We start from the raw sequence: 461,373 nt of genomic DNA on the forward strand, positions 1-461,373 counted from the left end.
TTATATCTTTCCTGATGATAACTTTGTTTTTATTGGACATGCCCACGTAATAAAAATGGGAGCTTATCGAGGAACTCTAGAAAAAGGTACATACAAAAGTTTAATCAACCTTGTTGATAACAATAACTTCTTAAAATTATCTAGAATTGGTTACTTCGGAAAATCACACTCAAAAGAAGCAACTTTTAAGTGTGGCTCATATAAAACAGATCATTCAACCGTTTCTATTGGCATTCAGCTTCAAGAAGCTGAATTAGAAGTAACACATAATTTAGGTTGTTCGGACTTTCCAGAGGAACAGGTAATAGTAAATATGTTTGCTAAATTTGAGCAAGTTGTTGTATTAAATGGTAAAGGGTTAATATAACAAGCTGTTCAAGCGGGACAAATTACAGTTGGCTGGTTCCGCTCCGCTTCACATTTTAGCCAACTACAATTTGCCCCTTAACAGGGCGTTATGTTGCCTTAAAAATTGGCTTTGGAGTCATGATATGGATAACACAGAAGTACTAGTGGTTAAGGATGAACACAATGAACGACCAATTCCAGATGTTTGGCGTGCTGTTTTTTTTCCAAATTGTTAAATTGATTTCACGTCAAAATTATTTCCGAGACTCACCTCTGCATAATGTAAAATCATTAAACGAGAGTGATTCATTACATATTCAGTCGTACATAGAGTCTTATGGTGAGGAGTTAATTGAGCTGCCAATCGAAACATGGGATTCTTCAATTTATATATGGATGGGCAACCATTGGAATGTAATCATTGACCTCTGGACTCGCGCTGAAGGTCGTAGTGATTTAGTATTAAGTGCAAAGGTTTATGAAGACAATAATGAGTATTTGTTTGATATAAACATGGTGTACGTACCTTAACTAGTATAGCAACATAACAAGTGGTTCAAGAGGGTCTCGTAAAAGCTTGCTCGAGCCTTCGGCAAACAGTCTAGCAAGCTAAAACTCGCCTCTTAACCAGGCGTTAAGTGTATTATTATACTGTTAGAGCACTCTGATAGAATCAATAAAAATTTAAGGTATTAAATAGAATGCTGCTGTATAACTTGAAAATGGCTTGGTGGAATACAGCATTATCACCTGCTGCACGAAGTGCAAGCACAAAAGCTAATACAGAAACATATGCAACTATATGTGAACATATCAAAAAGCTAATTACAGAGTTATCCTGTGATTTAATAGCTATCTGTGAAGTATCAACTGAAGATGTTGCCTATATAAATACATATTTAAATAGGCATCTAACCAATTTAAAAGTATTGGATTTAACTTGCAACATCGGCCTCACAAGATTTGATATTGCTGTTATTTATAATTATGAAAAAATTCATCTAAACCACAAGCACTATCTATCAAAACCTCTTACTGGTAGTACTGTAAAAGCAGCACAATTAGTAGAAATAGTTAATTTAGATGACAACAAAACAATCCAATTGTTTTTATGCCATTGGGCTAGTCGACTTCGTGGTGATGGAGAAAAACGACGACAATCAGCTGCGACAATTGTTTATTCATCAGCTCTAGATTTTATGAACGAGAATAAAGACGTAATTGTAATGGGAGACTTTAACGATAACCCATATGACGAGAGTATTTTAAACAACTTAAATGCGACTCGCTGTCATGATGCTGTAAGGAAGTATCCGAATGAGTATTTCTATAACCCGTTTTGGAGAACCGTTGTTTCAGATAAGAAATATAACCACTTATCTGACAATGATACTTTTAGATCTGGCACCCATAAATATAAACAGTTTCAAGGGACAATATGGCATTCATATGATCAAATAATGTTTTCTGGAAGCTTTCTGGGTTCTGGCTCATGGCATCTAAATGAACAAAGTACGAAAGTCATAGATGAAGTTGGTTTTATCAATGACTTTGAAAATAAAAAAAATTTAATAGATCACTTGCCTGTCATGTGTGAAATCACAAGACCATAAGGAATAAAAATATGTCTTTTAACTTCGACGAACTATTGCAACAAGGTAAAGGTGCTGCTGAAAATGTTCTTAAAAATAAAAGAGAAATAAAAGAGGTTCTCAACGATTTGGAAAATTCTTTAAGTCAATTTTAGAAATGCCAATAAAATTCAAAGAATACATTGGATATGTTAAAGATGATAACGACCCATTTTTGAGAATAGCTAGTTCATTTAAACCTAGAGAAAAAACAGGATATAACGAGGTTCATATTGTGAGTGAGCAAGTAGATTTATCAAAAGAGGTCTTTCAGCTGAAACGTTTCTGATGATGTCTATCCCATTACTATCGTTAGAGATCGGAATCACACTGTAGCTGATGACCAAATAGAATTTGCAACTGCGATAGGCCAAGTTGTATCGAACTCTCAATTTCATTTGCAATTGAACTCCTTCAAGAGGCAAGTTGAAGAAAAGCTGAAGGAAAAACCGCAAGAAGTACCAAAATCTAAGTAAATACACTTAACAAGCCACTCAAGCAGGACTTTTAACAGTTGGTTAGGTTCCGCTTCGCTACACATTTTAACCAACCATTAAAAGCCTCTTAGTGGGGCGTTATGCAGCTAAAGGAGATGGAGTTTTGATTTCAAAATCAAGAATTATTAGTGTTCTATCTTTTATTACACTTAATTATTTTATTATTAAAACCGCAAACCAAGTTCGGTTAGCTGAAGAGTTCATGAGGTTATCTGCCAATTGCCTTGAAAATACTGAAAGTGCCTGTACCAAATTAGAACAAGAAAATTCTTATTTACTTGGGTTTTGGGATGGTAACTTAACATTTTATTTAACTGTTTCATTTATCGCTCTCACGGTTTTAGGTGCATCTTTTATTTATACCGAGAGTAAGAAACACCGTAAAGCTGCATAACAAGAGGTTAAAGAAGGTCTCGTAAAAGCTTGCTCGAGCCTTCGGCAAACAGTTTAGCAAGCTAAAACTCGCCTCTTAACCAGGCGTTATGTGCCTTTAAGGTTCTTTAAAAATTGCATAATTGGATTGTTTTAGTGAATGGAGTCTATCTAAATGAAAGTTAATACCTCAAATACATGCTGCGGTGATACTAGATTTTTTTATTGGCTATCAATTCTTATTACATTCGTTATTTTTGGCGGATTTGCATTGAGCTGGTTTTCTAACCCTGACAGCCTAAGCCGAATGACTTTATGGATTGGATTGCATGGTGCATTTAGTGCAGCGTGGTATGTATTGCTTTTAAATCAAATTAGGTTGTCTGCGAAAGGAAACTACACTGCACACAGCACCCTTGGGAAACTAAGCGTTTTTTTAGTCGTTGGGATCTTGGTTACAGGTTCAATAATGGCGTTTGAATTCTATCATAGGCTAGCTGGTTTTGGCGTGTTCGGCTCTGAAGACGCCGAAGCAAGAATCAGGGCAGGTAGTTTCCTAGGAGGTACTTTCCTTCAATGGTTAATTTTCTTAACTCTTTATATTTTGGGTATTCTAAATATAAAAAACTCTGCTCATCATAAACGATTCATGATTGCTGCAGCTATCCAAATGATGCCCGAGGGACTTAATCGCATTATTCATTTACTTGCGATTCCAGGTTATTCTTTATTTGTTTTTATGTTTTTCATTTACGCTGTATTAATGGTTTATGACTGGAAGGCTGCTGGTCGCATTTACATGAGTACATTATTATCGGTTGGCTTGTTTTGTGCTCTCGCCATAGCAATGAATACAGTCTTTCGTACACAGTCTTGGGGAGATTGGGCAGTAAAGGTAATAAATTGGATATAGAACTTGGCACATAACAAGTGGTTAAAGAAGGTCTCGTAAAAGCTTGCTCGAGCCTTCGGCAAACAGTTTAGCAAGCTAAAACTCGCCTCTTAACCAGGCGTTATGTTTACTTAGATATGGAGTTTCTAAATTGAAAGAAGTTGTAATAGATATACTGTTTGCTGGCTTATTGATTGTCCCATTAGTTCTAAACTTTTCTCCAAGCTTGGTCGAAAAGTTGATTTCCATTTTTGACAAATCTATCGCCAAGAGCACTAGCTACCTTCTTTCGTTGCCTATTTCTGTGTATTTGATTTATGAAATGTCTACGAAAAGTAACTGGGCTGCAAAACTAAGCTTGTTCGTTGCTTTTGTACTTTTCTTCACAATTTACGCGTCTGCTCTATCATGTTTATTTCAACGAGTAGGTAAACATAACAAGCGCCTAAACTCCGACAATGTTTAGTTGTCATGGTTTTGGCAAACGACGCAAAAAGCCATGCCAACACATTGCGTGTTAGGCGGGCGTTATGTGTCAGGGAGAGTTCGGTTGAAAATTCTAATATTTTTGTTTTCTTTGATTTCCTTCAGTTCTATAGCATGTAGTTGTATGGGTTATGACATTGAAGAAGCCTTTAAAGATTACCCTGTCGTTTTCTCTGGGACTGTCGAAACGATTGACACCATAAAAGTAAAAGAAGATGGCTGGTTAGAATATTCCAAATTGAAAGCCGTAACATTAGTCGTAGATCGCAGTTATAAAGGCATGACTGCTGAAAAAATCAAGGTTACAACAAGAATGGACTCTGCAGCATGCGGTTTTCCGTTCGAAGAAAACGTTAAATATGTAGTGTTTGCTATCCCTGATGACAATGGACTTCATGTTGGTTCTTGTGGGCCGACCATTCATATGAAAAAGCGAGAAGAATACTATGAGATGGAGCGCCTAAGGGTTATAAACTTTTTATCTAAGCAAATTGACACATAACAAGTGGTTAAAGAAGGTCTCGTAAAAGCTTGCTCGAGCCTTCGGCAAACAGTTTAGCAAGCTAAAACTCGCCTCTTAACCAGGCGTTAGCCTGTTTCGATAAATTGGCGTCATTTGAAGGGTTTTATATGTTAAACAGATGTTTAGTTATTTTCTCAATGTGTATGTTTTTACTCTCAGCCACAGTGAAAGCTGATAATAAGGTAGTCCCTGAAAATAGTTTTAAAGCTTTATTAGAGTGCATGAAAAAAGTCCCTATTGATGTTAAAAAACTCAAAGGTATAAGCTCATCGCAGGTTGTTTTATTAAGTGTTCTCGAAGAAGTCAATCAAAGTAAGGCTTCTGAAAAAGACTTGGGTATAGATTATTCTGAAATTTATAAATTGGTTGAAGAAAACTGCCCTAAAGAATTAGAAGTAGTTAAAAGGTTGAGTGCCAGTAAACCAGGCTAACAAGTGGTTTAAGAAGGTCTCGTAAAAGCTTGCTCGAGCCTTCGGCAAACAGTTTAGCAAGCTAAAACTCGCCTCTTAACCAGGCGTTATAAATCACAGGGAAGTTCATGAAAATTTTCAAAACCGCTTTATTAAGCTTCTTTTTAATTGGTTGTAGCTCAATAAATCAAAATAGTGTAACTGAAACTAAACCTCCATTATCTCAATCAAAAATTGAACAAAGAGCCATGATGATTGGTATGTGGTATGGAGACTTACCAACGAAAGAAGGCGGAAGAAAACAGTGGACTGTAGTTCGCTCACCTGATGGCACGTATAAAGTTGATTTTTTAATCACTAGTGTCGACAGTTCTCAACAAAGGTTTTCGGAAACTGGGGTTTGGGGCGTATCAGGCAATATATACTTTTCCATTTACCTTGGAGCAATTGATCAAGGTCAGTTTTACCCTTCAAATAGAAGTGACCCTAGTATTTATGATGCCTACAAAATAATTACTTTAACTAGTTCTACTTTTGAATATCAAAGTATCGATACCTCCAATAGATATATACTTAACAAGGTGCCGCCATCCTTTATTTTAGGTCAAAGTGAATTATAACAAGCGCATTAAGTCAGAAGGTTCAATTTGTCCGATTTTTTGCAAACATAAACGACGCAAAAAAGCGTCCAATTAATTGACCCGCTGCTTATGCGGGCGTTATGTTGCACGACAAGTATGGAGAAAGTGGCATTAGTTTAGTGTCTTAAAATCGATATGGAATTGATTGGGTTAATATTTGGATTTTGGCTATTCATTTTTAGTAAAATGTACCGTGAGGCATGGATTCACGAATATAAAAATCCCATCTAACTTTTAAGTGTATTCAAATAACCTATGCCGTTGTTTCAATCGTAATAGGTTTGGCAGTTCCAATTTACATCATATATTTGATCTTGTAGTTGCGGTGTTGCAACATAACAAGCTAATTAATAAGGACAAAAAACAGTTGGCTGTTTTCGTTCCTCAACATTTTAGCCAACAATTTTTTGCCCATTATTAGGGCGTTATACACCACTTCAGGTCTAGCTATGAAATTCCACATTGTGCTTATATCCTTACTTATTTCTGCTTGTTCAAGCATTTCGATTAATAAATCCGATGAGTATCATGTGGGATTGTGGGATCTCGTTGCAGATTATTGTGACGAAACCTATGAACTGAAAGCTGATGGAACTCAAATTGTTATAAGTCACCCTGAAGTCAGCGTAGATAAATATACGTTTACAAAATTTGGTGATACAGGGTTTTATGCATGGGAATATTCGGTAATCGAATACAACAATGAACCAAGTTGCAATGGCACGTTTGATACACATCTTGGAGAGCAAACTTTAGCATTTGTAAAATTTAAGAATAATTTTACCGAAATGCATATTTATGAGTGGCCAAACGAAGAAACGCATATTGGCGGCTACTTGAAAAAACGTTAGTGTGGTGTATAACAAGTGCCTCAAGGCTCGTAAACTCGCTCGGACAATTAACAATGGGCTATTGTCGCTGCGCTCAATATTTTAGCCCATTAGTAATTGCCGCTTAGGCAAGCGTTAAATGGCTACCTTCATATCGGAGATATTTTGAGAAATCCATATACAACTAATAGAAACAGATTGGCGGATGTGATTGCTGCTATTCAAGTAATGGCAACTTACAAGTTTTACAAAGCTGATCATTCTACTTGGGCTAAAAGAATTGAGGGTAATGAGTCCAATGGTGAATATTGGAAAACAATATTTGAAGAGCATCCTGAGTTTTTTCGCTTAGGTGGAGGTCGTAATAAAGCGTCTTTAGTTTGGCGAAGAAATTATCAGAAACTCTATAATGTCGACTTAGAAGAAAAAATTTCGAGAGAGAAATTTAAAGCTCTTACTAATGAGCAGAGGGTTCGTATTTCTAGAGTTCCATTAAGCAACGATGATATTTCGACGTTAATTAACACTGCAATCAATTTACATTCTAGCGAAATAGATCATAAAAAAGACTCTAGATGGTGGGTCGCAATAGTATCTGGGTTAGTTGGTATTATTATTGGTTCTTTAATAAAAGTGTTTGCATAAAAGCCATTTAACAAGGCATTTAAACGGAACAAAAACAGTGGGTTACGTTTTGCTTCGCTACACATTATAACCCTCAATTTTTGTCCGATTAACGCGGCGTTAACTTCACGTAAAATTCTGCAATATAATTAATCTTTCGGAATATAAGAGTTTCACGGATTTGAACGTTCCCTTTTCTCTTTATTCTGAATTTTTGAGTCTGCTTTAAAAGGCTATTGGCCAATATCACGAAACGCCAAGCCTAGCCGCTTGGCGATTGAAAGTTCAAATCAATAAGAACGTTCAGCAAGGTTTGAATTAGTTTCAACAAGTTGTGTTTGATATTGCCAACGGTTTTGGAGTTTTAATCTTTTGGTACTTACTATCGCCGCGCTCATGGCTTGGCTTCTCAACTATTCGAGTAGTAGGCCTTAGTTTTTCTGAATAATTAGCAAGTTGATTTAGAAAGGAATTTAGGTAAAGTGGTTTTCTATTAATTTCAACGTTGGCTAGTGATAGTTAACAAGTGGTTCAAGAGAGTCTCGTAAAAGCTTGCTCGAGCCTTCGGCAAACAGTCTAGCAAGCTAAAACTCGCCTCTTAACCAGGCGTTATGTTCCAAGGAGGCAACGTGCGAGTATTCATATCTTTATTACTTTTCCTAACTAGTTACGTTAACGCTCTAGAGCCAGCTCCACTAGCTTCATGCCTTTCATATGAAATGAATCGTATAGATAAAAATATGGGTGAATTAGTGCTTAGAAATGTGTTTGCTACACAGCTCTTCGAAAACCTTGATAAGAAATTCCCCGAAGTAGAAATTGAGTGGTCAGCTTGGGCAACGAGTGTTAGCGAATACAAAGATGAAGATGGTAAAAACAAGACAAAACTAAAAGGCTGTTTTGACATTTCAAAGATTCACAGTGATAGCGAGCTTGTATCTTCAATAATGAAGGTTTCAATGAGCAGATTCCAAGCTGCTATGAAATTTTATTCAAAGCCAAGCTCTGAGCACATCCCTCAAGAGAAGGTTGATTTGATGCTTGATGGTTATGAAGGCTTACTTAAAGATGAAAAGGTTAAAAAGGCTATCAAAGATGAATTGGAACATAACAAGCAAATTAATCAGGACAAATAACAGTTGGCTTTTGCTCCTGCGTGGCTTATTTTAACCAACTGTAATTTGCCCATTATTTGGGCGTTATGTGTAAACGGATATCGTCGAGTATATGGATATTTTCAAAGGTATAGATTTCAATGACTCGTTTGTTCTCGGTTGGAGTTCAAATGCAACTGAGATCACATTCAAAATTGAGGCTAGCATTTGGCCTGATTCACCTCATTATTTAAATCCAAAACCTGATGAATATACTTGCTACCGTAAATGTGAAATTCAATTTACGCGTTTTACTTCATATTCAGGGCTTACTAAACAAAGTAGCGTTAAACCAAACAAAGATATAAATGGTTCATTTGATTATGGCAATATAGATTCGTTAATTAAAACAAATCAAGGCTTTAAGGTTGTTGGTGAGTTTGGTAACTTAGAAATTATTAACGGTAAAGTTCAGTTAAAAATTTACACATAACAAGTTACTCAAACGGACGCTAAACAGTTGGCTAGCGCTCGTTCCTCGCAATTTTAGCCAACAATTTCGCGCCGCTTAGTAAGGCGTTATGTGTACTCAGAGTAATGGAGTTAGTATTGTCTTTTAAAGAAAGGAATTCATGTCCTAATTGTCGTAACAAAATAAAAATTGAAACAAAACTTCTGTTGTTGGATGAACCTGAAATTAGATGCCCATATTGTGCGAAAGCGATAAGATTGAGTGAGTCATCAGCATTCTGGGTAACATTTCCATTATTTTTCTTATTAGGGTACTTTAGCGTTAAGTTTACAGACCTTTCTATTGGCTTACTTGCGTTGTTTATAATTTTATTTGTCTACCTTTCCAAGAAGTCGTCTAGGCGCATCGAGGTCTATTTTTCAAAACTTAAATTAGTTTCGTAAAAAGGTAAACATAACAAGCCCATTAAGGCTCGTAAACTCGCTCGGACAATTAACAATGGGCTACTTTCGCTGCGCTCAATATTTTAGCCCATTAGTAATTGCCGCTTAGACAGGCGTTAAATTGCAAAGGGAAGTCATGCGTACAATTCTAGTTTCTACATTAATGTTCCTAAGCTTATCAGTATCATCGATTGTAATTCGCCATGATATCGATAAAGAAAAATATCTTGCTTTTCCTGACGATTTTAACCCGCTTGCAACATTTTATGTCGATGGTGCTCATGGAACATTAATTAAACCTAGATGGGTTGTTTCTGCTGCACATGCAACATTCTGTATAAATACTGGCAGCTATATTTCTTTAAAAAATGGCCTGCACAAAGTCGAACGAATATTCGTACACCAAAATTACAAGCCAGGACAAAGCCACGACATTGCATTAATAAAATTAGTTAATTCAGTTTAAGAAATTGAACCTGCAACTATTTATGAAGGTTCCGACTAGCTTGGAAAGTCAACCTGGTTTATTGGTGTTGACGGAACAGGCAACGGAATCACGGGGCAAACCATAGATAATTACGAAAATGCAGGGGTTTTGAGGAAAGCTGAAAACAAGATCGTATCAGCCAATGGACCACTATTAAAGTTTAAGTTTGATCGCGGTAGCTCAGCTTTGCCTTTAGAAGGAGTATCTGGTGGTGGAGATAGCGGCGGGCCAGCTTATATTAAAGCAAACAATACTAACTATTTGTTGGGCATTAGCTCCAGAGTTGAAGACGGTAGTATTGGCAAATACGGGGTTACAGACGTTTACTCTAGAGTTTCCTTATCTAAATCTTGGATAGAAAATATTACTAACGAGGATGAGGGTTCTCAATTGGCGTTACCTAAACTAAATACACTTTCAACGGGTCTCACTGAGGAAATTTTACCGGAGGTATGCGCAGATATTGGATTGAGGCCAAATGCAATTTAACAAGTTGCTAAAGTTCGTTCGCAAACTCACTGGGACAATTAACAGTAGGCTTGGCGCTTCGCGCAAGTATAGCCAACTGTTAATTGCCCCTTAGCAAAACGTTAGCTTTACTAATCAAATATTGCATAACTCTCACAATGTAACTACACTGTAATTATGACTGATTTAAACTTTGAATGGGATCCAATTAAAGCGGAGTCTAATCAAAAGAAACATGGTGTTGATTTTGTGTCAGCTAAATCTGTTTTTTTAGATGATTATGCTCGTTTAATTTCTGATCCAGATAGCTCAGTAAATGAGGAAAGGTTTATCATCCTTGGAAAGTGTGACGACTCTAAAGTACTAGTTGTTTGTCATTGCTATCGAGACGCTGATAACTTGATCCGAATCATTTCAGCTCGTAAAGCTGATAAACGAGAAACGTAAACAGTATGAAGGATTTAAATATGCGTGATTCATATGATTTTCTCAATCTAAGCCAATCCTTATGCCAAAAAGCTTAAGAAGCAAATTACAATTCGTCTAGATCAAGATGTAATTGAATACTTCAAACATATGTCTGAAGATAATGGCATTCCTTATCAAAACTTAATTAATCTTTATTTGAAAGACTGTGCTAAGTCACATAAAGAACTAAAAATTGACTGGTCGTAAAGCTAACAAGTGGTTAAAGAAGGTCTCGTAAAAGCTTGCTCGAGCCTTCGGCAAAAATTATAGCAAGCTAAAACTCGCCTCTTAACCAGGCGTTATATTCCTCTAGACACCTGTTGCGCAACGCGCTACACTTCCGGTTATGATTAAATCATTTAAACATAAAGGACTAAAAAAGTTCTTTGAGTCAGGCAGTAAAGCTGGCATTCAAGCCAAGCATGAGCGTCGACTTAGAATGCAACTTGCCGCTATTGATACTGCGACTGTTTTAGACGACATCGACTTACCTGGGTTTAAGTTACATGCCTTAAAAGGGAAAAGAGATGGAATTTGGTCTATTACTGTAAATGGTAATTGGCGAGTCACATTCGAATTTAAAGATGGCAATGCTTTTATTTTAAATTATGAGGATTATCACTAATGAATATGCATAATCCACCGCATCCGGGTGAATTTATTTCCGATGTTTATATGGAACCATTTGGCTATAGTTGCCGATTTGTTGCAAAACAATTAGATGTTTCTCCTTCAACTTTAAGCCGTATCTTAAAAGCTAAAAGTGCTATTACTCCAGAAATGGCTTTACGACTATCGAAAGCGCTTGGCCGTAGCCCTGAAAGTTGGCTATCGATGCAAGACAATTATGATCTTTGGCAAGCAAAACATAATGTAAACTTAGCTAGAGTTCATCAAATTGATTTTGCAATGGCGTAAGGAATATAACAAGCGCCTCAACTCCGACAATGTTTCGTTGTCACGGTTTTGGCAAACAACGCAAAAAGCCGCGCCAACACATTGCGTGTTAGGCGGGCGTTAGTTTGCTTAGAGTGATTGGGGAGGTTTTTGTGCTTAAATACATTTTTGTTCCAATGTTTTTCTTTACTGTTGCACTTCCTGTGAAGGCTAAATGCTTATTAGAACCAAAATTTATTGATGCCGTCTTAAATCTAAATAAAACGATGAAAGCAGTAAAATCATTTGAGGTGCAATCAGAGTTTCCATATGAAGGTTCGGTTACAAAATTTCCAATCACTTACAAATTCACAGCTTTACGCCTTGAGTCAAAAGGGAGAGAAAAGCAGGCTTTTATTTTTGCATTCGACCTACATAATGAGAGCTTTTACGTTTATTACACCGATGGGATTTCTCAGCCTTATCCGAATCTAATCGAGGGTAAAATTAATCTTGAAAGATGTTCAATTTACTTTAAGGCAAGTGAATATGAAGTTTTGGAAGTCTATATTCGCGACGAAAATAAAATGGAAATCCATTCTCAAAGCAGAGATGAAAATACTCATAAGCTGAGTTTAAAGCAAAAGTTTGTTTTAAGCCCCAACTAGTACACAAACTAACAAGGGCATTAAGGCTCGTAAACTCGCTCGGACAATTAACAATGGGCTATTGTCGCTGCGTTCAATAATTTTAGCCCATCATTAATTGCCGCTTATGCGAGCGTTATATTAATTGGAGAGTTTGGTGTTAACTTTCAAAGAAGTCCTGTCATTAAAAACTGATATTCTTGAAAAATCTAAAGTGAAATATGTCAGGCATAAAGACAATAGAAAGCAGTACAGAGAGTTAATCAAAGACCGTGCAGAGTTATTAAAATATCAGGCGGAACAATCAAAGAATGTATTTGAGAAATGTGACTATATTGCATCGTTTGTTGGTATTGAACAATCTAGAGCAGTATTTATAGGAATGTTTAAAGTTGATGGTATTAAAGAATGCTTCCGTGGTTATGAGTACGTATTAAATGAAGTTGACGGTTTTGATGACTTTAAAGAGCGCCTAGTCATAGATTGGGGAAAAAGCGCTATAACTTGGCATCAATGGGTGGATAGCAACCCTAAAGATATTGTTGAGTTACTCCCTAAAGGCTATCTAGGAGAATTCCCTGGGCTTCTAGACTTCACTTTAGATTACCCTGAGCTTAAAAAGCTTGGAGAAAACCTAAGTGCAAACCGAGAGTGGTACCTCCAATTATCTTCAATTAATGGTATTTATCTAATATTGGATAAAGTTACTGGGAATCAATATATTGGTTCTGCGTATGGTAAAGATGGTATTTGGCAGCGTTGGAGTGAATATTCCAAGACAGGACATGGTGGTAATGAATTACTAAAGGAGCTGTGCTTAATTGAAACCCAATATTACAAAAACTTTCAATTCACAATTTTACAGTCTTTACCTAGTAACCTATCTAATAAAGATGTTATTGCGGTCGAAAGCCTTTATAAAAAAAAGCTTGGAACTAAAGTATTTGGTTTGAACAAAAATTAATATAACAAGTGCCTCAATTCGCTCTCAGGTTCGCTCGGACAATTAATATGGGCTATTGTCGCTGCGCTCAATACTTTAGCCCATTAGTAATTGCCGATTAGGCAAGCGTTATATGCAAAAAGGAGTTTAGTATGAACATCAATGCAACATTATTCGGTCAGTTTATTTTAATATCAATTATCGTAATAAGTGGTTTAAGCTACTATCTCGGTAAACGTAAAACCCAAAATGTTAAAACAACAACCTTCATTGGCTTTTTATTATCATTTATACCGCCATTAGGATTAATATTTGTAGCAGTTTTGGCGCTTAAAGATGATATTTCAAATAATAACGCATCTAATTTTTAGGTGCTCAATTGCATATAACAAGTGGTTAAAGAAGGTCTCGTCAAAGCTTGCTCGAGCCTTCGGCAAACAGTTTAGCAAGCTAAAACTCGCCTCTTAACCAGGCGTTATAGCTACTTGAAAAATCGAACAAATCCCTCACTTATACTAAAACGATAATAGGGAAACACTCGATGGACATCTTTCTCAAAATTACGATTGACGATTTTATTTTCTACTTTTCACTAATAACACTAAGTTTTGCCGTGATAAAGACCTTAATAAACTTGGTCGTTTGGAGCAAAAAAATGTCAAAAGGTGCGCTTTTCTTTTTAGCTATATTTCCAATAATATCTATATTTCCGATACCTCAGCAAGAAATCAAAAAAATTGAGAATATAAAAAAAGAATACATCAAAAAGGTTGATGAAAATGGTGAGCCTTTAGATGACAGCGAGAAGTAGTAGCAATAACAAGTCAATTAAGCAGGACTAAAATCAATTGGTTTACAACGCAAACACCGCTAGAGTATAACCAATTAATTTTTAGCCTCTTATTGAGGCGTTATACAGCATGGGTGTACATGGACATAAAAGAGTATATTGAACGCTTCGAGGAAATTTCCGAACTAAGTAGGGATAAACAATTCTCCATACTTGAACAGGCTCGAGACGAAATTCAATCAAATACTTCATTGCCTAGTTTTGCGGTTATTGCAATCATTGTCCGAGTAAGTTGCATATCTTTATTTTTAGGCGCCGGTTATTATCTCTGGGGTCTTTCGACTTTTACGTTTGTTCTTTCGGTGTTTTTAGGATTAGTGTTTTCCCGAATTATTGTTTCAGAAATTAATGACCGTTTAATGCTGATAGGCCTTAAGCGTGTGCTAAATAAAAAAGCCGTATAACAAGTGGTTCAAGAGGGTCTCGTAAAAGCTTGCTCGAGCCTTCGGCAAACATTATAGCAAGCTAAAACTCGCCTCTTAACCAGGCGTTAGCTTTCTTCACAGGTGTCGAATTTGAGAACTATCTTGAGTTTTATTATAGCTTCTGTTGTTATTGCTTTTCTCGCTCCAATGGCGTTGGCAATGGAAGTCGATTTTGTCCCTAAAGAAATCTTTATTTATTCATTAATTTTTGTTCTATTTTTAGTTCCTGTAACTGCATACCCAGCTTATTGTGTAATTACAAAAAAGTATGGTTACTCAATATACTCTGTTGTCCTTTCTTCTATATTTTCAACATGTTTTGTATCATTGTTTTTCGTATTTCCTTTTAACTATGAAAGCTATATCATAAATGACGTTGTATTAGTCAACGACAATACAATAACCCTCGCTGGCTATATACAATCTTTTAAACAATTGGCAGGGTTTGTAGTTACTGGCTTATTCGCAGGGTTAGTATTTTTTGTTGCTAACTATGGTAAAAAAGAAAGCTAACAAGTGGTTCAAGAGGGTCTCATAAAAGCTTGCTCGAGCCTTCGGCAAACAGTTTAGCAAGCTAAAACTCGCCTCTTAACCAGGCGTTATGTTTTTGACTGCTAATAGTTCATCGTTCAAAAAGTTTATTCATATTTATAAGGAAATACGATGATAAAAGTTAAAAGGTTAGTAATTCTTCAAACATTTTTTACAATTTTTAGTTCTATCTTAGCTTTTGCTTTAATTATCAGGCACGAAGTAAATCTAAATATTGTTAACAAAGAAAAGTCTGAATTTGAAGCTGCTGCTACTAGAATTAAAATAATAAATAGCCTTACTCCAAATATAACTATCAGTTTTAAAAAGGTTTATGAATTCAGTTTTAAGGATAAAAATAAAGGATATGTGTATATAGATGCCTATTTTCGAAACAATAGTGATGTTCCTCTTACTTGTAAAGTAGCTTCCGCTTCCGTTTCTCCTGCTATTTCTGTTAAAAATAGCTCTTCTTTAAAAAATGGAGATTTCTCTATATATAATATAAACAAAGTTTTAAAAACTGATATTGGTATTCCAAGTAAGTTCAACAGTTTTATTAGGTTTCATATATCTTATGATGTAACTGAAGCATTAGATAAGTCTTATAAGCTTGCTCTCAATGGGAATTGCAATATAGCACCAGATGCATTTAGTTATATATTTCAGGGAGAAACTTTAACTCAGGATGAATCTATTTGTTCAGATAACGATACAAGTATTGTTATCGATCTAGATGGTGTTATTGTACCTGAAATATGTGGTGTTTTTTCAAATAATTATATTGACAAGATCTAATTATGGCTTGTGTTTACTAAAACATAACAAGTCAATTAAGTCGGACAAAAACCAATTGGTTTACAACGCAAACACCGCTAAAGTATAACCAATTAATTTTTAGCCTCTTATTGAGGCGTTAGGCATACAGGTGCCAATTCCGCATTATTTCAAAATTGCAATTTATGAAATTATATAAATATAGAAGTACATCTAAATACTCCCTTGAAGGGTTGATAAATAATGAAATGTTTTTTTCAACATATAAAGATTTTAATGATCCTTTCGAATTTGGAAATCCAGCTCCAGATTTAGCCAAATATAACAAAAATGCTAGAAAAAAACTTAGAGGACTATTTGATAGCAAAGAAATATCACGAAAAGACTTTCTTCATTTTGTTAGCCTAGTTGGAAAACCCAGCGAAGAAACCCTTAAAGAAAGGGAAGAAACTTTAGCTAGAATACAAGAGAATATTATTAATATTGGGATACTTTGTTTAAGTGAAATAGAAAATAATATTTTGATGTGGAGCCATTATGCAGAAGATCATAAGGGGTTCTGCATAGAATTTAACGATCTAGCGGAGCATGTAGCTTCACCTACGGATATTATTAATGTTCAATACTTAGATGACTTTGAAGACCTAAATAATCCTGAACTTCTAATTGAATTTTATATAATAATGTTTTGTGATAATAAAGACTTACCCAGATTGGAATGGGAAGCTAAGTACAAAAAGTTAGGGCGAATGTTATCAAAGAATGAAGAAACCCAACTTGCTACCGCTATTATGGGTAATAAATATACTGACTGGGCATATGAAAAAGAAGTCAGGCTTGTTAGTAAATCTAAAGGCCCTATAAAATATGATTCAAAATCTATCAAAAGTATTACTTTTGGCCTTAGAATGTCAGAAAATGACAAAAATACGATTAAGAATATATGTAACACTGAGGATAAAAATCACATAGTATTCAAACAAGCGCAGAAGTTAGAGTCTGGTTACGGGATCAAGGTTATTAATTTATAACTTATCTGATATGTATGCCTAACAAGCCATTCAAAAGGACTAAAAACAGTGGGCTTTTCGCTTCGCTCAAGTTTAGCCCACAATTTTTAGCCTCTTAATGGGGCGTTATATGGCTTGGGAAAGTATGCGTTATATTCTAGTATTGATTATCTTTTTAACTTCTAGCCGAGTATATGCTGAATCCGACCCTTGCGAGCTCAACACTTACCCTGTTAAATGGAAGTCCGATTTAAGCCATCCCGTAACTTACGAGCTACCTGCTATTTTCTATAAATCTAGCAATTCAAAAGTTATTGTCTCTGTTTCAAAAGCAATAGATTTTGTTGAGAGAAATATGGCAACTCACAAGCCCTATTTAGAAAATGCAAAAGCATTCATAGTCAGTAGCTTGTCTGAATTACCTAAAAACAAACTGGTTGATCATTCAAGCCTTTGGATACTGACAGAAGGGTTGCAAGGGCAAGAGTTAAATAAAGCAATTCATGTGATGGCAGGTTACCAAGGGTTATTCGAGGGCGTATTACTAAACAATGATGCAACGGTAAGTATAAATGACAAATTGATTGCCTCATCTAATGCAGCGTATATGGTTGGTAAATATCCGGAACCTGTCCATGGGTTAAATTATGTTCATAAACTTGTTGTTTCAAACTCTGATAACATAGTATTTTCAAAGTGTTGGTTAGACGGCAAATAGCCATATAACAAGTCATTAAAGAAAGACTCGTCACGGCTTGCCGAGCTCCTTCGTCGCAAAGTTTAGCAAGCCTAAACTCGCTTCTTAATGAAGCGTTATGTTTTCAGAGGGCTCGGTGTACATCCATGCTTTTATGAAGAACTCGAATAATTACGACCTCTTCCTTGCCAAATTCTTTGTAATAGATGACATGACTTCCTTGCGGTCGCTTTCTATAACCTTCTCTAATGTAATCGCAGACATAACCTAGTTCTGGCTCCTCTGCTATTTGATTAAATGCGCTATCAAGTAACTTTAAATAGTCATTTCTCTGCTGCTGGCCCCAGTTAAGTTGCGTGTAACGACCAATTTTCATTAAATCTGAATGAGCTTTTTTAGATAAGTGAAACTTCATATTAGTGATTTTCTTTATCCAAATCATTTAAGAGAGTGTCATATGAATAATTAGCTATTCCGCTGTTCTCTCCCTCAACTAACATATTCCTTAGATTATTCATTTTTAATTCCTGATCTTCTAAGGCTCGTAATCCAGCTCTTAGCACTTCACTTGCAGATCCATACCTGCCAGTCTCTAACTGCTGGCTAATAAATGAGTCAAAATGCTCACCTAATGTAACACTTGTATTTTTCGCCATCACAACCTCCGATACCAATATCTGATACATTTTGGTACCAAAAACATAACAAGTCAATTAAGGAAGACAAAAACAGTTGCCTCCTGCTCCTACGTCGCTAAAGTATAAGCAACTATTTTTTTGCTTCTTATTGAAGCGTTATATTTTCATCAAAGGACGGAGTCTAATATGGATAATCTACAGAAAAACATTCTTTCTCTTTTAGCCGGTTGCGTACTGTCTTATTCTTTTATCTTCATTATCGCTGAAGTGGCCGCAATGCCAGTTCCCCTGCTTATTCAACAAATAGGCGGTGATTCTGCGTTTTACTATTCCAATGTGCTAATCGTTGTTTTTGCCTCTTTATTATCTTCAATTTTTGTAATCAGTTTTCGCAAAGCTTTTTTACAATTCACTAGACTGAACTTGTTTTACTTTTCGTTACCTATTGTTTTATTCTTAATTGTATTTTTAGCGCTTAGCTTGCCATTTGTTTCAATGATTTATGCAGCAATCCCGTCATTACTTGTAGCAACATTGCTGAGTAACAACGTACAAAAAATATAACAAGTGGTTCAAGAGGGTCTCGTAAAAGCTTGCACGAGCCTTCGGCAAACAGTCTAGCAAGCTAAAACTCGCCTCTTAACCAGGCGTTAGAAGCCCTATTTAAAATCTGGTTTTAAACAACAATGATGCTACAATGTTAAAACGCTATAACATTGTGGAGTTTAACCATGAGTAATTTATCTAAACGTTCTACTGTATATTTTGAGCCAGCTATTCATCAAGCATTGAAAATTCGTGCTGCGTCTTCTGATGTTTCGGTTTCTGAGCTTATTGATGAAGCTGTTCGTTTATTGATGCGCGAAGATCAAGAAGATCTCGCCGCTATTTCTGAACGCTCTAAAGAGCCTGAATTGTCATATGAAGACTTTCTAAATGAGCTTAAGTTAGATGGCAAAATATAAACTTTCGTTTAAAAAGTCAGTCACGAAAGACTTTAAAAACATTCCAAATAAGGATGTTTCTAAAATTTTGAGAACCATTGAAGGCTTAATTGATGATCCTAGGGCTGAGGGATGTATTAAATTGTCCGGCTCTAATAATTATCGGGTAAGACAAGGTTTATATCGTATTATTTATGAAATCAAAGATGATTTGTTGATAGTTAACGTAATTAAGGTAGGACATCGATCTGCGGTTTATAAGGGCTTCTAACAAGTGGTTCAAGAAGGTCTCGTAAAAGCTTGCACGAGCCTTCGGCAAACATTATAGCAAGCTAAAACTCGCCTCTTAACCAGGCGTTATATGCCCGTAATCAGGAAATCGAGTGCGGCGACAATTTCATTTCGAAATGTGCTTAGGTCGTTTACTTCATCTTTTAATATCTTCACTGGTACGCTCGTCATTTGTTGAGTCAAAATAACAAAGTCACCTTGCTCTATATGAATAACTGGACACAAGTAACTCGGCGCTTTCGATTCAATTAGCTCTAAAGGAGTTAATGGTATAACCATTCTAGAGTCCAAACTGCTTAACAAATCTGACTGTACGTTAACAAAATAAGGATATGCTTTTGATGAAGACCTATCTTGATTCTTATATAGAAAAAACTGAGACATCAGAACTTCCTGTAGGCATCTGAAAATAAGCCAAAACTTTCAGTTAACTTATTGCACGCATTAACAGCGTCACTGTTATTCTCTAACCACTCCTCACTTAACCTTTCGCTTACTTCTTGTTTTAACGCCTTTTCCATCGTTGCTGATAGATTGATATTTAATCGCTTAGCTTCAGCTAGTAAATCACTGCTTAAGCTCAGGTTAGTGGCTTTTTTGGGTGGCTTGTTAAAGCTTTCATTTTTCATGTTGTACCTCATGCGCATAATCGTTGCGCATTAATGCTATTGCAACAACGGGCAAATAACAAGTCAATAAAGTAGGACTAAAACCAATTGGTTTACAACGCAAACACCGCTAAAGTATAACCAATTAATTTTTAGCCTCTTATTGAGGCGTTAACTTCACGTAAAATTCTGCAATATAATTAATCTGTCGCAATATAAGAGTTTCACGGATTTGAACGTCCCCTTTTCTCTTTATTCTGAACTTTTCAGTCTGCTTTCAAAAGCTATTGGACAGTATCACGAAACGCCAAGCTTAGCCGCTTGGCTATTGAAAGTTCAAACAAATAAGTACGTTCAGTAAGGCTTGAATTAGTTTCAACATCGTTGCTTAAAGTTGCTAAAGGTTTTGGAGCTTTTTTCTTTTGGTCTTACTATCGCCGCGCTCATGGCTTGGCTTCTCAACTATTCGAGTAGTAGGCCTTCGGTTTTCTGAACAATTAGCGAGTTGATTTAGAAAGGAATTTAGGTAAAGTAGTTTTCTGAATGTTCAACGTTGGCTAGTGATAGTTAACAAGTGGTTCAAGAGGGTCTCGTAAAAGCTTGCTCGAGCCTTCGGCAAACAGTTTAGCAAGCTAAAACTCGCCTCTTAACCAGGCGTTAGTGGCCAAGTTTTATTCTGGAAATTTTTGCTTTGTGTGGAGTACTCTCATGACTCTTATGTTTTTTCCATCAAAGTAATAGGAAACTATCATGGATGTCTCTGGGATAATTAATAATCTTCCTGAAATACCATCTCGCTCAACACCCATTTCTGGTTGGTATAAAAGATTCTCTACCTTATCTACAATAGCATCATCGGTTGCTTCAGCGGCCAATGGATTAAACTCATATAAAAACTCAAATATCTTCTCTCGGTCATTTAGCGATTGTTCTTCCCAATAAATCACTGTTAATCCCGTAATCTAATTTTTGCTTTTCTTTGGGCCATTGCAGACTTGGCCACTTCATGCTCTATAAACTTGGATCTGCCCGAGTCCAATTTCTCAAAGGCTTGATTAACTTGCTCTGTCAGCCAAGAGTCATGAGATGTTTTCAAACGTTGCTGCTCGGCCAATTGCTCTGTTAATTCTCTACAGGCATCGCTAATAGTCCTACCCTGGCTTTCGGCCATTTTTTGAGCCAGTTTTTTCACATCTTCATCTATTCTAAACTGTATTCGCGTGTCCATAACTCACCATGTGACTACATATGTACTCACAGGTTAACTAAGGGCAACTAACAAGTCAATCAAGGCGGACTAAAATCAATTGGTTTACAACGCAAACATCGCTAAAGTATAACCAATTAATTTTGAGCCTCTTATTGAAGCGTTATGTACCGTAGTGATATCGCAGTTGTGCAATTAGAATAGAGTCGTCATTTAGTTTATAGACTATTCTATGCTCATCATTTATTCGTCTAGACCAGTAACCTGAAAGTCCATGCTTAAGAGGCTCTGGTTTCCCAAGACCTTCATGTGGGGTTCTTTGAATATCTTTTATCAGTAGATTGATGCGTTTTAGTATCTTTTTATCGGTAGTTTGCCAATAAAGATATTGTTCCCACGCCAATGTTGAAAAAGTTAATTTCACTCAATCAATTCCCTTTCCGTACCGCTTCCAGATTCTAACTCCGCTATTGATTCTAACAATGACCTTGCATTCGCTGGTGATCTTAGCAAGTAAGTTGTCTCTTGCATTGCGTTGTAATCTTCAAGAGATATCATGACTACAGGATCTTCGCTTTTTCGAGTAATAATAATTGGGGCATGATCATTACAAACATGTGCCATTGTGCTAGCTAAGTTTGCTCTAGCTGATGTGTAACTTATTGCATCCATAATTAATCTCCAAAATGGTCATGTACGGATTATCGTACAATATAAGCAAAGGTACATAACAAGTCAATTAAGAAAGACAAAAACAGTTGCCTCCTGCTCCTACGTCGCTAAAGTATAAGCAACTATTTTTTTGCTTCTTATTGAAGCGTTAGAAAACTATGGAGAGTTCAGTGAGGCAATTTTTTGTTTTATTAGTTTCATTAATGTCATTTGACATATTGGCTACAGAGGAAGAAATTACAAATAAACTTGCGGAGGTAGTTAAATCTAAAAAAGCGATAAAATCTTCGAAATCAATTAATTTGGATGGATTTAAGTTAGAGTCAGTTAAGGCTAATGTACTCGGTAAAGATTTTGAACCTAGCTCGACCACTACGCACTTGTTTAATGTCTCAAATCCTAATTCAGTCTCAATTAATATAGGTATAGATTCAAATCCAAAAAACTCATACGGAGCTGCAATTTTTCAAAAGAACTCTGGTCAGCCATATGTAAGCGTAAATGATACTGATGGTGATGGTGTATTAGATTTTTTGACTTATTCTGTTTTAAATGTAGAAGGTGAATTGATTTTATCAGTTGAAGATTTCGGTATGGATGGGCAAGCGGACTTTAAATTGAATTTTGTTACTGATGAGGCCTGGGTGTTCTGGGAGAGTGAATGGAGGAAGGTAATTGGGGCTAACAGCGAAAGGTATATTGTCGTTGATGATCAAAGAATCATTCTAAAAAGTGCACTTGAGAGGCTTGGTCGAAACGTTTTCTAACAAGTCACTTGAAAGGACAAAAAACAGTTGGCTTTTGCTCCTACGTCGCTTATTTTAGCCAACATATTATTTGTCTCTAAACGAGGCGTTATGTACTTCGGAGGTGCTTTGAGTAAATTCGTAATATTCGGAAATTCAGGCTCTGGAAAATCAACATTAGCAAAAGAGCTTGTAATGAAACATAACTTAAGCCATTTAGATCTGGACAATATTGCTTGGCAGCAAATACTTCCGCCAGAACGAATGCTAATCTCCGACTCTGAAAAGTTAATTAGTGACTTTTTAACTTCAAATAAACGTTGGGTTATAGAAGGCTGTTATTCTGATCTCTTAAAGCTAGTTATTCCGATGGCTACTGATGTTGTATTTCTTAACTTGCCAATTAACGAGTGCATAAATAACGCTAAAAGACGACCTTGGGAACAACATAAGTATGAGAGTAAAGAGAAACAGGATGCAAATTTAAAAATGCTTATGGACTGGATTTCTATGTATGACACCCGTGAAGACACCTTTTCAAAAGTTGCGCATCAAAAATTATTTGATAGTTTTAAAGGCAAAAAAATAATGTTTAGCTCAAATGATAGACGTTCATAAAAGATGGTTAAAAAAGGTATCGTGAAAGCTTGCTCGAACCTTTGGCAAACAATTTAACAAGCTGTAAACGTCCAATATTAGGTCGTTTCTTTTGGGAGTGGTTATGAATCTGGATAAATCGAAAAAACGTATTGCAAAAAGAGTGAAAAGTGGGTTTCACGGCTACCCAAAACTCTCATTAACTTATTATGGCGAAACAACAGCATGGGCTAATGAGGTGGAAGTGAGTTTTACTTTAGAGGAAGGTGCTGATGCTCAAATACAAAGCTTTTCAAGTGACGGTGACGCAAGGTCTGACGAAGTAATTCAAACTACGTTAGTCAAGGTGATTGAACGCTCAAATGTAAAAACAGTCGAAGAGCACACTGAAGTACTGGTCCGTAGGTAGAATATAAATTTTTCGAAATCTAACAAGGTTCTTGAAGCTTACAAGATTATTGAAGCTTTCTAGTATCTCAATGCACAGGCAAGTAGAGGCTATTGTCTATGCACATAATATTTTAGCCTATAAATGGCCTCTCAGTCAGGCGTTTTTAAACCGGAGAATGTTTTGGGCACTAGCAACAAATTAGACTTATTTATTATTTTATTACTTGTATTACCGCTTATTATTGAGTTTGTTAAACCACTCAAGCAAAAGCTGAAGTCTTTATCACAAGGTGGTAACTTATCTGCTATCAATGCCTCGCTTGGTGCGGGTTTGATTTTTGTTCATGACTTTACTAACCCATACGTTAGCATGACTTTTTTGACACTCGGGTTTATTCTTTTTTTCATTACATATGCAGTTTCGTTGGCAGCGCTTAAAGAATTAAAGTTTGAAAAACAAAAAGGCAAGTAATTAGTAGACTTATTAATATTAGGGAAATAAATATGGAAACGTTTGGAATCATTGGATTTATATTCGGGATAGTTGCATTAGCTAAAGTGGTGAAGTTAGAAAAACACCTAAAAGATAATAATGTATTGCCAAAAGACTATAAGTAGGCTGTTATTTAATTTAAAGCTTGTCACGGCAACCTCAGCTTGAGTTATTGTGCTTATATTGAAGCGTGAAGCATCATTTTTAGTAACAAACAGCAGACGTCGGCAGTTCGGCAGTTCGGCAGTTCGGCAGTTCGGCAGTTCGGCAGTTCGGCAGTTCGGCAGTTCGGCAGTTCGGCAGTTCGGCAGTAAGTTTAAGCAAGCTAAATACGGAAGACTATTTATGAGGCCGGAATTAAGAAGTAAAATCATCGAGGTTTGTGATAAAAAAATAGCATTAAAAGGTGATAATGTGGGTTTATCTTTTTATGCTTTTTTCGCCAACAAAAACGATAACCCTGAATTACTAATGGAGGCGGCTACTTGGTGGATACAAACCCATCAACTAGATCATTTTATTAAAGCTCACAAAGTAAAAGAAATGGTTCAGAGTAATTTATAATCTATATAAAGTTATAAAGAGTAATTAAAAAACCGATAAGGTTTGTCTAAACACCTTCTTCATCAAAGTTTAACTGACAAATACTTGCACTATACCCAAACATTCGTATCAAGGAGCAACAATGGAAGTTCGTTTAGTAAACTCAGAAATGGAGTTAACTGCTGTTGCAGAAGTAATACTTCAACTGCGAACACAATACACCCAAAACTCCCTTATTGAGCAAATTAAAAAACAGCAGGAGTTAGGCTACCAATTAGCTTACGTCGTATCAAATGGTGATATTTTATGTGTGGCTGGTTTTGTCGTCGGTGAGAAACTCGCTTGGGGCAAGCATATTTATATAGATGATTTAGTTACCAATGAAAACCATCGGTCCGATGGTGTTGGCACGTTTCTCATTAATTGGTTTAAACGTTACTGTTTAGAGCTTGGCTGTCAGCAACTACACTTAGATTCAGGTATTCAAAAGTTTCCCGCTCACCGGTTTTATTTAACAAACCGTTTCAATATTGCTAGCCATCACTTTTCAATCACAAATATTAACGGCAAGTAGATTTAGTTATGACTGACATTACACAGCAGCAAATCGGTAATATTGCATTACTTGTCAAAGATTACGATGAGGCTATTGAATTTTATACTCAAAAGCTTCAGTTTACGTTAGTTGAAAATACAGATTTAGGGAACGGTAAGCGATGGGTTCAAGTATCGCCACCAAATTCGAATGGCGCAAATTTGCTGCTAGCAAGAGCCAGTAATGATAAGCAGACTCAGGCTGTCGGGAATCAAACCGGTGGACGCGTGTTCTTATTTCTACAAACGAATGACTTTTGGCGAGACTATCAATTAATGCAAAAAAATGGGGTTTTATTTAACGAAACGCCAAGGGTTGAAGAATACGGAACCGTTGTTGTCTTTGAAGATCTATATGGCAACAAATGGGATTTGCTTCAACTAAATAACATCAACAAGTCGTCTTAATAAAAAGCTAAATTGTGGAGAGCTCTGAGTTATGTACCTTGGTTCCTGTTTGTGCGGAGAAGTAAAAATCAATTTAACAGGCTCAATTAGTGACATAATTCATTGCCATTGTTCACTTTGTAGGAAAAATAGCGGTACAGCCTACGCTACGAATGGTTTCGTTAATTCCGCGGACCTAAAAATAGTATCTGGGCAAGAAAGCTTAACTCGATTTTCTTTTAAGGCAGGACGTTTTAGATACTTTTGCTCTCATTGCGGCTCACCAGTTTATAGCGCAAGTGAATCGGATCCTTCTCGTTTAAGAATTAGATTGGGTATTTTTGATTCAGATATTTCAGAGCGTCCGATATCTCATAATTTCATATCGTCTAAAGCAAGCTGGGAAGATTTAGATGCCGACCTACCAAGGTATGACTCTTTTGAACCTAGCCGAAAATAACTAGGTCAAATATTCTTAATTTGGTCATAGTTGAAGATACAGTTACTGGCCTTATAGTGGATTTACGTATTAACCCTTTCTAGAGGATGAAGTAAATTGTTAGATAAAATATTACACGATTTCTTGATTATATGGGCCACCATAGATCCAATTGGAACAATGGCACTATTTACCGGCCTGACTCTCAAATTAACGGCTGAACAACGCAAGAAAACAGCCTATAAAACTATTTTTTATGCGCTACTTATCCTCACTGGTTCCATAATAGTTGGGCAGTTACTTTTAGGTGCTATGGGAATAAGCCTCATTTCATTTCAAGTTGCAGGAGGCATTATTCTGTTTTTGTTAGGCTTGCAAATGATATTCTCAAACGGCAGCCAGGAAGAAACCGGAGAGCCTCTTCATGACATTTCAGTATTCCCACTTGCCATTCCAGCAACAGCCTCCCCTGGTGCGATCTTAGCCGTGATATTAATTACCGATAATAACATTTATACCATTAAAGAGCAGGTAGTGACTTCGCTCACTATGCTCTTTGTTTTGTTAATTACGCTTGCGCTACTATTGTTATCTACACGCATTATTAGAGTTATTGGAAACGGCGGCGCATCACTGCTCACAAGAATTATGGGAATGATATTAGCTGCGTTGTCTGTTGAATTTATTATGAAAGCTCTTGGTATTGCTAAGTGGGTAGGCACACAATAGTCTTTAGTTTTGGCAAAACTGTTAAGTTTAAAAGCCAAAGGCCAAGTGACCTTCTCTGTCATAAACGATGTTTGTTACCTTTTATTGTTGCAAGAATACGAAAACTGGTCTTAACTAAAAATGTTAAGTTTCAAATATATAAGATGCTTACTTCCAACAAAAAAAGGATATTTAATGATGAAAAGTATTAAGTTAGTCGTTGCAGCCATTATTGGCTCTATAGTTTCAGGTTGCTCCGTATTACCAATTAAGAGCTCAATTAAGGATAATCACTTTCGAATAGAAAACTTTATGGATGATAGAGGCGCGGATAAGGAATACGTTTATTTGATGTGCCATAAAAAGAGAGTGACTACTTGGAGCAACCCTAAGCAATTTATGGCTGGTAAGCACAACCTTTGGGTGAAAGCTCTAGTATCTAAACGAGATACAGCAAATAGCCAAAGAGTTGCCTATGTTAATTTTGAGATTGAACTAAGTGCTGGTGAAAGTTACACGCTAAACCGAAAAATAGACGATGAGCAGATATCCATTTGGATCCAGGATTCTGAAAACGGAAAAGTAGTGTCTAAGGTCAAAGTAGCGAAGTTAGAGCTTCCAAAGGTCGTCGACAAACGATTAAGACGTGAGCAATGTGAGTCTGGAACAATTTAACCGCTAGCAGATAAATTTAGCTTATTAACGTCTTAGTAACTTAACTGAAAGCCACCTATAAATATAAGGTGGCTTTTTTGTCTCTTTACCCTTTCCTTTCTGCTAAAATGAACTTAATCGCCCATCAACCATTTTGGTACACGGGCCCAGCCTAAGACTAGGAACTATCTACATTGACTAATAATGACGTGTTACGCCGCCTTCGCTTTACTTTTGATTTAAAAGATTCTGCACTTATTGATATCTTTTCTTCCACTAATGTTTCTGTGACTAATGATCAAATTACAGACTGGTTAAAAAAAGAAGAAGACGAAGGGTATGTAAGTCTGCACGATAAAGACTTTGCATCATTCCTTAATGGCTTTATCAACCTAAAACGCGGCAAACGAGAAGGTGCTCAACCAGAGCCAGAGAAAAACCTTAATAACAACATGATTTTTCAGAAGCTTCGTATCGCCCTTAATTTACAAGCTGAAGATATATTAGATATTTTAGCGTTAGCTGACTTTAACTTAAGTAAACATGAGTTAAGCGCCCTATTTAGAAAGCCTGGCAATAAAAATTACCGAGAGTGTAAAGACCAGATTCTTCGTAACTTTTTACAAGGTGTGCAGCTTAAATATAGACCTATTCAAAGCAAATAACGCCTGCTGTGGGGGTTAATGCCTGCTATAGGCAAGTAGCGCTACTAAAAATAAAAAGCCGACTTAAGAAGTTAAATTCTAAGTCGGCTTTTTTGTAATTCTAATTCAAACAAAGTCCTAAATTTAGGCTAAGTCGAATAAAACGTTATTTTTTGCTTTTGTTCTTTCTTTTTGTCAATACACCCACTTGGCGGGCAATAGTCAATAAACCTTCAGATACATCACCGGCACCATCTTTTACTAACTTACTTACATCCGCTGAAGAAAACATAGAACCACTTCCAGACTGCACACCTTTTGCTCTTACAAACTCTTTGGTTTTGCCCGTACTGGCCGTTTCAATGTATTTTAATAATATTTCTTCGTTTAAGCTTTTTGGCTTTGTTTTAAGAGTTTTAATTTTACTATTAAGTTCTGCAATCTCTGCTTCAAACAACTCAATTAGCTCTTCAATGTTGGTATAAGATTTCATTTTTTCTCAGTTAAGTTAGCACTTAGATAAGTAATTATACCTTAGCTTCGCCAAATCGCTTACTACCCATTTCAAAATTCAATATGCTTAACTAAAAGCTCCTGGGTTTAGGTTATTGAATTCAGGTTGTTAGATGTAGTCCGTTGAGTTTAGCTTCCAAATATTTAGCTAACTCAAGCATAGCAAACGTGCCCGCTATCGATTCTGCATCTGAGTTGTAGTTGGTATTGGTATTTACGTCGTAGGCATAAACATTACCATCTTGGTCTTGTATCGCTTCAATACCTGCGACTTGAATGTTATTAGATGCTAAAAACGCCTCATAAGCAGGAATAAAACTTGGGTAATAATCCGTTAAAATTTCAAACTTTGCTTTTACCTTAGGTGCGCTGCCTTCAGGTTCATTTGTAGGACAAAACATATCCTCAATAGAGCAAGCATCTGCTGGGCATAGCTCAAAACCTTCAGAGGTGTCCACTTTAACTGCGTATAAAAACTTACCGCCAATAAACTCGTGCCTGATTATAAATGGTTCTGGCGCTTCAATGTATTGTTGCACAAGCGTAATACCATCAACGGGCTCGTCAAATGCGGCACCTTCAACATAGTCAGATAATGCTGATAGCGAATGAAACAGCTGCACGCCTTGTCCTTTGCCGGCTCTGTTGTGCTTAGTAATAAAGGAAGGTTGATCTAGTTTTTCCGCCGCCTCTATAATCTGCTTTTTACCTACCGCCGCTAACGTTTTTGGTGTTTCAATTCCGGCTGTATTTAGTGCGGTATATTGATTAACTTTGCTTACCTCAAGTCTCAATGCTCGACTGCCGTTGATCACAGTTCTGCCATGATGCTCTAACCAGGCTAACACTGCCTCGGTAAACTCTGGCGCAAAACGGTGGTTACGCGTATGTGATGACGCACTAATACGATTGTAAAAAACGCCTTCTGGTGGTTCTGAAGACAGATCGATCATGCCTTCATCAAGGTGCCACATCTCATAAGGAAGACCTAATTCATCCAAACGATGGTGTAAGTGAATAGTCCACTCATTGTTTTCGTGTAGTACATATATTTTTTTCATAGGATGATCATCGCTTTCAATTTAGACTAACTATTAATCTGATTACTTAATTGCATGTATTGTCGTATAAACAATGGCGTTTCCTAAAGAACATTTGGTTTTCATTTATTCGCTTTTCGTATTTTAATGCTCAACCACAATGATAAAAGGATGATACCGCCGCCGATACTTAAGCGACTTAAGTCCGCTTCTCTATTCCAAATTATTAAATTTACAATAATGCCTGCTGGAATGAGCAAGTTATTCATCGCGGCTAACGTACCCACATTTACCCTTGTTGCTCCATGATTCCAACCTAAATAACCTAGTCCAGAAGCAACGACACCTAAGTAAACCAATATCCCCCACTCTGTAGTGGTTGTTGGTAAACGTTCGACATTGCCAAATAAGGCATAACAAGCCAACGCTAAAATGAATGCGCCAATATAAAAGTAACCAAACAAAGCCTTAGGGTTTTCACTAATTGCCAAGTTTGACTCAGAGGACATGAGCCTTTTGTAACTCACCTGTCCAAAAGCAAAACAAATATTGGCACACTGCACTAGCAGTAAACCAAAAAGAAAACCTGACGTTACGTTGTCGAGCCGAATTGTGAGCGCCCCTATAACGGCAACAAGCGCAGCGATGAAAAACGGCTTATTAAACCTTTTATCCAATAAATCATTTAAAAGAGTGACATACAAAGGAGTCAGTACCGTAAATAAAAGAACTTCAGGAACGCTGAGATATAAAAATGAGTGATAATAGAAGCCATACATCAGCCCCAACTGCACAGCGCCAATAGCCATTAACTTGAACTTTACAGATGGCATTGGTTTTAAAAACGGCAAAAACACAACCATGGCCAAAAAGGTTCTAACGAGCACCGAAAACCAAGGGTCAACATTTCGTAAGTAAACCCCGATTAAACTGAACGAAAAAGCCCACAACAAAGTAATCAATAACAAATAACGCATTAAACTAACTCAATTAAATTAAACAAATCGCCTATTCTACTGATGGTAAATAGTTGGAAATAGGCTGGAAAAATAGTGTCGCAAGTTTACGGGATTCAAACTTTCTGTAAATACTCTAATTTTTGTACTTGTATGTAATCGATTTGACGCTGTCGACCGTATAAATTTCCCGAGTAGAATTTGGATAAAAAGTTTACTTTTAGATTCTCGGTATAGAGTTTCCATATAAAGTCTCGGTATAAAACTTCGGAATAAAATCTCAGTATAAAGTTTCCGTATAGATTCTCGGTATAAAAATTTTAAGAGCTTTAATAAAATGACTGATAACTTAAATGAATTAACAGCTACAGATGAATCAAGAATAATAGAAATGGCGTGGGAAGATAGAACGCCTTTTGAAGCAATAGAGCATTTGTACGGTATGAGTGAAAAGCGTGTGATTCAACTTATGAGAACGAAGTTAAAAAACAGTAGTTTTAAACTATGGCGTAAACGAGTTTCAGGTCGCACCACCAAACACCTCCAACTGAGAGATCCGTCTATAATTCGCTCTCACTGCTCCACTCAATATAAACAACGATAACCCTGTTATAAAAAACAGGTAGTCTCATTTGGAAGTAGTTTTACTCTGTTAATGATTTCACTAGTTAATAGGTGCATTTTGGTATTGGTTTCACTAGGCATCTATTTAACGCAGAGTTTTGAATTACGTTAGCTAATTTGTGTATCTAATCTTAATACATTTGAGTAGACTCCGCCTTTAATTCACTTTTAAGGCAATCCCTTATTGAACGCATTATCCGTTCCTTTAAATCATAGCGATTTAACGCTTAAAAAAGTTAACCATAACCTCAAAAAGCATATTCTCCCAAACAGTTCGCCTTCTAATACTACTGCGACCAATACCGTTAATGTTAGCCAACACACATTGGTTCACAAAGTATGGACCAATGACACTCTTTTTGACGCCATTGCTCATGACCTTACAGTAGATGGTTTTTCTATTAAACACGGGGCTCTGCCACCTGAATTGATTTCCGCTTTACAGTCGCAACAACTAATGATTCCTGAATCTAATTTTAAAAATGCAGGCATAGGTAGAGAAACTGATTTTATACAAAATGAATTTGTTCGAACCGACGAGATTTGTTGGATAACAGGCAATACTGAAGCAGGAAAAAGCTGGTTAGATTGGGCATCAAATTTACAGAACTACCTTAATAAACGTTTGTATTTAGGTTTGTTTTCGTTCGAAAGCCATTTTGCTCATTACGCGCCAGGCAAATATTACAAACGTCACCTAGATGCTTTTAAAGGTGAAACAAACCGTGTTTTGTCCATCGTGGTGTACTTAAACTCAGGTTGGTCACAAGGTGACGGTGGTGAGTTAGTTATGTATAAAAATCAACACGATTTAGAAGGCATAAGCGTTGCACCACAACAAGGTACTTTAGTGGCATTTTTAAGCGAGGAGTTCCCTCATGAAGTATTACCAACAAAGCGAGACCGTTACTCTATTGCTGGTTGGTTTAGAGTAAACTCATCGAGCAGAGATAAGGTTGACCCACCTGCTTAAATTTCTTTTAAACTAATTGACTTAGTTATTGTCTGTACATTAACGTATTAACAAAATAAGCATGACCAACGAAGCGCCATATTAACCAATCTTTATAAATTGGAAATGGCGGATTCGTCTGTCAAAAAAGTAAAGGAGTATTAAGGTGTTAAGCTTGCAATCTCCCATATGTTTTTGGTCTCGATATCGTCGAATATCACTGGCACCTGTTACTTTTTATTATTTTAGCGTTTCTTTACTGTTGGGCTGAATTAGCCGTAGGAGTTTTGTTTTGAATGGTGAGACTAATTTAGACACGTTATTAACGTCTATGCAGCCAGAGCTCGTTGAAACAGAGTATGTATTTTGTTGTATTGAGACAACCCTACTTAATGTACTCAGGTTAGAACCGATTGCGACCTTTAAAGAGCATGAAGGATTAACCGTTGTCATAAGCAAACAAACGGCCGACGCTGAAGGAATGCAATACGATGGTGTTTTTAAGCAAATTACACTGACCGTACACTCGAGTTTAAACGCCGTTGGCTTGACAGCAGCAGTTGCAACTAAGCTTGCGGAAAAAGGCTTAAGTGCAAATGTGATTGCTGCTTTTTATCATGATCACATTTTTGTACAAACTGATGTTGCCGACAAAGCCTTAGCAGCCCTCAATGAATTTACCCAATAACAAAAAACTAATCATTTTATTGGAACCAATAAGACAAGGACACTTATGAAAAATCATCGTTTTTACCAGCAATTAGCAAGCCTTATACTGTTAGCCTTAAGCTCGTTATCAGCAAATGCTTCCGTGCCTGACAATCGTCATATTGTTATTGTAGGCTCTGCACAAGTTCAAGCATCACCAGATATTGCTGTCATTAGTCTCGAATTGGAACACAAAGACAAAAAAAGCATTACCGCCAAGCAGAATATAGACAATCGCGTAAATCAATTGCTCGATGGTTTGAGTAAATTTATGATTACTGAAGACAATGTCTCTGCATCTAGCATTTCCACTCAACCTGTTTACCTATACAGAAATAACCAACAAACACTTGATGGATTTCGTGCCAGCCGAACGTTAAAAGTGACCTTAAATGACATTAAATTATTAAACGACTTTTTGGACTTTGCACTGACCGTTGGAGTCAATGAAATTAGAAACATTCAATTAAAGTCCTCTAAAGAGCTAGAGCTTAAGAAAGAAGCAAGTGCATTAGCAGTAAAAGATGCCAAAACAAAAGGCCATACATTAGCTTCTGCATTCGATGCGAAGTTAGGTCGAATTTACAGTATCAATTCAACTTCTAGCTCTAACTATGACCGCTATGGCGCCAATCAAAGTATAGAACGCATAACCTTTTCCGATAATGCGGTTGCCAAAGCAAGACCAGGTAAGTATTTACAAGAAAACTTAGTTTTCACTTCGTCTATCAACGTTGTTTTTGACCTAGAGCTTAATTAATCGTGAAACAAATTAAACTCGACAATAAGCTCGTTACACCATCAAAAGTAGTCTGTATAGGCCGTAACTATGTTGAACATATAAAAGAGTTGGATAACGAGCAACCTGACACTCCGGTTATTTTTGTAAAACCTAATTCCGCTATTTCTGATCACCTCTCTGCAGGAGACAGCAATACCGATGGCCACCACTATGAAGCAGAACTCTGTTTGTTGATTAGCAATAATCAGATTAGTGCAATTGGTTTTGGCTTAGACTTAACCAAACGTGAACTGCAAACTCAGCTAAAAACCAAAGGGTTGCCATGGGAACGAGCCAAGGCGTTTGACGGCGCAGCGGTATTTAGTGATTTCGCTTCTTTTTCTGGAGACATAAATCACCTTTCCATTAAGCTATTTATTAACAACCAGTTAATTCAACATGGTTCTGTTAAACAAATGATATTTCCGCCTAATGCCTGTTTATCTGACATATCTTCATTTATGACGTTATATGATAACGACATCATTATGACTGGCACACCTAAAGGCGTTGGTGAAATAGAAGTAGGAAGTACCTTTAAAGGACAAGTACTGGAAGGTGAGCGCGTTATTATCGAGGCCAAGTGGCTGGTTGCAACGTTATAACACTTGGCTATTTCCTGTTAAGCCCTTATCATAATTAGAATTGATACCTTTAAATAATGTGAGTGAAGTCAAAGTCTTATGAGTCAAAAAATCCAAACCAAATTAAACGACAGTGCGCACATTTGTCAGGTATCTAACCACCAACTGACGCCCTGTGGTTACCATGACAGCCGTGTTTATTGCGAGTTTTCAGGTATTACTGACGACTTACTTGAGTCAAATTCAGATAGATTTCACTCTTTTATGCCACCATCTAAAGGCGCAACAGAATTAGCAAAGCTATTTTGTGCTAACTATCCACCAGCTGGCAGTTGGTATTTGGTTAAAGAACAAAGACTGTGGTTTAAAGAGTCACTCAAGCAACGTTTAATCGCACACACTGCTGACGCGCCATTTCAACTTCTTATTGCTGGCGTAGCGAGTTATGTTCATGCTTTGGGTCAACTTTTAATTTGTGCCCAAGCTCAACGCGAACTCCAACTTTCTTTCAAAATACAAGTGACTTTTAGTGACCGTTGTAGCTTTCCGCTAGAACAAATCAGAGCCTTTTTGAAAGCCGCTGAAGCAACTCCATTTTTCAGATATTCCTTTGAAGTAGAAGATAAAAAATTCAAATGTCCTAAAGCATTAGACAAACTTGTCAGAGATTTTCACAAGGAATTAAACGACATTTCTGTTCAATACCAATTGGGCGACTTAACAGATTCGTCATTGTTTCCAAACCAACAATTTGATTTGGTTTCCGAGCACTTCATGACATCGTTGTTATATAAAAACTTTGAGATAATAAAACCAATTCGAGCTAATTACTCTGCATGGTTGAAGTCAGGTGGTTGGTTATTGAGCGCCGACGGCATTCGAGCTGACTCAGAGGTATACACTGATTTTGCTGCATTAAACGCAGACGTTGGTTTAGTGTTAGATGACAGTTCCACCACTCCGGTTTGGGATCCTTATGGATTACCACAAGAAGTGTTTCAAGCAATCTTAGATTCAGCAGGTGCTAAGCGTTATCCGGTTGAAAACGACAATACAATGTCGGGGTTTGTTAAACAATGAGCCAGACATTTACAAATGACGATGCCAAAGGCATCAACTTTACCGGAAAAGACTTAAGTAATTGTGTTTTTCAACAATGTAATTTAAGTAGTACTGTTTTTGAGAGTTGTGATTTAACCGGTGTCATTTTCGATCGATGTTTTACCGAAGAAAATGCGTTTACGAGTTTTTCCAAAGCAAACTGCACAGAGAGCATGTGGCGTGGCTGTCGACTTACAGAATCAAACTTTAACGATACAAACCTAGCGGGCGCACGATTTAGAAATACCGACATTTCGGGTTCAAGTTGCAGAGATTCTCATTGGGATGACTCTCGTCTTGACGATGTTGACTTTTCATTGGTGGACTTTGACTTAGCCAGTTTTCGGAATGTGAAAGTACTTAGAGTGAAGTTTAAACCAGCGTTGGTTACCAGTACTCGTCATTTTTTAAGACTGCTTAAACAAAAGCAAACGGCAAAACATACTATCTTCACATCTGGTACAGAGCTCTCTCCTTTTATTGAGTATTGCTCGCGGGAATATCGTCTTAGTTTATTGCTATTAGAAATTGAGCAATTGCCGTTTTTATCTAAAATACCAAGAGTATTGTTTGCCGCTATTATTGGTTTAGTCTCTGACTTTGGCCACTCATTAAAACGATGGGCAATTTCATCATTATTGATGGTTAGTGTATTTGCCGGATATTTTGCACAATTCAAAAGCCAAGTTTTCTCCGGGTATAGCGACGCCTGGCACCACTCTTTATTGCACTTTATCAATCAAGGAAACTTTCAAGCAGCAACAAACGGCCCTGTGCAAACCAGTTTGAATGTATTGGGGTACTTTATGTTGGGTATTCTTATTTCTATTATAACCAATCGATTTGTAAGCCGTTGGTGATTTAATTATGCAGTTTTTATTGATCACGGATATTTTTGGCCGCACGCCCGCTGTTTCTGGCCTAGCTAACGAGTTATCTGATAACACGATTATTATTGACCCGTACAACACCGAAGAGCAAAATTTTGGGGATGAAGCACAGGCTTATCAAACTTTTATGGACAAAGTGGGAATAGAAACTTATGCCAAACAAGTAAGCAAAGTAGTCGCAGGTCTAGCTGTCCCAACGGTAATTGTGGCATTTAGTGCGGGCGCGTCGGCCTTATGGTCGGTTAGCGAACGTATTACCAATGCAAATGTTAGGCTCAACATCCTATTTTACGCATCACAAGTCAGGCACTTCTTAGCTGTTAAACCCGCCGTAGAAAGCTACATGATATACCCAAGTGAAGAAACACACTTTTCAATTCCAGAGCTGGTGACTAAACTGGCGTTTGTACCTAACGTAAAACTAGAAGTGAGCCAATATAAACATGGCTTTATGAATAAACTTAGCGATAACTTCAGTGCAGAAGGTTACAGGATGTATGTGCAACAAATAGATGACTTAGTCAGCACACACCAATGGCAAAGCGAGTAACATCTGATTCCTGTAATTTAATATCTGCACCTAAAAACACAAACCCATTAAAACTATAGGGAATAATATGCGCACGTCATCCTTTCGCTTCATCAAGTTAATTATCACCATTTTAGCAGTATCTGCTTTGGCCGGCTGTTTAGGTATGCCTGAAAAGGTAAAGCCCGTTAACCAGTTTGAATTGCCTAAATATTTAGGTAAATGGTATGAAGTAGCAAGGCTTGATCATTCCTTTGAGCGCGGTTTAAGCCAAGTTACCGCTGAATACCAACTAAAAGACGATGGCGGTGTTAAGGTCATCAATAGAGGTTTTTCCGAAAAGGAAAATGAATGGTCAGAAGCGTTAGGTAAAGCTTACTTTGTTGAAGATGAAAGCACAGGCTACTTAAAAGTTTCATTTTTTGGCCCGTTTTACGGCTCTTATGTCATTTTTGAAATGGACCAAGAAAACTATCAATATGCCTTTGTATCTGGCCCCGATACGGACTTCCTTTGGTTATTGTCACGAACACCAGATATTAGCGACGAATTACGAAACCAGTTTATTACAAGTGCTCAAGACAAAGGCTTTGATACCCGCAAGCTGATTTTTGTTGAGCATTAATCAAAAAATACAGCCTCTATAACTCGCTAAAAGTAAAAACGCAGTGTTATTGAGGTTGTCCTGCCTGCGAGGGTGCGAGCCCTAATTATGTTGTTTGCTGGTAACGCCCCTTCTTCTGACTCTGTAATACCTTCAGAATCAAATGCATTATTGATATTAAACGACACCGTTAAGTTGTCACTTAAGTTATAGTCTGCAAACAAGTTAAACTGAGTATAAGCGTCAAACTCCAGTTCATTACTGTCTTGAGCGTAAGCACCGCTTGAACCAATTAAGTTTACTCCAACAGCCGCTGACTCAAAGCTATACCTACCCGTAAATGAATAAACAACATCCGCTTGGCGTCGTGGTGTATTACCAACAACCGATTCATTTAATGCATCTTTAGCGATTTCTGCATCTGTTAGCGTGATGTGGCCTCTTAAGTCAAAATTACCGACAAAGTAAGATGCCTCAACTTCAACACCCATCGCTTCATATTTTCGGTCAAAAAATCGTTGGCTGGTTGCTTCAAAGTTTTGCTCTTCTGTCTCTGCATAAAATGCAGTGGCAAAAATAGCCAACTCGTTTTGACGATATTTAACACCCGCTTCAATCTGATCAACTTCATCAATGGCATCAGCAGACGCTACTGAACCATCAGCTCTAACCTTACCAAATAGAAGTCGGTCGGCGTTTGCCCGTCCACCATGGCTTATGCGACCAAAAACAGCCGTATCTTTGTCTACTTTATAGTTCACGCCAACAGAGTAGGATGTATAGTCCCAGTCGTAGTTAATTGGCGAAGCATTGGCATTATCAATATTTACAACATCAACTTCTGGCATTGAAATAACGCCATCGCCGTTCATATCATAAGTACCCGTTGTAGCACCTGCATATGTACCGCGAGCTTCACCGCTGTCATATCTAACACTTGCGTCATAAGTAAAGTCTTCATAGTCGGTTGTCACGGCAACATAAGGCGCAGTGACGGTATAATCAGCATCGTAATTTCTTTGACAACAGTTGTCCCAAAATGGTGTTCCATAAGCGTATAAACCGTTATCTGAATAAGAAGTACCGTCTTCTGCTACTACATTTACCAAAGCAGCATTGTCACCTTTTTGCTCTAATAAATAAGAATTCCATAACCAGCTCATACCAATGTTTTGTGTGGCCGCGTAATAACCAAAAGTCACATTCGTATTGTCTAAGGTTTTTGTTAGCTTAATGTCATTAACAATGTTATCAAAATCGTCCATTTCAACATCAAAAGTATGAACTCTTATTACATAATCGGCATTATAGCTATTGCTTGCTTGTGGACCATTCGCATACTCTAATGTCGCGCCTGAGCCTGCAATACTCTCAGCGACTGCGGAAGTTTCACCTACTTCTGCAGGGAAAGGAGCATTAAAAGTACCGCTTACTGAAGATTTTCTGAATCGATTTTCTACTTGCCAGTCATTACCTAAATCAAATGATGCTTCTACACCAAAAGAGCCCACCAAAGGACTCATACCATCTCTTATATCACCAGAACGTAATTCTCCATTTTTGCCTCTAGATAAGGTTTTGGTGAAGTATGCCGAGTGTGGCGTATCTGAAAGAGAGTCGAATCCCGGTAATGAGCTACCATCGCCTCGAACAGGCATAGGTAAGTAACCAATTGAGTTGTCGTCTAAATGTTTGAAATATAAACGTACGTAACCCGAATCAAAGTCCTTTGTTATATTTGCTTTAATTTGGCCGCCTTTGTTTGCAGTATAACCGGCATCTCGTGGGCCATCGCCTTGCCTTACAAAACCACCAACGTGGAACCGTAACGTGTCATTTATTTCTGTCCCGTACTCAAAATCTGCCTTAAATGAGTCATAGTCAACACCAAAGGTTGTTGCAACGCTGCCACCATCATCTTCACCTGTTTTGCTGATAAGGTTTATAATACCGCCAGGTGAATTACTCGCGAACGTTGAAGCCGAACCACCACGTATCGACTCTACTGAAGAAACGGTTGAATCTGCTCGTAAAAATATATCAGCGTTACCAAAAGCAATATCACCAAATTGTAATACTGGTAACCCATCTTCTTGTAACTGAAGGAACTTGGCTCCACCAGATGCCACTGGCAATCCACGAACCGCAATGTTGGCATTACCTTCACCGCCCGTTGCTTCAGAACGAACGCCAGGAATAAGTCTAAAGATCTCAGCGGTTGTTCGTGGCGTAGCAACTTCAATACTTAAAAGATCAACACTACTAATAGAAACACTAGAGTCCATTACGCTTTTGCCTTTTACAACACCTGTAACGGCGATACGCTCAAAGTCCAAGCCACTCACATTTTTAATATGGTTATCTGAGCTTTTATATACGCTTTCTATTTTTGGTTTTGTATTTAAAGGCTTTGCATTCGCACACACGATACTAGAACACAGCAATAAAACGACTAACGCAGTGTTAACATTCTGCTTCATAAAATTTCAACCAAAAGGGATTTCGCATTTATTGGATGTTTAAAGTCTAGTCTTAAAATAGAAGAAAGGGCTACATCTACTCAAAGTATCCACATATCTAAAAACACGCCCTCATAAATTTAAATTCAAACAAAGCTTGACCATCCCATCTTCTGATTTTAAACTTTCAATAATTTCTGAAACTTCAATAGGAAGTGTAAATAAAATGACGCCAAAAATAGAAACCTTTGTTATGCACTGCGGTGAAATGGGCAGTCGATGGGGATTTAACCGCACTATAGGTCAAATGGTTGGGTTGTTAATTGTTAGTGATAAGCCATTAACAGCGAACGAATTATCGGACACGTTAAATATTTCACGCGGTAATGTCAGCATGGGCATCAAAGAGTTACAAAGCTGGCGTTTAATAAAAACTAAACACGTTCCTGGTGATCGTAAAGATTATTATGAACCTGCTGGCACCATTTGGGAGTTGGCAACACAAGTATTTGAAGAGCGCCGAAAACGAGAAATGGACCCTACCCTGTCACTGCTTCGTTCAGTGATTATTGAAGAGCCAGCAAACGTTCAAGAGGAATATGCGCAAGACAAAATGATGGAAATTCATAATATTCTTGAGTCTATTACGAGTTGGACAAGTGAATTGCAATCGATGAACCCAGATAAACTTAAAACACTGATGAAGCTTGGCTCTAGTGTTGGCAAGGTTCTGGATATGAAAGACAAGTTGTTAAGCAACTCAAAATAAACCTGACGTTCAAAGCATTATAGTAGTGCCCTTGGGTGCTCACGGAGTTATTTATGTTAGATACATTTATCCTGTCGCGGATTCAATTCGCGGCTAATATTAGTTTTCATATATTGTTTCCAACCATTACCATCGCCCTATGTTGGTTTTTGCTTTTCTTTAAAATCCGTTTTGACATCACTCAAGACCCAATTTGGATGCGCGCCTATCGTTTTTGGGTAAAAGTATTTGCGCTTACTTTTGCATTAGGTGTGGTTAGTGGTATCACCATGTCATTTCAATTTGGCACCAACTGGCCGGGCTTCATGGAAAAAGTCGGTAATATTGCAGGGCCACTGTTAGGTTACGAAGTACTAACGGCGTTCTTTTTGGAAGCGACATTTTTGGGGATAATGTTGTTTGGCATTAAAAGAGTTCCGCCCAAAGTACACACATTGGCAACAGCGGTTGTTGCTCTTGGCACGACATTATCTGCATTTTGGATCCTTTCTTTAAATTCGTGGATGCAAACACCCACAGGTTTTGAAATGAGAGATGGCGTAGCCTACCCGCTTGACTGGTTTGCTATCATTTTTAATCCTTCTTTCCCTTATCGATTCAGCCACATGCTGATTGCCTCTGGAATAACAGCAAGCTTTTTGGTTGCTGGCATCAGTGCGTATCGTATTTACCGAGGTGACAATAAACGAGCACCAAAGCTGACGTTAAAAATAGCACTGATAGCCGCTATGGTGTTAACTCCTCTGCAAGCCTTTGTTGGTGATCTTCATGGCTTAAATACGTTGGAACACCAACCTCAAAAAGTCGCTGCGATGGAAGGTGTATGGGAAACAGAAAGTGGTGTGCCACTATTGTTATTTGCGATTCCTGATGAAGAAACCCGCACAAATCACTTTGAAATTGCTATTCCAAACTTAGCCAGTTTGATCCTGACTCACGATGCCGATGGCGAAATCAAAGGCTTAAATGAGTTTGTTGGCGAGCACCCACCTGTAAAACCGGTATTTTATGCTTTCAGAGTCATGGTTGGTTTAGGCATGTTAATGATCTTGATTGCCTGGTGGTGCGGTATACGTGCAATGCGAAATAAAAACTTGTCTGCGATGCAGCTAAAAGTGCTTATAGCAATGAGCTTTTCTGGTTGGGTAGCGACTTTAGCCGGCTGGTACGTTACTGAAATTGGCCGACAACCTTACTTAGTATCAAACGTGCTCACGGTTGAACAAGCGGTTACGGACATCGCGCCAACGAATGTTGCATTTAGCTTAACCTTGTACTTGCTTTTATACGGCTTCCTACTTTGCGCTTATTTATACACAATTTTTGTAATGGCGAATCGCGCCGTTGAAATTGAAGAGATGAAGCCAGAAGTAAGCTCACTAGAAATTCAAACCAACCCAGCAGGAGAAGCTCATGTTTGAACAAAATACGTTGGCTATCATTTTTGTTTCACTAATGGGCTTGGCCGTTTTGCTATACGCAATTTTAGATGGTTATGACTTAGGTGTTGGCATGTTATTACCGCTGCACGATGATAAAAGCGCGGATACTATGATTGCCAGTATCGGGCCATTTTGGGATGCGAATGAAACTTGGCTCGTGTTAGCCGTTGGCTTGTTGCTAATAGCGTTTCCTGAAGCACATAGTTATATCCTCAAAGAGTTATATATTCCAGCAACATTGTTATTGTTGGGGCTTATTTTACGTGGTGTGGCGTTTGATTTTAGGGCGAAGGCGAATATTAGTCATAAACCAAGTTGGAATTTCGCTTTTAAGCTCGGCTCTTGGCTAGCTTCGTTTTCTCAAGGTTATATGCTTGGCTCATACGTAACGGGATTTTCAACGGACACCTTTAGCATTGTATTTGCAATTTTAAGCGGGCTTGGTGTTTGCGCCGCCTATTGTTTTATTGGCGCTACCTGGCTTGTTATGAAAACGGAGTCGTCTTTACAAGAGTGGTCGATTAGCATCGCTAAAAAAGCACTGGGCATCGCTTTTACCGGCATTCTACTTGTTTCATTAACCAACTTAGTATTAAACCCAGAAATTTATGAAAAGTGGTTTACCTGGACGGTAGGTGTGTTTTTCTTACCTATTCCAATTGTGTGCGCCGTGTTATTTGGTTTTTGCTATAAAGCGCTATCCCAACTTCAAGTAAAACCAGATTTTGGTGCCGGTTACCCGTTTATATTAGCGGCGCTTATTTTTGTTTTAAGTTTTGTTGGCTTAGGTTACAGCTTTTTCCCATACATTGTTCCTCATCAGATCACCATATGGGAATCCGTGGCCGCCAAAGAGTCACTTAACTTTTTGCTTTACGGCGCAGTGATTGTTGTTCCTACTATTCTGGCCTATACCGTTTATTCCTATCGAGTATTCTGGGGCAAGGTCCAGGAGTTGCGATACTATTAATTGCGGCGCTCTTAGTTGCGACACTATTAGTTGCGTGGCGCAGCTCTCTGCAAGTAATAGCAAACAAGGTGGGCTTCAAATGCAGAAGATAAAAAGTTGATCTATGAGAGTCAGTGTCTATAAGTAGAGGCTCGAAAAGTAGAAGTTCTAAAGGTAGAAGTTCTAAACATGAAAGTTAAAAGGCAGGCTAAAGAATACCTGCCTTTGCTTTGTTTCTCATGTTTTGCGTATTTGATATAATCTCAAAACGTTCTATTAAGAAACCATCAAATGTATTTACCTAAAAACTGCCGCGTAATAACCGTTGGCGACGGAGACTTAAGTTTCTCTAGAGCATTATTGGCTCATGTATCGCCTAATAATCTAATTGCATCAACTTACGACAGTGAATCAGTACTTAGAAATAAATACAAACATAACGCCTTGGATGATTTGTTGAATGCCGGTGTCGCCGTATTCCACGATATTGATATAACTAATTTAGAAAGTGTTAAACAGTTACCTCAAGAGCAGGCCGATATTGTTATTTTTAATCACCCTCTTGTGCCTACGCAAAAAACTTATGCGCAATATCAAAAAGAACGTAATAAAACTGCGAACCTACTAAATAGGAACTTGTTGTATCACTTTATAAAACACAGCTTTGATGTTTTGTTATCGAGCAGCGGCGAACGTCTATGTTATATCACCACTAAGTCAGTGAAGCCTTATAGTCACTGGCACATTGAGACCAGCTTAACCCCTTTGGTTTTAACCCCTTTAGTTTTAACCCCTTTGGTTACAGCCTCAAGTGATTCCAAAAATAGCGTTGAGTTTTTAGGTAGTGAAGCCTTTAACGTGTCTTTATTTAAAAACTACTTAATTCGTAATGTAGATAGAGACAAGTGCGTTAAACATGAGGCGAGTGATATTTACGTCTATTCCGACAATAACGAGCACAACATTAAATCGAGACTAACGTCATTTCAGTATGACCAAGAAGGCTATTGTCCACTTTGTAGAAAAGGTCCATTTGCCAACCAAGCAGACTGGGAACTTCACAAAAACACTCGCATTCACAAAGCTCAGTGGCAATATCACTTAGATTGGCAGCAACATAAGAGCGATCTATAGGCCTTGCCTGCTATATTGCCTAGTGCCTAGGCTTGCGGCGTTGCGTGTAAAAGCGCTTCTTTTATGCGACGTTCGTGGTTTGCTTGCCATTCTTCTAACGACATCTTTTGTTCTGCACCAGCCTTTTTTTTCGCTTTTTCATAGACCTCTGATGCTGTGTATTGCGGTATAACTGCAATACCTTCTGAGTCGGCAACTATAATATCGCCGGGGTTTACCGTGACACCGCCACACACAATAGGTTGGTTTAAAGGCAACTTGGCTTTTTTACTGCCTGGCACAGGAAACACGCCCTTAGCAAATACCGGAAAAGCGTTCTCTTTAATTTCCTCAACATCACGCACCACACCATCAACCACAAAGCCTTTGATACCGCGTTTTTGTGCTACGGCACATACATTCCCACCCGCAACAGCAAAGTCGGTATCAACACCATCCACAACAATAATCGAGCCTTTTGGAGCTTCATAAATTGCCGCATGCATCATCAAGTGGTCGCCCGCAATTAACTGAACCGTAAAAGCTGGCCCTGCAATTCTGTTGGGGGGTTGCAAAAGAGAATGTATTGAAAAGTTGATGAACTGCGTCCGAGGTAACACATTTGCATAATCTGTTGGTGACAATGACTCAAATACCTTTCCCATTTTACATTTTCTCCTTTTTGAACGGTGGCTTGCCGTAAACTAGCGACTTAACAATAGTGCTCTAGTTAAGGCGCTTAATAATTTATAACATCTTTGTGCTTATTTGATAAAGCCGAAGATGAGTGAATTTATGTTTCTTCTAATGAACCACTTTATGTTTCACCTAATAAATCATCTAACTTATATATCGTATTTTCTGAAGCATTGTTTTTGTTAAGTACTTTTTAGCAGGTACTTTTATAACTGCTTTAGGTTAAAAGCTTTTGCTAATGTTCTTTAATTAAAAATTCCTGCTAAACACATTATTGAGCAAACAATCCTTTAATATCGCTCTTCTTCGCTCACTACGCCCTATCACTGTGATATAATTTTGTTAATCAACAAAGGCACTGTGCAGCTAAGGTACTAAACTCAATCAGTACCCTACTATGCCTTTCCAACAGAACTCTATTTGGACCCCAAACATGTCAGACAAGTTTTTTTTCAAAGGTCGTCAAGACGCACGACAAAACCATATAAAAAGCTACCAACCTAAAGTGTCACAAAAAGCAGGAAGTAAAAAGTATCCTTTGGAACTTGTTGTTACTTCGGAAGAAAGAAAAAAAGAAATTGAACAACAACTTAGCGAACACGAGTTATTTGCGAATATTGAAGTAAACACTACTGAAAACGCTCAAGAATCGATAGAGCAGCTCTCTACATTGCTAAATAAAGCCACTACTGTGACTGTTGAGAAAACACCATCTCGTAACGATCCTTGTCTTTGTGGTAGCGGCAAAAAATACAAAAAATGCTGCGGATAAAGTAAAACATTTCCCTTGGCAGACAAAAGCCCGATCTAGTTGATTGGGCTTTTTAGGTTTTATAGCACTTCAATGCAAGTGTTGGTTAATAGCCCGGTTCGTCATCTAAAATAAAATGTTACTCTACCGACCTATTCAACTTACTCATTTTAAGGCTCTGCAAATGCAACCGCAATCCGACCCTTTCATCGTTCCTGCTTGCTTAGAAGATATTCAGGTTGAATATGAAGACCCTGATTTTATTGTAATCAACAAACCTTCTAAATTGTTGAGCTTATCGGGTAAACATCCACTGAACAAAGACTCCGTTCACCATCGCATAGCCCAGCAATACCCCACTGCAACCTTGATTCACCGACTGGATTTTGGCACTTCTGGATTGATGTTACTGGCGTTAAACAAAGATACTAACAAGCAGCTTTGTGATCAGTTTGCAGCGAGGAGTGTGAAAAAAGAGTACCAAGCAATATTGAATGGGCAATTAGCCGAAACTCAAGGTGAGATTACCTTTCCGTTGATTAAAGATGCCGATGGGTTTCCGTTACAAAAGATCTGCTACGAGACTGGAAAGCCGGCCACCAGCCGTTACGAAGTGCTGAGTTATAATTCAGATAACAACACGTCGCGTGTTAAATTTGAGCCTATAACCGGTCGAAACACACCAATTACGATTGCATAGTATGGCTATTAGGCACCCTATTATTGGTTGTGATCTTTATGACTTAGAAGATTCTTATTTTAAGGCTGAGCGACTCATGCTGCATGCCACATACTTGTCGTTTTCTCACCCTAAGTCGAATGAGACCCTGCACTTTTATTCAGCTAGTCCATTCTGAGGTTGTCATTTCGAAACAGACAAGAGGTTTAAAACGTAAAGCTGCATCGTGTTAATCCATGGAACTTTTGTTCGATAAACAATAAGAATTAGGCCACATATTCAAGCAATTAAAAAAACGCTAACCATTAAAAACGTCATATGTGACATCTCACCTTTCTATTTTATTTTTTTATGATTTTACTTTTTAGAAAACAGCATACGTTTAAATGTGTTATCAGCCAGAATGTAGTGATGAAATAATGCTGCCGCGGCATGTGCAGCTATTAAGTAATAACCTGCTTCACCCGCGATTTCGTGTATTTCTTTAATAGTTTTAGCAAGCTCTCTATTTTCACTTACTAGTGCGGGGAGCTCTAGACCAAAAAATGGGACGGGTTTACCGACCATACTTAATATCAACCAGCCAGCGATTGGCATGACAAGCATAAAAACATAAAGCATTATGTGTGCAAATTTAGCGAAGTTACTCTGCCACTTTTTAGGTTTAGGTTGTATTACAGGAGCCGGTCCTGCTAACACTCGCACAACTAACCTAACACTTACTAAAGCCAACACAGATAAACCCAACATAAAATGCCACATTTTAAAGGCATCACGGGTTTCAGTACCCTTATCAAATAGTTCTCTGAGCTCAATACTGCCAAAAACAGCGACAATTAAAATAAACATAAGCCAATGTAACGCAATGGAGAAGGTGTTGTAATGAGTTGTTGAATTCTTAATATTCATGATGCTCCTTTTGTAAAGCAACGTATTTAGCTAAGAGGTTACTTTATGCATAACAAGTTTGCATTATTAGTATCGTGCATAATCATTCTTCGTTTCATGATCTAAAACACACAACGAGCAGCTTTTAATCGCACCGTTTGCTTTTTAACGGCTAATTTAATGTAGTCGGTGAAACTTAAAGTAAACTTAGCCGAACAAAAAAGCCCCACCAATTGGCAGGGCTTCTCTAAATTTTTGTCGTTTTGAAATTTAAGATGTCTTTTATTAATTGAGTAGCTAAGCTTTAAAAAACTTGCTTACTAGAAACAATTAGCCTTCGATTTCTGCATTGTGATAAACGTCTTGCACGTCTTCACAATTTTCAAGCATGTCCATGAATTTCTCAAACATGGCTACGTCGTCACCTGTCACTGGAGTTGTTGTTTGTGGTTCCCAAGAGATTTCTTGAACATCAAAATCAACGCCTTCGAATGACTCTTCCAACGCGGTTTTTACGTTATTGTATTCTGTGTGTGGTGCAGTTACGGTAATTTTACCTTCTTCACTTTCAACGTCTGTAACGTCAACATCTGCCATCATTAGCGCTTCTAAAACTTCATCTTCGTCATTGCCATCAAAAACAAAAATGGCAACGTGATCAAACATGTGAGCTGCAGAGCCTTGAGCACCTAGCTTTGAGTTGGTTTTAGTAAAACTATTACGAACTTCCATGATAGTACGGTTGTTGTTATCTGTTAAACAATCCACGATTACCATGCAGCCACCTGGGCCAAAACCTTCATATCGAGCTGGAGAGTAATCTTCACCCGCGCCGCCAGCAGCTTTATCAACCGCGTTTTTAATTACGTGTGCAGGAACTTGATCTTTTTTCGCACGTTCAATGATATTTTTTAATGCAATGTTTGTATCTGGGTCACCGCCGCCGTTTTTAGCAATTACATAGATCTCTTTTCCGTATTTGGAATAGACCTTAGTCTTCATATTCGCTGTTTTAGCCATTGATTCTTTGCGGTTTTGGTAAGCTCTTCCCATCTTAATCTCTTTTTTTATTTGATGATTTTACGCATTGGTATAGTTTGGCATTATACATAAACGAAAGATTTCGTGCAGTGTTGATAACATTTTTTAAGGTTATTTTTTGATTAATGCTTCAGGTCTATTAAAAATAGCAAGCTGATTAGGTTGCTAGCAGAATTAGTTACATAAAAACTTTTGTTTTACTTAGGCTAAACTACTGCTATAAGGACAAAAATATCGTAAATCTACGGTAATATTTGGGAATTCTATAAATGATTAATTGTATGTTGTTGGATGCCAATGGAAATACACTATTTGGCGGCTCTGAACTAGTAGAACAGTGGAAGTCTGATGCAACCTGTTCCATTTGGATTGATTTGACGGGAGAGGAGCAAAAGTCTGAAGCTAAACTTCTAACGAGCTTAGGGTGTCACACGTTAGCTATTACCGATGCTCAAAGAGACAGACACCCGCCTAAAATTGAGTTATTCAAAGATTATTTGTTCTTGTTGTATCGTGGCATTTATAAAACTCAGCCTGGGTTAATCTTCGAGCACCTACAAATTAGCTTTTTTATTGGCGAACGTATTTTCATTTCACGTCATGAAAAAGAGTCGACGGCCATCAATGCAATGTTCACTGAAGCTGGAGCAAAATACTTAAAACGAAGCCCTATTCATTTAGCGACCAGAATATTTCACCACAGCTGTGGCCTCTATTTAACTGAACTTTTAGACTTTGAGACAGAACTAGAGAGTTTGGAAGATCAGTTTCAAAACAAAGGTTCAGACTCGTTAATGCGAGATATAACAACTTATCGGTCTAGGCTGGTAAAGCTTCGTCGTGCATTTAGCTACCATGTAAATATTGGTAAAGCATTGGCGTCTTACATTGATGATGAAGATACTCAGCTTATAACCAACAAAGAGACTCACACAATTAACGACCTAAACGAGCGTTTGGATAGGCTATTAAGCTTGTCTCAACTTTACTACGACATTTGTGGCGATCTTGTTGATGGTTACCTTTCTGTAACCTCTCACCAACTAAATGCAACGATGCGGGTTTTAACTGTCATTACCGCGGTATTTGTTCCGCTTAGCTTTTTAGCTGGACTGTATGGGATGAATTTTGACTATATTCCCGAACTCAAGGTGGAAAACGGATACTTTATTTTGATTGGCGTCATGCTCACTATCGCCGTTGGTTTGATTGGGCTATTCAAAAAGAAAAACTGGTTATAGGAAAAGCAAATGATTGATGCAGCGTGGTTAGATGTTCAACTGTTTAAAGTTGGGGATTTTAGTTTAAAACTAGGGCAATTAATTTCATTTTTTGTGGTGCTTGTCATTACTGCAGTTGTTAGCAAGGTGCTTCAGGCTGGTTTTAACAGACTTGCCCGACAACAAGGTAATACAAGCCATCATCATCTTTATATTATAAGCCGGATCATTCACTACTTAATTCTGTTTGTCGGCTTTATTATTGCCCTTACTATGCTTGGCTTCAAGGTAACTGAGCTGGCGATTATGGCCAGTGCGCTAGGTATTGGTATTGGTTTAGGCCTGCAAGGAATGGTGAATAACTTTGTTTCCGGCTTAATGATCATGTTTGAGCGAAGCTTAAAAGTAGGCGATTTTATTGAGATTAGTTCAGGTTTGGTTGGCGAAGTAATAGAAATTAATATGCGAGCCACTTTAGTAAGAACCAACGACAATATTGATATTTTAATTCCTAACGCAGATTTAGTGTCAGGTATTGTTACCAACTGGACACTTGCAGACAATGTGAGACGCTTCAGGATCCCTTTTAGTGTTGCTTATGGCTCTGACAAAGAAGTTGTCAAAACGGCGGCTCTAGAGGCTGCTAAAGCCGTTAATTACACATTATCAGTTCCAGGTCGACAACCCATTGTTTGGATGACAGGCTTTGGCGACAGTGCTATTAACTTTACTCTTGGGGTTTGGGTATCACATGAGCAAGTTAAACGCCCTACTGCACTGATGTCTGATTACTTGTGGGCCATAGACGACGCATTACGTGAAAACAACATTGAAATCCCGTTTCCACAGCGCGATTTGCACATTCGAAGTAGTGAAGTTGGGTTTGGTGGTAGTGGTGCCAACCAAAGCATTAGCAGCCAAAGCAGTAGTAGCGACAACATAAAACCACATGACGGTAAATAACTAGAAGGCAAGGAATGCCATACTAAACAAACTTTTTATCTGTCTCTAGAGAGTAACACTCCCACAACTTGCGCTGGCGTTCTGTCTAGCGCAATCAAACCCAACGAGCAGATTTAGATTTAGATTTAGATTATCTGAAATATTAAAAACGTTTTAAAAGGAGTTTTAATGCTTGAATGATTTTATTTTTAAGAGTGTTTTTTCTAGGGGGTTTTGTTTCTGATAACTTTTGTTTCTGATAACTCTTATTTCTGAAATTTGAAATTTTTAAGCTTTCTTTTAAAACTTTGTATTTTTATATTCTTTTTTGAAGGCTTTACTTTGTGGGATTTTTCTTTAGATAAGAATTGGAGCGAGTAACGAGGCTCGAACTCGTGACCTCAACCTTGGCAAGGTTGCGCTCTACCAGCTGAGCTATACTCGCGTCACATACACTTTCGTGTAACTTATACAATTAGATGACCCTGGTATGTTTCATCTAACGTTACTGCTTAGCAGTAAATGGTGCCCGGGGCCGGACTTGAACCGGCACGCTTTGTTAAGCGAGGGATTTTAAATCCCTTGTGTCTACCAATTTCACCACCCGGGCATCGGGGGTATTTTTATAGTAAAGTTGGTACTCTACTTAAGCTATTTCTAGCTTCAAAATTTGGAGCGAGTAACGAGGCTCGAACTCGTGACCTCAACCTTGGCAAGGTTGCGCTCTACCAGCTGAGCTACACTCGCGTCACATTACGTTCTGTCCGATTAATAAAACCAATAAGCCTTATTCATCTTTCATACTTGTATCACTAACACTGTATCTTACACCAATCTAAATTGGAGCGAGTAACGAGGCTCGAACTCGTGACCTCAACCTTGGCAAGGTTGCGCTCTACCAGCTGAGCTACACTCGCGTCACATACACTTTCGTGTAATTTAGATAATTAGATGATCCTGGTATGTTTCATCTAACCTTACTGCTAAGCAGTAAATGGTGCCCGGGGCCGGACTTGAACCGGCACGCTTTGTTAAGCGAGGGATTTTAAATCCCTTGTGTCTACCAATTTCACCACCCGGGCGACACTATTTCGAAATCATGGAGGCGGGTCCCGGAGTCGAACCGAGGTCCACGGATTTGCAATCCGCTGCATAGCCACTCTGCCAACCCGCCAAGCTATTGCTTGACTACATTTGTTTGGAGCGAGTAACGAGGTTCGAACTCGTGACCTCAACCTTGGCAAGGTTGCGCTCTACCAGCTGAGCTACACTCGCGCACTTCACAAATGTCTTCCTAGACTTCTGTTTGTTATCATCGCTGACAACGGAAACGCATTCTACATTTTGATTGTTTGTAGTCAACCGCTAATTGCAATAAAAATGACATTTTAGTGTCGTTTGCTGTTTTTTTAGCTGACACGCTCAAAAATCAGTCTTTTTTACCAGAAATGAATGGCCAGGCTGCTTTAAAGTAAATAAATAGCGACCAAACCGTTAGTAACGTAGCTGTATATAAAAAGAACCACGTTGCATAATCTAACAGCGGACCTAGCAACCAACCTTCAAACACCCAATACTCATTTGGGTGCCACAACAAACCAATCAAGGCTAACATTTGAGCAGCGGTTTTGAATTTTCCTACCATAGATACAGACACATCACCGCTGTGTCCCATTTGAGCCATCCATTCACGAAGCGCAGAAATAACAATTTCGCGCCCAACAATAATCATTGCAGGCACAGCAACCCAAGCATTAGTGTAATCATCCACAGCAACAATGAACGCGACAGCAACCATCACCTTATCTGCCACGGGATCAAAAAACGCACCAAACGGAGTAGATTGATCTAGTTTTCTTGCTAAATATCCATCAAGAGCATCAGTTATTGCAGCAAACCAAAAAATAAAGGCCGTAGCAAAGTATTTCCACTCATAAACATCTGCAGGTAAATAGTAAAAATACACCATTACCGGAATTAAAAAGATACGAAAAGACGTTAAAATATTTGGAATATTCCACATAAAAATTTTACTACATTATTGTTTTGGAGGAGATAGTGTAGATGATGCCTATTTAATCCTTGTCATGCAAGAACGCATGCAAGTCTTCTGCTAATTGTTTACTAATACCAGGAACTTTAGCAAAGTCTTCTGCTTTGGCTGCCATAACGCCTTGTAGACCACCAAAGTTTTTAAGCAGAGCTTGTCGTCGTTTTGCACCTACTCCCGGCATATCTTGCAGGATAGACTGCGTTTTGGCTTTATTGCGCTTATTTCTATGGCCTGTTATTGCGAATCTGTGAGACTCGTCTCGGATATGTTGAATCAAATGCAGGGCCAAGGAAGTTGGTGGTAAATCAATTTCTATTTCACCACCATTTAAATACAAAATTTCCAATCCTGCCTTTCTGCCCTCTCCTTTTGCAATACCTGCAATAATTGGAGACTTTTCTAAAGGCCAGTCAGAAAAAAATGCTTCCGCTTTATTCAGTTGCCCTTTGCCACCATCAATAAACAATACGTCAGGTACATTTTCAGCGGATTCTACGTTCTTGTATCGCTTATTAAGCGCAAACTCCATGGCACCGTAGTCATCGCCACCTTTTACGCCTTTAACGTTATAGCGACGATAAGCCGACTTAGTTGGACCTTCTGGACCAAAAACAACACAAGACGCTATAGGATACTCACCAAATGTGTGACTAATATCAAAACATTCCATCCTTTCGATTTTAGGCACTTTCAGTACTTCGCATAACTCTTTGTACTTGCTACTTATCGCACGGCCATCTGATAACTTGGTCGCTAAATCAATATCCGCGTTTTTTTGTGCCAGTTGGTAATACTTAAACTTTTCACCTCGTTGAGGTTTAACCAACTCTACCTTTGCACTTCGTACTTGGGCAATCGCAGCTGCCAGCTCTTCAAGCTCTTCTGTTTCTGGCGGGACAATGATGGTTTTAGGTATATTTTGGCCACCAACACCATTTAAGTAAAACTGACTAATAAACGAAGTGACAATTTCGCTTGGCTCTGAATTTGCTGGAACTGTTGGAGAAAAGTTTTTACTGCCTAATACTTTTTGGTCTCGAATATACAAAACATGCATTGAGGCTAAGCCTTTATCACTAGAGAAGGCTAAAACGTCTATTTCATCGATAGTACCGCTTACATTTTGTTGCTCTGTGACTTTACGCAGAGCGAATATTTGATCTCGGTAAAAACCGGCATCTTCAAAATGAAGCTTTTCACTGGCAACTTCCATTTTATTTATCAGCAAGTCGATAACATCTTGGCTTTTTCCAGTAAGAAACTTTTTAACCAACTCAACTTGCTCTTGATACTGCTCGTCCGTAACAAAACCTTCCACACAAGGTGCGGAACACCTTTTTAATTGATGCTGAAGGCATGGACGACTTCGAACTTTATAAAACCCATCTTCACATTGCCTAACCGGAAATATTTTTTGCATGATCCTTAAGCTTTGCCAAACTGCACCGGCGCTAGGAAAAGGCCCAAAGTAGTGGCCTTTATTTCGCTTTTTACCACGATGCATAGTGAGTCTTGGATGCTTGTGATCAGTAATTAAAATGTAAGGATAAGATTTATCATCACGTAAAAGAATATTGTATTTGGGGAGATACTCTTTTATTAGATTGTTTTCTAGAATTAACGCTTCTGTTTCAGTTTCTGTAACGGTAACTTCAATATTACAAATCTGAGCCACCAGCGCTTGCGTTTTAACACTGGATACGTTCTTCTGGAAATAGCTAGATAAACGGTTTTTTAGGTTTTTTGCTTTACCAACATAAATAACCGTCGCACCAGCGTCAAACATACGATAGACGCCAGGCTCGGTGGTTACATGTTTTAAAAACTTAGAAGAGTCGAATTTGTCGGCAGACATAATTTAGAATTACAGTTTTTCCATATCAAGCATGCCGTGACGAATAGCAAGGTGAGTCAACTCAACGTCGTTACAGATATTAAGTTTTTCAAACATCCTATAACGATAACTATTAACCGTTTTTGAGCTTAAATTAAGTTGAGTGGCAATATCTTGTACTTTTTCACCTTTGGTGATCATCATCATGATTTGAAGTTCACGCTCACTGAGAGCATCAAAAGGTTTATCTGAATCAACACCATTAAATTGGCTTAACGCCATTTGTTGGGCTATTTCGGCAGAAATAAATCGTTGGCCAACATTAACCTGTTTTATCGCATTAACAAGATCATCCGGAGAAGTCGTTTTAGCTAAAAAACCTTGAGCACCATTCTGCATTACCTTTGTTGGGAAAGGGTCTTCAGCATACATGGTTAAAATAATCACTTTTACGTCGGGACAGTAGCGAGAAATCTTTTTTGTCGCCTCAATACCACCAATACCTGGCATGTTCATGTCCATCAATACGATATCAGGCTCATTAGAACGGCAAAACTGAAACGCAGCTTCGCCTGATTCTTCTTCACCAATCACTTTCATGCCGCGTACGTCTTCTAATATACGTCTGATACCAGTACGAACTAACTCGTGATCATCAACTAATAATATGTTGATCAAGGCCTTTCTCCTCAGTCACAAAATACCGCATTAAACTACCATAAACTCAAAGTAAGGCAATATAAATATACCGTCACCCTGGTTACTAAAAAAACAAATAAAAATATATTTATCAGTTGGTTAAGTTGCGTCAGCCTGCTGTTCTGGTGCCGCAGCCCAAAACTCTGGTAGCGCCCTGCAACGGTTTGTTACTTCCATTATGTTTGGAAATTGACTCATATCAACATTAAAGCGCTCTGCGTTATACACTTGTGGAATCAAACAGATATCGGCCCAGCTAATTTCATCGCCATAACAAAACAGTCCTTTTGTCCTAGCCAAAGAAGCTTCAAGCGCTTTAAAACCGACAACAACCCAGTGTTGATACCACTGCTTTTTAATCGCGTCTTCTTGGTTTAACTCATTGCTTAAATAACTTAATACTCTAAGGTTATTTAGCGGATGAATATCACAGGCAATATCGTAAGCTAACGCTTTTGCTTTTACATTGTCCTCTAGGCCTTTTGGCAAGAGTGCAACGTCCGGGTATTTTTGTTCTAGGTAATCTAATATCGCCATTGACTGGTTTAGTGACATTTCACCATCAACTAACGTTGGCACTAACTCATTAGGATTTAATTCTTTATAGCTTTGTGAGTGTTGCTGACCACCATCTTTAACTAAGTGTATGCTAATTAATTCGCAGTCTATCTTCTTTAAATTCAAAGCGATTCTTACTCTGTATGCCGCTGATGATCGCCAGTATCCAAATAATTTCATAGTTATACCTTCGTGCTTTTTTTATTAATGCCGTAATCACGTAGTTTGTTTGCAATAGCGGTATGGCTCAGGCCTAATTTTTTGGCTAATTGTCGTGAACTTGGATAAGCCGGGTAAAGCTTTCTTAATAAACTTGCTTCAAATCGTTTAACGGCTTGATCTAAACTGCCCTCAAACCCTTCATCTAAATAACCAAATTCATTGCTGTAACAAGGTAGTTCTAGGTCTTGTTGCTCTAATATGTCGTTCTCAGAAATACTAATTGCACGATACAGGCTGTTTTCCAGTTGGCGCGTATTACCAGGCCAAGGGTAACCTTGAATATACTCAGAGCAATTTTTAGATAACGTAGGGGCGCGTTTGCCAAGCTCCGTGGCAAATTTCTGAATAAAGTGATTTGCAAGCGGGTTAATATCCATTCTTCGTTCACGAAGTGGTGGAATGGTGATGCTCAAAACATTTAAGCGATAATACAAGTCTTCTCTAAACTCGCCCTCTTGCACCATATTTGATAAATCTTTTTGGGTAGAACAGATAACACGAACGTCTACTTTTACTTCTTGCTCTTCAGCTACTCTTCTAAAGGTGCCATCTTGTAAAAAACGAAGTAACTTGGTTTGCATTTCAGATGACATTTCACTTACTTCATCTAAGAATACAGTGCCGCCATTAGCCTGCTCAAAAATACCTCTTTTACCTGATGTATCTTGTGTATCAAAAGCGTCTCCGCTAAATCCAAATAACTCTGACTCAGCGACGTTGTCAGGTAAAGATGCGCAGCTTAATGCAATAAATGGATGTTCACTGCGAGCACTTGCGTCATGGCAGGCTCTAGCTAGAAGTTCTTTGCCCGTGCCTGTTTCGCCTTGTAATAATACCGGCGCATCAAGTTGAGACATTTTTTTAGCTTCACGAATGACTCTTCGCATACTTGTGCTATTTGCCAAAATATCATTAAACGACTCGTTGTTGTCATCTCTGAAGGCATTGATTTGTTGGCCTAGACGGCTATGAGATTTTAAGTTAACTACAGCGCCAGCTAACTGCACGTTGCCGTCTTCGTCGGTTACGTTAATAGGGAGAATATCTGTTACAAACTCTTCATTATTGCCAGTAAGCTTTAATGTTTGGCCGGTTACTTCTTTAGCATCAAGCCATTTTACAAAGTTAAACCCTTTTAGAATACTTTGAATTGGCTGACCAATAATGTCTGATTCAGATACGCCAAGATCCACCAACGAAGCTTGGTTTGCAGTTACAATTTGACCTTTGCTATCTATTGAAATAACGCCGTCAGGTAATATTCTTAACAACGTCACCAATTCATTATGTTCGCGTTCATAAGGCAAAAAGTTAGTGGTTTTAACATCCGTGATGCCATCAACTCGTCGAATCGCGGCCATGACTTGTTGAAACGCTTCAAAGTCTATTTTTGGAAACGCGACATAAAGACACTTACTGACTTTATCAAACTCAATGCCTCGCAAATCAATATCGTGATCAACGAGAATATTAAGTACTTCTTTCGCTAAGCCCATTCGGTCTTGGCAGGCAATTTGTAACCGCATCATTGCTCCGAGTATGAAAACTGAAAGTGTTCTTGTAAGTTTGCAATTGTAAATACAAAAGCGCCACGTTGGCAACAATTATTTACACCTTGGGGGATCAAAAAAGGCACAACCAAGTGCCTCTTTAAATAGTAATTTAAACGTTTGTTTTATAAACGCGTATTAAACTGTTAAGCAACGTTTTTTGGCGGAAAAGTAGGTGGATATAAACCTAATTTCATCGCATCTCTCACCATGCCCATCAAGTCCATTTGAGATATTTCAAATAATTGCTCGATGCCGTCAATGACATAATATTTAGGTTGCATAATGTCTATACGGTAAGGCGTTCTGAATGCATCAATAACATTCATAGTGTTACGCTCAGGAATATCTGAATTAAAGGCGTACTCCGTTTCACCTGGTGAGGATAAAATACCACCACCATAGATGCGAAGTTCGTCATTTTGTTTCATCAAACCAAATTCTACAGTAAACCAATATAGGCGAGCTAAATAAACGCGCTCTTCTTTGGTCGCAGCTAAACCTAACTTACCGTAAGTATGAGTAAACTCAGAAAATGCAGGGTTTGTTAACATTGCACAGTGACCAAATATTTCATGAAAAATATCAGGCTCCTGCAAATAATCAAAGTGCTCTCTGCGTCTTATAAACGAAGCCGTTGGGAATTTCTTTTCTGCTAATAGTTTAAAAAACGACTCAAAGTTTATTAATGCAGGAACTTCCGCACACTGCCAACCGGTTGTATCCAGCAAAACTTCACTTATTTCGCCAAGTTGCGGTACTCGATCTTTTGGCATGTCGAGTTTCTCTAGGCCTTCAAAGTACTCATCACAAGCCTTGCCTTTAATTACGTCTAGTTGGCGTTCGATCAATTCGCTCCAAACTTGGTTTTCATCGTCACTCCAATGAATAATACCATTTGCGTCAGACTGCTTTGAACTGTATGTCGACTGTTTAGCCATGTTGCCTTACCTCCAGCTTACTGCTGTACTTACTGAATCTGATCTTAATGCAAGTATATAGTCAAACGCTTGCTTTAGATCAGCTATTAAATCATTTACATTTTCCAGACCTACCGATATACGAATAAGTCCATCGCTAATTCCGGCGGATAAACGCTCTTCCGGAGTATAGGGTGAGTGTGTCATTGACGCAGGGTGCTGAATTAATGACTCAGCGTCACCTAAACTCACCGCAATAGAAAATAACTGCATTGCATCTATGAACGCTTGTCCTTCTTCAACTGAGCCTTCTAATTCAAAGCCAACAACGCCACCTGCCCCTTTCATTTGTTTACCAATAAACTGATGACCTTGGTGTGATGGTAAACCTGGGTAATAGACTTTTGAAACCAACGGATGCATTTCTAAATACTCTGCAACAGTTTGAGCTGACTCACAATGCCTAGCCATTCTAACAGAAAGTGTTTTTAATCCACGTAGAATTAACCACGCATCATGTGGACTCATCGTGCCGCCAACGTCTTTTAGGATAGTTAACTTGATAGTTTCTATCTTTTCTGCCGAAGAAACGATTATTCCAGCAATGACATCACCGTGGCCATTTAGGTACTTTGTGGCGCTATGAATAACGATATCAATGCCAAAATCAGCCGGGCACTGTAACAGCGGAGACATGAACGTATTGTCGATAACGGATATTAAATTATGTTTCTGACAAAAATTACCGAACATTTCTAAATCAAGTACCCTGAGGTTTGGGTTAATTGGTGTCTCAGCAAATACCATCTTTGTATTTGGCTTTAGCGCTTGATTAAACTCTTCGATGTTGTCCATATCAATAAAGGTCACTTCAATGCCCCACTTAGGCAACTGATGATTTAGTAACGCAAATGAACAGCCATAAATAGCCTTACAGGCAATGATGTGATCGCCCGCTTCTAAAAAGCTCAATAACGCACCTGAAACAGCGGCCATTCCGGTTGCGGTCGCTGCGGCGTCTTCCATTTTCTCTAGCGCAGCCATTTTTACTTCAAGCTCACGGGTTGTTGGGTTACCTAATCGAGTATAAATATATCCAGGCTCTTCACCTGCGAATCGAGCAGCACCTTGCGCTGCATTTTCAAATACAAAGGTAGACGTTTGAAACAATGGACTGGTTAATGCGCCGTGATAGGCTCCTTTCTCTTTGCCCGCGTGGATGCAAAGTGTGTCTGGATGTGGAGCTTTATTCTTGTTGTTATTAATATTCATAAAGTACTCTTCTTAAAAGGCATGACATTACTAATGAGTCATTTGAGAGAGACTTTGCATAAATTTTGTTAGAGTTAATAATCTAAATGTACTATTAAGTGCAAACCGAATGTAAATCAAAATTTACATTCCAAACAACAGCAACAAACAGCAAAAAGCCGCATTTAAGCGGCTTTAGAAATTAAAGAACAGTACGTAAATAGTAGGTATTTATTTAAAGTTTATTAATTTCACGTTTTAACGTGTATTCGTTCGACGTAACGTAGGTTTCCATTCCTCTAATACGCGCTTCAATGCCATCAAACTGTCTTTTAATATCTCTAAACGCTTTCACTGGTGGTTCTCCAGCCTGATATACATTGCGTTTTACATGAACAGCTTGGTCAATTTCCTGCTCAAAAGTAGCCCACGGCTTGGTTTGTGAGGAAAAGCTCCCTTTTGTTGGACTTTCTGTTACATCCTTATCCAAAATAAACCAAGCGGCGATATAAGCGACGATAAAAAAGCCGCCTGAAAAGATAATACCACTGAACCAGATAACTCTTATTAACCAAGTTTCAATTCCTGAAAACTCGGCCAAACCGGCACACACGCCTGCTACTTTGCCTTTACTCGGTATACGTTGTAACTTTTTAGTTGTTTGCTTTGTCATAATAAACCTCTTCATCTTTTAACGAGGTTGTCCACGCCATCCTGGCGCTTCAACATCTAATATAGACTCTAGAGTTTTAACTCGCTCTCCCAACGACTCAGCCTTATGCGCTAAGTCGTACAGCTCTTGAATCTCTCTTTCGTTTAATCCTTGGCTAACTTGCTTTTTACTACGGTAATGCATAATCAACCAGATTGGCGCCACAAAAATCATGAATATAATTATAGGCGCTACTAAAATTCCTACTACATCGTCCATATTGTTCTCCTTGGCCTATTTAATTAATTTTCTTTTTTGTTCGACTTTAATTTTGCTTTTAGTGCTTCAAGTTCACTATCCACTTTTTCTGATGACTCTAATTCAGCAAATTCATCCGCTAATGTTTTGTTGCCTAAGTCGTAAGACTCAGCTTCAGCTTCAATGCTATCAATTTTACGTTCGTACTGTTCAAATCGAGAAAGCGCATCATTCAGCTTGCCGTTACTTAGCTTGCTTTTCACATCTAATCTTGAAGAAGCTGTTTTACCGCGCATCAAAATTGTTTTCTGACGCGCTTTTGCATCTTCTAACTTAGCTTGTAATTGACCAATTTCATCTTGAAGACGGCTAACTTGATCATCAAGAGCAGACAAGTCTTTTTCATAAGCTTCCACTTGCTCTTCGCTTTTTTGCTTTTCAGCTAACGCTTGACGCGCCAAGTCTTCTCTATCTTTAGAAAGCGCAAGTTCAGCTTTATTCTGCCAATCCGACGCTTCTGCTTTTAATCGTTCAATAATTCGAACGACATCTTTTTTATCCGCTAAGGTTCTTGCTGACGATGAACGAACCTCAACTAAAGTATCTTCCATTTCTTGAATAATTAGGCGAACCATTTTTTCTGGATCTTCCGCCTTATCAAGCAATGAATTAATGTTTGCATTCACAATATCCGCAAAGCGTGAAAAAATTCCCATAATACTTACCTCTATGTTGGTTGTTTGAACGTTCCCGTTCTGTAAACAGTAACCTAATGTCACGTTGCGATAATACATTCAGGTATCTTGCCAGTTTTTAAAAATAACTCAAACATCTGTTTTATATAAGTTTAATTTTTATTAAATCAGTTCTTTTAGTTTTAGTGAATATAAAATACACTACTAATTAGTCATTTTAACCAACTGTTGAAACTATGAATCATTTTAGGAAGAAAGATAACCTCATTGGCCAAGCAAACTCGTTTTTAGAAGTACTAGAGCAAGTTTCACAGTTGGCGTCCTTAAATAAGCCCGTATTAATAATTGGCGAGCGAGGAACGGGTAAAGAGCTTATTGCAGCTCGACTGCACTACCTTTCAAGCCGATGGGATCAGAACTACGTTACCCTTAATTGTGCAGCATTAAACGAAAACCTTCTAGAAAGTGAATTATTTGGCCATGAATCCGGTGCCTTTACGGGAGCTGGTAAGCGCCATGAAGGGCGATTTGAGCGAGCGAATAGCGGTACACTTTTTTTAGATGAGCTTGCAAACACTTCAGGGTTAGTTCAAGAAAAATTATTAAGAGTTATTGAGTATGGTGAGTTTGAGCGCGTTGGTGGTTCAAAAACCGTTAAGGTTGATACTCGATTAGTCTGTGCAACAAATGAAGACTTACCGGCGCTTGCTGAAGCTGGTGAATTTAGATCAGATTTATTAGACCGACTGGCATTTGATGTTATTACGCTCCCTCCTCTGCGAGAACGTCGAGAGGATATAATGATCCTTGCTGAGCACTTTGCAATATCGATGGTAAAAGAACTCGGTTGGGAGCTTTTTAGCGGGTTTTCGAGAAAAGCTAAAGAGTTTTTAATGGAGTATCATTGGCCAGGAAATGTAAGGGAGCTAAAAAATGTTGTCGAGCGAAGTGTTTATCGTGCGGCCAACCCTCACGTTCCAGTACACGACATTGTGATTGACCCTTTTGACAGTCCTTATAGACCTAAACAACGTGTAAAAACTCAAGATAGACAGTCCGACGTGGTCATTAGCCCAGCGGTGGTTGCAACTTCTAGTCATGATTTAGTAAATGCTTCTGTCAATCAAACCAGTAGTCCTTTAGAATTAGAGCCTACCTTTCCGTTAGACTTTAAACTGGCCAGCCAGGAGTTTGAGATTAATTTGATTAAAAAAGCACTCGCTAATTGTCATTACAATCAAAAAAAATCTGCTGAACAACTTGGTGTTACTTATCATCAGTTACGTGGCTATTTAAAGAAGTACAATCTGTTGGACAGTAATGGCGAAGATTAAAAGCTTACTAAACAGCTGCTTAATTATGCTTGGAGTATCAAGCATAGCGGCTTGTGATATTCAACAAGACTCAGGGTTAGCATCTAAAACCCTGCTGTATTGTAGTGAAGGCTCTCCAGAATCATTTAACCCGCAGTTAGTCACCAGCGGTACGACTATCGACGCTGTATCACAGCAAATTTATAATCGTTTAGTTAAAATAGACTCTGATTCAGGTCAGGTTGTCTCTGATATAGCCCGCAAAGTTATTGTGTCTAGTGACGCTATGCGGTACCGCTTTTATCTACGAAAAGGGATTAAATTTCATTCCACCGACTACTTTACACCTACGCGTGACTTAAACAGCTCGGACATACTTTTTACTTTTTCAAGGATACTGCATTCCGACCACCCATTTCACGAAGTGAGTGGCGGTCAATATCCCTTTTTTGAAGGCATTGGCTTATCCCAATTAATTGAACAGATAATTGTCGTAGACGATTTAACAATAGAGTTTAGGTTGGTTGATCCCCAAGCTTCGTTCCTGGCGAATATGGCCACTGACTTTGCCGTTATTCTTTCTGCAGAATATGGCGAGCAGTTAATTAATGAAAACCGCAAAGAACAAATCGATCAGATGCCTATTGGCAGTGGTCCATTCAAATTTAAAGAATATAAGAGAGATCATTATATTCGATACGCCAAAAATGATGACTACTGGCAACCAGAGTCAAATTTAGAACAAATCATTTTTGATATCACACCAGATAATTCCACTCGTTTAGCAAAACTCTTAACCAAAGAGTGCGATGTGCTGGGTTACCCTTCCGCTTCAGATGTGGGCTTTTTAGAAAAGCGCAGCGATATAGATATTAAAGACAGTACGTCAATGAATGTGAGTTATTGGGCATTTAATACCGAAGTCCCACCTTTTCACAATCCACAAGTTAGAAAAGCCCTATCATATGCAGTAGACCAGAGCGCTATTATTGATGCTGTTTATTTTGGTTTGGCTCAACCAGCTACAAGTTTACTACCACCAACCTCTTGGGCTTATAATGCTGACTCTTATGTAAGCCAATACAACTTAGAGAAAGCAAAAGCATTATTAGTTGAAGCTGGATTTCCTGATGGATTTGAAATGGACATTTGGGCCATGCCCGTGCAACGCGTTTATAATCCAAATGCCAGTAAAATGGCGGAGATCCTCCAACAAAGTTTAAAAGAATTGAACATTAAAGCCAATATTGTGACCTATGACTGGGGCACATTCAGAAAGAAATTGGCTAATGGGGAGCATGACTCGGTATTGATTGGTTGGTTAGCTGACAATTCAGATCCAGATAATTTTTATAGGCCTCTATTAAGTTGTGCTGCGGCTATGTCTGGTTCCAATAGAAGTGCGTGGTGTAACAACGAATTTGACCACAATGTTAAACGAGCTTTATCTACAGCTGATCAAGCTCAAAGAAAAGTATTTTATACCAACGCTGAAAATGTAATTAGAGACCAAGTTCCGTTAGTACCTATTGCGCATGCAACAAGACATAAGGTGCAACATAAATACATTAGTAATGTAAATATAAACCCTTACGGCGGCATTGACTTTTCCGCGACCCAAAAAGGTAAACCGTAATGTTGAACTATATGTTACGGAAATTTTACTTATTAATATTTGTTACGTTTGGTGTAACCGTATTCGCCTTTTCACTAAACTATTTATTTCCAGGTGATGTGTTAACAAACATGACTGGAAACCAAGCTATATCTACCGAACTACATCAAATTTTAATAGAAGAGTATCGTTTAGATAGTAATGTCGTTTTCCAGTATTTTTCTTATATAGAGCGCTTAGTTCACGGCGATTGGGGCGTTTCTTTCATAACCAACACCAGTATCTTTGAACAAGTGTTTACCGCATTACCTGCCACCATCGAACTTGCTATGTACGCGCTCTTATATAGTTTTATTGTCGCCATTCCTCTTGGCATCCTCGCGTCTAACCCAGATCGACCTTGGTTAGATAAACCTATACTGGCGTTATCATTAATCGGCTTTTCTATGCCTATCTTTTGGCTCGCACTTATAATGATCCTGGTATTTTCAATTAATCTAGGTTGGTTTCCGGTATCTGGTCGTTTGAGTCTAATTTACGACATTCCTGTGTCTACAGGTTTTATTCTTATTGATATTCTAATGTCAGAAGTCACGTATAAAGCGGAAGCAATGTTTGATGCACTCACGCACCTTATTATGCCAACATTTGTTCTAGCTGCTTACCCAACAACCGTTTTAATCAGAACAACACGACAATCAATGCACAATGTCTTAGATACGAGTTATGTTAAGGCAGCAAAAGCCAAAGGCTTAAGCGACTTCCAAGTATTAAAGAGACATGCCTTAAGAAATGGTTTATTACCCGTAATTCAAATGTTAGGTATTCATTTTGGTACTCTAATAACACTAGCGATGGTTACCGAAGTTATATTTTCGTGGCCAGGCATTGGCCTTTGGTTAGTAGACGCTATACACCAACGAGATTACCCCGCGATACAAGGTGGATTAATGGTTTTATCAGGCATGGTGTTTGTGGCCACAATATTGTTTGATGTGGTGTACATGATTTTTGATCCACTGGCGAGAAGGCATGGTCATGGCAAAATTTAGATTTTTTTCTTCGCCTAGCAATTACTCTCCATTAAAACAGCTTTGGAGTTTATTTGAACGGAATCACTTTGCGCTTGTTGCGTTTTGGATTTTCATCGTCATGTTCATACTGTCAATTTTTGGCCCATTGTTGGCCCCTTATTCTCCGTATGAACAACACCCAGAAGCATTACTTGTTCCCCCAGCATGGGCTTTGGATGGTCAAATAAATTACTTATTTGGCACTGACGCACTGGGTAGAGATATCTTGTCTCGAGTATTAAGTGGTATTAGTTACTCTTTTGGCCTAGCGATAATTGCGGTCGTGTTAGCACTTACTATTGGGTTGTTCATTGGTACCCTAGCCGGCTTTAGCAAAGGTATAAGAGCAAGTGCACTTAATCATATACTTGATATCGCGTTGATTATGCCGTCATTACTTATTGCTATTGTTATCGTGGCAATTCTTGGACCTGGTATCGCAAACACCTTTTGGGCCGTTGTATTAGCAATGTTGCCTCAATTTATACACCACGTACGCACAGAAGTGGCAGACTTATTAAATAAAGACTTTGTTATTGCGTATCGCCTTGATGGCGCAAATAAATTTCAACTATTTAAGTATGCTTTGATACCCAACTTAGTTGAAGGGTTAGTGATTTTTGGCGCCATGGCCATATCATCTGCAATTTTAGATATTGTTGTTCTTGGTTTTATTGGCATTGGGGCACAAACTCCCGAGCCAGAGCTAGGGACAATGATTGCCGATAGTATTGATGTATTTTATCTTAGCCCTTGGACGGTTATGCTTCCGGGTCTACTGCTCTTTGTATGTATTTTAACAGTCAATATAGTGGGTGATGGATTGCGTCGCGCTCTTAAAGAACGCCGTTTACAGTAGGTAATTATGCGCTTATTAGATATCCGAAACTTAAACATAGAATTACAAACTAACGACGAAGCGGTTCGAGCGGTGGAGTCTGCTAATTTTTCGATGAAAATGGGTGAAGTTAGTGGCCTTATCGGAGAGTCAGGGTCAGGTAAAAGTTTAATTGCAAAGGCCTTAGTAGGTGTATTAAACAACAGGTGGAATGTTTCAGCGGACCGTTTGCATTTTTTAGGTGAAGACCTTAATAAAATGTCTGATAGTGCACGACGAAAGATAATCAGTTCCAATATTTCCATGATCTACCAAGAGCCACGTCGATGCCTAGATCCTACCGCAGACATATTTTCCCAATTAGAGGAATCACTACCTGATAGCGACTATGCAGGTTGGTTTGGCGGTAACAAAGAACAGCGCGTTAAAAAGTGCAGCAACCTGCTCCATAAAGTAGGAATAAAAGACCACGTTGCTATTTTTAATAGCTACCCTCATATGTTATCAGAGGGTGTTTGCCAAAAAATCATGATTGCCATGGCCATTGCCAAAGCGCCAAAGTTGCTAATAGCTGATGAGCCTACAACCGCACTCGAAAGTAATACGTCTATGCAGGTAATAAAACTACTTAAAAGTTTGAACCAATTAAAAGATATGGCGGTTATTTTCATTACTCATAATCTAAATACGATTACGAGTTGGGCAGACACTATAAATGTTATGTACTGTGGTCAATTAATTGAAAGTGGGCCCACTAAAAAACTATTATCAGCGCCTAAACACCCTTATACAAAGGCCTTGTTTGATAGTGAAACCCGACTTTAGTAAAGTTGATATGCACAATAAGCAAAGGTTATATACGCTAAAAGGCACAATCCCTACATTGCAACATCTACCAGCTGGATGCCGACTCGGGCCACGCTGCCCTAATGCTCAAAAAGCCTGTGTTGTAATGCCAGAGCAGCAAAAAATAAAGCGTCAGCAGTTTCGATGTCATTACCCTTTAATAGAGGAAATAAAGTAAATGGAGTCCATTCCTCTATTTTCAGTCAGAGAAATTAAAAAGATTTACAAAGATAAATCAAATTGGTTTAAAAAAGGTCGTGTTGTAGAAATTGGCCCTGTTTCATTTGATTTACACCGCGGAGAAACACTCGCTATTGTTGGCGAAGCCGGTTCTGGTAAAAGTACGGTAGGCAGACTGCTTGCCGGTGCTGAGTTACCCGATGGTGGCAAATTATATTTAGGCGATGACGAAATTAATTGGAACGACTCTAAGTTTTTCTGTCAAAACATTAGGATGATTTTTCAAGACTCACAGAAGTCTCTAAATCCTACAGTTCGAATTGGGGACCAACTTGAACAACCGTTACTTTTTAATACGCGATTAAATAAAGAGCAACGATTAGAACGAATAAACAATGCTTTACGTAAGGTGGGCCTGTTGCCTGAACACGCTGGGTATTACCCTCATATGTTTTCTGGCGGACAAGCTCAAAGAATTGGAATTGCTCGAGCGCTAATTTTAGACCCTCAAGTCGTTATAATAGATGAAGCTCTAGCGCCATTAGACCCTTCACTAAGGGCTCAGGTTATAAATCTGCTTTTAGAGCTACAAGAGACATTACAACTAACATATGTGCTCATATCACACCAAATATCATTGGTTCGTTACCTGAGTGATAGAATTATGATCATGGACCAAGGAAAAATTATTGAAGCTGGTACCATAGATGACGTATTCGAAACGCCGAAGCATCCAAAAACTCAAAAGTTATTAAAGTCTCTGGATATGTAAATATTCAATAAACCCTAATCAGAACGGGTTAACTAAACCAAAAAAAGACTCCGTAGAGTCTTTTTTTATTTAGATACTTTCGTAATTACTCAATATCTGCGTTGTTCTTACTTGCTTCTATCAGCGCTTTAATTGCTTGCTGACCAACTACATTAAGCACTTGGTTTGCAACTGGCTCTTCAACAGCAGCAGGCTTAACATTAACTGAAGTTAGCGATACAACCGCAGCGTCACCATTCGACGTTTCTACTGTGCTTACTTCAGCTTGACCGTTTACTGGTTTTGCCAATTCAAATACAGCATCACGAATGTTCGCATTAACCGTTGCATCAAAGCGAGCAATGTCAGTGTTCTCTGTTACGACTACAGCATTGTCAGCTAGACTTGCAATTGATTCACCTGACTTAACTCTTTCCGCAAGCTCTAGCGCTTTTTGCGAAGCTAGCTCAGCGGCTTTTTCGCGTGTAAGTGCAGCTTCTATGCGGATCTTTATCTCTTCTAATTTCTGTATTCTTGCAGGCTGATTATCCGTTACACGAAGAACTAAAGAAGTAGTGTCACTAATTTCTATTAAGTCACTATTTAAGCCTTCACTGATAAACGTTTCATCAAATGCTTTTGATACTGGTATTTGAGAACCTAAAATACTTTGCAACTCGTTTGCTGTTTTAAGGTCTGTACTCTTAAGCTCTAGTCCAGCAACTTCTGCAGCATCTTCAAGTGTATCTGGAATTTCAAAGGCTAATTCAGACACTTTTGTTTGCGCTTCTATATACAGCTCATCGATTTTTAATTGTTGAAGTTGTGATGCTATCGTTTCTTTAACTTCTTCAAATGGAGTAGTTTCTGCTTTTACATAATCTGTTAATTTAACAATATGAAAACCAGACTCAGACTCAAACACATCAGAAATATCGCCAGCCTTTTCTAGTGACAATACCGCACTATCAAATGCGTCACCAAAAATACCTTTTTCAAACCATTCTAAGTCGCCGCCATTTTCTGCACTGAAGCTATCTTCAGAAAACGCTTTTACAACTGATTCAAAAGAGTCACCTGCATCTAGCTTAGCTTTTGCTTCTTCAATCTTTTGTTGGGCATTATCACCGGCTTCAACAAGAATGTGAGCGATTCGGCGTTGTTCTTGTTGTGTGAATTCAACAATATTTTGCTGGTAATATTCGTTTAGCTGTTCTTCATTAACATCTACTGCGTTTGCTAGTGCGTTTGCATCGATAAGTAAGTACTCAATAGCTACTTTGTCCGCAGTCTTATATGAAAACTTGTTGTTGTCGTAATAAGCTTGAATTTCTTCTTCAGTTAACTGAACACTCGCTTCTAATGTTTTGCTTGATACAAGTGCTTGCGAATATGTACGAGTTTGATTATTTAGAGATGCGTATTGCTCTTTTTCATGATCCAATACAAATTCAGATCCCATTAAAGAAGCTGTGTACTGAGAGCGCGTCATTTGTTGACGTAAGTAATCACGGAACTGTAAAGGCGTAAAACCAGCTTGACGAAGAAGCGCTAAGTATACTTCGTTATCAAATTGACCATTACGTTGAAACTCTGGCATTTCAACAATCGTTGTCTTTATTTGTTCGTCGCTTACACGAATACCAAGGTCTTTGGCTTGTTGACGTTGTAACTCTTCAACAACTAGACGGTCTAAGATGCCGGCTTTAAAATTAGCAACGTAGCTTTCGTCAGCCATTAGTTGCTCAACTACATCACCAAATTGTTGCTTCATGCGGTTACGTTCATTTTGGAACGCTTCCTCTAATGCAGTTTGTGTGATTTCGACACCGTTTACTGACTTAACGGCAGTATCAGCTTTACTATTGATGTAGCTACCGATGCCACTGATGGCAAAAGTTAGTATCACCAAGCCAAGAATAACTTTGGCTGCGATTCCTTGAGAACCTTCTCTAATTCTATCTAGCATTATTACTTCTCTTTGCTGAGTTTGAAATTGGTTTGTAAAAAAAAACGCATCTTAACAGATGCGCTTTAATGCTTGAACTTTTTTATTGGCGGAACGGACGAGACTCGAACTCGCGACCCCCGGCGTGACAGGCCGGTATTCTAACCAACTGAACTACCGCTCCCCATCAAAAAGTTTTAATTAGTTACACGCGTCTTTAAGCGCTTTGCCCGCTTTAAATGCTGGAACTTTTGCAGCTGCAATTTCAATCGTCGCACCAGTTTGTGGGTTACGACCTGTGCGTGCTGCACGGTCACGTACTGAAAAAGTACCGAAACCAACTAGAGCAACTGAGTCGCCATCTTTAAGAGCGCCTGTTACAGACTCGATGAATGAGTCTAATGCGCGGCCAGCAGAAGCCTTTGATACGTCAGCACCTTCAGCAATTTTTTCGATTAATTGAGACTTGTTCACAATTTCATCCCCTATATTGTTTTTATATTTATTAGAGCCCTTATTATTTTTATTAGGCTCATTTTCATTCCGTTTATATAAACGTTCGAAATTAATTTTTATTAGCGAAGGTAGGCTAACCAACCCTCCTAGCACCAATAAACTAGCACAGTCGGAGGTTTTGAAAAGCCTTTTTTTTGATTTTTACAAAAAAACCTTCACTTATGCGCAATTTTCCGTCGAAATACGCTCAATTGGCTGACTTAATGCGACATCTAGCACTTCATCAATCCACTTAACGGGTTTAATAGTTAAGTCTTTCTTCACGTTTTCTGGTATCTCTTCCAAATCTCTTTCATTTTCATGCGGTATTAGAACAGTTTTGATACCGCCACGATGGGCCGCAAGAAGCTTTTCTTTTAAACCACCAATGGCTAGAACTTCACCACGTAAAGTGATTTCACCAGTCATTGCCACGTCAGCTTTAACCGGGTTACCCGTTAAGCTAGAAACAAGAGCCGTTACCATACCAATACCAGCACTTGGACCATCTTTTGGCGTCGCTCCTTCAGGCACGTGCACATGAATGTCACGTTTTTCAGAGAAGTCAGCGTTTATTCTCAAACCCTCTGCGCGGCTTTTCACCACAGTCATAGCAGCTTGAATTGACTCTTTCATTACATCGCCTAACGAGCCTGTATAAACCAGTTTACCTTTACCTGGTACCGTCGCACACTCAATTGTCAGTAAGTCACCGCCAACCTGAGTCCACGCCAAACCAGTAACTTGACCAATACGGTCATCTTCATCTGCTTTGCCGTAATCATAACGACGCACACCAGAATACTCTGATAGGTTATCCCCATTAACAACAACACTCTTAGTATCTTTGTTAGTTAGGATTTGAGTAACTACCTTACGACAAATTTTTGATATCTCTCGTTCTAAACTACGAACACCCGCTTCTCTTGTGTAATAACGAACAATATCAATTATTGCACTGTCTTCTAGCGTTAGTTCGCTATCCTTAAGGCCGTTTCGTTTAATTTGCTTACTGATAAGATGTTGATTTGCAATATTAAGCTTTTCATCTTCTGTATAACCCGCCAGACGAATAACTTCCATACGGTCTAATAAAGGACCTGGAATATCCATGCTGTTTGACGTCGCAACAAACATTATGTCTGACAAGTCATAATCAACTTCTAAGTAGTGATCGTTAAATGCAGCATTTTGTTCAGGGTCTAATACTTCTAATAACGCCGACGATGGGTCGCCACGCATGTCAGAGCTCATTTTGTCTATTTCATCCAATAGGAATAATGGGTTTTTAACACCAACCTTACTCATCTTTTGAATTATTTTGCCTGGCATTGAACCAATGTAGGTTCTGCGATGGCCTCTAATTTCTGCTTCATCACGAACACCACCTAGCGCCATACGAACGTATTTACGTCCTGTTGCTTTTGCAATTGATTGGCCTAGTGAAGTTTTACCAACACCTGGAGGTCCCACTAGACAAAGAATAGGCCCTTTTAATTTACTGGTTCTTTGTTGAACGGCTAGATACTCTAAAATACGCTCTTTTACTTTATCTAAACCAAAGTGATCAGAGTCTAAAACGTCCTGCGCTTTATTTAAGTCTTTCTTAACTTTGCTGCGCTTTTTCCATGGAACGCCTGTCATCCAATCTATATAGCCACGAACAACTGTTGCTTCCGCTGACATAGCAGACATCATTTTTAACTTTTTAAGTTCTGCACGTGTCTTCTGTTCAGCTTCTTCCGGCATACCGGCTTCAGAAATTTTCACTTCTAAAGCTTCAAATTCATCAACGCCCTCTTCCGATTCACCCAATTCTTTTTGAATCGCTTTCATTTGCTCATTCAAATAGTATTCGCGCTGACTTTTTTCCATTTGTTTTTTAACCCGGCTACGGATTTTCTTTTCTACTTGAAGTAGATCAATTTCACCTTCCATAAGCGCCATTAAGTATTCTAAACGCGCATGAACGTCTTCAATTTCTAAGGCTTTCTGTTTTTCTTCAACTTTTAATGGCATATGAGATGCCATGGTATCGGCTAACCTATCAGCATCATCAATACCTGTTACCGAAGTTAATACTTCCGGAGGTATTTTTTTGTTAAGTTTTATGTAGCCTTCAAACTGGTTTATTGCTGATCTAATTAAAACTTCTTCTTCGCGTTCGTCAGCCATTGCAATAGCAATTGGCTCAACTTCTGCCTCAAAAAAGTCACTGGTTTCCGTAAACTGCAATATTTTGCCGCGAACATTACCTTCAACTAACACTTTTACTGTACCGTCAGGTAGTTTCAATAATTGAAGAATGGTTGCTACCGTGCCTACTTTATACATGTCTTTAGGCTTAGGATCGTCATTGGCTGGGTCAAGTTGCGCAACTAAAAATATCTTCTTATCCTTTTCCATTGCCTGTTCTAGACATGCAATAGACTTTTCCCGACCAACAAATAGGGGAATAACCATGTGGGGATAAACAACAACATCCCTTAATGCTAGCACTGGAATGTTTGAAAGTTCTGCGTCATGCGTCATATTAATGAGTTCTCTGCATTCTATAAGTAATAATTAAGTATATGGGGCGACTGATAAAAAGTTCAATTGTTGAAAGCAAAAAAGGAGCCAAATGACTCCTTTTTATAGACGATTGATTAATTATCACTCAGGCAATGCTTGGCTCTTTTGATTATCGTAAATCAAAATAGGATCTGACTGTCCAGCAATGACCGATTCGTCAATAACAACTTTAGAAACATCTTCCATAGAAGGTAGTTCATACATGGTATCTAGCAAGGTTGCTTCAATAATTGAACGCAAACCACGAGCACCTGTTTTTCTATCCATTGCTTTAGCAGCTATAGCTTTTAAAGCATCTTCTCGAAATTCTAGTTCCGTACCTTCTAAATCAAACAATGCACCATACTGTTTTGTAAGCGCATTTTTAGGTTCGCTTAGTATTTGTACGAGCGCATCCAAATCTAGTTCACCTAAAGTTGCAACAACTGGTAGACGGCCAATAAATTCTGGAATTAATCCATATTTAACGAGATCTTCTGGTTCTACATTTTGGAAATGCTCTGTTAGTGTCGTTTCATCTTTACTCGACTTAACTTCTGCACCAAAACCAATTGCAGTACCCGTTTCTGAGCGAGCACTAACTACTTTATCTAGACCAGCGAATGCACCACCACAGATAAATAGAATCTTAGACGTATCAACTTGCAAAAACTCTTGTTGAGGGTGTTTGCGTCCACCTTGCGGAGGAATTGATGCAACTGTGCCTTCAATTAATTTCAATAGCGCTTGTTGTACACCTTCACCTGATACGTCTCTAGTAATAGAAGGATTATCAGATTTACGCGATATTTTGTCTATTTCATCAATGTAAACGATACCGCGTTGTGCTTTCTCAACATCGTAGTCACATTTTTGTAGAAGTTTCTGAATAATGTTTTCAACATCTTCACCAACATAACCGGCTTCAGTCAACGTTGTTGCATCAGCCATGGTAAATGGTACATCTAAGAATCGAGCTAACGTTTCCGCTAACAATGTTTTACCACTACCCGTTGGGCCGATAAGCAATATATTACTTTTACCAAGTTCAACGCCGTCACTGTTACCTGACTCTGCATTACGTAAACGCTTATAATGATTATAAACAGCAACACTTAATACTTTTTTAGCGTGTTTCTGTCCGATAACGTAATCATCTAAGTGGTTACAAATATCTCTTGGTGTCGGCAATGAGTCTGCATCTCTTTTTGGAGAGATTTCTTTAATTTCTTCGCGAATGATGTCATTGCATAAATCAACGCACTCATCACAAACATATACAGAAGGACCCGCAATTAGTTTTTTAACTTCATGCTGGCTCTTGCCGCAAAATGAACAATACAGTAGCTTACTGTCATTTTCTGTAGGTTCTGACATAGAGTCACCTCACTTTGCTAGCTTGACTAACCTAAGGTTAGTCAATAATTTCGTATTAACCCAGTAGGTTAACCAATAAACTTACTTTAAATCTCTGCGCGTAAGAATTGAGTCAATTAAGCCATATTCTAGTGCGTCTTCTGGCGTTAAGAAATTATCACGATCTGTGTCTTTAGCCACTTTTTCAATGTCTTGACCAGAGTGCTCAGCCATTAAACGATTTAGTTTTTCTTTAATATATAAAATTTCTTTAGCGTGAATTTCAAAATCAGAAGCTTGACCTTGGAAACCACCTAACGGTTGGTGGATCATGACACGTGAATTAGGTAAACAGTGACGTTTGCCTTTAGCACCACCTGATAATAAAAATGCGCCCATACTTGCAGCTTGACCCATACATACTGTCGCAATATCAGGCTTGATAAAGTTCATCGTATCGTAAATAGATAAACCAGCACTAACCGAACCACCTGGAGAGTTGATATAAAGGTAAATGTCTTTATCTGGGTTTTCTGACTCTAAAAACAAAAGCTGAGCACAGATCAAATTAGCCATTTGATCTTCAACTTGGCCTGTTAAGAAAATGACACGTTCTTTTAAAAGACGTGAAAAAATATCATAAGAACGTTCGCCTTTGGACGTTTGCTCAACGACCATTGGAACTAATGCATTGCTTGGTTCTTCAAACCCAGCTGCCACATTACTATTGTGGTTAATCATAAAACTTCCTTAAACAAAAATGGCTCGACATACTTTATGTATATCGAGCCATTAAATCCTTTATTCAACCCTTAAGTCAATGCGATTTTTAATTATGCTTGCTTAGGGTTCATAATTTCGTCAAAGCTGAATGATTTATCTTCAACTTTGGCTTTCTCAAGTAACATTTCAATTGCTTGATCTTCTGTCGCTAAGTTACGGATATTTTCCATTAACTTCTCGTCACCGTAGTAGTGGTTAACTACTTCTGAAGGATCTTCATAAGCTGATGCTTGAGTTTCAATGATTTCTTTTACTTTTGCATCGTCAGCTTTGATGTCGTTTGTACGAATGAATTCGCCAAGTAATAAACCTGTGCGTACACGGTCTTTCGCTTGTTGTTCAAACAACTCAGCAGGAAGCTCAGGCATGTTGCTCGCGTCCATTTGGCCGCCAAAACGTTGCATAGCTTGTTGACGTAAAGCATTTACTTCTTGGTCAACTAACGCTTTAGGAACTTCTAGTTCGTGAGCTTCTAATAAACCTTTAATAGCTTGCTCTTTAACTTTAGCTTTAAGCGCTTGGCCTAATTCGCGAGTCATGTTGTTTTTAACTTCAGCTTTAAGTGCGTCAACGCCGCCCTCTTCAATGCCAACTTAGTTACAAAATCATCATTAAGCTCTGGTAATTCTTGAGCTTCGATTTTGTTGATAGTTACTGCGAACTCAGCTTCTTTACCTTTAAGGTTTTCTGCATGGTATTCTTCAGGGAATGTAACGTTAACTGTTACTTCTTCGCCTGCTTTTTTACCCATGATGCCGTCTTCAAAACCAGGGATCATACGACCTTGACCTAGTTCTAAATCAAAACCTTCAGCTTTTCCGCCTTCAAACTCTTCACCGTCAATTTTACCGATGAAATCGATATTTGCACGATGACCTTCCGCAGCAGCTGCGTCAGTTTCTGTCCAAGAAGCTTGTTGCTTCTGCAATGTAACCATCATGTTGTCTAGGTCAGCGTCTGTTACTTCAGCAACTGGACGTTCAACAGAGATTTTTCAACATTGTCTAAAGCAACTTCTGGGTATACTTCAAACGTCGCAGTGAATTCTAAGTCTTCACCACGTTTCATATTCTTTGGCTCAAAGAAAGGCGCGCCCGCTGGGTTTACTTTCTCTTGGATGATGCCTTGGATGTAGTTTTGTTGCATCTGTTCTTGAGCAACTTCTACAAATACTGACTGACCGTAGCGCTTCTCTAGAACTGAAACTGGAACTTTGCCTTTACGGAAACCATCGATGCGAGTTGTTTTACCAACTTCACGTAAACGTGCTTTAACTTGAGTTTCAACTGCATCAGCTGGAACAGTGATAGTAATTTTACGCTCTAAACCTTGAGTCGTTTCTAAAGAAACTTGCATGTTCTACCTCAATTAATAAATTTGTGGCCAATACGAAAATCTCGGGCCCAATATTTTTGTTCTTAAAATGACGCGGCATTATAGCTGTGTCTTATTGAATCGTCCACGCAAAAGGGACCAAAATGGGATAAATAATGTGCACTTAGGAGAGAAATTTGATTTTTTTTGAATTTGTAACGGAAATAACAATGATAATAATGGTCGGTGTTGCAGGATTCGAACCTGCGACCCCTTCGACCCAAACGAAGTGCGCTACCAAGCTGCGCTAAACACCGACAATATTATATAAGTAGATAATGGTGCGGAAGGAGAGACTTGAACTCTCACACCTTGCGATACTGGAACCTAAATCCAGCGCGTCTACCAATTCCGCCACTCCCGCAAAAAGATGGGGTGACTGATGGGACTTGAACCCACGACAACCGGAATCACAATCCGGGGCTCTACCAACTGAGCTACAATCACCGCAATATAGACTTGTCAACGAAACAATGGCGCACCCGGTAGGATTCGAACCTACGACCGACGCCTTAGAAGGGCGTTGCTCTATCCAGCTGAGCTACGGGCGCATAACCTACGGGCTACTTCCTCAAAACAAAAAATGGTCGGTGTTGCAGGATTCGAACCTGCGACCCCTTCGACCCAAACGAAGTGCGCTACCAAGCTGCGCTAAACACCGATTTTCGTTTCGAGAACTTGTTGCCTCGTGACAGGGCGGCATATTACGGACAACCCCCAATTCAGTCAAATACTTTTTTAAAGAATTTATACTGTTTGGTGATTTTTAACCCAACTTGCTATTGTTTCGTTCAATACGGGCTAGTTTAGTATAAAAAACCACCCATTTCATAATTAAGTTTTTAATTTATTTTCATTAACCACGTTATTATCAATGAGTTTTTTTCACCAAAGGTTTACAATTACCCTGCAAAATTAACTTCTACTTATAAGAGTGTTCAATGACTGCCAGACTAATTGATGGTAAAGCCATCGCGCAAACCGTTCGAGATAAAGTAAAAACAGGTGTTAGTGCCCGATTAAAAGCAAACCGACGAGCTCCAGGACTTGCAGTAGTGCTTGTGGGTCAAGATCCCGCCTCTCAAGTTTACGTTGGGAATAAGAAAAAAGCCTGTGAAGAAGTAGGTCTTACCTCTAAGTCTTTTGACTTACCATCTACAACCACTGAGCAAGAGCTGCTTACATTAATTGATGAGTTAAATTCAGATAATGAAATAGATGGCATATTGGTTCAGCTTCCTTTACCTCATGGTTTAAACCCAGAGCGTATATTAGAGCGCATTCATCCTCACAAAGACGTTGATGGCTTTCATCCTTATAACATAGGTCGTCTTGCACAACGCGTCCCTGCCCTTCGTCCTTGTACGCCTAAAGGTATCATGACCCTGTTAGACAACACTCATGTTTTTTATAAAGGTAAACACGCCGTTATAGTTGGGGCATCAAATATTGTTGGTCGTCCAATGTCATTGGAGCTTTTACTAGCGGGATGTACAACAACAGTGTGTCACAAGTTTACCCAAGACCTTGAAGCTCAAGTTCGTCAAGCTGATATTTTAGTTGTTGCAGTGGGTAAACCTGAGTTTATTCCTGGCGATTGGGTTAAGCCTGGCGCAATTGTAATCGATGTAGGTATAAACCGATTAGCCGATGGTCGTCTTGTTGGGGACATTCAATTTGATGAAGCATTTCAGCGTGCCTCTTGGATTACACCTGTTCCTGGTGGCGTAGGCCCAATGACGGTTGCATCTTTAGTAGAAAATACACTTGAAGCCTGTGAAAAGTTTCATAGCTAATGTTCGTTTAAGAGGTAATAAACCTATTACATCGAGCTTTGTGTTTTAGGTTTCTGTTTTAGTTTTGTGTTACCTCCGAACTTTCATTACAAAAAAAGCCAGCTAAATGCTGGCTTTTTGATTTTAGTAACTGACTAAGTAAAGAGTTTAGTAACGGAAACTAGTTTTCTTCGTTATGCATTTCCAAACCATTTTCTAATGGTTCAGACAATTTACCTTTCGCATTATCTTTTCTTGTACTTTCTAATGACTCTAAATACGCTTGGTCAATATCTTTAGTAACATAGTCGCCATCAAATACTGAAGTTTCAAAGGACTCAATGCCAGGATTCTGTTCCTTCACTGCAGATTCTAAATCTTCGAGTGACTGATAAATTAATTCATCTGCACCAATAAGTGCCGCAACTTCGTCAACTTCACGACCATAAGCAATAAGCTCATTTGGCGAAGGCATATCAATACCATATACATTTGGAAAGCGAATTTCTGGCGCTGCTGAGGCAAAAAATACCTTTTTCGCACCTGCATCTCTAGCCATTTCTATAATTTGCTCTGAAGTTGTACCGCGTACAATGGAGTCATCCACTAGCAAAACATTTTTGCCTTTAAACTCTTCGCCAATAGCATTTAGTTTTCTTCGTACAGATTTTTTACGCTGCGCTTGGCCAGGCATGATAAACGTACGGCCTACATAACGGTTTTTAACGAACCCTTGACGGTAAGGCAAATCTAATTCATGCGCAATTTGCAAAGCAATGTCACAACTCGTTTCAGGAATTGGAATAACCACATCAATATCCAATTCTGACCATTCTTTTTTAATTTTACGACCTAAGTATGTCCCCATTTTTACGCGTGATGCATAAACAGAAATATCATTTAGTTTTGAGTCTGGACGAGCAAAATAAACATACTCAAAAATACAAGGAACACATTTAGGGTTAGGGAAACATTGCTGAGTAAACAACTCCCCAGCTTCCGTAATGTAAACAGCTTCACCAGGAGCAACGTCTCTTACCAACTTAAAGCCATCGATGTCCAAGGCAACGCTTTCAGACGCAACCATGTATTCAACACCTTTATCAGTTTCTCGCTCGCCTAATACAAGAGGTCGAATACCGTTCGGATCCCTAAACGCCAACATACCGTGGCCAATAATTACGGCAACAACAGCATAAGCACCACGAACATTTTGATGTAATCGTTTAACAGCAGAGAACATATTGTCTGCCGTTAGCTCCATAAGCTTAGACTCACAAAGTTCATGAGCTAAGATATTCAGCAAAAGTTCAGAGTCTGAAGTTGTATTAATATGACGACGAGCTTCTTTGAATAAGTGCGCTCGTAATTCAGTCGCGTTGGTTAAGTTGCCATTGTGGGCTAATGAGATGCCAAAAGGAGAGTTTACATAAAATGGCTGAGCTTCTGCAGAGCTTGAGCTGCCGGCCGTAGGGTAACGAACGTGACCTATACCCATGTTTCCTTGTAAACGCTGCATATGGCGTTCTTGGAAGACGTCACGGACTAAACCGTTGGCTTTACGAAGTCTAAATTTCCCTTCATCAATGGTCACTATGCCAGCTGCATCTTGACCTCTGTGTTGAAGGACAGTCAGTCCATCATAAATAATTTGATTAACCGGTTCTTTGCCAACTATTCCAACAATACCACACATGATACGTTCTCCATCAAGGTTGTGTAGAGAGTAAACTTGAGTTTTCTTTTAACAATTCAAAAAACCATTCAACGATAAAGGCGAATTCAGGTATGAGAATTGAGTTTTGCCACCAAAGCGAGTCACTCGAGGGCGTCAGTGTATCTAAAAAGAGTAATGTAGCTGCAACGATAAGCGCACCTCTTAGGCCGCCAAATATCATTCCAAGCATTTTATCTGTGCCGGTTAAACCGGTAAATTGGACTATTTCAGAGAGTATATGATTAACCATCGCACCTAGAATAAGTGTGATAATAAAGAGAATAGCAATGGCAGAGCCATTTCGAACCATTTCTTTTTCGATGCCGGTTAAGTAAGAAGCTAGATACGGGTAAAATTGGCTGGCCACAAAAAAGGCCCCGACCCAAACAGCCAGAGACACTGACTCTTTCACGAAACCTCGCACCAAACTAACCAATGATGAGATCGCAATAATTGCAATAATTGCGTAATCAATCCATACCATAAAAAACAACTTTTCCACGGGTAATTTTCGGCGCGAAGTCTACCAGAACCAGTTTAGTCAGGCTACTAATTTCTAGTATCAAAACGTGTAATCTTACCGACTAAACCATTTATTTCTTTTATTTTAAGCTGGGTTTTCACAAGTATATCTTTGTCTTGTTCTGGCCCAACATACACTTTAGACAATACCCCAGCTTGTGTTTTCACCGGCTTTGTATAAGTCTCAATACCTGCTTTACGAAGCGTTTCGCGCAGTGTCACCACATTTTCTTTATGTTTAAAACTTCCAAGTTGTAATATCCACATTGGTTTCTGAAAGTCGTCTTGTATTTTTGTCGTTATTTCTGCTTTAACGTCTTCGCTTTGGGTTTTAACTTCTGTTGATGCATTGCTATCTGGGGCAATAATATTTGTTGCCGCAACATTGTTATCATCAGCTTCCGTTTCGTTTGCATTTTCATTCGCTATTGTAGTGCTGGCACTGTTATCAGAAATAGTTTCATCTACAGCAATTTCGTCGCTGTCTGATGGAATGTTAGCAATGGCTTCTTCAACAAGATCAACCGGAAACTTACTTTCACTAGGTTCTTGTTCAAACGCAGGTTTAGCAGGTATTTTTTTAAAGTCCGCTTTAGTTGCTTCCTTTTTGCCATCTAACAAGTCAGGTAAAAATACGACCCCAGCAATAACTACTATTAACATTCCCAATAGTCGTTGTTTTATCATGTCTGTCACAGTGACCTCTTTTCTTTGTTATTATTCTTTAAAATATCACACACAGTGTAAAATGATCCGAACCCAAGTAAAAGCTCTTCCTCTTGTTGTTCGAGCTTAGCTTGAGCCCAAGCTGATCCTACGCTGGAATAGACTGAAACATTTTTTGCACCTAGATCTTCTAGCACGGCTTGAATTGATTCCGCTTTTGCGGCTCTCGGATTAGCCTCTAGCTCTCCAATATGCCAATGTGAAACGCTTTTTACCATAATCGCTAGCGTCTCTTTAATATCTTTATCCTTCATCATAGCGACAACCGCATGAATACCATTTATATGTTTAAAAGCATCATTGGAAGCTAAAGTATCGCTTAAATATGCTATCGCATGCGGGTTGTGTGCAACGTCCACCATTTGTAGAGGTTTGCTACAAAGTATTTGCATACGCCCTGGCAACGAGAAGTTTTTGATTACTTTATTTAATAGGCCTTCCGTTAACTCTATATTCAATTCGATTAGAGTTTGAATGGCAGTGGCTATATTTTGTCTCGGCACAAAGTTGGAATTTAACTGCTCAAATACCACCTGTCCTGATTTAAACTGCCAAGTTTTTGGGCACTCTAGCACTGAAGAGAAAGTGAAATCACGGCCACTCCACAAAGTCGTCTTGACCTTTAGGTTTGCAGCTTGTTGTTCAATGGTCAATGGTGGACTTTGCTCACCTATGATTGCGGTATTATTGGCTTTAAATATCCCGGCCTTTTCAAACGCTATTTTCTCTAATGTATTTCCCAGCCAATCAATGTGGTCAAGCCCGATACTTGTAATAACAGATATATCTTGTTGTAGAATATTCGTTGAGTCTAAACGGCCACCTAAACCAACCTCTACCAGAACAAAATCTAATTTATGCTGTTGAAACAATTTAAACGCGGCAAGGGTAGAAAACTCAAAGTAAGTTAACGACGTATTACCTTTGTGCTGCTCTACAAAGTCAAAAGCGCTAATGTGGTCAGAATCTGCTAATAACTCGCCGTTTACGCGCACTCTTTCATTATATGTAAACAAATGGGGGGAGCTGAACACACCAACTGAATAACCTAGTTCAATTAAGGCTAGTTCTATAAAGCGTATGGTCGTTCCTTTGCCGTTCGTACCAGCAACTAACACCGTCTTACCTGCATTGAGGTGGTTAAGCTTTGCTTTATCGGCAACGGATTGAATTCGAGATAACCCTAATTCTATTTCTGTAGGGTGTTGTTGCTCTAAATAAAAAAGCCAGTCATTAAGAGACTGGCTTTGAAAGATTTCATTACTCATTTAAGCGGTTCTGTGTTCTTTTTCCAGTGACGGTAGTTTACACATTTTTGCGAACAATCGTGCAACTGTATTTCGCATTTCTCTGCGATCTACAATCATGTCTATTGCACCATGCTCTAGTAAAAATTCACTTCTTTGGAAACCTTCTGGAAGTTTCTCTCTTACTGTTTGCTCTATAACTCGAGGGCCAGCAAACCCGATCAACGCTTTAGGCTCACCAATATTTACGTCACCGAGCATTGCTAAACTTGCCGAAACACCGCCCATTGTTGGGTCTGTTAATACTGAGATAAATGGTAAACCTTTTTCACTCAATTTAGCCAACGCAGCACTTGTTTTTGCCATTTGCATTAATGAGAACAAGGCTTCTTGCATTCTAGCGCCACCAGACGCAGAAAAACAAACTAGTGGAATATTTTCATTTATACAAACATTTACCGCTTGCACAAACTTCTCTCCAACCACCGTCGCCATTGAACCACCCATATAGGCAAATTCAAATGATGCCGCAACACAAGGAACGCCTTTTACTCGCCCCTTAAGGACAATCATTGCGTCTTTTTCTTTAGTTTGCTTTTGCGCGGCTGAAATTCGGTCTTTATACTTTTTTGTATCTCTAAATGATAGAACGTCTTGAGGCTCAAGGTCTGCCGCTATTTCGGTTTTTTCACCCGCGTCTAAAAACAGCTCTAAACGTTTACGACCAGTTAAGCGCATATGATGATCACATTTAGGGCAAACGCCCTGCTCTTTTTCTAAGTCGTTTTTATATAGAATAGCGTCACAGCTAGTGCACTTAGTCCAAACACCCTCAGGGATGTTTCGCTTTGTAGAGGTATTTGTCTTTGGTAGAATTTTTTCTATCCAGCTCATTTCATTACTGCCCTATAAAAATTGTCCGCAATATTCTTCTTAATGAAAAATCTGGGGCTATTAAAACACAACCTTTATATAAAAACTCGCTTAAACTGGTCTTATTTGTTTGTAAATAGAATAAAAAACAAACAAAACCAACTCGATATTTAAAGAAAAAGAGGCCCTAGCTTAGATGTTGGTAGGTTAAATTCTTCTGGGTAATCAACATCGATTAAATATAGGCCATTTGGTTTAGCTGTTTCTGCCGCTTGTGTTCTGTCTTTTTTAGCCAAAACCTCCGCCATCCACTCTACTGGTTTGTCGCCCTTGCCAACAGCAATTAGACTACCCGCAATATTTCTAACCATATGATGAACAAACGCATTCGCTTTTATGTCTATAACAATATAACTGCCTTTACGAGTGACATTTACAAAGTGAACAAATCGATTTGGGGAATTTGATTGGCACTGTGCTGCACGAAACGAAGAGAAGTCATTTTCGCCCAACAGACACTGTGCCGCTTGTTGCATATCGTCTGCATTAAGTGGCATGTGATAGTGGCTCAACCCTTTATTTAAAATACCAGGTCTTAGCTTTTCATTATAAATAACATATTTGTAACGTCTAGCCGTTGCAGAAAAACGCGCATGAAAGTCATCAGGTACTTCTTTCATCCATGTAACCGCGATTGCGTCAGGTAGGTTAGCATTGATGCCCATGGTCCAGCCGCGTTCTCCACGAACAGACTCAGTGTCAAAATGAACAACCTGACCAGTGCCATGAACACCGGCATCAGTTCGACCAGCGCAAAATACATCAACTTTATGATTGGCAACTTGTGTTAACGCAGCTTCAAGGCACTCTTGAACAGTGGCTACATCTCTTTGTCTCTGCCAGCCAAAAAATTGTGCCCCATCGTACTCTATACCTAACGCTATTCGCATATTTGTTGCCCTAAAAATAAAAAACGCAGAATTATAAAAAATCTGCGTTGATTATACTATGAATTGTTATTTGGTTTTAATCATTTAATTCATCGAGTAATGACTGAGCCTGCTCTTTTGCTTCAGGATTATCGCTTTTCGCTATCTTATCTAATATTAATTTAGCGTTTTCTACGTCGTCCATCTCAATATATGTTTTAGCTAAGTCCAGTTGCGACGCCATGCCACCAGCTTCTTTATCAACATCCACCGAGCCTCGACTAGATGACAGCTCGTCAAAGTCATCTAAGCCAACATCAATATCAAGATCATCCGGCAAGTCATCGTCATCACCGTCGTCAAGATCATCCATTAAGTTATCAACACTTAAGAAGTCTTCGTTAAGCTCTGACAGTAGCTCTTCGTCTAACTCGGCATCTTCTGATATCACATCATCATTTTCTAATAATGTGCTTTCCGCTGATTCGATATTTTGTGACTCACTGTCTACGTCACTTTCAAAGTTTTCATCTGATAACTCAGCTAACAATTGGTCAAAGTCGGCTTGCTCTAATTCGTCTATTTCAAACGCTTGATCTGACTCAATGTTTTCATCTTGCTCTTTATCTTTATTATCTAAATCATCTGACTCATCTTCTACCGACTCACCAATAACCGTGTCACCATCTGCTAAAAGACTATTAATGTCACTTTCATCAAAACTCGCATTAATTAAATCATCGTCTAACAAGTCTTGAGCTAATTGATCTTCATCAGCCAATAAGTTTGCAATATCGTCTTCACCAAAATCACTTGGATCTAAGTCTACACCTTCGGCTAAATCGTCACCAAGCTCATCAATACTGACATCATCCAAAGACTCTTCAGTTTCTTCAGTTTCTTCAGTTTCTTCAGTTTCTTCAGTTTCTTCAGTTTCTTCAGTTTCTTCAGTTTCTTCAAATAAGTCTATGCTGTCATTGTTTAACAACTCGTCATCAATAACATCGTTTAATTGTGGTATTTCATTATCTTCGGCTTCAAGCTCTTCTTCTGCTGCTTCGTCATCCATTTCCAATTCAGGATATTCATCCAGCTCGGTGCTAGGCTCAACGTCTGCGATAGGATGGTCTTCTTCTGACTCATCCGCAGCTAAATCCACTTCTTCATGTGAAGTATCTTCCAAAAACTCATGTTCAGGATCAGCCTCTGGTTCAGCTTCCACTTCTGGTTCAGCTTCAACTTCTGGCTCAGCGTCAACTTCTGGTTCAGCTTCCACTTCTGGCTCAGCTTCCACCTCTGGTTCAGCTTCCACTTCTGGTTCAGCTTCCACTTCTGGCTCAGCGCCAATTTCTGGTTCAGCTGCGTCATCAATTAAAGAGTCTATATCGAAGTCGTCATCGTCTTCAGTCTCTAATTCTACTTCTGGCTCAGCTTCCACTTCTGGCTCAGCTTCCACTTCTGCTTTTGCTTCAACTTCTGGTTCTGCTTCAACTTCTGGCTCAGCGTCAACTTCTGGTTCAGCTTCCACTTCTGGCTCAGCTTCAACTTCTGACTCAGCTTCCACTTCTGGCTCAGCTTCCACCTCTGGTTCAGCTTCCACCTCTGGTTCAGCTTCCACTTCTGGCTCAGCTGCGTCATCAATTAACGAATCTATATCGAAGTCATCGTCGTCTTCAGGTTTTGCTTCTACTTCCGGCTCAGATTCTATTTCTGGTTCAACTTCAGCTTCTGGCTCAGCTGCGTCATCAATTAACGAATCTATATCGAAGTCATCGTCGTCTTCAGGTTCTGCTTTTGCTTCTGAATCATCAGCGCCATCAATAAGAGCATCAATATCAAAATCGTCGTCATCTAACTCAACACTATCCGCGGATGAAGCATCTGAAACTCCATCAATCAATGAGTCAATGTCAAAGTCATCGTCTTCTAATTCTATTTCTTCTTCGGCAGAGTCTTCTTGCTCCGCAGGTTCTTCAGCCTTTGGCGTTTCATCGATTAGCGAATCAATGTCAAAGTCATCATCGTCAGCAGCATCCGTTTGCTCATCAATTTCTTCCGTTGATCCCGCTTCGTCAATTAACGAGTCAATATCAAAGTCATCGTCGTCTAGGCCAAGCTCGTCATCTAAATCATTAACACCAGTATCCATATCATCATCTGGCGGCGCGGTTTCATCCGTATCATCTGCCGGAAGGCTTTCATTAATTTCAGCCACAATATCGTCAGCATCTAATTCACTGGTTAAATCGTCACCAATATCATCTACTGCTGGTTCATCATCCATATCTAGCAGAGCATCTATATCATCCGCTTGAACGATTGCTTGGTCATCGTCATCCGCTAAATCAATCTCTTCCAATTCTGAACCATCATCTAAAAGCTGATCATCGGCTATAGAGTCATCAAAAGCGGAATCATCTGAGAGTAACTCATCGTCGTCTAATGGCAGATCATCCAACGAGTCATCATCTAATGGAACGTCATCTAGTAGGTCGTCTTCCATATCTAGAGAGTCTAAATCATCATCCAATCCAGATAAGTCATCACTAAATGGGTCTAGTGAATCTAAACTGTCATCAACATCTAAGTCTGCACTAACATCCATTGCTTCAGAATGGTTAAAATTTGAATCCATTGGAGCAGCTAAAGGAGAGTTTAAAGGATCTGTTAACGGATCCGCGGTTGGAGAGCTTTTCTTTTAAGAAATAAAGCAAGAGCCACTAATAAAGATATTGAAAGCAGAGAAGATAAAACGATAATGCCAATGGTTGAGGATAAGAACTCGCTAATTTGATCTGTTATGCCCTTGTCTTCCGCCTGCGCTTTTGTGATCGCCAACTCTTCTTGTTGCTGAATCAGCAATTCTTCTAACTTTGATAGGATTTGTTGTGTTTCATTTCTAAGCTGGCTTTCATTACCCAATGATTGCTCAACATTGGTAAGTTTTCTGACAACGCCGACAACTTATCTTTGCAATGCTATATTTTCTTGCTGTAAAGACTGGTTTGGTTTTGGCACTATCAAGTTGGGTTTGTATATTCTCAAAAGCCTTAAGTTGCTTTTGCTCTACCTTTTCAATTTTCTCAGATATTTCTTTTTCGCGTTAGTAACATCAACTTGTTTAGCGGCTTCAATTGGAGCTAACGCTACGTCAATTGATTGTTTATTTGCTTTGCCACTTAATATACCTTTCCACAATTCATCATCTGCGTCTGCGCGCTCTTTTGCATAAAGAGGCTCTACTGACATTACTTCTTTATGGCTAGGGATCTTTAATATTGTGCCATTTTTTAAACCGTTCAAATTATTGTAATCAAATGACGAAGGGTTTTTCTTGAGAATAGCTACCATTACCTGATAAACAGACACATTATTACGGTGTCTGAATTTATTACCCAGTTTCCACATTGTATCTCGGCTAGTGATTGGGCCGTAAGTTTCTCCCATTTCGCCATAGTCGACCCCTTTAGGGCCTTTTAATTTGTTATCTGCATAAATAGAGGTTGCCGTTGAGAACGACATTATGATTATAAACAAAGCAAATAATTTTAAGCTTGAGCGCATTGATAATTTCCAGATTCAATATAGTTCCGCCAAATGCGGTAAAAGTTTGTTGATGCAGTTGTTTTTAAGAAAATGTATTGGTTAAAACCACATTAAAATACCTGCATTCAACTTTAATTATTTAAACACTTTAAAAAAGTAAAGCAAAGCTTGTACCACTTAATTCTGTCAAGTTTATGTCTCTTTATTAAATTTAGACCAAAAAAAAGCCCCGATACAACCGAGGCTTAGGAAACTATCGATTTAATTATAGATAGTCTTTTATTAATAACTCTGCAATTTGCAGGCTATTTGTTGCCGCCCCTTTACGAACGTTATCGGCCACTACCCATAAATTTATACCGTTAGGGTGAGAAATATCTTCACGAACACGGCCAACAAAAGTTTGGTCTTGGCCACTTGCATGGCTCACCTGCGTTGGAAACTCTTTGTCTTCTCTCATTAAAACAACGCCAGGCGCCTGCTCGAGTAGCTGTTTAACGTCTTCAGCAGAAACTGGTTGACGCAACTCAACATGAATAGATTCTGCATGACCGTAAAAAACAGGTACACGAACGGCAGTTGGGTTAACACGGATAGTTTCATCACCCATTATTTTATGTGTTTCCCACACCATTTTCATTTCTTCACGTGTATAGCCATTATCTTCAAATGAATCTATTTGAGGGATTACGTTAAATGCCATTTGTACCGGAAACGCTTCTGTTTCCACCGGGCGGCCATTCATCAGCTGAGCTGTTTGAGACACGAGTTCGTCGATGCCTTTTTTACCTGCGCCACTTACTGATTGGTAAGTACTAACATTGATTCGGTCAATTCCATAAGCGTCGTGTAATGGCTTAAGGGCAACTAACATTTGAATTGTAGAGCAATTTGGGTTGGCAATAATATTTCTATTTCTAAAGTCAGCTAATGCATGAGGGTTAACTTCAGGGATCACCAACGGAATTTCAGGCTCGTAGCGATAAAAAGATGTGTTGTCGATAACAACAACGCCTAAATCAGCTGCGATAGGTGCATAACGCATCGACGCGTCAGAACCAGCGCTAAAAATAGCTAATTGTACTTGGCTCCAATCAAACTCAGCGGCGTCTAGTACCTCAATGTCTTTACCTTTGAACGATATTGTTTCACCTGCTGAGCGCTCGCTTCCTAAAGGGAATAACTCTCCAACTGGAAATTTTCTATCTGCTAATCCTTCAATAATGTTTTGCCCCACTAATCCTGTGGCGCCTAAAATTGCAATATTATATTTTTGTTCTGACATTGTTTCTCTACTTAATATGGAATCCGAGCGAACTGAGTTGCTCTGCTAATTCAGGTTGCTGACAGTTTACCGAAATTGACGACCATTCGCGACGTATTGGGTAGTTTTTTCTCAACCAATCAAAACTATGCTCGTTTAATAGATTTCTGAATAAACTATCGTCTCGTCTAACGTCGTAAACAGTATGTATTAGTGTTTTAAGTGGGTTGTTAGGTGCAATAGTGAAAGTCTTGCTGACTTCATTATTAACAGTTTCATGTTTATTAACATTACTATCTTTATTTAGAGTAATTGATGATATTGCTGCTTCAGGTAAAAAGTCTTTTAACTGGGCTGTTGCTGCGACATTTAACAATTGGCACACGTTTTTATACAGCATTTCTGTGCCTGTCGCTTTGCCTTCTAAACTGTAGCCTGCAATGTGTGCACTTGTTAGGTCACAATGAGGGATCAACGCTTGCAGTGGATTTGGCTCTCCTTCCCATACATCCAGCACTAACTTTATATTTGGCTTACCAGATAAACTTCGTTGCGTAATATGCTCTAGTAGCGCGGTATTGTCTATCACCTCACCTCGACTGGCATTTATTAAACATACATTGTCTTTGAGTAGTGTCAGGTTATTGGCATTCAACAAGTGGTGAGTAGGATGCGTGCCTGTCGACGTTAGCGGTGTATGAAAAGTAATAATGTCTGCATTCGCGATAGCATATTCAAAATCGACATAAGTTTTTTCTGGGGTTGAGCTTTTAAACGGATCGCATAATAAAGTCTCAATACCTAAAACTGTTAATTTATGATGCAGGTTTTGGCCAATGTTACCTAACCCAATGATTGCCATTTTTTTGTTGCTAACGTCAATTTGATATTTTTCCGCTAATACAAACAACGCATTAATAACAAACTCTGCCACAGAGTTAGCATTGCACCCCGGAGCTGAACTAAAGGCAATACCTCGTTTCGACAACTCTGCTTTATCAATATGATCTTCGCCAATAGTTGCAGTACCAACAAACTTTAATGAATTGGCTTGGGAAAGAAGACTTGCATTTACTTTAGTAATTGACCGAACAAGCAAGACATCTGCATCAACTAAATCACTCGCTTGCAAACTTCGCCCTGAAAATCTCACTACTGTGCCAATATCTGCAAAAAAGGCCTCAGCATAGGGAATGTTTTCATCAATTAAAATTCTCATAGGAAATCCAGTCATTAAAAAACCCGAATAAGTTTAACGCCTATTCGGGTTGTAAAATACGAGTTTTATAAATATTTATACTTTTTTAAATACTAACGTCGCATTTGTGCCACCAAAACCAAAGCTGTTTGACATTGCTGTGGTGATTTCAGCTGGTGTAGCCTCAGTAATTATATTTAGACCTTCCGCTTTTTCATCTAAATTTGCAATATTAACGGAAGGCGCTACAAATTTATTTTCCATCATTAACAAGCTGTAAATTGCTTCATGCACTCCGGCTGCACCTAAGGCGTGCCCCGTCATTGCTTTTGTTGCAGAAATCATAGGCGATTTACCTGCAAATACGTTCTGAATTGCACCTAACTCTTTAACATCACCTACTGGCGTGCTCGTGCCATGAGTATTCAAATAATCAATTGGCCCGTCTACAGTGCTTAACGCCATTTGCATACAACGTTCAGCACCTTCGCCCGATGGCGCAACCATATCAAAGCCATCAGAAGTGGCACCATAACCTACAACTTCTGCATAAATCTTAGCACCGCGAGCTTTGGCATGTTCGTACTCTTCAACAACAACCATACCGCCGCCACCAGAGATCACAAAACCATCTCTATCCGCGTCGTAAGTTCTTGAAGCTACTTCCGGGGTTTCATTATACTTTGTTGAAAGCGCGCCCATAGCGTCAAACATACCTGCTAGTGTCCAGTCAACTTCTTCACCACCACCGGCAAAAACGATGTCTTGTTTACCTAACTGAATCTGCTCTAGAGCATGACCAATACAGTGCGCTGAAGTAGCACACGCTGAACTTATAGAGTAGTTTACGCCCTTAATTTTAAATGGCGTTGCCAATGTAGCTGAACAGGTACTGCTCATAGTGCGAGGAACTTGATAAGGCCCAACACGTTTTACACCTTTTTCACGAAGTGTGTCGCAAGCCATAATTTGATTTTTAGATGAGGCTCCACCAGAACCAGCTAACAAACCAGTACGTGGGTTAGATACCATTTCATCTGTTAAGCCAGAATCAGCAATGGCTTCTTTCATTGCAATGTATGCGTATGCTGAAGCTTCACCCATAAATCGTATTGCTTTACGGTCTATGTGTTCAGTAATATCGATATCAATATTGCCCCACACCTGCGACCTAAGCTTGTACTCTTTGAACTGCTCTGACGCTGTTATTCCAGACTTGCCTTCTTTTAAGCTTGCTAAAACTTCATCTTTATTGTTGCCGATGCTCGACACAATCCCCATACCAGTAATAACTGCTCTTTTCATAACTATCCTAATTATTGAGTCTTCAACGATAAATTTTGTCAGTATTCTACGCACTTTTATAATCTAACTGGTCTAATTTCAGCGCACAAGTGTTAGCTCAATTAATTTTTTATTAAAGTAACGTTACCTTTTTGAAAACAAACACGTAAAATTTACTTAAATCAGTGTAATTTATTGAGATGAAGCTTTGATTAATAATGCAAATTTAAAGTTCGACGAGAATGGTGTTCCTTACTCCAGTGACTTTGACGATATATACTTTTCTAAAAAAGATGGTATCGCTGAAACAACTTATGTGTTTTTAAAGCACAATGGGATCCCGTCTAGGTTTAAAAATACTGGTTGTTTTCATATTGCTGAAACTGGTTTTGGCACGGGTTTAAATTTATTGGTTACCTGGCAACAATTAAACCAGGCCAACCAATCTAACCCATCTCCAGTTAAGCTAAAATTTACGACATTTGAAAAATACCCACTGTCAAAGTCTGACTTAACGTCAACTTTATCAGCTTGGCCTGAGTTTAAATCACTATCAGTTCAGCTTTTAAACGCGTATCCAGAAAAATTATTGGATGACAATACTATGATCCTTGAAAATGGCAACGTTGAACTACGACTAATCATTGGTGATGTGAATGAGTCGATTACGAACCTTGTTGTTAGTAACAATGAGGTGGATGCATGGTATCTCGACGGTTTTGCGCCAAGTAAAAATCCCGATATGTGGACAGAACACCTATTCAACAACATGCGACGCCTAACAAAAGAGCAAGGTACAATTGCTACCTTTACAGCTGCAGGACATGTAAGGCGCGGATTAATAACGTCTGGATTTGATGTTGTAAAATATAAAGGTTTTGGCTACAAGCGAGACATGGTTGCGTCTAGAGGTATTTTAGACAGATTTGAATCTGACTCAGGTAAATAAAAAAACAGACATGCAAAATAATCCGGCTGCATATACGAGTGACGTCTATAAACCTGATAAAGTTGCCATAATTGGCGGTGGCATCGCGAGTCTAATCTTAGCTGACTACCTATCTAAAAAAAATCCAAACCTAGAAATTACGATTTTGTGCAAAGACAGCGACATAGCGTTGCAGGGCTCAAGTAATAAACAAGGGGCAATTTACCCTTTGTTGCAAGCCGGTAAGTCAATTATTTCTACGTTTTATGCACAAGCATTTGAACATGCCATTAAATATTATAGAGAAACTTTGCCATCAGCTAGTGTGGTGTCGCATCAATGGTGCGGTGTGTTACAACAAGCTTTTAACCCAACAATGCCTGAAAAATTTAAAGAAATCAGCCAACTTTGGGCTCACATTACTGAATATATTGATGATAAATCGAGTTCTGAGTTAGCTGGTATCAGTACCCCATATTCAAGCTTATATTTTAAAGATGGCGGCTGGATTAACCCAAATCAATTTTGCAAATGGCTTTTAAATGATCTTATAAGCAATAGAAAAGTTTCGATATTACAAAACACTGAAGTAAAGAGCATTTCAAAGTCGCATCTTGGAGACTCTTGGGAAGTCTTTTCAGACGGCTTAACAACTGTTGCTGACCACGTTGTTATTTGTGCCGGTATTGACTCACCTCTAGTCACATACGCCAGTATCAACTCAATTCCAATTGATGGTGTATTAGGACAAGTATCTAGCTTCAATACGGAGTCAAGCACGCAACCATTAAAAACGGTGTTGTGCCATAAGGGTTATATCACACCAAGTGATGGCAAGTATCAAGCGTTTGGCGCAACCTTCGAAAAGAACTATGAATCAATAACTTCAACCCAGGAAGCGATGAGTCAAAATATCGCTCAGATTAAAAAGGTATTCCCATTTCAAGACTGGGCTCAGCAAGTGAGTAATGAATTGGTGATCCATAATAATGCTGCGGTAAGAGCCACAACGCCTGACCACATTCCCATTGCTGGGGAGTTATTTGATTGGAGTTGGATTAAACATCATGTAGACAATAATAATGGAAAATATAAACGAGCGGATAAAATACAAGGAAAACTTGATAACCCTCTTCAAGGTTTATATTGTTTAACTGGACTAGGAGCGAGAGGTTTGACGTCAGCGCCTATTTTGGCCGACATGGTTAGTGACTTAATAGTGAATAGTGGTCGTGTTTCAAAACCACTAAATAACCTGATAGAGACCACAGCACCGATGAGATTCCAACTTAGAGAATATAAACGTACTAAGGTTTTACCAAAGGTGAATTAATCATGAGACATTATTAATAATAAACAATGTCTCTAACTATTAGCTTACGGCCTTTCCATTTGGATAACGACTCGTCTGTTTTCAGCTCGACCTAATATTGTTTCGTTAGATGCGATGTGCCTTTTCTCACCAAAGCCTTCAACATCAATTTTAGACTGAGCAATACCGAAGCCAACAAACAATCCTTTGACTTCATCAGCACGCTTTTCTGATACTTTTAAGTTAGTGTATCGACCGCCCCAAGAGCTACTATAAGCTTTGACCGTAATACGCTCAATATTACTATCATGCTTTAAATACTCTTCAATCTGGGCCAGTTTTTTCTTCGAAGCTTTATCTAATACTGCGCTATTTTTCTCAAAATTGAGAACAGTGTAAGAAATATCATCAAAACTATATGGCAATAAACCGTCCATACACGTCAAAAAATCGTAATATGCAGGCCTAAAGTTTGTTGCAGCTAAAGCCACCGCAACTCTATCGGACTTATTGTGCCAGTCAGCGTAATAAAGTGTTGGGAAATAGCCCTTTTCCAACTCCGTTAACATAACCCAAGCAGAGTCTTGGTCAACGTCGCCGTTAAACTGTTTACGCCACTGTAAGCTTGTAATATGAGTTGAGCCTTGTCCTGGTCGCCATTGAGGTGGTACCGACTCTATTTGAGCCAGTGAATAATCCGCAGGAAGGCGACGAAGATCGAGTTCAAATTCTAAATTGGTTAGTTTATTTGCCGCACTACTAAATTTTGCCGTTCCGTAATTAGGAATGGTATGTTGTAGTTCACATTGTAATCGGTTGTTGTTAGCCAACATCCAGTTCGAATTATTTAAGCTCGCTGAATAAGTTCTCAAACTTGACTTAGCATCGGAAAAGCCAGTAAAGACAAGCGCTATAAACAAAGCAGCCCAGCTAATAAATTCTTTTTTTAAAAGAAATTCTCTTGATGAATTCATAGGTTTCATATCATTTCTGTCATTAAGATTATGTTGTAATAACGGCTATTACTAATTCTATTGGTAATACTTCTGTTAATACTAAAGCAATTCATATACCACTTATAGAATATAATTAGTAAATGAAAGAAGACCAACTTCATGCGATAATAGATCATTATTGTTATTAGCATCATGTGAGTACCGTGACAGAAACCTGCCAACGAATCAACTGAAAAAAACAAACCCGATCCAAACCTTTTAAGCTCTCGTTTTAGAGGCTTTTATCCGGTCGTTATAGATGTAGAGACCGCTGGTTTTAATGCAAAAACAGATGCGCTTTTAGAAATTGCTGCCACTACATTAAAAATGGATGACGATGGGGTTTTGCAACGAGACAAAACAATCCACTTTCATGTTGAGCCTTTTGAAGGTGCAAATATTGAACAGGCGGCTATTGATTTTAACGGTATAGATCCTTTTAATCCCTTACGAGGTGCGGTTTCAGAATCGGAAGCTATTAAAGAAATATGCAAAGAGATCCGTAAAGGTCAAAAAGCAGCCGGATGTAATCGCTCTGTAATTGTGGCTCACAACGCGGCGTTTGATCATGGTTTTGTAATGGCTGCTATAGAGCGTATTAATTATAAACGAATTCCATTTCACCCTTTTGTAACTTTTGATACCGCATCGTTTGCCGCATTGAGTCTAGGCCACACTGTACTTGCTGAAGCTTGCAAACGCGCTGGTTTAGGTTTTGACAACAAAGAAGCTCATTCGGCTAAATACGATACTGAAAAAACCGCTGACTTATTTTGTTACATGGTTAATCGTTGGAAAGAACTTGGAGGATGGCCAATTCCTGATGTAACTCCACAATCTCCAGAGTTAGAGCAAGAGTTAAACCAAGAGTAACGTCGGCAGAATTTAACAGGTAATTAAATTGGTTAAGTAGTTAAATAAAGTAAAAAAACAACCAATTGAAAAGTGTCAACGTTATTTAGGAAGGGTCAAATTGTTATAAGAAAGCCTGCAGAAAAGTGCAGGCTTTTTTCTTTTCTGGACCCTGACACACTATTAGTCCGGGCTACGCTAATATGACAAAGCTAAATTAGCTAGTTTATAAGTTGAACCATCAATTACAAAACAACTCAATTTGCCTATTCGCAAGACGCTTCTGTTGAGCAATATCATTTTGTGACAAGGTTTTAGGGTTACCTTTATCATCCAATACTTTCACAGACTCATAAGAGTCCAATACCTTTAAATTATGCTTAGCTTTATCACAATATAATTTAGCTTGTGAGTTCAATTCATCTACCATAGAGTCGTCTTTATCTGCGTTTATAGATATTTCTACAGATTGATCATCTTTCTTGCCGCGCAGCACTCTATCGCCTTCAATTTCTAATTCTACATACTTGCTATTTTGAGGACGATATTCACTAAATGTCACCACGCCTTTCGCATCAATCCAACGGTATACCTTCACCTTTTGTGAACCTGCGTAGCTACTGCTGACTAGTAACATGCATAAAATTGCTAAAAACCTCATTAGGTCCCCTTGTTGTCCTTTGAATTTTATATGCTATGGTGCTTTTATATCCTTATTTAGCCAAAAAATAAAAGAAAATTTGATGTCTGTCGATAATTCCAATAAAAACAAACCTAAAGAGCACTTCTATTTACTTCCAAACTTGCTTACCACTGCCGGATTATTTTTTGGCTTTTACGCCATAATATCCAGTATCAATAATCAATTCGAACATGCCTCTGTCGCGATATTTATTGCCATGATATTTGATGGCTTAGATGGCAGAGTTGCTCGCATGACAAATACTCAAAGTGAGTTTGGCGCACAATACGACAGTATGGCTGATATTGTCTCATTTGGGATCGCTCCAGCTATATTAACGTATAGTTTTTGCCTATCTTCATTTGGAAAATTAGGTTGGCTGGCCTGTTTTATTTTTGTTGCTTGTGCCGCCCTGCGTTTAGCTCGATTCAATTCTATGTTGTCTATTTTTTCTAAGAATTACTTTCAAGGTTTACCATCCCCTGCCGCTGCAGCTCTGGTAGCAAGTATGGTTTGGGTACTTCAATCATTCGAGCTAGAAAATGGCATTATCTCCCTTGTTGTTGCAGTAGTCACAGTTCTGTCGGGTTTATTAATGGTGAGTAACTTTAGATACAGCGCATTCAAGAACCTAACATTACTTAAGGAGCAACCTTTCGTAAGTTTACTAATTGCAGTGTTCTTATTTGTTGTTATAGCGGCAAGACCAGCGGAAGTTTTATTTATTACTTTCTTCATCTACGCCTTAAGTGGCGCAGTTCTCGGTTTTAATTCTATTAAATTTTCCAAACTAAATGGTAAAAATGACGCTGACTTTAACGACTCAAATAATGAAGTAACCGAGGAAAAAACAAAGGAATAATACTATTTCCTTGTAACCCCTATTTAGTCAACTAGACTTAAAAGGATTTGTAATATTGGGGAATATTCATGGATTTTGTAAATTTTGAAGTTGGCTCAAAAACCGTTTCGCTTGCCATCTTAAATATCTTGTTAACAGAACAGTATCGTGAAAACCTAACAGAAATGCCTAACCACAATCCAAACTTTATGGGCATTAAAGACTTTATGAATATTCCAGTGCCTATTTTTGACCTAGGTAAAATACTAAATCATTGTTCTACCAAAGATAAAAATACCCAAACTGTAAATCAATTTTTAGAACAAAAAAATATTTTTAACCAATGGCTACTATCCAATAAAGGTAACAACGTTTTAACAAAACCGCATGCATTACTGAAGTGGCTAAATAACTTCACAAGCAGTGATGAAGACTTGGCTAGTATCATGTCAAAGGCTAAGCTAATTGTTGAGCAAATAGCTCAGCAAAATATCAGTGACGACAACAAACTAAATTCAAAAGTTAATCAGTTGTTTGAAAATGCCATTGAGCATATTGAATATTCTTATAAACCCATAATCGTTTTTACGACCATAAATGGCAGTGCGCCTCACATAGGTCTCTTAGTTGACAAGGTTGAAGATAATATCCACGTCAATGAATCAGACATAAAGTCATTAGACAAAGTAACAACGGTTGGATTTGAATTAGATAACGATACTAAAGCAATTTTGAAAGGCTTAATTCAGCTTGGGGACAAACACAGTTTGATAATTGATCCAGCATCCTTATTTACTAAGGGTATAAAAAGCGATGAAGTTCAACCAGAGGCTGTTGTCTAACCTAATAGCGGCATAATGAAATATAAACAAACGCCAGCCGCTAAGCCCGCTACAATATCATCAATCATTATGCCTAAACCACCATGAACGTACTTGTCTAAGTAACTTATAGGCCAAGGTTTAACAATATCAAAGAACCTGAATAATACAAATCCTACCGCAATAGCAGTCCAACTAAATGGAACAAAGCACAAGGTAATAAACATACCTGCAAACTCATCCCATACAATCGCTTTATGATCGTGAACGCCGATGTCCGACGCAGCTTTGCCACAAATGTAAGGGCCCACTACGCAAGTAAACAGAGTGAACAATATAAATATATAAGCTGGGCTATAAACAAATGCTAAGTAAAAAGGGATGGCAGCTAATGTCCCAAACGTGCCAGGAGCAAATGGCGCAAGACCACTACCAAACCCTGTAGCTAAAAGGTGTGTTTTATTACATAAGTTAAATTTAGCCGCAGGGTTTTCCACTTTACTTCTCTTCTTTATCCGAAAAATGCTGAAAGCCCTTTTGGCCTTTCAAGTTAAACGGCTCGTCATTGAACAGCAATTCAATTCCGGTATCGCCGCCACAAATTTGGCCAATGCAGGTATATTTAACACCCATCGCTGTTGCGTTTTGCTCTAAGTAACCTTTTTGTTGTTCAGGCACTGTAAACAAAATTTCATAGTCTTCTCCGCCGGTTAACGCCAGAGAAATCGCTTTTTCTTGGCCAACAGCGTCGTATAACGTATGTGAAATAGGTAGTCGCTCTACATCTATTCTTGCTGAGACTGATGACGCCTTAAGAATGTGGCCAAGGTCTTGAATTAAACCATCAGAAATATCAAGTGCAGAGGTTGCCGCGTGTCTTACAACCTGTCCGGCAGCAATTCGTGCAACTGGGTAGTCAAAACGTTGCTGAATATGACTAGCAATATCTTCCGGGAACTTAAGCCCATTAATTTTTGAGTCAACCGCCAGAGCAGACTCACCTAACTCACCTGTTACATAAATCCAATCGCCCGCTTTAGCTCCAGATCTTAATAACGCTTTGCCTTCTGTTACAAATCCTTTAAGGCTCACTGTAACCGCTAGCGGCCCTTGTGTAGTATCACCACCAACAATTTGAACATTATAGTATTCTGCAATTTCAAACAAACCGTCAGCAAACTCTTTTACCCATTGCTCATCAGCGTTTGGCAGCGTTATAGCAACTGATGCCCAAGCAGGCTCGGCGCCCATAGCAGCAAAGTCACTTAAGTTAACCGCTAAGCAACGGTGACCAATTGATCTGGCACTTGTATCAGTAAAAAAGTGGGTGTTTTCAACCATGGTATCTGTGGCAACGACAAGCAGCTTATCCTGCGGCATTTTCATTAAAGCGGCGTCATCTCCGACGCCGACAATAACATCTTTACGTTGCGGACCACGGCCTGAAAAATAAGTCTGAATCATTTCAAACTCTTTCATAACCATTTCCTTTTGGTGTGAGTCTAGTTATCTAAGAGGGATACGAAGATCTTTGGCGGCTCTGTCCAATACGCCGTTAACAAAGCGGTGGCTATCATCTGCACCAAATTTCTTTGCCAATTCAATGCCTTCGTTGATCGCAACCTTGTAAGGTACGTCAACTCTGAATTTTAACTCAAATGCAGACAAGCGCATGATGGCTTTTTCGATTTGATCAACATCTTCATATGGACGCTCAGTATAAGGTGTTAGCGCAGTGTCTAACTCTTTATAGTGTGCGGCAACGCCACGAATAGCTTCTTTGAAGAACTCAACGTCAATTTTATTTACGTCATTTTCCAAAAGGAACTGTTGCTCAATGTCACTTACGTGGTTTTGGCTAATCTGCCATGAATATATAGCTTGTACTGCAAGGCTACGTGCCTTTCTTCTTGCTGCTGGTTTCATTATATTGCCTTAGATTTGCGCCATTACATTAACCATCTCAAGTGCACCAAGGGCAGCTTCACCGCCTTTGTTTCCAGCTTTTGTGCCAGAGCGCTCGATAGCTTGTTCAATGCTGTCTGTTGTGATTACACCAAATGATACTGGTATATCGTAATCTAACGATACAGACGCTAAACCTTTGTTACATTCACCTGCAACAAATTCAAAATGAGGTGTGCCGCCTCTGATTACTGCACCAATAGCAATAATGGCATCAACTTCACCACGCTTAGCGATCTTTTTTGCCGCTAATGGTAATTCATAGGCGCCAGGAACATAAACAATAGTGATATCGTCTTGGTTTACTTCGCCATGACGCTCTAGGGCATCAACTGCGCCTTCTAATAAGCTATCAACCACAAAGTGATTAAAACGAGATACTACAATTGCGAATTTTTTACCTGTCGCACGAAAATTGCCTTCGATGACGTTCATTCGGGAACCTTATTTCTTATCTTTAAAAAATTTTGCGCGATAATACCACAACATATTAGTAGATGTTAGCAGATCGCGCGATCTTAGATCTTATTCACTTACATACTCTACAACTTCTAAGCCAAAGCCTGAAAGTGCATGATATTTTTTAGGCGAACTTAATAAACGCATTTGATTAACACCAAGCTGTGCAAGTATTTGTGAGCCTACTCCAACATTACGAGAAGTGCCTTGCCATTTAGCCGGTGGTAAATTATCGCCATTGTCTTCCGCTTCAAAGCGTTTAACTATATTTATAAGTTCTTGATTACTTTCTTGCTTGCCAAGTAATACTAGAACACCGCCTTCTGCTGATATTTTTTGCAAAGCAGAATCAATAGAGAAGCTGCGGTTTACTGAGCGGTCAGAACTCAATAAGTCACTGAATGTATTTTGTAAATGAACACGAACAAGAGGCGCATCCATTTTATCAATGTCACCTTTTACCATTGCAAAGTGTAACTGTTCGTCAATTGTGTCTTTAAATGTAACTAACTGAAACTCACCAAATTGAGTCGGTATTTTACAACTCGCAATTTTTTCGACCGTCGTTTCATTTAAATTTCTGTATTCAATTAAGTCTGCAATAGTGCCAATTTTTAGGTCGTGCTTTTTCGCAAACACTTCTAAATCAGGACGACGAGCCATAGTGCCATCGTCATTTAATATCTCGACGATAACGCCACAGTCAGCGCGACCCGCTAAACGAGCTAAGTCAACGGCAGCTTCAGTATGGCCTGCGCGTGTTAAAACACCGCCTTTTTTAGCAACTAAAGGGAAAATGTGACCCGGCTGAACTATGTCTGCTGGTTTTGCATTTGGAGCAACAGCCGCTTGAATTGTTCTTGCTCTGTCAGCAGCACTAATACCTGTTGTTACGCCTTCTGCAGCTTCAATTGAAACCGTAAAGTTAGTAGCAAACTGGGCATTATTATTGTCTACCATTAACGTTAGGTTTAACGCTCTTGCTCGATCTTCTGTCATTGGTAAACAAACTAGGCCTCTAGCGTGCGTTACCATAAAGTTAATATGCTCTGGCGTCAGCATGTCTGCCGCCATGATTAAGTCACCCTCATTTTCTCTATCTTCATCATCCATCAAAATGACCATTTTACCGTGACGGATGTCTTCAATTATTTCTTCTGGTGTATTCAAATTCATATTTTCTACCAATTTTGGATGAGGCTTACTTATTAAGGTAACCGGCTCTTGCCAGTAATGACATGTCCACGCCTTTTGGGTCTTTCCCACCTGACGCATGACCGAGTAATCTTTCAACGTATCGAGCTATTATATCAATTTCAACGTTAACTGCATCACCAACGGCTACATTTGATAGTGTAGTTTCAGCAAAGGTATGCGGTACGATTGTCAACTTACATTGACCTTCAGTAACATCATTGACGGTTAAGCTAATTCCATCAACGGTAATTGAGCCTTTTTTAACGGCGTATTTCTCTAAATGACTTGGGATACTAAGCCAAATATCTTTAGCACGACCATTGTTATAAATTGACGCTACGTAACAAACCGCATCAACATGACCGCTTACCATGTGGCCGCCAAATCGAGTAGTAGGTAACATCGCTTTTTCAAGGTTAACTAATTGGCCTGTTTGATAATGTTTAAATCCGGTATAGCTAATAGTCTCGTTTGATACATCGGCTTTAAAGGATTGCTCAGACTTTTCCACTACGGTTAGGCACACACCATTAGTTGCTATGCTGTCCCCTAGGTTTACATCTGAGAAGTCAAAAGTTGGAGATTGAACTTCCACTTGGAAATCTTCACCCATTCGTTTAAGGCTTTTTATTGTTCCTATTGTTTCGATTATTCCTGTAAACACAGTAATTCCACTTTTAGTTAATGCTTGTTTATTGGCTGATAAGTGAATCTGATATCATCACCAACCATTTTATAGTCTAGTAAATTTAATGACTTTGTCTCTTTCATACTGTCGAATGGACCAAGTGGAATACAATCAATGGCATTTTTACCCATAATAATAGGCGCCATATAAAGAATTAACTCATCTACAACTTGGCTTTGTAAAAATGACGCCGATAATTGACTACCAGCTTCAACCCACAAATTATTAATCGACAGCTGATTACAGTGAGAAATTAAGTCACTCACACAAAAGCCTTTTTCTTTATTGTATACCGAAGAAACTATAGTGACGTTGGTAAACTCTTTAAAATCAACAGTCGCCTGTTCAAAGTGAGGCTCTGACTTTACTAATACTACCTGAGGCTTATCTTCCGTTGTAAGTCTATTATCTGATTGGTTTTTAGCCATATTGCAATCAAATAATGCGAGGCCACTTGCAACTTCAGGTGTTATTTTATTTTTGCCATCCAAAACAATTTTTATAGGCTGGCGAATGTCAGTAACAATATTAGTAAATTCATATTGAACGTTAAGCTGTTCAGGTCTTACGTTAAGTCTTGCATTGTCTCTAATTACCGTTTTTGCTGTGGTTAAAATAGCGCAACTTAACGCTCGATATCTTTGAACATCGGCTCTAGCTGCTGGACCTGTAATCCATTTACTTTCGCCATTATGTAACGCTATTTTACCATCAACCGATGTTGCTAACTTTAAACGCACATGAGGCTGTTGCCTTTCCATCCTCGACAAAAAGCCCGGATTTAACGCTCTAGCATCAGTTTCTAATAAACCAATTTGCACTTCTATGCCGGCTTCTTGAAGCATAGCAATACCATTACCGGCAACAAGAGGATTAGGATCTAACATGGCAACAATAACTTTTTTAATCTTCGCTTCTTTTAAACGAAGTGCACAAGGTGGTGTTCGGCCATAGTGACTACAAGGCTCTAATGTGACGTAGGCGGTAGCACCAGCTGTTTGTTGAATACTGAGAGCTTGCAACGCGTTAACTTCTGCATGGCCTGTACCTGACTTTTGATGCCAACCTTGTCCTAGGATTGCACCATCTTTAACAATCACACAACCTACATTGGGGTTCGGCGTTGTAGTGTACTGACCCTTTTTAGCGAGCTTAATTGCCAGTGCCATCATGGTGTAATCTTGCTCAGAGAAAGAGGTAGTGGTGTTGTTTTGAGACATTTTTATTCGAACAACTTAGATTGACGACTTTTTAATTCATTTGCGCTATCAGCTTGCTGACCAATTTTCGCAATTTCTTCACCAAATTCTTTTATATCTTCAAATGAGCGATATACAGAAGCAAAACGAACGTACGCCACTTTGTCCAATTGGACTAAACCATCCATAATAAGGCTACCAATAAACTCAGAAGATATTTCTCGTTCACCGGTATTACGGATTTCTTTTTTTATTGAAAGAATGAGTTGATCAACCTGTTCAGTACAAACCGGTCTTTTTTCGATGGCGCGCAAAATACCTGCGCTCATTTTTTCTTCATTAAAAGGTTCTCGTTTGCTATCTCTTTTCACCACTTTAGGCATGACCAATTCTGCACCTTCAAACGTAGTGAATCGTTCATTACATTCATTACAGGCGCGTCTTCGGCGAACTTGAGAGCCACCACCAACAAGACGAGAGTCTATGACTTTAGTTTCCGTAGCAGAGCAAAAAGGACAATGCATGTGAGTTTTCCTAGAAAAAATAAAAAAGCCGTGTTTCCACGGCTTTAAATATTAACACAGCTTTCACTGTAAAAAATAGACTAGGCGTAAACTGGGAATCTCGCGCATAACGCAACGACTTTTTCTTTCACAGCAGCCAAGCTTTCTTCGCTATCGATATTGTCTAATACATCACAAACTAAGTTTGATAACTCAACCATTTCAGCTTCTTTCATTCCACGACGTGTTACAGCTGGAGTACCTAAACGTAAACCAGATGTAACAAATGGAGAACGCGGGTCATTTGGAACTGAGTTTTTATTCACTGTGATAAAGGCTTTGCTCAATGCAGCATCAGCATCTTTACCAGTAATATCTTTATTGATTAAGTCAACTAAGAATAAATGGTTTTGAGTACCTCCAGAAACAATGTCATAACCACGTTCTTGCATTACAGCACACATTTTTTGTGCATTAAGTAATACTTGAGCCTGGTATTCTTTAAATTCTGGTTGTAGCGCTTCTTTAAACGCAACGGCTTTAGCAGCAATTACGTGACAAAGTGGACCACCTTGACCGCCAGGGAAAACCGCACTGTTTAACTTTTTATAAAGTGCTTCATCGTTAGCACCAGAAATAATTAAACCACCACGAGGGCCCGCAAGTGTTTTATGAGTTGTTGTTGAAACAACATGAGCATGAGGAACTGGGTTTGGATATACACCTGCAGCTACTAAGCCTGCAACGTGAGCCATATCAACAAACAAGTACGCGCCTACTTTGTCAGCTATTTCACGGAATTTAGCCCAATCAACAATACCTGAATATGCAGAAAATCCTGCAATAATCATTTTTGGCTTGTGCTCAGCTGCTAGTTCTTCCACTTGTTTATAGTCAATTTCACCAGTCGCATCATCAAGACCATAAGGTATTGCGTTATATACTTTACCTGAGAAGTTTACGTGTGAACCGTGTGTTAAATGTCCACCGTGCGCCAAGCTCATTCCTAAATAGGTGTCGCCAGGATTAAGTAAGGCTTGAAAAACTGCTGAATTTGCTTGCGAACCTGAATGTGGTTGAACGTTTGCATAAGTAGAACCGAACAATTCGTTAGCTCTATCAATGGCTAGTTGCTCAGTAACATCAACATGCTCACAACCGCCATAATAACGTTTGCCAGGGTAACCTTCGGCATATTTGTTTGTTAACTGTGAACCTTGTGCTTGCATTACACGAGGACTGGTATAGTTTTCAGAAGCGATTAACTCAATGTGGTGTTCTTGACGTTGAGTTTCTTGTTGCATTGATGCCCATAGTTCTGGGTCGAAATCTGCGATATTCATATCACGAGTTAACATTCTTGCACCTCGGTATTGGTTATATAACAAACAAATGAGGCGCTTATAATACGCACTTCTTAGCTAAATGCCTATATCTTAACAATGAGAAATTCTAACTAATTTGCATTACTTTTATGAACTCGATTATTTGACCTCTTTAAAAGTTAAGTTAATAAGGTCTTCATTTCATTTACTAATGTTTGCAAACGTTCTTGTAATGTCATCAATACGTTATTGTTTTCATCATGTGACAGCAGTGTTTGCTCCATTAACTTAGTAAAGTACTCTTCCTGATCTATGGTTAAATCAAGCTTATGAAAACTAAGCCCTATCTGCATTATAATGTCGTCCATTAATGATTGCTTATCTTTGCGAACTTGTTCAACATCCTGATTAATTTGGCTAATTACTAGCGACAACTCTTTATTTAAAGATCTTAATTCTTGTTCCCTCAAAAACCCTATAAACCGAGCTTCAACAGCTTCAATGACAACCGTGATGATATCGATAAAGATGCCATAAGCTTCCTCATCTTCTTTGGGTGGGTCTAATACTAAAATTGAACAGTGCTGATCAGACACCATCAATCTTGTGCCTAAGTTTTTTATCCGCTGTTTATTGTGAGTAAGTTCAAACACTTCTTTTACTATTGGCGAACAAACTGATGAAGCTTGGTCAAAGCAGGTTGAATGCTTATTGTCCTTGAGGTAAAGAGCTGCGTGTAACCCTTGTGATGCTAAAAAGTTAAAAACCGTTTGTGCAATTTCACTTTCAGAGTTGGCATGATTTAGTTGTTTCACCATTTGCAAAGAAGAGCCATAACTCGAAGCTTGAGACATAGTTGTCGTAACTAAGCTTGTTAACTCTTGGCTTTGTGATTGAAGATTATCAATCATGACATCATATTTTAGTAAGGCTTCAACTTTTGTCATGACTTGTACAGGTGAAAACGGTTTTCCGATAAAATCATCAGCGCCATTTTCAAAACATCGAATTATGTTCTCTTGATCTTGGTCGCCAGAGATAAAAATGATCAACGGAGGCTTGCCTTCCGAGTCATTTTTTAACGTTTTACATACTTCTCTGCCGTCGATGTCACCTAGATTCACATCTAACAAAACCAAATCAAAATGATGCTCTTCACACTTACTTAGGGTTTCTTTTCCAGAAAAAGAAGAATGAACATCAAATTTTTTCAATAACGTGTTAACTAGAAGAAGGTTTATCCCCTGATCATCGTCTGCCACCAAAACCTTTTTCTTCTCTGCCATTTCTATAAAGCCTCACCATGTTGGACCAGATACAAAAAGGTTAAGTCATAATTCCACATTGCGCAAAAAACAACCTTGTATTTTATTCATTTAGGTACAAATTGGCCTTATTTAAGCCTCAAATTTCTTGTTCGCCTTTGAGGGTAAAAACTAATTTGCTAAAAGCAGTCTGCTTGCCCTAAAATATTCGTCTAAATAGTTCATAAAAAGAAAATTTTCCGATGGCATTACCTGACAAGTTTATTTTTTCAATGAACCGCGTAAGTAAAGTGGTTCCACCTAAACGTACAATTTTAAAAGACATTTCTCTTAGTTTTTTCCCTGGCGCAAAAATTGGTGTTTTAGGCCTAAACGGCGCGGGTAAATCTACTTTACTTCGCATTATGGCTGGATTAGATACTGAAATTGAAGGCGAAGCTCGCCCAATGGCTGGCATAAAAATTGGTTACCTTCCTCAAGAGCCAGTTTTGGATGCATCAAAAACTGTTCGCGAGATTGTTGAAGAGTCTGTCGCCGATGTTAAAAATGCATTGACTCGATTAGATGAAGTTTATGCTGAATACGCATTAGAAAATGCAGATTTTGACGCTTTAGCAAAAGAACAAGGCGAACTAGAAGCTGTTATTCAATCAAAAGATGGTCACAACCTTGAACATCAATTAGAAATTGCCGCAGATGCACTTAGATTACCGCCTTGGGATGCAAACATCGAACACCTATCAGGTGGTGAACGCCGACGTGTTGCTATTTGCCGCTTGTTGCTAGATAAGCCAGACATGTTACTGCTCGATGAGCCTACCAACCACTTGGATGCTGAGTCTGTTGCTTGGCTTGAGCGCTTCTTACATGAATATGAAGGTACAGTTGTAGCAATTACCCACGATAGATACTTCTTAGATAATGTTGCGGGTTGGATATTAGAACTAGACCGAGGCGAAGGTATTCCTTGGGAAGGTAATTACTCTAGTTGGCTTGAGCAAAAAGATATTCGTTTAGCGCAAGAGCAACGTACTGAAAAGTCTCGCCAAAAGTCTATTCAACAAGAATTGGAGTGGGTTCGTTCAAACCCTAAAGCTCGTCAATCAAAATCAAAAGCTCGTTTAGCTCGATTTGAAGAAATGCAGCAAAATGATTATCAAAAACGTAATGAAACAAATGAATTATACATCCCACCTGGGCCTCGACTAGGTGATAAAGTTATTGAAGTTAAAAACTTGCGTAAGAGCTTTGGCGATCGAGTTTTAATTGATGACTTAAGCTTCACAATGCCAAAAGGCAGTATTGTTGGAATTATTGGTCCTAACGGTGCCGGTAAATCCACGCTATTTAAATTATTAAGTGATGCAGAAAAGCCAGACTCTGGTGATGTTATTGTTGGTGATACTGTGGCTCTATCTTCTGTTGACCAGTTTAGGGACAGCATGGATGACTCTAAAACGGTATACGAAGAGGTTTCTGAAGGTAGCGATATCATTCAAGTGGGCAACTTTGAAGTTCCATCAAGAGCTTACGTAAGTCGCTTTAACTTCAAAGGGTCAGACCAACAAAAACGTATTGGTGACTTATCTGGTGGTGAGCGTAACCGTGTTCACTTAGCTAAATTAGTAAAAGCTGGCGGCAACGTACTGCTGCTCGATGAGCCAACCAACGACTTGGATATTGAAACCCTTCGAGCACTGGAAAACGCTATTTTAGAGTTCCCAGGTAGCGCGATGGTAATTTCGCATGACCGTTGGTTCCTCGATAGAATAGCGACACACATCATTGACTACAGAGATGAAGGCCATATTGAGTTCTTTGAAGGTAACTATACTGAATATGAAGAATGGTTTAAAAAAACATATGGTGCAGCAGCCGCAGAGCCGCACAGAATAAAATACAAACGTCTTAAGTAATTAACTCTTTTTAAAACGTCACATTAAGTGGCGTTTTTTTTACTTTTTTAAACCAGTTACTTTTTAATCACTCACTTCCATGCTATTACTAATACAACAGATAATTGATAGGATGATCAATGGAAAACAAACGCCAATACACTCGTGTTCTTTTTTCAACGCCAGCTGTACTAAAAGTTGACCATAAGGTATTTGATACCAGTATTATTGACCTCTCTTTAAAAGGTGCATTAATCTCTACACCAGACTCATTAGGAGATAATACGGGCGCTGAGGCCACCTTGGAATTTGTCTTAGAAGGTTCAGAGGTTCATATTGATATGCAAGGAAATATAGCGCACTGTGAACCTCAAAGCGTTGGCTTAACTTGGTCTAAGATAGATATTGAGAGCATGACGCATTTGCGCCGCTTGTTAGAACTTAACGTTGGTGACGCTGATTTATTAGAACGCCAATTGGAAAATTTATCAGTTAGTGATTAAGTTTGTGAATGAACGTTAACTTAACCACCAAACTAACAAAAATCTAACAAACGATTTAACAAAATGCTTAATAAGAAATTTGATAAATAAGGTTACATTTAATTAGAGCGTCATTAAAAAACTAAAGATGCTCTAGTGCTTCACTTAACCTTGATATTCCAATCACCTTCATCCCTGAAATAGGCTCTTTCGGCATATTTGCTTTAGGTACTATTGCCTTTTTAAAACCGTGTTTTGCCGCCTCTTTAAGCCTTTCCTGCCCGCTGGGAACCGGTCTTATTTCACCTGCTAACCCTACTTCACCAAAAACAACTAACTCTCTGTCGAGTGGATTGTCTCTGAAGCTCGACACCATGGCCAATAAAAGTGCTAAATCCGCGCTGGTTTCTGTCACCTTTACACCACCAACAACGTTCACAAAAACATCTTGGTCGCCTAACATTAAACCACCATGTCGATGCAATACTGCTAACAACATCGCCAATCGGTTTTGATCTAAACCAACAGCTATACGTCGAGGGTTGCCTAACTGTGAACTATCAACCAATGCCTGTATTTCCACCAATAGCGGCCTTGTTCCTTCCCATAGCACCATAACCGAGCTACCGGCAGAGTCGCCATCGGCTCTATTTAAGAAAATTGCTGAAGGGTTGCTGACCTCTTTTAACCCTTTGTCCGTCATTGCAAAAACACCCAGCTCATTGACTGCGCCAAACCGATTTTTTTGACCACGCATAGTTCGGTAACGACCGTCAGCATCGCCATCCACCATGACGCTAGCGTCAATACAGTGCTCCAATACTTTAGGACCGGCTAATGTGCCATCTTTTGTCACATGGCCAACCATAAATACAGCAATATTATTTTGTTTAGCAAATCGAGTTAGAAACGCCGCTCCTTCTCTGACTTGAGACACACTGCCCGGCGCTGAGCTAATATCTTGAACATGCATAACTTGAATTGAGTCCACTACTATAATTTGTGGCTTCAAGTTCTCTGCATGAGTGCAAATAGCTTCTACGCTGGTTTCAGCCAATACATTTAGTTTATCCGTTGGCAAGCCTAACCGATGGGCGCGCATAGCGACTTGCTGGAGACTTTCTTCACCCGTTACATAAAGTGCCGTCATATGCTCAGATAGGTAACACATAGTTTGCAATAACAATGTACTTTTACCTGCTCCAGGGCTTCCACCAATTAGAATGGCTGAACCAGGAACCACACCACCACCTAACACTCTATCAAACTCCTGATAGCCGGTACTGAACCTTGGTAATTCCTGTAGGTTTATTTTGTCCAGAGTTTGTACCTTATTTTCCACTCTGCCCGCATAACCTTCATAACGAGATGCGCTTTTAGTCGATTTTGGCGCCAACTTGATTTCAGAGATGGTATTCCACTCTTTACACTCACCACATTGCCCTTGCCATCTGGCAAATTCGGCCCCACAATCACTACAAACAAATGCTGTTTTACTTTTCGCCATGTTAACTTCCTACTATACTTGCGTGGCACGTATGTTGCTTAATCTGATAAAAATGACAAATTATAGTCGAGCTGTCTAGTGCTGATAAGTACTAATTGAACTAAATGGATAACTATTACTAAATGACTACTGAGCTTCAAGAATTCAATCACTTAATTGAAGACCTTAAATCAGTTATAAACGAACCTAACTTTGACAAAGAATTTAAGTCAAAGGCTAGTGACGTGCCTAAATCCAAACAGTTCTTAATCAAAATGGAATTAAAGAGATTAGCTCAGCCCACGACTAGGGTAATCGACTTAAGAGGCCATGTTGTTGGCGAACCGAGTCAATTTGAATACCAAGGAAAAATTCATTATTTAGATGAAGTGGCCAAAAATATATTTAAATCTCAAGTAGAAAAATTTGGTCAATATACGGTCGGCTGTTACGAAGAAGTAATGAATGCGGAAAATAATCACCGGGTTTTCTTCATAAAAAAGAGCAACAGGAACGTTTAGAAGAAGCACAACAGCTCAACTCACCTAATGCAGCACCAACACTTAAGCAAAAAGAAACCATTGCCAAACAGCTCATTGGTCATACTGTTGAATTCACACATTATGGCATTCGTGCTGAAGAAAGAATGAATTTTAGCATTGCCATTGAAATTCAGTTTGGCCTAGGTGACGTAGTAAAAGCACAAAGTAGTGATTTATCCGTTGGAGGAATTAAAGTTCGTCTTCCTAAAGCACGAGCTGTAGATATAGATCAGAAGCTTGCGATTTACTTGGTTGGCTTAGAGGAAGAGTTTGAATTAGGCCTAAAGGATGGCATTGAATATCAAGTAGTAGGTATTGATGCTATTAACGAAACACAAAAATATGTGCGCTTAAAAAGAACGTTTAGCGAGGATATTGCAGCTTTTGATGAGTTTTTAGCGAACTTTATAAATGGTAATAAACGACGCTATAAAGTTAATTTTGACAATACGATTGAAGCCGCCACTATTAAAGGTTTTGAACAATACTACTTACCTCGCTTAACATCACTGCCTTTGTATATAAGACACGTTAAAGATAGATACGTGCCTACGATTGCACTGGCTACTGAAAATAACAGAGCAATTTTAGGGTATTTTAGTGATGAAAATAAGAACTTAGTTTTCCAACAAATTTTATCGCAAAAACGCCTACTCACCTTGATATCTCAAGATGCCGAAATAAAACAAACGCTGCTGTTTTGCTTTACTCATGCCAAAGCTGGCCGCCTATACTTTTATTCAGCAACGCTTGAAGAGCTCAATAAAGATGACACGTTAAAACAACAGTTTATTGGTTTTGGTAGCCAAAAGGAAAGTTGGCAGGTGTTTAAACTCCAATTGGCAAAAACGTCATATGATGATGCTCATTTACCATTATCCATACCCGATACAGCAAGCGAAGAAATTAAGAAGTTAAACCGCCCACCTCCACCTCGAGTGCAAGGGTTACTAAAAGATTTGTCCTATATTGTGACATTAACTTCATTAAAAAATGACGCTTCAACTTTGCAGTATCAAGATCAGTACAAATATGAACAGTCGAAGCTAAATTTACTGAAAACGTTTAGCCACGGGAAACTAAGTAAATACATTAACATCGAAGTGGACTCAATTGACTACGTAAATTTACGTTCAGAAGAGCGATACCTATACAAAACGACAGTGAATATTGAACTTGTTGATGATGAGGCCAACTTTATTAAAGGTTCAAGCCGAGATATTTCTAGTTACGGACTTCAAGTGGTTTTAGAAGCCCCATGTGAGTTTAAGAAAGCTGATATTTTGTTGCTAGCGTTGCCTGAACTACAGCGCGTCACAAATAAATACAAATTAGAGAAACTACCTTATGAAGTAATGGCGGTTTCTAAAGATAAACTAACAATGAACTTAAGAGTTTATGACCCTAGAGGTGGCCACCAAGGGCGTCAGTTTTTCTATAAGCTTATTAAGCAAAATGCCGCTAAATTAACACCTGCAAAAATGGAAAGTAAATACCCAGGGCTTTCTAAAGCGCTCCGAAATATCTTTGCTAAAAACAGTAAAAACATGGCGGTTTACTTCAGTAAACATCAAAAGAAAGTAGAAATAAATATGGTAGGAAAAGGACCGCAGCCTAATTTATTTCATCACCTAATGAAACAGTTCCCTGTGGGTAAAGATTCAATAAACCTATACCCGTTGGTAAAAGACAATACGGTCCAAAAAGCGTTTACACCAATCCTTAATGAGTTGGAGCGAACTGACAGACCGAAACAGGTAGATCTGTACATTAGATATCGTCCTAATCAAGCTACAGTGCAACGAAGTTTTGTGTGTTATTTTGGCGACCAATTTTTGGCTCAAGACATGTTAGAAAGCTTTGTTATGGCCGCAGTCAAAAAGGATGTTTTTCTAGCGTTTAGAATATTCGTTTCTAAAACGGGACGTCCCGACATGGACTATGTGAGCAACGAAATTAAATATATAAATCATTACGCGATGCACAAAGCTAAAGAGATTGAAAGCAAGCTATGGAATGTGATTGGCGTGGCTGATGTTATTGATATTTCTGATGAAGTAATGGTAAAAACTGGCATTAATACAGCGACAATTGAAAATCAGCAGATCATAAAAAATGACCTGCTGAATAAGTGGTAGTTAACCCTAAAGCTTTCCGTTACAGGTTAATAACGACTCCCAAATAAGCTTGTCGGCCTGCAACGTTGTAACCAACGGCTGTTGGCTCAGACTTGTCAAACGCATCTTTTATCGAAAGTTTTAATTTTACTTCTTCATTTAGCTGATAATGTAAATTCACATTTGTAGCCATAAATGAATCAAGCTTCGTTATGGAACCATCCCAGCTTGTTTGCTGACGTTCACCGCTGTATTTAAATTCAACTGAACTCGCAAAGCCTTTGTCTGTTTGATAGCTCATTAAATAGCTATACTTTTGTTTTGCTCTTAAAGGCAAACGAGCATTGGTTGATTCATCAATAGCATCTATCCAGGCTGCAGACAGTACATGTGTTAGACCTAAAAACTCGCCATTAACATCTAGCTCATAACCTTTAATATTTGCGTCTTTTACGTTTTGAGGTTGATACACAAAATTGCTATCTGGCGTCCATTCAATTAGGTTTTTGATATCATTATTGAAATAAGTCGCACTAAAAGAGAAATCATCAAAGCTTTGTTCATAACGAATTTCATAATTATTTGAGCGTTCTGATTCTAAAGTATCATTGCCTACAGAAAAGCCGTCAGCAGGCCAATATAAGTCGTTAAAGGTTGGAACTTTAAAGCCCGTACCTTGCATAACGGTAACTATACTTTTAGGCGTAATTTGATAACCTACTGCAATGTTATGCGTAAACTCTGAATCAACTGACTCTATATAGTCATACCTTAGTGAGCTTTCAACAATCCAGTTATTTTCGGAATACATGCCTTGGGCAAATACAGCCGAAAGGTCTCGATGATCAACGTCCAATACTAAGTCACCTTCAACTTCTTCTGTTAAAAGGTCGGTACCTATTGTAAATGAAGCATACTTTGAAATAGTTGTTGTATTCAATGCACTAAGTTGCATACGCTTCGTTATTATTCGCTCACCACTTGGTATAGAACTGCCTTCAACTAATGTCTCTGAGTCGTCTTTTTGATCAGAAAAGCTAAACTCACTAACATTGTCTTCCCAGCGATAAATACCACCGACTTTCATTAGTCTATTTTGAAACTCCGTAGAGTTGGAACCGCCCCACTGTGAATCATACTGATTGTCACCTTGGTCAACATTAAGCTGCCAGGTTAATTTCAATTTTGAGTCAATATTTTGGAAACCATTTAATGCAAACGATTGATAAGAGTAGCCATCTTTATCTGGCTCTACACCAGATAAAACATCAAAGCCTTCACTCTCTTGATGATCCGCTAAAAATGAAGTTTGGCCATCTCCATGCTCTAAAGAAGTTTGAAACTGTATAGATTCAAACCTATCTGTACCTATTTTCATTGCTAATGAGGTGACTGGAGTTGCTTTAGTGAAAATTTGAATTACACCTCCAATCGCTTCTGAACCCCAAAGAGAGGCTCTTGCACCCCTTACAATCTCGATACGTTCAATATTGTTTACTGCCAGTTTTTGAGTATCTGCTAGTCCCAGCGTAGACGAACTAATTCGAACACCATCCACTAACACTAATGTATGGCCAGCGTTGCCGCCACGCAGAAACAAAGACGCGTTTTGTCCTCGACCACCTGTAGAGGATATATCAATTGCAGCATAGCTACTTAAGAGATCCGTTATAGATATAGGCGCGAGTTGCTCAATATCGTCAGCGGTTATGACTATTTGAGAAGATAATGAAGTGTTTAACGAGGCTTCAGTGCGATAACCTGTCGTAGTGATAATTTCTAGCTCTTCTGTTGCTAAACTTTGGTTTGTATTTAGTAAGGTCAACAAAGCGACCGATATGATTGTTTTTTTCATTTGCCTCTGCCTTAGGTGCCCTCCGCACCTAGTTTTGATCCGTAGATCATAAAGATAAAGTTCGCATTAGTTCCGGACTTGCGACAAGCGCATACCGTTGCGGGGGCAGTGTTGGCTTTACCAACTTCCTAAATGCAAACTCAGTTTCCGGTTGGCTTATACAGCAAAAGGTTACAAAAGCCCAGATTTACCTTAGGTTAAGCGCTATTTTGAGGCTACTCGCGCAATTGATTGACACAATAATTGCACTTCATCAATCCATCTTGGTGACCACCTTAAAAGCTTGTCACTGTCAGGCGATACAATAGCTCCATTCATCACGGCATTTAAATGAGTATAGTTTGACCAGTCCATGACCTGCGCAGGTGCTGTTTTAGATACGGGTTGTATAATAATGTCCATTGGCTGAGTGATGATGGATTCTAAAGATACTTGAGGATAGGATTTTAGTGGCGTTGGAAATAGATTTTTAACGCCACATACACTAATCGCTTGGTCAACAATAGTACCTTGAGTTGCTGTCGTTAAAGGATTTGGCCAGACTTCCACAAAACCAATAAGGCTAACACTACTTTTAAATTGAAGTTTAATTGCATCGTACTTTAGTTGTAAGGCGATAGTTAATTCTTTTGCCGCTTGATTCCTACCTATTTGCTGACCTAAACGTTTTATTTCCTTTAACATTTCACTAAAGTTATTAGCTGAAAATTGGAAGACCTTAATGTTTAAATCAATTAATTTTTGTATGCCTTTTTCAGGTGTTCCCCCTTTCCAAACCACTACAATGTCAGGGTTCATTGTTACAATAGCTTCAATGTCTACGTTTAGGTAGTTTGAAACTTGTGGTAAGCGTTGGGCATCTTCAGGGTAAGTAGAGTGTTCGCTTGCTCCCAGTAATTGTGGCCCGGCTCCTAAGGCGTAAATAATTTCCACAACATTAGGGGCTAACCCAATAAGAGTAGGCTTAGTAGAATCTGAAAATGACTCTGCAGATGCGAATGCAGAAAATAGTATTAATAAGCAACTTACGATAAACGTTTTCATTACGACACTCTTCGTTTTAAAATAAGTAAAAAGAATAAGCTTCCACAGGCTGATGTTATTACACCCAGTGGTATTTCCTGATTCGGAATACTCACCCTAGCAATAACATCTACCCAAATTAGAAATACAGCACCAACAACAAAAACCATCGGCAATAACTGACGCATTTTTACAAAACCAAACCATCTAATTATATGAGGGATCATTAGGCCAACAAAACCAATTCCACCACAAAAAGCGACGATGATAGCGGTCATTGCTGAGGTAATTAATAACGCCAGTATCCTAACTAAATCGACGTTAACGCCTAAGCTCTTTGCTTGTTCATCGCCAAGAAGCAACGCATCGATATTATCTCGTAACAACCAAAGAACGATACTTGAGGTAATGACTGTAGTACTAACCCAAGTAACGGATTCTGCATTGGCAAAGGCGACACTGCCCATTAACCAGAATATTATTCGATTTGCCGCCATTGGTTCTGAAACATATAGAAGAAATTGAGAAGCAGCTGCTAGCATAAAAGAAACGGCTACGCCGGTTAATATCAAGGTCTCGGTTTTTTTATAGGCTTTACTTATTGCAACAGACATAACTAAAGTGACCGAGAGTAACGCTCCTAAAAATGCAAAAAGGCTCATTCCTATGGTCCCTAATTGAATATTTAAAACGTTATACAAAATTGCACCTAACCCAGCACCTGACACAATTCCGAATAAGTAGGGATCCGCTAAAGAGTTATTTGTCGAATTTTGCAAAACAGCGCCCGCAACAGCTAGACCTGCTCCAGCAAATAAAGCCAATAGCACTCTAGGTAGCCTAATGTCTTGAACTATCATAGAATTTATTGGGCTGCTGCACTGCTCGGTTAAGCAATACAAAACCTCGCTAAAAGGGATATACACAGATCCTAAGCCTAACGCCAACGTGACAGATATTAACAATAACAACAAAGGCAAAAGTAGCTTTTGTACCTTGTTACTATTTTTAGACTTAGAGCCATCCAAGTTTGAGGCATCGTATTTATTAAATGGGCTAGTCATTGTTGTTGCTCTGCAATGTTAATAGGCTTGCACTGTTAATAGGTTCTGCACTGTTAATAGGTTCTGCACTGTTAATAGGGTCAGATTCGGCTAAGCAAAAATACAAATAAGGTGTCCCCAGCGAAGACTCTTTTACGACCGTTTCTACCTTGTAAGTAGTTGATATTAGTTCAGCGTTTAGAACTTCCTTAGGCTCACCGTACTTCACTACTTCGCCTTCATTTATTAAAATTAAATAATCACAATAGTGACTTGCCATATTTAAGTCGTGAATTGTCATAATGACAGAGCCATCAAACTCTTGCAGGGTCTGCATCAATTCAAGTTGATGTCTAATATCAAGGTGATTAGTAGGTTCATCTAAAAGTAATGTTGTTGCTCCTTGAACAAGTGAGCGGGCTATTAATGCTCTTTGCTGCTCACCACCTGAAAGTGTGTTGAAGGGCTGACTTACTTTATCCAAAAGCTCCATTTTTTCTAACGCGCTCAATACTCTATTTTTATCACTAGAGTTAGAAAATGAAAATAACCCCTGATATGGTAAACGTCCCGCTAGTACGGCGTCGTATACACTGAGATCAAACGTTAGTTCTGGTAGCTGTTCTATAAAAGCAATTTGTTTTGCTTTGTCTTTAAGACCATATTGCAGGATGGGTTGGTCATTAAAATCAACGGTACCTTGGCTTGTTTTGATTTGCCCATGCATTGCTTTTAGTAAACTGGATTTACCTGCACCGTTAGGGCCAATAATGCCAATGATTTTATTGCGCGGTAAACTTAACGATATATTTTTAAGTATATCCTTACTGGCTAGGTTCCAGCACACACCGTTGAGTTTAAAAAGAGGAGTCGTAGGCAAAATAGACTTATCAAACAATTAGTTTTAATTAAGTTTAATAATAACCTACGACCTTAGGTTAGTGCCAATTTAATTAACTGGCACCACGTCTTATCAAAGGGCTATCACTAACAAGCGAACCCTTTTAACTTCTATTAGTTATGTCTGATAACAAAGTTATCGTTTATAACATCAATGGTTACACTATCTTTTGGTTTTATCTCACCAGACAATAACGCTTGCGCTAAAGTGTTTTCAACATGTTGCTGAATAGCTCGTTTTAATGGTCTTGCACCATAAACAGGGTCAAAACCGGCTTTACCAAGCAATGTTAACGCCTCATGCGATACTTCTAACTCAACATCTTGCTCCGCTAAACGCTTTCTCAACCCAATTAATTGGATTTCTGCAATCTGTTGAATCTCTTCATTATTTAATGGATGAAATACCACTGTGTCATCAATACGGTTAATAAACTCTGGTCTAAAGTGCTGCCCAACTACTTCCATCACTAAGGATTTCATGTCATTGTAACTTTGCTCTGAGTTTTGCGCATAGCTCGACTGAATAACATCAGAGCCCAAGTTAGAGGTCATAATAATAACCGTATTTCTAAAATCGACAGTACGACCTTGACCATCGGTTAATCGGCCTTCATCCAAAACCTGCAAAAGAATATTAAACACATCTGGATGCGCCTTTTCTACTTCATCAAGTAATATCACCGAATAAGGCTTTCTTCTAACGGCTTCTGTTAAATAACCGCCCTCTTCATAACCTACATAACCTGGAGGCGCGCCAATGAGTCTTGCCACTGAGTGTTTTTCCATAAACTCAGACATATCGATGCGAACCATATTATCTTCAGAATCAAATAAAAAGTGCGCCAACGCTTTAGTCAATTCGGTTTTACCAACCCCTGTTGGGCCTAAAAACAAAAAGGAACCATTTGGACGATTAGGATCGGCTAAACCGGCTCTTGAGCGTCGAATAGCGTTTGCAACAGCTTCTACTGCTTCGGACTGACCAACAACACGCGTGTGTAACTGGCTTTCCATTTGTAATAATTTATCTCGCTCCGACTCGAGCATTTTATTCACCGGAATACCTGTCCAACGAGATAACACTTCAGCAATTTCAGACTCCGTGACTTTATTACGCAACAATGTCATGTCGTCCATTTCAGCTTGTGATGCAAAATCTAACTGCTTTTCTAACTCTGGAATACGCCCATATTGCAGCTCTGACATTCTTTGCAAGTCACTAGCTCTGCTGGCCACTTCTAAATCTAAACGGGCTTGCTCTAGTTGCTCTTTAATGGTTTGAGTTCCAGACAATGCGGCTTTCTCTGAAAACCAGATCTCTTCTAACTCTTGGTATTTTTTCTCCAATTCCGTGATTTGGTCACGAATCAGCATCAAACGGTTTTTACTCGACTCATCGGTTTCTTTGAGTAGCGCATTGTCTTCAAGTTTAAGCTGAATAATTTTACGCTCTAACTGCTCTAACTCTTCTGGCTTAGAATCAATTTGCATACGGATACTTGAAGCAGCCTCATCAATAAGGTCTATTGCTTTGTCTGGTAATTGGCGGTCGCTGATATAGCGATTTGATAAACTCGCTGCGGCAACAATTGCAGGGTCAGTAATGTCTACTGAATGATGGATCTCATAACGCTCTTTTAAGCCTCGTAAAATCGCAATCGTATCCTCTACATTAGGCTCATCAACTTGAACCTTCTGAAAACGTCGCTCTAAAGCCGCATCTTTTTCAATGTATTGTCGATACTCGTCCAATGTTGTTGCGCCAACACAGTGCAACTCACCACGCGCTAATGCAGGCTTCAACATATTGCTCGCGTCCATCGCACCATCAGATTTACCAGCGCCCACCATAGTGTGAATTTCATCGATAAAGAGAATGACTCTGCCCTCTTCTTTACCAAGCTCATTTAGGACCGACTTCAAACGCTCTTCAAATTCACCACGGTATTTTGCTCCAGCAACCAAAGAACCAAAGTCTAACGACAATACGCGTTTATTTTTCAAGCCTTCAGGCACTTCGCCGTTGATAATACGCTGTGCTAAACCTTCAACAATTGCCGTTTTACCAACGCCAGGCTCACCTATCAGTACAGGATTGTTTTTCGTTCTGCGTTGTAATACTTGGATAGTGCGTCTGATCTCTTGATCTCGTCCGATAACTGGGTCTAACTTGCCTTGTTCCGCCCTAGCAGTGAGGTCAACGGTATATTTTTCTAAGGACTGACGGGTATCTTCCGCATTTTGGTCTTCTACTTTTTGGCCGCCTCGAACCGAGTCGATGGCTTTTTCAACTTTTTCGCGCGTCAAACCTATTAACTTAAATATCTGGTGAATACTTCCGTTCTCATCAAATAAAGCCAATAAAAATACTTCGCTACTTATAAACTTGTCTTTGCGTTTCTGAGTAATTTTGTCTGATATATTTAAAACTGCAGCTGTTGCTCTAGATAATTGCACGTCACCAGCAAAGCCAGTTACCGTTGGAACTTTCTCCAACTCTCTGGACAATTTAGTACGCAACTCTGATACGTTGACACTGGCGTGATTTAAAATTGCTATTACTGAGCTATTTTCTTGGTTGATAAGGGAATGCAATATATGAATAGGTTCAATGTATTGATGATCTCGACCTACTGCTAATGACTGCGCATCTGCAATGGCCTGTTGAAACTTATTCGTTAGTCTATCTAAACGCATCGATTTACCTCGACGTTAATTTGTTTTGCTTACTTACAAAATTAGGTCGAAGCGTCACTTTTTCAATGTTTATTTACTACTCAACATCAAATAATTGACATAAATCATTAATTTTACATTTATTTAACTATTTGACAGCCAAGCAAGTGTCGCGATTCGCCCCGTTTGACCTTCTTTACGATATGAGAAGTATTTGTCAGTATTAAAATAGGTACATTCACCAGAATAAGAAATATTACTAATACCCAATTGATTGCACGCTAACCTTGCTAGTTGCGGTAATTCACCTAAATACTTGCCATGACCATGTGGTGTAAACATCTTATCTACACAGCCAAAATTCTGTTCAAACTCAGCTTTTACTTCTTGTCCAACTTCAAAAGCATTTGGCCCTATGGCCGGCCCTACCCAAACAGATAAGCTTTCAACTTCAGTATCTACCGTGTTTAAAATTTTTTGCACACTGTTCGCTACGATGCCATTAACCAATCCACGCCATCCGGCATGAATCGTGGCGACAAAGTTTAAATCCTTATCTGTTATAACGATGGGTAGGCAGTCAGCGGTGAGCACAGCACATACAGTGTCTGTTTTTGAAGTGAACGACGCATCAACATCCGTGAGGCCATCATACTCGTGGGGCAGTTCAATAACGTTGGTGCTATGAGTCTGATTTAACCAAAATGGAGGGCTTGGTAAATTCAGATCCGTTTTTAGCATTTCTCTATTTGTAAGCACAGCAGACAACTCATCGCCAACATGAGTTGCCAAATTTAATCCGGCATAAGGCTCAAGGCTAGCTCCACCTTCACGTGTGGTGGTGCCAGCATGTATTTGCCTACTTAAATTTCTATTTAAGCCTTTAAAAGACGCCGAAGTCCATGTCATCTTGATTCTCTGTTACATCAGTCTTTAGCGCTTCTAACAAACCAACAAAGTCCTCAGGCAATGGCGAGTGAAATTCTACTGGCTCACCTGTAATTGGGTGATAGAACTTTAACATGGCCGCATGTAAGGCTTGACGTCGATATCCACGTAAAGTTTGCAATAGCTCATCTGATGCCCCTTTTGGTGTCTGAACACGACCACCATATTGACTATCACCGACTAATGGATGCCTCAAATGAGACATATGAACACGAATTTGGTGTGTTCTTCCTGTCTCTAGTCTTAACCTTATATGGGTATGCGCTCGAAACTTACTAATAACTCGGTAGTGAGTCACTGCTTCTTTGCCCATTTGATTAACGGCCATATTTGTACGTTTAGTTGGATGACGACCTATCGGTTTGTCAACACTGCCACCAGCCGTTAACCGTCCAAGACATACAGCTTCATACTCACGAGTAATGAGTCTCTCTTGCATATCTGCAACAAGTTGCGTTTGTGCCGGTACTGTCTTAGCAACAACCATCAAGCCCGTTGTATCCTTATCCAAGCGATGAACAATTCCAGCTCGCGGAACAAGTTCAATTGCAGGAAAGTGATGTAACAATGCATTTAGCATTGTGCCAGATTGATTGCCGGCACCTGGGTGCACAACCAAATTGGCCGGTTTATTAATGATCATTAAATGATCATCTTCATAGATAATATCTAATTCTATGTTTTCAGCTTCATGATGAACTTCAACTTCCAGTTCTGCATAAATAACAATATCTTCGTTACCTTGCATTTTTTCACGAGCTTTTGTGATTATTTTGCCATTTACCAAAACTTTTTCGGCTAAAATCCAATCTTTTAGACGACTTCTTGAGTATTCAGGGAACAAATCGGCAATTACTTGATCTAATCGTTTACCAAAATGCTGTTCATTTGTTTGTGCTTGTAGTTCAATAAGTTCTTTATTCATGATCTTTAATGTGATTAATATGAATTTGCCAGTGCATGCAGCATCTGACTGAGATAGAATGATGTCTATGTATTCATTCTACTCGAATTTTTACTTAACGAGAAAAGAAAACTTTCCAGGTTGAAAATAATGTTGAATTTTAAGTTTGTTCGTCACTTTAGTTTATTAGTAGTATTAAGCGGCTTGTTGTCAGCCTGTACGTCATCTCCGGATGAAATTGAGCGCATTTCAGACCGCTCGCCACAAGCTAGATATCAAGATGCAAAAGATTTTATTAATAGTGAGTTATATAACCGCGCTATTACAATTCTTAACGACTTAGAAAGTCGTTATCCATATGGCCCTCTTTCAAGACAGGTTCAAATCGATTTGATGTTTGCCTATTACAAAGCGGATCGTTATGAAGAGGCATTGCCAGCTATTGATAGATTTTTGAAGCTAAACCCAAACCACCCACAGAGTGACTTTGTGGTATACCTTAAAGGCCTTGTTAATCAAGAAAAGGGCTTAAATGGATTCCAGGAATTTTTTGGCCTTTCTAATGCTGATAAAGATATGGAGTCTTCGAGAGCAGCTTTTGCAGACTTTAAAAAGCTCATAAAAAAATATCCAGATAGCATGTACATTGAAGATGCAAAAAAACGCATGGTGACTGTACTTAATCGTTTAGCAGAACATGAAATTGTAATTGCACAATATTACATGCGCCGCTCATCATATGTTGCAGCAGTAAACCGTTGTAAATATGTAGTGGAATATTATAAAGACAGTACATCTGTTGTTCCGGCACTTAAAATAATGGTTGAAGCCTATGATAAATTAGGTTTAGAACAGATGAAGTCAGATGCAGAAACTGTGTTAGCGGCAAACTCAGCAAGCTAGAAACATTCTAGAACTGGCAATAAAAAAGGAGCTAATAAGCTCCTTTTTTATTGCACCAAATTTATTTACAAAACCGAGTCGATATTTAAATAAATGGATAACCCAAACTATTGTTTTTTGGGTAAGTACAAGTCTTGCAGTAACATCATCATCCGAACAACATCTTTACTATCTAAAGAATAGTAAACCGTTTGCGATTCCTTTCTCGTTTTTACAAAGTTATGCTCACGCAGAATAGCTAAATGCTGAGACAGTGCTGATTGAGCTAAATTAACTCTCGCAACTAAGTCATTTACTGCAAGTTCCCCTTCTAATAAGTTACATAGAATAAAAAGGCGATTTTCATTCGACATTATTTTAAGCAAAGACAATGCTTTAGGGGCACATTGGCGCATCTCTTGTATATTCATGTAAAGCTAATTCCTTTAACTTAGGACTGTGAAACGGTTTTTAAGACTGACGCTATTTTTCTAGGTGAGAACGGCTTTACAATAAAACCCGATGCTCCTAACGCAATAGACTCTTTCACGTTATCTACCGTTCCATGAGCCGTTACCATTATAATATGCGCGTTACTTTTAATGTTCTTCATATCTTTAAGTAAAGACTGACCATTTGCATCTGGCAGTTCAATATCTAAAAACACAACATCCGGCAAATTAGAAGTAAACTTATCTAGTGCCTCTTGTCCGTTTGCAGCTTGGGCAATATCAGTCATACCTAGCTGACTTAACGTCTCTTGTAACAACGCTCTCACAGAGCTAACATCATCCACAATAAGAACAGATGTAGCACTCAATTCAGACATAAACAGGTAGCCTCTTCAATATTTTCTAGCTCAAAGTATAAGGCTTTTAACCTGATACATAAAAATTTATTGTGTATATGTAATTATAAACAAGTATAACAATATAGTTAACCGCTCTTTATATTTAACTATTTCCCAACCACTTAAGTATAGCTATAGAAAAATAATCCTCCAATTTATGCATTATTTATTATCAAACTTTTCACGTAAACTTGTCGTATAAGACAGTATGCGCGTATACGGAGAAGACCTATGAATGAATTTAGTGAATTTATTACTGAAATGGGTGATGTAAAACCAATAAAACAGGACAACAAAAACAGGCTCACTAATGCGACTAAGATAAATGAGGAAACATTACGACACCGAAGAATAAATGCCGAACTATCAAGTGGCACAAATCAAAACCCGTTAACGACTGAGAGTGTCACCTTGCTATCCCCTGACGACATTTTGTCATATAAAAAAGATGGCGTGCAATATGGGGTATTCAAAAATTTGAGGTTAGGGAAATATGAGATTCACACTGTACTCAACTTACATGGAAAGTCAGTCAAAGAAGCTAGGCATGAGTTATTTACTTTTACAAAAGATGCTCATAAGCAAAACCTACGCTGTATTTTGATTCAGCATGGCAAAGGGTTGCAAAGTCAGCCACACCAAGCCTTGTTAAAAAGCTATATAAACCAGTGGCTAACGCAACTACCTATGACCTTAGCATTTCATTCTGCTCAACCATTTCACGGAGGCGGTAGCGCAACCTATTTGTTGATGAAAAAGAGTGATGAATCTAGATTAGACAACAAAGAGAAGCATCAGAAACGAGGTGCTAATTTTTAGCACCCTCAAGTAATAGAAGAAGTAATTTAGGTTTGTTACCCTAACTACCTTTTAAAAAAACCAGCAATAATAGCTTTGCACTCATCACTGCCTAAAAGCTGCTCAAAGTATTTAAGCTCATGTGATATAACTTCGTTTATACTTTCTTTTTGAGAATCAATAATTAAACCTTTAGAAGCTCGTACCGATAAAGTTGGCAGTTGAGCAATCTGTAGAGCGACAGATTCTACTTTTTCATTCAGTTCTTCTGGCGACACAACATCATTCACAAGACCGAACTGCAAGGCATCATCAGCATTAAACTTATTCCCTAAAACCAAAAGCTCAAATGCTTTCACTCGACCCGTAAGCTTAGGTAAAATTGCACTAGATGCTGCTTCTGGGCAAAGGCCTAATTTAGAGAAAGGTAATTGAAAAACCGCATTATCCGCTGAGTACACTAAATCACAATGCATTAGTAACGTAGTCCCAATGCCAATAGCAGGGCCAGCAACACTGGCTATTAAAGGCTTACTGAAAGACACTAGAGCTCTTAAAAATATAACCGTTGGGTGAGCTTCTGTTAAAGAACCGCCTTTGAGAAAGTCGTTCAAATCGTTGCCAGCAGTAAAACAGGTAGTATCCCCTTTTATAACAGCAACTTTAATAGTGTCATCTTTCTCAGCCATCATTAATGCAGAGGTTAAATCTTTATACATCTCTAATGACAATGCATTTTTTTGAGCTAAACGATCTATTGTAATGGTTAGTACACCGTTACTGTTTTGTGTATTAATAAAAGACATTATGATTCCTTTACAGCAAACCAGTGCTGTTTAGAGTGAATGAACAAAGAGGACTAGCAGTTCTGTTAATAGAACTGCTTTTATAGGCAATAGTAGACAGATGTGCGGTGTATCACCAACACTTGGGATATAAATGTAAGCTTAAGTTTTTTAAAGCTGAGTAGCGAACGTTACGATTGCTAAAATCGCAACAACTACACAAACATGACCTAAACCAAAACCTTTACTAAAAGACGATGAGAACATCTGCCAGACCTTTATTTTTATTGTTAGTAGATTCTTTTTATTGGTGTTTTATTCACCAATCGATAAATCCAGTCTAAATAAATAAAAACACCTTTACAATACCAAATTACAAAATTCTTTCAAAAAACCAAAATAGTCCCACCAGTGCAATTATTACTGACATTGGGACCTGAACAAACGCTCTGTAGCTTGGTTTTTGAGACCAAAAGTAAAACACGGCCGTCGCTGCTAAAAGTACGGTTAACTGCCCAAGCTCAACACCAACATTAAAAGCAAACAATGCTGTTAAAAATGCCTCTTGCGGCAATCCAAACTCGCTCAGAACAGAAGCGAAACCTAATCCATGTAATAAACCAAAGAAAATAATAACCCACAGTCTTTTTGAACTCGTGTGTTCGGTGCGAATGTTATCAATGGCCATCCAGGCTATGCTTAAGGCTATTAGAGGTTCAACTATGTTCCCGCTAAGTGAAATAAAGCCTAAACTTGATAATACTAATGTAACTGAATGCGCTAGGGTAAATGCTGTTATTTGCCAAAAAAGCTTCTTGAATATTATTGTGGAGAAAAATAAAGCTAATACAAATAGAATATGGTCTAGGCCTAATGGCAAAATATGAACAAACCCACTCTTAGTATATTTCTCAATTCTCTCCATGTTAGTTAAACCATCTGTTACCGCTCTATCTTTATTTTCTAAATTCGACATTGCGTTTAGCATTTCTTTAGATGGCGTCATTTTTTCAGGTTCTGACGTCTCGATAAGTGTTTCGTTTACACTATCTAGTTGACTAAATTTAGGGGTTGCCGCAACACTGCCTGAAAATAGCGCGGTTAAAGAAAGCACTGTAATAAAACAGAGCAATTGAAAGTGCGTTAAAAACATTTTCTTATTATTGGAATGAGACAACTTTTTATTTCCCTAAAATTTAATTTTATCGTGACATTTTACCTCGAACGAAAAAACAAAACACCTCAATTAACCAACATAGTTGGCTTTTCATCGCAACTAGGTGACGGATGCATAAAAGCTAAGTACACTATTTTTATAGTTTTAAATAATAACAATAGATCAGGGAAAACTAATGAAAAAAGCGATTAAGCTAACACTCCTTAGTGTTGCATTAACATCGGCCTATATTGCCCCAACGCAGGCATTTATCGCCGATAAAAGTGTAGCTACTGAAGAGGCTGAGAAAAAAGACGACAAAAAGTGGGATGTTAAAAACCCGACTGGCGAAATGAAAACAGTATCGATTGATACTGATGAATCAACTTGGTCAAACTTAGACGTACACCCAAATGGCAAAACGATAATTTTTGATATGCTTGGCGATATTTATACAATGCCAATTTCTGGTGGTGAAGCAAAACCATTAGTTTTAGGCTTTGATTGGAATATGCAGGCTACTTATAGTCCTGATGGCAAAAAAATCGCCTTCTTAAGCGACCGTGATGGCATGATGAACGTCTGGGTTATGAACGCTGATGGTAGCGACCCTGTTCAAATTACTAAACAAACGAGCCACACTATCCATACACCAACGTGGAGTCCTGATGGTCAGTTTATCGCAGTAACTCGAGGCGTAATGTCGTCTCGCTCTGTTGCTGCCGGTGAAATTTGGCTTTACCACCACACAGGTGGCAGCGGCACTAAAGTTAAGTCTGGATCTTATGGTGCGTTTAATCAGAAAAATATCACCGACCCTAAATTCTCACCAGATGGGAAATACTTATATTACACACAAGATGTTACTGGCGGCCGTGTTTGGCAATACAATAAAAACTCAACATCTGAGCTGTTTAACATTATTAGACATGACTTAGATACCGGTGAAGAAGAGCGTTATATTGGCGGCGCTGGTGGTGCGGTTATTCCAACACCATCACCCGACGGAAAGTATATGGCGTACCTAAAACGTGAAGATACTAAGACCGTTTTATATATCAAAGATCTTAAGTCTGGTGTAGATAGGCGTTTGTATACTGAGATGGAAAGAGACCATCAAGAAACATTTGGTACAGAAGGTAACTACGCCTACTTTGATTGGACACCAAATAGCAAAAACATCGTTTTTTGGAGTAATGGTAAGTTTCAATCCGTAGAGATTAAAAACAAGCAGGTTGCTAACATTCCATTTAACGTCAAAGTAGAAAAACAAGTACAACAAGCCGTTCGTGTTGCCGTTGATGTTGCTCCGGACAAAGTTAATGTGAAACAAACGCGTTGGGCAACCATGTCACCAAAAGGTGACCGTATTGTTTATCAAGCGCTTGGTAAACTATATGTTCGTTATGTTGAGTCTGGAAAAGTAAAACGACTGACTAAACAAAATGATCATGACGAGTATTACCCAAGCTTTTCTCGTGACGGAAAATACATTACATACTCTACTTGGAATGATGAAGACTTAGGTACAGTTAGAGTGGTTAAAGCACGTGGCGGCAAAGGTAAAGTTATAACGAAAGAGCCTGGCCACTATATGCAACCGCGCTTTTCTCCAAACGGCGAAAAAGTCATTTTTAATCGCTTTACTGGTGGTTACATAACTTCTCCTGAATGGTCAATGGAGCCAGGTGTATATATTGCGGATGTAAAAGGCAAAAACATGAAGCGTGTTATTAAAAATGGCAGTGATGCGCACTTTGGAGCCGATAACGACAAAATCTATTTCACTTCATACCAGTCAGGTTTCGTATGGTACAAAACGTAAATTGGTTGAAGTTAACTTAGATGGTTTTGATCAACGCGATGTTTTAAAAGGCGACAAGGTTACTGAATTTAAAGTATCGCCAAATGGTCAATGGGTTGCATTTACCTATCAGTATAATGCGTATGTTGCCCCATTTTCAAAAGTAGGCACTTTACAATCAATCGGTCCAAAATCATCTTGGGTTCCAGTTGGTCAGGCATCTAAAACCAGTGGTTCAGAATTACATTGGTCAGCTGACAGCTCTACATTACATTGGTCTAATGCTTCAACATTATACTCACGAAAAGTATCTGATACGCTTGAGTATTTAGCAAAAAGCGATGACGCTCTACCAGAGCCAACGAGCACAGGTATTGATCTTAGTTTTGAAGTAGACGCAGATATCCCTGACTCTAAGGTTGCTCTTGTAGGCGGTAAAGTTGTGACTATGCGCGATGCTGATAATAATCAAGAAGTTATCGAAAATGGTGTTGTTTTAGTAGAAGGTAATCGCATTGTTAAAGTAGGCAAAGCGTCTGACATTAAGATACCTCGAGGCTTTAAAACCGTTGATGTTAGCGGAAAAACCTTGGTACCAGGAATTATTGATGCGCACGCACATGGTTCTCAAGGTACACGTCAAATTATTCCACAGCAGAACTGGAAGAACTTCTCTTCTATTGGCTTTGGTGTAACGACACTTCACGACCCTTCTAATGATAACCGCGAGATATTTGCTGCTGCTGAATTACAACGTACGGGTAAAATTGTTGGTCCTAGAATTTTCTCTACAGGGCGAATTCTTTATGCCGGTTACTCGCCAGGTGCAACGGCTAAAATCGACGACTATGACGATGCTAAATACCACATTAAGCGTACTCAAGATAACGGAGCTGTATCAGTAAAAAGCTACAACCACCCTCGCCGTGATACACGTCAACAAGTGCTAGCTGCAGCTCGAGAGTTAGGTGTTAATGTTGTACCTGAAGGTGGCGGTAAGTTATACCAAAACATGACGATGGTCATTGATGGTCACACAACTCTTGAACACTCTTTAAATATCCCTCGTGGTTATAAAGATTTAACACAGATTTGGAGCCAAACTGAAACGGCATACAACCCAACATTTGTTGTAGCTTATGGTGGTTTATCTGGTGAGCGCTACTGGTATGACAAAACAAACGTTTGGGAAAATGAACGTTTAATGCGATTTGCACCTCGCTACATTATTGAGCCATTATCAATTCGTCGTGAAACGGCGCCTGAAGATCATTACAACCATATTGAAGTGGCAAAATACGCTAAGACATTACGTGACAATGGTGTTCGTGTTTTAATCGGCGCGCACGGTCAACGTGAAGGTCTAGCAGCGCACTGGGAAATGTGGATGATGGCTCAAGGTGGATTTACAGCATGGGAAGCGCTTCGTGGAGCTACTTATGACGGTGCCATTGCATTAGGTATGGACAAAGACATTGGTTCTATTGAAGCTGGCAAGTTAGCGGATATAGTTATCATTGAAGAAGACGTATTAAGCGATATTCGTAAATCTGAGTTCGTATCTCACACTATGATTAACGGTCGTCTATTTGATGCTAAAACGATGAACGAAGTCGTTACTGGTGACTATAAAGCGAAACCTCTATTCTTTGACCGCTTAAACATCAATGCAATGCCAACGGCAACTGCGACTGAGCTTAAGCAAAAAGAAGAAAAGTATCATTGGACGCATCACTAATAGAATAGGTTAATTTGACTTAACTATATCTAAATTCTCAAAGGGCCCTAGTGGCCCTTTTTTATTTCTCAGCTAAAACTTACTTTTTTCATTTTACTTTTTTCATTTTTCATTTTTCATTTTTCATTTTTCATTTTTCATTATTCATTATTCATTATTCATTATTCATTATTCATTATTCATTATTCATTATTCAATTTAATTGAACCACATCTTTGATTTATAAGATTTTACTATACAACAAATTAACTTTATTCTAATCACATAGAATATTTAACCCGCTTTATTTATAAGAGAGAAATTATGTTTGAGAACAAAGAAGGATATACCATTAAAAATGTTGATATTGCTATTCAAAAAGGCAATCAATGGGAAACAGTAAGTACCGACAGCATTTTCAACAATCGTACAGTTATTGTATTTGCATTGCCTGGTGCTTTTACACCAACGTGTTCATCAACTCATTTGCCTCGTTTTAATGAATTAGCTCCTGTTTTTAAAGCCAATGGTGTTGACGAAATTGTATGTGTATCTGTAAATGACACGTTTGTAATGAACAGTTGGGCAAGCTCACAAGAAGCTGAAAACATTACTATGCTTCCAGATGGCAATACTGAACTAACCAAACAAATGGGAATGTTGGTAGACATGGCGCAAGCTGGTTTCGGCACGCGTTCGTGGCGTTATTCGATGTTGGTTAAAAACGGTAAAATTGAGAAAATGTTTATTGAACCTCAAAAACCAGGAGACCCGTTTGAAGTTTCTGACGCGGATACAATGCTTGATTACATAAACCCGGAAGCTAAAAAGCCTGTACCTGTGTCACTCTTTGTAAAGCCTGGCTGTCCATTCTGTACTGCGGCAATAGACATGTTAAACGAACGCAATATGCCGTTTGAAACTATTGTATTAGGACAACAAGCAACACTCACAAGTCTAAAAGCGATGACAGGCCGTGAGAAAGTGCCTCAAGTATTTATTGAAGGCAAGCTAATCGGCGGCAGTGACGAGTTAAAAGATTACTTTTCAGTTTAAGACCCTGAATCTCAAATCTGGATTTTCTGCTTTATATTAAAAAAGGGTTATTCAACTTGCATTGAATAACCCTTCATATAAAAAACCTCGATAATAAAATGTATTTTATTCAACACACTTTACCAACGAGGTTTGTTTTATTTCTTCAAAGCTTTTTGTATAAGCTTTAAAAGGCTCTTAGTATTTAGAAACCATATCTTCTAAAGAAATAACCTTAATTTTATCTGCATGCCCTGCTGTACCAAACGCTTCATAACGATCAACAACAATATCTTGCATTGCAGTTACCGTTTTAGCTAGGTATTTACGAGGATCAAACTCACTTGGGTTTTCAGCTAAAAACTTACGAACGGCACCAGTAGATGCTAAACGAAGGTCTGTATCGATATTCACTTTACGAACACCGTGCTTAATGCCTTCAACAATTTGGTCAACCGGTACACCATAAGTTTCAGGGATTTCGCCACCAAATTCATTAATAATAGCTAACCACTCTTGTGGTACAGAAGACGAGCCGTGCATTACTAAGTGAGTGTTTGGAATGCTTTTGTGAATAGCTTTGATTCGATCAATCGCTAAAATGTCGCCTGTAGGTGGACGAGTAAACTTGTAAGCACCATGTGAAGTACCACACGCAATTGCTAAAGCATCAACGTTTGTTTTAGCAACAAAGTCCGCAGCTTCTTCAGGATCAGTCAGCATTTGCTCTTTAGTTAGAATACCTTCTGCGCCAATACCGTCTTCTTCACCGGCTTGACCTGTTTCTAGTGAACCAAGACAACCTAATTCACCTTCTACTGAAACGCCACAAGCGTGAGCCATTTCAACAGTACGGCGAGTAACGTCAACATTATAGTCATAATCAGAAGGCGTTTTACCGTCTTCCATTAATGACCCGTCCATCATCACTGACGAGAAACCAAGTTGGATTGAGCGCTGACAAACTGCTGGAGAAGTACCATGGTCTTGGTGCATACAAACAGGAATATGAGGAAACTCTTCAATTGCAGCTAAAATCAAATGACGTAAAAAAGGCGCACCTGCATATTTGCGAGCACCGGCTGACGCTTGAACAATAACCGGACTGTTTGTTTTGTCCGCCGCGGCCATAATGGCACGCATTTGTTCTAGGTTATTAACATTAAACGCTGGTACACCATAACCATACTCGGCTGCATGGTCTAAAAGTTGGCGCATTGAAATTAAAGCCACATTCCACTCCTATCGAATTTCTCATCGTGTTGAAAGTTTTTGTAATCTATTTCGTAATTCTACAGAACGACTTTCAAAATGTCTTTCATCTTTTTCAATTTCTTTTAATTGTAGATTAAAATTTGGAAGCTATTTGATACATTCAGTTTATTCTCATTTAGGCTTTTGAAGCTTACTCAGTGAAGATTGCAGCATTTAACGCATCAACAATAAAGTCCGGACGTTCTAATGGCAACATATGCTTGCAACCTTTACAGAGCTTAACTTCTACAGCAGAAGGTAAAGATTCAAACCACTCATAATTCAATAGAGGGTCGGTGTCACTCGCTAAAAATTGAATAGAAAATTGACTAGCCGCATTCATAAACACGCCTTTAAGATCCCGTCGTTCACCCGTAAAGCTTAATTGATGCTTTAGGCTTTCAACTCCGAGCTTTTGATCCATAGACTGAATCAGTTGAATCATACTTTCATCATTATGGTGAATTTCACTCAGCATGTATTTCACTCGACTGCTACTTGCTCCCGAATAGGGTTTTGCACCTATGTTTTGAATTATCCTTCGGCGTTGTCTCAATTCTCTACTTGGTAATGCGGTTGGTGTATTTGAACAAATAAATACTTTTAAATTAGCGGTGCTATCAAGCGTTAAGTCACCTTCAACTAGCGACGCCAAATAAGATGAGGCGATATAACCTCCCAATGAAAAACCTAACAAGAATACAGGTTGCCCCTCTTTCACTGCGTTCTCTATGGTCTTATGCAGTGTTAACAACACCTCGCTAAGTGGCAATTTAGGAATATCAAAGTGTGTGGACTCTATGTCTGATGACAATTGAGAACGAAGTTTATCCCACAGCCTAGAGTCGCATTGTGTACCCGGAATTAACACTAATTTTGTTTTCATTTAAAACTCAAACATCTTTTTAATTCACACCTTTTTAATTCACATCTTTTTATTTCACACATTTTCAATTCACACCCTCTGCATTTCGCTTCTTTTACAATTCACACCGTATTACTTTTAAGCCTATAATGACATTGGCTAAAATAAAACGAAAGTCGCCGTAATTTGCTAGATAAAATGGATACAAGACGTTAAATGACCTTGAGCAAAGAGAACAATAATAAAATGTATTTGAATTGTGACTTAGGCGAAACCGAGTCAATAACACCTACTAGTGTTGAACACTATGTTATGCCACACATTAACATGGCCAACATAGCCTGTGGCGGTCACGCTGGAAATGAAGAGACGATTGCACAAACCATCCGATTAGCTAAAAGTCATAACGTAATTATTGGCGCGCACCCTAGCTACCCAGATAAAAAGAACTTTGGCCGTTTAAGCCTCAAAATATCAAAGTATGATCTCCTCGATAGTTTAAAAGAACAGTTAACACGTTTTATGCACGTTGCACGAGTTGAACAGTATTTACCTCAATATGTGAAACCACATGGAGCCTTGTACAACGATTTAGTAAAAGATAGTGCGATAGCAGAGACCGTATTTAAAACGGTTGCTGACGCTAACCTTGCCAATCCAGATAGCATTTTAAAACTTATGGTTTTATCTTCTGCGCCAGCCTTTGTTGTTAAACTAGCAGAAAAATACTCTGTAGAATTAATCTTTGAAGCTTTTGCAGATAGGCGATACTTAGCAAATGGTCAACTGACCCCTCGTTTTCTAGACGACGGCTCAAAGAACCCACAAGCGCAGCTGCATTTTTTAGATGCCCTTCAACAAATTCAAATGTTAAAAGCGCATTCAGGTGTCATTGATAATCAAGGTTTACCCGTAAAAGTGTTGGCTACTTCTATTTGTGTACATGGTGATAACCCGCAAGCAGCCAGTGAAATGGAACTGCTAAAACTCAGTTTAAACAGCAAGTTAAATCTTGATATTTTAACCCCTACTTCGTTCATATTTAGGTTAGCTTCTAACAGCAAGTTATCACTAGTTCAGCTTAAAAATGAGCTAGACAATCAGTTTAATGAATTTCTGCATGTTAGTACCGTCTCTTTTGACTCGCTGTTAATTGAATCAAGTTTGGCTCAAGAAGACATCAAAAAGATGTTATATAAAGCATATTGTTTAGCAAAAAATCTGCTGACCGAACACCAAAATCAAAAAGTAAACAATATAAAACTGCCTATTTATTATGGAGATGAAGTATCGTTAGACATGCCTCATATTGTTAAAAGTTCAGGTCTGTCAAAACAACAGGTGATTGATTTACACCTTAGTTCAACTTATGACGTTGGAGCAATTGGGTTTGCTCCTGGTTTTGCTTACTTAAAAGGCCTTCCAAAGCAATTACAATTACCACGACACAAAACCCCACGAACAAATTTACCAGCAGGTTCCGTCGCAATAGCGGAAGATATGACGGCAATATATCCACAATCGTCACCGGGTGGTTGGAATATTATTGGCCAATGTCCGTTGCCACTATTTGATCCTTTAAACGAAAAATGCCCGATTCCTTATAAAACTGGCGACCCAGTTTCATTTTATGAGGTTGATTTAGCTGAATTTAAAAAACTAAAGGCTCAATATTCTGGTTCTGGTTCTGGTTCTGGTTCTGGTTCTGGTTCTGGTTCTGGTTCTGGTTCTGGTTCTGTAAATCATGCAGACATCAATAAGCCTATCAAAACACAAAATAAATCAGTAAATTCGGACGATATTCGAAGCTCTGTTTTAAGCGTTATTAAAAGCGGCGCACTTAGCACAATGCAAGACTCCGGCAGACATCAAGTATCTCAATTTGGCATAGGTACATCAGGAGCAATAGACAAGACTGCTTTTTATTGGGCGAATAAATTGTTAGGCAATAACCACAATGATCCTTGTATCGAAATTACGCTTGGCAATGCTGAATTTAAGTGTCTAACTGACGGGTTTGTTTGCATAACAGGGGCAGAAGCAAAATGCTTTCTCGACGATAAAAGTATACCTCAATGGCAAGTCATTCCTGTATCTGTAGGTCAACACATAAAGCTTGGTTACGCCAAAACAGGGTTACGAGTATATCTAGCAGTTGCAGGTGGCTTTTTAAGTGAATCTGCCTTTGGCAGTGTTTCTACTTGCATAAGAGAACAATTAGGCACAGTACTAAAGAACAAAGATATTTTAGTTACTACTACGCCAACAACAAACTGTGACAACGCTTCGGACGTAGGAATGTACAAAGTAGGCAAAAACATACGTTCGTTATCATTCAAGCACGTGCCACATTATCTACAACAATTGGAGCTGAAGGTTGTAACTAGCAGCCATGCTTTTGAACTGGAAGCCGAAAACAGTAAATTGTTAGCTAACTTTTTTGGAACAACCTTTCAGGTATCAGCCGATTCAGACCGAATGGGTGTGCGTCTGCAGCCAATCGATAGCGATGAGCCAAACAACGATAAATTAAACAACAATGAATTAAAACATACGCTTTCCATTTCACCTGAAGGTATACAACTTGGTGCGATACAAATAACGCCAGGCGGCATGCCAATAATCATGATGGCCGATCGTCAAACGTTAGGTGGTTATCCCAAAATTGGAACATTGAGTCATGAGGGTGTTAATAAGTTAGCGCAAGCTAGGCCTGGGACTCATATTCGCTTTAAAGCAACATCAATCAGCGCACAGTGAATTTTGAATTTTGAATTTTGAATTTTGAATTTTGAATTTTGAATTTTGAATTTTGAATTTTGAATTTTGAATTTTGAATTTTGAATTTTGAATTTTGAATTTTGAAAATCGTAGCTGAAGAAGTTTGTGTTCAAGCTTTTATTTGTTAAGCCTGAACACAAACAATTATTGCTGCCTAAATTTAGATTAAGCTTTAGCGCGTTGCTCTAAAATTTCAACGGCAGGTAACACTTTACCTTCAACAAATTCTAAGAATGCACCGCCACCTGTAGAGATGTATGAGATTTTGTCTGATAAACCATACTTATCAATTGCCGCTAGCGTGTCACCGCCACCAGCAACTGAGAATGCATCACTTTGTGCAATAGCTTGTGCAACTACTTCAGTGCCCTTAGCAAAATTATCAAACTCAAATACACCACAAGGGCCATTCCAAAGAATTGTTTTAGCATTCTTTAATACGTCTGCTAATGCTTGTGCTGATTCTGGACCTAGATCTAAGATTTGCTCATTGTCTTGAACTTCAGACACATCTTTAATGACCGCTTCCGCCGTATCAGAAAACTCAGTAGCGACTCTAACGTCAGTAACATTAGGAATATCAAGTTCAGCCATTAAACGTTTCGCTTCAGGAATTAAGTCCGCCTCGTGCAATGACTTCCCAACATTATAGCCACGAGCGGCAACAAATGTATTTGAAATGCCGCCACCAACAATTAGTTGGTCACAAATTGTAGACAGTGATTGAAGTACCGTTAATTTTGTAGATACTTTTGAACCGCCAACTATCGCCACTAAAGGACGAGCTGGATTATCTAATGCTTTACCTAATGCTTCTAGCTCCGCAGCCAATAAAGGGCCTGCCGCTGCAACAGGCGCATACTTTGCTACACCATGAGTTGACCCTTGAGCGCGGTGAGCGGTACCAAATGCGTCCATTACAAACACATCACACAATGCTGCATACTGCTTAGCTAGCTCATCAGTGTTTTTCTTTTCGCCAATGTTAAAACGCACGTTTTCTAAAACAACAACTTCACCTTCTTTAGCAACAACGCCATTTAGGTAATCTTTAGCTAACGATACTGGTGCGCTTAACTTTTCGTTTAAATTATCAACAACAGGCTGTAATGAGAATTCTTCATTGTATTCACCTTCCGTTGGACGTCCCAAATGAGACATTACTAATACTTTAGCGCCTTTATCTAATGCCGCTTGAACAGTTGGTATAGAAGCGTCAATGCGAACAGCAGAGGTCACTTTACCATTTTGAACTGGTACGTTTAGGTCTTGACGGATAAGAACGGTTTTACCGGCTAAATCTAAATCCATCATCTTGATTACTGTCATTACAAATCCTTCAACTCTGTTTATATCGATATATTTTATTATTTAAATTGGGTTCTAATTATTTATATCAAGCAAGCACATTATTTAATATGGTCACTAAAATTTAAGCTCTATTTTTAACGCTTCAAAAATGGCTGTAAAGAGGCGGTTGTATCCAACATACGATTCGCAAAGCCCCATTCATTGTCACACCATACAAGAAGCTTGATTAGCCTTTTGTGGCTAACGCGTGTCTGATTACCATCTACAATTGCTGAGTGAGGGTCATGATTAAAATCAACAGAGACCAAAGGCTCTTCTGTGTACCCTAATATTCCCGAAAGACCATTGTTACAAGAAGCGACAATCGCTTGGTTCACATCATTAATCGTGACGTCGGCATTAACGGTTAAACTCAAATCCATGGCCGTCACATTGATTGTAGGAACACGAACCGCAATGGCTTCAAAACGACCAGCAAACTTAGGTAAAATTCGTTCAATGCCCGCAGCTAATTTAGTGTCGACCGGAATAATACTCTGGCTTGCCGCTCGAGTTCTTCGCAAGTCGGGATGGTACGCATCAATAACTTGTTGATCATGCATAGAAGAGTGAATAGTGGTTATAGTGCCACTGTCTACACCAAAAGCATCATCAATAGCTTGAATCACAGGCACGACACAGTTTGTTGTGCATGATCCATTTGAAATCACATCTTGTTCATTTGTTAATGAGTCTTGATTGATGCCAAAAATGATTGTGTTATCTACATCAGGGTCGGCTGGATGAGAAAATATAACTTTTTGTGCACCGGATGTAATATGCGATGCACCCTCTTCTCTTGACTTAAAAACGCCAGTACATTCTAAAACTACGTCTACCTTCAAAAGCTTCCAGGGTAACGAATTTAAATCTTCAATATGTAAAAGCTCAATATGATCACCATCAACCACTAAATTTTGTTGTTCATTTAAATGAACGTCAAACCCAAAGCGACCATGCGATGTATCATATTTTAATAGGTGAGCGATGCCTTCAGGATCAGCGATTTCGTTTATCGCAACGACGTTAAACTCGGCGCTACGATTTGTTTCATAAATGGCGCGCAAGACATTACGACCAATGCGGCCAAAACCATTAATTGCAATATTAATAGGACGAGGATTGTCAGACATTAAAAAATTCCAAATACTTTAGTCATAAACTAAAGTTCATTACCCTGAAAACAAAAAAAGCGAGCACATATAATACTCGCTTTTTTAACAATATTAAATTGTAGAACGAGACTCGGTAAAAAGCCTCGAATTAAAATTTACAGTGACTGTACAGTTTTAATCACGTTTTCTACGGTGAAACCAAAGTGTTTCATTAGTTCGCCACCTGGCGCAGACTCACCAAACGTTGACATACCAACAACTTTGCCACCAAAACCAACATATTTGTGCCAGTAATCAACGTGTGCTGCTTCAATTGCAACTCGTTTTGTTACTGAGTTTGGCAGAACAAGCTGCTTGTAGTCTTCATCTTGCTCGTCAAACAAATTAGTACAAGGCATAGAAACAACGCGCGTTGCTGTACCACTTGCATTAAGCTCAGCCGCTGCTTTAACGGCTAATTCAACTTCAGAACCCGTCGCAATTAAAATAACTTCAGGAGCGCTGTCTGAATCAACTAAGATGTAACCACCTTTTTCAATCATTTCTACTTGCTGCTCTGTACGAGCCTGCGAAGGAAGACCTTGGCGAGAGAAAATTAGAGAGCTAGGCCCTTCGTTATACTCAAGTGCTGATTTCCATGCAATAACAGACTCAACACCGTCGGCTGGACGCCACGTATGCATATTTGGCGTCATACGTAAGTTAGCAATTTGCTCAATTGGTTGGTGCGTTGGACCATCTTCACCTTGACCAATTGAATCGTGCGTATACACAAAAATGTTTTGAATACCCATTAGCGCAGACATACGAACGGCGTTACGAGCATATTCCATAAACATTAGGAATGTTGCACCGTAATTGATAAAACCGCCGTGAAGCGAAATACCATTCATGATGCCACTCATACCAAACTCACGTACACCGTAAAAAATGTAGTTGCCGGCAGCATCGTCTTGAATACCTTTTGAACCAGACCAAAGCGTTAAGTTAGAACCGGCTAAGTCAGCTGAGCCGCCTAGTAACTCAGGTAATAATGGAGCAAACGCTTCAATCGTATTTTGAGAAGCTTTACGTGTTGCTAAGCTTTCTGCTTTTTGTTGAGTTGTTAATGCTAGTTGGAATGCTTTTTCTGAAAAGTCTTCAGGTAATTCGCCAAGAATAACTCGACGCTCAAACTCTGCCGCTAGTTCAGGATATGCATTTTTATAAGCAACAAACTGTTCGTTCCATGCATTTTCGTCTTCTTGACCCGCATCTTTGGCATCCCATAACTCATAAACATCTGCTGGGATTTCAAACGGCGCATGTGGCCAATTTAAAAATTCACGAGTTGCAGCTATTTCATCATCACCAAGAGGTGCGCCATGGCAATCATGAGTACCTTGTTTATTTGGTGATCCAAAACCAATGGTCGTTTTGCAAATGATAATAGACGGCTTATCAATAATTGATTGCGCCTCAGTCACTGCATTTGCTATCGCGTCAGGATTATGACCATCTACGTTTTCAACAACATGCCAGCCATATGCTTTAAATCGAGCAGCGGTATCATCGGTAAACCAGCCTTCAACTTCGCCGTCAATACTAATGCCGTTGTCGTCATAAAATGCAACTAACTTGCCTAACTTCAACGTACCCGCTAATGAACATGCTTCATGAGAGATGCCTTCCATTAAACAGCCGTCACCTAGGAAACAGTAAGTAAAGTGATCAACAATATTGTGCTCGTCGCGGTTAAACTGTGCTGCTAGTGTTTTTTCTGCGATAGCCATACCAACGGCATTTGAAACACCAGCGCCCAAAGGACCTGTCGTTGTTTCAACACCTGGCGTATAACCATACTCTGGATGGCCTGGTGTTTTTGAATGCAATTGACGGAAGCTCTTAACGTCTTCAATCGAAACGTCATAACCTGATAAATGCAGTAATGAATAAATTAGCATTGAGCCGTGGCCATTTGATAAAACAAAACGGTCTCTGTCGGCCCAGTTAGGGTTAGTTGGATTGTGCTTTAAAAAACCACGCCATAGAACTTCGGCGATATCGGCCATGCCCATTGGGGCACCAGGGTGTCCTGATTTTGCTTTCTGAACTGCATCCATGCTTAAAGCACGAATGGCATTTGCTAGGTCTGTTCTCGACGCCATGCTAATTCCTATATTTATATTGGTTTTGTGCAAGCCGCTATTTGACCTAAATTTGCCTCGTAAAGCAACGCCAATCGTGCATTTATTATAGCTATTGCGTCAATTTTATTAATTACAAATAATTCTATTGCGGTATAATGCGACAATTAGTTAACACTCATTTATGGATAATCATGATCAACACTCAACTTCCTTTGGTTGACCTGCACCGTCATTTAGACGGCAACATTGCACCTAAAACAGTTTGGGAACTTGCCCAACAACACAATATCGACTTGCCAGGTAATAGCTTAGAAGAGTTTACGCCGCATGCCCAAATTCAAGGCCAGTCTTCAGATTTGTTAGGTTTTTTGCAAAAGTTGGATTATGGCGTATCTGTACTTGCTGATTATGACGCTATCTACCGTGTTGCTTATGAAAATATGGCCGACGCTAAAGCTCAACAAATAGATTATACCGAACTGCGTTTTTCTCCTCACTACATGGCAATGGCCTATAACTTAGACATGGCTGAGGTGGTAAACGTTGTGGCTGATGCTGTTGCCGCAGGTAGCAGAGATTTTGGCGTAAAAGCGAACCTAATTGGTATTCTTAGTCGCACCTTTGGCGTTGAAACTTGTATGAAAGAGTTAAAAGCTATCCTAGCGCATAAAGATAAAGTTATTGCGTTAGACTTAGCAGGCGATGAATTTAATTTCCCTGCAACGATGTTTGTTGACCACTTCAAATTGGCGCGTGACGCTGGTTTAAATATTACAGTGCACGCTGGTGAAGCTCGTGGTCCTGAAAGTATTTGGGACGCGATTAACTTATTAGGTGCTACACGAATTGGTCATGGTGTTGCAGCTATAAAAGATTTGAAACTAATGGATTACTTAGTAGAAAATAACATCTCTATTGAGTCTTGCCCTACTTCAAATTATCAAACAGCCACAATAGACGATATTAAAAAGCACCCTCTGCGTACTTTTTATAATCATGGCGTTAACGTGTTCTTAAACACGGATGATCCTGCAGTATCAAATATTGATATTTTAAACGAATATAAAGTAGCGCAAGAAATATTAGGCTTCAACAATGATGAGCTTAGCCAAATTCAAAAGAATGGCGTAAAAGCTGCGTTTTTGACTGAAATTGAACGCGAAGCTTTATTCGCATCGAAAACTTAAACTTAGGTTTAGGTTTAGGTTTAGGTTTAGGTTTAGGTTTAGGTTTAGGTTTAGAACAACCTCAAACTTATGTGCGGTACTAACGATATAAATTTCGTTAAAAATTTTGGTCTTAAATAGGCGCTAATATTAGCGCCTTTTTGTTGTCTGACACTAATAACTGAGCCCGGTCATTCTTAACCTAGATTACCAGCTACATGAAAATGAGTTACATCGTCCTCAGGCGATAGTCCTCAGGCGATAGTCCTCAGGCGAGCTAATGTTTGCCCACACTCTACCTAATTCAAATAAATTTTCTAATCAAGCAGTGTCTTTACAATAACCTCTTCTGTAAAAGCTACCCTTTTGGGCTTAACAGCATCACAGTGACTAACGATATAAATGCTCTCAAAAACTGTGTTCTTTAGTTTGTTTACATGCAAATCGCTATTATTTCTAAAAGCCTGAACAGCAAAACTTGGTAAAACCGTAAAGCCAATACCCAGTGCAACAGGCTCCAATATTAAGCCAATTTGATTCGAGAAACCACCCGATTGAAATTGCTCCACTGAGGTAAACTCGTCAAAGTTCTCACTTAGCAATAGGTTTGCATGATGGGCCGCATCTGGATGACTAATAAACTTCAATTTTTTCAAATCATTCCAGTGTTTAATCTTCACAAATTTTGGAACCACAAGTACAAGCTCTTCTTGCGCAATTGATCTATAACTCAGTTTGGGATCTAAGTTTTTATGAGTAACTAAACCTACATCTATCTTTTGAGCTTTAACTAATTCTTGAATATTATCGTTAGGTGCAAACTGGTAATCAATAGTCAGATCTGGATAATCACATTGTAGCTTTAGCAGCTCAGGGTAGAGTTTTAATCCAATACTACCTGGCGAGCTTATTCGTAATTTACCGCTAGTTTCGCTGTCATCTTTAACTCTTGCTTCTAGCTCTTTCATTGATTTTAATAACACTTTGCCCGACTCGTACAAGTCCCTTCCCGCACTTGTTAGTGTAAAAGACTTACCGCTTCTAATAAGCAATTGCACTTCTAACTCAGACTCTAACTTTCGAATATGCTGACTAACACCAGACTGGGTCATATAAAGTTTATCTGCTGTTTTTGTAAAGTGCCCTACGTCAATTAAATTACAAAACGTTGTTAACCACGTCTGATTGATCATACTTGTTCCCGTGTTTAGGCTCGCTAGACTAGCCCTTACTGTTTTCTTAATCTTATAGCATGCCAAATCCTATTATTACAAAAAATACTTATATTTATAACTAATGATAATTTTTCATTCTCATAAAACGCACTAAACTAAACGCTGTTATATCGAATTTAGTAGCTCTGTTTAGCAAAACAAAAATACCTTTGAGCTACTACAAACACGTTGATTTAGGAGAATATTATGTCATCAGCATACCCAAGAACATTTTCGCATATTGGTATCTCAGTACCCGATGTTGAAAAGGCTGTTAAGTTTTATACTGAAGTATTAGGTTGGTATTTAATTATGGAACCAACAGAAATTCTGGAAGACAACTCAGCCATTGGTGAAATGTGTACGGATGTGTTTGGTCCAAAGTGGGAAAAGTTTAAAATAGCCCACTTATCAACAGGCGACAGAGTTGGTGTAGAAATTTTTGAATTTAAGGATCAGCAACAACCAGCGGATAATTTTGAATATTGGAAAACCGGAATTTTCCATTTTTGTGTGCAAGATCCAAACTTAGAAGAGCTAGCGGAAAAGATTGTCGCTGCGGGTGGCAAAAAGCGAATGGAAAAACCAAGGTATTACTACCCGGGTGAAAAACCATACCGTATGATTTATATGGAAGACCCGTTTGGAAATATTCTAGAAATATACAGCCACAGCTATGAACTTACCTACGCTGCGGGTGCTTACTAGATATTTAAACGCATACTAGTTTGATTAAAAAGGCCGTACCTTTTTTGTATGTTGCGGCCTTTATTAACGCCTTATTGCCGTGGGTTATGCTTTTTTTCGACTTGGAAATACAAAAAACAGATACAGCAAAGTTAACGAAACTATGTAAAACATTGACGATAAAAACAATGGCCAATGAGAGCTTAATTGAAGCAGTAAACCGCCAAATATGGCTGCAAATACATTTGCGATGCAAAACGTTGTTGTTAATAAGCCCATTGCCGCACCGTTCTTTTTACCAGATTGGTTTTCACTTATATAAACCGGCAAAAGCCCATTAAACGTCGCCACTAAAATACCCGTTAACGAAAAAATAACCAATGTACTCACACCCGATGTAAACGGTACTAAAAACAGCATTAGCGATAATCCCAAAATAGCTCGGGTCATCGGTCTGAGAAGACCAAACTTAAGCTGAACAATAGTTACCAAAAATATTGAGGTCAGGGTCATAAAAATGGTCATATTAGTTGTCGCTAAGCCAATGCCTAAAGCGTCGTAACTTTGTGTATCAACAAGCCATACTGGATAAAATTCGTAAAATAGATTCATTGCTAACGCATAAAAGAAGTAGATGAAAAACAACTTTCTCATCCAAGGTTGTGCCACCAGCCTTAGTGAATTTTCCTTGTAAGCGGACTCCCAAATACTCATTTTAAATTCGGGCATTTCTCTATTCGTTTCTATTAATACCGCTTTCACCAACACAACACAAAGTATTGAAGCCACTGCTGCTGCAAACATAGCGGAATGCGCGCCATACTGCGCAAGCGCACCACCTATTAGCGGACCTAACAGCCAGCCCACAAACACCGCACTATTAATGAGCGATACGGCTCTTGTTTTCTCTTCTGACAACTTGGCTAATTGTTTGGCGGAGTCTTCACTCGCAACCTGTGGTTTATGCTGACTTTTATTTTCTGTACTGTTGCTTTCTACCCCATTGTTTTCTTTGCTTTTGTTTTTTATGTTGTTGCTTGCGAGACTGAGTTCCAGTTCTGTTGCTTTTTTTGCGGATTCCTCACCTATATCCAAGGCAATTGCCCTAGCTATTGCAACATTACCCTCAGTAATTCCAGTTAAAAAACGGCTTGTTACCAATAAGAAATAATCTTCAATATACAGCGCATAGGCTGAAACCAAATAACCAAAAAGCAGATCATTAGGGTTTGACTTAATACCCTCCGGCGACCGAAACCGGTCTGATAATGCACCTATAAAACTACTACCAATAAAAATACCAAGTGGGTAAATAGCAAATAAAACGGTTAACAGTGTTTCGCCACTGTAACCGCCATAAGAATTAAGGGCTGTTGCTGGTGCGTCAATAAAAAGAGGCGTTAAAACGGGATAAGGTAACGACAGTCCCATGCATGCCAGCAAAGTGACGCACAATGCCACCCACAACTTAGCTGAAATACCTAAAAACATACGCACCCTTATGCTTATTTAATGAACCAAGATTATGCGCTTAGTCCCTGAGTTATACCAACAAATAAAACTAATCGAAGTAATTAATAAGCTTTGTTGATCTTTTTTGTAAGAATAGAGCTAACCTTCTTTTCATTCAGCCAAAAACTTCCTACTATGAATATAGGTCAAATAGTATGCAAACTTTAGGGATGGATGAACTGAATAGCCCCAATTTATCGGCATTGGTTGTAGAGCAACAATCTCTGGCACAAAGTCATATTAAATATTCCTTACAGCACTTAGGCTTAGAAAGAATAGACTTTGTTGATCGCGCTCACCTTGCCATTGAAGCACTGCAAAAACGGCAATATCAAATTATTTTATGCGCCTATCAACTAAATAAAGGCAGCGACGGCTTTCAATTATTTGAAAAAATGTCAAAACAAGGTTTAATTCCCGCCAGCACCACTTTCATTTTTATGAGTTCTGAAAATGATATATCCCTTAGCCAAAGCGTTATTGAGTTAGAGCCCGATGACTTTCTCTTAAAACCTTTCACTTCAAAGGAACTAGAAGTAAGAATAAACAGAGTGTTGTCAAAAAAAATAGCACTTCAACCTATTTTCAACTGTATTGAAATGGGCGATGTTACCGGTGCAATTGACTTAGTTGACAAGCAAATTAGCGACAATGAGCACCCAAACTGGCTTTCCTATTTGGTAAAATTAAAAGGTAATATTCTCAAAAAAACCAAAGATTGGAGCCGTATTGAAGCCTTTTATTTGTCCGTTCTTAAGATAAAATATTTCTCTTGGGCGCAGCTAGGTTTAGTAGAAAGTTATATTCACCTTGGTAAATATGCCGAAGCAAAACGTATTTTAGAAGACTTACTCGAAAACCCAGCCACTAAATTACAGGCTCTTGATTTACTATCAAGCATTCATGAACAAAACAAAGAGTTTGAACAGGCATTATCTCATCTAAAAACCGCTTGTATTTTATCGCCACGAAACATTGAACGACAACAGCACCTTGTTGATATTGCTAGGATCACACAAGATTTTGAATCGCAATACACGGCAAGCGGTAGCATAGTAAAACATTTACGACACTCAATGTATGAAGTTCCGAGCCTTTACCTAAACGCAATCCGTGCAAATATTGATTATGGTTTAACCACGTTTAACGATACAGAAATGCAACGCTTAGCCCAACAGAGCCAGCATATTTTGGATAATTTAAAACGAAAATTTCCCAAAGTGCCACTGGATGAACAAATTGATGTGGCAACTGCTCGGATCCATTATTTAAAAAACGAATCTGACAAAGCTAAACACTTGTTAAAATTGAAAACAGATAAATCAAAGGACTACATTGTAGAAGACTTAGAAGATGCTCTTGATTATGCAAAAGCGTTACACGAAGTAGGCTTTCACAATGATTCAATAAATGTGTTTGAAGAAATAGCAAAACAAGCGGAGCGGTCCACAAACCATTTGTTTTCTCTGTATATTTCAGCCGAAAAGCAACTCAGAAAAGAAGTTAGAGACTCACCTAAAGTAATAAACAACAATGCTGTCTCTTTTTACACTCGTGGGAAACTAAACGAAGCATTAAACGCATTTAAAACAGCGTTCAGAATAATGCCAAAAAGTCCTGCAATTGCTTTAAACCTATTACAAACCGTTGCTGAAAGCCAATTTTTAGATTTTACATCAAAAGAAGTTCAATCATTAGTTGAGCAGTGTAAGTCGACAATAAACGCATCCACGTTAAGCGATGAGCAATCTGTACGTTTTGCAAAAATCCAATCATCACTGTTAGAGGAAAGGGTATAAATAAAACGTTTGATGCTTATTCAAAAATTTGACTTCTACTTCTGTTTTTTCTGACTTCCAGTCACATCAGTTTCACTTGCCAGCCAATGATTAAAAAATCGCTTAATTTTCTTAGATGAAACCCAGTACCAGCTTAAGTAAATACCGGTTAGCAAAATTACTGGTGCTGACCAATGTACTACAAATTTATTAACAACAAGGCTATGAATTTGCACAGTTAAATCAGCTAGCAAGCCTGTTAGCAGCAACAAAAAACTAGCTTTCCACAACATTCGTTCGGCTCGGTCCCATATGCGGGCTTTGCTCAAAAATAAAACATAAACCAACAAACCCGACACGCCAATAAATAATGCCGAAATAAACGTGCGACTGTCTGAGTATATAAGTGAAAGAATTAGGGATGGATCTTTACGATGGGTTAGCGACATTAACCAAATAAAATAGCCGCGCATTAAATACAAAGTAACTAAGTAATACCCTAATGGGACCTTTACTCGGCCTTCTAAATCAAAATCCGAAAACAAAACGGACGCTACCTAATCAAATTAACTATTGATCAGATTGTGCCATAGAAATGACCTCAACTAAATGTTCAATTGGCTGTATTCCACAAAGTCCAATTTCTTCATTTACAATAATCATCGGCGCTTCGCTAATGCCAAGTTCCTCAGTGAGAAGAAAGTCATCTTTGACGAGCTCCAGTACAGACTCCGAAATAATGGTCTCTTCAGTGAAAAACGCATTTACGGTGGATTCTGTTAATTCTTTATTTTTTTGCCAAAACTCGAGCATAAGGAATTCCAAAAATTCACTTGCCTTGCCTAAAGTCTCCGCCAATTTAAGATACTGACTGTATTGAAGAGCATGCGGAAGCGCGATCTTTTCTAAATCAATGGAATAGTCACTTCCCAACAGTTGACGATTAAAGTCTTCAAATAACAAGCTAACCCAAACATCTGACTGGTCAAATGATGTAGCGTAATAATTTTGTATAGACCAAGTACTGTCACCTTCAGAATTAAAAGACTGTTCGATTGGATCGGTAAACCATTTCCACTCAACTTCGATTGTTGATAGTTCTAAGTGCGCTAACGCTTTATCTAAATTGCTCTTAGCAATTAAAGAATACGGGTTAAAAGGGTTTATCCAACACTCAATTTTTGTCATTTTTATCTACCATTTACAGAATCTAATTACTTAATAAAATTCATCACGACTCACGTAATGACTACAAAGCAATTTACATTCCCAATCGCATGATAGTTATATTATTTTTTAAAACTTTATCTTCTTTTCAGATAATAAATGAATTCATATTACGAAACTAATACATAGCTAACAGCTTGCTATTAGCCTAATTGTAATAACCATTGTTGTAATAAGCATAGTTGTATTAACTCTAGCTGCATTAACCTAAAAGCGCCGTAGCAACACTCTGGTTTGCATTTGCCTGTCCTGCTATAGCAGTTCCAATATTATTAAGTATATTTTGTTGAACTAGATTTGCAGACTCCTGTGCAAAGTCAGCATCTTCAATTCTGCTTCGAGCAGACTCAGTTTGCTCATAAACATTACTCAAATTGCTTATTGTTGAGGACAAACGGTTTTGGAACGCTCCTATTTGACTGCGGCTAGCTGTAATAGACTCGCTCACTTGCTGGCTAGAGGTAATTGCTAACTGCGCGCCAGCCTGCGTAGTGACATCGATTTGGTTTAGTTGTTCAATTTGGCTACTCAAATCAGAAGTACTCAAGCCTAACTGCTCTCCTGCATTCGCGCCAACCTGGAAGTTTCGGTTTTGTGAAGCAGAAAAAATAGTTTGCCCGCCAAAAGTAGTGTTTTGCTGTACATCAGACACTTGCTGCTGCACTTGGCTAATTTCATACTGAATTGCCTCTCTGTCTGCGGCAGAAAGACTGCCGTTTGCCGCTTGTAAAGATAACTCATTTACTCGCTGTGTCGCACTATTGACACTGTCTAATGCAGTCTCCGCCACCGAGGAAAAGCTATAGGCATCATTTGCATTACGTATGGCTACCTGTAAACCCGATGCCTGAGAAAATAATCGCTGAGCAATCTGAAAACCGGCTACATCATCTGATGCTGAGTTTATTTTAAGTCCTGTAGCTAAACGCTCTAACGACTTTTCTTGCTGTTCTTTTACCGAGTTTAAGTTTGAATTAGCAATATTTGAAAAATTCGAATTGATTTTCATGACGAGCTCCAACTAAAGAGGATTAACCAAAGTATAGTTAGGAGTATTTAATTAAACAAGAGATGAAATATGACGTATTAACCCAATAGACTTAGGGCTAATGTTCCAGACTGATTTGCTTGAGTTAATAGCGACGCTGAAGCCTGCTGAATAATCTGAAGTCTTGAAAGATCGGCCGTTGCCTGCGCGTAATCAGTGTCTCTAATTCTTGAGAATGACGCTGACAAATTTTCTTTTTGGTTGTTAAGGTTATTTACCGTGCTTTCCATTCGATTCATGGCGGCACCAAAACTTGAACGCTCAAAGTCAATTAAAGCTAACGCTTTATCTACTTCGGTTATCGCTCTTTGAGAATTAGCAAAAGACGTAACGTCCAGATCTTTAATGCCTAGTGATGTGGTACTAAATGAATTTGTTCTAACTGCCAGCGTTTCATTCGCATTGGCACCAATTTGAAATTTAAATACCGTAGAGCCAGAGCCTGGACGAAGGTTTGGTTTCTGCAAGATCTTCGATAAAACTACTATACTCTCGACTTGATATCGCATTTGCTAAAATATCTTCTGAATTAAGTACTGAGCCTTGGTCAGCATCTTTGCCGCCAATTGCACCCGTATCATCATTAGCTAAATTTATATCTGTGTCCCAGAATGTCGATTTATTTGCATCAAAATCAGCGATAAAGGCTGCTTCATTGGCCCAAGTTCCCTCTTCAGCAAAAGCTTCGTCCAATGTCATTGGGTTACCACCGTTACCAGTAGCTAAATATTGCATTATTTCTTTAATGCCTTCGCCACCATTGCCTTTGATACCTTCATGCATATAACGTGTCGCTAAAAAGCCTGCGCTATATTCCGCAGAAGACCCGCCCCAAGCACCAGCTAAGTTGACTCCTGTTACTGCGGCTTTACCGTCTGCGGCAAGTCTTTCATCAGCACCATGTATTAACTCTGCTGAACCTTCGACAAACCAAGTAGAGACTGCACCAGGCGTGCCCAAGTTCCAATTTGCAAACTGTACTGCATGAACCATTTCGTGGGCTATAATTCTATCCGCATAAACGCCACCGCCGGCGTCATTACCGCTAGGACCATTATTTGGGTTGAAGCTTATATCAGCCAAAGAAATGTCTAAAGTCATGGCTGTTGCGCGTCCAAATGCATCAAATGTACCTGATGAAACTGTTGCTAACGCTCCGCTTGCTATATCTGGTGTAAAAGTGACCGCCATTGGTAACGCTTTAGGATCAATACCAAAATACTCACTAATTCTGGCTTCTGGTTCAGCTAGCCACGTTTGTAAGTAGGCTAGACGATCGTCGTATTCTCCTGGCACCCTTGAGTTCGGAGCCTCTTCAAATAAACGTTGTCCGCCGAAGGTAGTGGTTTCGTTAATACGATTAAGCTCTTGTTTTAATGCTACTACTTCTTCGTTGAGCGACTTTCTATCAACAACAGTGTTGGTAGCATTTGAGGATTGAACGGCAATATCTCGAATACGTTGGAGGATATTAGTGGACTCTTGCAATGCACCTTCTGCTGTTTGCAACATTGAAATGCCGTCGTTGGCGTTGCGAATGGCAACGGAATATCCTCTGATTTGGGCATTTAGTCGGTTAGAGATCTGCATACCTGCTGCATCATCACCTGAAGAATTTACACGAGATCCAGAAGCTAACTTTTCATACGTGCTCGTCAAAGCATCAGTATTCCTGCGGAATACGGACGCTATTTGCAACGCATTTGTGTTAGTTTGGATTTGCATTCAAAACCACCGAATAAAAGTTATCAATAATGTATCGGCGGTGGTTTTTTATACTTTAATTTATTTTACTAAATTATTGAGATTATTATTTAGTGCTAACCTAGCAGTGAAATTGCTTGTTCTGGCATTGAGTTAGCTTGGCTTAATATTGCAGTAGATGCTTGTTGTGTCACTTGCAGCCTTGTTAACTCTGCGGCTTCTTTTGAATAATCAGCATCAACCAACTGAGAACGTGAGTTTTCGGTATTCTCATGAACATTAGCGAGGTTATTGATGGTTGACGTAAGTCTGTTTGTCAATGCACCTACCGAAGCCCGTGCACGATCTATTTTTGCTAAGCTAGCATCTATAACAGAAATTGCAGTTTGAGCATTTGCCTGGGTCAATATATTAACGTCTGCAATACTTTCTGTGGTCGCAAACTGATTGTCACCGCTTTCGCCAATACCATTGTGTAAAATGCCAAAGTCTATATTTGAAGAAACTGAAAAAGACTCTCCGGTTGGTGCCGTAAATGATAAATAGCCTCTTACAATTGCGCTACTACCATCATTATTAATTGCAGTACTACTTACGTAGTTATTATCCTTATCTAGAGATCTTAGCTCAATAACATTGTTGCTCGATTCTGACGTTTCTTGGTATTCAGAAATAGAAATGTTTTCGCCATTTGCACTTGTTAATAACAAGGATCCATCCGCACTATTTAGCGAAGCACCAATACCAGTAACAGCAGCTTGTTCATTAAACTTATTCATAAGTGTTGATAAGTCTTTCTGATACTCGCCAGTCGCGGTAAATGATATATCGGCAACATCTTGCCCACTCCCCACTTTTAACGTTACCGTTTCTCCCGCATCGAATGCCGTTCTATTTGAGCTTAACCCGTTGTGTACATGAAGGCTGACTTCATTTTTAGCGCTACTTTTTACACCCGTATCGTTAAACGCTAAATTTATTTTTCGAGACATCTCTTTTGCGGAATCTGCAGAGCTTAATTGGACTGAGTCGGTTTTTAGCCCATTAATCGTTAGCGTTTCTGAGCTCGCACCCGGAGCACCGTTGCCAAAACCAGTAAGGGACATATTTGAATGCGCTGCAGATAAGCTATTTCCTGAATAAATACCGCCAATACCTTGTCCATTAGGTTGGTAGTTAAAACGCTGTAAATCTTTAGCAAATACCGAAGTTAAAGATCCACTGATAATTTCGTTGGCATCTGCACCAACTTGAAATGCTTGCACACCAAACGAACCATTCAGTATATTTTGACCGCCAAACGTTGTTTGTTCGGCTATACGATTTAACTCTTGTGTTAACTGGGAAAACTCGTCATTTAAGGCTTGGAGGTCACTACTCTGATTGGTTGCGTTTGCCGCTTGTATGGAAAGGTCTCTCATCCTGTGCAAGATGTTAGTGCTTTCTTGCATGCCACCTTCGGCTGTTTGCATAATTGAGATGCCGTCATTGGCGTTTCTAATTGCAACTTGGTAGCCCAGTCCCATTTTATTTAAACGATTGGAAATTTGTAAATTAGCACTGTCGTCTGACGCTGACTGAATTCGCTGACCACTGCTAAGAGTGCTCATTCTGTCAGACAGGGACAATGAGTTTGAAGATATCTCATTACCTAGTTTAATTGCTGTCGCATTGGTCATTATTTGCATTACAAAATTCCAAAAAAAAAGTAACCCGATTGGATTACTTTATGGAATTTTCGTGCCAGTTATATAAGTTTTAAACCTGATCAGATATTTGATCCCAACCATCTTTTATGGTCTTAATTAACTCAACAACTTCATCTACTTTTTTATGATCTTTCTCAATATTGGCCTGTACAAGTTGCAACTGCATATAATCATAAAGGGCGTTTAAGTTCTCAGATATCTCGCCACCTTTTTCCATATCTAATGCACTGTTTAATGCCAGAATAATGTCAATCGCATTGGCTAACGTATCGTGATAATTGCCGCTGCCATTTTCCATCATTGCGGATACTTTTATTAATCTGTCAATTGCTCCAGCCATCAATAATTGGATAACTTTATGTGGAGATGCATCAGTCAATTGTGTCTGAGCATTCATGTGGTTGTACATTTTAATTGCTCTGCGCATACTTACTCTCTTTTATACTCTTCAATATCTATTAAACATTAAGATATTTATTAATTTTTTTGCCATTCGTCTTGGCGCTATGAATTTGTTCTCTAATCTCATGTCGAGCTTTCAACAAATCTGCTTCTATCTGCTTGTGCAAAGTAATACATTGTTTAATAAGTACTTCTTTTTTTAGAATATCTGCTTCACTTTCAATTTCCGTTTTACAAGACTCATCAAAACGGTTTAAAACTGATTCAAGCTGTTCCACGTCTTTTGACTTCAATGCTGTATCAAAATCAGACTTGATAGTGGCTAAAAAGGTAGCCATTAGTTTTGTTTAACCACGCCTGGCAGACTATCTAGCTGGGCCGTCAAGTAGCTACCCGTTGAGTTCAGCTGACCGACAAGTAAATCCATGGCATTAAACTGACTAAATAATCTATTTTCTAATGCTGTCATTTTTTCTGCAAAGTTAGCGCGTTCTTCATCGAGTCGATCTAACGTGGTCTTATAGCTGTTTATTTTGACTTGAATAAGCCCGTCACCGCCAGTATAACCTTCTAGCGTTTCAGTTAGCTTACCCATGATGCTGTCGTCACCAACAAATAAGTTTTTAACGCCTTCAAAGTTATTGTCTACGCCACTCTTAAGGACTGTTTCATCAACATCTAACAACCCCTCGCGTGTTGTTGTTATACCTAATGCAGCTAGACTAAGACCACCGTTGCTCTCAGAGCCACTTAGAATATTTTTTACTTGCGACGTTAATGAACGTAAAAGAGACTCACCGACAAGTTTTCCTACAATTTGTGACTCAGAGTTTACTCGACCTAGTGAAACTGAGGTTTCCAGAAAGGTGTTGTAAGATGACGCAAATTCAGCAAGGGCCTCGCCTACGGCAGACGTATCTTGTGAAACTGTAATTGCATTATTATCACCAACATCGTTGGCCTTTTTAACATTAATTGATACGCCTTCAATTGCATCGGTAAAAAGGTTACTGCTTTGAGTAACACGCAAAAAGTTGTCTATTAAGATTTCAGCATCTTTAGGCTCTTGGGTTTGCAACATGTCTGCAGTGTCAGTCCCAGAGAAAGCAAATTTAGATAACCCTAAGGCATCTGCATCATTACCGTCGTCATCTGTGACCGCGATAGTAATTGCATTATCTAAACCAATGTCATCACTTGTGAAAACTAAATGTTGGCCATCATTGTCAGTAACAATTGAAGCAGTAATACCTGGGTTACCTTCAGCTTCATTTATTTTATCTTTTAAATCTCGAAGTGTTTCTGTGCCATCTAACGTTAAGTCAAGCGTAGAGCCATTAACCGTTAGACTCATGGTTCCAGAACCGACCGTATCATCATCTGCATAAGCGCCAGATGTAATTTTTTGCCCTTGAGCAATAGAGACAACTTCAACTTTGAATGAACTTGGTGCCGCCTCTGATGTGACCGAAGTGCTGAAGAACTCATTTGACGTTGGTGATATTTTGTTTAATTCAAAGTTTGTCGCGTCATTCAGTTTTTTGGCAGCATCTTCAAATGCCGAAACGGCGCTAACCAAACTACCAAATGCTGTTATTTTAGACGTTGCCGTTTGTTCTTGAGAAGCTATACGCGATTCAAAAGGTGCCTGCTCTGATTGTACAAGTCCGGTAACAATACCAGTAACATCAAGGCCTGAACCTATACCAGGTGAAGATAAACCAGCCATAAAAGCTCCCCTTAAATTAAATCACTTCTGATGTTCACCTATACTTTTGTTTCAAGTAAGTTTCCTGAAACATGGAAAACATCGGTTATTTTTGCAAGATTTTGTGCAAGCTTCAAAACTTCTTCAGAAGGAATTTGGCGGATAATTTCACCATTGGTTCCATCTTTCACTGTTACAACTTGCCTACCAGTATCTGTATCGACCGTAAACTTTAATTCTTTATCAATTAAATTGACAAATTCCTGCAAGTTAGATGCCACATCCTCTAAAACCTGTTGTTGATCATCAACCTGCGACTCTTCTGCAACCTTTGCGACACTCTCTTTTTCTGCGACTGCTTTAACTGACTCAACACCATTAACATCGGCGACTGCGCTGTTCGTTAACGCCTGTGCTTCTGCTTTTTTATTTATGTCAGTTACCTGGCTTGCGCCAGCCCTGTCTTGATTTTGAATTGCGGCTGCCGAGGCAGCGTTGATAGTATTCATTGTCATCACCATTTTATATACTGCTTAAACCACAAAACCAATGGTCAGTAGATTGCCATTGGTTTTAGTATAGACGACCAATTAAATATTAGCCGTCGTTGTGGCCATTGGCTAGTCTTTATTAGCCTAGAAGACTTAGCGCCGCCTGAGGTAACTGGTTCGCCTGAGCTAAGATTGAAGTACCAGCCTGCTGTAGGATTTGGTTCTTAGTCAATTGAGCCGTTTCAACAGTGAAGTCTGTATCACGAATACGTGAACGAGCAGCTGTTGAGTTCTCAGAGATAGAGCTTAAGTTATTCACTGTAGAGCTTAGACGGTTTTGAACAGCACCTAGTGTTGAACGGTTACGGTCAATTTTCGCTAATGCACCATCAATTACAGAGATAGCATCTTGAGCGCCACGAGCTGTAGTCAGGTCAATATCGTCCTTAATTGTTTTCTCTGTTGCAATCTGAGCCGTACCAGCTGTAATTTCAGCTGCTGTTGTTGAAGCGATGTTAAACAACAAAGTACTATCAGCTTGTAAACGACCACGAAACTGATGCTGCGATGTTCGTCGTAGTTACAGTAGAAGCCGCACCTGTTAGTGCACCAGCTGAATCTAACGCTTGAAGAACAAGGTCATTGGCCGTTGTAGTATCACCTTCAGCAAAGTTATTCACTTCGATGTTATCACCAGCTTCAGACGTTAAGCTAATTGCTGTGTTTTGAGCATCAAATTTTGCACCAATCCCAGTTACAGAAGCCTTTTCGTTAATTTTGTTCGTTAGCGTTTGTAAATCATCCGCAGCAACACCTGTTGCAGTGAATGAGATTGTCTCAACCGCTTCACCGTTACCTAAGTCAAAACTAACTGTTTCATCTGCATCAAAAACTGCACCAGAAGTTAAACGAACTTCAGTAATAGCGTCGGCTTTAACACCCGTTGTATTAAACTCAGCGTTAATTTTGCTAGCGATATCTGCAGCAGAGTCATCGGCAGCAACCGAAACCGCAGCTGGGTTAACACCATTAACTGTTAGTGTTTGTGCAGTTAATGCGTTAGCTGTACGAGCACCAGCTAATGTCGCATTTGATGCTGTACCTTCACCAAGACCAGTACCGTCTAATATTGCACGAGCACTACCAAGGTCATCTGTTTGTGAAGAGTTAATTGCTAAACCAATTGTTTGGTTTGCATCAGCACCAACTTGGAATTGTTGATTACCAAATGAGCCGTCTAGTAGGTTTTGACCACCAAACGTAGTTGTATCTGCGATTCTGTCTAACTCTGATTGTAATTGAGTTACTTCTTCTTGAAGCGCTTTACGGTCAACTGTTGTGTTTGTTGCGTTAGCAGACTGTACAGAAAGGTCACGCATACGTTGAAGTATGTTCGTGCTTTCTTGAAGTGCACCTTCAGCCGTTTGAGCCATTGAAATACCGTCGTTAGCGTTACGTACAGCAACGTTAAGGCCATTGATTTGAGACGTTAGACGGTTAGAAATTTGTAGACCCGCTGCATCGTCTTTCGCACTATTGATACGTAGACCAGATGCTAAACGCTCCATTGAAGTCTTAAGACCACCAGACGCCATGCCCAGTTTATTTTGAGCGTTTATTGAGGCTGGATTTGAGTTTACTGTTAATGCCATGTTGATTCTCCTACCCCTAAGCGGGTGAAAGTTAATATTTCGTTCAAAAATGTTATCGGCGCTTTTATGAACGCCTTTAATATTTTTTTTAACTTTTTTGAAAATAACAGAGCTAAAATGGATAAAACGTAGAAAGGACAGCACTTTGGCTGTCCTTTATTTTTTTGATTACTTTTTATATTTGAGCGAATTAACCGCCTAAAAGACTCAAAGCTGCCTGCGGAACCTGATTCGCCTGCGCTAAAATCGTAGTACCTGCTTGTTGCAGTATTTGGTTTTTAGTTAGTTGCGCTGTTTCCGTTGCAAAGTCTGTATCTCGAATTCGAGAGCGAGCCGCTGAAGAATTCTCAGAAATTGACGACAAGTTATTTATTGTCGATTGCAAACGGTTCTGAACGGCACCTAATGTTGAACGGTTACGGTCAATTTTCGCTAACGCACCATCAATTACAGCAATTGCATTTTGTGCACTATCGGCCGTTGTTAGGTCAACAGAGTCAACAGATATTTCCGTTGCTTGCACGGTAGTACCTGTTGCCGCGTTAACAACACTGTCAGCAGCCAATGCTTCTGTCGATGTCACATTAAACAGTAGCGTACTATCTAGTTGCACAAAACCACGCACAACTGCAGCTGGGGTAGCCGCTGCTATTGGTCCTGATGGAGCAACAACTGCGCCCGTTTCAGTAATTGCAGATAACGTTAGGTCATTTGCAGTAGTACCAGCCTCTCCAAACGCTGCAATTTCAATGTCATCACCAGCTTCAGAGGTTAAGTCGATGGCAGTTTCCGCTGCGTTAAACTTAGCGCCTATACCTGTCACCGATGCTTTTTCGTTAATTTTGTTGGTCAACGTCTGCAAATCGTCAGCTAGTGAACCTGTTGCAGTAAAGCTGATGATCTCAGCTTTTGAACCAGTACCATTACTTAATTCAAAGGTAATCGTTTCGCCTGCATCAAAGTTAGTATCGCCAGCTTCTTCCAAGCGAGCTAACGTACGAGCATCTGCTTTAACACCTGTTGTGTTAAATTCAGCTGATATCTTTGAAGCTACTTCTGCTGCAGAATCATTTTGACTCAACGCTACGTTTGCTGGATTAACACCGTCAATCGTTAGCGTTTGTGTCGGCAACAAGAAGTCTGCATCAGCTTGAACAGCTGCAAGCGTTGCCCCAGCTTCAGCTACTGCCATTGTGCCACCGTTTAAGTAACTTCTTGCACTGCCAAGATCATCAGTTTGTGCTGAATTAACTGCCAATCCAATAGTTTCATTAGCGTTCGCACCAACTTGAAATTGTTGGTTGCCAAATGAACCATCCAATAAGCTTTGACCACCAAACGTTGTCGTATCTGCAATTCGGTTAAGCTCAGATTTTAGCTGAACCACTTCTTCTTGCAGTGCTTTACGATCAACCGTTGTATTCGTTGCATTGGCCGCTTGAATCGAAAGATCTCGCATTCTTTGCAGGATGTTAGTACTTTCCTGCAGCGCGCCTTCCGCCGTTTGGGCCATTGAAATACCGTCATTGGCATTTCGGACAGCGACATTTAAACCATTAATTTGAGACGTCAAACGGTTTGAAATTTGTAAACCAGCGGCGTCATCTCGAGCACTGTTAATTCGCAAACCAGAAGCAAGTCGCTGCATCGAAGTTTCTAAACCCTTGGAGGATCCCATAAGGTTACGCTGGCCATTAAGCGATGCCACATTTGTATTTACTGTTAATGCCATCACAATCTCCTTTCAGACTGTTTAATATCAATATTGCTTTTTGTTTAAACAAACATTCAATTTCCATACCAAAAATTTAAAAGCCATATTATTACGTTTCAACTTTGTGTATTTTATTGAATCGCCTCGTTAAACTGCTTCGGAGCTGCAGTTTTATGGGGAATTAAGTCAGTTCGAAAGCCACGATTGGATAATCAGCAATTCAGTTATTTTAAGCGAATAATTGTTTGCGGCAATTTGATGCCATTATGTGGAATATTTTGAAAGGCAAAGAATTTCCGCCTGAAAATAGTTGGTTAGAACCAGATAAGCTCGAAAAAACTCGAAAAAAAGCCCCTTTCGGGGCTATTAGAGAATGAGAAAACAATTTTTGTGTTACCTGTCGGGTTAATTCCCTAAAAGAGATAACGCTGCTTGAGGTAACTGGTTAGCCTGAGCCAATATTGACGTGCCAGCCTGTTGAAGGATCTGGTTACGTGTCAACTCAGCTGTTTCAGTTGCAAAGTCTGTATCTCTTATGCGAGCACGAGCTCCTGATGAGTTTTCTACAATGTTTGCTAAGTTAGATATCGTTGATTGCAGTCGGTTTTGAACCGCACCAAGTGTCGCTCTATTTCTATCAATTTTGCTTAACGCGCCGTCTATAATCGCAATCGCGTTCTGCGCCCCAATTGACGTAGTGATATCAACAGACTGAATATTTTCTTCACTCGCTTGTGCAGTTACAGTGTCAGCAAGGCCGGTTAAGTCAGAGGCACCACCACCCGCAGTGTCTGAAGAAACACTAAATAATACCGTACTATCAAGCTGTAATTGACCTTTTACCGTCACATCGTCTGCTGCGCCAGAGGTCACTGCTACTACAGCACCTACATCACTTCCATCACCATAATCACGACCTTGCATGTTAAAGGTTGCGTTACCTGTGCCACTATCCGTAAAGTCTTGTACTACTATATTGTTGCCATCTTCTGACGTTAATACAATTGATGTTGTTGCCGCATCGTATTTTGCACCAATGCCAGAAACTGCTGAGTTTTCATTAACTTTATTTACTAGTGTCTGTAAATCGTCTTCTAAAACACCGCTTGCTGTAAACGAAACAATAGACTGACCAACTGTTGGATCAGTAGGATCACCATTTGCCAAAACAAAGCTGATACCATCATCAGCAACCATATTGGCAAAGCCTTCCATTCTAGCTACTGTTTTAGCGTCTGCTTTAACACCAGTCGTATTAAATACTGAACTGATTTTTGCCGCCATGTCAGCTGCTGAGTCATTTTGGTTAATTGAAACCTGAGACGAATTAATACCACCAATAGTCAGTGTTTCACCATTAGCATCAGCAAGAGGATGTGCAAGACCCGTAACTGCAGTACCAACGTTAGTTGCTGGAGAAGTTGCTAAGTTTGTCCCGCCCATCTTGTAACGAGCACTACCCAAGTCATCAACCTGAGCTGAGTTAATTGAAATAGCAATAGTTTCATTTGCCTGAGAGCCAACCTGGAATTGTTGAACACCAAATGAGCCATCAATTAGTTTTTGACCACCAAAGGTTGTGGTATTTGCAATTCGGTCTAATTCAGACTTAAGCTGAATAACTTCTTCTTGCAATGCTTTGCGGTCAACCGTGGAGTTTGTTGCGTTTGCTGACTGAATTGACAGATCTCGCATACGCTGCAATATGTTTGTGGATTCTTGCATCGCACCTTCAGCTGTTTGCGCCATTGAAATACCGTCATTGGCATTTCGCATAGCTACATTAAGGCCGTTAATTTGCGATGTTAATCGGTTTGAAATTTGTAAACCCGCGGCATCGTCGCGAGCACTGTTAATTCTTAAGCCCGACGCCAAACGATTCATAGATGTTTCTAAGCTGTTGGTCGAACCCATTAGGTTACGTTGTCCATTAATGGAAGCAACGTTAGTATTTACGAATAAAGCCATTGTTTTCTCCTGTGAACTTAACTAGGACATTGTCCTGCTGTTCTTTTCTCACAATGACTAATGCATTCTATATGCCATTTTTTCAACACCTATAAAATACCAAACAAAAAACAAAAAATCCAAATTAAATACAACAACTTAGAAACTTACTGCAAACACATTGGAAAACGTATCAGGCTATTTTCACAGACATTTTCGCCCTTATAATGAAATTTAAAGGTGACAAATTTTTGATAAAAAAAAGCGGCAATTATAATAAATGATCATAATTGCCGCTTTTTTGACTGATTAGATCCGCCTAGGCGAATAATTTGAGATCCAACTAATACCTATAAGTAATTAAACAAGGATAAATTTTGAATTTTAGCAAAGGCCTGCTGCGAAGCTTGCAAACCAACTTTGTCACTTTCCAAGTTATTAATGGCTTCATAAATGTCTATTTCTTCTACTGATGCCAATGTACTTTTTGTTACTTCTTGGTATCGATACTGGGCAGTGATTTCTACTTCTATTGCGTTTAACCGTGCACCCATTTCAGAACGAGTATTATCGATTGTTGTTAAACCACCTTTTAACTCGGTTAGTAAACCACCCACAAGATCAACCCTTGCTTGGCTTTCTGGTCTATCTACATGAAATACATCACCAGCAGCTGGTGTGCCTGATATATCAAACTCAATTCCTAAAAAGGATACCTTATTATTTGTTAAATAATCTTCTGGACCAGCAACTAACGTCCCTTTACTGTCAAATACTTCAAAAGTGCCACCCGCTAATATATTGACGGTATAATCATCAAAAACATGACCTGATGATGGATCAACAATATTACCTATAGTAAGTTCAGCTGCCGAGCCATTTGCTGCATCTCGTGAAGCATTGTAACTTGTGCTCACCATCGACATTGCATCAATCGCTTGTTGCAGTGTCCAAAGAATACTCGTATCTGGTGAACTATCAAATTGAAACGAATCACCTACAGCAGGAGCTGGATTAGTTTGAGTCTTAAACTCAATACCATTAAATTCAACACTGTCACCAGGCGCTATATCTAGGAATGCTGATTTATTTGGCTCTATAGGGACGGCAACACCGCCACTGTCTCGAACTTCAACTCGAATATTTCCGGCCGCCGCCCCCGCAACAAAATTAACGGTATATGGCGCTGGGTAAACGGGTGCCAATGTGCTTTCAAATTCCGCTTTTTTAGTTACAAACCCCAATGATATTTCACTATTTGATGGGTTTGCCGGATTTGCCGTTGGCACAAAGCTAGACGTCGACGAAGGCACGTTGTCAATAAACTTACTGCCTGGATCATTAACTTCAACTTTAAAGCCAGCTGCGATCAACACATCTCTTTGCCCATCATCGCCTTTGTAAATATTGTAACCAAAGTCATCTTTTTGATAAGGCTGAGTAGACGTCTGAAAACCTGAGAATATAAAGTCACCATTAGCATTTGTGGTATTCGCTAAACCTTCAAACTGATCTAATCGTTGCTGCAGTTCTTCGGCAATGGCATTTAAACTGTTTTGATCCATCGTACCGTTAACCGATGTAAGCAACAGCTCTTCTGCACGGAAAATTATATCCGTCATACTTGCGACGGAGTTTTCACTTAACAAGTTAAATCGTTCAGCTGAGTTCTGAGCCGTTAAATATCGATCTGACACGTCTAATTCTTTTCTCAAACGAATTGCCGTATTTGCTCCCGTCGGATCGTCTGAAGGGGTAATGATCTTTTTACCCGTGGAGAGCTCCATTTGTGATCGGTCTAACGCTGACTGTCTAGTCTGCATGTTGGTAAGGCTTCTTTCAAAATAGTTACTAGTTGCGATTCTCATAATGACCTACCTTGCCGCCTGTAATAAGGTATCAAAAGTATCTCGAGCAACAGTAATAATTCTTGCTGCAGCTGAGTATGCTTGTTGGTATTGAATTAGATTTGCAGCTTCTTCATCTAGGTTTACTCCTTGAATGCCAGCTAAACGCTGCTCGGAGCCTGCCAACAATGTTTCAAATGAAGCTGTAGATATTTCTCTACTCTTTGTTTCAACACCAATAGTGGTTACAAGATCTGCATAACTTTCAGACAAGCTATTGGTGCCGTTATCTAGGGTACGCTGAGATTGAAAGTTCAACATTTCTAACATATTGGTGTTATCGCCAGGACCAAACTTTTTGGTTTCATCAAAGCCTGGATTATCAGCGTGAACGATATCAAATACTTCACTACCCGCTAAAACCCCTTTTAATTCAAAACGGAATCCAGCAACTGGATCGTCTATGATTTGATCGGCAGGGATTGCATTCGGTCCACTGATGACGGTACCGCCCGAGTCACGAACCACATAGTTCGCTGCACCAGCATCAATCTCGATGGAAATTGAGTTGTCAGGTAACGGCGCAGGCAATGGAGCTGCAGGCGCTGATGCGGCAGTGAGTTCATATAGATTAAGTTCAATATTATTTGGGTTGTTCGTGGCTGAAATGTTTAACGCATTATCGGCAGCGGCCAATTTTTCAGGGTCTTCTAGAACTCGTTCTATTGCTCTAGAGCCAGTAAGTGTTGGCCTGATCATAAAGCTGTCGCCAGCTGTTAAGTTATTAGTATCAATAGCTAAAGCAATACCTGTACCTTCCACAGCAATAGCGGTGCCACCTGCCATTGTGGCAATATCAGCCGGTGTGAATTGAGTTATGACGTTACCATCCATATCAGTCATTTCGATATTGGTGCCGTCATAATCTAATCGATAATCTTCGCCGGATAGTTCGTTAGTATTACGAATGTAAGTTTCAAATTTGGTTTCGCCTACATTGTATTGAGAGTTTAACGTTCGGCTTAATACTTCTTGAGGCTCATTTATGTCACTAAATAAATATTGACCTTGGTCGCCGTTTAAATCGCGACCCAATGTTTGTTGGCGATTAAAACTGTCAGCAAGTCCAATTGCTAACTTACCGAGCTCATTTAGTGTCGGTAAAATTAAATTATCACGAGCGTCAAATAGCCCAGTTAGGGAGCCACCTGATAATTGGTCCGTAATATAAGTTTTATTTACTGTATCGGCTCGAGTAGCGACACCGATTTCAAGCTTGCTCGAATCAAATTCGTTTCGCTCCACCGATAACGGCAAAGCAAAAGAGTTTGTGACTAATGTAATCCCTTTGCCTATAGTGACATTAATTGTTCCGTCGTCACGTTTAATCGTGTCAACTTGAACCATTTCACTTAAGTTCTTAAGCAATAGGTCTCTTTTATCTAGTAAATCATTGGGTGGAAAACCACTACCACTCACCGCGTTTTCTACTTGAATTTTGCCATTAAGATTGGCAATTTCCGCAGCAATAGAGTTTATCTCTTCTATTGTTGTTGTTATTTCTTCGTTTACGGCACCAAGGTGCTGCCCTGAGATTTCTTCGTACAATGTATTAAAACGTTGCGCTACTGTTTCTGCTCTTGCAATTACTACGTTTCGGGCCGATATGATTGTTGGCTCTTCTGTTACACCATTGATGCCATCAAACATTTCCTCGAATGAGGTTGTAATGCCAGTCTCAGGATCCGCTAATAGGTTGTCCATACGTGACGCATTAACATATTTGGTATTGTTTGAATTGTATTGGCTAGCGTTAAAAATAACTTCCTGATAATTAAAATCATTAAACGTACGAGTGATACCTGCGAGTTGTGTACCGTTGCCTAAAAAAGTACTTCTAAAAGCCAAGCCAACCGTAGATTGAGTTTCAACTCTTTGACGACTGAAGCCTTCAGTGTTGACGTTGGCAATATTGTGACCTGTCGTATCAAGCCCATGCTGAGCTGCTGATAAACCAGAAACACCTGTACCTAAAATTCCGCCAGCCATTATTTATTTCCTCTATTCGCCATCGCTTAATTCAGAAAATTTGCCAATCATTTCTTGAAAGTTATCGCTGTTTAATATGCCCAATATTTTATTTGCGTAATTTGGATCAGTGGCATAACCAGCGTCTTGTAGACCTTGCAAAAACTGTTCCGGATTGCTTGTTTGCTTTAATGCGGGCTCATATCTATCGTTACTTTTTAGGAAGCTAACAAAGTCATTAAATGATTCATTCACATTGTTGTAGACACGAAATGGCTCAACTTTTTTAACCGCTATGCCGTTTTCAAATTCTAATGTCGATTGTGCAGTTTTTGTTCCGTCCCAATCTCTATGCGCTTTTACGTTAAATAGGTTAAAACTTGAGTTACCGTCTTTGTCTTTTAATACGTGTTTCCCCCAACCTGTCTCCAGTGCCGACTGAGCAATCATGACCGCTGGGTTTAAACCAATTTTTGACGCATTTTGTTTTGCATAATCCCAAATGCTGTCAACAAACTCTTCTGGTGAGTTAAAGCTAATTGAAGGCTGTTTGTTCACTTCGAGTGGTTTGTTTTGTTCATTGGACATTGCGTTATAAGCTTTTTCAGCACCTGCAAACAGTCGATCTTTAATTTGTTGATCATCACCTGGTAAACTAAATGTTGAGGCTTGGTTTAGCGATGTTGGGCTTTTAGATATATTTCCGACGAGTTCATCAAATCGATTATCATTTCGCAATACACCTGCATTAACGTATTTATCGTTCTCGCCACTAAGCTGGTTAACTATGATATCTGCTAAACCAACACTGCCTTGTTCTGACATATCATTAGCTAACTGAGAGTCATACATGTCTCGAAAAAATTTAGTAGTGTTAGAGTGCATTGGGTTGCCCTCTTCGAATACTGCATTCGCTTGACGCATTGATTTAAGCATCATACCAATGAAAATGGACTCAAAGTGTTGAGCAGCTTTATGAAGCGCTTCTTTGTTGCCAGGATCCATTTTAGATTTGGACTTCAACTCTTGAAGACCAATCAGATCAAGCGCATTACTCGAGTTTCCAATATTATTCATCGTCGTTTTTTTGACACTTTTATGCGTCAACTCAGCTATTAAATTAATAATATTGAGTGTATTTCAAGTCTTGTGCCAAGAGCTTTAATACATGAATAAAAGAGTTATTGAGTTTTAGATGTGATGTTACTGATTGTTGGGAGGTTTGATTTGGACTAAATTGGCTTTTACTTGACTGACTTTTTCTAGGCTGGCTTTTACTAGATTGGCTTTTACTTGAGTGAGCAATTGCCCGATGAGCCGATGTACTGATTCGACTCATCATTGGGCGACTGGCATATGAACTCCTAGTGAATCATTGTGAAGAACTTAGATAATTCCTCTTTCAACTCACCAGTTATATCACCTACAAAACATACTTTTGCACCATTTGGAACACGTGCAAATACGGTTTCAATTTGCTCAGCAATATTTTTTTCAGTGTTAATAAAGTCAGCAAAATACTCAGCTTCTGGCATTTCTTTGATATTCGTTAACGCTTCAAATGCTGCTAATCCAACAGGCGTAAATTGAATTTCATTGTTTTCAATTACTCCACCTGATAAACAACAAAATATTTGCTTATCGCCAAACGCAACTTCATACACGTGGTATTGAAGGTCATGCGCCTCGTTAATATCTAACATCTCCAGGATAGCCTGGTTTGTTTCTTTATTTGCAGTTACGTCACTTAGCAATACTTGTGAAAATGCCATCGTGTTATTCCTTCTATATATTTAATTAAAAGTTAAATCACAACCAATTGACCATCAATCGCTCCAGCTTGCTTTAATGCCTCTAGAATAGCCATTAAATCGCCAGGCGCTGCGCCCACTTGGTTTATGGCGCGTACTAAATCATCAAGATTCGCACCAGGGTCAAAAACAAACGCTCGAGTATCATCTCTTGCGACATCTATTATTGTTTGATTTGTTACTACGGTTTGGCCATTGGCCAATGGATTAGGTTGATCAACTTGCTGATTCTCAGCGATGGTTACCGTTAAGCTGCCGTGCGTAATTGCCGCAGGTTTTAAACGAACATCTTTGCCTATGACAATAGTGCCAGTTCTAGAGTTGACAATAATTTTGGCACTTGTACTCGCTGGCTGAAATTCTAAGTTTTCAATCGCTGATAAGTAGGCAACACGTTGTGAAATATCTCTTGGCGCAATAACACGCACTGATACTGAATCCATTGGTTTTGCCGTGTTTGGACCTACTAGGTTGTTGATCGTATCTGCTAAACGTTTTGCCGACGTGAAATCGGGCTCATTTAAGTTAAAGGTAATATGGTCTCCATTTCCAAAAGGCGTTGGTACTGAACGTTCAACTGTAGCGCCATTAGGAATTCGCCCAACTGTTGGTGTATTGATAACAACTTGAGAACCATCAAGACCTTCAACACCTAAACCACCTACTACAAGTGATCCTTGCGCTACGGCATAAATGTTACCGTCTGCACCTTTCAAAAATGTTTGAATAAGCGTGCCACCTCTAAGGCTGCCTGCACTACCTATTGAGGAAACGGTAATATCGATGTTCTGACCTGGCTTTGAAAACGCAGGCAATTCAGCATGGACTGCAACGGCCGCTACGTTTTTAATTTTTGGCTTTAAACTCGCTGGAAGTTGAATGCCAAAGTTGCCAAGCATTGCTTTAAAACTTTGCTCGGTAAATGTTGTTTGCTCACCGGTACCCGGCAAACCAACTACTAAGCCATAACCAACCAATTGGTTTGAGCGAATGCCTTGTACAGTAGACACATCTTTAATACGAACAGCATTAACGCTTGAACTAAAAATGAGGCTAGTGCAGATTAAAACTGCTAATAAAATTTTCATATGTAACTCCTAAAATGGCCACATCGAACTCATGAAAAACTGAGATAACCAACCCGTTTCTTGAGCTTCTGCCAAAGAGCCTTTGCCGCTATAAGATATGCGAGCATTCGCTACGCGAGTAGATTCAACTGTGTTATCTGATGAAACATCTTCTGATCTAACAATACCGGTTAGCCTAATAAACTCTTGCCCAGTGTTTAGCGTTAACCACTTTTCACCTCTAATTATTAGATTACCGTTTGGTAAGACTCTCAAAACATGAACCGTAATTTGACCATTCAAGCTGTTGCTTTGGTCCGACTTTGCATCACCTTTAAACGTACTATCTGACTCAATGCCCATTTCTAAGGTATTACCACCAATAGTCGGCGCTAATCCGTTGAGGCCTACAAGTGGCGACAAACTAGCATCGGTCTCTTTTTTAGTTTCTGTTTTTGCCGTCTTTGAAGCTTGCGTATTTTCCATCAACATGACGGTGATAATGTCACCAACTCGTCTAGCTTTAGTGTCTGAATAAAGCCCATTTGACCAACCACTATGATATAGGCTTCCTGTCGCAACTACTTCTTCAGAAGGTATTTCTGGCATGATGGGAGCAAAAAATGGATCTTCCTCCACCACATCGTGATTCACTGCACAACCACTTAACAAGCCAATACCACCAACAAGAGACAAAACTCTTAAAACATCCTTTGTAGATTGATTCATTTGATTTAGCGAATTCGATATGTTCATAATCTGACTCCAAACATCTACCAGTTATAATTGCTGCGTAATAAAGCTAAGCATCTGATCAACAGACGAAATTACTTTTGAGTTCATTTCATAAACACGCTGACTTTCAATCATGTTTACAAGTTCTTCAGTTACATTAACGTTAGACGTTTCAAGAGCGCCCTGAACAACAATTCCTAGACCATTGATTCCTGGATTACCCTGAACAGGAGCTCCGCTTACACCCGTCTCTGTAAATAGGTTTTGACCAATTGGCTCTAAACCAGCCGGATTAATGAAGTCACTGATTGTGAGCTGCCCGATTGCAACGCCGGCTCCCTGCCCTGGAATTTGAACCGTTACTTCACCTTGCTGTGAAATGGTTATGGACTTCGCCTCTGCAGGAACGTTCATTTCAGGTTGCAGCGCAAAACCAGCACCTGAAGTAACAATTCGACCATTTTCGTCTAACGAAAATTGACCATTACGTGTATAGGCCAATGTTCCATCTGGACGTTGAATTTCAAAAAAGCCATCGCCTTGAATCATAAAATCTAGGCTATTGTCTGTTGTCGACATGTTGCCTTGAGAGAAGTTCTTTTGCGTTGCTACAACTTTAGTACCTGCGCCTAACATTAAACCATTCGGTAATTCGGTATCCTGAGATGAACGACCACCTGGTTGATTAATGTTTTGGTATAACAAATCTTCAAATACCGCTCTGCTTTTTTTGAAGCCAACGGTACTGGCATTCGCTAGGTTATTCGAGATAACTGCGATATCTGTTTGTTGGGCATCTAAGCCGGTTTTACTTATCCAAAGTGCGGGATGCATAGCCGCCTCCTCAATTAATTCTAATTAAACAACTCGTAATAATGAATCTTCAGTTCTATCTATATCTTCTGCCGTCTTCATCATTTTCACCTGCATTTCATATTGACGTTGATGTGAAATCATCGACACCATTTCTTCTACAGGGTTAACATTACTCATTTCTAAGGCACCACTAACAATCCTGATATTTGGAGAGGCTTCGCAAAAACCGCAGAGCTCATTTGACAGAACGGCGTCTTTTGAACGAAATAAACCATCTAAACCTTTCGTTAAATCATTGTCATTTGGTGGTTCTATTACTTTTAATCGGTCAACAACTTCTAAGAAGTTTGCCGGAGCTCCTTGAGGGCGTACAGTAACGCTGCCATCGGGTCCTATCTCTACTTTTTCGACAGGCACAGGCAAAACTATGGGTCCGCCTTCACCTAAGATCGGTGTACCTTTAGCGGTCGTCAATAAACCGTCACGGGTGATTTGTAAATTACCCTCACGGGTGTAAGCTTCTTCTCCGTTCTGATCTTGAACGGCTAGCCAACCTCGACCCGATATTGCAATATCTAAGTCTCTACCCGTAGTTGCAATGGGACCATGATGCATCTTTGAACCCGGTCTTTCTTCCATAGCAAAAACTCGAGTAGGAAGGCCGTCTCCAAAGGCTTGCATTGAACGCTGTTGCTCAAAGTCAGCACGAAAGCCTGCCGTTTTAGCATTGGCTAAATTGTTGGCGTTCATAGAAACACCAATCAGGTTTTGCTTTGCACCCGACATGGATACATATAGGAGCTTATCCATTTTTGCCTCCGTCAATTGCTCGACGATTAAAATTACTTAACCAATAAAAGCATTAATCGTGCCACTGATAAAAAGTTCTTTTATAACAGTAACTAAATGGAGATTTAGATATTGAGGGATCTTGATATTTGGAGCTTCGAACGTTTGGGGATTTAGAGATTTGTAGGTTGGGTAAAAGGTACTACTTTACTAAAACGAATCGTTAAGCAGTTTTTGTTTGTTTCTGCATCGCTATCAGTAATTCAGCTTCAGCGCGTGATATTTCACACTCTTGAATGACTTCTTCTAATTCCGCACCTAACTCAATCATCTTTTTAGCGCGAGTATAGAGTGGGTTAGGTTCGTGATTTTGCTCCAACATCAATATTTTGTTGCTCAGCTCTGTAATCACATCTAATTGTTGCTGTTGATTTGTTTGTAACTGAGAAATAAGTTGTTGTAGGTATTCTTTGTGTTGTTCGGACTTTGAATGCAGTAGCTGCGTGCTATCGAGCTTTTGTTTGATTTGCTTAAGAGACTCGCCTTGCAAGCTAAAAACTGTTTAATTGTTGAAATTCTTTGTATGACTTGCGGATTGTTGACGATGGCGTGAAAAAAGAACCAGTATTGCAATTACACAACATACTAGTACCCCAGATAATACTCCTATCCACACCATCATTACTACTCTCTACTAAAACTGCTAGATGTCTGAGATTTCATCCCACTCTTCATCTGTCATTAACTTATTCAAGTCTACCAAGATAAGAAGTTCGCCACTGCGATTACTTACACCTTGGATAAACTTAGCACTTTCATCTGTACCTACATTTGGTGCGCTATCAATTTCTGATGTTTTTAGGTAAACAACTTCTGCAACGCTATCAACTAGAATACCGATTACTTGTTTGTCTGACTCAATAATAACAATTCTTGAATTATCACTTACTTCGCCATTAGACAAACCAAACCTAGCTCGGGTATCAATTACCGTTACAACGTTACCACGAAGATTTATGATGCCTAAAACGTATTCTGGGGCACCTGGTACAGGAGCTATTTCTGTATAGCGCAATACTTCTTGAACTTGCATTACGTTAATACCATAAGTTTCGTCTTCTAAACGAAATGTAACCCACTGCAACACTTCGTCGTTGCCATCTGTTAGTTTACTAACTGGGGCTCTTTCTTCACTCATGTGAGCAACTCCTAAATTGAATAACTTTATTCTTGACGTGCATTAATGCCTTTATTAAGCATGGCAACTAAATCATCGACATGCAATAAAGCACACATTTTTTCTTTTATCGTTCCTAGTAACCAAGGTCTTTTTCCTGGTTGAGAGCGCCATTTAACATCATCTGGCTTTATATACTCTGTTGTAACCAATTTTTCCGCGGCTAAACCCCAGTTACTTTCGCCCAACATGATTAAATATTTATAATCAGGTTTGGTTTGAAGTGAGTCGTATTTTTCTGGCATTACCCATTTGGCCGACTCAACTACATTAATTTTTTTCTCGCGATTGACCATTACACCTAAAAACCAATCCGGCTTTCCAAACAAGCTGGTCACATCTTCTAAGTTGTGAATACCACCTAACTCGTGCAACGGCACCGCTAATGATAGACCTGCCACTTCAAAAAATAGTGCTTGAAATGGCTCTTCAATTTTATCTATCGATTTTGTAGCAACAGTAGTTTCTAGTTTTTCTTCAGCTTCAACCTGAACGTTAGTTCCAACTTCAGCCTCGGTATGAGTCTTTAAGTCTGTAACTGTTTCAGAAACCATTTTTGTTTCAGTTGAGGTTTCAGTTAAAGTTTTAGTTAAAGTTTCAGTAACTGCGGAAACCTTTTCTTCAACTATTGGCTCTACTGAAACTTCTTGTTCTTCTTTTAACGCCAATGCTTCTGCTGCTTCTTGCTGCTGCATACTTACAGCTAGTAAAAGTTGCTCTAAAGAATTAACTTCTGGCTCAGGTTCTTTTACTGGTAAAGTCTTATCGGCAACAATTGCGCGTTCAATAGGTTTTAGTTTTAGTTTATTTTTCTCAGGCAAATCTTCAACACTACTAAAATCTTGTTTAATTTTAGCACTGTATTTAGATTCTGCGAGGCTATCTGCAGAGGAGTTTTGAACATTTTTTGATTGTTCGATCGTTTCTGACGATTCTTTATTATTATTATGCTCCAGATTATCACTTTCATCAGTTAGCAACTGATCTAGGTAATCCTTCATCACATTTTCACTGGCAAACATATACTCAGCTATTCTCTAATTGTTTTAATAGTTCTTGATAGGCGAAAACGCCGCGAGAATTTTTGTTGTAGATAGGTAATGGTGTCCGTTCCATACTTGCAGTCCTAAAATTAGTATCAATAGGGATAACTCCCTGCCAAACTTTATTAGCATACATATGATTAAGTTCTTTGTATGCAACTTTAGATGCTTTCGTTCTTTTGTCATACATAGTTGGAATAATACACACATCGTACTCTTTTGACTGCGAAGCTTGTATCAACTCCATTGTTCGATACATCCGTTCTAAGCCTTTTAAGGCCATACACTCTGTTTGTACCGGAATTAGTACCTTATTACAAGCCGCAAGGGCGTTTACCATCAACACACCTAAAATAGGTGGGCAATCAATTAAAATATGATCGTAATGCGATGCAAACTTATCTAAAGCCTTTTTGATAATTAATCCCATGCCCGACTTTTTACTTAAAACGCCATCCAAAGTCGCCATGGCCATCGTGGCAGGTAAGATATCTAAATTTTCAACGGGGGATTGCCAAGTACACTTATCCCAATAAGATTGGTCCATACTCTCTGAACGAGTAAAAACGTCGTAGACACCGAACTCTAGCTGCTCTGAATCAAGACCAAAATAGTAGGTCAATGACGCATGTGGATCGGTATCAATCATCAACACTTTTTTGCCTTGTTGAGCCAAAATAGCTCCTAAGGTAATTACTGTTGTTGTTTTACCCACTCCGCCCTTTTGGTTGGCAACCGTCCAAACTTTCATCCTACAACCTATTCATTTCCATCGTTATCTGATTTTTGCTCATTCTCCGCCTCTTGTCGAGTGGTGATTCTGATTCCACCCCCAGGAAGCTGAATTACACGCAATTCATTACCGTCTGCGGTCTCATTTGGAAACTTATCTGCGATATTTTGCTGCAGCTGTTCTTTGTTTGGTTCTTCAGGCCGCGGTTGTAAATAGGAATATTTAGAAAGCGCAATTACAACTCTTCTGTTTCTAGCACGCCCTTCTGCAGTTTCATTACTTGCAATAGGGTCATTTGGCCCGTTAGCCTTAATACTTAATCTGTCTTTCACTATGCCAAATTGCTCTAAAAGATTTGTTATTACTGCGGCTCGAGCTGCAGATAGCTCCCAATTTGAAGAAAATATCTCATTGTTAATGGGCAGATCGTCAGTAAAGCCTCTAACCTCAACATAGTTGTTAACTTGAGCTAGCGAATTAGCCACTTCTTGAATTATAGGGAGTGCTTGTGGGTTCGCAGAAGCGCTACCCGATGCGAATAAAACACCACTTGATAATTCAATTGTTAACCAATCATCATTAACTTTAAGCTTTGCGTCACCCGTATCGGCAACGTCAATTAATGCCGTTTGTAAATCTTGTTTTAACGCTTGAAGTGGGTTGCCTAGCTTTTTATTCTCGGACTCATTTATCAACAAGTCTTGGTCAACAAGTTCAGGGCCTTTTTCAGGGTTTAAAGAATTACCATCAAAGACGTCTTGCTGGGCTATTTGATTTGTCAAAATGCCGTCACCAGCTGTGCCTTTTCCCTTGTCGCCTGTTATGTGAAATATTTGTCCTAAAGATTGGGAGAGTGTATCGAAAGACTTTTCTTTGACGATAGATAAAGCATAAAGCACAACAAATAATGCAAACATTAGTGTCATGTAATCTGCATACGAGACTAACCAACGATCAAGGTTGTCTTGCTGCCTCGCTCTTAAGCGCTTACTAATTCTGGCCATTTCCCCGTCCTCAAACTGCGACGCGTGAATAAGCTTCTAACTTGCGCTCAATACTATTAGGGTTTTCACCATTGGCAGCACACAAAAGCCCTTCCACAATCATTTCTCGATATAAAACTTCATTGTCGATTTGAGATTGCAATTTTTGAGCCACTGGAATGAAAAATAAATTTGCACCACCAACACCATATATAGTTGCGACAAATGCCGTTGCGATGCCATGTCCGAGAGCTGATGGGTCGTCGATATTTGCCATCGCTTGAATAAGACCAAGTACAGCACCGATGATTCCGATAGTTGGGCTATAACCGCCTAGTGCGTCGTATATTCTTGCTGAACGATACTGCCTATCACTATCTAGTTCTATATCTAACTCTAAAGACGTTCTAAGTACATCACTCTCTACGCCATCTACCAGCAGTCCTAACCCTTTTCTAACAAAAGGATCGTCATTTTCATTAATGCCATCTTCAAGTGCCAAAAAGCCTTTCTGACGAGATACATCTGCCCAATGAGCAATCATATGCTGAGCATACTTAAAGTCCAGGGGCTTTTTATGCCAAACACTGCCAAACATTTTTAAGCCTTGCACGAAATAAGTTGACGGTGTTTGTAACATTACCGCTCCAAACGACCCTCCTATGACAATTATGAATGCAGGAAAATGAAAAAGGGCCGATATTCCGCCCCCTTCAATTGCATAGCCACCTATTACCGCAACCAATGCTAAAACTACGCCTGATATTGCTAACCTATCCACCGGAAATCTCCTTTAAAATTGCAGAACCAATTTTGTCTAATGCAAAATTTTGCTCCGCAATTCCGGCTACGGTTACTGCTTGCGGCATGCCATAAACAACACTGGTTTCTTCATCTTGGGCCCAAATCGTTGCGCCTCGTTGCTTCAACATCCTGCAACCTTCGCGCCCATCTGCGCCCATTCCGGTTAAAATTATGCCTAAAACCTCTCCACCATAGGTTTTTGCTGCGCTGCCGAAGGATAAATCCACGCTTGGTTTGTACGTCAGGCGTTCTGAATCATCGTCTCTGATTACAAGATTTGCCTTACCGGCACGTCCTTCTAACAACATTTGTTTGCCGCCCGGCGCCAAATAAGCATGGCCTGCCCTCAAAATGTCACCCGTTTTGGCTTCTGAGACTGAGATATTGCACTGTGAGTCTAAACGCGCAGCGAAGGCTGGAGTAAAGGCTGCTGGCATATGTTGCACAATAACAATTGGTAAGGGGAAGTTAGCCGGTATTTTCGATAATACTGTTTGTAAAGCTACTGGCCCTCCCGTAGAAGTACCAATTGCCAACAATTTATATTCTTTGCCTGACGCCCGAAAAGACGTTCTACGAGTAGGTATACTTGAAACCGCAGGTGCTGGAGCAGTCTGCCTCGCTCTACTTTGAATTCTAGATAACGAAGATGCTGTTTCAGCTCTTTGTTCTGACGGGCTTTTTCGTAACGTTCTACTGGATTCAATTGTTGTGGCTCGAGGAGCAGGGACTTCTCGAGGTGTTCTTCTCGCAGACTTCTTTTTACCAAGTTGTAAAACTCTATCTTGGAGTAATTGAATACCCTCTGTTTTATTCTTAGCTATATCTTCAAATCGTTTTGGCAAAAAGTCTAATGCACCGGCTTCTAGAGCATTAAGTGTCGCTTTTGCACCATCGTGCGTTAATGAGGAGAACATTATAATTGGAGTTGGTGTAGACGCCATAATCTGAGCAACAGCAGTAATGCCATCCATAACTGGCATCTCTATATCCATTGTGACTACATCAGGCTTTAAAAGTGCGGTTTGGGAAATCGCATCCTTTCCGTTTGATGCATCTCCTATAACTTCCAGTTCCGTATGGGCGTTTAGAATTTCAGTTACTCGGCGTCTGAAAAACGCCGAGTCATCTACTACAAGAACTTTTATGGTCATTATTATTTTATTATTTAAACCTTAGGTTTGAGCGTTTCGCATAGTGCTTAAGCAAGTTAGGTACGTCAAAGATCAGTGCAATGCCACCATCTGAAGTTATTGTTGCACCTGCCATTCCTGGCGTACCTTGCAACATTGCGTCAAGCGGTTTGATAACAACCTCTTCCTGCCCTATTAGCGAGTCAACTACAAAACCCACCTGCTGAACACCAATCTGTATAACAACTACATGCCCTTTGTTCTGGCTTCGGTTTTCACCATTTTTAGAAGATTTAATTAGCCAATCCTCTAGATAGAACAATGGAATTGCTTTGTTTCTCACAATAACAGTTTGTTGACCATCAACTATATTAGTTTTTGTTAAATCTAAATGAATAATTTCATTAACTGTAGATAGAGGCAATGCAAATATAAGTTCACCTACGACCACCATCAACGTTGGAAGTATAGCTAACGTTAGTGGTACTTTAATCTCTAATGTCGTTCCTTTGCCTAGTTCCGAGTTAATCTCTACTGAGCCATTAAGCTGAGTGATCTTAGTTTTAACTACGTCCATCCCTACGCCACGGCCGGATATATCCGAAATTTCTTCTTTTGTAGAAAAACCAGGTGCAAAAATTAAACTGTATGCTTCTTTATCTGAAAGACGTTGAGCTGCGTCAGGATCTAATACACCTTTATTAATCGCAATCTCTTTCAGTTTCTCAGGGTCCATACCTTTACCATCATCTTCGATAGTAAGTAGAATATGATCACCCTCTTGGGATGCAGATAGCCTGACCATACCCATTCTTGCTTTACCTGATGCTTCACGATCGTCTGGCATTTCTATACCATGATCAACTGAGTTTCTTACTAAATGCACCAATGGATCAGCTAGGGCTTCCACTAGATTTTTATCTAAGTCGGTTTCTTCACCCACTAATTCTAGTGTTATTTCTTTATTTAACGTTCTTGCTAGGTCTCGAACAACTCGTGGGAATCGTCCAAATACCTTTTGATTGGCTGCATTCGCGTTTTCATTACCGCGCCTTGCAAATCGCCGGTAACGACATCTAAGTTGCCAATGGCTTTAGTCATAGCTTCATCAGAACCAAAGTTAACGCCAAGGCTAACTAATCTGTTTCTGACTAGTACTAATTCGCCAACCATATTCATGATTTCATCAAGGCGCTTAGTATCTACACGAACCGTTGTTTCCGCAGGTGCTGCAGATGCTTTTTTCTCAGCAGGCTTAGCAGGAGCTTTAGCTGGCGGAGTAGGAGGCTTGGCAGCGGCTGGCTTTGCAGCTGGAGCAGGCGCTTTAGGCGCAGTTGCCTTCGGCGGCTCTGGCTTTTTCGGTGGTTCAACCTTGGCTGGTTCCGATTTAGCAACAGGCGCTTTTACTGTAGGGCCACCGCCTTTACCATGAATATCATCAAGCAAAGATTCAAATTCATCATCGGTAATTTCATCACCGCTTGAAAATTGACTACCTGCTTTGGGTTCAGCCGGCGCTTTCTTTTCAGAAGCTTCTTCTGTTTTAAATGAACCTTTACCATGCAACTCGTCTAAAAGTGATTCGAATTCATCATCACTGATGTCATCACCACTATCAAACATTGATTTTGCTGCTGGCTCTGGTTTATCAGCAGGCTGACCATGTAACTCATCTAATAAAGCTTCAAACTCGTCTTCCGTGAATTCTTCCACTGAGCTATCTGTTGGCGAAGTGTCAGTTACTGAATCGATATCAAAAAAGTCATCGTCAACTGCACTATCATCTTGAGCTACGTCAGCTGCTGGCGCCTCACCTTCCGGTGAGCAATAATGATGTAGAGCGTTTAGCAATTCGGGAGCTGCAGGTTCTGGCTGATCTCCAGCTTTTACCTGTTCGAACATCTCATTGACGGTATCAAGAGCTTGCAGGATAACATCCATCAATTCTGGTGTTACACTTCTCTTGCCTGTTCTCAAAATATCAAACACGTTTTCAGCACCATGACAAGCATCAACTAAATTAGTTAATGCTAAAAATCCAGCGCCACCTTTTACGGTGTGAAAACCACGAAATATAGAGTTTAGTAGGTCAGCGTTTTCTGGATCGTTTTCCAGTTCAACTAACTCTTCTGATAGCAACTCTAAAATTTCTGCTGCTTCAATTAAGAAATCTTGTAGTATTTCTTGATCCACGTCCAATGCCATTCGGCATCTCCCCTAATTTAAAAGCCTAAACTAGACAATAGGTCATCAACTTCATCTTGATTAGAAACTGCATCTTCGCGAGTCTCTGCATCAATAATCGGTCCCTCTGCCCCATTGTTATCGACTGGTTTCTTCGCTTCATTAGCTGTATTTTGGTTAGGTTCACCAAAAACAGTTAATAAGTGAATCAGGCTTTCTTCAACTTCTTTAACAAGCTCTATAACTCGTTTGATAACCTGCCCAGTTAAATCTTGAAAGTCTTGAGCTAACAAAATTTCTGTCATAATCGCATGAATTTTTGCGCTATCCGTCTCCGCACTTTCCATAAACTCATTTATGGAATAGCAAAGTGACTTAAACTCGCCTAATTCAATCTGACGTTGCATTAGCTTGTCCCATTCGGGTTTCAGCTTAACAATATCACTATTGATTTTATCTGTAAGTGGAAGCCCTGTGTCTATGGCGTCCATTGTTTTATTTGCTGCGTCTTCTGTTACTTTCATAACATAGTTTAGACGCTCTTTTGCATCTGGGATATCATCTGACGCTAAATTTGCAATCTTAGGGTCTAGTTGAAAGTTGCTTAGAGAGTCGTGTAATTGCCTAGTTAGCTTTCCTACTTCACCAAAAAGCTCACCATGTTCCTTACTCGTAACTTCGCGTAATATCATGTTAGCAGATGCATTGTCTCCAGCCTCAAGCGCCTCAACGAGGGCTTTTGCGTCTTCCAACGAAATCTGCGGGTTAGTCTCTTCAGACATAGCGACCCCTTATCAGATTATTCTAATCGTTCGAAGATTTTATCCAGCTTGCCTTTCAATGTAGCTGCAGTAAATGGCTTAACAATATATCCATTCACACCGGCTTGGGCCGCCGCTACAATCTGCTCTTTTTTAGCTTCGGCAGTTACCATCATTACAGGCATATGCTTGAGTTTATCGTCTTTACGAATTTCTCTAAGCAGATCGATTCCCTGCATTCCTGGCATATTCCAGTCTGTTACTACAAAGTCAAAATCACCATTTTGTAACATTGGCAACGCTGTGCTGCCATCATCTGCTTCTGAGACATTAGTAAACCCTAAGTCACGAAGAAGGTTCTTGATGATTCTTCTCATTGTTGAAAAGTCATCAACAACCAGAATTTTCATATTCTTATCCAAAGCATCCTCCAGTGAGGTAAATTATTAATTTACAGTAATTATTATTAATAAAAATTGGCAATATACAAGTTAAATCAACCAATCTTTTAATCTTGACTTTAATCGAACAAGTGCTTGGCTATGAATTTGACTCACTCTAGACTCACTAACATTGAGAATTTCGCCTATCTCTCTTAAATTTAGCTCATCATCGTAATAAAGTGACAAAATCATTGCTTCTCTTTCTGGTAAGGTTTTTATAGTACTTGATAGGCTCTTGTTAAATGAGCTTTTTTCTACCCCACCATAAGTTAAATCTTTACCACTTTCACTTGCTGGGGCTATAACATCTTCCGTTACACCCAAGTCTTCTAAACCCAACACCTTGCCATTTGTTGCTTCTTTCAGCATCTGATGATATTGGTCGATTGAAACATTTAAGGATTCTGCAACTTCAACGTCTTTGACGTCTCGGCCTAAGGCAGACTCTAGTTGAGATATTTTTTCTGCAACCATTCTTGAGTTTCGATGAACAGACCTAGGAGTCCAATCTCCGCGCCTCATCTCATCTAACATAGACCCACGTATACGGATACCCGCATAAGTTTCGAAGCTCGCTCCTTTGCTGTGATCAAAGTTCTTAGATGCTTCAATAAGTCCTATCATGCCAGCCTGAATTAAATCATCAACTAAAACACTATCGGGCAGCCGAGCTGCTAAATGGTGAGCAATCCTTTTTACCAAAACTGAATGTTTTTCCACAACATTCGACAATGTTTGTTGAGCTTCGTAGGCGGTCGCTACTTTATTGTTCAACAGAAACCTCTTAGTTGACCAGTTGCTCTAAAAAAAACTCTAAGTTACCAGACGCATGTGATGGTGTTGGCCATTTATTAATTTTCGCTGCCAACGTTTTAAATGCCACAGCTGAAGGTGAACGGGGAAACGCATCTACAATAGCCTTTTGACGACGAACCGCTTTACGCAAGTTATCATCAAAGGGAATAATGGCAGTTAGTTCCAACGTTACATCTAAAAACCTGTCTGTAACCATAGTCAATTTTTTGAATAAATCTTGCCCTTCCTTCATCGTTCTTACCATATTAGCAACAACTTTGAATTTCGCTACGCCATGATCACGATTCAATATCTTAATTAGTGCGTAAGCATCTGTAATTGAAGTTGGTTCATCACACACAACGCAAAGAACTTCGTGAGAAGCTCTTGAGAAGGATAGCACCATATCTGATATTCCGGCGGCGGTATCGACAATAAATACATCAACCGGCGTTTTCATTTCGCTGAAAGCTCTAATTAAACCAGCGTGCTGGGCGGCAGAAAGCTCAACCATATCGATTGAGCCTGATGTTGCAGGGACAATTTTTATACCCGATGGGCCTTCGACTAAAATATCGTCTAATTCGGCCTCACCTGATAATACATGTGAGAGATTTTTATGGACGCGAAGTCCAAGCATAACATCACAATTCGCTAACCCGAGGTCAGCATCAAGCACCAGAACATTAAGTCCTGTTTGCGCCAAAGCAATTGCAGTATTTAGCGATACGCTGGTTTTTCCAACTCCGCCCTTTCCACCTGTTACTGCAATAACTTTTGTTTTTTTCGCCATCGACATATTTCGTAAACCGCTAGCTTGATCAGAAGTAATATTAATCATACATGCCCACTGCTTTTGGCACTACCTTATTATTTTTATTAGAAACTTTTTCTTTAAGTTCATATAGCTGATTAGCTTTTTGCACAATTTTCTGACCATTTGCAACCCTTATATCCTCTGGCACGCGTTGACCGTTGGTTAAATAGCCAATTGGCAGTCGATTATGAATTGCAACACTAATTAACTCACCTAAACTCAAAGACTCATCTATTTTAGTAAAGATACAGCCCGACAGTGGAATTGTTTTAAAATGTTGAACACTTTCATGCAAAACACTCATTTGTGAAGTTGCAGAAAGTACTAAGTAATTTTTAATATTTACTCTTGATTTTGTTAATAAATGATTCAAACGTTCCGTCAATTTAATGTCTCTTTGGCTCATTCCTGCTGTATCTATTAACAATAGCTTTTTATCTCGTAATTGGTAGATCGCTTCTGAAAGTTCTTCGGTATTTTTTGCTTGCTTGAGTGGACAGCCGAGTATTTTTGCATAAGTACCCAATTGCTCTAATGCACCAATCCTAAAACTATCAGTGGTAATTAGACCCACTTTATCGGCTCCGTGGATTTGCGCAAAACGTGCTGCTAGTTTTGCAATTGTAGTCGTTTTACCAACGCCCGTAGGACCAACTAATGAATACACACCGCCACGTTTAATAATTTCATTATCGGTTGTATTTAACTGCTCAGTTAATAGCTCAAGCATTTTTGGCCAAGCTTGCTGAGCTTCTAGGTCATCGCTAATAAAATGAGATAAATGTTCAGCAACATTTGACGATAACCCCATGTTATTTAACTTTTTAACTAACATTGCTTTAACTGGAGATTTACGATTAGCGTCTTGTAACATTAGTTCAGAAACTTGATGTTTTAGCAGCTCTTTAATGGAATTCATTTCATCTTTTAAGTCCGACATTTGCTTGTCAAACTGACCTTGAATTACATTGTGGCCCGATATGTTATTTGGTTGCTCGTTGATTTGGCTTACGTTATTTTGCTCCGCAGCTACAGACGCTACTTGGTTAGTGTTTATTTGCTCAGACTGGTCTTGCACTGTGTTGCGAGCACGGTTTAGCCACTGCTCAAATTCCGACTCGGCTTGTTGTGAAAGTGCTTGTGTTGCCAATTCAGATTTTTGTTGGTTAGATAAATCGGTATTAGCAGCCGCAACTTGCGGCACAGAGTTTGGCTGGTAAGTATTTGAAGGTGTGCCCGCTGAGTCGGCTCTTTGGCGCTTGAGCAATTCTTCGAGTGAGCTTGCTATCTTTGCAGCCCCTTCTGCATTTGGACCATCAAACTGATGTGCATTAGGTGCAGAAGCAGAGTTTGCTACTGGCGTACTTTGAGCTAAAACTGGTGATTTAGGTTGAGGCTGAGCATCGGCGTCAATTGCTGCAACAATTTCTACACCTGTCGCTGTTTTTTTATTGGACATAATTACGGCTTCCGGACCTAACTCTTCTTTAACTTGAGTTAGTGCAGTTTCTCATATCTTTTGCAAAATAACGCTTAATTTTCACTTTAAACCTCCGTCAAACAGCTCTAACCAACTGAACTGACAATCTTAATTTGTTTTTCTTCCGGTATTTCTTGATAAGACAAGATAACCATGCCTGGTAAGCTATGTTTAACAAAACGAGATAACACGCTTCGCAACATTCCAGAGGTCAATAATATTGACGGCTCACCTGATAATTCCAGATTCCTGTGTGCTTCAGCTAAAGAAGTTTGAATTCGTTCCGCTAAACCAGGCTCTATGCCAGCACCTTCATTTCCGGCTGACTGCAGGGACTGTTGCAACATCTGTTCCAACTCAGGCGCCAAGGTTATGACAGGTATTTCATTAGTTGAACCAGCGATATCTTGGACGATAAATCGACGTAGGGAAATTCGACAGGCGGCGGTTAAAACATCAGGATCTTGGCTTTTAGGTGCATATTCAACAAGGGTTTGAATAATTGAACGCATGTCACGAATAGTTACGTTCTCACTTAATAAGTTCTGTAATACTTTTGTCAGGACAGAAAGTGACAACATTTCTGGTACTAGGCCATCGACCAGTTTTGGGTAGTTCTTTTGAATCATTTCAAGTAAGTTCTGAGTCTCTTCGTGGCCCAGTAACTGCGCTGCATTATTGGTTAACAACTGACTAATGTGCGTTGCCACAACAGTAGCGGCATCTACAACGGTGTAACCTAAACTTTGAGCTTTATCTCTATTGCTATTTTCTATCCAAACCGCTTCTAAACCAAACGCAGGATCTACCGTTTCTATGCCTTCAACTTTTCCAAAAACCTGGCCTGGGTTAATGGCTAAATCTCTATCATGTCTAATTTCAGCTTCACCTATGGTTACGCCCATCAATGTAATTCGATAAACATTTGGATCTAAATCTAAATTGTCACGAATATGGACAGCAGGTACCAAAAAGCCAAACTCTTGACTGAGTTTACGACGAACCCCTTTAATTCTTGATAGCAACTCACCGCCTTGACCTTTATCCACTAGAGGAATCAAGCGATAACCAACTTCTAATCCTATCGTGTCAACGTGATTAACATCATCCCAGCTGACATCTTTATTTTCTGCGGCTTCATGAGGTGACTCTAATGGTGCTTCCGCCTCTGCTTTTTCTGCGGCTACAGCAGCTTCTGTAGTGCGTTTGTTTACCATATAAGCAGTGCCAATTAGCATAGCGCCAAACGCTAAGAACGTTAAGTGAGGCATTCCAGGAACTAATCCCATTGAAAATAAAACACCACCAGCAACGTAAAGTACTTTCTCAGTACCAAGCTGAGTTGAGAATTGTTGACCCATTTCTTGGTCAGTATTTTGACGGGTAACGACGATAGCAGTACCGATAGAGAGCAAAAGACCTGGTATTTGTGCAACTAGACCATCACCAATAGTAAGAATTGTATAGATTTCAACAGCCTCTCCAAATAGCAAGTCATGTTGAATCATGCCAATAAATAAGCCACCAATAATATTAATAAATAGAATGATGATACCCGCTATCGCATCACCTTTAACAAATTTTGAAGCACCATCCATTGAACCGTAAAAGTCAGCTTCTTTACCAATTTCTTCACGTCTTGCTTTAGCTTGCTCTGGCGTAATAAAGCCAGCATTTAAGTCAGCATCGATGGCCATTTGTTTACCTGGCATCGCATCAAGTGTAAATCGAGCCGTTACCTCTGAGATACGACCAGCACCTTTGGTAACAACCACAAAGTTAATGATAACCAATATTGCGAATACAACTAGACCAACCGCATAGTTACCGCCAATAACAACACTACCAAAGGCTTCAATAACTTTACCTGCGGCATCACCACCCTGATGGCCTTCTAACAGCACCACACGCGTTGAGGCGACATTTAGGGCTAGTCTTAAAACGGTTGCAATTAGAATAACGGAAGGGAAAGCGCCAAAGTCTAGCGGTTTTAATGTGTAAACGGTTACGAGTAGAATAACGAGCGCTAGCGCAATATTAAAAGAAAAGAGAATATCCAGCATCAAAGCTGGTAACGGTAATATTACCATAGCTAACGCCGCCAATATAAATATCGGGGCGCCTAAACCATTAATAAATTTAGTATTTTCTTTATTAAAAAGCTGATTAAACTTTGCAGTTAATTCCATCACGACAACCAAAAAACACCTAAGTTATAGTGCTTTCAGCAATGTTCAGGCCAAATTTTATGTCAACAAAATGACTGCCTGTTAATAACGCAATTCTGGTGGGATATCAGGGTTTTGATCAACGGGTTTTGGTTTTGTCCCTTTACCTTGTTCGTACATGTCTAATTGATAAACGTAGGCAAGCACTTGGGCCACCGCTATAAACAATTGTTCTGGGACTTCTTGATTGATATCTGTGGTGTAATATATAGAGCGAGTTAACATAGGCGTCTCTATCATTGGCACTTCACGTTCTTTAGCGATTTTACGAATGTGCATCGCAATGAGATCGGCACCTTTGGCTACGACAAACGGCGCATTAGATTTTTCAGTGTCGTATTTTATTGCCACAGAGTAGTGAGTTGGGTTAGTAACTACCACATCCGCAGTTGGAACTTCGGACATCATTCTTCGTTGTGAGACTTCTCTTTGGGCTTGCCTAATACGGCCTTTAATTTCAGGATTACCTTCAGTACTTTTATACTCGTCTTTGATTTCCTGCTTGCTCATTTTAAGCTGCTTGTTGTGATTCCATTTTTGAAACGGTACATCAACTAAAGAAATAACAATGGTAGAGCAGCATAACCCTAAAAATATCCAGGCTAGCAATTCGGTTGCATCATAGGTATTGCCAGGCAAGTCTTCTAAACTTAAGTAAAGAATATCCACTAAGAATACGTCGATTAGTAAAATTGCGACGGTAGCCACTACCGCTACTTTTAAAATGGATTTAATGAGTTCTACCACGGCTTGCGTACCGAACATCCTTTTAAAGCCCTTTAAAGGCGACATTTTGGAAAATTTGGGAGCCATGGCTTCCCAACTAAAATTGATACCGCCCAATAAACTATTTGAAACGAAAGCTGCAACTAAAATAACACCAAAAATACCCGCAAGTGGCCCAGCAACGTGAGTTAACACTTCACCAAACACGCTAAACATTTTTGTGGGATCAAAGGCATCGTCCCTATCAAGCGCAAACTGATTACCCATCACTTCAATAAGCTTTTTTCCTAAACTGGCGCCAAACATTAACATAGCTGATGCGCTAGCAACCAAGACTCCTGTAGTCCCCAACTCTTTAGAACGCGCTATCTGGCCTTTTTTTCGGGCGTCTTCGAGACGCTTGGCCGTTGGTTCTTCTGTTTTTTCTTGATCTGAATCTTCTGCCATTTTTCGCTACCTAACAACCAATCATCGTGCACATCATTTCGATGGAACGTTGCCAGTTTTTATCAAAGTGAAAAACAAAGTTTTCCATTGTTAACCACATGACGATTAAACCCGACATCATGGTAAACGGAAAGCCGATGGAGAATATATTTAGTTGCGGCGCTGCTCGAGTCATAATTCCAAAACTCAAATTGATTACTAACATAGCCACCAGAGGAGCAAGCGCAAGGACTAATGCTGCGGCGAACATCCAACCGCCAAACAACACCAAGTCATAAAACTTACCTGTCGAAAACCAAACGTCAGTAATAGGTAATACATAAAAACTTTTTACCACCATTTGCATCATCGCTAGATGACCGTCGATGGACCAAAACATGAGTGTTGAAAGTATTAAATAAAACTGACCAACCGCTGGTACGCTTAATCCGTTTGTTGGATCGACCATTGAGGCAAAACCTAAACCAGACTGCATCGCAATAGCTTGGCCTGCAACCACAAACACTTGTAAAAAGATAACTGACACAAAACCGATGGCGCTACCAATCATAATTTGTTGGAACACACGAATAGCCATTTCAAAGGAAAATAAATTGGTAAATGTTGATGGGGGTAATACTGGCATTACCATAATAGTAAACGCCACTGCATAAGCTGATTTGATTGGTCCAGGTATGGTTTTACCGCCTATCGCAATCATAATCATCATCATTGCGGAGATACGCGCAAAAGGCAGAAGAAGGTCTGCCTGGTATTGCATGATTTGTTGCAATAATGCGTCCATTTTACTGACCTAGCCTATGATCGATGGAATACGTTCAATTAAGTCTTTAGTAAAATCCATGATCATTCCCGTTATCCAGTGACCTGCAATCATTAACGCTAATAACGTTACGATTAAGCGCGGTAAAAAGCTAAGCGTTTGCTCATTTATCGAGGTTGCTGCTTGGAACACCGCAACAATCAAACCCACGATTAATCCGGGAACAACCATAATTGCGACTAATATAATGATAAGCCAAAGCGCGTCTCTGAGAATATCGACAAATACTTCAGGTGTCATGGCGTTTCTCCTAGGTTCCAAGTCCAAAACTTTTTGCTAACGTACCCATTACTAAGGTCCAGCCGTCAACTAATACAAACATCATGAGCTTAAACGGTAATGAAACAATCATAGGTGATAGCATCATCATACCCATGGCCATCAATACTGACGCTACCACTAAATCTATTATTAAGAATGGGATGAAGAACATAAAACCAATTTGAAACGCTGTTTTTAACTCTGATGTTACAAAAGAAGGAATTATAACGGTCAATGGTAGGTCGTCTGGGCTATCAACTTGCGTATAACCGGCTATTTCTGCAAATGTTTCTAAATCTGAAATGCGGGTTTGCGCCAGCATAAACTCACGCATCGGAACTTTTGCAATGTCATAAGCTTGTAAAGAGGTAATCTCTTCATTCAAATAGGGCTCTACTGCGTTTGCATGAACCTCTTCAAATACCGGAGCCATAATAAAAAAGCTTAAAAACAAAGACATGCCAACAAGTAATTGGCTATTTGGTGTTTGTTGTAAACCAAGCGCCTGACGAAGGATAGCGAGTACTACTATAATTCGCGTGAAAGACGTCATTAACATGACAATGGCAGGAATGAAGCTTAACGCCGTCATCATTGCCAGCACTTGCAATGTTATGCTGTATTCTTTACTGCCATCAGGATTATCCGTTACTGTAACGGCTGAAATAACACCACCATCAGCTAGGACACCTGGCGTAAATACTAAAAGTAGTACAGTAAGAAAAGAGAAGAAGACTTTCATAGACTCTACAGGTCCTTTATATAATTAATTTTTTTAGTCTTTGGAAGCTCATTGTTCAGCAATTCGGTTAGTTTGTTAAGTAATTTATTATTAGGCACCGAAAAACTGCTCGGAGTTATGTTTTCATCTAATTTAAATAACGTATTAACACTGTGTGGAGTAACACCAATGGCATATTGTTGCTGTTGGATTTCTATAATGACAATTCTTTCTCTGCCACCTAATGATAAGCTTGTAATCGTTTTCATATGATTACTTTGATGTGGCGTAAGGTTGAACTTTTTAGCAACCCAAGCCGTTACATAAATCACCACAACTATCGCAATTAACGCCATTAACATTGGTAATAACGCGCCATCGGTAGGAGAGCTCAAATTAGGATTCGAAGCTACTGTGCTCGTTATTTTGGCACCAGGCTCTACAGCAGAGATAGCAAGTGGGCTAAATAAAAGTCCACCTGCTCCTATTTTTTTAACGAAGCTTTTTAATTCTTTCAATTTGGCTGATCACATCTGTTAAACGAATACCAAACTTATCATTAACCACCACTACTTCGCCATGGGCAATTAATGTTCCGTTAACTAATACGTCTAAAGGCTCACCAGCAACACGGTCTAACTCTACAACCGAGCCTTGGTTTAGCTGCAGTAAGTTACGAATACTAATTTTACTCCGGCCTACTTCCATAGAGATATTAACTGGGATATCAAGAATCGTCTCTAGCTTACCTGACTCTTCTTCGTTTAAAGAACCACCTGTATCGGTTAACTCATCGAGTTTCTGCCGGTTGAACGTCGCCACCATCTTCGGCTTCGGCTAGGGCTGCTGCCCACTCGTCCATTGTATCTTGATCTTCACTCATAACACTTACCTTTGTTTAATTGGGTAACACTCAAAGCTCTAAGTCATCTTCAAGTGCGAGTAATTCTGAATCATCGTCTAAACGACGACCGCCTTTAGTCAATACATTCATCTCTGATTTAGCTGACTCTGGGCGCTTAATTTTTTCTGAAATCTGCAATGCAACATTGTCTCTGCATCGGCCAAGTTTTGCTCTATACGTTGGTAACTCTTCAATAAATACAGTGATATGCTCTGGCATTTCAATTGGAATAATGTCGCCATCTTTTAAGTCCATTACCTGATGTAATGGTAAATTCATTTCTAAAAGTTGCGTATGCAAGTCTACGTAAACATCCATAATTTCATCACGTAGCGCTTTACTCCAACGGTAATCAGTATCTTCTCTATCACTTTGAACTCCGGCATCAAGTAACTCACGAATAGGTTCCAGCATCGAGTATGGAAGTGCGACATGGAAATCACCGCCACCGCCATCCAATTCAATATGGAATGAGCTAATTACAATAACTTCAGTTGGCGAAACAATATTTGCCATTGCCGGGTTTACTTCTGAGTCTAAATATTCAAAAGAGACATCCATAACCGGTGACCATGCTTCTTTATAATCTTCAAATATTAACTTTAATAACATTTGAATAATGCGTCGTTCCGTTGGTGTAAATTCTCGTCCTTCAATTTTTGCGTGATATCGGCCATCACCACCAAAAAAGTTATCAACTAAGATAAAAACAAGACGAGCTTCCATCGTAATTAAGCCGGTGCCTTTTAATGGACGAAAACGAACCATGTTAAGACTAGTAGGAACGAATAACGAATGTATATATTCACCAAACTTAATCATCTGAACGCCATTAATTGACACTTCAGCTGTGCGGCGCATCATATTAAATAGACTGATCCTCATGTGTCGGGCAAAACGTTCATTAACCAACTCAAGGGTTGGCATACGACCACGAACAATTCTATCCTGCGAAGAAAAGTCATAGTCAGACATGCCGTGACCACCGCCACCGCCTTCGTCTATCTCTTCTTCTTCAACGTCATCGACACCATGGAGTAGCGCATCAATTTCGTCTTGTGACAGTAAATCAGTCATATTTTTCTCTTATGTTTATTTGGTTTTAATGCTATTGCATTACAAAACCTGTAAATAACACTTCTTCTACAATTTTAGATCCAGCAACATCAATAACAGACTTCTGCACTTCTTGTGCCGCTTTTAACTTTAATGCGTCTTTTCCTGCAGAAGTTGCTAATGCATCAGCATTACCTGTGCTAAATGCTTTTAATAAAGCACCTTCTATCAATGGGATATGTTTCTGAGCTAACTCTTCATTATTGTCACCACGAACCATCAATTGCACCTTGATTTGAACCAATCTATCGCGTGAGGTACCTGGGACATTAAACGTAAATGGGCGTGGCATAGTGACATACTTTGCCGTTCCAACTTCAACAGGTTCATTGGCTTTAGCTTCGCCTTCACCTTCAGATTGTTCGGTTGCGGTTTCATCAACAGGCGCATCGTCACCACTCAATAAGAAAAATGCTGCGGCTGCACCTACTACAATAACAACGACGGCAATGATAATAATCATCATTTTATTACCGCCTTTACCACCTTCTTCTTCGAGTGTTAACTCTTCATTTTCGTCTGCCATTTTTAGCTCCAACTGAATTATGTAAAGACCTATACATGTTATTGTCGATCGCCAGTTTTGGCAAACAATATGGTGGCAGTTTGTTTAACTGAATAAATAAACCGCACCTATTGTGTTAATTACCATCACTTTAAAGCTTAAACCATGCTCAGCGAATAATTTTAGGCGTAATAATCAACCTGCCATGGGGACTTAACATTGTAATTGGTCCCTAACGACGGGTCATTTTGTTCATCTTCTGACAGTTCATTATTGTCATTTGAGTTAGCACTCACCAATCCATTTGAGTCGGACTGTTCGTCGCCATTAGCGTTGTTCTGCCCATTTGAGTTGTCTTTTTTAACATTGCTATCAGCCAGTTGTAAGCCTTGCTGTTCGAGTAGCTCTCGTAACTTTGGAATACTGCCCTCAAGCGCATCTTTAGCCTGCTGACTTGCAACCACAAAACTAACTGACGCATTTTCGGCACCCAAATGGAGTTTTATTTGCATGCTACCAAGCTCTGGTGGATCAAGCCTTATGTCGATGGACTTCATGTTTCTAGCCATCATTAAACCAACTTGCTGTTGAATATTTGACGCTAACTCTTGTTTATTAAATAAGATGTTTTCTTTTATCATCAACTCGCTTTTTGCTTGCGCAATGTTTTCAAGCTTAGGTGCTTGTAGCGTCTTATCTAACTGGACACCAAGTATATCAACCACTTCAGCTCTAGGTTTTCCATCTGAAATAACCTGACTAGACAATTGAGTTAAATTGCCTGAGTCCAATTGATTAAACAAATTAGACTTATCGAAACTTAACTTGTTTAACATTTCGAGTTCCGTTGCGACTTTTACTGAGCCGGTGTCCAATTTAAACTCGCTTGTATTGGCACTTTCATTGTTTGTTGAGCCCACAAGGTTTGAGTTAATAACATTGTTAATATTTAACTTAACGGGGTTGTTTATATTAATTAACTTAGTTAGCTCACTATTAACTTTTGAAAACGCCTCTGCACTAGCACTATTGGTACCTACTGCACCTTTAGAGTTAAGCTCTGCTTGAATTTGTGCCAGCCTAGACAGTTCCATTTGCATGTAAGAACTTATGTCTTTATTTGAGTCACTGTTTTTAAAGTCGACGGCCAGAGATCGCGCATTGCTTGAATCTTCCGCTCCAACCTTATTTGATTCTGACGAACTCGCAATAGAGGACGTTAAGTCTACTTCGGTCTCACCTTGAGTGTGTTGTGCGTTTTTGATATCGCTATCAGTTGCTTGATTGTTACTATTTTGATTCAGCAATCCGTTAAGCCAGTCTAATTTTTTGGTATCTAGATCTTTAGTGCCCTGCGACGAGTCTGTATCTGAACTGTTCAGGTTATTTTTGTTCTCATTAACAACAGAGCTATCTGGCAACAGCAACGACTTTAATAAGTCTCCTAAATCTTCTAGTAACTCGGAACCGTCAGTGCTTGCAGCGCTGTTTTCGTTCATGGTGTTTTCAACACCGATTTCTAAGTTAGATAATTGTTCTAACAGCGATGACAACTTCACTTTAAAGTCATCGATAACACTCTCTGGAAATTCATTTTTAATATTAGATAACAGCGAATTCAATTTATTAGCATCTGCACTTTTAAGAGAGCTGGTCAACAACGATGCAAACTCATCTACAGCCTCAATAAGGTCTGATGAATCAACGTCATTACTCGACTCACTTAAGCTAGCTAAAAGCTCTCTCAGCTTTTGAAGTAATTCGGCACCAGAGTATTTATCCGTCAACTCTTTCAAAACTGGTTCGGATAATTCATTTTCTTTTAACGACTTAACAGAAGATTCGAGTTCCTTTCTGTCTGTATTATTAACGTGCTCTTTTACAGGTCTGTCTTGAGTCTCGTCAAGTTGTGTGCGATTACTATCGGCGGATTGAGACTGCCTTGTTGGTGTTTGGCGCTCGTTCTGAGTTCGTTGTAATTGCTTTTGCTCTAATTGGCGGTCGTAATCTGCTCTTTGCTGCGACGCAACATCGTCCATTCGACGCTGTTCTTGCCGCCTATTGTTTGCCGCCAATGTGGTATCAAAGTCACGTCGGTAATTACTGTTTTCCGACTCATACTGGCTTTTCCTAACACTAACCTCTTTCTCTACAGACTTTGTAGGTAAAGGCTCTGGTAAGATTCTGTGTTGTTGTAGCATGATTACTCCTAACCCAATTTCGGCATCAAAAATGATGTTTATTGCCGCTCGATATAAGGGTAATATTCAAGGATCGTTCCAACTTGAATTTTTAAGTTAAAAGTTAGAAGTTAGAAGTTAGAAGTTAGAAGTTAGAAGTTAGAAGTTTTTCGAATTTAAGTTTTAATGGCGTGTAAGTTTAGCTATTAATAGCCATTTTATTTGCCATCTGACGACGAATATATTGCTGAGACGCGAACTCATCTGACTGATTTTGTTCATACTTGTCTATTCGTTGTTGCCTAGCCTTAGCTTTTTGAGTAAGCAAAGTATCTACGGCTTTTACTTTGTTTTTTTGTACAAACCACTCTTGTTTTCGTTGCTCAAGTACTTGCTTGGCGATATCAACGACGTTCATTTGAGCTGCAATGCCTTGGTCGAGTTGCACAATAAAACGTTGATAATGCTGGTAACTTGCACCGCCAATACCGCTTACCCCACGACTTTGCATTTTTTTTAAGTAATCGAGTTTGTAGGATTGTACTTCTTTTAACTTAGCCTGATTGGCTTGCAAATAAGACTGCGCCGATTGCATAGCCGTAATAGCTTGCTGCTCTTTGTCAGTCTCTATTTTTTTTAGTATGTGTAATTGGTTGTCTTCTTTCATCAGTACTTACCTTTTATGGCATTTCATTTGTTAACGCTTGTAGTTGCATTAACGACTGATCGTAAGGGTAAATTTCTGACATAGTTTGTTGTAGGTAAGCGTCTATTACCGGCTTAAGTTGAATCGCTTTATCTACTACCGGATTGCTACCTGACGCATAAGCACCAATCGATATTAAGTCTTTGTTTTGTTCGTAAGCTGAAAGATACTTTTTAAATTTAAGGGCCATTTGCATATGCTGCTGAGACGTTACTTGAGGCATAACTCGACTGATGGATTTAGTTACATCAATGGCAGGATAGTGTCCAGCGTCAGCTAAGTCTCGTGATAGTACAATGTGACCATCGAGTATTGCACGAGAAGCATCTGCAATTGGATCTTGTAGATCGTCGCCTTCTGATAAAACCGTATAGAAAGCGGTAATTGAACCTTGCCCTTCTCCACCGTTACCGGCACGCTCTACCAATGCTGGTAGCTTTGCAAATACTGATGCAGGGTAACCTTTAGTCGCCGGTGGCTCTCCAATTGCTAACGCGATTTCTCGTTGGGCTTGAGCATAACGGGTTATGGAGTCTATTAACAACAGTACATTTAAACCTTGGTCACGAAAATACTCCGCGACCTGTGTTGCCGTTTCGCAACCTTTTAATCTTCTAATAGGCGCCATATCAGCAGGTGCAGCAACCACTACCGCTCTTTGACGCCCTTCTTCACCAAGTATTTCATCGATAAATTCTTTTACTTCTCGGCCACGTTCGCCAATTAAACCAACCACTACTACATCTGCAGTTGTACCTTTGGTCATCATACCTAGTAAAACTGACTTACCAACACCAGAGCCGGCAAACAGGCCCATTCGCTGCCCTTGTCCAACGGTCAAGATACCGTTAATTGCTTTAACACCAACGTCTATAGAGGATTTTATTGGTCGTCTTGATAGTGGGTTTATTGGTTTAGTTTTGTGAGTTGCACCTGGATCGGCCTCTATCGGGCCTAAACCATCTAGCGGTGTTCCCGAAGGGTCAATAACTCGCCCTAGAAGCTCTAGAGAAAGTGGTAATTTCTGACCACGACTAGACGTAGTAACACGACCTCGAGGCACAATACCGTCAACTTGATCCGTGGGCATTAAAAATATTTTATCGTTTTCAAAACCAACAACTTCAGCGTCTACTTCACCGTTCAACGTTTGAATTCGGCAGTGACCACCCAAAGGTACAGAAACGCCTACCGCCTCTAAAGTAAGGCCATTAACTTTTGTAAGTCTTCCGGACACTTCTGGCGTTGCGTCTTTTACCAGCCGTTGGGCTTTTAAAATTGATTCTGTTAAAGACGACATTATGGCGACTCATTTTTTGTAGTAGCAGATTCACTGGTGTCGCTCGCAGCATTTGTCGGGTCTGACTCTGCTGTCGTAGCTTGTTCTGAGTTTTCAGTTGGTGCTAGGTTATCCGTCGTTTCTAGAGTGGCCGTTTCTGGAGTGGCAGTGTCTGGCAAATCACCAATAGCAGGACCTGAGTTTGTTTCAGTCGTTAAGTTCGCATCAATTATGAAGTCATGTAGAGTTTGCTTAATGCGCTGTTCGATTGTGCGGTCAATTAGGGAGTTTGGCGTCGCTACAATTACGTCACCTAAGTTAAAGTGCGCTTCTGGTTTCAAAATCCATTTTTGCTCTGCTAAATCAGATTCTGAGTATTGTTCTTGCACTAATAGTAAATCATCCGGGTGCATATGAATTTCAGCAAACTCTGTATTAAATGGCAGTGCCGCTACAGACTCTAATAGAGCCGCTAACAGGCTTTCTTTATTCCCTTTAATTTCTGTTCTTAATACTGACTCCGCTAGCATCACCGACAAGTTTAATAATTGCTGTTCTGTGGCTTTTTCTACACGGGTAATTGGATCATATAGCTGTGTTAGCAATGACTCCCAACGAGCAATTTGCTGCTGAATGTCTTCTTGGCCTTCTTGTTGGCCTGCTTCAAACCCGTCTTTATGTCCTAGTTCTAAACCTTCTTGCTTACCTTGCTCTAAACCTTCTTCATGGCCTTTATCAAAACCCGCTTGTTTGCCTTCGGTAAAGCCTTCTTCATAAGCTTGTTGACGAATCTCGTCTATCTCAGCTGCGGTTAATTGCGGCACTTCCTCTTCTTCAGGCTCAATCAATTGCGGTTTTGCTTTATACAATTCAGCAATAGGTACACCCAAAAAGTTTGTTTTACCAACAACGGCTGCTTTTTTTGACGCACTTACATCTGGCGCAGCCCACTCTTCGAGAATTTCAAGCATCTCGCGAGTTGGGGTAACAGGTTTGTTAGATAAATTATTACTCACAATTTTACTCTCTTACCGCTGTTAAGGAAGACTTACAAGAAGTCTTCACCACCACCGCCGCCTAACATGATTTCACCGGCGTCAGCCAATCGACGAGCAATAGCCAAGATTTCTTTCTGAGCAGTCTCTACTTCAGACACTCGAATTGGTGGCATGGCTTCTAAGTCATCAGCCATCATATCTGCAGCACGCTTCGACATGTTTTTAAGGATTTTCTCTTTTAATGCGTCATCAGCGCCTTTAACGGCTTTCATTAATGAATCTTGTTGAACTTCTCTCAGAATTGCCTGAATTGCACGATCTTCAACATCAATTAAGTTGTCAAATACAAACATAAGGTCTTGAATTTGTTGCGCCATTTCTTCGTCATGTTCACGCATAGCATCCATTAATTGACCTTCTATGTTGGTATCTAAGAAGTTCATAATTTCTGCCGCTGCTTTTAAGCCGCCCATTTTCGCTGCTTGTGCACCAGCTTGACCAGCAAACTGTTTCTCCATGATCTCGTTCAACTCTTGAAGTGCTGCTGGTTGAACTTCTTCTAAGTTAGCAATACGCATCGTTAAGTCGATACGAACCTTGTCAGAAAATTGACCTAAGATTTCCGCCGATTGATCCGGCGCTAAATACGCAAGTACGATAGTTTGTATTTGTGGATGCTCATTTCTTATAATGTTCGCTACTTGTTTAGAGTCCATCCATTTAAGTGAATCTAAACCTTTAGCGCCACCACCAAGAATTATTTGGTCTAATAGGGTTGCAGCCTTATCTTCACCAAGTGCAGCGGTCAACGCCTTCTTAATAAAGTCTTCAGATTGGAAACCTATCGTACTGTAGTCTTGAATTTGCTCAATGAACAAACTGTGAACCGCTGATATTTTATCTTGGCTTAAGTCATCTAGTTGCGCCATTGCAATGCCCACCTTTTGCACCTGCTTCGGCTCAAGGTGTTTAAGGATTTGTGCGGCGTCTTCTTCAGACAAGCTCAATAATAAAATCGCTGCTTTCTCTACACCTTCTAGTTTTTCAACATCAAAGGCTGGCTTCGCTGCGACTTGTGTGTTTTCTGCTGCTACGACATCATTCATCTTCTAGTAACCACCCTTTAACTACTTGCGATGACAACTCAGGTTCATTCGCAACTAACGCTCTTACTGCTTTTAACAGGTCTTCATCACCATGTAAGTCTGGTAATTGTAGAGTACCGTCGGCAGCAAAGCCTATGTCTTTTTCATCAAATTCTGTATTTAGCATATCTAATGCTTCATCACCTAAGTCTACACCACCAAGCGCTTCTTCTTCATATTTATCGGTAGTATCTTCAGGGCTAATAAGCTTATTCAGTAATGGGCGAACCAAGAATATAATCAGTACAACAATAACAATCATTGCAGCTACTGTTTTGATCATTGGCTGGAACCATTCTTGCTCATAAATTGGTTTATCTTGCGCAGACAACACATCAACTTTGTTAAACGGTATCGTAACGACTTCAAGTGTATCGCCGCGATTCATGTCAAAACCGATTCCGCCTTGTAATAGTCTACGTAGATTAACCAACGCTTGTTGTGAACGAGGTGCTTTTTGAATAGTGCCATCTTCACCCGGTGTTGTTATGTAGTCCACCGCAACCGAAACGCTCAGGCGACGAACAACGCCAGTTTGATTTTGTTTGTGGCTTATCGTTTGGTCAAGCTCATAATTACGTGTTTGTTCTTTGTGAGAGCGACCCGTTGTGCCACGAGTTCTTGCATTACCCGCCTCTTCTGGAATATCTGACTCTAAAGGAGGTTGGTTTGACAATGCACCTGGTATTCCTACTGGGCCATTACCCGTTTGATTTTCTTCAATTAACAATTCACTTCTAATTGCAGGCAAGTCTGGGTTATAGGTCTTTTGTGTTTCTTGAACTTGAGTAAAGTCCATAGTTACATCTACTTGTGCCGTGTAATTTTCCATACCAATGACTGGCGACAGTATTGAGTTAATTTTTTGTAAATACTCGTCTTCACGTTTTTGTTCTATTTCAAACTGTTTACGAGACAATGCAGAAAGTGAGTTTTGTGAACCAGAGTTAAGTAAGCGACCATTTTGGTCTGTTACCGTCACTCTTGAAGTTGCCAAGCCTTGAACGGCTGAGGCTACTATATCTACTACGCTATCGATTTCTTCTGTTTTTAACATGCGACCACGTTGTAAAGTTAAAACCACGGTTGCAGACGGTTGTTTAGTATGGCGAGCAAATATGTTTTCTTTTGGAATGGCCAACAGCACTCTTGCACGGCTGATTGAATTTAACTCTTCAATCGTTCTTGCTAATTGTTGTTCACGGCTATGCTTTAAACGTTCCGTCTCCATACGCTGGCTAACACCAAAACCTGTGTCTTGCATTAAAATGTCAGAACCTTCCGATGGAGCATTAGATAAACCGCCGCGAGCCAAAGACAACTTAATGTTTTGATAAGCATCGGCTGGTACTAAAATGGTATTTTGCTCAAGTGTATAGTCAACTTTTGAGCATCTAAGTAGTCTAAAGTTTCAATTAACTGTTCTGTGTCAAACTGACCAAGTGGACGTAACTCTGGTTCGCGGGACCACATGAAGATAAAAATAGTAATTGCGATACAAATTACAAGAGCCAGTATCAATGCGCCTTGACGCAACAAGTCAGCACTAGAAGCTGCACTTAAAAAACCTGATTTTTGCTCTTCAACATTATCCATATCGCCATTTAGCGACACCATGTCATTAGAGACATCTTGTCCTGGATTTGTCATTTGAGTAGTTAGTTCGTCTGCCACGTTAAACCCTTAATTCTTATTTAACTGCTGAAGTGAGCCTAAACAGGCATGCTCATGATTGTTTTATATGCATCAACCAGTTTATTTCTAACTTGTACGGTTGCTTCAAAAGCGATGCCGGCTTTCTGAGATGCAATCATGGTCTCAGCTAGTGATACTGAACGGTCACCCATTTCCAAACGTGTTTTTAAATCGCCTGATGTTTGTTGCAATTCATTCACATTGTTTACTGCTTGCTCAAGAAGTTCACCAAAGTTTGCTGAAGAAGGGTTATTTACCTTTTGAACTTGGTTAAAAGGACTAATGTCATTGTTTGGGCGAATTGTTTGACCAGACGCCTGCGACGCCATGCTTTGTAATTCCGCATATAAGTTATTAGCTTGAATGTTCATTATTCTGTCCTCTTTCAGGAGCAATTCTATACTAGACAGTATAAAGCAGGAATAATGCCAGTTTATTCTAGCTACTTATCAACAACTTAGCACAAAATTATGGGGTTAAACTTTGAGTATTAACGTGACAGAGAATTGACAGAGGGTGTAATTGGGCTGGAATAAAGAAAGAAAAGGCCTATTAATACAATCAGGATTACGTATTAATAGGCCATTTTAAACAACTCGTTATGCAGGAACTTCAATACCTTGTTCACGCATTTTTGCTAGCTTATATCTCAGCGTTCTTGGGCTTATTCCTAATTTCTCGGCAACGTCTTTACGTTTACCATGACAGGCTTGCAGTGCGTCCAAAATAATACGATTTTCTTGGTCACGAATTTCCATTTTAAAATCGCCACTGTCATCTATCTGATGACTCGCTTGAATATCCGCTGCAATATTATCGACAGCAAACTCTTCAACCAAAATATGTTCTGAATCTATTGTATTGCCTGAGCATAATATTAATGCGCGCTGAATAACGTTATCTAATTCGCGCACGTTACCAGGCCAATTATGCAACATTAATTTATGAAGAGCGCCAGCGCCTATTACCGGGATTTCTCTACCCGTTTCAATGCAATAACGGCTAAGCAGATGTTCAGCTATTGGTTGTAAGTCATCTTTCCTCGCGCTTAACGGCAACCATTTAATTGGGAATACGTTTAAACGATAAAATAAATCTTCTCTAAACTTACCTTCTCTTACTGCTGCAACTAAATCTCGGTTTGATGTTGCTAATACTCGAACGTCTAATTTAACGGTTTTACGACTACCTAAACGCTCTACTTCACGTTCTTGCAAAACACGCAGCAATTTAGCCTGCAGGTTTAAATCCATTTCCGTTATTTCATCGAGCAAAATAGTACCGTGCTGAGCTTGTTCAAACTTACCAGGGCAGGCTTGAATCGCACCGGTAAATGCGCCTTTTTCGTAACCAAATAAGGTTGCTTCAAGCATGTTGTCCGGAATAGCAGCACAGTTAATCGCGATAAAATCATGCTCTGCACGAGATGACTGGTCGTGAATATAACGAGCCATTACTTCTTTACCAGAACCACTAGGTCCCGTGATCATGACTGAGGCGTCTGACTTAGCAACTTTTGCAGCTAACTTTAACAACTCAATACTTTTCTTATCCGCTACAACAGGATCATGCCTGTCAGTTTGTTTAACCGGAGCATATCGGCCCACCATATTTAACAGCACTTCTGGTGCAAATGGTTTCGCCATATAGTCAATGGCGCCATATTTCATTGCTTCTACGGCATGGTCAATTTTTGCATAAGCGGTCATTAACAAGAATGGTGTATTTGGATACAGCTTTTTAACCGACTTTAATAAATCTAAGCCTGATAAACCGCCCATTTGAACATCAGAAACAATAAGATCTATCACTGTTTCTTTAAGTTTAACTAACGCTGTTTCTGCTGAGTCAGCTTCTACAACAGAGTATCCAGCAATAGAAAGCGTATCTACTAGAGCCTCTCGTAAACCTGAATCGTCTTCTACAACAAGTATTTGTGACTGGTTCATGCGATAACCTCCTGACGTTCTATATCTAATGTTTGGGCTTCATTTTGTGGTGCTAATTTAATTGGTAAGTAAATTGAAAATACCGCGCCACCAGATGATTTATTCGTTACAGAAACAGTTCCTTGATGGGCTTGTGCAACGGTTTTCACCACTGATAAGCCAAGACCTGTGCCTTGTGAGCGAGTGGTATAAAAAGGTTCGAAAATCTTATCAATGAGTGATTTTTTAATGCCAGGACCGTTGTCCTCTACTGATATACAAACCTGATTAGGTTTATCGTTAACTCTGCGCGCCGCTAAGTGTATCTGTACACCTTCACCAATAACCTGAACAGCATTGTGCACTAAATTAGTAATAGCGCTCGCCAAACTCGTTTTATTAGCTAATAAAAGAATGTCTGGTTCAGGCAGCTCAACGGTCATAACACCAGTAGGGTTAACCATAGCATCTGAACTCTGGTGAACACTGGTTAGTAATTGCTGAAGCGATACTTGTTCTAAAACTTGATTTTCACCACTTTTGGCAAACATCAACATGTCGTTAACTTGCTTTTCTAAGTCTGACAAACGGGATGACAGTTTTTTGACAAAGCTTCCACGTTGCTCAGGTTTTAAACGGCCATTGGCCAGATTTGCTGAGTACAACATAGCTGCTGATAAAGGCGTTCTAATTTGGTGGGCTAAACTCGCAACCATTCGACCCAGCGCAGAAACGCGCTGTAAGTGGCTTATTCTTTCTTGAAGTTGTCTTGTTTCCGTTAAGTCCGTCATTACAATCAGCTGACCAGACTTAAGCGGCATAATATCTAATTTCACGCGACGACCATTCACAAGTGATACTTCGTGACCATCATCTTCACGTGGTTTGAATGAACGAGCAATAACCGTTCGCCACTTTTCACCTTCAAGTGGTTCACCTAATAGAGAAATTGCGAATTTATTTGCCTGACGTACCATGCCTTTATTATCAAGCACCACTACACCGTTTGGCAGAATATCCACTAAGTGACTGAGGTCATCATTTTGTTGACGAATTTCTTCAATTTGATCACTTGAAAGGCGATGACTTTTATCAACCGAGGATAAGCTAGGTGAATTGGCCGCTTCTGGCTCAGCAAAGCTTCGAAATTTAGACGTGAATGATGCAAGTTTAATGTTTGCATCAATAACGCGCTGCTCTGTAATTGGAGTTGATAATCTGGCTGACATAATACTGCCTCACAAGTGTTAATACACCTTGATACAAACAACTATTATGCCAACTTTTAAAACCTTAATTAACAAAGACTTAGATTGTTAATTTAACTTTTTCCTACAACATCATTTTTTGACAATGATTAATCATCTTTATTTAAATCGTACTTACGCATCTTCTCAACAAGGGTTGTTCTGCGAAGAGATAACTGCTCTGCTGCGCGCGAAACAACGTAATCACAACTTTGTAAAGCTTGCTCTATTAAGTTTACTTCTAATTCCGCTAGATACTCTTTTAAATCAATGCCCTCTTCTGGCAGCATAACCGTAGTAGGGTCAGCTACTGAAGTTGCAGACATCACAAAATCATCGTTATCGTCCGCTTCTTCTTCGTCGTTAAAAGCAAAAATATCATTAAGTGCTTGGCGCTCTAAAATTTCATCTGGATATTCAGGAACAAATGGCGCTTCATCTGTGTAGCAATAGCGCTGCGGAAGATCATGCACATCAACCATCTGATTTGGGAACATGATAAGTAATCGCTCAACTAAATTGCCAAGTTTCTCGCACGTTACCTGGCCACCCATGTTGTTTTAATGACTCCAGAGCTCTATCCGTCAAATTAAAGCGCGCACTGTGCTGTTTTTCAAATCGAGTAATAAACTCTTGAATAAGGACTTCCAAATCGTCTCTTCGGTCTTTTAAAGACGGTGACTCGATAGGGAAAACATTGAGTCGATAATATAAATCTTCTCTAAAGCGATTTTCTTCAATCATGGTTTCAAGATTTCTGTGTGTCGCCGCAATAATTCGCACATCGGCTTTTATTGCTTTACTTCCACCAACTCGTTCATAAGTTCGCTCTTGAATAACTCGTAACAGTTTCACCTGCATTTGCAGGGGCATATCACCAATTTCATCTAAAAATAGTGTTCCGCCCTGGGCTAGTTCAAATCGGCCTTTTCGTGAAGATATAGCGCCAGTAAATGCCCCTTTTTCATGACCAAACAGCTCACTTTCTAAAAGCTCAGCAGGAATTGCACCACAGTTCACAGGTACAAATGGGCCTTTTGCTCTGTTTGATAATAGGTGAACATTACGAGCGATGACTTCTTTACCCGTACCAGAGTCACCTAAAATAAGTACGTTTGCTTCTTTTTCAGCAACTTGCTTAATCAAAAAACGAATTGTTTGCATTGCATTTGTCTGACCTATAAGGCCGTCAAATAATGAACCATCAGTAGAAGCGTTTCGCTTAGGGATCAGACGCTTATATTCTTGGCAATCTCTAATTTGTTGAGTAACCACAGGGTAGGAAAGTGGCTCACTAAGTAAGCCAATGACATTCTTTTTATCAAATAAGTATTTTAGGGTTTCACCTAAAACTAAAAAAGGAACCGCAGGCTGCGAGGCAACAATGGTTTCATGTTGGCCAGACGACAAGGCGCCTAATACGCAGGCCATAACACTTTCTTCTGGGTCGCAAGCTTCGGCTAAAGTTGATTCAGACACCACTTCGCAACGCTCACCAATAAAGCCAAATAAATTGGCAATGAGTTGGGCCCTATTCTGATTTTCGTCCAAAATAAGGATTTTACCTAAGCCAACTTGTGCCGGAGTGATACTGTCTTTAACCATGGTTTGTTCAAATACTATCTTATTGATTTTATAGTATTGATTGTAACTTCGATCACCTTAGTTGCAAGCACTTCCGACAATAAATTGACGAAAATACTTATTTGACTAAATATTGACGAATAGAGGCTTAGCTTTTAGTAACTCACGTTGTGTTTAGTTAATAGCGCTAACAAACCGTCTTCGTCTAAAACAGGTACTTCAAGGTCTTGCGCTTTAGTTAATTTAGATCCTGCTTTTTCACCCGCTATTAAAAAGTCAGTTTTTGCGGAAACACTACCTGCTACCTTTGCGCCTAAACCAATTAATAATGACTTAGCGTCGTTTCGGCTAACAACATTCAAAGAGCCTGTTATTACATAGGTTAAGCCAACTAAAGGTTGCTCATCTGCGGATTTCTTTTCGATAACAGGCCAGCTAACGCCTGCGTTTATCAGCTTTTCTATCACTTCTAAATTGTGACTCTCGCGGAAAAAGGCATGCACATGTTGAGCAACAATGTTCCCTACGTCGCTTACTTCTACTAGCGCTTCAATATCCGCATTTTCGATATTTTCTAACGTTAAAAAGTGTGCCGCTAAATTAGCTGCAGTAGCTTCGCCCACTTCCCTTATTCCTAGTGAATAAATAAATTTAGGTAAGGTTGTGGATTTTGCTTCTTGTAATGCTTGAATAAGATTTAACGCCGATTTTGGCCCCATTCTTTCTAAGCTTACAAGTTGTTCTTCTGTTACGTTAAACAAGTCTGCTGGCGAATGGATCATATCTGCATCAACCAGTTGGTCCACAATTTTGTCACCTAAACCATCAACATCTAGCGCTTTTCTTGACGCAAAGTGTTTAATGGCTTGTTTTCGTTGCGCGCCACAAACAAGACCTCCAGTACAGCGAGTAACAGCCTCACCTTCTGGTTTTTCAACATGCGATTGACATACTGGGCACTCTTGAGGGAATTTAATATCGCGAGCAGTATCAGGACGCCTATCAACAACTACACCCGCAATTTGTGGAATAACGTCACCTGCTCGTCGGATAATTACCGTGTCGCCTATTTTTATACCTAGTCGTTCAATTTCTTCAACGTTGTGAAGTGTTGCATTGGAAACGGTAACACCACCAACAAAAACCGGTTCCAGTTTAGCTACTGGCGTGATAGCACCGGTTCTTCCAACTTGAAATTCAACATCTCTTAATACTGTTAACTCTTCTTGCGCTGGAAATTTATACGCAATGGCCCATCGAGGCGCTCGAGCAACAAAACCTAACTGAAGCTGGGAATCAATGTCATTCACTTTTAAAACCGTGCCGTCGATTTCGTAGTTAAGCCCTGCGCGCTTTTCTTGGATTTTCGAATAAAACTCAAGTACGCCTGAAACACCATTTACAACTTTTACCTCTGGACACAAAGGCAATCCCCAGCTGTTAACGAGTTTTAAACGGTCGTAATGAGAGTTTGGTAGGGCAATCTCCTCGCTAACGACACCTAGGCTATATGCATAAAAACCCAAAGGTCTTGATGCTGTAACTTTAGAGTCTAATTGTCTTAAGCTACCGGCTGCACCATTTCGTGGGTTAACCATAGGTTTTGTATTTTCTGCACGTGCTTTATCGTTGTATGCATTAAATCCGTCTAACCATAAAAACACTTCACCTCTTACTTCAACTCGCTGAGGTATGTTCTTACCTGTTAAACGAAGAGGAATCGATTTTATGGTTCTTACATTAGCAGTGATATTTTCACCGACTGAACCATCACCCCTCGTTGCAGCTTGAATTAAAACGCCGTCCACATAAAGTAAACTGACCGCCAAACCATCTAACTTAGGCTCACAGCAAAATTCCAATTCTTCATCAGACTTTAAACGTTCATTTATTCTCTTATTAAAAGCGACAAATTCTTCTTCCACCATTGCATTATCTAGCGATAGCATAGGTACTTCGTGAGTAACTTGTTGGAATTTATCCAGAGCCTCACCACCCACTTTTTGGGTTGGTGAATCAGGAAATTTAAGTTCCGGATACTCATGTTCCAGTGACTGCAACTCACGAAAAATGCGATCGTACTCTGAATCTGGCACGGTAGGATTATCCAAAACATAATATTGATGGTTATATTCTTGTAGTTTGTTTACAAGTGCCTTTATTTTTACTTCTATTTCACTTTGGATAGTCATGTTTACGCCAAATAACTTAAAAATTGTCTTTATTTTAAAGGTAATTTGCGAAAAATTTAAACTAAATTAACATTAAGCATATACAAACCTGTTTTAACTTAGGAAATTTAGTGATTTTTTTCTATTTTTATGTCATTTTATCGCGTTATTTTATGACTAAACATTCATCTTATTTGGGATTATATTTGTAACTTATGCGGGTTTTAATTGTATTTTTAGTTTTGTTGTTATCTTTGCCAAGTTTTCCACTTTTTGCCGAAGCAACAAACGAAGTCGAGTTTAATGAAGAGTTAATAGCTCTGAAGGTAGACTATGCTTTGTCGCCTAATAAAAAGTTAGAGGCTTTGGAAACGCTTATTTTGCTAGCTGAATCTAACGATTGGCGTCATTCGGAAATTCGCTCACAGGTATACAAAGCTGAAATCCTAATTTCTCTAGAACAAATTCAATCCGCTCAAAAGATAGTTGACCTTTATTTGCCTAGAACTAAAGCCGCTCATTTATTAGAGTCGAGAGCTCGCCTACAACTTGTACAAATTACGATCAATACAACACAAAACAAACCAACAATTGATTTAATTAACAATATTGAAGAAAATATTTTGTTAATTGAAAATGAAAAAGTCGTTGCTGACTTAAATAGCGGATTAGGAATTGCGTTTTATACTATTCGCAATAATGAAAGTGCCTTAAAACATCTTGAAAATGCTAGAAAAATTTACAAAAAAATGGGCGATGAGATTGGCCTTTCAGAAACATTAAACTCGTTGGCTAATATATTTAGTGACGAAAGTGAACCAGACATTGCTATTCAATACCTTTCTGAAGCATTAAAAGTAATGCGCAAGTTTGGCGATAAACACGGTGAGTCTATACTTCTATATAATCTAGCTCAAAATTACATTGCCAAACAAGACTTTGAAGAAGCACAAAAAAGCCTAGCGAGCACATTAAAATTAAATCAAGAACTTGATGATATAGCCGGGATTGCGTGGACAAATCATTCGTTAGGGCTAGTTTTCGAAGAGCAAAATAATTACGAAAAAGCGCTGTTGTATTATCAGCAAGCCCTAGTGTTTTTCAAAGATAACAATGATAAAACCAACATCATTAATGTGTCATTAGGTAAAATAAATTGCCTCATAGAATTAGAGCAGAGTAATGAAGCAAACCAGGAGTTGTTAGTTCTGAAGCCCATTATTGACGAATACAAAGATGAATATTGGCAAGCCCCCTATCAACGCCTGAATGCAAAACTTTACGCATTAAATAACGATTATAAAGCGGCTTATGAAACCCAAGTTGAAGTAACAAATAGATTTAATGATCGATACAAAAGTGACGCTAACAATGATATACAAGAGCTTTTAATTAAATTTGATTTAAACAAAAAGGCAAATGATAACCGAATTCTTCAGCAAGAAAATGAGCTGCAAGAGCTTCGTCTAAAACAAAAACAAAAAGAAAGTACAATTTGGCGAATGGCAATGGCATTTGCTGTGTTAATAATGGTCCTCATTGGCTATTTATTACAACGTATTCTTGTAAACAGAAATCACTTCCAAGAGATGGCGTTAAAGGACCACTTAACCGGAGCACCAAACCGTAGAGCTATTTTAGAGTTTGCTGAACGTCAATATCAATTATCAAAACGTAACCGTACTCCTTTAACCGTTGCTATTATCGATTTAGACTTTTTCAAATCTATAAATGATAACTATGGGCACGATGTTGGCGATGAAGTATTAAAAGCATTTTCAACCGCTATAAGCAGTTCAATTAGAAGTCAGGATCAATTTGGTCGTTATGGTGGAGAAGAATGGTTATTGGTTTTGACTAATACTCCAGTAGAAGATGTGAGCATAATTTTTGAACGAATTACTAAAAACCTAAGCTCTATTGAGGTTGATAGCTTGCCTGCAGGCTTAAAAATCACCTTTAGCTTAGGCGCTGCCCAAGTCGACAAAAAAGACACAACGGTGAACAAAACAATTAACCGCGCTGATACAAATTTATACCAAGCAAAAGAGTCTGGCCGAAACAAAGCCATATTCTAAAACACGTTACTTCAAACTTTCCCTTTTAAGTAACGTGTATCCATTGATTGCACATTACCTTGAAGCCCGCTGTTATACATATACATGTTAAAACAAAGCCTTTAAACTACCCAGATTGGAAACATTTTAAAGGATTAAACATGACCCAGGCAGATTGGCCATATCGCTACGACTTATTACTTCGATTAAGATTAATTGAAATAGTCGCTTTGTGGGAAGGACGTTTAACAACCAAACACCTGTGTGATTATTTTGGCATTCGCCGTCAGCAAGCTTCTAAAGATATAAAAAAATACCTAGAAGAAATCGCTCCTGAAAACTTAATGTATGACTCATCACAAAAAGGTTATTTACCAACAACATACTTTAAGCCCGTTTTAACTCAAGGAACAGCTGAAGAGTACTTACACCTGCTAGAAAGAAACAATGATTTAAACTTACATTTTGAACGACTAGATCTCGGTTTTGGTCATTGCCACCAAATCCCTCTGCCAAATAGAGCAATTGGCGCTGAGATATTAAGACCAATTATCAAAGCATGTCATAACAACCTTCGTTTGGAAGTCGACTACCGTTCGATTAATGATCCAAAACCAGACGGCCGTGTTATAGCTCCTCACTCGTTGGTTTTTGCCGCCAATCGTTGGCATGTAAGAGCCTACTGCGAAAAGAATCAGGCTTATAGAGACTTTGTATTGACTCGTTTTTTTAATACTCCAGAGCTCGAAGAGTCAAAAAGTACTTTTACTGAGCAACAAGATACCAGTTGGAATGAAATGATTACTGTCATCATAGTGGCAGACCCTCGTTTAACCGACGAACAAAAAGAAGTTATTGAATGTGATTACGGTATGAATAATGGGACTCTTGAAATTACGATAAGAGCAAGCCTAATAGCTTACCTTTTACGCTCACTAAATATTGAAATTCACACGATTAATGCGGACCCTAAAGCCCAACAAATTGTAATTCAAAACCTTGACGCTATTAAGGCCTGGGTATTTGACTAATACCCTTAGTGTTTTTTGCTTTTAAACTAATGTTGGCTTCTGCTATACCAACATGATTTTGAACTTGATGATTTTTAAGTTATTTTGAGCTTCAAACGTTTGTATTCAACTATCTTTTTTATTTGTTTATTGGCCCCTTTGTAGTGAAACAGAAAACTAAATAACATATATTGGATTTGAATGTAATTATTGGGAAAAAGCATGATATCTAACACTATAAATCGCTCAGGCATCCTCATTTTAACTTTATTGTTTACCATGAGTATTGGCTTAGGCGCTGCCCCCAAAACCAACAACATTTCGCCAAAAGTGGATGAAAGCACAACACAAGAATTTACGACCAAAATAAAAGGTAAAAAAATAAAATACACGGCCACCATTGGCAACCAACCGGTTTGGGATAAAGAGGGTCAACCTACTGCAACTTTATTTTATACTTATTATCAACGCTCTGACGTAAAGAGCAACGAAACACGCCCATTGGTAATTTCATTTAATGGTGGACCTGGTTCGGCATCCGTATGGATGCATATGGCTTACACTGGGCCTAAAATACTAAATGTTGATGATGAAGGTTACCCTTTACAACCTTACGGAACCAAAACAAACCCATATTCAATTTTAGACGTTGCCGACATCGTTTTTGTAAATCCAGTTAATACCGGTTACTCAAGAGTATTGCCAGACAAAGACGGCAAAATGCCAAGCAGAGACAAGCAGAAATCACAATTTTTTGGCGTAAACGCAGATATAAAATACCTAGCTGATTGGATTTCAACATTTGTCACTCGCAATAATCGCTGGCGTTCTCCTAAGTATCTTATCGGTGAAAGCTACGGCACAACTCGCGTTGCAGGCCTTTCACATGAGTTACAAAATAATCAATGGATGTATTTAAATGGCGTTATTCTGGTATCGCCTACCGACATGGGTATTAAACGTGATGGGCCAGTTAAGTCCGCTAATCGACTTCCATACTTTGCAGCCGCAGCTTGGTATCACAATAAACTTAACGCTGAATTACAAAACAAAGATTTAATAAATGTTCTGAATGAAGCTGAGAAATTTACTATTAATGAATATATTCCAGCTTTGGCTCAAGGTGGTTTTATTGCTCAGCAGCATAAGGAAAGCATTGCTAGGAAGGTTTCGTATTATTCAGGCCTTCCAGTAAAAACGGTATTGCAAAACAATTTGGATATCAGCACGTCTTTCTTTTGGAAAGACCTTTTGCGAGATGAAAGCAAGACGCTTGGCCGATTAGACTCTCGTTATTTAGGTATCGACGAGCAAGATGCTGGTAGTCGTCCTGACTATTACGCTGAGTTAACTTCTTGGTTACACAGTTTCACTCCAGCCATTAACTATTATTTACGTGAAGAATTGGGTTATAAGACTGACCTTAAATACAACATGTTTGGTAGCGTTCATCCGTGGGATAGAAGCAATAATAATACGGGCAAAAGCTTACGATTAGCTATGGCGCAAAACCCTTATTTAAATGTGATGGTTCAAGCGGGATATTATGACGGCGCAACTAATTATTTTGATGCTAAGTACTCTATGTGGCAAATAGATCAAAGTGGCAAAATGAAAGACAGGCTGTCCTTTAAAGGCTATCGAAGCGGCCACATGATGTACCTAAGAAAAGAAGATTTAAAACAATCTAACCAAGATATTAGGGACTTTATAAAAGCCAGTTTACCTAACGCAGCGACTCCCGCTAAATACTAACATTGACGTACGGAATCATTACAAAATGAAAAAAAAATGCAGTATCGCTATTTTTTCGACAGGGTTAGCACTTGCTAACTCTGTTGTTTTCGCATCAGAATCTGATTCATTAAACTCAAATATTACCGGGCTTTCGATACCAACGATTGAAGTTTCAAAAATATCTTCTGGTAATCGCTTTCAAGCTGTTGATATTGCTGATGGTAAAATAATATATGTTAGTGGCACTAACTCTTCTGTCTACAAATCAGAGAACGCTGGTGAATCATGGCAACAAGTTAACTCGCCAGGCAAACACGACAAGCTACAATATCGAGACATATTAATTGATCAGGATAAAATAGTTCTTATGTCGGCAGGTGTTAAAGATCAGTCCCGGATTTATACATCCTTAAACCAAGGGAAGGACTGGAAACTTAATCTAATCGGCAAACAAGAGTCTGACTTTTATGATTGCATCACAAATGCCAAAGGAGAAACTTGGCTTTATGGTGACTCAAAGGATGGTATGCTCACTGTTTTTTCTGCCGAACAAAACGCCAGTGGTTGGAAAAAAGAAACACTGCCCTTTAGAGCAAACTTAAATGAGGGTGGATTTGCATCAAGTGGTACCTGCATCAATTCAAATAGTGATGGCGATATCATTGTAGGTACGGGTAATACCGAAAGCCCTCGCTTGTTGTTAAAGAAACACAATCACGACTGGCAAAGTATCACCACACCATTTAAAGGTGGTGAAGCAGCTGGAGTTTTTTCGGTGCAGTTAAAAGACAGTAATGTTTATGCATTTGGCGGAAGTTTAAAAGAAAAAGAAGGTCATGCTGTTGGTTATAAATACAATTTAACATCAAGTAATTGGCAACCATTACCAGAGCTCCCGTTATTAGGTGCCATTTATGGCTCAGCGCTGATTAATGATTCTATTTTAATATCAAACCCTCAAGGTGTGGCTTTGTTGAAAAAAGGTGAAGCAAAATGGCAGGTTATATCAAACCTCAACATTTGGGCATTAGAATGCCACTCCTCGTTTTGCGTTGGTGTTGGGGCAGACGATACGGTTATAAAAATCACTAACATTTAGTGCTTAGTCGCTTAGTCGCTTAGTCGCTTAGTCGCTTAGTCGCTTAGTCGCTTAGTCATTATCACCTTGCAGAAAGCCAGCTTCTTAAACTATTAAGTATTAAATTTAAAAAAGCCAGAGTAACTTTAGCTACTCTGGCTTTTCATTTTAAGTGCCTAACCTATTACTTTGGTTAGTATTTTTGTTAGTACTTAGTATATTGCTTGCACTAAAGGTTATGTTACTGCTTACGATAACTTACGCCAAAGAACATGCTATACATGACTGGCACTGCCACCAGCGTTAGAATAGTCGCGAACGCCAAACCACCCATGATGGTGACTGACATGTCAGCAAAAAACGGGTCGGACAGTAATGGTGCCATTCCTAGTATCGTAGTAATCGCAGCTAGTGCCACAGGCCTTAAACGACTGGTACTCGCCGTAATAATTGCAATGCGCTTTGCTTTTCCCTCTTCAATTTGAAGGTCGATTTCTTCAATTAAAACAATGGCATTCTTAATTAGCATTCCAAATAAGCTTAAGAAACCAAGCAACGACATAAACCCAAATGGCATATCCGTTGACAATAACCCGGTTACAACACCCACAACAGCCATCGGAACCGTCAACCAGATAATCAAAGGTTGCCTAACCTTACCAAATAACAATACTGAGATTAAAAACATTACCAAGAAACCAAGAGGCAATCCGCCGCCTAGAGCCTTTTGAGCGTCAGCTGAGGATTCATATTCCCCACCCCACTCAAGTTTATAACCATCAGGCAACTCCATACCTTCAATTTTTGGCTGCAACCTTGAGAACGCCTTACCTGCCGTTTCATTAAATCCAGGTTCACCATATACCGTGATTGTTCTTACTCTATTTCGACGGTGAATTTGCGTTTCTTCATTTACAAGCTCAACACCTTTAGAAATTTGTTGGAAAGGAATATATTTGCGTTCCGCACTGCTCCAAACTTGGTTGTTTTCTAAAGCTTCGATTTCTGAAGCAGCCGATGTAGCCATCTTAGCTTTAATTGAATAGGTATAGTCACCATCAACAAGGTTACCAAGTACTAAACCATTGCTCGCATATTGAATAGACTGACTAAAGTCCGTTCTTGAGACCCCAGCAATACCTGCGCTAAATGCATCGTAATGGGTATTTAGTGCTAGACCTTTGCCACGCCAGTTATGTCGAACGTCTCTTATGCTGTCATCTTCAAGCATTATAGTTTCAGCTTGAGCGGCAAGCTGACGAAGCACCTCTGTATCCGGACCTGAGAATCTAGCAGCCAACTTCGCACCACCGCCAGGGCCAAATTGCATACGTTCTGTGTAATAGTCTGCACTTAAATCTAGTTGAGGTAGTTGGGCATTAAGTTTTTCAATAACCGCAGGGATTTCATCTCGAGAGTTTGTCTTAACTAAGAAAAAACCATAACTTTCATTGGGCTGCTGTGGTGCATACGTCAGTGTAAACCTATCGGCACCTTGACCAACATAACTCGTTACAGCGGCAACCTCTTCTTGAGCAAGAATGACTTTTTCTGCTCTAATGACTTCATCCGTTGTAGAGCGTATATCTTGTCCTTGCGCTCCCCAGTAATGAACTAAAAATAGCGGAGCGTTTGATGGCGGGAAAAAGCCTTGTTTTACTAACCCAAAGCTGCCGTAAGCAACAATGGTAATACCAAACAATACAGCCATTGTTATCCATCTAAACTTCAACGAAAACTGTAATAAGGCTAAATAACCTCGATAAAACGCATTGTGCTCTTCACCTTCTTCTGGTTGATCGCCAACTTGATAAAAATACTTTCCAAACAGTGGGACAACTGTGGTTGCTAGTATCCAGCTCAGCATTAGTGAAATAAGCACAACTGCGAACAATGAAAACAGGAATTCGCCCGTTGCATCATCTGATAAACCAATGCCAGAGAAGGCTGCAATACCTATCACAGTTGCACCTAACAGAGGCCATTGTGTTCTTTTTACGATAAAACTAGCCGCTTCACGAGCCGACTTACCCTGACGCATTCGCAACATCATGCCTTCGGCAACAACAATAGCATTGTCCACTAACATCCCCATTGCAATTACCATAGCCCCTAAGGAAATACGCTGAAGTTGCAGCCCCATTAACCACATTATCAATACGGTTCCCATAACGGTAATCAACAAAACAGAACCCACTACTAAACCGCTTCTCCAGCCCATAAAAATGCACAGAGTTAATGTTACAACAGCAACAGAAAGAATGAGGTTGTCGATGAATCCTTGAACAGACTGATCAACCAAGGCTGCTTGATCATAAATTGGCGCTAACGTTATACCGGCTGGTAATTTGGTCAGTAACTCATTTACCTTTGCGTTTACATTATTACCAACGTTAACAATATTAACGTCATTAAGAGCTGAAACCGCAAGCGTAATTGCCTCCTCGCCTTGATAACGAACTAACACTTGTTGAATATCAACCGGCTCAAATTTTAGCTCCGCAATGTCTCTAATTTTTATAGAACGCGTAGTGCCAGGAACAACTAACGTTAAATTATAGATCTCTTCAATTCGGTCAGCCGCATTTTCAATGACTAGACGAACTTTTCGACCATCGACCTGCACTCTTCCGCCATTAAATGGCTTTAAGTTTTCTGCTAACAAATTTGTTAAATCAGGAAATGAAATACCCAAGCCGGAAATTTGATAGGGATTAATATACGCAACAAGCTGCTCTTGTTGTACTCCGGTAACTTGAACCTTTGCTACGCCTTCCGTAACCAACAGTTCTCTACGTATTATGCGAGCAAACTCTCTGAGTTCTTGAGGTGTAAAATCAGGTGCCGTTAAAGCGTAATACATACCGTATACGTCACCAAAGTCATCATATACAGCGGGTTGTTGAGCACCAGCAGGAAGGTTTTTGCCCGCATCCCTAAGTCTTTTCCTCAGTTCATCCCACACCTGTGGTAACTTGTCTGAGTCAATTTGAGGGCGTACTTCAACGGTTATTTCTGAAACACCTGGTTTAGAAATAGAGTTTAATCTATAAAGTTGAGACATCTGCTGAATAGCAATTTCTAATGGCTCTGTAATTTCACGCTCAACTTTTTGCGCACCAGCACCTGAGTATTGAGTTACTACCTGCACTTGCTTTATGGTAAACGCTGGGTCTTCTAGTCGGCCGATGTTTTCCAAACCAAACAAACCACCAATCAGCATTACAATAACAAATAGCCATACATTAACAGGATTGTTAATGGAATAACGTGCAATATCCATTTTAACGCTCCGTTCTATATGGCTTTACAACTAGTCCTGCACGCATTTTGTTAGCGCCTGCAGCAACAACTTTTTCGCCTTTTAACAATTCGCCAGTTACTAATGCATATGACTTCTCTATATGAAGGACTGAAACATCAACACTTTCAACTTTCCCAGACGCATCATTAAAACGCCAAACATGAAAACCAGTATCTTCACTGCCAACTAATGACGTAAACGGTACTAGTACACCTTCACCATAACTTTGCGAGCCAATAGTGACTTCAACTACAGCTCTGGCTCCTGGCGTTAAGTTTTTATCTTTTACGCTCGCCGCAAATACCACTTTATACGTTTGTGTTGTTGGATCTGGTTGAGTGTCATGTTCAACATATTCAAGCTCATATTGACGCTCAGGTAAGCTAATAATAAAAGCGCTTGCCGTGATCGGCGTTCCAGACTTGTAACGACTAACAATTCGCTCGGGTACATTTATATTAAAGTAGAAGCGTGATACGTCTTGCACTCGAGCTATAATCTGACCAGCCGTAACATAACTATTGTTATCGACTAAGCGCTCAGATATTTGTGCATCAAATGGAGAAACAAGCGTTGTATAACTTAGGTCTTGCTCAGCTCTTTGTAGTGCAATTTCAGCCAGTTCATAATTCGTTTTGGCACTGTCCATTTCGCTTTGTGAAGCCAATTGTTTTTCATAAGTTGATGACACTCGGTCTAAATTACGTTTTGCTTGCGTTAATCTAGCCTTAGCTTCCTGCACTAACTGGTTAAATGGAGTAGGATCTATTTTTGCGAGTACATCGCCTTTTTCCACTAAAGTACCCGTTAATAAATTTGTATCTTGTAATCGGCCTTTTACCTCAAAACTAACATCTATTGTTTTTACAGCTGAAACCTCGGCTGGAAAGGTATGAATAGTAGAATCGGGAGAGTCTGATACAGCTACAAGTTTAACAGCTTGGGCTACTTCCTTTTTCACTTCTTCTTTTGGCGCTTCTGAACAGCCGCTTATCAGTGCAGTTGTAACTAGGGCGATTGCTAGTATTGGCTGCTTTGAACCAAATACCGATTTGTTTTTAAACATAATTATTCCAACAATGGTGACCAGCTTTAAATATTAGTCGCTGATGAGATTTTTATTTAGTTTATTATTCGCTTAAATTTGTAAGTTCTGTCATTTTTCAGATTATTCTAATCCACTAAAAACCACCTCTGCTTTAATTCCATTTAGCGTCCACCATTTTTCACTTGGTAGAGGTTGTTTTATGCTGACTATTTCACCAAACTTTGGTGTTATTAACCTGACATCATTTTCGATGGCTAAATTGGTTATCATCTCGAGTGGTTCAAACCAATTGTGTAAAGACAAATCAAACGTTCCGTTATGCACTGGCATCATCGCCTTACCTTTAAGGTCTATATGTGCTTGTAAACTTTGCTCAGGCAACATGTGTATATCTGCCCACAAATCATTATAGGCACCCGTTTCCACAAGGGTTAGGTCGAATGGTCCGTACTTTTCACCAATTTCCTTGAAACCTGCAAAGTAACCAGAGTCTCCGGTGAAAAAAATATTACTATCCCAGCCTTGAATTACCCAGCTAGCCCAAAGAGTTTCATCTCTATCAAACAGGCCTCGCCCAGAAAAGTGCTGTGATGGCGTAGCTGTTAATTTAATTTGATCAATCGTGGTGGTTTCCCACCAATTCAGTTCAGTTACTTTATTTGCGTCAATGCCCCAGTCTTTAAGGTGTTTACCAACATTTAGTGGCGTAACAAAGCGCTCCGTTTTTTCCGCTAGCGCCTGAATCGCATTTTTATCTAAATGATCATAGTGATCGTGGCTGATAATAACGGCTTTAATTGGAGGCAGTTCTTTTATGCTAATTGGCGACTGATGAAAACGTTTCGGGCCCAACCACTGCACAGCAAAAACACGTTCGCTAAAAACCGGATCTAGTAAAATAAAATCGCCATCAATTTTTAATAAGACGGTAGAGTGACCTAATCGAACAGCGATATCTTCAGTGGTTTTGTTTAAATCGGATATGGATAATGGCAATACAGGAATATCAGCCTTAGGCGTTGCATCAGTGCGATTATCACGCCAGTACGCTTTTGCGATTGACCAAACTTTTGACCATGAGTTTTGATATTTAATATCGGTATTTTCGAATTTTGTTTTTGCCTGTTCATTTGAAGATAAATTTGAACAAGCGCTAAAAATTGTACTCGCCATTATCAGTGCCCCTATCAGCGCTATTTTCCTATTCATATGCCAACCACAAAAAAAAGTAAACTACACGGTATAGTTTAAATAGAAAATTTGTAAAGTAAACTGATCGGTGTAAAATAATCATAACTTTTCTGAGAGATTGATATGACTGAGTTAAAAAAGACCCGCAGTGAAATAAAACGAGAAGCTATATTAACTGGCGCTTTAAAAGCGTTTCAGCAATATGGTGTTGCCGACACCAGCATGGATAAAATTGCTGAAACGGCCAGTGTTTCTAAGCGAACGGTTTACAATCACTTTGATAGTAAAGAGGTACTCGTTACTCATATAATCAAAGACATTTGGTCTAAAACTCTTGTTGCCTACAATGTAAATTACTCACCAGATAAGCCTTTGAAAGAGCAGTTTTTAGAACTCGTCTTAAACGAAATTGCATTTAGTCAGAATGAGAATTTCTTTGAGCTTGTTAGAGTTGCAATTAGTCACACACTTTTTAGTACTGACAGTTTTAGAGCGGACATGCGACAGTTTTTTGAACAAGAAACCGCCCTGATTCGATGGTTAAAAGAAGCTAACAAGGATGGAAAGTTTGTTGGTATGGATGCCATCAAAGCTAATGAGCAAATTATTGGGCTTATAAAAGGCCAAGCATTTTGGCCACAAATCTTACGATTTGACGCTCCGCTGACTAATGAACAGTGTATTGAACTTGCAGAGGAAACCGTTCAGCTAATAATGTGCCGTTACTTGGCTAAATAATTCGCCCTATTCTGCTTTATTTTAATCTTTATTAAATTGTGACTTGTTCGTGATACTTTTGGGATAACTTTATTTCATTCTTGTTAGGTCAAAACTAATAAGGATAAAAAATGAAAGTTATTAACAAAGTACTCATCCCTTCTTGTCTCGCACTTCTAGCTGGTCCACTGTCTGCTGCTGAGTTAGACATAAAAGTAACAAACCTGACACACGGCATTTATTTCACACCACTTCTTATTACGGCACATACTTCTGATGCTCACCTATATGAGTTAGGTATGGCAGCAAGTGAAGATTTGCAAAAAGTAGCCGAAGGTGGCGATATTTCTGGCTTTTCTAGCACGTTAGCAACAATCAATGCAGATTCAAGCGAAAACCCGGCTGGCGGTCTTTTAGCTCCAGGCGCATCTACCGAAACCATGTTGTCAACCACCGATGGCAACGTTCACCTTTCAATTGTCTCCATGTTGTTACCTACCAATGATGGTTTTGTTGGTCTAGACAGTTGGTCTATTCCCGACGAACCAGGTACTTACACTGTTTATCTGAACGGCTATGATGCTGGCACAGAAGCCAATAATGAAATAATAAATGGTGGTGGCATGCCAGGCGTTCTAGGTATTCCAGTTGACCCTTCTGGAAATAATGGTACTGGTGCCGTTGGCGTGACGGATATGGAAGAAAACAGCATGGTTCACGTGCACCGAGGTAACTTAGGCGACACTGACGTTTCTGCTGGTATGTCAGACCTTGATAGTACAGTTCATCGTTGGTTAAACCCAGTTGCAAAAGTCACAATCACGGTTAATTAAGGAGCAACAGCATGATCAAATCAAAAATAAAACTCGCTCTTTTAGCGTCAACGTTGAGTGTAGCTTTCCTATCAGGTTGCAGCGATGATGATGACAAAATTGCGCCAATTATTGAGCCGGAACCTTTAGTGGTTACTTATGACGTAACGGTCACCAACTTAACCTATAGCCAACCTTTCTCACCACTTTCAGTAGTTCTACACAACGATGGTGCCCTTTGGTCAATTGGTGAACCAGCGAGTGTTGCACTTGAGAAACTTGCGGAGTCTGGTGCTAACGCCGATTTGTTTGCATTGAGCAACGTAACGGTTTCAGCTGCTGGTAATGGCATATTAATGCCAGGCGCTTCAGAAACTGTTTCTATATCCATAGAAGACACTACAGAATCTTTATTGTCATTAGCCACTATGTTGGTGAATACAAATGACGGCTTTACCGGTCTTAATAGTATCTCGCTTTCCGACTTAATGGTGGGTGATAGCTGGAGCGCAATGACGGGTGTTTATGACGCAGGTACAGAAGCCAACAGTGAGATGGCCGGAACCATACCAGGCCCGGCTGATGGTGGTGCTGGATACGAGTCTGCAAGAGATGATTCGGACATAGTAAGCATGCACAGAGGTGTTGTATCTATGGACGACGGGCTCATGTCCTCGGTGCTCACTCAAGCGCACAAGTTTGATCAGCCAACCGCCAAAATAACGATAACTCGGACGGAATAACTAGGAGCTTTAAATGACAGATTCAGTGCTTATCGTGGAAGACGATATTGATATAGCGAACCTTATTCGCGTTAATTTAATGGAGTTGGGAATTACCACTGAGCACGAATCTGATGGCAAAAAAGCGCTAGAAAAAGCACTGACCAAACCATTTAGTTTATTGCTACTAGACATCATGTTGCCTTCATTGTCTGGGTTAGATATTTGTAATGAAGTTAGAAAACAAAAGCCTGAACAAGCCATCATCATGTTAACGGCAAAAAACTCTGAAGTAGACAGAGTATTGGGACTTGAACTCGGCGCGGATGATTACATGGCCAAACCTTTTAGTATTCGAGAGCTACAAGCAAGAGTTAGGTCACAATTAAGAAAGGTTAATTTAATTAAACAGCGTGATTTACCTAAAGTCGACGATGCCTTTAAAGAACTACCAAATCAAATAAACAATTACAAAATAGGTCAATTAACTATCGATGATAAATTGCACAGAGCTACTTTAGGTGCTCATGAGTTAGATTTAACGTCAACAGAGTATGATTTGTTAAAACACTTTATTAAGCACCCAGAACAAGTCTTTAGCCGAGCCCAACTTTTAGAAAGTGTCTGGGGTTATGGCCACAGCGGTTATGAACACACTGTAAATTCTCACATCAATCGCCTTCGTGCAAAACTGGAAGTTAACCCAACTGATGCACAGATTATTCAAACTGTGTGGGGCGTAGGTTACAAATTAAGTGCTCAAGGAGCCAATTAATGTCGTTGTATAAAAGACTCGTGATCTCACTCACATTGGTATTTGCCGGTATTATTTATTTAATAATTTGGTGGAGCGGTGAGTTACGAGAAAATACTCAATTGGAATCGGAGCAACGGTTGCACTTAGGACTCGCTAAACATTTAGTTCAAGACAACCCTCTGCTGGCGGATGGCGTTTATGATTACGATGGATTAAAGAACCTTTTCCATACACTAATGATGCTGGGCCCTAGCTTTGAGTTTTATTATCTCGACCCTAATGGAAAAATACTCACCTACTCTGCAGAAACCCGGCAAGATTAAACGTTCTCATATTGATATAGAGCCTGTTAAGCAGCTGATTAGTGGAATACATCCACTGCCCATTTTAGGTGACGATCCAAAGAGTTCAGGATTACTTACAAAACAACTTTCATTAGATACAACAAACCTAACAAACGAAGAGCCTATTAATTCGATAAACCAAGACAAAAAGATTTTTCAGCGGCGCCCGTTTATAATAACAACGTTTTACAAGGTTACTTGTATATGATTATTGGCGGCGAGATACATGACTCTATTTTGGCCGCCGTTAAAAAAGATAACCAATTTGGTGACACCTCAATTATCGCGGCTATTTCTATTGCGTTTATGTTGGCTATTCTATTAGTGTTATTCCGTTTTTTTACATTACCGCTTTGTAAAATATCTAATTCACTAAAAGACTTAGGGAACGGACAATGGAATAAGCAAGGTGTTAGCTTAAATTTAGATTTTCCAAAAGATGACGAATTACAACTTGTTGTTTCAACTATAAATAACTTGCTCGAAAAAATTCAAGGGCAGTTCTCTCAGCTAGAAAATATTGACGAGCAACGCCGTATCTTATTGGCAGACCTATCTCATGACTTAAGAACCCCACTGGCTAGCTTGCAAGGTTACATAGAAACGCTTTATATGCATGGGGAGCGTCTTTCGGCTGATGAACGTAAAAAGTTTATTAATATTTCCATGAAAAACTCTAAAAATTTAAAACGCTTAATAGACCAGATATTTGAGTTGGCATATTTAGAAGGCGGCCAGGTGACATTAAAAAATGAGTCCGTTGCCCTTGGTGAATTACTTTATGATGTGGCGGCTAAATTTGAGCTCAAAGCGGCTCGCAAAAACATTGTCATTAACGTTGAACCCGCTGAGTGCAATTATCAGATATTTACCGACATTGGCAAGCTTGAACGAGTGCTCTCAAACCTAATTGATAACGCCATTCGACACACACCTAAACAGGGTGAAATTACACTTTCTGTTTTTGAAGTTACAGGCGATAAACAGCAACTTCGAATAGAAGTAAAGGATACAGGAATTGGCATAAATCAGCAGGAGTTAGCGCATATTTTTCAGGCTCGCTATCGAGCTAGTAATAGCCGCGAAGATACCCAGCCTCACGCAGGCCTTGGATTAGCTATAAGCAAAAGTTTGGTGGCTTTATTTAAATCGGACTTATCAGTAGAAAGCGAAGAAGGCACTGGCACTCGATTTAGTTTCCAAGTGCCAAGAGTAACCAGCTTATAAGCTTTGCAGCTCCTTTTTTGCTAAGTTTTCAAGGTTGTCAGCATGATCAATACGACTCAATTTTTGAAGTATTGGTTTTGCATGCTCTGACTGAGCATTTAATATGTAAAGTTTCGCTAAACGATAACTTGCCCAGTGTTTGGAAGGCATAGTGATTGATATATCAGCGTTCAAATATTTATGTAATGCCGCAATTCCCTCTTCAACATATTGCTCTGAAAAAACAGCGTTTCGCCCAAGCTGATATGTGGCATTAAGTTTTGAATCTTTAAAGTCTTGTTCGCTCTCACCTGTGACCTCAGAGTAGTCAGCAATCGTGACTGCTTTATTAAACGCTAGAAACGCTTTATCAAATTTCTTTTTTTGTTGGTAATAAAAGCCAACAACATATTGGGCCGTTGCACTGGTTTGAAACTCACTTTCTAACGCCTTAATTGTCTTTGTTTCAAGTTTTTCATCGTCATCTTCCCTCGCTATACTGACTAAGCTTAATAACCCTTGCTGTCGGTTTATTTCAAGAAGTTCTGCTGCTGTTTTTTTTGCCTTTTTAAGCGAACCACCCGCAATGGCTGGCGCACCTAGATAAAACTGAATTAAACCTTGATACCCTTGCACATAATTTGTGTCTAGCTTTATGGTTTTGACAAAACCATTTTTGGACTTTTTAGCAAATGCACCTGCGCTGAATATTGACGCCTGTTGGGCTTGGCTTCCGTTTATCATAGCAAGCCAATAATGCAACTCTGGATCTGAAGGGAAACGAGCTATTAGCTGATCCATTGTGTTGCTAGCCTGGTCTAGTTTATTTTGAGCTAATTGAATCCGCGCTTTTAACAACCCCTGTTGTTTTTTTGAATCTACCGAAGATACTAATTCTGCTATCATCGTTGCCGCTTGTTCTAATTCTCCAATATAAAGAAGCCTTTCGACTTCGACGTATGAGTTATCAGTTACTTTTGGGGTAGATACGGCGCCAATAGTGCTTTTTTTGTTCGCTTCGCCTTTAGTTTGATTTACAGAAGCCGTTTGGGTTGCAATAGCTGGCCCGGTCAAGCTCACACTAAGCAGTAATAACGGCATTAACTTTATAGCTTTTTTCATGTTCATTTTATTGTCCTTTAAAGCCTTGATTGAATTTAGGAAATGTTTTTATTTCACGTTATAAATTTTACGGTACTTCGACGCGTATACATGAGACAAAAATCCACCCACAACACCAGGCATTATCCAGAACATGATTTGCATGTTGCTAGGCACTAAACCCGCTAAAAATGATTGTCCGCCAAAAACCAAAAATGCAGTATAAGCAGCAATACCCGACGCGATAATGTTAGTTACGTGCTCAATAATCCAAGTGCGCTTACTAACTTCTGCACGAAAAATATACTTAAGCATACCTATCGCTACAAAAAACGATAAAACACTAAAAATGGGATATAACAAACTTGCGCGCTGAAAGCTCAGCATACCAACGTAAACTGCAGATAACATTAATAAAAAAATAGGTACTAGGTGAGCAGGTGTTTTAAGTATTGAGCGATCGTCTTTTGCCTTAAGTACATTAATACCCTGTCGTGTTGTGCAAAGCACTAAGCAGGACAACATAAACAAAAATGCGGCTGTTGCTCTCGCTACCTCGACAACATTTGTTGCTTGCTCCAATGTAAACTGGTTGTTTGGGTCTCGCACGGCCAGCGGGTCAATAAATACTAACGTCGACATCAATATGCCGCTGTAGGCAACAATGGTCATGCCTTTGGCAAACCAATTTCCTGCTTGTTTGTGAAAAGCGCCGCCTTTTTTGCTAAAGATGGGCAGCCAGAATATAACGAGTCCAGCACTTCCTATTGCTATATGTAATACAAGTGCCAATTTATGAATTGATTCGTACATGTTTAGTTCCTGTCATTGGAGTTTTGAAAAACTAGAATTAGCTTAACCTTCTCCAAAAAAACCAACAGTGCATAAAGTCATGATTTAAAACCATGACTTTTGACCTATTTTAACTCAACCTGTTATTTGCCATAATCAGTTAATATCAAAACAATAAATGAAGAATATGTCTTTCATTAGTGCGGTAAAAAACACATTAGAATAGAAGATGTAATTGGCGTAGGCACATGGTTTTTCGTCTTTTTTATTACACTTCGAATGATGCCAAATGCTGACCCAGTCATTCAAAACAACCAGCCTTTTATCATCCTTGGATTTTTGGGTTACTTGATTTGCTTTATTGGCGCAACTCGAACATTTAACAATCGTCTGACTATTACCCACCAGCGCCTATTTTTCACCTTCATGCTGTTGTTCTCTTTTTTCATCATGAGCCTTATCCCTTTAGACTTTTTACCTATCTTAACCATTGTGTGGGCAGCAATTTCACTTCACTACTTATCCCCCGCTCGGGCATTTTTAATCACCTCAGTTACCGTGTTTACATGGTTTACGCTTTACGCAGTGTTATGGGAACAACGCGCCGCTTTTTATAGTGGTTTGCTTTATTATGCCTTCCATATGTTTGCTTTAATGACAAGTTTACAAGTGCTTAAAGCCCAACAAGCTTCTGACAAAGCTAAAGCGTTAAATGTTGAACTTGTTGCTGCTAAAGAGCTTTTAGCTGAGTCAACAAAACAACAAGAACGTACGCGAATAGCAAGAGAGTTACATGATCTTCTAGGGCATCATTTAACCGCCTTGAATATCAACCTTCAGGTCGCTAACCATCTCACGGAAAAATACGACTCACCGGCGGACTTAAAACAACCCATTTCTCAGAGTTACTTTTTAGCTAAGTTACTTTTAAGCGATGTGCGTGAAGCTGTTTCGGTTATTAGAGAGAATCAGCATATTGATATTTCTAAGGCCATAAAAGGTATTGAATCGTCATTCCCAAACTTAACCATTAATGTGACCGATACCGAATTAAATATTGAAAACATTGAGCTCCTGCATGATTTATTGCGCTGTATCCAAGAGGCCGTGACTAACGCCGTAAAACATGGCAATGCAAGTGTTGTAAATATTTGTCTTATTTCTACAGACTCCACAATTGAAGTTGAGATAACCGACAATGGCAACGGCTACGCAAATAGGAGCCGGTACGTAAATGAAAACTTAAAAACTCATAGCAACGTAAAGAAAAAAGACTACGTGGAGGCAAGTTCAAATAATAAGCAACTCTGCACTACACTGCCATTTGGAAACGGTCTGACAGGAATGCAAGAACGCCTATCCTCATATAATGGTACTGCAACATTTGAAATTATTGGAACTCAAGTGACTATTAGGTTAAACATCCCCCTATTAGACAATACTGAGGGAGCAAAAAATGACAATTAGTGTTTTGTTGGTTGATGACCAAATGCTAGTTAGAGAAGGTATCAAAAGCTTATTAAACCTCTCTGATTTTATAAAAGTAGTGGCCGAAGCAAATGATGGCAGCCAAGTCCTAGAGCAACTTTCACTGCACAAAATAGATATCATCTTACTTGATATGTCTATGCCTAAAGTGAATGGAATCCAAACGCTTAAGCTTTTACAAGAGAACAACATTACCATTCCCGCTATTATTTTAACAACCTTTGACGATCACCAACTTGTGTTACAAGGTTTAACTAACGGTGCAAAGGGTTATTTATTAAAAGACGTGTCACTAGACACATTATGCAATTCAATTCAGACTGTTTTTGATGGCCATACCTTGGTGCAGCCAGCTATAACTGAAAGACTCGTAGCCGGTGTAAAAAACCAATCTAATGACTTATCTTCAACAAGTGCGAGTTTTATTTATCAAGACAATCAGGTGGAGCTTTCAAAAAAAGAGATGGAAGTAGTTAGGTTAATGGCTTGTGGTTATTCAAATAAGGAGATTTCAGAAGCCTTATTTAAATCTGAAGGAACTATTAAAAATCACGTGTCTAATATACTGTCTAAATTTGGAGTGCGCGACAGAACGCGCGCTGTTTTAGCTGCTATTGAAATTGGTATATTAAAATAGCCTTAGGTAACTGGGAATATTATGTGCGGTAGACTTAACGTGATTGACGACATTGGTGTTCAACAACTGTGTGAGCAGCTCAATATACAGCTTTGGTCTGAACCCTTGCAGACAGGCCGCTTTAAACGTGCAACTGATAAAGTCACCATTGTTCGAGAAAATGCTGGCATTACTCAAGCCGATAGCGCTATCTGGTGGTTATTATTAGACAATCACACCGAAGGGTTTAAGCCATCTAAATACACCTCGTTTAATACGCGATATGACAAGCTAAATGTGCCTAGAAGCGCAGGCTTTGTGCCTTTTAAAGAAAGCCGTTGCATCATCCCCGCCAAAGGTTTTGGTGAAACGGAGTTCGTTAACAAAAAGCCAATACACTATTACGACTTTGAGGCCGAAGACAGACAAGCTATAGCCTTTGGTGGTTTATACAAAGAATGGTTAAACGTTAATACGGGTGAAACAGCGCTGAGTTGCTCCATCATCACCTTACCACCGCATGACAAAATCAAACACATTCATAGTAAAGCTATGCCTCTTCTATTGCCCCAAAACAAAGACTTACTGACTGCATGGTTAGACTCAACTCAAACAAACACTGAATTGTTTAACCACCTGTTGCAGCCACACTTGCCACAAAACTTGTGGGCTCAGGCCATCGACAAACCGAGTACATTTAATGCCATTGGCGATAGAAAGCTGATAAATGGCGATCGTTAATAACCGGTAAATTTATGACAAACTTATCAAAAACTACGTTCCTGAAGAATAACGGCGAAAAGTAATCTTTCAAAACATTTCGCCTGTTTAATTCACACACCTTATTCACATACCTTTTCGATTGTATTTTTTTGTTACTATAAGAATAACTAACGCTAGCAACAAAGGTATAAATGAAGCCCATAAAACAGTATGCCAACCGTAGGTGCTTAATAATCCGCCAGATGAAAAAGAACCTATTGCCACTAATCCAAAAACAATAAAATCACTAAACGATTGAGCACGATTTTTCTCTTCGGATCTTTGGGTTTCCAACACTAATGCTGACGCCCCTAAAAAACCAAAGTTCCAGCCTATGCCTAGCAAAATCAGCAATGCATAAAAGTGATAAACACCCTCACCTAAAAAGCCAATACTCGCTGAAATAGCCGTTAACATAATACCAAATATAGAAATACGAGCTGCGCCAAAACGTGTTATCAACCTGCCTGTAAAAAAGCTTGGCGCATACATTGCGATAACATGCCACTGCACTCCTAAGTTGGCTGACTCTTGACTATGACCATGCATATGCATGGCTAATGGTGCTGATGTCATTAGAAAGTTCATTACCATATAAGATGCAGCTCCGCATATAACTGCACTTATAAAGCGTGGTTGAAGTGCAATTTTAACGAGTGGTCTTCCCGAATATGGCTGGTGCCTTGGTGGTTTAATCGATTTAACACCAAATAAAATAATACCTGCAATCGCAGCTACAATAGCCTGAGCGATAAATGTCGCGGCAAACATCTTATCAGTCCAAAAGTGCATGGTATGCGTCACTAATTGCGAGCCAATAACACCTGCTGCCACACCTCCCGCCATTACCATCGATAGTGCTTGCGCCCGTTTATTTACTGGTACACCATCTGTCGCTGCAAACCGGAAAGAAAGTGCAACAGCTGCATAAGCACCACCAAAAAGTGCGGAAATACTGTATAGCCAAAAACTGTCTAAATATAGGGAAACTGCAGCCAAAATGCCGGTTAATACCCCAGCTCCTGTTCCTGCCATAAATGATGCTTGCCTACCATATTGCCGAGCTAATTCGCCAGCAGGTAAAACACAGATAGCCATACCCAAGACAAAAATAGAAATGGGTAAGGTTGCCAAAATAGCAGTAGGTGCCAAAGTGCTCCCTACTACGGCACCAGTCGCATATAACACAACACTATTGGCGCCCGAAAGCGCTTGGGCTAACGCCAAGCGCCACAAGTTAGATTTTTGAACTTGTGAGTCAAAAGTTTCATTTATATTTGTAGCGCTTAATTTCGGCATTTGAGTTACTTCCTAACTAGAGTTGCTGAGTCAACAAGCAATATTAAATGTCTAACGCCACTAAAAAGCGCGATACCATGTTGTAGGCAGCAACAGTTGCTATAGCCTCAACAGCTTCTGTTTCGCCAAATAACATTTTTAAACGCTCTATTACTTCGCTATCTACTGTTACTTTAGTGGTTGATTGATCCGTAAGCTCTAATAAGGCCTGTTCTTGTTCAGAGAAAAAACTTGAACTAACAACCACGTTTTTAAGCGCAGTCGCTTTTTCATCTGTGCCACCGGCTTGAATATACGCTGGGTAATGGACGTTCCACTCAAAATCAGCTTTATTTAATACAGCAACACGCAACATAATAAGTTCACGGAACTCAAGCGATAAACGAAAGTTTGCTCTTACTCGACCAAGTAACTCATTCCAACCTTTAGCTAAAGGAAAGCTTCGTAGAAGTAACCTATCTATGCCTATTAGCTCACCGTTTGGACGGCGACCTTGCATTTCAGCTAGTAGTTCTACAGGGGCTTCGTCGCCATCTTGCCATGGCGTTACTCTGACTTGTGACATAATTCTCATACTCCAAAATAAAGGCCGCTTAATTATTTAAGTGGGCTTTATTTTGGAGCAGAGGTTTACGGGCGATGAAAGTACTTAACCACAGAGATTATCTTTTACTGTGGTTAAATTTTTCTTTACTGGGTTTATCTATAACTTTACGTTTTTTACAAAAATACTGCACAGCTTTAAGAACTTGGAGTTGGATGGTTTTCCACCTCTTTGAACAGCCATTCTTTAAATGCTTTTATTCTTGGCAGTTCAGCGCATTCCGGCCGGTAAATAACGTAATACGCCAACGGCGATTCAAAGTTGATAGTAGGAAATATTCTTACTAGCCTTCCTGCCGCAAGATCATCTTTAACCATAACACTGCGAGCTAGTGCCACGCCCTGACCGTCGATTGCCGACTGAAGTACCGCAGCAGAGTTATTTATTTGAATGCTTTTAGTGGCGTGTGGAGTGGATACTCCGGCTTTTTTTAACCACGACGACCAGGATGGAAAACCAGTATGCGAGTCCATTGATTGGTCATGTATAAGAGTTTCATTCAATAAGTTGTCTACTAAATCTAACCGGCCTTTATCTTCTAAAAAAGTAGGCGAGCAAACTGGGTACACTTCTTCATCCATTAATTTCTCAGCGCTCAAGCCTTGCCAACTGCCAACACCAAAGCGGATACCCACATCTATACGTTGAGAATTAAAATCAACTGGCTTTAAGTTTGTATTTAAATTCACATTTGTTTCTGAACAAATAGTTTGAAAGTGATGAAGCCGAGGCAGTAACCATTTAGCAGCAAATGCCGGACTTACTGCAACCGTCAATACGCCACTTATGGCATTGTCTTTTAAAATATCTAAGCCTTGGACGAGTTTATCAAACCCTTCTCTAACTAGTGGCAACGCGCTTTGCGCAGTTTCTGTAGCAATTAATCTTGTTTTACCTGAACTCATTCTATGAAACAGCGGAGTATCTAGCCACTCTTCTAATGTTTTTACTAGTTGCCCTACTGCAGCCGGGGTTACATTCAGCTCTTCTGCAGCCGCAGAAAAGCTCTGATGTCGAGCACTTGCTTCAAATGCTTTTAGTGCATTGAGATGTATAGGTGATTTCATACGATAAACTTTTTCTTTATTGACGGCTCAGATTATCTCGTTTGTTAAACAAAGTAAATAAGTCAAAAATGCCTCCCAAGCCAAACAACAAGTCAATTGCCTTGATGGCAAATTAACACTTCTTGTTTTATTGATATAACTAATATAGCGCGAATTGGCGCTTGGAGACTTTATTATGACTACTCAATTTTCTGGTAAGAAACTACTCGTTATTGGTGGCACTAGCGGAATGGGTTTTGAAACGGCTCGTTTAATATTAGATCAAGGGGGACAAGCTGTTATCGTTGGTCACCGCAAAGAAAAAGCGCTAGCGGCAAAGGATCAACTATCCGCCCTAGGCGCTGTAGAAGTTCTAACCGCCGATTTAACGAGTGATGAAGGCGTACAGAACTTAATTGATACAATTTCACGTGATCACGCAGATGTCGATTTACTAGTTAATGCCGCTGGCGTGTTTTTTCCAAAACCATTTTTAGAACATGAAGGGTCTGATTACGACCAATATATGCAAATTAACCGTGCATTGTTTTTTATTACCCAAAAAGTAGCCGCTAATCTAGTCGCCGCAAAACGACCTGGCGCTATAGTAAATGTTGGCTCTATGTGGGGTAAACAAGCTATTGCCGCTACACCATCGTCAGCTTATTCAATGGCTAAAGCAGGCCTGCACGCCCTAACTCAACATTTGGCAATGGAATTAGCGACACACAACATTCGTGTCAATGCAGTATCACCAGCGGTTGTAAAGACGCCAATATACGAAGGTTTTATTCCTAAAGCCGAAGTAAACGATGCGCTACAAGGCTTTAATAGCTTCCACCCAATTGGCCGTGTTGGCACAAGCAAAGATGTAGCAAACACTATTGCCTTTTTACTGAGCGACAAAGCTGCGTGGGTGACAGGTGCCGTATGGGATGTTGATGGCGGCGTAATGGCTGGTCGCAACTAATTAACTTATAAACACGTAAAACAAAAAGGGACTACAACGCCCTAAATATTACATTAGATACCGGAGCAAATAACATGTCACAAGATTGGAACGAATATCGCGGTGAAGTAATTAGAACAGTTGGGAATTTTGCAAAACAAAGCCCAGATACTATTCGCGGATTAATGACGATGGATGGTGCTGGAGCCAAATCAGGTCACCTAGAGCCAAAAGTTCATGAACTGATTGCACTTGCTGTAGCTGTAACAACACGTTGTGATGGATGTATCGCAATGCACACTAAAAAAGCGGTTGAATTTGGTGCAAGCAGAGAAGAAATCTCTGAAGCACTAGGTGTCGCTGTCGCATTAAACGCAGGTGCAGCAATTACATACAGTGCACGTGTGCTTGACGCGCACACTCAATTAACAAACGCATAAATCAAAAAGAAGCTAAAGAGTAATAACAACATGTTATTACTCTTTTTATTAGGTTTAATAAGATGCAGATTAATTCAGATTTTTCACAAACAGCAGCGTTACAATTGAATCACTACAATTGGCGTACAACACCTCAAGTAGGTGTTCAGCGGGTCATGCTGGACAGGATTGGCGGAGAAAAGGCAAGAGCAACAACAGTGGTACGGTACGCCCCTGGGTCAACTTTTCCAAACCACTCTCATCCAGGAGGAGAAGAAGTTTTAGTGCTCTCTGGCATCTTTTCTGATCAGTCTGGGGACTACTCTCAAGGCTGGTATTTAAGGAATCCCCCCGGCTCTTCGCATGCCCCAAGCAGCTTAGGCGGCACTACTATTTTTGTAAAGCTATGGCAAATGTCACTGACGGAAGCAACCCACACACGCATCAATACAAACGATTCGGCTAACTGGGTAAAGGAAAATAATTACCACATTTGCCCTCTTTATCAAGATAAGGGCGAAGTTACTCAATTAATAAAACTAACGCCACATCAATGTGCGCCTCATCATTTGATAGGTCAAAAGGCCATAGAGTTGTTTGTACTAACCGGAAGCATTTTTCATAACAAACTGGAATACAAAGAAGGTAGCTGGTTAAGAGTACCAAGTAACAAACAAACGTTGATAAAGGCTGGAAATAAAAACGCTACAATTTATCTCAAAGTAGGAAACTTTAAGAATATAAGCTGAGGAGGCGGAACAATGCGTAAAAAAATTGCGATAATAGGTGGTGGACTCAGTGGCCTTTATGCTGCTTATTTACTTGAGCAAAATGGAATCACTGATTACATTCTACTCGAAGCTAGAGAGCGCTTCGGCGGAAGAGTGATGGACTTTAACAGTGATTCACAACTAGAAAACAATCGTTTTGATCTTGGTCCAACTTGGTTTTGGCCTGAGTTCCAACCACAACTTAATACGCTGATTAAAAGCTTAAAGTTAGATACGTTTTCCCAGTATGAACAAGGTAATATTCTATTAGAACGATCCCATTCTAAACCACCTAGTACCATGCCAGGCTATGCCAACTCTCCTACTTCCATGCGACTAAAAGGTGGTATGGGTGCTCTTATTAATGCCTTACGTTCAAAGCTTATCAACGAGCACATCATATCTGGTGCTTTTGTTGAATCAATTGTTCGCCAATCGGGTAATAATGAAGTTTGCTATAGAACATCGGAAAACACTAAAAATATAGTGAATGTAGAACATATTATGCTTGCAGTGCCGCCACGACTAGCCATAAAACAAATAAAATTCATACCGACATTACCAAGCGCACTAGCAGAAAACTGGAAAAATACAGCAACTTGGATGGCTCCACATGCTAAATACATCGCAGTATTTAACTCACCATTTTGGCGTGAACAAGGACTGTCAGGTAGCGCTCGGAGCAGCATAGGACCGATGACTGAAATTCATGATGCATCCAATCCAGACGGTCAAGCTGCCTTATTTGGCTTCATTGGTGTTAGCGCAGCCGATAGGCAAGGTATCAGTGAAGAAGACTTACTGAAACACTGCCGTGTACAGCTAGTTAGACTTTTTGGGTCTCAAGCTGAAAGTCCAACCATAGATATTGTTAAAGACTGGGCGATAGACTCTTTAACATCAACTCATTTAGATACCCAAATGACTAATACACATAATGCCGCGACATATAGCACTCCACAAGATGGTCCTTGGCATCAAAAGCTTGTAGGTATTGGCAGTGAATGGTCTAAGCAATTCCCAGGCTACCTTGCTGGTGCAATTGATGCCGCTAAAAAAGGCGTTACACATTATATAAACACACTTCAATAATATTTCACTTTATAACTCATGTAAGGAGACACTCATGATCAATGATGCAATCTACGTTTACTCACTAATAGGAATCGGAGGCACGATTGTATTGGATATTTATGCTGGACTGCTCGCTAAATTCTTTAAGTTACCTGCAACAAACTGGTTATTGGTGGGTCGGTGGATAGGACATATGAAGTCGGGCCAATTTTGTCAACCTGCACTAGCAAAAGCGGATAAGATCCCTGGCGAACTAGCCATTGGTTGGGTTGTACATTATTTAATTGGGATTGCTTATGGTTTAATATTAATGGTGAGTGTAAACACTGAATGGATTGAAACTCCCAACCTACTGCCTACCTTACTTGTTTCTTGGCTAGGTATTGCAGCGCCTTTTTTTATTATGATGCCCGGCATGGGAGCGGGACTTGCTGGTGCAAAAACCCCGAACCCGACAATAACACGAATCAGAAGCTTTGCAGGACATACCGTATTTGGTTTGGGTATGTTTATGACAGCAACACTATTGAACCACCTTTAATTTAAGCTAACCAGGAATAACGCTATTTATGAATATTTTAAACTTAGAAAGTTACTACACTCACATCAAATTAGTTGGCTTAATCGCCATTGTAATTTCGGCTGTAGCATGGAGTACAGACTTAACAGGTCTGGTTTACGTATGTCCTTATTGTAGAGTTCAACGCTCAGTTATTGGTATTTTAGGACTTTTACTAGTTTCACCTTTTATTCATCATTGGGTAGGTAAATATATTGCGTTAGTAGTTGGTTTTTTTGGTGCAACAGTTGGTGCTAATCAGCACTTTATGGGGTGGAAAAAAATATCAGCTGGCACATTTGAATTTAAAGATAACCTTTTAATTGACCCTTTTATTCTATCCGGCTTTTCTTTGACTGGCATAATTGGACTTACGTTCCTTGCCGTTACGTTTAGAGAAATGAATTAATTGAAGTGATATTTTGAACCACTAAAACCTTGATAGTCAAGTGTGTAGCGGCTTGTAGAAGGAATTGGTCGGACTGACTGGATTCGAACCAGCGACCCCTGCTCCCCCAGAGCAGTGCGCTACCAAACTGCGCTACAGTCCGATACTCAATATTGCTTGTAATGAGGGCTAACAAGCAATATTGGCTTATCTGCTTCGATAATATAAAACTTTGATTTTAAATCAACTATAGAATGTTTATATGCTATCCAACCGGTGGTTTATTAAGCTCTAAGTTTCTATTAGACTTATAAATATCTTGTAGCCATCTCATGTGCTCGATAAAAGGTTTTGGCTTCGAATACAAATAACCTTGTCCAATAGGGCAACCAAATGAAGTTAATAACTCTGCTACTCGCTCATTTTCAATGCCTTCTGCAACCGCATTAACACCTAAACGCTTCGCTAATGACAAGGTCACTTCTGTTATCGTTCTATTTCGTTCAGAAACATCAATGTTCATAAAGCAACGGTCAATTTTAAGTTCATGGAAAGGTAATTGACTCAAATAGTCTAAACTTGAATATCCTGTTCCAAAATCATCAATCGCAATCTTAAAGCCTTGATTATAGAGTTGGGTTAAAACCGATTTAGCCTGCTCAGGATCATCCGCTGTTGCGGACTCTGTCACTTCAAATGTTACCGTTTCATGTGAGATATTATAACGAGCAGCTGTTGTTAAAATATGAGCTACAAGGCCATTATCGTTAAAGTCTTTGCCCGATATATTAATCGATACATTCGCTCTCAATTCCAGTTTGCACAGTTTAGAGTGTTGCTCAAAACCTTTTTCGATAACCCATTCGGTAAGTTGATGAATTACGCCTGTTTCCTCTGCAATATCAATTACCAAGGATGGGTCAACAAAACCTTCTTGTGGGTGAAACCATCTCAACAATAGTTCACTGCCGTAAACCTTGTTATTAACCATATCAATTTGTGGTTGGTGGTAAAGCTCTAAGTCACCTTGTTCAATGGCGTTTTGAAGATCAGCCGCTAACCTAAAGCGCTGCTGTATATCAATATTTCGCTGCTCATCAAAACGAGCCCACTTTTTATTAGATTTACGACCAGATATTAGCGCTTGTATTGTTGTGCTTAATAATCGCTCTGGCTCTCTTGTATCATCAGGGTAACATGCAACCCCAGCAACACTGCTCACCGACATGGTCACGCCATTGAGGTTAATAATATTGGACACTGCATTTTGTATAGCTGAAACATTTTGCTCCAGCTCCTCAGCTTCTAAATCCCCAACAAACATAACGGCAAACCGAGACTCGTCTATTCGTACAATATGATACTTTTGACCACTACTATCTTTTGCAAAGATATAGGTCTCTTTAATCGTAGAAACATAAGCTTCAATATTAATGAAAAGTTGCTTGAAGAATAAATTAGCCGACTCTACGCCTAGTGCAGGAATCAGATCTTTCGCTTGGGGAATATCAAATACCATTAGATAAACAGGTTTTCTGCCAGCGCCTACTTTTTTAATTGCCGACTCTAGTAGAACCTGATTAGGGAGTCCTGTTGCTAAATCATGATTAAGGCGATATTCGCGCTCTACTTGAGTTGCTCGAAATCTATCTAGAAGCGCAACCGCCATTAAGCATATTTCAAAAATCACACCTAGAAGCGAACCATTTCTCGTTAAAAAATTGTAACTTAATGTTCCGTTGAATGATGATACTGTTAAGTACGTACCTGCTAATAGCGGTACCCATGACATCAGGTAATAATGAACCCAAATTAATTTACTCTTATAGACGAGAGATACCAATACAAAGATATACAAATAATTCACTGAAAGAATAATCATGTATAACGGAAATATCGTGCCTTCATTATAAAACAAAGCAATAAAAGCAAACGTAAAATTGATATTTGAAAACTGTTGCCCCCAAAGTTTTAGCTTTGGATATATGTCTTCAATTCTAACAAACGTGTAAGCAAAGCGCATCGCAAAGCCTAGCGTTAAAAAATGCATCGGCATTAATAGATTTGCATTCGCTTGGATAGCCATTGCCTCAGGCAACCAAAAAAATATAAACCCATTCATCATGGAAATAGCAAGCGTAACGCTAGATATATAGCCTATATATATCAAGCAAGACGGATCTCCAGCACCGCGATACATGAAGTAGTTGTAAATAACCATGATCATGCCAATTCCAAACAATGCACCTAATAAAATAAGCTGAGCACTTGTTCGGTATTGCGAGTCGGTGACAGATTCAATTAATACAGGCGTTGCTGTTGAGCCATTTGATTTTATTCTTATAAAGATATCTGTTGCGCCAGACATCCCACCAAACAAACTCACCTTTGGAGATACATGGTCTATGGCGTACTCAGAGGTGTTTAGATCACCTAGTACCTTTTCAAAACGGACTTGCCCGTCGTTTATGGCGTAAAAATGAATTATATCTAATGTGGGGTTATCAACACTTACACTAAAAGGCTCTAGATACCCTAGGTTAGAAACTGTGGATATTTTGTACCACATTGAAAAGTCCATTGAGTCTGGTGTATGAACTTTTTGTTTGTCTTGCTCAAACACTGTACTAGGTAATAATTTAACTTGGTCAATCGTCAGTACATTTGATGTATCGTCAATGTACTCGACATTAAACTGTTGATAAATATCACTATCGTGTTTGTCGGGCGAATAGAAAACAGCATAAACCAACGTAACTAACAACATTGTTAGCCACGCTAATATAACCAACATAGAACTGGGTTTGCTTAATACCACAATTCAAACTCCAAATTTTTAACTTTAAATATTAATCTTTTTTATCGTGATTAATGCGACTTCCATCAGCACCATCTTGATTTTTATACTTTGCGTCTGCACGTGAGGTATAAGGTCGAGCAGCAGGGCCCGTCATTGTTTCGAAGCTCAGTGCACCAATTTTCATGTGGGGTTTTAATGCAAGTGGCAGTTTGCCTGAGTTATAAAACTCTAAAACGATATTGCCTGACCAACCTGGATCAATACGATGTGCAGTTACGTGAACCATGAGTCCAAGTCTAGCCAAAGATGAGCGACCGTCCAGCCAACCAACTAAATTATTCGGGAGCGTTATGGATTCATGTGTAATAGCTAGTGCCAACTCTCCTGGATGAAGGAAAAACGCCTGTTCTTCTTTAAGAACAATCTCGTCTCCCATTACAGATTCTAGCGCTTTTTGAGTTTCTTCTTTTGGACCACTTAAATCGATAAATGGAGCTTGGTGATCTTGAAATACTCTAAACTTATTACCAAGTGTTAAATCAACAGTAATTCCTGAAATAAATTCATTAGATGGACGAGGTAATATGGAGATTTCACCTTGATCTAGTTTAGCTATAATGTCTGTGTCGCAAAGGCGCATGGGTTAATCCATTTTAAATTTATAAAGTTAGAATGCGTTGTTCAGTCTGATTAGACATGTGCATCATAAGAGAAAATACCAGTTTCTGATACTCATTATTTGTATCTAAAAGTGAAAATGGCTTTCCGATATCACCTTGATTCCTAATTTCAGGCTTTAAACTCAACTGAGCCAAAAGCGGAATTTTATGCTTCTCGGCACACAAACTCCCGCCACCAGCCCCAAACAAAGTATGGCTCGCTCCACAGTCTGGACAAGTAAACTGACTCATGTTTTCAACAACACCTAAAATTGGTGTATTCACTTTTTGGAACATTTCAATGCCCTTTTGCGCGTCAGCTAGAGCAATATTTTGAGGCGTAGTAACGATAATCGCACCATGGCATTTTATCTGTTCTGACATCGTCAATTGAATGTCGCCAGTTCCCGGTGGCATATCAACAAAAAGAATATCCAGTTCTGGCCAGTTTGTTTCATTAACAAGTTGCATGAGCGCTCTTGACGCCATTGGCCCCCGCCAAATAGTTGCTTTATCAGCTGGTACAAGGAAACCAATGGAGTTTAAGGCAACATCGTATTTAAACAGCGGCTCCATGGTTTTTTCATCAAAGCTGCTAACATTTTCTCCTTGAAGACCAAACATCATAGGGATAGATGGACCGTAAATATCAGCATCTAACACGCCAACCTTATGACCGAGTTGAGCGGCAGCGGCAGCTAAATTCGCAGTCACTGTGCTTTTACCAACGCCGCCTTTTCCTGATGCAACGGCAATAACAATCTTTGCTTTTTGCGGCAATGAGCTAGGTGGGTGAACAGGCGAATAATTGAAGTGAATCGATATATTGTCAGGTAGGACTTTCAACAACGCCTCTGAAAGCTCAGACTCCACCGCGCCCGGGTAAAATGGCGTAGTTATGAAGACATCACTGCCGCTACCCCCTTTACCTTTGATAACAACAGACATGCGCCCAAAAAGTCCTTCTGGAAAATTAGCAGTGGAAATGCTCTTTAACGCATCAAAAACCTGCACTTTTAATGTGCTTTTGTCCGGCGTTGTTTTTGTTACTTTTTCGGCACTTGCTGGGATACTAGTTTCTGACTCTGAGGATTTGGTGCTTTTTTTACCAAACCAATTAGAAAACTTCATTTTATCGACCTATCAACATATAGAATGGTGCATATTGGTTGCAAATTATGTAACATCGTACACATAAATAGTAGTGTTTTACTATCGATTCTAATAAAGGTTTCTTGAGATATGACAGCACCCCGCAAAATTCTTGTAACTAGCGCCCTTCCTTATGCAAACGGCTCTCTGCATTTAGGCCATTTGATGGAATATATTCAAACGGATATTTGGGTTCGTTTTCAAAAAGCACAAGGTAACGAATGTTACTATGTATGTGCTGATGATGCTCATGGCACACCTATAATGCTAAAAGCTCAGCAACAAGGTATCAGTCCAGAGGATATGGTTGCCGCAGTGCGTGAAGAACGTATTACAGACTTTGCAGATTTTCATATCGAGTTTGAAAACTACCACAGTACACATAGCGACGAGAACCGCGAGCTATCAGCAATGATATACAATCGTCTAAACGACGCTGGTTACATTGCTAAACGTTCTATTAGTCAACTTTTTGATCCAGAAAAAAACATGTTCTTGCCAGACCGCTTTGTTACAGGAACTTGTCCTAAGTGTGGCTCTGAAGATCAAAATGGCGATAGCTGTGATAAGTGTGGTGCAACATACAGCCCTGTCGACTTAAAAGATCCTAAGTCTGTAATATCTGGTGCAACACCTGTGCTTAAAGACTCTGAACATTACTTCTTTGACTTGCCGAAGTTTGAACCAATGCTAAAAGAGTGGTTACACTCAGGCAGTATTCAAACTGAAATGGCAAACAAATTAGAAGAATGGTTTGAGCAAGGATTACAGCAATGGGACATTAGTCGTGACGCGCCTTATTTTGGCTTCGAAATTCCAAATGCACCAGGTAAATATTTTTACGTTTGGCTAGACGCCCCTATCGGGTATATGGCCAGCTTCAAAAACTTCTGTGATAAAACAGATACTGCCGTTAACTTTGATGAGTTTTGGAACGAAGGCAGTGACACTGAGCTTTACCACTTTATTGGTAAAGATATCATCTACTTCCATAGCTTATTCTGGCCAGCAATGCTTGAAGGCGCAAAATTACGTAAGCCAACCAATGTATTTGCACATGGTTTTGTAACTGTAAATGGCGAAAAAATGTCTAAATCTCGCGGCACATTCATCAAAGCCCGAACCTATTTAGATCATTTAAATCCAGAGTACCTGCGCTATTACTTCGCATCTAAACTTAATAGTGGCATTACTGATCTTGATTTAAATCTTGAAGACTTTAGCCAAAAAGTAAACAGTGACTTAATTGGTAAAGTAGTAAATATAGCGAGCCGCTGCGCTGGTTTCATCAAAAAGCGTTTTGATGGAAAGTTATCAGAAAACATTGATAATGTTGAGTTACTGGAAGAATTCCAAGCTGCTAAACCTCGAATTATTGAGCTGTTTGAGCAACGAGAATTTGCTAAGGCAATCCGTGAAATCATGGCGTTAGCAGACTTAGCAAACAAATACATTGATGAAAAAGCGCCTTGGGTATCTGTAAAAGATGAAAACCTGCAGCAACAAACACACGATGTTTGTTCAATGGGAATCAACCTATTCCGTGTACTAATGGCCTACTTAAAACCTGTTCTTCCTGCTATGGCTAAAGAAGTAGAAGCGTTTCTAAACGATACTCTAAGTTTTGATAGCATTGATAAGCCATTGGTTAACCATGAAATCAACAAGTTTAAAGCGTTAATGCAACGTGTTGAAATGGATAAAGTCGAAAAGATGGTTGAAGACTCCAAAGAAAACTTAGTCGCTACTAAACCGGCTGTTTCAAAACCGAAAAAAGCCAAAGTAGAAGCGGATACCACAAACGAAGCTCCAAAAGCACCGTTAGAAGCGGACCCAATTGCTGCTGAAATTGAGTTTGATGACTTTGCGAAAGTGGATATGAGAATTGCTAAGATAGTTTCTGCAGAGCACGTTGAAGGTGCTGAAAAGCTGTTGAAATTCCAACTTGATATTGGTGGTGAAACACGCCAAATATTCTCAGGTATAAAAGCAGCATATTCACCAGAAGACCTTGTTGGTAAATTAACGGTTGTTGTCGTAAACCTTAAACCAAGAAAAATGCGCTTTGGTATGTCTGAAGGTATGATTTTAGCGGCAGGTCCGGGTGGCAAAAACTTGTGGATTTTAGAACCACATAATGGCGCACAACCTGGTATGCGAGTAATGTAACGAAGTTGCGTTAACTAATATAGTTTTCGTAAAGTTTAAAGAGCCAATCTACGGATTGGCTTTTTTTGTGTCAAATATTTACATTTATCTTTTTTATTCCAACAAATAGCGACATTTAAGTTGGCTAATCATTGTAAATTTATACATAATAAACTCATAAAAATTCAATAATTACTTAAAAGCTAAATTCACGACGCCGCTAAAAATTCGGCTAATAGCTAATCAACAATAAAAATAATAATAATTATCAGCAGAAGGAATCATCTATGGACACTTCAAAATTCAGTCCGGTTCACTGGTTAAATCATTGGGCGTCTGAAACGCCAGAGAAAACATTTTTACACCAGCCAAAAGACAGACAAATTGAAACGCATAATTGGGCTCAAATAAAACAGCAAGTTGAAGGTGTTGCAGCCAGCCTTCATCACCTTGGATTAAACAAAGGCGACAAAGTCGCTATATTAGCTAAAAACTGTGCCGAATGGTTTATTACAGATTTAGCCATCATGCGTGCTGGAATGGTAAGCGTGCCAATTTATCCATCGGCAAATGCAGAAACAATTCATTACGTATTAGATCATTCAGAAGCAAAAGCTGTATTCGTTGGTAAATTAGATAAGCAAGAGCTAGCCGATAAAGGCGTTGCAGGCAACATCATTCGATTAGGGATGAGTTACGATACAATTCCCGTGCAATATGACTGGCAACAACTTCAGTCACTCGGCGCACCTATCGAAGAGCACCTGCCGCAAATGGACGACTTGATGTCGATCATTTACACCTCAGGTAGTACTGGTAACCCTAAAGGCGCAATGATCAGCTACAAAGCTTACAATTGGGCGAATGATAAAATTGTTAATGTACTTGGCTTTAACCAAAGTTCTCGTTTCTTATCTTACCTACCACTGGCTCATATAACTGAACGTTGTTTAGTCGAAGGTGCTGCATTCCACTGCAACATGACTATCTACTTTACCGAGTCACTGGAGCATTTTGTTGCAGATTTAAACTATGCTAAACCAACAATCTTCTTTTCAGTACCTCGCTTATGGAGCTTATTCCAGAAGAACATTATCGACAAAATTGGACACTCTAAACTCGAATTTTTGTTAAAGGTTCCAATTGTTTCAGGATTAATTAAGAAAAAGATCCAAAAAGGCCTAGGTTTAGAACATGCTCAAATAGCTGCTTCTGGTTCTGCTCCAATATCTCCGGCTCTTATTGAGTGGTATCAAAAAATTGATATTAATATTTGTGAAGCCTGGGGAATGACTGAAAACTGTATTTATGCCATTGGTAACTTTCCATTCAACCAAGATATGATAGGTACCATTGGAAATGTGCTTGAAGGTTGCGAAATAAAGATATCTGACAATGGCGAGCTACTGTTTAAGAGCGGCGGCTTATTTAATGGTTACTATAAAAATGAAGAAGCCACTATAGAAGCGTTTGACGAAGACGGATTCTTTAAGACTGGCGATTTAGCCAAGATAGAAGAAAACGGCGCTGTTAGACTTGTTGGTCGTGTTAAAGACAACTTCAAAACAGCAAAAGGTAAGTTTGTTCAACCTGTGCCAATTGAAAAACGTTTAGCTCAAGACCCTCACATTGAATTGTTATGTGTTGTTGGTGCTGGTATGGCTGCACCTGTGACATTAGTGCAGTTATCTGAAGGCGCAATGGCAATGCCTCGAGCTCAAGTAGAGAAATCTCTTAAAGAAACGCTAACCGCCGTAAATGGGCATTTAGAGTCTCATGAAAAAGTAGGTGCTATAGTGGTTGTTGAAGAACAGTGGACTCCTGAAAATGACATTTTAACGCCAACGTTAAAAATTAAGCGTCATGTTTTACACGAAAAATATGCATCTCGTGTAGAAGAGCTTAAAGGCCAAGTTATTCTTTGGGAATCAGAGCTATAATTTAAACTCTATTAAATGCTAAAAGCCGGGTGTTTTAAATCAAACAACCCGGCTTTTTTATTTGCGCCTCGCAAGCCAACACATCAATTCATAAGCTTTGCGATACTGCTTATAGGAAGCCTTACCTTTATCGCAACGTCATCAATAGGTTCGTACTAAGAATTTTTAATCAACTGCCTTTGAAGTTTCTGAACTTGATCTCTTAGCTCTGCTGCTTTCTCAAATTCTAAGTTTTTGGCTGCTTCCATCATTTGTGCCTCAACGGCTTTAATGTCTTTGCCAATTTCTATCGGCGACTTAGTTTGATAATCAGCTAGACCTTCTGCTACTAAAATACGCTGTGCAGCATTGGCTGTCTTTTTAGACTCACCAACGTCCATGATATCGCCAATACGCTTAACAATGCCTTTAGGTGTAATTCCGTGCTTCTCATTGTGAGCTTCTTGTATTGCTCTACGACGTTCAGTCTCATCGATGGCTTTTCGCATCGACTTAGTAATACGGTCTCCATAAAGTATCGCTTGACCTCGCACGTTTCTCGCAGCTCGGCCAATGGTCTGTATCAAAGAGCGATCACTTCGTAAGAAACCTTCTTTATCAGCATCTAAAATAGCCACCAACGAAACTTCAGGCATATCTAGGCCTTCTCTAAGTAAGTTGATCCCTACCAACACATCAAACTTACCAGCTCTTAAGTCTCTGATAATTTCAATTCTTTCAACCGTATCAATATCACTATGTAAATAACGAACCTTGATATCATGATCAGATAAGTAATCGGTTAAATCCTCAGCCATGCGTTTTGTTAGCGTTGTAACTAATACACGCTCATTTACCGCCACACGTTTATGAATCTCAGACATCAAATCATCAACTTGCGTTGCAATTGGCCTAACCTCAATTAGTGGGTCAAGTAAACCCGTTGGACGAATAACCTGTTGTGCCACTTCGCCATCGCTTCTTTCAATTTCATGGTTGCCAGGTGTCGCTGATATATAAATAGTCTGTGGCGCTAAACGCTCAAACTCTTCAAACTTAAGCGGCCTATTATCCATCGCAGATGGCAATCTAAAGCCGTACTCAACAAGGTTTGACTTACGAGAGCGATCGCCTTTATACATAGCGCCAATTTGAGATACCGTTACATGTGACTCATCAATGATAAGCAACCCGTCAGCTGGAAAATAATCTATCAAGGTTGGTGGTGGAGCACCAGGATCGCGATTTGACAAATACCTTGAGTAGTTTTCAATACCCGAGCAATACCCAAGCTCTTGCATCATCTCAATATCAAATAACGTTCTTTGGCTAATTCGTTGTTCTTCGATTAGTTTATTGTTGTCTTTAAGCTGCTTTTTGCGCTCTCTCAACTCATCTTTAATATGATCAATAGCCTTAAGAATTTTCTCTCGTGGTGTTACATAGTGTGTTTTTGGAAATATTGTCGCCCGTGTAATTTGACGTTCTAACGCACCTGTAAGCGGATCAAATTGGGTGATGCGCTCAATTTCTTCATCAAATAGCTCAACTCTAACGGCAAACTTATCGGAGTCAGCCGGGTAAATGTCAATAACATCGCCTCTAACACGATAACAACCACGCTGAAAATCAACGTCATTACGAGTATATTGTAGCTCTGCTAGTCGTCTTAGAATTTGACGTTGGTCAACCATATCGCCTTCACGAAGATGCAAAAGCATTTTCATATAAGACTCAGGATCACCAAGTCCATAAATTGCCGATACTGAGGCAATAATGATTACGTCACGGCGCTCCATTAATGCTTTTGTAGCAGATAAACGCATTTGCTCAATATGCTCATTTATAGATGCATCTTTTTCTATAACGTATCCGTGGAAGCAACGTAGGCTTCTGGCTGATAATAATCGTAATAAGAAACAAAATACTCAACGGCATTGTCAGGGAAAAAGTCCTTCATTTCGCCATAAAGCTGCGCAGCTAATGTTTTGTTGTGTGCCATTATTAATGTAGGACGCGATACGTTGCGAATAACATTGGCCATGGTAAAAGTTTTACCGGTACCAGTAGCACCTAACAAGGTTTGATAGGCAAGACCGTCTTCAAGCCCTTCTGTTAGCTGCTTTATTGCCGTTGGCTGATCGCCACTTGGCTCATATTCACTAACTAACTTAAATGGCTTTTCTAGCTTTTCCATTACGACTGCTCCGCTATCACTTTGTTACTTTCAATTGAAGTCTCTAGGGTACGAACAAACCACCGATAAGCGATCAAAGCGGTAAACAGATTACCAATCACTCCACCTACAAATAATCCTATTAAGCCAAAAAAGTGAGAACCTAAATAAGCAAACGGCACAAAAAAGACAAATAAGCGAATAACAGAGAGCACTAAAGCAAACATAGGTTTATGTAACGCATTAAATGAAGAGTTGGTTAAGATAATAATGCCTTGTAAGCCATAGCCTAGGGGCATAGTCCAAATAAACAGTTTAATAACGAACATCACCTCTGGATCATCTTTACCAAAGGCAAAAGCAATGACGCCAGCCAATAAACAAAGCGCCAAATAAATAACGAGCTGGCATATCATCACAAATTTAGTGGTTTTTTTGTATGCCTCAAAAACTCTGTCCCATTGATTAGCGCCAAAGTTTTGTGAAATAAAAGGCGGTAACGTCATGGACAACGCCAAAACGACTAAGCTCGCAATACTTTCTATTCTAGAGCCAACGCCAAAACCGGCTACAGCTGCAGTGCCGTAAGTAGCCACGATAGCTGTTAAAACGGCCATCGCGATCGGTGTTAACATGTTTGCACCCGCGGCAGGTAAGCCAATCTTTAAAATCTTTCTACCTATAGTGATGAGTTCACTGAATTTAACTAGTTGTGAGGCTATCAACTTTTTCCTAACCGTTAGGATATAAATAATAATTAATAAGCCAATTCCCCAAGAGACAACACTTGCTATTGCAGCGCCTTGGATCCCTAACGCCGGTACCGGGCCAAAACCAAAAATAAGAATGGGGTCGAGGATGGCATTGATGAGTCCAGTACCACCCATTAACATGCTGGGCGTTTTAGTATCGCCATTCGCTCTTAATATAGAGTTACCAATCATAGGTAACATAAGAAACACGGAACCAATATACCAAACATCCATATATTCATGAATTAACGGCATTAAGTCTTGAGTCGCACCGAGTGCAGAAAAAATGATATCGGTAAGGTTGTACATTACAACTGCTAGCATAATCACTAATATAAAGGATAATATTAGCGCACCCTGCCCGTCTGCTTTTGACTCTTCTTTATTACCACTGCCGTTTGCCTTCGCGACAATTGCCGATGTACCTATCCCTAAACCAATAGCCAAACTAATAATCGTAAAGGTTACCGGAAAAGTAAAACTGATAGCCGCTAATGGTTCCGTTCCTAATAAACCAATAAAAAAGGTGTCTACAAGATTGAATGACATTAATAAAATCATGCCGTACATAACTTGTTTGGTCATTTTTTTAAAGTTGGAGCGATTGGACCCGTAAGTAAATTTTGAGAAGAAGACATAAATCCCACACAGTTATAAACAAGGACTGTATTCTAGAGAATGTTTGGTCAAGGTTCACGTAATAATGAGTCTTAATTGATCTTTATTTAAACTCGTAGATTTTTAGTATCAGATTTCGGTATATATCAAGAAATATTTTTCTTTTTGTAATAAATATACTGCTATTGTACACAGCTATAATCCGTTTCCTGAGTGCAGCGATTAAAAATCAAACCAAGCAGTCAAAAAAACACAAAACACACTTAACCAATTGTTTTAATTAAATATTATAAAAAATAACAAAAAACCACAAAGAACCTATTGACACCCGAATCTACTGGCCTACGAGATTATATTACAATATAACTCACAGAGTTATCCACAGAAACAGTGGATAACAAGCTACAGACCTTGTATTTATTAAGATCAGGATCCTCGCCACTTGCTTAGTTCAATTTTTGTACCAATCAAGCTTGCTTTTTATGCTTTTCCCGCTGAAGAAATTTATAACTGCTCAATCCGTGTGCAAACAGACATAAATCTTGAATTTCACTACAAAATAAGGTTGACAGTAAAGGGTCCTGTAATTAACATTGCGCCCCGTTGTTGAGCAGTATTTGCTAAATGACGTTGTAGTTCCCCCTTAGCTCAGTTGGTTAGAGCGACGGACTGTTAATCCGCAGGTCCCCCGTTCGAGTCGGGGAGGGGGAGCCACTTTAGTATTACACCTAGTAATACATTTTATGAAATTCCCCCTTAGCTCAGTTGGTTAGAGCGACGGACTGTTAATCCGCAGGTCCCCCGTTCGAGTCGGGGAGGGGGAGCCATTTCATAAGTCAATTTTATTGTTCCCCCTTAGCTCAGTTGGTTAGAGCGACGGACTGTTAATCCGCAGGTCCCCCGTTCGAGTCGGGGAGGGGGAGCCAATAAAATATAATTCCTACTAAAAACGCCCTCTTCTTTTACTTCTAATTTGTTTATTTAACATAACTTTTCTGATTTAATACGTCTAAATATTGATCTTTGAATTTCATTATTAATTCCAATGCTATTCTTATATCTATTACAAAACATTTTTCAGCAAAGGAGAACGCATGAATAAGCTGAGAAGCCTGCTTTTCATTCAGTTTATGAGCGGCTTATTTATAGGACTAATTTTAGTCTTGCTTGGTACTTTCATGACATCAGCTCTAATAGAGCAGCAACAGATTGAAAATACAAAACTTATTCAAGTTCTTGCAGATAGCAATGTAACCGGCGATCCAAAAGTTTTATCAAAACAAATTAAAGACGCTGTCGAGTTAGACCTTCTTCAAATAACTAACCAAGAAGGCAACCAACTTTATAATTTTGAACAAAACAAAAGTAAGCAACCCGTTCTTGTAACATTACTCCGCCAAGCTGACCTTTATACCAAACCTCGAACGGTAGCGACCAACAGCGGCAACCTAATTATTAAATTTCACTCAAATTACTCAGCGGTTTTAACTCCTCTGTATGACGTGTTTTTAGGTCTTTTGTTTTTACCCATTATTATCATTTAGTTAGCTTCGGTTTATTTAAGTCATTCATAAAAAACACCTTTAGTAAGACATCCGATGTACTTGCCGACTTAGTCACAAAAATAACAAACAACAAACACTAGATGGCAAAAGCGACTTTAATAAACTTCCGTTACAATTTGGTTCAACAATTTCAGCGTTAAAACGCTTGGGTAAGTTCGTAAACAATACATTAAGTGAGTTTGAAAAGTCCGCGTCTGAACTGAAGATTGAAGCATTCAAAGACAGCTTAACTGACCTTCCGAATCGACCCGATTTGTAGAGTACTTTGAATCAGAAATAATAAACTCTGACAAAAACACACCATTTGGTGTTTTAGCGCTGCTGCGTGCAACAGAGCTGCAACATATTAACCAGTCTAAAGGTTACCAAGAAGGTGATAAATATATAAAAGGTCTTTCCGAAATTTTAGAGAAAGTAGTGCACACCTATAACGGTGCCAGTATTTATCGCTTAAACGGATCTGATTTCGGAATAATTGTACCTAATATTACAATTAAAGAAGCTGACGTAATGGCACAAAACATTCACTCTAGGTTAAATGAGTATATGCGTGCCTCCGAACTGTCAGCTATTGGCAGCATGGGTATAGTCAGTTATGGAAAAGACAAACCTTTAGGTGAGCTGTTAGCGGCCGCCGATACAGCAATTAGTTTAGCTCAAACAAAACATGTTAATGCATGGCATATTCAAAAGGACTCCAACTTACAGCAAAACTCAACCTCTGCTTTTGGCAATCAAAATTGGCGAAACATTATTGATGATGTGATCAAGCAATCTAGCGTAACGCTTCTGTTCCAACCAATAAATGCCGCTAATCGAAGTAGTAAAGCTTATACGGAAGTCTATTCACGATTTAAATTAGAAGATGGCCAAGTCCTACCAACGGCCTCATTTTTAGCAATGGCGGAAAAGCTTAACCGTGTTGTTGATATTGATCGCATGATCATAGAGAAAGTATTTGACGTAATTAAAACAAAGAACATGGCTGACAAGTTTTTTGGCATCAACATATCACCAACATCTGCTCACGACGATCAGTTTATGATCTGGCTAGAACGTAGATTATTAAAAGAAGCAAACCTAGCCACTAAGCTTATTTTTGAAATTTCAGAATACGGTCTTCAACAAAATGTAAACTCGTCACGTCGTTTCATTGATATGCTTCATAGAGCCGGCTCACGTGTCACTGTAGAAAAATTTGGTGTTGGTATAACGTCATTTAAATTTTTCCAAGAATTAAAACCAGACTTTATAAAGTTAGACGGTAGCTACACTCGAGATATCGCTGATCAGAAAAACAATCAATATTTCATTCGTATGATCGTCGATTTGTCGCATCGAATTGGTGTAAATGTTTTAGCGGAATGTGTAGAAACACAGGAAGAAAAACATGTTTTAGAGAAGTTATTTGTTGATGGTTGCCAAGGTTATTATATTGGCAAGCCAGCAGCTCTTTAAACGTTCACTCTAATTCATTCCATTAAAGCGTCATTTTTGACGCTTTTTTTTATTAAATCGAAATATCCTTACAGTTCGTATGTTGTTAAAAGGAACATAAAAAAGGATAATGTAAAGATTGTTAATCTATAGCTGAAACTTATGACCGAATACTTCTTGTTACTCATCAGTACTGTGCTCGTCAATAACTTTGTACTAGTGAAGTTTCTTGGGCTTTGTCCGTTTATGGGCGTTTCAAGTAAAATTGAAACGGCACTTGGAATGGCAATGGCCACGACCTTCGTTTTAACATTGGCATCTATGAGTAGCTATTTAATTAACACTTATATCCTTCAACCTCTTGAATTAGAGTTTCTAAGAACCATCGCCTTTATTTTAGTTATTGCCGTTGTTGTTCAATTTACCGAAATGGTTGTCCATAAAACCAGTCCAAAGCTGTATCGCTTGTTAGGTATCTTTTTACCATTGATCACAACAAACTGCGCTGTACTTGGTGTAGCCCTATTAAATGTGAACGCTGAACATAACTTTGCAGAGTCCATCGTATATGGTTTTGGTGCTGCCGTTGGTTTCTCATTAGTATTAATACTGTTTGCGGCGATGCGCGAAACGTCTAGCAGCTGCGGACGTGCCTCACCTTTTAAAGGTTCAGCTATTGCCATGGTCACAGCAGGTTTAATGTCATTAGCATTTTTAGGATTTGCAGGGTTGGTATCGTTTTAATGGACATTTTATTTTACGCTCTCATCGCACTTGCTGTACTGGCCATAATATTTGGTGCACTTCTTGGTTACGCGTCTGAGCGCTTTAAAGTAGAGGCAGATCCACTCGTGATCAGCTTAATTATTTATTGCCGCAAACCCAATGTGGCCAATGCGGTTATCCTGGTTGTAAGCCTTACGCTGAAGCTATCGCAAATGGGGACGAAATCAATAAATGTCCTCCTGGCGGTGAAGCAACAATTAAAAACATCGCAGACTTAATGGGCGTTGATGCAAAGCCGTTAGATGAAGCTCATGGCGAAGAAGATGTTAAAAAAGTAGCTTATATTCGCGAAGATGAGTGTATTGGCTGTACTAAGTGTATTCAAGCTTGCCCTGTTGATGCCATTGTGGGCGCATCGAAGTAATGCATACCGTAATTGTTGATGAATGTACTGGTTGTGATTTATGCGTAGAGCCTTGCCCGGTTGACTGTATTGATATGGTCCCAGTTAAAGCACCAACTACGCACTGGAAGTGGAATCAGCCACTAATCCCAGTTAAAAACGTTCAGTAATTAGAATTGAAGAAATTAACGTTGAGAAAGGTTTCATTTTGCAATCCGAATTAAGTCTATTAGAACAAATTAAACTCGAAAAAATCTGGGATTTTCCAGGTGGCATTCACCCGAGTGAGAAAAAGGATTTATCTAACCAGGCTCCTATTGCAAACTTGCCCGTTAGTAAGCGATATTACGTGCCCGTAAAACAACATATTGGCTCCGTTGATGACATCATCGTATCAATCGGTGATAGCGTATTAGAAAATCAACCGCTAACATCAAGCAACCTAACAATGACGGTTCCCGTTTTCACTCTCCTATTTCTGGAAAAGTGGTAGCAATTGCTCCTCATGTTTCAGCGCATCCATCTGCACAACCTGAACTAACCATTATTATTGACGCAGACAGCGAACAAGTTTCTGCTCCATTAACCCCAATGACGAATTGGCAGGACAAAGACAAAGTTGAGTTAACAGAGCAACTTAAAGTGATGGGCTTAAGTGGTATGGGCGGAGCTGGTTTCCCAACCCATATAAAATGTTTCCATCAAAACCAATCGACCTGTTGATTTTAAATGGGGTGGAATGTGAACCTTACATAACATCAGACGATACTTTAATGCGTTATTTCTCAAAGGAAATAGTCCAAGGCGCAGAAATACTTCAACATATTGTATCGGCCAAAGTATGTATTATTGGTATTGAAGACAACAAACCTGACGCCATCAAAGCGCTCAAAGCGGCCACTAAAGATATTGCAAACATTAACGTTAGAGTCGTCCCCACTAAGTACCCTTCTGGCGGCGAAAAACAGCTCATTCAATTGTTAACTGGATTGCAAGTTCCAAGTGGTGGCATTCCAGCGGACCTCGGTATTGTAATGCAAAACGTTGGTACAGCCTTTGCCGTTAAAGAAGCAATCATAGACGGAAAGCCATTAACCAAACGTGTTGTTACTATTACTGGCGAAACCTTAAAAAGCCCTCAAAACGTATGGGCAAAACTAGGTACACCAACCCAAGACTTACTTGACTTTGCTGGCCATACTCCAGAAAAGCAACAACGTATAATTATGGGCGGCCCAATGATGGGCTTTTCAATTTTAGATGCGTCTACACCTGTTGTGAAAACCACCAACTGCATTCTTGCGCCATCAGCAAAAAAACTTCCTCCACAAGGCGATGAACAAGCCTGTATTCGTTGTGGACTTTGTGCTGATGCCTGTCCTGCTGAATTACTTCCGCAGCAGTTGCAATGGTTTGCTAAAGCCAAAGATCACGACAAATTGTCAGAATACAACTTATTTGACTGCATTGAGTGTGGGGCCTGCGCGTATGTTTGCCCTAGTCAAATCCCACTTGTTCAGTATTACCGAACGAGCAAAGCGGAAATCCGCGAAATTGAGCAGGAAAAAATTAAATCCGAAAAAGCTCGGGTGAGATTTGAACAACGTCAAGAAAGGCTTGAGCGCGAAAAACAAGAGCGACTTGCAAAACATAAAGCCTCCGCTGAAAAACGAGCAAAAGCACTCGAGAAAGACACCAGTGCAAAAGACAAGATTGCAGCAGCGTTAGCACGAGCTAAAGCGAAAAAACAAGCAAGTTCTGATGAATCAAATGACTCAGTTAGTAAGTCAAATACCACAACAAGCTCTGATTCAACGCCAGCAACAAAACCAGCGAATGCCGCCAAAGATAAAGTGGCTGAAGCAATAGCGAGAGCAAAAGCTAAAAAAGCAGCCAAAGAGCAACAAGAGAGCGCTGAAATACAGGCAGACAAAAAAGCACAACCAGTTGAAGCAGAAACAACCTCGACTGAATCTGTCTCCACTGCTGAGCAAGAGCGAAAAGCCAAAGTAGCCGCGGCGATTGCCAGAGCAAAACAAAAACGTGAAGAAGCAAAAGCGGCATCACAAGAAAAAACTACCGAAGCTGAAACTAAGACTAATGAGCCTGAAGCTAAGAGTAGTGAGCCTCAAGCTAAGATAGAACCGCAGATTGGTTCTGAGCCTGAAGAAGAAACTCCGCTTACTGCAGAGCAAATTCGTAAACAAAAAGTAGCCGCAGCCATTGCTAAAGCTAAAGCCAAAAAAGCGAAGAGTGAATAATCCATGAGCGTATTTTCTAGCATCTTTAAAAGCTCCCCTCATGGAGCGATGGGCATGACAACTAATCAGGTTATGCGCATGGTCTGTTATGCCACTATTCCTGGATTCATTACTCAATTGTATTTTTACGGCTGGGGAACATTGGTTCAGTTAGTACTTTGTATTGGTGTTGCAGTGTTAAGTGAGGCTATCGTTCTTAGCCTCAGAGAAAAGAGGATCAGACGCACCTTATCGGATGGGTCAGCGGTATTAACAGGCTTACTATTGGCACTAAGTATTCCGCCTCTAGCACCTTGGTGGGTTAGCGTTATCGGTGTTGCTTTCGCTATTATTATAGTAAAGCAGTTATATGGCGGATTAGGTTTTAACTTGTTTAATCCTGCAATGGCCGGTTATGTTGTACTGTTAATTTCTTTTCCAGTGGCTATGACTAGCTGGCAACCTATTCAGCCGATGCTTATGCATACATTGTCTCTTGCAGACACAGCTTACGTAATCTTTACTGGTTATAGCATTGAAGGTTACAACTTACAGCAGCTCAGCATGCTAGTTGACGGCACAACGATGGCGACGCCATTAGATCAATTCAAAACCGCACTAGCGCAACAACAAACCGTATCTGAAATACTTTCATTACCTATTTATGGCGAATATGGAGGAATTGGTTCGCAATGGGTGAACGCAGCTTACTTACTTGGCGGGCTATTTCTTTTACAAAGAGGCATAATCCGTTGGCACATTCCCTTAGGCATGATTGCCAGTCTGTTTGTTTTAACTGTTATTGCATCAGCCACCGGAGCTGATACCACCTACCCTCCAGTACAACAACTGTTTACTGGCGCTGTCATGTTTGGTGCATTTTTTATAGCCACAGATCCTGTTTCAGCCTCTACAACACCAAAAGGACGCATCATATTTGGTGCACTAATTGGTGCTCTTATATTTATGATAAGACAATGGGGTGGATACCCAGACGGTATAGCATTTGCCGTGCTACTCGCTAATATGTGTGTGCCGCTTATAGACCACTACACACAGCCTAAAGTTTATGGTCATAAAAGGTAGCCATCATGTCTGAATCTAATATTGCACTCATCAAAAGTAAAAAAATGCGCTCTTGCTCACTGCGTTTGCCGCTGTCTGTACGTTTTTAGTGGCATTAACACATCTAATAACGGCCCCTGTCATTGAAGAGCAAAAGCAGCAAGATATCTTACGAAAGCTAACACAGGTTTTGAACAAGGATAAGTTTGACAATAACCCACTTAATAACTGTGTAATGATTACTAACTCGGATATTTCAGGCGTTAATAAGCCAACCAAAATTTATCGTGCAACATTGAACGATGAGCCTTACGCCATGATTTTTCAAACGCAAACAAAACAAGGTTACAACGGCCGTATTGAACTAATGGTTGCCATTGATAAAAGTGGATCGGTACAAGGCGTTCGCACTATTGCTCATCAGGAAACACCGGGACTTGGCGATAAAATTGAATTAGAAAAATCTGATTGGGTACTGGAATTTAACAATAAAGTCGTTCGCTCTTTAAAAGACTCTAAGTGGTTTGTGAAAAAAGACGGGGGTCAGTTTGATCAGTTTACAGGCGCAACAATTACACCAAGAGCCATAGTTAACCAACTTAGACCAAGTGTTTACAATGCAACACAAGCTTTTGAAGAAGTCTTTGCGTTAGAAAACCAATGCAACATCACTGAGGCGGAAAGTTAAAATGACAGCAGAGTGGAAAGATATCGTCCTCAATGGCCTTTGGACAAATAACCCAGCCTTAGTTCAGCTCTTAGGATTATGTCCTTTACTGGCTGTTACCAATACATTCATAAATGCATTGGGGCTTGGCATAGCAACCTTACTCGTTTTGGTTGTTTCTAACTTAACTATTTCCCTTGTTAAGCAATGGGTAACCAAAGAAATACGCATCCCTGTTTTCATTATGATCATTGCGTCTTTTGTTACCATCATTCAATTATTGATGAATGCTTACACCTTTGGTTTGTATGTCTCGCTAGGCATTTTCATCCCACTAATTGTAACTAACTGTGCCATTATTGGCCGAGCGGAGGCCTTTGCTTCTAAAAATGGTCCTGTTGAGTCATCACTAGATGGCTTAATGATGGGGATTGGTTTTACTGCAATTTTACTGCTTCTTGGTGGTGCCCGTGAAGTGTTGGGTCAAGGTACACTATTTGATGGAGCTCACCTGCTATTTGGTGAATGGGCGAGAGGCATGACGGTTCAAATCTTTGAGTTTGAACAACAGTTTTTACTCGCTATTTTGCCGCCTGGTGCATTTATCGGTATGGGTCTTATTATTGCGCTAAAAAATATAATTGATGCTAAGCAAGCCGAGAAAAAAGTCAAAGACGTGAAATCCGTTGAACGAGCGCGTGTAACTACCGTTAATTAAAGCAAGTAATTTAAAATTATGAATAAAGAAAAACGCTTAGAAATACTAACTAGACTCAGAGATGACAACCCTCATCCAACGACTGAACTAGAGTTCACCACACCGTTTGAGCTTTTAATTGCAGTTTTATTAAGTGCACAAGCCACTGACGTAAGTGTGAACAAGGCTACGCGTAAACTTTATCCTGTCGCTAACACGCCACAAGCGATTCTTGATCTCGGTGTTGATGGGTTAAAAGACTACATAAAAACAATTGGCTTATTTAATTCAAAAGCAGAAAACACCATAAAAACCTGTCGCATGTTGGTTGAATTGCATAACTCAGTAGTACCTGAAGATAGAGCAGCGCTAGAGGCCCTTCCTGGCGTTGGACGTAAAACCGCTAATGTCGTACTGAATACTGCGTTTGGCTGGCCTACCATCGCTGTAGACACGCACATCTATCGAGTTTCAAACCGAACTAAGTTAGCAATGGGTAAAACCGTTGATGACGTTGAACAAAAGCTTCTAAAAGTCGTCCCAAAAGAATTTAAAGTAGACGTACACCACTGGCTTATCTTACATGGCCGCTATATCTGCGTAGCCCGTAAACCTAAATGTGGCGCTTGTTTGATTGAAGACTTGTGTGAGTTTAAAGAGAAAATAGAATAGAGTTGAGACAGTTTAGGCGTTCAATAGATGGTCACAGTCATCTAGTTCAAAGGCTCAATTCTACAAAAGCGAACTCTAAAAATTCAGTCATTGCGTTTCTTTCATTTGTTTCTCCCGGTACTCAGACGGCGATAGGCTGGTAAGTACTTTGAATTCTTTGTTAAAACTGGACTTAGTTTGAAACCCGGAGTCAAACATAACTGCCATAATCGAGCGTTGTGGTTGCTCTACCAGTAACCTCGCCGCATAGTTCACTCGTAAACGATTCATGCGCCTTGTGTAACTCTCACCATAATGATGATTAATGGCGTTCGAGAAAAGACGTGCCGTGACACCAAGCCTATCAGCCATTGCCTTTAAAGAAACCACTTCCTGAGTGTAAATGGTTACATCTTCAATTAACTGTTCAAAAGCGTAAATAGTAGTTTGGAAAACTCGAAGCTTTTCAGGTTCGATAGTTTTTACAGTGGAAGTACTAAAAGATGTATACAGCCAATCTAATAGAGGCGACTTTTGCAGGGCTAGAAATGTCGTAAAACTGATGATAGTCAACTTGAATACTATGGTCATCATCAGGGCAATTGACTGAAAAGCTTGCTTACCAGTACTTATTTCCAAGACTATTAGTACGTCGAAAATTAAAACCAACCAAGAATATGCGGTAAAGATTAAAAGCCAAAGATATAATATTTTGTTAAATCCTTGAGCTACAATTTCCGTATCTTCTGACACGTCCTTTAATGCCGTTTTTCTACACCAACTCAAATGTGAAAGCACCAAGGCATAGCCTAGTAACGATAGCAGTATCGCAAAATCGGCAACAGACCTTCCTTGTTCACTTATCATTAACACGAAAATCAAAATTCCAGGAACAAGATGAAGCAAGCTAGTACGCTTTAATCGCCAGTTGGTTTGAAACGCACTTTGAAACATCAAATAGGCTAATGGACCAAACAATACGGGCATTGCCGGTTGCAGTGCGGCGAAGAACACATTTGAGTCGTATGATAAATTTAATCCCAACAATGATGCATGTAGCCCCAGGACCAAAAAGCAAGCACCTAGTAATCTAACCGCTAGTAAATGAGAAACCTTTTGGAAAAACAAATGCAATGCCATCAGCAAGCACAACACGGTAACTACTGAATTCAAATTTACAAGTAATAGACTCATTTCTAATTTGGCCTTGTGGATAAACTCTTTCCATTTTTTTGAGCCTTAGGATTTTCCATTCCATTTATTTGTTATGCAACAAAAACTTTGACAATTTAGGGCCTCAAACGCGTTTAAGGGCGATTTAGTGGCTTGAGTTTCCTAATATCACGTCAATTAGGAGGGAAACATGAATTTTACAAAACTCGCATTTTTATTGGTTGTTGGCACTTTTATGTCAGTGCTGGTTAAAGCCGAAAAAATTGGCATTAAACAACACCAACAAATACATCAAACATTCGTTGATAGTGACTTTAGTGGCACAGCAATAATTACTCAAAACGGCAGCCCTGTTTTTCATCAAGGTTACGGCATGGCAGTTAAGGAGTGGCAAATTGCAAACTCAACGAACACTAAATTTCGTATAGCTTCTTTGTCAAAAACCTTTACGGAAGTTGTTATTATGAAGCTGGCAGAAGAAGGTCAATTAAACATTGATGAACCGCTAAAGCGCTACTTACCAGATTATCCTGCCAATTATGGAAATGAAGTGACTCTGCTTCACTTACTGACACATAGAAGTGGAATACCAAGGCTTTTTAATATCCCTGGCTGGACTAATGGAAAATCTGTTTCACCTCATACAAAAGAATCTTTTATATCGATGATTGCGGATATGCCGCTTGCGTTTAACGCAGGTTTGAAACGGCAATACTCAAGCGCTAACTACTATCTCCTTGGTGCAGTGATTGAACAAGTTACAGGCCAAAGTTTTGGTCAGGTTTTGCAAGACAAAATCTTAAAGCCGCTGAATATGAAAAACACCGATGTATACCGTCCAGGACAGCTAGTTTTAGGTCTTGCTAGCCAATACAAGAGTATTGCAGGTAAGTACTCGTTTTGCCCTGATGTTGAAGGCGAATTCTGCTCAGGAGACAATGTCAATCTAGCACTGTTTATGGCTAGTGGCTCGATGCATTCAACCACCGAAGACCTTACGCTATGGGCTCAGGCGCTAGACGGCAAAGGTTTACTCCGCGAAAGCAGCAAGACATTTTTATTTAACCCTAACACTAAAGCAAGTTGGAATGTTCAAACGGTTGCTTTATCAAATAAGCCAAATTTAAAGCTTCTAGTGGCCGATGGGGGACTGGAAGGCAGCAGCTCGATGTTAGTCAAACTACCCGAGGAACAAATAACGATAGTAATGTTGAATAACACCGGGATGGAATATCAAAATAAGGCGGAGCTAGGTCTTAAAATTTTAGGTATAATGTTGGAGTAATAAGCGATAGTCCGGTGCATGCTGCCTATTGCCTGCAACGAACAAAACCGTCGACGACGTCGAACAAAAGCTCTTCTAATGGCCGTAAGTCATCTATGACCTCACAGCATCAGCAGCTCCCTATACTAGAAAATTCGTCCCCAATGTATTTAAAGTAGACGTACCCCACTGGCTTATCCTGCACGGTCGTTATATTTGTGTAGCGAGAAAGCCTAAATGTGGCGCGTGTTTGATTGAAGACTTGTGTGAGTTTAAAGATAAAATCGACTAGTGTTTCGGAGCTTTGGGCTTTGGGCTTTGGGAGAAGTAGACAACAACAAAGCTTGTCGTACTTACCTAATGGCCCATCGCCAACTTCAGTGCAATCACATATTTTCAACTAATGTTCAACACTAACTTCCCAACATGATTTTTTTCTTCAAATTCTTTTTGAGCTTCTTTAATATCTTCTAAAGGAAACGATTTAGCAATCAAGGGCTTTATATCGCCTTGTTCAATCAAGCTAACTAGGTTGCTAAACACCCCCTTCTCCAATACAGTGCACCCAAAGAAGCTTAAGTCCTTTAAATACAAAGTTCGAACATCTAACGCTACCATTGCACCGCCAATAGCACCAGAAACAGAATATCGCCCTTTCGGTTTTAACACCTGCAATAAATCGGTAAATAAATTACCAGCCACCAAATCAATAACAACGTCCACACTGTTTTTACCTATTGTATCAAGTAAGCTTAAGTCTCTAGATACAACTTCATCGGCACCCAACATTTGAATTTGTTCGGTTTTGTTTGGACTTGTCAACGCAACAACTTTGGCACCTCTGGCCTTTGCTAATTGTATTGCCGCTGAACCGACACCACCGGAAGCTCCTGTTATCAATACTCGATCAGATTTAGTTACTTTGGCCCGTGTCAGCATGTTTTCAGCCGTAGAGTATGAACAAGGAAATGAGGCTAATTCTATATCGCTGAACTGAGAAGTTACTTTGTACGCATGAACAGATGAAACCGTAACGTACTCAGCAAATCCGCCGTTACATTCAGAGCCAAAGTACCACGGTGGATTAACTTCAACCCCGTTCACATCGGTGATGCAAGGTTCAATCAATACTCTTTCACCAACTCTCCTTGCTTCAACTGAGCGCCCAACCTTGACAATTTCCCCACAAACATCAGCACCTTGTATTCGAGGAAAAGCCAACGCGTTTCCGCTCCAGCTTGCATCGTTTTCGCCATTATCACTTTTAGAGTACCAACCTGTTCTGGTATTAATATCGGTGTTATTTATTCCCGCCGCCTTTACACGAATTAACACTTCATGCTGTTTAGGCTCTGGAAGGTCTAAATTAAAACGAAGTTCTAACTTATCTAGCCCGCCATGCCCTGTTAAAACGACACCTTTCATTTGGGATACCAATTGAGTCATAAGTTCCTCTCTTCAAATAGCGTTGAAATAATTTCTTTAGCTGATTTCAGTACTTCACTGAAAATAAAAACTCAGTAATGAATTGCTGAGTTTTTATTATAAAGTATTTACGTATTAAGCATCTACAAATAATACTTCACCGTTAATGAAGCCATCTACCGAACGTTCAAATGCTTTACCAACTAAAGTACCCGGTACAGGTTCAAACCCGGGCATCAATTCACCATAAACATCCCATGCTTCGGATAGTACCGTTGGGTTAACTACATTAATGCGACTACCTCGCGGCATTTCATAAGCTACACATTTGACAAAAGTATCTATTGCACCGCTTGCTGTGGCATCGGCAATGGCATAAGGAATTGGCTTAACATTTAGAATACCGCTAATTAATGTAAATGAGCCTCTATCAGCTATGTATTCTTGACCGATTCGAACTAAGTTAATCTGCCCCATCATTTTGCTCATCACCGTTGTCATCCATTGTGCTTCTGTCATTTCGGCAAATGTTGCGTATTCACAATAACCTACCGTGTTAACAACCGCGTCAAAGTGACCAACCTTCTCATATAACGCTCGAATAGAATTTTCATCTGTGATATCCACTCTATGATCTACGTCTCCTGATCGCCCTGCGGTAATAACTTTATGATTACTTAACCCCGTTAAGGCAGCCTGTCCCATTTTTCCTAAAGCACCAATTAAAATTACAGTTTTCATGACTTTCTCCGTCTGTGATATTTCGATGGGTGGAATAGTATTGAAGACAGTGAACAATTAGAAACAAAATCATTTTGTTAGTGATACCAAAATAATTGGTTAAACTATAATATAGACAAATTAATTCTTGTGGAATCGTTATGAGTAGCCTAGACAGATTAGACATTAAACAGTTAAGAATTTTTCAAGCGCTAATACGGGAACAGAATGCTTCAAAGGCTGCCAGCCAGCTTGGCCTTACTCAGCAAGCAGTGAGTGAGCAACTAAAAAAATTAAGAGGTGTTTTTGACGATAGACTTTTTATTAGGAAAACCAAGGGCTTTGTACCCACGCCATTTGCTGAATCCATTTCGTCTGACATTGACAAGGTACTGAGAGATTTTGAGCAGTTGTTATCGCCTAAAGTTTTTGATCCAAAAACATTGCAAGGCACTTACGTCATAGCAGCTACAGATTATGCTCAACAGGTTGTGTTACCTCAGTTCATAGCCACATTGAGATCGCAATCGCCTAATCTAAAAATTATTGTTAGGGACTTTGAAATAGATAAACTTCACGAGCTAATGGAATCAGGAAAAGTAAACCTAGCCATCGCTTTTCCTGATTATATTCCTGATTCATACCCTCTGATCAAATTGTTTGAAGAGCATCATGTTTGTGTTACCTCAAACCATTCAACCATCTCTAAAATGAATACGTCATTAAAAGAGATAGCCGCTCATCCTAGTATTATTGCTTCTCCATCTCGACCTAACTTTAAAGGCTCTATTGACGATTGGTTTAAAAAGTTTGGTTTAGTTCGAAACGTTATGGTTTCAGCGCCTTGCTTCTCCGTTGTGCCTATGTACTTGGAAACGACAGATTCTATTGCGTTCTTGCCATCTAAAGCCATTGAAGGGCTTGGTTTAACCACACTCGACTTAGCGGAGTCACCTGAACCATTTGATGTGATTGCTGCGTGGCATCCAAGATATAGTGACGATGCTATTCAAAAATGGCTAATAGACAAATTAAAAGAGGAGAACTTTTAAATTTTTCCCAGTGAGTTTTATTTAGATAATGCTTTCCTATCTTTAATGATAGAGGGTAAATTACTTGTATATAAAATAGATAGTAACTTCAGGAACAAACTAGGTGCGATCAATATTGAAAACTAAAACAATGAGTATGTTAATCATATTGCTCTTATGCTCAGGCTGCTCAACAGTTGACACTTTGTACGTAAATGGAACTATATGGACAGGTGTTAAAGGTGCTGAACAGGCAACAGTGTTAGCTATCAAAGGTAATAAAATAGCCTTTGTCGGTACTGATGTGCCTATCGGTTTAAGTTCAGAAAGCGTCATAGATTTACAAGGCCGTTTTGTTATGCATGGCTTTATAGATAATCATGTCCATTTTTTTGAGGGCGGTGCTGCACTGGCTAGCGTTGACTTAAGGCAAGTTTCGTCGCGAGAAGAGTTCATACAGAAAATAATTCAATTTAGTCAAGAGTTGCAACCTGAACGCTGGGTATTAAATGGCAATTGGGACCACGAACAATGGGGCGGGTTCTTGCCACATAAGTCATGGATTGACCAGGGAACCTCCAAAAACCCTGTTTATGTAATTCGTACTGATGGACATATGGCTTTAGCAAACTCTTTAGCTTTGAAACTAGCAAATATAACTCGTGATACGCCAGATCCTGAAGGCGGCAAGATAATGCGTGACAAAACGGGTAAACCAACTGGAATATTAAAAGGTAATGCCCTTAATCTCATTCTAGAGGTTATACCTGAACCTTCTGAAGAAGAATTGCTAGAACAATTTACATTGGCTCAAAATCACGCATTAGCACTTGGGTTATCAAAAGTTCATGCTGTAACAGCTTACCCAACAGAGACAAAAATGTTGCAATATTTTAAATTGGCGCGAGATCGTAAGGTCATGAAAATACGTTCTTTTGTTTCAACACCAATTGAGTCTTTAAGTGATGCAGCATCAACAGTTAGCAATGAGGGTCGAGGAGATCACCTGCTTTCTTTTGGTGGCGTAAAAGGGTTTATTGATGGTTCCTTAGGTGCGCGCACAGCATGGTTCCACAAACCTTACTATGATGAAAGTACTAACTATGGTCTTCCCCTTAATAATCCTGAGGTGTTTAATGAATGGTTAAAAAGTGCTGATGAGGCTGAATTGAGTCTTTCTATCCATGCATTGGGAGACAGAGGTATAGACACAGTTATTAAACAATTAGAAAATATTGCTGGCGACAGTATTAGTGAAAAACGTTATCGAATTGAACACTTCCAACATCCTACAGCCCAAGCTATTCAAAAAGTAGCTGAACATGGCATCATCGTTTCAATGCAACCTTACCACGCGATTGATGATGGGCGTTGGGCAGAACAAAGAATAGGTCCAATTAGACTTCAAACGACTTATGCTTTCAAAAGTATATTGGATGCTGGCGGATTACTCACTTTTGGCTCTGATTGGCCAGTAGCCCCGCTTTCACCCATCGAAGGTATCTATGCAGCTGTTACTCGCCGCACACTTGATGATAAACACCCTAACGGCTGGGTCCCCAAACAAAAAATAACTGTTGAAGAAGCGTTAACCGCTTATACCGTTACAAACAGTTACGCCTTTAATAATGAAACAACCTCAGGCACCTTGGAAAAGGAAAATATGCCGATTTCATCATTTTGTCCGCTGATCCTAGACAAGTCGCACCTGGAGAAATTCGAAACATTAGAGTTTTAGAAAATCACATAAATGGCAAACAAGTATTTAAGCTCCAAAAAACAGCGGAATAAGATTACTACTTCCTTGTCTTTTTAGTTGGGCCACGCATAGCCGTAGACACACATATTTACCGTATTTCAAACCAAACTAAGTTAGCAATGGATAAAAATGGACATCAAAGAGTATATTGAACGCTTGGAGGAAATTTCCCAACTAAGTAGGGATAAGCAATTTTCGTTACTTGAACAGGCTCGAGACGAAATTCAATCAAATACTTCATTGCCTAGTTTTGCAATTATTGCAGTTATAGTTTCGTGTGAGTTGTATATCTTTATTCTTAGGGGCCGCCTATTACTTCTGGGGTCTTTCAACTTTTAAGTTTGTTCTTGCGGTGCTCTTGGGATTAGTTTTTTCCCGAATTATCGTTTCAGAAATTAATGAGCGTTTAATGCTGATAGGGCTTAAGCGGGTACTGCGTAAAACCCTTTATAACACGTGATTTAAGAAGGTCTCGTGTAAGCTTGCCGAGCCTTAGGCAAACCGTTAAGCAAGCTATAACTCGCTTGCTTAACCTGTCGATATACGTAAACAGTAAACTACGATTTAGTGAGTCTATTTTTAAGTCTACATGAAGCCAAATTTACCATTCTCGTTTTTCCACTCTGATCTAGAGGGTATGGATTCAATTGTATCCCAGTGCTCAACAATCTTGTTATTTTCGATACGGAAAAGATCATAAAAAGAAACTTTCTGATTCATAAACAACCCTTCACTGACGGACAGAACAAAGTTACCTTCCCCTATAATCAAATGGTTTTTCTCAAATACCATAGGTTTACCCGCTTTTGCCAATGCAACAAGGGCGCTACTAAGTCCTTCTAAACCATCAGCAACTGCAACATTGTGCTGAAGGTAATCTGACTCTTTTGCTCCAATGAAGTTACTGATCGTAGCCATATTACCTCCAATAAGGATTTCTTGAACAAAATCTCTGACTAATGCTTTGTTTGCGTTAGTTTTGTCAAGGTCGACTATGTTAGTAATACCATCAAACTGTGTTCGACCACTTGGATTAGGTTTAGATATCTCTTGCAAATTGTCCCAATGCTCAACTATTAGTCCGTTATCAAATCGGAAAATATCAAAGCCAGATTTCGGGCCAAAGAAGTTGTATTTTGTATGTAGCGCAACATAATCACCATCTTGAATAGCACGAATAACCTTAGCTTTCGCCTCTCCCTTAGGTATCTGCTGTAATACGGCACCAAAGCCAGAGATCCCATCACCTACAGATAGGTTATGTTGGGTATATTGTTTTGAGTTAATGAAAGCTAATGCTTTTTTATCGCCAGTCTCAATACTTGAGATTACTGCAATCGCTTTATCACGGTTAGTTATATCTTCTGCATTGGCCATTGTTACAGAGCCTAAAACTGAAGTAGCAAGAAGAGTTGTTGTGAGTAAATGATTTAGTTTATTCATAATTTTGTCCTTTTGTGGAGTCGAGGACATATTAAACATGGAAAGGTTTAATAACTATGTGGAAATGAGCCGAAAAATGGTCAATATCAAACCTAAACAATTTTATTTTACTTTTTTCAGCATTATAATTCTAGTTTGATAAATTGCTTTTGAAACTGTGTAGGTGTCATTTTTGTTTGATTCTTAAAATATTTAACGAAATTACTTGCATCTTCGAAACTAAAATCATAGGCGAGTTGCTGAGTAGTAACATTGCTTATAACCAGTCTACGTTTCATTTCGATAATAACAAAGGCGTCTATCATTTGTTTGATAGTGATATCAGTAGCAAGCTTGCAAACTTGATTAAGTGTTTTGTAGGTCGTGCCAATTTTTGAGGCGTAAGAATTGGCATCTCGATCATGTTCATAGTGGGATTGAAGAAGATCAAAAAAACGTGCCAGCATAACGCTTTGTTTTTGAGATAGTTTATCATGACGTTCTTCAGGCCTTAACCTGTGCAACATGAGAGAAAATGAAGAAAAAAGATACATGACTATTAGCGGATCTGCGTTGTTATGTGAAATTTCCTTTATTGCTTCATCAATGAGTCGTTTAGCACTTATATCCGTTGCTTTATCCAGCTGAATAACTGGGGAACGAGATTGACTCAAATGCGTTGGTGTATAATTAGGTAAACGCATATTGCTATGTAATTTATCTAGAAAAGCTTGTGTAAAAACAATCACTTTTCCACCCGGCATTAATGAGAAGTCGAATGCTTGTACCTGCTCTCTCCTAACAAATATAATACTCCCCGGATTAAAAGCGTATTCTTTGAAGTCTACAATGTGACTACCGTAACCATGCTCAATATAAACCCACATAAAAAAAGTGATACGATGGAGTTTCTGTGGTGAGTCTTCATGGTCAACTTGCTTATAAAGAGATTCTAGTTCAAATATTTCTACTTCAGCTTGATTCGATTTTTTATGGTTAAAATTTATGGTAGGTATTTGCATTTTGTTGCCTTTTTAAAGTTTACCTATTTGATTACCTTACTTTTGACTGTAATTAATATGTCTCGTCAACTAAATATGACAAATACAAACTCACTAAGTATGCCAGAGAGTTTAAAGTCAAAACAGACTAGGCTAAAGCCTGCTTTGAGAGAAATTAGTCAATAAATTTAAGCGAATAGGATTTGTCTTTTCCTATTAATAATTTGTAGCTAGTCCCATCACTTAACAGCGTGTTTATTCCCGTTTTACTCACAAGCAATAGTCGATTACCTGTACTTGAAGTGTAAGCATAAATCGGCCAATCATTCGTGAATTCGCTAGTAGAATTAAACTTGTTTTGCCACTTTGTAAAGGCTGTATTTTCGTCTTTGATGAAACAATTTGAGCTTGTTTCATCGTCGGTGCAAAAAACTTTTCCTGCCGCTACCGTTCCTCCGAACGAAGCGTTATATTTAGTATTTGTTTGCAAGGTGATTGGTTTTGCTACATCCAAATACAAGCCTGCTATTGAATATGCCATCTTGTCGATTCCAGAAACCCAACTGGTATTAGATAGTATAGAAATACTTAGCCCATGTTCCGGGTATAGAACAAGCACGGAGCGAGCTCCTGGAGTAGCACCAGCATGGTGATAAACTTTTCTTGCTTGCATATCGTCGCCAATTCGCCAACCAAAACCTACTTGGAACTTAGGTGTAGATACAATGTTTCCACTTGTTGTTAACGTAGGAGAAAACAGCAAACTTTGGTAAGCGGGATTTGTTTTACTTTTATTTAAAACTTGATAACCCAAATGAGCTAAATCGAGAGCTGTCGAAGATAAACCTGCGCCAAATACACTATAAGATTTCTCACCAAACTCTTCTTGTTTAATTTTTCCAAAGGAATATGAATATAACTGTGAAGTATTAGGAGCAAGGTTTAGGATATTCTCTATGGCTGGTGTGTCTTTTCCCGTCCATCGTTTTATGAAGTTAGGTATTGTCACTGAAAGCGGTTGGTCCGTAATTTTCTCATATAAAGCGCCAGCTAATGTATAGGCATGGGTCGAATAATGATAAGCCTTGCCGGGCTCTTCCAATAAGTCTCTACTCTTTAAGGTAGATATAGCTTCGCTAGCTGCGCTGTAGTGTTTGTTATATATGTCATAATCTTTCGCCTGATAATGCGGCATACCTGATGTGTGCGATAAAAGCTGTCTCAAAGTTATCTTGTGGTAATGCTTATCGAGTTCAGGCATATACTGCCCTATTGCAATATCTGGATTTAACTTTCCATCAACCACCAACTCAGCGAGCATTGTTGCTCCTATTACTTTTGATACACTGGCTAACCTAAAAATACTTTCTTCATTCGTTTTTAAATTTTTGTCAGTGTCAGTATATCCCGTGGCGACAGATGCAACAGTTATCCCTTGATGAACCACCGCAACAGAGTATCCCGGTACTTTTGTAATTTCACGTAAGCTGTTTAACAGCGTCTTTATTTCTTGCTCAAATTCACTTCGCTCATAGCTACTGTTTGTTTTTGAAATTAAGTTGTCAGCCAATAACTGCATCGGCCATAAACACGCTATTAATAGTATTAGTTTTTTTATTTTCATTTTCTGCTCCTTTTAACTGAGTGAAGCACAAATGTGTAAAAGGCCTTAGTAAATAAAGGTTAAGAACAGTTATGAAAGGTTATTTTTCGTTAGCTAACGCTTTTAAATAAGGCCATATACGATGTTTTGGATTTTCTTTATGTTGTTTAGTTAAGTTTAACTTTCCTGACGAAAGTAGTTTCGTAATTCCATTTATTTGCGAATTTAAAAGTGACTCTGCAATAAAATCAGGCGTTAATTCAAAGCTATCTTTTCTCAAAACTGTGGCTGTTTTGGGTTCAACTATGCTTAAGGTCACAAAGTATTTTTCATTCTTTTTTAAAACTTCAAAATAACTTATTAATGCAAGTCTGTTTCTTCTAGCTTGAACAGGAACTAAAACGTCTTGCTGCTTTTCAGAAAAAACGAGGTTAATATTGTTTTCTTTCATCTCCGTCAACAACTTGTCATTCCAATTGGAATAAACAGTTAAAGCTGGGTTTATCAATTTATGGGGTTTAATATTAGTCCAAAGGGCGATTCGATCATTAATATATAGTTCGTTAGAAGAAGGCCTAAAAATATAGATAGAAGCAATTATTGCTAACATTAAAAGACTAATCGTTAAAGTTGTTGTTTTGTACTGTATGAGGGGAGAATAAAAAGTACGCTTTGTAGACGTAACCTCAGGTTCAGGCTTTGCACTAACATCATCAATAATGAGTCTATAACCTTCCCCCCTTACTGATTGCACTATTATTCCTTCAATTCCAGACTCCATTATTGCCTTTCTTAATACAAACACTCGTTGTTTTATTGTTTCCGAGCTAACTGTGCTATTTCCCCAAACAGTTGAAGAGATTTGGTTAGCAGATAATATTTCTCCATTTGATTCGCCTAAAGCTCTTAGCAACTTAAAACTCAAACGGTTTAATGACATGACTCTACCTTTGAACACAATAGAGTTACTATTTTCATCAAAATTCAATAGTTCAACTTTCATACTTACCATTGCCTTTCTTGTTTTTAATATGATTCTATCGTAGCAATTTTCATGTCTTTTGGGATTCAATTATTAAACTTTAAAAGTAATAGGTTCAGCATCAATATTTTTCGAGGCTAACCTTTGAGCTGAGTTTGACAAAAGCTTTTTAGAACTGTGACATAAGAATTTAAAGTTGAAGTGAAGCACGGGTTAATACTTCACGAGCTTGGTGTTTGTAGGGCTCGAATACTAAAATTTGTTCGTGTTTAATTGAATACTTGTGTGAATTCAAAGATAACTAAAAATTAACGTTAGTTATTAATTTAGTCCCCAATTATTTAAAATCGATTGAAACTGGCCATTCTCTTTAATTACTCTAAGAGCTTGTTCTAAGGCCTTAGCTTTAGAAGCGCTAAGCGATAAGTTTCCGGCTAAGTGTAATTCATTAGGAAAGTCAGTTAACTCAATCACCCTTTCAACGTCATTCACATCAAGGTTTAGATCACTCAACTCTGTATTTAAAGAAAGGGTATTAGTTAACACAAACTCAATCCTGTTAGTAAATAACATATGCCATAAGCGCTGATAATTAACACTTAGTGACATATTACCATCTTCCTTAAAGCCTGCATTACGAAGATATGATTCACTGTAGTAACTACGAATAGTGCCAACAACATGGTTTTTAGCTTGCTCTAAGTTAGCTACGTTTTGATTACTGCCCTTCAAAGAGACTAAAAAAGCATCGTTATGATACATTTTACCTAGCCACAAAAACTCATTTTCTCTGCTTGGGCTCTTAAGTAACGAAAACATTAGGACATTTGGATTGGTTTTAAGTAAATGATGTGCACGAGCAAAAGGGTATAGCTCAATAGAATAGTCAATGTCGGCTTCTTTGGCTAAGGCCTTGATTATGTCAACCAAGGCACCTTTAACCTCGCCCGATTTATCTTTAAAGTGGTATGGAGGAAGATCCTCAGCGACAAACTGCAACGGCTCAGCTTGGGACATAAAAGAAAGAACCGAAATTAATACGAAAATAAATTTCAATTTAATACCTCTACAGCTAAAAATTCATGCGCTGTTTTAAATTGGAGTGTTCCAAATATGACGGAATCAGTTTTGGTGTCAATCAGTTTTAGTTTAAAACTATTCTCCCTGCACATTTTCAACATTCTGAATTCTGGATAGACGGAGGATAAAGACTTATACTTCCTTTCTAATAATTAGAATTATTTCTTCTATATTTAGCAGTTTACATGTCCGTCACAGAATATAGAATGTTCGACAGTTAATTTAGGAACAACACAAAATGATTAAAAACTCCGATACAAGCTTTGGCATCGTAAACATTGCCATTCACTGGATTACCGCACTACTGGTGTTTGGGTTATTTGGTGTTGGTTTATGGATGGTTGACCTAAGCTACTATAGTGAGTGGTATCGCACAGCTCCTGATTTACATAAGTCTTTTGGCCTCACCCTTCTTGCCCTTACTCTTTTTAGAATTATTTGGAAGCTAATTAATCCGTCACCTAAAGCTTTATCTAGCAATAAACTAGAAACAATGGCGGGGAAATTGGCTCACTTTGCAATATACGCTTTGCTGTTAACTATAATGGTTAGCGGATATTTGATCTCAACAGCGGACGGCCGCGGGATTGAATGGTTTTGGTTATTCGAAGTAGCGAGCTTAGGTGAATTTGTACCTAACCAAGAAGACATTGCTGGTGATATCCATGAATGGGCTGCCTACATTTTAATTGGACTTGTTGTTGTGCATATTATCGCAGCTCTAAAACATCATTTTGTTGATAAAGATAAAACGCTTGTTCGTATGGTAAAAGTGCAGAAAGAAGAACATCAAGACTAAAGTTTCAGCTTTGTAGTAACATTTGAGTTTGAACGTTATTACAAAAAGAATTAAAAAACTCAAAACCGTTGTTTATAAATTTTATACAAAAATAATTAAATCTAATAAAAGGACAAAACATGAAAAAGTTAATGATTACATTGGCCGCTATTGTTGCACTAGGCGCGAGTCACATTGCACAAGCTGCTGATTATAAAGTTGATATCAAAGGTGCTCACGCATTTATTAACTTCAAAGCAAATCACCTTGGTTACAGCTGGTTAACAGGTCGCTTCAATAAGTTTGACGGCAATTTTAGCTACGATGCTAAAAACCCTGAAGCAAGCAAAATTGTAATTGATATTGACCCTGCTAGTGTAGACAGTAACCATGCTGAGCGTGATAAGCACCTTCGCAGCGCAGACTTCTTAGCGGTTGATAAGTTTCCAAAATCAAAGTTTGTAAGTACAAAGATTACAGACTTAGGTGACAATAAACTAAAAGTTGAAGGCGACTTCACTTTGCACGGTGTTACAAAACCAATCGTAATTGATGCTGTAAAAATTGGTGAAGGTAAAGATCCTTGGAACGGTTACAGAGCTGGTTTTGCTGGTACTACAACAATCAACGTTGCTGATTACGACTTTAAAAGTGCTTGGGTTGGCGAAGTACAACTTGAGTTGCTAATTGAAGGCATCAAGCAATAAGCATTTTTTAAGGCAGCTTTAAAACTGCTCTAAAAACCAAAAGGCCACTGTAAATTGTGGCCTTTTTTGTATCTCCAACATTCCCTAAAATATAATCTGAATGCCTATCGACGGTATTGGTGTTTCAGGAAACTGATATTCTTTTTCTTTTTCAGAGTAATCAGCATTATATTCGTAACCCTCTACACTTTTTTGGCCATAAAGATTAAGCACCTCAAAGTATATATTGGTTTCTTTATTCCATAACGTTGTTTGATAATCCAAACGAATGTCTAATCGATGAAAGTACTCTAAACGATCAGAGTTAAAAGCCGCTTCTACGGGATCGTAAAAAATCGGTTCTTGCTCAACATCTGGATTTCCAGATTGGTCTAAAGGATAAACCGGATCTGCACTTATAATAGGAGTGTATAAACTGCCGCTTTGAAGTCTCCATCGGCCACCTATTTGCCAACGCTCATTAATCTCATAGTTACTGACTAAGTTCACAATCCAAGGTAAATCATATTGATATCTAAATTCTTCGCCAGTCAGGTTATTGACTCGTTCCGTTTTACTGTAAGCAACACTCAGCCAGCCATACCAATCATTACTAATTGCTTTGTTTATTAAAAACTCAACGCCATAGGCATCACCCACGCCTTCGTTTAAATAATTAGCGCCTTCTGAATTAGATGGACTTGAGGTTAAATCATTAACTTGTAATAGCGGATTACTGACCACTAAGTCGTCCATGTCTTTGTAATAGGTTTCTAAACGCCATGCATAATCTGACTCACCAACGTACTCAATACCTAGAACATAATGGTTTGATTGACTAAGCTTTAAATCCGGAGCCCCAAACTTACTGGATAAATACTTATACTGTCTAAACCATTGATGGTGCTGGCCCGCCGCAACTTTGAGTCTATATTCATCCGTTACTTGCCAACGAAGGGTAACTCTTGGCTCAACAAAGGTTTCTTCGGTGTAGTCATTATAAGAATAAACGGCACCAACCCGTGCTGACCAGTCTGCATTTAAGTCCCAATCATAGTCGGCAAACAGATTGTAAAAATTAATATCTATTTCATCACTTTCGAACTCGGTATCGGCGTAATAACTTGGCGGGCAAACCTCAAACTCATTGTTACATGGTTGTTGCTTGCCAGTAACCGCATAATCTACAGTTTGACTTCGCAGCTCAACACCCGAGCTTATTACACCATTGCCCCAGTCTTGATTATTTTTGACTTTGAACATGTAGTCGGTTGTTTTAGCGTCTAAATCTAAAAGCTGACCAATTACAATATCACCGCTTCGTTCAAGTCTGTTTGCAATGACTTTTGTTTCGCCCCAGTTACTGTAGTTTGTCCATATTATGCTTTGATTATGATAATACTGATCAACGCCTATACCGCCTTGTAAATCCGGATTTTGTAAAACTTCATCGGAATCGTCATCAAATAGTAAAGCAACTTCATCATTTGAACCTGTGGCTTGAACCGTCAGTTTATTGTCGGGGTCTATGTAATTAACGTACTTAAACTGGTAATCATTATTAATAGGCGCTTGGTCAAACTGAAACTGCTCTTCATCGTCTAAAATTTCTTCAATGTATAAATGAACTAGGCTTTGCCTCATGGCAAAATAAAAGGCTGAGTTTTCATTAATCTTAGATTCAAATAAAACCCCTGTTCGAAGGAAGCTAAAGTCGACAATGGCGGTAGGATCTACAATCTCAGGATCTTTAAGTCGGGTGTCTATAACGCCACCAATGGCATCATTAAACTCTGCTTCCCAAGCTCCTGTTTTTAATTCAAAACTTCTAATTAAATTAGGATGAAAGGTACTAAAACTGTCTATGTGGAATACGTTACCTACGGGCACATCGTCCGATTGATAATACATGTCTTCTGGGGAACTGCCTCTTACCGCCGGAGCAAAACCTCTAGCTAAAACGATACCTGGTAGACTTTCTATGGCTCTAATGGGATCATTGCCCGCGCCTGGTACTTTTAGGATTTTATCTGAACTGAGTTCTAGCCCTGAATCCTTAGAGCCTACAACTCTAATCTTTTCTATTTTGTTGTCTGTGTTATCCGTGTTATCCGTAGACGCACTTTTTGGAGTTACGTTAACCGACTGATCCGGTTTTTTCTTTTCATTTGCTTCTTCTTTTGCGTAATCATTTGCCAGAGCAGAAGAAGAAAGTAATGTTAAACCTATAGTCGACAACAAAGAGAGCGTTTTCAATTAGATATCCTTTCAAAATAAGAGCTAAACCAATTTCAGTACGTTGTTACTTTCTTTATAGTTTATTTAATTGTGTTTGTTTATTAATTTTAAACTTTATTTGTCAGTTGAAGAGAATAAATCTGGGGTTGGCTCATTAACTTGGTTGTCATTTGTTGAATTGATGCCGGATTCAAGCTGTTGAATTTCGATTTTTTTTGCTAACCAACGACGCTTTCTCATTTGGCACAGCTTAATAACATGACGTTTATGCTCGTCATCTAACTTCATCCAGCCGAATCGCTCTTCTCTACTTCTAAAACAACCATAACAATAGCCATTGGGTCCGTTTTGACAGGTTCCAATGCAGGGGCTGGGTATTTGAAATAACTCTAACTGTGGCATAACAGGAGTTTATGTGAGGGGGAATTTTTATGCAACTAATACAAAAAAGCTCCACATATGCGGAGCTCTTTTAGCGATAATATTGATTATTCAATCAAATCTGTTGGGAATGCATCTCGCATTTCTGCCCAAATTTTACCTGAATCAATACCGTACTTTCGGATCATGTAAATTGATTCGTCGTGCTTTTCGCTTGTCGCGAATTTTTCTAGGTCAGCGTAATAATTACGAGCCAACTGACGAGCTTCATCATTTGAGAAGTAATGCCCTGCAATCTTTTCCCAGAAACCTTTAAAGCCATTCAGAACTAAGACATAAATTGCATTACCTGAGGCATGCGCTAATTCATGGTTTAAACGGTAGTCGAAATCCGCAAACTGTTGAGGATCGTCAGACACCTCCAAAGCTTCTTGAGCTAGTTCAATAACTCGTTGAGGGTTGTTTTTAATCGCACCTCTAATATAAATAGCACTTAAGTTTGTTCTAGCTGATAACAATTGATCAATTAGGTTTACTGCACCATCAATATCTAGTTTGGCTAATGTGGAAAGTATATTAACGCCACACGTGTCCCAGTAGTTATTAACTTGCGTAGGTTTACCGTGTTGAATAGTTAACCAACCATCTCTTGCTAAACGCTGAAGTACTTCACGAAGTGTTGTGCGGGTTACGCCAATAAGCTCTGAAAGCTCGCGTTCCGCTGGTAAAATTGAACCTGGAGGGAAGCGATCATTCCAAATAGAGTCTACAATGTATTCTTCGGCAAACCCAGCTGGGCTCTGCGCCTTTATTATTTTCATGTAAATTTATCATATCTGGTAACTTAAAAAACTGATTGTACCAGATGCTTTAAATTGCACAACAAATCAATTTTTAGTGCTGAAAACTAACATTTTCGTATAAAAAGCACTAAATTAATTATCAATTCAATTTCATTTTTAGTACATTGAAGAAATAACTAAAACAAAAACTTACGATATATCAGAAAGAAGGCTAGTTAAAGTATGCAGCAAAGTTCTCTGAGCGCTTTTTATCAAAACTTTTTAGGAAACTCTCCTGAATGGTACAAACTTGCAATAATTGCATGTTTAATAATCAATCCAATTATATTCATGGTCGACCCTTATGTAGCGGGCTGGGCATTAGTATTGGAATTCATTTTCACCTTGGCAATGGCATTAAAATGTTATCCTCTACAACCTGGCGGTCTTTTAGTTATTGAGGCTGTCGCAATAGGAATGACAAGCCCCGGACACATTGAACAAGAAATTTCAGCTAACCTAAGCGTTTTATTGCTACTTATATTCATGGTTGCTGGTATTTACTTCATGAAAGACTTACTTATGTATTCTTTCACAAAGATGTTGTTAAAAGTCCGATCCAAAATAGCCTTATCGCTCTGTTTTACTTTCGCAGCCGCGTTCTTATCGGCCTTCCTTGATGCCCTAACCGTTGTCGCAGTAATCATCACTGTTGTGACCGGCTTTTACATGATTTACCACAAAGTCGCATCAGGTAAGCAATTTCACCACATTGAACACGATCACACCTCAGACGATCACTTAGATAACCTTAAACGCACAGACTTAGAAGAGTTTCGTGCGTTCATGAGAAACATCATGATGCACGCCGGTGTTGGTACTGCACTAGGTGGTGTTTGTACTATGGTTGGAGAGCCACAAAACCTAGTAATTGCAGAACGAGCGGGTTGGCAGTTTGTTGAATTCGCTATCCGTATGTCACCAATCACTATTCCAGCGTTAATCGCAGGCTTAATGACGACTTACGTTGTAGAGAAATTCAAACTATTTAGTTATGGCGCTGAGTTGCCAGAGCCTGTGCGCTTAATTCTTATGGATTATGATGCAGACAGTGACGCAAAAATGACGAAAAAAGACAAAGTGAAAATCGCCTCACAAATAGTTATCGCGATTTGGTTAATCATTGGTTTAGCGCTTCACTTAGCAACCGTTGGTCTTATTGGACTATCAATCATTATCCTGGCAACGTCAGTAACAGGTATAACTGATGAGCACCAAATAGGTAAAGCGTTTGAAGAAGCCCTACCATTCACCGCCTTGCTTTGTGTATTCTTTGCAGTTGTAGCAGTAATTATCGACCAAGGGTTATTCGCTCCTGTCATCCAATGGGTATTAACCTTTGAGGGTAAGACCAAGATGGTGATGTTCTTTATTGCGAACGGCCTCTTGTCCATGGTGAGTGATAACGTGTTTGTTGGAACGGTTTACATTAATGAAGTTGCTGCGGCACTTAAAAAAGGCATTATTACTCGCGACGAGTTTGACATGTTAGCCGTTGCTATTAATACCGGTACTAACCTTCCATCGGTTGCAACACCAAACGGACAAGCCGCATTCCTATTCCTTCTTACATCTGCATTAGCACCATTAATCAGATTATCATACGGTAAAATGGTTTATATGGCGTTGCCATACACTGTAGTGCTTTCTATTGTAGGCATCTTGGCAACCTATTATGGGTTGTTTGAAGCGACAGATTGGCTATATCAAAATGGCTATATTCAGCATCACACCGGATTAGGAGAGGCTAGCTCTGCCGGCCACTAATCAATGAATGTAGTAAATGTAATATCTTCTTGGCCAGCCTCGCGCTGGCCTTGGGCTTTTTTAGCCCTAACAGCATTTACGTTTGAATCTATTGCACTGTATTTCCAATACGGACTTGGACTTGAACCATGCATTATGTGTGTTTACCAACGAGTTGCAGTGTTTGGGCTATTTTTAGCCTGCTTACCTGCATTAATTCGTCCTGACTTGGCGTTAATGAGACTAACCAGTTTTATTGGCTGGATAGTTTCAGCTTTTTGGGGGCTGTCAATTGCATACGAACATGTGCAAATGCAAAATCCTGATAATTTCATGTTGCTCATGTCATGTGATATCTATCCAAACTTCCCTAGCTGGCTGCAACTTCACCAATGGTTACCTGGAATTTTTGAGCCTAGAGGAACATGTGGAGATATTGATTGGATGTTTTTGTCTTTATCAATGCCACAATGGATGGTCATTATATTTGGTGGCTACTCATTAGCGGCACTTTTTGTCCTTGCGGCAAGAGTTGTCAAAAAAAAGTCAATCTAAAGCCCAGCACACCAAATCTTTCTATTAAGCTGTAGAGTACATATTTAAAGCTCTGCAGCTTATCTTTACCACTTCAAACACCTACGACAATACAAAACAAAACTGGCCCAAAACCTGCTTAGTAAATCGTTCATAATAATAATAAAGGGTTTAATCAATTATGTTTTTACCAAGATTGAGCAATAAAAAATGGACGTTGTCGTTTGCTGCTGTAAGTCTTGTTGCAGTCGTTATCTCACTGACTGGAATGAAAAGTTTTCAACCTCACCAAGCATACATAATTCAAGGCGCTAGCAAAGGCTCAATGATTTCGTTAGTAAACGAAATTGGTGGAGAAGTTGTTCACGACTTCGCTGTTATCCCAGCTATTTCTGCCATGCTAACTGAAGACCAAGTTTCAGTTATTAAAAAGAGTAACCCTCTAATTCGTCTTTTTGCTGATGCAACCGTTAAACTAGATGCTAAATCAAATGAATGGCACAACAAAAAACCACTTCGTTTTAAAGCAAAAAACAATAAAGTAATTTGGACTGCAAAAAACAGAACAAATGATGACGCAGAAATTGATAGCCTGACAATTAACTGGCCTCAAAACAACGGCAAGTTAAAGAACCTAAAAGTTAACGGTAAAAAAGTTGCTAAGAATGTCGATGGCAACTCTTACACACATTACTTTGATGATTACGTTTCTGTAGCTAGCAAAGGTAAAGTAAAGCTAGCAATGAAATTTGATGCAATCTCTAGCGTTGCTGATAGTGACTACGCTATTGCACTTAACTTGATTGATGGTTCTATTGTTGAGTTAGACTCAGTAAAACAGAACATTACTAGAAATGAGCAACGTGACACCTACTTCCCATCTCAAGTACGAGCTAATGAACTTCATAAAATGGGTATTACAGGCCGTGGAGTTGGTGTTGCAGTAATTGACTCTGGCTTGTCTAAGTTTGAACAACTTGAGTACAACTCTTTTGGCGAAAAACGTGAAATTCACCGCAAATCTTTTGTTGGTAAAAACAAAGACGCATTTGGTCACGGTACTCATGTTACGAGTCTAATAGCCAATAGCGACGCAAATTATGACGAATCTGGAAACCTAACTGGTTCATTTAACGGTATCGCACCAGACGTTAACCTTATCTCTATTAAAGCTTTAAATAAAAAAGGCGACTCTACCTATTCCAATATCCTTTCTTCTATTATTTATGTAATACAAAATAAAGAACGCCTAAATATCAAAGTGCTTAATCTTTCTTTTGGTGCTGAAGCAGAGTCTCTTTACTTCTATGACCCAATCAATGTAGCACTTATGGCAGCGTGGGACGCAGGTATCACAGTTATTACTTCAGCTGGTAATACAGGTGCAGATGGTATGACAATAGGTGTACCTGGGAACAACCCATATTTAATCACTGTTGGTGCAACATCAGACAACTACACACCTTTTAACTATGAAGACGACTTTGTGGCTAGCTTCTCTAGCTCTGGTCCAACTCACGCTGGTTTTATTAAGCCTGAGTTAGTCGCTCCGGGCGCTCATATGCAAGGCCTAATGTCTGAAAAATCTAAGCTATTTAAAGACTACAGCGTATATGACGACAACAATGGTTACTTCTTATTGTCAGGAACATCTCAAGCCACAGCTGTTACTTCAGGAATCGTAGCATTGATGCTGCAAGACCAACCTCACCTTTCACCAGACGACGTTAAGTGCCGTTTAATTGACTCTGCTCGCATGGCACAAACAGAAAGCGGTAACTTAGGTTATAGCATTTTCCGCCAAGGCGCTGGTATGGTTGACGCTTATGAAGCAGTAATGAGCCAAGCTTCAAACTGTGCAAATCTAGGCATGGACATCAAAAAGTCACTACAAGCAGAAGAGTTTTACGCAGGTCCAGCTCGCTGGAACCAAGAAACTGAAGAGTACTACGTAGAGTCTCATGAAGGTTTTGAGTGGAACGGCACAGCTGAAGACGCAATTACTACTGAAGCTATTATCTGGCCAACAGGTGGTACAAACCAAGGTCCTAAAACAGACGCTATTATCTGGCCAACAGGCGGTACAAACCAAGGTCCTAAAACAGACGCAATCATCTGGCCTACAGGTGGTACAAACCAAGGTCCTAAAACAGACGCAATCATCTGGCCTACAGGCGGTACAAATCAAGGCCCTAAAACAGATGCGATCATCTGGCCAACAGGTGGTACAAATCAGGGACCAAAAACGAATGCGATAATTTGGCCAACAGGTGGTACAAATCAGGGACCAAAAACGAATGCGATAATTTGGCCAACAGGTGGTACAAATCAAGGTCCAAAAACCAATGCGATAATTTGGCCAACAGGTGGTACAAATCAAGGTCCAAAAACCAATGCAATTGCAACTAAGTGGATAGAACAAGAATAAGAACATTTCAGTGGGCCTTTAAAAGCTTATTAAGGCTCACTGCTTCATCTGCAACTAGATGTGACATGCTTCTATTTACATGATATAAATCTTTATATAATTATAATTTTAAAATCGGTCTTCATGAAGTTCTCTAAGTTTGTATTCCTGAACATCAAATTAGCTTTTTATGCTGTATTAACTCTATAAGCGTTGAAAGCTCTGAAATAGATATAGATATAGATAAAAAGTCATTTCTACAATCCACAATCGTCTTCTCTAGTTTAGATTCCAGCACCTTTCTTACTAACAATACTGTTAATGATATAGCCCAAGATAAATCTGGCTTTATTTGGATAGCTACTAACGATGGCTTAACAAAATACGATGGCAGGAACTCTCAACATTTTAAATTTAAGGTCGGTGAAAAACTTCAGTTAAACAGTAATTTAGTTAGGGCCGTTTTCAGAGATAGTGAAGACAGAATATGGGTAGCTCGAGATGGTGGAATCGGGCTTTACATTCCTGAAAACAACTCGTTTATTAGCTTCTCTAAAAGCCACTCGAGCTCTCAGGTCAAAGGTGATGATTATGTTGCAATCACCGAAGGCCCAAATAAAAACATCTGGTTTGCTAGTTCAAAGTCAGGACTGTCTTATTACCAACCAACTAAAAACCACTTTGGAAACATAAATAAAGAAGATGGGTTAGGTCTAGCATCAAATAAGATTAGTGACGTCGCTTTCGACTCTGAAGGGACTATGTTCGTCAGCACTTATGACAATGGAATCAGCTACAGAAAAAAAGACCAAAAATTGTTTTTAACTTTAAACACTAAATCTAAAGCAAATCTACCTTCAGATAGCATTAGAGTAATGCATGTCGATGAAAATGATAACCTGTGGGTTGGGACTGAAGATAGTGGCCTTTTTATACTAAATATAAGTAGCAACAATGTTACAACATTTGCATATGACGCTTCTGAACCGAGTTCAATATGCTCAAATTTAATAAATGATATACTAAAAGATAAATCTGGTAACTTATGGATAGCGACAAACAATGGACTGTGCAAGTTTAACAAAAAAACAAATAACTTTAGCCAATATATTATTGAGAGTAATAGGAATTCAAGCCTTATAAGCAATCAAATCCAAACTCTATATGAAGACGATGGTGGTGTTATTTGGGTTGGTTCAATTAATGGCATTAATTATTGGAACGCTTCAAGCCGACCTTTCCAACATATCAACACTGCAGTTTACCCCCAACTCCATAGTGATGACATTATTTCTTTTGCAGAAGCTGGAAACGGAGATTTCTATGTTGGAACTTTAGAGGCCGGCATCAGCAAATATGATTACAGCGAAAACAAGCTAAGTAAATTCAAAGCGGAGTTAGCAAACAAACCCATCTATGCGGTACCTAGTTTATTAGTTTCATCGGACAATAAGTTGTGGGTAGGAACTTACAATAGCGGTGTTTATATCCATGATTTAGAAAACAACCTTATATCAAGTTATACAACCGAGACTAACGTTAGTAGTGATATGTCTAGCGTACTTTCATCTAATGCAATTAGCTCAATGGTTGAGTCAAGAACAGGCCAAATAATTATAGGAACTTATGGTGGTGGAGTAAATATAGTTAACCCCGACCGCTCAGTAGTTCATTTGACTGCATCAAATAAACTCTCCTCTAATAATGTTTTCGACGTTATAGAAGACAAAGAAGGTAATATCTGGGCTGGAACCATGTCTGGTGGTCTCAACAAAATAAACCTGGCGACGGGTGAAGTGCAGGTTTTCAAAATTGACAAAGAAAACCCGCATACTATTAAGTCGAACTCTATATTAGGTTTGCTGGATACTGAAGATTACTTATGGATGGCAACTAAAGATGCTGGCGTTGCTCGATTGGATAAAGCGAAACTTAAAGAGGGTAAGGTTGAGTTTTTACACATAGGTTCTGAACAAGGTTTAGCAAGCAGCTTTACCTATGGTGTTTTAGAAGATGAAAATGGTCGTATTTGGATCAGCCATTCAAAAGGCCTAAGTCGATTAAATCCTGTGAGTTTGTATTCAGTTAACTTTAATACTAGCCACGGTTTACAGGGCAATGACTTTCACAGCGGTTCTTTCTTTAAATCAAAATCTGGACGCATGTTTTTTGGTGGACCAAATGGCTTTAATACCTTCATGCCAAGTGATGTAACCCTAAATACTTACAAGCCACCAGTGCAACTAACAAAGTTCAGCCAATCTAATAGTGAAACCCCTATCCACGCACTGTTTAATAAAAATGGTGAGCTGGTATTAGAACACGATGAAACCGTTATTGACTTTGAGTTTGCAGCGCTTGACTACACCAAGCCCGAACTAAATAAATACAAATATAAAATGGAAGGCCTTAGCGACATTTGGTTAGATTTAGGAACAAATAATCACATTTCATTTTCTTCCCTTCCTGATGGTTTTTATAAACTAAAAGTAAAAGGCAGCAATAATAGCGGCGTTTGGAGTGATGAAGTGACTATTCCAATTCGTGTATTACCGCCTCTATGGCGAACATGGTATGCCTATCTTTTTTACTTTTTAGCAGCCGGTGCTCTTTTCCTAATTTTAGTTCGACAACAGCAAATTAAAATTCAACACCAGCTAGCAAATGAACGAAAGCTTCATAAGCTTGCCTATTTTGACAGTCTGACTGGTCTTCCAAATAGACAAAGTTTTTATGAAAGTATGGAGCGCTTTTTGTCTTTAGCTAAACGCGGAAAATACAAAGCCGGCGTTATGTTTATAGACTTAGATAGATTCAAACGAATTAACGATACCCTCGGTCATAACTTTGGCGACAAAGTACTTATGCAAGTTGCTGAGCGATTAAGACAGAGCGTAAGAAACAGCGATTTTGTTGGGCGAAACTATGAAGTTAAATCGTTCAAAAATGAAATAGCTCGACTAGGTGGCGATGAGTTTACTGTATTTTTAAGCCACCTAGACAACGCTGACGAGACGGCAAATGTAACACAGCGTATAATTGACAGTATCTCTGAACCTATCACGGTTGATGGTTATGAAGTATCTGTTACGCCAAGTATTGGTATCGCCATGTATCCTGAAAATGGAACTTCGGTACAAGAATTAATGAAGCACGCTGACGTTGCCATGTATCAAGCTAAAGAAGGTGGTCGTCGAACCTTTAAATATTACTCCAACACTTTAAATGACCGAGCCCTAGAGCGACTTCAACTAGAAGAGTATATGCGAGCAGCGTTGCAGAATGATGAGTTTGAACTTTATTATCAGCCTCAAGTAGATTTAAAAACAAATGAAATAACAAAAGCGGAAGCCTTGTTAAGATGGACACACCCTGAGCTGGGCTTTGTTTCACCTGCGGACTTTATTCCTATTGCGGAAGAGTCGGGGATCATTATTGAGCTGGGTGACTGGATTTTACAAGAAGCCTGCTTCCAAGCAAGAGAATGGCATGAAGCCGGTTTAGACATTCGTGTATCAGTGAACGTTTCGAGTGTGCAATTTAAACAAACCAACCTAGTTGATAATGTTAAAAATGCGCTTGAACTTAGTGAACTGCCTAAGCATTTACTTGAACTAGAGTTAACAGAAAGTGCCGTAATGTCGGATGTTGAAGATAACATTGGTCGCCTGCAAATGTTTAAAGACATGGGTATTCGTATTGCCGTCGATGACTTTGGCACTGGCTACTCTTCATTAAGTTATTTGAAAAAATTCCCTATTGATACGCTTAAAATTGACCGTTCATTTATTATGGATATTGATACCAACGAAAATGATGCGGCTATTGTAAAAGCAATTATGTTGTTGGCTGATACCATGCAGTTAAATGTTGTAGCAGAAGGCGTAGAAACTTTAGAACAGCTAAGAATTATTGATAATTATGGTGCGCAATATATTCAGGGTTACTTCTTTAGCCGCCCTCTTCCACCAGCAGAATTTACTAAATTTGTTACTGAAGAGTTTGCAGAAAAAAGTACGTGGAAGCTCGACTTAATTGGTTAAAAAGTGTAAACGGTATTCAAAACGTGTAATTAACAGACATTAAAAAAGGGCTCTAAGCCCTTTTTTTGTTTAATCTGAAGTAAGTGTCAGCCAAGCGTATTATACGCTGACACATCTCCTAGCTTAGCCAGCTAAGTGTTTAATTAAACGGTTTAACATGTCGTTCACCGTAACAATATCATTTTGCTCTAACTCACCATTTTTGATGGCTTTGTTAACGCTTTTTTCAACGTCATCAACCAGTGATTCAAGTGTAATTGTTTCTTCTTGTACAATTGCAGTTCCAATAACCAAATCAACATGACCGCGCAGATAACCACTCGCAAAAAGCTGATCGTCGGTACCCTCTGCAACATAACTATCAAAATACTCTTGAGCCTTGTCGCTCAATAACTCTAAATCAACCATCTATAACTCCTCGTAGCCGACTGGATAAATAACTAGGTCATGATAGCCAGTAACCACAGAGATAGGTCCTGACAATGCTTTGTCCAGTTCAGAGTCGCCCGTATCGGCAATAAGCGGGCGCCCTTCTAATGCTTGTAATTTTGTTTTTGTAGCAACAATAATAATATTGTCTCTGCCAACGGCTTTAATTACCGTTGGAGAAAGCTGTTGATTACCTCGACCAAAAATATGCCCTTGCCCACCGATTAAGGTAATTACGAGTTTCACTTTTTTGTCTTTAATAAGAGGAAGTAATTCTTTGGCCGTAACGTCAGATTGAATAACTTGCTGATCGCTAAGTACGTCAACACCCAGTAAGGTATTGTTGCAACCGAGCTCCTCCATGATGAAATTAACTGTGCTACCAGAGCCCATAATATATATTTCATCATCTTCCATATTTTCAATTACGTGAGCTGCAATATCTTGTAAAACAAGTTCATCACTTTCCTTGCCACCCATTTTAACGTTTTGAACATAACGTAATTCGGCTGGGATTTGTAATTCACCATATCGCTTAGCTTTGACCACGCCTTGTCTAAACAATACCTCGTCAATATCCATGACATCCGCATCGGTCAAAGAAACTAAATCACCCGCCACCAGCATTTTTACAATTCGGCCTGCAGCTTTTGGTGTTATGGCATAAACTCCAGAGTGGATCTTACAACCAGCTGGAACACCTAAAACGGTGCTGCCTTCACTTACTGACGCACAAATATTTCTGGCTGTGCCATCGCCACCAGCAAACAATAACAAATCAAGGTTCAAGCTGGACATGGCTCTTGCTGCGCTTTCCGTATCTTCATAGCTAGTTGTTTGTTGAGTGTCATTTGGCGTATATATAATGCTATGCTTTATTCCAAGTTCTTCGCATACTGTCTGGCCCATATCGCCAGCAACGGTAAACACGTCCATTTCACCGTAGTAATCACTAACTTCCTCTAATGCCGTTTTAACTCGCTGGTTAGCAAGTGGCTCAGCGCCTTTAGAGAGAGCAATTTGAGAAGTATCGGCTCCATCAGAACCTTTTAAAGCAACACTGCCGCCAATCCCAGCAACAGGATTAACAATAAGGCCTAACCGAAAGGCTTTTCGTTGTTGTTTGTTTATCATTGCGTTCTCAAGGTTATTAATTTTTTAAATGGGTTTAACTTTGGTTATTTAGCTTTGGTTATTTAGCTTTGGCTAGCTTAAGTTTACGTAACCAGCCGCTTTAACTCGTCAAATGGCGATTGATTATAAAAGGCCGCAAGACACTCTATAAAAAGCTGAGCTCTTGGTGGATAGCCATTGTCTAAGTAAACTTTTATTTGGTCTAAAATCTGTTTTTCAAATGCTAATCTGTCTGGTTGTTGCCCAAACTCATCTCCGGACAAATTGTCGCAACTCACTTGAAAACGAAAGCCAGCCGCTAAAGACAACGCCCACTCAATAGCCTGAGGTTTAATTTCTACAGATTGAAATTTTTGTTGCTCCTCTGCCGTTCGACCATCTGGGCAATACCAGTAACCATAGTCAACTTGAGTTCTGCGTTGTTCCCCAGCTAAACACCAATGTGCAATTTCATGCAATGCACTGGCGTAAAAGCCGTGAGCAAATACTACTTGTGCAAATGGTTGCGCAGGTAACTTACCTTCTCCAGTATTAGCAGGAAGGTAAATAGGCTCATCATCACCTTTTATTAAGCGAGTATTAAAATCAGAGGCAAAAGTATCGTCAAACAAACGCTTTAAGTCTGTGATTTGATGAACCAATGCCACATCATCCGCCTGACTAGACTTTATAGGCACAGCTTTACTGATGCTATGTACTGACACACTTTGACAACCCATACGACCATTTAGCTCTAGTTTGACGCTGGAATAACAGGTGTATTTACAACAACGTCGGCATTTTGTGCTCTATGTCTCAAATAGTGATCCATAATAGTAAGCGCTAACATTGCCTCAGCAATTGGAACTGCACGAATGCCAACACAAGGATCGTGACGGCCTTTAGTAATTACGTCTTGAGGCTGACCGTGAACGTCAATGGTTTTACCTGGTACGCTGATACTTGATGTTGGTTTCAGCGCGATATGCGCCACTAAGTCCTGACCAGTAGAAATACCACCAAGCACTCCACCACTATGATTAGCTGCAAAACCAGTAGGTGTTAATTCATCACGATGTTCAGAGCCTTTTTGCGCAACAACGTCAAAACCATCGCCAATTTCAACGCCCTTTACTGCGTTGATACTCATTAGAGACTTAGCTACATCAGCATCTAGTCTGTCAAAAACAGGCTCACCTAATCCAACCGGCATTCCTTTTGCTACTACTGTAATTTTTGCGCCAACTGAGTCGCCAGCCTTTTTAAGATCTCGCATGTACTGATCCCATTCAGATACAGTAGATGCATCAGGACAAAAGAAATCATTTTCACGAATTTGACTTTCATCTACAGAGTTAATTGCAATTGGACCTAGTTGAGACATATAACCGATAATTGATATGCCTTTAGTTTTTAACCATGCTTGGGCTACTGCACCTGCTGCCACTCGCATTGCGGTTTCTCTTGCCGATGAGCGACCACCACCACGATAATCTCGAATTCCATGCTTGTGCAAATAGGTGTAGTCGGCATGACCAGGGCGAAACTTGTCTTTTATCTCAGAATAATCCTTTGAACGCTGATCGGTATTTTCTATTAACAGGCCAATAGGCGTGCCCGTGGTTTTTCCTTCAAAAACACCACTGAATATTTTTACTTCATCCGCTTCACGTCTTTGAGTGGTGAACCTAGAAGTGCCAGGTTTTCTTTTATCCAACTCAATTTGAATTAACGCTTCATCAACTTCTAGTCCTGGAGGACAACCATCAATAATACAACCAAGACCTGCACCATGGCTTTCACCAAACGTTGTTACTCTAAATATGTCGCCTATCGTATTGCCAGCCATTGCTTAAATCGTCCTGTGTTTAAAGTGTGCTATCTATTATCGCTTGGTGTTCGTTTAATTGAGCCTTAGTGATTGAGAATACACCCAAACCACCATTCTCAAACTCTATCCAATTAAATGGAACCGAAGGAAGTAACTCAACAAGGTGGACAAGTGAGTTTCCTACTTCAACAATTAACACACCGTTTTCAGTTAAATGTTTTGAGGCTTGTTTTAAAATCATACGAGTGAGATCTAAACCATCAGGACCGCTGCCTAAACCAATTTCAGGTTCATGATGGAATTCTTCAGGCATGTCACCAATATCCTCAAGGTCAACATACGGAGGATTTGAAACGATAAGATCATATTGCTGATCACCTAATCCAGAAAATACGTCAGACAATAAAGGTACCACTCTATCTGACACACCTAAACGATGAATATTTTCGTCTGCTATTGCAAGTGCTTCCGGACTAATGTCTGCAGCATCAACATAGGCTTCTTCAAACGCATAAGCACAAGCGATTGCAATGCAACCTGAGCCGGTGCATAAATCTAAAATGGAATCTGGGGTAAAGTCGATAACCGTTGAGAACTGCTGTTTAATTAACTCGCCAATAGGAGAACGAGGTACAAGTACGTTTTCGTCAACGTAGAACGGCAAATCAACAAAATAGGCTTGGTTAGTTAAATAAGCTGCAGGCTTTTTAGTCTCAATTCTAGCTACCACGACTTCAACAATTCGTTGTCGTTCAGATTGCGTTAGCTTAGATGCCAACACTTCCGCATTTAATAGCGGACCGATATTCAAACCCCAAGACACTAAAGAGAAAGCTTCATCCCAAGGATTGTCTGTTCCGTGGCCATAATAAATATCAGATTCGTTAAAACGACTAACTGCCCAACGCAAAAGATCGTTGGCCGTGGAAAGTTCATTGATGGCTTCTTCAGCTAGTAAAGACAACGTTGGTTGTTCAGTCATTTATTTAAACCTAATAATTAGTGGTCGTTAAGATTTCAGTATTTTACAATAGACGGCCAAGGGTGCGCCATTAGGAAATGAGTTTCATGTCAAAAAAAGTAACTTTTCAGTCAATGTTAGAGCAAGACCACCAAAACTCCGAGCAAACAGAGGTTGATTTTGCTGCTGAGATGAAAGGGATTAAGCCTTTAACACAAGACAAACTTCATTTTCGTCACAATACCAACAAGCGAGCCCAAGATAAACAGCAAAGCGAACAACGCCGCAATAAATTAATTGTTAACGATCAAGCAAAGTCAGCGCAACGATTTCAATTCTCAGACGAGTACGAGCCTTTTATCGATGAGTCGCAAACCTTAAGTTTTGTTAGAGAAGGTTATCCAAGTTACCTTACAAAAGTTCTTAGACGAGGTGATGTGGCTCCCGAGCTAATTCTTGATTTGCACGGTTACACTAAACAGCAAGCTCAAAAAGACATCGCGGATTTAGTCATTGACTGCATGAAACAGCATATTCCATGTGCGTGCATCGTACACGGTGTGAGTGGTGGTATATTAAAACGTAAAGTGCCACATTATTTAATGCAACACCCCGATGTGCTTGCCTTCCATCAGGCGCCTTTGGAATGGGTGGACAAGGTGCAGTGGTATTAATTATTAATTTAGGTGAAGAACTCACCCACCTTCTTGGTCGTGATCTTTAATTATCAATCACACTATCAGTCATAGTCATAGTCATAGTCATAGTCATAGTCATAGTCATAGTCACCAGCATTAAGCTAGAGCAATATTTGTTCAGGGGAAATAAGCGTATCAAGCTGTCCGTTCCATTTCTCCAAATTAATTTGCAGCTTAGCGACAGCAGCGGTGGCCATTATTGGCGTGTAGCCGGACAGCTCACCAATCAAATAACTTACTAACGGCATGTGAGAAACGCAAAGAATGTGTTGATCTGTTTTGTTATTCGCCTGCGCATAAGCAAGCAACTCATCTATTGCAGTAGAAGCAATGCCAGAGGGAATAAATTGGCTAGATGTGATGACATTGGCCGCTTTATTTTGACTTAGGATAATTTCTTTAGTTTGTTGCGCTCGTATATACGGACTCACAACCACAGTATCAAACTCAGATACTTGAGTGTTTAACCAACGCGCAGTTTTATTCGCTTCTTGCTTACCTAGTTCAGTTAATTGACGCTCTTCATCGTTTACCTCAACCGCTTCGGCTTCGCCATGACGCACTACATAAAGGAAAATCGGCATAACCACTCTCTAAAATGATAGCTCTGAATGAGCTTTACATATATAAGGATAAGACTACGATAGTTTAGTTCTAATTTGAAACTTAATCTTTATAATTTGGGGCCTTCGTTCAAATAAGTTCGATTTTTACCAAAAACAAGCTAGGATAAACAGACGGACAGTTGTAATAATTGGTTAAGGATATCAAGCATCTAACACTACAAGGCATTTAATGAAAAAAAGTCCTAATGATAACAAGAATTATCAATCTGTTACTCTAGATAATGGTATTCGACTGGTTTTTGTTGAGGATTCAGCTTGTAGTAAAAGTGCCTGTTCATTAGTGGTCAATACAGGTAGTTTTGATGATCCTAAAGACCGACCTGGCTTCGCTCATTTTATTGAACACCTTCTATTTAACGGCAATCAGAAATACCCTTCCCCTAATGAATTGAGTAACTTTATTAGTAAACATGGTGGTCAAGTAATGCATGGACAGCGACTGAGCACAGCTGTTTCTTTTTTGATATTAACCATGCTCAGTTTTTAAGCGGGCTTGATTATTTTGCGCATTTATTTATAAATCCGTTATTTAACGATGAGGCGATTGATCGAGAACAAGAAGCCATTCATGCTGAATATAAATTAAAGTTAAGAGACGATAGCCGTCGTATTCAGCAAGTACATAAAGAAACGTGCAACGCTAAACACCCTTTCAGCAAATTTGCCGTAGGAAATCGACAAACACTTTCAGACTTGCCTAACAGGCCAGTGAAGAATGAAATAATAGACTTTTGGGAAAAACACTACCAAGCACAATACATGACTGTATGTATTGTCTCTAACACAACTGAACACTTTGATACTGCAAAGTCGTTATTTTCTGAGTTAAGTACATCTAATCCACTTAGGGCGAAGCCTGCTATTACCAAACCTTTATATACTAAAAAGGACTTAGGTAAATTCATCTGCATAAGACCCGTTAAAGAGCTTCACAAGCTTAATCTAACTTTTGCACTCCCAGCTATTAATCAATTATACAAACATAAGATGGTTAGTTTTATTGCGCATATAATAGGAGATGAAGGCACCGGTTCTTTGTATGAAAGCCTTAAAGGACAAGGTTTAATTAACGGACTATCAGCGGGCAACGGCATTTCTGGCCAAAACTTCAAAGACTTCAATGTCTCAATTGAATTGACGGAGTTAGGTGAAAGTCGACTAGATCTCATCATGACTCAACTATTTAGCTTCATCAATTTTATGAAGACTCACGTTCCACCGGAATACCTTTATACCGAACAGCAAAAGATGGCTCAAATTGGCTTTGAATTCCAAGAGTCAATCAAGGCGATTAAGCTCTCAAATCAAATTGCTTTGAACATGCAACATTATGAACCTGAAGATATCCTTTTTGGTGATTACAGGATGGATGGTTTTGAGCACGCTCATTGGAATCAAATTTTTAGCTTCTTTGAGCCGGAAAATATGAGGATTACCTTAGTTAGTCAGAATATATCGACAGACCGTGAAGCTCATTGGTATCACACTCTATATTCAGTTCAGGATATTGATAAAGCAGTAATAAATGAATTAAAAGTAATTCAACCTAATGAAGGATCATTTGCTTACCCTAGCCCCAACCCTTATTTAGAAAAAGAAATAAAATAGAACATAAAGACTTCCACGCAACTACCCCAATTTGTTTGGACAAAGAGCCTGGATGGCAATTTTGGTTCAAACAAGACTTACGTTACATGGTGCCTAAAGGTAACATTTACGTTGGCTTTGACCTTCCAAATGGTGTTGATTCAAACTTAAACCAAGCGCTGATGAGGTTATTCTGTGAGCTGTTTATGGATAAAATGGCCGATGTTCATTATCAATCCGAAATGGCTGGCCTGCATTACAATGTTTATGCCCATGCAGCTGGTATCACTATGTACACGTCAGGCTTAAGCCCAAACCAGCCAGAGTTAATTTACACATTAGTCAAAAGTTTATTTACCATTTCACCTACCCGTAGCCGTTTTGAAGAAGTAAAAAGGCAATTGGTTAAACATTGGCGCAACTCGGATTCAAATAAACCTATAAGCCAGCTTTTCAGTTTGTTAAATTCGCACCTTATTCCATCAACTGGAACGTCTCAGGAGTTAGCAGACGAACTTGAGCACATCTCAGTGGAGAACTTCCGTTTATTCGCTGAAACGTTATTTGATAATGTCTATGTAGAGTCTTTAGTTTATGGCAACTGGAGTACCACTCAAGCCACAGCTATTAATGAAAACCTCAAACAGTTACTTTCACAAAGTACTCGAGTTTCCGAATTGCCAAGAGTAGTTAAGTCTCTTGATGAGATTGGTGTAGTAGAACTAGCTAAAAAGGTAGAGCACCAAGATTCAGCAGCCTTGCTGTATTTGCAAGGTATGACCGTTTCTTCTTCACAAGATAATGAAATTGAAAAAGCCTACTTCATTTTGGCCAGCCAAATATTAGCTCCGTACGCTTTTAATAGACTTCGCACCGAAAAACAATTGGGTTATATGGTAGGTAGCGGCTACATGCCCTTAAACAATGTCCCTGGTTTAGCGGTTTACGTCCAGTCTCACGACTTTGATAGCAAACATCTCACAGAAGAGTTAAACAATTGCTTACAATTTTTTAATGCAGAGTTAGATGAACTACCAACAGACGATTTTAATAGGCACAAAGCTGCTGTCATTATGCAATATAAAGAAAAACCAACAAATTTAGCACAACAAAGTCAGCAACTTTGGGTTTCTATTGGCAACAAGGATTACCATTTTAATCAAAGAGATATGATTGTAAATGAGTTGCAATTACTTACTAAACGCGAGTTAGCCTCTTGGTATGCTAGCCTCTTTACACCTTTACTAAACAAAGGCATTGTCGTTAACAGTCGCTAGATATTTATTTGTTTTTATACTTTGACACTATGTTTTTCATTCGTTATCTTGGCAGTGCATTCCAATTGTAGTATTTAAGAATTTTTGTGTGCCTTAAAAATAATAAAAATAAATTACTGTCGTTACTAATTGTATCCTTTGTAAGCTTGCCCGCTAGTGCTGGTTTAGTTATTCCTAAAGGCGTACCTGAACAAGATATTCAGGGCGGTACTTTATTGATCATCATTTTATCTATCCTATGTCTTATACTTCTCGGTATTGCAACCTACGGTATGGTGCGCTTTAAGCGATATCAAAGAGCCATGCTTAATAGTGACCAAAGGTTAAACTTTTCACTCTGGGCCAGTGGCGACGAGATGTGGGATTGGCATATCAATGAAGGCAAACTATTTAGAACTAACTCTCGCGGTACCTATCCTCTTTCCAATGTAAACCCAAATGTCTTTCCTCCTAATAAACAATACATTCATCCCGGCGATATAGAGCGCGTTAGAACCAAATTGGCTAATCACATTAGTGGAAATACCGACGCTTTTGAATGCGTATATCGTTTACGAGACAAAGATGGCTGGCGTTGGGTTTTAGACAAAGGTCGTATAGTAATTAGAAGTGACAAAGGAAAGCCGGTGAGAATGACCGGTATTTTCAAAGATATTCAAAAGCTTAAAACAGCAGAGTCGGAACTAGAGATCTTCGCTAAAAGCATAGAAAACATCTCTGAAGGCGTAATAATACTAGACCCACAGCTTAATGTTGTTCACGTAAATCCAGGTTACAGTAAAATAACCGGTTACTTGCCTGAGGAAGTTTTAGGTCAAAAGCTACACCTTACTAGTTTAAGCTCCACTCTAATACATGAAATAAAGCGAGATGTAGATTCACACGGTAATTGGCGAGGTGATATTACGGGCCAAAACAAAGATAACTCAATGTTTCTAGCTTATATTACTGCTAACTGTATTCGCGACAAAGACGGAAAAATAAGTAACTACGTTGCAATCGTTTCTGATACAACACGAAGAAAAACCGCTGAAGCAAAACTTCTTAAACTAGCAAGTACAGACTCCCTCACAAAACTCCCAAATAGGAATGTGTTTTTCTCTAATTTACAAACTTGTGTAGATAAAAAAGTTCCAACCGCGGTACTTGTATTCGACTTAGACGACTTCAAAAAAATTAATGACTCTTTAGGTCACCAGCTTGGCGACATACTCCTCATTGAAATAGCCAAACGAATTAAGCCTATTACTAACAATCTAAACACTTTATACAGGCTCGGCGGTGATGAATTCGCACTTATCATGGAAAAAACAAATGATATTTCTGCCGTTACCGCAGCAGCGAAACAAATATTAAAAAAGCTGTCTACGCCATTTAGAATTGATAAACATGAGTTTGTTGTAGCGGGTAGTATAGGTATTGTTTTATACCCTGATGACGGCAAACAGCCAGAAACGCTATTACGAAATGCCGATACGGCCATGTATCACGCTAAAGAAGGCGGTAATAGATACTTGTTCTTTAGCGAAGATATGAATAAAAAAGCGGTAAAACGTCTACAAGTTGAAAACCTCATCCGTCTGGGCCTTAAAGAAGATTACTTCCAAGTTTACTATCAACCTAAGATGAGCTTTTCCGACGGTACATTAAATGGAATGGAAGCTCTAGTTCGCTTTATCACTCCTAAAAACGGATTGGTGAGCCCAGGTACATTCATCCCAATAGCTGAAGAAACAGGTCAGATTGTTGAAATTGGTGATTTAGTTCTTAGAAAAGCTTGTATCGATATGAAGCGTTGGCTAGATGAAGGTATTATCAGGGGTCGTGTTGCCGTCAACTTATCCGCCAGACAATTTAACCTTCCTGACCTAATGCAAAGAATTGATCGTATTTTGCACGAGACCGAATTAGACCCTCACCACCTAGAGCTTGAGATTACTGAAGGCACGGTAATGAATAATGCTAAGCATGCTATCGAAACTATGCATCAAATAAGAGATAGAGGCATACACTTGGCCATGGATGACTTTGGAACAGGGTATTCAAGTCTTTCTTATCTGCGTAAGTTCCCTTTAAACACGCTTAAAATAGACAAAGCATTTGTTGATGATGCAGATTCTGACTTTGGTAAAGCAATGATTGATACCATTGTTACTATTGCTCGAAACTTAGGTTTGTCAACGGTAGCGGAAGGTGTGGAAACTAATGAACAAAAAGCGTTTATGACAGAAATGGAATGTGACGTACTACAGGGTTACCTATACTCTAAGCCATTATCCGCAGTGGAGTTTAGTCAGTTTGCTATGATGGACAAAATGACCACCGCTAAACTACCTTATGAAGAAACTGCGTAATTAAACTGCACGATAAAAAAGAGGCAGAACACAAAAGTTGCCTCTTTACCAAGATACTATGCTCTTAAAAAGACAACACCAGACCCACTTTGCTTTCGCAACAACATTTGTTTTTTTACATTTAGCATGGGCCAAACCATAGGTCCAAAAACTAACCCACTAAAAAACCAACGCTTTTTCCCTAAACCGTTTTTCATTGCTTCTATAGAGAGAAAACAAGCAGATAAAATTAAAACGATAGCGACAACTAAATACAACATACGCACCTCGGCAAGGGAATTAAGGGCGCGTATATTACACAAAAAAAGCTTAATTATCGACCAGTTTTTTTTAATTCATATAAAACGTTTAAAACGGGCATTTAAAATACTATTTAAAAACTACGTCCTTTGTTGTTCTTGTATAGGTTTCTTCCTTCCTCTTTAGTCCACTCTCCATTCTTTAAATAGGAAGTAGCAACCGTCATTGAGTCGCCATTTAACGTTGAGGTTGATTTAACCTGAGTTATTCCTTGGCTTGTACTGCTTTCGCCGGTCACATTTTCATATGCAACAAAGGTGTTCTTGTCGATAAATTCCATCCAGCCAGAGGTAAAAAAGTCTGCCGTCGTAAAATAATAAAACTCCAATCTATTTGATTTATTATTCCAATAAATAATCGACTCGCCGCCATACATTCCATCATTAATAGAATGAGTAGTTTTTAGGCCTTTCCCGTTTAATACTTTTTCAAATAAAGTAACGTCTGTAACACTAGGTTGGCCCTTCTCAACAGAAAAGTTTGCAGTCCACCCACCTAAATAATCTTCAAACTTAGCTAAATGCTTGTTAAAACTTTGCTGGCCAGCATGAATAACTTTAGTCACCGAATCGCCTTCATCACTGGTTTTTGCAGCAGCAATAGAGTTTAAAGGTGTTAATGTGAGTGTAGTAAACAGAATTAGTGAGTAATTTAACTTCATGTTGATACCTTACTTTCTCTTGATTTAGAATTTATTATTCGAGATGATGCCATAGTATATCGATACGGAATAAGTATCTAGCACCCGAATTTAACTACAGCGAAGTACCTCATGTCCATATTGACGTTTCTGAAAGCTTATTTTAAACCTACAGTGATTTTGACAATTTTCTCCACTTTAAGTCTTAGTTTTATAGCCAATGCAAAACCTACTGAAAAATCAATTTTTAACGTTTATGAGAGTACAGAAAACCGTCAAATGGAAACAACTATAGACGTTATAGTCGGTCTAGCAAAACCGCCTTATGTGATCTCTGAGGGCGATACAGGCTTTGAATTAGAGCTTATTACTGCTGTTTTAAATAAAATGGATACTTCACCTAGGTTTATTTATGCACCTTTAGGTAGAAGCGTAAAGCTACTAGATCAAGGTATGGGAGAGGCACTTCTTACTATTAATGAATATATTGTTCCCAATAGTAAAATCCGGAGTAAACCATATATAACCTATCAAAATGTTGCCATTTCACTAAGTTCAAGTGGCATTAACATAGATAAAATAGAAGACCTTGAGAAAAACAGTGTTGCTTCATTTCAATTTGCTCATAAATATTTAGGGCCTATCTTTGCAACTGCGGCAAAAAATAACGCTAATTACATAGAGATCCCAAATCAATTTCAGCAAGTCGAAATGCTATTAGAAAAGAGAATCGAAGTGATAGTGATGGATATTAATATATTTAATTATATTTTTACTCAACTCACTATGGTTAATAAAACAAAACCAGAGCTATCAGTGCACAAAGTATTCCCTGAAAACCCATATTCAATGGCGTTTAAAGATGAAACTAAAGTCCAAACGTTTAATACAAAATTAACCGAATTTCTCCAATCTTCAAAATATCAATCGTTGAAACAAAAATATAAAATATTTTAACCACAAAAAAAGCCCTTTCGGGCTTTAATGTTAGGTGTTCAGCTTTATTTCTTATGTTTAGGTCTTGGGCCTTAGAAAAAGCTTTGCTGATGAACTCTTACAAATAATGGAGTTCCAACCTTAGAGTAATCTACTTTATATTCTTTACCGTTTAAACACTGAACAAAAAGCAGTGTTTTAGGCTCACCAAATACGTCTGGGCTCGAAATGTTAACCACTTCACAATAAGCATCTTTTGCTTCTCGTCTATTTCTAGGCACTTCGCCGTTGTGTTCAATTACACCATTTTGGGTAATTTTAACTACCGGGTGCTCGATATCGTTAACAAGCAATAAATCAAGTTTTCTAACTTTATGGATGATGGTATTTCGTCCACTTCTAATGTATGCAGCTTCTGTCATAACGGTGTTCTACCAAAAAATTCAAGGGAAATATTACTAACTGAACCTTAGCCTTTTGATCCAAATTGATCAAGGTTGTCTTGTATTTATATGTATGTTTGCCCTATTTTTCATCACAATTATTTCTTTTAAAACATCATCAAGGTCGTTAACAAAAGATTCACCCGATATAAATATATGGAAGCCTAAAAATTGATTGCTGACTTCACTCCTCGATGCATACATCGCAATTAAGCCAGCTAAACGCATCCCACTTTTGTCTTGCCAGTCAATTTGATCCGTGAGCTTACTCAAATCGCAACTACCAGTACTACAGGCTTCTTTAGCCAACATGACTTGTAACTCTCGTTGTTCCATTAAAATTCGACTGGCGAGTCTTAAAGGAATAGATTCATAGTGCGCGAGTGGCTCCTTTAGTTTGATACCAATGTAATTGAGATTTTTAGATTCAGGAAAGTGAAAAACCGATGGTATATCTACCCTTTGAATATTACTCCATTCGACAAAAAAGCTGCCTCTTTTGTGATTAAATCGTAAGCCTGACTCATTTAATTCCAGACTATGCTCAGGCTCGCCTGCTAATATATGCCCTGCTAGGAAAAGTATTAGGCACATAGAGTAAGCACCGATTAAAACAATTGGACTCGTTATGTCAAAAGATACTTCTATAACAAGCCAAACAATAACAAGAATACAGGCCAATAAGCGTAACGGAACACGCTTACCAGCTAATTTAGAATTTAACCTTACTACTTTTGGATTAGCCATCCGTTAAAATGGCTCAAATACAAAATAAATTATTAGACAAACTGCACCCCACAACAAAATAGCGCGTATTCTATTACAATATGGACAATCAGATTTAAAGTTCAACGTTAAACTCCTAAGTAAGGTATATAAAATATATGGAGAAGATTGAGATAGCAACATTTGGCGGAGGTTGCTTTTGGTGTATTGAAGCGGCTTTAAATAAAGTACGAGGTGTTGTTAGCGCAACATCTGGATACTCCGCCGGACATCGAGAAAATCCTAGTTATCAGCAAATAATTACAGGTACAACAGGTCATGCTGAAGTAATCCAAGTTGAGTATGACGCTAACGTCATAAATTACGAACAGCTACTTTCTATGTTTTTTCAGTTACATGATCCCACCACATTAAATCGTCAAGGCAATGACGTTGGCACTCAATACCGATCTATTATTTTGTATCATGACAAAGCACAACTAAATACAGCTCAAGACCTTATTAACAAGCTCAATTTATTGGGTATTTGGGATCAATCAATTTGTACAGAGATCAAACAATACGAGCATTTTTATCCCGCGGAGTATTACCATCAAGGTTATGCCTTAAAAAACCCGGAGCAACCTTATTGCGCTATTTTGATAGGACCAAAATTAGAAGAATTTGAATTTAAGTTTAAAAATTGGCTTAAGTAAGACCACATAACCATGAATCAGTTGGAGGGCATAAATCAACGCTGGAAGTAGATGCGCTGATGGGAGTTATGCCCTCCTGGGGCTGTAACCCCAAGTTAAATTTACTTGTTTCGATTTCAGAAATCCTTTGAAAAATCTAGTAAGTGAATTTTTAGATATTTGTTACTTTTTTGATTTAAAATAGACCGTCCAAAAACTAGCTAAAGCTTTAAAAAGCATTTAAATTAGATACTTAAAACTAACGACCAACCTTGAGATTAAATTTGTAAGTTAGAAGATAATTTTTACTCCAACATCTTTTAAACACTTATTAATTAAGTGACCACGAGTCAGATATTTCAAGTTTGATACTTTTAATTATACATAGCGGCTTTTAGCTTTAATTTGATACACTTTAATTAGACCTTCTCAAACCTCAATATATTAGAACTGATTATTAATGACTAAATTTAGATTGACTAGCCAAGTGCTTTTGGCCATTTTCACTACCATTGCAACATATTATTTTTTAGTTCCTATCGATAATATCGGTCCGGGTATTCCTCATTTTGATAAATTTGCACACTTTATCGTATTTTTTAGTCTTAGTTTTTTCTTTATGAATGGCGTTTCTGAAAACGTAAAAACTACGCTTATTGTTGCGTTGGTTTACGGAGCTACTATCGAGTTATTGCAAGGGTCATTACCTTATAGAAGTGCGTCATTACCAGACTTAATAGCTGATATGGTTGGAGCAATCGCCTACTTACTGCTACACCCTAAACTACTCGCTTTTTTCAAGGCTAAGTAAATGCAGCATCCACCAATCTACATTTTAGGCCAAGGCGCAATAGGTAGCCTACTGGCGGCTAAAGGACAAGAAAGCAAATTAAACACTATTCAAATTGTTAGAGGTGACACTGACAAAAATAGCCGCGTTGAATTAAACGGCACAGTGCAACACTTGAGGTCAAAAACACGACTAAAGAACATTAAAAGCATAGACTTTTTAGTTATTCCAACAAAAGCGTACGATGTAGAAAACGTACTAAAAGAACTTAAACCTCTGCTTACGCTGGGAGCTCAAGTTATCCTTTCACACAACGGACTTGGCACTATAGAGCTATGTAAATCGTTAATTGGAGATATTGCTGACATTTACTTTTGCACAACAAGCACAGGTGCCTATGCTAAAAATAATGTAATACATTTGGCTGGTATCGGTAAAAGTGAATGGGCCTTAGTTTCTAAAAGCCCTCTCGTTGAAGATAAAATAGGCAAAGAGCTTAACGTTAAAAGTGTAATATCTACTTTATTCTTTAATGCAACACAGGTTAGCGACATTTTGCCTGTACTTTGGAACAAGCTTGCTGTTAATGCCGTCATCAATCCAATCTCAGCCATTCATAATTGTTTAAATGGTGACGTGTTAGATCATCAGCATCAACAACTTACAACCTCCATATTGGAGGAACTAGTATTGGTGGCTAAGCAACAAGGCTTGGAATTAAAAATTAACGAGCTTAAAAAGCTTGTTGTTGACGTAGCAAATCAAACACAGCACAACTCTTCTTCTATGCGAGAAGATGTACTCAATGGCCGTCAAACAGAAATAGATTTTATCAATGGCTATATTGCAAATCAGGCTTCGCTTTACCAGATCCCAGCTCCTGTAAATACATATATAACTAGTGAAATAAAGGCCCTTCAAAGACTTTAGTTTTACTTTCGCAACACGCAGTAATAAACTAGCTTCAGAGATAAACAATAGTAGAGAAATTTGTGCCTAATAATATTCAACTCATTGTAGAAAAAGCAAAGCAAACCTGTGCAGAAGAAGGCGTTAAGTTAACCACCAAACGTGAAAATATACTCACGTGCATTATTAAGGTTGGTGAGGCGGTATCTGCTTATGAGTTAGCTGATTATTATAGAGAAGAATTTCAGCAGTCTATTCCTGCAATGTCTGTATACCGTATCCTAGACTTTTTAGTAGAGCTCTCGCTTGTGCATAAACTTTCATCAGCAAATAAGTATATTGCTTGCTCTCACATTTCTTGTTCTCACAGCCATGAAATTCCACAGTTTTTAATATGTGAAGAATGCCAAGCTGTCACTGAGATCAGCGTTATGAATAATGTTATAGATGAGCTTAGAGCCAGTGTTGAGAAAACAGGCTTTAAGTTAACAACCCGTCAGCTTGAACTACAGGGCATTTGCGAAAATTGTTCCAGTAAGTAGATAAGTAGAAACAGAAAAAGCGCCAAGAGGCGCTTTTTTTTATGTTTAAAAACGGAACCCAAAGTTGAGCTCCGGTTTAACAGGTTAGTAAAACGTTTTGTTCTCTTTAGCCATTGATTTTAATAAATCACATGGTGCAAATCGATCACCGTGTTTTGCTTCATAACCTTCAAGTTTTTCAACTAGAGTGGCAATGCCCATACTATCCATATAACGGAAAGGACCGCCTTGGAATGGAGGGTAACCAGTACCAAATATCATACCAATATCACCATCACGAGGGTTACGCACAATACCAGCATCTAAACAACGAGCCGCTTCATTTAGTAATTGAACAACACATCGTTCTGCAATTGCTTCTTCGCTCATTGTGGTCTTTGGAGAAACGCCTAGTACACGGTATACAGACTCATCAACTTGTTTGCCTTTTTTCTTAAAGGTTAGCTTGTCCATAAGTGTTGGTTTAGCCGCTTTACCATAAACGTAGAAACCTTTTTGGTTCTTCTTACCTTTACGTTCATCTTTCGTTAACTTGTCCATTGCTGTTGGCAGTGCAAAACGCTCACCAAATGCATCGTATAAGATACCAGCAACTTTAGAGCCTACGTCAATACCAACTTCATCAAGCAACGTCATTGGGCCTACAGGGAAACCAAACTTAACTAACGCTTTGTCGATTTTCTCAACCGGCTCACCTTCCATAACAACGTTCGCCGCTTCATTCATGTACAAACCAAGAATACGGTTAACAAAGAATCCAGCTTCATCTTTTACTACGATTGGAGTTTTACCTTGACGACGCGCAAACTCTACCGTTGTAGAAATTGTTTCGTCAGATGTTTTTTCCGTCGCGATTACTTCAACTAGTGGCATTTTATCCACTGGTGAGAAGTAGTGAAGACCAATTACATTTTCTGGACGAGCCGCTTTTTCAGCTATGTTTTTAATTGGTAGCGAAGACGTATTTGAAGCAAAAATTGTACTTTCGTTACAGTTTTCTTCAATGTCAGCAACCATACGCTGTTTCAGGTTTAAGTCTTCAAATACCGCTTCAACAATAATGTCAGCATCTTTAAAGCCTACAAAATCAGTACCAGCACTTAACATGCCTAACTGCTTCTGCATTTCTGATTTACGCATAAAACGACGCTTAACTTTTTTGTTTAAAATGTCATAGCTGTATTTAAATGCGTTACGAATACCTTCTTGGGCAATGTCTTTGATACGCGCTGGAACACCCGCTTTTGTAACAGTAACAAAAGCGATACCGCCGCCCATTAGACCACCGCCTAATACGCCCGCTTTTTTCACTTTCTTAGGCTCAACACCTGCAACACCGTTCTCTTTTTTCATTTCAGTAGTTGCGAAAAATAAACCACGTAGTGCTTTAGATTCTGGCGTCATGCACAGTTCAGAAAAACGCTGAGCTTCAATCTCAAGACCTTTTTTAGTGCCTTTAGAAACTCCTGTACGAATACACTCGATAATACGCAGTGGAGCTGGGTAATTGCCTTTAGTCTGGCGCATAACCTGCTTCTTAGCTTGATCAAATACAATGTTCTGACCTACTGAGGTATTTTCTAAGAATTTAGCCATCATCGGTTTTTTCTTAGTTTTACGAACTTTTTTACCGTGACGCATTGCGTCAACCATTTCAGCCGCAGTATCCATCAAAATACTTTGAGGAACCATATCTTCAGCTAATCCAGCTTTTACTGCTTGTTTTGCTCGTAATTGTTTACCCGTTAGCATCATGTCTAAAGCTTTTTGCAAACCAACTAGTTTAGGTAAACGTTGTGTTCCACCTGAACCAGGAAGAAGGCCAAGCTGAACTTCTGGTAAACCAAGCACTGTTTTGTTGTCGTCTGAAACTACACGTGCATGACATGCCATTGCTAACTCTAAACCGCCGCCTAAGGCTGGGCCATGAATTGCAGCAACCACTGGCATTTTCATATTTTCAATTTTATCAAAAAGCTCTTGACCAATTTTGGCAATGGCTCTCACTTCTTCAGCACTTTCGCACGCATCTAACATAGATACGTCTGCGCCAGCAACAAACGAGTTTGATTTACCTGAGGTAATGATTAAACCAGAAACGTGAGTATTGCTTTCAACTTCTGCAAAAACCGCATTAATCTGTTCAGCGAATTCTGCTTTTAATACATTCATTGACTCATTTGGAACGTCAATTGTGATCACACCAATGCCATTTTCTAGCGTTGATAATATAAATGCAGACGTGTTATTTGATTCTGTCGTCATCTTTTTATCCTTTCCTTATAAGTCCGCTATTAACCGTCTACTTCAACAATCATTGATGCACCTAAACCACCAGCAGCACATGCTGTAGTTAGACCAACACCACCACCACGACGACGCAGTTCATTGATTGTTTGCGTAATTAAACGAGTACCAGTAGCAGCAAATGGGTGACCGTATGCTAGTGAACCACCATTAACGTTAAACTTAGTCATATCGATGTCGCCAATCGCTTCACCACGACCAAGCTTGTCTTGTGCGAACTTCTTACTCGCAAACATTTTCATGTTCGCTAGTGTTTGAGCAGCAAATGCTTCGTGCATTTCAATTAAGTCTAAATCTGATAACTTCATACCAGCGCGTTCTAGTGCAATAGGTGTTGCGTAAGAAGGACCCATTAACATGTCTTCCCAAACGTCAATTGCTGCGAAACCGAAGCTACGTATGTAACCTAGAGGCTCGTAGCCTAACGCTTTTGCTTTGCTTTCTGTCATCATTAAGATAGCAGATGCACCATCTGTTAATGCTGTTGAGTTTGCCGCTGTTACTGAGCCGTGCTTACGGTCAAATACTGGACGTAACTTTGAATAACCATCAGCTGTAGAATTAGTACGGATAGTATTATCCATTTCAATGAATTGGCTGAATGGCTCTGGGTGTGCAGCCATTACTTCATCTTTAAAAATGCCACTTTCCCAAGCTTTAGTCGCCAATGAGTGTGAGCGGTGTGCCAATGCATCTTGATCTTCACGGCTAATGTTATGCGTTTTAGCCATTTGCTCAGCCGTTTGGCCCATACTCAAACCAGTTGAATACTCTGCAACTGCAGGTGGCTGAGGCGCAAGGTCAGCTAAACGTAATTTTTTAAGAATGTTCCAACGTTGACCAAGAGTACGAGCCTTGTTTAAGTCAACTAAAGCGCGCGCTAATTTTTTAGTCACACCAATTGGTAAAACAGAAGAAGAGTCAGCACCACCGGCAACACCAACATCAATAGAGCCAGCCATCATAGACTCAGCAATATTCACTGTTGATTGAAAACTTGTCGCACAAGCTCTAGAAACAGAATAAGCATCAGTATTTACATCCATGCCAGTACCCAAAACGATTTCACGAGCAATGTTTGGCGCTTCTGGCATTTGCACAACTTGTCCGTAAACAAGCTGTTGAATTTCTTTAGGGTCTAATTCTGCGCGTTGTAGCATTTCGCCAACAACCATTTTGCCTAAGTCTAAAGCAGGTACACCGTGGTACGCTGTAGCTTGTTTAGCGAAAGGCGTTCTAAGGCCCGATACAACCGCGATACGATCGCCATTTCTAGTCTGTAATTTGTTTGTCATGTTCTTTCCTGTTATCAAATCTGGTCTGACCTGTATTTATAGCCCGATTTTAACCAGATATTGTGTAAAGTCAAAGTTCTGCGCACTTTTCTCGACGAACACACTATTTAAAACTCAACTCATCCAAGATAACTCGTTTAAAAAACAGCCACTTGTTTTTTAATCATTGAACCTTATATTCACAAACGTGTCGTAAGTGGTATTGTAAACATCGCAACATTAAGCGTTATTGCAAGTCGCTTTTAAATCAAACTTTTTTTCAATTTTATCGGTCATTTAAGTGTTAGCCGCAGAGGAAGTGTAGGATAAATGTCAGTATCTCGATTTGAACAACTAAAAAAATATCTAGATTCACAAGTTATCGGTCAACCCCAATTTACTAAAGCAATTATAGTCGCTTTGTTAGCTGACGGACACTTATTGGTAGAAGGACCTCCGGGATTAGCAAAAACGCGTGCAATTAACGCCCTTTCAAATGGTTTAGAAGGCGACTTTCACCGTGTTCAGTTTACGCCAGATTTATTACCAGCCGATTTAACCGGTACCGATATTTATCGTCCAGAAACCGGTGAGTTTGTTTTTGAAGCAGGTCCACTTTTTCATAACTTAGTATTGGCCGATGAAATTAACCGAGCGCCAGCTAAAGTTCAGTCGGCTTTATTAGAGGCAATGGCGGAACGCCAAGTTACCGTTGGTAAAACAACTTATCCTCTACCGTCACTCTTTTTGGTCATGGCAACACAAAACCCGCTAGAACAAGAAGGTACATATCCACTTCCAGAAGCACAGCTTGACCGCTTTTTAATGCACCTAGAAGTTGATTACCCTGGTGCAGAAACAGAAATTGAAATTTTGCGCCTAACTCGCGGTGAAGCTCTTTCTCAAAAAGTAGAGCCACCAACACCCCTTACTCAATTAGAAATTTTTGACGCACGAAAAGAAGTGCTGTCTATTCATTTAGCGGATGAGTTGGAACAATACTTAGTTGATCTAATTATCGCCACTCGCCAACCAGGTAAGTATGACAAAGACCTAGCGAAATGGATTGCTTTTGGCGCGTCCCCTCGTGCAACAATAAGTTTAGACAAGTGTGCCAGAGCAAACGCATGGTTAGACGGAAGAGACTTTGTAACACCTAATGATATTCAAACGGTATTTTTTGACTGCTTACGTCATCGACTACTACTGAGCTATGAAGCAGAAGCGGCAGGCATAGATGCCAATACTGTTTTAAAACGCATAATACAGTTGGTTGCCGTTCCATAATCACCACGTTAATTAGGTTTACAGAGTACTGATTGAATAACATGATAAATCAACAGCATTTAGCCTGGATAAAGGAAAACAACATTAGTGGCGTGCAATGCAGCCTTGATGAGCTTTTGCTATATCAACGTTATATTCACTTACTAAATACCAAGCCAAACTCGAGAGTTAAACATCACCTTTCGGGCCAATATCTTGCCAAAACAAAAGGCCGAGGTATGGAGTTTGATGAAGCTAGGCATTACCAGCCTGGCGATGATGTTCGAACGATTGATTGGCGAGTAACAGCAAGAACAGGAAAAACCCACACTAAGATATTTCGCGAAGAAAAAGACAGACCTATCTTCATACTCTGTGATTTACTGCCAAGCATGTATTTTGGTAGTAGCTTGTTGTTTAAATCTATCCAAGCTTGTCATCTTGCGTCATTGATTGCTTGGAAGGCCAAAAAGAACGGCGATAAAGTCGGTGGTTTGGTTTTAACAAATGACACTATGCTGGAGTCCAAACCAAGAGCAAGACAACAAGCCTTACTTCATTGGCTTAATCAGCTTCAATTAGGCCACCAAACTCTTCAAGGTGGATATCAGCAAGAAGCCAGTGCAGAAAACGACTTGAACTCAAAGCAATACGCGCAGGAACGATTCCAGCAAGCTTGTGCTCACTTACGACAAGTTGCACACCCAGGAAGCCTAATTTATATAATTAGTGACTTTCAGAACCTATCTGAACCAGCTTTACAGCACTTGTTTCAATTACAAAAGCACTGCGAAGTTAATGCCTGTTCAATATACGATCCAATCGAGCAAGCTTTGCCTCAGTATGCTGGTAACAATTTAGCCATTACAAATGGATTAGCGACAAAGGTAATCTCCAGTTTGTCTCAAGTAGAGCAATATAATAAAAGTGCCAAACGTCACTTTGTAAATCAAAAGCAAACGCTTCAGCAATTTAATATTAAATGGTTGCCTATTAGTGCGGGCTTGCCTTTACATGAGCAGTTATAGGTAATTTCATGCAAAATAATGTACTCAGCCAATTAAAAGACATTCAAACTCCAGAGCCAATTACTTGGTGGCCTTTAGCGTGGGGATGGTGGTTAGTAATCGTATTAGTCGTCGTTTCAATATACGTCGTAATACGATTAGTGATAAAGAGAATTGAAAACAACAAAGCAAAAAAACAAGCACTAAAAATGCTAGAACAAATTCACAATGAGCCTCATCCGCACAAAACGGTGATAGCCGTTAATGACATTTTAAAACGAGTAATGCTGGTGTATACCTCAAGAGACAGCATCGCTAGCATGAATAGCAAACAGTGGTTTGAGAGCTTAAACACTCTAAGTGAAACGCACAAAATACCCACTCACTTTAGCCAGCTAGCTTATCAACCAAAATGCTCAGCTAAGGATGCAGATGAATACCTTAATGCTGCTCAAAACTGGGTTAAAAACACATTACCGCTTTCAAAAAAACAAAAGCAAATAACAGAACGTTGGAGTGCTACCAATGTTTAGTTTTGAGTGGGTATGGTTAGCCCTTTTATTGCCGTTGCCTTTTTTAGTTTGGTTGTTACCTGAACAGGACGCGCAAAAAGCGGCGCTTCAACTTCCAACCTTTGACCTTGTAGACAAACAACAGCAAAAATCAAACCCTCTCGCATTCCCCTGGGTTTGGCTACTAGTATGGGTAGCGCTTGTACTAGCAGCTATGCGTCCACAGTGGATAGGTGAGCCAATCACAGTGCCGCAAGAAGGCCGAGAAATGATTTTAGCCGTGGATTTATCAGCCTCGATGAATGAAGAAGATATGAAAATATCAGGCCGAACGGTTAACCGACTTACTATGTTAAAAGTTGTCGTAAATGACTTTATAGAACGAAGAGTGGGCGACCGACTAGGACTCATCTTGTTTGCTGATACAGCCTATGTACAAACACCATTAACCTATGACCGCGCGACTGTTAGACAAATGTTAGACGAGGCTGAATTAGGTTTAGTGGGCGATAAAACCGCAATTGGCGACGCGCTTGGTTTAGCCGCCAAACGTTTTAATGACAAAGGTGAATCAAACCGAATTCTAATCCTACTTACCGATGGTCAAAATACCGCAGGCAACATCTCCCCTACTGACGCCCTAGAGATTGCAAAAGAAACAGGTATTAAAGTCTATACCATTGGTATTGGTGCAGATGAAATGTTGGTTCGAAGCTTTTTTGGTACTCGACGAGTAAACCCTTCTGCAGACTTGGATGAAAACTTATTAACAAGAATTGCCAAAGAAACTGGCGGTCAATACTTTAGAGCAAGAAATACCGATGAGCTAGAAACCATCTACTCAATGCTAGATCAACTAGAGCCAGTTGAAGATGATCCTATTCAGTTAAGACCGCAACAAGCTCTGTTTTATTGGCCTTTGGCTTTTGCTTTATTGCTATCAACTATTTTAGTTATAGGTAATTTACTGAAAGGTCGAATCAAATTAGGAGGTAATGCGTAATGTCTGATTTTCATTTCCTTCGTCCAGAATGCTTTTATTTATTAGTACCACTAGCAATCGTATGGGCATTTAGACTCCGAAAACAAAATCAAAGTGATTGGCAACAATGGATTCCTGAGCACTTATCTGCCACTCTCTTTTCTGGCAAGCAAAAAAACGCAAGCAAAGTACTTCCTATTGGTTTAGCAATAGCCTGGTTATTTTCTGTTATTGCACTAGCAGGCCCAACTTGGCAAAAGATTGAAAAACCCGTATTTAAAAGCCAAACTGCGAACATCATAGTTATGGACATGTCGCTTTCAATGCGAAGCACTGACATAAAGCCAGACAGACTGACCAAAGCAAAATTTAAAGCCATTGATTTAGCTACGTCATTAAAAGATAGCGACGTTGGTTTGGTTGCTTATGCTGGTGACGCTTTTACTATTTCGCCACTGACTCAAGACGCCAGAAATATCACCGCGCTCATTCCTAGTCTGTCACCGGAAATAATGCCAATACCAGGCAGCTATCCATTAATTGGTTTAGAAAAAGCGCAATCTTTAATGCAACAAGCTGGTTATTTATCTGGCCAAATTTACTGGATAACTGACGGCGTTGAGTATGAAGACATAACCGAATTAAAACGATTTATGCGAGCAAGTCCCTTTAATATAAATATACTTTCCGTGGGTACTCAAGCTGGGGCGCCAATAAAAATGAAAGATGGTTCTTTACTAAAAGACAACTCTGGCAACATTGTCATGCCTAAAGTAAATGAATCTGCTCTCGACGACTTGGCTTCGCTGTCTGGCGGCATATATCAGCCCGTTACCGCTAATGATATGGATATTGAACGCCTATCTAGCCAATTACAAACCTCCTCAAAGCAGGATGCACCAAACAACCAAACTGAAAGTGACTTAACAGGTGATGACTGGCAAGAGTTTGGACCTTACGTAGTGCTACTTCTTTTACCCATTTGCTTATTTGCCTTTAGAAAAGGCGCAACAATCGCTCTTTTGCTGCCGGTTATATTTGTTTTATCTGTTGCAGCCCCTGCACCTGCTTTAGCGCATGCAGCCCACACAAGTAAAGCGGCTGCATTGCCTGATACGCATAGCGTCAGTGGTGACAATCAAACCCCTTCTACCTTCAGCAATATTGTTAACGCAATGTTCAAAACCAATGACCAACTCGCTAGCGAGGCTTATCGAGCAAATGATTTTGGCGGTGCTCAACAGCAGTTTGAAGACCCTCAATGGCGAGCAACCTCTGCCTACAAAGCTGGTGATTATGAAACCGCGCTAAAACTATTTGAAGAAGATACTTCAGCCCAAGGTCTGTACAACCAAGGTAACGCTCTAGCGCAACTAGGTCAGTTAGACCAAGCTATTGAAGCGTATAACAAAGCCCTTAAAGCACAGCCTAACTTAGAAGACGCTAAGATAAATAAAGATTTTGCTACGAAACTAAAAGAAGAGTTGCAGTCAAACTCTGAGAATAGCAATGAGAGTGAAGGTGAAGCTGACCCTAACCAATCTCAAGATAATGACCAGCAAGGCGAACAGCAAAAAAATCAACAAAACGATCAACAAAACGATCAACAAAAAAATGAGCAAAACGGCCAGCAAAACCAACAAGAGCAGAATCAAAACGATAGCGAAACAAATGGTTCAAATGACCAAAAACAAGATCAACAGTCATCTGAGCAACAAAACCAACCTTCAGACTCTCCATCACAGCAAAAAAGCAATGAAAATGGTAAGCAACAAGGTGAGGCTCAAGAGCAACAGTCTGAACTAAATGAAGCGAATAAAGACAGCATTGATGAAGCATCTGATAGTACAGAAAACACTGGTCAAAAGCAGACAACTCAGCTCACGCCAGAACAGATTGCAGAAAAAGAACAGCAACAAAAAATTAAGCAATTACTTAGAAAAGTTGACGATGATCCGTCAGTGCTATTAAGAAATAAAATGATTTTAGAAAGTCGTCGTCGACAACAAGAGCGTAGACGAGCAACAGGAGTAACTAAATCGTGGTAAGTAGTTTTAAGGCTTTTCCTACCAATCAAATTCGCATTTTATTCAGTGCATTCGTGCTGCTATTAAGCTTTCAAGTCAGTGCAAACATCGAATTAAATGCAAGTGTTGATCGCAACCCTGTTATGGAGAGAGAGTCGTTTGTATTAAAAATTGAAGCAAATGACTCTGTTAATACCAATGATTTAGACCTATCTTCTTTACAGAAAACAGGCTTCATTGTAGGCAGAACCGCGACTGGCTCTCAAACGCAAATAATTAATGGTTCTATACAAAAAAGTACAACATGGAGTGTGGTATTAACGGCAAAACAGCAAGGCACTTATGCTATCCCAGCCTTAAAGCTAGCTAATGCTTCTACTTCACCCATTGAAGTAAATGTCGTCAGAGCCTCAACTTCTAAAAATTACAAAGACGAAAGTATTTTTATAAAAAACACCTTAGAAACCAACAATCTTTATGTTCAGCAGTCCGTAAAACTAACAACTAAATTATATATATCACCACAAGTTCAACTGCAAAGCGGCAGCCTGTCTGAGCCAACGCTTGATGGAGCCTTGATTCAACAGCAAGGTAAAGATAAAGATGCCACTGAAATAATTAATGGTATTAGATACCGAGTTATTGAACGAATCTATACTATTACACCACAATCAAGTGGAGACTTTACTGTTGTTTCGCCTACGTTCAACGGCGATGTAACCGCGCCTTCAAGACGCCGCTCTGCATTTTCTAGCTTTTCACAAAGCAAACCAGTAACCGCTTTTGGTCAAGATTTTACAATTAACGTACAACCTATTCCTACAAGCTACACGGGTGTATGGTTGCCAAGTTCTATTGTGCAATTGAACGAAGAGTGGTCGCCTTCTAAAGACACTTTTGATGTAGGTGAGCCAATAACTAGGACGATTACGTTGACCGCTCTTAATGTCAACGAAGAACAGCTACCGGAAGTTTCAGGCCAATATCCGGCAAACGTAAAAGTTTACCCTGACCAATCAAAAACTCATTCTGTAGTAAGGCAGAACGCTTTAGTTTCGCAAAGAATTACTTCTGAAGCTGTTGTTGCTAATGCGCCTGGTACATATACCTTCCCGGAAGTTAAAGTGACATGGTTTAATACTAAAACTAAGCGCCAAGATGTTGCCACATTACCCGCAAAAACAATTACCGTCGTTGGTAATGAAATTACGTCAACCACACTAGACAACACTGCAGGTAGCCAATCATTAAACGGGGCGTCTGCAAATAAAAATCAACAATCCGATTGTGATTGCAATCTAGCAGGTACTTCTGACAATACTGATAAACTAGGTTTGGTTTATTGGATTGGCTTAGGTAGTGGTTGGCTAGCCTTTATTATTATGTTGTTGATTTACATATTTAGAAGTAACAAACCAACCCCTAATCAAACGGTAAGCCTAGATGTAAACTCACCACAAAAGTTTGATATTAATGAACTAAAGCGAGCTTGTTTAAGCCATCAAGCGAATACCACGAGCTCTTTACTTGCGGAGTGGATTACAATCAACTTCCCAGAGAGCACTAGCTATGATGATGCAAAAAAACACATGAGTGCTGAGTTAATAATGTCTATCGATGATTTAAATAAAGCTCGATTTAGCCAAACTCAAAACGGCTGGAAAGGTGAATTGTTATGGCAAGCTATTTCTAAATTTAACAAAAGTAAAAGCACCGTAAGCAAAAGTCAGTTTTTACCACCGTTAAATAAAGCCTAACAGTGGCAATGGTTTTCTAACTCTATCTTTACCCTAGTTTTGTTCTTTATTCGGTTGCCAGGCATGTGCATCGGCAGCCGATAAAGGTTTGCTATAAAAGTAACCCTGAATTAAATAACAACCATTTTGAGCTAGATAATCGACTTGTGCTTGGGTTTCAGCGCCTTCAGCAATAACTTCTAATCCTAACTTTTGAGACATAGCGATAATAGCAGCAGTAATTTCCATATCACTTTCATCATCAGGTATATCTTTGATAAACGACCTATCTATTTTTAACGTTTCCACTGGAAACCTTTTTATATAAGCCAAAGAAGAATAACCGGTTCCAAAATCATCAATTGAAATACCAACACCTAAAGCCTGAATACTATAAAGTTGACGAATTGCGTCTTCAACATCCGTCATTAAACTCGACTCTGTAATCTCTACTTCTAAAAGAGAAGGTTTAATCCCATACTGCTCAATAATAGCCTTTAGCTCAGATGTAACCTTGCCACTTTCAAATTGCTTGGCACTTAAGTTAATTGAAACTGGTACTTTTTTATTTTGTTGGCTAACAAACTCAGCAGCTTGCTCAATAACCCAGCTACCAATTTTCAATATCAGGTTACTCTGCTCTGCCAAAGGAATGAAGTTCGCGGGGGAAACAAAGCCCAGTGTGTCGTTGTGCCATCTAAGTAAGGCTTCAAAACCCACCAATTCCATGCTTTTACTATTTACTTTAGGCTGAAAAACAAGCTCTAGCTCTTGTTTGTCGATTGCCTTGGCTAATTCACTCTCCATTTGAATACGTAGGCGCGTGGCGTCATTAAGAGCCTTAGTGTAAAAGTGATAAGAGCTTTTACCCAATGATTTAGCTTCATACATCGCGAGGTCTGCGTGTTGCAATAGTAACTCTGGATCTTGTGAATCTGTAGTCGACATTGTTACGCCTATACTCACACCTGAATTAATTACCTTTCCTTTTATTGTAAAAGGAAGGCTTGCCGCTGCTAAAATGGCATGAGCTTTTACAATGACATCCTGCTCAGATTTGATCCCTCCTAGCAACATTGCGAACTCATCGCCACTCATTCTTGCCAACGTGTCTTCATTTCTTAGTTCAGCGGACAACCGTGTTGATAACTCTTTTAACAACAGATCACCAACTTCATGGCCATATAAGTCATTTACTTTTTTAAAGTCATCTACATCAAAATATATTAATGCAAAGTCGTATCGTCCCCGTTTACTTATCTCAACGAGCTTCTCTAACTGAGCCACAAAAAAAGTTCGATTAGATAAATTGGTGAGGTCATCCGTGTAAACTAACCTCTCGATTTTATTTTGAGAATCTTTTATGGAAGAAATGTCTTGTTGGGAAACCACATATCTAATGACAGTTCCCAAATCGTCTCGTACCGACGTTATACTGCAATTAACCCAGACTTCATCGTCACTGCCCTTGGGTTTAAGAATTAACTCTCCTCGCCAACTCTGCTTTCGCCTAAGCTCATTTTTTATTTGCTCTTTTATGAATGCCATATGGGGATGAACAAATTCAAAGTAACTAACATCTTTGAGACACTCATCGTTAGAGTGAATAAGACCGGCCATTTTTATGTCTGAGGTCATTATGCAATAGTCTAAACCTAAAGTTACGATTGCATTGTCAGAATGAGCTATGACTTGTGCAAAGCCTTTAGAATCAGCCAACTTCGACTCTAAATCACCAATCGTTTTTAAGTCTAACTGTCGAGTTCTATTTAGTTGATATAACTGCTGATAAATAGCTTCACTCAAATCAGCCAATTCATCATCTTGTTTGCCCAATAACCGCAGGTCAGAAACCTGATCTGGTGAATTTACAAGATTGGTCATTACCTGAAGTGGTCTGCTTATAATTAACATGCTTAATAGGTAGGTAAGTACAAATACCAGTATTAAAGCGATAGCAGCAAAAGTAATAAACTCTATAAACGCTTTTTGTTGTGGGGCTAATAAATGTTGTTCATTTTCATAAGCTACAATAAACCAACTTAACTCAGGCAAGTGCCAAGTGCTTGCTAAATATTTATTTCCTAAATCCATAAAGAAAGAGTGTGGGCTTTGAGCAATATTACTATTAATAAACTGCATCAAAGGTTCTCTACGAGCACTGCCCGCTAGAATATTGATACCGTAAGCATCACTAGACCTTATATACTTTACTCCAAAGTCAGGGTGATAGACGAGATCACCATATTGATTGTGGATAAAAACCTTAACGTTAGTTTTTGTAAAGTAAGACAATATTTCGTCTTTATTAATATTGATCGCACCAGATAAAACACCTACTAACTTTTGATTAGAATAAACAGGTGCTTGGTATTCAAAACGCACTTCATTTTTGTCGTCGACTAGGTAGCTAGACCAAGGCTCAAACTTGTTTTTTGAATTTACAAACAAATTCCTTTCAAGACTTTCCTTCCTTTTAACCTTTAAACTGTCTGGCGATTTAAAAGTAACATCAAAGCTCTCAACCTTTTCCTCAGATAAGAGCGCTCGAATGGCAGCATCCGATACATTGGTATTCGCATAAACCGACAAAGACAGGTCTTTAATTTGCATTTCTAATTGAGTTATTTTTTTACGTATAGATGCTGTGCTTTGGGCAAGGGTTGCTTGTCTTAGGTTCTGAGATTCCTCAAGCATCATATTTTTATTGGTGTGCAAAAACACGTAAAAATAAATGATTAATATTAAAAAAGTCAGCAGAAAAGCCAGAGTGGCATGTTTAAAATTCAAACTTTTATACTTGAGAATAAAATACAAATAGTACCCCTACAGACCGCTGTTTAACTCCACTTTGCGATGGAGTATTAATTGATAAAATGATAGCTTACGGTTAAGAACTCTAAATTACACTAAAAAAAACAAAAGAGACAATATGATGATTTGGTTATTAAGGATAATAAAACTAACGGCGATACTAGTACCCCTTTTGTGTATTTTAGTCTATTTCACTTTAAATTCGAGTAAACCTACACTTAATGCAGAGTTAGCAACTTCAATCCCTGAATTAACAACTGTTGAGCGCGATAAGAATGGTATTGCCACCTTCAGTTCAACGTCTAGAGAATCTATTGCTTATGCTTTGGGATTTGTTCATGCTGAAGAACGCTTTTTTCAAATGGACTTATTGAGAAAAAACTCAGCTGGTGAACTCTCTGAGTTATTTGGAACATTAGCCGTTGATTTTGATAGTAAAATAAGAGTTCATCAGTTTAGAAAGCGTGCAACAAGGTATTTAAAAGACTTGCCTCAAGATCACAGGCAAATTTTAGAGCAGTATACAAAAGGCGTTAATGCGGGATTAGCAAATTTGACTGTTAAACCGTTTGAATACCTTATACTCAATACAGCTCCAACTGACTGGAAAGCGGCAGATAGCCTGCTTGTTCTATACAGTATGTATATTGATCTCCAGCACCAATTTGGCGAAAGAGAACAAATACTAGGTAAAATAAAGAATCATTTTGGTAGTGACATCTACCACTTCTTAAATCCAGCAGGTTCAATATGGGATGCATCAATTGATGATACCCGTTTCCCAGAATCTCCGATTCCAACGCAAGGTTTTAAAAGCCAGAGCACAGCAAATAACTCAGTAGATACAGCGCCTTACTACGTATTATCAAACAACCACCATGAGTCACTTCCTGGCAGCAATAGTTGGGTGGTCAGTGGCGAACTTAGTAAAACCAAATCTGCCATGCTAGCTAACGATATGCACTTGGGGATTAGAGTTCCTAATATTTGGTATCGTGCAGGTTTTAGATACCCAATAAATGACCGACAAATAGCGATAGATGGCGTTACCTTACCCGGCACACCGGCAATGGTGGTGGGAAGTAATCGACAAATTGCTTGGGGATTCACAAACAGTTATGGCGATTGGAGTGATCTTATTGCTTTAAATACAACGGATAATGGAAAGAGTTATAAAACGCCATCTGGCAACAAGCCGATTATTAAAGAACAAGAAATCATTAAAGTTAAAGGCGGCGCAGACAAAGTCATTACTATTTCATCTTCGCAGTGGGGACCTATTATTGGTTATGATAGCAACGGCAATCCTTTGTCAATGCGGTGGACTGCTCACGACCCAGAAGGCATGAACTTTAATCTGCTTAACCTTGAAACCGCATTATCTACTGAGCAAGGTATCAATATTGCGCACACTATGGCGATCCCAGCTCAAAACATAGTGATAGCCGATAATCAGGGGCAAATTGCTTGGACCATTGCCGGACCTTTGCCTGTCAAAGAGTCCTCATTAGATTCACCCGATTGGGAAACGCCCCAAGATTGGAGTCAAGGCGACTATCGTTGGTTAGGCTACTTCTCAAGTGAAGAAAAGCCAACTGTAATGAACCCTTCTTCCAATAGAATTTGGACTGGCAATAGCAGAGTGGTTGGCAATGATATGTATAAGAAAATTGGCAACGGCGGTTATGCACTTGGCGCTCGCAGTTTACAAATAAAACAAGGTCTATTTGCGCTAGATCAGTTTTCCGAACAAGACTTCTTGAACATCCAAAATGACAACAGAGCGCTCTTCTTAACTCGTTGGCAGGCTCTTATTAATGACGAGTTACTAACACCAGATTTTGTTAGTGAAAATCAACTCGAAGCGTTAAAATTGCATATCGAGAATTGGCAGCAACGCGCATCTATTGACTCTGTGGGGTACACCATTGTTAGGGCCTTTAGGATGGAAGTTCGTCAATCTATGTTTGACATTTTGCTAGCGCCTTTAAAAAACACTAAAACATCAAAAGTAGATATTCATCCAATTCGTCACCAAATTGAAACTCCGATGTGGGCTATTCTATCGAGCAAACCTGAACATATTTCACCAACCGGTTTTGCTAATTGGAACGACTTCTTAGAACAGGCGCTATTAAGAACTATTAAGAAATTAAAAGATAAACACGGCTCTCTAGACAACGCAAACTGGGGAACCATTAATACTGCAAAAGTACAGCACCCGCTTTCAAAAGCAGTACCGGCTTTGAGTTGGTTGCTTGATATGCCAAGCATGCCTGCAGCTGGAGATAGCTATATGCCAAGAGTACAAGGACCTGACTTTGGCTCCTCAGAACGCTTTGTAGTCTCTCCTGGACACGAGGAGTCTGCTATTTTACACATGCCAAGTGGCCAAAGTGGTCACCCATTAAGTCCATATTATGGAAATGGCCATAAGAACTGGATACAAGGTACATCATCCCCTCTTCTTCCGGGAAGTACAGAGTACACATTAACGTTAACACCAAAAGAGCGAGATTAGATTTTTGACCATTACAACCAATCCATTATCGGACATAAGAACACAAATTTCACAACTGGATTCAGAGTTGTTAACTATATTGTCAAAACGACGTATGTTGGCTAAATCTGTAGCTGAGCAAAAAATAGAGAACAATAAGCCAATTCGAGATTTACAACGCGAAGAGCAGATGTTGGTAGATCTTATTAATCGTGGCAAAGATATGCAGTTAGACGCCTACTTTGTTAAACAGGTTTTTCAAACCATTATTGAAGACTCAGTTTTGCACCAACAAGCTCTACTTCAACAGCACCTAAACCTGCCTGCTGGCGAGAATGGTGTTAATCGTGTTGCTTACCTTGGTAGCCATGGCTCATATAGTAATTTGGCCTGTCATCGATACTTTTCTCGATTCCCGGGTCAACTAAAAGCAATGGGTTGCTCTAGCTTTTTAGAAATAATTGAAAAGGTCGAGCATAAACACGCAGATTACGGGATTTTGCCAATTGAGAATACGTCATCCGGTAGTATTAATGACGTATACGACCTGCTGCAACACACTGACTTGTCCATTGTTGGCGAAATTACACAGCCAATAAATCACTGTATGGTTAGTGCGGTTCCAACTAGTATGGATAAAATCACAAAGCTATATGCACATCCTCAAGTTTATGCGCAGTGTAGCCATTTCCTAGCGCAGTTTGATGGTGTGGAAATAGAACATTGCGAGGCATCATCGGCTGCGTTTGAAGCAATTCAAAATGATACAACAGGTACTGTAGCTGCATTAGGTAGTGGTGAAGGAGCTAGATTATATGGCCTTAATATCATTGCCGAGGCGCTGGCCAACCAAAAGAAAAACTATAGCCGTTTTATAGTTTTAGCCAATCAAGCAATTTCAGTGGCGCCTCAAGTTCCTGCTAAATCCACTTGGATAATGTCAACAGAACAAAAGCCTGGGGCACTGGTTGATGCGTTATTAATATTAAAGTCTCACAACGTGAATATGTGTAAGTTAGAATCAAGGCCAATCACAGGTAACCCGTGGGAAGAAATGTTTTATGTTGATGTTGAAGGTAATATTAGAGACAACAACCTAGAGAATGCGATTGAAGAGCTAAGAGCGTCTACCCGCTTTTTGAAAGTACTTGGCTGCTATCCTACGGAAGATGTCCCACCCGCTAAACTGACTTTAGAGTCTTAGTAATTTATTTAACGCTTTGCTTTTAAGCAGTAGTATTACAATTAGCATTAGCATTAGCATTAGCAAAAAGGTAACCATTTAGGTTACCTTTTTCTTATCCACACTCGTCTATGTAACGAATGGGAGAAGATGTATCCTCACCCAAGCTCTGTTTTATAAACTCTATGTGCTCATGCACTTCTGTTAAAGATTTATGCAAACTTTCAACATTAGCACCTTGGGTATTATTCATACCAATATTATTCTCTAGCGCTTCAGTAGCTTGTCTTAACTTGTCCAATGACTCTTTAATTTGAGACATGACACTTCCTAGTTTGAGTTGTATCCAACAAAAGTTTGCCCTAATAGCAGCCTGTGTTCAATATATTAAAATGTAATAAAAAATGTCTATTCGTCATTTTTGTTATATGGCTGGCGTTTGCAAAACGGCGTAAAGTCTTCCAAGCGCTTTTGTATATCCTTAACAATCTGAGCTTTACGCGTCTTCTTTTCTGGATGGTGAAGAATATCTTTATAATCGTTGATATCTACCATTTCCATATTAACTTTTATTTTTTTAAACAATTTAGGTAACGTCTGACCTGGTATTTGTACATGATGCATACCACCGCTGTAAATAAATAATACCTTTCCATCATCTAACTCTTCTATGATGTCTGCCACGCCAGTTCGCACTGTCATCGGATTACCATGTTTGTCATTACCGTCGTGACGACGCATTCTTCCCTCTGGTAAAATAGCGACAATGGCGTCATCATTTACGCTCTTTAAGAAGTTGTCCCACGATTCATCTCTTTTACGACTGATTGGCACAAACCCAGGAACCAGCGCATTAAAAACTTACCAACCACTGGTCTGCTAGCAGTGATATCCGCGATTGGAATTAGCAAGTGTCTTGCTATTTTCCACAAAAAACGGAACGGCGCCAACCGCACAAACAGTGCCTCAAATAAACTTGTATGATTCAGTAAGACAATAAGCTTAACGTCATCTAATGCTTCAAACTTCTTTTTACTAAGCCATTTAATTTCAAATCGATAAAACAAAAAGCTAATGGCTTTTACAGTCGACATTACCGTAAAGCTAAAGCATTGTGCAAAGCGGTTTGCTCGCATTTTTGACCCTTTTTTAATGTTCTTTTTTATAAGCTAAGTAACCATCTAGTCCATTAGAAAGGTATTGCTTGAGTGATTTATTCGGTGCAGATGGTAAATGAACACTCAGTAACATTCCTGGAGTATCATTAAAACTTCTGTCAATACCAATGCAGTAATATCGAGCGCCGAGCTTCTGGTATTGTTTCATGAGGACGGGGATGTCCTTACCGTCAAGTTCTGTACCGCAAACGAGGGCGGATAATACACCATTATGCTCTCGATGTTTAGAGGTAAAGTCTTCCAACTCAGGGTTGTTCGGCACATTAAAGGGGTAATTTGCCTCAACTTCCCCAGACGGCTCTGTAAGTATTCTATTCATGTATTCAACACTGTTTGATGAATAAAGTTTACTAATTGAAACCGTGCCATATAACCTTCTGTATTGTGGGTGCTTTACAACAAACTCTCCTATGCCTCGCCATAATAAATATAAACCATAAAAACTTTTCTGGTGCTCTGGCACGATAAAAGAGCGCCCCATTTCTAAACATGGCTCTTGTTGATTTATAAAGTTTGCCTTGAAGCTAAACATTTTACTGAGATAAAGGTTTTCTAGATTTCCATCTTTTAATAAAATATCAGTCTGCCCCATTCTGTATGCACCTATCAGATCCAAGGTTTGGTCTTGTATAATAAAAAGGTGAACATAGGTTGCATCAAAACTATCAGTGTCCATTGCGTTGCCCGAACCTTCATTGTGAAGTCGAAACACTCGTTCACGCTCTCTTGCAATTTCTAAAACAATATTACTAATTTGATGTTGGTAACCGTAATAAACTGTAAACCCTTTATAGCTGGCTAGTTTTTGTTCCTTGGGTAACTGCAGCAGTTCTTCCGAAATCTTGGATTTACCAATCGACTCAGCTAATGGAAGCATTTTTGTCGTTTTGTCTGCGGGCCATGAGTATTGATATTTGGGGTCTAAAGCATAAACCTGAGCTCGTAAATAGTCATTCATTGCACCAACATCTTTAAGCGAAGATAAAATCTCTGGTGTCAGTACCCTCCCTACCTTCATATTTATTGTCGAGCCCCTTCTGTTCATCATCTCCCTGAACAGCATCACTAATTTTAGCTTTGACCAAATTCTCGCTAACAATAAAAATTGTGAGCTGTTTGTGCCTTCAAAAAAAACAGGGACAACCTTCGCTTCGCAGGAACGCGCTAAATGAGCAGCTACGCGATTCCAATCTCCATCGCAGACCCGTTTTTTACTTGATTCAAACTCTGACACCTTGCCACTTGGAAAAAGAATCAGCACCCCATCACTATTTAAATGCCGACGGCAATCTTTAAGTGCTTTCATATTTGTAGGTTCTTTGGGTTTTAATGGGTCGATAAATATAAAAAGGCTTTGTAGCTCCCGAAACATAGCTAACGCCTTATTGGCAAGAACCTTAACATCACCTCTAATCTTCATAACTTCCGAGGCCAACGCAATGCCTTCTATGCAGCCAAATGGATGATTAGCAACAATAATGACAGGACCAATTTTGGGTAGATTAGCTTGTAGATTATCAACTCCCACAACTGGCGTTTTAAACTCAGAAATCAGAGTGTCGGCAAATTCTTTGTAAGGTAAGCCCTTAAAGTCGCTGTTATCATATATAGTTTGGAGCTTATCCAATCCCATCAGCTTGTCTCCAACCGACAATATATACTTGTACAAAAAGTGCTTAGACAAGTTAGGATAAAGTGAATGTAAGCTAATGTTTGACGGTTCAAATTGATTACTGTTCATAACGACTGTTTGGTTACTTTTAATTGCCTGAAGAGGTTTATTTTTAAATTAAACCACTTCATTACAGCTAAAGGGAAATTTTTTTTAGCACAACAAGGTCTATTGCTACATGAAAACAAAATACCTTACTTATGAAACGCTCGTTAGGGCCTATAGCAAAGATCTGTATAGATACGCCTATTGGCTCTGCAGAGACGCTAATGTCGTTGATGACATTGTTCAAGAAACCTTCTTGCGCGCATGGCGTTCGCTTGAGTCATTAAAAGACAATAATGCTGCTAAATCTTGGTTAATCACTATTTTGCGAAGGGAAAATGCACGTCGATTTGAGCGAAAGCAATTAGACCTAGTGGATATAGATGATTATGAAGTTTCAGACTTAACGAGTACCAGTACTGAACAAGAAATGGAAAATCACTTATTACAAAGACAGATATTTAAATTGAGTGAAGAATATAGAGAGCCTTTGATTCTGCAGGTTATTGGAGGATTTTCTGGTGAAGAAATCGCCAGTATCCTTGAGCTCAATAAAAATACAGTGATGACTCGACTATTCCGTGCACGAAACCAATTAAAAGAAATTCTTGATACTAATTCAATGCAAAAAGGGGCTCAAAATGGATGATTTAACTTTCCGAAGACGTATTTATGCTGATCCTCAAGATTCAGGCAGTGATATTAAAAGCGCTTGCTCAGCAGACTCTAAAAAAGCCAAATTCAAAGCCGACATGATGGATTTTGACGACAAGCTAAAAAATGCACTAATGATTGATGTACCAGAAAACTACGCAGATAGAGTACTACTCAATAAACATTTAAATAGCAAAAATAATAAGTCGAAAATAAACACCGTACGATGGGCCGTTGCCGCTTCTATTATATTTGCAGTTGGTATTAGTACTAGTATTTTGTACCCATTAAAAAACACTACAATGTTGATAAGCCATGCGATCTCTCACATGGAGTCGGAGCTTGATCATATTCCAACAAATAGTAACTACACATTAGAGCAAGTAAATGCAAAGCTTGCTGAGTTTGGAGGTACGCTGGTAGATAATATCGCTGCAATCAAGTTTGTTAGTTTTTGTCGATTTGAAGGAACACGTAGCCTACACATTGTTATGTCTGACAAAGGTGAAGATGTCACTGTATTTATAGTACCGAAAGATAGCGGCTTGTCTTCTCAATCAACAGTAAGTCAAAATCGTTATGTGGGAACGAGCTTGTCAAATAAGTTTGCCGACATGGTTGTAATTACCGAGGAAAAGTCATCAGCGGAAGACTGGAAAAAACGGATTTCTAGCAAAATTAATTGGCAAAAAGCTTAATCGGCGGTTTGGTAAGGTGAGTAGGCGTTCAAACAAGTCGTACCTCCTATTCAAGATAGAATTTTCTGGCTATGATACAGCTTCAAGTTAGATATAATTACTATTGAGTAATAAGGAGTATAAATATGGATAGTTTTGATCGCCACATTCTTTCTTTACTGCAAGAAGACGGTTCTCTCTCATTGGCCGAGATCTCTGAGCAAATCGGTTTAAGTCAAACCCCATGCTGGAGACGTATCCAACAGCTTGAAAATAATGGTGTAATTAGGAAAAGAGTTGCCTTATTAGATTCAGAAAAGCTCAATGTTGGCTTAACGGTCTTTGTTAGTCTCAAAACAAACCAACACACTCCTGAGTGGGCAGAGTCTGTCAAAGTGTTCGCCAATAGCTCGCCAGAAATTGTAGAGTTTTATCGGTTAAGTGGCGAAACTGATTACTTGATGAAAGTGTTAGTACCAGACATGAAAGCCTACGATGATTTTATCAAAAGCTAATTAGACAAGCTGGTTTCAGCGATGTTAGTTCCAGCTTTGCGATGGAGCAAATGAAATATTCTACGGAAATCCCATTAACTTATAGTTAATAGGTCCATAACCGGAAGAAATATTTACCCCCTGACAAGCTCATTAAGAAAAATATTCTAATGGGCTTTTGTTTATTTGTTAAATAGAAAAAAGATTTCAATAATTTCCAACATAATAGCTTACAGAATATAACCACCTGGAGCCTTCATGTTAGAGGAATATTTTTCTACCTATAGAGATAAAACTATAGGTTTGAATCTAAAAAGCCAACTCAACGCACATAATTTACTCTACACTGACTGGACTGCAAGTGGCCGCCTTTATAGGCCAATCGAACATTACATTTCAGAACAAATTGGTCCTTATGTTGCCAACCCTCACACTGAGAACACTGAAACTGGCCGTGTAATTACAGCAGCCTATAAACAGGCTAGAGCAACCATTAAACAACACGTGAACGCCGATGAAAATGACGTACTAATATGTACAGGAGCCGGTGCGACATCCGCCATTATCAAACTACAACGGCTCATGGGTTTAAAACAAAAGAATATATACTCTAATTCTACGTCGCTTTTCGAAAGGTTTACCCATTTTGTTAACAAAAACAAAACAAACTTAAAGCCTGTTGTTTTTGTTACACATATGGAACACCACTCGAATCAAACGAGTTGGAATACATTAGACATTACTGTTGAAGTTCTAGAGCGAGCACCTGATGGTCAACCATGTATTAAAGACTTGGAAAATAAATTAAACCAATATTCACAAAGTCCATTAAAAATTGGCGCATTTACAGGCTGTAGTAATGTAACTGGTATAAAAACAAACGTTGGCCTGTTAGCTAAAACTATGCATAAACATGGCGGAGTATGTTTTGTAGATTACGCCTGTTCCGCACCTTACGTAGACATCAATATGCACCCGGAAGATCCAGAAGAGCAATTGGATGGCATTTACTTTTCTCCTCATAAGTTTCTTGGTGGGCCTGGGTCTTGCGGAATACTCGTTTTTAAAAGCTCTGTACGCTCGGCATAATATTGCACCTGATAAACCCGGTGGTGGCACTGTTTGTGGACAAACCCGTGGGCGAACAAGCATTTTATGAAGACATTGAAAAAAGAGAAGATGGTGGAACACCCGGCTTTTTGCAAACAATAAAAGCAGCGCAAGCAATAAAGTTAAAGGATGAAATGGGCGTTAGTAATATTGAGAAAAGAGAAACACACTTGAGGAAAATTTTGATGGCGGTATCAGCGATATCCCAGGCGTTAATATACTCGAGCCAAATATTAAAAATCGTCTTTGCATTGTCTCTTTTTATGTAACTAATCTGCACCACAACCTAATTGTTAGGTTGCTTGATAATAAGTTTGGTATCCAAGCTCGTGGCGGTTGCAGTTGTGCGGGAACTTATGGACATATTCTATTAAACGTAGATAAGCAGCAGTCGCAACAAATTGTCAATGAAGTGAACAATGGCAATTTATCACGCAAACCTGGCTGGGTTCGCATATCGTTGCACCAACTAATACAGATGCTGAGGCGCGCTTTGTTGTTAGCAGTCTTAAACGCGTTGTTGAAAATGCAAATGAATGGCAAAACGAATATAGATTTGATGAGCGTTTAGGTGACTACCTACTCATTGATGATTCAAAATATGATTCAACAATTTTAAGCCAAGCGTCATAATCGTATAACTATCAAAAATAGAACTTTTCATTGTCTATGTTATTTCTGACGAGTCATTTTCAATAATAAAAAAGAGAGCATATGCTCTCTTTTTTTGTTCCGCAGTGATTAAACTGAATTAAGCTACGATTTCTAATAGCTCAACATCAAAGACTAGTGTTTGGTAAGGACCAATCGCACCACCAGCACCTTGTTCACCGTATGCTAATTCATAAGGGATCGCTAAACGCCATTTTGAACCAACCGTCATCATTTGTAATGCTTCAGTCCAACCTTTGATAACGCCGCCTACAGGGAATCCACTGGCTCACCACGGTCATAAGAACTATCAAAAACAGTACCGTCAATTAATGTACCGTGATAATGAGTTTTAACTGTGCTTGCTGCCGTTGGCTTCTCACCAGAGCCTTCTGTGATTACTTCAAACTGTAAACCAGATTCAGTTACTGTAACGCCTTCACGTTGAGCATTTTCATCTAAGAATTTTTGACCTTCAGCTGACGCCGCTTTTGCTTGCTCAGCTTGAGCAGCTTGCATGCGCTCATTGATAACACCAAATGCTGCACGTAAGTCTTCAACTTCAACGGCGTACTCTTTACCTTCTAAAGAATCAATAACACCTTGTGCTACAGCAGTTGCGTCTAAACCTTCAAATGGGTTGCTTGCAACTTGGTCACCAATTTGACGACCGATTCCATAACTTGCTTGTTGTTCTACTGATGTAAACTGAGACATATAACTCTCTTTTTTTTGCTGTAGTAAATAAAACCGGAATGTTAGCACAGTGGCACTAATTATAAAGTGGCCTAGCTATTCTTTGTCGAAACTATCTACAATTATCGCACCCATTGAGGCTGGCATAGTAATTAAAATTAAACGTTTAAAAGCCAAAAGAGGCTCATCTATGATTGGGAGTTTATTAAGAGAGAGAAGTACCAATGACACTACAAACGCAGCAAGCAGGTAGGCGATAACAATTCGGAAAATGAACTGGGACTCGATATCTTATGTTGCCTTGAAAACACTGCCATACGTAAACAACCCTAAAAGCTGATAGATAAGATAAATACCAGTAACAGGTTAATCATTGGCAGCGTATCCCCGAGGTTCCAAGCTCTTCTGAAAATGATATTGGAACCGCAAGTGCAAAGGCACCTATGGTGACTTGCCCGGCATCTTCTGCATTAAAACTTAACTGCATAACACTCCTTGTTCAGTTGGGCGACTAATCATCGCCTTCGAGTAAGTTGTAAAGAATTCTTCTTACATTATCTGATTCAAACGGCTTGTCGCAAAGGGCATTTACGCCAGCTTTTTCAATGTTTGCCAAATGAGTATCATTTGCCTCAGAGCTTACCATTAAAATTGGAATATGAGATTGACCGCTTTGAGTTCGAATAAAACGAGTTAATTCCTCGCCGTTTACTTCAGGCATGTTGTAATCTGTTACAACTAAATCAAACATTTCATGACCTAAAATTTCAATTGCCTCAGAACCATCGGTTACTTGTGTAATTTTTTCAATACCTAAATTCGTCAAAACCCTACTGATAAAGTTCCTGGCCATTCGACTATCATCTACCACTAATACACGCACTGACTTGATATCAAAGAAAGACAGCTCCATTTCTTCTGTGCTAATTAGATCAATTGTTGTATTAAGTGCCGTGCCTAAATGCTCAGGGGTAAAAGGCTTAGGTAAAATAGCAACAACGCCTGACTGTCTAAATATTTCCAGTTGTTCTTTTTTATGCTCGCTTGATACCAACATAAATGGGATATCGGCAAATCGTTCATTACTTTTTAGTTGTTGCACTAATTCTAACGCAGTACCGTCTTCATAGTACATAGCACTGGTTATTAGGTCAGGTTCAGAATTAGCAACTTTATCTAACGCGGCTTGCACGCCATCAGCAAAGTCTACATGCGTAATTTCTTCTTTCGCCAATTCCTTCGCAATAATTTTTTGTTGTGTTCTTGATGGTTCTACTACCAGTATTGATAAATCACTTGGTGATAAGTTGGACATAAATTGTTCTCTTTTTATAAGAATATATAAAACCCTAACCGCCGGCTAACTTACATTTATAGCCTAAGGATTCTAAAACTGCTTTAATTTGTTCTCTATCATCTCCTTGAATTTCTATCGTTCCTTCTTTTACTGCACCGCCTTTCCCACACTTTTTCTTAACCGTTTGCGCTAGCTTTTTAAATTCATCTGGTGGTAGGGCTAGGCCTGATATAATGCTAACGCCTTTACCTTTCCGCCCTTTTGTTTGACGTTCAATTCTTAAAAAGCCATCGGAATAGGCTTCCCCTAAAATTTCAGCAGGGGCTTCTTTTTTATCTATTTTGCCCGTTTCAGTAGAGTAAACTAAGTTACCTAATTGATTTTGCCAGTCCGACATAACTTACCTTTTCTAGATTTATAAAGGCTCGGGAATCTACCACACCTTTTTTTATTTAAAAATCCTTTTATCTCAGTAGTTAAGATTTGTCAGAGGCCCACATTTGGTCTATAACGTAAAGAGTCGCATAGATTACAAACCTTTAATGAGTATTATAGTTTGTTTTATCTAAGCGGCCGATTTTTATTAAATTACAGATCATAAGGGCGACATAATGAGCTTAAACACGTCAACTTCTGCAGACGGAACAACCTTTAGTATTCATGTAAAAGGCAAATTTGACTTCAACCTAGTTCAAGACTTTAGACTTGCATATGCAAATGTAAGCTCTGAAGTGAGCACGGTAATTGTTGACCTTAGAGAAACCGAATACATGGATAGTTCTGCATTAGGTATGTTACTTAACATGCAAAAACTACTGAGTGAAAAAGTGTCGTTGTTTAAAATTTCAAACTGCCGACCTCAAATTAAGAAAATATTGCAAATATCTAGGTTTGATAAAAAGTTTGATATCGATTGAGGGATTGATATGCCTCTAAAAATATTGGTGGTTGATGACCAAAATATTAATCGCACCATACTAACTAAATCGTTGGAGTTACATAACCATAGTGTTATCACAGCTGCTAATGGTGTTGAAGCGATTGAAGAGTTTATTACCCACCAACCAGATATTATTTTGCTTGATGTAATTATGCCAGTTATGGATGGGTTTGAAACCGCACCAAAGTTAAAAGCTCTATCTAAAGATGTCTATTTACCCATTATATTTTTAACCGCGCTAGATGATCAAAAATCTCTTAAAGAGTGCTTGAAAGTGGGCGGTGATGACTTTCTCAGCAAACCGTTCGACCAAGTCATTTTGGCAGCCAAAATTGAAGCGCATGCTAGGACAAGAGAACTCAGTAAAAAACCTTCCAACAAAAGAAAAAATTAGACTATTACAAAATTCAAACCGAGCGTGAATTCCAAATCATAGAACACATTTACGAACGGGCACTTTCGAATAATTATATAAACTCAACTCTAATAAAAACGCATTTAGCTCCAGCAGAGACATTTAATGGTGACATAGTACTAACAGCACTGAGCCCGCGAGGCAGTGTGTATGTGTTTATGGGCGACTTTACGGGTCATGGTTTAGCGGCATCTATTGGCACCTTACCTGTTTCAAGAGCATTTTATGCGTTGACGCAAAAAGGATTATCAATACCCGATATTGCCACCGAAATTAATAAAACACTTTATGAATTATTACCCACTGAAATGTTTTGCGCTGCAGCAATCGTTGAGCTTAATTATAATGCCACACAAATATCAGTTTGGGCTGGAGGTGTGCCTGATTTATATCTGCTTCATCCTAATGGAGGCGTAAAGAGTACAATACCGTCTATGCACATGCCCTTAGGAGTTTTGCCCACTTTAGAATTTGAGGATACTCAGTCCATCTATCACGTTAAAAAGCTAGATACTCTGCTTATATATTCTGATGGTTTGATTGAACTCGAGAATGCCAGCCAAGAACTATTTGGCGAAGATAAACTTAATGCTCTTTTAAGTAATGGTACTACCTCGAATATGGATTCGCTAATTCAATCGGTGAAAGAACACAAAGGTCAATGTTCTCAAAACGATGACATCACAATCATTGAATTAAAATGCGATGTACCAGAGTTGCCCTGCGAACAACTTGAGAAGTTCTCTATCATGCCGCAACAACAGACCGTTAAGCTCTCGGCAGACTATTTAAAAAGAGTAAACCCTATATCAGAAATAACCGAAACTGTTTGCTCAATAAAAGGAGTGCTTAGGCACAAGTCAAATATATTTCTAATCCTATCAGAAGCTTACAATAATGCGCTGGAACACGGCGTATTGAAAATGGATTCAAACTGAAGCGAAAAAGAGATGGGTTTATCCAGTACTACAATCAACGAGAGTCAAAACTTGCCAACCTCACAAGTCATTTTATTGAATTAATAGTCGAATATATTCCTGACAAAAACACAATAGCCATAAAAGTAACTGATACTGGCGATGGCTTTAATCACCAAATGGCTTTTAAAACACATAATGAAAATGATGACTTTGGTCGAGGGCTCAAGTTGCTCAAAGAAATAGCATCACTCGTGCAATATAACGACAAAGGAAATGAGGTTTATATTGAATACATATTAGAGGACTAATATAGGTAAAAAGTAGCACATTTTTGTTTACTTTAGGTTAAACCTGATCTAGCATTCCCTACGTTTAGACGTCTAAACGTATTTATGTGTATTTGAGGTGTGTTATGTTATTTGAGAAAAACAGCTATTTAGAACAGATTGAATTGTGGTGTGCATCGCATAACCCTTCTCTAACACTATCTTATCAAGTTCCATTATTAGGCGAAGGTGGCACTTGTTCATTGTTTGGTGAACTTGACGAAACACCTTTTGATTTGGCCTCTCAATTACATGAACATGAATTACTGGTATTAAAACAAGTTCAATCAGTTGTAGACTGGGTTCATAACAATACAAATGTCGATTGGTTTGGTGTTTACTTAGCGCGTGACAACAGCGCGTCAGAGCGAGTGCTTACAAAGCTTTCATATTTTGGTAAACCATCTAGAGCTGAATTCCCGTTAAATGAAGAGTTCTCCAAAATCAGTAATAACGTGACAGTAGCTTTATCTGGGCACCACAAGATCATCAATGATGTTAGTGAATATAGAGCAAATGGCGGTGAGTATTATACTTGCGACCCAAAGGTACAATCAGAGTTATGCTGGCCAATTTTTTCAGCACCCAACAATTGTTTACAGAATAACAATAATAATAATTTAGTTCAGACTAGCCCTAATCAAAAATAGTTGGTATTATAGACGCAGAATGTTTTGCAACTGATAGCTTTGATGAGCAAACACAACAAAAACTTGCTGCTGTTTGTACTAAACTGTCAAATCTACTTTCGTTGCACTAACCCGCCTAACAAGGCAAAACTGCAAGAGAATTCTAATGTTTGAGCAATTAAAACCAGTACCAACAGATCCTATTCTAGGATTAATGTCTGAATACAAAGCCGATACAAACCCTAAAAAAGTTGATTTAAGTGTTGGCGTTTATAAAAACGAAACTGGTGATACACCAGTTATGCGTGCTGTGAAAAAAGCAGAACAAATTCGTTTAGAGACTGAAACTACAAAGTCTTATCTTGGACTAGCGGGCGATGTTCAATACAACGAGTTAATGACATCGCTAGTTTTTGGTGATCACGCTACGGTTAAAGCCAACCGCATCAAAACAGCTCAAACGCCAGGCGGCACAGGTTCTCTTCGTGTTGCAGCTGAGTTTATTAAACGTTCAAACCCTAATGCCTCTATTTGGGTTACCAACCCAACTTGGGCAAACCACTTCAGTATTTTTGGTGCAGCTGGTTTAGAAACTAAAGAATTCCCTTATTTCGATTTTGATACCATGGGCCTTAAGTTTGACGAAATGGTGTCAACTTTAAATACCGTACCTGCTGGTGACGTTGTTTTATTGCATGCTTGTTGTCATAACCCAAGCGGTATGGATTTAACGTTAGAGCAATGGCAAATTGTTGCTGACATTTCCAAAAAGCAAGGTTTCACGTTTTTAATTGATTCTGCTTATCAAGGTTTTGGTAAAGGTCTTGATGAAGACGCCGCAGGTGTTCGTTTACTTGCAGATCAGTTAGATGAATTATTAGTTTGTGCTTCTTGTTCTAAGAATTTTGGTTTATACAGAGACCGCGTAGGTGCGTTTAGTGTTATGACTGCAACGGCAGAACAAACAGAGATTGCATATAGCGTAGCTCTAAACGTTATTCGAGCAATTTATTCAATGCCTCCTGCTCATGGCGCCGCTGTTGTAGCAAACATCTTGTCTAACCCTGAGCTTCGCGCTTTATGGGAAGAAGAGTTACAAGAGAAACGTACTCGAATTAATGGACTTCGCAGCTACATTGTAGAAAAGTTCAAGGAACATAATGTACCAGGCAATTTTGACTTTATCGCGAAACAAAACGGTATGTTCTCTTTCTTAGGTATTGATAAAGAAGCTATTCAAACGCTAAAAGACGATTATAGTATTTATATTGTTGGCTCAAGTCGTATTAACGTAGCAGGCGTTAACAAGAGCAACGCTGACTATTTAGCGAAGGCTTTGGCTACTGTACTCAATAAGTAAATAAGGCTTACCCAGATAGCTCTGAGTGAGCTTGACAGAAAGTCTAAAATTCAGAGTAATACATTAACTCTGACACAAAAAAAGGAAAGCACATGCTTTCCTTTTTTTATGGTTAAAATAACAATCTCTACGACTTTCTAGTAAACATCACGGTAACGCTAACGAAGAACAATATGACGCAATACCAAACGTGTGTGATGACATCTATGGGTGAAATGCCAAATGATGCTGCTGCCAGTAATGCTTGTGCTCCATAAGGAACTAGGCCTTGCGTAATACAACTGAATATATCTAATAAACTAGCGCTACGCTTTGCCGAGATCTCACCTTGTGTAGCCAATTTTTTAGCAGAGTCACCCGATACAATGATTGCGACCGTATTATTTGCAATGGCACTATTCGTCACTAAGCCTAACGAAGCAATAGCCACTTGATTCTTGAAGTACAGCGCCGAGTTTGAAGCTTTCGACAGTATTTTATTTATTTTACTAACTAAAAACTCCAAGCCTCCCTGGTGTTTCATTAGCTCACTTAAACCACCAATTAATAAACTAAGTAAGAATATTTCCTGCATGTTTGCAAAACCTGCGTAAATATCTTGTCCTAGAGAAGCAATTTCATAAGTGCCTACAAACACACCAGATAAAGCAGAAAGCAAAATACCTAATAACAGAACTAAAAATACATTAAGTCCTAAAACAGCTAGTACGATAATAAAGAAGTAAGGTAAGGCAAGTAAGGCACTCGTTTGTTCGTTGGTTTTAATTGCCTCTATAGGATCACCACCTAAAAAGATATAAATGGCTAAAACCAACATCGCAGCGGGCACGGAGAATATTAGGTTTTCTTTGAATTTATCTTTTAATTCAGCACCCTGTGTTTTTGTTGAGGCAATGGTTGTATCTGAAATAAAGCTTAAGTTATCACCAAACATCGCACCGCCCACAATAGCACCAGCCATGACTGCAGGATCAATTTGAGTAACTTCTATAACGCCAAATGCAATAGGCGCCACCGCTCCGATTGTGCCCATGGAGGTACCCATCGCAGTGGCAATAATAGCTGAAATTATAAAAAGGCCGGCTACTAAGTAAGCACTAGGAATAACACCTATACCCAGATTTACTACAGCTGATACACCACCAGCCTCTTTCGCTACCGATGCAAAAGCACCAGCTAACAGATAAATCAAACACATGGTAATAACGTTATTATTGCCCATACCCTTGATTAAGACAGATAAACTGTCATCTAAATTAGGCCTGCTTGGTAGAAGAACTCTATTTAAATACAAAGCTAGTAAAAGAGCTGGAATAATGGCAACGGGTGCAGGTAATTGATAAAACGCATACTCTACGCCAATTGATTGCAGGTATATGCCAGTTCCCAAAAACAAGAGAATAAATAGACCTAGTGGCAAAAGTGCCCACCCAGATTTTTGCATTTCAGTCATTATGATCCTCTGATTTCATGCAGATTAAATTTAAGTGCAGCAAATGTACCACATGGATATTTAAACGTATAGACGTCTAAATGGTGTTTATTTTGATTGTCTAAGGGCCTCAGCTCTTTTGTCTCTCATTTCCACATCAGCTTCAACATTCCAGCCCAACATCTGTTTGTCTATAATTTCAGATAAAGCATCAATATGTTCAGCTTCATCGTTTAAGCAACTTATATACTCAAACTTTGCACCACCTGCTTCTAAAAAGTAATCTCTGTTTTCTTCGCCTATTTCTTCTATTGTCTCTAGGCAATCTGCTGAGAAGCCTGGACAAACGACTTGTACTGACTTAATACCTTCAGATGGAAGTGCTTTTAAAGTGTGATCCAAATAAGGTTTAACCCACTCTTCTTTACCAAATCTTGATTGAAAACAAGTTAGGTATTCGCCCTCTCCGAGTCCAAGCTCTTCCGCTAGCAACCTAGATGTTTTATGACACTGGCAAGCATAAGGGTCGCCATTGTGCCAATATCGGTTAGGGATGCCGTGATAAGAGAAAATAAGTTTGTCTGCTTTACCATTTGCTTCCCAAGACTTCCTAATCTTATTTGCTAACGCAATAATCAGCTTCTTCGAATCAGTATAATGATTTACAAAACGGAGCTCTGGGATAAAACGGGTTTTCTTAAATACATCTGCAACCGCATCAAAAGTTGACGCCGTTGTTGTTGCTGAATACTGAGGATACAAAGGCAAAACAATAACCTTTCGAGCGCCTTGGTTCAGCAAGCCCTGCAATTTACTTTCTACTGAAGGATTGCCATAGCGCATTGCAAAATCAACAATCACATCACTTTTGTCGGAATAATGTTCCGCAACTTTATTGGCTATGTTTTGAGTATTTACAAGCAGAGGCGATCCCTCTTCAGTCCAAACGCCTTTGTAAGCCTTTGCTGAACGACGAGAGCGAAAAGGAAGAATCACACCATTTAAAATACACCACCAAATTAGTCGCGGTATTTCTACTACTCGGGGATCCGACAAAAACTCTTTTAGATAAGGCTTTAGCGCTTCTTTAGTGGGCGCATCTGGCGTACCTAAATTTGTTAACAACACGCCTATTTTATCTTGCTGTCCATGGCTGAAATTTGGGGTATTTTGAAACTTCATTATTTTCTCTATATTTACTAATTTTTGCGATTTGAGGTAGTACGCTTACTTTCTCTTTTTCGTTTACTTTAAATGATTTACTAAAAACAGGTTTAGAATTTACATTAAAGGCCGATACATTTTTATTAAAGAGTAGCTCACCACGTCAGAGAGTTGTATGTATTCTAGCGCGATAAAACCAGTTTTGCTGATAACTTTATTACTTAACAGTAATTTAGTTAAGTCAGCTGTGCCAGGTGATCAGGCTAATAGCCAAACGACAAATCAACTGAGTGCTTCTTCATTATTATTCCAAGACTTAAAACGTTACATTCCTGAGCAAAACGTTCGAGTCCTTAAAACAAAAAAAACGAACAATTTATCGCCTTACACAAAGAAGAAACAACAGGTATTCCCAAAGGTATCGCCTTTATATTGCCCGATATCAATCAATCTATTTTTAGGCAGGCCGTGACTACTGCACTTTATAAAGACTTAGACAACTACGGCTGGACATCATTAGTTCTCACCATGCCTTCGTTACCAGAACTAAAACAAGCCTGGGTAAATGAATCTGAGAAACCCGCAAGAAAATGAGCTAGCCGCAAATTCTGATCAATCAGAGCAACAAGGCGCCGCGCAGAACACTTCCGACGAGTCGTCACAACAAACTGAACCTCAAAACGACCAGCAAACGGAAAATACTGGCAACATAACAAGTAATGTTGAGCAAGCCGCAATTGACCCCTCTTTATACGCACAATTTCAAGACTTAAGTCCTACTTATGAGGCAGAGTTCAGTGAGCAAATTCAAAAAGCGATTGGTGAACGTTTGGAATCTGGTTTTGAATTTACTAGTATTTATCCTGGCTTTTATTTGATGATTTGTGAGGGGCAATCCTGCTTTTGGTTAAATCGATTAATAGCGGAGCAAAAAATACCTGAGCCTGACGGTTTAATCATGATTGGTGCCTATATGCCACAAGCAGATTTAAACCGAGCTTTTGCAGATGAAGTGGCTAAAACTGAGTTTCCAGTGCTTGACATTATTTCAGCAAACCATAACCAATGGACACATGCGATAAAGAAGTGGCGAAAGAAAATGGCACGTAAGAACTTCAAAACTAATTATCGTCAACGTGAACTCACTTTCTTTTTTGACTACCGAGACCAACAGAGAAGAATGATAAAAGAAATTTACGGTTTTACAAACGCCGTGGGTTTGTAAGTTATTGGATTAGTTAGCTAGTTGGTGGTTGGGCGCTCTCACTCACCCAGCAAGCATTTAACAAAGGAAGCGAGTGAACTGGAAGGTTTAAAGCTCGCTTAAAAGTCACGAGCCTTTTTGATAATTTCATAAGCAGACTGTATATCTTGAGTTTTTTGTTTGGCCACTTCCATCATCTCTGGCGGTAACCCTTTGGCAACCAGTTTATCCGGGTGGTTTTGAGACATTAAACGCTTATATGCCCTTTTGATATCTCTCACTGAATCTCTGTCACTTACTCCAATTACAGCATAGGCGTCTAATAAGCTTGGCGCTTTTGCTTCTTGAGAAGAAGAACTCTTTCGATCATATTGTTTGTACTTTTCTTGTTGCTGCTGTTTATAATTTTGGAAGCGCATTTCTGCTTCCCACATGGCAATCAACTGAGTCAGATTACGCTTATTAAAGCCCAGTTGCTTAGCAATGTTAATTAACAAGTTATATTCGTCAGCTTCCAGAATAGAGTCTGAGTAGGCCGTTTGAATTTGGATTTCTAAAAAAAACTGGCATAAGTCTCGGCGATTGCCAAAATGGTTCTTAAATTGTTTTATTTTTTTCTTTAATGGAAAACCAAGTAACTTGCCTTCACGAAATGCATCCTTCGCTTCCGCTACTTGCTGTTCGTTTAGGCGCATTTGAGCCATAAAGTCATTAGCGGTTTTGATATGTTCAGGCGTTACACGGCCGCTGGCTTTTGCAACATGACCCATCACTGAAAACGTTGTGTAAAAGAAGATTGATTGTTTAGCATCATTGCTTATTAACCATTCTTCAACGTTACCTTTGTCATTCATTCGTTGTAAAGCTTTGTCAAATAAGTGGCCTATCCACAACCCAGCTAACGCCCCTAAAAAATGGCGAACCAACAAAAAGCCAAACAACGCACCTGCTATTTTTCCTATCACTACTAATCACTTCCAACTAATGAAACGTTTAAACCGGATTAATTACACTCAATTTCCGCTAGTTTCGTAGTATACAATAAAAAAATCGTATAGAATTCATCAGTTATTAAAATTATTTTAAACCAGCGAAATTATGCGTTCCACGCTTCTGGTTATTGGTTAGTTGAGGTTATTTAAAGTTTGAAAAAGCACTCTGCACAAAAGGCACTTATTTTATGGACAGGTTTGGTTTGTTTGCCAGCTTTTGCAGACCCTTATTGCCAGCAACCGCTAAAATCAAAAAGTGCTTTAAAATCAGTCTCCAACGCATTTGGCGGCACAATCCCCCAAGATACCTTTGTTGTTCAAAGTGACTCCACCGACATCATTCGTGGCGAGAGAATTCAATTTGATGGCAACGTCATTATTTTTCAAAAACAACAAACTGTCCGAGCCGAGCAAGCTACCTTTGATGAAGAAACTGGACAGTTTTTGGCCCAAGGTAATGTTGAACTGTCGTCACAAGCTGCAACCGTTATTGGCGAATCAATTTTTATTGATGAAAAAAACAAAAACTTTGAGCTTATAAGCGCCGATTACCAATTTGGATTTAACGCCGGTCGAGGCTCAGCTCAATCTTTTTCAATAAAAAACAATAACGAACTGTCTTTAGAGCTGGCAACTTTTACTACTTGCCCTGGCGATGATCCTAGTTGGCTATTCTCTTCAAGTGAGATAGACATAAAACAAGAGGAAGGTTGGGGTGAAGCTTGGAACACTGTATTCAAAATTGGTGATGTACCTATTTTGTATATTCCATACATTACGTTCCCACTGACCGATGTTCGCAAAAGTGGATTACTGTTTCCTGAGTTTGGTAGTTCTAGTCGATACGGTGCTTATTATTCACAACCTATCTATTTTAATCTTGCCCCTAATTACGACTTAACACTAACCCCTGCATATATGTCTCAGCGAGGCTGGCTAATTGAGAGCAATTTGCGTCACTTGTCTGAAAGTACAGAAAATACTTTACAGCTGGAATATTTAAATAGTGACCAACGACATCCAGAACTAGACGAGCGATATTTGGCATTTATTCAGCATGAGTCATTATTGAATGAAAACTGGAACTTGCAAGTTCAATGGACAGAACTGAGTGATGATAATTATATCAGTGAATTTAACAGTGATTATCATCACCAAGCTGATACTCATTTGAATAATTTTGCTTTTTTACGTTACTCCACCAAAAACACTCAATTAAATATATTCACTCAAGATATGGTGGAGCTAGGTCAGCATGATCCTTCGTATCGAATACCAGTACAGTTAGACTTAGACTGGAAAGCGTTAGATACAGATTATGGCATCGGCATCAATTTACGCTCAAGTTACACTCATTTTAAAAATAGCGCCAAAGATGAAAATAACGTAGAACGACTGCACTTTGAGCCAGCTGTTAGCTACAGCTACTATGAACCAAGCTTCCAATTCGAATCAACACTCTCATACTTAGCAACTCGATATGATCAAGAGTTCAAATCAAGTGATTCAAATAATACTATTGATAGAGGAGTCGCTAAGTTTCGCCTGTTGACAGGGTTAAACTTTGAAAAACAAACGACCTTTTTTAATCAAAACGTGAGACAAACACTTGAGCCAAAACTTCAATACGTTTATGTTGAAGCCTCAGACCAAGAAGGTATAGGTCTTTACGACTCGCAAAAGCTAAAAGAGGATTACTTCGCTCTTTTTCGCGATCAAAGCTACTCAAGCGTTGATAGAATAGATGCGATGGACCAGGTAACGGTTGGGGTTTCAACAAGTATATTTAATGAACAAAACCAAGAGTTATTTAGGTTTGGCATAGGACAAGTACACAAATTATCCCAGGAAATTGATTTTTCGGGAACTAATGAAGATAAGGTTAACTCAAAGCCATCGCTAGCAATTGAGGTTTTTGGACAACTTTCCGAGAATTGGCAAGTAGACGGTGGCCTTTTATATAACAGAGATGATGACAAAGTTGAGACGGGCTTTTTAGCTCTTGATTATTGGATTGATGAAAATAAAAACATTCAAATAAATCAACGATACGCTAGAGATGTAGCCGACGTCACGATTAATCAATCAGGTTTGTTTGGCAGCTATAAGTTAAACGATAATTGGTCGATAGCGGCTAGTTATCATTATGACTCTGAAAGAAACTTAGATTTAGATGGTTTAATTGGGTTTGAATATCGCTCCTGTTGTTGGAGTATTCAAGTTTCGGCCCAAAGACAAGTAGTACTGGATTTGAATAACCCAGATTTTAACGTAAATTCAAATGTTGATTACGAAAATGGCATCAGCATTAATTTCACTTTAAGTGGTTTAGGTGGTGATTCAGTATCAAGAATATCGAAAATGTTTTCGAACAGTATTTTTGCCTATCGCCGACCTTACTTAATTACAAAATAATGAGAATAAATATGTTTAAGAATACGCTTATTAGCGCAGTAGTAGCTCTGACTAGCTTAGTCAGCCTTGCGACTAATGCGGAGATTAAAAGAATAGATAACGTTGCTGTTGTTGTAAACGACAATGTAATCCTTGAGGGAGAAATCAAAGCGATTATTAATGACGTAAGAGCAAAGGCAGCCCTTGCAAATCAAAGTTTACCTAGTGACAAAGCTCTTAGAGCGCAAGCGATTGATAAGTTGGTACTATCAAGTATTCAGCTACAAATGGCAGACAGAATGGGCATTCAAATAAGCGATGCCCACCTTGACTCGGTTCTTCAGAGTATTGCTGAAAGAAACAACGCTTCTGTTGATGAGTACCGCAAAGGATTAGAGTCTCAAGGGCAAAACTTCGAGCGTTATAGAGAGCAATTACGTGAAGACATTGCAATAAATGAAGTTGTTCGTGCCAATGTTCGACGTAGAGTTAATATTTCAGAGCAAGAAGTGGTTTCTTTAGTAAAAGTAATCGAACAACAAACAAGCAAAGAAGAGTATCAAATTGGTCATATTCTTATTGCCGTTGATAGTGGAGCGACTCAAACTGAAATTCAAACGCGAAGAGATGTGGCGAATAAAGTTTTAGATTTATTGAATGACGGTGGAGATTTTAAACAAGTTGCCATTGCGAGCTCTTCTGGCGCAAAAGCCTTAGAAGGCGGCGATTGGGGTTACATGAGCATCAACGAAATGCCATCACTATTTTCTGAAAACGTAAAAGGTCAGCCAAAAGACTCTCTTGTAGGCCCTCTTCGCTCTGGTGCTGGTTTCCACGTCATTAAAGTTTTAGATGTTAGGGGACGTGAAACCGTAGAAGTTAAAGAGGTTAAAGCTCGTCACATTTTGTTGGAACCGTCTATTATATTAAGTGAAGAAAAAGCAAAAAGCATGCTTTCTGGCTTTGTAAAAGATGTTAAAGCAGGCGAAGCTGATTTTGCGGAGTTAGCAAAAGCACACTCTGAAGACCCTGGCTCTGCTCTTAAAGGAGGTGAATTAGGTTGGGCTAATCCAGACATCTATGCGCCTAAATTTAAAGAGATGCTAGCTCAATTGGACGTTGGTGAATATAGTTCGCCGTTCAGAACTCAATTTGGTTGGCACGTTGTTCAACTAACTGAAGTCAGAAAAGCAGACACTACAGAACAGAGCAAAAAAGACCGCGCTTATCAAATTATTTTCAAACGAAAATTCAATGAAGAACAAGAGAGTTGGTTACGTGAAATTAGAGAACAAGCCTATATTGAGGTCGTTACTGGTTAATGAGTAACTTTCCTAGAATAGCAATAACTCCGGGTGAGCCATCAGGTATCGGCCCGGACCTTGTTTTAAAAATTGCCCAACAAGATTGGCCGGCAACTATTATTGTGCTGGCCGACAAAGACATGTTGCAAGACAGAGCCACTTTATTAGGCTTACCTATTAAGCTCAAAGAATTTTCAGACGAAGGCGAGCCTCAAAAGCATACTCCTGGCGAATTATTTATTATCCATCATGCATTAGCAGAAGCGACAGAAGTTGGTGTTCTTAACGAAAAGAATGGACGTTATGTTGTTGATACATTAACAACAGCTAGTGCAGGAAATATGGCAGGCACCTTTGATGCAATCTGCACAGGACCTGTTCACAAGGGTATTATAAACCAAGCAGGTGTTCCTTTTAGTGGACATACCGAGTTTTTTGCAAATCACTCAAATACGTCTGATGTAGTTATGCTTTTAGCGACAGAAGGTTTGCGAGTCGCGTTAGTTACTACGCATATTCCTTTAGCTTATGTTGCAAAAGCAATCACTCCTGAGCGGATCACTAAAGTGGCCACTATCCTTTACCAAGACTTACAAGTTAAGTTTGGCATAGACAAGCCTAAAATTTTAGTTTGTGGATTAAACCCTCACGCAGGTGAAGGCGGTCATTTGGGTAAAGAAGAAATAGAGATTATCGAGCCTGTTTTAGCTCAATTAAATGCTGAGGGTATGGATTTTGTTGGGCCCCTTCCAGCAGACACTTTATTTCAACCAAAATACTTAGACAGTGCGGACGCAGTCTTAGCAATGTACCACGACCAAGGCTTACCTGTACTAAAATACAAGGGTTTTGGAAACGCCGTCAATATTACCTTAGGATTACCGTACATCAGAACGTCTGTTGATCATGGAACTGCTTTAGACTTAGCCGGTACCGGCACCGCAAATACAGGAAGCATGGAAGTTGCAATCGCACACGCCATAAAAATGGCAATTGAAAACAAGGCAAAACGCTAAATGAGCAAGCATAAAACATCGAAGAAAAAACATTTTGATCCATCAAAAGGTATTCACCACGGTCACAAAGCAAGAAAGCGTTTTGGTCAAAACTTCTTAACTGACGAAGATATTATTGAGCGTATCGTAAGAGCGATAGCGCCTAAAGTAGGTGACAACATTTTAGAAATTGGTCCGGGCTTAGGTGCGATTACTGAGCCGGTAGCTGAACTAACAGATGTTCTAAATGTTGTTGAACTAGATAAAGATCTAGCTGAAAGATTAAAGACCCACCCTTTTATGGGCCCTAAGTTAAACATTTATCAAGCTGACGCGTTAAAATTTGATTTCAACCAAGTTGTAAGGGAAGACAAGAAATTAAAGGTTTTTGGTAACTTACCTTACAACATATCAACACCGCTATTGTTCCACCTTTTTGATTATTTAGACAATATTGAAAACATGCACTTTATGCTGCAAAAAGAAGTTGTTAATCGCATGTGTGCGGCACCAAATACGAAAGCTTTTGGCCGTTTAAGTGTAATGACACAGTACTATTGCAGAACAGTACCGGTAACCGATGTACCACCATCGTCTTTTGTACCGCCGCCAAAGGTTGATTCAGCAGTGATCAGGTTAATACCAAAAGAACACGACGCTCGAAATCAAGTATCGCCGGCTATGTTAAATACTGTTTGTTTAGAAGCATTTAACCAACGTAGAAAAACGTTGAGAAATAGTCTACAAAACATAATCAGTGTTGAGCAATTACAAGAGCTTGGCATAGATGCGACGGTTTCGCGCGGAGAACTTATCACTTGAAGATTACATTTCTATTGCACAGTGGTATGAGAAAAACAAAAGCGAGTCGCAACCTAAATGAATATAAGTGTTGTTGTACAAACTAGAGACATACCTGAGCAAAGTGATGCAAAACAGAATAGATTTGTGTTTGCTTATACCATTGCCATCACGAATAACGGTGATATTCCAGCTCAGTTGCTCAGCCGCTACTGGTTAATTACCGATGCAAATGGTAAAAAAGTTGAAGTTCAAGGTGCTGGCGTGGTTGGTGAACAACCAACAATCGAGCCAAATGAAACTTACACTTACACCAGTGGTTGCATATTAGAAACAGAAGTAGGCACCATGGAAGGGTTTTATGAGTTTGTTTCAGACTCAGAAACTGCACAGGTGCCAATAAGTGTATTTAGGTTGGCTGTTCCAAATATCGTACACTAGAGCAACTCATGACTGATTACTTTATTGGCGACTTACAAGGATGTTACGACGGTTTACAACAGTCGTTAGCTGAAATTGAATTTAACAAAGGTAAAGATACGCTTTGGCTTACGGGTGACTTAGTTGCCCGTGGCGAAAACTCTTTAGCAACGTTAGAGTTTCTAAAACAAAATGATAACTCAATCCAAACTGTTCTTGGTAATCATGATCTACACTTCCTCAGTGTTGCTAATGGAATAAAAAGCAAAAACCCCAAAGACAAACTTGAAGATTTATTAAACCACGTAGATATACACCAGTATTGTGATTGGTTGAGACATCAACCTATGTTATTGGAACTGCCAGACAACAAAGGTTATATGAGCCATGCGGGCTTACCACCTAATTGGAGCACTGAAGATGCCATTTATTATTCAGCACAACTAGAGCATATTTTACAGTCTAAAACTTACATTAAATTCTTATCTAACATGTATACAAATACGCCTGCTTTATGGTCACAAAATTTGTTAGAAAATGAACAACTGGTCTATGCTGTTAATGGCTTAACACGCATGCGTTATTGTTCAAAAGAAGGTACACTAGACTTGAATTTTAAGGACTCTCCCGACTCTTTACCTAATGATTCTGAGCTAATCCCTTGGTTTGATTTTGATAATCAACGCTTTAGTAAAATAAAGTGGATTTTTGGTCATTGGGCATCGTTAATGGGAAGGTCTTCTAATCCAAATATAATACCGTTAGACACGGGTTATGTATGGGGTAATTACTTTACTATATTAAACTGGCAAACACAGGAAACCGTGAAAGTGCCAGCTTGTATCAATAATTATAAAAAATATTGCTATATTTTTATAGCTTTAACTAATAAAAACAAAAATTTGGCCGATACCTTTTACATATTAAAAAGTTAGCAGTCTGCCGCCCAGGAGAACTTATGAGATTGACCGTTGCAATGAGAGTAATTGGAGGATTTTCAATTACTGCAGTTTTCTATTACTATTTTAGGAATTAACTCTGTTTTAGTGTTAAACGATATTTCTAAATCAACGGAGACTGTAAATAACTTATCTGTTCCGGCCATGGAATCTAGTGCTGCCTTGCAGCAACAGTTTATGGCAATGAGTAAAACCACTTTACTAGACTACTATGCCAATAGTTACGAAGAAGTAGAGCAGGCAGTTAAAGCCTTTAATAGCCAAGTATCTGATATGGATAAAGAGCTTAAGAGCCTAACTAATATTGTGGCGGAAACCGACGCGTTAGGCTCACAAATTCCTAAAGTTAAAACTTCCTACAAGCAATTCACCTCTTCTGCTTATCAGCTATTTTCTGCAAAAAAACGCACATTGGAACTGGCAGATAAAGTAAACGAGCAATTAGAAGAAACTGAATATGCTGCAGACGATGCAGCCACCTTTATTTTAGACTTTACAGATCTTAATGAATTGCCAAGTGACAATCCATCAGTGGTTGCTGCTACAAAAATAGAATCAAATATGTTAAGTATCATTACTGCAATAACTGATATTAGCAAAAATAATAACCGCTCCACTGTTGTCACTATCCGTAAAGAAATAGATTTTTTCCAAAAAAACATAAATGAAGCGGTGGCGGTTTTAAAGTCTGAATCACAGGGTAAAAACTATGACGGTATTGACTCTTTATTAGAACAAGTGAAAGTGGTAAATGAGTTAATTAATTCAAATAACTCAGTTGGAGCCACTAAGATTGCGTTGTTAGATAAACGCCAAGAAGCTTATTCACTGTTAAACAAAACAACTCAATTCTCAGAGCAAAGCATTGTTCAACTTAAAAAGTTGGGTAATACAATAAAAGACGAGTTGCACGTTACAACCTCTAGTGTAAAAGAGTCTGTAAGTAGTGGTGTATCTAAAAACTTAATAGTGATGTTAGTTGCTTTATGTCTTTCACTCTTTATTGGTTATAAAACAGTTATTCGAGTAACTCGTCCACTTAGTGAAGTAAATGAAGTATTAAATGTTGTATCTACAGGTGACCTTACCGTCAAACTTGATACAAGTAACAATGATGAATTTGGTGAGCTTGCTAAAAACTGTAACAAGTTAATAGACAGTCTACGAGACCTCATTCACGGGATTGTAAGCCGCTCTAACCAGCTTGCTACCGCGTCCGAAGAAACATCAATGGTTGTAAAAGAGTCTACGGTAGCTATTAATGAGCAGCGCTCACAGGTAGAACAAGCCGCGACGGCAACAACGGAAATGGCAAGTACATCTTATTCAGTAATGGATAGAGCAAACGAAGCATTAGCCGATATAAAACAAGCGGATGAAGACGCAGAGCGAGTTAAAACTATATCGGACAACAATAAGCAAACCATTTTAGGGTTAGCGAGTGAAATTGAACAAGCCTCTGGTGTTATTCATGAAGTTAACGAGCACAGTGCCGCTATCGGCGGTATTTTAGACGTAATTCGTGGCATCGCTGAACAAACTAACCTACTTGCACTAAATGCTGCTATTGAAGCGGCAAGAGCTGGTGAGCAAGGCCGAGGCTTTGCGGTTGTTGCTGATGAAGTAAGATCACTAGCAAGTAAAACGCAAGAGTCTACGCAAGAAATTCAAAATATGATTGAGCAACTACAACGCGGTTCTAAGTCAGCAGTTAGTGTGATGAATCACAGTAAAACGCAAGCTGAGCTTTGTGTAACTCAAACTGAGAAAGCCACTATGGCATTGAATAATATTACTGACTCAGTGCATCAAGCAAATGACATGAGTGAGCAGATTGTGTCTGCAGCGCAAGAGCAGAATCAAGTTAGTAATGAAATCAGTGAGCGATTAGAGTCTATTGTTGCTATTGCCGAACAGACAGCTTCAGGCGCAACACAAACAGACTTATCGTCTCAAGAAGTTGCTAGGTTGGCAGAAGAGCTTCGTCAGTCTGTAGAGCAGTTTAGATTGTGATTTAGATAGGTTGATAGACAGTAAGCTATCTTAGCTTGCTAAAATAGCTTACTAAAATCGCATAAAAAAACGCCCGATGGGCGTTTTTTTTATGCTTTACGTTCTAGTTTCTAGTTTCTAGTTTCTAGTTTATTTAATCAAATCTTCAATTCGAGCTTTTAACTTTCCTGGTTTAGTCGTTGAGCCAAATCGTTCAACAACCTCACCTTCTTTATTAACCAAGAACTTAGTAAAGTTCCATTTAATGCTTTCAGTACCTAGCACGCCTTTCTTTTTGGCTTTAAGGTGCTGAAAAATCGGGTGAGCATTTGGTCCGTTTACATCTATCTTTTCGAATAATGGAAAATCAACACCATGATTTAAACGACAAAACTCTTGAATTTCAGTGCTATTTCCCTTCTCTTGCTCACCAAATTGATTACAAGGAAAACCAAGAATAACTAAACCTTTATCTTTGTACGCATCGTAGAGCTCTTGTAAACCATCGTATTGGTAAGTAAAACCACATTTACTTGCTGTGTTTACAACTAGTACCACTTTACCTTTATAATCCGACATTTCTATTTTTTGCCCACTAATAGAAGTGGCCGAAAAACCGTAAAATTCACTCATTTGATATTCCTATTAAATTTTGCTTTTTAATTTAGCACCACACGAATCACGCACAATTAAATCTGTTTCATGAAGCTGTTAGAAATGGGTTCACCTTTTATAAGCTCAACAAGCTTATCCACTAACAACACGCCAGCTTGCGCAGAATCCTGACGACAGGTAGTAAGAGCAGGCTGTGTGTATCTTGCAACGGGTATATCATCAAATCCAACAATGGCAATTTCTTCCGGTACTTTTAGGCCACTTGATTGAAGTGCATTTAATACACCCGCGGCAATTAAGTCACTAGCAACAACAATTGCATCCACTTTAACCTTTGATTCCAATAGACTGATTGCAGCGTCATATCCAGCGCCTTCAGTATTAACGGCATCCCTTTGTGTGGTGTCATCAACAACAAGCCCGGCTTCTTGTAGTGCCTCACTGTAGCCTTCAAAACGATTCATGAACTCAGGTGAACCATCATCTACATTGCCTACAAAGGCAATATTCTTTCGTCCAAGATCAATTAGGTGCTGGGTGATTTGTTTTCCGCCATGAAAGTTATCACAGCCAATAGAACATGTGTTCACGCTCTTAGTTGCGGCACCCCAACGAACAAAAGGTGTACCATGACTCACGAGTTCATGGAGTTTAGATTCATAATCTAAGTAATTACCATACCCTAGTAAGATAAGACCATCCGCCTTATTACTGTCTTTGAATACAGAGTGCCAATCGGCGTCTAACTCTTGAAATGAAACTAAAAGATCGTAACCTAAAATTCCGCACTCTTTGGTTATACTACCTAACATAGATAAAAAGAATGGGTTTACGAGTGAATCGTCGCTACTGGGATCTTCAAATAACAACAAGGCTAATGTCGTACTAGTTTGTGAGCGTAAGCTACTAGCGTTTTTATCTACCGTATAATTTAGCTCTTTTGCTATTTGGCGAATTTTTTCTTTCGTTCTATCACTTACCAATGGGCTATTTCTAAGTGCTCGAGACACTGTAGACTGAGAAACACCGGCGCTATAAGCGATATCAAATGAGGTTGCTTTACCTTTCACAAATAATTCACACGTATTATTAACAATAGAGCAATAGTACCTAGCAAAAGATTGGGTGTAAACAATATTTAAAGAAGGTAATCAAGTACAAGAGGAGAAATACATACGTATTCAAAAAGATTTAGTGATCGGTAAAAGAAGATTTTCTCAGACGCTTTATTTTAAGGTTAAACGCTCTTTCCTACAATAAAAAAAGCCGCAAAGTGCGGCCTTCTTATACAAAGTATTATGTATTTGGCGATATCAGCCACTAAACCCCATTAGGGAATCGTTTTTCTAGTACAATTTCACTTTTTCTAATTGTCTGAAATGCTTTTGAATACTCTAACAAAAGACGTAAACCTTCATCAACACGATTAGCAACAAATTGCTTTTCACCAATATAACAACCCGCTTCATCAATAATGCTATTAACTCTGTCTATAACCGTATTAACGGGTAAAAAGTTGAGGTAAGTATTCTTATAAACCGTTGAGCGCATTTCCTGAATCGGATAACGGCCACCAGAACCAGCAGATACAGTGACGATATATGCCGGCTTATGGCGAAAAACACCAGTGAATAAAAAGAATATGTTCTTGAGTGCAGGAGGAACCATACCGTGCCACTCAGGAACTACAAAAATGAACGCATCAGCCGCCTCAAGTTCGCTTTGAGGTTTAGACAAGGTTGTTAGGTCTAAAGACTCTTCCCACATTGGTAAATTGGCTGTTGATAGGTCAAAAATACTGACATCATTACTATCATCTAAACTCAATAATTGCTGTTGTAGATACAGCGATGTTTTGTAACTTGCTGAATTATTGCGAGTACTTCCTGAAATAACGGTAATGTTCATAGTTAACCCTAGTCGTTGTCTTAGTTAATAAAAACCCAGCATAAAGCTGGGCTTAGTAAAGTAATACTAACGCTAAGCTACTTCTTTGTCTTTAACAAATAATACAGAAACCGCACCTAAAATCATCGATACGCCTGCGAGCATAATGATATAAATGGCCTCATTGCCGAATACTGAGCCCAATATCCAGCCACTTACTAAGCCAGATATAATTTGTGGCGCCGCTATCGTGAAGTTAAAGATACCCATGTAAACACCGGTTTTATCCGCTGGCAAAGCGCCGGCTAATATTGCGTAAGGCATAGCTAAAATTGCAGCCCATGCGATACCAACGCCTATCATAGACAAGACAATACCAACGGCTCCCTGTGGAACAGTAACTTCGGTAATATAAAGGTTAACCGTCGTAATTGTAGGATCAGTAAAAATGATCATACTGATATAACCTAAACCACCAGCCAATAACGACAGCGAATAAACAACTTTTCTGCCAAATGTATTGGCTAGTTTTGTCAGTACCACCGCAAACGCTACTGAGAACAATGCTTGAGCAGCATATAAAATACCAACCCAATCGCCTGCAGCACCTTTAGCCTTTGAGATAGCATCAGGTACAGAGTTTGCAGCTAGATAACTTGGGTCAAACCAATCAATTGCAACGCCCCATGTATTTTGGGTCAATGCCGCTGGTAAATACGTCCACATAATAAACAATGAAAACCACGAGAAAAACTGAACCACAGCTAATTGCTTCATTATGTGTGGGGAGTCTTTTAGTAACTGCCAAAAACCAGCTAAACGAGTTAATAACGGCTCTTTAGGCTCATCAATGGCTTTGGTAACCTCTGGGCTTAATCCCTTGAACTCATTATATTGCTCTGGCGGATACTCTTTAGTTCTAAACACGGTCCAAAGCACTGAACCTAAAAGAATGGTCGCTCCAATATAAAATGACCAAACAACAGAAGGCGCTATTTCACCGGCTTTAGAAGCGTTTTCTAAACCTATAACGTTCGTTAATACAAACGGTAGAATAGAACCAACAACAGCACCGATATTGATTAACAAAGTTTGAACAGAGTAGCCCATGTTGTGTTGTTCTTTGGGTACCATGTCTGATACTAGAGAACGGAAAGGCTGGAACGTAACATTAAATGCCGCATCTTTGATGGCAAAGATTATCAAACCAAATAACATTGGCGGTATAAAAGCAACTAACAGCCCGGCATTGGGTAATAACGCCATTGCCAACGCCGCAACAATTGCGCCGCCAAAAATAAATGGTAAGCGCCTACCCATTCCATTCCATGTTTTATCTGATAAAGCACCTACTATTGGCTGTACCAGCAGGCCCATAATTGGCGCAGCTAACCAAAATAAGGATAGTGATGACAGGTCTGCGCCTAAATCAGATAAAATCCTACTAACGTTACCGTTTTGCAAAGCAAAACCTATTTGAACTCCTAAAAAGCCAAAGCTGACATTCCAAACTTGCCAAAAGGAGAGTTTCGGTTGATTCATATAAATATCCTGTTGTAGACGCACTATTATTGTTATTTTTATGTAATTTGATAAAGCGTTATACAGCGCTAAATTAACGCTTCAGACTATAACGAAGGTGGAGCTCAAACAAACCCATACATACGTATTCAAATCTTCTCATAATGCTATTCAATTTAAAAAAGTAAATAAAAATAAAAGGTCCGGAGTTACAAGGTTTTACCTAAAATCCATAATTATTTTTAGTTTTAAACTGGCATTTTATAAAACTACTGCAACACTTAATGATCTTAATTGTTGGGTGACTTCATTTATGACTCACTCCGCTTAAATACTAATAATAATTAAGTCCGAAGGATTGGAGTCTTTATGATCCCTATCGGACGTATGAGGGAGTATTAATTATGATTGCTCTATATCTTGTTGCAGGGTTAACAGTTAGCCTAATTTTGTACGGTTTTAACACTAATTCAGAGACAAATAAAAGTACATTCCGCTTAAAAAAATTGATACCGGCTGTGGTTTTAACTAGTTGTTTCTGGCCAGTAGTAATGATGTTAATTACCTTTGAAGCAATGCCAAAGCCCAAAGCCAGAAAGCCAGCAATCTCTTACAAAGACTTAATTTTGCCGGTAAATATTGAATCGGTGGAACACAGTGAGTTAATTAAGGATCCAAATGCTATTGCGCCAGACCTGCCGTTTGGACACCTACATTCAAAATGGCAAAACCTCAAACAAAAGACTGACGACAAAAATATGATTTGGGCATTTAAAACCCAGCCAAAACAACAAAGTAATAAAGATATTGTAGAAGGTTATGCGCTAGTGGATAGTAATAAACAAATTGTTGATTACTTGGTGACAGCTAAATACAAAGAGAATTATAGTGGCAACGGCAATACCGCTATTCATTAATCGTGTTATTAGCAACCACTCTTAAATGATTTCTAAGTGGCTTAGCGGCCACTTTTTGGTTATAGCCAGAAAAACGATTACTGCTTTCCACCTCAACTTCATCAGTCCTGTGCCAAAGTAAAACAGACTCTACTTCTAAAACAACATTTAGCCCTAGCATCGCCATATGAGCCTCGCCGTGCGTTCGAAACACTCTAGCGCGATCTAATTCGCCAAACATTTCTGGACCTTTGTAACCTGTGTAGTAGCCTTTCTCAGAATTAAACAGTAGAAACTGCCACGCTTTTTTAACCTGCATATCGACATCCTTTAAATGTTATTACGACCATTCCTTTGGCCACGTCACTGCAATTTATCCTTAAGTTACTATTAAACATAGTTCCTTTTAGATAACCCGCAAGTCGGGTTTACATATCTACGTTAAATAACCATATAACCGCGTTAGAAAACTCCCTACGCCAAAATTTCTCATTATGTTCACCTTCGACATCAGTCTTAGCCCTAACACTTGGAGCTTTAAAGCCATTTTTTGCTAGCAATGCGATCATTTTGTTTTGACTATTAACAACATCAACACCTTCCTTTTCACCTACTAAAAAATACCACTTATTTTCTTTCGGTGGCATATTCTCCGCCGTAAAGTCATAAATGTCAGGTGCATACCAATATGAAGTTGAAAACAAGCCGGCTTTACCAAATACATCACTATATTTTACCGCTGCATAGTTTGTAATGAGTGAGCCCATAGAGCTTCCCAACATCGCAGTATTTTGCTTGTCACTTAAGGTTCTGAACTTATTGTCTACGTATGGCTTAACTACATTTACAACATCCTTTATGTATAAATATCCTTCTGCCTCACCGTACTTCTCATGTGGCCACGCACTATATTCATTGAGCCTCTTTTGTGGATGGTTATCAATACCTACAACAATCAGCTCAAAGCCAAACTTCATCGCAATTGCATCCAAGCTTTCATCAATGCCCCACTCACCAACAAAACTTGTTTTGTCATCAAATAAATTTTGGGCATCGTGCATGTAAAGCACCGGATAACGTTTGCTTTGATTTTTGTCATACGAAGGTGGGAGATAAATGCGTAACGTTCGAGATCGCTTTAATGATGTTAAATACACAGCGTTATTTTCGATTATGACAGAACCTTTGTGAACGACATCAGCAAGACCCTTTGGGTCACGCTCAACGCTAACTGCCCTGGCAGCAAACAATACAAAAACCAAAGAAAAACAAGCTCTTTGCATTACTTTTTTCATAACTTAAATCCTTTTACTTTGAAAGGCAGCCTAAGCTCGATTCACTCTATTTAGATCAAGCTTAAATTAACTTGCTTAACTTACTTAACTTACTTAGGTTAATCGCAATAAATTAACGAATAGTCATCATCATTTTATCGTTTGCTAACTTTTTAGCCGCCGATGCACCTCGTATATCAGCATTCCAATCAAACTTAATTTCTATACGCTGTAAAGCCTTGTTATAAAAAGCCCCACGCTGCGCGAGCTTAAACTCTTGTTTACTATTAAACAGCGCTATTTCAGCGCCTGCTACGTCAATGGAGATTGGCATTGTTGGCCAATGATTAACGGTTATATTAAACGTTCGATTAAGAGGCATACCCGGATAACCATTACCTGCACCAAGTTGCCTTTCCAAACTCATTGCATAACGTAGACGGCCCTTCAACTGATGAGCCGCGCCATTAACAACTAGCTTTTCAAATTTTCCGGTTGCTAAAGAGTCTTGAGAAATACCGTCATCATTATAAATAGTCGCAGTGATTGATAGCTGGCTTTGATCGTAATACACATCAAGGTTTAAAGATTCCGTAGAGTAATCAGCCGTTGTCATAATTGCATTTGTTATTGGCACAATAGATCCGCCTTTAACAAATACCGGAATTGTATTTAGCGATAACGGATACTCGATCTCCTGGCCACCTTGATAAACTTGTTTGGACCAAAAATCTGTCCACTGACCCTTTGGTAATTTAACCTTTATTGACGCTAAATTGGGCTCAGCCACTAGCTTAACTAAAAACGCATCGCCCCACATAAACTGTTGAGTTTCAGTTTGAAACTCTGGCGTATCATTTTCAAAAAACATAGGTCTCATTAACGGTAAACCCGTCATCGAATTTTGATACGCCATGGAATATAAATAAGGTAGCAACTGGTAACGAAGCGTTATAAAACGTTTTATTATTTGTTGGGTTTCTTCATCATGAAAAATAGGTTCCGGGGCAATATTATCTTGCGCATGTGGACGATAAATTGGTTGGAAAACACCGTACTGAAGCCAACGAATATACATTTCTTTATCAAAGGCATCACCACCAGCAAAACCGCCTAAATCAGAGTGAGTATAAGCTAAGCCTAACAGGCCCATTTGCATGGTTAATTCTGGTTGTGGTTTTAGTCCATCCCACGACCTTGAAACGTCGCCAGTCCAAGGGATCATGCCATAACGCTGCGAGCCGGCAAAACCTGAGCGCATCAAAATAAATTGACGTTCATTTGGCATTGCTTCATTTAAACCTTCATTTACTAATTTTGCCCATTGATGTCCAAAGGCATTGTGAACTTCATTCGCAGAAGCGGTAATGCCAGCTTCAGAAAGTGTATGCAACATATCAGCCGGATGTACTTCTGGCTCACCTAAGTCTCCCCACACTCCACTTACACCTTGAGCAGCAATATCACGGTAAATAGTTTTAAACCAGTCTTGCGCATCGTTGCTGAACACATCGATAAGCCCAGTATGTCCAAAATAAAAGTCGTAGGTTTTTACCTTGTCGCCAGTAATGTTTTTAGTGAGAACATTATTCTCAATCGCCTCTTGCCAACGGCTGCTGGTATTCAAAATGAAAGGCTCTGTGATCAAAGATGTTTTCACTTTTAGGTCATTTAATTCACTTAACATCGCATTAGGATCAGGAAAGGTACTTTTATCCCACTCAAGGTTACCCATATGACCCTGTATGTCTTTACCAAACCAGTACAAATCTAAAATTATTGAATCAACGGGGATGTCTTTTTCCCTAAAGGATTTAATCGTTTCAACCACTTCTGTTTGATTGCGATAACCAAATCGGGAGGCATGATTGCCAAACGCCCAAAGCGGAGGCAAAGGTTGTGTGCCTGTTACTTTAACGTACTGGTGAATCAAATCAGGATAGTCGTTACCAGCGACTACTATATAAGCCTGACGCCCGCCATCAGACTCAAACTGTAAAATGTCAGATTCGGTTTTGCCAAGATCGATAAAACCTTTAGCCGGATTGTCATACAAAACAATGTATTTTTTAGAAGACATAACTGCGGGAATGCTAAAGTTCATTTGCTCAGAATGAGTGCCATAACCATAGTGAGCTCGATTATAGAGTGGCAACTTGTGCCCTCTTCGGTCCATGCCTAATACTCGTTCGCCCGTTCCCATTAAGCGTTCAGTTTCATCCAACTTAAACCGAAAACCTTGCAACGCATGAGAGCCAAAAAGCCAGACTCTTCCGATAATAAATGTTGTTCATTTTTAAAATAAGAAAGCTGCATGCTTGCTTTGTCTATAGTAACTTTCAGCGTATTAGTTGAAAAAGCCAGCGAACTTTTACTGTTTATTACTTTGAGTTTAGGTCGATAATTTTGCTTTGGGTCTTTAGCGAAGCTTGGAAAGTCAGCTCGTACAAACGGGTTCGCCAATGGTCTAATTTCAAAGGCGTTGTCGTGCAGAGCTGTGATGTCAATTTTCCCTTCACTGTGCACCACAGTTAGGGTATGACCGTTTAAAGAGTGGCTAACATAGGTTTTATTCGCTATCGCATCAAAAGAGAGCGTAGCAGCGAATAAAACAACAAAGACAAAACTAACGAAACGCATATTATTCCTGATTTAAAGCTTGTTCGAATTTAAGGCCTGTCAAACGGGTAATGGTTTTAACAACGTATATCATAATACCAATCAGCATTATTAATGATGGAATAGCAATGACTGGGTAGCTCACTAACGTCATTTCACCTAACTGCTCATTAAACTCAACGGTGCCCGCTTGGCTTGTCACTATCATCTTAGCCAAGATGTAATTTGCCGCTGCGGAGAAAACAAAAGTAGAGGCTAACAAGTGATTGGCGGTGTTTATTTTAGATTTAAACTCGGCTACATTGCCCTTTTCAGCCAACGTGTCATAAATTAAATTTAAGTTAAACAACGTTGGGTTTAGCATTAGCTTGGCCAATAAAGGCTTTCCACTAAAGCCAGAAACGAGCACCACTAAACCAATAATGGCTGGAATAGCCGCTTCTTTAATTGCCAGCCACTCTGCGTCTAGCTCAAACAAACCTATACCGCCCGTTAACAAGGTGCTTAAAAAACCCAACAACGAGATAAAGTTGAAAGTCTTAGATTGCACAAAGTCATAAATGCCATAAGCAATTGGGAACGCTAGCGCCACTATTAGTCCGTTAACCGTGCCTAAGTATTCATCTCCCGACAACTTCATTAATATCAATGATGGAATAATAATATTGAATATCAGCTCAAGGAACGTATTGTTCTTTTTAGGTTTTGTTGGTTGCGTTGTCATATTTGATTTTCATACTGCATATTTAGTTAGACTCTGTGGCCGATATTACCTTAGCATCGTAATAAGTGCGAGAAGCTAACTTAATTATTAGGCTATAAAAAAGCGACCCTAAGGCCGCTTCTAATACTTTATATTTATATAATCGTCACTCTAGAGGTGAGGCTTACTCTGAGCACTGCTCAATAATAAGCGTACCTACATCAGCGCCTTGTGACGGGTTTGCTTCATTCAATGTTAATTTAAAGCTGTATGTCCCTGCCGCCAGATTTGCTGAGTTATTGTCAGTGCCACCATTGTTGTAAGCAACAACATGTTCTGTGCCCACGGCTAGGTTTGCCATTTCAACACCACCTGATGAATTTGGAACCCACAATTGTGTTGCCCAATCACCGTCACTAGATGCTAATTTAAACTGCATATTGCCATCAAAACTAGCCACAGCTTGGTAAATGTTATTACCTTTGTATTTAAGTTGGTAATCGCTTACTGCGTTCCAACCTGAATGGTCACCTTTAACATATAAGCTACCATCACCAGCAATATCAAACGGCGCAGCATCCGTTGAGTCAGCTAAACTACAAGAAACTAATAGATTTCCTAACGTGATTGATAATACTGGCGTTGCAGCTTCAACATTTAGCGTAACGTTATATGACGCTGATTGAGTAACGGTAATACCAAAGCTTTCTGTTGTACCTTCAATAACTGTAAGTGACTCAGAATCAATTGAAACATCAGCAAATGCTAGGTTTTCAGTCGCTAATGTTGCATCGCCAATATTAAACTCATAACTACCTGCATCTAAAGTAATTGAACCAGAGTAAACACCACGTCCATCGTACTCAAAAGCAGTAAAGCTTCCTGATGTAATACCTTCAACACCCATAATAGTGTCGTTGTACGGTGATGCAATTTTGTCTGGGTCAGTGGCTAAGCCTGGTCCTTGTGCACCCGCTTGTGCTTTTACAAAAACCGCAATAGTGTGAGCCGGAACAGTAAACGTTCCTTCTGTTGAGGTTTCAGCAAAGCTTGCACTACGAACAATCGTATCGGCGGAATTTAGTTGCGTATCATGTAATGTAAATCCGCTTGCTGTTTTCACTGAGTGACTTTGAGAAGCATCCGTTGCATTTACAACAACGACAATTGCATCAACACTATCATCTATATCTGAAACACCATTGCCATCGTCAATGCTCATAACAATTAAACCAGGCGTTTGGGTTGGTCCAGTGTTATGGAAACCTACTCGATTAATAACGTCCTGCTCAGTGGTTAAACTGAAGAGTGGACTGGCACTTCTAATACTCAAAAACTCTTTGAATACCGAGCTAGAAAGCTGAATATCAGACATCGCAACCGCTGCGTTAGCATTGGCGCTTTGCGCTACGTTATATTGAGCATCTCTTTCAATTGGTAAGCCCACATTCCAGTTATTACTTTCATTGGTGTAATCAACAAAATTGAACCAATCGCCTGAATCATAAGTGTTACGGTCCATTGACTTAGAACGAATTTTATCGACACCTAATTGGAAAAATGGAATGCCTTGGCTCATTAACGGAATAGCCGCTGATAACATGTGAACTCGCGTTCGAGTTGCCGCTGTTGTATCCGCATTAAAGTTGTATTGCAGGTAATCATAAAGTGTTTCGTTATCATGTTTTGATACGTAATTGATAATGTCAGCTGGGTCTAGTGCATAAGAAGACTTGTCATAAACAATGCCTTTTTTAGTCACGCCTGACTGATCTTCTAATTCATAGTTTTGTAACGTGCCTGCTAATCCTAATCGAATATGATCAGACTTGGTTAAGTTGCCCTGCCCTAAACCTTGTTCACGAATTGAGTCTCGTGGACGGTCGTTAAAGGTACCAATCTCTGAATCTGCTAGGTTGTACTGGGTCGCCTGTTTAAACAAACGGTCATTCGCGACTTCACCTAAATTCCAACCTTCACCATAAAAGTAAGTATCGGCGTCGATTGCCGCAACGGCTGCACGGCTATCAAGCAATAGCTGTGAAGGTAAGTGTCCCATTACGTCAAAACGAAAACCGTCTAAACCATAATGCTCAGCCCAATGAACCACAGAGTCCACTACAAACTTGTCCATCATTTTGTGTTCAGTGGCAATGTTGTCGCAGCAAGTAGAAGTTTCAATTAGACCTGTCACTTCGTTGTAACGATGATAATAACCAGGTACAACTTTATCGAATACTGAATTGTCATAAACACCCGACGCGCTAGTATGGTTATAAACAACGTCTAGAATAACTCGAAGTCCCGTATCATGCAGTGCTAATACCATTTCACGGAATTCTTTTATTCTTGCAACGCCTTCAGGAGTAGAAGCATAACTACCTTCAACCACGTTAAAATGGTGAGGATCGTAACCCCAGTTAAAACCATCAAAACCACTCATGCTCTCCACTAAGTTTTTAGCGTCTTCCGTAGCAGGGTCATAACTTTTTAATACATCCATTAGCGTGTCTGAATCTAACTCAACGCCACATACAGGTGCCTTGTTATTTTTTGCGCACAACTCTTCAACTGTATTGGTTAAGTCAATGCGATTAGAGGCATCTTCTTCAATAGTGGCAATGTCATTTGCGGGTAACATATGGAAATGAGTAACACCTGCATCTGTTAATTCTGACAAGTACGTCATTGCATCAGAACCAGACTCAGTAAAGGCTTTATATTTACCACGATTAGCAACGGTCGTATTTTCATCACGAATACTAAAGTCTCTGATATGAGCTTCTAGTAAGACGCCCTGCTCAGGATATTCAACGGTAGGAGCAACGTGCCCAACCCAACCTGCTGGATACAAATCAGCATCGGTCATATTCACAAACTGAGAGTAGCGGCCATTAGTCGATGTATTTACTGAATAAGGGTCTGTTGACCACAAAGTTTCAACTTGCTTTGTTAAAGGGTGATAAACCTTAGTTGATAATCGGTAATACAAACGGTCGTAACTCATTGAGCTATCGGTTTCAAAATGCCAAATACCGGTTTCAGTATTTTCAGTCATTACATGCGACTCAACTCGCTCTTTGCTGGAGTCAAATACGTCTAGTTTTAACTCTTGTGAACTTGGCGCCCAAACATTGAGCTCAATATTACCACTGGCATTGTAAAACAGCCCTAAGCGCTGCTCATCAGCATCATCGCTGCCTGATGTGTAAATATCGTCAAACGCTTTTGCAAACTGAATATAAGTCGCAGACTCAGGCTCGTCATTGCTATCAAATGAGGCAAGTACTAACTGACTTTTCACTAACTCTTGTTGTTGTGCGTCAGTTGCACTAAACGAGTAAGCTTGCCACGTTGATAAGTGTGGAACTACTTCCTCTAAGCTTTCAGGGAAGTCTACTTTCGTTAACGTTAGGCTATTAGCAGTAGAAAAGCTGTTGTCTAAACTGCCGTCCATTGACCACAATAGTTTTACATTGTCGCTGGTGCCATTCCAAACAATGGTATTTTCATTGACCCAATGAGCTGACGCGTTTTGAATTTGAAAAGGAGCTTCCAAAGACACATCTTCAGGCGCGGTAAATACACCTACACCAGACACAACAAATGACCACCTATCATCTTCTAAAGCTAGCTTTTGATCCGTGTCAGGATCTTTATTATCGCCATTATGAATAATGAAGTTGGCGCAGGTTGCGCCGGCCTTTGTATCAAATAACCACACCGCACCATAGTTTTCATCTGTATCCGTTGGCGCTAATCCAGCAGTCCATTCAGTGCCTGTAGCGCCAGTAGAGCCCGGCGATTCAAATTGAGCGTACCCATCGCAAGTCTCATCATTCCAAGCGTGCAGAGCAAACCCAGTGTAGTCACCATCATCACGGTAATAGTAAATAGCACCCTGTGAGTCTGTTGGTTTTAAAGATGGAGCAGGAACGTTTACTACTGCTTCAGTCACAGTAACCGCTACTGTTAATGACACAGACTTGCTCGGAGAGCCGTCATCTGTCGCCGTTATCGTCATTTGATAATTAGCGGAATCACTTGCCAACAATTTAGATGTGTCAGTAACGCTGATTGCACCTGTATTGGCGTCAATGGTGAAAGCAGCTTTAGGATCAGCAAGCGCATAAGTAATGGTATCACCGTCAACGTCATTAGCAGTGGCAGTATAAACAACCGTGCTATTCACTATGCCTTGTTCAACACTTAGTGACGCTAGAGAAGTAAATACTGGGGCTGAGTTTTCAGGCTCAACGGTTGGAGTAATACAGGCATTTTTTGCGTCGTTTAATACTTTAGGTGCCGTACACTGTAATGGAGAGACATCGTCGCTGCTGCCTCCACCACCGCAAGCGGTTAACGCAACTGACACTGCCGAAAGCAGCATAGTGCGATTGAGCCATGACTTATTTGACATTTTGTATTCCTGTTGAATTTATTCTTTATTATTATTTAGTAGGCGTATCTATTTTTATTGCCCTACTATAAAAGAACGAGGTCAACTATCTGTTGAATACGTATGTAAATTATTTATTTGCGTTGAGTGCCTTTTCCAGCTCGTTGAGGTTATCAGCCACTACTTTATTTTTAGGATTAATCTTTTTAACTTCCAAAAGCCAATGCTTAGCTTGCTTCAGATTCTTAAGTTCTGCATTCGCATGTGCCATGGCCAACATCGCATTAATATAGTTTGGCTTATGTTTTAATGAACGACTCAAATAGCGAATGGCCTGCGCCGATTGTTTACTAAAAATCAAAGCGCTGCCGGCTTGAAAAGCAAACTCCGCATTATAAGGCATAGCGTCTGACATCAATTTGGCAGCCTTTGCCAATTGTTTAGGTTGCTTGTTTTTATTCGCTCGCTCAAGTTCTGCTTGTGCCACATCAAGCCAACTTATTTTATTTTGAACCATCTTTAAGCCCATTCGTTTCTGCTGCATTTGTTACTGGAGGTAATCGTTTAGAAGTAGGCTCTGAAGTAAATGGATAATCCGCCATTAAACCCGCAATGGCTGCATGACCTTTATATATTTCCGCATCAAAAATTGGCAACTCACTTTGCGCTGCAAAACGCCCTACTTTATTAACTACCTTTGGTAGCTGAGGTGAAGCAACTAACGTTTCATAAAACGTATTAGAAATCTCAAAATACCCTTTAATGGTTGGGTGCAAATGTTCTAGCATTAGGCTTCTACCAATAATGCCGTGCTCCGCTACCTTAGTTAAATTATGCTCTGCATCTACTAAGGTGACATTTTCATCCGCCGCTAATTGCCTGATTATTTGATTCATTTCAAGCGGTGCTCTAAATCTCAGTAAGTCATGCTGGCGAGCCAACTCAAAATTCAATTTTGCTTTATTAAACTGTCTTTGGCTTAGTTGCGCTTTTCCAAGTAAAAAATATACTTGAGCGCTGCTGTATTTACTCGCTTGTTTTTCAATAATACTTTGCTCAATAGCCGACCACTGTTCAGGCGGCTTGCGCAACATTGGTAAAAACTCGTCCTCAATATCCGTTGACTCAAATGGTGGTTGGTCTGCTAAATTACTGGCGATAGTACTCAAAAACACAGGTATTCCCGCTCGCTTATATTTATCTAATAACAATGTCATGTTGCCATTAAACTGTTCAATACCAGCACTAAACAACGGGTTGTTAATATCGATATTGCGATGTTTTGCCACTTTCGCCATTACCGTTCGTGATTGTCTATCGGCACTGTTTTTTATGTCGTTGTTGGCACTCGTTAAGCCGTCATAAGCACTTTGCATTAATTGAAATAATCGAAGGTTTTTAAGTTTAAGAAACATCAAATTCGCACTTCTTGAACTGTACGCCGAATAAGTAGAGCCTACGCCCATGATGCCTAAAAACTCATTGTGTCCCGCGTATATAAGCACTGCGTCTGGTTTTTGCTCAATAATCTCATCAGCAAAGTCCAGCAGTGTATAACTATTTACTGCAGATAAAGCGGTGTTAATAACTTCCACTTCTCTATTTGGGTAAGATTGTTTTAACCGATAATCCAACATGCCAGCAATTGACGCGCCAAAGCCATAAGGGAAACCAGCTGCCGTCGAACCGCCTTGTACAAAATCCTTAATCCATCTTTTGGTTTTTCAGCTAAAAAGAAGTTAGTTTCAATGGTCACGTCAGGACCAGCTGAAGGCTCAGAAAAATATCGCGAAACAACGTCAGGTTTAGGTAATAAGTAACTTGGCGCTTGCGGATTATTTATAAATAGAGGCACACTTTGGCCAAAACCTACACCACGTAACACTACCTCTAACAGTAATAAAATAACAAATGGCAGCAAAACGGTAATCGTTCTAAATAACCAAACTTTCGACGACGATGATGCCATTTTTACTCCGATGACTGCTGTAATTTTTTATAGGCGGACTTTGCTGACTCTACTTTTTGCAAAAAGAAGGTCACCCGCGCCATGTCTTTTGTTGTTTTTTTCACGTCATTTAATATCAACAAACTCGCATCAAACTCGTTTGCCAAAAATAAATCAAACGCTAAGTTCATTTTATACTTCTCAAAATCTGGCTCTAGTCTAAGTGCCTGGTTTTGATGATACCTAGCTAAACCCAATTGATTTGATTGTCTAAATAACTTGGCCGCCGTGTTATGACTCTCTGCTGAAACAGTTACGGCATCAGCAATAATACCGGCTACTTTTGCAGCCTCCGCTAAGTTGTTTTGCTGCATATATAATCTTAAAAGAGACTGTTGCAGTAATAACCAATTGTCACCTTTTAGGCGCTTTAACAAAATCTGCTCCAATGCAGATTCCGGCACAAATTTAGGCATTGTTTTGGGTGTATCGGTAAATGGATAACCATTGGTTAAACTGGCAATTTTTAATTCCGCATATTTTTCATTTAGCTCACTGATAGGCGACCAAAAAAGCGCATCAGCCTCGGAAAGCTCATTTTCAGGCTTGCCTAGAGTTTCCGTTATATTCTGGTAAAAGGCATCCGCTAATAAAAAGTAACCAAGCTTAGTGGGGTGGACGTGTTCTAACAACAATGTGTGATCTAGTATTTTATTGTTACTCGACTGCTCAAAACGGCCGTAAACATCCACTAGCGTTGCACCGTATTGCTTGGCTTTGTTTTCAATCATTGAGTTAAATGCACTTGGCGCTCTAAAACGTAATTGGTCGTCGTCCTTTGCGTTCACATAACCTTGTTTTGCGGCGTCATAATTTTCACTATCAAAATCACTTTGTGCATTCGAATAAAGATTGGAGTCACTGGCAGCAAACGGCTTTAAACCTCGTTCAATACTAACTAAATTACCAATCAAAACCGGAATATCAGCTTGTTGATAATTGCTCAGCAACATATCAAGGTTACCGCTAAACTGCTCCAGCCCTTGATTATAAACATCGCCATTTAGTTCAATCAGTTGGCCCTTAGCCGCCTGTGCCATCACAGAACGTGACTCCGTGCTTGTCTCTTTTTCTGATGTTAATGAGTTTGATTTAATATCGCCTGAATTGTTTTTGTCTCCCTCAAGCACCAGCTGAGCGTAGGTGGACTCTAGTAACTTAAATAAACGCAGCGACTTTAGTTTTAAATATATCAGTGTTGCGCCGTAACTACTTTGCGATCCCATAACAGAACCCGCGCCTAACACACCTAAATATTCATTGTGACCTGAGTAAATGAGAACTAGATCAGGCTCTAGCTCTATTATTTCGTCTTGAATGTCTACTAAGGTAAACGTGTTAACCGCCGCCATCGCGGTATTTATAATTTCAATATTCTTGTCTGGATAAGCTGTTTTTAAACGTTGTTGCAACATGCCATGCAACGAGCCAAATCGACCAAAAGGAAACCCAGCGGCTGTTGAGCCTCCTTGGATAACAATTCGAAATGTGTCATTGCTTTTCTTTTTCCTAAAGTAAACCGTATCTGGGCTGACATTAGGGGCGAGTTTCTGGTGAAGAGAAATATCGATGAATAAGGTTTGGGTTTGGCTGCAGATATTCACTTGTTTCACCTGACGCCTCTAACAAACTGCTATTGACGCTCTTCGGAGCTGAAATAAACAAGGGTTCTTGAACACCATAGTTCAATACTCTTAATACCATTTCCGCAGCAATAAACACTACAATAGGAATAAGAATCGCAATAAAATAAAAGAGAGGTTTTGCTGCTTTAACGGCCTTGTTTGAATTCACTAAAAACACTCGTTTGTTAAGGTGAGAAAAATACCAGAATTAACCTGTAACGTTATCCAATTGACACTATTCCCGCAAGCGTAAAATGCTATATACTGCTTAAAAATGTCACGATTTAATAAGATGACTTATAAAGGAATTTTGGGGTTTAATGAGTACACGTATTTTAGGAATTTCTGCGTATTACCACGACAGCGCAGCGGCACTGATTGTAGATGGTAAAATTGTAGCTGCGGCTCAAGAAGAGCGCTTTACTAGACTTAAGCATGACCCTAGTTTTCCAGCACAAGCCATTAATTACTGTCTGGCTGAAGGCAATGTAAAATTAGCCGATATCGACGCTATTATCTTTTATGACAAGCCATTACTTAAGTTTGAGCGTTTACTAGAAACTTATCTTGCAAATGCGCCTCGCGGCATCAGATCTTTCATTAGAGCTATGCCTGTTTGGCTAAAAGAAAAACTGTACCTGAAGACCGTTTTAAGACGTGAATTTAGACAATTAGCTGAACTCGACAAAAAAAACCCAATACCTAAACTTCTTTTTTCAGAACACCATTTATCGCATGCTGGCTCGGCCTACTTCCCATCGCCATATGAGGATGCCGCTGTGCTTTGCCTTGATGGTGTTGGAGAATGGGCAACGTCCACTGCTTGGAAAGGAAATGGAAATCAATTAACGCCTTTATGGGAAATTCAATTCCCACATTCCCTTGGCCTACTCTATTCCGCGTTTACTTATTACTGCGGGTTTAAAGTTAATTCTGGTGAATATAAACTAATGGGTTTAGCGCCATACGGCGAACCTAAATACGTTGATATCATTTTAGAGAAGCTTGTAACCCTGCACGATGACGGCAGCTTTCATTTAGATATGAGTTATTTTGATTTTGCCGTTGGCAGCACCATGACAAATAGTAAGTTTGCTGACTTATTTGGCGGGCCGCGCCAACCTGATGATGCAGAAGTAACACAAAAACAAATGGACCTAGCGCGCTCTATCCAAGTGGTAACGGAAGAGATTGTTCTAAAAATAGTAAAGCATTTATATACCTTGGCACCAAGTGACAACCTCTGTCTAGCGGGCGGTGTAGCTTTAAACTGTGTATCAAACGGTCGCTTATTACGTGAAGGTCCATATAAAAACATTTGGATTCAACCTGCTGCAGGTGATGCAGGTGGCGCACTCGGCGCAGCTTTAGTGGCTTATCATCATTACTTTGACGGCAAAAGAAGCGTCAACAAAAACCAAGACAGTCAACAAGGGAGCTATTTAGGCCCGGCATATAGCAATGAAGATGTGCTTAGTGCGGTCAAAGACAAAGGTTTAACCGCTCATGTCCAAGAGGATTTGTATTCTTTTGCAGCCAACCTATTAGAACAAGGCAATGTAGTGGGTTGGTTTCAGGGCCGCATGGAGTTTGGACCTAGGGCGCTTGGTAATCGAAGCATTATTGGCGATCCACGCAATACCAAAATGCAAAGCACCATGAACTTAAAAATCAAATACCGTGAATCCTTCAGACCTTTTGCTCCAGCAGTATTAGCAGAAGACGTGAGTGAATACTTTGAGCACGAATGCGCAAGCCCATACATGTTGTTAGTGGCGAATGTTAAAAAGGCGCTTCGACTGCAAACCGACGAGTCCTTATTTGGTATTGATAAGCTATTACAACAACGTTCTACTTTGCCCGCCATTACACATGTTGATTATTCAGCACGAATTCAAACGGTACACGCTGACTCTAACCCTGAATTTCATGCTCTCATTTCTGCTTTTAAAGAAAAAACAGACTGTGCAGTCGTTGTGAATACAAGCTTTAACGTTCGCGGTGAGCCACCAGTTTGTTCCCCTGCTGATGCTATTCGCTGCTTTTTGGCAACGGAAATGGATTACTTAGTCATGAATAATGTAGTGCTTAAAAAAACTGATCAGCCAGAGTTTGCCATTACTTTGGCAAAACAGACCAAATTTGACAGAGACTAAGCCTGAATAGAACTTAAAGGGACTCACACAAGAAGTCACAACTAAATTATGAAAATTAATAAATCGAATTTAATGCAACACAAAAGCAAGCCTGCAGTACCCGAACTGAAAGAGTTTGCGTTAACCATAAGCTGGGCGTTTCCGCTGTTTTTTTCAGTGATATTACCTTGGCTATTTAATTATGCATGGCAGGTTTGGCCTTTGGTTATCAGCTTAGTATTAATGAGCTTATATTTGTTGAAGCCGGCGTGGTTATGGCTACCGCATCGAATTTGGATGACTATTGCAGGGGCTATTGGTTGGTTTAATACTCGTATTATTTTAGGACTATGCTTTTATCTTTTAATTGCACCTATTGGCTTTATTTTAAAGCTTTTTGGCAAGCTTCAATACCAAACTAAAATCAGCCAAAAATCAAGTCAAAACGCCCCTTCTAATTACGTAAAGGTTGAGGCAAAATCAGATAAAAAGAACCTGGAGTATCCTTTTTAATGTTGGAATTTATGTCAGACCTATGGGCGTTTTTACGCGTCCGTAAAAAGATTTGGTTATTACCGATTATTGTTATTTTAAGTCTACTAGGTGGCCTTGTTGTTGCTACTCAGCAAAGTGCATTAGCAAGCTTCATTTACACCTTATTTTAAGAAAGGTGTTTTAAGTACGATATTTTAGGTATTGCTTAAGCTAAATGACACTCTCGATACAAATGTAAGCCCATGAATAAACCCATGGGCTTTTTATTGCCTACTGCTTAGGTTTTCGCCATCCAAAAGAAACAGCTGTATAACGAACGAATATAAAACTCGAGCAATAAAAAACCCAGCCGAAGCTGGGTTTTAAAATTGACGTTTACTAACAAATTAGTCGTTAGATATTGTCAACGTTTTCGTTTTATCGTTAAAGATAAATTTAAAGTCACCGGCTGCTGCTGGGTCAAATGACAAGTTGTTGTCATTCGCGCCACCTAGAACCACTGGTGTATCAACTGCTAGCGCTTCAACACCGTCAGTTGCAGACCCAAGGTTAATGGTAGCCCAATCACCTGTCGCTACTTTAAAGAATACATTATCAGCACCAAGACTTAACGTTGCTGTGTACTCATGGCCCGCTTCTTTTTCTGCTGGATCCGTTGCGTTGAAAGACATCTTATCAACTTCACCCCAACCGTTCATACCACCACGAAACAAAGATAGGAAGTTTAGAAACTTTTAATACTGGCTTTAATTCAAAGTCATTAGCATCGTAAGTTAACTCAAACTTGTAAGATGTCGATTCATCGGCAACAATCTGCATGTTACCGCCAGCTTCTGTGATCGCAATCGCGTCAGCATCATCTGAAATTGTAACTGCACCATAACCAATGTCTACTGATGACCAATCTTCAGAAGCAAATTTAAATGCATGTGCGTCTGTAGAAGCTTCTAAACCATAAATCACAGAGTACGAAACTGAGTCTTCATTATAAATGATTTCATCAGATGCTGGTGCACCCCAACCATTTATTGAACCACGAATAAATGCAACGTTTGCGCCTAAAGGCTTAGACGGTTGAACTTTAAACGAAGGCTCTGCCGTATCTGACAGGTCTAGTAAGAAGTCATACTTTTCAGTTTCTGCAATAGTCACAGTCACAACACCGCCGTCCGCTTTTAACATTACTTCGTCATTAACGTTGGCTGTATTAACTGTATCTGCACCCAATGCAAAGTCATTCCCTTCATCAACAAATGCAACTGTGTAAGTGCCAGCTTCAAGCTCTTGTTTAAGAGCTTGATACACTCCATCACCTTTATACGACATTGCGATAGTTGAGTCACCTAATAGCAGATTAGGGAATGCATTAACTGGAACTTGGTCAACTTCTAGAGTCATCTCGTTAGCAGATGCTCCCATAAGTTTGAATTGGTAAAGACTCGTATCTTGCATTTTGATACCAATATCTTGACCAACGCCTTCACCTGCAGTTAGAGGTTTAGGGTTTCCACCTACTTCTAGCGCATCACCACCAGATACACCACCGTAAGAAGCTGGTTCAGACCAATCCGCATCAGCAATTTTAAAGCTATATGCAGTTACACAGTCTTCTGTACATGCGAAATCAGCGTGGTTAGCACCAGATGCTAGCGTTAATTTAGAGCTTGCTGGGATAGCAAACATTAACTCAGCAACTTCTGGCGTTTCTGCACCTTCAGGTAACATCAACATATTGTTATCTGCAGCTAAAGTAATAGCAGTGCCATCAGCTAATGTCAGTATCGTGTCCGCTGGAATGTTATCTAAATCTAAAACGACATCAACATTTTCACCCTCTTCATCAACAGGTTGCACAAATGTAAGTGTTGCACCAGCTTCTGTCATTACTTCAACAGATGCGTCCGCAGGGAACTCTAAAACCGCGTCTTCAGGGTGGTCACCGTAAGTAAAGATTTTACGATATTCACCTGCTGCTACTTTTTCAAATTCAGTTCCCTCAGTTGGATTACCCCAACCGTTAAATCCACCACGTAATAAAAACGTCGTTTCTTCAGGATCAAATTCTGCTACACATTTAGAAGCAATATCAACTTGGCCTACACCAACTGCATAAGTACCTTCAGGACAGTTTTCAATAACTTGACCTAAACATGCTTCACCCGCTTCATCTAATGATGTACCCCAACCACATGACTTTCCGCCAGCAGCTGCACCAAAGAATGGGTGTTGGTTTGCAAGGTAAGCACCATCTAGTAAGTTAGCTGGGAAACCTTCTTGATAAAATGAGATTTTATCTAAGTTATGGAATACAACATCACCTGTTTTACCAAGTGGAACCATGCCGTCATTTTGAGTAATAAACTTGTCGCCAGTACTCTTATTATAAACGATCATATTACCGCATGAGTCGTGACCTTCTTGAAGGTCAAGAATCCAGTACATACCGTAGTTATCGTCGATATCAGTAGCGGCTAAACCTGAGCCCCAAGCTGTTGTAGACGTTTCTTCATTGTAGGCGGTACAGTTTGTATCATTCCAGCTATGAATAGTAATGTTTTCATAGTTAGAACCAACTTGCTCACCGTTTTTACGGAAGAAAACTACGGCTTTTTCACCAGTAGCGGCAGCTGTAATTACATCTTGCGGAAGTGCTGGCACATCTTCAATTGGATTTTCTTCAGGGATAATACAGTTGTATTTACCAGACTCATCAACCATTTGATAATTAGGGCAATCTGTAGGCGGTGTGTAACACGCTTCTTCGCCGTTATTAGAGGCAGATAGTGCTAACTCCAAACCTAGTGCCGCTTTTGGTAGGCGCTGAGAATTACCTAGGTAATCTGTATATGGGACAGTTTCAAACCAAGCGTCAAACCAAGTATCAAAATCGTCACCGAAAATAATATCTTGTTTTTGATCAATCTTAAACTGACGAGCTTCTTCTTTGGCAATTACACGACGAGCTTCTTCTTCTTTCGTCAAACCCAGTGTTTGGTATAGGTCATAAGTACCGTAATCAAACTCATAGGCATTAAACGAAGATTTAAAAGTTTCTTTTTCAGCGTCACTGAATGCATTGTCAGGATCGGTAATAGATAACGCAACAGTCTCAAGTGCAGCCACTTCAGCGTCTGTTAGCGGATGAAAATCCGCATCTACGGTTTGAACGATATCTGGTGATTTACACCAAAGACCTGTATTTGATTCTGCATCAAAGACGGTAGTCTTTTGTATCGTCTCTTCCTCTGTACCACAACCACTTAAGACTGTAGCTGTCGCTAATGCAGCAAGCGACAAAGGCTTTAACTTAAAATTCATAGGAAATAACTCCAATTAACTAGTGTTTTAGTTTTTAGGTGCTATTTAAAGTATGTTGTCCACCCGCTCACGGCTTAATAGCGAGGTGTAGGTAATTGATTAACCCTGTTAATATTTATTATAATGTTGTGATTGGTGTTGCCTGGTCACAACCTTTTAATTACCGGTCCGAAAAACGTTGATTGCAATACACTCAACCTGCCAAATTTAAACAACCCCCGAGCCTTTGTATATACTGTTATATATGCACCCCGCATGAATACGTATGCGTACCAATGGGCGCTTGTATATTTATTAACAACTCTTTATCTTTGCATACGTTGCCAAAAAAAATAAACGTTATATAAGTGTATATAAACGCTATTAAAGTGAATTGTTTAGTCCGATAAGCGAAATCACACTCTTCAAAAACATAACAACAACTTGTTTTGAGGAACACACATGAAAAAGTTCAAGCCAAGTGCGCTTACGCTAGCTTTAATGCTGGGCGGCGTCACTATCGCTTCGATGCCATCTTTTGCGGTAGAAGAAACCGACAAAGAAAAAAAGGCAATTGCTGAGGCAAAAGCTAAAGCAGAAGCAGAAAAAGAATCAAATGTTGAAGTAATCGAAGTTCGCGGTTTCCGACGCAGCCTTATTAAATCTCTAAATACAAAACGTTATTCAGATACCGTTGTAGAAGCCGTATCAGCCGATGATATGGGCGCACTTCCAGACGTGTCTATCGCCGATGCAATTTCTCGACTACCAGGTGTTACTGCTGTTCGTTCAGGCGGTCAGTCTAGTGAATTAAACATTCGTGGTATGTCAGGCGGTTTTGTATTTGCAACCCTAAACGGCCGTGAAGTAGTTACAGACCAAGGTGGACGTTCTGTTCAGTTTGATCAATACCCATCAGAATTAATTAATCAAGTTCAAGTATACAAATCTCAAAAAGCCTCTCTAGTAGAAGGCGGTGTTGCAGGTTCTATTGAATTGCAGACAGCTGACGCTCTAGATAACGAAGAACAACACACGTTCGCAATACAAACTAAAATGAGTTACAACGACTCAGCAGATGAGCATCCAGATGCAGATCCGCTAGGCAACCGTTTTAGTGTGGCTTACCAAGGTAAGTTCATGGACGATACGGTTGGCGTATCTCTAGGTTACGCTCGTTTGCAACAACCTCGTATTTCTACCCAGTTTGTTAATTATCAACCTCGTTTAGGCGTATTACCTTTTGACGGCGCGCAAGATGGTGGTTTAACGCTACCAACTTACGATGAAAACGGCGTTCAAGACGGTACAGAGTCTGGTAATTATGTTGTTCCACAAGGTTTCGAGCTAATGGCTCGTGGTGGTGAAGAACTTCGTCAAGGTTTAATGGGCTCTATTTCATTTAGACCAAATGACTCTCTTACTATCAAAGCAGACGGTTTTTACTCTAAGTTTGACTCAGAAGGTATTGACCGTGGTTACCGTATAAATGGTATCGGTTCTATTTTAGATGGTTCATCAATCGATTTCGAAAACCCAATCTTAGCGGGTGATAACGGCGAATACTTAGTTGGCGGTTCTTATTATCGTGACCGTGGCGATGTAAACGATAACCCTCCTTACCCTCGTTTTAGCAATACTCTAACATTGCAAACTCAAGCAGATGACAACACGACAGAAAGTGAAGTTATGTCGTTTGGTGTAAACGCTGAATGGGTTGTTAATGATAACCTAGTGGTTGATTTTGATATCTCTCACTCTGAGGGTGAATCTGATTACCGTGACGAAGTAATGCGTTTAGCTATATTTGAAGACGCATCTGCAATGAACCCTGTTGTAACCGATGACATTGTTGTTAACTTTGAAACTAACGGATTAAACCTGCCAAGCTTGTCGTTTAACCCAGATGTGACAAATGCGCTAACTGATCCTAACCGCATGATGGTTGGTTCATTAGAAAAGTACCCACATTTAGAAAACAACGAATCAAACTCTGCAAGTGTAGACTTTAAATACACGCTAGATAGCGATCACATTTCTTCAATTGAAGCGGGTGTTCGTTGGGCAGACCGTAAGTATAAGAGTGCTCGTCAAGCTTATAACTATGCAGATATCGCTGGATACGGTGTAAACCTTCGTAATGGTAACTATATCTTAGGTTATGATGAAAATGGTGAGCCAATTGAAAGTGAAACATTCCGTCCTTACCAACTTCAAGATGGTGATTACGAAGTTGTTCAATTGCAAGGTGACTTTGCAAACTTCCCTGCATTTATTTCTGTAGATAACAGCTATATTGAAGGTGTTTGGTTAGGTGATGAAGACACGCAAGCACGTAAAGACTGGCGTTATGACTGGACGATTTGGCAAGAAAGTGAAATCAAAGAAGAAACACTTGCAGCCTACTTCCAAGCTAATCTAGATACAGAAGTATTTGGTTTGCCAATGACTGGTAATATTGGTGTGCGTGTTATTCACACTGACCAAAGTGCAATCGGTGTTGAAGATCCGGTCATTAAAAATGATGGTGACCCAATTACAGATGACTTTGGTGTAACTAAAACGGTTTATAAACATACTACTCTAGGTATTGATTATACTGACGTTTTGCCATCTATTAACTTAAACTTCCAGTTAACAGATCAAGATCAACTTCGTTTTGCTGCTGCAAAAGTTATGTCTCGTCCTAATATGGGTGACATGGCGGTAAGTGGTGCATGGTCTTATAATACAGACGAGTTTGACCCTTCTGTAAAAGAAGCGGATTTAAACCGTGATACTTCTCCAGAAGTTCGTCCTTTCTATGCAACTCAGTTTGATCTTTCTTTAGAGCATTACTTTGTTGAAACAGACGGCGCAATTATCTTTGCTCTTTATTACAAAGACATTGAGAACTTCCCTGAGAAAGTAACTATTCAAGACTACAACTTTGAAGCCGACGGTATTACTGCCCCAACGGTAGATAATAATGGCGTTCCAGTTGTTTCAGGTGACTACTCTGTATTGCTAAATAACGGTAAAGGCGGTTATTTCCGCGGTGCTGAAGTTGCATACACGCAAACGTTCAGTTTCCTACCGGATATGTGGCAAGGTTTAGGCGTAGCAGCTAGCTTCTCTTACACGGACAGTGAAGTAACGTCTGAATTTGAAGCAGTATCTGGTCTTGGTGATCAAACAACACCTTACCCATTCCTTTCACCACGTGTTTGGTCTGCAACGGTATTCTATGATTACGACGATACGTTCTCGACTCGTGTAAACGCACGTTACCGTGAAGAGTATGTTGGTAACCAGATTGCCATTGGTGATGAGCAAAAAGCTTACTTCGCAGAAGAGCTAGTTGTTGACTTCCAAGCGTCTTATCAATTCACAGAAGAGCTACAAGGTGTATTCTCTGTAAATAACCTTACAGATGAGCCTAATCGTTCTTACTTTGGTAATCAGGCAGCTACCGGTACGCTTCAGTACTTTGGTCGCCAATTCTATGTTGGTCTGAACGCTAAGTTCTAACCCAATATTGATTTTTCCATGAATGAAAACTGTCGCTTATGCGGCAGTTTTTTTATCTGGAGGAAACGTTAAAACCTGTTTATTCTAATTACAAATAATAAGAAACGTTGAAGTTATGTCAGATATCAAAAATAACAACGCTAAAAATATACAATCAGTTGCCATTGTTGGCGGTGGCAGTGCAGGATGGATGACCGCGTCTATGCTGTCTAAGCAACTTGGTAGCAGTATTCAAATCACGCTAATTGAATCAGAGCAAATCGGTACCATTGGCGTTGGCGAAGCCACGATTCCTCCAATACAGAACTTTAATCGAATTCTTGGAATTGATGAAACTGAGTTTTTATCCTCTTGCAACGGCAGTATAAAACTGGCCATTGAGTTTGAAAACTGGACTAAGCTAAATCATAAATACATGCACCCTTTTGGCTCTTTTGCTGTCGACTTTGACTATATGTCTTTTCCTTATTTTTGGCTCAAAGCGCGCGCAGAAGGTTACAAACGAGACCTTCAAGAGTTTTCTATTGCCTGGCACCTAGCAAGTAACAATAAATTCCAAAAGCCAAGTACAGACCCACAGTCTCTCGCATCAAAGTTTGATTATGCTTACCATTTTGATGCTGGTAAATACGCACAATTTCTTCGCCAGTATTCTGAAAAAAATGGAGTAGTTCGCAAGGAAGGTAAAATTGTGGATGTAGTGACAAGCGATATAGACAGTTCTATTTCCTCTGTTCGTTTAGAAAGTGGCGAGCTAGTAAACGCTGACTTTTTTGTAGATTGTTCAGGACAACAAGCTTTGCTCTTGGGCAAAACACTTAACGTAGAGTTTGAGTCTTGGCATGAACATTTATTAAACGACAGAGCGGTTGCCGTTCAGACCGCTCACATGTCTCAGCTTAAACCTTACACCCGATCGATAGCTCATCATGCGGGTTGGCAATGGCGAATTCCATTACAAACCAGAATGGGTAACGGCAATGTTTATGCTAGTGAATTTATGCAGCAAGATGAAGCTGAAAAACTTTTATTAGATACCGTTGAAGGGCCAACATTAACTGAGCCAAATCATATTAAATTTAAAACTGGTAAACGGGCAAAGTTTTGGCATAAAAACTGTGTTGCCATTGGCTTATCCGCTGGGTTTTTAGAGCCATTGGAGTCCACCAGTTTACACCTAATCCAATCAGGCATAATGCGCTTAGTAAGGTTATTCCCTGATTTGTCTATGAGTCCGCTGTTGCAACAAGAATACAACAACTCTACCGCAAAAGAATACGAAGCCATCAAAGACTTTATAATCCTTCACTATAAGGCTACTGAGCGCGACGACAGCGAGTATTGGCGATACTGTAAGAACATGGACATACCTGATAGCTTAAAATCACGTATAGAGCTTTACAAGGAGCATGGTCACTTGTCAGTTCATGACAAAGAACTGTTTAAGCAGGACAACTGGATGGCGGTTTTAACTGGCCAACATGTATACCCTGAGTCTGTGGGACCAATATTAGCAGCAAAAAATGAATTGGATTTAACCCGAACTTTAGACAGCATTTATAACAACATGAAAGGGTTGGCTACCACTGCAACTGGGCACGAAATGTATTTAATGAAAAACGCACCGTTTAAAGGCTAGAGGCTAGAGGTTAAAGGTTAAAGGTTAAAGGTTAAAGGTTAAAGGTTAAAGGGTTTAAGGGTTTAAGGGTTTAAGGGTTTAAGGGTTTAAGGGTTAAACTGTTCCATAAATAAAAAAGCCAAAGTTTGAGATTTCACGAATCCAATACTTTGGCTTACTTTACTAATTGTGCGAGTTTTCTAATTGTGTGAGTTTTCTAAACAATTGAAAATTCGAATTAATTGAGCTTAGAAAACTCAATGACAAATAAGTCTGTGGTGCCGGGGTAAATATCTCCAATCACAGCCTTCAACTCTAACAATGTCATGTTTTCTTGCGCTGCATGAGCATCAGATAAATCAGCCATGTTTATTGGCGTGACAGACAAAATTCTCAGTGCACAGAACCATCTATTATCTTCAAAGGTAGAAGCTTGTACTTCGCTATCAACCTTAAAATATGACTCTGCAGTGTCTCGAATGGTAATGGTCTTTTTACCGGTTAAAATATCACTTTCAAAACGCTCAAAGAACGTAATGTCCTTTGGCGCTTTCGTATTGTTAGTCATATTGCTTGCGATGCTGTTTGTCATGCTAAGCAGTCTTTCTCAACGGCTGTAATTTCATGTACGTTGCACAGCGCCATAACCACTCTAATGGACCGTAATTAAATACCTTTAACCACAAGCTACTTACAATTGCCTGCGCCGCTATAATTGCAACAACCATTAACATTTGTTCACTTCTTGGGATTTCGCCAAACTGGTTAAAGCCATAACCATAAAAAATAGTCGATAAAATTACCGAATGCATAATGTAATTAGTCAGTGCCATCTTGCCTAAAGGCGATAGCCAACCAAACCAAGTTTGAAATCTAGGCTTTAGACTTAACAATGCAAAAGTTCCTAAATAACCAGCGCACAATACAAGTTGGCCTATGTAAAACATACTGTTTGCAACCGAATTAATCACCATAGAGTCTTGTCCTGCAGGGTGCATTAATATCATTGCAGGGCCAACACTTAAAACAATACCAAGTGACATACCACCTACAGCCATGACTTTAAAAAATGCATGATGCTCATCAATATTACGCATACGTCCACTAGCAACTAGCCAGTAACCAACTAAAAACAATGGCAGTACAATACCTAATCCAAAGAACAATGAGTTTGGTAGGTTTTTAACCGCGTATTCCCAACGATATTTAGTTACTTCCCAATAACTTTCGCTTTTAAGTGCTTCTTTTTCTCTTTCATATCGATAAGCTTGTTTCTGCTTACCTTCAAATTTATTTAATGCTTTTTCATCCGTTGTTAATTCGATTGAGTCGTTAACTTCAATATCAGACTCTTGCGTTTGTACTTCAGAATCTAACATTAAATCCGACTCTATATTGTTTACAGCGTCAGAGTTAGTAACTTCACCTTCATCAACCGCAACCATCTCTTCGTCAAATTTGTTCAATTCTTCATATTGCTGTTTAGATAATTCAAAGCTCCCGTCAGCTTTGGCAAGCTCTAACATTCTATTTGTCACTTCCGCAACTTGAACTTCTTCAACCCACATTTCCTTAAGATCATTTTGATCGCTTGTAGCTCCAAATATGGTGCCAACTAATATGGAAATCGAAAGCGGGAATATCATCATAAAGAAGCCAATTTTAGCAAAAACGGCTGGGCGATTTCGTTTAGCTAGGCGTTTGGTTCGCATAAGCAAAACAACACCAAGCAGCATCATACCGGCAACGGCGTAGTCGTGAAGTATATCTCCGCCCCAGAAGAACGCCATATGCGCTAAACCTATGATATAAAGCACAAGCATTCGTCTTGAGAACCAAGCTTTAAAAGGTCGGCCAACTTCTTCGGCTCGCAGCAGCATTACTGCAAAGCCCATTCCAAACAGTAATGCAAACAACTTATAAAATTTACCTTGAACAAAAACCATTACTAACCAGCTAGAGGCGAAGTTACTGCCTGTTTCGGTAAAGTCAAAGCTCAGAAGTTCTGATATTGGACGGTTAAACCACTCTATATTCATCAACAGAATGCCAATTAATGCAAACCCTCTAAGAAGGTCCATCACGGTTATACGTTGACTGGTTTTGATTGGCGCTAATTCAGAGATTTCACTGGTGGAAGTGTCTGTTGGATTTTTAGATGGCGAAGTGTTCTGGCTTTCCATAATGTTGTGCGGCTCTTCAGTATTTTAATTATTCTTATGTGCACAGAATAACGCCATTCACAAAACATACAAATAATATTTGTTACAAACTATTAGCCAATAGATTTATTCCGCTAAGCAATTTCGGCCTGCTTGCTTAGCTCTATATAAGGCTTCATCGGCTTGTTTTAAAACTTGCTCAAACTCTTTCAGGTTACCTTCTCGTTCAGCAACACCAATACTGATAGTGACATTTACAAATTTAGTTTTGGCCGCTGATTTTTTGCGTGAAGACTTGCCTTGTTTTTTGTCATCTGGGCGATCATCATTTCGAATAGCCATTTGGTAATTTGCAATGTCTTCTCTAACTTGTTCTAAAAACGCTATGGAGTAGCTAACGGATTTATTCGGAAATATAACGGTAAACTCTTCACCACCATAACGGTAGGCTTTACCGCCACCTTTAACATCGTTTATCTTACTGGCAACAAGCCTGAGCACCTGATCTCCAACATCATGACCGTAGGTATCATTAAACTTTTTAAAATGATCTACATCCATCATCGCGACCGTGTATTTTTTGCCTAAAGATATAGATGATTGTAACAAGGCTCGACGAGCAGCTAAGCCTGTGAGTTCATCAGAAAACGCCATTTGATATGAGTCGGTAAGTACCGCATGAATAATTAGAACACCAAATAAGCAATAGCTAATAATGGTGGTGTAATAGGTAAAATCGCCAAATTGAATAACAATCACGCCAAACGCTAAACCCCAAATGCTGGCATTAAGCTGACTTGGTTTCATTATTTGGCGCACAGCCAAAGTGAACAAACACAGTGCTGAAATTATTAGTTCTACCTGAAAATAGGGTGAAAGTTTTGATGCCGAAGATAGCGCTACCACTTGTGAAGACAGGATTTCATTTACGGTAATAGAGTGATTAAAGCGATAGTTAATTGCCAACAGACCAAATAAAACAAGTATTCGTAGAAGACCGTGCCGCCCCCACACTACTTTGTTTTGATCAAAGCTAAAGGCCATCAAAACTACAAGCTGTGAGATAAAAAAGAGACTCGGGTGAAATGAAAAGTAATCTATATTTTCTACTTTCCCACTATTAGCCCAAGCTAGCGCTAAAAATAAAACAATATATATGACGCGGGTCTGATTAAACCTAAGTGCTAAAATGATCGTTGCTGCAAATAACAAAAGAGGGGTTTGTAAAATAAGATCTTGCCATGGTGTTAAATCAGCAAAACCCATCTCCACGGCTGAAATTGCGCCTATAAATAACAAAACAGGAAAGGCGATAGCACGAAAGAAGGCTTGTAGAGAATACGACACTTTTAGACCCTATTATTATTTTTGTTTGGATTGTATTAGTAAATATTATGTTAGTGCAAGTCTGTATTTAAGGTAGCACCCATGCACCTAACACAGTCGGCCGCAGTGTACCTGTGATGCTCGGCAATGTAGTCGTTTTATTTTCGAGTCTACACTTCGCCAACCACGCAAATGCCATTGCTTCCATATTATCAGGGCATATCCCTAACTCTGCAGTGCTAATAACGTTCGTATTTGGCAAGTAAAACGCCAGTAAAGTCATTAAAGCTTGATTATGCACGCCTCCCCCACATACTGCTAGCGTTTTTGAGCAACCCAATTGTTCCATAGCTAGCTGCACTGATTTGGCAGTTAAATGAGTGAGCGTATTTTGAACATCCACTGCAGCAATAGAACCATGCGAGCTTTCATGTAGCGCTAACTTTTGATTTAACCAGGCTTCACTAAATAACTCTTTGCCCGTACTTTTAGGAAATGGTTGAGTAAAATAAAGCTCGTCTAAAAGAGTATTTAATAATGACTGAGAACGCTTCCCTTCAGCTGCCCAACTTCCGTTATCATCATAATTAAGGCCTTTATTTCTATTGATCCAATAATCTAATAACGTATTTGCAGGCCCGGTATCAAAGCCAATAACCTCATCCTTGTTTGGCCAAGTCGATACATTGCCTATACCGCCGAGGTTCAATACCGACAAGTCATGACCAAGTTCTTTAAAGACATCATAGTGAAACATAGGCACTAATGGCGCACCTTGACCGCCTAAAGCAACATCTTTACTTCTGAAGTCATACACCACATTTAAACCTGTCATCACAGCCAAGCGGTGTGCATCAACAATTTGCCAGGTAAAAGGGTTTTCTAAGCTAGGCTCGTGACAGATTGTCACGCCATGAACACCTATCGCCCTGATTAGTTTGGCGTATGGTTTTACGTCTTCAGTCTCTAAAAAAGATTGAATGGCTAGGGCTAAAACCTGAGTGTATTCTTGCTCTAAGGATTTTATGTGGATAAGCGAAGTAATGTCAGCACTAGGTTGGCTGAGCTCAGCTAATTTTGTTTTTAATTCTGAAGAAAGCCTGTTACTAGTACTACTAACAAGCGAAGGCTTATTTTCAAAGTCTACAAGCGCAATATCTATTGCATCAAGGCTTGTACCTGTCATTACACCGATATAATAATCAGGCACGTAGAACCCTTTTTAACGCATTGCCAATAGTAGGTTTTTATTATGCTCAAGCATTTCCATTCTTACCGCGGCTAAGGTTAAGAACTTATCTTTCTCATTTTTAGAAATAGGATTTGCTTTGGGTAATGATACGGTTCTTGGGTTGCGGTGAACACCATTTACTAAAAACTCATAATGAAGATGTGGTCCTGCAGCTAAACCCGTTGAGCCAACTAAGCCAATGACTTGACCTTGCTTAACTTTAGCGCCTTTACGAACCTTACGTTTAGAGAAGTGAATATATTTAGTTGTGATACCACCACCATGCTCAACAAAAACATGATGACCATTAAACCGATCGTAACCTGACTTTATTACCTTGCCGTCACCGGCCGCAAAAACAGGTGTACCTGTACTAGCTGCATAATCAACGCCACGGTGAGCTTTGTAGCGTTTTTGAACTGGGTGATAACGACGCTTGCTAAAACTTGAACTTATATACTTAAAACTAACGGGAGCGCGCAAGAATGTTTTTTGCATGCTGTCGCCACCAGGCGTGTAATAACGACCATCCGAGTAACGAACCGCACTAAAACCTTCATTTTGATTGGTAAACTCAGCAGCTAAAATTTCCCCGTAACCAGAGAACTCTCCATCAATAAACACTTGTTCTACTAAAGCTGAAAATTTATCGCCTTCTCTAATATCAAGGGCGAAATCCACATCCCACTGGAAAATATTAGCCAAGTTCATGATTAGCTTGTCATTTAGGCCTGACATCACGCCCGCATTCCAGAAGTTACTGTTTATCGTCCCTTCAAAATAACGTTCTGTTATTACTGTTTCTTTTTGCTCAATAGATGTTTCAAACTTGCCGGTGTTAGTTCGTTTTGTTACTAAGGTTTCTACCGCCTCATTTGCGTATTGCAGCTCTATAAGCTGTTTATTTTCGTCAAACGTAAAGGTTAAGTATTTTCCAGGAATTAAACGAGTAAACTTTTGCGCCAATTTGTCCGAACGAGTAATCTCTAACATCGTTTTTTGTGGTACACCTTGGCGTTTAAAAATAGTTGCCAACGAATCACCGCTTTTAATACGCACTTGTTTTATGGTGGTATCGGTTTGAGTAAAATTAGAGACTGACTTGATATTTAAAGGTAGTGGGTACTCTTGGCCAACCGCTAACTCTTCATAATCAGCGGCAACGCGAATCACGTCTTTTGAGGCCTCTGCGGACTCAGAAGGTAATAAAAGCAGTGCGAATAAAAGTCCTAATGCACCTAAAAGTGCATATCTATGCTGCTTTGGAAAACTATCTATTAAATGTCTCATTACCTACTTCTCGCAATAAAAACGACTACATGGCGTGATTTAAAAATTCTAAGCTCCCGAGAATAACACTCTAAAACAAACAAGCCAACTTTTTGAGGGTCGGCTTGTTGGTAATCTGACTATTTTGATATGTTTAAGTGCGTCGGCTATGACGCTTAATAAACCCACCAGCTTTACGCTGTTGCGATAGTGTCATTGCTTTTTGCTTCTTATCTTCAAATGGGTTGTCACCTTCTCTAAATTCAATCTTGATTGGTGTACCCATTACATCTAATGCTTTTCTATAGTAGTTCATTAGATAACGTTTGTATGAATCTGGTAGTTCATCAACTTGGTTACCGTGAATAACTATTCTAGGTGGATTGTAGCCACCAGCATGAGCGTACTTAAGTTTTATGCGTCGTCCGCGGATCATAGGCGGTTGGTGATCGTCTTGAGCCATTTTCATAATACGAGTTACCATTGACGTTGAAATACGTTTAGTAGCCGACTGATAAGCTTCTATAATTGATTCGTATAAATGACCAACACCTGTTCCATGAAGAGCCGATATAAAGTGTAATCGTGCAAAATCAATGAACCCTAGGCGGCGATCTAACTCACGTTTAACATCATCTTTTACGCCTTGATCAAGTCCATCCCACTTATTTACTGCTATAACAATTGAACGACCCGCATTTAAAGCAAAACCTAATAAGCTTAAGTCTTGATCTGAGATACCTTCTCTCGCATCCAACAACAATAATACAACGTTAGCATCTTCTATTGCTTGAAGCGTTTTAACAACAGAGAACTTTTCAATGGACTGTTTAATACGTCCACGGCGTCTTACACCAGCCGTATCGATAATGATGAAATCTTGGTCGTTACGTGTCATTGGTATATAAACCGAATCACGAGTTGTACCTGGCATATCGTAAACAACAACGCGCTCTTCACCCAACATTCTATTTGTAAGCGTAGACTTACCCACATTTGGACGACCAATTAAAGCAAACTTTATTGGTAAGTCTTGGAAAGGCACAGCCTCTTCATCGCTATTTTCATCATGTTCGTGATCAAGCGCTAAGTCTTCTAGTGATTGTAACTTTTTAACATTAGGTTCCGCATCGTCTGCGCCTTCTGCATCCTCATCACCCATGCTTTCCAACAAACGCTCAGCTTCCGCTAGTTCGTCCATTGCCGCTTCATATTCTGCCGTTAATTTTTCAACAACTGGAATTAAAGCATGGTCTAATAATTGGCTAACTCCACGTCCCTGAGACGCAGCAATTTGGTGTACTTCACCTAATGCAAGTGCATAAAATTCAGCACTATAAGAGTCACCGTCTATGCCATCAACCTTGTTAGCAACAACAAAGGTCGGTTTGTCTTTTTTTCTAAGATGTTGAGATATAGCTTGGTCAGCCGCTGTTAATCCCGCTCTTGCATCCACCAAGAACAAAACAATATCCGCCTCATCAATCGCTAAAAGCGACTGTTCAGCCATTTCAACATCAATTCCTTCTTCTGTACCATCAATACCTCCTGTATCAACAACAATAAAGTTGTTTTCCTCATGACTGGCTTGTCCATAACGACGGTCACGTGTAAGTCCAGGAAAGTCCGCCACTAACGCATCACGCGTTTTTGTTAAGCGATTAAACAAGGTTGACTTTCCAACGTTTGGACGACCAACTAAAGCCACTACAGGTAGCATGAATTCACCTCAAAAAAAGTTGATTTAACTAAAAATCAATAAAATATAAAAACGAAAAAGGCTTCGTATCCATTACGGACTACAAAGCCTATTATAAAGATGTAACTATTACGGTAGACGTAAAGCGGTCAGTTCGCCATCTCGAGTCTGGATATAAAGTAATTCTTCAGACGCTACTGGTGAAGCATATGCTCTACGGTCTTCACTAGTAAACCAGCTTACAAACCAACGGAATGCTGAGTAATCCCAATCATCCAATTTATATCGAGATATTTCTACGCCCGAATTTTTATCTAAAAAGTGGTAATAACCTTCAAAGTCGCCAACAACTATTGTGTCTTTATAGACTACCGGTTGAGATAATCGACGATTATAAAAATCATTATTTGTCCACTTTTCAACGCCTGTACTTGCTTCAACCGCAGTTACAAAACCTTTAGCATCTGTTAAGTAAATTATGCCAGTGTCTAATGTAAGGTTACGATACGAAGAGTACTCACGCTTCCACTTTACTCGACCAGATTGAATATCAACAGCCGCCAAATTGCCGTTATATGCAATCATATAAGCGTCTGGTCCAACAACAATCGGTTTACTATCAACATCTATCAAACGTTCTAGTTCGGTAGTGCCTTTAACAACCGCAATTTGTGCATCCCAAGCTAACAAGCCTTGGTCTAACAGCATTACTTGTAGTTTACCCGTTGCAGTGCCAACTAGTACACCACCACTTTCAATAGTAGGAGATGAAGTTCCACGCAAAGTAAGTGCTGGAACGGTTGTTTCAGCTTGCCAGCGCATCTCACCAGAATCAGGGTGTAATACTACAACGTTCCCAGATGTTGTTGAAACAGCAACCCAACCATCACCAGCATCTGGAGCGGCAACAACTTCGCCATCTACTTTTTGACGCCACAACAATTCACCTGACTCTTGAGACAAAGCAATGACTTCACCATTCTCAGAGCCAATGTAGATATTTTTATAAGCAGCAGTGATGCCACCGCTCAACTTATCTGTTTCTCTGTCACCAAAGGTTAACTTGTCATAAAATGAAGGTGGGTTTGAGCGTGTGTCCGTTTCCCAAATCATTTTACCCGTTAGTTTGTTATAAGCTAATACTTCACCTTTACGACTAGCAGCAAAAATAACGTCACCAACAACCGCAGGCTGTAAATTAGAAAAATAGTTTTCAACACCAGAACCTGCTTGCTTACGCCATTCTACTTCAACATCACGAGTTATATTGATTGACTTAAGCTCGGCAATACGAGTTGCTTCATTTTCTTCTGTAGTTTCACAACCCATAAGCATCGATGTACTTAAAGTTGTTAAAAAAGCGAGTTTTATCACGCTTGATTTCATATTATTAAACAGCATAATGCCTGCCCTTTAGCTAGCCACGTTAGTTGACAGAGCCAAATCCTGAAGCTTCATTTTAAGAATAGTGTTGCCTTCCAAACCACCTTTATCAGCTGCTAACTGGTATGCTTGACGTGCTTCACTTTCTTTCCCCTGTGCAACTAATGCATCGCCTTTAATTTCAGCAACACGTGCCTCATAGGCTGGTGCCGTTACTAGAGACAAAGTTTCTAAGGCCGCATCGTATTTTTCCAACGCCACTTGAACACGCGCTAAACGTGTATTTACTAAACCTTTAAGGCTTGTCTCAGTTGTCGCGTTAACTGCAGCTTGTAAGCGTGTCTCAGCTACGGTTAACTCACCTGCTTCCACTGATTTCTTAGCCGCTACTAAGTTCGCAAAAATGCCATAACCAGTTTCACCGTGAGCTTCAACAAACTTGCTAAGCTCTGAGTTAACAACATCGGCTTGAGCTGACTCAGCCCCAGCAACTTTTAAAAACTGATCAAATTCTACAGAGGCACTTTCTTGTGCTTCAATTTGGCTATCAACATAAAAGTTCCAACCTGTGAAACCAGCAACACCGAGTGCTGCACCAACTAAAATTTGAAGTCCGTTTTCTTTAAAAAATGACTTAATTGCTTCTTCTTGTTGTTCTTCTGTAGAGTAAATTTCCATTACAACCTCTTAATTTGTACCGCATCTATTAGCAAATAGCCTAGATATCAATTTTGTCCTACCAACTCTTCAACTTGGTTGGCTACGTCACTCCAAGCCACTGTTTTTTGTTCACCTTGTACAACTAGGTTCTTAACAGTTACTTGCTCATTATTTATTTCGTCTTCACCTAATATAAGTGCGACTTTAGCGCCTAATTTATCAGCTCGCTTCATTTGTTTCTTAAAGTTGCCACCACCACAATGGTTAACAACACGTAAACTAGGGGCAGAATGTCGCAATTGCTCGGCAATTTCAACTGCTTTTAGTTCCGCTTGCAAGCCTTGAGCTACAATGTAGACATCCGCACTAGAAGTTGGTTCAACCAAAATCTCTAATGTTTGCAATAAAAGTACTAAGCGTTCTATACCCATAGCAAATCCAACCGCTGGGGTAGACTTACCACCTAGTTGCTCCACTAAACCATCGTAACGGCCACCGGCCAAAACAGTACCTTGTGAACCTAAGCTGTCAGTAACCCACTCAAAAACCGTACGATTATAATAATCTAAGCCACGAACAAGGCGTTCGTTTACCACATATTCAATACCCGCTGCGTCTAATCGAGCCTTAAGCTCCGCAAACATTTCAGCAGACTCTTCGTCTAGGTGCTCTGAAAGCTTAGGGGCGTTTTCTAATATTTTTTGGACATCTGCATTCTTACTGTCAAGAATACGCAGTGGGTTTGTTCCCAAACGACGCTTAGAGTCTTCATCTAGACTCTCTTCATGTTGCTTCAAAAACTCAACCAATGCAGCTGTATAGTTTTGACGCGCTTCACTGGTACCCAATGAATTTATTTCTAATTTTAGATGCTCGGTAATTCCAAACGCTTTCCACAATCTTGCAGATAACATAATAACTTCGGCATCCATGTCTGCACCCGCAAAGCCATAGGACTCAACGCCAAATTGGTGGAATTGACGATAACGTCCTTTTTGAGGACGTTCGTGACGGAACATTGGGCCTGTATACCATAAACGTTGTTGTTGATTATAAAGAAGCGCACCTTGGTTTGCCGCTCTTACACATACAGCCGTTCCTTCTGGGCGAAGGCTTAACGAGTCACCGTTGCGATCGTCAAAGGTGTACATTTCTTTTTCAACGATGTCTGTTACTTCGCCAACAGAACGCTTAAACAAATCAGTGAATTCTACAATTGGGAAGCGGATTTCTGAATAACCATAACTGGCCACTGTTTGTCTTAACACAGTTTCTACTTGCTGCCATTGGGCAGTTTCAATTGGCAAGATATCGTTCATGCCTCTAATGGCTTGGATAGGCTTAGACACAGCTAGAAAATCCTTAGATAAAAAAATAGTGCGACATTATAAGCGCTTTAGTCGCTCAGGTAAATTGCTAACAATGTGAATCTGTATTGCAGTGAGCTTTTTATTTAATTTAATGGGCTCAATTCGTAATTTTCTGTTAAATTAAAGGTAACAATAATTATCAAGCCTAAATCCAACGATGTTAAAAGAATTTTTAGTTAGTGATCTTAAATCAGGCATGTTTATCACTGAAGTAACTGAGCAATCGGGCCACTTTTCCGTAAAATCTGGTGGGTTTGTAAGAACACAAAAAGCAATCGACTCACTGTCATCTAAAGGTGTCCGCCGTGTTTTAGTGGATATGGCTAAAAGTGAGCATGTCGAAGAGTCAAAACCTGAGACAGTAGCTGAAGTAAAAGAACCTAGAGTAAAATCTTCGTTTAAAGATGAAATTGGTAAAGCAAAAAAGCTTTATAACCAAGCTAAGAAACTTCAACGCCAAGCATTAGCTAGCATGAAGGCTGGCCGTCCAATCGACTCAGACGGCATGAAAGAAGTTGCTGACGGTTTTATAGATTCGGTATTTAGGAACCAAGACGCGCTTGCTTGTATGACTCGAATGCGTCAAAAAGACGATTATTTAATGGAACACTCAATTAATGTTTCAATTATTATGACCATCTTCGCTAAACACATGAAAATAGATGAGAAGATCATACACGACTTAGCAACAGGCGCGTTGCTTCATGATTTAGGTAAGATTAACGTACCCGATGAAGTTTTGCACAAACCTGGCCGTCTTACAGATGAAGAAATGGTGGTTATGCGTTCTCACGTAACACTTGGGTATGACATTTTGAAAGAGACTGAGGGGTTATCAGACACTATTTTGGAAGTGGTTCTTGATCACCACGAACGACTAGATGGTTCAGGCTACCCAAATGGTAAAAATGAGTCCCAACTCAGTCAATACGCCAAAATGATTAGCATCTGCGACACATATGACGCAATTACTGCGTCCAGGGTTTATCAAAGTGCCCGTACACCTATCATGGCGTTCAAAATTTTAAGAAAAGAAAGTGGTGCTAGTTTTGACGCTGGTTTAGTGGCTGAGTTTATTAATTGTATGGGCGTGCACCCTGTAGGTACTTTAGTTCAAACCAAAAGTAATAAATTAGGAATTGTTGTTAAGTCTAATTTTGTTAATCCACTTTGCCCTGTTGTTAAAGTTTTTTATAGTTTGGCCAATAAAGGATACATACCATCCAAAAGCATAGATTTAGGTGCACCAGGCGTAGAAGATGAAATTGCCAAAAGCGTAAAGCCAGAAGATTACGGAATTGATATTAATCGTATTATGGCGGAAATATTAGACTAACTGACCCTTTATGATAGGAAATACAACATTGTTTTATTGTTTATTTGGAGCAAACAATGAGTGAAGGACTGCAGCGTATACCTATTACCCGGCTGTTACCTGGTCAATATGTTGTGGACATATCGCAGCAAATTGGCCACATGAGAGTAGCGTCTTCTGGGTGGGTGCGTTTCTCAGCAGGAGATCAATGAACTTATTGCTAAGGGCATTGTAAGCGTCACTGTTGATTTAGGCCAAAAGTTAACGTCGTTAGAGGCTGATGACTTTAGTTTCCAAGAGCAGTTTGGTCGCGTTCCATTTAGTCAAGAAATTGAAAATGCAAAAGAATCTGTTGATAAGCTTACGGCGAATTTAGTAGAAAGCTTTGCCCATATCCGAAACGAGAACCTCTTTGACGTCAACGCGCTTCACTTGGCTGCCATGGAGTTTATCGCGTCAATATATCGTAATTCTGCACCCGCACTCGCATTAGTAAGAGTTAAACATTACCAAGACTTTCAACTCGGTCATGCTCTTAGATGCGCAGCTTATTATGCTGCTATGTTAAGAAAAATGAAATGGCCAGCAGATGTAGCTCAAAATTGGGTAATGGGTGCCTTATTGCACGACATAGGAAAGCTAAATATGTCGGCTTCCATTCAGCAACCCAACAACAAAAACATTTCCGATAAACAAAGAGCTGAAGACGACTTTTTAGTTGCCGAACATGTTAACAATGGGATTGAAATAGCCTCATCGGTGGGTAGTTTAACCCGCGAAACGTTAGAGGTTATTCAACTTCACCATGAAAAGATTGATGGCTCAGGTTATCCAGACAATAAAAAACTGACGGATATAAATGACGCTATTCGTATTTTTGGTATTGTAAATGAGTTTGATAATTTGACGCGACTTGGTGTGAATGGCAAACCGATTGGTGTTTTGCAGGCCTACAGGAAGTTAATGAAGTTAGACGCCGAGTTTGACAATGACATGCTGCAACGGTTTATACAAAACATTGGCGTGTACCCTTCTGGCACACTAGTAAAATTAAAAAGCGGTAAAGTGGGTTTAGTTTTAGATAACTCAGGAAACCACTTAAGACCCTTTATAAAAGTTATCTACAACGAAAATGTAGGGCACCATGTTAATGCTAAGATCATTAACTTAGAAACCGCCCGCAATGAAGAAATAGAAGGTTTATATTACGGTAACAAACGCGGGATTTTTGCTGAAAATTACCTTTAAAAAGTATGCTGTTAATTCTCTTCATTAGCAGCATAAATCTTTAATGAATAAAACTCTACTTGTAGTCCTCTAAAGCTACCTGACTAAACCGCCTTTCCCTACTTTCCCATATTACAATTCCTTGTCGTATTTCAGCGAGTCGTAAGTAAGGAGTTAATCGGTCGCCTTCATAAAGCGTTGTATTGTTAATTCGTACCCAACGCTCATTTACATCGGACGAATAGATATGCATTTCATATTGAAGCTCAGGTATAAAAGCTCTATCGCCGTCTGGCAGATCATTAATATCAACTAAACTAGAGTCCACTTCCACTTGAATACTTCTTTGCTGATTATTTGTTTTCTTAGCTGTACCAACTTCTGTTTGTGCTAGTGCTTCAGCAAAACGAGCTTGTAAATCCGACGAGACATCTTCAACTTTTACATTCGAACTATTAATGTCTGCAACATTTATAACGAGTTGCTCTGGCTCATCAATAGCCTCTTCTTTTCCTGTTTCGAGCTGCTTTTTGTCTGTTTCAAGTTGTTTTTCAGTAATCAACTGAGATGTTCCACTCAATTGCTCATCAGGGGCTTGCGTCAACAATTCACTTGGCCTACTACTAGGCAACTGCTCAATAGCATCTGATTCCATTTGGCCATTTGCTTGAGTTGCTATTTGAGGTGCGGATTGAGTTACGTTCGGCGGCTCTGACTGGTTGGCTGTCTGGGGTTGTGCTTGAATGGGTGACGCACCTAAATCTGGAGCTTGGTTTTGAGTTTGAGTTTGAGTTTGAGTTTGATTTTGATTAGTTGGCTGATTAACACTTAAAGGCTGGTTCTGGACGAAAGCTTGTGAATTTGCTGGCTTTGATCCAACAATATAACCACCTAACAAACCAACGATTAGCAGTAATATTGCAATGGCTAGCCACGCTAACCAAGAAAAACTAGGTGAGCTAGCACCATTATCTGCAAATGCAGGGCCTGAATTTACGGTGTTTGCATAGCTATAACCGTTGTTTGAGTTGCCAGACATTTGTAACTGGGTCTGACTCTGATTAGCCGACTGATTAGATGCACCATTACTACCAGTCTTGTTGTTTGTTTTTTGGCTGCTTTGTTCTTTTATTAGTGCTTTATATAAAAAACTCACGCTTTATTACCTTTAAAAAATGACAGGAACGACCAGCGAGATTTAGTTTCATTAACAATTCCGAGTATTTCGCTTGAAGCAAACTTAACCAATTTTGAGTCTACAAAAGCCGTTCCTTGCGCAAAGGCTCCCATCAAAGCCCGATCAGCCAACAGATTAATCAACCTAGGAGTCCCTTTTGAATATTTGAATACCGCTTTAATCGCCTTTTTATCAAATAGAGGTCTAACTGACCCAACACTCTGCAATCTATGGTTAATGTATTCAAGCGTCTCCTGCTCTGTTAGTGGCAACAAATGATAACGAGCTGTAATTCGTTGAGCTAACTGGCGTAACTCTCTTTTCATCAACTTTTCTTGCAACTCAGGTTGCCCAATTAATATTATCTGCAGTAACTTTTTGTCGTTTGTTTCTATGTTCGTAAATAATCTTAGTTGCTCTAGTGCTTCAAAATCTAGCAGTTGCGCTTCATCCACAACGAGTAAACAGCTTTCACCTTTTTCATGGCTGGTGACTAAAAACGATTGTAAAGCGTCTGACAACTTTTTGTGGTCAGAAGTTTCATCTAATTTAATTTGAAACGCTTCACAAACTGTTTGTAACAACTGAATTCTATTTAAGGTTGGGTTTAGCACATAAGCCACATGTAGGTCATCTGGCAGGTCTGCTAACACGGCTCTTGAGACCATTGTTTTGCCAGTACCTACCTCACCCGTCAGCATAACAAAACCACCATTACCCCTTAGACCATATTGTAAGTAAGCAATCGCTTCTTGATGGCGTTGGCTCGGGTACATAAGGTTTGGATTTGGAGCAATATTAAATGGTTCTTCGTTTAACTGGAAATACTCTAAGTACATGATGGGCGCTCAAAACGGCTCGGGGTTAACAAACTTTTATAATCAGCCAACCATACCTTTCAACCCTGAAAAATCAACTACTTTCCTCAAGGACTTTTGTAACAATTAAGAATATACTTATATTTATCGTTAGTGAGCTTTAGAGGTTAGTGTGCAAGTATATTTGGTTGGTGGTGCGGTTCGTGATCAATTATTAAATTATCCAGTAAAAGACAAAGACTATGTGGTAACCGGAGCAACCATTGAGCAAATGCTTGAGTTGGGATACCAGCAAGTTGGGCAGTCATTTCCTGTATTTTTACACCCAACTAACAAACAAGAATATGCGCTCGCTCGTACCGAAAGGAAACAAGGTTCAGGCTACACAGGCTTTACTTGTGAATTCACGCCAGACATTACTCTTGAAGAAGATCTGTTACGCCGTGATTTAACTATTAATGCCATGGCAATGGATGATCATGGTAAGATTTATGACCCATTTGACGGACAATCTGACTTAAAAAACAAACTGCTTAGGCATGTTTCTGATGCTTTTATTGAAGACCCACTGCGAGTATTGAGAGTGGCGCGTTTTGCCGCACGATATCATCACCTAGGCTTTAAAGTGGCGCCTGAAACACTGTCACTAATGACAAAAATAGTTGAAGCCGGCGAAGTAAATGCGTTAGTTGCTGAACGAGTGTGGCAAGAAACTGAATCTGCATTAAAGGAGCAAAACCCTCAAGTCTTCTTTGAGGTCCTTAGAGAGTGCGGAGCGTTAAAAGTTATTATGCCGGAATTAGACGTTTTATGGGGCGTCCCTAATCCGCCTAAATGGCATCCTGAAATTGATACTGGCATTCACACTATGCTGGTTGTGAAACAAGCACAAATGTTATCAAACGACCTTGCTGTTCGTTTTGCCAGTTTATGCCATGACTTTGGCAAGGGCTTAACAAATCCTGAAAATTATCCGCATCATCGCGGACATGAAAAAATGGGTTTAAAGCCAATAAAAGCATTTTGTCAGCGACTAAGAGTTCCCAATGAACCTCGTGACTTAGCATTATTACTTAGCGAGTTTCATACGCACACACACAGAGCTTTTGAGTTAAGACCCGATACACTCGTTAAGTTGTTTAATAAATTGGATGCATGGCGAAAACCACAACGATTTGAGCAGTTTTTAGTTTGTTGCACCGCAGACATGCGCGGAAGAACAGGCTTTGAAACAGCAGAATACAAACAAACTGACTTTTTAAGAAACATGTTTAAAGTTGCGAACAGTATAAACATTCAAGATATTGTTAAAGCAGGTTTTCAAGGTGCTGAAATCAGAGAACAACTGAATCAACGCAGAGTAGAGGCTATTGCCGATGCTAAAAAGTTCTTAGCCGACAGTTAGTTAGATACATTATGGAGACTGGTAGTAACTAGAGTACACTACCAATCTCACCGTTATTGCGTTAAGCCTTAAGCAAACCTCGGTGTAAATAAATAAGGCTCAGATTAATAAGGCTTAGATAAAGAAAGCTATCAATACCGCCCCTAAAATTAAGCGATAGATTACAAACGGCAACATACCAATCTTTTCTACCAATATTAAAAAGTAATGGATACATGCATAGGCGCTGACAAAAGACAAAGCGGTGCCAAGTCCTATTGCCGTCCAATCTACAGGCATTGCTTGTTGGGACAGCTTAATTGTTTGATAGCCGCCAGCCGCAAATATGAGTGGAATAGACAATAAAAATGAAAAACGAGCCGCAGCTTTCGCCGTTAAACCCACCATCAATCCAGCGGTTATAGTTATGCCGCTTCGAGAAGTGCCAGGAATTAACGCAAGCACCTGAGCAAAACCAATAATTAATACCTTTTTAACGGTAATTTGATACTCGTTAGTGGTTTGTTTTGCTTTAACGTCGGCGTACCAAAGCAGTAAGCCGAAAACTATCGTGGTGGTTGCTATAACCGCCGCGCTCCTTAAGTTATTTTCAATGAAGTCATCTAAAATAAAGCCAATTAATCCTGCTGGAATAACACCTAAAATAATAAGCCAGGCCAGCGTACTTTCTTTATCTTTATGACCAGTGAAAGACTTAACCCAACTCACTGCCATCGCCCCAACTTCTTGTCTAAAGTAAAGTACAACAGCAATCAGGCTACCGGCATGAACGGCAACATCAAACGCCAAACCTTGATCGTCCCAACCAAATAGCTGCGAAGGTAAAATAAGATGAGCCGAACTCGAAATAGGTAAAAACTCTGTTAATCCTTGTAAGATTGCCAATACAATGATTTCAATCACGCCCATTTACAACATTCCTTTTAAATAATTTGTCCATTTTAGAGTTCAACTAATGGCTTAGTTTTGAGTTGAGGTTGAGCTTCAAAAACAAACTAAACCGCTTGATATAAAGTTGCGTCTCGCTCAATACGAACTCCAACACTTTGTGTGCTAGCTACGGCGCCTAACTTTCTAAGACTGATTTGTACACTGTTAACGGCATAATGCGTTAAAATTCTCTCAGCCACTTTCTCCGCTACTGTTTCAATAAGCTCAGCTTGATTCTCTTTCGCTAGTTTTACTATATCTTCTGAAACAACGGCGTAATCTACTGTTTTTGATAAATCATCTACTTCTGCAGCCGCTCGAATATCGGTACGCATTTCCACATCAAATTGAAGCGTCTGTTGAATACTTTTTTCCCAATCATAAACACCAATAACAGTGTCTACTTTTAGTGCTTCTATAAAAACGATGTCTTGAGTCATATTTTACCCTGATATTAGTAATATTTTTCTTACATGGTTTGAAGTCAGCTCGTTGCTCAGATACCATGCAATTTGTTCGAATATAATCCAAGCGCGAATTCTAGCGTATATTCATCTGTTGAGGAACTGATGTCTTTTGACTTTTTTATAACAATTATTGCTGCATATCTTATTGGCTCAGTAAATTTTGCCATTTTGGTTAGCCGTACAAAAGACTTACCAGACCCAAGAACTCAAGGCTCTCATAACCCTGGAGCAACCAACGTTTACCGGATTGCAGGAAAATCTACGGCTGGAAAAGTCCTCGCGCTAGATGTCATTAAAGGTATCGTACCAACTTGGGGGAGTTACTATTTAGGCTTCACACCGATGGAAATAGGCTTTACCGCAATTGCTTGCTGTTTGGGCCATATGTTCCCAGTGTTCTTTAGGTTCCAAGGTGGAAAAGCGGTAGCAACAGCGTTAGGTTGTTTATTGCCAGTGGGTGTTAGCTTAGGTTTGGTTTTATTGCTCGCCTGGATTGCCGTGTTTAAAATCACTGGTTACTCATCACTTGCAGCAATTATTTCGGTGGGCATCTCACCCATTGCTACTTATTTTATCGCACCAAAATATTTATTACCTGTGACAATGCTTGCGGTATTTATAATTCTGCGCCACATACCAAATATATTAAGGCTCTTACGTGGCGAAGAGCCAAAATCTCGTCAACGATTATAACGCCGGTAAATCTTCAATAGACCAACGAGGTTTAGCTTTCACCGCTAAATCTTTTGAACCTAAATGAAAGCGTTGCGCTCCCGCATAAGCAATCATAGCTCCGTTATCAGTACAAAACTCAGGTCTTGGGTAAAACACACTACCGCCATGTTTTTTCATTAGCACTTCTAGCTTTTCTCTTAACTCGGTATTTGCGCTGACACCGCCTGCTATCACCAACGTTTTATGTCCAGTTTGCTCAATTGCTCTACGACACTTAATTGCTATGGTATCTACAACAGCTTGTTGGAAAGCATGCGCTATATCCGCTTTAGTTTGTTCTACATTTTCAGGGGCGTTTTCTTGAGTAGACTGACCGCCAGCTAAATGAATGCCCTCTTTACGAATTGCATTAGCCGCCGCTGTTTTTAAGCCACTAAAACTAAAGTCTAAGCCTGGACGATCCGTCATTGGTCTTGGAAATTTAAATTTATTAGGTTCGCCCTTAAGCGCCAACTTGGCCAATAGCGGTCCACCTGGATAATCTAAACCTAGCAACTTAGCGGTTTTATCAAAGGCTTCACCAGCCGCGTCATCAATAGACTCACCAAGTATTTCGTATTCCCCAATCCCTTTTACTTCAACTATTTGTGTATGCCCCCCCGAAACGAGCAAGGCTACAAATGGAAAGTCAGGTTTGTTCTCTTCTAACATTGGTGCAAGTAAATGCCCTTCCATGTGGTGCACTTCTATTGCAGGAATTCCCCATGCAAAGGCTAATGACTTGGCGATACAAGCCCCAACCATGAGTGCGCCTACTAAACCGGGACCGGCGGTATAAGCAATTGCTGATATATCCGCTTTATTTAAATTATGCTTTGCCATTAATGCTTTAATGATAGGAATGGTTTTTCGAACGTGATCTCTTGATGCAAGCTCAGGCACCACACCACCATAATCAGCGTGAATTTTTATCTGACTGTAAACTTCGTGGCCTATAAGCCCCTGTTCTGTATCATATAAAGCGATACCTGTTTCATCACACGAAGACTCAATCGCCAACACTAACATTTTAATATTCCACACCAATTATTAACAAACGTCCGCATTCTACCCAACCAAGGATAAATGCTCCAGTGAATTAATCTATTCACGTTTAAATTAAGGCTTTACTTTATTAGTTATTTGGCTATAGAATATCGCACCATTTTTATTAGTCTTGGTTAAATTAGATAACCATTAATACACAAATACTGAGGTGAATTTTTAAATGCCAGTAATTAAAGTAAAAGAGAACGAACCGTTTGACGTAGCTCTTCGTCGTTTCAAGCGTTCATGTGAAAAAGCAGGTATCCTTTCAGAAGTACGTCGTCGTGAGCACTTCGAAAAGCCAACTTGGGCACGTAAGCGTAAGAAAGCAGCTGCGGTTAAGCGTCACCTTAAAAAAGTGTCACGCGAAAACGCACGTCGTATCAAGCTTTACTAATATTGGTTTAATCTCTCTACGTAAGGAAGCAAATGAGCTTAGTTACCACGCTTAAAGATGCACAAAAAGATGCAATGCGTAACAAGGATAAAGAACGCCTTGGTACAATTCGTATGGTTTTAGCAGCTGTAAAGCAAAGAGAGATTGACGAAAGAATTGAACTGGACGATGAGCAGGTCATCGCTATTTTAACCAAAATGGTTAAACAGCGTCGTGATTCCCAATCACAATTTGAACAAGCTGACCGTCCAGAATTAGCAGCAAAAGAAGCGTCTGAAATTAAAGTAATTGAAGCCTTCATGCCTCAGCCTTTGTCTGAGGAAGAAGTGTCATCTCTTATCGCGAATGCTATTGAATCTACCTCCGCGTCAGGTATGCAGGATATGGGCAAAGTGATGGCAGAGCTGAAACCTACTTTAACAGGCCGAGCTGACATGGGAAAAGTCAGTGGTCTTGTGAGAACTTATTTAAATAAGTAATTACTACTTTAACTGCTAGAAAACCGCTGATTTTTATTAGCGGTTTTTTTATGCCTGAAAATAATTTTCCACCAGGCATTGTTAAAAATGACAGAAAACTAAACCTTCACTATTTCTAACTTTTCATTTTCTTAAATTCACTTTTCTGCAATAATTCCTAATCATTTTTTTACTGATATTGAGAGCGCAAATTGGCAGGACGAATTCCAAAAGGTTTTATTGATGATGTAGTCGCTCGAACTGATATTGTTGAGCTAATTGATGCGAGAGTCCCGCTCAAAAAAGCCGGTAAAAATTATCAAGCCTGTTGCCCTTTCCACAATGAAAAGTCGCCTTCATTCTCCGTGAGTCCAGATAAACAGTTTTATCATTGTTTTGGCTGCGGAGCGCACGGCAATAGTGTTAGTTTTTTAATGGAGTATGAACAACTTGAGTTTGTCGAAGCAATTGAAGAGTTGGCTCGATTAAATTCAATGGATGTGCCTCGAGAACAAACTGGCGGAAAAACCAAACATTATCCAACGGTCAGTAAAGAGCAGAAACAATCTGATTATGACACCATGGAAAATGCCGCTCGCTTTTTTCAGCACAAGCTCAAGCACGATGAAAATAGCCCTGGTGCCATTGAATATCTAAAGTCTCGTGGTTTATCGGGTAAAATAGCGCAACAATATGGTATTGGCTTTGCTCCAGATAAATGGGACTCGGCACTTACTACACTTGGCGCTGCAACCGATGCTAAACAACAACTTCTTGATTTAAAAATCCTCACATCAAACGACAAAGGTCGCACATACGACTTTTTCAGAAACAGAATCATGTTTCCAATTCGTGATAAGCGCGGACGTGTTGTTGGTTTTGGTGGTCGAGTAATGGATGACAGCACACCAAAATATCTGAACTCCCCTGAAACGAGAATATTTCATAAAGGTCGTGAGTTATACGGGTTTCATCAGGCCAAACAAGCCAATAAAAACCTTGAGCAAGTCATCATTGTTGAAGGTTATATGGATGTTGTCTCGCTAGCTCAACAAGGCATTAGTTATGCGGTTGCTGCGTTAGGTACAGCAACCACACAAGACCATATGCAAATGTTATTCAGGCAAACTCGTAAGGTTATCTGTTGTTATGACGGCGACAGAGCTGGCCGTGACGCCGCTTGGCGAGCATTAGAAAATGCATTGCCACAACTAAAAGATGGCGTTGATTTGCGCTTTTGCTTCTTACCAGACGGCGAAGACCCAGATACTATGGTTCAGCAGGAAGGTAAAGAGGCCTTTGAGCAAAGACTTAAAGAATCTACGCCGTTAATTGAGTATTTTTTTGAACACTTTGTTGGGCAACTTGATTTGACCGATGATGCAGGGAAATCTGCCCTACTAGCTCAAGCAAAACCACTAATTTCGCTTATTCCTAGCGACTATTACAAAGAAGCTTTATTAGCTAAACTAGCTCGTTTAGTCGGTAAGCAAGTAGACCAAATTAAAATTGCTTCTCGCTCTCCTGTAGCAGAAGTTAAGCAACGACAAACAGAATTCCAAATTACACCAATGCGTCGCGCCATTGGACTTATGTTGCAACATCCTAACTTAGCGTCGGAAATTCCATTTATTCCAGCACTCGCCAACGCTGAATTGCCTGGTTTTGATCTATTTGTTCGCATTCAGAAAAATATAGTTGATGAGCCTAGTTTGTCTTCACCTGTATTATTGGAACGTTTTCGAGAGTCAAAAGAGTACCGTTTTTTAGCTCAACTGATTGTATGGGACCATCAAATCAATGATGAGAACTTAAGTGCAGAATTTACAGAAACGTTTAAATCCTTACAAGATAGCTACTTAGAAAAACGTCTTGAAGGTTTGCTAATAAAATTCAAAACCGGCCAACTAGATGCCACAGAAAAAGCGGAATATGTCGCTTTAATGTCTGCACTAAAAAATTAAAATCGCCATGTGATATTCCAAACTCTAGGCTACACTTGCTGTTGAGAATATTTAGTCTTGGTAACCTTTATTTCATAGCCAGACAGACATTCTGCTGTTATAATATGCAGTTCGATTTTTCCGTGCTTGGTACAAAGTAACCAACTAACGGGAATTTCATTTCCAGAATTTGATGTTCAACTAGTAGGTGGAAGATAATCTGTATGGAGCAAACTCCTCAGTCTCAATTAAAACTTCTTATAATTAAAGGTCGCGAGCAAGGTTATTTAACCTTTGCTGAAGTTAACGATCACCTTCCACAGGATATGATCGATGCCGATCAGGTCGAAGACATCATTCAGATGATCAACGACATGGGTATCAAAGTGTGTGAAACACCACCTGATGCCGACGAATTATTAATGCAAGAGCAAACCAGCGACGACGAAGTTGTTGAAGCGGCCGCTGCTGCACTAGCAACTGTAGAAAAAGAAATCGGTCGTACAACTGACCCAGTGCGCATGTACATGCGTGAAATGGGTACAGTTGAACTTCTAACTCGTGAAGGCGAAATTGAAATCGCTAAACGTATAGAAGATGGTATCTACACTGTTCAATCTTCTGTTGCAGAATACCCTCAAGCTATTAGCTACTTATTGGACCAATGGGACCAATATGAAGCTGAAGAAATCCGCTTAAGTGACATCATTAACGGCTTCTTAGATCCAAACGAAGACGATGTAGCACCTGCTGCCACTCACGTTGGTTCAGAATTAACCGATGAACAGCTTGCTGATGAAGACGGTGATAATGAAGAAGACGACGATGAAGATGAAGAAGAAGTAGATACAGGTCCAGATCCTGAAGAAGCTCGTGAACATTTTGTTGAGTTACGTCGTCTATATGATGAGTCTACGGTTTCTATCAATGAATTAGGCCGTGCACATCCAGATACGCAAGAAAAAATTGCGGCACTTGGTGAACATTTCCGCCTATTTAAACTAATTCCAAAGCAGTTTGACCGTTTAGTTAAAAACATGCGTGACATGATGGATAGAGTTCGTATTCAAGAACGCCTTATCATGAAACACTGTTGTGAATATGCAAAATTACCTAAAAAAGATTTCGTAAAAATCTTCCCAGGTAACGAAGCAAAAACTTCTTGGTTAGACCTGCTACAACGCGGTGGCGACTCAGTAGCTAAAAAGCTAATTGACGTTGATATTGAAATTCGTCGCAGCATTTCAAAATTAAGAGACATTGAAGCGGAAACACGCCTTAATGTTGAAGCGATTAAAGACATCAACCGTCGCATGTCAATCGGTGAAGCAAAAGCTCGTCGTGCGAAAAAAGAAATGGTTGAAGCCAACTTACGTTTGGTAATCTCAATTGCTAAAAAGTATACAAACCGTGGTTTACAGTTCTTGGATCTAATTCAAGAAGGTAACATTGGCCTTATGAAGGCTGTTGATAAATTTGAATACCGTCGTGGTTATAAGTTCTCAACTTATGCAACGTGGTGGATTCGTCAGGCTATCACTCGTTCAATTGCTGACCAAGCAAGAACGATCCGTATTCCAGTACACATGATAGAGACAATCAACAAGTTAAACCGTATATCTCGTCAAATGCTTCAAGAAATGGGTCGCGAGCCTACTCCTGAAGAATTAGCAGAGCGTATGGTTATGCCTGAAGATAAAATCCGTAAAGTACTTAAGATTGCAAAAGAGCCAATCTCAATGGAAACACCAATTGGTGACGATGAAGATTCGCACTTAGGTGATTTTATTGAAGATACTACTATTTCTTCACCGGTAGATACAACTACATCGGAAGGCTTACAAAACGCCACTCGTGACGTTCTATCTGGCCTTACAGCTCGTGAAGCTAAAGTATTACGTATGCGTTTCGGTATTGATATGAATACTGACCATACGTTGGAAGAAGTAGGCAAACAGTTTGACGTAACACGTGAGCGTATTCGTCAGATTGAAGCAAAAGCGTTACGTAAATTACGTCACCCTTCTCGCTCTGAGCCACTCAAGACATTCTTAGACGAATAGTTTTCATTGCTCTTATAATATTGAAAAGGCCTGCATCAGCAGGCTTTTTTATTGCTCAAAATAAAACATTCTTAACTTAATTGTAAAACTCAGCAAAATTAAGATTCATGGTTTCATGGTTCAGTTCAGGTTCATTAGAATAACAGGCACAAAAAAAGCCGATTCCGTTAAGGTAATCAGCTTCTTTCATTTAATGGTTTTACTACTCTTCGAAGTGAGTGCCCCAACCATCGTACTCTAAGTTGTTTGCTTCGGCGTATGCCACCATTTCTTCAACTTCTTCATTAATAATAACTTCATCTAACGGGCATTCAGTATCAATATCAAAACAAAATACAAGTAAACCATCTTCAGTCTCTACTTGTTCTAGCTCTGATACATCCCAACCTTTTAAAAATGCTTCTTGCTGCGCTTTGTCAGCAATCTCATTATTTTCCGCTACAAAATGGTGTTCAATACCATACATTGCTTCTGTATTCGAACCATCTTCAATAAGTTGCTCTATGATGTCATTGCTAAATTCTTGCCAATCAACCGATTCCATTATTAACCTTTTTGTACTGTTTCTTCTGATTGTGGAATATAGCCTAATTCTGTATTTAATTCGTCAATTTTTTTAGCCATTATCTCGCGAACTTCTTCCGCTTTCTGCCTAATATATTGTTTTTCATCACTTTCAATAGTCACTGGATCTAAATACTCAATTACAACTTTGCCATTGTTCCAACGATTCATTTTAATTCTGTCGTGTGTGCTACTAATTGCAACCGGCACCATAGGAACACCAGCCATAAAAGCGGTATAAAAGGCGCCTGTTTTAAACTTCATTAAACCACGACCTCTTGAGCGAGTTCCTTCAGGGAAAAGCCATACCGATATCTTTTTATCACGAATTTTCTGAGCCGCCTGACCAATCGTACCGTGTGCTTTTGTTTTATTGGCACGGTCAATAAGAATGTTGCCTGACAACCAGTATACTTGCCCAAAAAATGGCATCCACTTCAGGCTCTTTTTACCAACACTTACCGTCCCCTTTCGAACGCCATTAGAAGCGGTGAAAATATCCCATGTATTCTGATGATTACCTATGTAGACCACTGGTTCATCTACAATTCGTTCTTGTCCTCGAATAACAATTTCAAGTCCCAACATTTTCGCAAACGAACCGTAGACTCTTGCAACCATATGAACGTTATTACGCTGAAACGGTCTAACAATAAGATATAAAAGAAGAAATGCTGTCGATAGAATAAAGAAAACACCTAATAATAACGTACGTAAAATAGCCAGCACAAATACAACTCCAAATATTTAAAGGCGCATTGTAGCAAACTCAGCGAACAGCTGTAAGCTAAAGTTTTGTTAAATATACATGAAAATAAGGTACTTTTAATTTGGAAGAAGCTAGCCGCAGGTTAACCTTGATAGGGAAGTATAACTCTGACCGTTAAGCCTCCACCTTCTCGATTGAATAGCCCGATGTTGCCGTGGTGTGCGTCTGTGATCTCTCGGCACAAAGCAAGGCCAAGGCCGCTACCACTAGCTTTAGTAGAATAAAACGGTATTAAGGCGTTTGCCATTACGTTTTCTGAAATACCTTTTCCTTTATCCATCACCGAAATACAAGACTCGTTTTGGCGTTGCTCTAGTCTAATACTTACATCTTCAGGCAAAGAGCCTGACTCATGCGCGTTTTTTATAAGGTTGATTAATAGCTGTTCTAATTGCACAGGATCTGCGTAAACCGTTTGTTTTTCTGTTGAAAAATCAATAAATTGCCACTGCGATTTTAATGTTGCAGTTAAGTGTCCCCAATCAATTGCTTGAATTTTTGGTTCAGGTAACTTAGCAAACTTTCCGTAACCCTGTACAAAATCACTTAAATGTTGAATGCGTTCATCAATCGTTGAAAATACCCGCGTCAAACGATCTTCATTGAGCTTTTCACTAATGATGCCGCCACTGTGAAGCATAGATGATATTGGTCCCAGAGAATTATTTAGCTCGTGACTTATTACTCTAATTACCTTTTTCCACACGGCCACTTCTTGGCGGCTCAGTTCTCGTGTCATTTGTTTTAAAATGAATAATGTATGCTCCTGATTGTTTAACGAGAACTTCCCTGTAGACATATGCCACGTTTGTGGTTCGTCTTCATCAAATACAATTGAAAAAAGGCCTTCTTTCTTTTCAGCAATAGCAGCTTCGGCACCTTTAGGGGCCGTTGTTAATAAGTGCGACAGCAGGTTTCCATCTAATCCTTTTGAGCAGTTAAAAAAACGTCTAGCGGCGATATTACTGAATATAACTTGTTGTTGATCGTTAACCAGAAATAGTACTTCTGGTGAGCTTTGGGTGATTTTATCAAGCAAGAGTTCCCGTTGATATATCCAGTGCTTCTCTTCCCTCAGTTGCAGCGCTGTGCTGTTGTATAGTGAACACAATTTACCTAGTTCATCTTCATTCTGATAAGACAGTGTTGTGGCGTATTCGCCATCTTTTAAATTTAACAAACCAAGCTCTAATGCAGACAACCCTTCTCGGATATCTCTTAACAAATAGCGCGCTAACAAAACACTCGTGCTCACTATTGTTATTGCAATGAGTATTCTAATATTTAGGGATAATCCATCTAACAAGAATAGTGGTATACAACAAATACTGCTGATCAGCGCAACAACTATAAGTATTTTAGACAACACCTTGTTCAGCATTAGTACGGGATCTCAAATTTATCTAAGCGTCTATACAAAGCTTGTCTACTCAACCCAAATTGACGAGCCACTCGAGCAATCACGCCCTTTTGGTCTCGCATAGCAGCCTCTAGTGCCTCTTTGGAGATTTCTACATTGACGGCTTTTGAATTATTCGTTTGAGACGCTAAATTAGTTTGCGAGGCTTGATTGGTGTGGCCAGCTATATTGGATTGGGAAGCTATATTGGACTGAGCAGCTAAGCTCGCTGGAACGCCTAAATTCACCGGTTGGTTAAATGCAAAGTCCACAGCCTCAATGACGCCCTGTGGCTTCAAAACCGCGACTCTTTTGCAGGTGTTCTCAAGCTCTCTTACATTACCTAGCCATTGATGGCTTTTTAACGCATTTTCTGCCGATAAACTCAACTCTCTATCCGGTAAAAAGTGGTGCACCAAAGGCATGATATCGTCTAACCGTTCTGAAATAGAAGGCACATGTAGTTCTATGACATTAAGTCGATAGTATAAATCTTCTCTAAAATCACCGGCTGCAATCGCGTCTAAAAGGTTGCTGTTTGTAGCTGAGATTACTCTGACTTTTGTTTTAATCGTATTTACCGAGCCTAGGCGTTGAAACTCTCCGGTTTGAATCACTCTTAATAGCTTGGTTTGTCCTGAATAAGGTAGGTTTCCAATTTCATCTAAAAATAAGGTACCACCATCGGCTGCTTCAAATAGCCCTATTCGCTTTTTGTTTGCACCTGTATATGCACCCGCTTCAGCCCCAAACAATTCAGCTTCAATTAAGTCGGCCGGTAACGCACCACAATTAACTTTAATAAAGGGTGCATTAGGTACAAGGGAGTTGGCCTGAACGACTTCTGCAATTTTTTCTTTGCCGCTACCGTTCGCACCAGTAATTAATACTGAGATATCTGATTTAGCAACTTGAACTGCCATATCAACAATACGCTGCATTGCAGCACTGGCATAAACAAGACCAACACTACTAGCCTTTGACTTTGTGCAGTCACCAACTGTTTGCTGGCGTATTAACTTCTCTTGCGCTTGGTTCGCCTTACCTAATGCCACTAAATTAGCCACTGTGTTTAGGAGTTTTTGATCATCCCAAGGCTTCGCAATATAGTCCACAGCTCCAGCTTTAACTAACTCAATCGCTTGTTCCAAATCAGTCCAAGCCGTAATTAATATAACCGGAAGGTGCGGATCCAAACGGCGAAGTTGGTAAAAGAGCTCTTTGCCCTCTTCACCCGACGTTGTGTCTCCAGTGAAATTCATATCTTGAATAACAAGGGAGACACGCAGTTGGTTCGCGTATTGTAACGCCTGAAGGGGTGATGTCGTTGTAATGACATCGTAGCCATGAATTTCAAGCAATAAGGACAAGGCTTGTAAAACTGCTGGTGTATCATCAACGATTAATATTTTGTCCATTGCCTGCTCATTGCTTGAATATATCCTTTCATTGTTAGTAGTTTAGCCTACCAATTATGGTCATTAAATACTACGAGTAGCAATACTAGGAGAAATGTTTGCAGCTTTAGTCGCTGGCATAACAACTGACAACAGACTTGCAATAAAAATAAATATCGCAGTGACCGCTACATAAATAGAATTTAACGCTGGCATTGAGTAGCTCTCTAGTAACATCTGGCCCATTAAAATGGCAGCGACTGCACCAAGTGCGATGCCGAACACACAAATAATGGCATTCTCAATCAAAAAGTATCTCACAATATCTGACTTTCTGGCGCCAAGTGCACGGCGTGTGCCTATTTGTTTGGTGCGTTTATTAATATTAAATACCGTCAAACCAAATATTCCAAGACCGGTTATAAGAACAAGTACAACGATAAGAGTAATTAACATGCGTAGCATTAAAATGTCTGAAGAATTGTATTCTCGTTTATCGTCATCCATGCCTTGTACCCCAATAATGACGCGTTTGTTATGGTCTTGAATCATCAAGTCTTCAACCTGTCGCATGATGGCAGAACGCTGTTCAGGCTCAGTACGAACGATGATTTTTTGAAACATTGATGCGCCTACAAATGGCATAATAGATACGTTGTCTGGCCTACTGTCTTTTAACCACGCACTCTTCATTGGCTCAGTGATACCAATAATTTTCATCGGCGATACACCAAAGAAAACCGTTTGCCCTAAAGCATTGCCTTCAGGAAACAATTCTAAGCCTAAGGCTTTTGTAACCACAACAACTTCCGGAAACACGTCTCTGCTCTCAGATATAATAACTTCATCTGCACGAAAGTTTCTGCCCTCTATTAAACTAATACCCAGCGTATCTAGCGCGTTTTCATCGGATAAAAAGTACGACGTACGAACATCTTGGCCGCCTTCCGTTGCTGGTGTTAGTCTTAATCCACCACCAGAGCCACTACCAGACAAAGGCACCGCGTTAAACAGTGCTGCATTCTTAACACCAGGAACGTTTCTGAGCATGGTTTCCGTTTCTTCAAACTTTTGAGAAAGATCGAGTTCTTTATCAAAAGTCATCGTCGTAAAACTAAATATTTCATCTTCCGGGTAACCCGTTTCTTGGGTTAAAAACTCAATTCTATCATTGGCAATAAATGAAGCATTGCTCACAATAGCTGTCGTTATAGCGATTTGAATCAGCAACATTACTGCGCCCGCCTTGGAGCGAAGCAATGAATTAAATATAGGTTTAATTTCTAACATGATGAGCTCCTATTGCGTTTTTAAGTAAATAGCTGGTTGGGTTTTACAAACAAGCCATGCTGGGTACATTCCGGCGATGATACAGGCGCCAATTGCTATTGCAGGGGCTGTTAAAATCATCGTGAGATCCATGCCTGCTAGTTCTGCATATTGCTGGCTCGTTACACGCACTCCCCATAGGCCAAATTGCGCGATGCCAATACCAATCAATCCGCCTAATAAACCAAGTACTGACACCTCAACTAGATGCTGAAAAAATATCTGACGTTTGCTGGCACCTAATGCTCTTCGCACACCAATCTCTGGCGCTCTACGAATAAACTTACCAAGCAACAGTCCCAATATATTGGCTAAACACACGGCTAAAAACATAAAACTAAGTCCAACCAATATCTTGTTGTCCTCGGATACTACATTGTTGTATTCCATCCACTCATTCACGTCTTGTAAATTGAACTGAGGCACTTCGCGTGTATAACGACCTTTGGTTTCCTTGCTCTGTTAAATAAGCAAACAAAAAGTCATGGTACTTTTGAACCGCTTTATCTGTTGGTAGCTCTGCCCAAAACTGCACCCAAAACATTTCAGACTGTAGCTGCCCTTCAAACGTTGTCACGCCCTCATGTTTCCAACCATTTGTATTGCCTCGGGTAACGAGTTGCATTGGCTCCCATAATGTAATGGGAATAAACAGTGGCTCAGGTGCATTAAAGGAACCATTGTTTAAGTCGTAATATTTGATATGGATATCCCAATTTTTAGTAACCCCTACAACCGTAAAAATAGTGTCGTCTAGATACATTTGTTTACCAACAGAGTTTTGTCCACCAAACAACTTATCGTTAGTCTCTTCGTTTATAACAATCACTGACTCAGCTGCTTTTTCTTGCGCCAAAGTCCAAGACGAACCGTAAATAAATTCCAAATCGAACATGCTGAAAAAGTCTTTGCCTGCCGCTCGAGCACTTGATAATGAAGGTTTAACGTCTTGATTATTCATATGGACAGTAAACGCTGTACGAATGGACGCCGTTTTTCGAACCGGTGTTTCAGCGTTGTGCAGAAACATGGCGTCTTTGTATGTCAATTGATATGGCACGTCATCAGGTGTCCACCAGCTGTTACCATCATCAGTTGTATTAAGCTGCACTGCAAAAAGCTGATCACTTTTATGTGGGATAGGATCCATAGACATCATGTGATAAACCGACAAACTCGTCATCGTTATACCAATGCCAATTGCAATGGCCAGGATCATTAACGCCGATACTAACGGTGTCCGCTTCAAACTGCGCCAGCTTAGGTCTATATAATGAAGAAACATATTACACCTCTGCTATCGACTGTTCGACTCGCGCTGATACCGAGTCTGAAGACTTATTTTGATACAAGGTAAAGTCAGCTAACTGACCATCAACGACCTGAATATTGCGAGGCGCTCGACGGGCTAGCTCCTGGTCATGAGTCACCATAATGATGGTGGAACCTTCCGTGTTTATATTTTCTAGTAACTCCATGACTTGACGTGCCATAAGGCTATCTAAGTTACCCGTTGGTTCATCCGCCAATAAAAAGCGTGGTTTGCCCGCTAAAGCTCTAGCAATTGCAACTCGCTGTTGCTGACCACCAGATAATTGTTGAGGTAAATGTTTGGCTCTGCTGGCTAACCCAACTTTTTCTAAACACTCTTCAATTCGAAGCTTACGCTCTGCAGCTTTTATGCCTCGATAACGCAAAGGCACTTCAATATTTTCATATAAATTTAGATCCGGGATCAGGTTAAACCCCTGAAAAATGAATCCAATTTTTTGGTTTCTTAGATCCGCACGCTCGTTATCGCTTAATGTACCAACGTTTACATCATCAAGCATAAACTCACCACTAGAAAACGGCTCCAACATGCCAGCAATATTCAAAAACGTTGTTTTACCTGAGCCTGACGGACCTGTGACTGCTATAAACTCGCCTTCCTTTACTTCTAGATTAAAGTCACGAAGTGCGTGGGTTTGTACCTTTTCCGTTTGGTATACTTTACTAATATTTTTCATGCTTAACATTGTTGTATTCCTTTCTATGTTTAACTGGTTTGCTTCACAAGTTTCGTATTTAATAAATTGATAACTCGTGCTTTTCTTAATTTAGTAAGAACGCATCCGCTTTACTGTATTCATCATAATTCGAGATAATAATTTCATCGCCGGCTGTTAATCCTGACAGTATTTCTACTTCTCGCATGCTTATCGCACCAAGTTGGATATCTACTTTTGTGGCAATGCCGCCTTCAACCTTAAATGCGTAAAACCCACCTGACTGCATAAAACTGCCACGGCGAACTTTCATTACATTTTTTTTGCTTTCTAAAAGTACTCTTGCAGAGACTTGCTGGTTTTGGCGAATGCCATTAAGTTGTTGTTGATCAAACCGAACTCGAGCGGTAACTTGACGGTTTTTAACTTCAGGGGAAATTGCAGACAATTTGCCTAAAAAGGTTGTACCCGCAATATTAATTTCAGCTTGCATACCAATACCAAGATCATTGGCATAACTTTCTGCAACGTTTAGTTCAACCTCGTAAGCGCTTAAATCGACAAGCGTCATTAGCGCGTCATTCTTTTTGACTAGAGCTCGTTGTTGAACAATTAAATTACCGACTACGCCTTTTACTGTCGCGAGTATGTTTAGGTCATTAATTTTACGTTTCAACTCTTCTAACACCAATGCTTGACGTGACACGGTACTTTTGGCACTGGCTAACTCAAACGCTAAACGCTCCTTAGCAATACTTACTTCCTCTTTGGCGTGTCTTTGAGTCAATTCAGCCCTTGCTAAATCATCAACCGCTTTTTCAAAATCAATTTGGCTAATTAAATTACTCTTCATAGACGCATGTGCGCGACGATTTTCTCGTTGAGCGGCTTCTAAATCTACCTGAGCAATATCCAACAGTTTTGTTAATTGTAATGTTTGACTACGAGCATCTAACTCCTGACGAGCTAGCTCACCTTTGAGGCGTTCCATTTCTGAAGTTTCTTGTTTCAATTGGTTTGCAAGCTCAGGGCTATCTACCGTAGCAACAACTTGGCCTAGGCTTACTTCGTCACCAGCTTTTACCTTGAGTGAAACAAAACCCTGCTCTGGACTGTAAATTTGAGGCGCATTAGCAGCGACAATACGGCCATTTGAAACGATATCACGCACTAAGTCGCCCATTTCAACTTGAGCAATTTGCATTGATGAACGCTCAAAAGAGTGACTGACCGAAGCGCCACTCACTAATGCTTTAACAACAAAAAAAATAAAGAGAAGTGAAACGAGAATAATACCCGCAATTTTTTTAATGTTTGGCTTAGACTCAACAGCGACATCTTGTGCGCTCGTATCCTTAATCATGTTTTCTGCTCCATGACACGAATGACCTCATTCATGCTCCGTTTTAGTATTTAATAACCATTTTTTGTAATCACTTGTTTATAATCTTTTTTGATAGTCTTTTTTGATAAAAATGTATTAATAATCAAGTATTAACAATCATGTTTTGATTAACGTAATGATTAGCTTATTAGCTAGTTGGTTAACTTGTAGCTTAATTAGTAGGTAAAGTATTGCGAGGAACATGCCAAAACATAACTTACTGTATTTAATAGTGAAAATGAATTCCCCAAGAAATGGAAGTGTCCGCGGACAGTATAAAGTGTCCGGCCGGACACTTTTAATGAGGTCGTTTAAAAGGGGTTAAAACAAAAAACCACAGAGTTTGCGCTCTGTGGTTTTAACATTCGACCTTCGTTTATCAACGACGAAGACTCTATTTTAAAGAAACAGTATTATGCCTCTGAGACGTTATCTATATCACCACCGTCAATCACCATATCGTCACTTCCGCTTTTAACTTCAACTTCGACATAATCAACCCGTTGAAGCCCTCGAGGAAGCTTGCTACCTCTGCGGCCACGCTCACCACGATAATGATCTACGTCTTTCGGTGTTAGCGTTAATTTGCGTTTACCAGCATGCAAAACAACATTCGCATTTTCCGGCACCACAACAATCTGGCTAACCACTTCTTCTCTGCTAGCGGCTCGAGCTGATGGTATGTTTATGATCTTGTTGCCTTTACCTTTAGCCAATACTGGTAAGTCTTTGAGCGGGAAGACTAACATTCGACCTTCGTTAGATATTACTAGGCAGTCGTCATTTTCAATATTTTGCGTGGTTTTTGGCTCTAGTAACTTAGCTCCAGTTGGTAGCCTTACTAATGCTTTACCGGCTTTTTGTCGAGTCATCATATCGTCAAACTTACAAACAAAACCATAACCAGAGTCTGAGGAAATTAGATACTGTTGGTCGCTTCCAGCCATTAGTGTGTATTCAAGTGTTTCACCCGCCACTATACTAAAACGTCCGCTAAGTGGTTCGCCTTGGCTTCTTGCCGATGGCAGTGAATGTGCGTCTGCGCTGAAGCTTCTGCCTGAACTATCAATAAAGACCACGGGCTGATTACTCTTACCTTTGGCTGACGACTTAAAGCCATCACCCGCTTTATAGCCTAGTTTCTCAGGCTCAACATCATGACCTTTGGCACAACGTCCCCAGCCTTTCTCTGATAAAACAACAGTAACTGATTCACTTGGTACTAGGTCTTTAGCTGAAATAGCCTTTGCTTCACTTCTTACTACAATTGGCGAACGTCTGTCGTCACCATAGGATTCAGCGTCGGCGGCGAGCTCTTTCTTAATTAAATTGTTTAATTTTGTATTTGAACCTAACAAGCTTTGTAATTGATCGCGTTCTTTCGCTAATTCAGCTTGTTCCGCTCTAATCTTAACTTCTTCAAGCTTGGCTAACTGACGTAACTTAATTTCAAGGATGGCTTCCGCTTGGGTATTTGATAAACCAAAGCGCTCCATCAATACTTGTTTAGGGTGCTCTTCCGTTCGAATAATATCGATGATTTCATCAATGTTTAAGAACGCAACTAATAGGCCTTCAAGTATGTGAAGTCGAGCTAATACTTTGTCTAGACGGTATTGTAAACGACGAGTGACAACGCCTCGGCGATACTCAATCCACTCCGTTAGAATTTGTTTCAAACCTTTTACTTTCGGTAAACCATCTAAACCAAGCATGTTTAGGTTTACTCGATAGCTTTTTTCCAAATCTGTTGATGCAAATAAGTGCTGCATAACTTGTTCAACATCAACTCGATTTGAGCGAGGAACAATAACAATTCTAGTTGGATTTTCGTGGTCAGATTCATCGCGCAAGTCCGTTACCATAGGTAACTTTTTAGCCTGCATTTGCGCTGCAATTTGCTCTAAAACTTTACCACCTGATACTTGATGCGGCAGTGCGTTAATAACAATGTCACCGCTTTCTTCAACAAACGTAGCGCGCATTTTTATGCTGCCTTTGCCTGTTTCATATATCTTTGCGATATCCGCACTTGGCGTGATAATTTCAGCTTCAGTTGGATAATCTGGGCCTTTAACGTATTCCATCAATTGTGGAAGTTCAGTCTTAGGCTCTTTAAGTAAGTGAATACACGCTTGCGCTACTTCTCTTATATTATGAGGCGGTATATCTGTGGCCATACCGACAGCAATACCGGTAATGCCATTTAGAAGTATATGAGGTAGTCGTGCTGGTAAGGTAACGGGCTCTTTCATTGTGCCGTCAAAGTTAGGTTGCCACTCAACAGTGCCTTGACCCAATTCAGACAGTAAAATTTCAGATACTTTTGATAAACGAGCTTCGGTATAACGCATGGCCGCAAATGATTTAGGATCATCTGCCGCACCCCAGTTACCTTGTCCGTCTACTAATGGGTAACGATAAGAGAATGGTTGCGCCATCAGCACCATTGCTTCATAACAAGCACTATCACCATGCGGATGATATTTACCTAATACGTCACCAACGGTTCTAGCGGACTTCTTATATTTAGCAGCAGCTGATAAACCTAACTCAGACATTGCATATATGATGCGACGTTGTACTGGTTTTAAACCATCACCGATATGCGGCAATGCGCGATCCATGATTACGTACATGGAATAATTTAAATAGGCATCCTCTGTAAAGCGTCTCAACGGTAATTGTTCAATACCGTCACTGCTGATGCTAATCGCCTCTGTCATTACCTGTACCTTCTCTGTCTTCTTATTATTTGGCTAAGTTAGATTCTAATTGGTTCAAAATAGTACGAAACTCTGTTGGTTCATTCACATCGCAAAGCTCGTACCTTGCCGATAATTTCGGTGTGGTGCTTTCTAACTCTCTTTCAATTCTTGTCACCAGTACTTGTGCCTGGTTTAGATTATAATTATTCGCTACCAACCAATACCTGTGGCCATTAATTGGCAGTATTTGATATTGTTTGTTTAAATTTTTTATTCTTTCCAATTTGTCACTAATGGCATCATCCGTCGCTTTAATGCCAAGCGATGCATTCAGTTCAGATACACCATTAAAGTCCATGGCAATGATAGTAAACACCTTTAACTTGTTAACTTCAGTTTGATTATGTTTTGGTACATTACTAGTGCTAGTTTGCACATTATTCATTTGGGCCATTAATTGTTCGATAGCTCGTTCTGCAACGGCTAAACTTAAATGCGCTAGAGGTTTGCGGCCACTTGCTTGTCTTCTAAGTACAGCATTGTAAATAAACAACACTAAGCCAAACACTAATAACAAGATTAACCAGCGTGTATTAGATAGCTTTTCTGTTAATAAAACCAAGGCATTGGACAAGTTAACATTCATTGCTTGATGCTCGTCTAGCACATTTTGTTGCTCTTCAAGTTGATTACGAACTTTAAAGTCGCGATATGCTTGAAGCTGTACCTGCATTCCTTCTTTTTTTCTATTTTCTAAATATTCTATAAGCCCTGTGGTTTTAGAAACTTGAGGCCAGTCTTTCATTAAAACCTCTGCGGTTCTTTGGGCTTTAAGTGCCTCTAATTTACCAACTCCAGTTTCAGAGGAGTAATTGTTAAACGCAGAAAGTTCGAGTTCTATCTTAGATAAGTACTTTAATGAGACATCTGGTAAGTCTTTTAATAACGCTATTTGAGCTTTAACAAAATACAGTTCATTCTGAGTTTTTAATTGCTCAGTCTTGTCTCGCCCTAGTGCATTAGTTAGACCTTTAACTTTATCTGCCGCCTTTACAAGCTGTTCCGCGTATTCTAATTTTTGCTGTATAATTTGATTTTTAATCAAAGCAATTAGGCTTTGTAATTGCAGGTATCGGTTTCGCACTTGCTGTGCACTTTTGTAAACAGACTCCAAGCGCTTATCAGCTTCTCTATATTTAAGAGACTGGCTATTTAATTGCGCCCATTCAATTTGGGTCTGCAATGACGACGACGCTAGTTTGTTATCTTGCAAATAGCTCACTAAACGTTTGAAGCTTTGCTCCGCTAGAAACAAATCATTTTGTTTAATAAGCAACTTTATATGTGCTTGTTTTGCCCAAACTATGAGTGGCATTAAGCCGCTTGAATTTGCTCTTTCAATTGCCGTATTAAGGCTACGGTTTGCTAGTTCGTAATCTTGTAGGGAAGCATAAAACGAAACCTTTTTTAAGCTCCAAAACACCCATAAATAATCAATATTGTCGGCTTTATCCGCCCACTCATCAAGAAGTGCTGTGGCGTTGTCAAAATGGGATAACGCTTCCTGATAATCCAGCATGCTAACGGCATTATCTATTTTGAGTTCATAAAAACGCAGTGTTAATTGCAACTGCTCTGGCTGTGCCAGTTTATCAATATCAGTGATAACTAAATTAAGCACTTGTTCAGACTGCGCAGGCTTTCCTGACAAATAAAGAGCGTGAGCTTTGATAAGACGTAAGTTAACTAACTGAGCCAATGTTAAAGTGTTATCTGTTATAAAGTACTCAACACCAGCTAATTGTTTTTTGGGAGTAACTGCATTTGGCGTTTGTACCGCACTTAAAAACTCACTTAAGGTTTTAAATTCACTTTGGAACCGGTTTTTTACTTTATCTATTTGCGCAACTTTAACAACGTCTTCCGTGTTTTTTTACGCTTACTAAACCAGTCATTATTTGTAGAGCTTATTTTATTAGGCGGAGCATCTGGCTGATTAGATGAAACGTCTGGCTTATTAGATGGGGCTTCCGTTGAGTTGGCTAATGAATTTGAACCATTATTAGCTACTGAACTCGAATAATTGCTAGCAAATGAAACGGTTGAGCAAAACACAGATACAAAAAAGCATGTCAGCGTAACGGCTAACCTCTGCTTTTCTCTATATCTGTTGTTTTGCCAGAACTTCATTATTTCTCCACGTACAAAACTAAACGGTTGCTTTGTTACCTTTGCTTTCCAACCATGATTTACGATCGCCCGCTCGTTTTTTCGCAAGTAGCATGTCGAGCATTTCCATCGTTGGCGCAATTTCATCAATCGTTAACTGCACTAATCGACGAGTGTTTGGATCCATAGTGGTTTCACGAAGTTGCAATGGGTTCATCTCACCTAGACCTTTAAAGCGCTGAACGTTTACTTTGCCTTTTTTCTTCTCGGCAACAATACGATCTAAGATCCCGTCTTTTTCGCCATCGTCCAAGGCATAAAAGACTTCTTTGCCTACATCAATTCGATAAAGTGGAGGCATAGCAACATAAACATGACCAGCTTCAACAAGCGTTTGATAATGACGAGTAAACAGTGCGCATAATAATGTAGCGATATGCAGACCATCACTATCGGCGTCGGCAAGGATACAAACTTTCCCATACCTTAACTGAGATAAATCTGACGAGTCAGGATCCATACCAATGGCTACAGAGATATCATGTACTTCTTGTGAACCAAGAACTTGTCCAGCTTCAACTTCCCACGTATTTAAAATCTTGCCTCGAAGCGGCATGATAGCTTGAAACTCACGATCTCTTGCTTGTTTTGCAGAACCACCAGCTGAGTCACCCTCAACTAAAAACAATTCTGTTCTGTCGTTTTCTTGGCTAGAACAGTCGGTTAATTTACCTGGCAGTGCTGGACCTTGAGTGACTTTTTTACGTATGACCTTTTTAGCAGCTCTTAATCGTTTTTGTGCATTGGAGATACACATATCCGCTAGTAGCTCAGCAATATCCGTATGCGTGTTTAACCACAAGCTAAAGGCATCTTTAACGATACCAGACACAAACGTCGCACACTGTCTTGAAGATAAACGTTCTTTAGTTTGACCAGCAAATTGCGGGTCTTGCATTTTAACCGACAATATATAGCTGCATCGTTCCCAAATATCTTCAGGCGTCAGCTTGATACCGCGAGGGACTAAATTTCGGAATTCACAAAACTCTCGCATAGCTTCTAACAGACCTTGTCTTAGTCCGTTTACATGAGTACCACCTTGGGCTGTAGGAATTAGGTTTACATAACTTTCGCCAATAGAATCACCACCTTCAGGTAACCAAGTAACCGCCCACTCAGCCGCTTCTAAATTACCGCTAAAAGAACCAACAAATGGGTCTTCCGGCAGCATAACAAAACCTTTTACTGCATCAACTAAGTAGTCTTTTAAACCATCTTGATAAAACCATTCGTGGGTTTCTTTAAGCTGTTTATTGTTAAACTTAATTTTTAAGCCAGGACATAAAACGGCTTTAGCTCTGAGGTTGTGGATCAAACGAGAGTTAGAGAATTTTGCGCTATCAAAATAAGAAGGGTCAGCCCAAAATCGTACTGTTGTACCAGTATTTCTGCGCCCTACTGTTCCTATAACTTCTAAGCTTTGAACCTTATCGCCATTTTCAAAAGCGATTTGATATTCTTGTGCATCGCGTCGAACACGAACTTCCATTCTAGTGGTCAGTGCATTTACAACTGATACACCTACGCCATGCAAACCACCTGAGAATTCGTAGTTGCTGTTAGAAAACTTACCACCAGCATGCAGCTTAGTAAGAATTAGCTCTACGCCTGGTATCCCTTCTTCAGGATGAATATCTACCGGCATTCCTCGGCCATCATCGGACACTTCCAAAGAATTGTCTTCGTGCAGCGTCACCACAATATGACTTGCATGTCCTGCCAAAGCTTCATCAACACTGTTGTCTATTACTTCTTGAGCAAGGTGATTTGGACGGGTTGTATCGGTATACATTCCAGGGCGACGACGTACCGGCTCTAAACCGTTTAGTACCTCTATCGCTTCTGCATTATAAGATTGATTAGTCATAGCGCTTATTATTCTAATTTTAGGTTCTAAATGAAAGGTTAACTAGGATTGAGTCAAACTTAAAGGAAAAAATCCACTATCTGCGGTAAGTATCGCTTAAAGCCAATAAAACTGTGATTGCCACCGGGTTCTAATGTCATTTTGGCCAACTGATAATGTTCAGCCGCTTGACGATAATCTAGAACCTCATCGCCCTCTTGCTGCAAACACCATACTTTACTTGAGTCATGTAAAGCTGGCTGATAAATAGCTTTTAATTCGTCCATATGATGCGGCTCTAATAAGTACTCTTCACCTGTGATAGGTTGAACTTGCTTACCTACGTAATCCTCCAGCAGTTCAAATGGCTTAACAGCAGGATTTATCACAACCGCAGGGACGTTATATTTATTATGTATATAAGTACTTATAAAACCGCCTAAGCTGCTACCCACAATGCCAATGAGCTCAGAGTCATTTGCTTGTCTAATTGACTCAACCAGCGTTTCCACTTCACTAATTGCTTGTTGGGGGTGCACATGTAACTGAGGCGTATACACCTTTATATCAGGGTGATGCAGTTTCATAAATTGATTAAATTGAACGGCTTTTTCAGACAAAGGAGATGAATGAAATCCGTGTAGATATATAATACTGGCCATTAACTTGATGCTGAATTTTTTAAAAGACGGTCATCTATTTTATCAGGTTGATGGTCTATTGCTAAGTTTAACCAGTCTTTTAACAAGGCATTTATCTGCGTTTTTTCATCTTTATGATGAAGTTTATCATTTGGGTATGGATTGTTTGGGCGAATACGATCTTGTTGCTGGTATTTAGTAACTTCAACCATTTGTGCATCATGATAAAGCCTAAACTCAATATCCATTTGACCCACCAATGTACTTAACGTACTTCTTTGTTGAAGCGTAAACTGTTCTGTATATGGTGAAATATCAGACACTGATAATTCAAAATAAAGCCCCTGACCTAGCTCAATGTGCCATTGCTGCCCTTTAGCATACTCCAACGGCAAAAGCCTTAATAATAAGGCATAGTTGCGACTACAAATAGTTTGCAAACGCTTAAGGTCAACAACGTACTTTTCTTTTTTTACAGTATTCATATTCATCTAGTATTTTGCAGGCTCTGCATCTATTTTCTGTTTATTAAGCCTCAACCATTGTAGGCTAATAACTGTCGCTGCGTTATCTATTACACCCGAGTCTAATAATTCAAATGCATGCTCAACATCTAATACGTGAACTTTGATATCTTCGTTTTCATCTTCTAAACCGTGTACGCCACCAACGCCGTTTGAATCAACAATGCCCATGTACAAATAAAGTCGTTCACTGGTTCCGCCTGGGCTAGACAAGTAGCTGAGCATTGGCGTTAGTGTATTTATATTTAAATCCGCTTCTTCAAATGCTTCCCTTTTGGCGACATCCTCTAAGTCTTCATTTTCTTTATCTACCATGCCGGCAATGACTTCTAATAACCAAGGAGATTCTTTTGATGCCAGAGCGCCAATTCTGATTTGCTCAATAAGCACAACTTTTTGTTCAAAAGGATCGTAAGGTAGCACCCCTACAGCATCACCTCGTTCAAATATTTCACGGTCAACCCAATTGCTTTGGCCACCATTAAACAGGTTATGTCTGAACGTAAATTTGTTTATTTTGAAAAAGCCGCTAAATACTTTATCTACAGACTTGATTTCAATATTTTTGCTATCAAATAGAGGTGTATATTTATCGTTCGCCATTCGTTAATTCCTGCTCAACCTGTTAAGTTGGGAGTTTAACATAAATAACGGTTTCAGCTTATTTACAATTCAATATTCTGTTACATTTGCAGTATATTAATTTACATTAAAAACATTACGCAAAACAACGAGAAAGGCTACAATATAGCCAACTATCGCTAAACGCTAAAATTGGTATAAAATTTTCGGTTAAGGAACCAGTATGAGAAAGTCTTTTATAACAGCATCTATCGCGCTATTTTTCGCCAGCGTCTCTATGCAAACTCAAGCGACAAACTTATTAGATGCTTACAAGGATGCGGTACAAAACGACCCACAAACTTTAAAAGCAAAAGCGAGCTACGAAGCAACATTGCAAACTGAAGAACAAGCGTTTGCTCGTTTACTACCTAATATTTCTTTCTCTGCTGGGTACTCATTAGGCAACAGTGAAGCGGTAAGCTCTACTACTAATGAAGTTTATGATTATGACTCAAGTAATCTAAATTATGGACTTACCCTAACTCAAACTATTTTCCAAATGGGTGACTGGTACAATTTGGACGCTGCTGAAAAGCGTGCGTTACAAGCACAAACAAGTTTAAACCTTGCTCAACAAACTTTGATTCAACGTGTTGCACAAAGTTACTTCAACGTTTTAAAAGCGCAGGACAATCTAGAGTTCTCTCAAGCTGAGAAAAAAGCCATTGAGCGCCAACTTGAACAAACTAAAGAACGTTTTAAAGTCGGTTTAACGGCTATTACTGATGTACACGAAGCTCAAGCTAATTATGACAATGCTGTTGCTACAGAGATTCGCAGCAAAAGCAATGTAGAAATTTCAAAAGAAGCTTTACGTGAAATCACGGGCAAGTTTTACAATAACTTTAACCCGTTAAATACAGAGCGTTTTGAAGCTTCTTTACCGGTACCTAACGATGTTCAACAATGGGTTACTAAAGCGGAACAAAACAACTTAGAACTTAAAGGCAAAGAGTTAGTTGTTGAAGCGGCTAAGTTTGATATCAAACGCGCTGACGCTGGTCACTACCCTACGCTAAATTTAACAGCTTCAGTTAGCACCAACGATGCTGGTAAAGACATTGATGGCCCTGCATTAAACTCTTCATCAATTGGCCTAACGTTGAACGTGCCAATTTATAGCGGTGGTGGTACAACAGCAGCAGTGAAACAGGCTCAAGCAAACTATGTATTTGCTAGCGAAGATCGTGAAGCTGCCTATAGAGCCGCCGTACGTAGTGTAAGAACATCATTTGCTGATGTTTCTTCATTAGTGTCTACGCTTAAAGCATTAAACCAATCAGTTGTATCCGCTGAGAGCGCATTACAGGCAACACAAGCTGGTTTTGATGTTGGTACTCGTACTATTGTTGACGTACTTAACAGCACAAGAAACCTTTATAATGCAAAACGTAACTTAGCCACAAGTCGCTATGATTATATTTTAGCAATGCTTACTCTTAGACAAGCATCTGGCGAAACTAAATGGTAAAGACTTAGCCGCTGTAAATAGCGGCCTTAAATAAAAACATTTAGCAAAGATAACTAGTTAATATATAAACGGAGCCTTTGCTCCGTTTTTTTATGTCCAACTGAAATGACCAGAAAGGGATATCAATAAGCACTTACTATACGTTAGAATAGAAAGCAGATAATTTGTTCCCTATCGTGAGACTCCGTTTTGAGTAAACCTGAATCAAAAAACAACTTTGTTGCACCTACCTTTTCTTGGCGTTTTTTCCATCCAAAGTTTTGGCTTACCTGGCTTTTAGTTATAACTCTTTATTCGCTTAGCTGGTTACCTTATAAATTACAGCTTGCTATGGGCCGAGGTATTGGCCGGTTATTGATGTCCGCAATGAAAAAAAGAAAGCGCATTGCGACAAAAAACATACAACTGTGTTTCCCTGATATGCCTCAAAAAGATGTCGAACAGTTAGTAAAAGTTAACTTTGAAAATGCAGGTATCGCACTATTTGAAAGTGGTATCTCTTGGTGGTGGCCAACTTGGCGCGCAAAACCTATTTGTAATGTAAAAGGGACTGAGCATATTGATGGAGCGTTAAAACAAGGCAAAGGTATTTTTTTACTGTTTTTCCATATTCTACCGTTAGAAATGATGGGCCGTGTACTTGGAGAAAACGGCTACCCTTGTGTAGGTTTTTATCGACCGCACAATAATAAACTATTGGAGTGGGTACAATACAGAGGCCGCTGTCGTTCAAATCGTTATATGATTGGAAAAAAAGACGTTAAAGGTTTACTAAAAGCTTTATCAAACGGTGAAATAACGGTTTATTTACCGGATCATGACTATGGTCCAAAACGCAGTGTATTCGCACCATTTTTTGCGGTAGATAAAGCAGCCACCACAACTGGCACCGAAATTTTTGCAAGTCACAAAAACGCCGCGACTATCCCAACAAAGTTAAAAAGATTACCAGATAATTCTGGTTATGAGATTGAATTTCTGCCTCCTTTAAGTGATTATCCTAGTAAGGACTCACTTGAAAATGCACAGCAAATAAATAAGTGGGTAGAACAAGCAGTATTAGATAATATGGAACAGTACATGTGGGTTCACCGCAGGTTTAAAACAAGACCTACAGATGATCCGGACTCGTTATACTAAAGAGGGATTTATGAGCAAAAATAATAAAAGCACACAAAAGAAAGAATCTGGCAAAATCGGTAAAATTGTTGCGCCAATTATTTTTATTCTACTTATTGTCGGCTTTGTTTACTGGGGCAGTGACGAAAGCAATAAGACAAGCGAAAACCCAGTAGCAAAAGGTGTTGCTAAGTTTTATGCCGAAGTGCGACAGGCTATGAAACCTGGAGCCGAAAGACTAAACGATTACACCATTAAGTTGCCTGAACCTGAACAAACAATGGGACAACAACTCGAATCACTTGACGGCACAGTAGAGCCCGCTGAAGACTTTTGGCAAGGTCCTAAGAAAAAACGTTCATTTAAACAAAATGATACTCTTAAAACGGCATTAGAAAGTTACTCTTCTGCTGAAGGTATTGAGTTAATTTGGGATCTAAAATATGACTACATCGTTAAAGAACACTTTACCGAAAGTAGTGATCTCAAAACCTTATTAAATAAAATATCCACCGTTGTTACCAGTGACTATAGCGGCCAAGTACAAACCTACTTTTGTAAAGATGCTAACGCTATTGTTATCACTGACAAAACTGACGACTACATCTCAAAAAACTGCATCTCCACTCGTTAAAGAATTTAGACCGTTAAAGTTTCGGTATTAAGGAAAAATATATGTTCTCAAAAGGCGCTAAATCGCACTTCGCGCTAGCTGTTGTATTAATGGCTTCACTACTTCAGGCATGCTCAGGCGGTGGCTCTAGCGATTCCGCAGAGGTAGACCCTAATACGGTGTCGATAGGTGGTACTATTGAAGGATTAGCAGGAAAAATAACTGTTAGCATCAACGACAATGAAGAGGCTCTTGATACTAATGGAAATTTCACCTTCAGCACTAGAGTTACGATACAAGAAGACTTTGTTATCCGGCTTGTTAATGCTCCGACAGGGTTGGTTTGCAGCATCGAGAACAGTACTGGTACAGCAACCGCTAACATTTCAAATGTCGCTATCAGTTGTTCGGGACTTGAAGCCCGCGCGTATAGTTTAAATAACCTCGGCTTTTCAGAAGAACCACCGTCAGTATTGACTTTTGCTTTCCATTTGGTAAACCGGATTACCGGTAAAGCCATTGAAAATTTAACAACTGATAATGTAACTGACTATTTAATTGTTACTGAAAATCAGCTACCAATATCTAAAACTGAGTCATTTTTAGAAGTTGATCCACTTGTGGGTCTAAATGCAACGTACACAACGGTTTTTGCAATCGACATTAGTGCATCACTTACGCAAGCAAACCTTGCACAGGTTGTCTCTAGTATTAAGAGCAGTGTTACTGACGCGAATGGCAATTCGTTACTTGAAGCGAATCAACGGATTTCAATTTTTACATTTGATAGCACAATTGAACATGTTCTTGAACCGTCACAAGACATCCAAAGCATCTTTGATGCACTAGATAATATCGAAGTTGGTGGAAATAGTACGAATCTATTTGGTGCCATTAAACAAAGCGCTGACAGTTGGACTAATGAAGTGTCCTCAGATTTAATCAGTTATGGTAGCTTGATCTTATTCACCGACGGTAATGACAACTCGGAGCTAGTATCAAAAGATGAAGCCTTAAGCTCAGTCGCCAGCAAAGATGTGTACTTTATCGTGTTAGGCAACGAGTCAAATACTGAAACGTTGGCTGAGTTTACTCCTGAATCCAATATCTTTTCTATAGAAAACTTTAACCAATTAAATACCGTATTGAACTCAGCATTAGATTTCGCAAAAAGTTATGAGAATGGTTTATATATTCTTAGTTACGCTACGCCTAAAAGAGCTGGCAACCATCTTTTGAGCATTGCGCCAAATGATGACTTTGATTGTAATACCAGTGTTAATGATGCCGAAACTCAGCAAATGTCTGATACGGGTTTAATTAGCGACTGTACTGACAGCGTAAGCCATAACTTCGATGCAAGCGGCTACACTGACATTGCACCACAGTTAGAACTAAGTGGTGTTAAAACAACAATATCAACATCAACGGACTGGCAAGCTCGTGTTCGATGGACAAATTCAGACATTGACTTAAAGTGGCAAATTGAAAGTTGCAAAGGCAATATTTCATATACTTTGAGTGATGACAAAAAAATCGCAACGTTTGAAAGGCAAGTAGATGAGTTTAGTATGGTGTATATCAAAGTGACTGACGCAAACTCTGCGATTAGTGAAGAAGGTTACCTACAAATGTCTAGTACTGAAGGCGACTTCAAATTAGTTAAAAATCAACGTAATAGTGATTTATGTAATCGTTAGGGATTTAAAAATAGGTTGGGCTAGGTTAGCTTCACATGGTTGACCTGGCCAATATTTGAATTCAATATTCTTCTGGTTTATCTCAATAACGGTCATGGATTGGCTGCAAGCTTCAGCTCTGTGCATGCAAAAACTATAAGCTCTATCACCATCAACTTCTGGCTCATGAGCACGGTGCAGTTTAATAATATCATCAACAAAACTTATCTTCTGGCTCTTGGCGAATTCAGATCGCAACGTTTTTATTTTCTCTACCTCGGGGTGTCCTGAAGAGTATAGTTGCTCAGGGAGCGTCTCCTTCTGTAGGAGTTTGTCGCCATTAAAGTGCCACAAAAATTGGTCATTTAAGCTAATGACACATAAATAAAAAGGCTGGCTTTGGTGGTAAGGCCAAGTATTAATAATATCCTCAGCGTCAGCTAATGTAGCGCATTCTGCAAGTTTTTGAATTAATGCACCTCGAGATACTAACTTATCACTCATTGGCTTCATATTGCCCTGGTAATCATTTAGCAGGCAAAATACCATTCCTTTATTATTGGCCGATATCCAACTTCCTTTGCCAACCGGGTCTACGGGCATTAAATACTCTACCCCAGCTTTCGAAAAACGTTGTGGTGGTAAAGCTTTTGCCCTTAATACAGATTCGTCTCGTGTGAAAACAAGACCAATACTACCGCCGAATTTACGCCAATTTAGACTGCACATTACTCTCAAACACTCTTGTTGATGCCGCTTTACCAAACGAATCATCGATTGATAATCCAATTGAAGTAGACAATAGCTTAATAATAGCCATGTGGTGCGTGGTGTGGCTGTACAAAAATAATAACTCACGTGCTAGTGAACTGTTCACTTCAGAGGGCGATATAGCAGGGTTTGTTGTGCATAAAACAACAACGTTTTTGTCGGCTTGTATGCCACATAATATTTGTATAACAGACTTTATTTGACCTGTTGCTGCTGACCTAGACGATTGAACAGTTTGATCTCGTTTTCGATCGTCGTAATCTATGAGCGAATTTGTGGTAAGAACAGATTGATAATGTTCGATAATGTGCCGCACGTGCGCGCCCATTGAAGAGCCGTGGTTAGTTGGGACATTCTGATATTGAATAGAATCTAACGACGTTAAAAAGGTAAGTAACTGATTTAAAACTTGTACATTGTCTTCACTGATTTGCTGTATCGAATCCATAGGCATCCATAATTGGGTTTTACTGGACCATTAGAACTTCAAAACAACGAATAAATTTCAGTAGCGTTAAATTATATGTCCAACGCTACCTAATAATTTATCGACCTGCGTGTTTCATAAGCCTTTCTTTTTGTCTGCCCCAGTCTCTGTCTTTGATATCTGAACGCTTATCTTGGCTATGTTTACCTTTTGCTAAATGGAATTCCACTTTTACCCAGCTTTTTTTCCAATACATTGCTGTTGCTATAAGGGTATAACCTTGACGTTCAACGGCACCAACCAACTCCATAATTTCGCGTTTTTTAAGTAACAGTTTTCTGTACCTAGTTGGTTCGCAAACAACGTGGCTTGATGCCTGATTTAAAGGCTGAATTTCAGCATTTAATAAAAATACTTCGCCATCTTTTAAAAATACGTAGGTATCCGAAATATTTACTTTACCTTCTCGGATACTTTTTACTTCCCATCCTTGCAGCTCCACGCCCGCTTCAAACTTCTTATCAAGCTGATACTCATGGCGAGCTTTTTTGTTCAATGCAATTGTATTAGATGGTGTTTTTGGTTTTTTCTTAGCCATAATTACTTCTTTGTTAGTTCTCCATCGATTATAACCATTTATAGGTTATTTTCTATGTAAGTTTGTTAGAATAAACCTTAACGAGTGTTAAAAACGATAAGTAGGGTCCATGCCAAAGCTTTCACGCAGCGCGTTAGTCATGTATAGCTGCGATCAAATGTATAATTTAGTTAATGATATAGAGTCATATCCTCAGTTTATACCTAATTGTGCTGATGCCACTTGTAAAGTCTTGTCGAGCACAGAAAACTAGAAGGCTCGTTGTTAATTAACAAAGCTGGCATCAGTAAATGGTTTACCACTAAAAATGAATTGGTGTCTAACCGGGTTATCAATATGACATTAGTTAACGGCCCTTTCAAATATTTAACTGGTAGCTGGACCTTCACTGAGCTCGACTCTGATGCTTGTAAAGTTGAACTCGAACTAGACTTTGAATTCTCTTCAAAAATGATTGAGCTCGCTTTTGGCAAGATATTTACGCACGTAACAACAAGTATGGTCACTGCATTCACACAAAGAGCAAAACAAGTTTATGTCTAACATGATTACAATTGAAGTGGCATACGCCCTTCCTGAAAAACAATCCCTTTTGCAATTGCAAGTCGATGCTGCGTCTACTGTTGAGCAAGCCATTGATAAGAGTGGGATTATGACAAGCCACCCAGAAATAGATTTGGCTGCGCTAAAAGTTGGGATATGGTCAAAAACTTGTAAGCTTGAAGCTAGCTTAAAGGATGGTGATCGAATCGAAATTTATCGACCTCTTATTGCCGACCCTAAAGAAGTCCGTAAGCGCCGTGCAGAAAAAGCTGTGCAAGAAGGCCGAGCTGATAAAGTAACTGGTGGCCGACCAAACCCTCGTAAAAAAGCCGAAGATTAACTTCGGCTTAACATAGCTATAAAGAGGTTACTCAGCGTCTAGTGGCGTATCGAAGTTTTCTGGTTTGTCAAAGTCCCCAGAAACCTTACTTAAATTGTCCCCAGTAAAATGAACTACAATCTCTTTTCTGAGCAATTCATCTGTTTTACCTACGCGTCTTGTATAAACATAGTGCCAATCATCGTCACGAAATGCATTACTAACGACTGGTGTGCCTAAAACAAATTTAACCTGCTCTTTGGTCATATTCACACGAAGTTTATCCACATCTCTTTGGTTTAGGTAATTCCCCTGAACGATGTCATATTTATAAACCCAGCTACTGCAGCCTGAAAGAACCCCAAGGGCCAATAAAACTAATAAAATTTGCTTCATGTAATTACTACTTCATAAGATTAAAAGGTTGTTGCTATTGGAATCATCCTTTAGCAAAAAGTTCCATCATACTAGCAGATAAAATTCTGTTAGGTAAGACGGAACTCATGCTAAAACCCTAATAGGCCTTACATAGAGGCTGCTACGGCTTCTACTTTTTTCCAAACGCGCATAAAGTTACCCGACAAGATTTTCTTTATTTCTTGCTCTGTATAGCCTCGGTTTAATAAACCTTGTACTAAGTGAGGGAAATAAGACACATCTTTTAAGTCTCTTGGTAACGAATCGCCCACACCATCAAAGTCAGAGCCGATACCTACGTAATCAATGCCCACTAGATTCTTAACATGATCAATGTGATCCAAAACAGTTTCTAATGACGCAAACGGATACGGTTTTGCTTTACGGTGTGCTTCTGCGATTTCATTCGCTTTTGGATCACCCCATTTAACGCCAGCGGCTTCAAATTTCTTAGATAGGTCATCTTGCCAATCACGCGTTTCTTGAGATACAAAACTAGAACCAAAGTTAATTTGAATAACGCCGCCATTTTTAGCGAGGGCCTTAATCATTTTGTCGTCCATGTTACGTTCAAAACCTGGCGTGAATTTTCGTAATGATGAATGAGAAGCTATCGCAGGCGCTTTAGTTATCTCCATTGCTTGATAAAACGCAGCGTCTGAAACGTGCGATATATCAACCATGACACCCAATTTATTCATTTCAACGACAAGTTCTTTGCCAAACGGGCTTAAACCTTTCCAGTTACGACGAAGGTCATATGACGAATCTGAAATGTGATTTGAAAGAGAGTGTGCAAGAGTGATGTAACGGATACCGCGGTCATAAAACATTTTTAAATTATCAAGACTACCGGCAACAGGACTTCCGTTTTCCATGCCCATTGGTAACGAAATAAGACCTTTTTTAAAATGCTCTTCAACATCAGAAGTCGAATACGCTACGGCAAACTTATCAGGTGCTCTATTAGCAATTGCTTCTACGGAGTCTATAAGTTGATGAGCTAATTGAACCCCATAGTCTTTACCTGGCGCCTCAAGCGTTGCAGGTAAGTAAATAGACATAAATGGCGCGTTAAGGCCGCCTTTTTTTGCTCTTGGATAATCGAAGTCGCCTTTTTCTGTAGCGACCGTTACGTCTTCCCAGCGTTTATTTATACGAAAAGGAACATCAATATGACTATCTACAATTATTGTATTTTGAGCGATATCTTTTGCTTTTTTCGATACTTCAATAGCGTGAGCAGATTGTGCAGAGCATAAAGCAGATAAAGCTAAAGCTGCGGTTAATGCAGAAAGAGTGAACGACTTCATAGGGATCCCTTTTGTTTTTATTGGTTCATTTCTAGCTTTCATTTAAACACTTTTAAAAACGATATGGAACAACCTTACTTAATCAAAGCGAATACCATCTACATAGTTGAAAAAGAAATAATCGGTAATGTCAGAACTTGCTCCAACAACAGGAATAATTAGGTTATTTTCATCTTTTAGTTCTAATTGTAAGCAGATTTTTCCATTTCTAATTTTGAGCTTAGGTGTAATAAACCAAGTTTTACTATGTGTAACCTGCTGCATTTCATTATCAAAGTCATAAGCTTCAATTCGATTTAATATGAACTCACTGATAATGATGTTTGCTCGACTCTGAAACATCGCGCCTTTTATCTTTCCCTTTGCAGGTAGCAGTTTAATTTTAGGCTTGTCTTCCCCTGAATATATTGAGGTTTCTAGCTTGTCATAAATAAGGTTTATTTCTTTTTCAATTTGAAGGTAGTATTGCAGGCGGACAAAAAACGGGTCAAGTAAGTCAGTGGGAGACTCGCTCGCTCTTCTTTCAGCTTCTTTTTCATAAGCCTTCTCATGCGGAACTTCGGTAATGTTGTATACCACTTTTGTTATAACAACAGGTTCAGTTGACTGACAACCAACCACAGTTAATAACAACATAGCCATCACAACTTTACGCATAATATCGCCTAACTAAAGCACTGTATGTTTAGCGCCAGGAGGGATCACCGTATCTAATACAAAATAAGGTATAAAGCCTGACGCGGTTGAAATTATCCACTTATTATCAAAATCAACGACTCTAGCATTAATTAACAAACCCGTTTGTTGATACATCACTGTGCCTGTAAGGACATGAGTGATTGATTCGCTTGAAGTAAGCTTGTTGGCATCACGAGAAAACACAAAGTCTCCTTGTGGCGTAATGGACACGGTATTTTTTACTTTATAATCTGCTACCGTAAAGCCATTTTGAAATAAGTGCGTGGTAAAGTGCTCCGAAACAATATTGCCAACTGGCGTGATCGTAGCTAAGTCGTTAGTGAAATCGACAAATGATGTGACGCCCACTATGACATGCTTTGCATCTTTTGAAACATTACTTATTAAACTCGCTGATATTTGCTCAATATATTCACTCAATAAAACAGAGTGTTGATTGCCTGTTAACGTGTGGTTAGCAATATAAGCACTTTCAGACTCCATAGTAGATGCAGACGAGTAATTAGATCTTTGTCTCTCAGCGAAATTGTCAGGTTTATTAGTGCGAACAATTGGAGTCTCAATAGTTTCAGTCGTTGTGTCAGCACCATACCCGTTTATACTTTTAGGACAGTCAATAATTTGCCCTCTTGGGTTCATGCAAACATTTTCTTCTTTAACCTGCACAATAGGCTTTGGTTGTTCCGTAAATGAACACGCCGATAGTAAAGCTAACCCGCTAACATAAAGTAGCACTCTAACATTTGATTTTTTCGATATCATAACGACTCACCTAACAAGATGTTGTTTAATCTACGTTTCGCTCAGAAGATACAACTGGTATACCATCATTAAAGCCGCTCGAAGTTAATTGGTTAACGACATTATTAGGCAAAAAACCTTGTGCCGATGCGACAACCGCTTTTGAATCAATTCCAACAACACGAGCATTAATCAAATAACCAGTAAGTTGCTTTGTTAACGTTCCAGCAACGGCATATTTGATTGGTAAGTCACCTTCTAACTCTAAGTAGTCTTTACTAAAAATGAAATCGCCGTCTGGCGTGACGCGCACAAAATCTGTCGTTTTGAAATCTATAACAGGAATACCAAATTTGTGAACCTCATGGATAAAGCTCTCAGATATTTGCTTGCCTAATATGTCAGAGTACTGAAAGTCACTATCTAACATCACGAAACTCGTTACGGCTATAGGCGTACTCGAATTTACGTACTTCATATTAGACACTAAGTCTTGCATTAACCCACGAACGTAAAAGTTGATGTTTTTATCACGACCACCACGGTTAGGTTGTTGCTTGCCCATTTCATTCATTTTTCCCAACAAATGACTGCGGTAGTCATTCTGGAATTTTAAACTCGCATCATTTGCCGTCATTACATTTTCGTTATCTAATCTTGGCTTTGGAGCTAATGAAGTCTCTTCGGATTCGCTCACTAATGCGTTTGCAGTCTGATCGTCAGTGCTATCTTCATTAGCGGCCTGCTCAACTTTAATATCATCATTGTAAGACTCTTCTACAGACCACTCAGAAATGGATGAACAAGCGGTAATATTAGTCGCTATTATAAGAGGGATTAATTTTTTCATGATTTGCTCCTAGTATTCGCCACGGTATAGTTTTTCATTTTTCAGCTTCACTTTTTCGTGACTCCACATTGCATTCATTGGTATGTAATCGGTTGCTGCCGCAACTACCGTTTTATTTGATAAGTCGATTATTCTGGCATTTACCACTAATTCATTTTCTTGCTGAACGTAATGACCAACTAATAGGTAATCGGCGGTAATATTATTTTCTAAACTGTTAACATCTCGGCTCATAAATCTATCGGCTTGATCAGAAATAATAACCTGCTTTTGTACTTTAAATTCGGTCACCTTGAGTCCAGCCTGTGTCAAAAAAGTAACAAAGCTTTCTTGAATTTGAATTCCAAATGGCGAAAGAGACTCATTCTTTTCTTCCGAAAGGGTGTTAGCTGGCAAAAAGGTGCCGACTAAAATAGGCTGACCAATATTGAAATGGTTTGTTGTATTCAACAATTGTCTAGCGAGTTGTTCAACATGGCCATGAAAAGACGCGCCTGCACGCTCAGGCTGATATTGCTCATAACCCTTTTCTACCGGCGGGTTTTGCAGCTCAGCTAAACGTTCAATAGTTGTGCAACCAGACAAAAACAAGGTTAGGACGAGTAAAAACTGTTTCATATTTTTAAACCAACAATAAAGATCTTATTAATTTAAAGCAATATGAATGCCAGTTTACCTTAGGTTAAAGAAAACCTAATAGGTAAAGGTTTGCCGAGGAGAATGGCGTCCTCTACAGGACTTGAACCTGTATCTAAGGCTTAGGAGGCCCTTGTTCTATCCAGTTGAACTAAGAGGACTTTTTATAGCTAAGCGACTTGTGGAATTTTTGCATCTACCGGCAATTTTGATTCAGGATCGTTTGTTACCTTGCTGCCTGGCTGAGGTATTTTCATGAGAGCTGCAATACCCCAGAAGCTCCAGTAAACAATAAAGCCCGCAAGAATTGCGTCACTTAAAAAGTGTCCACCTTGAACAACTCTTATCATGCCAACAAGAGTGCCTAGGCCAATACCAAAGTACATCCAGCGCCTAGAGTTTAATAACCAACCTAAAATCATAAAGTAGTAACCCATGGCTGCGTGACCACTTACAAAGGAACAGTTTCGTTCACATTGATCAGATATAACCCAGGCCGGCGAAAACACTTTATCACCACCAAAAGCTTCAATTTGGCGAGGTCTTGCTCTATCCCAGTTGTCTTTAAAAACCGTATGTACGATGATGCCAGGTCCAAGCAAGATAGCGATCAGAGCAAAGCTACATAGCTTTCTTTGGTTACAGCACCAAGCCAGTTTTATGCTTAATATTATAAAAATGATAAACGCAGGAAGGAGAAGCTTAGGCATATGTTTGAATATGTCATAAATGACTTGAACAAATGCATAATTGTTAAAGTAGAAACCACCATTATTAGCGTCGTAGAACCAACTTGATACGGTTAGATCAATTTCTGTAAATATGGCAAAAAGTAGTGACAACACCACAAATACCGCAAATTTGATTCCAGTTTTCATTATTTTTTTTATTATATCCATGAAATTTGCTAATGCATTTTAAGCAGGGTTTTTCATTATTATCAACTACTATTTTGTTAATTTTTGAACATAATTTAAACAATGCAAAAAAAAACAAGATTGTTCAAAAGCATAGCGTGATGATTAAAATTAATACAAATAATATTATGATTGCTTTTCACCTTTACGTGAAAAGTCTGTATAATCGCGCGTCCGTTCACAAGCACTATACTAAATGCTGTGGAAATGAAATTTACAAAGGTAGTCCAAATGCAAGCAAAAACCGCACGTCCAAGTTCACCGATAAAGCCGCCAGCGGCGACGGTGAAAACCGATAAGAAACTGTGGGACTACCCTAAATACTGGGCTGAATGTTTTGGCCCAGCGCCATTTTTCCCAACCACCCGTGAAGAAATGGACTTATTAGGTTGGGACAGTTGTGATGTCATTATCGTTACCGGTGATGCATATGTTGATCACCCTAGCTTTGGCATGGCCGTAATTGGGCGCATGTTGGAATCACAAGGTTTCCGAGTTGGGATCATTGATCAACCAGATTGGCACAGCAAAGATGACTTTCAGCGTTTAGGCAAACCGAACCTGTATTTTGGTATTACTGCCGGTAACATGGATTCCATGATCAACCGTTATACTGCTGACAGAAAATTGCGTCACGATGATGCGTATACGCCAGATAATATTGGTGGAAAGCGCCCTGATAGAGCCGTTACTGTTTATTCTCAGCGTTGTCGTGAAGCCTTTAAAGGTGTGCCAATTGTTATTGGTGGCATAGAAGCGAGTTTACGCCGTATTGGCCACTATGATTATTGGTCAAACAAAGTACGCCGTTCGGTTATTTTTGACTCTAAAGCTGACATGCTTATTTTTGGTAATGCAGAGCGTCCACTGGTGGAAATCACGCATCGCCTTTCAAGAGGCGAAGACATCAAAGAAATCAAAAATGTCCGTGGTACAGCCATCGTATTAAAAGACGCCTTACCTGATTGGCAAGGTATTGACTCAACTCACATTGATAAGCCGGGTATTATTGACCCAATACTAAACCCGTACCAAGAATATGATGCTAATACTTGTAGTAATAAAGATGAAGCAATTCAAGAAAGTGCAGCAGATGAAACAGGCGTAAGCCAAGCCTTTGTTGTTCAGCCTTATGACCGCCAAAAAACCAAGTCGCAGTTACGTCGTCCTTGGGATCGTGTTTACATCAAACTTCCGGCTTTTGAAGTAGTATCTAAAAATGAAATTTTGTATGCACACACAAACCGAATTTTACACCAAGAAACAAACCCTGGTTGTGCAAAAGCATTAATGCAGCGCCACGGTGATAGAAGTGTTTGGATAAATCCACCTGCGTTTCCACTTGAAACTGAAGAGATGGATTACGTATTTGGTATGCCATTTGCGCGCATTCCGCACCCTAAATACGAAGGCAAAAAAATACCAGCTTACGAGATGATTAAAACATCTGTGAATATTATGCGTGGTTGTTACGGCGGTTGTACTTTCTGTTCAATCACTGAGCACGAAGGTCGTATTATTCAAAGTCGTTCTGAAGATTCTATTATTAATGAAATTGAACAAATCCGAGATACAGTTCCTGGCTTTACTGGCGTAATTTCGGATCTTGGTGGACCAACGGCCAACATGTATATGTTGCGCTGTAAGTCTGAAAAAGCAGAAGCGACTTGTCGTCGAGCATCGTGTGTTTACCCTGATATATGTAAGCACATGGATACTGACCATGAACCAACAATTAATTTGTACCAACGAGCTCGTGAACTACCAGGCATAAAGAAGATCCTTATCGCTTCTGGTGTTCGTTACGATTTAGCAGTGCAAGATCCTCGTTATGTTAAAGAGTTGGTAACGCACCATGTTGGCGGTTATTTAAAAATAGCGCCTGAACATACAGAAGAAGGTCCTTTGTCTAAAATGATGAAGCCGGGTATGGGCAGTTATTACCAATTTAAAGAGCTATTTGAAAAGTATTCAAAAGAAGCTGGTAAAGAACAGTATTTGATCCCTTACTTTATTGCCGCTCACCCTGGCACAGAAGTTCAAGACATGATTAACCTCGCGATGTGGTTAAAAGAAAACCGCTTCCGTTTAGACCAGGTTCAGAACTTCTACCCATCTCCGATGGCAACTGCAACCACTATGTATCACACAGAAATAGATACTTTGCATAAAGTTAAGAAACAAAATGACAACGTGCCAATTCCACGCGGTGAAAAAGAGCGACGCCTGCATAAGGCTATTTTGCGCTATCACGATCCTCAAAACTGGAAAATGATCCGTCATGCACTAAAAGAAATGGGATTAGCAAAATTAATTGGTAATGGTCCAGATCACTTAGTACCGCCAGCGTCTCCAAATGAAGAGAATCGTAGTAACGGTAATTATGGCCGTAAGCCTCAAGTTGGCGCTAACAAAGGCCAGAAGGCGTTAACACGTCACTCTGGCATGCAACAGTTTAGTAATAAGCCAAAAGCCAATAGCAAGCCTTCAGGTAAGCCGAGTGGCAAACCTAGTGCTAAAAAGAAACCAAGTAGAATTTAGTCTAGCGACATTTTATTTCATTAAACAGTAATGAGGAGCCTTTAACGTTAAGGCTCTTTTTACAAGGCTTACGCCATCAACTAATTAGAGAGTCAAATATGAATAACGACAGCAACTCAATCAGCGAATTTTTTGACGAAGTTAAAGCAACACAAATGATTTGGGCATTGCATGACAAAGAGTCTGACGGTTGGGTAATTGTTGACTCAGTGCAATTTGAAGACACTGATGTCATGCTTCTTTGGTCTAGAGAGTCTATTGCTCAAAAAAACTGTACTGACGAGTGGGCGACTTATGTACCAACTCAAATTTCTGTCGCTGAATGGTTAGAGTTTTGGGTTGAAGACTTAAGCCAAGACAATATCATTATTGGTTTAGACTGGCAGGACAATGATGACTGTGCAGAAATGGACCTAGCAGAGTTTAGTCAAAAAGTAGCAGACCTAGAAATATTATAGGTTTGAAGCGAATTTTGTTTACTTTTTTTTAAAAGTCTCTAAAATGCGCGCCTGATTAAAAAACGTTCTTTAGTAATTTGGAATATTAGTGCGCACACCTCTCATTAATTGAGTTTAGGTGGGGCTTTTTTCGGCTTTTTAACTATTATTCTTAATTACGTTCTTTTCAAAAATAGGTGATTGTAATGCAACCGATGTTAAATATCGCAGTCCGTGCTGCGCGTAATGCTGGTAAAGTTATTGCTCGAGCATACGAGCAATTAGATATGGTTAAGTCAGAGCTTAAAGGCGCAAATGACTTTGTTACCAACGTGGATATTGAAGCGGAGCAAGCAATCATCTCTACAATTCAGGCTTCATACCCTGATCATTCATTTGTTGCTGAAGAAAGCGGTGTTATTGATGGCAACGCTAAATATCAGTGGATCATTGACCCACTAGATGGCACTACAAACTTCGTAAAAGGCATTCCTCATTTTGCTGTATCTATTGCGCTTAGAGTAGATGGCAAGCTAGAACAAGCTGTTGTTTTCGACCCAATTCGTGGCGAACTATTTACTGCTTCTAAAGGTGCTGGTGCGCAACTTGATGGCAGAAGAATTCGTGTTTCAAAAGCGAAAGACTTATCTGGTACTATTTTAGCAACAGGTTTCCCATTCAAGCAAAAGCATCAAATTGAAGCTTACTCAAAGATTTTTAATGAACTGTTTTTACAAGTAGCTGACATGCGTCGCGCAGGCTCTGCTGCACTTGATATCTGTTATGTTGCTGCCGGACGTGTTGAAGGTTTCTTTGAAATTGGTTTACGTCCTTGGGATACGGCTGCTGGACAGTTAATCGCACAAGAAGCTGGTGCTGTAGTCGCTGACTTCGAAGGTGGAAACAATTACGACAAATCAGGCAACATTGTTGTAGCAACACCTAAAGTTCTAGGCGCGATACTAAAAGCAATTCGCCCACATCTAAACGATGGATTACGTACTTTACGTTAATTCTTATGATGCTTGTATACAAAGAGCCAGCTTTACTGCTGGCTTTTTTGTACCAGTAACTTGTCTATCACTGAACTCAACTCTTCTAATAAAAAGGGTTTAGTCACATAATCATTTACACCTAATATTTTTGCATACTCTTTGTCTTCATGATTTACGCTTGCACTGATAATGACAATTGGAATAGCGGCTAAATCTAACATCTTCTTCATCTCACGAATCATAGAAAAACCATCTAAAACTGGCATGTGTAAGTCAACAAACACAATATCTGGCTTGTGCGTCGCCAAATAATCTAGGCCCTGCTGGCCATCATCCGCCAATTTCGACTTCACTTTTAACAGCTCTAACTGCTTACTGGCAATTAGTTGGTTTATCTTATTGTCTTCAACGACTAATGCATTAAACAGGAACTTTTTGTCCACCGAATCAATTAAATTACTTAAGCTATCTTCTTTTGAAGTTAAATCTTCACTTTCCAAATTACTTATAGGTTCAATTTCCACCGGGATGTTAACTTCAAAACTGCTCCCTTGACCACTTAAGCTATACACATCTATCTTAGCGTCCATAGCATCACAAATCTGTTTAACTATTGCCAAACCTAAACCTGTACCTCCAAAGCGGCGTGTTGTGGACTCATCGGCTTGTGTAAAGCTATCAAACAGGGTTTCAATTTTGTCTTGAGGTATGCCAATCCCCTCATCTTTCACTTTGATTACTAATGTTGCGCTACTCTTTTTAATCCCTTGCAAGCTAGTACTAAAAGTTACGCCCCCAACAGCCGTAAATTTAATTGCATTTTCTACTAGGTTCATCAATATTTGCTCAACTCTTACCGAGTCGCTTTTCACAAGGTAGCTTTCAACGTTGCCCTTATTTGTATGTAACAAAATACCTTTTGCGGATGCTTTTTCTTTTAGTAGGTTATAGATAGTATCAACCGATTTACTCACGGTAAAAGGTTGCTTCTCTAATAATATTTTGTTTTCCGAAATTTTAGAAAAGTCGAGTACGTTGTTAATAATTCCCAAAAGAAACTTTGATGAATTAAGTATTTGTTCAAAATACTCAGAAGACTTTTTAGTATTTCCATCTGACTTACCCAGCTGAGCAAAGCCAATAATTGCATTTAGTGGCGTTCGGTATTCATGACTCATATTGCTAAAAAGCGACTTTTCGCTTCATTTGCTTTTAACAACTCAGTGTTCTTCTCTTTTAGTTCACTGGTTTTTCTACCCACTTTTTCTTCCAGCATCTCGCTTAGGTTTGTCATTACTATTATAAATATGACGCTGAATGTACTAACTAAACAACCAACCACTATAATCAACCAGCTAGACCAATCAACAGACTCCTCATCAAATTTTTTGGAGCTAGAGAAAAGCACAAGTAATTCAGTATCAAAAAAAGAATACTTTGACTCTATTTTAAAGAGTGCGTCATCGCGAAAGTTAAAGTTAAAAAATGCAGTTGTTTGTTGATCTTGAATATAATGAGTTTGAAGTAAAAAGCTGTCACTTTTGGCCTGATGATAAATACTTTCAACAAGCTGATCTAATTCTATAACAGCCTCAAATATCCCAATCAAATTATTTTCAGGGTTACCGCTTCCTTTAACATACCCATCTTTAAAGTATGGGTAATATACAATAACCGCATTAAACTTCTCTTTCTGCTGCACTAAAGAGACTTGTGGTGAAACCGCCATTGTTCCTGTATTAATTGCTTTTCTAACAGTGGCACCGACCACATCGTGATTTAAAACATCAAGACCAATCGCACCTCTGTTGGCAGCCAATGGTTCCGAGAACAAAATTGGTAAATAATAGCTTTGTTTAACCGCTGGCTTAACTTCACCATCTATTAACTGTTTTAAATAGAATTTCGGAAAATCATTTTTATCAATATAGGTTTCAAATGCTTCTCTTTTACTCCCTTCAACCTTTGGTAGCCACGCCAAAGCTCTTACTTTTACGTTTGGATTAATGATACTTTCAGAGAATAACCGAAACTCCTCCCTCTCTACCTCATTACTACTGTCAAATAGACCTTTAAGCGCTATAAGTTGCTGAGTAATCGTATTTTCTAAGATATTTAACGTTTGGGAAAAGTTTGAGGTTTCTGACTCGAATTGATCATGTCTTGACTCTTCATAGTTAACCCTTGAAAGATAAAATACAAAAGAGACGAGTAGAAATAACATAAAAGCAGGAATGGCAATCCTCAGCCTGTCTTTTTTTTGCTGGTAATAGTCATTTTCGAAAATAGATAAAACGACTGGAGTGAAAAATATAACTCCCAACGAGTCACCAATCCACCAAGTAAATGCAATAAAAATAGTGTTAGAAATCGATAGGTCACTCATTAAAGATATAAACGAGGCATTTAGGGAGGCCGCGATTAAACAGGATAAAGGGCCAACAATGAGTAAAAATCGGATTAGACTTTTAGGCTAACAGCCTTAATAGGTATTTCAAAAAACCTGATTAACAGCCGCTTTGATACAATTAATTGAAGTGCAGTGCCAAACGCTAAAAGTGTTGGTAGAATTAACATTTCTAGAAAAAATGGATTACCAAGGCTATTAGAAACTTGATAATTAGCAAAAATTGATGCGATAAAGATACCGAATAAAGCCCAGCGCCCCATTATAAGGTAGGTTGCTAGTCCAATACCTGCAGCAGGCCAAATAGTGCTTGCAAAGCCAGGAGGTATGGCAAATAGCAGCCCTACTTTTGCTATGAAGTAGTAACTAAAGAACGCGAATAAGACTACAAAAACTTTATTATTTGGTAAAATCAAATTAAATCCCTCTGATTTAAATTCGGTAGCAAATTCAGCTACATAAATCGATTATTTAATCTATTAATCAATTTACTTTTTAATCCATCACTGTCATTAAATTTTTCTTTAAAATGCAAAAAGCCCAGTTATAAAAACCGGGCTTTTTTAGTATAGACGTTATATCAAAACACTAATGGTTTTCTTTAGCGTGATTTAAACTATATTTTGGAATTTCAACAACTAAGTCTTCATCTCGAATAATGGCTTGGCAGCCTAATCGAGATTCAGCTTCTAAGCCCCATGCCTTGTCTAACATGTCATCTTCTAGTTTCGTCGCTTTCCGATAATGAGTCAAAACCCTCGCGCACTATGATGTGACAAGTTGTACATGCGCAAACCTTCTCACAAGCGTGCTCAATGTCAATGTCGTTTTTTAAAGCTACATTTAATACTGATTCGCCCTTTTCACCTTCAAGTACAGCACCGTCAGGACATAAATCAGAATGCGGTAAAAATATAATTTGTGGCATATTAGCTCTCTTCTCTAAAATTTATACGTTATCCACGGAGTGACCCGTCAATGCTTGTTTAATGCTGTCTTCCATTCGTCTTGCGGCAAAAGGCTGACTAATATCGTCTAATGCTTTAATAGCAGTCTTAATTACATCGCCATTGGCTTGTGCAGTTGACACTCGCAAAGCTTCGATAGCGTTATTAATAGCTTCTAATTCATTTACTTGTAATAGATGGCCTGATTCGTTTATCGCCATTTCAATAGCTTCAATCATTCGAATCGCATCTACTTTTTGCTCTGCTAACATTCGCGCCGCCATGTCTTCTTTTGCATTCGACATAGACGCTTTGATCATATCAGCAATTTCACTTTGCTCTAGGCCATAAGAAGGCTTAACCTGGATAGAAGACTCTATTCCAGTAGACTTCTCCATTGCCGTAACGCTTAACAAACCATCTGCATCAATGTTAAATGTTACTCTGATTACCGCAATGCCCGCCGTTAACGGAGGAATGCCTTTAAGAACAAAACGGGCTAAGCTTCGACAGTCATCAACCATTTCACGCTCGCCTTGCAATACGTGAATGGCCATCATCGTTTGACCGTCTTTATAAGTTGTAAACTCTTGAGCTCTTGCCACTGGGATCGTGGTATTACGCGGAATAACCTTCTCCACTAAGCCACCCATCGTTTCTAAGCCTAGCGATAGCGGAGTTACGTCAAGTAACAACATATCAGAATCAGGTTTGTTACCAACTAGCAGGTCAGCTTGTATTGCCGCGCCAATCGCTACCACTTCATCAGGGTTTATTGAGGTCAATGGAGTTCGATTAAAAAAGCCTTCAACCTTCTCTCGCACTAACGGAACGCGAGTTGAACCGCCCACCATTACCACTTCTAATATCTCTTCTAGCTCAACACCAGCGTCTTTTACGGCACGACGACAACTTCTTAGTGTTGTTTTAACCAAGGCCTCAATTTCAGATTCAAACTCTGCTCTGGTGATTTGGCCAACTATGTCGCCTTCCAACAAAGAGACATTAAATTCGACAGTCTCATTAATAGTTAAAGACTCTTTTAACTCACGACCTAAGTCATACATCTTTCGTAAGCTTTTCGCGCTTAATTTAGCTGTAACGTTTGCGTTTTTAAGTAGTAACTTAACAATGGCTCTATCAAAATCATCTCCGCCTAACGCAGAATCGCCACCCGTTGACAGTACCTCAAAAACACCTTTGTTTAATCTTAAAACCGAGATATCAAACGTGCCACCACCTAGGTCATAAACGGCAATTACGCCCTCTTTACCAGAGTCTAGACCGTAGGCGATCGCGGCCGCAGTTGGCTCGTTGATTAACCTGAGTACCTTTATGCCTGCAATTTCTGCCGCATCCTTAGTGCCGTGTCTTTGAGCATCGTCAAAGTAAGCTGGAACAGTGATAACTGCGCCCTGCAATGCATCACCTAATGTTGCAATAGCTTGCGTATGCAGCTTATTAAGAATTTCAGCTGACACTTGAATAGGGTTCTTTTCACCCTGGCGTGTTTGAATGTTAACCGTATGCTCTTTTTCTACAAAGTTATATGGCAAGTCACCATATAGACGATTAATATCCTCAAGCCCTCTTCCTAAAAAGCGTTTCACGGAAACAAGAGTATTTTCAGGGTCACTCGCTGCGTTATTTTTAGCTTCATGACCAACAAGAATAGAGTCTTCTAAATACTGTACTGCTGATGGCAAAGACTTGTTGCCCTGCTCATCGGCAAGCACTTCAGGAAGACCACTTCGAACTGAAGCCACTAAAGAGTTTGTTGTTCCTAAGTCAATTCCAACCGCAAGTTTGTGCTCATGAGGGTTAGTACTTTGACCTGGTTCTGCTATTTGTAGTAATGCCATAATAAACCGTTAACTTTCCTAATTTAGTAGTCTAGTAACTTATCTTCTAATGCTTCTGCTTCGCTTTTCAGCTTATAAATAAAACGTAACTTCTTCACTGACATTGCCGCCAGTTTATACTCTTGCTTATCAAAGTTTACATTAAACTCATCGGTATATAGTTTAATAAGCTTTTTTATATCGCTGTAAAAAACGTCTAGTGCTTGTTCAGGATCATTGCTAGATTCAAGATCTTCAAGCTCTTCTCTGAGCTCCATCTGCTGCATCAAAAAAGCACCATCTTTAATGGTTTCTTGCTCATGTTTTACATCATGACCATGTTCCGCAACCATATACTCGGCTCTATTTAATGGACTTTTTAATGTCTCATAGGCGTCATTAACCTCAGATGCCTGCTGTACCGCTAATAACTTCTGTTGGTCACTGCCATTAGCAAACTTGTCTGGATGCACTTGTTTTTGAATTGAGCGAAAACGATCTTGGAGGGTCAATAAGTCAACATCAAACTGAACAGGTAAATCAAATAAATCAAAATACCGCATGAAGTCACCTTTTTTAATACAATTTTAGAAACAAAGAAGGCCATATATCGGAATATGGCCTTAGGAATAGCATTTAGCTGAATTTAGATTGTGAAACTTTCACCACATCCACATTCATCTTTTTGGTTAGGGTTAGTAAACTCAAAACCTTCATTTAAACCGTTTTTAACAAAGTCTAATTGAGTGCCATCTAGATAAACTAAACTTTTTGCGTCAACGATAACTTTTACGTCATTATGCTCAAAGACTTCATCACCTTCTTGCAACTCATCAACAAACTCAAGTACATATGCTAATCCAGAACAACCCGTTGTTTTTACTCCTAAACGCAACCCTAGGCCTTTGCCTCGGTTTGTCAAAAAGGTTCTTACACGGTCTGCTGCTGCATCGGTTAAACTGATTGCCATTACTACTATCCCAACTATTTATTTCTACAATTCTAACTAACTACTTGAACGATATTGCGTTCTTAGTTGCTGCTTTTTGATTTGTAGTCTTCGATTGCTGCTTTAATAGCGTCTTCAGCTAAAATAGAGCAGTGAATTTTTACCGGCGGTAATGCTAATTCTTCAGCAATTTCAGTGTTGCTAAGTGCTTGAGCTTCTTCAATCGACTTACCTTTTACCCACTCTGTTACAAGTGAAGAAGAAGCAATTGCTGACCCACAGCCGTAAGTTTTAAACTTAGCGTCTGAAATAATGCCTTTGTCGTCAATTTTAAGTTGTAGTTTCATTACGTCACCACAAGCCGGTGCGCCAACCATACCCGTTGCAATGCTTGGGTCATTCTTGTCAAAAGAACCTACGTTACGTGGGTTTTCATAATGGTCGATTACTTTTTCGCTATAAGCCATTTTTAGCTCCTACATTGCGTTACGCAATTTTAATTTTTAATGTGGCGTTAGAGTTAATCCCTAACACCATTTTACTATTTGTTTCTCGGCTGAGTACTAGTGACCAGCCCATTCGATTTTTGATAAATCAACGCCGTCTTTGAACATTTCCCAAAGCGGTGACATTTCACGTAACTTATCAATTGAATTATTTACCTGACCAATAACATGATCAATATCTTCTTCTGTTGTGAAGCGGCCAATACTGAAACGAATTGAGCTATGTGCTAATTCATCTGACAGACCTAGTGCACGAAGAACATATGAAGGCTCTAAGCTTGCAGATGTACATGCAGAACCCGAAGAAACCGCCATGTCTTTAAGCGCCATGATTAAGCTTTCGCCTTCAACAAAGTTAAAGCTTACGTTAAAGATACCAGGGAAGCGTTGTTCCATGTCGCCATTGATATACGTTTCTTCAATGTGCTTAATGCCATTCCAAAGACGATCACGTAGCTCAATGATGTGTTGTGTGTCTTTTTCCATATCTTCTTTAGCAACACGTGCAGCTTCACCCATACCTACAATTTGGTGAACCGCTAACGTACCTGAACGGAAACCACGCTCATGACCGCCACCGTGCATTTGTGCTTCTAAACGAATACGAGGCTTACGACGAACGTAAAGTGCGCCAATACCTTTAGGGCCATACATTTTGTGAGCAGAAAATGACATTAAATCTACTTTAAGGTCAGTTAAATCAATGGCAACTTTTCCAGCGCTCTGTGCTGCATCTACATGGAAAATGATTTTACGCTCACGACACATTTCGCCAATTTTTTTGATGTCTTGCATAACACCAATTTCATTGTTGATGTGCATGATGCTTACTAAAACTGTATCGTCACGCATTGCTTTTTCAAGCACTTCTAAGTCAATTAAGCCATTCGCCATAACGTCTAAATACGTTACTTCATAACCTTGACGTTCTAATTCACGACACGTGTCTAAAACTGCTTTATGTTCAGTTTTTGCTGTAATTACGTGTTTACCTTTTTTAGAATAAAAGTTGGCGGCACCTTTTATTGCTAAGTTATTTGATTCTGTTGCACCAGAAGTAAACACGATTTCACGAGGGTCTGCATTAACCAATTCAGCAATATTGTTACGAGCAATATCAACTAACTCTTCTGCTTGCCAACCGTAGCGGTGTGAACGAGATGCAGGGTTTCCAAATGTGCCGTCCATAGTTAGACAGTTCATCATTTGTTCAGCAACACGAGGGTCTACAGGTGTTGTTGCTGCGTAATCTAGGTAAATAGGTAACTTCATTTATTTCTCCGCACTCTATTGCTTAATACAATAGTTAAAAATTTTTTAAAGACTATCCGCTACAAAGCGAATGGATGTATTTTTCGAATCCTGTCGTTCTGCGATCCGTTTTACATCTTTTTGATCAACAAGTTCACCAAGGGTGATGTTACTTAAGAAACTCTCAATTCGATCACTGAGACCTTCCCACAATTTATGAGTCAAGCAGCGTGATCCGCCTTGGCAATTTGCTTGCCCGGCACATTTTGTAGCATCAACGCTTTCATCAACCGCCGCTATTACTTCACTAATAGATATATCAGCCGCCTCACGACCGAGAAAATAACCGCCGCCTGGGCCTCTAACACTGTTGACCAGTTGGCCCTTTCGAAGTTTGGCAAAAAGTTGCTCTAAGTAGGATAACGAGATTCCTTGGCGCTCAGAAATATCCATCAACGGCACTGGGCCATTTGACGCATGTAATGCAACATCTAGCATCGCAGTAACTGCATAACGACCTTTAGAAGATAGTTTCATTTACATTCCTTAATGAGCTTGCCGAATAACGCGCAACGGCTTGATTTACTTGGCTGCGCATTTTACAAACCTGAGTAAATTAGTCAAGTATTAATACCTGACTATTTTAGTAGGTTATTAGTATAATTCAACGTTTAATTGCGGATTTAGGATCATCTTATTTTTGTGTTAGATACTCGGGTCAAATCCTGCTATTCCAGCTTCACGCTGTTTTGCAGCATTTTGCTCTGCTTCTTTAAAATCATCGTCCAAATCAATAATTGGTAGGGCTTTATCACAGACATCGCCGCCCATTTTGCAGACTTCAGTGCATAACGAAGTGATTTTCTCATCCATTATCGAGATATGATCCACCATACGACCAATGGCACTGGCTACCGGATCTGGGTTATCTGGTGATACTGCGTAAGCATCAAAACCATATTTTTCAGCAATTTTACTGCGTTTGTCATGCTTTTCAGGCTCTGCCTTCGTTACCAGTCGGCCTGGAATACCAACTACCGTTGCGCCTTCAGGTACTTCTTTTACAACAACAGAATTTGAGCCAACTCGGGCGTTTTTATTGATAATGATTGGACCTAGAATTTTTGCACCAGCACCTACAACCACACCGTCTTTTAATGTTGGGTGACGTTTACCGCCATTCCAGCTGGTTCCACCGAGCGTAACGCCATGGTAAACCGTAACATCATCGCCAATTTCAGCGGTTTCACCAATAACCACCCCCATGCCGTGATCAATGAAAAATCGACGACCAATAGTAGCGCCCGGATGGATTTCTACACCTGTAATCCAGCGAGCAATAGTAGATATAAACCTTGCTAACCATTTCCAGTTAGCTAACCACAATTTGTGGCTAACTCGTTGCATCCAAATTGCATGTAAGCCTGGGTAGTTAAAAAAGATTTCGGTATTGCTACGGGCCGCAGGGTCACGGCTGTAAACACTTTTTATATCTTCTTTGATTTGCTCAAACATGATTTACTCTATACGTTCTGAAAATAATAAAACCGGCAATTTGCTAGGGCGTGCGCCTAATTCCAAATTATAACGATACGGGTATTAGTCTTTAGTTTTAGTAATAGACGTCATAATACCGCGTAAAATATTAAGCTCATGAGCTTCAGGTCTAGCTCGGTTAAACAAGCGACGTAGCTTTGTCATTACTTGACCAGGGTGCTGTTTTACAATAAAACCCGTTTTTGTCAGAGCTTCTTCTAAATGGGCGTAAAAACCTTCAAGCTGTTCGCTGTTTGGGTACTCAACGTCTAACGATTCAAATTGGCTTTGTTGCTCTTCTAAAAAGTTCATACGTACTTCATAGCTAAGCGTTTGTACCGCCATCGCTAGGTTTAAAGAGCTGTAGTCAGGATTGGCCGGTATATGTACATGGAATTGACACTGCTGCAGTTCTTCATTAGTTAGACCCGAGTTTTCGCGACCAAACACTAATGCAACTTTATGCTGCTTACCTTCAACAACGACTTTTTTACCACATTCACGTGGATCTAACATTGGCCAAGATAGTGTTCTTGACCTTGCGCTTGCGGCTACGGCTAGTCCACAATCAGAAATAGCATCTTTTAACTCGCTAACGATTCTAGCATTCCCCAAAATATCCGTCGCGCCTGCCGCTAAGGCTGAAGCATGACTATCTGGTTCTTTAACTGGATCAACCAATACAAGATCTGAAAGCCCCATTGTTTTCATTGCGCGAGCTACTGAACCAATATTGCCTGTGTGTGAGGTATTTACGAGTACTATTCTTACGTTATCTAACATTATCTTCGATTCTATATGCAGTTTAGTCTTATGACTGGAATGGGCGGAGTTTACCACAAAGCTTAGGCGAGATTAAAACACTGTCATTATTTTTAAATAACAAAGCCTGAAACTTTATAGTTTCTCAGGCTCTTAATATTTCAATTTTTGCTATTAAGTTTAAATATTTGTCTTAAGGGATTAAGAATATGTCTTAAAGAATTAAGAATACACCTCAACAAGCTACTGAATTGGAATTAGCACTTCATTTTTACGATACATGGGCAATGTCATTGGTCCGTTGTAAGCTGCTGTATAAGCCTTACCTGTAACGGTAAAATCATTCTGCTTTAAGTAGTCGAGTAAAATATTTGTGTGCTTTTTTACATTGCTGTCGCTTAACGTCCAACTAAAAGTAATCGCGGCTACTTTATAGTTCTTAACTTCTGAGACTTTTACTTTTGGGTTATTCGGTATAGGTGTCGAGTCGTAAGTAAAACTGTCAGGCATGACAAAGGACATAACATTAGCCCCACCGGAAGACGCGACATCACTATTCATAAATACAGGCGCCGTCATCGAAATTTTCATTCCTTCGCCACTCGCCGCATCATTGCCCATATAAACAGGCGCTGTCATTGCTATCTCTCGTTGACCTGAATTATCGCCAGCGATGTAATTAAACAAACGTCTGAAAGCACTGTTTCTGCCATCGTCATCCATACTCGTAGAAACCAGAACCATTGACTGATATTCGCGTATTTCTATTTTTGTTTCTGTCTCTTTATCTTTATCGGCTTTAAGCAATTTATAAGGCGCAGACTCTACCCCTGCTTCGCCCACGATAGAACAACCTGCAAGAAGTGTGGTTACAAAAATTGTTATTAGCTTATTCACAATATTTCCTTATTACGAGTTAAGTGACGCTATATAGTTAACTAAACGCTGGTTTACTTATTTATTTACTTAGCTATCTACTTTCTAGCTACTTACTTTCTTAGATATCTGTTTAGTTACGTAATAAGTTCGGCTGTGTATCACACTTTATTATTTTTCTTTTTCACTTTTGGTCTATTTTCGGTCTCACTTTTTGGAAACCAGCCCAACCAGCCATTGCGCAAACACTAGTTAGGAATGTCCCCCAACTCCAATCTACGGCCATAATAAATAGCGAAAAACCTTCTAAAATACTGTAACTCGTTAAGTTATAAGCGCCATAACTTGCTAAGCCTAACAGTGCACCATCAATGCCTGCGTAATAAATAGGTTTATCTCTATTCGCTACAACCGCTAATACAAAGGTCACGCCACCATACAAGAAGTAGAAGGCTAACCAAGGCCAAATTATGAATTCAGTTCGCATCAGCCCCTGCATCTCTTGCTGGTACCAGTCACCTGATATAAAGGTGAACCAAATCAAGTCAAGTACTGCAAAACAAAGAAAAATGGCTAGCATAGAGACACAGATACTAGATAAAAACTTAATGATGTTGTCGCGCATTTACTTTTACTCCATGTTTAAAAGTGACACGTTTTTAATTACTGAGTTCCCGTAACGAGTAAGTCAGTTTATAGGATCAAAAAAAGGCACAATCTATGTGCCTTTTTATTCTTACTTAAATAAGTTAGCGAGCGCAATGCTTGAAGCTTCACTCGCTATTTTATTCAAATATTAAACCGCTTTTTGAATAATTACTTTTTCAGCTTTATCCGTGTATTGCGTCATCTTGTGGAAGTTCAAGTAACGGTAAGTATCCGCCGCTGTTGTATCAATGTGCTTCGCGTATTCCATGTATTCTGCAACTGTTGGGATTTTACCCATGATTGCACCAGCCGCTGCTAGTTCAGCAGACGTTAGGTATACATTTGCACCTGTACCAAGACGGTTAGGGAAGTTACGAGTAGAAGTAGAAAGTACTGTAGCCCCATCTGCAACACGCGCCTGGTTACCCATACATAGTGAACAACCAGGAGTTTCAATACGAACCCCAGCTTTACCATATGTGAAGTAGTAACCTTCTTCTGTTAACTGGTCACGGTCCATCTTAGTTGGTGGAGCAACCCAAGTGCGAGTTGGTAATACACCGCCAAAGTTAGCCATTAATTTACCAGCTGCACGGAAGTGACCAATGTTAGTCATACAAGAACCAATGAATACTTCGTCGATGTTTGTGCCAGCAACGTCAGATAATAGTTTTGCATCATCTGGGTCATTTGGACAACATACGATTGGCTCGTTAATGTCATTAAGGTCAATTTCTAATACGTGTGCGTATTCTGCGTCAGCGTCCGCTTCCATCAATGATGGATTGTCTAGCCACTCTTGCATTGCGTTGATACGACGTTCAATAGTACGTACATCACCGTAACCTTCAGAGATCATCCACTTAAGCATAACGATGTTAGAGTTTAAGTACTCAGCAACCGCTTCTTCGTCCATCTTGATTGAACAACCAGCAGCTGAACGTTCAGCAGATGCATCAGATAACTCAAATGCTTGCTCAACTGTTAAACCTTTAAGACCTTCAATTTCAAGTACACGACCAGAGAATTCGTTTACTTTACCGGCTTTAGCAACAGTCAGTAGCCCTTCTTTGATACCGTAGTATGGAATTGCGTGCACTAAGTCACGTAATGTAATACCAGGCTTCATTTCACCTTTAAAGCGAACCAATACTGATTCAGGCATATCAAGAGGCATAACACCTGTTGCCGCAGCAAATGCTACTAGACCAGAACCGGCAGGGAAAGAAATACCAAGAGGGAAACGAGTATGTGAATCACCACCAGTACCAACTGTATCTGGCAACAACATACGGTTTAACCATGAGTGAATTACACCGTCACCTGGACGAAGTGATACACCACCACGGTTCATGATGAAGTCTGGTAACGTATGATGCGTATTAACGTCAACTGGCTTAGGATAAGCAGATGTGTGACAGAAAGACTGCATAGTTAAATCAGCTTGGAAACCAAGACATGCAAGATCTTTAAGTTCGTCACGAGTCATAGGACCAGTTGTATCTTGAGAACCAACCGTCGTCATCTTAGGCTCACAGTATTGACCAGCGCGAACGCCTTCAACACCACATGCTTTACCAACCATCTTCTGAGCTAGCGTGTAACCTTTTGTAGATTCAGCTGTATCAGTAGGAAGAGCAAAGATGTCTGTTGCGCCAAGACCAAGTACTTCTCGAGCACGTGTTGTTAAACCACGACCAATGATTAGTGGAATACGACCACCAGCACGAACTTCGTCTAATAACACTTTTGATAATTCAAAAGTAGAGATTACTTCGTCAGTACCAGAACGTTTAACAACGCCTTCATATGGGAAAATGTCGATTACATCGCCCATTTCCATTTTTTGAACGTCTAATTCAATTGGTAGTGCACCTGAGTCTTCCATTGTGTTGTAGAAGATTGGGGCAATTTTGCCACCTAGACACACACCACCAGCACGTTTGTTAGGAACATTAGGGATATCATCGCCCATGAACCATAAAACTGAGTTTGTTGCAGACTTACGAGAAGAACCAGTACCAACAACGTCACCAACATAAGCTAGTGGGATATTGTCTTCTTGAAGCTGTTTAATTTGCTCAATTGGACCAATAGTACCTGGTTGATCAGGGTTAATACCTTCACGTTCCATTTTCAACATTGCAGTTGCGTGCAATGGAATATCAGGACGAGACCATGCATCTGGTGCAGGAGAAAGGTCATCTGTATTTGTTTCGCCAGTTACTTTAAATACTTTAACTGTAATTTTTTCAGCAACTTTAGGCTTGTTTAAGAACCATTCAGCATTCGCCCACGATTCCATAACTTCTTTAGCGGTCTCGTTTCCTGCGTCTGCTTTGTCTTTAACGTCAAAAAACGCATCAAACATTAACAATGTCTTTTTAAGGCCTGTTGCAGCTGTTGCAGCTAGGTCTGCATTGTCTAAAAGGTCAATCATTGGCTCGATATTGTAACCACCAAGCATTGTACCTAGTAATTCAGTTGCTTTTTCAGCAGAAAGAATTGGCGAGCTTGCTTCGCTTTTTGCAACAGCAGCTAAAAAGCCTGCTTTAACATAAGCGGCATCATCTACACCAGGAGGTACACGATTTGTTAACAAATCTAAAATAAATTCTTCTTCGCCAGCTGGCGGGTTTTTGATTAGCTCTACTAAATCAGCAACTTGCGCTGCATCTAGTGGCTTAGGAACGATACCTTCAGCGGCACGCTCTTCAACGTGTTTACGATATTCTTGAAGCACAATGATGTCCTCTTGTTTTATATAGGTGTCACTTCGCACAAAGTAACTATAGACATGAATGTCAGAAAGCGGCTAATTATAGAGACTGGCGGACGTAAAAGAAATAACCTGAACGATATTTAGCTATATTTTGAATATAAATATTCGTGATGATGTGACAATTAATATTGCCACCTATCTCCAAAAGCATAGGTGGCAGGCTTTTAAGCATAATTAAAGAGTTTATTTACGAATCAACAACTTGTTTAATAATTGAGCTCGTTTGATAAACAATAAGGCAAATACCATTAAAATCATCATTGGTGATGAACTACCACCTGACTTTTTAGCTGGTGTGGTCACAGGTGCTACAACCGATTGTTTATTTAACTTAATGGTTGCCTCTTCTGAAACTTCAACTTCACCGTCTGTAATAGAAACAGTAATGACTCCTGATGTAGCGTTGGATGAGGTATAAGTAACCTCAATTTCCTGGCCGACAATAAAATCGCCTGAAGTATTTTCTGTTGTAAACCCATCTGGTAAATTCCAAAAGAAAACAATCTCACTATCAACATCAAAACCTGTCGCTGAAAGTGTTATCGTGCTTCCTTCTGTAATACTACTTGGAACATTTAGCGCGGTAATTACAGGTGCATCGTTGACTGGAGTAACCATTACGTTAACGCTGGCGGTTGATTTTCTACCGTTGCTATTTGTAACTGAATAATCAAATGAGTCTGTACCAAAATAGTCTTCGTTTGGTTCATAGGTAAATTTGCCGCTGTTAATTGTTACGGTGCCTTTAGTTGGTTCACTATCGAGAGTCAGGCTCGCACTATCTATCGAGAAATCATCTTCGTTGACAAACACATTCGTTAGGCGACCTTCATCGCCAACGCGAGAGACGATCCCAGCGCGATCACCCGTCAAATCATTATCTAAAACGCTGACCGTTACCGAACCATCTTCCTCTACGCTAACGTTATCATTAACCGCAAATTCCGAATCGAACTCGACATTATTGATTGAAAAGTCAACTACTAGACTTTCAGCTTCTTGGTAGTCAAAAATAATACCGCCAGTTGCAGATGTAACGGCTGACTCACCTTGCCCATTAAACCAATAAGAATAGCCAATAGAGCTATCTGGTGACTCTAAACCAACAGTATAGTAATTAGGCTGCTCTTGAATATCCATATAGTTGAACCAAATGTTATCCGTGCCTTTCTCTACAATAACTTGGAATGTAAATGCGACATTAGGGTCTGTTACTCCCCAATAGTCAGCTCCAAACCCTTGAGAATCGCTTATCCAAAGCTGTACTTCATGCCATTGAATCACAAGATATTCTTTGCCGTTATCAGAGTAATTCAAATAATATAAGCTACCACCGCCAGTATCTGCGGCGCTAGAGTCAGATGCGTCATCTAAATCAAAGTCCGTCCAAAATGGCGCAACGACGCCCTTCACTTCGGCTTCAGCCGGCACATCACGATTATTTGACAAGTTTGACGAAGCTGAAACTGAACTTCCTATTATCAATAAACCGTTTTCACTTACCGTTAACTTGGACTGAGATTCACCAAAATATTCAAACTCGAATGGCAACTCAAACGTAAATTCATCACAGCCACTCGAACACACAACCAAGTTTGAATTAAGCGCCGCGTCACTGAGGTCAATGTCTATTGGGAGATCATTAGATACTGTGAATGCACCTGGCGCTAAATTTGAGTTAACGACAATACTAGACGTTGCTTTTTCTATCGACGTTGCTAGAGGAGATTGCACCGAATCTACATCAAACTCAGCGCCTCCTATTGCATCTAACTCAACTTTAAAGCTATTTTCTGACGTTAAATTTGTCGTCTCTAACCTGTAGCTTTCTGTGCCTTCCCCGCTACCGGTTTGAATCAGTGTTATTTTGTTGCTGCTTTCATCTCCTTGAGAAATAGCAATAGCCTGTGTCAGCGTCTGCCCTGTTGAGCTGGTCCATACTAACTGACCAAAATACCAACCAGGTGCAGCGTCTAATGGCAACTCAAAGTTGACCGTATAGTCAGCTTCTTGGTTATCTGCGTCTAACGTAATAACAAATGGGGAAACAGAACCTTTGGCAAGTTCACTGAACATTTCAACTTCACCACTCCATGTGTCAGAGGTTGATGACATTGTGATCAATTTATTAGAAACACGACACAGTATAAAACACTTATTATTCGCTAAATTTGGCGTTTCTGCATAAGTTGTCAATTCGAGAGCACGTTCTATATTTAAACGCCCAGAGCCTGTTTCAAACGCTGTCGCAAGACGAGTATCTGTGGTATCCGTTACACCATTATCGACACTATTGATTAAAATATTTTTAATTTGAACAGCGGTTAAGTCATTATCATATTGTTTTAATAGCGCGGCTGCACCTGAAACCATTGGTGTCGCCATGCTTGTGCCGCCTAGGTATACATAATCTAAATCAATACTAATTTCATCATCAGGAGATGTTGCTGACAAAATAAGATCACCGGGAGCGGACATATCAGGCTTTATAAAGCCGTCATCGCCATTAGGACCAATGGAGCTAAAGCCAGAAACAATATCTGCTAGGTCAGGGTCACTCGAGGTTTCATTTCGGCCATTCATTGAAAACGAGCCAGAACTGTTACTGTCTAGAAAATCTAGAATACGTGCACCATCAACATCACTGACAAAAACAGCTGGGATAGTGACACTGTCATCCAATTGCATTCTAACAAGCGCCCCCGGCACATTGTTGATGACTACAATAGCAGAGGCACCAGCCTGTTGGGCAAAGCCTGCTTTTTCAGAAAAGGTACAGGTTCCTCGATTTACAATGGCTACTCTATTAGTTAACGATCCTGCAGACCAAGCACTGCATCCTAACTGGTCCTCATCGGAAGCTAATACGCCTCTCGCATTAAAAGTTGTACCATCAATAAACCCTTCTCCAGGAAGAGAAACCGCCTTATTGCTACCGAATTCGAGAATATACCCTGCAATAATGTCAGTTGTGGTTGAAGCAACAGTAATGCCAGATTCAATACAGCCTGGGCAACCAATAGACTTTGGACCCAATTCTCCCTCGTTACCAGCCGCAGATACAACCACAATATTACTTGCTTCTAACTCTTCAAAAACTGTTTTATAGATTGAATTATTAGGGGAGCCACCAGCGTCAGAACCCCAACTGTTGTTAATAACATGAGCTCCGTCTTTCGCTGCGTCATTTAATGCCCCTAAAAGACCAGCTGAGTCACCATTACCATCTTGCCCCCATAGTGCTTTATAAACCATTAGATAAGCACCAGGAGCAACACCTACGACTGTTTCACCCGTATCAGTCACTACTTCTCTACCAGTTGCGATACCCGCTACATGCGAACCATGACCACTAAGCGCTTGCGGGGAGTCGAACTCATCATCATCGGTTGATGCTGGTGGATAAAATCGCGCGGTAATTAATTTGTTATTACAAAAAGAAGGAACTTCAGCACAGTAATCGTCCGTTGCTTTTGATGCTGGCGCCTCCATTCCTGAGTCCCTAAACATGGCATTGTCTGGATTTATTCCCGAGTCGATAATGGCTATTTTAATACCCTTGCCGGCCATAGATTGACCACCGACTTTATCCCAAGCTTCATAGGCTTTAATAAGAGGTAAGGCATGATCTAGTTTAGCGCTATAAGTTTCAACCGGATACGCAGCTTTTACATTTGGCAAAGCTCTAACCTGCTCCAATGACAAGTTTGTTTCAAGCGCTACACCATTTAAAACAAAGTCATATTCAGCAAAAACTTGAGCTGATTTGTCTTTTTTTACTGCTGCATATTTAATGTCTATGCGTTGTCTACTTTGCGCTTGTTGCATCACACGATAAGAGCTAACTTGCCTTGATGTTGCTTGACTGTGACTAAGCGAACTGGCTTTTGCGACGGGTGTTGCTTCACGTTTCGCTTGAATCAGAGGAGTGCTATCCAACTGGATAATATATTTGTTTTTAACCGTCTGACGTTGCTTATGCGCCATTTCCTTTTTGCCAATTAAGCTTTGTTTTGACTTCACGTCGGTTTGAGCTTGATTGGCGGTCGCCGAGGAAACATTCAAAAATCCAAATAACGCTAAGGCACATCCTAATGCAGGTAAGTTGCTTTTTATATTCATGCTTAAACTCTTATTGGTTTTAGGTTCTAATTGCATAGCAAAGACTGCTGTCACTGCTATAAATTGGGCCGGACATATTATTGGTTGTACACCGAATGTCCATTTTTAGTTTATTTAAACTACTATATTTTTGTAACTAAGTATGTACCAAAAATTCAACTAACGTGAATATGTTTGAGACGCTTTTATTATGTTATAACAGCAATATTATTTAGTTCTTGAAAATACGAGGAATGTTTGTGTCTGAATGGATGACCATATTGCCGCCGTTATTAGCGGTTATTGTAGTACTTTGGAAAAAAGAAGTAATTTTGGCGCTGCTGGTAGCCATTTTTTGCTCTGAATTGCTGCTTATTCTTAGCTCACAAGGTTTACAACCTGCACTTACTGAGTTCTCAATAGCTAGCGTAGAACGAGTAATCGGCGTATTTGGCTCACCCGATAATACACGCATTTTAACCTTCTCGATGTTAGTGGGCGCTTTACTGGGTTTCATGCGCTACTCTGGTGGAGTAACCGCTACCGTTGAATTTCTTATTAAAAAAGGCATCAGTGGCACGGCTCGTCGAGCTAGAATGTTACCCTTTTTAACTGGTATTACTATTTTCATAGAATCCAATCTATCTGTGCTAATGTCGGGCATTATCTCAAGAGGATTATTCGACAAATTTAATATGAGTCGAGCAAGACTTGCTTATATTATTGATAGTACCAGCGCACCAATTTGCATACTCATTTTGATGAATGGCTGGGGCGCATATGTATTAGGGTTGGTAAGCAGTTACGAACTAGAACAATCTGCAGTTTCAACTCTAATTCAAACTATCCCTCTTAATTTTTATGCTTTAATCACTATCGCCATTGTGTTGTACACCATTATTGCTGACAAAACACACGGACCGATGAAAGAAGCAGAGGCAAATCCTAAAAAAGCATTAGAGACCACTGACATTGAGATAGAAGCCTCTAAACCTCGCTTTATGCTGATCCCTTTATTTACGATGTCAGTCTCTATGGTTGGCTTTATGTTCTGGACTGGAAACGGTAGTTTTACCGATGGTTCTGGTTCTCGTTCAGTGCTTTACGCAACTGCATTGGCGGCATTAGTTGCCTATGTCATGATGATTATTAGCGGCCGTTTTACCCACAAAAAAATGACAGAAATTAGCTTTAAAGGCATGAATGAATTACTGCCGTTAGTTGTAATTGTTTTGTTTTCGTTAGCGCTAGGTGCAAGCTTAAAAGAGCTAGGCACAGGTAAATTTATAGCGGGTATCGTTGCTGGAAACATTCCACTATTTTTAATCCCTGCGCTTATTTTTGTCGCTGGCGGATTAATGTCTTTCTCTACTGGAACATCTTGGGGAACCTTTGCGCTGTTAATTCCAATTGGCATGCCACTTGTTATTGAGCTGGGTTTGCCTGCACCACTAATTTTGTCAGCAATATTGGGCGGTGGCATTTTTGGTGATCACTGTTCACCAATTTCTGATACTACTGCAGTATCTGCCGTTGCCTCAGGCTGTGACTTGCTTGAACACGTAAAAACACAGTTACCGTATGCCCTTACGGCGGGTGGTTTAACCGTTGTATTCTATATTGTTGCCGGTTTAGTTATGTAGTTCAATTAGGGCACTTACTCTTGATTAAATCTGACTCTTGCTTAAATAAAGACGTTAGTGCCCATTTGATTTAACAACTATGTTTATGTGCCCTTCGCTGTTTTGACTGGGCTCTTCCCCGCTCCCTTTATTAGGCCAAACAGTTGCTTCGCAATACTTTCATATGCCTCACCTTTTATAACTCTGTTTTCCATGCTGTCTTCATGCGAGCCTTCATGCGTGCCAGATTCGAAATAGACGTTATAACTGTACGTCGACATTACTGAATCTACTTGCGCTTTAAAGTACTCCACTTCATAGGGAGCCCTAAGACTGACAAAAATAGTCTGTAAACCAAGTGATTTTGCTCTTTTGAACAGCGCCTTATATCGCGCATTTTTTTGATTAGTCGATATCGTACGCAATTGTCGTCGTTCCGTTTGGTCTACACCAACCATTTCGTAAGGTGATTGTTTTGGCGATATAGAACCTATCAGCAAACCATCAAATTTTGCATCATGACTTAAAGAGCCATCTAAAGAACTATATTGTGAACTACTCAATAAGCTATTTATTGGGTTTTCCAATAAACTATTTAATGGGCTATTTAAAGAACCAGTATTTTTAGACTTTGTGTGAATCAACGCAGCCTCGGATAAGCAGGTTAATTCAACACGTTTTACTTTGGGATTTTTCGCTTCTTTTGTTGCCTGGGCATCATCAATAGCACTTGAAAAAGCCTCGCACTTGCCTGAGTCCGGCATAACCGACAGCAATCGATAAATAGCATTATCTCGATTTTGTTTTGTTTCCTGACGATAAATAGCTAGATGACCATTGCCTTTTAATACAGTCAGACTTTTATCTGAAAGTTGTTGGTGAAGTCCTTTGTTTTGTAGTTGCTGGTCTTTCTCTTTGTTATGTAGTTGCGGCTCTTGGGCTTTAGTTTTGAGTTTTGATTTAGTCGCTAAAATGGACTGATACGAATACCATAATTCTTGTTTATCTATATCGCCCTTCAGTACTTTATCTTTTAGTTTTGTTAATAAATGGGTAAAGGCGTTTATTTGCGATGGACTATCAATCACCATTGGCATTAACGCGACATCAATACCAGCGTTAAAGCTTTCAGTTACCGCTTGTTCTGCAGTGAAGTGTTTAGCGATTGCTCCCATATCCAACGCGTCAGAAATGACTAAGCCTCTAAAGCCATATTCTTTTTTTAACAGTCCCGTGATAATTTTTCTAGATAGTGTGGCTGGCCTGGTGATCTGCAAACCCGCTTTTGAGGTGATTTGGCTACTGTCCAATGCTGGAAACTGAATGTGCGCAGACATAATAAAATCCACTGCATTTGTTTCGCTCAAATAACGAAATGGAGGTAGCTCTACTTTTTCCAACTCTTGGCGCGGCGATATCACTGCAGACAAACCTGAATGACTGTCTATTGACGTATTTCCGTGACCTGGGAAATGTTTTGCTGTTGTTAATATATTAGCGCTACGCATGCCTTCAGACATAGCTTGTCCAAGCACACCCACAACCCTTGGGTTGTCGCCAAAGGAACGAACATTTATCACTGGATTGTTGGGGTTATTATTAACATCTACATTAGGAGCAAAGTTTAAATTGAAGCCTAACTGGTGAAGTTGCTGTCCAATGGCCTGTCCAACTTCATTCGCAAAGTCAGCTTTATGTGAATGGTAAGTGGCTCCAATCGCCATGTTTCCAGAGAACGCCGCATACTCAGCTCTTGGTAACCGAGCGACACGGCCACCTTCTTGATCAATGGCTATCAACAAGGGCAAACTCGAATTTGACTGGGACGCAGCCAATTGAAACGCTTGGTTTAACTGTGTGACTTGTTGGGTGTTTTGAATGTTCTCAGAAAATAAAATAACGCCACCAATGTCAGACTCTTTAATAAAGCGTTTTATTTTCGGATTTAATGCTACTAATGGTTCAGTGCAGTGTTTTTTCTTTTGTTCACAGTAGAACCTAAAGTCCAACATCATTTTTTGCGCTAAAGCCGTTTTGATCCAATTGTTTGAATCTGGCATTGCCTTTAAGGCGTGACGTTTTTCAGTTGCTTCCGCTTTAGTAAATGAACCACAAAATAGAGCAATTACGATGAACAAAAAGATATTTTTAATCTGCACTTTATTTACGTTTCCAGTCTGAGGTTTTTTTAGTACATTGTTGTTGCATAACAGGATACCATTTTTATGAAATTTATCATCGGCATAGACGGCGGCGGCACAAAAACCGTCGGACAAATAGTTAACTTATCTAATTCCCAACGCTTTGACGCGACAACAGGCCCTAGCTCACTTTCTCAAGATGTTGAAAAAGCGTCGGAAACATTATCGCAACTAATCACAGATCTTATTCAACAAGCGAATGCTCAAAACGACAATGTCAGCGTTGCAATCGGCGTGGCTGGCGGAGGAAACTCAAGTTTAGTTCGTAGGTGCCAAGAGCTCATTATTAATGAAACCGGAATATCACAACTTGCAATAGTAGAAGACTGTGAAACTGCCCTTTTAGGTGCAAAAGGTGCATCACTTAACGACGATGTTGCACTAGTTACTTTAGGGACAGGTTCATTTGTTGCAACTTCACTCGACAATAAAAGCAGTTATTCTGGTGGTTGGGGTTTTCCGGTTGGAGATGAAGGCAGCGGTGCAAAACTTGGTTTTTACTTGGTTAATCATTATCTAAAAATGTGGGATGCCAGCCAAGCTGCAGCCACTGATAAACCTCCACAGAATCAAGACCCTTTATATTCGCAGTTAGTGACAAAACTAGGAGCTAATAAAGATGAAATATTACACTGGTTATCTTCTGCTTCACAAAGTGATTTCTCAAGTTTAGCTCCATTGGCATTCGAGTTTTTTACATCATCAAAACTAGCTAAGGCCGTTTTAAATAAGCATTTACAGGATGTTGTTGAGCTACTGAGTAGTATTAAAAGCCCTGAAATTATATTAACGGGTGGTTTGGCAAACAATACTCTTGAGCACTTGATAGCGGCGGATCTCATTCCAAACATTACTAAGCGTATTCGCATTATTAAGAGTCCGAGTTTATTAGGCGCGCTTTTAATGGCAGAGAGCATTGACGGCATCGTAAATGATGACCGCGTTATAAATGATGGCCTCGTTATAAATGATGACCTTGTTAAAAATAATGACAGTTTGGCTGGCAATAATACGCTAGCAGATTCTGTACAAGAGGATCGTTCACAAGAGGCAACTACTCAATCTACGCAAAAAAACGATGCCAATTTAACACCTTTAGACAAGCTAGTTTCTGAACAACGAAACCCTGCTTCTACTCATTTAGACATCATGAATAGCCAGCAGATTGTTTCCTTGATGAATGAGCAAGACATGTTAGTGCCGCAGGCAATTGAGACTGTTTCAGCAAGCATTGCAGAAGCGATTGATACAATTACCCATTCATTAAATAACAACGGACGTTTAATTTACATGGGCGCTGGTACCAGTGGCCGTTTAGGCGTGCTTGATGCCGTAGAGTGTCCACCAACATTTAGTACAAATCCCAATTCCGTTATTGGTTTATTAGCGGGCGGAGAAGGTGCAATGTTTAAAGCCGTTGAAGGTGCGGAGGATAGCGTTGAACTTGGCCAACAGGACCTTGTGAACTTAAACCTAACTGCAGCGGACGTTGTTGTTGGCATCGCCGCAAGTGGACGCACGCCTTATGTCATTGGTGGTTTAAATTATGCGAAGTCATTAGGTTGTCAAACCATCAGCGTCACTTGTAACCCTGTGGCTACCATTAATGACATTGCTGATATTCCTATTGCCGTTAATTTAGGGCCTGAGGTGTTGTCAGGCTCAACGAGACTAAAAGCAGGTAGCGCGCAAAAGATGATCCTAAACATGCTAAGTACTGGCACTATGGTGCAGCTGGGCAAGTGTTATGAAAATCTTATGGTGGACGTAAAAGCGAGTAATCACAAACTCGTAAAAAGAGCCTGCCGTATCATTGAACAAGCCTGCGATGTTTCTTTTGAGTATGCTGAACATTTACTAAATGACGCTCAATACAATGTGAAATTGGCTATTTTAATGCACAAGTCTGGATTAAGTCGTGGACACGCAACGCAACATCTTGCTAATCACAATGGCTTCTTAAGACGCGCCTTGGAAAGTAAGTAAAAGCACAATAATGAATGAGCAACCTAGTACTAAACGTTCTTATTAAAGATTACTTATTAAAGTACTTATTAAACGTTCTTATTAAAGTACTTAATTAAAAATGGAGTTATTTCGTGACGCATTGGGTACTAATAATTTTTGCTATGTTCTTCTCTATGAACAGCTGGTCCAGTGAAATTAAACCTGGCGAAGCCTTACCTAATGTGACTGCGCCTATTGGCACTGCACTTGATAAAGCTGCACGTAATCAAACAACAGTCATACAAGTTGGGGCAGAACAAATTCAAGCTTACCTTCCTTTGCTCAAAGGCAAGCGAGTAGGACTGGTGGCTAATCAAACCTCTGTCGCCTTTCGGGTTGATGTTGATGTTGATGTTGATGTTGATGTTGATGTTGATGTTGATGTTGATGTTGATGTTGATGTTGATGTTGATGTTGATGTTGATGTTGATGTTGATGTTGATGTTGATCAGGCAGAAGCTACACAATATGAAAAAGGCAATCAAGTAACCAACATTCATTTGTTAGATTTATTACTGGCCCACAAGGTTAATGTCACTCACGTTTTTGCACCTGAACACGGTGTCAGAGGTGATCATAGTGATGGCGAAATAGTTAAATCTTCCGTCGATACCAAGACTGGTATTCCCTTAGTTTCTATTTATGGAAAAAATAAGCGACCTCTAGCTAAAGTAGTTGAGCAACTAGATGTCATTGTTTATGACATTCAGGATGTGGGTGCTCGTTTTTATACTTATATCAATAGCATGTTTTACATGATGCAAGCGGCTCAAGAACAAGGCATTCCTTTTATTGTGCTTGATCGACCTAACCCACATCTTCAAAAGGTTGATGGTCCAATGCTTGATCCTGAATTCAGATCCTTTGTTGGATTGCTGCCAGTTCCTATGGTTTACGGGTTAACCGTTGGAGAATTGGCGAAAATGATAGTTGGTGAAAACTGGCTAAACACTATTCAGCCTCTAACGAAGAACACCATGCCTAAACCACTTGCGTTAACAGTCGTTCCCGTTAATCACTACCAACGTACTTCAAGTTATAACTTGCCCATTCCACCAAGCCCAAATTTGCCTAACGCAAAGGCTGTAGAGTTATATCCGTCACTCGTGTTATTTGAAGCTACTACCATAAGTATTGGTCGAGGTACCTCACTACCCTTTCAAGTTATAGGTCACCCTAAAGTATTTACAGGCGAGTTTACATTCACACCTCGCTCCATCGCTGGCGTGTCTAAATATCCTAAGTGGGAAAATACGCAACTCACAGGCACCAATCTTTCAATAATAAGTGATACAAAGACAAACGTACCGAGCTCAAAGGCGGGTTCAACAAGCTCAAAGATAAACTTTAGTGACTTGCATCAATGGAACCTACTTTTTAAGCTCAAAGCTGATAAGAATAAAGGCCTTATCCATCCGCACACTTTTATTGACCGCCCTGCATTTTTTGATAAGTTAGCTGGAACCAGTAGCTTTAGAAAAGCCTTACTGCGTGGGGAGTCTATCGAAGCTATTAGAAAAGATTGGGCATCAGGGTTAAATCAGTTTTTGATAGACCGACAACCGTATTTAATTTACCGATAAGCAAATACTTTTTTTTAAAAGCTAACTACAGATTTTTCAATACCTCAGTGCGACTTAAGGATTGTCATGCTAAATATTATTGTATTAACAAATATGGATGTTTCGGCGCACTATGCTTTAAGTTTGTTACTGCCTGCTATTAATAATCACAATGTCCATATTTTCAAATCAAGCAAAGTAGGCGGAACAAAAAACCTGCCCAAAGAACTGGTTGAGCTAGGTCAGTTTGAGTCTAGGCTATTACAATCATCCGATTTTAAAAGTAGTCCACTTCACTCTGCGACCTTACTCGACAATATCAATACACCCGAAGGTTTTAAACAAGTATCAAAATTGAAGCCAGATGTAATCTTATCCATTAGGTTTGGCAAAATATTAAAGAACCCAATTATAAAATTACCTAAGCTTGGTGTGCTCAACTTACATTCAGGCTTGTTACCCGAGTTTAAAGGCGTAATGGCGACGTTTTGGGGAATGTTAAATACAAATGAAAAACAAGTAGAGTCAAAAGTGGGTCTTAAAAATGACCTTATCGGTGCTACCATTCACAGTATTGACGACGCCTCTATTGATACAGGAAAAATCATTAGTCGAATACCAGTCGAGATAGAGCGTTCAAGTTCATATTGGTGGAATGTTTTAAACGTATATAAGTACAGCGTGCCTGAGTTAGTGAAGGCTGTACAAAGCATCGAAAACGGTAGAAAACTTAATGGTAGTCCTCAAAAGGATGAGGGAGACTACTTTAGTTATCCAACTGAAGAAAGCATGTTGGCCTTCTATAAAAAAGGGTTCAAACTTTTTGAACCCTCTGATCTTAGTGACTTTCTAAACGAAACACTTAGCTGATAATCAATAAAACATGAGGCGCCACAACCAGCTGCTATTCAAGTAATCTTCACAACCTCTTAATTGTGTTGCGTAGCGTTTAGCTCGACTATCAACTTTATTTGCTACACGAACTAACCAAGCTTTTTTCCTGTAGGTTTTGCGTTTGTATCCACCCCAACCTTCGTGATAATTCAAATATTGGTTTTTCGCATCCCATTTCGACACTTTATTCAACCGATTAGTTTTAGCGGTATACCAGCCCATAAAATCAATGGCATCTTCAAAGTCAGAGCGACTACTCCATGAGTTTCCAGACTCTTTAACGTACTCATCCCATGTTACGGTTTTAGCCTGGGAATAACCATAGGCAGAGCTAGCTCGACCAATTGGTATAAAGCCTAAAAAATATTCCATAGGCGGCGCGGCGTCAGCTTTAAAAGAGCTCTCTTGATACATCATTGCCATAACAACGTGAATAGGCGTTCCCCACCTATCATTCATATCGTTTGCGTCATCCCACCAGTCTTCTCTTTCTTTAAATATTTCACATACATTTGAGATATTTTTAGGTTGAGGGGTAACACAACCGCTAACTAATATTGTTAAAATTAAAATAATGACACTTTTTTTCATTTTAATTGAACTTTCCTGCTGAAACCTGTCAAACGTTACAGTAACAGATTTTTCCCTGAATTTTGTTGTTGTTTGACGAGTAAATTATTATTTGCTCGTTTTTTTTTGCCTGCGATTCAGTAACGCTAAAATCGAAGTTGGTAAAATAACATGAATTAAATGCTAGGTTTAATAGCTCTTTAAATCATGAGGTTATGAATATAATTAAATTAAATCGGAATTAATTGAAGATTCTAAGAACTTTTTTGTTTAAAGGTGTCTAACATAGTGAAAGCAGTTTTTTTCATTCCCTGGAAGTTGTTGTTATTTTAGCGAGCATATCCTTTTGCTCGCTTTTTTTTGTCTGAAATTTGAGAACTGCCCTTAAACCTTAACAGCAAAATATTTTCTAAAAATTCGTCAAATGACACTTTGTCATTCGCTTCAATTTCTTTTCGCGCTTTAATTGAATCTATCCCTTCAGCCAATAACAAATCAGGCGTAAAAATACTTGGGCTATGCTCCGCGTGCTTTTGTTTATATTCATCAGCTAACGCTAAGGCGTAATAACCATTATCCGTATTTTTATTTAATAACGTATCTAGTAACTGCCCTGACAAGGTTTTGCTTGGATCATCTTTACACGCCCAAATAGAGCTGATTGCATCGCTGTAATCAGAGCCACCTAAGTGAGCGTCTAACCAGTGAGATATCTCTTTCATTTCGTCAAAAATAGTTGATAACCACTCGTTGCGAGAAATTGCCTCGCCGTCTTTTATAAGCTCTAAATAATCGGCACGACCATTCAAAACAATACGGTCTTGATTTTCTTCCGACTCAGCTTGTTGCTCTTGTGACAATTCATCTTGATCCGTCAATAAACAGAACAGCATAAAGACATCAATAACTCTCATTTGTTCTTTTGAAATGCCCACTGGAGAGAATGGGTTTACATCCAGCGCTCTAAGTTCAACGTACATGATGCCGCGATTTTCAAGCGCATCTGTTGGTTTTTCACCTGACTTTGCTACCTGCTTAGGACGAACGGGAGCGTAAAGCTCATTTTCAATCTGAAGAATATTATGATTGAGCTGTTTGTATTCACCATTCTCTTTTACGCCTAGCTTTTTGTAATCTAACGATTCCGTGCGAATCGCGATTCGTAACTTTTCGATATATTCTTTTAAACAGCCATACTCAACGTTCAGTGCCGATTGCTCACTATTGGTATAGCCTAAATCACTCATACGTAATGATGTTGCATGTGGTAGATATACAGAACCTTTGCCAAGCTTTTCAAATGGGATTGCGCCACCTTTACCTTCAAGGAAAGAACGACACATTGCTGGCGAAGCACCAAATAAATAAGTAACAACCCATACATAGCGTTTAATATTTCTTACCATTCGCATGTATTGCTCAGACTGAAACTCGCCTATGCAGCCACCTTTGTACTCGCCTTCTTCTTTCTTGAGTGCAGCCCAAAAGGATTCTGGTAGTGAAAAGTTATAGTGAATACCCGCTATCGCCTGCATCATTGAACCGTAACGATTTTTTAAGCCTTTACGGTAAGTGTGTTTCATTTTACCAACATTTGATTCGCCAAAATAAGCGAGAGGGATCTCATCTTGATTCTCAATAAAACACGGCATGCTCATCGGCCATAACATTTCGTCGCCAATGTGTTGAGAGACAAAATGATGAATATCAAAAAGCTGCGTATACGTTGTATCAATATTATTGGAAGGAGGAGTAATTAACTCCATTAATGCCTCTGAATAATCCGTTGTAATATAAGGATGAGTTAATGTTGCTCCCAACACTTCTGGGTGCTCAACTTGAGATATTTTACCATTTGGTGAAACGCGTAATGTTTCTCTCTCGATACCACGCTTAATGTCTTTTAAAGCGTTAGTAAAATCAACAGAAGATAATTTGTCCAGACGGTTTTTAATGGTAGTCAAAATGCACTCTTTCCTTAACGAATTCAAAATTCAGAATAATCGCTTTTAATGGCGTCATTAGACCTGATTATAAAGGTCTGGCTTTCAATTTATTTAACTTTTTTTGTTTATAAATCAAAAAAGCCATCTTTACGATGGCTTTTTATGCACTCAAGCTAAAGTTTTTAAACTATAGCGATAAAATGCTCGACTATCCAACCCACTTACGTGCGTTTCTAAACATTCTCATCCAAGGGCTATCTTCTAACCACTCATCAGGGTGCCAAGAGTTGCTAACCGTTCTGAATACTCGCTCAGGGTGCGGCATCATAATCGTGACACGACCATCATTAGTAGTTAATGATGTAATACCTTCTGGAGAACCATTTGGATTAGCTGGGTATGTCGTGGTTTTTTCGCCACGGTTATCTACATACTGCATAGCAACAGTGTTTGACGACAATGCGTCAGCAACTGCTTGTTCCGACGTAAATTCAGCTCTACCTTCACCATGTGATACAGCGATTGGCATTTGCGAACCTTCCATACCTTGGAACAAAATAGACGGTGATGGTTGAATTTCTACCAGACTAAAGCGAGCTTCAAAGCGTTCTGATTTATTATTCACAAATCGAGGCCAGTGATCAGCACCAGGAATAAGTGAACGTAAATTAGACATCATCTGACAACCATTACATACACCTAAACTAAAGGTGTCATCACGATGGAAGAATGCTTTAAATTGAGCAGATAAATCGTCATTAAACAGAATTGACTTAGCCCAGCCTTCGCCTGCACCTAATACGTCTCCGTATGAGAAGCCGCCACAAGCCACTAAACCAACAAAAGACTCGAGCTTAATACGACCCGACTGTAAGTCACTCATATGTACGTCAATGGCATCAAAGCCAGCGCGGTTAAAGGCAGCCGCCATTTCTACATGTGAGTTAACGCCCTGCTCTCGTAAAATAGCAACTCGAGGTCCGTTTCCATTACTTTTAGCAATTAATGGAGCTGCAACATCTTCATTAATATCAAACGTTAAACTTGCGCTTAAACCTGGGTCTTCAGTATCAAACTTAGCGTCATGCTCTTGCTGAGCGCACTCTGGGTTATCACGCAATGACTGCATTTCAAACGTAGTTTCAGCCCAAATTGTTCTAAAGTGTGTACGAGTATTATTTAATATCTCTTCACCATTTAATGAGAACAACAGTTTATCGTCGGCCGTCACATCGCCAATTACAGATGCATAATCTGTCATGCCGTGGTTGGCAAGTATTGTCATTACTTCGTCAACATTTGACTCGGCAACTTGAATCACTGC

424 protein-coding genes, 18 tRNA genes and 24 pseudogenes (2 of these 466 cut by a window edge) are annotated in these 461,373 nt (G+C 39.4%); 197 read left to right on the forward strand and 269 right to left on the reverse strand.

Annotated features, from left to right (window positions below; genetic code table 11):
- The 28 genes and pseudogenes from GNP35_RS05725 to GNP35_RS05850 all read left to right on the forward strand — a co-directional run.
- Positions 1 to 367: the 3' portion of a DUF6438 domain-containing protein gene (locus GNP35_RS05725; protein WP_155695234.1), read on the forward strand. The gene continues 83 nt to the left of window position 1, outside the view; only the last 367 of its 450 coding nucleotides appear in the window; the start codon falls outside the window, past its left edge; it ends in the stop codon at positions 365 to 367.
- A 164-nt stretch (positions 368 to 531) separates the two neighbouring features.
- A complete protein-coding gene (locus tag GNP35_RS05730) occupies positions 532 to 879 on the forward strand; it encodes a DUF7668 domain-containing protein (protein WP_155695235.1) in 348 nt (115 codons plus the stop codon).
- A gap of 170 nt (positions 880 to 1,049) precedes the next feature.
- Positions 1,050 to 1,961 carry an endonuclease/exonuclease/phosphatase family protein gene (locus GNP35_RS05735; protein WP_155695236.1) on the forward strand — a complete coding sequence of 304 codons (912 nt, stop codon included), beginning with the start codon at positions 1,050 to 1,052 and terminating at the stop codon, positions 1,959 to 1,961.
- Between the two features lie 11 nt (positions 1,962 to 1,972).
- Entirely contained in the window at positions 1,973 to 2,095 is a 123-nt protein-coding gene (locus GNP35_RS16020; RefSeq protein WP_269139921.1) for a hypothetical protein, read from the forward strand.
- 451 nt (positions 2,096 to 2,546) lie between these two features.
- Positions 2,547 to 2,870, forward strand: a complete 324-nt coding sequence (locus GNP35_RS05740; RefSeq protein WP_155695237.1) for a hypothetical protein — start codon at positions 2,547 to 2,549, stop codon at positions 2,868 to 2,870.
- Between the two features lie 153 nt (positions 2,871 to 3,023).
- Complete coding sequence (locus GNP35_RS05745) at positions 3,024 to 3,761, forward strand: hypothetical protein (RefSeq protein WP_155695238.1); 738 nt, start codon at positions 3,024 to 3,026, stop codon at positions 3,759 to 3,761.
- A 589-nt stretch (positions 3,762 to 4,350) separates the two neighbouring features.
- A complete protein-coding gene (locus tag GNP35_RS05750; RefSeq protein ID WP_196492446.1) occupies positions 4,351 to 4,728 on the forward strand; it encodes a hypothetical protein in 378 nt (125 codons plus the stop codon).
- A 185-nt stretch (positions 4,729 to 4,913) separates the two neighbouring features.
- On the forward strand, positions 4,914 to 5,180 hold the full coding sequence (locus tag GNP35_RS05755) for a hypothetical protein (RefSeq protein WP_155695240.1): 267 nt from the start codon (positions 4,914 to 4,916) through the stop codon (positions 5,178 to 5,180).
- Between the two features lie 107 nt (positions 5,181 to 5,287).
- Complete coding sequence (locus GNP35_RS05760) at positions 5,288 to 5,779, forward strand: hypothetical protein (RefSeq protein WP_155695241.1); 492 nt, start codon at positions 5,288 to 5,290, stop codon at positions 5,777 to 5,779.
- Between the two features lie 470 nt (positions 5,780 to 6,249).
- On the forward strand, positions 6,250 to 6,651 hold the full coding sequence (locus tag GNP35_RS05765; protein ID WP_155695242.1) for a hypothetical protein: 402 nt from the start codon (positions 6,250 to 6,252) through the stop codon (positions 6,649 to 6,651).
- 144 nt (positions 6,652 to 6,795) lie between these two features.
- Positions 6,796 to 7,275 (forward strand): N-carbamoyl-L-amino acid amidohydrolase, encoded by a 480-nt coding sequence (locus GNP35_RS05770; RefSeq protein WP_155695243.1) that lies wholly within the window; start codon positions 6,796 to 6,798, stop codon positions 7,273 to 7,275.
- A gap of 608 nt (positions 7,276 to 7,883) precedes the next feature.
- Positions 7,884 to 8,390 carry a hypothetical protein gene (locus tag GNP35_RS05775; protein WP_155695244.1) on the forward strand — a complete coding sequence of 169 codons (507 nt, stop codon included), beginning with the start codon at positions 7,884 to 7,886 and terminating at the stop codon, positions 8,388 to 8,390.
- 91 nt (positions 8,391 to 8,481) lie between these two features.
- Entirely contained in the window at positions 8,482 to 8,841 is a 360-nt protein-coding gene (locus GNP35_RS05780; RefSeq protein ID WP_155695245.1) for a hypothetical protein, read from the forward strand.
- Between the two features lie 558 nt (positions 8,842 to 9,399).
- Complete coding sequence (locus GNP35_RS15550) at positions 9,400 to 9,729, forward strand: trypsin-like serine protease (RefSeq protein ID WP_230961315.1); 330 nt, start codon at positions 9,400 to 9,402, stop codon at positions 9,727 to 9,729.
- 129 nt (positions 9,730 to 9,858) lie between these two features.
- Positions 9,859 to 10,239 carry a hypothetical protein gene (locus GNP35_RS15555; RefSeq protein ID WP_230961316.1) on the forward strand — a complete coding sequence of 127 codons (381 nt, stop codon included), beginning with the start codon at positions 9,859 to 9,861 and terminating at the stop codon, positions 10,237 to 10,239.
- A gap of 156 nt (positions 10,240 to 10,395) precedes the next feature.
- The gene (locus tag GNP35_RS05790; RefSeq protein ID WP_155695246.1) at positions 10,396 to 10,665 is read left to right on the forward strand and encodes a BrnT family toxin; all 270 of its coding nucleotides are present in this window, start codon (positions 10,396 to 10,398) and stop codon (positions 10,663 to 10,665) included.
- Between the two features lie 69 nt (positions 10,666 to 10,734).
- Positions 10,735 to 10,893 (forward strand): annotated as a pseudogene (locus GNP35_RS16510) (BrnA antitoxin family protein); the annotation flags it as partial.
- 139 nt (positions 10,894 to 11,032) lie between these two features.
- Complete coding sequence (locus GNP35_RS05800) at positions 11,033 to 11,311, forward strand: type II toxin-antitoxin system RelE/ParE family toxin (RefSeq protein ID WP_155695211.1); 279 nt, start codon at positions 11,033 to 11,035, stop codon at positions 11,309 to 11,311.
- Positions 11,311 to 11,604: a HigA family addiction module antitoxin gene (locus GNP35_RS05805; protein ID WP_085301836.1), complete on the forward strand. Its 294-nt coding sequence runs from the start codon at positions 11,311 to 11,313 to the stop codon at positions 11,602 to 11,604. The genes GNP35_RS05800 and GNP35_RS05805 overlap by 1 nt, the downstream gene beginning before the upstream one ends.
- A gap of 104 nt (positions 11,605 to 11,708) precedes the next feature.
- A complete protein-coding gene (locus tag GNP35_RS05810; RefSeq protein WP_230961317.1) occupies positions 11,709 to 12,230 on the forward strand; it encodes a hypothetical protein in 522 nt (173 codons plus the stop codon).
- A 136-nt stretch (positions 12,231 to 12,366) separates the two neighbouring features.
- The gene (locus GNP35_RS05815; RefSeq protein WP_155695248.1) at positions 12,367 to 13,173 is read left to right on the forward strand and encodes a GIY-YIG nuclease family protein; all 807 of its coding nucleotides are present in this window, start codon (positions 12,367 to 12,369) and stop codon (positions 13,171 to 13,173) included.
- Positions 13,174 to 13,304: 131 nt separating this feature from the next.
- Positions 13,305 to 13,523: a hypothetical protein gene (locus GNP35_RS05820; protein ID WP_155695249.1), complete on the forward strand. Its 219-nt coding sequence runs from the start codon at positions 13,305 to 13,307 to the stop codon at positions 13,521 to 13,523.
- Positions 13,524 to 13,807: 284 nt separating this feature from the next.
- Positions 13,808 to 13,963: a hypothetical protein gene (locus GNP35_RS15565; RefSeq protein ID WP_230961318.1), complete on the forward strand. Its 156-nt coding sequence runs from the start codon at positions 13,808 to 13,810 to the stop codon at positions 13,961 to 13,963.
- Between the two features lie 119 nt (positions 13,964 to 14,082).
- Positions 14,083 to 14,406, forward strand: a complete 324-nt coding sequence (locus GNP35_RS05830) for a hypothetical protein (protein ID WP_155695251.1) — start codon at positions 14,083 to 14,085, stop codon at positions 14,404 to 14,406.
- Positions 14,407 to 14,529: 123 nt separating this feature from the next.
- Positions 14,530 to 14,940 carry a hypothetical protein gene (locus GNP35_RS05835; protein WP_155695252.1) on the forward strand — a complete coding sequence of 137 codons (411 nt, stop codon included), beginning with the start codon at positions 14,530 to 14,532 and terminating at the stop codon, positions 14,938 to 14,940.
- A gap of 150 nt (positions 14,941 to 15,090) precedes the next feature.
- Positions 15,091 to 15,756 carry a hypothetical protein gene (locus tag GNP35_RS05840; protein ID WP_155695253.1) on the forward strand — a complete coding sequence of 222 codons (666 nt, stop codon included), beginning with the start codon at positions 15,091 to 15,093 and terminating at the stop codon, positions 15,754 to 15,756.
- Between the two features lie 164 nt (positions 15,757 to 15,920).
- A complete protein-coding gene (locus GNP35_RS05845) occupies positions 15,921 to 16,766 on the forward strand; it encodes a DUF2971 domain-containing protein (RefSeq protein WP_155695254.1) in 846 nt (281 codons plus the stop codon).
- A gap of 109 nt (positions 16,767 to 16,875) precedes the next feature.
- Complete coding sequence (locus GNP35_RS05850; protein WP_155695255.1) at positions 16,876 to 17,463, forward strand: hypothetical protein; 588 nt, start codon at positions 16,876 to 16,878, stop codon at positions 17,461 to 17,463.
- Positions 17,464 to 17,566: 103 nt separating this feature from the next.
- Here GNP35_RS05850 and GNP35_RS05855 read toward each other — a convergent pair whose 3' ends face one another.
- Together GNP35_RS05855 and GNP35_RS05860 are read right to left on the reverse strand one after the other, a co-directional pair.
- Positions 17,567 to 17,857 (reverse strand): type II toxin-antitoxin system RelE/ParE family toxin, encoded by a 291-nt coding sequence (locus GNP35_RS05855; protein ID WP_155695256.1) that lies wholly within the window; start codon positions 17,855 to 17,857, stop codon positions 17,567 to 17,569.
- Between the two features lies 1 nt (position 17,858).
- The gene (locus GNP35_RS05860) at positions 17,859 to 18,098 is read right to left on the reverse strand and encodes a type II toxin-antitoxin system ParD family antitoxin (RefSeq protein ID WP_155695257.1); all 240 of its coding nucleotides are present in this window, start codon (positions 18,096 to 18,098) and stop codon (positions 17,859 to 17,861) included.
- 168 nt (positions 18,099 to 18,266) lie between these two features.
- On the opposite strand from GNP35_RS05860, the gene GNP35_RS05865 reads away from it, so the two are divergent.
- The 3 genes from GNP35_RS05865 (at position 18,267) to GNP35_RS05875 (ending at position 19,295) form a co-directional block, all read left to right on the forward strand.
- Entirely contained in the window at positions 18,267 to 18,644 is a 378-nt protein-coding gene (locus GNP35_RS05865; protein ID WP_155695258.1) for a hypothetical protein, read from the forward strand.
- A 167-nt stretch (positions 18,645 to 18,811) separates the two neighbouring features.
- Complete coding sequence (locus GNP35_RS05870; RefSeq protein ID WP_155695259.1) at positions 18,812 to 19,045, forward strand: ribbon-helix-helix domain-containing protein; 234 nt, start codon at positions 18,812 to 18,814, stop codon at positions 19,043 to 19,045.
- Positions 19,032 to 19,295: a type II toxin-antitoxin system RelE family toxin gene (locus GNP35_RS05875; protein WP_155695260.1), complete on the forward strand. Its 264-nt coding sequence runs from the start codon at positions 19,032 to 19,034 to the stop codon at positions 19,293 to 19,295. The genes GNP35_RS05870 and GNP35_RS05875 overlap by 14 nt, the downstream gene beginning before the upstream one ends.
- Before the next feature lie 86 nt (positions 19,296 to 19,381).
- Here the strand turns inward: GNP35_RS05875 and GNP35_RS05880 are convergent, their stop codons facing one another.
- The 6 genes from GNP35_RS05880 to GNP35_RS05905 form a co-directional block, all read right to left on the reverse strand.
- Positions 19,382 to 19,699, reverse strand: a complete 318-nt coding sequence (locus GNP35_RS05880; RefSeq protein WP_155695261.1) for a CcdB family protein — start codon at positions 19,697 to 19,699, stop codon at positions 19,382 to 19,384.
- A complete protein-coding gene (locus tag GNP35_RS05885) occupies positions 19,699 to 19,944 on the reverse strand; it encodes a type II toxin-antitoxin system CcdA family antitoxin (RefSeq protein ID WP_155695262.1) in 246 nt (81 codons plus the stop codon). Before GNP35_RS05885 ends, GNP35_RS05880 begins: the two co-directional genes overlap by 1 nt.
- A 650-nt stretch (positions 19,945 to 20,594) precedes the next feature.
- Positions 20,595 to 20,870 carry a type II toxin-antitoxin system RelE/ParE family toxin gene (locus GNP35_RS05890; RefSeq protein ID WP_330997727.1) on the reverse strand — a complete coding sequence of 92 codons (276 nt, stop codon included), beginning with the start codon at positions 20,868 to 20,870 and terminating at the stop codon, positions 20,595 to 20,597.
- 2 nt (positions 20,871 to 20,872) lie between these two features.
- A complete protein-coding gene (locus tag GNP35_RS05895; RefSeq protein WP_155695263.1) occupies positions 20,873 to 21,151 on the reverse strand; it encodes a type II toxin-antitoxin system RelB/DinJ family antitoxin in 279 nt (92 codons plus the stop codon).
- Positions 21,152 to 21,293: 142 nt separating this feature from the next.
- A complete protein-coding gene (locus GNP35_RS05900; protein ID WP_330997728.1) occupies positions 21,294 to 21,554 on the reverse strand; it encodes a Txe/YoeB family addiction module toxin in 261 nt (86 codons plus the stop codon).
- Positions 21,551 to 21,802: a type II toxin-antitoxin system Phd/YefM family antitoxin gene (locus GNP35_RS05905; protein ID WP_155695264.1), complete on the reverse strand. Its 252-nt coding sequence runs from the start codon at positions 21,800 to 21,802 to the stop codon at positions 21,551 to 21,553. The genes GNP35_RS05900 and GNP35_RS05905 overlap by 4 nt, the downstream gene beginning before the upstream one ends.
- Positions 21,803 to 21,972: 170 nt before the next feature.
- On the opposite strand from GNP35_RS05905, the gene GNP35_RS05910 reads away from it, so the two are divergent.
- From GNP35_RS05910 to GNP35_RS05960, 11 genes are all read left to right on the forward strand, one after another.
- Positions 21,973 to 22,569: a hypothetical protein gene (locus GNP35_RS05910; protein ID WP_155695265.1), complete on the forward strand. Its 597-nt coding sequence runs from the start codon at positions 21,973 to 21,975 to the stop codon at positions 22,567 to 22,569.
- Between the two features lie 108 nt (positions 22,570 to 22,677).
- The gene (locus GNP35_RS05915) at positions 22,678 to 23,166 is read left to right on the forward strand and encodes an AAA family ATPase (RefSeq protein WP_155695266.1); all 489 of its coding nucleotides are present in this window, start codon (positions 22,678 to 22,680) and stop codon (positions 23,164 to 23,166) included.
- A 103-nt stretch (positions 23,167 to 23,269) separates the two neighbouring features.
- Positions 23,270 to 23,554 (forward strand): hypothetical protein, encoded by a 285-nt coding sequence (locus GNP35_RS05920; protein WP_155695267.1) that lies wholly within the window; start codon positions 23,270 to 23,272, stop codon positions 23,552 to 23,554.
- Between the two features lie 162 nt (positions 23,555 to 23,716).
- Entirely contained in the window at positions 23,717 to 24,007 is a 291-nt protein-coding gene (locus GNP35_RS05925; protein WP_155695268.1) for a hypothetical protein, read from the forward strand.
- 366 nt (positions 24,008 to 24,373) lie between these two features.
- Positions 24,374 to 24,592, forward strand: a complete 219-nt coding sequence (locus GNP35_RS05930) for a DUF6500 family protein (protein WP_155696054.1) — start codon at positions 24,374 to 24,376, stop codon at positions 24,590 to 24,592.
- A 121-nt stretch (positions 24,593 to 24,713) separates the two neighbouring features.
- Positions 24,714 to 25,145: a GNAT family N-acetyltransferase gene (locus GNP35_RS05935; protein WP_155695269.1), complete on the forward strand. Its 432-nt coding sequence runs from the start codon at positions 24,714 to 24,716 to the stop codon at positions 25,143 to 25,145.
- A gap of 8 nt (positions 25,146 to 25,153) precedes the next feature.
- Positions 25,154 to 25,573 carry a VOC family protein gene (locus GNP35_RS05940; protein ID WP_155695270.1) on the forward strand — a complete coding sequence of 140 codons (420 nt, stop codon included), beginning with the start codon at positions 25,154 to 25,156 and terminating at the stop codon, positions 25,571 to 25,573.
- Between the two features lie 31 nt (positions 25,574 to 25,604).
- Positions 25,605 to 26,012 carry a GFA family protein gene (locus GNP35_RS05945; protein WP_155695271.1) on the forward strand — a complete coding sequence of 136 codons (408 nt, stop codon included), beginning with the start codon at positions 25,605 to 25,607 and terminating at the stop codon, positions 26,010 to 26,012.
- Positions 26,013 to 26,108: 96 nt separating this feature from the next.
- Entirely contained in the window at positions 26,109 to 26,720 is a 612-nt protein-coding gene (locus tag GNP35_RS05950; RefSeq protein ID WP_155695272.1) for a MarC family protein, read from the forward strand.
- A 174-nt stretch (positions 26,721 to 26,894) separates the two neighbouring features.
- Positions 26,895 to 27,374 (forward strand): hypothetical protein, encoded by a 480-nt coding sequence (locus GNP35_RS05955; protein ID WP_230961319.1) that lies wholly within the window; start codon positions 26,895 to 26,897, stop codon positions 27,372 to 27,374.
- Positions 27,375 to 27,547: 173 nt separating this feature from the next.
- A complete protein-coding gene (locus GNP35_RS05960; RefSeq protein WP_155695273.1) occupies positions 27,548 to 28,018 on the forward strand; it encodes a YehS family protein in 471 nt (156 codons plus the stop codon).
- Positions 28,019 to 28,163: 145 nt separating this feature from the next.
- Here GNP35_RS05960 and GNP35_RS05965 read toward each other — a convergent pair whose 3' ends face one another.
- The 3 genes from GNP35_RS05965 to GNP35_RS05975 form a co-directional block, all read right to left on the reverse strand.
- Entirely contained in the window at positions 28,164 to 28,490 is a 327-nt protein-coding gene (locus GNP35_RS05965) for a hypothetical protein (protein WP_155695274.1), read from the reverse strand.
- Between the two features lie 121 nt (positions 28,491 to 28,611).
- Positions 28,612 to 29,571, reverse strand: coding sequence for an ATP-grasp domain-containing protein (locus GNP35_RS05970; protein ID WP_155695275.1), 960 nt, complete (start codon positions 29,569 to 29,571; stop codon positions 28,612 to 28,614).
- A 101-nt stretch (positions 29,572 to 29,672) separates the two neighbouring features.
- On the reverse strand, positions 29,673 to 30,527 hold the full coding sequence (locus tag GNP35_RS05975; RefSeq protein ID WP_155695276.1) for a DMT family transporter: 855 nt from the start codon (positions 30,525 to 30,527) through the stop codon (positions 29,673 to 29,675).
- A 316-nt stretch (positions 30,528 to 30,843) separates the two neighbouring features.
- On the opposite strand from GNP35_RS05975, the gene GNP35_RS05980 reads away from it, so the two are divergent.
- The 9 genes from GNP35_RS05980 (at position 30,844) to GNP35_RS06020 (ending at position 37,300) form a co-directional block, all read left to right on the forward strand.
- Positions 30,844 to 31,110 (forward strand): TIGR03643 family protein, encoded by a 267-nt coding sequence (locus GNP35_RS05980; RefSeq protein WP_155695277.1) that lies wholly within the window; start codon positions 30,844 to 30,846, stop codon positions 31,108 to 31,110.
- A gap of 345 nt (positions 31,111 to 31,455) precedes the next feature.
- A complete protein-coding gene (locus tag GNP35_RS05985; protein WP_155696056.1) occupies positions 31,456 to 32,103 on the forward strand; it encodes a 2OG-Fe(II) oxygenase in 648 nt (215 codons plus the stop codon).
- A 271-nt stretch (positions 32,104 to 32,374) separates the two neighbouring features.
- The gene (locus GNP35_RS05990) at positions 32,375 to 32,770 is read left to right on the forward strand and encodes an ACT domain-containing protein (protein WP_155695278.1); all 396 of its coding nucleotides are present in this window, start codon (positions 32,375 to 32,377) and stop codon (positions 32,768 to 32,770) included.
- Positions 32,771 to 32,815: 45 nt separating this feature from the next.
- Complete coding sequence (locus GNP35_RS05995; protein WP_155695279.1) at positions 32,816 to 33,550, forward strand: SIMPL domain-containing protein; 735 nt, start codon at positions 32,816 to 32,818, stop codon at positions 33,548 to 33,550.
- 2 nt (positions 33,551 to 33,552) lie between these two features.
- Positions 33,553 to 34,176, forward strand: coding sequence for a fumarylacetoacetate hydrolase family protein (locus tag GNP35_RS06000; protein WP_330997729.1), 624 nt, complete (start codon positions 33,553 to 33,555; stop codon positions 34,174 to 34,176).
- Between the two features lie 78 nt (positions 34,177 to 34,254).
- Positions 34,255 to 35,235, forward strand: coding sequence for a hypothetical protein (locus tag GNP35_RS06005; RefSeq protein ID WP_155695280.1), 981 nt, complete (start codon positions 34,255 to 34,257; stop codon positions 35,233 to 35,235).
- Positions 35,232 to 36,116, forward strand: coding sequence for a pentapeptide repeat-containing protein (locus tag GNP35_RS06010; protein ID WP_155695281.1), 885 nt, complete (start codon positions 35,232 to 35,234; stop codon positions 36,114 to 36,116). Before GNP35_RS06005 ends, GNP35_RS06010 begins: the two co-directional genes overlap by 4 nt.
- Before the next feature lie 7 nt (positions 36,117 to 36,123).
- A complete protein-coding gene (locus tag GNP35_RS06015) occupies positions 36,124 to 36,696 on the forward strand; it encodes a hypothetical protein (RefSeq protein WP_155695282.1) in 573 nt (190 codons plus the stop codon).
- A gap of 67 nt (positions 36,697 to 36,763) precedes the next feature.
- Positions 36,764 to 37,300, forward strand: a complete 537-nt coding sequence (locus tag GNP35_RS06020; protein ID WP_155695283.1) for a lipocalin family protein — start codon at positions 36,764 to 36,766, stop codon at positions 37,298 to 37,300.
- Between the two features lie 26 nt (positions 37,301 to 37,326).
- Here GNP35_RS06020 and GNP35_RS06025 read toward each other — a convergent pair whose 3' ends face one another.
- A complete protein-coding gene (locus tag GNP35_RS06025; RefSeq protein ID WP_155695284.1) occupies positions 37,327 to 39,759 on the reverse strand; it encodes a TonB-dependent receptor domain-containing protein in 2,433 nt (810 codons plus the stop codon).
- A gap of 205 nt (positions 39,760 to 39,964) precedes the next feature.
- Here GNP35_RS06025 and GNP35_RS06030 point away from each other — a divergent pair, with 205 nt between their 5' ends.
- From GNP35_RS06030 to GNP35_RS06045, 4 genes are all read left to right on the forward strand, one after another.
- Positions 39,965 to 40,507 carry a GbsR/MarR family transcriptional regulator gene (locus GNP35_RS06030; RefSeq protein ID WP_155695285.1) on the forward strand — a complete coding sequence of 181 codons (543 nt, stop codon included), beginning with the start codon at positions 39,965 to 39,967 and terminating at the stop codon, positions 40,505 to 40,507.
- A gap of 53 nt (positions 40,508 to 40,560) precedes the next feature.
- Complete coding sequence (locus GNP35_RS06035; RefSeq protein ID WP_155695286.1) at positions 40,561 to 41,928, forward strand: cytochrome ubiquinol oxidase subunit I; 1,368 nt, start codon at positions 40,561 to 40,563, stop codon at positions 41,926 to 41,928.
- Entirely contained in the window at positions 41,921 to 42,919 is a 999-nt protein-coding gene (locus GNP35_RS06040; protein ID WP_155695287.1) for a cytochrome d ubiquinol oxidase subunit II, read from the forward strand. The genes GNP35_RS06035 and GNP35_RS06040 overlap by 8 nt, the downstream gene beginning before the upstream one ends.
- Before the next feature lie 270 nt (positions 42,920 to 43,189).
- Positions 43,190 to 44,032 (forward strand): class I SAM-dependent methyltransferase, encoded by an 843-nt coding sequence (locus GNP35_RS06045; RefSeq protein WP_155695288.1) that lies wholly within the window; start codon positions 43,190 to 43,192, stop codon positions 44,030 to 44,032.
- A 26-nt stretch (positions 44,033 to 44,058) separates the two neighbouring features.
- On the opposite strand, the gene GNP35_RS06050 is transcribed toward GNP35_RS06045, so the two are convergent.
- Complete coding sequence (locus GNP35_RS06050; protein ID WP_155695289.1) at positions 44,059 to 44,676, reverse strand: RraA family protein; 618 nt, start codon at positions 44,674 to 44,676, stop codon at positions 44,059 to 44,061.
- A gap of 464 nt (positions 44,677 to 45,140) precedes the next feature.
- Between GNP35_RS06050 and GNP35_RS06055 the strand changes: the two genes are divergently transcribed.
- Together GNP35_RS06055 and GNP35_RS06060 are read left to right on the forward strand one after the other, a co-directional pair.
- Complete coding sequence (locus tag GNP35_RS06055; RefSeq protein WP_155695290.1) at positions 45,141 to 45,479, forward strand: PBPRA1643 family SWIM/SEC-C metal-binding motif protein; 339 nt, start codon at positions 45,141 to 45,143, stop codon at positions 45,477 to 45,479.
- Between the two features lie 163 nt (positions 45,480 to 45,642).
- A pseudogene (locus GNP35_RS06060) lies at positions 45,643 to 46,315 on the forward strand (RluA family pseudouridine synthase).
- Between the two features lie 179 nt (positions 46,316 to 46,494).
- On the opposite strand, the gene GNP35_RS06065 reads toward GNP35_RS06060, so the two are convergent.
- Positions 46,495 to 47,046: a cytochrome b gene (locus GNP35_RS06065; protein WP_155695291.1), complete on the reverse strand. Its 552-nt coding sequence runs from the start codon at positions 47,044 to 47,046 to the stop codon at positions 46,495 to 46,497.
- Between the two features lie 309 nt (positions 47,047 to 47,355).
- Positions 47,356 to 48,078, reverse strand: coding sequence for a YebC/PmpR family DNA-binding transcriptional regulator (locus tag GNP35_RS06070; protein WP_155695292.1), 723 nt, complete (start codon positions 48,076 to 48,078; stop codon positions 47,356 to 47,358).
- Positions 48,079 to 48,335: 257 nt separating this feature from the next.
- On the opposite strand from GNP35_RS06070, the gene GNP35_RS06075 reads away from it, so the two are divergent.
- Together GNP35_RS06075 and GNP35_RS06080 are read left to right on the forward strand one after the other, a co-directional pair.
- Entirely contained in the window at positions 48,336 to 49,307 is a 972-nt protein-coding gene (locus GNP35_RS06075; RefSeq protein WP_155695293.1) for a magnesium transporter CorA family protein, read from the forward strand.
- Positions 49,308 to 49,316: 9 nt separating this feature from the next.
- Positions 49,317 to 50,249, forward strand: coding sequence for a mechanosensitive ion channel family protein (locus GNP35_RS06080; protein ID WP_155695294.1), 933 nt, complete (start codon positions 49,317 to 49,319; stop codon positions 50,247 to 50,249).
- A gap of 348 nt (positions 50,250 to 50,597) precedes the next feature.
- On the opposite strand, the gene GNP35_RS06085 is transcribed toward GNP35_RS06080, so the two are convergent.
- The 17 genes from GNP35_RS06085 to pspA all read right to left on the reverse strand — a co-directional run bounded on the left by GNP35_RS06085 (position 50,598) and on the right by pspA (position 60,941).
- A tRNA-Gly gene (locus GNP35_RS06085) sits at positions 50,598 to 50,673 on the reverse strand.
- Between the two features lie 78 nt (positions 50,674 to 50,751).
- Positions 50,752 to 50,838 (reverse strand) — tRNA-Leu (locus GNP35_RS06090).
- Positions 50,839 to 50,899: 61 nt separating this feature from the next.
- Positions 50,900 to 50,975, reverse strand: a tRNA-Gly gene (locus GNP35_RS06095).
- Positions 50,976 to 51,069: 94 nt separating this feature from the next.
- Positions 51,070 to 51,145: transfer RNA gene (locus tag GNP35_RS06100), tRNA-Gly, on the reverse strand.
- 78 nt (positions 51,146 to 51,223) lie between these two features.
- Positions 51,224 to 51,310 (reverse strand) — tRNA-Leu (locus GNP35_RS06105).
- Between the two features lie 18 nt (positions 51,311 to 51,328).
- Positions 51,329 to 51,402 (reverse strand) — tRNA-Cys (locus GNP35_RS06110).
- 25 nt (positions 51,403 to 51,427) lie between these two features.
- Positions 51,428 to 51,503 (reverse strand) — tRNA-Gly (locus GNP35_RS06115).
- A gap of 154 nt (positions 51,504 to 51,657) precedes the next feature.
- Positions 51,658 to 52,251: a CDP-diacylglycerol--glycerol-3-phosphate 3-phosphatidyltransferase gene (gene pgsA, locus GNP35_RS06120; RefSeq protein ID WP_155695295.1), complete on the reverse strand. Its 594-nt coding sequence runs from the start codon at positions 52,249 to 52,251 to the stop codon at positions 51,658 to 51,660.
- Positions 52,252 to 52,303: 52 nt separating this feature from the next.
- Positions 52,304 to 54,136: an excinuclease ABC subunit UvrC gene (uvrC, locus tag GNP35_RS06125; RefSeq protein ID WP_155695296.1), complete on the reverse strand. Its 1,833-nt coding sequence runs from the start codon at positions 54,134 to 54,136 to the stop codon at positions 52,304 to 52,306.
- A gap of 9 nt (positions 54,137 to 54,145) precedes the next feature.
- Positions 54,146 to 54,793 (reverse strand): UvrY/SirA/GacA family response regulator transcription factor, encoded by a 648-nt coding sequence (uvrY, locus tag GNP35_RS06130; protein ID WP_155695297.1) that lies wholly within the window; start codon positions 54,791 to 54,793, stop codon positions 54,146 to 54,148.
- 120 nt (positions 54,794 to 54,913) lie between these two features.
- Positions 54,914 to 55,552 carry a maleylacetoacetate isomerase gene (gene maiA / locus GNP35_RS06135; RefSeq protein ID WP_155695298.1) on the reverse strand — a complete coding sequence of 213 codons (639 nt, stop codon included), beginning with the start codon at positions 55,550 to 55,552 and terminating at the stop codon, positions 54,914 to 54,916.
- Positions 55,553 to 55,554: 2 nt separating this feature from the next.
- On the reverse strand, positions 55,555 to 57,120 hold the full coding sequence (gene tyrR / locus GNP35_RS06140) for a transcriptional regulator TyrR (protein WP_155695299.1): 1,566 nt from the start codon (positions 57,118 to 57,120) through the stop codon (positions 55,555 to 55,557).
- Positions 57,121 to 57,290: 170 nt separating this feature from the next.
- Positions 57,291 to 58,085: a phenylalanine 4-monooxygenase gene (gene phhA / locus GNP35_RS06145; RefSeq protein WP_155695300.1), complete on the reverse strand. Its 795-nt coding sequence runs from the start codon at positions 58,083 to 58,085 to the stop codon at positions 57,291 to 57,293.
- A 6-nt stretch (positions 58,086 to 58,091) separates the two neighbouring features.
- Positions 58,092 to 59,336: a trans-sulfuration enzyme family protein gene (locus GNP35_RS06150; protein WP_155695301.1), complete on the reverse strand. Its 1,245-nt coding sequence runs from the start codon at positions 59,334 to 59,336 to the stop codon at positions 58,092 to 58,094.
- 214 nt (positions 59,337 to 59,550) lie between these two features.
- The gene (gene pspC / locus GNP35_RS06155; protein ID WP_155695302.1) at positions 59,551 to 59,988 is read right to left on the reverse strand and encodes an envelope stress response membrane protein PspC; all 438 of its coding nucleotides are present in this window, start codon (positions 59,986 to 59,988) and stop codon (positions 59,551 to 59,553) included.
- A gap of 18 nt (positions 59,989 to 60,006) precedes the next feature.
- Positions 60,007 to 60,246, reverse strand: a complete 240-nt coding sequence (gene pspB, locus GNP35_RS06160) for an envelope stress response membrane protein PspB (protein ID WP_155695303.1) — start codon at positions 60,244 to 60,246, stop codon at positions 60,007 to 60,009.
- 23 nt (positions 60,247 to 60,269) lie between these two features.
- Entirely contained in the window at positions 60,270 to 60,941 is a 672-nt protein-coding gene (gene pspA, locus GNP35_RS06165; RefSeq protein ID WP_155695304.1) for a phage shock protein PspA, read from the reverse strand.
- A 215-nt stretch (positions 60,942 to 61,156) separates the two neighbouring features.
- Here pspA and pspF point away from each other — a divergent pair, with 215 nt between their 5' ends.
- The 6 genes and pseudogenes from pspF (at position 61,157) to GNP35_RS06195 (ending at position 67,557) form a co-directional block, all read left to right on the forward strand.
- Positions 61,157 to 62,254 (forward strand): phage shock protein operon transcriptional activator, encoded by a 1,098-nt coding sequence (gene pspF / locus GNP35_RS06170; protein WP_155695305.1) that lies wholly within the window; start codon positions 61,157 to 61,159, stop codon positions 62,252 to 62,254.
- Positions 62,241 to 63,869 carry an ABC transporter substrate-binding protein gene (locus tag GNP35_RS06175; protein ID WP_155695306.1) on the forward strand — a complete coding sequence of 543 codons (1,629 nt, stop codon included), beginning with the start codon at positions 62,241 to 62,243 and terminating at the stop codon, positions 63,867 to 63,869. Before pspF ends, GNP35_RS06175 begins: the two co-directional genes overlap by 14 nt.
- Positions 63,869 to 64,900, forward strand: a complete 1,032-nt coding sequence (locus GNP35_RS06180; RefSeq protein ID WP_155695307.1) for an ABC transporter permease — start codon at positions 63,869 to 63,871, stop codon at positions 64,898 to 64,900. The genes GNP35_RS06175 and GNP35_RS06180 overlap by 1 nt, the downstream gene beginning before the upstream one ends.
- Positions 64,887 to 65,780: an ABC transporter permease subunit gene (locus tag GNP35_RS06185; RefSeq protein ID WP_155695308.1), complete on the forward strand. Its 894-nt coding sequence runs from the start codon at positions 64,887 to 64,889 to the stop codon at positions 65,778 to 65,780. Before GNP35_RS06180 ends, GNP35_RS06185 begins: the two co-directional genes overlap by 14 nt.
- Positions 65,781 to 65,786: 6 nt before the next feature.
- A pseudogene (locus GNP35_RS06190) lies at positions 65,787 to 66,783 on the forward strand (oligopeptide/dipeptide ABC transporter ATP-binding protein).
- Positions 66,784 to 67,557, forward strand: coding sequence for an ATP-binding cassette domain-containing protein (locus GNP35_RS06195; RefSeq protein ID WP_155695309.1), 774 nt, complete (start codon positions 66,784 to 66,786; stop codon positions 67,555 to 67,557).
- A gap of 85 nt (positions 67,558 to 67,642) precedes the next feature.
- On the opposite strand, the gene GNP35_RS06200 is transcribed toward GNP35_RS06195, so the two are convergent.
- The 12 genes and pseudogenes from GNP35_RS06200 to GNP35_RS06255 form a co-directional block, all read right to left on the reverse strand.
- Positions 67,643 to 69,505 carry a SurA N-terminal domain-containing protein gene (locus GNP35_RS06200; protein WP_155695310.1) on the reverse strand — a complete coding sequence of 621 codons (1,863 nt, stop codon included), beginning with the start codon at positions 69,503 to 69,505 and terminating at the stop codon, positions 67,643 to 67,645.
- 86 nt (positions 69,506 to 69,591) lie between these two features.
- Positions 69,592 to 69,668 (reverse strand) — tRNA-Asp (locus tag GNP35_RS06205).
- 17 nt (positions 69,669 to 69,685) lie between these two features.
- Entirely contained in the window at positions 69,686 to 70,093 is a 408-nt protein-coding gene (locus GNP35_RS06210) for an HU family DNA-binding protein (RefSeq protein ID WP_330997730.1), read from the reverse strand.
- 66 nt (positions 70,094 to 70,159) lie between these two features.
- Positions 70,160 to 72,511 carry an endopeptidase La gene (gene lon, locus GNP35_RS06215; protein WP_155695311.1) on the reverse strand — a complete coding sequence of 784 codons (2,352 nt, stop codon included), beginning with the start codon at positions 72,509 to 72,511 and terminating at the stop codon, positions 70,160 to 70,162.
- A gap of 123 nt (positions 72,512 to 72,634) precedes the next feature.
- A complete protein-coding gene (clpX, locus tag GNP35_RS06220; protein WP_155695312.1) occupies positions 72,635 to 73,909 on the reverse strand; it encodes an ATP-dependent protease ATP-binding subunit ClpX in 1,275 nt (424 codons plus the stop codon).
- Positions 73,910 to 73,990: 81 nt separating this feature from the next.
- Positions 73,991 to 74,629, reverse strand: a complete 639-nt coding sequence (clpP, locus tag GNP35_RS06225) for an ATP-dependent Clp endopeptidase proteolytic subunit ClpP (RefSeq protein WP_155695313.1) — start codon at positions 74,627 to 74,629, stop codon at positions 73,991 to 73,993.
- A gap of 92 nt (positions 74,630 to 74,721) precedes the next feature.
- Positions 74,722 to 76,027 (reverse strand): annotated as a pseudogene (gene tig, locus GNP35_RS06230) (trigger factor).
- 198 nt (positions 76,028 to 76,225) lie between these two features.
- Positions 76,226 to 76,302: transfer RNA gene (locus tag GNP35_RS06235), tRNA-Pro, on the reverse strand.
- A gap of 22 nt (positions 76,303 to 76,324) precedes the next feature.
- Positions 76,325 to 76,409 (reverse strand) — tRNA-Leu (locus GNP35_RS06240).
- Between the two features lie 7 nt (positions 76,410 to 76,416).
- Positions 76,417 to 76,492: transfer RNA gene (locus tag GNP35_RS06245), tRNA-His, on the reverse strand.
- Between the two features lie 27 nt (positions 76,493 to 76,519).
- Positions 76,520 to 76,596, reverse strand: a tRNA-Arg gene (locus GNP35_RS06250).
- A gap of 33 nt (positions 76,597 to 76,629) precedes the next feature.
- A tRNA-Pro gene (locus tag GNP35_RS06255) sits at positions 76,630 to 76,706 on the reverse strand.
- 280 nt (positions 76,707 to 76,986) lie between these two features.
- Here GNP35_RS06255 and folD point away from each other — a divergent pair.
- Positions 76,987 to 77,841 carry a bifunctional methylenetetrahydrofolate dehydrogenase/methenyltetrahydrofolate cyclohydrolase FolD gene (gene folD / locus GNP35_RS06260; protein WP_155695314.1) on the forward strand — a complete coding sequence of 285 codons (855 nt, stop codon included), beginning with the start codon at positions 76,987 to 76,989 and terminating at the stop codon, positions 77,839 to 77,841.
- Between the two features lie 160 nt (positions 77,842 to 78,001).
- Here the strand turns inward: folD and purF are convergent, their stop codons facing one another.
- The 12 genes from purF to fabB all read right to left on the reverse strand — a co-directional run bounded on the left by purF (position 78,002) and on the right by fabB (position 91,147).
- Positions 78,002 to 79,516 (reverse strand): amidophosphoribosyltransferase, encoded by a 1,515-nt coding sequence (gene purF, locus GNP35_RS06265; RefSeq protein WP_155695315.1) that lies wholly within the window; start codon positions 79,514 to 79,516, stop codon positions 78,002 to 78,004.
- Positions 79,517 to 79,529: 13 nt separating this feature from the next.
- The gene (locus GNP35_RS06270; protein ID WP_155695316.1) at positions 79,530 to 80,021 is read right to left on the reverse strand and encodes a CvpA family protein; all 492 of its coding nucleotides are present in this window, start codon (positions 80,019 to 80,021) and stop codon (positions 79,530 to 79,532) included.
- A 65-nt stretch (positions 80,022 to 80,086) separates the two neighbouring features.
- Positions 80,087 to 80,746: an SPOR domain-containing protein gene (locus GNP35_RS06275; protein WP_230961374.1), complete on the reverse strand. Its 660-nt coding sequence runs from the start codon at positions 80,744 to 80,746 to the stop codon at positions 80,087 to 80,089.
- A 5-nt stretch (positions 80,747 to 80,751) separates the two neighbouring features.
- Positions 80,752 to 82,053: a bifunctional tetrahydrofolate synthase/dihydrofolate synthase gene (folC, locus tag GNP35_RS06280; protein ID WP_155695318.1), complete on the reverse strand. Its 1,302-nt coding sequence runs from the start codon at positions 82,051 to 82,053 to the stop codon at positions 80,752 to 80,754.
- Positions 82,054 to 82,926 carry an acetyl-CoA carboxylase, carboxyltransferase subunit beta gene (gene accD / locus GNP35_RS06285; RefSeq protein WP_155695319.1) on the reverse strand — a complete coding sequence of 291 codons (873 nt, stop codon included), beginning with the start codon at positions 82,924 to 82,926 and terminating at the stop codon, positions 82,054 to 82,056.
- Between the two features lie 149 nt (positions 82,927 to 83,075).
- Positions 83,076 to 83,855 carry a tRNA pseudouridine(38-40) synthase TruA gene (gene truA, locus GNP35_RS06290; protein WP_155695320.1) on the reverse strand — a complete coding sequence of 260 codons (780 nt, stop codon included), beginning with the start codon at positions 83,853 to 83,855 and terminating at the stop codon, positions 83,076 to 83,078.
- A gap of 76 nt (positions 83,856 to 83,931) precedes the next feature.
- Positions 83,932 to 86,469 carry a FimV/HubP family polar landmark protein gene (locus GNP35_RS16615; protein ID WP_155695321.1) on the reverse strand — a complete coding sequence of 846 codons (2,538 nt, stop codon included), beginning with the start codon at positions 86,467 to 86,469 and terminating at the stop codon, positions 83,932 to 83,934.
- A 32-nt stretch (positions 86,470 to 86,501) separates the two neighbouring features.
- Positions 86,502 to 86,756, reverse strand: coding sequence for a hypothetical protein (locus tag GNP35_RS06300; protein WP_155695322.1), 255 nt, complete (start codon positions 86,754 to 86,756; stop codon positions 86,502 to 86,504).
- 144 nt (positions 86,757 to 86,900) lie between these two features.
- Entirely contained in the window at positions 86,901 to 87,398 is a 498-nt protein-coding gene (locus tag GNP35_RS06305) for a FimV/HubP family polar landmark protein (RefSeq protein ID WP_155695323.1), read from the reverse strand.
- 247 nt (positions 87,399 to 87,645) lie between these two features.
- On the reverse strand, positions 87,646 to 88,665 hold the full coding sequence (locus GNP35_RS06310) for an aspartate-semialdehyde dehydrogenase (RefSeq protein ID WP_155695324.1): 1,020 nt from the start codon (positions 88,663 to 88,665) through the stop codon (positions 87,646 to 87,648).
- A gap of 7 nt (positions 88,666 to 88,672) precedes the next feature.
- Entirely contained in the window at positions 88,673 to 89,863 is a 1,191-nt protein-coding gene (locus GNP35_RS06315) for a 4-phosphoerythronate dehydrogenase (protein WP_155695325.1), read from the reverse strand.
- Positions 89,864 to 89,938: 75 nt separating this feature from the next.
- Positions 89,939 to 91,147 carry a beta-ketoacyl-ACP synthase I gene (fabB, locus tag GNP35_RS06320; protein ID WP_155695326.1) on the reverse strand — a complete coding sequence of 403 codons (1,209 nt, stop codon included), beginning with the start codon at positions 91,145 to 91,147 and terminating at the stop codon, positions 89,939 to 89,941.
- A 187-nt stretch (positions 91,148 to 91,334) separates the two neighbouring features.
- Here fabB and mnmC2 point away from each other — a divergent pair, with 187 nt between their 5' ends.
- Together mnmC2 and mnmC1 are read left to right on the forward strand one after the other, a co-directional pair.
- On the forward strand, positions 91,335 to 92,075 hold the full coding sequence (mnmC2, locus tag GNP35_RS06325; protein WP_155695327.1) for a tRNA (5-methylaminomethyl-2-thiouridine)(34)-methyltransferase MnmC2: 741 nt from the start codon (positions 91,335 to 91,337) through the stop codon (positions 92,073 to 92,075).
- Positions 92,076 to 92,085: 10 nt separating this feature from the next.
- A complete protein-coding gene (mnmC1, locus tag GNP35_RS06330) occupies positions 92,086 to 93,387 on the forward strand; it encodes an FAD-dependent 5-carboxymethylaminomethyl-2-thiouridine(34) oxidoreductase MnmC1 (protein ID WP_155695328.1) in 1,302 nt (433 codons plus the stop codon).
- Positions 93,388 to 93,431: 44 nt separating this feature from the next.
- Here the strand turns inward: mnmC1 and GNP35_RS06335 are convergent, their stop codons facing one another.
- Positions 93,432 to 94,349, reverse strand: coding sequence for a flagellar protein MotY (locus tag GNP35_RS06335; RefSeq protein WP_230961320.1), 918 nt, complete (start codon positions 94,347 to 94,349; stop codon positions 93,432 to 93,434).
- Positions 94,350 to 94,583: 234 nt separating this feature from the next.
- Here GNP35_RS06335 and rnt point away from each other — a divergent pair.
- Positions 94,584 to 95,234: pseudogene (gene rnt / locus GNP35_RS06340) on the forward strand (ribonuclease T); the annotation flags it as partial.
- Positions 95,235 to 95,454: 220 nt separating this feature from the next.
- On the opposite strand, the gene GNP35_RS06345 reads toward rnt, so the two are convergent.
- Complete coding sequence (locus GNP35_RS06345) at positions 95,455 to 95,874, reverse strand: DUF4124 domain-containing protein (RefSeq protein WP_155695329.1); 420 nt, start codon at positions 95,872 to 95,874, stop codon at positions 95,455 to 95,457.
- 82 nt (positions 95,875 to 95,956) lie between these two features.
- On the opposite strand from GNP35_RS06345, the gene pssA reads away from it, so the two are divergent.
- Both pssA and GNP35_RS06355 read left to right on the forward strand, forming a co-directional pair.
- Positions 95,957 to 96,757, forward strand: a complete 801-nt coding sequence (gene pssA / locus GNP35_RS06350; protein WP_155695330.1) for a CDP-diacylglycerol--serine O-phosphatidyltransferase — start codon at positions 95,957 to 95,959, stop codon at positions 96,755 to 96,757.
- 68 nt (positions 96,758 to 96,825) lie between these two features.
- A complete protein-coding gene (locus tag GNP35_RS06355; protein ID WP_155695331.1) occupies positions 96,826 to 97,578 on the forward strand; it encodes a CheW domain-containing protein in 753 nt (250 codons plus the stop codon).
- Here the strand turns inward: GNP35_RS06355 and GNP35_RS06360 are convergent.
- From GNP35_RS06360 to GNP35_RS06405, 10 genes are all read right to left on the reverse strand, one after another.
- Complete coding sequence (locus tag GNP35_RS06360) at positions 97,575 to 98,054, reverse strand: phosphatidylglycerophosphatase A (protein WP_330997731.1); 480 nt, start codon at positions 98,052 to 98,054, stop codon at positions 97,575 to 97,577. The two genes, GNP35_RS06355 and GNP35_RS06360, sit on opposite strands and share 4 nt — an antisense overlap.
- A gap of 1 nt (position 98,055) precedes the next feature.
- Complete coding sequence (gene thiL, locus GNP35_RS06365; RefSeq protein ID WP_155695332.1) at positions 98,056 to 99,036, reverse strand: thiamine-phosphate kinase; 981 nt, start codon at positions 99,034 to 99,036, stop codon at positions 98,056 to 98,058.
- Between the two features lie 27 nt (positions 99,037 to 99,063).
- Positions 99,064 to 99,483, reverse strand: coding sequence for a transcription antitermination factor NusB (nusB, locus tag GNP35_RS06370; RefSeq protein WP_155695333.1), 420 nt, complete (start codon positions 99,481 to 99,483; stop codon positions 99,064 to 99,066).
- A 9-nt stretch (positions 99,484 to 99,492) separates the two neighbouring features.
- Positions 99,493 to 99,957 carry a 6,7-dimethyl-8-ribityllumazine synthase gene (gene ribH / locus GNP35_RS06375; RefSeq protein ID WP_155695334.1) on the reverse strand — a complete coding sequence of 155 codons (465 nt, stop codon included), beginning with the start codon at positions 99,955 to 99,957 and terminating at the stop codon, positions 99,493 to 99,495.
- Positions 99,958 to 100,047: 90 nt separating this feature from the next.
- Positions 100,048 to 101,157 carry a bifunctional 3,4-dihydroxy-2-butanone-4-phosphate synthase/GTP cyclohydrolase II gene (ribBA, locus tag GNP35_RS06380; RefSeq protein ID WP_155695335.1) on the reverse strand — a complete coding sequence of 370 codons (1,110 nt, stop codon included), beginning with the start codon at positions 101,155 to 101,157 and terminating at the stop codon, positions 100,048 to 100,050.
- A gap of 25 nt (positions 101,158 to 101,182) precedes the next feature.
- Positions 101,183 to 101,842 (reverse strand): riboflavin synthase, encoded by a 660-nt coding sequence (locus GNP35_RS06385; RefSeq protein WP_330997732.1) that lies wholly within the window; start codon positions 101,840 to 101,842, stop codon positions 101,183 to 101,185.
- 17 nt (positions 101,843 to 101,859) lie between these two features.
- On the reverse strand, positions 101,860 to 103,086 hold the full coding sequence (gene ribD, locus GNP35_RS06390; RefSeq protein WP_155695336.1) for a bifunctional diaminohydroxyphosphoribosylaminopyrimidine deaminase/5-amino-6-(5-phosphoribosylamino)uracil reductase RibD: 1,227 nt from the start codon (positions 103,084 to 103,086) through the stop codon (positions 101,860 to 101,862).
- Positions 103,087 to 103,088: 2 nt separating this feature from the next.
- A complete protein-coding gene (gene nrdR, locus GNP35_RS06395) occupies positions 103,089 to 103,589 on the reverse strand; it encodes a transcriptional regulator NrdR (RefSeq protein ID WP_155695337.1) in 501 nt (166 codons plus the stop codon).
- A gap of 80 nt (positions 103,590 to 103,669) precedes the next feature.
- Entirely contained in the window at positions 103,670 to 104,926 is a 1,257-nt protein-coding gene (gene glyA / locus GNP35_RS06400) for a serine hydroxymethyltransferase (protein ID WP_155695338.1), read from the reverse strand.
- A gap of 146 nt (positions 104,927 to 105,072) precedes the next feature.
- Entirely contained in the window at positions 105,073 to 106,179 is a 1,107-nt protein-coding gene (locus GNP35_RS06405; protein WP_155695339.1) for a response regulator, read from the reverse strand.
- A 221-nt stretch (positions 106,180 to 106,400) separates the two neighbouring features.
- Between GNP35_RS06405 and ettA the strand changes: the two genes are divergently transcribed.
- Together ettA and GNP35_RS06415 are read left to right on the forward strand one after the other, a co-directional pair.
- On the forward strand, positions 106,401 to 108,074 hold the full coding sequence (gene ettA, locus GNP35_RS06410) for an energy-dependent translational throttle protein EttA (protein WP_155695340.1): 1,674 nt from the start codon (positions 106,401 to 106,403) through the stop codon (positions 108,072 to 108,074).
- Between the two features lie 119 nt (positions 108,075 to 108,193).
- Complete coding sequence (locus GNP35_RS06415) at positions 108,194 to 108,556, forward strand: PilZ domain-containing protein (RefSeq protein WP_155695341.1); 363 nt, start codon at positions 108,194 to 108,196, stop codon at positions 108,554 to 108,556.
- A 121-nt stretch (positions 108,557 to 108,677) separates the two neighbouring features.
- Here the strand turns inward: GNP35_RS06415 and radA are convergent, their stop codons facing one another.
- Positions 108,678 to 110,042 carry a DNA repair protein RadA gene (radA, locus tag GNP35_RS06420; protein WP_155695342.1) on the reverse strand — a complete coding sequence of 455 codons (1,365 nt, stop codon included), beginning with the start codon at positions 110,040 to 110,042 and terminating at the stop codon, positions 108,678 to 108,680.
- 122 nt (positions 110,043 to 110,164) lie between these two features.
- On the opposite strand from radA, the gene GNP35_RS06425 reads away from it, so the two are divergent.
- Together GNP35_RS06425 and GNP35_RS06430 are read left to right on the forward strand one after the other, a co-directional pair.
- The gene (locus GNP35_RS06425) at positions 110,165 to 110,542 is read left to right on the forward strand and encodes a hypothetical protein (RefSeq protein WP_155695343.1); all 378 of its coding nucleotides are present in this window, start codon (positions 110,165 to 110,167) and stop codon (positions 110,540 to 110,542) included.
- A 107-nt stretch (positions 110,543 to 110,649) separates the two neighbouring features.
- Entirely contained in the window at positions 110,650 to 112,701 is a 2,052-nt protein-coding gene (locus GNP35_RS06430; protein WP_330997774.1) for a PilZ domain-containing protein, read from the forward strand.
- A gap of 19 nt (positions 112,702 to 112,720) precedes the next feature.
- Here GNP35_RS06430 and GNP35_RS06435 read toward each other — a convergent pair whose 3' ends face one another.
- The 7 genes from GNP35_RS06435 to rluD form a co-directional block, all read right to left on the reverse strand.
- Positions 112,721 to 114,535, reverse strand: a complete 1,815-nt coding sequence (locus tag GNP35_RS06435) for a TonB-dependent receptor plug domain-containing protein (protein ID WP_155695345.1) — start codon at positions 114,533 to 114,535, stop codon at positions 112,721 to 112,723.
- Between the two features lie 204 nt (positions 114,536 to 114,739).
- Entirely contained in the window at positions 114,740 to 115,579 is an 840-nt protein-coding gene (locus tag GNP35_RS06440) for a helical backbone metal receptor (protein WP_155695346.1), read from the reverse strand.
- On the reverse strand, positions 115,579 to 116,622 hold the full coding sequence (locus GNP35_RS06445) for a FecCD family ABC transporter permease (protein WP_155695347.1): 1,044 nt from the start codon (positions 116,620 to 116,622) through the stop codon (positions 115,579 to 115,581). The genes GNP35_RS06440 and GNP35_RS06445 overlap by 1 nt, the downstream gene beginning before the upstream one ends.
- On the reverse strand, positions 116,615 to 117,499 hold the full coding sequence (locus GNP35_RS06450; RefSeq protein WP_155695348.1) for an ABC transporter ATP-binding protein: 885 nt from the start codon (positions 117,497 to 117,499) through the stop codon (positions 116,615 to 116,617). Before GNP35_RS06450 ends, GNP35_RS06445 begins: the two co-directional genes overlap by 8 nt.
- Before the next feature lie 116 nt (positions 117,500 to 117,615).
- Positions 117,616 to 120,201 (reverse strand): ATP-dependent chaperone ClpB, encoded by a 2,586-nt coding sequence (gene clpB, locus GNP35_RS06455; RefSeq protein WP_155695349.1) that lies wholly within the window; start codon positions 120,199 to 120,201, stop codon positions 117,616 to 117,618.
- Positions 120,202 to 120,324: 123 nt separating this feature from the next.
- Positions 120,325 to 121,089, reverse strand: coding sequence for a peptidoglycan editing factor PgeF (gene pgeF / locus GNP35_RS06460; protein ID WP_155695350.1), 765 nt, complete (start codon positions 121,087 to 121,089; stop codon positions 120,325 to 120,327).
- On the reverse strand, positions 121,064 to 122,053 hold the full coding sequence (rluD, locus tag GNP35_RS06465) for a 23S rRNA pseudouridine(1911/1915/1917) synthase RluD (protein ID WP_155695351.1): 990 nt from the start codon (positions 122,051 to 122,053) through the stop codon (positions 121,064 to 121,066). The genes pgeF and rluD overlap by 26 nt, the downstream gene beginning before the upstream one ends.
- A 129-nt stretch (positions 122,054 to 122,182) precedes the next feature.
- Here rluD and GNP35_RS06470 point away from each other — a divergent pair, with 129 nt between their 5' ends.
- Positions 122,183 to 122,935: an outer membrane protein assembly factor BamD gene (locus tag GNP35_RS06470; protein ID WP_155695352.1), complete on the forward strand. Its 753-nt coding sequence runs from the start codon at positions 122,183 to 122,185 to the stop codon at positions 122,933 to 122,935.
- 107 nt (positions 122,936 to 123,042) lie between these two features.
- Here GNP35_RS06470 and GNP35_RS06475 read toward each other — a convergent pair whose 3' ends face one another.
- Together GNP35_RS06475 and GNP35_RS06480 are read right to left on the reverse strand one after the other, a co-directional pair.
- Positions 123,043 to 123,345, reverse strand: coding sequence for an ArsR/SmtB family transcription factor (locus tag GNP35_RS06475; RefSeq protein WP_155695353.1), 303 nt, complete (start codon positions 123,343 to 123,345; stop codon positions 123,043 to 123,045).
- Between the two features lie 20 nt (positions 123,346 to 123,365).
- Positions 123,366 to 123,743, reverse strand: a complete 378-nt coding sequence (locus GNP35_RS06480; protein ID WP_155695354.1) for a response regulator — start codon at positions 123,741 to 123,743, stop codon at positions 123,366 to 123,368.
- Positions 123,744 to 123,995: 252 nt separating this feature from the next.
- On the opposite strand from GNP35_RS06480, the gene smrA reads away from it, so the two are divergent.
- The gene (gene smrA / locus GNP35_RS06485) at positions 123,996 to 124,583 is read left to right on the forward strand and encodes a DNA endonuclease SmrA (protein WP_155695355.1); all 588 of its coding nucleotides are present in this window, start codon (positions 123,996 to 123,998) and stop codon (positions 124,581 to 124,583) included.
- Positions 124,584 to 124,627: 44 nt separating this feature from the next.
- Here smrA and GNP35_RS06490 read toward each other — a convergent pair whose 3' ends face one another.
- Positions 124,628 to 125,368: an enoyl-CoA hydratase gene (locus tag GNP35_RS06490; protein WP_155695356.1), complete on the reverse strand. Its 741-nt coding sequence runs from the start codon at positions 125,366 to 125,368 to the stop codon at positions 124,628 to 124,630.
- A 352-nt stretch (positions 125,369 to 125,720) separates the two neighbouring features.
- The gene (locus GNP35_RS06495) at positions 125,721 to 126,524 is read right to left on the reverse strand and encodes a HupE/UreJ family protein (RefSeq protein WP_155695357.1); all 804 of its coding nucleotides are present in this window, start codon (positions 126,522 to 126,524) and stop codon (positions 125,721 to 125,723) included.
- A gap of 175 nt (positions 126,525 to 126,699) precedes the next feature.
- Here GNP35_RS06495 and GNP35_RS16525 point away from each other — a divergent pair.
- Positions 126,700 to 130,045: pseudogene (locus GNP35_RS16525) on the forward strand (amidohydrolase family protein).
- A 303-nt stretch (positions 130,046 to 130,348) separates the two neighbouring features.
- On the forward strand, positions 130,349 to 131,080 hold the full coding sequence (locus GNP35_RS06505; RefSeq protein ID WP_155695358.1) for a glutathione peroxidase: 732 nt from the start codon (positions 130,349 to 130,351) through the stop codon (positions 131,078 to 131,080).
- A 177-nt stretch (positions 131,081 to 131,257) separates the two neighbouring features.
- Here GNP35_RS06505 and fba read toward each other — a convergent pair whose 3' ends face one another.
- Both fba and GNP35_RS06515 read right to left on the reverse strand, forming a co-directional pair.
- Complete coding sequence (gene fba / locus GNP35_RS06510; RefSeq protein WP_330997733.1) at positions 131,258 to 132,292, reverse strand: class II fructose-bisphosphate aldolase; 1,035 nt, start codon at positions 132,290 to 132,292, stop codon at positions 131,258 to 131,260.
- 172 nt (positions 132,293 to 132,464) lie between these two features.
- On the reverse strand, positions 132,465 to 133,199 hold the full coding sequence (locus tag GNP35_RS06515) for an alpha/beta fold hydrolase (protein WP_155695359.1): 735 nt from the start codon (positions 133,197 to 133,199) through the stop codon (positions 132,465 to 132,467).
- A 195-nt stretch (positions 133,200 to 133,394) separates the two neighbouring features.
- Here GNP35_RS06515 and pxpA point away from each other — a divergent pair, with 195 nt between their 5' ends.
- Positions 133,395 to 135,938 carry a 5-oxoprolinase subunit PxpA gene (pxpA, locus tag GNP35_RS06520; RefSeq protein ID WP_155695360.1) on the forward strand — a complete coding sequence of 848 codons (2,544 nt, stop codon included), beginning with the start codon at positions 133,395 to 133,397 and terminating at the stop codon, positions 135,936 to 135,938.
- 186 nt (positions 135,939 to 136,124) lie between these two features.
- On the opposite strand, the gene GNP35_RS06525 is transcribed toward pxpA, so the two are convergent.
- The 3 genes from GNP35_RS06525 to tkt all read right to left on the reverse strand — a co-directional run bounded on the left by GNP35_RS06525 (position 136,125) and on the right by tkt (position 140,571).
- Entirely contained in the window at positions 136,125 to 137,288 is a 1,164-nt protein-coding gene (locus tag GNP35_RS06525) for a phosphoglycerate kinase (RefSeq protein WP_155695361.1), read from the reverse strand.
- Between the two features lie 116 nt (positions 137,289 to 137,404).
- Positions 137,405 to 138,442, reverse strand: a complete 1,038-nt coding sequence (gene epd, locus GNP35_RS06530) for an erythrose-4-phosphate dehydrogenase (RefSeq protein WP_155695362.1) — start codon at positions 138,440 to 138,442, stop codon at positions 137,405 to 137,407.
- 137 nt (positions 138,443 to 138,579) lie between these two features.
- Positions 138,580 to 140,571 carry a transketolase gene (gene tkt / locus GNP35_RS06535; protein WP_155695363.1) on the reverse strand — a complete coding sequence of 664 codons (1,992 nt, stop codon included), beginning with the start codon at positions 140,569 to 140,571 and terminating at the stop codon, positions 138,580 to 138,582.
- Positions 140,572 to 140,744: 173 nt separating this feature from the next.
- On the opposite strand from tkt, the gene add reads away from it, so the two are divergent.
- Positions 140,745 to 141,740 carry an adenosine deaminase gene (gene add / locus GNP35_RS06540; RefSeq protein WP_155695364.1) on the forward strand — a complete coding sequence of 332 codons (996 nt, stop codon included), beginning with the start codon at positions 140,745 to 140,747 and terminating at the stop codon, positions 141,738 to 141,740.
- 296 nt (positions 141,741 to 142,036) lie between these two features.
- On the opposite strand, the gene GNP35_RS06545 is transcribed toward add, so the two are convergent.
- Positions 142,037 to 142,912 (reverse strand): LysR family transcriptional regulator, encoded by an 876-nt coding sequence (locus GNP35_RS06545; RefSeq protein WP_155695365.1) that lies wholly within the window; start codon positions 142,910 to 142,912, stop codon positions 142,037 to 142,039.
- A gap of 228 nt (positions 142,913 to 143,140) precedes the next feature.
- Here GNP35_RS06545 and GNP35_RS06550 point away from each other — a divergent pair, with 228 nt between their 5' ends.
- Positions 143,141 to 143,641 carry a lactoylglutathione lyase family protein gene (locus GNP35_RS06550; protein WP_155695366.1) on the forward strand — a complete coding sequence of 167 codons (501 nt, stop codon included), beginning with the start codon at positions 143,141 to 143,143 and terminating at the stop codon, positions 143,639 to 143,641.
- Between the two features lie 84 nt (positions 143,642 to 143,725).
- Here the strand turns inward: GNP35_RS06550 and GNP35_RS06555 are convergent, their stop codons facing one another.
- The gene (locus GNP35_RS06555) at positions 143,726 to 145,111 is read right to left on the reverse strand and encodes an MFS transporter (RefSeq protein WP_155695367.1); all 1,386 of its coding nucleotides are present in this window, start codon (positions 145,109 to 145,111) and stop codon (positions 143,726 to 143,728) included.
- A gap of 176 nt (positions 145,112 to 145,287) precedes the next feature.
- Here GNP35_RS06555 and GNP35_RS06560 point away from each other — a divergent pair, with 176 nt between their 5' ends.
- Positions 145,288 to 146,931 (forward strand): response regulator, encoded by a 1,644-nt coding sequence (locus tag GNP35_RS06560; protein WP_155695368.1) that lies wholly within the window; start codon positions 145,288 to 145,290, stop codon positions 146,929 to 146,931.
- Between the two features lie 35 nt (positions 146,932 to 146,966).
- Here GNP35_RS06560 and GNP35_RS06565 read toward each other — a convergent pair whose 3' ends face one another.
- The 56 genes and pseudogenes from GNP35_RS06565 to ligA form a co-directional block, all read right to left on the reverse strand.
- Entirely contained in the window at positions 146,967 to 147,455 is a 489-nt protein-coding gene (locus tag GNP35_RS06565) for a DUF2919 family protein (RefSeq protein ID WP_155695369.1), read from the reverse strand.
- Between the two features lie 25 nt (positions 147,456 to 147,480).
- A complete protein-coding gene (locus GNP35_RS06570; RefSeq protein WP_155695370.1) occupies positions 147,481 to 148,098 on the reverse strand; it encodes a DsbA family oxidoreductase in 618 nt (205 codons plus the stop codon).
- 241 nt (positions 148,099 to 148,339) lie between these two features.
- Entirely contained in the window at positions 148,340 to 149,146 is an 807-nt protein-coding gene (locus tag GNP35_RS06575; RefSeq protein WP_155695371.1) for a flagellin N-terminal helical domain-containing protein, read from the reverse strand.
- 77 nt (positions 149,147 to 149,223) lie between these two features.
- On the reverse strand, positions 149,224 to 149,652 hold the full coding sequence (locus tag GNP35_RS06580) for a flagellin (RefSeq protein ID WP_196492447.1): 429 nt from the start codon (positions 149,650 to 149,652) through the stop codon (positions 149,224 to 149,226).
- Positions 149,606 to 150,910 (reverse strand): flagellinolysin, encoded by a 1,305-nt coding sequence (locus tag GNP35_RS06585; RefSeq protein WP_155695373.1) that lies wholly within the window; start codon positions 150,908 to 150,910, stop codon positions 149,606 to 149,608. Before GNP35_RS06585 ends, GNP35_RS06580 begins: the two co-directional genes overlap by 47 nt.
- A gap of 95 nt (positions 150,911 to 151,005) precedes the next feature.
- Positions 151,006 to 152,577: a flagellin N-terminal helical domain-containing protein gene (locus tag GNP35_RS06590; protein WP_155695374.1), complete on the reverse strand. Its 1,572-nt coding sequence runs from the start codon at positions 152,575 to 152,577 to the stop codon at positions 151,006 to 151,008.
- Positions 152,578 to 152,647: 70 nt separating this feature from the next.
- Positions 152,648 to 153,025: a flagellar export chaperone FliS gene (gene fliS / locus GNP35_RS06595; RefSeq protein WP_155695375.1), complete on the reverse strand. Its 378-nt coding sequence runs from the start codon at positions 153,023 to 153,025 to the stop codon at positions 152,648 to 152,650.
- Between the two features lie 31 nt (positions 153,026 to 153,056).
- Complete coding sequence (locus GNP35_RS06600) at positions 153,057 to 153,338, reverse strand: hypothetical protein (RefSeq protein ID WP_155695376.1); 282 nt, start codon at positions 153,336 to 153,338, stop codon at positions 153,057 to 153,059.
- Positions 153,338 to 154,729 (reverse strand): flagellar filament capping protein FliD, encoded by a 1,392-nt coding sequence (gene fliD, locus GNP35_RS06605; RefSeq protein WP_155695377.1) that lies wholly within the window; start codon positions 154,727 to 154,729, stop codon positions 153,338 to 153,340. The genes GNP35_RS06600 and fliD overlap by 1 nt, the downstream gene beginning before the upstream one ends.
- A 38-nt stretch (positions 154,730 to 154,767) precedes the next feature.
- A complete protein-coding gene (locus tag GNP35_RS06610; protein WP_196492448.1) occupies positions 154,768 to 155,217 on the reverse strand; it encodes a flagellar protein FlaG in 450 nt (149 codons plus the stop codon).
- Positions 155,218 to 155,338: 121 nt separating this feature from the next.
- Positions 155,339 to 155,725: a flagellin gene (locus GNP35_RS06615; protein ID WP_155695379.1), complete on the reverse strand. Its 387-nt coding sequence runs from the start codon at positions 155,723 to 155,725 to the stop codon at positions 155,339 to 155,341.
- A 7-nt stretch (positions 155,726 to 155,732) separates the two neighbouring features.
- Entirely contained in the window at positions 155,733 to 156,851 is a 1,119-nt protein-coding gene (locus tag GNP35_RS16265) for a flagellin N-terminal helical domain-containing protein (RefSeq protein ID WP_155695380.1), read from the reverse strand.
- 190 nt (positions 156,852 to 157,041) lie between these two features.
- Positions 157,042 to 158,583 (reverse strand): flagellin, encoded by a 1,542-nt coding sequence (locus GNP35_RS16270; RefSeq protein WP_155695381.1) that lies wholly within the window; start codon positions 158,581 to 158,583, stop codon positions 157,042 to 157,044.
- 387 nt (positions 158,584 to 158,970) lie between these two features.
- Positions 158,971 to 160,533 (reverse strand): flagellin, encoded by a 1,563-nt coding sequence (locus GNP35_RS06630; protein WP_155695382.1) that lies wholly within the window; start codon positions 160,531 to 160,533, stop codon positions 158,971 to 158,973.
- A gap of 329 nt (positions 160,534 to 160,862) precedes the next feature.
- Complete coding sequence (gene flgL, locus GNP35_RS06635) at positions 160,863 to 162,380, reverse strand: flagellar hook-associated protein FlgL (RefSeq protein WP_155695383.1); 1,518 nt, start codon at positions 162,378 to 162,380, stop codon at positions 160,863 to 160,865.
- A 6-nt stretch (positions 162,381 to 162,386) separates the two neighbouring features.
- Positions 162,387 to 164,408: a flagellar hook-associated protein FlgK gene (gene flgK, locus GNP35_RS06640; protein WP_155695384.1), complete on the reverse strand. Its 2,022-nt coding sequence runs from the start codon at positions 164,406 to 164,408 to the stop codon at positions 162,387 to 162,389.
- A gap of 12 nt (positions 164,409 to 164,420) precedes the next feature.
- Complete coding sequence (gene flgJ, locus GNP35_RS06645; protein WP_155695385.1) at positions 164,421 to 165,464, reverse strand: flagellar assembly peptidoglycan hydrolase FlgJ; 1,044 nt, start codon at positions 165,462 to 165,464, stop codon at positions 164,421 to 164,423.
- Between the two features lie 287 nt (positions 165,465 to 165,751).
- Positions 165,752 to 166,159 (reverse strand): hypothetical protein, encoded by a 408-nt coding sequence (locus GNP35_RS06650; protein ID WP_155695386.1) that lies wholly within the window; start codon positions 166,157 to 166,159, stop codon positions 165,752 to 165,754.
- A 32-nt stretch (positions 166,160 to 166,191) separates the two neighbouring features.
- Positions 166,192 to 167,286 carry a flagellar basal body P-ring protein FlgI gene (locus GNP35_RS06655; protein WP_155695387.1) on the reverse strand — a complete coding sequence of 365 codons (1,095 nt, stop codon included), beginning with the start codon at positions 167,284 to 167,286 and terminating at the stop codon, positions 166,192 to 166,194.
- Positions 167,287 to 167,295: 9 nt separating this feature from the next.
- Positions 167,296 to 167,994, reverse strand: coding sequence for a flagellar basal body L-ring protein FlgH (gene flgH, locus GNP35_RS06660; RefSeq protein WP_155696061.1), 699 nt, complete (start codon positions 167,992 to 167,994; stop codon positions 167,296 to 167,298).
- A gap of 51 nt (positions 167,995 to 168,045) precedes the next feature.
- Positions 168,046 to 168,834, reverse strand: coding sequence for a flagellar basal-body rod protein FlgG (flgG, locus tag GNP35_RS06665; protein WP_155695388.1), 789 nt, complete (start codon positions 168,832 to 168,834; stop codon positions 168,046 to 168,048).
- Positions 168,835 to 168,858: 24 nt separating this feature from the next.
- Positions 168,859 to 169,626, reverse strand: coding sequence for a flagellar basal-body rod protein FlgF (gene flgF, locus GNP35_RS06670; protein ID WP_155695389.1), 768 nt, complete (start codon positions 169,624 to 169,626; stop codon positions 168,859 to 168,861).
- Positions 169,627 to 169,828: 202 nt separating this feature from the next.
- Complete coding sequence (locus GNP35_RS06675) at positions 169,829 to 170,155, reverse strand: DUF2802 domain-containing protein (RefSeq protein ID WP_155695390.1); 327 nt, start codon at positions 170,153 to 170,155, stop codon at positions 169,829 to 169,831.
- A 153-nt stretch (positions 170,156 to 170,308) separates the two neighbouring features.
- Complete coding sequence (locus GNP35_RS06680) at positions 170,309 to 170,803, reverse strand: chemotaxis protein CheW (RefSeq protein ID WP_155695391.1); 495 nt, start codon at positions 170,801 to 170,803, stop codon at positions 170,309 to 170,311.
- Between the two features lie 26 nt (positions 170,804 to 170,829).
- The gene (locus tag GNP35_RS06685) at positions 170,830 to 171,864 is read right to left on the reverse strand and encodes a chemotaxis protein CheW (RefSeq protein WP_414153676.1); all 1,035 of its coding nucleotides are present in this window, start codon (positions 171,862 to 171,864) and stop codon (positions 170,830 to 170,832) included.
- Positions 171,865 to 171,868: 4 nt separating this feature from the next.
- The gene (locus GNP35_RS06690) at positions 171,869 to 172,636 is read right to left on the reverse strand and encodes a ParA family protein (RefSeq protein WP_155695392.1); all 768 of its coding nucleotides are present in this window, start codon (positions 172,634 to 172,636) and stop codon (positions 171,869 to 171,871) included.
- Between the two features lie 8 nt (positions 172,637 to 172,644).
- Complete coding sequence (locus GNP35_RS06695; RefSeq protein WP_155695393.1) at positions 172,645 to 173,622, reverse strand: OmpA family protein; 978 nt, start codon at positions 173,620 to 173,622, stop codon at positions 172,645 to 172,647.
- Between the two features lie 10 nt (positions 173,623 to 173,632).
- Positions 173,633 to 174,382 carry a flagellar motor protein gene (locus GNP35_RS06700; RefSeq protein WP_330997734.1) on the reverse strand — a complete coding sequence of 250 codons (750 nt, stop codon included), beginning with the start codon at positions 174,380 to 174,382 and terminating at the stop codon, positions 173,633 to 173,635.
- On the reverse strand, positions 174,375 to 175,559 hold the full coding sequence (locus GNP35_RS06705) for a protein-glutamate methylesterase/protein-glutamine glutaminase (RefSeq protein ID WP_155695394.1): 1,185 nt from the start codon (positions 175,557 to 175,559) through the stop codon (positions 174,375 to 174,377). The genes GNP35_RS06700 and GNP35_RS06705 overlap by 8 nt, the downstream gene beginning before the upstream one ends.
- Before the next feature lie 10 nt (positions 175,560 to 175,569).
- Positions 175,570 to 176,481 (reverse strand): chemotaxis protein CheA, encoded by a 912-nt coding sequence (locus tag GNP35_RS16620; RefSeq protein ID WP_462139320.1) that lies wholly within the window; start codon positions 176,479 to 176,481, stop codon positions 175,570 to 175,572.
- Positions 176,482 to 176,516: 35 nt separating this feature from the next.
- Entirely contained in the window at positions 176,517 to 177,743 is a 1,227-nt protein-coding gene (locus GNP35_RS16625) for an Hpt domain-containing protein (RefSeq protein ID WP_462139321.1), read from the reverse strand.
- Between the two features lie 17 nt (positions 177,744 to 177,760).
- The gene (locus GNP35_RS06715; RefSeq protein ID WP_155695395.1) at positions 177,761 to 178,504 is read right to left on the reverse strand and encodes a protein phosphatase CheZ; all 744 of its coding nucleotides are present in this window, start codon (positions 178,502 to 178,504) and stop codon (positions 177,761 to 177,763) included.
- A gap of 17 nt (positions 178,505 to 178,521) precedes the next feature.
- Positions 178,522 to 178,905, reverse strand: a complete 384-nt coding sequence (gene cheY, locus GNP35_RS06720; protein WP_155695396.1) for a chemotaxis response regulator CheY — start codon at positions 178,903 to 178,905, stop codon at positions 178,522 to 178,524.
- A 69-nt stretch (positions 178,906 to 178,974) separates the two neighbouring features.
- Positions 178,975 to 179,700 (reverse strand): RNA polymerase sigma factor FliA, encoded by a 726-nt coding sequence (locus GNP35_RS06725; protein WP_155695397.1) that lies wholly within the window; start codon positions 179,698 to 179,700, stop codon positions 178,975 to 178,977.
- A 10-nt stretch (positions 179,701 to 179,710) separates the two neighbouring features.
- Positions 179,711 to 180,562, reverse strand: coding sequence for a MinD/ParA family protein (locus GNP35_RS06730; protein ID WP_155695398.1), 852 nt, complete (start codon positions 180,560 to 180,562; stop codon positions 179,711 to 179,713).
- The gene (flhF, locus tag GNP35_RS06735; RefSeq protein WP_230961323.1) at positions 180,555 to 181,997 is read right to left on the reverse strand and encodes a flagellar biosynthesis protein FlhF; all 1,443 of its coding nucleotides are present in this window, start codon (positions 181,995 to 181,997) and stop codon (positions 180,555 to 180,557) included. The genes GNP35_RS06730 and flhF overlap by 8 nt, the downstream gene beginning before the upstream one ends.
- A gap of 107 nt (positions 181,998 to 182,104) precedes the next feature.
- A complete protein-coding gene (flhA, locus tag GNP35_RS06740; RefSeq protein WP_155695399.1) occupies positions 182,105 to 184,207 on the reverse strand; it encodes a flagellar biosynthesis protein FlhA in 2,103 nt (700 codons plus the stop codon).
- Between the two features lie 81 nt (positions 184,208 to 184,288).
- Positions 184,289 to 185,419 (reverse strand): flagellar biosynthesis protein FlhB, encoded by a 1,131-nt coding sequence (flhB, locus tag GNP35_RS06745; RefSeq protein ID WP_155695400.1) that lies wholly within the window; start codon positions 185,417 to 185,419, stop codon positions 184,289 to 184,291.
- 10 nt (positions 185,420 to 185,429) lie between these two features.
- A complete protein-coding gene (gene fliR / locus GNP35_RS06750; protein WP_155695401.1) occupies positions 185,430 to 186,203 on the reverse strand; it encodes a flagellar biosynthetic protein FliR in 774 nt (257 codons plus the stop codon).
- A gap of 9 nt (positions 186,204 to 186,212) precedes the next feature.
- On the reverse strand, positions 186,213 to 186,482 hold the full coding sequence (gene fliQ, locus GNP35_RS06755; RefSeq protein WP_155695402.1) for a flagellar biosynthesis protein FliQ: 270 nt from the start codon (positions 186,480 to 186,482) through the stop codon (positions 186,213 to 186,215).
- Between the two features lie 10 nt (positions 186,483 to 186,492).
- Positions 186,493 to 187,245: a flagellar type III secretion system pore protein FliP gene (gene fliP, locus GNP35_RS06760; RefSeq protein WP_155695403.1), complete on the reverse strand. Its 753-nt coding sequence runs from the start codon at positions 187,243 to 187,245 to the stop codon at positions 186,493 to 186,495.
- A gap of 5 nt (positions 187,246 to 187,250) precedes the next feature.
- Positions 187,251 to 187,742, reverse strand: coding sequence for a flagellar biosynthetic protein FliO (fliO, locus tag GNP35_RS06765; protein ID WP_155695404.1), 492 nt, complete (start codon positions 187,740 to 187,742; stop codon positions 187,251 to 187,253).
- A pseudogene (gene fliN, locus GNP35_RS06770) lies at positions 187,717 to 188,107 on the reverse strand (flagellar motor switch protein FliN). Before fliN ends, fliO begins: the two are co-directional and overlap by 26 nt.
- A gap of 30 nt (positions 188,108 to 188,137) precedes the next feature.
- Positions 188,138 to 189,205, reverse strand: a complete 1,068-nt coding sequence (gene fliM, locus GNP35_RS06775) for a flagellar motor switch protein FliM (protein ID WP_155695405.1) — start codon at positions 189,203 to 189,205, stop codon at positions 188,138 to 188,140.
- A gap of 31 nt (positions 189,206 to 189,236) precedes the next feature.
- Positions 189,237 to 189,770, reverse strand: a complete 534-nt coding sequence (gene fliL / locus GNP35_RS06780) for a flagellar basal body-associated protein FliL (protein WP_155695406.1) — start codon at positions 189,768 to 189,770, stop codon at positions 189,237 to 189,239.
- Positions 189,771 to 189,931: 161 nt separating this feature from the next.
- Positions 189,932 to 191,950, reverse strand: a complete 2,019-nt coding sequence (locus tag GNP35_RS06785; protein WP_155695407.1) for a flagellar hook-length control protein FliK — start codon at positions 191,948 to 191,950, stop codon at positions 189,932 to 189,934.
- A 178-nt stretch (positions 191,951 to 192,128) separates the two neighbouring features.
- Positions 192,129 to 192,596, reverse strand: coding sequence for a flagellar export protein FliJ (fliJ, locus tag GNP35_RS06790; protein ID WP_155695408.1), 468 nt, complete (start codon positions 192,594 to 192,596; stop codon positions 192,129 to 192,131).
- 13 nt (positions 192,597 to 192,609) lie between these two features.
- Complete coding sequence (fliI, locus tag GNP35_RS06795; RefSeq protein WP_155695409.1) at positions 192,610 to 193,935, reverse strand: flagellar protein export ATPase FliI; 1,326 nt, start codon at positions 193,933 to 193,935, stop codon at positions 192,610 to 192,612.
- Positions 193,935 to 194,930 carry a flagellar assembly protein FliH gene (gene fliH / locus GNP35_RS06800; RefSeq protein WP_155695410.1) on the reverse strand — a complete coding sequence of 332 codons (996 nt, stop codon included), beginning with the start codon at positions 194,928 to 194,930 and terminating at the stop codon, positions 193,935 to 193,937. Before fliH ends, fliI begins: the two co-directional genes overlap by 1 nt.
- Positions 194,931 to 194,962: 32 nt before the next feature.
- A complete protein-coding gene (fliG, locus tag GNP35_RS06805) occupies positions 194,963 to 196,018 on the reverse strand; it encodes a flagellar motor switch protein FliG (protein WP_155695411.1) in 1,056 nt (351 codons plus the stop codon).
- Positions 196,011 to 197,674: pseudogene (fliF, locus tag GNP35_RS06810) on the reverse strand (flagellar basal-body MS-ring/collar protein FliF). The gene fliG and the pseudogene fliF overlap by 8 nt, the downstream one beginning before the upstream one ends.
- A 95-nt stretch (positions 197,675 to 197,769) precedes the next feature.
- Positions 197,770 to 198,123 carry a flagellar hook-basal body complex protein FliE gene (gene fliE, locus GNP35_RS06815; RefSeq protein WP_155695412.1) on the reverse strand — a complete coding sequence of 118 codons (354 nt, stop codon included), beginning with the start codon at positions 198,121 to 198,123 and terminating at the stop codon, positions 197,770 to 197,772.
- 228 nt (positions 198,124 to 198,351) lie between these two features.
- Positions 198,352 to 199,701 carry a sigma-54-dependent transcriptional regulator gene (locus GNP35_RS06820; RefSeq protein ID WP_155695413.1) on the reverse strand — a complete coding sequence of 450 codons (1,350 nt, stop codon included), beginning with the start codon at positions 199,699 to 199,701 and terminating at the stop codon, positions 198,352 to 198,354.
- On the reverse strand, positions 199,698 to 200,909 hold the full coding sequence (locus GNP35_RS06825; protein WP_155695414.1) for a sensor histidine kinase: 1,212 nt from the start codon (positions 200,907 to 200,909) through the stop codon (positions 199,698 to 199,700). Before GNP35_RS06825 ends, GNP35_RS06820 begins: the two co-directional genes overlap by 4 nt.
- A 128-nt stretch (positions 200,910 to 201,037) precedes the next feature.
- Positions 201,038 to 202,532 (reverse strand): annotated as a pseudogene (locus GNP35_RS06830) (sigma-54 interaction domain-containing protein).
- A 134-nt stretch (positions 202,533 to 202,666) separates the two neighbouring features.
- Entirely contained in the window at positions 202,667 to 204,703 is a 2,037-nt protein-coding gene (gene ligA, locus GNP35_RS06835; protein ID WP_155695415.1) for an NAD-dependent DNA ligase LigA, read from the reverse strand.
- Positions 204,704 to 204,897: 194 nt separating this feature from the next.
- Between ligA and GNP35_RS06840 the strand changes: the two genes are divergently transcribed.
- From GNP35_RS06840 to GNP35_RS06855, 4 genes are all read left to right on the forward strand, one after another.
- Positions 204,898 to 206,760: a tetratricopeptide repeat-containing diguanylate cyclase gene (locus tag GNP35_RS06840; protein ID WP_155695416.1), complete on the forward strand. Its 1,863-nt coding sequence runs from the start codon at positions 204,898 to 204,900 to the stop codon at positions 206,758 to 206,760.
- Positions 206,761 to 206,900: 140 nt separating this feature from the next.
- Positions 206,901 to 207,770 (forward strand): helix-turn-helix transcriptional regulator, encoded by an 870-nt coding sequence (locus tag GNP35_RS06845; RefSeq protein ID WP_155695417.1) that lies wholly within the window; start codon positions 206,901 to 206,903, stop codon positions 207,768 to 207,770.
- A 258-nt stretch (positions 207,771 to 208,028) separates the two neighbouring features.
- A complete protein-coding gene (locus tag GNP35_RS06850) occupies positions 208,029 to 209,504 on the forward strand; it encodes a S10 family peptidase (RefSeq protein WP_414153685.1) in 1,476 nt (491 codons plus the stop codon).
- Positions 209,505 to 209,529: 25 nt separating this feature from the next.
- On the forward strand, positions 209,530 to 210,585 hold the full coding sequence (locus GNP35_RS06855; RefSeq protein ID WP_155695419.1) for a hypothetical protein: 1,056 nt from the start codon (positions 209,530 to 209,532) through the stop codon (positions 210,583 to 210,585).
- 220 nt (positions 210,586 to 210,805) lie between these two features.
- On the opposite strand, the gene GNP35_RS06860 is transcribed toward GNP35_RS06855, so the two are convergent.
- The 3 genes from GNP35_RS06860 to GNP35_RS06870 all read right to left on the reverse strand — a co-directional run bounded on the left by GNP35_RS06860 (position 210,806) and on the right by GNP35_RS06870 (position 216,089).
- Positions 210,806 to 213,847: an efflux RND transporter permease subunit gene (locus tag GNP35_RS06860; protein WP_155695420.1), complete on the reverse strand. Its 3,042-nt coding sequence runs from the start codon at positions 213,845 to 213,847 to the stop codon at positions 210,806 to 210,808.
- A gap of 1 nt (position 213,848) precedes the next feature.
- Positions 213,849 to 214,934, reverse strand: coding sequence for an efflux RND transporter periplasmic adaptor subunit (locus tag GNP35_RS06865; protein ID WP_155695421.1), 1,086 nt, complete (start codon positions 214,932 to 214,934; stop codon positions 213,849 to 213,851).
- A gap of 102 nt (positions 214,935 to 215,036) precedes the next feature.
- Positions 215,037 to 216,089: an MBL fold metallo-hydrolase gene (locus GNP35_RS06870; RefSeq protein WP_230961324.1), complete on the reverse strand. Its 1,053-nt coding sequence runs from the start codon at positions 216,087 to 216,089 to the stop codon at positions 215,037 to 215,039.
- Positions 216,090 to 216,230: 141 nt separating this feature from the next.
- Between GNP35_RS06870 and GNP35_RS06875 the strand changes: the two genes are divergently transcribed.
- From GNP35_RS06875 to GNP35_RS06895, 6 genes are all read left to right on the forward strand, one after another.
- Positions 216,231 to 216,845: a TetR/AcrR family transcriptional regulator gene (locus GNP35_RS06875; protein ID WP_155695423.1), complete on the forward strand. Its 615-nt coding sequence runs from the start codon at positions 216,231 to 216,233 to the stop codon at positions 216,843 to 216,845.
- Between the two features lie 110 nt (positions 216,846 to 216,955).
- A complete protein-coding gene (locus GNP35_RS06880) occupies positions 216,956 to 217,657 on the forward strand; it encodes a spondin domain-containing protein (protein ID WP_155695424.1) in 702 nt (233 codons plus the stop codon).
- 11 nt (positions 217,658 to 217,668) lie between these two features.
- The gene (locus tag GNP35_RS06885) at positions 217,669 to 218,379 is read left to right on the forward strand and encodes a spondin domain-containing protein (RefSeq protein WP_155695425.1); all 711 of its coding nucleotides are present in this window, start codon (positions 217,669 to 217,671) and stop codon (positions 218,377 to 218,379) included.
- 13 nt (positions 218,380 to 218,392) lie between these two features.
- Positions 218,393 to 219,133 carry a response regulator transcription factor gene (locus tag GNP35_RS06890; protein ID WP_155695426.1) on the forward strand — a complete coding sequence of 247 codons (741 nt, stop codon included), beginning with the start codon at positions 218,393 to 218,395 and terminating at the stop codon, positions 219,131 to 219,133.
- Positions 219,133 to 219,438 carry a hypothetical protein gene (locus tag GNP35_RS15600; protein ID WP_230961325.1) on the forward strand — a complete coding sequence of 102 codons (306 nt, stop codon included), beginning with the start codon at positions 219,133 to 219,135 and terminating at the stop codon, positions 219,436 to 219,438. The genes GNP35_RS06890 and GNP35_RS15600 overlap by 1 nt, the downstream gene beginning before the upstream one ends.
- Positions 219,439 to 219,663: 225 nt before the next feature.
- Positions 219,664 to 220,686 (forward strand): sensor histidine kinase, encoded by a 1,023-nt coding sequence (locus tag GNP35_RS06895; protein ID WP_230961326.1) that lies wholly within the window; start codon positions 219,664 to 219,666, stop codon positions 220,684 to 220,686.
- On the opposite strand, the gene GNP35_RS06900 is transcribed toward GNP35_RS06895, so the two are convergent.
- Positions 220,681 to 221,793 (reverse strand): tetratricopeptide repeat protein, encoded by a 1,113-nt coding sequence (locus tag GNP35_RS06900; protein ID WP_155695427.1) that lies wholly within the window; start codon positions 221,791 to 221,793, stop codon positions 220,681 to 220,683. The two genes, GNP35_RS06895 and GNP35_RS06900, sit on opposite strands and share 6 nt — an antisense overlap.
- Positions 221,794 to 221,835: 42 nt before the next feature.
- The gene (locus GNP35_RS06905; RefSeq protein ID WP_155695428.1) at positions 221,836 to 222,579 is read right to left on the reverse strand and encodes a hypothetical protein; all 744 of its coding nucleotides are present in this window, start codon (positions 222,577 to 222,579) and stop codon (positions 221,836 to 221,838) included.
- Between the two features lie 258 nt (positions 222,580 to 222,837).
- Here GNP35_RS06905 and GNP35_RS06910 point away from each other — a divergent pair, with 258 nt between their 5' ends.
- Genes GNP35_RS06910 through GNP35_RS06920 form a run of 3 tightly spaced genes read left to right on the forward strand, consistent with a single transcriptional unit; the run spans position 222,838 to position 225,403 of the window.
- Complete coding sequence (locus tag GNP35_RS06910) at positions 222,838 to 224,025, forward strand: sensor histidine kinase (protein WP_155695429.1); 1,188 nt, start codon at positions 222,838 to 222,840, stop codon at positions 224,023 to 224,025.
- Positions 224,015 to 224,683, forward strand: a complete 669-nt coding sequence (locus GNP35_RS06915) for a response regulator transcription factor (RefSeq protein ID WP_155695430.1) — start codon at positions 224,015 to 224,017, stop codon at positions 224,681 to 224,683. The genes GNP35_RS06910 and GNP35_RS06915 overlap by 11 nt, the downstream gene beginning before the upstream one ends.
- A gap of 21 nt (positions 224,684 to 224,704) precedes the next feature.
- On the forward strand, positions 224,705 to 225,403 hold the full coding sequence (locus GNP35_RS06920; RefSeq protein ID WP_155695431.1) for an SOS response-associated peptidase family protein: 699 nt from the start codon (positions 224,705 to 224,707) through the stop codon (positions 225,401 to 225,403).
- Positions 225,404 to 225,508: 105 nt separating this feature from the next.
- Here GNP35_RS06920 and GNP35_RS06925 read toward each other — a convergent pair whose 3' ends face one another.
- The 3 genes from GNP35_RS06925 to gcvA all read right to left on the reverse strand — a co-directional run bounded on the left by GNP35_RS06925 (position 225,509) and on the right by gcvA (position 228,394).
- Positions 225,509 to 226,723 (reverse strand): MFS transporter, encoded by a 1,215-nt coding sequence (locus tag GNP35_RS06925; protein ID WP_155695432.1) that lies wholly within the window; start codon positions 226,721 to 226,723, stop codon positions 225,509 to 225,511.
- A gap of 43 nt (positions 226,724 to 226,766) precedes the next feature.
- Entirely contained in the window at positions 226,767 to 227,288 is a 522-nt protein-coding gene (locus tag GNP35_RS06930) for a carboxymuconolactone decarboxylase family protein (protein WP_155695433.1), read from the reverse strand.
- Between the two features lie 176 nt (positions 227,289 to 227,464).
- On the reverse strand, positions 227,465 to 228,394 hold the full coding sequence (gene gcvA, locus GNP35_RS06935; RefSeq protein WP_155695434.1) for a transcriptional regulator GcvA: 930 nt from the start codon (positions 228,392 to 228,394) through the stop codon (positions 227,465 to 227,467).
- Positions 228,395 to 228,569: 175 nt separating this feature from the next.
- Here gcvA and GNP35_RS06940 point away from each other — a divergent pair, with 175 nt between their 5' ends.
- The 6 genes from GNP35_RS06940 to GNP35_RS06965 all read left to right on the forward strand — a co-directional run bounded on the left by GNP35_RS06940 (position 228,570) and on the right by GNP35_RS06965 (position 232,553).
- Positions 228,570 to 229,343 (forward strand): SDR family NAD(P)-dependent oxidoreductase, encoded by a 774-nt coding sequence (locus GNP35_RS06940; RefSeq protein ID WP_155695435.1) that lies wholly within the window; start codon positions 228,570 to 228,572, stop codon positions 229,341 to 229,343.
- 74 nt (positions 229,344 to 229,417) lie between these two features.
- Complete coding sequence (locus GNP35_RS06945; protein ID WP_155695436.1) at positions 229,418 to 229,762, forward strand: carboxymuconolactone decarboxylase family protein; 345 nt, start codon at positions 229,418 to 229,420, stop codon at positions 229,760 to 229,762.
- A gap of 62 nt (positions 229,763 to 229,824) precedes the next feature.
- Positions 229,825 to 230,490, forward strand: a complete 666-nt coding sequence (locus GNP35_RS06950; RefSeq protein WP_155695437.1) for a cupin domain-containing protein — start codon at positions 229,825 to 229,827, stop codon at positions 230,488 to 230,490.
- A gap of 12 nt (positions 230,491 to 230,502) precedes the next feature.
- Positions 230,503 to 231,603 (forward strand): flavin monoamine oxidase family protein, encoded by a 1,101-nt coding sequence (locus tag GNP35_RS06955; RefSeq protein WP_155695438.1) that lies wholly within the window; start codon positions 230,503 to 230,505, stop codon positions 231,601 to 231,603.
- Between the two features lie 34 nt (positions 231,604 to 231,637).
- Positions 231,638 to 232,126, forward strand: coding sequence for a DUF2938 domain-containing protein (locus tag GNP35_RS06960; RefSeq protein ID WP_155695439.1), 489 nt, complete (start codon positions 231,638 to 231,640; stop codon positions 232,124 to 232,126).
- Positions 232,127 to 232,154: 28 nt separating this feature from the next.
- Positions 232,155 to 232,553 carry a hypothetical protein gene (locus GNP35_RS06965; RefSeq protein WP_155695440.1) on the forward strand — a complete coding sequence of 133 codons (399 nt, stop codon included), beginning with the start codon at positions 232,155 to 232,157 and terminating at the stop codon, positions 232,551 to 232,553.
- A 65-nt stretch (positions 232,554 to 232,618) separates the two neighbouring features.
- Here GNP35_RS06965 and GNP35_RS06970 read toward each other — a convergent pair.
- The 4 genes from GNP35_RS06970 to GNP35_RS06985 form a co-directional block, all read right to left on the reverse strand.
- Positions 232,619 to 232,695, reverse strand: a tRNA-Pro gene (locus tag GNP35_RS06970).
- 102 nt (positions 232,696 to 232,797) lie between these two features.
- Positions 232,798 to 235,326: an EAL domain-containing protein gene (locus tag GNP35_RS06975; protein WP_155695441.1), complete on the reverse strand. Its 2,529-nt coding sequence runs from the start codon at positions 235,324 to 235,326 to the stop codon at positions 232,798 to 232,800.
- Positions 235,327 to 235,381: 55 nt separating this feature from the next.
- Positions 235,382 to 235,972, reverse strand: coding sequence for a dCTP deaminase (gene dcd / locus GNP35_RS06980; RefSeq protein WP_155695442.1), 591 nt, complete (start codon positions 235,970 to 235,972; stop codon positions 235,382 to 235,384).
- Between the two features lie 19 nt (positions 235,973 to 235,991).
- Positions 235,992 to 237,122, reverse strand: a complete 1,131-nt coding sequence (locus GNP35_RS06985; RefSeq protein WP_230961327.1) for an Mrp/NBP35 family ATP-binding protein — start codon at positions 237,120 to 237,122, stop codon at positions 235,992 to 235,994.
- Positions 237,123 to 237,233: 111 nt separating this feature from the next.
- Between GNP35_RS06985 and metG the strand changes: the two genes are divergently transcribed.
- Both metG and GNP35_RS06995 read left to right on the forward strand, forming a co-directional pair.
- Positions 237,234 to 239,312: a methionine--tRNA ligase gene (metG, locus tag GNP35_RS06990; protein ID WP_155695443.1), complete on the forward strand. Its 2,079-nt coding sequence runs from the start codon at positions 237,234 to 237,236 to the stop codon at positions 239,310 to 239,312.
- A 266-nt stretch (positions 239,313 to 239,578) separates the two neighbouring features.
- Complete coding sequence (locus GNP35_RS06995) at positions 239,579 to 241,231, forward strand: AMP-binding protein (RefSeq protein WP_155695444.1); 1,653 nt, start codon at positions 239,579 to 239,581, stop codon at positions 241,229 to 241,231.
- A gap of 155 nt (positions 241,232 to 241,386) precedes the next feature.
- Here the strand turns inward: GNP35_RS06995 and uvrB are convergent.
- Positions 241,387 to 243,407: pseudogene (gene uvrB, locus GNP35_RS07000) on the reverse strand (excinuclease ABC subunit UvrB).
- A complete protein-coding gene (locus GNP35_RS07005) occupies positions 243,407 to 244,723 on the reverse strand; it encodes an MATE family efflux transporter (protein WP_414153677.1) in 1,317 nt (438 codons plus the stop codon). The pseudogene uvrB and the gene GNP35_RS07005 overlap by 1 nt, the downstream one beginning before the upstream one ends.
- A 670-nt stretch (positions 244,724 to 245,393) precedes the next feature.
- Between GNP35_RS07005 and GNP35_RS07010 the strand changes: the two genes are divergently transcribed.
- The 15 genes and pseudogenes from GNP35_RS07010 to nth all read left to right on the forward strand — a co-directional run bounded on the left by GNP35_RS07010 (position 245,394) and on the right by nth (position 254,228).
- A tRNA-Asn gene (locus tag GNP35_RS07010) sits at positions 245,394 to 245,470 on the forward strand.
- Between the two features lie 36 nt (positions 245,471 to 245,506).
- Positions 245,507 to 245,583, forward strand: a tRNA-Asn gene (locus GNP35_RS07015).
- A gap of 22 nt (positions 245,584 to 245,605) precedes the next feature.
- A tRNA-Asn gene (locus tag GNP35_RS07020) sits at positions 245,606 to 245,682 on the forward strand.
- 168 nt (positions 245,683 to 245,850) lie between these two features.
- Positions 245,851 to 246,300 carry a hypothetical protein gene (locus GNP35_RS07025; RefSeq protein ID WP_155695445.1) on the forward strand — a complete coding sequence of 150 codons (450 nt, stop codon included), beginning with the start codon at positions 245,851 to 245,853 and terminating at the stop codon, positions 246,298 to 246,300.
- Positions 246,301 to 246,585: 285 nt separating this feature from the next.
- Positions 246,586 to 246,978: pseudogene (locus GNP35_RS16275) on the forward strand (GGDEF domain-containing protein); the annotation flags it as partial.
- On the forward strand, positions 246,967 to 247,779 hold the full coding sequence (locus GNP35_RS16280; protein ID WP_414153686.1) for an EAL domain-containing protein: 813 nt from the start codon (positions 246,967 to 246,969) through the stop codon (positions 247,777 to 247,779). The pseudogene GNP35_RS16275 and the gene GNP35_RS16280, both read left to right, overlap by 12 nt.
- Positions 247,780 to 247,920: 141 nt before the next feature.
- Positions 247,921 to 248,502 (forward strand): electron transport complex subunit RsxA, encoded by a 582-nt coding sequence (gene rsxA, locus GNP35_RS07035; RefSeq protein WP_155695447.1) that lies wholly within the window; start codon positions 247,921 to 247,923, stop codon positions 248,500 to 248,502.
- Positions 248,502 to 249,057: pseudogene (gene rsxB / locus GNP35_RS07040) on the forward strand (electron transport complex subunit RsxB). Before rsxA ends, rsxB begins: the two are co-directional and overlap by 1 nt.
- Before the next feature lie 38 nt (positions 249,058 to 249,095).
- Complete coding sequence (locus tag GNP35_RS15615) at positions 249,096 to 249,380, forward strand: hypothetical protein (protein WP_230961328.1); 285 nt, start codon at positions 249,096 to 249,098, stop codon at positions 249,378 to 249,380.
- A complete protein-coding gene (locus GNP35_RS15620; RefSeq protein WP_230961329.1) occupies positions 249,374 to 249,610 on the forward strand; it encodes a hypothetical protein in 237 nt (78 codons plus the stop codon). The genes GNP35_RS15615 and GNP35_RS15620 overlap by 7 nt, the downstream gene beginning before the upstream one ends.
- On the forward strand, positions 249,580 to 251,148 hold the full coding sequence (rsxC, locus tag GNP35_RS07045; RefSeq protein ID WP_230961330.1) for an electron transport complex subunit RsxC: 1,569 nt from the start codon (positions 249,580 to 249,582) through the stop codon (positions 251,146 to 251,148). The genes GNP35_RS15620 and rsxC overlap by 31 nt, the downstream gene beginning before the upstream one ends.
- 3 nt (positions 251,149 to 251,151) lie before the next feature.
- The gene (gene rsxD, locus GNP35_RS07050) at positions 251,152 to 252,213 is read left to right on the forward strand and encodes an electron transport complex subunit RsxD (RefSeq protein ID WP_155695448.1); all 1,062 of its coding nucleotides are present in this window, start codon (positions 251,152 to 251,154) and stop codon (positions 252,211 to 252,213) included.
- Positions 252,214 to 252,265: 52 nt separating this feature from the next.
- A complete protein-coding gene (gene rsxG / locus GNP35_RS07055; RefSeq protein WP_155695449.1) occupies positions 252,266 to 252,880 on the forward strand; it encodes an electron transport complex subunit RsxG in 615 nt (204 codons plus the stop codon).
- A gap of 1 nt (position 252,881) precedes the next feature.
- Complete coding sequence (locus tag GNP35_RS07060; protein WP_155695450.1) at positions 252,882 to 253,577, forward strand: electron transport complex subunit E; 696 nt, start codon at positions 252,882 to 252,884, stop codon at positions 253,575 to 253,577.
- Between the two features lie 18 nt (positions 253,578 to 253,595).
- The gene (gene nth, locus GNP35_RS07065; protein ID WP_155695451.1) at positions 253,596 to 254,228 is read left to right on the forward strand and encodes an endonuclease III; all 633 of its coding nucleotides are present in this window, start codon (positions 253,596 to 253,598) and stop codon (positions 254,226 to 254,228) included.
- An 87-nt stretch (positions 254,229 to 254,315) separates the two neighbouring features.
- Here the strand turns inward: nth and GNP35_RS07070 are convergent, their stop codons facing one another.
- A complete protein-coding gene (locus GNP35_RS07070) occupies positions 254,316 to 255,401 on the reverse strand; it encodes an AraC family transcriptional regulator (protein ID WP_155695452.1) in 1,086 nt (361 codons plus the stop codon).
- A gap of 169 nt (positions 255,402 to 255,570) precedes the next feature.
- Between GNP35_RS07070 and GNP35_RS07075 the strand changes: the two genes are divergently transcribed.
- Positions 255,571 to 256,665 (forward strand): serine hydrolase domain-containing protein, encoded by a 1,095-nt coding sequence (locus tag GNP35_RS07075; RefSeq protein ID WP_155695453.1) that lies wholly within the window; start codon positions 255,571 to 255,573, stop codon positions 256,663 to 256,665.
- Positions 256,666 to 256,795: 130 nt separating this feature from the next.
- Positions 256,796 to 256,936: pseudogene (locus tag GNP35_RS07080) on the forward strand (endonuclease III); the annotation flags it as partial.
- A 104-nt stretch (positions 256,937 to 257,040) separates the two neighbouring features.
- Here GNP35_RS07080 and GNP35_RS07085 read toward each other — a convergent pair.
- Both GNP35_RS07085 and GNP35_RS07090 read right to left on the reverse strand, forming a co-directional pair.
- Positions 257,041 to 258,090: an alcohol dehydrogenase family protein gene (locus tag GNP35_RS07085; protein ID WP_155695454.1), complete on the reverse strand. Its 1,050-nt coding sequence runs from the start codon at positions 258,088 to 258,090 to the stop codon at positions 257,041 to 257,043.
- Positions 258,091 to 258,204: 114 nt separating this feature from the next.
- Positions 258,205 to 258,810: a short chain dehydrogenase gene (locus GNP35_RS07090; RefSeq protein WP_155695455.1), complete on the reverse strand. Its 606-nt coding sequence runs from the start codon at positions 258,808 to 258,810 to the stop codon at positions 258,205 to 258,207.
- Between the two features lie 140 nt (positions 258,811 to 258,950).
- On the opposite strand from GNP35_RS07090, the gene GNP35_RS07095 reads away from it, so the two are divergent.
- On the forward strand, positions 258,951 to 259,841 hold the full coding sequence (locus GNP35_RS07095; protein ID WP_155695456.1) for a LysR family transcriptional regulator: 891 nt from the start codon (positions 258,951 to 258,953) through the stop codon (positions 259,839 to 259,841).
- Positions 259,842 to 259,956: 115 nt separating this feature from the next.
- Positions 259,957 to 261,558, forward strand: coding sequence for an amidohydrolase (locus GNP35_RS07100; RefSeq protein ID WP_155695457.1), 1,602 nt, complete (start codon positions 259,957 to 259,959; stop codon positions 261,556 to 261,558).
- 606 nt (positions 261,559 to 262,164) lie between these two features.
- Here GNP35_RS07100 and GNP35_RS07105 read toward each other — a convergent pair.
- The 5 genes from GNP35_RS07105 to GNP35_RS07125 form a co-directional block, all read right to left on the reverse strand.
- Positions 262,165 to 263,022 (reverse strand): nuclear transport factor 2 family protein, encoded by an 858-nt coding sequence (locus GNP35_RS07105; RefSeq protein ID WP_155695458.1) that lies wholly within the window; start codon positions 263,020 to 263,022, stop codon positions 262,165 to 262,167.
- 122 nt (positions 263,023 to 263,144) lie between these two features.
- Positions 263,145 to 264,023, reverse strand: a complete 879-nt coding sequence (locus GNP35_RS07110) for an AraC family transcriptional regulator (RefSeq protein ID WP_155695459.1) — start codon at positions 264,021 to 264,023, stop codon at positions 263,145 to 263,147.
- Positions 264,024 to 264,177: 154 nt separating this feature from the next.
- Entirely contained in the window at positions 264,178 to 265,626 is a 1,449-nt protein-coding gene (locus tag GNP35_RS07115) for a serine hydrolase domain-containing protein (protein ID WP_155695460.1), read from the reverse strand.
- Between the two features lie 79 nt (positions 265,627 to 265,705).
- A complete protein-coding gene (locus GNP35_RS07120; RefSeq protein ID WP_196492450.1) occupies positions 265,706 to 266,608 on the reverse strand; it encodes a winged helix-turn-helix domain-containing protein in 903 nt (300 codons plus the stop codon).
- Between the two features lie 300 nt (positions 266,609 to 266,908).
- Positions 266,909 to 267,643 (reverse strand): substrate-binding periplasmic protein, encoded by a 735-nt coding sequence (locus tag GNP35_RS07125; RefSeq protein WP_155695462.1) that lies wholly within the window; start codon positions 267,641 to 267,643, stop codon positions 266,909 to 266,911.
- A 262-nt stretch (positions 267,644 to 267,905) separates the two neighbouring features.
- Here GNP35_RS07125 and GNP35_RS07130 point away from each other — a divergent pair, with 262 nt between their 5' ends.
- A complete protein-coding gene (locus tag GNP35_RS07130) occupies positions 267,906 to 268,466 on the forward strand; it encodes a cytochrome b (protein ID WP_155695463.1) in 561 nt (186 codons plus the stop codon).
- A gap of 119 nt (positions 268,467 to 268,585) precedes the next feature.
- On the forward strand, positions 268,586 to 269,152 hold the full coding sequence (locus GNP35_RS07135) for a YceI family protein (RefSeq protein WP_155695464.1): 567 nt from the start codon (positions 268,586 to 268,588) through the stop codon (positions 269,150 to 269,152).
- An 84-nt stretch (positions 269,153 to 269,236) separates the two neighbouring features.
- Here the strand turns inward: GNP35_RS07135 and GNP35_RS07140 are convergent, their stop codons facing one another.
- From GNP35_RS07140 to fadR, 3 genes are all read right to left on the reverse strand, one after another.
- Complete coding sequence (locus GNP35_RS07140; protein ID WP_155695465.1) at positions 269,237 to 271,387, reverse strand: TonB-dependent receptor plug domain-containing protein; 2,151 nt, start codon at positions 271,385 to 271,387, stop codon at positions 269,237 to 269,239.
- Positions 271,388 to 271,483: 96 nt separating this feature from the next.
- Positions 271,484 to 271,771: a DUF1289 domain-containing protein gene (locus GNP35_RS07145; RefSeq protein WP_155695466.1), complete on the reverse strand. Its 288-nt coding sequence runs from the start codon at positions 271,769 to 271,771 to the stop codon at positions 271,484 to 271,486.
- An 86-nt stretch (positions 271,772 to 271,857) separates the two neighbouring features.
- Positions 271,858 to 272,571, reverse strand: coding sequence for a fatty acid metabolism transcriptional regulator FadR (gene fadR / locus GNP35_RS07150; protein ID WP_155695467.1), 714 nt, complete (start codon positions 272,569 to 272,571; stop codon positions 271,858 to 271,860).
- 204 nt (positions 272,572 to 272,775) lie between these two features.
- Between fadR and nhaB the strand changes: the two genes are divergently transcribed.
- The 5 genes and pseudogenes from nhaB (at position 272,776) to GNP35_RS07175 (ending at position 281,322) form a co-directional block, all read left to right on the forward strand.
- Positions 272,776 to 274,359: a sodium/proton antiporter NhaB gene (gene nhaB / locus GNP35_RS07155; RefSeq protein WP_155695468.1), complete on the forward strand. Its 1,584-nt coding sequence runs from the start codon at positions 272,776 to 272,778 to the stop codon at positions 274,357 to 274,359.
- 3 nt (positions 274,360 to 274,362) lie between these two features.
- Positions 274,363 to 274,893, forward strand: coding sequence for a disulfide bond formation protein DsbB (gene dsbB, locus GNP35_RS07160; RefSeq protein WP_155695469.1), 531 nt, complete (start codon positions 274,363 to 274,365; stop codon positions 274,891 to 274,893).
- Positions 274,894 to 275,053: 160 nt separating this feature from the next.
- Entirely contained in the window at positions 275,054 to 277,300 is a 2,247-nt protein-coding gene (locus tag GNP35_RS07165) for a S8 family peptidase (protein ID WP_155695470.1), read from the forward strand.
- Between the two features lie 248 nt (positions 277,301 to 277,548).
- Positions 277,549 to 277,644: pseudogene (locus GNP35_RS16530) on the forward strand (two-component regulator propeller domain-containing protein); the annotation flags it as partial.
- 450 nt (positions 277,645 to 278,094) lie between these two features.
- On the forward strand, positions 278,095 to 281,322 hold the full coding sequence (locus GNP35_RS07175; RefSeq protein WP_196492451.1) for an EAL domain-containing protein: 3,228 nt from the start codon (positions 278,095 to 278,097) through the stop codon (positions 281,320 to 281,322).
- Between the two features lie 123 nt (positions 281,323 to 281,445).
- Here GNP35_RS07175 and GNP35_RS07180 read toward each other — a convergent pair whose 3' ends face one another.
- The 5 genes from GNP35_RS07180 to prmB form a co-directional block, all read right to left on the reverse strand.
- Positions 281,446 to 281,730 (reverse strand): YfcL family protein, encoded by a 285-nt coding sequence (locus tag GNP35_RS07180; RefSeq protein ID WP_155695472.1) that lies wholly within the window; start codon positions 281,728 to 281,730, stop codon positions 281,446 to 281,448.
- Positions 281,731 to 282,885, reverse strand: coding sequence for an ATP-NAD kinase family protein (locus GNP35_RS07185; RefSeq protein WP_155695473.1), 1,155 nt, complete (start codon positions 282,883 to 282,885; stop codon positions 281,731 to 281,733). It abuts the gene before it with no gap.
- A gap of 83 nt (positions 282,886 to 282,968) precedes the next feature.
- On the reverse strand, positions 282,969 to 283,589 hold the full coding sequence (locus tag GNP35_RS07190) for an elongation factor P hydroxylase (protein ID WP_330997735.1): 621 nt from the start codon (positions 283,587 to 283,589) through the stop codon (positions 282,969 to 282,971).
- A 29-nt stretch (positions 283,590 to 283,618) separates the two neighbouring features.
- Positions 283,619 to 284,713, reverse strand: a complete 1,095-nt coding sequence (gene aroC / locus GNP35_RS07195; protein WP_155695475.1) for a chorismate synthase — start codon at positions 284,711 to 284,713, stop codon at positions 283,619 to 283,621.
- A 19-nt stretch (positions 284,714 to 284,732) separates the two neighbouring features.
- On the reverse strand, positions 284,733 to 285,677 hold the full coding sequence (gene prmB / locus GNP35_RS07200) for a 50S ribosomal protein L3 N(5)-glutamine methyltransferase (RefSeq protein ID WP_155695476.1): 945 nt from the start codon (positions 285,675 to 285,677) through the stop codon (positions 284,733 to 284,735).
- Positions 285,678 to 285,763: 86 nt separating this feature from the next.
- On the opposite strand from prmB, the gene smrB reads away from it, so the two are divergent.
- Entirely contained in the window at positions 285,764 to 286,330 is a 567-nt protein-coding gene (smrB, locus tag GNP35_RS07205; protein WP_196492452.1) for an endonuclease SmrB, read from the forward strand.
- Positions 286,331 to 286,455: 125 nt separating this feature from the next.
- On the opposite strand, the gene sixA is transcribed toward smrB, so the two are convergent.
- Entirely contained in the window at positions 286,456 to 286,938 is a 483-nt protein-coding gene (gene sixA / locus GNP35_RS07210) for a phosphohistidine phosphatase SixA (RefSeq protein WP_155695478.1), read from the reverse strand.
- Between the two features lie 211 nt (positions 286,939 to 287,149).
- On the opposite strand from sixA, the pseudogene GNP35_RS07215 reads away from it, so the two are divergent.
- The 4 genes and pseudogenes from GNP35_RS07215 to GNP35_RS07235 form a co-directional block, all read left to right on the forward strand.
- Positions 287,150 to 287,559: pseudogene (locus tag GNP35_RS07215) on the forward strand (insulinase family protein); the annotation flags it as partial.
- A gap of 129 nt (positions 287,560 to 287,688) precedes the next feature.
- Entirely contained in the window at positions 287,689 to 288,588 is a 900-nt protein-coding gene (locus GNP35_RS07225) for an insulinase family protein (protein WP_155695480.1), read from the forward strand.
- Complete coding sequence (locus tag GNP35_RS07230; RefSeq protein ID WP_330997776.1) at positions 288,585 to 289,844, forward strand: insulinase family protein; 1,260 nt, start codon at positions 288,585 to 288,587, stop codon at positions 289,842 to 289,844. The genes GNP35_RS07225 and GNP35_RS07230 overlap by 4 nt, the downstream gene beginning before the upstream one ends.
- A gap of 86 nt (positions 289,845 to 289,930) precedes the next feature.
- The gene (locus tag GNP35_RS07235; RefSeq protein WP_330997736.1) at positions 289,931 to 292,198 is read left to right on the forward strand and encodes a bifunctional diguanylate cyclase/phosphodiesterase; all 2,268 of its coding nucleotides are present in this window, start codon (positions 289,931 to 289,933) and stop codon (positions 292,196 to 292,198) included.
- A gap of 56 nt (positions 292,199 to 292,254) precedes the next feature.
- Here the strand turns inward: GNP35_RS07235 and GNP35_RS07240 are convergent, their stop codons facing one another.
- Complete coding sequence (locus GNP35_RS07240; RefSeq protein WP_155695482.1) at positions 292,255 to 292,458, reverse strand: hypothetical protein; 204 nt, start codon at positions 292,456 to 292,458, stop codon at positions 292,255 to 292,257.
- Positions 292,459 to 292,571: 113 nt separating this feature from the next.
- Positions 292,572 to 293,159 (reverse strand): glycoside hydrolase family protein, encoded by a 588-nt coding sequence (locus GNP35_RS07245; protein WP_230961332.1) that lies wholly within the window; start codon positions 293,157 to 293,159, stop codon positions 292,572 to 292,574.
- A 111-nt stretch (positions 293,160 to 293,270) separates the two neighbouring features.
- Between GNP35_RS07245 and GNP35_RS07250 the strand changes: the two genes are divergently transcribed.
- Positions 293,271 to 294,095, forward strand: coding sequence for a substrate-binding periplasmic protein (locus GNP35_RS07250; RefSeq protein WP_155695483.1), 825 nt, complete (start codon positions 293,271 to 293,273; stop codon positions 294,093 to 294,095).
- Between the two features lie 71 nt (positions 294,096 to 294,166).
- Here GNP35_RS07250 and GNP35_RS07255 read toward each other — a convergent pair whose 3' ends face one another.
- Both GNP35_RS07255 and GNP35_RS07260 read right to left on the reverse strand, forming a co-directional pair.
- Entirely contained in the window at positions 294,167 to 294,496 is a 330-nt protein-coding gene (locus GNP35_RS07255; RefSeq protein ID WP_155695484.1) for a hypothetical protein, read from the reverse strand.
- Positions 294,497 to 294,565: 69 nt separating this feature from the next.
- The gene (locus GNP35_RS07260; RefSeq protein WP_155695485.1) at positions 294,566 to 295,264 is read right to left on the reverse strand and encodes a DUF2982 domain-containing protein; all 699 of its coding nucleotides are present in this window, start codon (positions 295,262 to 295,264) and stop codon (positions 294,566 to 294,568) included.
- 137 nt (positions 295,265 to 295,401) lie between these two features.
- Here GNP35_RS07260 and msrA point away from each other — a divergent pair, with 137 nt between their 5' ends.
- The 4 genes from msrA to GNP35_RS07280 all read left to right on the forward strand — a co-directional run bounded on the left by msrA (position 295,402) and on the right by GNP35_RS07280 (position 298,158).
- Complete coding sequence (gene msrA / locus GNP35_RS07265) at positions 295,402 to 295,938, forward strand: peptide-methionine (S)-S-oxide reductase MsrA (RefSeq protein WP_155695486.1); 537 nt, start codon at positions 295,402 to 295,404, stop codon at positions 295,936 to 295,938.
- A gap of 439 nt (positions 295,939 to 296,377) precedes the next feature.
- Positions 296,378 to 296,728 carry a VanZ family protein gene (locus GNP35_RS07270; protein WP_155695487.1) on the forward strand — a complete coding sequence of 117 codons (351 nt, stop codon included), beginning with the start codon at positions 296,378 to 296,380 and terminating at the stop codon, positions 296,726 to 296,728.
- Positions 296,729 to 297,637 (forward strand): ketopantoate reductase family protein, encoded by a 909-nt coding sequence (locus GNP35_RS07275; RefSeq protein WP_155695488.1) that lies wholly within the window; start codon positions 296,729 to 296,731, stop codon positions 297,635 to 297,637.
- Between the two features lie 62 nt (positions 297,638 to 297,699).
- Positions 297,700 to 298,158 (forward strand): Fur family transcriptional regulator, encoded by a 459-nt coding sequence (locus GNP35_RS07280; protein WP_330997737.1) that lies wholly within the window; start codon positions 297,700 to 297,702, stop codon positions 298,156 to 298,158.
- Positions 298,159 to 298,242: 84 nt separating this feature from the next.
- Here the strand turns inward: GNP35_RS07280 and fadJ are convergent, their stop codons facing one another.
- Entirely contained in the window at positions 298,243 to 300,423 is a 2,181-nt protein-coding gene (gene fadJ, locus GNP35_RS07285) for a fatty acid oxidation complex subunit alpha FadJ (protein WP_155695489.1), read from the reverse strand.
- Between the two features lie 29 nt (positions 300,424 to 300,452).
- On the reverse strand, positions 300,453 to 301,760 hold the full coding sequence (gene fadI / locus GNP35_RS07290; protein WP_155695490.1) for an acetyl-CoA C-acyltransferase FadI: 1,308 nt from the start codon (positions 301,758 to 301,760) through the stop codon (positions 300,453 to 300,455).
- A gap of 309 nt (positions 301,761 to 302,069) precedes the next feature.
- On the opposite strand from fadI, the gene GNP35_RS07295 reads away from it, so the two are divergent.
- The 6 genes from GNP35_RS07295 to GNP35_RS07320 are packed head-to-tail and all read left to right on the forward strand — an operon-like array spanning position 302,070 to position 309,290.
- On the forward strand, positions 302,070 to 303,026 hold the full coding sequence (locus GNP35_RS07295) for an AAA family ATPase (protein ID WP_155695491.1): 957 nt from the start codon (positions 302,070 to 302,072) through the stop codon (positions 303,024 to 303,026).
- Between the two features lie 41 nt (positions 303,027 to 303,067).
- Entirely contained in the window at positions 303,068 to 304,033 is a 966-nt protein-coding gene (locus tag GNP35_RS07300) for a DUF58 domain-containing protein (RefSeq protein WP_155696067.1), read from the forward strand.
- A gap of 8 nt (positions 304,034 to 304,041) precedes the next feature.
- The gene (locus GNP35_RS07305; protein ID WP_155695492.1) at positions 304,042 to 304,545 is read left to right on the forward strand and encodes a DUF4381 domain-containing protein; all 504 of its coding nucleotides are present in this window, start codon (positions 304,042 to 304,044) and stop codon (positions 304,543 to 304,545) included.
- A complete protein-coding gene (locus GNP35_RS07310) occupies positions 304,538 to 305,527 on the forward strand; it encodes a vWA domain-containing protein (protein WP_155695493.1) in 990 nt (329 codons plus the stop codon). The genes GNP35_RS07305 and GNP35_RS07310 overlap by 8 nt, the downstream gene beginning before the upstream one ends.
- Positions 305,527 to 307,554: a vWA domain-containing protein gene (locus GNP35_RS07315; RefSeq protein ID WP_155695494.1), complete on the forward strand. Its 2,028-nt coding sequence runs from the start codon at positions 305,527 to 305,529 to the stop codon at positions 307,552 to 307,554. The genes GNP35_RS07310 and GNP35_RS07315 overlap by 1 nt, the downstream gene beginning before the upstream one ends.
- Positions 307,548 to 309,290, forward strand: coding sequence for a BatD family protein (locus tag GNP35_RS07320; protein WP_155695495.1), 1,743 nt, complete (start codon positions 307,548 to 307,550; stop codon positions 309,288 to 309,290). The genes GNP35_RS07315 and GNP35_RS07320 overlap by 7 nt, the downstream gene beginning before the upstream one ends.
- A 33-nt stretch (positions 309,291 to 309,323) precedes the next feature.
- On the opposite strand, the gene GNP35_RS07325 is transcribed toward GNP35_RS07320, so the two are convergent.
- Positions 309,324 to 311,966 carry a bifunctional diguanylate cyclase/phosphodiesterase gene (locus GNP35_RS07325; protein WP_196492453.1) on the reverse strand — a complete coding sequence of 881 codons (2,643 nt, stop codon included), beginning with the start codon at positions 311,964 to 311,966 and terminating at the stop codon, positions 309,324 to 309,326.
- A 235-nt stretch (positions 311,967 to 312,201) separates the two neighbouring features.
- Here GNP35_RS07325 and GNP35_RS07330 point away from each other — a divergent pair, with 235 nt between their 5' ends.
- Together GNP35_RS07330 and GNP35_RS07335 are read left to right on the forward strand one after the other, a co-directional pair.
- Complete coding sequence (locus GNP35_RS07330) at positions 312,202 to 314,604, forward strand: penicillin acylase family protein (RefSeq protein ID WP_155695497.1); 2,403 nt, start codon at positions 312,202 to 312,204, stop codon at positions 314,602 to 314,604.
- Positions 314,605 to 314,608: 4 nt separating this feature from the next.
- Positions 314,609 to 315,787: a chorismate mutase gene (locus tag GNP35_RS07335; protein ID WP_230961333.1), complete on the forward strand. Its 1,179-nt coding sequence runs from the start codon at positions 314,609 to 314,611 to the stop codon at positions 315,785 to 315,787.
- A 94-nt stretch (positions 315,788 to 315,881) separates the two neighbouring features.
- Here the strand turns inward: GNP35_RS07335 and GNP35_RS07340 are convergent, their stop codons facing one another.
- From GNP35_RS07340 to GNP35_RS07355, 4 genes are all read right to left on the reverse strand, one after another.
- Entirely contained in the window at positions 315,882 to 316,088 is a 207-nt protein-coding gene (locus GNP35_RS07340; protein WP_155695498.1) for a hypothetical protein, read from the reverse strand.
- Between the two features lie 86 nt (positions 316,089 to 316,174).
- Positions 316,175 to 316,600, reverse strand: a complete 426-nt coding sequence (locus tag GNP35_RS07345) for a hypothetical protein (RefSeq protein WP_155695499.1) — start codon at positions 316,598 to 316,600, stop codon at positions 316,175 to 316,177.
- A complete protein-coding gene (locus tag GNP35_RS07350; RefSeq protein WP_155695500.1) occupies positions 316,555 to 316,902 on the reverse strand; it encodes a hypothetical protein in 348 nt (115 codons plus the stop codon). Before GNP35_RS07350 ends, GNP35_RS07345 begins: the two co-directional genes overlap by 46 nt.
- A gap of 13 nt (positions 316,903 to 316,915) precedes the next feature.
- Positions 316,916 to 318,685, reverse strand: a complete 1,770-nt coding sequence (locus GNP35_RS07355; RefSeq protein ID WP_155695501.1) for a lysophospholipid acyltransferase family protein — start codon at positions 318,683 to 318,685, stop codon at positions 316,916 to 316,918.
- 109 nt (positions 318,686 to 318,794) lie between these two features.
- Here GNP35_RS07355 and GNP35_RS07360 point away from each other — a divergent pair, with 109 nt between their 5' ends.
- From GNP35_RS07360 to GNP35_RS16535, 6 genes and pseudogenes are all read left to right on the forward strand, one after another.
- A complete protein-coding gene (locus GNP35_RS07360; RefSeq protein ID WP_155695502.1) occupies positions 318,795 to 319,310 on the forward strand; it encodes a sigma-70 family RNA polymerase sigma factor in 516 nt (171 codons plus the stop codon).
- On the forward strand, positions 319,303 to 320,013 hold the full coding sequence (locus tag GNP35_RS07365; protein WP_155695503.1) for a DUF3379 family protein: 711 nt from the start codon (positions 319,303 to 319,305) through the stop codon (positions 320,011 to 320,013). The genes GNP35_RS07360 and GNP35_RS07365 overlap by 8 nt, the downstream gene beginning before the upstream one ends.
- Before the next feature lie 125 nt (positions 320,014 to 320,138).
- Positions 320,139 to 320,596, forward strand: a pseudogene (locus GNP35_RS07370) (Lrp/AsnC family transcriptional regulator).
- A gap of 148 nt (positions 320,597 to 320,744) precedes the next feature.
- Entirely contained in the window at positions 320,745 to 321,575 is an 831-nt protein-coding gene (locus GNP35_RS15270; protein ID WP_196492454.1) for an aminotransferase class V-fold PLP-dependent enzyme, read from the forward strand.
- Positions 321,576 to 321,610: 35 nt separating this feature from the next.
- The gene (locus GNP35_RS15275; protein ID WP_196492455.1) at positions 321,611 to 321,865 is read left to right on the forward strand and encodes a hypothetical protein; all 255 of its coding nucleotides are present in this window, start codon (positions 321,611 to 321,613) and stop codon (positions 321,863 to 321,865) included.
- Positions 321,814 to 322,167, forward strand: a complete 354-nt coding sequence (locus GNP35_RS16535; protein WP_414153687.1) for a hypothetical protein — start codon at positions 321,814 to 321,816, stop codon at positions 322,165 to 322,167. The genes GNP35_RS15275 and GNP35_RS16535 overlap by 52 nt, the downstream gene beginning before the upstream one ends.
- 180 nt (positions 322,168 to 322,347) lie before the next feature.
- On the opposite strand, the pseudogene GNP35_RS07380 reads toward GNP35_RS16535, so the two are convergent.
- The 4 genes and pseudogenes from GNP35_RS07380 to GNP35_RS07395 all read right to left on the reverse strand — a co-directional run bounded on the left by GNP35_RS07380 (position 322,348) and on the right by GNP35_RS07395 (position 324,637).
- Positions 322,348 to 322,964 (reverse strand): annotated as a pseudogene (locus GNP35_RS07380) (FKBP-type peptidyl-prolyl cis-trans isomerase).
- 75 nt (positions 322,965 to 323,039) lie between these two features.
- A pseudogene (locus GNP35_RS07385) lies at positions 323,040 to 323,430 on the reverse strand (DUF2391 family protein).
- A 24-nt stretch (positions 323,431 to 323,454) separates the two neighbouring features.
- Complete coding sequence (locus GNP35_RS07390) at positions 323,455 to 324,258, reverse strand: response regulator (RefSeq protein ID WP_155695504.1); 804 nt, start codon at positions 324,256 to 324,258, stop codon at positions 323,455 to 323,457.
- Between the two features lie 34 nt (positions 324,259 to 324,292).
- Positions 324,293 to 324,637, reverse strand: coding sequence for an SUI1 family translation initiation factor (locus GNP35_RS07395; RefSeq protein WP_155695505.1), 345 nt, complete (start codon positions 324,635 to 324,637; stop codon positions 324,293 to 324,295).
- A 214-nt stretch (positions 324,638 to 324,851) separates the two neighbouring features.
- On the opposite strand from GNP35_RS07395, the gene GNP35_RS07400 reads away from it, so the two are divergent.
- The 6 genes from GNP35_RS07400 to GNP35_RS07425 all read left to right on the forward strand — a co-directional run bounded on the left by GNP35_RS07400 (position 324,852) and on the right by GNP35_RS07425 (position 328,830).
- The gene (locus tag GNP35_RS07400; protein ID WP_155695506.1) at positions 324,852 to 325,157 is read left to right on the forward strand and encodes an STAS domain-containing protein; all 306 of its coding nucleotides are present in this window, start codon (positions 324,852 to 324,854) and stop codon (positions 325,155 to 325,157) included.
- Positions 325,158 to 325,166: 9 nt separating this feature from the next.
- A complete protein-coding gene (locus GNP35_RS07405) occupies positions 325,167 to 325,574 on the forward strand; it encodes a response regulator (RefSeq protein ID WP_155695507.1) in 408 nt (135 codons plus the stop codon).
- Between the two features lie 167 nt (positions 325,575 to 325,741).
- Positions 325,742 to 326,533, forward strand: a complete 792-nt coding sequence (locus tag GNP35_RS07410) for a PP2C family protein-serine/threonine phosphatase (protein WP_330997738.1) — start codon at positions 325,742 to 325,744, stop codon at positions 326,531 to 326,533.
- A 95-nt stretch (positions 326,534 to 326,628) separates the two neighbouring features.
- A complete protein-coding gene (locus tag GNP35_RS07415; RefSeq protein WP_330997777.1) occupies positions 326,629 to 326,823 on the forward strand; it encodes an ATP-binding protein in 195 nt (64 codons plus the stop codon).
- Between the two features lie 104 nt (positions 326,824 to 326,927).
- Positions 326,928 to 327,491, forward strand: a complete 564-nt coding sequence (locus tag GNP35_RS07420; protein ID WP_155695510.1) for a histidine kinase — start codon at positions 326,928 to 326,930, stop codon at positions 327,489 to 327,491.
- 145 nt (positions 327,492 to 327,636) lie between these two features.
- Positions 327,637 to 328,830: an amino acid aminotransferase gene (locus GNP35_RS07425; RefSeq protein ID WP_155695511.1), complete on the forward strand. Its 1,194-nt coding sequence runs from the start codon at positions 327,637 to 327,639 to the stop codon at positions 328,828 to 328,830.
- A gap of 127 nt (positions 328,831 to 328,957) precedes the next feature.
- Here GNP35_RS07425 and GNP35_RS07430 read toward each other — a convergent pair whose 3' ends face one another.
- Complete coding sequence (locus GNP35_RS07430; RefSeq protein WP_155695512.1) at positions 328,958 to 330,283, reverse strand: Na+/H+ antiporter NhaC family protein; 1,326 nt, start codon at positions 330,281 to 330,283, stop codon at positions 328,958 to 328,960.
- A gap of 87 nt (positions 330,284 to 330,370) precedes the next feature.
- Positions 330,371 to 331,444 (reverse strand): ferrochelatase, encoded by a 1,074-nt coding sequence (hemH, locus tag GNP35_RS07435; protein WP_155695513.1) that lies wholly within the window; start codon positions 331,442 to 331,444, stop codon positions 330,371 to 330,373.
- A 357-nt stretch (positions 331,445 to 331,801) separates the two neighbouring features.
- On the opposite strand from hemH, the pseudogene GNP35_RS16030 reads away from it, so the two are divergent.
- Positions 331,802 to 332,020 (forward strand): annotated as a pseudogene (locus tag GNP35_RS16030) (hypothetical protein); the annotation flags it as partial.
- Positions 331,992 to 332,651: a DUF3530 family protein gene (locus tag GNP35_RS07450; protein WP_155695516.1), complete on the forward strand. Its 660-nt coding sequence runs from the start codon at positions 331,992 to 331,994 to the stop codon at positions 332,649 to 332,651. The pseudogene GNP35_RS16030 and the gene GNP35_RS07450, both read left to right, overlap by 29 nt.
- Positions 332,652 to 332,749: 98 nt before the next feature.
- Here the strand turns inward: GNP35_RS07450 and djlA are convergent, their stop codons facing one another.
- A complete protein-coding gene (djlA, locus tag GNP35_RS07455) occupies positions 332,750 to 333,595 on the reverse strand; it encodes a co-chaperone DjlA (protein WP_330997739.1) in 846 nt (281 codons plus the stop codon).
- 180 nt (positions 333,596 to 333,775) lie between these two features.
- Between djlA and GNP35_RS07460 the strand changes: the two genes are divergently transcribed.
- The 7 genes and pseudogenes from GNP35_RS07460 (at position 333,776) to GNP35_RS07490 (ending at position 342,508) form a co-directional block, all read left to right on the forward strand.
- Positions 333,776 to 336,037, forward strand: a complete 2,262-nt coding sequence (locus tag GNP35_RS07460) for an LPS-assembly protein LptD (RefSeq protein ID WP_155695517.1) — start codon at positions 333,776 to 333,778, stop codon at positions 336,035 to 336,037.
- A gap of 11 nt (positions 336,038 to 336,048) precedes the next feature.
- A complete protein-coding gene (gene surA / locus GNP35_RS07465) occupies positions 336,049 to 337,338 on the forward strand; it encodes a peptidylprolyl isomerase SurA (protein WP_230961334.1) in 1,290 nt (429 codons plus the stop codon).
- Entirely contained in the window at positions 337,338 to 338,336 is a 999-nt protein-coding gene (pdxA, locus tag GNP35_RS07470; RefSeq protein WP_155695519.1) for a 4-hydroxythreonine-4-phosphate dehydrogenase PdxA, read from the forward strand. Before surA ends, pdxA begins: the two co-directional genes overlap by 1 nt.
- Positions 338,337 to 339,198, forward strand: a pseudogene (gene rsmA, locus GNP35_RS07475) (16S rRNA (adenine(1518)-N(6)/adenine(1519)-N(6))-dimethyltransferase RsmA). It abuts the gene before it with no gap.
- Positions 339,195 to 339,557, forward strand: coding sequence for a Co2+/Mg2+ efflux protein ApaG (gene apaG, locus GNP35_RS07480; RefSeq protein WP_155695520.1), 363 nt, complete (start codon positions 339,195 to 339,197; stop codon positions 339,555 to 339,557). The pseudogene rsmA and the gene apaG overlap by 4 nt, the downstream one beginning before the upstream one ends.
- A gap of 8 nt (positions 339,558 to 339,565) precedes the next feature.
- The gene (locus tag GNP35_RS07485) at positions 339,566 to 340,471 is read left to right on the forward strand and encodes a symmetrical bis(5'-nucleosyl)-tetraphosphatase (RefSeq protein ID WP_155695521.1); all 906 of its coding nucleotides are present in this window, start codon (positions 339,566 to 339,568) and stop codon (positions 340,469 to 340,471) included.
- A gap of 51 nt (positions 340,472 to 340,522) precedes the next feature.
- Complete coding sequence (locus GNP35_RS07490) at positions 340,523 to 342,508, forward strand: methyl-accepting chemotaxis protein (RefSeq protein ID WP_155695522.1); 1,986 nt, start codon at positions 340,523 to 340,525, stop codon at positions 342,506 to 342,508.
- Between the two features lie 129 nt (positions 342,509 to 342,637).
- Here the strand turns inward: GNP35_RS07490 and GNP35_RS07495 are convergent, their stop codons facing one another.
- The 4 genes and pseudogenes from GNP35_RS07495 to GNP35_RS07510 all read right to left on the reverse strand — a co-directional run bounded on the left by GNP35_RS07495 (position 342,638) and on the right by GNP35_RS07510 (position 346,537).
- Entirely contained in the window at positions 342,638 to 343,120 is a 483-nt protein-coding gene (locus tag GNP35_RS07495; protein WP_155695523.1) for a glutathione peroxidase, read from the reverse strand.
- Between the two features lie 12 nt (positions 343,121 to 343,132).
- Positions 343,133 to 344,172 (reverse strand): annotated as a pseudogene (locus GNP35_RS07500) (LacI family DNA-binding transcriptional regulator).
- Positions 344,173 to 344,422: 250 nt separating this feature from the next.
- Entirely contained in the window at positions 344,423 to 345,010 is a 588-nt protein-coding gene (locus GNP35_RS07505; protein ID WP_155695524.1) for an NADPH-dependent FMN reductase, read from the reverse strand.
- A gap of 72 nt (positions 345,011 to 345,082) precedes the next feature.
- A complete protein-coding gene (locus tag GNP35_RS07510) occupies positions 345,083 to 346,537 on the reverse strand; it encodes an MFS transporter (RefSeq protein ID WP_330997778.1) in 1,455 nt (484 codons plus the stop codon).
- Positions 346,538 to 346,914: 377 nt separating this feature from the next.
- Between GNP35_RS07510 and GNP35_RS07515 the strand changes: the two genes are divergently transcribed.
- Complete coding sequence (locus GNP35_RS07515; protein ID WP_155695526.1) at positions 346,915 to 347,427, forward strand: hypothetical protein; 513 nt, start codon at positions 346,915 to 346,917, stop codon at positions 347,425 to 347,427.
- Here the strand turns inward: GNP35_RS07515 and GNP35_RS07520 are convergent.
- The 11 genes from GNP35_RS07520 to GNP35_RS15290 form a co-directional block, all read right to left on the reverse strand.
- The gene (locus tag GNP35_RS07520; RefSeq protein WP_155695527.1) at positions 347,417 to 347,725 is read right to left on the reverse strand and encodes a hypothetical protein; all 309 of its coding nucleotides are present in this window, start codon (positions 347,723 to 347,725) and stop codon (positions 347,417 to 347,419) included. The two genes, GNP35_RS07515 and GNP35_RS07520, sit on opposite strands and share 11 nt — an antisense overlap.
- A 109-nt stretch (positions 347,726 to 347,834) precedes the next feature.
- Positions 347,835 to 348,701: an alpha/beta hydrolase gene (locus GNP35_RS07525; RefSeq protein ID WP_155695528.1), complete on the reverse strand. Its 867-nt coding sequence runs from the start codon at positions 348,699 to 348,701 to the stop codon at positions 347,835 to 347,837.
- A gap of 112 nt (positions 348,702 to 348,813) precedes the next feature.
- Positions 348,814 to 350,904, reverse strand: coding sequence for a TIM-barrel domain-containing protein (locus GNP35_RS07530; RefSeq protein WP_155695529.1), 2,091 nt, complete (start codon positions 350,902 to 350,904; stop codon positions 348,814 to 348,816).
- Positions 350,883 to 351,320 carry an alpha-glucosidase domain-containing protein gene (locus tag GNP35_RS07535; RefSeq protein ID WP_155695530.1) on the reverse strand — a complete coding sequence of 146 codons (438 nt, stop codon included), beginning with the start codon at positions 351,318 to 351,320 and terminating at the stop codon, positions 350,883 to 350,885. The genes GNP35_RS07530 and GNP35_RS07535 overlap by 22 nt, the downstream gene beginning before the upstream one ends.
- Position 351,321: 1 nt before the next feature.
- A complete protein-coding gene (locus GNP35_RS07540) occupies positions 351,322 to 352,023 on the reverse strand; it encodes a VC0807 family protein (protein WP_155695531.1) in 702 nt (233 codons plus the stop codon).
- A 163-nt stretch (positions 352,024 to 352,186) separates the two neighbouring features.
- Positions 352,187 to 356,422, reverse strand: a complete 4,236-nt coding sequence (locus GNP35_RS07545) for an alpha-1,6-glucosidase domain-containing protein (RefSeq protein WP_155695532.1) — start codon at positions 356,420 to 356,422, stop codon at positions 352,187 to 352,189.
- Between the two features lie 109 nt (positions 356,423 to 356,531).
- On the reverse strand, positions 356,532 to 356,918 hold the full coding sequence (locus GNP35_RS07550) for a tetratricopeptide repeat protein (RefSeq protein ID WP_196492456.1): 387 nt from the start codon (positions 356,916 to 356,918) through the stop codon (positions 356,532 to 356,534).
- Complete coding sequence (locus GNP35_RS07555; protein WP_230961335.1) at positions 356,905 to 358,038, reverse strand: SGNH/GDSL hydrolase family protein; 1,134 nt, start codon at positions 358,036 to 358,038, stop codon at positions 356,905 to 356,907. The genes GNP35_RS07550 and GNP35_RS07555 overlap by 14 nt, the downstream gene beginning before the upstream one ends.
- Positions 358,020 to 358,370: a hypothetical protein gene (locus GNP35_RS07560; protein WP_155695535.1), complete on the reverse strand. Its 351-nt coding sequence runs from the start codon at positions 358,368 to 358,370 to the stop codon at positions 358,020 to 358,022. The genes GNP35_RS07555 and GNP35_RS07560 overlap by 19 nt, the downstream gene beginning before the upstream one ends.
- A 2-nt stretch (positions 358,371 to 358,372) precedes the next feature.
- A complete protein-coding gene (locus GNP35_RS07565; RefSeq protein ID WP_155695536.1) occupies positions 358,373 to 360,013 on the reverse strand; it encodes an SGNH/GDSL hydrolase family protein in 1,641 nt (546 codons plus the stop codon).
- Positions 359,946 to 360,203: a hypothetical protein gene (locus tag GNP35_RS15290; protein WP_196492457.1), complete on the reverse strand. Its 258-nt coding sequence runs from the start codon at positions 360,201 to 360,203 to the stop codon at positions 359,946 to 359,948. The genes GNP35_RS07565 and GNP35_RS15290 overlap by 68 nt, the downstream gene beginning before the upstream one ends.
- A gap of 151 nt (positions 360,204 to 360,354) precedes the next feature.
- Here GNP35_RS15290 and GNP35_RS07570 point away from each other — a divergent pair, with 151 nt between their 5' ends.
- Genes GNP35_RS07570 through GNP35_RS15295 form a run of 3 tightly spaced genes read left to right on the forward strand, consistent with a single transcriptional unit; the run spans position 360,355 to position 362,834 of the window.
- Positions 360,355 to 362,190 (forward strand): carbamoyltransferase family protein, encoded by a 1,836-nt coding sequence (locus tag GNP35_RS07570; protein ID WP_155695537.1) that lies wholly within the window; start codon positions 360,355 to 360,357, stop codon positions 362,188 to 362,190.
- Positions 362,191 to 362,238: 48 nt separating this feature from the next.
- On the forward strand, positions 362,239 to 362,682 hold the full coding sequence (locus GNP35_RS07575) for an SxtJ family membrane protein (RefSeq protein ID WP_155695538.1): 444 nt from the start codon (positions 362,239 to 362,241) through the stop codon (positions 362,680 to 362,682).
- The gene (locus tag GNP35_RS15295) at positions 362,682 to 362,834 is read left to right on the forward strand and encodes a DUF5989 family protein (protein ID WP_230961336.1); all 153 of its coding nucleotides are present in this window, start codon (positions 362,682 to 362,684) and stop codon (positions 362,832 to 362,834) included. Before GNP35_RS07575 ends, GNP35_RS15295 begins: the two co-directional genes overlap by 1 nt.
- Positions 362,835 to 363,050: 216 nt before the next feature.
- Here the strand turns inward: GNP35_RS15295 and GNP35_RS07580 are convergent, their stop codons facing one another.
- Both GNP35_RS07580 and GNP35_RS07585 read right to left on the reverse strand, forming a co-directional pair.
- Positions 363,051 to 363,362: an early set domain-containing protein gene (locus tag GNP35_RS07580; protein WP_155695539.1), complete on the reverse strand. Its 312-nt coding sequence runs from the start codon at positions 363,360 to 363,362 to the stop codon at positions 363,051 to 363,053.
- Entirely contained in the window at positions 363,346 to 365,982 is a 2,637-nt protein-coding gene (locus GNP35_RS07585; RefSeq protein ID WP_155695540.1) for a pullulanase-associated domain-containing protein, read from the reverse strand. Before GNP35_RS07585 ends, GNP35_RS07580 begins: the two co-directional genes overlap by 17 nt.
- Before the next feature lie 441 nt (positions 365,983 to 366,423).
- Here GNP35_RS07585 and GNP35_RS07590 point away from each other — a divergent pair, with 441 nt between their 5' ends.
- Positions 366,424 to 369,471: a TonB-dependent receptor gene (locus GNP35_RS07590; protein ID WP_155695541.1), complete on the forward strand. Its 3,048-nt coding sequence runs from the start codon at positions 366,424 to 366,426 to the stop codon at positions 369,469 to 369,471.
- A gap of 115 nt (positions 369,472 to 369,586) precedes the next feature.
- Positions 369,587 to 371,110, forward strand: a complete 1,524-nt coding sequence (locus tag GNP35_RS07595) for a tryptophan halogenase family protein (protein ID WP_155695542.1) — start codon at positions 369,587 to 369,589, stop codon at positions 371,108 to 371,110.
- A gap of 217 nt (positions 371,111 to 371,327) precedes the next feature.
- Here the strand turns inward: GNP35_RS07595 and yqfB are convergent, their stop codons facing one another.
- The 9 genes from yqfB to hisS form a co-directional block, all read right to left on the reverse strand.
- Positions 371,328 to 371,657, reverse strand: a complete 330-nt coding sequence (gene yqfB / locus GNP35_RS07600) for a N(4)-acetylcytidine aminohydrolase (RefSeq protein ID WP_155696069.1) — start codon at positions 371,655 to 371,657, stop codon at positions 371,328 to 371,330.
- 25 nt (positions 371,658 to 371,682) lie between these two features.
- The gene (locus GNP35_RS07605; protein ID WP_155695543.1) at positions 371,683 to 373,272 is read right to left on the reverse strand and encodes a DUF418 domain-containing protein; all 1,590 of its coding nucleotides are present in this window, start codon (positions 373,270 to 373,272) and stop codon (positions 371,683 to 371,685) included.
- 105 nt (positions 373,273 to 373,377) lie between these two features.
- On the reverse strand, positions 373,378 to 374,598 hold the full coding sequence (locus GNP35_RS16285; protein WP_155695544.1) for a GGDEF domain-containing protein: 1,221 nt from the start codon (positions 374,596 to 374,598) through the stop codon (positions 373,378 to 373,380).
- 67 nt (positions 374,599 to 374,665) lie between these two features.
- Positions 374,666 to 375,787, reverse strand: coding sequence for an anhydro-N-acetylmuramic acid kinase (locus GNP35_RS07615; protein ID WP_155695545.1), 1,122 nt, complete (start codon positions 375,785 to 375,787; stop codon positions 374,666 to 374,668).
- A 12-nt stretch (positions 375,788 to 375,799) separates the two neighbouring features.
- Positions 375,800 to 377,098: a peptidoglycan DD-metalloendopeptidase family protein gene (locus GNP35_RS07620; RefSeq protein ID WP_155695546.1), complete on the reverse strand. Its 1,299-nt coding sequence runs from the start codon at positions 377,096 to 377,098 to the stop codon at positions 375,800 to 375,802.
- Between the two features lie 133 nt (positions 377,099 to 377,231).
- The gene (gene der, locus GNP35_RS07625; protein ID WP_155695547.1) at positions 377,232 to 378,797 is read right to left on the reverse strand and encodes a ribosome biogenesis GTPase Der; all 1,566 of its coding nucleotides are present in this window, start codon (positions 378,795 to 378,797) and stop codon (positions 377,232 to 377,234) included.
- A 108-nt stretch (positions 378,798 to 378,905) separates the two neighbouring features.
- A complete protein-coding gene (gene bamB / locus GNP35_RS07630; RefSeq protein ID WP_155695548.1) occupies positions 378,906 to 380,177 on the reverse strand; it encodes an outer membrane protein assembly factor BamB in 1,272 nt (423 codons plus the stop codon).
- Positions 380,178 to 380,189: 12 nt separating this feature from the next.
- The gene (locus GNP35_RS07635) at positions 380,190 to 380,837 is read right to left on the reverse strand and encodes a YfgM family protein (RefSeq protein ID WP_155695549.1); all 648 of its coding nucleotides are present in this window, start codon (positions 380,835 to 380,837) and stop codon (positions 380,190 to 380,192) included.
- Between the two features lie 47 nt (positions 380,838 to 380,884).
- Positions 380,885 to 382,168, reverse strand: coding sequence for a histidine--tRNA ligase (hisS, locus tag GNP35_RS07640; protein ID WP_330997740.1), 1,284 nt, complete (start codon positions 382,166 to 382,168; stop codon positions 380,885 to 380,887).
- A 178-nt stretch (positions 382,169 to 382,346) separates the two neighbouring features.
- Between hisS and GNP35_RS07645 the strand changes: the two genes are divergently transcribed.
- The 3 genes from GNP35_RS07645 to GNP35_RS07650 all read left to right on the forward strand — a co-directional run bounded on the left by GNP35_RS07645 (position 382,347) and on the right by GNP35_RS07650 (position 384,752).
- Positions 382,347 to 383,525 (forward strand): HD-GYP domain-containing protein, encoded by a 1,179-nt coding sequence (locus GNP35_RS07645; RefSeq protein ID WP_155695550.1) that lies wholly within the window; start codon positions 382,347 to 382,349, stop codon positions 383,523 to 383,525.
- Between the two features lie 56 nt (positions 383,526 to 383,581).
- Entirely contained in the window at positions 383,582 to 383,716 is a 135-nt protein-coding gene (locus GNP35_RS16035; RefSeq protein WP_269139929.1) for a hypothetical protein, read from the forward strand.
- A 229-nt stretch (positions 383,717 to 383,945) separates the two neighbouring features.
- Positions 383,946 to 384,752: an HD-GYP domain-containing protein gene (locus GNP35_RS07650; RefSeq protein WP_155695551.1), complete on the forward strand. Its 807-nt coding sequence runs from the start codon at positions 383,946 to 383,948 to the stop codon at positions 384,750 to 384,752.
- Between the two features lie 55 nt (positions 384,753 to 384,807).
- On the opposite strand, the gene GNP35_RS16290 is transcribed toward GNP35_RS07650, so the two are convergent.
- Together GNP35_RS16290 and GNP35_RS07660 are read right to left on the reverse strand one after the other, a co-directional pair.
- Entirely contained in the window at positions 384,808 to 385,887 is a 1,080-nt protein-coding gene (locus GNP35_RS16290) for a general secretion pathway protein GspB (protein WP_155695552.1), read from the reverse strand.
- The gene (locus GNP35_RS07660) at positions 385,884 to 386,747 is read right to left on the reverse strand and encodes an ExeA family protein (protein WP_155695553.1); all 864 of its coding nucleotides are present in this window, start codon (positions 386,745 to 386,747) and stop codon (positions 385,884 to 385,886) included. Before GNP35_RS07660 ends, GNP35_RS16290 begins: the two co-directional genes overlap by 4 nt.
- A 151-nt stretch (positions 386,748 to 386,898) precedes the next feature.
- Between GNP35_RS07660 and GNP35_RS07665 the strand changes: the two genes are divergently transcribed.
- The gene (locus GNP35_RS07665; protein ID WP_330997741.1) at positions 386,899 to 388,131 is read left to right on the forward strand and encodes a multifunctional CCA addition/repair protein; all 1,233 of its coding nucleotides are present in this window, start codon (positions 386,899 to 386,901) and stop codon (positions 388,129 to 388,131) included.
- Between the two features lie 114 nt (positions 388,132 to 388,245).
- On the opposite strand, the gene GNP35_RS07670 is transcribed toward GNP35_RS07665, so the two are convergent.
- Both GNP35_RS07670 and folB read right to left on the reverse strand, forming a co-directional pair.
- On the reverse strand, positions 388,246 to 389,040 hold the full coding sequence (locus tag GNP35_RS07670) for an undecaprenyl-diphosphate phosphatase (protein WP_155695554.1): 795 nt from the start codon (positions 389,038 to 389,040) through the stop codon (positions 388,246 to 388,248).
- A gap of 86 nt (positions 389,041 to 389,126) precedes the next feature.
- Positions 389,127 to 389,501, reverse strand: coding sequence for a dihydroneopterin aldolase (gene folB / locus GNP35_RS07675; RefSeq protein ID WP_155695555.1), 375 nt, complete (start codon positions 389,499 to 389,501; stop codon positions 389,127 to 389,129).
- A 129-nt stretch (positions 389,502 to 389,630) separates the two neighbouring features.
- On the opposite strand from folB, the gene plsY reads away from it, so the two are divergent.
- The gene (plsY, locus tag GNP35_RS07680; RefSeq protein WP_155695556.1) at positions 389,631 to 390,221 is read left to right on the forward strand and encodes a glycerol-3-phosphate 1-O-acyltransferase PlsY; all 591 of its coding nucleotides are present in this window, start codon (positions 389,631 to 389,633) and stop codon (positions 390,219 to 390,221) included.
- Here the strand turns inward: plsY and tsaD are convergent.
- On the reverse strand, positions 390,216 to 391,271 hold the full coding sequence (gene tsaD / locus GNP35_RS07685; RefSeq protein WP_155695557.1) for a tRNA (adenosine(37)-N6)-threonylcarbamoyltransferase complex transferase subunit TsaD: 1,056 nt from the start codon (positions 391,269 to 391,271) through the stop codon (positions 390,216 to 390,218). The genes plsY and tsaD overlap by 6 nt on opposite strands.
- 199 nt (positions 391,272 to 391,470) lie before the next feature.
- On the opposite strand from tsaD, the gene rpsU reads away from it, so the two are divergent.
- The 4 genes from rpsU (at position 391,471) to rpoD (ending at position 396,150) form a co-directional block, all read left to right on the forward strand.
- Positions 391,471 to 391,686, forward strand: a complete 216-nt coding sequence (rpsU, locus tag GNP35_RS07690; RefSeq protein WP_105053374.1) for a 30S ribosomal protein S21 — start codon at positions 391,471 to 391,473, stop codon at positions 391,684 to 391,686.
- A 32-nt stretch (positions 391,687 to 391,718) separates the two neighbouring features.
- Positions 391,719 to 392,165 (forward strand): GatB/YqeY domain-containing protein, encoded by a 447-nt coding sequence (locus GNP35_RS07695; protein ID WP_155695558.1) that lies wholly within the window; start codon positions 391,719 to 391,721, stop codon positions 392,163 to 392,165.
- A 191-nt stretch (positions 392,166 to 392,356) separates the two neighbouring features.
- Positions 392,357 to 394,108: a DNA primase gene (dnaG, locus tag GNP35_RS07700; protein WP_155695559.1), complete on the forward strand. Its 1,752-nt coding sequence runs from the start codon at positions 392,357 to 392,359 to the stop codon at positions 394,106 to 394,108.
- Between the two features lie 203 nt (positions 394,109 to 394,311).
- A complete protein-coding gene (gene rpoD / locus GNP35_RS07705) occupies positions 394,312 to 396,150 on the forward strand; it encodes an RNA polymerase sigma factor RpoD (RefSeq protein WP_155695560.1) in 1,839 nt (612 codons plus the stop codon).
- A 202-nt stretch (positions 396,151 to 396,352) separates the two neighbouring features.
- On the opposite strand, the gene rraB is transcribed toward rpoD, so the two are convergent.
- The 15 genes and pseudogenes from rraB to nudF all read right to left on the reverse strand — a co-directional run bounded on the left by rraB (position 396,353) and on the right by nudF (position 413,534).
- The gene (rraB, locus tag GNP35_RS07710; protein WP_155695561.1) at positions 396,353 to 396,694 is read right to left on the reverse strand and encodes a ribonuclease E inhibitor RraB; all 342 of its coding nucleotides are present in this window, start codon (positions 396,692 to 396,694) and stop codon (positions 396,353 to 396,355) included.
- Positions 396,695 to 396,696: 2 nt separating this feature from the next.
- The gene (locus tag GNP35_RS07715; RefSeq protein WP_330997742.1) at positions 396,697 to 397,443 is read right to left on the reverse strand and encodes a 1-acylglycerol-3-phosphate O-acyltransferase; all 747 of its coding nucleotides are present in this window, start codon (positions 397,441 to 397,443) and stop codon (positions 396,697 to 396,699) included.
- A 122-nt stretch (positions 397,444 to 397,565) separates the two neighbouring features.
- Positions 397,566 to 398,864: a sensor histidine kinase gene (locus GNP35_RS07720; protein ID WP_155695562.1), complete on the reverse strand. Its 1,299-nt coding sequence runs from the start codon at positions 398,862 to 398,864 to the stop codon at positions 397,566 to 397,568.
- Positions 398,864 to 400,300, reverse strand: a complete 1,437-nt coding sequence (locus GNP35_RS07725) for a sigma-54-dependent transcriptional regulator (protein WP_155695563.1) — start codon at positions 400,298 to 400,300, stop codon at positions 398,864 to 398,866. The genes GNP35_RS07720 and GNP35_RS07725 overlap by 1 nt, the downstream gene beginning before the upstream one ends.
- A gap of 63 nt (positions 400,301 to 400,363) precedes the next feature.
- Entirely contained in the window at positions 400,364 to 401,569 is a 1,206-nt protein-coding gene (locus GNP35_RS07730) for an ABC transporter permease (RefSeq protein WP_155695564.1), read from the reverse strand.
- Between the two features lie 9 nt (positions 401,570 to 401,578).
- Positions 401,579 to 402,893, reverse strand: a pseudogene (locus GNP35_RS07735) (ABC transporter permease).
- A gap of 1 nt (position 402,894) precedes the next feature.
- Positions 402,895 to 403,626, reverse strand: coding sequence for an ABC transporter ATP-binding protein (locus GNP35_RS07740; protein WP_155695565.1), 732 nt, complete (start codon positions 403,624 to 403,626; stop codon positions 402,895 to 402,897).
- Positions 403,627 to 403,702: 76 nt separating this feature from the next.
- Complete coding sequence (locus GNP35_RS07745; protein ID WP_155695566.1) at positions 403,703 to 404,959, reverse strand: efflux RND transporter periplasmic adaptor subunit; 1,257 nt, start codon at positions 404,957 to 404,959, stop codon at positions 403,703 to 403,705.
- A gap of 434 nt (positions 404,960 to 405,393) precedes the next feature.
- Entirely contained in the window at positions 405,394 to 407,706 is a 2,313-nt protein-coding gene (gene parC / locus GNP35_RS07750) for a DNA topoisomerase IV subunit A (protein ID WP_155695567.1), read from the reverse strand.
- A 25-nt stretch (positions 407,707 to 407,731) separates the two neighbouring features.
- On the reverse strand, positions 407,732 to 409,447 hold the full coding sequence (locus GNP35_RS07755) for a hypothetical protein (protein ID WP_155695568.1): 1,716 nt from the start codon (positions 409,445 to 409,447) through the stop codon (positions 407,732 to 407,734).
- A gap of 137 nt (positions 409,448 to 409,584) precedes the next feature.
- The gene (locus GNP35_RS07760; protein ID WP_155695569.1) at positions 409,585 to 409,878 is read right to left on the reverse strand and encodes a hypothetical protein; all 294 of its coding nucleotides are present in this window, start codon (positions 409,876 to 409,878) and stop codon (positions 409,585 to 409,587) included.
- Positions 409,879 to 409,897: 19 nt separating this feature from the next.
- Positions 409,898 to 411,787, reverse strand: a complete 1,890-nt coding sequence (parE, locus tag GNP35_RS07765) for a DNA topoisomerase IV subunit B (protein WP_155695570.1) — start codon at positions 411,785 to 411,787, stop codon at positions 409,898 to 409,900.
- Positions 411,788 to 411,846: 59 nt separating this feature from the next.
- On the reverse strand, positions 411,847 to 412,428 hold the full coding sequence (locus tag GNP35_RS07770; protein WP_155695571.1) for a YqiA/YcfP family alpha/beta fold hydrolase: 582 nt from the start codon (positions 412,426 to 412,428) through the stop codon (positions 411,847 to 411,849).
- Entirely contained in the window at positions 412,428 to 412,892 is a 465-nt protein-coding gene (locus GNP35_RS07775) for a DUF1249 domain-containing protein (protein WP_196492458.1), read from the reverse strand. The genes GNP35_RS07770 and GNP35_RS07775 overlap by 1 nt, the downstream gene beginning before the upstream one ends.
- 6 nt (positions 412,893 to 412,898) lie before the next feature.
- Positions 412,899 to 413,534, reverse strand: a complete 636-nt coding sequence (gene nudF, locus GNP35_RS07780; protein WP_155695573.1) for an ADP-ribose diphosphatase — start codon at positions 413,532 to 413,534, stop codon at positions 412,899 to 412,901.
- Between the two features lie 202 nt (positions 413,535 to 413,736).
- Here nudF and GNP35_RS07785 point away from each other — a divergent pair, with 202 nt between their 5' ends.
- The 4 genes from GNP35_RS07785 (at position 413,737) to GNP35_RS07800 (ending at position 418,458) form a co-directional block, all read left to right on the forward strand.
- Positions 413,737 to 415,026, forward strand: coding sequence for a TolC family outer membrane protein (locus GNP35_RS07785; protein ID WP_155695574.1), 1,290 nt, complete (start codon positions 413,737 to 413,739; stop codon positions 415,024 to 415,026).
- A gap of 189 nt (positions 415,027 to 415,215) precedes the next feature.
- The gene (gene lpxL / locus GNP35_RS07790) at positions 415,216 to 416,166 is read left to right on the forward strand and encodes an LpxL/LpxP family Kdo(2)-lipid IV(A) lauroyl/palmitoleoyl acyltransferase (RefSeq protein ID WP_155695575.1); all 951 of its coding nucleotides are present in this window, start codon (positions 415,216 to 415,218) and stop codon (positions 416,164 to 416,166) included.
- A 10-nt stretch (positions 416,167 to 416,176) separates the two neighbouring features.
- The gene (locus GNP35_RS07795; protein ID WP_196492459.1) at positions 416,177 to 416,779 is read left to right on the forward strand and encodes a TcpQ domain-containing protein; all 603 of its coding nucleotides are present in this window, start codon (positions 416,177 to 416,179) and stop codon (positions 416,777 to 416,779) included.
- Positions 416,780 to 416,820: 41 nt separating this feature from the next.
- Entirely contained in the window at positions 416,821 to 418,458 is a 1,638-nt protein-coding gene (locus GNP35_RS07800) for a vWA domain-containing protein (protein WP_155695577.1), read from the forward strand.
- On the opposite strand, the gene GNP35_RS07805 is transcribed toward GNP35_RS07800, so the two are convergent.
- From GNP35_RS07805 to smpB, 3 genes are all read right to left on the reverse strand, one after another.
- Complete coding sequence (locus tag GNP35_RS07805) at positions 418,444 to 419,166, reverse strand: NRDE family protein (protein ID WP_196492460.1); 723 nt, start codon at positions 419,164 to 419,166, stop codon at positions 418,444 to 418,446. The genes GNP35_RS07800 and GNP35_RS07805 overlap by 15 nt on opposite strands.
- Positions 419,144 to 419,656, reverse strand: coding sequence for a hypothetical protein (locus GNP35_RS07810; RefSeq protein ID WP_155695579.1), 513 nt, complete (start codon positions 419,654 to 419,656; stop codon positions 419,144 to 419,146). Before GNP35_RS07810 ends, GNP35_RS07805 begins: the two co-directional genes overlap by 23 nt.
- Positions 419,657 to 419,753: 97 nt before the next feature.
- Entirely contained in the window at positions 419,754 to 420,233 is a 480-nt protein-coding gene (smpB, locus tag GNP35_RS07815; protein WP_155695580.1) for an SsrA-binding protein SmpB, read from the reverse strand.
- Positions 420,234 to 420,342: 109 nt separating this feature from the next.
- On the opposite strand from smpB, the pseudogene GNP35_RS07820 reads away from it, so the two are divergent.
- Together GNP35_RS07820 and GNP35_RS07825 are read left to right on the forward strand one after the other, a co-directional pair.
- A pseudogene (locus GNP35_RS07820) lies at positions 420,343 to 420,776 on the forward strand (type II toxin-antitoxin system RatA family toxin).
- A complete protein-coding gene (locus tag GNP35_RS07825; RefSeq protein ID WP_155695581.1) occupies positions 420,769 to 421,116 on the forward strand; it encodes an RnfH family protein in 348 nt (115 codons plus the stop codon). The pseudogene GNP35_RS07820 and the gene GNP35_RS07825 overlap by 8 nt, the downstream one beginning before the upstream one ends.
- 27 nt (positions 421,117 to 421,143) lie before the next feature.
- Here GNP35_RS07825 and GNP35_RS07830 read toward each other — a convergent pair whose 3' ends face one another.
- The 8 genes from GNP35_RS07830 to GNP35_RS07865 all read right to left on the reverse strand — a co-directional run bounded on the left by GNP35_RS07830 (position 421,144) and on the right by GNP35_RS07865 (position 426,650).
- On the reverse strand, positions 421,144 to 421,491 hold the full coding sequence (locus GNP35_RS07830; protein ID WP_155695582.1) for an outer membrane protein assembly factor BamE: 348 nt from the start codon (positions 421,489 to 421,491) through the stop codon (positions 421,144 to 421,146).
- 128 nt (positions 421,492 to 421,619) lie between these two features.
- Positions 421,620 to 422,867: a dipeptidase gene (locus GNP35_RS07835; protein WP_414153678.1), complete on the reverse strand. Its 1,248-nt coding sequence runs from the start codon at positions 422,865 to 422,867 to the stop codon at positions 421,620 to 421,622.
- A gap of 36 nt (positions 422,868 to 422,903) precedes the next feature.
- The gene (locus tag GNP35_RS07840; RefSeq protein WP_155695583.1) at positions 422,904 to 423,482 is read right to left on the reverse strand and encodes a hypothetical protein; all 579 of its coding nucleotides are present in this window, start codon (positions 423,480 to 423,482) and stop codon (positions 422,904 to 422,906) included.
- Between the two features lie 12 nt (positions 423,483 to 423,494).
- The gene (locus GNP35_RS07845) at positions 423,495 to 424,286 is read right to left on the reverse strand and encodes a FlgO family outer membrane protein (RefSeq protein ID WP_155695584.1); all 792 of its coding nucleotides are present in this window, start codon (positions 424,284 to 424,286) and stop codon (positions 423,495 to 423,497) included.
- A gap of 25 nt (positions 424,287 to 424,311) precedes the next feature.
- Positions 424,312 to 425,115 carry a FlgO family outer membrane protein gene (locus tag GNP35_RS07850; protein WP_155695585.1) on the reverse strand — a complete coding sequence of 268 codons (804 nt, stop codon included), beginning with the start codon at positions 425,113 to 425,115 and terminating at the stop codon, positions 424,312 to 424,314.
- Positions 425,116 to 425,124: 9 nt separating this feature from the next.
- Positions 425,125 to 425,733, reverse strand: a complete 609-nt coding sequence (locus tag GNP35_RS07855) for a FlgO family outer membrane protein (RefSeq protein ID WP_155695586.1) — start codon at positions 425,731 to 425,733, stop codon at positions 425,125 to 425,127.
- A 103-nt stretch (positions 425,734 to 425,836) separates the two neighbouring features.
- Positions 425,837 to 425,912, reverse strand: a tRNA-Arg gene (locus GNP35_RS07860).
- A 9-nt stretch (positions 425,913 to 425,921) separates the two neighbouring features.
- Positions 425,922 to 426,650, reverse strand: coding sequence for a phosphatase PAP2 family protein (locus tag GNP35_RS07865; RefSeq protein ID WP_155695587.1), 729 nt, complete (start codon positions 426,648 to 426,650; stop codon positions 425,922 to 425,924).
- A gap of 393 nt (positions 426,651 to 427,043) precedes the next feature.
- On the opposite strand from GNP35_RS07865, the gene GNP35_RS07870 reads away from it, so the two are divergent.
- From GNP35_RS07870 to suhB, 3 genes are all read left to right on the forward strand, one after another.
- A complete protein-coding gene (locus GNP35_RS07870; RefSeq protein ID WP_414153688.1) occupies positions 427,044 to 429,209 on the forward strand; it encodes a YgiQ family radical SAM protein in 2,166 nt (721 codons plus the stop codon).
- A gap of 98 nt (positions 429,210 to 429,307) precedes the next feature.
- The gene (locus GNP35_RS07875) at positions 429,308 to 429,667 is read left to right on the forward strand and encodes a DUF2750 domain-containing protein (protein WP_155695589.1); all 360 of its coding nucleotides are present in this window, start codon (positions 429,308 to 429,310) and stop codon (positions 429,665 to 429,667) included.
- A 185-nt stretch (positions 429,668 to 429,852) separates the two neighbouring features.
- Positions 429,853 to 430,659, forward strand: coding sequence for an inositol-1-monophosphatase (suhB, locus tag GNP35_RS07880; RefSeq protein ID WP_155695590.1), 807 nt, complete (start codon positions 429,853 to 429,855; stop codon positions 430,657 to 430,659).
- A 32-nt stretch (positions 430,660 to 430,691) separates the two neighbouring features.
- Here the strand turns inward: suhB and GNP35_RS07885 are convergent, their stop codons facing one another.
- The 16 genes and pseudogenes from GNP35_RS07885 to GNP35_RS07960 all read right to left on the reverse strand — a co-directional run bounded on the left by GNP35_RS07885 (position 430,692) and on the right by GNP35_RS07960 (position 449,268).
- A complete protein-coding gene (locus tag GNP35_RS07885) occupies positions 430,692 to 431,819 on the reverse strand; it encodes an ATP-binding protein (RefSeq protein ID WP_155695591.1) in 1,128 nt (375 codons plus the stop codon).
- A complete protein-coding gene (locus GNP35_RS07890) occupies positions 431,816 to 433,027 on the reverse strand; it encodes a CHASE domain-containing protein (protein WP_155695592.1) in 1,212 nt (403 codons plus the stop codon). The genes GNP35_RS07885 and GNP35_RS07890 overlap by 4 nt, the downstream gene beginning before the upstream one ends.
- A gap of 74 nt (positions 433,028 to 433,101) precedes the next feature.
- Positions 433,102 to 433,464 (reverse strand): MASE1 domain-containing protein, encoded by a 363-nt coding sequence (locus GNP35_RS07895; protein WP_155695593.1) that lies wholly within the window; start codon positions 433,462 to 433,464, stop codon positions 433,102 to 433,104.
- A 172-nt stretch (positions 433,465 to 433,636) separates the two neighbouring features.
- A pseudogene (gene fdx, locus GNP35_RS07900) lies at positions 433,637 to 433,976 on the reverse strand (ISC system 2Fe-2S type ferredoxin).
- Between the two features lie 21 nt (positions 433,977 to 433,997).
- Complete coding sequence (gene hscA / locus GNP35_RS07905) at positions 433,998 to 435,857, reverse strand: Fe-S protein assembly chaperone HscA (protein WP_155695594.1); 1,860 nt, start codon at positions 435,855 to 435,857, stop codon at positions 433,998 to 434,000.
- A gap of 23 nt (positions 435,858 to 435,880) precedes the next feature.
- Entirely contained in the window at positions 435,881 to 436,399 is a 519-nt protein-coding gene (hscB, locus tag GNP35_RS07910) for a co-chaperone HscB (protein ID WP_155695595.1), read from the reverse strand.
- Positions 436,400 to 436,482: 83 nt separating this feature from the next.
- Positions 436,483 to 436,806 carry an iron-sulfur cluster assembly protein IscA gene (iscA, locus tag GNP35_RS07915; RefSeq protein ID WP_155695596.1) on the reverse strand — a complete coding sequence of 108 codons (324 nt, stop codon included), beginning with the start codon at positions 436,804 to 436,806 and terminating at the stop codon, positions 436,483 to 436,485.
- Positions 436,807 to 436,868: 62 nt separating this feature from the next.
- On the reverse strand, positions 436,869 to 437,252 hold the full coding sequence (gene iscU, locus GNP35_RS07920) for a Fe-S cluster assembly scaffold IscU (RefSeq protein ID WP_155695597.1): 384 nt from the start codon (positions 437,250 to 437,252) through the stop codon (positions 436,869 to 436,871).
- Positions 437,253 to 437,348: 96 nt separating this feature from the next.
- Positions 437,349 to 438,563 (reverse strand): IscS subfamily cysteine desulfurase, encoded by a 1,215-nt coding sequence (locus GNP35_RS07925; RefSeq protein WP_155695598.1) that lies wholly within the window; start codon positions 438,561 to 438,563, stop codon positions 437,349 to 437,351.
- Positions 438,564 to 438,608: 45 nt separating this feature from the next.
- A complete protein-coding gene (gene iscR, locus GNP35_RS07930) occupies positions 438,609 to 439,079 on the reverse strand; it encodes a Fe-S cluster assembly transcriptional regulator IscR (RefSeq protein WP_155695599.1) in 471 nt (156 codons plus the stop codon).
- Between the two features lie 168 nt (positions 439,080 to 439,247).
- Positions 439,248 to 440,057 carry a serine O-acetyltransferase gene (gene cysE, locus GNP35_RS07935; protein WP_155695600.1) on the reverse strand — a complete coding sequence of 270 codons (810 nt, stop codon included), beginning with the start codon at positions 440,055 to 440,057 and terminating at the stop codon, positions 439,248 to 439,250.
- Positions 440,058 to 440,141: 84 nt separating this feature from the next.
- Entirely contained in the window at positions 440,142 to 440,861 is a 720-nt protein-coding gene (gene trmJ, locus GNP35_RS07940; protein ID WP_155695601.1) for a tRNA (cytosine(32)/uridine(32)-2'-O)-methyltransferase TrmJ, read from the reverse strand.
- A 222-nt stretch (positions 440,862 to 441,083) separates the two neighbouring features.
- Entirely contained in the window at positions 441,084 to 441,737 is a 654-nt protein-coding gene (locus GNP35_RS07945; protein ID WP_330997744.1) for an SOUL family heme-binding protein, read from the reverse strand.
- A 163-nt stretch (positions 441,738 to 441,900) separates the two neighbouring features.
- Positions 441,901 to 442,341: a DUF2177 family protein gene (locus tag GNP35_RS07950; RefSeq protein WP_155695602.1), complete on the reverse strand. Its 441-nt coding sequence runs from the start codon at positions 442,339 to 442,341 to the stop codon at positions 441,901 to 441,903.
- Positions 442,342 to 442,512: 171 nt separating this feature from the next.
- On the reverse strand, positions 442,513 to 445,107 hold the full coding sequence (gene acnB, locus GNP35_RS07955; protein WP_330997745.1) for a bifunctional aconitate hydratase 2/2-methylisocitrate dehydratase: 2,595 nt from the start codon (positions 445,105 to 445,107) through the stop codon (positions 442,513 to 442,515).
- 222 nt (positions 445,108 to 445,329) lie between these two features.
- The gene (locus GNP35_RS07960; RefSeq protein WP_196492462.1) at positions 445,330 to 449,268 is read right to left on the reverse strand and encodes a S8 family serine peptidase; all 3,939 of its coding nucleotides are present in this window, start codon (positions 449,266 to 449,268) and stop codon (positions 445,330 to 445,332) included.
- A gap of 251 nt (positions 449,269 to 449,519) precedes the next feature.
- Here GNP35_RS07960 and GNP35_RS07965 point away from each other — a divergent pair, with 251 nt between their 5' ends.
- Positions 449,520 to 450,890 (forward strand): Na+/H+ antiporter NhaC family protein, encoded by a 1,371-nt coding sequence (locus tag GNP35_RS07965; RefSeq protein WP_230961386.1) that lies wholly within the window; start codon positions 449,520 to 449,522, stop codon positions 450,888 to 450,890.
- An 83-nt stretch (positions 450,891 to 450,973) separates the two neighbouring features.
- Here the strand turns inward: GNP35_RS07965 and GNP35_RS07970 are convergent, their stop codons facing one another.
- Entirely contained in the window at positions 450,974 to 453,028 is a 2,055-nt protein-coding gene (locus GNP35_RS07970; RefSeq protein WP_155695605.1) for a glycoside hydrolase family 3 N-terminal domain-containing protein, read from the reverse strand.
- A 66-nt stretch (positions 453,029 to 453,094) separates the two neighbouring features.
- On the opposite strand from GNP35_RS07970, the gene murQ reads away from it, so the two are divergent.
- From murQ to GNP35_RS07985, 3 genes are all read left to right on the forward strand, one after another.
- Positions 453,095 to 455,056 carry an N-acetylmuramic acid 6-phosphate etherase gene (murQ, locus tag GNP35_RS07975; protein ID WP_155695606.1) on the forward strand — a complete coding sequence of 654 codons (1,962 nt, stop codon included), beginning with the start codon at positions 453,095 to 453,097 and terminating at the stop codon, positions 455,054 to 455,056.
- Positions 455,057 to 455,169: 113 nt separating this feature from the next.
- A complete protein-coding gene (locus tag GNP35_RS07980) occupies positions 455,170 to 456,660 on the forward strand; it encodes an exo-beta-N-acetylmuramidase NamZ family protein (RefSeq protein WP_155695607.1) in 1,491 nt (496 codons plus the stop codon).
- Between the two features lie 66 nt (positions 456,661 to 456,726).
- Entirely contained in the window at positions 456,727 to 457,509 is a 783-nt protein-coding gene (locus GNP35_RS07985; RefSeq protein ID WP_155695608.1) for a formyl transferase, read from the forward strand.
- Positions 457,510 to 457,512: 3 nt separating this feature from the next.
- On the opposite strand, the gene GNP35_RS07990 is transcribed toward GNP35_RS07985, so the two are convergent.
- The 3 genes from GNP35_RS07990 to purL all read right to left on the reverse strand — a co-directional run.
- Positions 457,513 to 458,124, reverse strand: a complete 612-nt coding sequence (locus tag GNP35_RS07990) for a transglycosylase SLT domain-containing protein (protein ID WP_155695609.1) — start codon at positions 458,122 to 458,124, stop codon at positions 457,513 to 457,515.
- A gap of 308 nt (positions 458,125 to 458,432) precedes the next feature.
- Complete coding sequence (gshA, locus tag GNP35_RS07995; RefSeq protein WP_230961337.1) at positions 458,433 to 460,067, reverse strand: glutamate--cysteine ligase; 1,635 nt, start codon at positions 460,065 to 460,067, stop codon at positions 458,433 to 458,435.
- Positions 460,068 to 460,257: 190 nt separating this feature from the next.
- Positions 460,258 to 461,373 carry the 3' end of a phosphoribosylformylglycinamidine synthase gene (gene purL, locus GNP35_RS08000; protein WP_155695611.1) on the reverse strand. The gene runs 2,787 nt beyond the window's last position, so 1,116 of the gene's 3,903 nt are visible here — the last part of the coding sequence; the start codon falls outside the window, past its right edge — the gene reads right to left on this strand; its stop codon occupies positions 460,258 to 460,260.

Source organism: Psychrosphaera haliotis (assembly GCF_009728465.1).
Classification (GTDB): Bacteria; Pseudomonadota; Gammaproteobacteria; order Enterobacterales; family Alteromonadaceae; genus Psychrosphaera; species Psychrosphaera haliotis.

Excerpts from the sequence above, each read along its gene's own strand:
- GNP35_RS05730 (WP_155695235.1), top strand. The coding sequence starts at position 532 with ATGAACGACCAATTCCAGATGTTTGGCGTGCTGTTTTTTTTCCAAATT.
- GNP35_RS05735 (WP_155695236.1), top strand. The coding sequence starts at position 1,050 with ATGCTGCTGTATAACTTGAAAATGGCTTGGTGGAATACAGCATTATCA.
- GNP35_RS16020 (WP_269139921.1), top strand. The coding sequence starts at position 1,973 with ATGTCTTTTAACTTCGACGAACTATTGCAACAAGGTAAAGGTGCTGCT.
- GNP35_RS05745 (WP_155695238.1), top strand. The coding sequence starts at position 3,024 with ATGAAAGTTAATACCTCAAATACATGCTGCGGTGATACTAGATTTTTT.
- GNP35_RS05750 (WP_196492446.1), top strand. The coding sequence starts at position 4,351 with ATGGGTTATGACATTGAAGAAGCCTTTAAAGATTACCCTGTCGTTTTC.
- GNP35_RS05760 (WP_155695241.1), top strand. The coding sequence starts at position 5,288 with ATGAAAATTTTCAAAACCGCTTTATTAAGCTTCTTTTTAATTGGTTGT.
- GNP35_RS05765 (WP_155695242.1), top strand. The coding sequence starts at position 6,250 with ATGAAATTCCACATTGTGCTTATATCCTTACTTATTTCTGCTTGTTCA.
- GNP35_RS05780 (WP_155695245.1), top strand. The coding sequence starts at position 8,482 with ATGGATATTTTCAAAGGTATAGATTTCAATGACTCGTTTGTTCTCGGT.
- GNP35_RS15550 (WP_230961315.1), top strand. The coding sequence starts at position 9,400 with ATGCGTACAATTCTAGTTTCTACATTAATGTTCCTAAGCTTATCAGTA.
- GNP35_RS05790 (WP_155695246.1), top strand. The coding sequence starts at position 10,396 with ATGACTGATTTAAACTTTGAATGGGATCCAATTAAAGCGGAGTCTAAT.
- GNP35_RS05800 (WP_155695211.1), top strand. The coding sequence starts at position 11,033 with ATGATTAAATCATTTAAACATAAAGGACTAAAAAAGTTCTTTGAGTCA.
- GNP35_RS05805 (WP_085301836.1), top strand. The coding sequence starts at position 11,311 with ATGAATATGCATAATCCACCGCATCCGGGTGAATTTATTTCCGATGTT.
- GNP35_RS05820 (WP_155695249.1), top strand. The coding sequence starts at position 13,305 with ATGAACATCAATGCAACATTATTCGGTCAGTTTATTTTAATATCAATT.
- GNP35_RS15565 (WP_230961318.1), top strand. The coding sequence starts at position 13,808 with ATGTCAAAAGGTGCGCTTTTCTTTTTAGCTATATTTCCAATAATATCT.
- GNP35_RS05830 (WP_155695251.1), top strand. The coding sequence starts at position 14,083 with ATGGACATAAAAGAGTATATTGAACGCTTCGAGGAAATTTCCGAACTA.
- GNP35_RS05840 (WP_155695253.1), top strand. The coding sequence starts at position 15,091 with ATGATAAAAGTTAAAAGGTTAGTAATTCTTCAAACATTTTTTACAATT.
- GNP35_RS05845 (WP_155695254.1), top strand. The coding sequence starts at position 15,921 with ATGAAATTATATAAATATAGAAGTACATCTAAATACTCCCTTGAAGGG.
- GNP35_RS05850 (WP_155695255.1), top strand. The coding sequence starts at position 16,876 with ATGGCTTGGGAAAGTATGCGTTATATTCTAGTATTGATTATCTTTTTA.
- GNP35_RS05855 (WP_155695256.1), bottom strand. The coding sequence starts at position 17,857 with ATGAAGTTTCACTTATCTAAAAAAGCTCATTCAGATTTAATGAAAATT.
- GNP35_RS05860 (WP_155695257.1), bottom strand. The coding sequence starts at position 18,098 with ATGGCGAAAAATACAAGTGTTACATTAGGTGAGCATTTTGACTCATTT.
- GNP35_RS05865 (WP_155695258.1), top strand. The coding sequence starts at position 18,267 with ATGGATAATCTACAGAAAAACATTCTTTCTCTTTTAGCCGGTTGCGTA.
- GNP35_RS05870 (WP_155695259.1), top strand. The coding sequence starts at position 18,812 with ATGAGTAATTTATCTAAACGTTCTACTGTATATTTTGAGCCAGCTATT.
- GNP35_RS05875 (WP_155695260.1), top strand. The coding sequence starts at position 19,032 with ATGGCAAAATATAAACTTTCGTTTAAAAAGTCAGTCACGAAAGACTTT.
- GNP35_RS05880 (WP_155695261.1), bottom strand. The coding sequence starts at position 19,699 with ATGTCTCAGTTTTTTCTATATAAGAATCAAGATAGGTCTTCATCAAAA.
- GNP35_RS05885 (WP_155695262.1), bottom strand. The coding sequence starts at position 19,944 with ATGAAAAATGAAAGCTTTAACAAGCCACCCAAAAAAGCCACTAACCTG.
- GNP35_RS05895 (WP_155695263.1), bottom strand. The coding sequence starts at position 21,151 with ATGGACACGCGAATACAGTTTAGAATAGATGAAGATGTGAAAAAACTG.
- GNP35_RS05905 (WP_155695264.1), bottom strand. The coding sequence starts at position 21,802 with ATGGATGCAATAAGTTACACATCAGCTAGAGCAAACTTAGCTAGCACA.
- GNP35_RS05920 (WP_155695267.1), top strand. The coding sequence starts at position 23,270 with ATGAATCTGGATAAATCGAAAAAACGTATTGCAAAAAGAGTGAAAAGT.
- GNP35_RS05930 (WP_155696054.1), top strand. The coding sequence starts at position 24,374 with ATGAGGCCGGAATTAAGAAGTAAAATCATCGAGGTTTGTGATAAAAAA.
- GNP35_RS05935 (WP_155695269.1), top strand. The coding sequence starts at position 24,714 with ATGGAAGTTCGTTTAGTAAACTCAGAAATGGAGTTAACTGCTGTTGCA.
- GNP35_RS05940 (WP_155695270.1), top strand. The coding sequence starts at position 25,154 with ATGACTGACATTACACAGCAGCAAATCGGTAATATTGCATTACTTGTC.
- GNP35_RS05945 (WP_155695271.1), top strand. The coding sequence starts at position 25,605 with ATGTACCTTGGTTCCTGTTTGTGCGGAGAAGTAAAAATCAATTTAACA.
- GNP35_RS05955 (WP_230961319.1), top strand. The coding sequence starts at position 26,895 with ATGATGAAAAGTATTAAGTTAGTCGTTGCAGCCATTATTGGCTCTATA.
- GNP35_RS05965 (WP_155695274.1), bottom strand. The coding sequence starts at position 28,490 with ATGAAATCTTATACCAACATTGAAGAGCTAATTGAGTTGTTTGAAGCA.
- GNP35_RS05970 (WP_155695275.1), bottom strand. The coding sequence starts at position 29,571 with ATGAAAAAAATATATGTACTACACGAAAACAATGAGTGGACTATTCAC.
- GNP35_RS05975 (WP_155695276.1), bottom strand. The coding sequence starts at position 30,527 with ATGCGTTATTTGTTATTGATTACTTTGTTGTGGGCTTTTTCGTTCAGT.
- GNP35_RS05980 (WP_155695277.1), top strand. The coding sequence starts at position 30,844 with ATGACTGATAACTTAAATGAATTAACAGCTACAGATGAATCAAGAATA.
- GNP35_RS05995 (WP_155695279.1), top strand. The coding sequence starts at position 32,816 with ATGAAAAATCATCGTTTTTACCAGCAATTAGCAAGCCTTATACTGTTA.
- GNP35_RS06005 (WP_155695280.1), top strand. The coding sequence starts at position 34,255 with ATGAGTCAAAAAATCCAAACCAAATTAAACGACAGTGCGCACATTTGT.
- GNP35_RS06010 (WP_155695281.1), top strand. The coding sequence starts at position 35,232 with ATGAGCCAGACATTTACAAATGACGATGCCAAAGGCATCAACTTTACC.
- GNP35_RS06015 (WP_155695282.1), top strand. The coding sequence starts at position 36,124 with ATGCAGTTTTTATTGATCACGGATATTTTTGGCCGCACGCCCGCTGTT.
- GNP35_RS06020 (WP_155695283.1), top strand. The coding sequence starts at position 36,764 with ATGCGCACGTCATCCTTTCGCTTCATCAAGTTAATTATCACCATTTTA.
- GNP35_RS06025 (WP_155695284.1), bottom strand. The coding sequence starts at position 39,759 with ATGAAGCAGAATGTTAACACTGCGTTAGTCGTTTTATTGCTGTGTTCT.
- GNP35_RS06030 (WP_155695285.1), top strand. The coding sequence starts at position 39,965 with ATGACGCCAAAAATAGAAACCTTTGTTATGCACTGCGGTGAAATGGGC.
- GNP35_RS06035 (WP_155695286.1), top strand. The coding sequence starts at position 40,561 with ATGTTAGATACATTTATCCTGTCGCGGATTCAATTCGCGGCTAATATT.
- GNP35_RS06040 (WP_155695287.1), top strand. The coding sequence starts at position 41,921 with ATGTTTGAACAAAATACGTTGGCTATCATTTTTGTTTCACTAATGGGC.
- GNP35_RS06045 (WP_155695288.1), top strand. The coding sequence starts at position 43,190 with ATGTATTTACCTAAAAACTGCCGCGTAATAACCGTTGGCGACGGAGAC.
- GNP35_RS06050 (WP_155695289.1), bottom strand. The coding sequence starts at position 44,676 with ATGGGAAAGGTATTTGAGTCATTGTCACCAACAGATTATGCAAATGTG.
- GNP35_RS06055 (WP_155695290.1), top strand. The coding sequence starts at position 45,141 with ATGTCAGACAAGTTTTTTTTCAAAGGTCGTCAAGACGCACGACAAAAC.
- GNP35_RS06065 (WP_155695291.1), bottom strand. The coding sequence starts at position 47,046 with ATGAATATTAAGAATTCAACAACTCATTACAACACCTTCTCCATTGCG.
- GNP35_RS06070 (WP_155695292.1), bottom strand. The coding sequence starts at position 48,078 with ATGGGAAGAGCTTACCAAAACCGCAAAGAATCAATGGCTAAAACAGCG.
- GNP35_RS06075 (WP_155695293.1), top strand. The coding sequence starts at position 48,336 with ATGATTAATTGTATGTTGTTGGATGCCAATGGAAATACACTATTTGGC.
- GNP35_RS06080 (WP_155695294.1), top strand. The coding sequence starts at position 49,317 with ATGATTGATGCAGCGTGGTTAGATGTTCAACTGTTTAAAGTTGGGGAT.
- pgsA (WP_155695295.1), bottom strand. The coding sequence starts at position 52,251 with ATGTGGAATATTCCAAATATTTTAACGTCTTTTCGTATCTTTTTAATT.
- uvrC (WP_155695296.1), bottom strand. The coding sequence starts at position 54,136 with ATGTCTGCCGACAAATTCGACTCTTCTAAGTTTTTAAAACATGTAACC.
- maiA (WP_155695298.1), bottom strand. The coding sequence starts at position 55,552 with ATGAAATTATTTGGATACTGGCGATCATCAGCGGCATACAGAGTAAGA.
- tyrR (WP_155695299.1), bottom strand. The coding sequence starts at position 57,120 with ATGCGGTTACAAATTGCCTGCCAAGACCGAATGGGCTTAGCGAAAGAA.
- phhA (WP_155695300.1), bottom strand. The coding sequence starts at position 58,085 with ATGGCTAAACAGTCGACATACAGTTCAAAGCAGTCTGACGCAAATGGT.
- GNP35_RS06150 (WP_155695301.1), bottom strand. The coding sequence starts at position 59,336 with ATGAATATTAATAACAACAAGAATAAAGCTCCACATCCAGACACACTT.
- pspC (WP_155695302.1), bottom strand. The coding sequence starts at position 59,988 with ATGACAAAGCAAACAACTAAAAAGTTACAACGTATACCGAGTAAAGGC.
- pspB (WP_155695303.1), bottom strand. The coding sequence starts at position 60,246 with ATGGACGATGTAGTAGGAATTTTAGTAGCGCCTATAATTATATTCATG.
- pspA (WP_155695304.1), bottom strand. The coding sequence starts at position 60,941 with ATGGGAATTTTTTCACGCTTTGCGGATATTGTGAATGCAAACATTAAT.
- pspF (WP_155695305.1), top strand. The coding sequence starts at position 61,157 with ATGAATCATTTTAGGAAGAAAGATAACCTCATTGGCCAAGCAAACTCG.
- GNP35_RS06175 (WP_155695306.1), top strand. The coding sequence starts at position 62,241 with ATGGCGAAGATTAAAAGCTTACTAAACAGCTGCTTAATTATGCTTGGA.
- GNP35_RS06180 (WP_155695307.1), top strand. The coding sequence starts at position 63,869 with ATGTTGAACTATATGTTACGGAAATTTTACTTATTAATATTTGTTACG.
- GNP35_RS06185 (WP_155695308.1), top strand. The coding sequence starts at position 64,887 with ATGGCAAAATTTAGATTTTTTTCTTCGCCTAGCAATTACTCTCCATTA.
- GNP35_RS06195 (WP_155695309.1), top strand. The coding sequence starts at position 66,784 with ATGGAGTCCATTCCTCTATTTTCAGTCAGAGAAATTAAAAAGATTTAC.
- GNP35_RS06200 (WP_155695310.1), bottom strand. The coding sequence starts at position 69,505 with ATGCTAGATAGAATTAGAGAAGGTTCTCAAGGAATCGCAGCCAAAGTT.
- lon (WP_155695311.1), bottom strand. The coding sequence starts at position 72,511 with ATGACGCATGACGCAGAACTTTCAAACATTCCAGTGCTAGCATTAAGG.
- clpX (WP_155695312.1), bottom strand. The coding sequence starts at position 73,909 with ATGTCAGAACCTACAGAAAATGACAGTAAGCTACTGTATTGTTCATTT.
- clpP (WP_155695313.1), bottom strand. The coding sequence starts at position 74,629 with ATGATTAACCACAATAGTAATGTGGCAGCTGGGTTTGAAGAACCAAGC.
- folD (WP_155695314.1), top strand. The coding sequence starts at position 76,987 with ATGACTGCCAGACTAATTGATGGTAAAGCCATCGCGCAAACCGTTCGA.
- purF (WP_155695315.1), bottom strand. The coding sequence starts at position 79,516 with ATGTGTGGTATTGTTGGAATAGTTGGCAAAGAACCGGTTAATCAAATT.
- GNP35_RS06270 (WP_155695316.1), bottom strand. The coding sequence starts at position 80,021 with ATGGTATGGATTGATTACGCAATTATTGCAATTATTGCGATCTCATCA.
- GNP35_RS06275 (WP_230961374.1), bottom strand. The coding sequence starts at position 80,746 with ATGATAAAACAACGACTATTGGGAATGTTAATAGTAGTTATTGCTGGG.
- folC (WP_155695318.1), bottom strand. The coding sequence starts at position 82,053 with ATGAGTAATGAAATCTTTCAAAGCCAGTCTCTTAATGACTGGCTTTTT.
- accD (WP_155695319.1), bottom strand. The coding sequence starts at position 82,926 with ATGAGCTGGATAGAAAAAATTCTACCAAAGACAAATACCTCTACAAAG.
- truA (WP_155695320.1), bottom strand. The coding sequence starts at position 83,855 with ATGCGAATAGCGTTAGGTATAGAGTACGATGGGGCACAATTTTTTGGC.
- GNP35_RS16615 (WP_155695321.1), bottom strand. The coding sequence starts at position 86,469 with ATGGATTCAAATTTTAACCATTCTGAAGCAATGGATGTTAGTGCAGAC.
- GNP35_RS06305 (WP_155695323.1), bottom strand. The coding sequence starts at position 87,398 with ATGCGCTCAAGCTTAAAATTATTTGCTTTGTTTATAATCATAATGTCG.
- GNP35_RS06310 (WP_155695324.1), bottom strand. The coding sequence starts at position 88,665 with ATGTCAGAACAAAAATATAATATTGCAATTTTAGGCGCCACAGGATTA.
- GNP35_RS06315 (WP_155695325.1), bottom strand. The coding sequence starts at position 89,863 with ATGAGAATTTTAATTGATGAAAACATTCCCTATGCTGAGGCCTTTTTT.
- fabB (WP_155695326.1), bottom strand. The coding sequence starts at position 91,147 with ATGAAAAGAGCAGTTATTACTGGTATGGGGATTGTGTCGAGCATCGGC.
- mnmC1 (WP_155695328.1), top strand. The coding sequence starts at position 92,086 with ATGCAAAATAATCCGGCTGCATATACGAGTGACGTCTATAAACCTGAT.
- GNP35_RS06335 (WP_230961320.1), bottom strand. The coding sequence starts at position 94,349 with ATGAAACCTATGAATTCATCAAGAGAATTTCTTTTAAAAAAAGAATTT.
- GNP35_RS06345 (WP_155695329.1), bottom strand. The coding sequence starts at position 95,874 with ATGAGGTTTTTAGCAATTTTATGCATGTTACTAGTCAGCAGTAGCTAC.
- pssA (WP_155695330.1), top strand. The coding sequence starts at position 95,957 with ATGTCTGTCGATAATTCCAATAAAAACAAACCTAAAGAGCACTTCTAT.
- GNP35_RS06355 (WP_155695331.1), top strand. The coding sequence starts at position 96,826 with ATGGATTTTGTAAATTTTGAAGTTGGCTCAAAAACCGTTTCGCTTGCC.
- thiL (WP_155695332.1), bottom strand. The coding sequence starts at position 99,036 with ATGAAAGAGTTTGAAATGATTCAGACTTATTTTTCAGGCCGTGGTCCG.
- nusB (WP_155695333.1), bottom strand. The coding sequence starts at position 99,483 with ATGAAACCAGCAGCAAGAAGAAAGGCACGTAGCCTTGCAGTACAAGCT.
- ribH (WP_155695334.1), bottom strand. The coding sequence starts at position 99,957 with ATGAACGTCATCGAAGGCAATTTTCGTGCGACAGGTAAAAAATTCGCA.
- ribBA (WP_155695335.1), bottom strand. The coding sequence starts at position 101,157 with ATGAATTTGAATACACCAGAAGAAATAATTGAAGACATCCGTCACGGT.
- ribD (WP_155695336.1), bottom strand. The coding sequence starts at position 103,086 with ATGTCTCAAAACAACACCACTACCTCTTTCTCTGAGCAAGATTACACC.
- nrdR (WP_155695337.1), bottom strand. The coding sequence starts at position 103,589 with ATGCATTGTCCTTTTTGCTCTGCTACGGAAACTAAAGTCATAGACTCT.
- glyA (WP_155695338.1), bottom strand. The coding sequence starts at position 104,926 with ATGTTAACTCGTGATATGAATATCGCAGATTTCGACCCAGAACTATGG.
- GNP35_RS06405 (WP_155695339.1), bottom strand. The coding sequence starts at position 106,179 with ATGGCAGAGAAGAAAAAGGTTTTGGTGGCAGACGATGATCAGGGGATA.
- ettA (WP_155695340.1), top strand. The coding sequence starts at position 106,401 with ATGGCATTACCTGACAAGTTTATTTTTTCAATGAACCGCGTAAGTAAA.
- GNP35_RS06415 (WP_155695341.1), top strand. The coding sequence starts at position 108,194 with ATGGAAAACAAACGCCAATACACTCGTGTTCTTTTTTCAACGCCAGCT.
- radA (WP_155695342.1), bottom strand. The coding sequence starts at position 110,042 with ATGGCGAAAAGTAAAACAGCATTTGTTTGTAGTGATTGTGGGGCCGAA.
- GNP35_RS06425 (WP_155695343.1), top strand. The coding sequence starts at position 110,165 with ATGACTACTGAGCTTCAAGAATTCAATCACTTAATTGAAGACCTTAAA.
- GNP35_RS06435 (WP_155695345.1), bottom strand. The coding sequence starts at position 114,535 with ATGAAAAAAACAATCATATCGGTCGCTTTGTTGACCTTACTAAATACA.
- GNP35_RS06440 (WP_155695346.1), bottom strand. The coding sequence starts at position 115,579 with ATGAAAACGTTTATCGTAAGTTGCTTATTAATACTATTTTCTGCATTC.
- GNP35_RS06445 (WP_155695347.1), bottom strand. The coding sequence starts at position 116,622 with ATGACTAGCCCATTTAATAAATACGATGCCTCAAACTTGGATGGCTCT.
- clpB (WP_155695349.1), bottom strand. The coding sequence starts at position 120,201 with ATGCGTTTAGATAGACTAACGAATAAGTTTCAACAGGCCATTGCAGAT.
- pgeF (WP_155695350.1), bottom strand. The coding sequence starts at position 121,089 with ATGACATGGACTTCGGCGTCTTTTAAAGGCTTAAATAGAAATTTAAGT.
- rluD (WP_155695351.1), bottom strand. The coding sequence starts at position 122,053 with ATGAATAAAGAACTTATTGAACTACAAGCACAAACAAATGAACAGCAT.
- GNP35_RS06470 (WP_155695352.1), top strand. The coding sequence starts at position 122,183 with ATGTTGAATTTTAAGTTTGTTCGTCACTTTAGTTTATTAGTAGTATTA.
- GNP35_RS06475 (WP_155695353.1), bottom strand. The coding sequence starts at position 123,345 with ATGAATATACAAGAGATGCGCCAATGTGCCCCTAAAGCATTGTCTTTG.
- GNP35_RS06480 (WP_155695354.1), bottom strand. The coding sequence starts at position 123,743 with ATGTCTGAATTGAGTGCTACATCTGTTCTTATTGTGGATGATGTTAGC.
- smrA (WP_155695355.1), top strand. The coding sequence starts at position 123,996 with ATGAATGAATTTAGTGAATTTATTACTGAAATGGGTGATGTAAAACCA.
- GNP35_RS06490 (WP_155695356.1), bottom strand. The coding sequence starts at position 125,368 with ATGTCTTTTATTAATACACAAAACAGTAACGGTGTACTAACCATTACA.
- GNP35_RS06505 (WP_155695358.1), top strand. The coding sequence starts at position 130,349 with ATGTTTGAGAACAAAGAAGGATATACCATTAAAAATGTTGATATTGCT.
- GNP35_RS06515 (WP_155695359.1), bottom strand. The coding sequence starts at position 133,199 with ATGAAAACAAAATTAGTGTTAATTCCGGGTACACAATGCGACTCTAGG.
- pxpA (WP_155695360.1), top strand. The coding sequence starts at position 133,395 with ATGACCTTGAGCAAAGAGAACAATAATAAAATGTATTTGAATTGTGAC.
- GNP35_RS06525 (WP_155695361.1), bottom strand. The coding sequence starts at position 137,288 with ATGACAGTAATCAAGATGATGGATTTAGATTTAGCCGGTAAAACCGTT.
- epd (WP_155695362.1), bottom strand. The coding sequence starts at position 138,442 with ATGTCTGACAATCCTCGTCCTATTAATATTGCAATTAATGGTTTTGGC.
- tkt (WP_155695363.1), bottom strand. The coding sequence starts at position 140,571 with ATGGCGTCGAGAACAGACCTAGCAAATGCCATTCGTGCTTTAAGCATG.
- add (WP_155695364.1), top strand. The coding sequence starts at position 140,745 with ATGATCAACACTCAACTTCCTTTGGTTGACCTGCACCGTCATTTAGAC.
- GNP35_RS06545 (WP_155695365.1), bottom strand. The coding sequence starts at position 142,912 with ATGATCAATCAGACGTGGTTAACAACGTTTTGTAATTTAATTGACGTA.
- GNP35_RS06550 (WP_155695366.1), top strand. The coding sequence starts at position 143,141 with ATGTCATCAGCATACCCAAGAACATTTTCGCATATTGGTATCTCAGTA.
- GNP35_RS06555 (WP_155695367.1), bottom strand. The coding sequence starts at position 145,111 with ATGTTTTTAGGTATTTCAGCTAAGTTGTGGGTGGCATTGTGCGTCACT.
- GNP35_RS06560 (WP_155695368.1), top strand. The coding sequence starts at position 145,288 with ATGCAAACTTTAGGGATGGATGAACTGAATAGCCCCAATTTATCGGCA.
- GNP35_RS06570 (WP_155695370.1), bottom strand. The coding sequence starts at position 148,098 with ATGACAAAAATTGAGTGTTGGATAAACCCTTTTAACCCGTATTCTTTA.
- GNP35_RS06575 (WP_155695371.1), bottom strand. The coding sequence starts at position 149,146 with ATGAAAATCAATTCGAATTTTTCAAATATTGCTAATTCAAACTTAAAC.
- GNP35_RS06585 (WP_155695373.1), bottom strand. The coding sequence starts at position 150,910 with ATGCAAATCCAAACTAACACAAATGCGTTGCAAATAGCGTCCGTATTC.
- GNP35_RS06590 (WP_155695374.1), bottom strand. The coding sequence starts at position 152,577 with ATGCAAATAATGACCAATGCGACAGCAATTAAACTAGGTAATGAGATA.
- fliS (WP_155695375.1), bottom strand. The coding sequence starts at position 153,025 with ATGCGCAGAGCAATTAAAATGTACAACCACATGAATGCTCAGACACAA.
- GNP35_RS06600 (WP_155695376.1), bottom strand. The coding sequence starts at position 153,338 with ATGGCTACCTTTTTAGCCACTATCAAGTCTGATTTTGATACAGCATTG.
- fliD (WP_155695377.1), bottom strand. The coding sequence starts at position 154,729 with ATGGCTGGTTTATCTTCACCTGGTATAGGTTCAGGCCTTGATGTTACT.
- GNP35_RS06610 (WP_196492448.1), bottom strand. The coding sequence starts at position 155,217 with ATGAATACTATCAACGCTGCCTCGGCAGCCGCAATTCAAAATCAAGAC.
- GNP35_RS16265 (WP_155695380.1), bottom strand. The coding sequence starts at position 156,851 with ATGGCATTAACAGTAAACTCAAATCCAGCCTCAATAAACGCTCAAAAT.
- GNP35_RS16270 (WP_155695381.1), bottom strand. The coding sequence starts at position 158,583 with ATGGCATTAACAGTAAATACAAATGTGGCATCGCTTAATGGCCAGCGT.
- GNP35_RS06630 (WP_155695382.1), bottom strand. The coding sequence starts at position 160,533 with ATGGCTTTATTCGTAAATACTAACGTTGCTTCCATTAATGGACAACGT.
- flgL (WP_155695383.1), bottom strand. The coding sequence starts at position 162,380 with ATGAGAATCGCAACTAGTAACTATTTTGAAAGAAGCCTTACCAACATG.
- flgK (WP_155695384.1), bottom strand. The coding sequence starts at position 164,408 with ATGGCTGGCGGAATTTTAGGTACAGGTGTTTCTGGTTTATCAGCAGCT.
- flgJ (WP_155695385.1), bottom strand. The coding sequence starts at position 165,464 with ATGAATAATATTGGAAACTCGAGTAATGCGCTTGATCTGATTGGTCTT.
- GNP35_RS06650 (WP_155695386.1), bottom strand. The coding sequence starts at position 166,159 with ATGGCATTTTCACAAGTATTGCTAAGTGACGTAACTGCAAATAAAGAA.
- GNP35_RS06655 (WP_155695387.1), bottom strand. The coding sequence starts at position 167,286 with ATGAAAATTTTATTAGCAGTTTTAATCTGCACTAGCCTCATTTTTAGT.
- flgH (WP_155696061.1), bottom strand. The coding sequence starts at position 167,994 with ATGAATCAATCTACAAAGGATGTTTTAAGAGTTTTGTCTCTTGTTGGT.
- flgG (WP_155695388.1), bottom strand. The coding sequence starts at position 168,834 with ATGCATCCCGCACTTTGGATAAGTAAAACCGGCTTAGATGCCCAACAA.
- flgF (WP_155695389.1), bottom strand. The coding sequence starts at position 169,626 with ATGGATAAGCTCCTATATGTATCCATGTCGGGTGCAAAGCAAAACCTG.
- GNP35_RS06680 (WP_155695391.1), bottom strand. The coding sequence starts at position 170,803 with ATGAGTGAAGAAAGAGCCCCAGTTAGTAAACTAACAGATGGCAACGAC.
- GNP35_RS06685 (WP_414153676.1), bottom strand. The coding sequence starts at position 171,864 with ATGTTTGCCAGTGAAAATGTGATGAAGGATTACCTAGATCAGTTGCTA.
- GNP35_RS06690 (WP_155695392.1), bottom strand. The coding sequence starts at position 172,636 with ATGAAAGTTTGGACGGTTGCCAACCAAAAGGGCGGAGTGGGTAAAACA.
- GNP35_RS06695 (WP_155695393.1), bottom strand. The coding sequence starts at position 173,622 with ATGGCCAGAATTAGTAAGCGCTTAAGAGCGAGGCAGCAAGACAACCTT.
- GNP35_RS06705 (WP_155695394.1), bottom strand. The coding sequence starts at position 175,559 with ATGACCATAAAAGTTCTTGTAGTAGATGACTCGGCGTTTTTCAGACGC.
- GNP35_RS16625 (WP_462139321.1), bottom strand. The coding sequence starts at position 177,743 with ATGGCATTGGACGTGGATCAAGAAATACTACAAGATTTCTTAATTGAA.
- GNP35_RS06715 (WP_155695395.1), bottom strand. The coding sequence starts at position 178,504 with ATGTCTGAAGAGACTAACCCGCAGATTTCGTTGGAAGACGCAAAAGCC.
- GNP35_RS06730 (WP_155695398.1), bottom strand. The coding sequence starts at position 180,562 with ATGATTAATATTACTTCTGATCAAGCTAGCGGTTTACGAAATATGTCG.
- flhF (WP_230961323.1), bottom strand. The coding sequence starts at position 181,997 with ATGTCCAATAAAAAAACAGCGACAGGTGTAGAAATTGTTGCAGCAATT.
- flhA (WP_155695399.1), bottom strand. The coding sequence starts at position 184,207 with ATGGAATTAACTGCAAAGTTTAATCAGCTTTTTAATAAAGAAAATACT.
- flhB (WP_155695400.1), bottom strand. The coding sequence starts at position 185,419 with ATGGCAGAAGATTCAGATCAAGAAAAAACAGAAGAACCAACGGCCAAG.
- fliR (WP_155695401.1), bottom strand. The coding sequence starts at position 186,203 with ATGGACGCATTATTGCAACAAATCATGCAATACCAGGCAGACCTTCTT.
- fliQ (WP_155695402.1), bottom strand. The coding sequence starts at position 186,482 with ATGACACCTGAAGTATTTGTCGATATTCTCAGAGACGCGCTTTGGCTT.
- fliP (WP_155695403.1), bottom strand. The coding sequence starts at position 187,245 with ATGAAAGTCTTCTTCTCTTTTCTTACTGTACTACTTTTAGTATTTACG.
- fliM (WP_155695405.1), bottom strand. The coding sequence starts at position 189,205 with ATGACTGATTTACTGTCACAAGACGAAATTGATGCGCTACTCCATGGT.
- fliL (WP_155695406.1), bottom strand. The coding sequence starts at position 189,770 with ATGGCAGACGAAAATGAAGAGTTAACACTCGAAGAAGAAGGTGGTAAA.
- GNP35_RS06785 (WP_155695407.1), bottom strand. The coding sequence starts at position 191,950 with ATGCTACAACAACACAGAATCTTACCAGAGCCTTTACCTACAAAGTCT.
- fliJ (WP_155695408.1), bottom strand. The coding sequence starts at position 192,596 with ATGAAAGAAGACAACCAATTACACATACTAAAAAAAATAGAGACTGAC.
- fliI (WP_155695409.1), bottom strand. The coding sequence starts at position 193,935 with ATGTCGTCTTTAACAGAATCAATTTTAAAAGCCCAACGGCTGGTAAAA.
- fliG (WP_155695411.1), bottom strand. The coding sequence starts at position 196,018 with ATGAATGATGTCGTAGCAGCAGAAAACACACAAGTCGCAGCGAAGCCA.
- fliE (WP_155695412.1), bottom strand. The coding sequence starts at position 198,123 with ATGAACATTCAAGCTAATAACTTATATGCGGAATTACAAAGCATGGCG.
- GNP35_RS06820 (WP_155695413.1), bottom strand. The coding sequence starts at position 199,701 with ATGAACCAGTCACAAATACTTGTTGTAGAAGACGATTCAGGTTTACGA.
- GNP35_RS06825 (WP_155695414.1), bottom strand. The coding sequence starts at position 200,909 with ATGTCAGCCAGATTATCAACTCCAATTACAGAGCAGCGCGTTATTGAT.
- ligA (WP_155695415.1), bottom strand. The coding sequence starts at position 204,703 with ATGACTATCCAAAGTGAAATAGAAGTAAAAATAAAGGCACTTGTAAAC.
- GNP35_RS06840 (WP_155695416.1), top strand. The coding sequence starts at position 204,898 with ATGCGGGTTTTAATTGTATTTTTAGTTTTGTTGTTATCTTTGCCAAGT.
- GNP35_RS06845 (WP_155695417.1), top strand. The coding sequence starts at position 206,901 with ATGACCCAGGCAGATTGGCCATATCGCTACGACTTATTACTTCGATTA.
- GNP35_RS06850 (WP_414153685.1), top strand. The coding sequence starts at position 208,029 with ATGAGTATTGGCTTAGGCGCTGCCCCCAAAACCAACAACATTTCGCCA.
- GNP35_RS06855 (WP_155695419.1), top strand. The coding sequence starts at position 209,530 with ATGAAAAAAAAATGCAGTATCGCTATTTTTTCGACAGGGTTAGCACTT.
- GNP35_RS06860 (WP_155695420.1), bottom strand. The coding sequence starts at position 213,847 with ATGGATATTGCACGTTATTCCATTAACAATCCTGTTAATGTATGGCTA.
- GNP35_RS06865 (WP_155695421.1), bottom strand. The coding sequence starts at position 214,934 with ATGTTTAAAAACAAATCGGTATTTGGTTCAAAGCAGCCAATACTAGCA.
- GNP35_RS06870 (WP_230961324.1), bottom strand. The coding sequence starts at position 216,089 with ATGGCGAGTACAATTTTTAGCGCTTGTTCAAATTTATCTTCAAATGAA.
- GNP35_RS06875 (WP_155695423.1), top strand. The coding sequence starts at position 216,231 with ATGACTGAGTTAAAAAAGACCCGCAGTGAAATAAAACGAGAAGCTATA.
- GNP35_RS06880 (WP_155695424.1), top strand. The coding sequence starts at position 216,956 with ATGAAAGTTATTAACAAAGTACTCATCCCTTCTTGTCTCGCACTTCTA.
- GNP35_RS06885 (WP_155695425.1), top strand. The coding sequence starts at position 217,669 with ATGATCAAATCAAAAATAAAACTCGCTCTTTTAGCGTCAACGTTGAGT.
- GNP35_RS06890 (WP_155695426.1), top strand. The coding sequence starts at position 218,393 with ATGACAGATTCAGTGCTTATCGTGGAAGACGATATTGATATAGCGAAC.
- GNP35_RS15600 (WP_230961325.1), top strand. The coding sequence starts at position 219,133 with ATGTCGTTGTATAAAAGACTCGTGATCTCACTCACATTGGTATTTGCC.
- GNP35_RS06895 (WP_230961326.1), top strand. The coding sequence starts at position 219,664 with ATGATTATTGGCGGCGAGATACATGACTCTATTTTGGCCGCCGTTAAA.
- GNP35_RS06900 (WP_155695427.1), bottom strand. The coding sequence starts at position 221,793 with ATGAACATGAAAAAAGCTATAAAGTTAATGCCGTTATTACTGCTTAGT.
- GNP35_RS06905 (WP_155695428.1), bottom strand. The coding sequence starts at position 222,579 with ATGTACGAATCAATTCATAAATTGGCACTTGTATTACATATAGCAATA.
- GNP35_RS06910 (WP_155695429.1), top strand. The coding sequence starts at position 222,838 with ATGATGCCAAATGCTGACCCAGTCATTCAAAACAACCAGCCTTTTATC.
- GNP35_RS06915 (WP_155695430.1), top strand. The coding sequence starts at position 224,015 with ATGACAATTAGTGTTTTGTTGGTTGATGACCAAATGCTAGTTAGAGAA.
- GNP35_RS06920 (WP_155695431.1), top strand. The coding sequence starts at position 224,705 with ATGTGCGGTAGACTTAACGTGATTGACGACATTGGTGTTCAACAACTG.
- GNP35_RS06925 (WP_155695432.1), bottom strand. The coding sequence starts at position 226,723 with ATGCCGAAATTAAGCGCTACAAATATAAATGAAACTTTTGACTCACAA.
- GNP35_RS06930 (WP_155695433.1), bottom strand. The coding sequence starts at position 227,288 with ATGTCACAAGTCAGAGTAACGCCATGGCAAGATGGCGACGAAGCCCCT.
- gcvA (WP_155695434.1), bottom strand. The coding sequence starts at position 228,394 with ATGAAATCACCTATACATCTCAATGCACTAAAAGCATTTGAAGCAAGT.
- GNP35_RS06940 (WP_155695435.1), top strand. The coding sequence starts at position 228,570 with ATGACTACTCAATTTTCTGGTAAGAAACTACTCGTTATTGGTGGCACT.
- GNP35_RS06945 (WP_155695436.1), top strand. The coding sequence starts at position 229,418 with ATGTCACAAGATTGGAACGAATATCGCGGTGAAGTAATTAGAACAGTT.
- GNP35_RS06950 (WP_155695437.1), top strand. The coding sequence starts at position 229,825 with ATGCAGATTAATTCAGATTTTTCACAAACAGCAGCGTTACAATTGAAT.
- GNP35_RS06955 (WP_155695438.1), top strand. The coding sequence starts at position 230,503 with ATGCGTAAAAAAATTGCGATAATAGGTGGTGGACTCAGTGGCCTTTAT.
- GNP35_RS06960 (WP_155695439.1), top strand. The coding sequence starts at position 231,638 with ATGATCAATGATGCAATCTACGTTTACTCACTAATAGGAATCGGAGGC.
- GNP35_RS06965 (WP_155695440.1), top strand. The coding sequence starts at position 232,155 with ATGAATATTTTAAACTTAGAAAGTTACTACACTCACATCAAATTAGTT.
- GNP35_RS06975 (WP_155695441.1), bottom strand. The coding sequence starts at position 235,326 with ATGTTGGTTATATTAGCGTGGCTAACAATGTTGTTAGTTACGTTGGTT.
- dcd (WP_155695442.1), bottom strand. The coding sequence starts at position 235,972 with ATGCGCCTTTGCGACACAGACATTATAGCTAAACTAGATCAAGGTGAA.
- GNP35_RS06985 (WP_230961327.1), bottom strand. The coding sequence starts at position 237,122 with ATGAAGTTTTCTAATTGGTTTGGTAAAAAAAGCACCAAATCCTCAGAG.
- metG (WP_155695443.1), top strand. The coding sequence starts at position 237,234 with ATGACAGCACCCCGCAAAATTCTTGTAACTAGCGCCCTTCCTTATGCA.
- GNP35_RS06995 (WP_155695444.1), top strand. The coding sequence starts at position 239,579 with ATGGACACTTCAAAATTCAGTCCGGTTCACTGGTTAAATCATTGGGCG.
- GNP35_RS07005 (WP_414153677.1), bottom strand. The coding sequence starts at position 244,723 with ATGACCAAACAAGTTATGTACGGCATGATTTTATTAATGTCATTCAAT.
- GNP35_RS07025 (WP_155695445.1), top strand. The coding sequence starts at position 245,851 with ATGAATAAGCTGAGAAGCCTGCTTTTCATTCAGTTTATGAGCGGCTTA.
- rsxA (WP_155695447.1), top strand. The coding sequence starts at position 247,921 with ATGACCGAATACTTCTTGTTACTCATCAGTACTGTGCTCGTCAATAAC.
- rsxC (WP_230961330.1), top strand. The coding sequence starts at position 249,580 with ATGTTTCCATCAAAACCAATCGACCTGTTGATTTTAAATGGGGTGGAA.
- rsxD (WP_155695448.1), top strand. The coding sequence starts at position 251,152 with ATGAGCGTATTTTCTAGCATCTTTAAAAGCTCCCCTCATGGAGCGATG.
- GNP35_RS07060 (WP_155695450.1), top strand. The coding sequence starts at position 252,882 with ATGACAGCAGAGTGGAAAGATATCGTCCTCAATGGCCTTTGGACAAAT.
- nth (WP_155695451.1), top strand. The coding sequence starts at position 253,596 with ATGAATAAAGAAAAACGCTTAGAAATACTAACTAGACTCAGAGATGAC.
- GNP35_RS07070 (WP_155695452.1), bottom strand. The coding sequence starts at position 255,401 with ATGAGTCTATTACTTGTAAATTTGAATTCAGTAGTTACCGTGTTGTGC.
- GNP35_RS07075 (WP_155695453.1), top strand. The coding sequence starts at position 255,571 with ATGAATTTTACAAAACTCGCATTTTTATTGGTTGTTGGCACTTTTATG.
- GNP35_RS07085 (WP_155695454.1), bottom strand. The coding sequence starts at position 258,090 with ATGACTCAATTGGTATCCCAAATGAAAGGTGTCGTTTTAACAGGGCAT.
- GNP35_RS07090 (WP_155695455.1), bottom strand. The coding sequence starts at position 258,810 with ATGAAAACTGTAATTTTAATTGGTGCTTTAGGAAAAATGGGACAGGCT.
- GNP35_RS07095 (WP_155695456.1), top strand. The coding sequence starts at position 258,951 with ATGAGTAGCCTAGACAGATTAGACATTAAACAGTTAAGAATTTTTCAA.
- GNP35_RS07105 (WP_155695458.1), bottom strand. The coding sequence starts at position 263,022 with ATGAATAAACTAAATCATTTACTCACAACAACTCTTCTTGCTACTTCA.
- GNP35_RS07110 (WP_155695459.1), bottom strand. The coding sequence starts at position 264,023 with ATGCAAATACCTACCATAAATTTTAACCATAAAAAATCGAATCAAGCT.
- GNP35_RS07115 (WP_155695460.1), bottom strand. The coding sequence starts at position 265,626 with ATGAAAATAAAAAAACTAATACTATTAATAGCGTGTTTATGGCCGATG.
- GNP35_RS07120 (WP_196492450.1), bottom strand. The coding sequence starts at position 266,608 with ATGAAAGTTGAACTATTGAATTTTGATGAAAATAGTAACTCTATTGTG.
- GNP35_RS07130 (WP_155695463.1), top strand. The coding sequence starts at position 267,906 with ATGATTAAAAACTCCGATACAAGCTTTGGCATCGTAAACATTGCCATT.
- GNP35_RS07135 (WP_155695464.1), top strand. The coding sequence starts at position 268,586 with ATGAAAAAGTTAATGATTACATTGGCCGCTATTGTTGCACTAGGCGCG.
- GNP35_RS07145 (WP_155695466.1), bottom strand. The coding sequence starts at position 271,771 with ATGCCACAGTTAGAGTTATTTCAAATACCCAGCCCCTGCATTGGAACC.
- fadR (WP_155695467.1), bottom strand. The coding sequence starts at position 272,571 with ATGAAAATAATAAAGGCGCAGAGCCCAGCTGGGTTTGCCGAAGAATAC.
- nhaB (WP_155695468.1), top strand. The coding sequence starts at position 272,776 with ATGCAGCAAAGTTCTCTGAGCGCTTTTTATCAAAACTTTTTAGGAAAC.
- dsbB (WP_155695469.1), top strand. The coding sequence starts at position 274,363 with ATGAATGTAGTAAATGTAATATCTTCTTGGCCAGCCTCGCGCTGGCCT.
- GNP35_RS07165 (WP_155695470.1), top strand. The coding sequence starts at position 275,054 with ATGTTTTTACCAAGATTGAGCAATAAAAAATGGACGTTGTCGTTTGCT.
- GNP35_RS07180 (WP_155695472.1), bottom strand. The coding sequence starts at position 281,730 with ATGGTTGATTTAGAGTTATTGAGCGACAAGGCTCAAGAGTATTTTGAT.
- GNP35_RS07185 (WP_155695473.1), bottom strand. The coding sequence starts at position 282,885 with ATGATAAACAAACAACAACGAAAAGCCTTTCGGTTAGGCCTTATTGTT.
- aroC (WP_155695475.1), bottom strand. The coding sequence starts at position 284,713 with ATGGCTGGCAATACGATAGGCGACATATTTAGAGTAACAACGTTTGGT.
- prmB (WP_155695476.1), bottom strand. The coding sequence starts at position 285,677 with ATGACTGAACAACCAACGTTGTCTTTACTAGCTGAAGAAGCCATCAAT.
- smrB (WP_196492452.1), top strand. The coding sequence starts at position 285,764 with ATGTCAAAAAAAGTAACTTTTCAGTCAATGTTAGAGCAAGACCACCAA.
- sixA (WP_155695478.1), bottom strand. The coding sequence starts at position 286,938 with ATGCCGATTTTCCTTTATGTAGTGCGTCATGGCGAAGCCGAAGCGGTT.
- GNP35_RS07240 (WP_155695482.1), bottom strand. The coding sequence starts at position 292,458 with ATGTTGTATTTAGTTGTCGCTATCGTTTTAATTTTATCTGCTTGTTTT.
- GNP35_RS07245 (WP_230961332.1), bottom strand. The coding sequence starts at position 293,159 with ATGAAGTTAAATTACTCACTAATTCTGTTTACTACACTCACATTAACA.
- GNP35_RS07250 (WP_155695483.1), top strand. The coding sequence starts at position 293,271 with ATGTCCATATTGACGTTTCTGAAAGCTTATTTTAAACCTACAGTGATT.
- GNP35_RS07255 (WP_155695484.1), bottom strand. The coding sequence starts at position 294,496 with ATGACAGAAGCTGCATACATTAGAAGTGGACGAAATACCATCATCCAT.
- GNP35_RS07260 (WP_155695485.1), bottom strand. The coding sequence starts at position 295,264 with ATGGCTAATCCAAAAGTAGTAAGGTTAAATTCTAAATTAGCTGGTAAG.
- msrA (WP_155695486.1), top strand. The coding sequence starts at position 295,402 with ATGGAGAAGATTGAGATAGCAACATTTGGCGGAGGTTGCTTTTGGTGT.
- GNP35_RS07270 (WP_155695487.1), top strand. The coding sequence starts at position 296,378 with ATGACTAAATTTAGATTGACTAGCCAAGTGCTTTTGGCCATTTTCACT.
- GNP35_RS07275 (WP_155695488.1), top strand. The coding sequence starts at position 296,729 with ATGCAGCATCCACCAATCTACATTTTAGGCCAAGGCGCAATAGGTAGC.
- fadJ (WP_155695489.1), bottom strand. The coding sequence starts at position 300,423 with ATGACGACAGAATCAAATAACACGTCTGCATTTATATTATCAACGCTA.
- fadI (WP_155695490.1), bottom strand. The coding sequence starts at position 301,760 with ATGACAAACAAATTACAGACTAGAAATGGCGATCGTATCGCGGTTGTA.
- GNP35_RS07295 (WP_155695491.1), top strand. The coding sequence starts at position 302,070 with ATGTCAGTATCTCGATTTGAACAACTAAAAAAATATCTAGATTCACAA.
- GNP35_RS07300 (WP_155696067.1), top strand. The coding sequence starts at position 303,068 with ATGATAAATCAACAGCATTTAGCCTGGATAAAGGAAAACAACATTAGT.
- GNP35_RS07305 (WP_155695492.1), top strand. The coding sequence starts at position 304,042 with ATGCAAAATAATGTACTCAGCCAATTAAAAGACATTCAAACTCCAGAG.
- GNP35_RS07310 (WP_155695493.1), top strand. The coding sequence starts at position 304,538 with ATGTTTAGTTTTGAGTGGGTATGGTTAGCCCTTTTATTGCCGTTGCCT.
- GNP35_RS07315 (WP_155695494.1), top strand. The coding sequence starts at position 305,527 with ATGTCTGATTTTCATTTCCTTCGTCCAGAATGCTTTTATTTATTAGTA.
- GNP35_RS07325 (WP_196492453.1), bottom strand. The coding sequence starts at position 311,966 with ATGCTTGAGGAATCTCAGAACCTAAGACAAGCAACCCTTGCCCAAAGC.
- GNP35_RS07330 (WP_155695497.1), top strand. The coding sequence starts at position 312,202 with ATGATGATTTGGTTATTAAGGATAATAAAACTAACGGCGATACTAGTA.
- GNP35_RS07340 (WP_155695498.1), bottom strand. The coding sequence starts at position 316,088 with ATGTCTCAAATTAAAGAGTCATTGGACAAGTTAAGACAAGCTACTGAA.
- GNP35_RS07350 (WP_155695500.1), bottom strand. The coding sequence starts at position 316,902 with ATGCGAGCAAACCGCTTTGCACAATGCTTTAGCTTTACGGTAATGTCG.
- GNP35_RS07355 (WP_155695501.1), bottom strand. The coding sequence starts at position 318,685 with ATGAACAGTAATCAATTTGAACCGTCAAACATTAGCTTACATTCACTT.
- GNP35_RS07360 (WP_155695502.1), top strand. The coding sequence starts at position 318,795 with ATGAAAACAAAATACCTTACTTATGAAACGCTCGTTAGGGCCTATAGC.
- GNP35_RS07365 (WP_155695503.1), top strand. The coding sequence starts at position 319,303 with ATGGATGATTTAACTTTCCGAAGACGTATTTATGCTGATCCTCAAGAT.
- GNP35_RS15270 (WP_196492454.1), top strand. The coding sequence starts at position 320,745 with ATGTTAGAGGAATATTTTTCTACCTATAGAGATAAAACTATAGGTTTG.
- GNP35_RS07390 (WP_155695504.1), bottom strand. The coding sequence starts at position 324,258 with ATGTCCAACTTATCACCAAGTGATTTATCAATACTGGTAGTAGAACCA.
- GNP35_RS07395 (WP_155695505.1), bottom strand. The coding sequence starts at position 324,637 with ATGTCGGACTGGCAAAATCAATTAGGTAACTTAGTTTACTCTACTGAA.
- GNP35_RS07400 (WP_155695506.1), top strand. The coding sequence starts at position 324,852 with ATGAGCTTAAACACGTCAACTTCTGCAGACGGAACAACCTTTAGTATT.
- GNP35_RS07405 (WP_155695507.1), top strand. The coding sequence starts at position 325,167 with ATGCCTCTAAAAATATTGGTGGTTGATGACCAAAATATTAATCGCACC.
- GNP35_RS07420 (WP_155695510.1), top strand. The coding sequence starts at position 326,928 with ATGTTATTTGAGAAAAACAGCTATTTAGAACAGATTGAATTGTGGTGT.
- GNP35_RS07425 (WP_155695511.1), top strand. The coding sequence starts at position 327,637 with ATGTTTGAGCAATTAAAACCAGTACCAACAGATCCTATTCTAGGATTA.
- GNP35_RS07430 (WP_155695512.1), bottom strand. The coding sequence starts at position 330,283 with ATGACTGAAATGCAAAAATCTGGGTGGGCACTTTTGCCACTAGGTCTA.
- hemH (WP_155695513.1), bottom strand. The coding sequence starts at position 331,444 with ATGAAGTTTCAAAATACCCCAAATTTCAGCCATGGACAGCAAGATAAA.
- GNP35_RS07450 (WP_155695516.1), top strand. The coding sequence starts at position 331,992 with ATGAATCTGAGAAACCCGCAAGAAAATGAGCTAGCCGCAAATTCTGAT.
- surA (WP_230961334.1), top strand. The coding sequence starts at position 336,049 with ATGTTTAAGAATACGCTTATTAGCGCAGTAGTAGCTCTGACTAGCTTA.
- pdxA (WP_155695519.1), top strand. The coding sequence starts at position 337,338 with ATGAGTAACTTTCCTAGAATAGCAATAACTCCGGGTGAGCCATCAGGT.
- apaG (WP_155695520.1), top strand. The coding sequence starts at position 339,195 with ATGAATATAAGTGTTGTTGTACAAACTAGAGACATACCTGAGCAAAGT.
- GNP35_RS07485 (WP_155695521.1), top strand. The coding sequence starts at position 339,566 with ATGACTGATTACTTTATTGGCGACTTACAAGGATGTTACGACGGTTTA.
- GNP35_RS07495 (WP_155695523.1), bottom strand. The coding sequence starts at position 343,120 with ATGAGTGAATTTTACGGTTTTTCGGCCACTTCTATTAGTGGGCAAAAA.
- GNP35_RS07505 (WP_155695524.1), bottom strand. The coding sequence starts at position 345,010 with ATGAACATTACCGTTATTTCAGGAAGTACTCGCAATAATTCAGCAAGT.
- GNP35_RS07515 (WP_155695526.1), top strand. The coding sequence starts at position 346,915 with ATGATTGCTCTATATCTTGTTGCAGGGTTAACAGTTAGCCTAATTTTG.
- GNP35_RS07520 (WP_155695527.1), bottom strand. The coding sequence starts at position 347,725 with ATGCAGGTTAAAAAAGCGTGGCAGTTTCTACTGTTTAATTCTGAGAAA.
- GNP35_RS07525 (WP_155695528.1), bottom strand. The coding sequence starts at position 348,701 with ATGAAAAAAGTAATGCAAAGAGCTTGTTTTTCTTTGGTTTTTGTATTG.
- GNP35_RS07535 (WP_155695530.1), bottom strand. The coding sequence starts at position 351,320 with ATGCGTTTCGTTAGTTTTGTCTTTGTTGTTTTATTCGCTGCTACGCTC.
- GNP35_RS07540 (WP_155695531.1), bottom strand. The coding sequence starts at position 352,023 with ATGACAACGCAACCAACAAAACCTAAAAAGAACAATACGTTCCTTGAG.
- GNP35_RS07545 (WP_155695532.1), bottom strand. The coding sequence starts at position 356,422 with ATGTCAAATAAGTCATGGCTCAATCGCACTATGCTGCTTTCGGCAGTG.
- GNP35_RS07550 (WP_196492456.1), bottom strand. The coding sequence starts at position 356,918 with ATGGTTCAAAATAAAATAAGTTGGCTTGATGTGGCACAAGCAGAACTT.
- GNP35_RS07555 (WP_230961335.1), bottom strand. The coding sequence starts at position 358,038 with ATGTTGGATTATCGGTTAAAACAATCTTACCCAAATAGAGAAGTGGAA.
- GNP35_RS07560 (WP_155695535.1), bottom strand. The coding sequence starts at position 358,370 with ATGGCATCATCGTCGTCGAAAGTTTGGTTATTTAGAACGATTACCGTT.
- GNP35_RS07570 (WP_155695537.1), top strand. The coding sequence starts at position 360,355 with ATGAGTACACGTATTTTAGGAATTTCTGCGTATTACCACGACAGCGCA.
- GNP35_RS07575 (WP_155695538.1), top strand. The coding sequence starts at position 362,239 with ATGAAAATTAATAAATCGAATTTAATGCAACACAAAAGCAAGCCTGCA.
- GNP35_RS15295 (WP_230961336.1), top strand. The coding sequence starts at position 362,682 with ATGTTGGAATTTATGTCAGACCTATGGGCGTTTTTACGCGTCCGTAAA.
- GNP35_RS07580 (WP_155695539.1), bottom strand. The coding sequence starts at position 363,362 with ATGAACGGTTGGGGTGAAGTTGATAAGATGTCTTTCAACGCAACGGAT.
- GNP35_RS07585 (WP_155695540.1), bottom strand. The coding sequence starts at position 365,982 with ATGAATTTTAAGTTAAAGCCTTTGTCGCTTGCTGCATTAGCGACAGCT.
- GNP35_RS07590 (WP_155695541.1), top strand. The coding sequence starts at position 366,424 with ATGAAAAAGTTCAAGCCAAGTGCGCTTACGCTAGCTTTAATGCTGGGC.
- GNP35_RS07595 (WP_155695542.1), top strand. The coding sequence starts at position 369,587 with ATGTCAGATATCAAAAATAACAACGCTAAAAATATACAATCAGTTGCC.
- yqfB (WP_155696069.1), bottom strand. The coding sequence starts at position 371,657 with ATGACTAACAATACGAAAGCGCCAAAGGACATTACGTTCTTTGAGCGT.
- GNP35_RS07605 (WP_155695543.1), bottom strand. The coding sequence starts at position 373,272 with ATGGAAAGCCAGAACACTTCGCCATCTAAAAATCCAACAGACACTTCC.
- GNP35_RS07620 (WP_155695546.1), bottom strand. The coding sequence starts at position 377,098 with ATGAGACATTTAATAGATAGTTTTCCAAAGCAGCATAGATATGCACTT.
- der (WP_155695547.1), bottom strand. The coding sequence starts at position 378,797 with ATGCTACCTGTAGTGGCTTTAGTTGGTCGTCCAAACGTTGGAAAGTCA.
- bamB (WP_155695548.1), bottom strand. The coding sequence starts at position 380,177 with ATGCTGTTTAATAATATGAAATCAAGCGTGATAAAACTCGCTTTTTTA.
- GNP35_RS07635 (WP_155695549.1), bottom strand. The coding sequence starts at position 380,837 with ATGGAAATTTACTCTACAGAAGAACAACAAGAAGAAGCAATTAAGTCA.
- GNP35_RS07645 (WP_155695550.1), top strand. The coding sequence starts at position 382,347 with ATGTTAAAAGAATTTTTAGTTAGTGATCTTAAATCAGGCATGTTTATC.
- GNP35_RS16035 (WP_269139929.1), top strand. The coding sequence starts at position 383,582 with ATGAGTGAAGGACTGCAGCGTATACCTATTACCCGGCTGTTACCTGGT.
- GNP35_RS07650 (WP_155695551.1), top strand. The coding sequence starts at position 383,946 with ATGGAGTTTATCGCGTCAATATATCGTAATTCTGCACCCGCACTCGCA.
- GNP35_RS07660 (WP_155695553.1), bottom strand. The coding sequence starts at position 386,747 with ATGTACTTAGAGTATTTCCAGTTAAACGAAGAACCATTTAATATTGCT.
- GNP35_RS07670 (WP_155695554.1), bottom strand. The coding sequence starts at position 389,040 with ATGGGCGTGATTGAAATCATTGTATTGGCAATCTTACAAGGATTAACA.
- folB (WP_155695555.1), bottom strand. The coding sequence starts at position 389,501 with ATGACTCAAGACATCGTTTTTATAGAAGCACTAAAAGTAGACACTGTT.
- plsY (WP_155695556.1), top strand. The coding sequence starts at position 389,631 with ATGTCTTTTGACTTTTTTATAACAATTATTGCTGCATATCTTATTGGC.
- tsaD (WP_155695557.1), bottom strand. The coding sequence starts at position 391,271 with ATGTTAGTGTTGGCGATTGAGTCTTCGTGTGATGAAACAGGTATCGCT.
- rpsU (WP_105053374.1), top strand. The coding sequence starts at position 391,471 with ATGCCAGTAATTAAAGTAAAAGAGAACGAACCGTTTGACGTAGCTCTT.
- GNP35_RS07695 (WP_155695558.1), top strand. The coding sequence starts at position 391,719 with ATGAGCTTAGTTACCACGCTTAAAGATGCACAAAAAGATGCAATGCGT.
- rpoD (WP_155695560.1), top strand. The coding sequence starts at position 394,312 with ATGGAGCAAACTCCTCAGTCTCAATTAAAACTTCTTATAATTAAAGGT.
- rraB (WP_155695561.1), bottom strand. The coding sequence starts at position 396,694 with ATGGAATCGGTTGATTGGCAAGAATTTAGCAATGACATCATAGAGCAA.
- GNP35_RS07720 (WP_155695562.1), bottom strand. The coding sequence starts at position 398,864 with ATGCTGAACAAGGTGTTGTCTAAAATACTTATAGTTGTTGCGCTGATC.
- GNP35_RS07725 (WP_155695563.1), bottom strand. The coding sequence starts at position 400,300 with ATGGACAAAATATTAATCGTTGATGATACACCAGCAGTTTTACAAGCC.
- GNP35_RS07730 (WP_155695564.1), bottom strand. The coding sequence starts at position 401,569 with ATGTTAGAAATTAAACCTATATTTAATTCATTGCTTCGCTCCAAGGCG.
- GNP35_RS07740 (WP_155695565.1), bottom strand. The coding sequence starts at position 403,626 with ATGTTAAGCATGAAAAATATTAGTAAAGTATACCAAACGGAAAAGGTA.
- GNP35_RS07745 (WP_155695566.1), bottom strand. The coding sequence starts at position 404,959 with ATGATTAAGGATACGAGCGCACAAGATGTCGCTGTTGAGTCTAAGCCA.
- parC (WP_155695567.1), bottom strand. The coding sequence starts at position 407,706 with ATGACAGAGGCGATTAGCATCAGCAGTGACGGTATTGAACAATTACCG.
- GNP35_RS07760 (WP_155695569.1), bottom strand. The coding sequence starts at position 409,878 with ATGAAGTTCTGGCAAAACAACAGATATAGAGAAAAGCAGAGGTTAGCC.
- parE (WP_155695570.1), bottom strand. The coding sequence starts at position 411,787 with ATGACTAATCAATCTTATAATGCAGAAGCGATAGAGGTACTAAACGGT.
- GNP35_RS07770 (WP_155695571.1), bottom strand. The coding sequence starts at position 412,428 with ATGGCCAGTATTATATATCTACACGGATTTCATTCATCTCCTTTGTCT.
- GNP35_RS07775 (WP_196492458.1), bottom strand. The coding sequence starts at position 412,892 with ATGAATACTGTAAAAAAAGAAAAGTACGTTGTTGACCTTAAGCGTTTG.
- nudF (WP_155695573.1), bottom strand. The coding sequence starts at position 413,534 with ATGGCGAACGATAAATATACACCTCTATTTGATAGCAAAAATATTGAA.
- GNP35_RS07785 (WP_155695574.1), top strand. The coding sequence starts at position 413,737 with ATGAGAAAGTCTTTTATAACAGCATCTATCGCGCTATTTTTCGCCAGC.
- GNP35_RS07795 (WP_196492459.1), top strand. The coding sequence starts at position 416,177 with ATGAGCAAAAATAATAAAAGCACACAAAAGAAAGAATCTGGCAAAATC.
- GNP35_RS07800 (WP_155695577.1), top strand. The coding sequence starts at position 416,821 with ATGTTCTCAAAAGGCGCTAAATCGCACTTCGCGCTAGCTGTTGTATTA.
- GNP35_RS07805 (WP_196492460.1), bottom strand. The coding sequence starts at position 419,166 with ATGTGCAGTCTAAATTGGCGTAAATTCGGCGGTAGTATTGGTCTTGTT.
- GNP35_RS07810 (WP_155695579.1), bottom strand. The coding sequence starts at position 419,656 with ATGGATTCGATACAGCAAATCAGTGAAGACAATGTACAAGTTTTAAAT.
- smpB (WP_155695580.1), bottom strand. The coding sequence starts at position 420,233 with ATGGCTAAGAAAAAACCAAAAACACCATCTAATACAATTGCATTGAAC.
- GNP35_RS07825 (WP_155695581.1), top strand. The coding sequence starts at position 420,769 with ATGTCTAACATGATTACAATTGAAGTGGCATACGCCCTTCCTGAAAAA.
- GNP35_RS07830 (WP_155695582.1), bottom strand. The coding sequence starts at position 421,491 with ATGAAGCAAATTTTATTAGTTTTATTGGCCCTTGGGGTTCTTTCAGGC.
- GNP35_RS07835 (WP_414153678.1), bottom strand. The coding sequence starts at position 422,867 with ATGAAAGCTAGAAATGAACCAATAAAAACAAAAGGGATCCCTATGAAG.
- GNP35_RS07840 (WP_155695583.1), bottom strand. The coding sequence starts at position 423,482 with ATGCGTAAAGTTGTGATGGCTATGTTGTTATTAACTGTGGTTGGTTGT.
- GNP35_RS07845 (WP_155695584.1), bottom strand. The coding sequence starts at position 424,286 with ATGATATCGAAAAAATCAAATGTTAGAGTGCTACTTTATGTTAGCGGG.
- GNP35_RS07850 (WP_155695585.1), bottom strand. The coding sequence starts at position 425,115 with ATGAAAAAATTAATCCCTCTTATAATAGCGACTAATATTACCGCTTGT.
- GNP35_RS07855 (WP_155695586.1), bottom strand. The coding sequence starts at position 425,733 with ATGAAACAGTTTTTACTCGTCCTAACCTTGTTTTTGTCTGGTTGCACA.
- GNP35_RS07865 (WP_155695587.1), bottom strand. The coding sequence starts at position 426,650 with ATGGATATAATAAAAAAAATAATGAAAACTGGAATCAAATTTGCGGTA.
- GNP35_RS07870 (WP_414153688.1), top strand. The coding sequence starts at position 427,044 with ATGGACTTATTAGGTTGGGACAGTTGTGATGTCATTATCGTTACCGGT.
- GNP35_RS07875 (WP_155695589.1), top strand. The coding sequence starts at position 429,308 with ATGAATAACGACAGCAACTCAATCAGCGAATTTTTTGACGAAGTTAAA.
- suhB (WP_155695590.1), top strand. The coding sequence starts at position 429,853 with ATGCAACCGATGTTAAATATCGCAGTCCGTGCTGCGCGTAATGCTGGT.
- GNP35_RS07885 (WP_155695591.1), bottom strand. The coding sequence starts at position 431,819 with ATGAGTCATGAATACCGAACGCCACTAAATGCAATTATTGGCTTTGCT.
- GNP35_RS07890 (WP_155695592.1), bottom strand. The coding sequence starts at position 433,027 with ATGAGTGACCTATCGATTTCTAACACTATTTTTATTGCATTTACTTGG.
- hscA (WP_155695594.1), bottom strand. The coding sequence starts at position 435,857 with ATGGCATTACTACAAATAGCAGAACCAGGTCAAAGTACTAACCCTCAT.
- hscB (WP_155695595.1), bottom strand. The coding sequence starts at position 436,399 with ATGCGGTATTTTGATTTATTTGATTTACCTGTTCAGTTTGATGTTGAC.
- iscA (WP_155695596.1), bottom strand. The coding sequence starts at position 436,806 with ATGGCAATCAGTTTAACCGATGCAGCAGCAGACCGTGTAAGAACCTTT.
- iscU (WP_155695597.1), bottom strand. The coding sequence starts at position 437,252 with ATGGCTTATAGCGAAAAAGTAATCGACCATTATGAAAACCCACGTAAC.
- GNP35_RS07925 (WP_155695598.1), bottom strand. The coding sequence starts at position 438,563 with ATGAAGTTACCTATTTACCTAGATTACGCAGCAACAACACCTGTAGAC.
- iscR (WP_155695599.1), bottom strand. The coding sequence starts at position 439,079 with ATGAAACTATCTTCTAAAGGTCGTTATGCAGTTACTGCGATGCTAGAT.
- cysE (WP_155695600.1), bottom strand. The coding sequence starts at position 440,057 with ATGTTTGAGCAAATCAAAGAAGATATAAAAAGTGTTTACAGCCGTGAC.
- trmJ (WP_155695601.1), bottom strand. The coding sequence starts at position 440,861 with ATGTTAGATAACGTAAGAATAGTACTCGTAAATACCTCACACACAGGC.
- GNP35_RS07950 (WP_155695602.1), bottom strand. The coding sequence starts at position 442,341 with ATGCGCGACAACATCATTAAGTTTTTATCTAGTATCTGTGTCTCTATG.
- GNP35_RS07960 (WP_196492462.1), bottom strand. The coding sequence starts at position 449,268 with ATGAATATAAAAAGCAACTTACCTGCATTAGGATGTGCCTTAGCGTTA.
- GNP35_RS07965 (WP_230961386.1), top strand. The coding sequence starts at position 449,520 with ATGACCATATTGCCGCCGTTATTAGCGGTTATTGTAGTACTTTGGAAA.
- murQ (WP_155695606.1), top strand. The coding sequence starts at position 453,095 with ATGAAATTTATCATCGGCATAGACGGCGGCGGCACAAAAACCGTCGGA.
- GNP35_RS07985 (WP_155695608.1), top strand. The coding sequence starts at position 456,727 with ATGCTAAATATTATTGTATTAACAAATATGGATGTTTCGGCGCACTAT.
- GNP35_RS07990 (WP_155695609.1), bottom strand. The coding sequence starts at position 458,124 with ATGAAAAAAAGTGTCATTATTTTAATTTTAACAATATTAGTTAGCGGT.